This is a genomic window from Klebsiella sp. BIGb0399, from assembly GCF_003752615.1.
Lineage (GTDB): Bacteria > Pseudomonadota > Gammaproteobacteria > Enterobacterales > Enterobacteriaceae > Klebsiella > Klebsiella lignicola.
Map to the genome: position 1 here is coordinate 1,590,040 of NZ_RKHT01000005.1, position 461,373 is coordinate 2,051,412.

Below are 461,373 nucleotides of genomic sequence, written 5' to 3' on the forward strand. Positions count from 1 at the left end.
TTTTCGGCACGCTGGGTATTTTTCTTTATCCCTTTATCTGGCGCGAATTTGCCCATGCGCTGCCCGGCATTTCACTGACACAGTTTGGCATCTATACCGGCTCAACCATGCATGAAGTAGCACAAGTGGTCGCTGCCGGTCATGCAGTGAGTGTGGACACCGAAAACGCCGCAGTGATAGCGAAAATGCTGCGGGTCATGATGCTGGCACCCTTTCTGCTGGTACTGGGAGCGATGGTGAACCGGTACGCGGGCGAAGTCGGAACTCGCCAGAAACGCATCACCTTTCCGTGGTTTGCGCTGATATTCATTTTGGTCGCACTGTTTAACTCATTCCACTTTTTACCGCCCGCCATGGTATCAGGCATCAATGCCCTGGATAACGTATTGCTGGCGATGGCGATGGCTGCGCTGGGATTATCAACAAGAATCAGTCAACTTAAAAACGCCGGATTGCGTCCGTTTTTGTTGGGGTTAATTTTGTTTATCTGGTTAGTCGTTGGTGGCGGGATGATAAATCTGCTCATCCATCACTGGTTGGGATGATGAATAATGTAAAATTCAGGGCGAATGGTGGTGTGGGGTCAGTCCAACTATAGGGCAGGATCGTCTACTGGGGCGGGGTCAGTCCACATACATGGTAGCATTGTCTACTGGCTCGGGGTCATTCCACGACGGCTCGGAAGTGTCTGGGTTATCTGTAGCGATTCAATATTAACCAGGGTTCACAACCTGATACATTCTTTTCTTTGTCTGCTTTCGGGCTGACTAGTCTTCAAATTGAGCGTCTGTTTTTACGCTTTAATAAGAAAGCGGCAAATTTGCCGTTTTCTTATTGATGTAAAATCTCGTTTTTTGAAGGTCCTTCAGCCCGCAGGGTTTGTTAACCCGGTGACGATTCAGAATGCACATTTCGCATCCAGTTTTCTAATTCAACAACCTCCTTTTTGAGATTTTTATAGAAAAGATTTAAATCAGTTATATTTTCAAATAGTTTCTCTGATGAGCAATACCCCCACAAAGGATCTTTACTATCAAAAAAACCATGAACTTCTGCAACATCCATTATTGTATCTTTATATTCATAAGGAATCTTCTTTTCATGCCATGCTTTCAAAAACAAAAAAAATATAGCGACTACTTTGATAGTTGATATTGCATTTTTACCATTAACTCTATTTTCAACAATGGAAGGGACGATAAACCCTGGAATTTTTGTAAATCCTTCGCAAGATACCCTTGCGTTGGTATCTTTTAACCATGCATTGCTAAACCTTGATAACACAATATCACGATACTTTGTAAGATCCATTGTGCCAGAGTTTAAACAAGGGATCACGTCGTTAGTAATGTAATCCCATGCCATTTTTTTATAACGTGAGTAGCAATATCTTCATGAATATATGTTTTCCCAATAAGGGTTCCAGCCCACGCACAGAATGCATGTGTGGCATTAAGGATCCGAACTTTTGCCTCTTCATAAGGTTCCACATTTTTAACAAACATGACACCGACTCTTTCCAGTGCTGGACGGTCAGCTGCAAAATTATCTTCAATGATCCACTGAATAAAAGATTCAGACATGACCGGGCAGTCATCATTAAAACCAAGGGAATTTTTTACTCTTTTTGTTAACTCAACATCTGACTTGGGGGTGATTCTGTCAACCATACAGTTGGGCGCTGAAGTATGCTCTTTTACCCAGTTTAGTAGGGCATTATCTCCAGTTAGAGTAATAAACTCCAGCAAACCTTGATAGAAACGTGAACCATTATGTCTGAGGTTATCACAACACAGCAAAGTGACTTTATTATTACCTTTTTCTTTCCTTTCTGCCAGAATGCCCCTTAAAACACCATAGATAGTACAAGGCTCATTTCCATATTTTAAGTCATTGGCAATATCAGGATGCGACTGGTCAAGCCTAAAGTCATTTTTTAAATAATATCCACCCACTGTAACCGCAAAGGAAATAACTCGTGTATAACTAAGTGCACCTTGATTTATTAGTGCAGCATTTTTATTTTCTCTTGTAATTATTTTCGTTATGCTGGCGATTTTTTCAAAATTATGGATACCCTCTGGGGTGACCGTATCAAGTACATATTCTCCTTTTTGCAACATTAGCGCATTCAGAGTTTGATCGGCATCACTTCTGATATTACCTAAAGAAAATTCCCATTTAGCGTCTTCCAGCTTAATAAGCTGATTAAAATACCATGCCTGATGTGAGCGATGAAATGCACCGGCTCCGATATGTAACCAACATAATTTGGACATGATTTTTCTCCAGGTCAGACAATCTACTAATTAATATGTTTGGTAAATTTCCACTCAGATGAAATAATAAGCGGTTGATTCTGAGTCACATACTGTGGTATTCGATTAATATCATTAGGTGCCTGGGTTAGAGGGTTGACACAAGTCGCATCAGGTTGCTTATCAAAGATAACCAGACTATGAGCAGTAGAAGTCATCTTCAGCGTCAGCCGGCCGGGCCAAACAAGACTGGCGTGTACCCCTCGGATAAAACCAAAACAATCATCCCAGGGTCCTGGTTGTGGTGTTATCCGCTTACCGGTGGGAAGTTCATTCTCGCCAGTCTCCTCTTGCCAGTCCGCTGAAAACTGAACGCCCAGTTCACTCTGGTCACCATCGGAATACAGATGTTTCAAAAACCAGGGGTGCCACCCTGCAGAGGCCGGAAACGTATCTGCATCGCTGTGAATTTCCAGGTGCATGATTAGCGCATCGCCCTGCAACGCAATACGCTGTATAACATAGCCTTTCCACGGCCACGGGTCTGCCAGTGTCATACGGAGTGTCAGACTCCCATGAGTTTGTTCAACAACCTCCCACAAGGAATAACACGCCATCCCATGCAGCGCGTGAGGAGGTTTATTGGCAGGCAATTGCCAGATTTTCCCGTTCACATCCAGTTGGCCATTACCCAGACGCCCAACCCACGGCACCATAGGAAATGAACCATACTGAAACGCGCGACGCTGTGGGTTCCACTGGCGCAGTAATTCATAGCCAAATACCCGTAGCGACGTCATCCGGGCGGCATCCTGAGGATAAACCGTCACCTCAACATGCCCACATTTCAATGTAATGGCATCACCCATCGGCCCCGGCCAGGACGCATCAAACGCCTGTTGCAGTGCCTGAAAATGTGCATTTTCCCCTTTATTGTTCATGAGATTGGTTCCTTAGAAAGTGATAATCTTGTGTCAATTTTTGCGCCTTTCCCTGGGGTGTATTGAGCGGTAGAGGTTCGATAAACCAGACGCATACAAACGACACCACAGAAAGAACGAATAAGAAGGTGGCCACATACCAGGGCTCGCCGCCCCCTAATGCCAACAAACTTGAGGCAATAAGGGGACTCATACCACCGAGAATGGCAGATACCTGATAGGCAAAAGAGAGTCCCGTGTAACGCACCTGAGTGCCAAACATGCGGGTAAAAAGCGTTGGCTGAACGGCAAACATCATCGTCGGGCCAAAGTTGTAGCCCAGAATCATGCTTATCCAGATAATCGCCACGCTTTTGGTGCCCAGAAGCAGGAAGAAGGGAAACGCAAACAGCACACAAAAACCTGCGCCCAGAAGATAGATTTTGCGTTGCCCCACGCGGTCGGAAATCCAGCCCACCAACGGGCAACTCACTATCCCGATGGCGGAGGCAATCAACATGCCGGTTAGCGGAATATCTCGGGAAAGCGCCAGCTGCGTGGAGATATAGACGATGCCAAAGGCGTTGATAATATTTGAGGAAACGCTCTCAGCGAGACGCGCACCCAGCGCCAGCGAGATATTTTTCGGGTGTTTACGGAATAGCTCAATCAGCGGCGGCGGTGCTTTCGTTTCATGCACCTTTCCCTGCCGTTGTTTAAAATCCAGAGTCTCTTCGGTATGCAGGCGGATGAACATCCCCACCGCCAGCATTAGCGCCGACAGCCAGAACGGGATACGCCAGCCCCAGGAAAGAAATTGCTCCTGGGTCAACAGATGGTTGCAGAGCGCAAAAATCCCGGTCGCCAGCATGATGCCGACGGAAGCGGCCGTTTGCGGTAATGAGCCCAGAAAACCCCGTTTCTTCTGCGGCGCAGATTCAATGGTCATCAGCGCTGCTCCACCATACTCACCGCCCAGGCCAAACCCCTGAATTAGGCGTAGCGACATCAGCAGCAGCGGAGCCCAAATACCAATATCGTGATAAGTGGGAATAAACCCGATCAGAAATGTGGAGGTACCGACAATGCCCAGCGTCCAGATAAGGGTAATTTTACGGCCAATTCTGTCGCCAAAATGGCCGAAAACAATGCCACCCAGCGGGCGAGTGAGGAAGCCGACGCCAAAGGTGGCAAAAGCCGCGATAACGCCAATAAAGGGGTCGCTATCGGGGAAAAACAACGGCGCAAACACCAGCCCGGCGGCGGTGCCAAAAATAAAAAAGTCATACCATTCCAGTAATGCGCCAGCGAAACTTCCCATGACGACGCGGCGCATCGCTTTGCCAGAGAGTCCGGCAGCGGGTTCATTTAATCTTTCAGACATTGTGTTTCCTCTCCGTAGCGGTGAGAAAACTGTGGGTGAAATTCACCCACAGCAGGTACAGGTCATCGCGCATCGATACATGCCGGGCGCGTTATTATTTTTCCAGTTCAGCTAATACCTGAGCGTCTTCCGCATCCACGTTGGCTCCCAACGGTTCCCATTTAATCAGCGCGCACGTGATGAAACCGAGGAAAGGCACCAGCGCCAGCCAGAAGAAGGCATCCGTCTTTAACGCGCCCCAAAGCATAGGCCAGAATATAAGGCCAGCAATCGCACCGGTACGCATAATCGCGCGGGCAAAACCGACACCCGTCGGGCGAATACTCGGTGGATAGGAGAGCGTGGCGATCGTCATCCCCAGGCCGCCAGGTCCAGCTGAGTGGAAGAAAATGATGGTACCCAGCAGCCCCAGAGAGAGCCATGGATTGGTGGTGGCCAGCGCGCCCAGTGCCAGCAGCGCCAGAGTCACGACGGCGAAGCCATACATTGACTGCAGACGTGTCCCTAAGCGCTGCAGGATCAGAGAACCAATCAGACCACCGGAGATCCCGCACAGGGCGTTAACCACCGCCGAACCGGAGAGTGCCCCCGTCAGACCGCCGCTCAGAATACCCGCGAGCGTTAGAGGTAAATAGACGCCCACCGCGTTGTACTGCCATGCCTGCATCGTGGCGACAATGCATCCCAGGATGGTGCGTTTGCGATAACGCCCGTTGAACAGAATGCCGTACCCGGTGTGGATTTTGTTTTCACTCTGCGTGGCCTGAGTGATGGATTTTTCCTGCGCCACGCTGGCATGTACCCCATAGCGTTTACGCAAGATATCGCAAGCTTCATCATAGCGACCGACGCGTGCCGCCCACATGGCAGATTCACCAATAAAGACGTAGCGCAGGATCATGATGATAACGGCGAACACGGCGCCAATGAAAATGCCGTAGCGCCAGAGCTGGTCTTCCGCAATGCCGGACAACAATAGCGGCAACAGAACCAGATACACCACGGTGGTAGACACATACCAGGCCATCTGCCATAAGTTGACCGATGTGCCGGTTTTTTTCGACGTGGAGCCGCGAAGCTCTGCCACGGCATTGGTCGCCAACGGGAAGTCGATACCCAGTCCGAAGCCCATTACCACACGGCAGACCAGTACCCACCAGATATTGGGCGCAACGGCCACGGCTGCAGCCCCTAAAGTACACAGCGCCATACCAATCAAAAATGCGCGACGCTGGCCAAAATGGTTGATGACACGGTTTGCCAGCAGGCCGCCGATAAGTGCCGCAATCAGCACTGAGGCGTTTACCGTAGCCGCAAGACCCGGGGAGATACCAAACTGGGCCGCAATATATTTATTACCAAAACCCACCATTGCCGCCTGATAGGCATCAATCAAAATGCCGCCCAGCGCAATGAAGATAACGCCTGCACTCGCATTAACAGCCGAGTTTTTATTAACAATATCAATCACGTCCTGTGGACGACTGATTGAGTAAGGTGCAGGACTGGTGATTTGTACCATCACAATATCCTTTTCTTTTGTTGTAGGGGACGCCGCCCTGGTGCGGCGTCTGTCAGAGGTTGTGGCCCATTACGCGTCGGCAAATTGCAGCATGACTTTGATGGAGTCATTTTGCTGTGCGCGTTCAAAAGCCGCAGCGGCTTCACTCACCGGGAACATGTCTGTTACCAGCTCGCTGGTATCAAAGCGTCCGTCAGCCAGCCATTCGATCACCACGTCAAAATCCTCGGGGATGTACATGCCGGAGTTGAGCAGGTCACGTTCGAAACGCTGCATCATTGGCAGCGGAATTTCACGCGGGCCGCTCGGTACACCCATGCAGACCACGGTGCCACCGGCATACACGCGGGTGCAGGCCTCATTGAGCGTCGCCTGCGCGGCAACTACATCAATCACACCAGTAAAACGGGCCTGCGCATCCAGCTCACCGGGAGCCCAGGCTTGTGCGGCACCCAGTTTGACTGACAGAGCACGTTTAGCGGCATCAGGTTCGATAACGGTAATCTCACCCGCGCCCATGATACGCAGCGCCTGCACAATCGACAGACCAATGGTACCCGCGCCAATCACCAGCACGCTTTCCAGCGCGGCTTGTGGCATACGTGTTACGCAGTGACGCGCACAGGCGGCAGGTTCAGCAAACGCGAGCACTTTTAACGGCATTGAGTCAGGTGCAATATGGCAGTTGCGCGCCGGCACGACATGCTGCGAACGAGCAAAGCCCGGCGCACGGAAACCCGCCACATGCGGCGGCTCACACAGGTTAAAACGCCCGGCTTTACAGGCACGACACTCCATACAGGCCATGATGGGATCAACCACCACATGATCGCCTGACTTCACGTTCACCACATCGCTGCCCACTTCGGTCACGCGAGCCGCAATTTCATGCCCTGGTACGACGGGCGGTTTGGCAAACGGATGTCCGCCTTTCAATACATGCAAATCCGAACCGCAAATCCCGAAAAATGCCGGGGCAATGCGGACTTCGTGAGGCTTAAGTTCCTGGTGTGGCTGCTCGACGTACTGCGTCGTGACCTTTCCAATATCGGAAAATAAAACCTGGGTAATTTTGTCCATGGAGGTTCTCCTGATGCACATATGGTTTTGTGTTAACGCTGAGAAATACCTTCATCAACAATCTCGGCCAGCCGCTGCAGACGCGGGACTGACACATCGCGTAGCATGGTTTGCGGATCTTGCGCGCCAATAACCGATGCCCAGACCGCACGGCCCGCCAGGAAACCGGATGCCCCGCTTTTCATAGCAATACGCACAGCACGGCCAAAGATATCGGCCTCAACGCCTGATGAAAGGATGACCCACGGCATATTCATCTGGTCATTCAGTTTCTGGCAGGCCGACAGCAGTTCACCTTCATTGCCCTTCCCGCCCAGCGGCATTTCCACTTTGTAAAGATCAGCCGCGGTGCTACCGAGTTCGGCGGCAGCGGCTACAATGGCGCTCTCGCGGTCAAATTCCCAGCCGCGGCGCGGCGGACGAACAACCGGCTCAATGATGCTCACCAGACCGGCACTGCGGCAGCGTTGAACAAACTCATCGACCATCGCAAGACGCGCGTCTGCCGGTTCGTCTTCACGCCACAGCACCAGCAGCTTCATGGCCTTACCGCCCATTTCGCGCACACGATGCGGATCGATAGCCCGGTCAATTTCCACGCTATCAACCGGAATGCCGTTACCCGGCACGAAATGATCGGCGGCGATAATCAGACCGCAGCTATCAGCCACCGCGCCCTGCGCAATAATCTGATCGAGACAAAATTGTTTATCAGCCAGCACAGCGGAAGCATAAGGAGAAAGAATGCGCGTCGCTGCCACTTTAAAATCGGTCAGTACGCTGTCGGCAACCGGTTTTGGCTGACCTGCTGCGGCAAACATCAAACGCATAGCCTCGCGTTGGTCGACGGCCAGCATGGCGAATCCACCGCCCGGACGCGAGATATCTTTCAGGGTATAAGGGGTGTTCAGGGAAGACATAGTTACTCCTGTGGTAATCGATAATTAAAGAGAGTCTGGTCGACCAGCAAGATGGCGAACCTGGGATAACAAGGCACTCCAGTCCTGGCGGCCCCGACCGTCGTGGCTGGCGGACTGGTAATAGGTTTCGGCGACTTCGCCCATACCCAGCGGCGCACCGGTTTGTCGGGCGACGTCAACGGCAATACGCAGGTCTTTCAGCGCAAGATCGACCATAAACGCCGGAGAGAGATCGCCTTTCAGCACTTTGCCCGGCCAGGTGGTGGTGAAGTGGCCTTTACCTGCCGCCGTGCCGCTCATCACCTTGATAGCGACATTGAGGTCAAGACCTAAGGATTCACACAGCACCGCGGCTTCGGCGGAAAGCGCATTGAGCGCAATGCTCATATAGTTGTTAATCAGTTTGACGCGAATCCCCATTCCTGGCCCGCCCGCGTCTACCAGCTCCGACCCCATGCACATCAGGATCGGGCGCGCGCGTTCAACCTGTTCAGGCGAACCGCCCGCGAGAATAAGCAAGGTGCCGTCTTTGGCGTTATCAGAGGTGCGGCCAACCGGTGCATCCATCATGGCGTGGCCTTTTTCAGCCATTTCGCTAATCAGTGCATCGGTTTGCAGAGGGTGAATGGTGGACATGTCGATCACCAGCGCGCTTGCGCTCAGCGTTTCGCACACGCCCGCTTCACCGAACAGTACATCGCGGACAATGTCGCCATTAGGCAGCATGGTGATGATAAACTCGGCATCCAGGGTGGCATTTGCGGGTGTCGTTGCAGCAACCGCGCCCTTTTCCACCAGCGCGTTGACTGCCAGTGGGTTGAGGTCGAAAACACGTAAGGAATGGCCTTTACGCAACAGGTTGCTGGCCATAGGGCTTCCCATCTGGCCAAGCCCTAAAAATGCGATGATGGACATGAACACTCTCCTGTAACTGAATGAGCAAAAAAACCACAATCAACAAGTCATTTTTGTCTGTTTTTGATCATATTTGTAATTTATGACTAAAAACCAGACACCCGTCACTAATTTGATCATTTATGTCATTAAAATGAGCATTAGACGACTAAATAAAACAGGAACAGACAACGATGATCAGAATTGCGTGTGTAGGGATTGCCGTACAGGATCGTATTTACTATATGAATGCGTTACCAACAGGCGGCGGTAAATACCAGTCGGACCAGTACCAGGAAACCGGCGGAGGGCCTGCCGCTACAGCCGCAGTGGCGATTGCGCGTCTTGGTGCAGAGGTCGATTTTATCGGCCGCGTTGGCGACGACAGCTGCGGTAAGACATTAATTGCCGAACTCCAGCAGTTTGGCGTGAATACACAGCATTGCCTTCAGGTACCGCAGGCACGATCTTCACAATCGGCCATTCTGGTGGATGAGCACGGCGAGCGGATCATCATCAACTATCCCAGCCCGGATCTTCCGGTCGACGCAGATTGGCTCGAGGCTATTGATTTTTCGCAATATGATATGGTGCTCGCCGATGTTCGCTGGCATGACGGTACCACAAAAGCCTTTACACTGGCACGTGCTGCGGGTGTACCGACATTGCTGGATGCCGATGTCACACCGCAGGACATCACGCCGCTGGTTGCCCTGGCTGACCATGCCGTTTTCTCTGCACCCGGCCTGAAACGGATGACCGGATGTGAGGACACAGAAGAGGGCCTAAACAAAGCTGCCGCGCAAACGGATGGACGTGTTTATGTTACTCAGGGCGCGGAAGGCGCATTATGGAAAGAGTATGATCGTTTTTGTCACCTACCGGCCTTTGTCGTCAAAACAGTAGACACCACCGGTGCCGGCGATGTTTTTCACGGCGCGCTCGCTCTGGCGCTGGCGGAAAACATGCCGACAGAAACCGCCGTACAGTTCGCCAGCGCAGTGGCCGCAATGAAATGTACGCGTCCCGGAGGACGTGCGGGTATACCAGAACGTGAGAAAATCGCGTCATTTTTGTCACTTTATGCATAAAATAACAGGTTTTTACAGGGGAACTAACAGGAGTGTTCATGAGCATCACCGAACTGACCGGTAATCCGCGACACGATCAGCTTGTTCACTACATCGCTGAACGTGGCTATATGAATATTGAAGAGCTCGCGCAATTACTGGATGTTTCGACCCAAACTATCCGCCGCGATATTCGTAAGTTGAGTGAGCAGGGTTTAATCACCCGACACCACGGCGGGGCCGGGCGCGTTTCGAGCGTCATGAACACCGCGTTTGAAGAGCGTGAACTGTCATTAACCCAGGAAAAACGGGAAATGGCCAATGCGGTATCGGATTATATTCCTGAACGCTGTACCGTGTTTATGACTATCGGGACGACCGTTGAAGCCGTCGCCCGTGCGCTGTTGGGCCGCGAGGACCTGCGCATCATCACCAACAGCCTGCGCGTGGCGCAAATTCTGTACAAAAACCAGGATCTGGAAGTCATGGTACCTGGTGGCACGTTGCGCTCGCACAATGGCGGCATCGTCGGGCCCGGAACGGTGAGTTTCGTTGAGGGCTTCCGGGCGGACTACCTTATCACCAGCGTTGGTGCCATTGAGAACGATGGCACGTTACTCGAGTTTGACGTGAATGAAGCCATCGTCGCCAAAACCATGATGGCCCATGCCCGCCACACGCTGTTGGTCGCCGATCATACAAAATTCCACGCATCTGCGGCCGTTTCGATTGGCAATGCACGCAAGGTCAAAGCATTTTTTACTGATAAACAGCCGCCTGCGGCATTCCGGCAACTACTGGAAGAAGAAAAGGTGGAACTGGTCATCGCTGAGGATGACGCCTGATCGAGTCAACATGATTGCGCGTGCCCGGAAAACCGGGCACCGTTTCAAAACGGCAGTCGCGTACTGCCTCGCGGCATAATCTCAAACCCCACATCGACTATTTCGCCTTCATAACTCCTGTCAGCGCTCATTTTCAACATCATCTCTGCCGTGCATACAGCCATAGCATCCGCATTAAGATTTACGCTGCTCAGTGTCGTCGGGGAAAGCCATGCACTGGAGGGGAAATCACCGTAACCCAGAATGCTAAGCTTCTCCGGAATCGCTATACCTCTCGCCTGCGACTCCATAAGCAACGCGGTGCCAATGGCGTCGCTGGTACAAAAAATACCGTCCAGCCCGCGCTCTTTGACCAGGGTTTTCGTCAGAATTTCGCGACTGGCCTGCCAGATGTTTTCTGACCGAGGAATATCAACCAGCAACGGCGTTTTGTCATGCTCTTCCAGCGCGCGGCAAAAACCGATGTAACGAATGCGTGCCCGGATATCATCATCAAAGCGCGTGGTGAAATAGGCGAGCTTGTCGCACCCGGTTTCCAGCAAGTAACGCGCGGCAGTGTAGCCAATTTGCTCATGGTTGTTGCCGACCTGGGCCGGGAACGCGCCGCCATTAACCTGCCACATCTGTACCACCGGAACGCCACTGTTACGCAGCATTTTCAACGTCGACGACTTATGATCGGCCCCGGCAATGGCAATCACCGCGGGCGACCATTGCAAAATAGAGCGAATTTGCTCTTCTTCTTTATCCAGACTGTGGTCATGGGAAGCAATCGACAGCTGGAAACCCTGCGCGCTGACGGTGGATTCAATGCACTGCACCACATGGCTAAAAAAGGTGTTCGCCAGCGAAGGCAGCACCACGGCCATATTGCTGCTCTGCCCTCCGGTAAACTGACTGGCGATTTTGTTATGCACATAACCCAGGCTATCAATGGCAGCCTGAATTTTCTTGCCGGTTTTATCAGATACACGGTCAGGCTGGCGGATATAAAGCGAAACCGTGGAAGGCGAAACGCCCGCCTTTTCAGCAACATCATCAAGTTTCACTATTTGGCGTGATCTCTGGCGCATTCCTCTCCCACACTTTCCTGCAACGCCAGCGGCATTGGCGTGTGTTCGCCGGCACGATGACGTCGTGTTAATACCAGAATCAGTATTAATGCTGTAGTCCACACTATTGCCAGCAGCCAGACGAAACTGTCCGGAACCCCGGTTTTCGCCGCCAGCCCCAGCGGGGACAAGGTAATAAAAATACTGACTAAAACGGTCATCATAATAACACTCACAGGCAGCGCGTAGCGCCATTTTTTCATGGGGATTTTAGCGGGCGGTACGTGCGGTTCAATCCAGTCAATGGGGCGCACCTTGCCAATCAGCAGCATGATTGCCACTTCAACGACGAACAAAATACCCATGATATGAATAAAGTGCAGAGGGATAAGTGTATTCAACGGTGTGAAGGTGTACAGGCCATACGCGATGATATGGAAAATGAGTACGCATTTCGCCGCCAGTGCCGGGACGTGGCGGGTTAAAAAACCCATCAGCACAATAGTGATAATGGGGATGTTGTAAAAACCGGTAAACCGGCGCATTAAATCAAAAATGCCGTTCGGACTGTGAAGCAGCAGCGGTGCGATAATGATTGAGACCAGAGAAAACATCACGGATGCCGTCTTACCCACTCGCACCAGTTTTCTCTCATCTTTACAACCGGTTAAAGGCTCATAGAGATCAAGCACAAACAACGTGGCGCTGGAATTGATGATGGAATTGAAATGGCTGATTACCGTCCCGAAAATGGCCGCCGCAAACATCCCAATCAACCACCACGGCAGCACCGCCTTCACCAGTGCGGGATAAGCATAGTCGGCATTGGCGAAAACCGGGCCGAACATGTTAAATGCGATCAGCCCCGGCAGCACCATGACTAACGGAACCAGCAGTTTGATGGAACCCGCCAGCAGTACCCCTTTCTGGCTTTCCGCCAGTGATTTCGCCCCCAGCGTGCGTTGAATAATCATCTGGTTAGTACACCAGTAGAATATGTTCGCACAAAGCATCCCGGTGAATATCGTACTGAACGGCACCGACGACGTTTCAGAACCAATCGCGTTAAGCTGATCGGGATGGTTTAACAGAATTTTGCTACCCGTCAGCAATGAACCTTCCCCCAGAGCGAACAGACCGAGCACCGGAATCAACAAGGCGGCAACCAGTAAAATGATGCCGCTGATCGTATCGGAAATCGCCACCGCTTTAAGCCCGCCCAGCGTGGCGTACAGCCCACCAACCGCCCCCATCGCAAACGCCAGCACGCCAATCGCCCCCCAAGAGGGAAGATGGAAAATCTGCTGGAAATCAAACATTTCGTTCATGGTGATGGCACCGAGATACAGGCTGCACGGATTAGCCATCACCGCGTATCCCACCAGCAGCATGATGCTGACTATGCGCCGGGTATTGCAGTCGAAGCGGGTTTCCAGAAACTGCGGCATGGTGGCAATACCGCGACGTAAAAAGCGCGGCAGAAAAAATATCGCCATCACCACCGTTGCAACCGCTGCGGTGCTCTCCCAGGCCATGCCGCTAATATCAAAGCGGTAAGCGTTGCCGTTCAGCCCCACCAGCTGTTCCGCTGAAAGGTTAGAAAGCAGCAGGGAACCGGCAATGAAGTAGCCGGTTAATCCACGCCCCGCCAGAAAAAATCCTTCTACGCCAGATTCAGAAATCCCTTTCGTTTTACGATATGAATATAGCGCTACGAAAATTAAAAAAAGCAAAAATGTGCCGACAGAAAATAACATTTCCATAAAAGTGCCCTTCCTAGTCTGGATATCGAAGCACTATCACACAGGCCACAAATGCAGGTAACTGGCCTTTTTACGAAAGTTTGAAGCCAATTAAGAAAAACCATAAATAGATCGCGGAAATTGTGTCTTTCGTCACACATTATGTTTTATACGCATTGATAATCGTAGCGCTACGATAGTAATGTAAAAACACATCAAACGTAAGGCAATGACGACTATGTTCAATAAGGATCGCTTAACTCGCCGTGAGATCGGGGAACTGCGCAGCCAACGCTGGTACGCGCCGGAAACGATCAGAGCTTTTGCGCACCGGCAACGCACACAACAGATGGGCTTCGCTCGGGAAGAGTTCCTCGGCAAACCTGTTATCGGCATTATCAATACCTGGAGCGACATGAGCGCCTGCCACTCGCATTTGCGTGAGCGGGCGGAAGCCGTTAAGCGCGGCGTATGGGCGGCTGGCGGCTTTCCGGTAGAGCTTCCAGCGCTCTCGATGGGCGAGGTGATGGTAAAACCCACCACCATGCTGTATCGCAACTTCCTCGCCATGGAATCCGAAGAACTGCTGCGCCAGCACCCCATCGATGGCGTCGTCCTGCTTGGCGGCTGTGATAAATCCACACCCGCACTGCTGATGGGTGCACTGTCGATGGATATCCCATTGATTTTCTGCCCGGCGGGGCCGATGACCACCGGGAAATGGCACGGTCAGGCAACAGGAGCAGGCACGCACACAAAAAAATACTGGGATCAGTTGCGCCTTGGGGCAATCACCCAACACGACTGGGTAGAGCTGGAAGGGGCGATGACACGTTCGATCGGTACCTGTAACACCATGGGTACCGCATCCACCATGACCTCTATCGCTGATGCTATGGGTTTTACCCTGCCTGGCGCCAGTTCCATTCCTGCGGCGGATTGCCGCCACCCGCAAATGGCGGCGCAGTGCGGTCAGACAATTGTCGACATGGTGTGGTACGACCATAAGCCGTCGCGCTGGTTGAAAAAAGAGAACTTCCTCAACGGCATCGTCGCCTATATGGCCCTGGGCGGCTCAACAAATGCGGCCATCCACCTGATTGCTATGGCGAATCGTGCGTCAATTCCGCTGAATCTGGCAGATATGGAAGCAATCGCACGCAAAATCCCGGTACTGGCGAATCTTTTTCCTTCCGGTACCTGCCTGATGGACGACTTTTTCTTCGCTGGCGGCATGAAAGCGCTGATGAAAAAGCTGACCGGCTTCCTGCAAACCGAAACCATCGGGGTGACGAACGTCCCCATCAGTCAGTGGGTTGCGCAGGTGCAATGCTATGACGACGACGTCATTCGCGATCTTAATAACCCAGTCATCCCGCTGTCGCAGGGCTGCGCGCTCACCGTACTGCGCGGCAACCTCTGCCCGGATGGAGCGGTAATGAAATCCTCCGCCGCCAGCCCACATCTGCGTAAACACACCGGCCCGGCTCTGGTTTTCGATACGCATCAGGCCTTGTCTGACACCCTCGATAACCCGGATCTGGATGTCACCAAAGATACGGTCATCATCCTGCGTAACGCCGGTCCTGTTGGCGCACCGGGCATGCCGGAATGGGGCAACCTGCCGATCCCCAAAAAACTGCTGCAACAGGGCATAACCGACATGGTGCGCATCTCTGATGCCCGTATGTCAGGTACCCATTACGGCACCTGCATTCTGCATGTCGCCCCCGAAGCCGCCATTGGCGGACCACTCGGGCTGGTCAAAACCGGCGACCTGGTCGCGCTGGATATCGCAGCAGGCACATTGAATATGCTGGTCGATGACGCAGAACTCGAACGCCGCCGCGCCGCCTTTATCCCACAACACAAAGTCTTTGGTCGTTCCTGGGCTGCGCTCTATCAGCAACATGTTACCCAGGCAAATGAAGGTTGCGATTTTGACTTTCTGCAATCCGGCAGCGATGTCCCGGAACCCCCTATTTTTTAAGGAACCGTCATGAATAACTTTAAGCACGCCATCCTGTCCGGAGAACGTATGTTAGGTACCTGGATGATGACCGGTAGTGATACGGTCGCCGAAGCCATGGCCACGGTGGGATTCGATTTCCTAGTGCTGGACCAGGAACATGTAGCTGTCGATACACTGGACGCCATCCGTATTGATCGTGCAATCCGTAGCGTTAACCACACCACAACACCGCTTTACCGACTGGCAGGTAACGATGTTGTGCTGATCAAACGGGCACTGGATGGCGGCGCTATGTCGCTAATGATCCCGTTTATCAACACCGTCGAAGAGGCGAAAATAGCCGTCGAATCGGCCTATTATCCACCGTATGGCAAACGCGGTTTTGCCGCGATGCACCGTGCATCCGGCTGGGGCGGAAACCCTCGTTTTGTGCAGGAGGCGCACGATGAACTGTGCCTTATCCTGCAACTCGAAACGCCGGAAGCCATTAGCAAAATCAATGCCATCAACGAAGTGGAAGGCATTACCGGCTTCTTTATCGGCCCCGGCGACCTCTCCTCTGCGATGGGCCATCCGGGCAATCCGTCCCACCCGGACGTGCAGGCGATGATCAAGCGTGGGCTTGAGGCCTGCCAGCGTCTGGGTAAACCGTGCGGCATTGTTGGCGGCAATCCAGACCTAGCCAATAAATACCAACAGATGGGTTTTACTTTTGTGGCGTTGGCATCGGATATGAGCTTCCTGCTGGCACGCGCGAAAGAGCAGCTGGCAGCTATCCGTGGTGAGCAGTTAAGCATTCGTGGCGGTGAGGTGTATTAATGACCCGGCTCATTGAAAGCACCTGCGGCGATGTTCACATCGCCGTTGCGCCAGCACTGGGCGGCGGGCTCGCCTGGTTGCGCTGGCGCGAGCATGACATTCTGCGGCCACTCAACCCGCAGGGCGAACAGCGTGCAAATTTATGCGGCAGCTACCCTCTCGTTCCGTGGTCAAACCGTATCGCCAATGGTCGTTTTCACTTCGCCGGGCATGATAGGGTCGTGGCTCGCAACTTTGGCAACCATCCTCATGCCCTGCACGGCAACGGCTGGCAGCAGGAATGGCGAGCGCAACAAAGCGGCGAATCTATTGTCCTCACACTGCAGCGTCCGGCATCAGAGGGCTGGCCCTGGCCGTGGGAAGCGCAGCAGGTTTTTGCGCTCACAGAAAACAGCCTGACAATGACACTGAATTACCGCAATCTGGCTGACATTCCTGTTCCTGCCGGGCTGGGGTTTCATCCGTTTTTCGCCTATGCGGACCGCAGCGAAGTCTATTTTGCGGCGCAACGCGTATGGCTGAATGGCGACGACAGCCTGCCCTGCCGTGAAATCGCTACGCCGGAATTGTGGGACTACCGGGTATTTCGTCAACCGGTACCTGAATCGGTGGACAACTGTTTTACCGCCTGGAGCGGAGAAGCCGCGGTACGCTGGCCTTCACGAGGGATTCGCGCCACGCTCACCAGCGACGCACCAAACGCCGTATTTTTCATTCCCGGCCTTGAGCGCAATGTCGTCGCAATTGAGCCGGTAAGCCACATCAACAATGCCATCAATATTTTTCCGCCCGACAGCAGCGAACAGGCGATGGATATCGTTCTCCCCGGCGGCACGCTGACGCTGGAGATGACCATAAGGATGTCTGACGATGAATAACCCGACGCTTCTTTTTGATTATCGGGGCGAGCTACCGGAATGCCCGACCTGGGATGCCGACACGCAAACGCTCTACTGGACAGATATCCTGAAAAAACAGATCCACGGCTACACCCTACGCACGGGTAAGCAGGCCGTTTTTCATTTTCCGGAAGAGGTGGGATGTTTCGCGCTGCGCGAGCGTGGCGGCTTTATTGTCGCCATGCGTACCGGTATCTGGCTGACCGATGAACATGGCAACCTGCAACAGAAGGTCTGTGATAACCCGAATAATCCACAGCTCGCACGTTTCAATGATGGGGGTACTGACTGGCTTGGCCGCTTTTACGCCGGAACATACTGGGGGCCGCGTGATTACAACGGCGCCCTGCTCTGCCGGGTTGATGCCACGCTGAAAACAACAGTATTGCAGTGCGACATTCTGGGCGCAAACGGACTGGCGTTTTCAGCTGACCAAAAATGGATGTACACCAGCGACACGCCAAATCACGTGATTTATCGCGCGCCGCTGGATGAAAACGGTAGATCCGGTCCACGTCAGGTATGGAAAACCTTTCCGCCTGGCAACGGCAGGCCAGACGGCGCGGCGATGGATAGCGAAGGGTGCTACTGGAGCGCGCTCTTTGACGGCTGGCGAATCGCGCGGTTTTCTCCACAAGGGGACGTTTTGCAGGAATATTCGCTGCCAGTACGCTGTCCTACCATGGTCTGTTTTGGCGGTGAGAATATGAAAACATTATTTATCACCACCACGCGGGAAAATATGACCGTGGAAGAAATACAGGAACGCCCGCTGTCCGGGGCAATATTTACTCTGGATGTTGCTGTTTCTGGAGTTGAAAAAGCTAAATTTAAAGAGAGCGAATAAATGAAAAAGATTGGATTTATCGGGCTTGGCCTGATGGGCGAAGCTATGTCCAAAAATATCATCAGCAAATTTTCCGGTGATGTTTTGGTCTATGACATTAATCAGGATGCAGTTTCCCGGTTAGTCACTGCGGGGGCGAAACCCGCGGCTTCCATTCGGGAAATAGCCGACACCGCTGACGTTATTATTAGTATGGTTCCACGCTCCGAGCATGTGCGGGAAGTCTATAAAGCAATACTCCCCGGATTACATAAAGGACAAATCGCCATTGATATGTCGACTATTGATCCTTCCGTTTCTATTGAGGTTTCCCGTCAGGTTGAAAAAACGGGTGCCATTATGCTGGACGCGCCCGTCGTCAAATCGGTACCCGCAGCAGTAAAAGGTGAACTGGGGATTTATATTGGCGGTGACAAATCTGCATGGGAAACAGTGAAGCCTGTGCTGGCGATGATGGGTAACAACCAGATTCATATGGGTGAGAATGGACGCGGTTTAGTGATGAAAATCCTGCATAACCTGATGGTTGCGGGCATTCAGAATAGCGTTAACGAAATGCTGATCACTGCCGATCACTACGGTATCGACAAAACCGATTTCCACAAAGCCATTTCCTATGGTGGCGCGACAAACTGGTATCTGGACAGCAAAATAAACAGTCTGAAGCAGGAAGATTACCGCACCGCGTTCTCTCTGCAGAATATGGCGAAAGACGTCAATATCATGAAAGCCATGCTCGTTGAGTCTGGATTACATCTGCCCGGCGTGGATGTCGTCAAAGGGGTATATGACTGCGGACTGGAAGACGGTCTCGGTGGAGAAGATTTCAGTGCCACCTATAAAGTCGTCAAAACAAATTCAAAAGATAATACAGAAGGTAAATAATGAACACGTATGATAATGTTATTTATAAAAGTCTGAAAGATAAAGTTGTCGTCATCTCCGGTGGGGCCAGCGGCATTGGTGAGGATTATGTTCGCGCCTTTGTTGACCAGGGTGCTCACGTTGCCTTCCTGGACTTTAATAGAGAGGCTGGCGAAAAACTGGCGCAGGAGATGGGGTGTTTCTTTTTACCCTGCGATGTCACTAATATTCCACAATTAAAAGAGTGCTTCGCCGCCGTTATTCAGAATCTAGGCGATGTGGATATTCTTATTAATAATGCAGGCAGTGACGACCACCATACTATTGACGATTTAACCGAAGAGTATTTTAACAACCGCATCAATGTGAATTTACGCCATCATCTATTCGCCATTCAGGCTGTTATTCCCGGGATGACGCGTAAAGGCACCGGCAGCATTATCAATATGGGTTCCATTAACTGGATGCGTGGCCGCCCGGGTCGCGTCTGCTATTCCCTGTCCAAAGCGGCAATTCATGGCTTCACCCGTACTCTGGCGCAGGAACTAGGGGCTCGTGGCATACGCGTGAACAGCCTGGTGCCTGGCGCGATCCGGACACCGAAACAGGACGCCATGTGGGCGAAACTAGATCCGGCAGCAGTAAACCAGTTTATCGAAATGCAAGCGCTCAAATTCCGTCTTGACGGTACGCACTGCGCAAGACTCGCTCTGTTCCTGGCATCCGATGAATCCAGTGGCTGCACAGGCCAGGATTTCATCGTCGATGCAGGGCTTTCGCTCAACTAAGGTGCGGCTATGGACTTCTTTACCCTGTTTACTCCGGACGGTGCAACGCTGGATACCAGCGCAATGCTTATCGTTATCGCCGTGATGTTTCTGTATACCTTCGTGGGGATCTGTGCCGGGTTTGGTGGCGGGCTGACCTCCATGCCCCTTATAACAATGGTATTGCCGTTAAAAATGGCAGCACCAATGTCGGTAATGGTCGGAACGGCGACCGCGCTGTATGCCACCTGGCTGTCGCGTAAAGAGACAGACTGGAAATCGGCAATGGTGCTGATTCTGTTCTCGTTTGCCGGGATTCCGGTTGGACTGTATGCACTGTCCTATCTTCCTGACCACATAATGAAGATAGGACTTGGCGGTTTTATCATTATCTACTCATTCTACAGCCTGTTTATCCCGCGTCTGCCGGTCTATGACAAACGCTGGATTGCCGCGCCGATGGGAGCGATAGCAGGGGCACTCGGTGCAGCTTTCTCTACCAATGGTCCGCCGGTCGTGATGTACGGCATGCTGCGTAACCTAGGACCGGCAGCATTCCGCGGTACGTTGAACGCGTTTTTTACCGCGAACAACATTGCGATTGTTGGCGGCCTGGCCACCAGCGGTATTCTGACGATATCGACCTTTAAGCTGGTCATTTTCTGCATCCCGACCATGATCTTAGGTTCTATCGTCGGCCAGTTCGTGCATAAACGCATCTCAGTGAAAACGTTCCGTATCATGGTGTTTTTACTGCTGATAGCGTCAGGGGCGATGCTGATTAAAGGCGCGACTGGAATTTCAGCACTAAGTGCATTACTCCCGGTGTTCGGCCTGCTGGTGATTCTGCACCTGGCGTTCGGTAAAAAGGTCGCCGCTATCCGTGCAGCGGACGAGGCGAATAAAACATAGTAAATATTAGCTAATCTCACTTGGAGGTAGTTTTTACATACTACCTCCATCTATCTGCATCTTTCATAAACTCGATGAAAACCGCTTCGCTTTTATTATCGAGGAAATTGGCCAGAGAAAAAAACAACACAACATTGTAAATAACTAAAAGACTTTTTTAATTATTATCGCCATGTCCATTCTTATGGATAGCGACTCCCCTACGTTAAAAAATGGATTTATCATGAAAAAAATAAACGCGATACTTCTGTTATCCTCTGTAATCTCTACCTCTGTTTTTGCCGGTGCCTATGTGGAAACCCGCGAGGCATACAATCTGGCATCCGATCAACAAGAAATCATGCTACGCGTTGGCTATAACTTTAATACAGGCGCGGGTCTTATGCTCACTAATACCTATACTCTTCAACGTAAGGATGAGTTAAAGCATGGCTATAACGAAATCGAGGGTTGGTATCCGTTATTCAAGCCGACGGATAAATTAACGATTCAGCCAGGAGGGTTAATTACCGATAAAAGCGTCGGTTCCAGTGGTGCGATTTATCTCGACGTCAATTATAAGTTTACGCCCTGGTTTAATCTTACCGTACGTAACCGATATAACCATAACAACTACAGCTCAACCGATTTAAATGGCGCGCAGGATAATAATGATACTTATGAAATCGGGAACTACTGGAATTTCATTATTACAGATAAATTTTCTTATACCTTCGAACCTCATTACTTTATGCGGACAAATGACTTTCACAGTAATAATGGCAAAGACTATCACTGGGAAATCACCAACACCTTTAAATATCGGGTTAACCAAAACTGGCTACCCTACTTTGAGTTACGTTGGCTAGATCGCAATGTCGAACCCTACCATCGGGAACAAAATCAGATTCGTATAGGGGTAAAATATTTCTTTTAGCGATAAATAATATAAAGAAAGTCGCTGAATTTAAGCGACTTTCAACTAAAAAAAATTGCCTAGCAGCATTAACAAAGTTTTTAATGCTATCTTTTATCAAAAATCATGACATATCGATTCTCAACACCACACATAAAATTAATTTACAGCAATTCAGTTAAACAAACAATCCCGGGGGGATGAGAGACACAGAAAATTTCGTAACAAAAAAGAGGCCAACTATGACAGCCAATATTCTCCTCCTGAATAATGAAAATAACATGCCTGACTGGCTCACTATAAAAGAAGCCGTCAGAATAGTAAACAAAACGGAAGGTATAAAGATAACCAAAAGTGACATTTATCGCAATGCACTCTGTGGGAAAATTAACCTATCCATCTATTTTCAGTCTTCAGTTTTGTTAGGTAAAGTAAGAGTCTCTGGATATAAACCTAAACTACACCTAGTTTCCGATACACCATTTCGACGATTCTGCCTGCTAGAAAAAAACTGCTTTTTAAACGATCGAAATCTAATTATAAGTACAGAGAGGAAATATTTTAACCCGAGACAAAGGATTATAGACACAACACTACTTGGTTATGAATACGTGCTGATTCAGCGCTTACTTGCTAACACGTTGAATCTCCCATTACCGGTTGCGGACACAGAAACCATTAATTATGGACTTACAGTCACTATATCAGAAGGGGTGTTTCAGTTATTTGAGAAAACCACATGGCAGGACAGGATGAAAAAACAGATGGCGAAACTTCCGGAAAGTCGTGTTCTCGACGTTGCTTCAGAATTATCAACCAGTAAAATACATCCGTTGTGCCGGAACGATTACTTCCCTCTTCATGAATTACCAGCAGATGCCTGCTTCGTTATCCGACATTCTGAACTCGAAAGACTTATCAACTCATATACAAAAAATATGGCGATAACATCTCCCTCAACACGTATCTCCACGCCTTTATCACGCATGTTATGGCTGGCTTGCAAGCATAATGAAACCATCAGTCCTTTAATCCGACAACCCTATAAACTCCTGTCCATTTTTGAGCAGTGGGCGTCTGATGACGGCATTACTGACCATTTGAGTGGTGACACGCTGAAAAATGCACTGAAGCGGGGTTCTCCTTCCTCAACATCCTTACACGATTAATAACATCCTTATTCATCTCAATAAATAACCCGTATTAAGAGTCTACCCACCCTTAATACGGGCCTATCAGCTTTCCTTGTGTTTGTCGCTGTGCTTTTTTGTCATCTATGGGCATACCGGGTTATTTCACCACAGGAGAAAATGATGACATCTCATCAGTTATTACGTCTGAAAAAGGTCGAAGAAAAAACCGGCCTGAAACGTTCTCAGATTTATCTGTATATGAAAAATGGCGATTTTCCTCGCTCCATTAAAATTGGCCCTGCCAGTGTAGCGTGGCTGGAGTCTGAAATTGATGACTGGATCACCATTAAATTAACCAACCGCTGAAAATTTTTAATGGAGGTAAAGAATTATGGTCCCATCATTAAATTATGACGTATTAACCGACGTCCTTCATGCTTTGAAAGAAGGCAATATTCGTTACTGCGAGTCCCTCGGATTCACTTTCGACGAAATAAATGCTCTCGATCAGTTATCCCTTGATGAACTGTTTATTGTCAGCCGGGCGTCGGCACCCTTTTTTTCGATCACTGTCCGCCATGATGTGCTGCATCATTTACTGGCGCAGGCCCGCCAGGAATACCGGCATCAACAGGAGATTAACCGGGCTATCCGCCTGGGTGGCTCTATCGCGTTGCTCAACCACTATTTTGGCCTGACATCAAATGAAGTCTGCCTTCGCCGTAGGTTGCTGGGTGTCAGCGTGCCGTATGGCCGGACACCTGAACCGGATGAAAAGACGGATGCGGCTATCTGGCTGCAATGGCAACAATGCCGGGTGGAAAACCTTGAATCGCCCGCCGCACTGATCGCAATGATGCAGGTGACGGAATCCCTGATGCCAAAGCCCGAAGGACTATCACTCACCACGGTCTGGAAGCGTATCGCGCTGTGCGAAAAGGACGTCATCGCCAACAGGAGGACGCCATATGCCGGATGAGATCGACCGCGATCAGGAATTTAATGAGCAGCGACTGGAAGAAATGATTGAGCAGAATCGCTTTAAGCCAGGGTCAGCGCCATCATTATTTCACTGTCGTGTATGCGGCAACCCTATTCCTGAAAAACGACGGCAGACACTGCCGGGTATATCAACCTGTACCGAATGTCAGGAAAAACTTGAACGTTGCAGACGCTAATAATAGTGATAAAGACGTGCGGGGATATTATTTCCCTGCACGTCTTTATATTTCCATGAAAATATAAACACTTCTTTATTACTTGCTCCGTATACTTCGCCCTCTTTCCGCATCTGATAATCCTCATCAGGATATTTCTCTTATTTTTATTTTGATTTTATCATTTATATCCCTGCCGAAATATCTGAATCTGAAAACGACGTTACAGAATGGTTGCCCAGATGGACATTAATTCGTCCGGGCCGGGCATTGCTCTTTAACAAAATGGCTCGGGCTGTCACATAACCACAATTCAGGGTGCCGCTGAATGTTCTCGCTGACCCGTTAAAACCGGAATGCAGAACCGGGATGTGATCGGTTTATTTCATTCACTGCTGTTTTGATTCAAGGAGACTCCATGAGAAAACCCGTTTATCACGTGTTTGTCACCCAGGAAAGCCAGCCCGATGCTCAGGGTGAAAAAAACACGTACTGGACAAAGGTTGGCGTGGCCTTCGCGCATAACGGCAAGCCCAGTCTGAATATCGTGCTGATACCCGGTATTGCAGTTTCCGGCAGGCTGGTGCTGCTCGAACCGAGAGAAGAAAGCGACATTTCACAGGATGCCGCTGCCGCTTAATCCATTTTCTCTTCTTCTCCCCCGGTGGCGTATTTTTCTCTAAGCCGCCGGGCTCTCTGTTACGAGGCCAGCATGCTTTCCACCACTGCCTTTCTGGCACTGGCGGTGCAGTGCGCCGCCAGTATTCACCCGTCCACGTCGCTTGATGTCGCACAGGTCGAATCCGGTCTCCACCCTTACGCCATTGCTGAAATTCTGCCAGACAGCCGGGGCGTGATTTCACATTTCCCCACGAGCCTGCCGGAGGCGATCCGCCTCACCAGACAGCTGGCGACCCAGGAGCGACGCTATTCGGTCGGCCTGATGCAAATCACCAGCACCAACTTCCGCCATTATGGCGTCACGGCCAGCGACCTGCTTAACCCTTGTATCAATCTGTCGGTATTTGAGCGCATTCTCGCCGACTGTTACCGGCGCGGCGGCACCCTGAAACGGGCGCTCAGTTGTTACTACTCCGGCAACTTTGAAACCGGCCAGCGACCGGAATCCGCCTTTAACCGGACCAGCTACGTGCAGCGCATTGGCTATGTCGTCCCGTCCACCCGGGAAGACCGGCAGCGTGACCCTGACCGGAACGCGCAACCACCTGTCCGTTATCCCGCCGTTGTGCTGCGTGGCGAACCTGCCGGTGCCACTGCGCCGGTCCTGACTTCCCTGCATTATCCCGGTTCCGTCATTCGCGGCGCTATCCCTGTTATCCCTGATGAGGAGAAATAATCATGCATAAACGCCGTTACTCCGCTGTTGCTTCCGTACTGCTGTCCGCCCCGGTTCTGGCGGCGAACAGTGGTTTTAACAAGGCCAGTGAGACACTGAGCAATACCTCAACCGGCCTGCTGGGACTGGCCGCCGTCACTATCACGCTGGCGACCATGTGGGTGGGCTACAAGGTGCTGTTCGATGGTAAGAGCCTGCATGACATGCGTAACATCATCATCGGTGCGATCCTGATTGTCGGTGCATCCGGCTTTGGTGCCTACTGGGCGTCATAAGAGAGGCAACGATGGCTACGCTGAATAAAGCACTTACGCGGCCTGCCGCCATTATGGGTATTCCTCTGGTGCCGTTCGTACTTGTCAGCGGGGCCATCGTCCTGCTGGCAGTCTATATCAGCTATTACCTGGCGGTTCTGCTCATTCCTGCCTGGGCGGAAATGAAAAATAAAACCCGAAAGGACATTCATTATTTCAGTCTGCTCTGGCTGGCGTTTAAAACCCGTGGACAACTTTTCACCAATACCCATTTTGGCGCGAATGCCCTTCTGGCAAACCAGTACGATAACGTTGATGTCTCGGAGTTTATTCAGAAAATGAAATTAAACGAGCGTGTTACGCTGGATAAATATATTCCGTACTCCTCCCATATTCACCCTTACGTCATCAGAAACCGTCACCGTGATTTTGTTGCCACCTGGGAGCTGGGCGGCACAGTCTTTGAATGTGAAGACGAACATCACCTGACTCTGATGGCTACGCACCTGAATAACGTTATTCGTTCGTATGAGGGTCTGCCGGTAACATTCTATATTCACCGGCTTCGTGAAAAATACCATGATGCTTTTGAAGCCTGTTCGGGTATTCCCTTTTCCGATGACGTGACCCGGCGGTATTACCAACCGGTAAAAGAAAAACCGTTCTGGCGGCACCGACTGTTTTTCACCGTCTGCTACGCGCCGTTCTCTCAGATTGAGAAGAAAGCAATGAAAGCGCAGTCGCCCGGTAAACGGCAGGCAGCTCTGGATGACGCGCTCAAAATCATGCTGGAATACCGCGAATCTCTGGGATCTTCATTATCCCGCTATATGGCAACGCCGCTGGGGATATATGAAGAAAACGGGCGGGTATATTCCTCGCAACTGGCGTTCTTCCATCGTCTGCTCAGCGGGCAGTGGCAGAAAGTGGCCGTAACGCGCTCGCCGTTTTATGAAACATTAAGCACGCCGGACGTCTTTTTCACCACCGACACCGGTGAATGCCAGACGGTCAGCGGTTCCCGCTTCTTCCGCAGCCTGGAGATTAAGGATTATTCCCCGGAAACCCATACCGGTATGCTGGATGCGCTGCTGTACGCCGAAAGCGAGTATGTTCTGACGCAGTCATTTACCTGCATGGCACGGGATGAGGCGCAGAATCATATCCGGCTGGCGGAAAAACGGCTTAACTCCACGGACGACGACGCGATTTCCCAGCGCGAAGAGCTGATTGTCCTGCGCGACCTGCTCCAGTCCGGACATGTGTCGTGCGGTAAATTCCACTTTTCCCTGCTGATCTCCTCAGACAGTGCCGGACAGGTGCTGAAGGACACTCACGTTCTGGCCCAGCCCTTCGCAGATCTTGGTATTATGACGACGCTCTCCACCCTGTCACTGCCCGCCGCGTATCTGGCGCAACTGCCGGGCGTCTATACGCTGCGTCCCCGACTGGTGGCCGTCAGCAGCCAGAATTTTGCCGATATGGCCTGCCTGCATAACTTCCATCCCCACAAACGCAGCGGTAATCCGTGGGGGGAAGCCATCGCCATTCTCACATCTCCCGGCGGTGGCGGGTATTACCTGAACCTGCACGACAGCCAGGCCGGGCGGGATGACACTGGTGAGAAAACGCCGGGGAATACGGCGATTATCGGGAAAACCGGCTCCGGTAAAACCCTGCTGATGACCATCATGCAACAACTGATGCAGAAGTACCGTAACCCGGCGTCGTTTGCGCCTTCTGCCACCATCAAACGGCTGACCACGGTGTATTTCGATAAGGATCGGGCGGCGGAGATGGCGATCCGCCAGGCGGGCGGGCGTTATTTTCGCATCCGTACCGGCGAGCCCACCGGCTTCAACCCGTTTGCGCTGGAGCCAACCCGCCGGAACATCAGTTTCATCAAACGGCTGGTGCGCATGCTGTGCCGCCGCAACGGTACGCCGCTCGATCCGCGCGATGAGGAGCGGATCAGTGCCGCCGTGGACACCATCATGCTGGACTATCCGCCGGAGTACCGCCGGTTCGGGATCACCCGACTGCTGGAAGTGCTGCCAGAGCCGCCGACTACAGATGCCCGCACCAACGGGCTGCGTATTCGCCTGAAACAGTGGGCGCAGGGGGGCGAGTTCGGCTGGGTATTTGATAACGAGGCCGATACTTTCACCATCAGCGATGTCGATAACGTTGGTATCGACGGCACCGAATTTCTGGATGATGACGATATTCGCGGTCCCGTGACCTTTTACCTGCTGTACCGTGTGACCAGTCTGCTGGACGGTCGCCGCCTGGTGATGTTTATGGATGAGTTCTGGCGCTGGCTGGCCGATGTCGAATTTTCCCGCTTCTCGCTCAATATGCTGAAAGTCATCCGCAAGCTGAACGGTATCTTCGTTCCGGCAACACAGTCACCGGATGAAATCGTCAGACACCCCATCGCCCCGGCGATTATTGAGCAGTGCGGTACCCAGATTTTCCTCGCCAATCCGAAAGCCAGTCATGCGGATTACGTGGAAAAAATGAAAGTGCCGGAAAGTGTTTATGACACGGTCAGAAACCTGGATCCGGGCGAGCATTATATGGTCATCCTGAAAACACCGTTGCAGGCCGGAGAAACCCGCCCGTTTGTGGCAATGGCGAAAATGGATCTGTCCGGACTGGGTAAACTCACCCGGCTTCTCAGCGGCAGTGAGGACAACCTGAAAATATTCGATGCCATTTATCAGGACGGTATGCGACCTGATGAATGGAAGGAAACCTTCCTTGAGCGGGCAATCTAATATTCATACGGAGATCATTGATATGCGTACCAGATATACCTTTCTGGCATTATTGTTATTTTTCTCGACGCAGGCGTTCAGCGCCGGAATACCGGTTTTCGACGCTGTGCAGAATACCGAATCCATTAACCAGTGGATGCAGAAACTACAGCAATGGGAGGATACGGCTACCCATTATAAAAGTGAACTTGATGCGTATAAAAAACAGTTAGCCACTGCAACCGGCGTGCGGGATATTAAGGTTTTTCTCAGCGATGCCCGAAGTCTGAAAACCGATATTGATAATCTCCGTAAGAGCGGTATTTCACTGGATGATCTGCTGACCACGCAAAACAGTTCATATTCTTCTGAACTGCAAAACCTTTACAATAAATACAAATCATTCAGCGTATGCAGCGAGGAACAGGAAGGAATAAAATCTCAGGCCCTGGCCGACAGTTGTAAACAGATGATCCTCAATCAGGCAATGGCGATTGAGAATACCACTGACGTTGAAAACAGGATCAACAGCACACTCAGCGACATATCAGACTTATCTGACCGTATATCGAATGCGCAGGACTCGAAAGAGTCTCAGGATCTGGCTAACGCCATCTCGGCGAAAAGCGTACAGTTAAATGCGCTGACGAATCAGTGGGAGATGTCTGTCAGACAGGCTGAACAGCGAACGACATTGCTGGAACAGCAAAGACAGAAAGCCTTTGAACAGCAGCAGTTAACGGCACCTGTTGCTGACCTTAATAATTTATAAGGAGGTTATCCGTGCTCAGATCCTTATTCACCTTATGCACACTCTCAGGCGTGATATTACTGTCCGGCTGCAAGGAAACCAAATCCGAAACCTGGTATAAGCAGCATCCTGACGAAACTTATGCGGTTTATACACAATGCCTGAAGGATGGCGAGGCAAGCGATAACTGTGAGTTTGCTCAACGGGCTGCCATTATGTTCGCTCAAATTGGTAAGCCCGGAATAAAAGAAAAATTTGAGACACTCTTTCAGCAGGAAGCCGAAAAGAGAAAATCCGTCACCCGGTAATATCTCCTTCAGCAAAACAGGGAATTCTCCCTGTTTTTTATTTCCTTTCTTTATATATCAGGTGAGGCACCATGTCCGGTGGTATTTTTGTTGGTATGGACAAAAACATCATGGATGGACTTCATACCGTACTGGAAGGTCAGTCTTCCACTTACGGCACGATGATAAGCGTCATCATCGCCAGCTCTTTTACCTTATTTATTCTCTATCGCGGTTATCAGACACTGGCTGGCAAACTCCGGACCCCGGTTGAAGATGTCGTCTGGGATGTGGGGCGAATGTTGCTGATCACCACCTTTGCGTTAAACCGGGACGGCTGGCTGGATATGGCGGTAGCGGCTATCCAGGGATTCAAAGACGGTGTCAGCGGCGATGATAACGTCTGGGCGCTGCTTGATACCGTCTGGGAAAAGGCGCAGACACTGGGGCAGACGCTGTTCAGTATGGACACCTCGACTTACGTCAAACTGAATGGCGGCCTTGCCGAAGTCCTGGTATGGGGCGGCGCGATCGTTCTGTTACTGGCTGCCACCTTTGTCAACCTGCTCGCCGAAATCACCATCCTGTTAATGTCGACCACCGCGCCGTTCTTTATTTTCTGCCTGCTGTACGGTTTTCTTAAGCCGATGTTTGATAACTGGCTGAAAACGATTTTCGCGGCAATATTAACGATCATGTTTTCCGCCTTATCCATCCGTATCGCCATCAATTACCTGAATAAAATCCTTGATGCAGCGACCCGGACATCCAATGTCAGCAACATGGTGACGCTGGCAGCACAGTGCCTGCTGGCCGGGATAGCGGCGGGTGTGGTGGTCTGGTTCTCCGCGAAGCTCGCCAGCGCACTCAGCGGGGCCGCCGTACAGGCGGTGCTGCAGGGTGCAGCCATGAGTGGCCTGAGCGGACTGGCAAAGAAATCCGCCGACCTCACCGGTCCGGGTGTAAAGGGTGGTGCCCTCCTGGCTGCGAAAGGCGGCATGGCCGTCGCCGCGGCGACCGGCAGGCTCACCGGCGCAGGCGCGGGTAAAACAGTGAGCACCTGGCAGAAACGCGCCGCCGCCATCGAAAGTATGAAACGCCTGAACCGGCAGCGTCACCGTTAATCCTCCCGATCCTTAATTTCCTTTCCCCGTCACGCCGTGGCCTGCGCCACCGGTGCGGCATTCCTGCATCCATACGATAAGGGGCTTCCATGAAATTCAGCATCATCCTTCTGATGCTGTGCGCGCTCACGGGCTGCGCACGGCATCAGGGCGACCTCCCGCCGGTATCCGGCGAACCCGAACCAGTGAATTCCCCCGCCATCATTCAGGAGCTGACTCACCATGTCTGATATTCAGAACATTGTTAATGTTTCCCGCTCTTTTGAATCCATACTGCTGGAAAAAGAAGAACGTTCCCGAAAAACCGCCTGGCGGGTGGCCGCTGCCGGACTGGTTCTGGCCGCAATGGCGATTATGGCCATTATTATTCTGCTGCCGCTGAAAACCACCGACACTGAATTATGGTCAGTGGATAAACAGACCGGTCGCTATGAATATATGACCCGCGTGAAGGAGCGGGATATTTCATCTGAAAAAGCGCTGGCACATTCACTGGCAGCACACTATGTCAGACTCCGCGAGAGATATAATTATTTCTCCCTCCAGCGTGATTACGACGACGTACAGTTATTTAACAGCGACAGCGTGAACCGGGATTATCTTGACGGGTTTAACGGCGATCAGGCACCGGACGTGATTTTTAACAAGGCGGAATATGTCGTTGATATCGACATTATTTCCAATGTGCATGCGCCCGCCACCGGGCCGGATAATCTGGCAACCCTGCGTATTAAGCGCACAATTCGTCGTGTTGCTGATAATTCCGTGAAAACGGATGTCTGGAATATCCGCCTCACATACCGCTACCTCCCGCACCGGCAACTGACCGACAGCCAGCGCGAAGTGAACCCGCTGGGCTTTATCGTCACCAGCTACCAGCGCGACAAAGAGCTGAGGGGGGAATGATGCTGAAACACATTCTGCTCCTCACGGGGTTACTGGCGTCATGCGTGGCATGGAGCGCGGCGACACCGCGCGGCAACGCGTATGACAGCCGGATGCAGAACGTCACGTACAACAGCCAGAACGCCACGGTCGTCCGTACCCGCCCCGGCTACGTCACCATGCTGGTGTTTGACGATGATGAAACCGTTATCGATGCGCAGGCGGGGTTTCCCAGAGGCTGGACCGTGACAAAAAATGACAACCGGGTGGGCATCAGCCCCAACCCGATTACCCAGCCAGTCACGGACGCCAGCGGCAACAACATCAGCCAGGTGTTTCTGCCGACAGAGAAAGACTGGAAAACCAACCTCTTCGTGGTGACCTCGAAGCGCGATTACAGCCTGGAGCTGAACGTACTGGACCGCGACTCACCCGCCCAGGCCTTTGTTATCCGCTACCACTATCCCGATGAGCAGAGGAAAAAGTCAGCCGCCGCCAGCGCAACCCGCCAGCAACGACAGCAGGAAACACTGGACCGGCAGCGGATAGCGGCGGCATTCGGGCAGACCACCACGCCGCGCAACTGGCGCTATACAAAACGGGTGGCCGCCGGTTCCGCCGCCATCGCCCCGGACTTTACCTGGGATGACGGTCGTTTCGCGTATATCGGTTTTTCCCCCACGAAAACCCTGCCTTCTGTCTTCCTGATGGTTAATGGCCTAGAGCAGGCGGTCACTCCGCAGACAGTTCAACAGGGCAACTACACCGTGATGGTGGTTCCGGCATCGCCGCAGCTGGTTCTGCGTTACGGCACCTCGGTGGTGGGGATCGCAAACGACGGATCCGGGCGTATCCCGCTGACCAACAGTGACACCGTTTCGCCGTCCGTTACGCTGGAGGCAAAATGACCGACAAATCTTTCCCGGACGAACCGGAAAAAACCACCGCAGAACGGGAAGCAGAAGCCCGCGAACGCGCCCGCGCGGCAATGGCATATCAGGAGCCGGAGCAGAAAACGCCGCCCGGTCAGCCGGAAGTGACCCGTTACCGTAAAGCTTCTGGTCGCCGCACGCTGATCGTCAGCCTGCTGAGTCTGGTCCTGGTCATCGCGCTGGCATCCGGTGGCGATCGTCTTCTCAGCGCCCTGAAAAGGGGCGATGAAAAGGACGCCGAAATCGTGCCGCCGTCTTCCACCGGGGCGGCGCAGCAGGAGCGTAAGAATCTGGGTCTGGACAGTAACCCGTTTGGCCTGTTCGGGCCTGGGGGGCAGGAAAGTGCAGACCCTGCCAGTCAGAGCGCCCCGGCCACTCCAGCTCTGCCGCCCGGGCCGACCGCCCTGAACAAGGCGGCAGCGCTGGCAGACGGGCTGAACAGCGGCAATACAGGGTCAGGCGACGATGTGCGCACGTCCCGGAGCGAAACGCACAGTAACGCGGGAACGTCGGGCAGACCGTCAGCATCCACGGCGTACACATCCTGTCAGTCGGTACTGGTCAGTGGCGAAGATGGACGCCTGCGCTGCCCGGATACGACAGCACCGGCAGGCAGCAATAACAACGACAATCCGGGCGTTGCCCGCGTCACCGGTGTCAGACGACTGGGCCTTGATCCCGATCTCTATATCCCGGTGGATCGCTATATTCCGTGTTCGATGATGCGGCGCTTCGTATCCGATGTTGGCGGTCATATCTCCTGCCTGATCGGTGAGAATGTCTGGAGCGCCAGTAACCATGTGAAGCTGATCCCGGCAGGAACGGTCGCCCGTGGCGTCTACCGCACCGGCGCACTGCAACACGGGCGCAGCCGGATGTTTGTGCTGTGGACGGAGTTGCGCACGCCGGAGCCCGGCAGCCTGCAAATCCCGCTCACCGATACGCAGGCCACCGGCCCGCTCGGTGAGGCGGGGATCGCGGGCTGGATCGACAGCCATTTCTGGGAGCGTTTCGGCAACGCCCTGATGCTCAGTACCGTGCAGGACGTGGCGGCAGCGGCATCAGATGCCGCGCCGGGTAAAGACCGCAATACCGACTATACCGAAAACACCCGCGCCGCCACGGCGGAAATGGCGAAAACGACGCTGGAAAACAGCATCAGTATCCCGCCCACGATGTACCTGAACCAGGGCGATGTGATCGGCATCATGACCGGCACGGATATTGATTTTTCCTCTGTTTATCAACTACGGCTGAAAAAGAAATGGTATGAGCACTGAAAACCTGTCACTGGATTTTATGAAAAATCAGCTGTTCGGTAATTATCTGCCAGTCGAAGGGCTGACCGAAATCGTGATTAACCGACCGGGGGAACTGCACACCAAAATAAAGGGAGCATGGCTGCGGCGTGAATCCCCGGTCACGCTGCGTCAGTGTTACGCCTTTGCCAGGGCGCTGGCATCCTGGCATGACGATAATATTGACGATACATCACCGATACTGTCGGCCACGCTCGAATCCGGCGAGCGTATTCAGACGATTATTCCCCCAGCCTGTGAGCGTAATACGGTGTCCATTACGCTGCGCAAGCCCTCGTTTGAACAGAAAACACATCAGTCATGGATTGATGCGGGATTTTACCAGCGTGTGGCCGGTCAGGAGAAAACGGAAAGCCAGGATAATGCACTGATCCGGTTATATCACAGCGGGGATATTCCCCGCTTTATGGAAAAGGTGGTGGAATACGGCAAAACGATTTTTATTGTGGGTGAAACCGGCTCCGGCAAAACCACCTATATGAAAACGCTGCTGCAATATATTCCGCTGCATCTCCGTCTGGTAACGATCGAGGATAATCCCGAAATCCGTTTTTATCACCACGCCAATTATGTGCATCTTTTTTACCCGGCGGATGCCGGGGATAACGCTATTGTCACGACTGGCAGACTGATCCGGGCTAATTATCGTATGAACCCTGACCGGATATTACTGGCGGAAATTCGTGGGCGGGAAGCGTGGGACGCGCTGAAAATTATTGGTTCCGGACATGAGGGATTAATCACCTCCATGCATGCAGGCAGCCCGGAAGAATGCATTGAAGGTATCATTGACCGCTGCTATGAAAACCCCGACTGCCGGAATATTCCTTTTGATGTGCTGTTACGCAAGGTACTTAAAAGCATTGATGTCATCGTCAGCATTGATATACACGGCGATGTGCGCCGGATGCATGATATTTACTTTAAACCAGTTCATTTAAATAGCATGAAAGAGGCATTAATAAAATAACGCCGGTAAATAACATTATCCAAAATACGTAACCTTTCATTAATCATAACGGTGACTGAAATGAAAAAAGCAATATCCTCCGTATTATTGCTCTGCGTTATGGCGTTATGTTCAACATCTGTACTGGCTGCTGATGCCTGCGAAGTGGTGTTATGTATGTACGGTAAAGCAACCGGAAATGGCGGCGGCAGTGAATGTCATTCCGCTGAACGGGCATTCTTTAATATCGTAAAAAAGAATAAACACGGTTTTCTGCCTGACCATACGGCTGATGCCAGAAAATCATTTTTAAGCGAATGTAATTCAGCTGATCCGGCAGTTATCAGCCAGATCATCAGTCAGTTTGGCCGCATACGTGGCTAATCAATGGAGGACATCATCATGGCGAAACCGGGTTTTATTCAACATCCCTGGACAGAACAGCGCGGAGATTCAGTCAGCGCAACCTGTGTTATTAAGCGTATTGAAAATGAAGCGATACGCGGATGTGGACTTTATTATGAAATTTATCACTACCGTGTTATCTGTCAGTTATTACAGCTTCGAGAAACGCTGAATTTCACCGACAGAAAAACGCTGACAGATGAAGCAAAAATGCATGGGTTTAATCTGGATGAAAGCAGCATTAAAGAGAGTCGTCAGTGTTATTCTGGCATAATAAGAGATATTCACGACAGCGAATATTAATCACTCACCTTAGTCGTAATCCCCGTCCAGGCCCCCCCATACCGGTATATTTCAGCAGAGGATCCCAAAGCCATCCCTTAAGGGGCCGGGGAAAATTGCGTGAGCGATTTGGGTGAGTCCGGCGCAGGGTGTGGCGGTTATCAGGTTTTTACGGATTCTGTTTTTCGCGGATTAAGGAGCGAAGAAACAGGGGCCGTAAAAATGAGGCAGCGGACAGAAATATTTTCGCGGGTTAAGGAGCGAAAATATTTCAGGCACTGCGCCTCACCTGCAAACAGCCGCGCCCACGCGGATTTTGCAGGCCGGGGGGAGCCGGATAAATTTCGCCGCCCCAGCGAGCGAAAAGCTGTCGCCCACGACAGCGGTTTACCCGGGGGGCACAGCCCCGCACACCGTCGCGGCTAAGTCTCCGGCCCAAAGCCGGTAGCGTGGCGCGACCACCCTCTTTAAAGGTCAGCTTCCCTTTTATTCCCGCTGCGAGGAACGAGCAAAGGGAAGAAAAAGGCGAAAGCGACCGTCTTAAAGGGGGTGGTCGCGCGTAGCGGGCGACGGTGTGCCGCCGTTGACATTGGGGGTTTTGGCGTGGCGTCCAGCTGCGACATTACCCCCATGTGACATTACATAAGGGCGTCCAGCCCGCATGTAATGGTGCACGCCGTTTCGTGCAGGGAGGCATGCTTTCCTGCACATGGTCGCATAGCGGCCACCTTCTCCGTCCCTGACGTTCGCCCCGCCTTTTCGCCCAACACCGTGGGGCGAATTAATGGGGCGACGTCATGGGGCCAACTGCTGACGAAGGAGGCATCGTGATTTTGAATAAGCTGGCCGTTTCACTGTCGCCGATAGTGAATGGCGCGCTGAACTTCATGGCTTTTATGCAACAGCATCAGCTGATGCTGGCGCTGTTATCGGGGCTGACGATGCCGTTTTTCGCGTCGATGAAAAGCGATGAACGGCAAAAAGCCCCGTTGTGGCAAAAGCTGATTATCGTTTTTTCCCTGCTGTGTTTTCTTTCCGGTACCATGGCCCCGGTTGTTATCTGGATTTTCCAGTGGCTTTATAAAGGCCGTGTAGTCGCCAGCATTCCCGTTCTGGCATTGCCGGTGCTGATTGCCTTTACCGTAACGGGTTTTATTTTGCATATTCTGCTGCGAAGGGTATTAACCCCTGAATTAGACAAAATAAAGAAACGCCTCGTCAGAAAAACCACGCTTGAACGGGAATTGCGCACCGATGTCCGCACGGTAAAATCCCTGCTGCCGGAAACGCTACATTATGACCCGCTGGATTATATCGACCTGAACAAAGGGTTATTTATCGGCATTGACCGAGATATTCAGCCGATGTATTTGCCGTTAAAAGACTGGCAAAAACAACACGCGGATATTATCGGCACCACCGGTGCCGGTAAGGGCGTTGCCACCGGGATATTACTTTATCAAAGTATTCTGGCCGGTGAAGGCGTATTTGTGATGGACCCCAAGGATGATGAATGGGCTCCGCACCTTTACCGCAAAGCCTGCGAGGATGCCGGTAAACCTTTTGCCCTGATTGACCTGCGAAAACCCCAATACCAGTTAAACCTGATTGAAGAGATCACCGCCGATGAACTGGAAGAGCTTTTTGTTGCCGGTTTCAGTCTGGCGGAAAAAGGCCAGGAGTCGGACTTTTACCGGATTGACGACCGGAAAGCGGCACGAATAGCCGCGCAGTTTGTCACCCGTAATACTGCCTCAACCATTCGGGATGTGTATAACGGAGACTACGTTCAGGGCATTGCAGATAAAATAAAAGCCTTTTTCGGGAAAATTGAAGAGCTGGCCTTACTCAATGCCATCAATGCGCCGACAGGATTTTCGCTTAATAGGATATTTGATGAAGGAGGTTGCTGTTATGTGATTGGCTCAATGCGCAACAGCAAAATCATTACCACTCAACGCATGTTGCTGGTTCGCCTGTATCAACTGGCAGAAAGGCGCGAGCGGGTTAAAGACGTGCCCCGCCCCATTGCTATTTATCTTTCCGAACTGAAATACCATTTATCCAAGTCCGCGCTGGAAGGTTTAGGCGCGGCACGCGATAAAGGCGTGCACATTATTATGGACCATCAGTCGATTGCCGATTTAAAAGACTGCCCGGCAGATTTGAAAGGGGACGCTGTTGTCGGCGCAGTCGTTGAGAACGCCAAATTCAAACTGGTTTATCGTGTCATGGATCCGGACACCGCTGAATGGGTGGCCAGGATGTCCGGCACCATATTAGTCGATGATGAGGTCCGCAAAGCGAAAACCGACGCCGTGCTGACGGAGACTATCGACGATGAACGCACCATCAGGCAGGCCGAGCGTTTTTTTACCGACAGCAATATGATCCTGAATCTACCCGATTTTGTCAGCTTCATCTTCACGACAAAAACACTCCCGTCGGCCTCTCTGATTTCGCCCATTAAGGTGAAAAAACGCGACCTGCAGATCTGTGCCGTGTCGCCCGCGATTGCCGCCAACGCCGCAACGGTAAACATCACCCTGGATTTTAACGAGGAGGAAACTTCCCCCGGACCCGCATCAAAGACGGATATCACCACAACGCGACCCGATCTTTTTTTTGATAATACGGACGAAGAAGACACAACAACATCGAGCGCCGATAAAGAGGAAAACCCATCATTGCTGGATTTTTAAAGGGGGGAATGATGCTTATCACCGCATACCGCGAACGCCAGGCGCGACATCACGAAAAAATACAACGACTGCTGAATTTCCTGAAGGAAGAAACGTACAGTGACTTTAAAACCCTGATGTTGCTGTTCAGGTTCAGAGACCATAAATCGCTGTATTCCCTGCTTTCAAAAGTCGAGAACATGGGCTTAATACAAAAGCACGTCCTGGTATCGCGCACCGTGAAAATTTCATTGTGGGGCATAACCAGTGACGGACTGACCGTTGTGTTAACCTCCGACGATGTGCTTTTTCCGGCGCGGTTTGAGCCTTCAAAAATCACCGGCTGGACGCTGGAGCATCACCTTGATAATCAGGCGGCCCGGATTATCCTTGAGCAAAAAGGCGCATCCGGATGGATAAACGGCGATCGCACAACTTTCCTCAGCCGGTATCAGGTCAGTCACCGCCCGGACGGGTTGATCACCCTGCCCGGCGGCACCGTTATCGCCATTGAAACCGAGCGCCGCTTGAAAACCCGAGCCCGTTATCAGTCGATCATTGCCAGCCACCTACTGGCCCGGACCCGCAAGCAGTGGATTTACGTTTTTTATGTTGTGCCCGATCCACAGAAGAAGCGTGCGCTTGAACTGCTGTTTGACAGCATCAGGCATGTCATCATCAACCATCAGCACGTCCCGCTGGAAGAACGCCACCGTCGGGTGTTTCGCATTTATACCTTTGATGAACTGAAACACCTGTCATTAGGCAGCTATACGTAAGCTTTTACTCAGGCCATCTCGATGGCCTCACCGGCCTGGCGGCGATACCGCCAGGCCGGACGATTTTTTATTCCACTGCGAGGCGTAGACTGTTCGGTACTCGCTGTGCTGCGTTCCGCCTCAGTCTGCGCCTTGCAGCGTTGCCGGTTAAAAACCATGTAACCGCATTCCCTTGCGGTTGTTTGATTCCGGTCTCAGAGTTTATCCATCAGGTAACGATGTGCTTTGGAGGCAGCGCTGGCCGCTTTGAAAATATAACGCTTGTCATTTTTCAACGCTTTCAGCCAGGAAGCAATATAGCTTTCATGTTGTACCTCTCCCTCAATGCCAAGATCAGCCATCAGAAAGGCACTTCCCAGTTCCGCGACAAGTTCTTCCTCTGCATAATCCGCATTGCCAAACTTCCCTTTCATTTCACGGTTCAGACGTTTTTTGCCACCACTCCAGTGAACCAGCTCATGCAGACCTGTAGCGTAGAAATTAGCCGCATCTGAAAACAGATGGCGCTCAGGTAGCCAGACTTCATCTGTTGATGGAATGAAAAAGGCGTTTTGTCCTTTCTCGATGATGTTTGCGCCACTCTTCCGTAACAGGTTCTCAGCCTGCGGCACCGGGTCAAAGGTTGCTTCCGGGCTAACAGTTTCTGTGGTCAGAGTTAAACCGTCGATTTGCTGAACGTTAAACACGGTGAAAGTTTTCAGCATAGGGATTTGTTCAACTTCTCCGGCGTCGTTTTCCTTCTCCAGCGTGGTATAGAAAATAGCTGTTGTGCCATGCTCACCCTTGCGAACCTGTCCACCTGCTACCTGTGCCTGTTTGTAGGTCATCCAGCGGGAATCGCTGAAACCCTGTTTTGATGCACTGCACCACAGCAACATGATGTTCATACCGCTGTAGGCTACGCCGGTGGCGTAATTCGATGGCAAACCAGACATGCCAGATACACGCTGCCACGGGCAAGACCAGGGTTTCACACCGGCTTCCAGCACTGCAATGATGCTATCGGTAACGGTCTGATAAATATCCGTTCTGGTTTTAGAAAATTTCGTTTTTGAGGAGCCTGACGGGTCCAGCGGGGATACGCTGGTCGCCGCTGCGGTGTTAGGGGCGCTTGTCCGGGTGGTGCGCAGGGAAATCGTCATGTTTTTTCTCCGTCAGTGGTGTGATTTTCGTCTTCGTATCGCCTGACGGTTCGCTTTCCCGGCATCGTTCCGGCACGCAAGGACGCAGAATGCGTGCCATTTATCCTTGCTGGACGGGTTGTGCTGGGAAACGATTAACCGAAAGCAGATATGGAGAACGGAAAGCACACGGAAGAAAAAACTGCCCCTGCATAGCCGGGCTTAACGCCCCTTACTTCGCAGTGGTGAAAAGCAGACTGGTGGTGTTGAGTCGGAGACTGGCACTGACAGGAACTTCATGTAGGTGTTAGCATGCTTTCCTGCCGGGCGAGGCGATCCAGCTAACCGGAGGCGGTTTGTTCTTAAATTGTCTCGTTCCGACATCAATCACAACCAAGTCTGTGCTGTCTCCTTATTGAGCGCCGCATACAGTCTATCTACCATCAAACGGATTCGGGGTGAGAGATTTCTTGAAAAAGGCCACAGCGCCGTAACCGTCGCATCCTACTTGGGGTCTCAACGGGTATTATCCTCAATTCCCCGCGCCGGATCGTCGGTTTTATCAGAGTTTCGGCGAAGAGCGCCATACTAGGTCAGGACGGTGAAATTCGTAGCGGAGTTGAAGAGAATGGACTTTAGCCGTGCGCGCGACACAAAAAAGCACTAACGCCTTATGTCGTCGATGGAGTTAGTCAGGAGGCCAATCCCGACGCCTGATTTTGCAGGCGCGGGGTAAGGAAACAGCGATTGATGATGAGCGGCAAGAAAATTACTGGAAAGTGGATCGCAGAAAATAAAAAATCCATCCATAGAGTATATAATTATTCTGTCTGTTAAGCATTCTTAATAAACCTCTCTACTTTCCTCTATTATTTTTCGAGACAATATTTAGTGGTTTTTCTTCCATTGCAGGAAAAACTGAAATGCCGATCTTCTGGGTTCCTGAGTATCCACAACATAAAAATTTCGTGGGATATTGTTCTCCGAACTAGCGCCAAAGACATTCAATCCATACAGAGTAACGTCGCAACCTATCATCTCATTAGACTCAGGAATAAATCGAGTCGGAATATGAAATACTTTTGCCATATAACCATCAGGAAGTAGGAGTCGTAGAGTCGTAAAATTATTATCCATCTCAACCTCCAGTAATCGCCCATGAATATCGATGTTAAAATGACGATCGTCAGGGCAGGATTGTTGCCTGAAATGACATGAATTTTTTGAGTAAATCGGGCACGAGCAACGGCCAGCACACTGAATACAATGTTTACCCGGCCGAGCTATATTAAGCGCAGAAAAAGAAGTATTACGAGGTAATATTTCATTAAATGAGACAAGAACACGATTGACGCATTCTTGCAGGCTGTTATCCAATACACCGGTCCAGCTACCCCCTACTCCGGCTAGTTCCAGTTCAATATTAATTTCAGGAGCTAGCTCTTTTATCATCATGCCATATGCCGCTATTTGTAACAAATATTCTTCTTTCGGCTGATTTTTTTCGTCTCTCACTTCGCCGGTTTTAAAGTCAACAACCCGTATCTGCCCGGTTTCTTTTCTGTAAATGAGATCGGCACGTCCCTGCATATCGAAACAAGTACTTTTCAGCAGTTTTTCCCGACCTACCGGAATAACACTTTCCCGCATTTTTATCATATCTGGCAAATGTCCACCCCGTTCATCAACCGGAGTAACAAGAGATTTGGCGTAACGAATGTATTTGATCAACGCCTGACGCGATACTAATCCAGCAATGCCATAGCGTTCCCAGACCCATAGCGCCAGTGCTCCTTGCTGAGTCTTTATCAAGGTCGCCACAAAGTCGTTTTCAAGCCTCTGTATGATTGATTCAGGACTATTCTCGCCACTTTTTTGCAACGTGTTTGCCAGTCTGTGCACGGCACTCCCCAGAGCAGCCTGAGGAGGCAAAGGCAAACACAGGAAAGAATGCTGCTCGCTTTCCAGCAAGTACCTCATTGGGCAGGTAATAAATACGCCCAGCTTTGAGGGGAGCACCGGGCGGGTACGCTCCAACGTCATTATATTCATTTTTCGCTCGAACGAGGTGGTGTGCACAGTTTTGCCATCACAGTTCCCATACGGCGAGAAAGCTCAAAGGTGTTTGTAAATACGATATCTTCCTCAAGCGAGAGCACCTCAAGTTCAGGATTAGCTTTAAAAACCCCGTCATAACTCCAGAAAGGATGCAGTACTGCCGCCCAGCGTTGTGGGCTAATACCTATCAGCGGGATATTTCCCACGATTTTTACTTCACTCCCCTTAAATAAAGACGATGCTTCTTCGGCCAGTCGTTTGGCATTAACCGTCCAGTCAATTATGCCGGGGGATGAAAAATCTCCACGTAGTCCGGCATCATAGGTTTTATCCAAAAGCAATTGAATGACATCCAGTCCCAGACGCCAGTCGAGCAAGCCATGATAAGCCTGATTACCGTATCGATGCAGGCAGTAATAACATGCCTGAAAACATACGTCGCGATGCTGTGGTTCTAAAAACTCTTTTAGTGGATAGGATCTTTCGTCATTGATAATCTCATTCATCACTTCAAGAACAATCGGAGAGCCAGAGCTCCCGATCTGCTGTAGTCGCTCGCATAATCCAGAACCATTAACCAGACGATCGGCCATTTGTAATATCGGTGCAGAAATACCGTTTTTTAAAATTTGTACGCGAGGCTCCAGAATTTCAATTTCTTCCGGATCAGTATCAAGTAGCTCTTTCGAAGCATAGTTGACGATGATAAAAGAAGCAGATAGCGCGGCCGCCCGAAATGCAGGAGTCAGTGCGCCTTGCAAGTACTGTAACTGGAGGTCCACCGGAGTATCCACCAACATCAACGCCAGTAAATCGGTTACTTTAGGTGCCGAGAGATAAAACGATTCTCGGCTTTCCTGCATAGGGGTAAAGCGGTTTTTAAGTGATAAATCAGCCTCAAGAAGGTTACTGTCTAACCATACGTGGTTTGCCCATAGCGGCTGATATACTCCCGCCTTTCTGAATGGAACCCGTAGATTGCCTTGTATCGCATTGAAACCACTCCATGTTTTGTCCGCATAAACACCACGATTTAACCTGTTAAGGCAGGTTTGGGATTTTAGCTGGATGGCAACATTAGAGTCAGGTACAGATACTGCATTCTCAATTGAGTAAGCTTCAGCAATAGATACTCTGCTGGCCACCGTCAGGGTTTGGTCAAAGTCTTCTTTTGCAGATTTATCTTCAAGAGTGGTAATAAATCCGTTGGGTACGTAACACGAATATTGCTCAGCACCATCCATGACCCCACCGCAGGCGCTGCATACAGCGGTCATCGAGCCCACCAGTACCCAGACTTTGCACACCGGGCAAACGGTCATCGCCCTGCATTCTCCCGGTTCGTCAGCTTCAGTGAAAAATTCGGCCGGGTTTTTGTAGCTTTGCTTCAGCATTCCGGCATAGCCTGCGGTAAAGTAACGGCGCTTGTCCTGTACCAGATATTTTCCCGGTGCAAATTCCTGAATCGCAATATCCAGATCGCGATCCATGCTGGCGAACTGTACATCATGTTCGTCCGTACTCACCGGCCTTGTCAGCAGAAGTCGTGTTCGGGTTGGCATACCGTACATAGGGAATTTTCCCTGTTCGGCCAACGCTTCCGCCAGTCCCTTTCCTGCCATAGCGTCGTCGTCCAGTACTGATTTAATATCTTGTATTAGACATTCCGGCGTCAGAGGGTGGATTATTGTACGGTAGAATATTTCATCCTGTTGCATACACGCTTGAGCAAACTCATCACGCGCGTTGATGGTTTCTTTCAGCGCGTTACGAATGCGCGGCAACCAGTTTGCCTGATTTTCTTTTAGCCAATGAACCTGAAAAAACTCTCCGTGATTGTCGGGTTTATGTCTGTCACCATCAACAGGCCACGACTGCCCCGAATCCACCACTTGCTCTCTGAGCCACTTAAAAGCGGCCACCAGCCAGATTTTGCGCACTAAGCGCTGGCAGATCATTTCCAGTTTAGTAGTTAAGAAAGGTGGCGGAGGGAGATCGCCGGTGATCTTTTCCGGGTTACGGAAGTAAAATAAATCATGGCTCTTGCTGCGACATGCCGTTAATACAAATGCAAAAGCCTGCCCACGTCGTCCCGCTCGCCCTACGCGTTGCTGGTAATTAAAACGTTGCGGCGGCATGTTAGCCTGAAAAACTGCGCGTAGATCGCCAATATCAACCCCCACTTCCATCGTGGTGGTAACAGAGAGTACATCCACCTCTCTGGCGGCTCTATCCAACTCAGGATGAGGTTCGAAGTCCTCCAGCCCTTTTGGCAATATGTCGTCATCATCAGCAATGAGGATACTTTTAAAACGGCGTAATCTCGCTGCCGGATTCCCCGTCATGCCCGTGAGTTCTTCAGAACGCATTCTACTGATACGGGAAGCATACGATATACGTTTACCGAGATAGTTTTGGGTTTGTAATTCCCCCGCGTTACCAGAAGATGTTTCAGGTAGTGGCGCATAACAGCGGGTGCAAAGTTTTGCCCCCTTGTGCAAATGGACGCGGCCACAGTGACTACAGCGCCAGAAAGGAGCGGTAGCCTCTACTAAACGAAAGTGCACTTTTCCAATGTCAATAATGCCGCCCTGATGACCAGAGCGTTTGAGGTGCACCAGAAAGTCCCCAATCAGCGATAATGTCTTGGCTCTGGAGTGGTTACAAAGCTCATCGCTAAAACGGCGCAACCGATTTTTAGGCTTCACATCCTCTGCAACATGCCAGCGCGTTTCTGTTGTTGTGTACTGGGACGGTGCGACTCGATAGGCATCCGCCAATACGCGAAGCATAGCGTCATAGACAGCCAATTGTTCCCGCGAGCAGTTGTTAGCCAGAGGAAGACAGGGATAACCCCATCCTGCTTCTTCCAGCGCAAAATAGGTTTTACTGAACACGCTTTCCCCGACCAGTTGTTTTAGGTCGCGGGAGATTTCCTTCCGGGCAACGTCCAGATTATCCTCATAGGAAGGATGTTTCTTCCAACACCATTTGGTCTGTTTGTTTTTTTCAAATAATTGCTGCCATGCAAAAGTGATAGTTTCTTCATCATGTTTTTGTTTTGAGGGCTCAGGGACAGGAGATATCCCCGTTCGATCGGTAGGATGAATACCCGCGTCAACTAATGTTGCCAACAGAGGATTAAGGACGTTGCCTGCGATTGGTGCTTCAGGCTCCAGTATGCTGCTCAGCGATACGCTGTCTGCCTGTGGCAGTAGCAATAAGTCACTCAGCCGCTCTTTTTCGCCAAAAAGCTGTCCTAATTCTTTGTCTTCATCCGCAGAGAGCCGCCCCTCTTTAATCTCTTTGCTAATTAGTTCTTTTCTGCGTTTATTAAGTTGTTCTAACTGTATGGTCACTTCTTTATGGGAGCACTGACTCGCTGACAGTTCCTTCAGCGAGCGCACAACAATCTCACGGCGAACATCATCATGGTGACCTGACTCCAAATCGAGCGCCGCATTGGCAGCATCCTGCCGACTGTCAGAAAATGTGACCAGCCGTTCCCGATCGCCAGAGCGTTGTAATTCAGCCATCAACGTACTGGCCAAGAGCTGCGTGGTTTTCGCAAAGCCGACTCGAAAACTGCGGATAGGTGATAGTTTACCTTTACCGTATTTATATGATGTACCACATGCCGGACACTGGAAAGGCAGCGCACTCCCCGGTGACTGGCTGGACGACTGGCCTCTTTTCCTAGTGGAAAAATCACCCGATGGGACATAATAGAACCAGCCTGCAATATGAGTTTGTTCAATCGATCTTATAGGCGATAACGTGTGTTGAATCGCCGCAGTAAACGGATCGTAACCAGCCTTAATCCACTTCCCAAAAGAGTCCTCATCGGCTGGAGTTCCTTCTCCTCTAGGCCAGAATCGATCGACGGTCGGCATAAACAACGCATATTCTTCGGCGGAACGTCGTTCAACCATAACCGATTTCGCATGTTCAGGTAGTTGATCAATATCGGGATCGTTGGGTAAAAGCTCTACGCGGCTATCCGTTGCCGAGAAAGAAGAGGGTTTGCCGCCAAAAAATAGTGTGGCGCAACACTCACAGTAGAGTAATTCTACGCGTCGTGATTTTTTGTTGTCATAGTGACGCTCGCCATAACGCAGGCCAGACTCAACCGTCAGATCGGCAAAAAAGTGCTGATCTCTTTCTTCTGTTGATGCACTTGAGGGGGAAGGTAGCGGTGCTGCATATAATCCTTCCAGAGCCCGTAAAAACGCATGGGCGCGAAAACGTGGCAATGGAATATCATCGGGAAAGGGATGTGAAAACCACTCAGGCCAGCTATCTGTAGCAGCACGTAACCATATTAATGCACGAATCCCCTCACGTCCTGCGGAATGGGAGGGAAATATACGCTCTGCCAGAGCAGTTATTGATGTAGCACGCAGAGACTTTTCACATGTATAGCAACCTTTTTCAAGCATACAGGCGGCCTGCACAACAACCCATTTAGCCAGTTTTTCCATACACTGCTCGTCATGATAGCCCCCCATACTTCGGGCAACGTTTGACCAGTGTTGCAAAGATGGCAGTGAGGATCCCTGTAGCTGTCTTACCGTATTGCAGAAGTCGTTGAGGTCTCCGTGGAAATGCAACGTATTATCCTGTGCTGGAGAAACCATGGCACCATTCACCACGCAATCTGCCCAGTCTTTAGCTGCTGCACTCACAGGCAGTCCTCGCTGACCGAACATCCCCCATAAATACTCAACGCTTTTCTTACCTTCAGGGCCATCAACGGGCAGTGAGGCACTGGATGCCAGAATACGGAGCTTATGTCGGTGCTGTTCCTGATCCAGCCCCAGACGGTTTATGAGATGTTTGAGCAAATAACTGACTTCGGTCCCTGCTGTACCGCGCTGAAGATGCAGTTCGTCAAGGACAAGATAAAAATAGGCATCAGGATCGTGTTCAATCCATTCTCGGGTTTGGTCAAAAATAGGATCGTCAATCTCCCGTACCAACATCGTGGAAAGCATACTGGTGTTAGTAATCAGTATATCCGGAGGTGATTTTTGCATTTCCCAGCGGCTAAGCATTTCTCCGCCTGATACACTAGGGAAATTGAATTGCAGGTTATCATCATGATCCCGAATCCCCTGCCGCACAGCTTCCCGATGAGTGTCTTCCACGGATTGAAGATATTCGCGCAATTCAGTGATTTTACCAGCGACCCGTTTTTTCTCTTTTTTCTCTTTTTCCTCGCTCCCCGGTCGGGGATGGTTTAACCAGCCAGTGACTTTCGTTGCGCCAGTATAACGACCAAAAAAGATACGGTTGCCACCCAAGTGTAAATCCATCGCTTCATGTGCTTCTCGGGAATCAAGCGCCCGACGCATACGCACCATTTGATCTTCAACCAGTGCGTTCATTGGATACAAAATTAGCGCTCGTACGGCTTTTGGCCGTGCTGATGCTTCTGCCTCACGCATAAACGTAGGCTGAGTATTTACTCCACTATGCCACCACGGCTGCCAGCATTTAAGCGAAGGACTTTTCGGCCAACCACTCGCTTCTTTCACAATTTGAGCCAGAACTGGCAGCAGAAAAGATTCTGTTTTACCTGACCCTGTTCCTGATGTAACGATACCCGGCATTGCGGGCTGTACACCTCTTTTCAGCATGTCTAGCTGGTGGGTATAAAGTTTAAAACGTCCTTTGGTGGAATCGGCTTTATCGCGAGGCAAAAGCCCTCCCAGACAAAGATCGATAAATGCGTCCCTTTGTTGCTCGGTAAACCCTGGCAGCCATTCCTCACCTTCAGCCACATTACGTAAATCACTGATGGTTAAACCATAATCCTGATATCTTGGCATTGGTTCCAGAAAAAGATCTGCACATAATGTACCTTGCTGTTCCAGTAAGCTACGTCGATATGCCTGAATATCGGGTGAACCTATACGAAAAGCAGTTTCAAGATAGGTGATGTAAAAATCCCTTATTGATTCAAATGATTCCAGTGGGTTATTCATAAAATGCCCTTGTTTATTTATAGCTGGAACAGATGATCAAGCACGGTTGCAGATGCACCGTGAGTGATTTCCTGAACATAAGGTATCAATGCAGGAGCCAATGGCTCAATTTCTGCGGTTATTTTTTCTGTGGTACTGCGCCCAATAGTGAAAGCCAGCATTGCCAGCGCCTGAGATTTTTCGTCGGAATAACCCAATGCGTTTAACACCGCCCGCATAGTTTGCTGCTGATTATCTTTAGGGTGAGCATCGGCGTATAACGAAGACCATAATTTGGAGGCCACGCACGCGGGCGCAATATCTGAAGTATATTCGGCTGGTGAGTATTCAGTCTGCTCAACCTGTGTACTGCTATATTCGGCCATAAATACGGGCAACTGATTAGCAACTGGCCCCTGTAGTGGGAACGTACTTTTACCAACGGTAAACGTCAATACAAACAATACAGGGTAACTTAACGAAAGGTGCCGCAAGGTATTATTTTGATCCTTCCAGCATAGTCCCGCAGAATATTCACTGCTAAACAGGCATTCGTTAAGTTCGGGAAGTAATGTTTCCGGCGGCATTCGGTTAAACCCACGTAGTTTTACTATCGTCATTAACCCGCTTGATTGTTGGTGCGCTAAGAAGTCACCCAGCGTCATAGAGCTCGTGCTATTTGTACTCCTGATTAGCACAGGCGATTTCATTAAGTCGCTGATACTAAAAAGATCACCATGAATAGAGACCTCCCCCCATATGCTTCCCGACAGAATATTGGCTAAAGAAACGACAGTTTTCTGGGCGTATTTTCCTGTTAATCCGACAACTGATACAACACTTGCGGCAGCAATCAAACTGAACAACAGATTTTCGCTTAGTCCGGTAATCGCTGCCTGTTCTTCGATCGCGGCCTGTAGCACTCTTTTGCTGTTTATTTCATTTACTTCCGGCGGTAGTAAAGACTGAGGTAACGGAAGGCTCAAGGCGGGTTCGGTGATTCGTTCTGATGGTATAACGGGTGTGGGTGTGGCCGAACCAGCGATCATCGTTCGCAACAACGCCGTCTGTGCCAACGTTTCTATACCCGCCTGAGACGCTTGCTCAAAGGTTTGCCTGATTCGTGAATCCAGCTCAGCTTCCTGCTGGCGTAGCGCTTTTTTTATACGGTTTGTTTCGCTTTTTAGCGTCTTTTCCTGTCGGTTAATTTCTGCATCCAACTGCGCCTTCTTATCCATCAGTGATGCAATCGTCTGTCTGAGTTGTTCCTGCTCACTTTCATACTGAGCCAGTATTACTTGCTTCTCTGCATAGATTTGCGTCTTTATTGTCGGCAACGTCAACAGTTGTTGAATGCTACCGTCCAGAAATTCTCTTGAAACCGCAACCTTCTCAAGTTGCGTCAATGCACGTAAATACGCACTTCGATTATCTGACTCATATTCAGCCATAAAGTGAGCTAAACGCTGTAAGTGTGATTTGCTGAAAACAGGAAAATCTGTCGATGAATAGTCTAACTTTAACAGCCGTTTTATCCATGTAATGGCAGGCGCACAATCATATTTTTCGCTCAATCCGGGGAGTTGAGGCACTATAGTGATTGACTGAGAGCGCAGTTCCACACAACTTAATTCCCGATAAGAATCCAGAGGTACGTCAAAATCATATTTTTTAGGATCAAGAATGTCTCCGGGTAATCTTAGCGCCAGACCATCGGTTAAGAAGAAGATAGTAGGAGATTTATCTTGAGGTTGGTAACAGGTTAATAGCCATTCACGAATCGCATCCGGTTCGCCAGAATCATAGGGGATTTTGACAACGGAATATACGCGAGACTGGTACTCAGTCAATACACACTGGGCCGTTTTATCGGATGGCTTGTGTCTCGCTTGCCATATGCCTAATTCCCCATGGGTCACATTATTTGTAAAATGATTTAAAAATCCTATAACTTCGCCACGATCGGGATAGAGCATATGGCTGTGAGCATCTGAAAGATCCCGCAGTTCATCGCCAATAAACAGGCCAACGGGCGAAACAAAGAATACGCCAGAGGGAAGCACTTTCGTCACTTTACCGACAAAGGACACTCCATCGATATCGCCATTGATATCGTCTGGCGCAACAGGCTCTGCCAATAATACTATTCCGTTGTCAGCCTCTTCCTGAGGACGAACGACGCCAAACGTTGAGATGAGCCTACCAAATTTTTGCCCCAGAGGCAGTGAGTGATTGGATAACTGTGACACCCACTGACCTGCAACTTCCGTTTCCCCCTTCAACGTAGCAACAAGCCCAGCAACGAACGCCGGAATTATTCGATCTGAAGGAGATATGTCACGTCCCTGACTTACGAATAGACACTGCTCGATATCTTCATCAGTAACACTAATCGTTGACTGCTCAGGTAATCTATCGCTGGACTCATGAGGATCATCATTATGGAGTAGTGTAATTTCTTCACCGCGAAGAAATTGTGCGACGATGTTAGGGCAAGGCTGAGTGACGTAGAACCCAAGGATTGCGCGCCATAGCGGTTTTGGTGATGAGATATCTTTATCGTTATTTTCTGCGAGCAGAATCTCATGAATGATTTTTTGGGGATCACCTTGTTCTGGAAATTGTACGTGAGTACGAAACCAGGTTAGCACAATGGAATGGGCCTTAGGTGGTAATGCGCTCAAAAAATGTAAAATCTTGTTCGGAACCTTTGGCAAATTGTCCGCTTTAGCACCAGCCATGATCAGCTTTTGCTGCGATTCTTTCAGGCAGTTCATCAACTCAAAAGGCTCTGCACCAAAGAGATACATCTGCCTCAATCTTTCTTTAATGATATGTTGTTTTTTAGACACCCTGAGTGAGCTCCTTGGTGATTGATTTAAGAGATTAATTGATGCTGCTTATCCTGCGTAGCGCCAAAGCTCTCGCCCGCCGAGTGACTGCTCGATTAACCGGGAAAACAGCATTATCATCACACTCAACGCCTCCCCACAATTCATCCCCTCTACCAGCAAATATTATCCTTCCGTCATCACTGACGGTACAACAACCGCCGGCGAAATGTAACCACCACTGAGTGACAGAAATCGGTAAAGTAATTAGTGACTTAGACCAGAAGAGATCGCCATAGTGACTTTGAGTACCAAGCGTTTTTTCCGACCTCATGACGTGAGCCATTAACGCCCAGGCAAAGCTATCAGTTTGCCAGTACCCCGTATCTGCCCGAATAAAATAACGATTACGTTGCTTTTCCCGACAGCGCATTAACAGGTCGCTATTTGTTGGCTGGATTTCTTCTGACCATTGGTTTTTTTTTGTCTGCCAGAACGCCACATAAATATCGGGTGGCAAAGCTGGAACTTGCTTTATTTGAGTCATGGATAACAGCACGCCACTTAATGGGCCAACAGAAAAATCTTCTCTGGCTAGAAACTGCCAATTGAACTGTTCAAGCAAATCTTTTACGCGATCGGTTCCTGACAAAATCAATTCAATACTGCCAAGTGCAAAATTATTATCCACTGTTGACCAACGTCTTACCCGTTCACTCTCTTTCAACAAACCTTGCAGATGATGACGCTCGCTTTTCGTCAACATACCGCCAACTCGGGCAGTGAGTCCTTCTACCTTCTCACAAACAGACAATGTACGTTTTGCCAGTGATACCACCGGATACGGCGCATGTCGTCTTTCTATTACGCAAAGCCAGCCTGAGGCAAAAAGCAACCGGCGCAACCGCCATGCAGGTATACCTGTCGCTAGTGATACGGGCGTTAAATGTGTATTAAGCTCATCAAATGGTAGCGTACTGCGTTTTTGAAAACGCAGTGCCAGTGCTTCAGCTAACCAGTCAAATGCGGCAGGAAGCATGTGCAAATCAAACTGTTTACTCTCTACAGGCACACGTTCATCAAGTCGCCATATCGACCATGATCCGCCTAGTGAGGTAGTTTTTTGGTTTTTCAGACACTCCATTGACTCAACATTGTTTAATGGCACTAATGTTCCCCGTTGACCATCAATAAGCCAGTCATGTTGTTCGGCAACTTTACGATATGGAGCATCCGGCGCATGATCGAGGACGTGAATGTCAAAAACCAACGGTTCAACCTGTTTCTCAAGCGTTAACCGATAGCGACAAAACGCCTGTCCTGATAATGAAGTGAGTTTTTCCGGAGAAATAAATAGTCCTTCACCACCTTGTGTTGGTGTTAGTATGCCGCTGACCAGTTCTATATGATTGGAATCTCTGATTACATATTCCCCGCCAATGGCACCCACCATATGAATAACCGGCGTACTGGCTGGGTTAAGTAATATTGACTGTCCAAAACGGGCTGCACCTGTGATATAAGGTCGAGCAGGTATCCAACTCTGAACCATAAATCTACGAGCAGCACCAGGAAGTAATTTGGCAAGTTCGGTTAATTCCTGTCTACTCATCGTATCAAAGACGAGAACTTCCCAATCTTCAGAACCTGTATTTTTTCCTAGCGTCATAACAGTCAGGCCAGTATGTTCAAACATGGTGCGGATATGTACAGCATATTCATGACGAATAATCAAACAAACCAGACCATCGTCAAAATAATGACCATCCGAACTGATAAACCCAGAATCATCCCTGAAAAGGGGTAAACAACCAGCATGTAGCGCCATGCCAACCCGCGATCCAGTTAAGCCTTTTTTTCTTTTTTGTAGAAATGGAAGTAAACTCGTTAATGTAGCATTAACGTTGGTCTGATAATAAATGCTACTGTAATTTCCCAATTTTTCTGGTAACGATTCAGTTTTAACGGTATCCAAAGTCTGAGCACCAACATCATCCATTAACAGATAAAGTTCTGGAAGTTGCGGATCGGTAGCGTCTAAGTGAATGCAGAAAAGCCCATTCTCTCTGGCTTGTTGATTTTCTTCATGCCGCGTAATATCCCTCACAGCCCCCCAGAACGGGCTACTATATGCCTGCTGCATGGCTGCAGTTGATAATAGCGTATAGAATTCTTTGAATTCACTGACGAATACTTCACTAAAATCATCAATTCTCTGGTGTATTACTTTATTAACAGATTCAAATGTTGAATGGCTGTCCAGATTATTACGAACCAGTATGGCTCGCAAACGAATTTCATCTCTATAACAAGGAAAAGAAAGCCTCTTAGAATACCCAATCAGCTTTTCATTTTGGGGATGGGGTAAAAATAACCGAGAACAACCCTGTTTACTTTGACTCCATTGTTCAACTCTTCGCCATAAGCTAGGCAGTTCTCTAAAAATAAATTTCTTATTCCTATTCAGTCCCAATAATACAGAAAATCTAACCCTAAAGTCTCCTTCATCATGAGTTTCATTATCAGCACTGGCGGCAAGTAACGTTAAATATAGAATAGAAAAATGAGGTGGGATGCCTTTTATTCGAGTCAGACTATCAAGCGTTGAATCATCTCTGAGATAACGTTGTATTTTTCTTTCATCCTTACCAAATGAATCAAGAAAGCTTTGCTTAGCTTCTTCTTTACTACGAGAACCAGCCAATTGCTCAAAAATTCTTCCAGTAGTATCGATTCGACTCAAAAATACACCTGCACGGGAAGGCTCAAAAAAAACGGCGTTAACTAGTGCTGCATTCCACTCTTCTAAAGAAATAGGGAAAGATATACTCATGATTTTTATTCGCCCTTCCTCAAATTCATTTTCAACCCATCACCAGAAAATAGATGTTGAAAAATGATTTCGGCCAGTAACGGAGGAACTGCATTGCCTATCTGAGTAAATCGAGATTCAATATCACCAATAGGCTCAAAATCATGACGAAACGTCTGTATTCTGGCACATTCCCGCCATGACAAACGCCTAGCCTGTTCCAGCTTAGGCCGGGTTGAATCAATAGCAACATGTTCATATTCTTCAGAAAAATCCCAGCGCTGCTTCCAGCCGTCCTCAAGATTTGACCATGTTAACTTCATCATTGGGCTGGCTGGATGCAACGTCACATGTCGCCAGTTCGCTACGACGGTATAAGCAGGACTATCCCATTTGGCCTTACGATTTCTGGACATAAAGTACCATGAGAAGTGCCCCTCGGGATCGTGAGGTCGTTCGTAAAACTCACCCTCTGGCCATAATGGCAAATCGCGGATAGCCTCACCATGGGAAACATAAGGTTTTAAGTGCGGGTTCTTTAAGGTCGCTTTACCATGCGTTGCTGCCGGAAATTCAAAATATTGCCCCAGATCGTTTCTGACACCAATAATAAACAGGCGCTTGCGTGACTGTGGAACACCGTAAGATTTTGCATTAACAAGATGGTGACTAACTTGATATCCTGCATCCCGATAGGCGTTAACTTGTTGTTCTAAAAAGCTACCTGCGCCCAACTGCTGTAATCCTGAAACGTTTTCAGCCACAAAATACTTAGGTCGAACGATATTCAATACCCGAAGAAATTGCTTATAAAGATTGGTCCGCGCATCGTCGCTGGGCTTTCTGTTACCAGCCATCGAAAATGACTGGCACGGGTAGCCACCAACGACAACATCCACAGATGGAAAAGTTTGAATTTGAGAGATATCGCCATGCTTAACATCAGTATCAGGAAAATACTTGGCTAATGTTTTACACGCGTTTTCAACGATATCGTTAGCAAAAACAATCTTTCCTCCGGCAGATTCAATACCAAAGTCCATCCCTCCACAGCCAGAAAATAGTGAAAGAACCCGGATTTCGTCTCCTTCTCTTGCAAAAATACTATTCATATCACCATACCAGATGTCATCATTTTACTTGACCACACATATGATTTGCCTGAAATGGCAACTATTTTGTTCGAAAAATCATAGAATAAGATTATACCCCTGCATAATGGCATCGATCACTAACTATGTTATTTTTTTGAAAGTGTTTTCACCAGCCAAAGCCCCACCCACAGTCCAGCATCTAGTACCAGTACTCGGCTTACACCCCAACTTTGAAGCGGCTGATCTGTAAGCAACCCGGTAAACCGGGCCATTTACTTTTAGAGATCTTCCGGCATACTGACTATGTCCCTGGATGAGATCACCATGCGCAAAGCCGGATTAACCGAACACCAGATCATCGCTGTTATGAAGTCCGTCGAAGCCAAACGTACCGTTAAGGATGTCTGCCGCGATGCCGGGATCTCTGAGGCCTTGTACTATAACTGGAAAGCGAAGTTCGGCGATATGGAAGTCTCTGATATCAAAAAGATGAAAGAACTTGAGGATGAAAACCGCCGACTGAAACAGATGCTTGCGAACCTGAGTCTCGAATGCCGCGGAGTGAAAGACGTTATTGAAAAAAGCTTTAAAACCAGCGATAAAGCGTGAGTTGGTCCATCGATTTTATGCACTATGCGCTGGTGTGCTGCAGGCGCTTACGGACCTTCAACGTAGTGGATGGTTTTAATCGCGAAGCGCTGGCGATCGAAATTGACCTGAATATCCCGGCGCAGCGGGTCGTGAGAGTGCTGGACAGGAACGTGGCAAACTGCGGATACCTGCTGAAAATGCGGATGGATAGCGGCCCGGAGCTGGTCTAGCTGACGCTGGCACAATGGGCAGAAGAGCATGGTGTGATGCTGGAATTTATCAGGCCCGGCAAGCCCACGCAGAATGCCTTTATCGGACGGTTCAACCGGACGTACCGGACAGAAATATTGGATTTTTATCTATTCAGAACCCTGAATGAAGCACGGGAAATTACATAGCGCTGGCTGGCTGAATATAACGGCGAGCGCCCTCACGAGTCACTGAACAACTGGACACCTGAAGAGTACCGGCTGATGGCTGAAATCCCATAAAGTGCGGGGAACTAAAACCGGTGCACTTACAGTCATTTTTGAAACATTGGCCAAACTTCTAGGTGTATCTCCCAATGTTAATTTTTCCGATTATTTTAAATAACATGATGGATAAATGGTAGTTCAATAGAGAAGATAAGAAATCCGCCAGTAATTCACTTGCAAAAACTCATGAAGAGGGGAACTTCAATAAATATGAAAGTATAATTTTTTAATACCAGTGAAACCCAATTAGTTATACACTTTCAGGCTCCCGAAAAACTAATAATTCGGTTGTAGATGAAATTACAAAAGAGCTTGAAAATCAAACTAAACAACCATCACATGGTGATATAAAAACTCTCACTTGTCATTCTCTTGATAATTGAAAAACAAAATTAGATTAACAATATTTCTATTTACTTACCATCAATAAATATCATTTTCAAGACCAGATACCCCCCACCTATCCAAAGCATCCATTTTGCAATGCTATTAACTTTTTCCAACCGTTCTTTTGCATTATCTATTTTATGATAAAGCTCTAATGAGATTTTTTTGGCTGCATCCCTAACTTCCACCCCTTCATCAAATTTAGAATACCTTGAAAAAGAGTCATTAAGACTATTTTTTAAAGTTATATAGGACTCATATAAAACTTGGTTGGACATAGAAGTTATGTAATATACGAGAAAGAGACCTATAAAAATCAATAAAGAATCCCAGAAGCCGCTGGCTTTAGCTAATCCACCGATCGCAATCAAGGCCCCAGGAATTGCAAAAGCTTTTGTCTGACTAGATGAAACAAAATCATTTATTTTGGTTGTATACTCAAGGTTTTTTTGTTCCAATTCAGACAATAGTTTGTTAACGGAGAATCTATTAGTATATAACTCCAAAAGATCGTTATACCGGTTAAAAACCCTCTCGCTTATTGTGATTAGCGCTGAAACATCTTTACTCTCAATGTTATTAATCAAATCATATATAGCAGTACGAATAATAGATTTTCTTTCGGGAGACTGAGCATCCTCGACATCAAGTACCTTTATTATTTTATCAACTGAGTCTACAGCGACCTTGCTATAGGGAGCTTTTATAATATAGTCCAATCTTTCGTAGGAATTAATAACTAACTCCTTACCACCATTATCACTTGGTATATAGAGTATAAACTTCCCTCCAATTTGATGATTAGCAACACTGGATAATACTGAAGTCCATTTTAAGTAAATATCAATACTACCAATTTTATCATCAATTAATAGTGAAGAAATCTTCTCAGTGAGAATAATAAAATCATTAGGAACATAACCTAGAGAAATACATGTTCTCAAAAAGGAATCTAGCGTACTATATATATTTGAATCATCTCGAAATGCCCCAGAAGACAACGGGAAAATAATTTCTTTACTTTCAACTTCAGGTTCTACGGCTAAACCATAATCTTTGATTAACTTAGATATTATATTAATATCAATTGATTGGTCTTCAAATTCGAGCAACATATAGCCACTATCGACTTCAATTTTTGCCGATAAGATAGCATTTACTAATGTTTCAAAACCATTCATGTCGCTCATCACTTCTCCTTGTAAATTTAACCAACTATTTTCTCGATTTCAGTTACTGCATTATGCGACAATCGTATTATTAATTGGCCATTAGCTCTATCATATATAACTTTTGCATTTGATGTATCATCCTCGCTAATTGCATCAACAGATATTTTACATTCATATTCCTGTTCCGCATCAGAAATCTTTATTTCTCCAAAGCTACTTCCAGAAAATCTACTTGGTTCGAAAAAATCATCAATAACATATTCATTAACATCCGCGAACTGTACAAACTTCCCTTTTAATTCTTTATTTTCAGGAAGGGTTTTCTCTATACAATTCCCTATATCTTCAATCGTTAACTTTCTATCATTGGGATCTTTTGCTTTTGATTTCATCAAAGCTTCGACTGCTTTCTTTACTTTAACTCTATCGATGTGCTTTAACTTCATTACCTTAACAAAATCATCAACAGCTCTATTTGTTTCATCAATACTTCTATTATTATCAATTTTTGGGTTACAACCCAATGCTCGCTTAAAGAATTCGCTACTAGATCGACCAGATATAAAGTGCAGATAAGGGTCGCCATTATTTTCTGGGTAGCTTGCTTTGAATAAAGTCAAATCAACAAGGACAGCTTGTCGCAAGGAATCTATATCTATAGATGGTAATTTCTCTGGAATAAGATTTTTATCGAAATTAAAGACTCCCTTTCTATCCACCATGATAATAAAAAGACGACCACTACTTTCTTTATCATTATCTACATTGTAATGAATAAATATTATAGCCCCACCAGAAAGCCTTGATTTGTCATTATTCGCTTCACCTCTCATTCTATCCATCATTGACTGAACAAAAGATTTAAAATCTATATTTTGATTTAGATATTTACTGAAAGAAATAGGTGCACTTAATGGCATTTTATTTTCATCGATTACACCATGAAGTTTCCTTTTAAGTTTAAATTTTTTCTCGATTTGTTTAATAAAAAGCTGAACGTCTTCTGTATCTAATGTCCAAACTTCACCTAAAGACTCTTTAAATATAGGGCCGGAGTCCCCTGACACTTTATCCAGAGTTGCTGTCAATGCAAACTGAGGGACATAACTTTCCTCCTGCACATCCAAGCTTGAGTCATAGCCACAAGCACACACTTCATCTGAATCAAGCATGCTACCGCATGAGGGGCAATTATTATTTAAATGTTCATTACTATCAGCCATGTATGGTCCTTATTCAAAATCATTCCAACCGAGAACATATAAAAACTACATAATATATTATATTCTTATATTTACTTGCTAGTAATCATTGAAGTATACAATCATGTATATAAAAACAGTATATTACAATGACATTAAACAGCCAAAAGGTTTTACCTATTAATATATATAATTCTACGATTTTTTCTCTCTGAGGAAGAAGACATCCAAGAGATATCCCCCTTTATCGATAGTATATAACTTTGCAGATGCAGATAAGATCTATTGGTGGTCATTCTGGTGGTCTTGACAGAACGGCAATTCAGGTTTAGCTTACATATTAGCCAGTTACTGGCAAAGGCGATCCCAGTCAGAGGAGCCATATTAGAGAAGCCCGCTTAAGGAAACTTAAGCGGGCTTCTTGCATTGTAGTAAGGAGAATTCACTACAGGGTAAAGCCGTAATGGGAACCATCCGGTAGCTCCACGTCAAGACGTAGTTTGCCGCCCGTCGCCTCTACATAGCGTTTGAGCGTGGACAGTTTCAAATCCCGCCCCGGCTTCTCCATACTGGCAACCGTAGGTTGCCGGATCCCCAAAGCCTGCGCCATTTCTACCTGGGTTTTCTGTACTTTCTCACGCAGTTCGGCAAGGTGGATATTGAGCAGGATGTCCGTAGCCATTGCCCGTGCATCGGCCACGACATTCGGTGTTTCATCAGCAAGAAGCTGTTCGAGCGTTCTGCCCATCGCGCTATTCCTCATCATCTGGCGTATTTAAATAATCGCTGAACTCCCGATCGGCGACCGGGATCATCTGGTCATAAAAGCGTTTTTCATTCCCGACCTTAGTAGCGACGCCAGTACACAGGCCCGGTCAGCGGCACCAAGTTCACTAAACCAGATATCAAACCGATCCGTAGTCTTAATCGTCCACACAGGCCCCTCCTTGCAATATAGATCCCAGGCTATATAGATGCAAATCAATAATGCAGATAATGGGGACCCGCCAAACAAAATGCATGGCCATTTATTGATAAAAGGAAAACGCATTCCAACCATTGATTGAAAGGGGTGTAAATGTGCCGTTGTATTGCGGCCGGGCTCCATTGCCAGACAGGACAGTTACCGCATCCCCCTGTGACAATTCCTCCCGAGCACGGCCACTAAATGCCTCGTCCCGTGCGGTTTGTTTCATCCGTCAGCCCAGACGCCACAAGGCTTTTGATGCCCGGTAAGCCTGTTTTGATGATGCCCACCCCTGTGGCAGGAGGGCAAAACCGCCTCCAGAGCCGCGATATCATTTTCTTTCGGTGGGGAATATGATGAGGCACATTATCTTTGCGCAATGCGGTGACTGAGAATAAATGGATGTAATAAGCATCATTATGTCGGCGGGTAAATCTTCCGTTGATGTCGCACTTTATACGCTCTTACCCATCATGGTCGTGATGCTGATGATCATGAAATACCTGGAAGTGCGCGGCGTGCTCGATGTTATCGTCCGCTGGGTTGCTCCGTTACTCAAGCCTTTCGGCCTCAGCGGCATGAGCGCCTTCGCGCTGATCCAGATGAACTTCGTGAGCTTTGCCGCCCCGCTGGCCACGTTGTCGATCATGGATAAACGCGGCGTCTCAGACCGGCAGATGGCCGCAACCCTCGCCATGGTGTTCGCCATGGGACAGGGTAACGTCTTTTATCCGCTGACCCCTTTTGGCCTGCACTGGACCGCCTCGATTGCCATCTCCATGGTCGGCGGTCTGTGCGCGGCGGCAGCCACCTGGTATATCACCGGTCGCCGGTTGTCTATCGCGGAGAATCCACGTGCTGAAGCGCTGCCGAATAGCGAGCAAAACAGCCAGGGGATGCTCGCGGTGATTAACAACGCCGGTTCCGATGCCATTCGCCTTGCGCTTGGCGCGGTCCCCATGCTGATCCTGTCGCTAACCATCGTCGGCATCATGAAGGAGGCAGGCCTCATCGAACTGCTGCAGCAACTGCTGATGCCGCTGCTGCTGTGGTTAAACATTCCGGTGAATTTCGTCCTGCCAACCCTGGTGAAATGCGTCGCCGGCGGCACCGCCTATTTCGGGGTCGTTTCTGAATTAATTCAGCAAGGGAAAGTCACCGTCAGCCAGCTCAATGCCTCCGCCGGGCTGCTGGTCCAGTCGTTTGACCTGCCGGGTATCGGCATCTATCTGGGGATCAGCTCGCGCTTTGTTCGCCTGTTTCGTTTTGCCGCCCCGGGCGCCATTATCGGCATTCTGGTGCGGACAATCATGCATGTGACGATATTCTGATTCATGGCCGGTTAAACACAGACTAAACCAATGGTCTATTCCGATTGTAAGAAATGAGGGAACCGGCAATTATCGCCGGGGAAATCATAGCGCAGAGAAAGTCGGATGGAATGGTGGGTCAAAAAAGTACGGTCAGCCAACGAGGCAGGCCCGCATTGTGTGGTCTTGCAAAGTGGTCAGTTAGCGATAATCGCCACGGTTGATTCCTGCCATCTCCCCCTGCGGTGTGGCGATAAGCTCACGCCACTGGCAAACGCTCGCTATTGCATTAATGGCAACCTGGCAAACAGCGTAAAAGTTATCAAAGCACGCCCCTACACTACCGAACACTGGGCTGAAGCCGTCACGCCTGCGTAAAACATCATCAACAATATCGAATTCAATCACTTTCGCCGCTAAGCCGCTGAAATTCCCCTTCGCACTTTTCCGTCTGTGACATACTATCGGGCATGTCAGCAGACCTGAAATAAGGAGCGAAGATGAACCAGAAGGCCGCCAGTCTGACCCCGGAGCAAGCGCTGAGCCAGCTTGAAGCGCAGTATGAACGTTCGGTCGATGCATTACGTAAAGCCATCGGCGAGTATATCAACCAAAGCGTACTCCCTGATGAAGAAGAGCGCGCCAACGGACTGTTTGTCTATCCACAGCTGTCCGTATCCTGGGATGGCGCCGACCATAAAGCGCTAAAAACCCGAGCATGGGGCCGCTTCACTCATGCCGGTTGCTACACCACGACCATTACCAATCCCAAACTTTTTCGTGCCTATCTGCTGGAGCAGCTCACGTCGTTGTATCAGGATTACGGCGCGCATATCAGCGTCGAGCGGTCGCAGCATGAAATCCCCTATCCGTATGTCATCGATGGTTCAGCCTTAACGCTCGATCGTTCGATGAGTGCTGGCCTGACCCGACATTTCCCGACCACCGAGCTGTCGCAAATCGGTGATGAGACCGCCGACGGGCTGTTCCATCCGACCGAGCATCATCCGCTTTCCCATTTTGATGCCCGCCGTGTGGATTTCTCCCTCGCGCGCCTGCGTCACTACACTGGCACGCCGGTCGATCACTTCCAGCCGTACGTCCTGTTTACCAACTACACGCGCTACGTCGATGAGTTCGTCAGCTGGGGATGCAGCCAGATTCTTGACCCCGACAGCCCCTATATCGCCCTCTCCTGCGCCGGCGGCATCTGGATCACCGCCGATACCGAAGCACCGGAGCAGGCTGTTTCCGATCTGGCGTGGAAAAAGCATCAGATGCCAGCCTGGCACCTGATCACCAAAGATGGTCAGGGAATTACCTTGATTAATATCGGCGTCGGGCCGGCAAACGCCAAAAACATCTGCGACCACCTGGCGGTCCTGCGTCCGGACGTCTGGCTGATGATTGGCCACTGCGGCGGCCTGCGTGAAAGCCAGACCATTGGGGACTACGTGCTGGCGCATGCCTACCTGCGCGATGACCACGTGCTGGATGCGGTGCTGCCGCCCGATATCCCGATACCCAGCATTGCCGAAGTGCAGCGTGCACTTTACGACGCCACCAAGCAGATTAGCGGCATGCCGGGAGAAGAGGTCAAACAGCGCCTGCGTACCGGGACGGTCGTGACGACCGATGATCGGAACTGGGAGTTGCGCTATTCCGCCTCGGCGCTGCGCTTTAACCTCAGCCGTGCCGTCGCCATCGATATGGAAAGCGCCACCATTGCCGCCCAGGGCTACCGCTTCCGCGTGCCGTACGGCACACTGCTGTGCGTGTCAGACAAACCGCTTCACGGCGAGATTAAGCTGCCCGGCCAGGCGAACCGTTTCTATGAAGGGGCCATTTCCGAACATTTGCAAATCGGCATCAAGGCCATCGATTTACTACGCGCAGAGGGCGATCACATGCACTCCCGTAAGCTGCGCACCTTCAACGAACCCCCGTTCCGCTAACGCCATAGCCCATAGCCCTGCGCGTGCTTCGCGCAGGGCACCGGAAAATAACAGCACCATCCAGAAGACAAAAAGCAAAAAACCCGCTTAAGTTTCCTTAAGCGGGTTTCTTAAATATGGCTCCTCTGACTGGACTCGAACCAGTGACATACGGATTAACAGTCCGCCGTTCTACCGACTGAACTACAGAGGAATCGTGTGAACGGGGCGAATATTAACGGCGGTGGGTGCCCTTGTCAAAGGCTGTTTTCATAATTCACACCGTTTGCCGATTTATTCTCCACTTTGCACAAATATTGCCGTTTTTACTGAAAAGTGGTTATGTTTCGTCCACTTGAGTTTTGACGCGCGGATATTTCCACAGCCAACGCCCGCTCACCATACGGCCATAGAACAGCACGCCGCGTACCGCCCAGTCGAGCACCATGCCCAGCCAGACCCCGATGACCCCCATCCCCAGCACAATCCCCAGGGTATAGCCCGCCACCACGCGACAGCCCCACATTCCCAGCATCGATACCCACATGGTATAGCGCACATCGCGCGCACCTTTAAATGCGCAAGGTAAAATCCACGAGGTCGCCCAGATAGGCATAAAGAAGGCGTTCAGCCATAGCAGCTCTTTAACCACAACTTTGACGTCTTCTTCGCTGGTGTAGAACGAGGCGATCAGATTAGCAAACGGCGCCGTCCCCCACGCAATAACCGTGAGCACCACCGTCGATAGCCAGAACACGTGCCACGCCTGGCGCTCCGCCTGTCCTATTTGTCCTTTACCTAACCGTTTACCGGTAATGATCGTCGAGGCGGACCCCAGTGCGTTACCCGGCAGGTTAATCAGCGCGGCGACGGAAAAGGCAATAAAGTTACCAGCGATAACGTTAGTCCCCATTCCGGCGACAAACATTTGCGTCAGCAGTTTGCCGCTGTTGAAGAGTACGGACTCGATGCTGGCCGGAATACCGATGCCCATCACTTCCCAGATAATCGCAAAGTTGAAGGGCTGGAAATAACTTTTGATCGAAATACGCAGCGCCGGGTTAAAGCCAATCGCCAGCACCCAGATAATCGCCACCGCGCCAATATAGCGGGCAATCGTCAGCCCCAGACCGGCGCCAACAAACCCCAGGCCCGGCCAGGAAAAAATACCGTAAATCAGGATACTGCTGATAATGATGTTGAGAATGTTCATCCCGCCATTGATCAGCAGCGGAATTTTCGTGTTGCCTGCACCGCGCAGCGCCCCGCTGCCGATCAGCGCGATGGCCGCCGCCGGATAGCTCAGCACCGTCAGCTCAAGGTAGGTCAACGCCATCGCCTTCACCTCTTCCGAGGCCTCACCGGCAACCACGTCGATGATCTCCTTCCCAAAGGCATGGATCACCACCGCCAGCAGGATTGAGAACAGCGTCATGATCGCCAGCGACTGTCGGGCCGCCGCTCTTGCCCGTCGCCGGTCACGTTTGCCCAGGCTAAAGGCCACCACCACCGTGGTCCCAAGGTCAATGGCGGCAAAGAACGACATGATCACCATATTGAAGCTATCGGCCAGACCGACGCCGGCCATCGCCTCTTTTCCCAGCCAGCTGACCAGGAATGTGCTCAGCACGCCCATCAATAAAACACAGGTATTTTCGAGGAAAATAGGCACAGCAAGGGGGCTGATTTCGCGCCAGTACAGCACACGGTAACTCTTACGTTTTTTGAACCAGGTTGTTCGTTCAAAGACCTGGCGCACTGCGGAGGTGGCGTTCAAGGGAGACCTTAGTGAGAAAAGTTGAAACTACATTTCAAATGATGATGGAGAATGGCCGTTCCTGCAAAACATTTTTCCTTATTAATCGTCGGTAATAGCAACAAATTGTTGATGGAACCGCCAGTTGGTTCTGAGGGGGCAATTAGATGTTTGACAAAATTTTTTTCGCCGCTAAGATACGACTCCACACCGATTCCTCTGTAGTTCAGTCGGTAGAACGGCGGACTGTTAATCCGTATGTCACTGGTTCGAGTCCAGTCAGAGGAGCCATATTTAAGAAGCCCGCTCAGGGTAACCTGAGCGGGCTTTTTGCTTTCCGCAATCAGCCAACTCTCCTGAACTGATTATTCAGACCCGCGCCAGATCACCAGAGGTCATTATTTAGCCGGGGTATTCAGCGGGCCGGGTTTACCAATCAGATAACCCTGAACCAGGTCGCAACCAAGCTGCTGCAAGGAATGTAGCTGCTCTTCGGTTTCGACACCTTCGGCGACGATGCGCATATGTAGGCTTTTCCCCATGCTGATAATCAACCGGACGATATCCAGGTCATCTTTCTGCATTGGAATATTCACCACAAATGAGCGGTCGATTTTGATTTTGTCGAACGGGAAATAGCTCAAGCGCGACAATGACGAGTAACCGGTACCAAAATCATCAATAGAAATCTGGATGCCAAGCTCGCGCAGCTGGCTGAGGATCTCTAAAGAACGGGTATTTTCATTGAATATATCCGACTCGGTAATTTCGAGGTCCAGACGGTGCGGATCCAGCCCTGTGCGCTTGAGGACCGAGATAACCACGTCGGTCAGCGAGCTGTTAATTAACTGAATGGGCGACACGTTAACCGAGACCTTCATCGGAGACGACCACCTCGCGGCCTCCTCGCAGGCGGTACTCAACACCCACTCCCCGAGCGCATTGATCATCCCGGTCTTCTCGGCAATCGGAATAAAGGTGGTGGGCGGCACCACGCCACGCACAGGATGGAACCAGCGCACCAGCGCCTCGTAGCCATAAATTTCGCCGTTGACCGTATCGGCTATCGGCTGGTAATAGACCCGGAACTCACCATTATCGAGAGCCTGCAGCAGATCATCCTCAAAGGACTTATTCTCCTGGAGACGTTGCAACATGTCAGGGCGGAAGATTTTGATCGTGCCGCTCCCCTCCTTCTTGGCTTCATATAACGCAAGATCGGCACACTTATACAGATAATCGGTACGGGTTTCCCGCTCAGAAAGTACCACGCCGATACAGGCATCAATATTGATCAGCGAATCATAAATTTGATAAGGCTGGGTGATTTTCTCACGAATGACCTGGGCGCGATCCAGCGCCATCTCTTCGCTCAGATCGCTGGAGATCAGCGCAAACTCATCCCCTCCCAGGCGATACAGCGTTTCCGAGGTTTTACGGAAAAAGGAGAGTCGACTGGCCAGTTCCTGCAGCAGCTTATCGCCGGAATCGTGTCCCAGCGTATCGTTCACATCTTTAAAGTTATCGAGATCGAACAGCATGATCACCGCCGAGCCGTTGTAAGGCCTGACCTGATTAACGACCTCTTGCAGTTTTTGCCAGAAGGAGAGCCGGTTTGGCATTCCGGTTAATGAGTCATGATAGGCATCGTACTGCAGCCGGCGGTTCTGCACCTGTAGCTTCTCTTTCGATGACTGCAGATCGTCGGCCAGCAGTTTCATTCTGACATGGGCGCGGCGCAGGTTGTTATTCTGACGCAACATCAACAGGCCCAGGGTAATACAGGTGGTGATCAGCAGGACGGAGATAATAGAGTAGATAAAATACAGATTCTGTATCTTGTCGTGGGTCTCGTTAACCACGTCGATCCCCTGCACCAGCGAGGTGGAGGCAATCGACGTCATCGGTCCGTCAAGCTCGCTCATGTCGCGTAATACGAGCTTGATCTGTGCCGGGGTCATCGTATCGAGTTCCCCGTCGAGCTGACGTAAAATATGAATCAAACTCGCCACGGTTGCCTTACGCCCCGCGTCCTTACGGATAAAGCTGCCCAGATCGCCCTGCTCCAGCAGTTCAATCTGGCTCAGCATAATATCCAGACGCAGGCGGACCTTATCGTGGTCGACGCTATCAACACCGAGCGCATACGCGCCTAAACTCGCCTCCAGCCGCATATATTCGGAAACCATCTGGGAGACTGACCAGGAGTCCGTATAGCGGGTTAATTTCTGTAACTCACCTTGCCGCTCATGCACCAGGTAGGTAATGTACCCGGTGATGATGAAAAGCGACAAAATAATGGCGGTAAGTATTCGATTCAAGATCAAACCCTTACTCAATGATAATTTTTGAAACTTGCCATGACGAACGGGAATAATAGATCTGATTCTGTAGTTCCGGGCTACTGTCGTACGGATAAACAATAAATAAAGGGCCTTTATCGCGGATCTGCATATATTCGCCGTTCATTTTTAGCGCCAGAATCGTCGGGAACTTGCGGAAGTCTTCGAGCGGGACGGTAGTCGTATAATCATTAAGGGCAATAACCTTTGCGGTTTCACCTTTAGCGCCCACTAAATCCATCAATTTCTTAAGGGAAACACCATCGAAACGCACCTTGCCTGAGTACCATGGCGTGGTGGTCACAATCGTCTCCATCCCCAGTTTTTCCAGCATATCCCGGTCAAACACCGCGGTATCGCCAACATTGGTATTCCCAATCAGGCCGGAAATGGTTAAAACGGGCTTGCCCGTAGGGGCAGGCAGTTTTTCTGCAAACGCATTTGGCACAGCCATAACACAAAATAACACTGCGAAAAGTAGACGCATTTTGCTCACCATTCCGTAATTGGAGTTTTGTTAATTGTAAACCATTAGGGTCAATTCTTAAAAGATGTCAGCCCCGGGTTGTGAGGTTCTGGATTAAAAATATTTCCGCATTTCAGAACCCTCCTTTCCTGTGTTTACACCTGGTGATAAAAAGAACGTTTTTTGCCATTTATGCAACGTCTCCGGTAAAAATCTTTTCTCTGCCCGGCCTGCGCGGTAGTCTCTGTAAAGACGTGGCTAAGACTGCGTCTCATTCCAATAATGACAAATATGACAACAGACAGGATTAGTATGGACTCAACGCTTATTTCTCATCCCCCCGGCAAGGAGGTTTGTTCACTTAATCGCGCCAGAAGAGCGGCCTGGGGCAGCTTTGCCGGTGCGGTAGTCGACTGGTATGACTTTTTGCTGTACGGCATCACCGCCGCGCTGGTGTTTAACCGCGAGTTTTTCCCGCAGGTCAGTCCCGCGATGGGTACCCTGGCAGCCTTCGCCACCTTCGGCGTCGGTTTCCTGTTTCGCCCGTTAGGCGGCATTATCTTTGGCCATTTCGGCGATCGTCTCGGACGTAAACGGATGCTGATGATGACCGTCTGGATGATGGGCATTGCCACCGCCTGCATCGGTTTGCTTCCCTCCTTTAACCAGATTGGTTGGTGGGCGCCGGTTCTGCTGGTCATCCTGCGAGCCATTCAGGGCTTCGCCGTAGGCGGTGAATGGGGTGGCGCGGCGCTGTTAGCCGTGGAAAGCGCCCCAAAACATAAAAAAGCCTTTTACAGCAGCGGGGTGCAGGTGGGTTATGGTGTCGGCCTGCTGCTCTCGACCGGCCTGGTCTCGCTGATTAGCGCCAACACCACCGACGAACAGTTCCTGAGCTGGGGCTGGCGTTTGCCCTTCCTGTTCAGCGTGGTGCTGGTGTTGATCGCCCTGTGGATCCGCAACGGCATGGCCGAATCGGCGGAATTTGAAAATCAGCAGCAGAAACCGCAACCGGCGGAGAAAAAACGTCTGCCGGTAATCGAAGCCCTGCTCCGCCATCCCGGCGCGTTTCTGCTGATCATCGCCCTGCGCCTGTGCGAACTGTTAACGATGTATATCGTGACCGCCTTCGCCCTGAATTACTCTACGCAGAACCTCGGGCTACCGCGCGAACTGTTCCTGAATATTGGCCTGCTGGTCGGCGCCATCAGCTGTTTGACGATTCCCTGCTTCGCCTGGCTGGCTGACCGCTTTGGCCGGCGACGCATCTATATAACCGGTGCACTGATCGGCACCCTGAGCGCCTTCCCGTTCTTTATGGCCCTGGAGAGTCAGTCTTACTTCTGGATCCTGTTTTTCGCCCTGATGCTGGCCAATATCGCCCATGATATGGTGGTGTGCGTCCAGCAGCCAATGTTCACCGAGATGTTCGGTGCCAGCTACCGCTACAGCGGTGCCGGTGTCGGCTATCAGGTGGCCAGCGTGGTTGGCGGCGGTTTTACGCCGTTTATCGCGGCGGCGTTAGTGACCTTCTCCGGAGGATCGTGGCACAGCGTGGCGATTTACCTGACCGTCGGCTGCCTGCTCTCTGCCCTCACGGCGATGCTGATGAAACAGAAAACTCACCCCTGATAGCATGCGGACGGCGGAAAAACCGCCGTCCATAAGGAGATGTCATGATCCAGGAGAACCGTCCCGCCTGCTGGCCCGCGCAGTTTCATCATCAGGAACTCCCGCTGCGGTTCTGTCCCGACCCGACCCTTGCCGAGCAACCACTGATTGAGCTGGCGCGTAATGGCCAGGCAGTGGCCCAGCTCTGGCAGGCGCCGCAGGGGTTTGTCGTGCCGGGAAGCTACCGCAAATTTAGTGAGCTTGACCACGTCAGCACGCTTTTCAGCCACCGCGGCTGGCCGGTATGGATACGCCGATCCGGCGGCGGGCTGGTGCCGCAAGGTCCGGGGATCGTCAATCTCAGTCTCGCCTGGCCGGTATCACAACCGCTGGGAGAAGCGGCGGAGCCGATCTATCTCCTGCTCTGCGGGCTGCTGCAGCGCACCCTGGCGACGTTCGGCGTCACCAGCCATTTTCAGTCGGTCACCGGTTCGTTCTGCGACGGGCGCTACAACCTGGCCTGCGGCGAGGGCGAGGATGTGCGCAAAATTGCCGGAACCGCCCAGTACTGGCGGCCTCTTTCGCAGGGCGAGGGGCATATCGTCCTCGCCCATGCGGTGATCTTACTGGAAGCCGATCTGCCCGCTGCACATCAGGCGGCTAATGCGTTCGAAGCCAGGCTCAACAGCGGCCGGGTCTATCGGGCCGATAAAACCGTCTCGCTATCGGAGCTACTGCTCGGTGAGACTAACCTGCTGGATCGTTTTCGCCAGGCGCTGGCGCAACAGCTGCACTCGCCTGCTTAGAACCACTCAGCGGCGACGACAGACAGCCGTAATGCGCTGTCGTTACCGGATTCCCACGCATTACGCTAGAATCCTTTTTTCCATCGGGGATTAACCCGCTCTACGCACTAAAGGTCACAATACATTGAATAATAAGACAAACTTTACGAAAGACGTGGCATGGGCCCGCCAGAATATGCCGCGGACGCTGCGCCAGGTTGCCGCGCTTCCAGACCTGAGCCAGGTGCGACTGGCCTGCTGCATGCATCTGGATATGAAAATGATCCCACTGGTGCAGGGGATCCTCGAAAAAGGGGCAAAAGTCTTTCTGACCACCTGCAACCCGACCACCGTTCAGGATGATGTGGTCGCCTGGCTGGTCGAGCGCGGCGCTGAGGCCTGCGCCTGGCGCGACATGAGCGATGCCGACTGGCAGCAATCCTGGGAACAGGCCATTGCCTGGGAACCGACTCATCTGTGCGAAATGGGGGCGGATATTACCACTCTGCTCCACCAGCGCGGCGAGTTTGGCAATATCGTTGCCGGCCTGGAAGCCACCGGCTCCGGCGTCAGCCGCCTGGGCGATATCCGTCCCGGCTACCCGATTTTTAACTGGGACGATCTGCCGGTGAAAGAGGGTTTGCATAACCGTCACATGGTTGGCCTCACCGCCTGGCACACCTTTTTCCAGACCACCCACCTGACCCTGCATGAGAAAAAAGTGCTGGTGATCGGCTATGGCCTGGTGGGTCAAGGCGTTGCTGCCTCGGCGAAAGCCTTTGGCGGACAGGTCATGGTGGCCGAAATCGATCCCGCTCGTCGCCTGCAGGCGGCCTATGATGGCTGGCACGTTGTCGACTTACAGGATGCCATCGCCTCTGCGGATGTGGTCGCTACCGCAACCGGCGGCAAAAAAGTGGTCAACAGCCAGGCCCTGGACAAGGCGAAAGACGGAGTATTTATCCTCAACGTGGGCCACGTTGCCGAAGAGATCGACTGTGGCTATCTGCGTCAGTTCAGCCATGAAGAGGTCATGCCGTTCATCAACGCCTATCGGATGGAGGATAAAACCGTGTATCTGATGGCCAACGGCTCGATGCTGAACCTGACCGCCGGATTTGGCGACAGCCTCAACGCCTTTGACGTCACCCTGGCGGTGATGGCCAGCGGTATCAAGCATATCGTGACGGAAGGGATGCAGGCGCCGGCTGCGGTCTACCTGCTACCGCAGAACGTGTGGCAACAGGCGCTCTAAATCCGTGTGGATATCAGGGCGACGGCTGTCGCCCTGATGACGGGTTAGTGACCTTCCGGCAGCACAATATTGCTTTCTGCCAGCGTCCCCATTTCGTTGTAAATCGTGCAGGCCGCCTGCACCAGATGCATCGCCAGCGCCGCCCCGCTGCCTTCACCTAAGCGCATCCCCATGTTGAGATAAGGTTCCAGCTGCAGGTGTTCCAGTGCGATACGCGCCCCTTTTTCCGCCGACAGATGCGACGGGATCAGATACGGGTGAACCCCAGGCGCCAGACGACAGGCCGCCAGCGCCGAGGCATAAGACAGAAAACCGTCCAGCACCACCGGTAACCCGCAGGATGCCGCGCCCAGCATCACGCCGGCCATACCGACCAGATCAAACCCGCCCACTTTCGCCAGTACGTCCAGACCATCGTCCGCCTGCGGTTGATTTACCGCTATCGCCCGCCGCACGACGTCGGCTTTGTGCGCCAGCTGAGACACCGGCAGGTTAGCGCCAATGCCAACCACCTCATGGGCATCATTGCCAGTCAGTACGCTAACCACGGCCGCCGCGGGGGTGGTGTTGGCCATGCCCAGTTCGCCGACGCCAAATACCTTGACTCCTTGAGCCGCCAGCTCGCGGGTATAGCCAATGCTGGCCACCAGCAGCGCCGTCGCCTGTTCGCGACTCATGGCTGCCGTGTGGGCAATGTTAGCGCTGCCGCGCGCGACTTTCATATTCACCAGGCCGGGAATCGGGTCCGCGTCGATACCGGCATCAATTACGTGCACCTGGGCTCCGGCCTGCGCCGCCAGCACGCAGACGCCGGTATTTTTCCGGGTCATGTTTGTTGCCTGAATCGCCGTCACCACCTGAGGTGAAATCGCAACCCCTTCATGCCAGACGCCATGATCGGCGCACATCACTACGATGGCTTTCTCCATCAGCTGCAGCTCGCCGCGCAACCCCGGCATACCGGCCAGTTGTACGGCCAGCGCTTCCAGTCGCCCCAGGCTACCCGGCGGTTTTAATAATCCGTCCAGATGCTGTTGCGCCCGCGCCATCGCCGCCCGATCCGGCGGTGCAATAGCGGCAATGAAAGCCGAAAGATTGTCCATTATGTTCCTCGTCGCACTGTCAAATGATGTGTCATCGCCCATTGTGAACCCCGTGGCGCGCAGAAATTCACGTGACAAGGCCATTCACCGCAGGGAGAAGGAGATAAATCAGAGGGGGAATTCCCGGCGACGAGGGCCGCCACCGGGCAGGTACAGCGTGATTACTCTTCGACTTTCGCTTCGCCAATCACTTTCAGCTTTTTGGAAATGTCGCGGCGTTCTTTGGACAGCTCAGCATTTTTGATGATGTAGTCATCAACACGATCTTCGTAATCGCTTTTCATGCTGGCAATAATGCCCTGAATGGCTTCAACGCTCATGCCTGGCTTGATGTAGTCACTGAGGTTGTCCAGCAGCAGTACGCGCTTCTGGTTGTCACGGATCTTTTTCTCAACGTCCTGAATTTCACGCTGCAATTTGTTCTTACGACGATACAGGCGAACAAACTCCAGTACGTCCTGGAAAGAAGGCTTAGTTGTTTCCATTTTTACACCCCTAATATTTGAGATTCGGATTCGCTAAAGCGACTGCTATATAGGGCTAACATAACTGTTAGCAGACGCTGATGACAATGTTTTTTCCTTTACGTTTATCATAACCCTAAATGCAGCTGAATCGAAGCAACCTGTGGGCAAATTGCGTGCATCTGGCTTTTATTTACGCAGCGCCCGGCAGATTAAATTCGACAGCAGCTCAAGCTGGCGCGCCAGTTCGATGCTCAGCCAGACGTAGCCATGAATGGGGGTTTCCGACAGGTTTTCCCCCTTATGCTCGTTCATCAGCTGGCGCAGTTCAGCCACAACCTCGTTGAGTTTTTCGGTGTTGGCGCGAATGGGCTGCGGGTTACCTTCATACAAGGCATGCGCAATAGTCAGCAAGGTTTGCTGGGTCATCTGCTGGGTTTCGCGCAGCGTATGGGCGTTCAGCATCACAAAATGGCCGGGACGGGAAATCCAGTAGGCGTTGATCTGCAGTTCAAGCATGCAGACCAGATTGCGGCTCACGGTCTGAATCGCCTCGAAAATGGCTTTCTGGATATGGGTCTCTTTGCTGGCCGGGGTAATCAGGCCGCGCATTTTGACCACATCGTTCAGCACCTTCTGCAGGTGTTTTTCCAGACGCGGTCGCTCCACCAGGTTAGGGGAAAAACCAGCCTGATACAGACGGTTGAAGGCGGTGACATAGTTGGCCATCTGAATGCGCCAGTGCAGAAATGCCCGCTGTGGCCAGATGCCGGTGAACAGCATCGCCAGCAACGAGCCGAAGATAACATCGCCGCTTCGCCAGAGCGCGGTATGCATATCGCCGGGCGGCGCCCCGACCACCACCGATAACGTGATGCCGATAAGCAGCGCCTGATAGGGCTTTTTGCCCAGCGCCAGCCAGCCGCAGAGAAACATGGCCAGGCCGCACCACAGCACCATTATGGGTAAGGAGATCAGTTCAAGCTTGAGCGCCACCAGCCCCAGCGCCGAACCTAAAATGGTACCGCCGATACGTTCAAAAGCACGCGGCACCACGTTGCCCCAGAAGGAAATTGGCCCCATCACCACCACCAGGGTGATCAGCGGCCAGGTGCCTTCCGGCACATTCAGCAGACGAACCAGCAAAAAAGTGAGGACAAAGGCCAGAGCAATTCGAATACCATGTACCACGCGATAGTGGCGATACAGACGAATTTCGAAAGGCTTGAGTGATTTATCAGCGCGCACAACGCTCTCCAGCAAGAAAGCAGGTAGCAAAGGCCAATTGTAACTGCTTTTTCACTATAAGCAGCACGCCGATCAAAAAAACCTTTTCACAGAGGGATTATCGGGTTACTCCCCGACCGGCGTCACCGCGACATACATTTCAATGTCCCAGTAGCCGTCCTGATTGCCGTCGTTCAGATAAAGCTCGAAGCACGGTTTTTCCGCAATGTGGTACGCCTTGTCCTGCATCAGGCTGTTGAAGAAGGCCAGCCACGGCGTGGAGAAGTCATGATTTTCCACCCGCGCGCGGGCGAACGCGTACTCTCCTCCAGCGATCTCGGTGAGAATCACCCCTTCGCTGCCGGGCGGGATAACATAATCTTCCGCCACGGTAACCACCGTATCGCAGCGCAGTTTCTCGGGCGGCACCTGGTCTGGGTTATCGTAGTAAACGGCCACCCACTCCTGCGCCGGCACCTGATGGTTTGTGACCCACGCCATCAGTTGTTCAAAACCCTGCTTAACGGTCTGTTCCCACGGCCCCACCAGGTGAAACCCGGCAATGTTACGTTTGCCGACGGACTTAACGTGATATTCCATGCTGCCTCCACTGTTAATAACAACTGTATAAATATACATGAAGTGTAACCAGGCGATGAGGTTCAGTATGTGAGTTGATTCGCAGAGTTGCCGTAATATTATCCAAAAAAAATGCCCCGAACGGGGCATAAAGATTACAGGCCGTGGTGCAGATAATCGCTCAATCGCGAGAAGAACCCGCCCTTGCCGACGCTCTCCAGAGTGACCAGCGGCCAGTGGGCCACCACTTTGTCACCATCGTACAGTGAAATTTCGCCCACCCGCTGGTTGGCGGCAATCGGCGCTTCGAGATCTTTCTTATCCAGCACATATTTCGCTTTGATGCGTGACACTTCCGACTTCGGCAGCGCTAACCAGAAGTCCTGATCGGTGCCCAGCTCGATGTGATCTTTATCGCCGTACCAGATCTGCTCGCTGCCGACTTTTTTGCCCTTTTGCAGCACCTGGACGGTATCGAAGTTTTGCTGGCCCCAGTGCAGCAGCTTCGCCGCCTGCTGTTCGCGCCCTTTCGGGCTGTCGGCGCCCATCACCACGGCAATAAGACGACGTTTGCCGTCAACCGCAGAGGCAATCAGGTTAAAGCCGGCGCCTGAGGTGTGCCCGGTCTTCAGGCCATCGACATTCATGGTTTTATCCCACAGCAGCCCGTTGCGGTTCTGCTGGGTGATACCATTCCATGTCAGGCTTTTTTGGCTGTACATATGGTAGACGTCAGGCTCGCCGTGAATGATCGCCCGTGACAGTACCGCCAGATCGTAGGCGGAACTGTGCTGGCCCGGCGCATCAAGACCATGCACGGTTTCAAAATGGGTATCCTGCAGATGCAGTTTTTCAACATAGCTGTTCATCAAGGCGACGAACTGTGGTTGGCCGCCGGCCACATAATCCGCCAGCGCCACGCAGGCGTCGTTACCGGAATCGACAATAAGTCCGCGGCTTAAATCGCGCACGCTGACCCGGTCACCTTGCTTCAGGAACATCAGTGACGAGCCGTCAAATACCGGGTTGCCTTTGGCCCAGGCATCGCGGCCGACGGTGACGATATCGTCAAAGGTGATGCGGTGGCTGTCGATCGCGCGATCGACCACATAGCCGGTCATTAATTTCGTCAGACTGGCAGGGTTACGCTGCTGGTGCTCATTGCCCGCAGTCAGTATCTGCCCGGTGGTATAATCCATGAGTACCCAGGAGCCAGCCTGAATCGACGGCGGCGCCACGGTAGCGGGGAAATCATTAGCAGCAAATGCGCAAGAAACGCTCGAAGCGAGCAAAGTTACAGCAATAAAAAAACGGCCTTTCAACGGCATATCCTCTAGATTGGCAGACTCGCCGTCCTTTTTACGGAAGTTCTTCTTTCAAATCAGGGTTTAATTGCAAGAAAATATGACACGGTAAAAGTCTGCCACGGCCAACGCCCTTCTGATGCCCAGGCAAATCGTTTACCATAACGGATGCACGCCACCATGGATAATGAACAGACTATGCAAGATAGCGCCAATCAGCCCGGATTTTTGTTTCACGATTACGAGACCTTCGGCACCAGCCCTTCGCTTGACCGGCCGGCGCAGTTCGCCGCCATCCGCACCGATGCGGAGCTGAATATCATCGGCGAACCGGAAGTCTTCTACTGCAAACTGGCCGACGACTATCTGCCGCAGCCGCAGGCGGTCATGATCACCGGGATCACCCCGCAGGAAGCTATCGCCAAAGGCGACAACGAAGCGGCCTTTGCCCGCCGTATTCACGATCTGTTCACGGTGCCCAAAACCTGCATCGTCGGCTATAACAACGTGCGCTTCGATGATGAAGTCAGCCGCAATATTTTCTATCGCAACTTCTACGATCCCTACGCCTGGAGCTGGCAGCACGATAACTCCCGTTGGGATCTGCTGGATGTGATGCGTGCCTGCTACGCGCTGCGCCCGGAAGGGATCAACTGGCCGGAGAACGACGACGGCCTGCCGAGCTTCCGCCTGGAGCATCTGACCGTCGCCAACGGCATTGAACACAGCAATGCCCACGACGCGATGGCCGACGTTTACGCCACCATCGCCATGGCGAAACTGGTCAAAACCCAGCAGCCGCGCCTGTTTGACTATCTCTACAGCCATCGCAACAAGCGCAAGCTGGCGACGCTTATCGACGTGGTGCAAATCAAGCCGCTGGTCCATGTGTCCGGCATGTTCGGCGCGGCCCGCGGCAACACCAGCCTGGTCGCCCCGCTTGCCTGGCACCCGGACAACCGCAATGCGGTGATCATGGTCGATCTTGCCGGCGATATGACCCCGCTGCTGGAACTGGATGCCGATACGCTGCGCGAACGCCTGTATACGCCAAAAGCCGATCTCGGCGAACTGGCAGCGGTGCCGATTAAGCTGGTTCATCTGAATAAATGCCCGGTGCTGGCCCAGGATAACGCGCTGCGCCCGCAGGATGCCGACCGGCTGGGGATAAACCGCCAGCGCTGCATGGATAATCTGCAACTGTTGCGCAGTCATCCGCAGCTACGTGAGAAAGTGGTCGCCCTCTTTGCCGACGCGGAGCCGTTCGTGCCGTCTGACAACGTCGATGCTCAGCTCTATAACGGCTTTTTCAGCGATGCCGACCGCGCGGCGATGAAAATCGTTCTGGAAACCGAGCCGCGTAACCTGCCCGCGCTGGATATTACCTTCGCCGACCAGCGGATAGCCCGCCTGCTGTTTAACTATCGCGCGCGCAATTTCCCCGGCACCCTCGACGAGGCCGAGCAGCAACGCTGGTTAGAGCATCGTCGTGAAGTGTTTACCCCGGAGCGTTTGCAGGCTTATGCCGATGAGTTGCAGATGTTGTATCAGCAATATCCGGACAACACAGAGAAGCAGGCGCTGTTGAAAGCGCTGTGGCAGTACGTGCAGGAGATTGTTTGATTGGGAACAGTTCCCGCAGGCGGCGCCTGACGGGTTGTAGCCCGGGCTGGGCATAAAGCACAACCCGGGTACGGTTGGTTAACTTCTGGCGCGGCTGGCGATAATCGCCTCCGCAACATTGCGCGGAGCTTCCGCGTAATGGTGGAACTCCATGCTGTAGGTGGCACGCCCCTGCGACATTGAACGCAGCGTGGTGGAATAGCCAAACATCTCAGCCAGCGGTACATCCGCACGGATAATCTGGCTGCCGAAGCGCTCTTCCATCCCCTGCACCATGCCGCGCCGGGAAGAGAGATCGCCCATAATGTTTCCGGCGTACTCCTCCGGCGTTTCCACTTCCACGTGCATCACCGGCTCGAGGATCACCGGATCGGCCCGACGCGCCCCTTCCTTGAAGCCAAAAATCGCCGCCATGCGGAAGGCCATTTCCGAGGAGTCGACATCATGGTACGAACCAAAGGTCAGGGTGGCTTTGACATCCACCACCGGATAGCCGGCCAGCACGCCGGTGCCCATCGCTTCACGCAAGCCTTTCTCCACTGACGGGATATACTCGCGCGGTACCACGCCGCCTTTAGTGGCATCTTCAAACACAAAGCCACTTCCCGGCGCCAGCGGTTCCAGCATCAGCACCACATGACCGTACTGCCCTTTGCCGCCGGACTGGCGGACAAATTTGCCTTCCACCTCTTTGACCGTTTTACGGATCGTTTCGCGGTAGGTGACCTGCGGACGGCCGATATTGGCTTCCACGCCAAACTCACGTTTCATGCGGTCGACGATAATTTCCAGATGCAGTTCTCCCATCCCGGAGATAATCGTCTGGCCGGACTCCTCGTCAGTGTGCAGACGAAATGACGGGTCTTCTGCCGCCAGTCTCTGCAGAGCGATGCCCATTTTCTCCTGGTCGGCTTTGGTTTTCGGTTCAATTGCCAGCGAAATCACCGGCTCCGGAAACTCCATGCGTTCCAGGGTAATCACCGCATCGGGATCGCACAGCGTGTCGCCGGTGGTCACATCCTTCAGTCCGACGCAGGCGGCAATATCCCCGGCATGCAGTTCATCCACCTCATGACGGTCGTTGGCATGCATCAGCACAATACGCCCGATACGCTCCTTCTTGCCTTTCACCGGGTTGTACACCGCATCGCCTTTTTTCAGGGTGCCGGAGTAAACCCGAATAAAGGTCAACTGGCCAACGTACGGGTCGGTCATCAGTTTAAACGCCAGCGCCGAGAACGGTTCGTCGTCGCCCGGATGACGTTCAGCCGGCTGGCCTTTCTCATCGACACCCTCAATCGCCGGAACATCCAGCGGCGACGGCATCAGCTCGATTACCGCATCGAGCATGCGCTGCACGCCTTTGTTCTTGAACGCGCTGCCGCACAGCACCGCCTGAATTTCCCCGCCGACGGTGCGCTGACGCAACCCGGCGATAATATCGGCTTCGCTCAGTTCGCCGGTTTCCAGGTATTTGTCCATCAGCGCGTCGTTGGCTTCCGCCGCCGCCGAGACCATTTTTTCTCGCCATTCCTGGGCGGTCGCCAGCAGGTCGTCCGGCACCGGCGCGTAGCTAAAAGTCATGCCCTGGGTCGCGTCGTCCCACAAGATGGCGCGCATTTTGATGAGATCCACCACCCCGGTGAAATGCTCCTCGGCTCCAATAGGGATCACGATCGGCACCGGGTTAGCTTTCAGACGGTCGATCATCATCTGCACGACACGGAAGAAATCCGCACCGGGACGGTCCATTTTATTGACGAACGCCAGCCGTGGTACGTGGTATTTATTCGCCTGTCGCCAGACGGTTTCTGATTGCGGCTGCACGCCACCGACGGAGTCATACACCATGACCGCACCGTCCAGCACGCGCATCGAACGCTCCACCTCGATGGTGAAATCCACGTGGCCCGGGGTGTCGATAATATTGATGCGGTGTGGCTCGAAACTGCGATCCATACCGGGCCAGAAGCAGCTTACCGCCGCGGAGGTAATCGTAATTCCGCGCTCTTGCTCCTGCGCCATCCAGTCAGTGGTTGCCGCGCCATCGTGTACTTCCCCCAGCTTGTGGCTCATTCCGGTGTAAAACAGAATGCGCTCGGTGGTGGTGGTTTTGCCGGCATCGATATGCGCGGAGATACCGATGTTGCGATAACGTTCGAGGGGGATGGGTCGGGGCATGATGCGTCCTTAGTCGTATTGACTGTCAGTGAGCGGCTGAATTGTGCCGCAATGTGTTTATCGGCCTCTATCATAGTACAACTGTACGAGTATATTCGAACTATTTTTGCTATCGTTTCTATTGGTGAAGCTGAACTGACGTACATGGCGTTAGCCATGTAGTTTGGGTATATTACCGGCCAGCCGCCGATACGGGCTGCTGCTCCCGGGAGCAGAGCAACCGCCGACACAGGAATATTATGATCGCCAATCATCCCGAACGTGAACAAATCCGCCTGGAAAATGTTCTTTTTGCCCTTGGAAATCCGATGCGTCTGGAGATTATTCGCATCCTGGCTGACGGCAATGAGCAGAGCTGTAACGCCCTGCGCCCTGAAGATATCGCTAAATCCACGATGACTCACCACTGGCGCGTCCTGCGCGATAGCGGCGTGATCTGGCAGCGCCCCCAAGGACGCGAAAATATGATTTCGTTGCGCAGAGACGATCTCGACGCCCGCTTTCCCGGGCTACTGGATGCGCTGCTCAAGGTGATGGCTTAGGCCGAACCAGGAATGTGATTCAGGCAGGTTGCGGGTCTGTCATTTCCCACTCGCTCACGGCGCAGGTTGCGCCGCGCGACAAAAACAAAAAAGCCGGAGGTTTCCCCCCGGCTTTTTAATCACAACGTGTATTTACGCCACGTCTTCGTACTGCGGAACCGGGTTACGGAAACGCTTGGTCACACAGGCCAGGTATACCAGGCCAATGGTGCCCCAAATCAGACCCAGAACCATAGAGCTCTGCTCCAGGTTAACCCACAGTGCGCCTACGGTCAGTGCGCCACAGGACGGCAGCACCAGGTAGTTGATGTGGTCTTTCAGCGTCTTGTTACGCTTCTCACGGATCCAGAACTGCGAAATCACCGACAGGTTAACGAAGGTAAACGCCACCAGCGCACCAAAGTTAATCAGCGCCGTTGCGGTCACCAGGTCGAATTTAATCGCCAGCAGTGCAATCGCGCCAACCAGCAGCACGTTAAACGCCGGAGTACGCCATTTCGGGTGAATATAGCCGAAGAAGCTGGTCGGGAACACGCCGTCGCGGCCCATTACGTACATCAGGCGAGAAACACCCGCATGTGCGGCCATACCGGAAGCCAGAACGGTCACGCTGGAGAAAATCAGCACGCCCCACTGGAAGGTTTTGCCCGCTACGTACAGCATGATTTCAGGCTGTGATGCATCCGGATCTTTAAAGCGCGAGATGTCCGGGAAGTACAGCTGCAGGAAGTAAGAGGCACCGATAAAGATCATGCCGCCAATCAGCGCAGTCAGGAAGATTGCCTTCGGGATCACGCGCTCTGCATCTTTGGTCTCTTCGGACAGCGAAGAGATGCCGTCAAAGCCGAGGAACGAGAAGCACAGAATAGTCGCCCCGGTAATCATCGGCACCACGTGGGCCCCTTCGGACCAGAACGGACGGGTGCTGGTCAGCGTGCCGGCACCTTCACCGTGCATCACGCCGTAGATGATCAGGCCGACAATCACCGCCACAATACCCATCTGCAGAACCACAATCAGGGTGTTGAAGTTCGCCACAGCCTTGATGCTACGCAGGTTAGAGACGGTCATGAAACCGACCAGCGCGACCACGAAGATCCATGACGGCACGGAAGGCATCAGCGCTTCAAAGTAAATTTTCGCCAGCAGGATGTTGATCATCGGCATGAACAGGTAGTCCAGCAGCGATGACCAGCCAACCATAAAGCCTACGGTCGGGCTGATGGATTTCTGGGCGTAGGTATAAGCGGAACCTGCTGACGGGAAACGACGAACCAGTTTACCGTAGCTCAGTGCCGTAAAGAGAATCGCGATCAGGGCGAAGGCGTAGGCCGTCGCGACGTGACCGTCGGTCAATCCAGAGACGATACCAAACGTATCGAACAGCGTCATCGGCTGCATATAGGCCAGGCCCATCATTACAACCGGAATCAACGTAAGCGTCTTACGTAATTCCACGCGAGAGGTTTTTGGAGTAGCGTTATGCGACATGGTGGTTATCCCCTTTCACGGCGAATGCCATCGCGTAAGCAAAAAATTGCCCCATTTCAGTGTATTCCTCAGCGACAACGACTGTCGGTTTTTAGTAAATATCTATCCGGTACGAAGCCCGGCCTCTTGTATTGAATGATGTGCCTTGAAAGCAAAAAAATAACCGACACTTCAAAAAGCGTCGGCTAAATTCCATTTTTCAGGCCGCGTATTTTGCAACATTTTCTGGTCGGATGACAAGATGTTGAAAAGCCAAATTGTCACTACAATAATTTAACAGATTAATATTCATACATTTTTAGTATGATAGATTGTATGGATAGCATTATTTGCTAAAATTTCGCTGCGCCACCAGTCGCAGGAACGCCCGCTCGTCTGATCGTTCCAGCCCAACCATGCCCGATGCGACGGAAAATGGGAGGCGACAGCCTTCTCTACCAGCTCGCCACTCTCCAGTTGAGCACGTACCAGATACTGCGGCACGTACCCCCATCCCAGCCCGGCGGCGATCAGCATCAGCAGCCCCGGATAGTCATACGCCACCAGACAGTCCTGGTCATCAATCGGCGGCCACTGTCCGTCGATCGCAATCGCCCGATGGCGCTTCAATATTCGCCAGTTCAGCGGCGCGGTGAGTGCGGCAAGCGGATGCTGCGGGGCAACAACAAGCCCATACGCCAGTTCGCCCAGCAGGCTGAAGCCGTAACCACCGATCGCTGGAGGATCGCAGACCACACCCAGCACCATATCCGCCCGCCCCTCAACCAGCGCATCCCAACCATGGGACGACGCTTCGCGGAGGAATCGCAGCTGTGCGAGAGTATGTTGCTGATAGAACTGGTTCACCATTGGCGCCAGTAAAAAGAAAGGGAACGCCGTATCCACGGCCAGCACCAGGGTATTTTCCCACCCCTGATGCAGTTTAATTGCCTGTTTTTCCAGTTCACGGGCGGTATGCAACACCTCACGCCCTTTCTCCAGCAGCATCTGCCCGGTTGGCGTAAAGCGCGCCCGATGGCCGCTGCGATCAAGCAGCTGAATATTCAGATCGCTTTCCAGCTTGTGAATGGTGTAGCTCAGCGCAGAGGGGGTTTTGTAGAGCTTTGCCGACGCCGCGGCAAAGCTCCCCTCTTTTTCCAGAGCATCAAGAATAACGAGGACATCCAGCAGTGGTTTCATCGCCGCCCCCTCAGGTACGCGATTACCGCTGGCGCATTACTCCATCGGCATCACCAGCGGGTCGGGGTACTGATACTCAAACCCCAGTTCGTAGCAAATTCGGTTGCCATCGATGATCTTACCCGGCCCGCTATTGGGGTTGTCGGCAAATACCGGTGCCTCCAGCCCCAGTTCACGTGCCATTTGCGGGTAGAACACGCCACGCGCCGGATGTTTGGGCGCACATATATTATAGATGCGTCCGCCCTTCGGGGCCTGCAGCAGCAGTTCGATGGCCGAAACCACATCCTGCAAATGCACGAGGTTCACGCCATGCTGGCCGTCCGGCGCCGATTTTCCGGCAAAGAAGCGTCCGGGATGACGGGATGGCCCCACCAGCCCCGCCAGACGCAAAATATCCACCGACGTTCCCGGCAGGTTGTGCAGCCAGTCTTCCAGCTCTTTCAACACCCGGCCGCTGGCGGTCTGCGGATCGCGCGGTGAATTCTCTTTTAGCGTCCCGCTGGCATTGCCATAAACGGAGGTGGAGCTGGTAAATACGATGCGCGGAATATGGTAGGCCAGCGCCGTATCGACAATCTCCTGGACCGCCTGCAAATAAAACTCTTCACCCGGCCCGCTACGACGCGCCGGTAACGTAATCACCAGTGCATCGACTTTCATCAACGCATCCAAATCATCGGCATCGCAGACCAGCTGCGGCTCCAGGCGTAGCGGATAGCTATCAATACCGCACATCCTCGCCGCCTCCACGCCATCCCGGGTGGTTTTGCTGCCGGTGACCTGCCATCCGCGTGCATTCAATGACAAAGCAAGCGGCATGCCCAGCCATCCTAAACCGACAATTGCGACCTTTTTCATACCTGGCTCCTGACTCTTTCGCTGTGCTGATATAAGGCTACGCCAGCCAACCGCAACTGACAATTTCTTCAGTGAATATGAAATGAATTAATGATAGTAAAAAGCCCTTGCTTTCTGCGCTTGAAGTGGTTTAGGTTAAAAGACATCAAATGCATAGTCATTCAAAGAGAATTTTATGAACCGCGTTCAATTTAAACACCACCATCATCACCATCATCCTGACTAGTCTTTCAGGCGATGTGTGCTGGAAGACATTTAGATCTTCCAGCGGTGCATGAGCGCGAAATGAGCCCCCGGAAGATTCACTTCCGGGGGCTTTTTTTTGAACCAAATTCGGACAGATTCAGACAGGAATTAAGAGGAAACAAGAATGTTAGACAACAGCCGTTTACGCATAGCTATTCAAAAATCAGGCCGCCTGAGTGAAGATTCACGCGAATTACTGAGCCGTTGTGGCATTAAAGTGAATTTGCACACCCAGCGCCTGATTGCGCTGGCGGAAAATATGCCAATCGACATTCTGCGTGTGCGTGATGACGATATCCCGGGCCTGATTATGGATGGCGTGGTCGATCTGGGCATCATCGGCGAAAACGTGCTGGAAGAAGAGCTGCTGAGCCGTCGCGCTCAGGGCGAAGATCCGCGCTACTTCACCCTGCGCCGTTTAGATTTCGGCGGTTGCCGCCTGTCGCTGGCGACCCCGGCCGATGAAAGCTGGAACGGCCCGGCGGCGCTGGACGGCAAACGCATTGCCACCTCTTACCCGCACCTGCTGAAGCGCTACCTCGATCAAAAAGGCATCTCCTTTAAATCCTGCCTGCTGAACGGCTCCGTGGAAGTTGCCCCGCGTGCCGGTCTGGCCGATGCGATTTGCGACCTGGTCTCCACCGGCGCAACCCTCGAAGCAAACGGCCTACGCGAAGTGGAAGTGATGTTCCGTTCCAAAGCCTGCCTGATTCAACGCGATGGCGAAATGGCCGAGGCCAAACAGCAGCTGATCGACCGTCTGCTGACCCGTATTCAGGGCGTGATTCAGGCTCGTGAATCGAAATACATCATGATGCACGCGCCAACCGAGCGTCTGGAAGAAGTCGTGGCCCTGCTGCCGGGCGCCGAACGTCCGACTATTCTGCCGCTGGCAGGTGATAAGCAGCGCGTGGCGATGCACATGGTCAGCAGCGAAACGCTGTTCTGGGAAACCATGGAAAAACTGAAAGCGCTGGGTGCCAGCTCCATTCTGGTACTGCCTATTGAGAAGATGATGGAGTAATCCAGGCGGAACAGGCCTCCGGGCCTGTCTCAGAAAGTAGACAGGGGAAACGACCATGAGCTTCAACACAATTATCGACTGGAACAGCTGTAGCGCAGCACAACAGCAACAACTCTTAATGCGCCCGGCCATTTCCGCTTCCGACAGCATCAGCAAGACGGTGTCGGAGATCCTCGCCAACGTCAAAGAGAATGGCGATGCATCCCTGCGCGAATACAGCGCAAAGTTTGATAAGACCGACGTCAAAGCACTGAAAGTCACTGAAGAAGAGATTGCTGCCGCCGGCGCGCGCCTGAGCGATGAGCTTAAGCAGGCCATGGCGGTTGCGGTACGCAATATCGAGACCTTCCACAACGCGCAACAGCTGCCGGGCGTCGATGTAGAAACCCTGCCGGGCGTGCGCTGTCAGCAGGTGACCCGCCCTATCGCATCCGTGGGGTTATATATTCCCGGTGGCTCGGCGCCGCTGTTTTCAACGGTACTGATGCTGGCCACCCCGGCACGCATTGCCGGATGTCAGCAGGTGGTGCTGTGCTCACCGCCGCCGATTGCCGATGAAATTCTTTATGCCGCCCAGCTCTGCGGCGTACGTAACATCTTTAACGTTGGCGGCGCGCAGGCCATCGCCGCGCTGGCGTTTGGCACCGAGTCAGTCGCCAAAGTCGATAAAATCTTTGGTCCAGGCAACGCCTTCGTCACCGAAGCCAAGCGCCAGGTCAGCCAGCGTCTGGACGGTGCGGCCATCGACATGCCCGCCGGCCCTTCTGAAGTACTGGTGATTGCCGATAGCGGCGCGACGCCGGATTTCGTCGCCTCTGACCTGCTTTCTCAGGCGGAACACGGCCCGGATTCGCAGGTTATCCTGCTGACGCCGGATGCCGCGATGGGTGAACGCGTGGCCCTCGCCGTTGAGCGCCAGTTGGCTGAACTACCGCGCGCCGACACCGCTCGCGAAGCGCTCTCCGCCAGCCGGATTATCGTTGCCCGCGACCTGGCGCAGTGCGTGGAGATTTCCAATCTGTACGGACCGGAGCACCTGATTATTCAGACCCGCCAGGCCCGCGATCTGGTTGACGATATCACCAGCGCTGGTTCAGTGTTCCTCGGCGACTGGTCCCCGGAATCCGCCGGCGATTACGCCTCCGGGACCAACCACGTGCTGCCGACCTATGGCTATACCGCCACCTGTTCCAGCCTTGGACTGGCGGATTTCCAAAAGCGCATGACCGTGCAGGAGCTGTCGCGCGATGGCTTTGCCGCTCTCGCCTCGACCATTGAGATTCTGGCCGCCGCCGAACGTCTTACCGCCCACAAAAACGCCGTTACGCTGCGCGTCGCAGCCCTTAAGGAGCAAGCATGAGCATTGAAGAGTTAGCCCGCGCCAATATCCGTGCGTTGACGCCGTATCAATCTGCTCGCCGCCTGGGCGGTAACGGCGACGTCTGGCTGAACGCCAACGAATTCCCGACGCCGGTGGAATTTCAGTTGACCGAGCAGACCCTGAACCGCTATCCGGAACCGCAGCCAAAGGCGGTAATTGAGAACTACGCACGCTATGCCGGGTTGAAGCCGGAGCAGGTGCTGGTAAGCCGCGGCGCCGATGAGAGCATCGAGCTGCTGATCCGCGCGTTCTGCGAGCCGGGGCAAGATGCGGTGCTCTACTGCCCGCCAACCTACGGCATGTACAGCGTCAGCGCCGAGACCATCGGCGTAACCTGCCGTACGGTCCCGACCCTGGCCGACTGGCAGCTCGATCTGCCGGGCATCGCCGCCAGTCTCGACGGCGTGAAGCTGGTCTTTGTCTGCAGCCCCAACAACCCAACCGGGCAGATTATCAATCCTGACGATCTGCGGGCCCTGCTGGAGATGACCCGCGGGAAAGCAATCGTGGTTGCCGATGAAGCCTATATTGAGTTTTGCCCGCAGGCGACGCTGGCCGGCTGGCTGAGCGACTATCCACACCTGGTGGTGCTGCGCACATTATCCAAAGCGTTTGCCCTTGCCGGCCTGCGCTGCGGCTTTACCCTGGCGAATACCGACGTGATTGGGCTGTTGATGAAAGTCATCGCACCCTACCCGCTCTCAACGCCGGTGGCCGACATTGCCGCCCAGGCCCTTAGCGAACAGGGCATTGCCGCGATGCGCGCCCGCGTGGCGCAGATTGTTGCCGAACGCGAGTACCTGATTAGCCAGTTGAGCGGCATTCCCTGCGTGGAGCAGGTCTTCGGCGCCGAGACCAACTATATTCTCGTGCGTTTTAAAGCCTCCAGCGCGGTATTTAAATCTTTGTGGGATCAGGGCATTATCTTACGAGACCAAAATAAACAACCTTCATTAAGCGGCTGCTTGCGTATCACTATCGGTACCCGTGCTGAGAGCCAGCGCGTGATTGACGCTTTGACTGCGGAGAATGTATGACCCAGAAGTTTCTCTTTATTGACCGTGACGGTACGCTGATTTCCGAGCCACCGGTTGATTTTCAGGTAGACCGCTTTGAAAAACTGGCCTTTGAACCGCAGGTGATCCCTGTTCTGCTGAAACTCCAGCAGGAAGGTTACAAACTGGTGATGATCACCAATCAGGATGGCCTGGGGACCGACAGCCTGCCGCAGGCTGAGTTTGACGGCCCGCACAACCTGATGATGCAGATCTTTGCTTCTCAGGGCGTCGAATTTGATGAAGTGCTGATCTGCCCGCATCTGCCGTCCGATAACTGCGAATGCCGCAAGCCCAAAACCCAGCTGGTTCTGCCGTGGCTGGAAGATGGCGTGATGGATAAAAGCCACAGCTTCGTCATCGGCGACCGCGCCACCGACATTACGCTGGCCGACAACATGGGCATCACCGGCCTGCGCTATGACCGCGAGACGCTGAACTGGCCGACGATCTGCGAGCAGCTGACCCGCCGCGATCGCTACGCTCACGTGGAGCGCGTCACCAAAGAGACTCAGGTGGATGTGAAAGTCTGGCTGGATCGCGAAGGCGGCAGCAAAATCCACACCGGCGTCGGTTTCTTCGATCATATGCTCGATCAAATCGCTACCCACGGCGGTTTCCGCCTGGAGATTAACGTCGGCGGCGATCTCTACATTGACGATCACCACACCGTGGAAGATACCGGCCTGGCTCTGGGTGAAGCGTTGAAGCTGGCGCTGGGCGATAAGCGCGGAATTAACCGTTTTGGTTTCGTGCTGCCGATGGACGAATGTCTGGCCCGCTGCGCGCTGGATATTTCCGGACGCCCACACCTGGAATATAAAGCCGACTTTGCCTATCAGCGCGTGGGCGATCTGAGCACCGAGATGGTTGAACACTTCTTCCGCTCGCTCTCCTACACCATGGCGGTGACCCTGCACCTGAAAACCAAGGGCAAGAACGACCATCATCGCGTCGAAAGCCTGTTTAAAGCCTTTGGCCGTACCCTGCGTCAGGCGATTCGCGTTCAGGGCGATACGCTCCCCTCTTCGAAAGGAGTGCTGTGATGAACGTGGTGATCCTCGATACCGGCTGCGCCAACCTCAATTCGGTTAAGTCAGCGATCGGACGCCACGGCTATGAGCCAGCGGTCAGCCGCGACCCGGATGTGGTGCTGCGTGCCGATAAACTGTTTTTACCCGGCGTCGGCACCGCGCAAGCGGCGATGGACCAGCTGCGCGATCGCGAGCTGATTGAGCTGGTAAAAGCCTGCACCCAGCCGGTGCTCGGCATTTGCCTCGGCATGCAGCTGCTGGGGCGCCGCAGCGAAGAGAGCAATGGCGTCGATCTGCTGGGCATCATCGAAGAAGACGTGCCGAAAATGACCGACCACGGTCTGCCGCTGCCGCATATGGGCTGGAACCGCGTCTATCCGAAGGCGGGAAATCGTCTGTTCCGCGGCATCGATGACGGCGCGTATTTTTACTTCGTCCACAGCTATGCGATGCCGGTGAATCCTTACACCATCGCGCAATGCAACTACGGCGAACCGTTCACCGCCGCGGTGCAGCAAGATAACTTTTTTGGCGTCCAGTTCCACCCGGAACGCTCGGGCAGCGCCGGTGCGCAGCTGCTGAAAAACTTCCTGGAGATGTGATGATAATCCCGGCTTTAGATTTAATTGACGGCACCGTCGTCCGTCTCCATCAAGGCGATTACGGTCAGCAGCGCGACTACGGCAACGATCCGCTGCCGCGGCTGCAATCCTACGCCGCGCAGGGTGCTGAAGTTTTGCACCTGGTGGATTTAACCGGCGCGAAAGACCCGCAAAAACGCCAGATCGCTCTGCTAAAAACGTTAGTGGCCGGCGTTGATGTGCCGGTACAGGTCGGTGGCGGCGTGCGCACGGAAGAAGACGTCGCCGCCCTGCTGGATGCCGGCGTCGCGCGCGTGGTGGTGGGTTCAACCGCGGTGAAATCCCCGGAAATCGTCAAAGGCTGGTTCAAGCGTTTTGGGCCGCAGCATCTGGTGCTGGCGCTGGACGTGCGTATCGATGATCAGGGCAATAAACAGGTGGCCGTGAGCGGCTGGCAGGAAAACTCCGGCGTAACCCTGGAAGAGTTAGTGGAAAGCTATCTGCCGGTCGGTTTGCAGCACGTCCTGTGTACCGATATTTCTCGCGACGGAACCCTCGCCGGGTCGAACGTCTCGCTGTATGAAGAAGTGTGCGCTCGCTACCCACAGGTGGCATTCCAGTCCTCCGGCGGCATCGGCGATCTGAATGATATTGCCGCGCTGCGCGGAACCGGCGTGCGCGGCGTGATTGTCGGTCGTGCGCTGCTGGAAGAGAAATTCAACGTAACGGAGGCCATTCAATGCTGGCAAAACGGATAATCCCCTGCCTCGACGTTCGCGATGGCCAGGTAGTGAAAGGCGTGCAGTTCCGTAATCATGAAATCATTGGCGATATCGTCCCGCTGGCGAAACGCTATGCCGACGAAGGCGCCGATGAGCTGGTGTTCTACGATATCACCGCCTCCAGCGATGGCCGGGTGGTCGATAAAAGCTGGGTATCACGAGTCGCAGAAGTGATCGATATTCCTTTCTGTGTCGCCGGCGGGATTAAGTCGCTGGAAGAGGCGGCGCAGATCCTCTCCTTCGGCGCGGATAAGATTTCGATTAACTCCCCGGCGTTGGCTGACCCAACGCTGATTACGCGCCTCGCCGACCGCTTTGGCGTGCAGTGCATTGTGGTGGGTATCGATACCTGGTTTGATGCCGAGAGCGGCAAGTATCACGTCAATCAGTATACCGGCGACGAGAGCCGTACCCGGGTCACCCAGTGGGAAACCCTCGACTGGGTGCAGGAAGTGCAGAAGCGCGGCGCCGGCGAGATCGTGCTCAACATGATGAACCAGGATGGCGTACGCAACGGTTACGATCTTGAGCAACTGAAGAAAGTGCGCGCCGTCTGCCGCGTTCCGCTGATCGCCTCTGGCGGTGCGGGCACCATGGAACACTTCTTTGAGGCATTCCGCGATGCCAATGTCGATGGTGCGCTGGCAGCTTCGGTGTTCCACAAACAGATTATTAATATTGGTGAACTGAAAACGTACCTGGCAGCACAGGGCGTGGAGATTAGGGTATGTTAAGTGAACAGCTAGACTGGGAAAAAACCGACGGCATGATGCCGGCCATCGTGCAACACGCCATCTCCGGCGAGGTGCTGATGCTGGGCTACATGAATCAGGACGCGCTGGCGCAGACCGAAGAGAGCGGGAAAGTGACCTTCTGGTCGCGGACTAAGCAACGTTTGTGGACCAAAGGGGAAACCTCCGGCAACTTTCTGAACGTGGTGAGCATCACGCCGGATTGTGACAACGATACCCTGCTGGTACTGGTGAACCCAATCGGCCCGACCTGCCATAAGGGCACCTCAAGCTGCTTCGGCGAAGCCGGGCACCAGTGGCTGTTCCTGTATCAGCTCGAGCAGTTGCTCGCCGAGCGCAAACATGCTGACCCGGAGAGTTCGTATACCGCGAAGCTGTACGCCAGCGGCACCAAGCGTATTGCACAAAAAGTCGGGGAAGAAGGCGTGGAAACCGCGCTGGCGGCAACGGTGCACGACCAGTTTGAGCTGAAGAACGAGGCATCGGATCTGATGTATCACCTGCTGGTGCTGCTGCAGGATCAGGATCTTTCTCTGGAAGACATTATTGCCAACTTAAAAAGCCGTCATCAGTAAATACGACGGGTTAAAGGCATAAAAAAGGCCGGTAGTTGAACAGTCCTGATAAAGGAGTTCGTTCAACTACCGGCCTTTTGCTTTACCCTACCTTAGGGCAATAGTCATTCGCGGTTGCGTTTAAACTCGGCGACCTTTTTCGCCAGCAGTTCTTCGCTGGCCTTAATTAAGGACGTATATTGCGAGTTTTCAAAGCCCCACAGCGTGGACTGCTGCTCCTCAGCATACCCCACCAGGAATGGAACCGTCGTCACAACCACCAGATCTTCTGCCGATTCAACGTAGCGGTCGATGGTATTGGTTTCAGCATCAATGTTTTTTTCATCCCACTGAGAAATCAACGCCATTCCGCTACGTGAATAGATGTTCATCACCATGCTGGTCATTTTATCGATATACACATATTCGATACCGTCGATCTCCCTGACATCAATGACTTTGGTCTCGTCATGAAGATGGGCGATGATGCCGGCAAAAATATGCCATTTGATCTCGGTAGTCTGCAGATGGTCGATGATCTTATTAAGCTTCTGGTCGTAATCAAGCGGGAAAATGACGTCATCTTCGCAGATAATACCCATTTTCGCCTTGCTGGCTAACATACCGGAAAGCATATATTTATAGCTCATCCCGCAGCCAATCCATCCAATGCGGTAACGGATACCGTCAAAGAAACGGAACCCATGCGAAGGACTCTTAAAGAAGGCTTTTCTGCGTACAGGCGTTTCAGACAGCGATAAGCACAGACGAGGGATATCGTTTTCCTGAACATCATCAAAGACGTAACTGCTTTCATACTGCGAGAATGTGAGCTTATCAATCGACAACAGATAACGCTTCAGATAGACGTTATTTTTCTTGTCTTCCGCGGTAAAGCGCGCAATTTCAGCCCGCTTCTCTTGGTAGTGTTGCTCATCAGACAGCAGCGTCTGCAGCTTCTCTACCATCGCCTGAATATCCCCCACCGGACAAAAATCAATTACGCCCTGCAGGTCCTGATGCTCTTCAATATCCGCACTGCTTTCACTGACGATCGGCGTACCTAATGACAGCGTTTCATACAAACGCGTTGTCTCCAGCAGCGCATCCTCATAATAATGGATGTTGATAACAACCCGCGCATCCTTGACCATTTTGGTCAGTCGATCGCCAAACACTTCAGACGCAATGGTCACGTTGAAATGCTTCTTCAACTCCTGCAGATAGGCCTTACGGCGTTCGCAATTGGGATCGCCGTAGAATAAAACATCTGCGGCTTTATCGCCTTTGTGCTCGCTCAGGTCATAGCCGATCTGCGTGAGATAAGCAGGATAATCGGCATAGCTGGAAATCGGCATATAGAACAGCTTCTGATAGGGAATGCCCTGCAGCAGAAGGTATTCGATATTTTTCAGTGAGTAATCAAATATCGCGACCGCGTTATTTAAGCGGGCAAAATACTCCTCGGTAAACCATCTTGAGTTGACCGATTGCTCCATCTGGAAGGCAATATAGTGCTGAGGCAGTTGCGTAAACATCTGCGGACAGACAACGATATGCAACTGACCATTGTCATGTTCCGCAACGTATGACGTACTGACCTGCGCCGTCAGGCCATTCTCAAGCAGGCTCTTCTCGATAAGGTGAGCAACAAATAATGTGTGCTGTGTTGCGAGAATACGTACATCGCCGTTATTAAGAAATGCCGCAGCCGGAGCAGAATCGGTCGCTGCGCGGTTGAGTACACGTTTAAAACCGTCCGCTGCGCCTTTCCAGTTACCGGACATAATGAGGCGTAATGCGGTTTTATACTTCGATTTCGACAGGAGGCCACCGGAGAGCAGGAAACGCGATAACGCCCCGTTACCCGAGTGAACATATTGCCGGGTCATTGCTTTGATCGTAGAAAATTCACCGCGGCAAATTCTGCCCGACATACGCACCGGCATGGTCAGTTTCCATGACAGGCTGTTACGCATGCGGTTAATTTCTTCCTGCTTCGTTTCGACTACAGACTGCAGTCCGGCTTTAGCCTGCTCCGCAACCTCAACCGCGACCGCAACCTGACTCTCAGCCTTTTCCTGTATCTGTGCGAGGGTAGCCGCGAGCTTTTCGCGTTCGGACACATCAGCAACGAGTTGGCCATTTGCCAAATCAAGTTGGCTATTTAATAAATCAATTTGGGTGTTTAATAAATCAAGTTGTTTATTATGTTCTTGCTGAGTGTTTTCTAAAATCTTTCGCATAGCTTTGTCTTGGGAAATGGCTTCATTTATCAATGCTGATAGTGTATACGCCTTCTCTGGCTGGCGACCAGGCATATCAACTGAGTAAAATTCAAGATGCTTACAGACGATTTCCAGCTCTTCAGGATGGCGCAATCTGAAGTCTAGGTAATCCTGATTAAATACCAGTTCAAAGGGAACGAGGTACGAGAACAAATAGAATGCGGCGGCGTTGACTCTGTCGGGAGCATCTAATTCATTGATAAAAGAGTAAGAACTGTCACCTAAAACCGTTGTTTTCTTTCCGGTTAATATTGCCTCAAGACCAACGCTTGAGTTAATAGTGAAGACCTCTTCGCACTTATGAATGAAAGCAAGACTGTTAGCTGAGTCATCAATCGTAAAGGCATCATCCCTTAAGCGGAATAAACTCCCCGGATGCGCACGCACCAGAATATCGTCTTTTTCATGATGCTGACGAACATACGAAATCAGTGAAATGTTCGTAAAATCATTACTATAGGCGATGAGATTGGAGTCATCTTCAACCTGCAGAACCACACCTGCAGCAGAAGGGGTCGCAGTGTCAGAGGGTGAGACAACCTCAAGGAAATAGTGGTGCAAATCATCCAGCGAGGCTTTGATATCAAAATCACGCTGACATTGTTCATACCGCGCACGAGCCTCGGTCCCACCATTTACGCCACTAAAGTCCAGATACGCCGTATTACGGTACATCGGCGCACGCAGTGGACCAATCTCTACATGCATAACCTCTTTACCCAGCGTCTGAGCAATATGTTCCAGGGAAGGACAGTTACAAATAGAGATAAAGGCATCAATCTGATCAACTTTGCTGTTCAGCAAAGTATGCAGTTCCGTTTCCAGCGCAGGAATTCGCTCGGTCAGGAATGTCGAGAACGATTTAATGGGATCATTATGATGACGAGCGAGTAACGTCTCGTATAAACCATTATCGAGGTGTAGGTACTCATGACGCCCGATGGTCACATCATTGGGCAATGAATACCCAAGTGACGCCATCGACGCCGGGTCAAATTCCCAGCGTCCGTGCTGCGTTTCATCATCGATAATATCTAAATATTCATCACCCGTGATAAACAGCAATTTATCTGTCGCACAGTGCAGATATTTGAAAAACAGCCACAAGTAAGGGGCTTTAAGCCCCCTGAATGGATAGGGAGGTAAAAATACTGCCAGCATAATTACTCTCCATTCGAAACGATTTTCAACGGAGCGTGAACCACACCACCTAACTCCCTTGCAGACCAGAATTTAACCTTCATCATTGGACGACGTTGATCAAGTTCCTCGCGATTGCCACTGCCGACCATAGCTAGCCCGCAGTGAATGAGATAGTCTCCTGAGTTTACAGGTAACGTGGCTTTATACACGATACGTTGACGACCGGGTCGAAGCGTAATCGCTGAACCTGCGCCAATATTGCTGTCACCCCAGATATCTCCACCTTGCGCTTTTGACATCGAAATGCCTAACGCAATATCTTTAATCTCTTCGGTAGCCAAAATCGTAAAATCGAAGGTGACTTCTTCGCCAGATTTAATCAATGGCTTCTCAGCAAGAGTTGTACCGTCAGATTTATAGATTGTCAGGTCTTCGATAATAGCGCGTGCACTACCAAAGCGCTTCTCGCCAATCTCCTCGTTAGTCGTACGCGACTGAATGTCTTTGAGTTGTTCGACGCTAATATCTTCCACTGACTCGTTGCTGGCCTGGCTATTTACGGCCGATTTCTCGCTGCCATTGGCAAGAATCATTCCTTTTTCATAGGCCAGTACCGCCGCCAGAACATCCGTCGTATCACCAATAAGCTTACCGTGATCCATCACTAAACAGCGGTCGGCATATTCAAGAATACTGCCGGTTGAGTGAGTCACCATGATAATGGTAACCCCCTTCGCGCGCAGAGCTTCCATCCGTTTATAACACTTGTACTGGAACCCAATATCGCCGACAGCAAGCGCCTCATCGACAATTAAAATTTCCGGCTCAACACAAGCCTGAACGGCAAAAGCAAGACGTACATACATCCCACTGGAGTATGTTTTAACTGGCTGATCGATAAACTGGCCAATGTCGGCAAACTCTTCGATCTCGGCAAATTTAGCCGCAATTTGATCTTTAGTTAACCCCAGTACGGAACCATTCAAATAAACGTTTTCACGCCCGCTAAACTCGGGGTTAAAACCAGCGCCAAGTTCCAGTAAAGCCGCAATACGCCCATTAACCCGAACATCACCCGCCGTAGGCGTTAAGGTGCCGCAGATAATCTGCAGTAACGTGGATTTACCCGCGCCGTTACGGCCAATGATCCCGACGGTTTCACCTTTTTTGATACTAAAGGAAACGTCATCCAGCGCCCAAAATTCCCGGAAGTAACAGTTACGCTCTCGACGCGCGACCTGCTGAATTTTTGGTACAAAAAACTGTTTTAAGCGGTCGGTCGGACTCGCATAAATCTGATAACACTTACTCAGATTTGTGACCTGGATTGCAATTTCATTAAAGGACATCAGCAAACCCCTTCCTTGTTTTCTGGAAGAAGACAAAACCCAACCAGGCGACAACTAATGCCCCCATGGAGTACAGTAAGATACCTAAGAAGTTAGGCATCCCGCCCCAAATCAGAACGCTGCGGGCTTGTTCAATAATAAAGGTCAGCGGGTTAAGCATGATCCAAATATGATATTTTGCAGGCAAAGCGCTTATTGGGAAAAATACCGGAGATAAGAACATCATAACGGTAGTAATAATGACGGTAGTCTGACTCACGTCGCGGAGGAAAACCCCTAGAGAGGCCAGGATCCATGATAAGCCAAGACAGAATATGATGAGCGGGAAGAACACCACTGGCAAGAATACAATTGTCCAGTGCAAATAGCCGTTAAAGAGGAAAAAAGCCACCAGCAGTACCAACAAACTAATACCGGTATGGAACAGCGCTGCCAGTAAAGAAATCACAGGCAAGGTTTCCAGAGGGAAGATAACCTTTTTCACATAGTTCGTATTACTGAGTATGATCAATGGTGCCTTATTAATGACCTCACTGAAGAAGCCATGGACAATCATACCGACAAACAGGATTATCGCGAACTGAGTTCTGCTTTCGTCACCACCAGCTGACCAGCGAGCCTTAAATACTACCGAAAACACAAAAGTGTACACAGTCAGCATGAACAGTGGGTTTAAAAAGGACCAAAGCAAGCCCATCACTGAACCTTTATATCTTCCGATGACATCACGCTTTGCCATCTGAAGAATGATGCTCCAGTGACCAGAAATACTACGGGCAATTTCTATGGGTGATGATGAAAGTTTTTGATGCGGGTTTTTCATTTTAAACTCGTAATAAAATTATCTGAAAAATCAATCTAACTTCCGGGGAATTTCAAGCAGGGCTTTTTTATTGTACGCATGCCTCTTACGGTCAAAAAACCATCCCCATTTGTTAAAGTAGGAGATTGCCGAGCGCACATGATACCAAAGCAATAGCTTGCTTTTGTAAGACCCTTTATTGAACACATGGATAATTGTCGTTTCCGGGCAGTAGTATATTTTGGTCAATGGCAAGGCCCGGCGACACAGATCGACATCTTCCAGATACATGAAGTAACGCTCATCAAAACCATCAAGTTTTTGAAGCAGAGCATTCGTTAACAACATAAAGCAGCCGGAAACTGAAGGCGGTGAGAAAACTTTATCGTACTCAGCATCCATCAACTCATATTCAAGATCAAACTTCAACGCAGTTGTCGGTAAAAATCGTCTTAAAAAGAGATTGACTGGCGTGGGTAATAAACGGCAACTATATTGCCGATCGCCGTTTTTATAGAGAATTTTAGGGGAGACGAATGTATATTTATTATCCCAGGCAAAAGACAATAAATGGTCAAGCTCTCCTCTGGAAAAACTAACATCAGGATTGCAAATCAAAAAATAGCCATTGAATTCAGGATTAGCCTTCAGAGCCAGATTGTGACCAGCCCCAAAGCCACAATTATTCGGAGATTTAATGTAACTAATCTTCGGTTCGTCTAGTTCTGTAACCCACTGGCAACCACCATTATCAACTAAGACAACTTTTTCAACACTATTCTCATTACATAATGAGGTCAGTGTATCTTTAATATCATCATAGGAATGATTAAATAATACAATAGAAGCGATAATATTTGGCTTCATTGCTTCATAAGTCATTAATCGATTACCTTTAGAGTGAATACAGCTCATTAGTTATTATAATTATAGTGAAAAAAAGAGGTTGTATTAAGCGTATCAATTTTTCGAATCAATTCTCTATCAGGCATAAACTTCAGCAGTTGCCAGTGTATGAGCCTGCATATCTTTCTCAGATAAAGAAAGCGCAGAATCATTCATCGCAGGCCACTGAATGCCAATATCCGGATCGTCCCAACGGATACTGCGCTCAGACTGTGGTGCATAGTAGTTGGTCGCTTTATAGACAAACTGCACGGTTTCGCTCAGGGCCATAAAGCCATGCGCAAAACCTTCCGGGATCCACAGCTGACGCTTGTTTTCCGCACTCAGCACCACCCCCACCCACTGACCAAAGGTCGGGGATGAACGACGCACGTCAACGGCCACGTCGAACACTTCACCCTCGGTGCAGCGCACCAGTTTGCCCTGAGCATGCGGGTCTAGTTGGTAGTGCAGGCCACGCAGCACGCCCTTCTGCGATTGCGAATGGTTGTCCTGCACAAACTCAACATGACGACCCACCGCTTCATCAAATACCTTGCTGCTGAAGCTTTCAAAGAAAAAACCACGCGCATCACCGAACACGCGAGGTTCAAAAATCAGGACATCAGGGATGTCTGTTTTAATAATATTCATTTCAACTGCTCACTTATTTGCCTGAAACTTCAACAACAACTCGTTCAACACCCTGGCGCCAGTCCGGCAGGATCACGCCAAACACCCGCTGGAACTTATCATTCGACAGACGAGAGTTTAGCGGCCGTTTTGCCGGTGTCGGGTAGGCCGTGGTTGGGATCCCGTTGACCTCTTTCACCGCCAGTACCGAACCGTGCGTACGAGCCACATCAAATACAAAACGCGCGTAGTCGTACCAGCTGGTTTCGCCACTGGCCACCAGATGGTAGATACCTGCCACCGCTTTGTTCCGCTGCTCTTCGCGAATAGCGATAGCGGTGCAGTCTGCCAGCAGCTCAGCACCCGTTGGAGCACCGTGCTGATCGTTGATGATCGACAGCGTCTCTTTCTCACCCGCCAGACGCAGCATGGTTTTGGCAAAGTTCGCCCCGCGAGTCGCGTAGACCCAACTGGTGCGGAAAATCAGATGACGTGGGTTTCTCTGCTGCAGAGCCAGTTCACCGGCGCGCTTGGTTTCACCGTAGACATTCAGCGGCCCGGTGGCCTCATCTTCCTGACGATAGTGACTGCCCTCCCCGTCGAACACATAGTCGGTGGAGTAATGCACCATCAGAGCCCCCAGCTTCGCAGACTCTTCAGCCAGTACCGCCACGCCGCGGTCATTGAGCAGGTCAGACAGTTCACGCTCGCTTTCCGCTTTATCGACTGCGGTGTGAGCAGCTGCATTTACAATCACATCTGGTCTCACCTGACGAACGGTCTGAGCAATGCCTTCCAGGTTGGTCAGGTCACCGCACAGTTGCGTATCGAAATAGTCAACGGCTACGACCTCTCCCAGCGTCGACAGCGAACGCTGAAGTTCCCAGCCGACCTGACCATTCTTACCAATCAGTAAAATTTTCATGATTCAATACCTTGTTTACCGTCGGTAGGTGATTAACGTTCGCTGAGCAGACGTTGCAGATAGGCGCCATATTCAGTTTTCTTTAGCTTTTCGGCCTGCGCCGCAACCCCTTCAGCAGACAACCATTTATTTCTAAAGGCGATCTCTTCCAGACAGGCAACCTTCATCCCCTGACGTTTCTCAATGGTATGAATGAACTGTGAGGCCTCAATCAGGCTGTCATGTGTCCCGGTGTCCAGCCAGGCAAAACCACGTCCCAGCAGCTCTACCTGCAGATCGCCGCGCTCAAGATACATCTGGTTCAGGGTGGTGATTTCCAGCTCGCCGCGGGCAGACGGCTTGACGGCTTTCGCCATCTCTACCACGTCGTTGTCGTAGAAATACAAGCCAGTCACCGCCCAACTTGATTTTGGTTTCAACGGTTTTTCTTCAATCGACAGCGCCTTATAGTGTTCATCGAACTCCACCACGCCGAAACGTTCCGGGTCGAGGACCTGATAGCCAAACACCGTGGCACCGGACGTTTTGCTGGCCGCAGCATCCAGTTTCTTGCCGAAGCTCTGCCCAAAATAGATATTGTCACCTAGCACCAGCGCACAGGCATCGTTACCGATGAACTCTTCACCGATGATAAATGCCTGTGCCAGTCCATCCGGAGATGGCTGAATGGCGTAACTGAAGTTCACTCCGAACTGTGAGCCGTCGCCCAACAGACGCTGGAACGCCGGCATATCTTCCGGGGTGGTAATGATCAGAATATCGCGGATCCCGGCCAGCATCAGCACCGATACCGGGTAATAAATCATCGGCTTATCATAAATAGGCAGCAGCTGTTTAGACACGCCCAGGGTGATGGGATATAAACGGGTGCCGGAACCGCCGGCCAGAACAATACCTTTCATTTGGTCATATCCTTATCAGTTATTCAGACCAAGACGTTCACCGGCATACGAGCCGTCCAGCACGCGCTGCCACCAGGTAGTGTTGTTCAGATACCAGTGAACGGTTTTCTCGATCCCGCTTTCAAAGGTTTCCTGCGGCACCCAGCCAAGGTCACGTTCAATTTTCGCCGCGTCGATCGCATAGCGCAGGTCGTGACCCGGGCGATCTTTAACAAAGGTGATCAGGTCAGCGAAATGGCTGACATTGCCGGGCTTCTGCTCCACCACTTTATCCAGAATGGCGCAAATTGTTCTGACCACATCGATATTTTTACGCTCGTTATGACCGCCGATATTGTAGGTTTCACCGTTCCGGCCTTCGGTCGCCACTTTATACAGCGCCCGGGCATGATCTTCGACATAGAGCCAGTCACGAATTTGCTCCCCGTTGCCATACACCGGCAGCGGTTTGCCCGCCAGGGCGTTAAGAATGGTCAGCGGGATCAGCTTTTCCGGGAAGTGGTATGGGCCATAGTTGTTGGAGCAGTTGGTCACCACCACCGGCAGGCCGTAGGTGCGGTTCCAGGCGCGGACCAGATGGTCGCTGCCGGCTTTAGAGGCAGAGTACGGGCTGCTCGGCGCATACGGCGTCTCTTCGGTAAACAGATCGCCAGTGCCTTCGAGGTCGCCGTAGACTTCATCAGTGGAGATATGGTGGAAGCGGAATGCCTGCTTTGCTGTCGCATCGAGGGCGGACCAGTAGTGACGGGCTGCTTCCAGCAGAGTAAAGGTGCCAATCAGGTTGGTCTGGATAAAGGCGGCCGGGCCGTCAATAGAGCGGTCAACATGGCTTTCGGCAGCCAGGTGCATCACGATATCAGGCTGAAACTCACTGAACTGCTGAGCCACGCCCTGGGCGTCGGTAATATCCGTACGCGAGAAAGAATAACGGCTGTTGTCGGCTACAGAAGCCAGAGACTCGAGATTACCTGCGTAAGTCAGGCAGTCCATTACGCGCACGTCATTCTGAGTATTCTCAATGATATGACGAACGACGGCAGAACCAATAAACCCAGCGCCACCGGTGACAAGGATCTTCATACTCTCTCTCGTTTTTCAATAAGTTAAATGCCATTCAGGCATATTTTAAAAATTTCAGACACGCTACCGCCATTGGCTATCGCAACCAAAGCGCGTAACGCTGCTGTGTTGTATTCTTAATACTCGAATCAAGGTCAGCCAGAGACTGAAACCGTGACCTGACGCTTACCTGCTGTTGATATGAAGCTTGAGTAACCACTTGCAGACTAGTCATCTTTGAGCAAAAAGCTAAAAACAGAGGTATATCAACGGATATAGCTCTGTTTTCAAACCGGCCCTCTGCACATCTTGTGACTTAAGAAGCCGTTACTCTCTCCATTTTGCATCTTCCTTTCCATCAGGACTTTCTCAATTCATCTCACTACCGTGACAGCTCACCATCACGAAAACCCACCAGTGCTTAAAACCATTCAGCAAACGCCGGCTACCTTCTGGCAAGAGCTAACTCAAACTTCCGCGGAACTAAGCCGGGTGGAATAGCCTGTATTCGCACCGCTCTGCTATACCTTTCTTCTGCAGGTAAGCCCGGTTAAGACAAATGCCATTCGCCAGCGTTTTGCCATCGCTGATAGTAAGTTTTAGCAATAATGAATCTGTACGATGCTCGAATGACAGGCGCATTATAGCTCTGGTCCAGGAGAATAAAAATGAAAAAGCACAGCGAATCCATTCAGGAAAGAAATAAACATTATTGATACATCATATACACACACAGAAAAAATAATTATAACCACATGATATACAAGGTAAAATTTAAAAACCACTGCGTTTAGTATAGTAATTGCGAATGATTTCAAGAAATGATTCGGAAAATTTATAAATAGATACAATATTGAGCAGTGATAACTAACTCCAGGATTTGCTGAAAGTCTGACCGCCCGGATAGCCACCATAAAAAAACATCAGGTATTATTAATAGGCTAACGTATTCACCATGTGATAATAATTACCATTTGCAATACGAAGCGTATACATCGGAAATCGTTCAGGTACTACCTGAAATGGTGAGCGGTACGTCATTTCATCTACTCATATCCTGCAACGGTAAAGCAGATGACCCCTGAGGCAAGCCAGTGTAAAATCTGTAAATATATATAGCGGGGAACAACCAACCCGGAGGATAAATATGAAGTTTTTAGTCACTGGAGCCGCAGGATTTATCGGCTTTCATGTAAGCAAGCACCTTCTGGAGGCAGGTCACGAGGTTGTTGGTATCGACAACATGAATGACTACTATGACGTCAATCTAAAGCAGTCTCGTCTGGATCTACTGAAGTCTCCCCTGTTCACTTTTTTTAAAACCGATCTTGCCGATCGTGAAGGAATGGAGCAAATCTTCGCCACTGAGAAGTTTGAACGCGTGATCCATCTGGCAGCACAGGCCGGTGTTCGCTACTCACTGGAAAATCCTCACGCTTATGCTGATGCTAACCTGATCGGTTATCTGAACATTCTGGAAGGCTGCAGACATAACAAAGTACAGCACTTGCTGTACGCATCTTCCAGTTCGGTGTATGGCCTGAACCGCAAAATGCCGTTCTCCACCGACGATTCTGTTGATCATCCAGTGTCTCTGTATGCGGCGACGAAAAAAGCCAACGAGTTAATGGCGCATACCTATTCTCATCTGTATGGCATTCCCACCACCGGATTACGCTTTTTCACGGTGTATGGTCCATGGGGACGACCGGACATGGCGTTGTTTAAATTCACTAAAGCCATGCTGGAAGGTAAAAGCATCGACGTCTATAACTACGGCAAAATGAAGCGCGACTTCACCTACATCGATGACATCGTAGAAGCGATCATTCGTGTACAGGATGTGATCCCGCAGCCAGATGCCGAATGGACGGTAGAGAATGGTTCCCCAGCAACCAGCTCTGCTCCTTACCGCGTTTACAACATCGGTAACAGCTCACCGGTCGAGTTGATGGAATATATCACCGCACTGGAAGAAGCGATGGGAATGGAGGCAGAGAAGAACATGATGCCAATGCAGCCCGGCGACGTGCTGGAAACCAGTGCAGACACCAGGCCGCTGTATGATCTTGTAGGCTTTAAGCCGGAGACGTCGGTTAAGCACGGGGTGAAGAACTTCGTGGAGTGGTATAAAGGGTATTACAACGCCTGAGCAACTACATCACGCTTTATCAGCCGCAATCATCAGATTGCGGCTTTGTTTGTTTAATTGTTTAAATCTCAGTACAGACAGCATCCCCACCTCTGGCATCCAGCCCGTAGGTACAAAAACAAAAAAGCCCGCGTTGCAGGCTTCTTTTCCCTTCCGGCGCTTATCTCCGGCATCTACATCTCAGTGACGGCAGCTCTTTACAAGGTATGATTTAACATATCCGACCACTACTCAACCGGCAAAGAATTTAGGGCGAAATTTCGACCTACATCACATGATAGTTGGATTCGAGGAGGTGATGAGGGAAGTATAATCAATGGGAGCGTTGATGAAAGGTATATTAAATCAGACTAGCGGCGATAACGCCGCCAGCACTGGGTATGAGAAGGTACTAATCGTTGCCGAACAGATCGCGGGTATAGACCTTATCAGCCACATCAGACAATTCTTCCGCCATGCGGTTGGAAATTATGACATCAGCTTCTTGCTTAAAGGCATCCAGATCACGGACCACACGAGAGTTGAAGAACTCATCCTCTTGCATGACTGGTTCGTAGATAATTACCGGGATACCTTTGGCTTTAATGCGTTTCATAATTCCTTGGATTGAAGAAGCACGGAAGTTATCCGAACCGCTCTTCATGATTAGGCGATAAACACCAACCACTTTGGGTTTACGCGCAAGGATGGAGTCCGCAATAAAGTCTTTACGGGTACGGTTCGCATCAACGATGGCACCAATGATGTTGTTTGGAACAGATTCGTAGTTCGCCAGCAATTGCTTAGTGTCTTTCGGCAGGCAATAACCGCCGTAGCCAAATGATGGGTTGTTGTAGTGGTTACCGATGCGCGGGTCCAGGCAAACACCTTCAATAATTTGCTTGCTGTTCAAACCCTGGCTTTCCGCGTAGCTATCAAGTTCGTTGAAATAGGCCACACGAAGTGCAAGGTAAGTGTTAGCAAACAGCTTGATGGCTTCCGCTTCAGTCGAATCAGTAAACAGTGTCGGTATGTCCTGCTTAATCGCACCTTCTTTCAGCAGGTTGGCAAAGCGCTCGGCACGCTCGGTGCGTTCCCCGATAACAATACGCGACGGGTGTAAATTGTCATACAACGCCCGACCTTCACGCAGAAACTCCGGAGAGAAAATGACGTTGTCGATACCGAGGCGCTCTTTGATATCGCGAGTAAAACCGACCGGAATGGTTGATTTGACGATCATCACGGCATTGGGGTTAATCTCAGTCACATCGCGAATGACGGCTTCAACCGTTGAGGTGTTGAAGTAGTTAGTTTTTGGATCGTAGTCAGTTGGTGTCGCGATAATGACATAGTCGGCATTGCGATAGGCATCTTGCTTATCCGTTGTCGCACGAAAATTCAGCGGTTTTTCGGCTAAATATTCCTGAATCTCTTTATCGACAATCGGAGATATCTTTTGATTAAGCATATCAACTTTAGATTGTACGATATCCAGCGCAACCACTTCGTGGTTCTGCGCAATCAGGATTCCGTTAGACAAACCAACATAACCAGTACCGGAAATAGTAATTTTCATTCGATCACACTTTAATCAGTTAACTGGACGGCGGCATGGTAGCCACCCTGTAATCAACACTTCTGGCGGTTTTACTCTCTGTCCTGATGCATGTCAAGAAACAGACCAGGATGGTCGAGAGCAAGTAGCAAAGCTCTAAAATGAGGGCATGCATTCTTAACAGAATGAATTCAAATTGAGAGAGATTTATAGAAAAGTCCCGGTCTTTTAATAACCGGGACTTGATTACCTTTGATCAGAAATAATTATTCCATCCACTCAGTATGGAATATGCCTTCTTTATCAGTGCGCTTATAAGTATGGGCACCGAAATAGTCGCGCTGAGCCTGAATCAGGTTAGCCGGCAAGACTGCAGAACGATAGCTGTCGTAGTAGGCAATGGCAGCAGAGAATGTCGGAACAGGAATGCCGTTCTGAACAGCATAAGCCACGACATCACGCAGCGCCTGCTGATATTCATCAGCAATCTGCTTGAAGTACGGCGCCAACAGCAGGTTGGCGATACCCGCATTCTGCTCGTAAGCATCAGTGATCTTCTGCAGGAACTGAGCACGGATAATGCAACCGGCACGGAAGATTTTGGCAATCTCACCGTAGTTCAGATCCCAGTTGTATTCATTAGACGCAGCACGCAGCTGAGAGAAGCCTTGAGCATAAGAAACGATTTTGCCCAGATACAGAGCGCGACGAACTTTCTCTACAAACTCAGCCTTGTCGCCAGCCGGTTGAGATTTAGGCCCCGTCAGGACTTTAGACGCTGCAACACGTTGGTCCTTCAGAGAAGAGATGTAACGCGCGAAGACAGATTCGGTAATCAGGGACAGCGGTTCACCCAGGTCAAGTGAGCTCTGGCTGGTCCATTTACCGGTACCTTTGTTAGCTGCTTCATCAAGAATCACATCAACAAGATATTTACCTTCTTCATCTTTCTTTGTGAAGATGTCTTTGGTGATATCAATCAGGTAGCTGCTGAGCTCGCCTTCGTTCCACTCGGTAAAGGTTGTTGCCAGTTCTTCATTAGAAAGAGCCAGACCCCCTTTCAATAGAGAGTAAGCTTCTGCGATCAGCTGCATATCGCCATACTCAATGCCGTTATGCACCATCTTCACATAATGACCAGCACCGTCTGCACCAATATAGGCAACACAGGGTTCACCGTCTTCTGCACGAGCAGCGATCTGCTCGAGAATTGGCGCAACCAGCTCATAAGCTTCTTTCTGGCCACCTGGCATGATAGATGGGCCTTTCAGTGCACCCTCTTCGCCACCAGAAACACCGGTACCGATGAAGTTAAAACCTTCAGCAGACAATTCGCGGTTGCGACGAATCGTGTCCTGGAAGAAGGTATTCCCCCCATCAATGATGATGTCGCCTTTGTCCAGATACGGCTTAAGTGAATCGATCGCGCTATCGGTGCCAGCGCCGGCTTTGACCATCAAAAGGATGCGGCGTGGAGTTTCGAGGGATTCAACAAACTCTTTAACGGTATAATGTGGGACCAGCTTCTTGCCTGGATTCTCGGCAATCACTTCTTCGGTCTTTTCACGGGAGCGGTTGAAAACAGAGACGGTATAACCACGGCTTTCGATGTTGAGCGCAAGGTTGCGCCCCATCACTGCCATACCGACAACCCCGATCTGTTGCTTGGACATTACATACTCCTGTCTGGTGTGGTCACTGCGACACGTTCGCAGTTTAAAAGCGATGATTATGTTATCTTAAAGCTAGTGAGGCTCATAGCGCAAAACATTTTTAGTAAAAAATAAAATTGAATAGATTTATAAATTGTACGCTAATACATTTCACTCCACTCCTATCAGGACTCATTCAACCATCGGTTTTATAATACATCGTCCATTCACTCAAAAAACGCTATTGCAACCTGCCCCCTCAATATAAATAAAAAGCAGCAGATTAATATGCCGATTTATTAACAAAGCCTTTGAAAACAGTTAGAAATATTATTTTAAGATCAAGCCAAATACTCCAACCACGGATATACAACAAATCATATTCAATTCTCTTTTCCATTTTTTCAAGAGTATCGGTTTCACCCCGCCAACCATTAATCTGTGCCAACCCTGTAATTCCAGGCTTGACTTTATGCCTTAACATATACCCTTGAATTAAAGAGCGATATTGCTCATTATGAGAAACTGCATGCGGGCGTGGCCCAACAACAGACATCTGACCAAACAATACATTTATAAATTGGGGTAATTCGTCAAGAGAAGTACTGCGTAAGAAACGACCAACCTTCGTTACCCTGACATCGTTTTTAGTAGCCTGAATTATCTTGTCGTCATTCTCCATAACCGTCATTGAGCGGAATTTCCAAACTTTTATTGGTTTACCATCCATACCATATCGAATCTGCCTAAAAATAATAGGCCCTGGTGATGAAATTTTAACAGCACAAGAAATAACAAATAAAACTGGTGAAATAAGAATAAGAATGACACTAGAAACAACAATATCCTCAAGACGCTTAAAAAGCATGTTGATACCATTCAGCGGTGTATCAAAGAGAGGAACAACCGGCACACCATTAATTTCTTCCGTCCTCGACTGGAGAATGTTGAAAGTAAAGATATCAGGAATAAGCAGCACCGAGCATGTAGTATCAGTTAGTTTAGCAACCAGACTCTTAATAAGGAGCTCATCCTTCATGCTAAGTGCAATGTATATACGATCTATGTTGCCGTCGCGAGCATCCTGGATTAAGGTAGATAACGAACCGCCAAACGGAACATCTCCATAATCAGTTAAAGGATTATCATCATATATACCTTTAACTACAAACCCAAGCCAAGGCTCATCTAAAAAACCACGAAGAAGGCTTATACCTGCCGGTGTAGAGCCAACAACAGCAACTCGGCGTGTATTATATCCAAGTTTACGAAGTACACCAGCGCCTAAACGTATAGTCGAACGACAGATAATAAAACCAAGGACAACACAAATATACCAGAAGATAAAAACATTAACACTAAAATCAAACTCAGGTAGCAGCGAAACGACTCCCATAACCAAGAGAGTACTAAGAGTCCAATTTTTAATTATAAGAATAAGTTCGGCGGAAATTTTAACACCACGCCATGACCGATAAAAATCCGTCATGCCACCGATCATTTGAAATACAACTAAAACCATTAGAGCAATTAATATATGTTTATAGTCAAAATCTCTGTTGTTAATCCATGCAACAACATACAAACCCAAGAAAACTATTGAAATATCTGAAAACCTCTGAACCATTGAGATCAATGAGGCATTTGTATTTGCACGTGTACGATGATGTAGAATTGTCATTCTATTTTTCACTCATGTTAGCTGTAGGTCAACAACCTAAAGTGAGGGTACGAAAAAAACACAGATTAAAAGACAAAAGTATAGCACTTAAAATTACCAATTAACCATTGCAATAATTTTTTATTAAGCCGCAACCCAACTATGAATTGAGCGGTCGGCATAAAAGGCCGACCACTCAATAAACAATTATGAGCGAAGGATATCTAAAATTTCTTTTGTTTTCTCACTCATTAAAGCCTCATTCGCTCTTGACTCAACATTCAGACGAACAACCGGTTCAGTATTTGAACTACGTAAGTTGAAGCGCCAGTCAGCAAACTCAAGACTAATGCCGTCAGTATAATCAACATTGAGTGCGCTTTCTTGATATTGATTAAGTACACGAGCAATTGCTTTAGCAGGGTCAGCCAAAGCGCTGTTAATTTCACCAGAAGCAGGGTATGCAGTCATACGAGCGCCGACCAACTGGCTTAGTGTTTTGTTTTTAACACACAACAATTCTGCGACAAGTAACCATGGAATCATGCCACTGTCACAGTAAGCGAAATCACGGAAATAGTGATGGGCGCTCATCTCACCGCCATAGACAGCATCTTCCTGACGCATACGCTCTTTAATGAAAGCATGACCTGTTTTGGACATCACTGGAATACCACCGGCTTGTTCAACAATGTCAACTGTATTCCAACTCAGGCGCGGGTCGTGAATGATTCTGGCTCCCGGATTCTTCTCCAGGAACGCGGCAGCCAGCAAGCCGACAATGTAGTAACCTTCGATGAAATTGCCTTCATTATCAAAAAGGAAGCAGCGATCGAAGTCACCATCAAAGGCAATCCCCATATCTGCCTGATGTGCAATAACTGCGTCTGTTGTATCCTGACGGCATTCAGGCAGTAGAGGATTAGGGATACCGTTAGGGAAGTTACCATCAGCAGCATGGTGAACTTTAATGAACTCAATGTTGACGCCCGCATCCTTGAAACGCAACTCAATGGCATCAATGATATGGCCTGCCGCACCATTTCCTGAGTTAATTACCAATTTAAGCGGACGGCTGAAGTTCTTCAAATCGACATAGCTTAGTAGCTTTTCGATATAGGCATCAAGAACAGACACTTGCTTATATGAGCCGCGTTGGGCTTCATTAACAGCAGGAAAATCATTAGCCTCCGCTAACTTCTGAATATCTCTGAGACCGGTATCACCGCTAATAGGCTTAGATTGCTCACGGACTAATTTCATCCCGTTATAGTCTAACGGGTTATGGCTGGCGGTAACTTCTATCCCCCCGTCAACATTCAAATGCGATGTGGCAAAATAAATCTCTTCAGTACCTGCAAGTCCAATATCTAAAACATCAGTTCCTGCATCCTGCAAACCTTTTGCAAGTGAAAGTTTAAGTCCTTCACTGGTAAGACGGACGTCGCCGCCTAACACCATTTGCGTAGGTTTTAAATATTCACCATAAGCACGTCCGATGCGATATGCAATTTCTTCATTCAATTCTTCGCCTAGCTTTCCGCGAATATCGTAAGCTTTAAAACATTTTAATGTAGCAGACATAAACTTTTCCCAGATGTTAGCAATGACCGTAGTGATCTTTTAATCGAATAATATCGTCTTCGCCTAAATATGACCCTGATGAAATCTCCAGAAGCTCCAAGGGGATTTTACCAGGGTTTTCAAGCATATGAACAGAACCAATGGGGATGAATGTTGACTGATTCTCAGTTAACAGATAAGTTTTATCTTCAAGGGTGACTTCAGCCGTACCCGCCAGAACAACCCAATGTTCAGCACGATGCAAATGCTTTTGCAGCGAGAATTTGCCCCCAGGCTTCACCGTGACTTTGTTTATCTGATAGCGCTGAGTATCAACGACTTTATCCTGACGTCCCCAGGGGCGATATGATTCGCGGTGAAGACGATATTCTCGGCGATTATTTGCTTTAAGGAACTCCACCACTTTCTTCACATCCTGTACCTGTGATTTATCAATCACCAGGACTGCATCTTTGGTATTAACAATCACCAGATTCTCAACGCCGATAGCGGCAACAAGAGTATCATCCGTATTTATGTAACAGTTTGACGTTTTGTGGATAAAAATGTCTCCGGTCAGAGCATTGCCATTGCTGTCTTGTTCGTTTACTTCCCATAAAGCTGACCATGAACCTACGTCATTCCATCCGGCATCTAATGGAATGACGACTGCATCAGAAGTCTTTTCCATTACGGCGTAGTCAACGGACTCGTCCGGGCAGTTAGAAAATACATCCAGATCAACCCGAATAAAGTCCTGCACGGAATCAATTTTAACGCCAGACATTGCTTTCTGACAGACTTCCAGTATATCCGGTCTGAAGGCAGCAAGTTCTTGCAGATAACGCTCTGCACTAAACAGGAACATGCCGCTATTCCAATAATACTCACCGCTATCGAGATACTTTTCCGCCGTAGCCAAATCAGGTTTTTCAACAAAACGTCTAACATTAAACGCCGACTCGCCAAACGAATCCCCTCTTTGGATATAGCCGTAACCTGTTTCAGGACCTGTGGCAACGATGCCAAATGTAACCAATTTTCCCTGTTCAGCGAGCGGTGTCGCCGCATGGATGGCCTGGTGAAATGCCTGGGTATTTTCAATAACATGATCTGCAGCAAGTACCAACATCAGCGGGTTTTGACCGTTGGCAATAACACTCAATGCTGCTAGAGCTATAGCCGGAGCTGTATTACGTCCTACAGGTTCAAGAATGATATTATTTGATAAACGATCGATTTGACGTAGTTGTTCGGCTGCCAGAAAACGATGTTGTTCGTTACAGATCAACATAGGTGCCGAGACATTTAAACCATCCAGACGGGATACGGTATCCTGAAGCATTGACTGGTCGCCGTTGAGTCGCAGAAATTGTTTTGGATACAACTCACGAGACATAGGCCATAAACGACTACCGGTACCGCCAGCCATTATTACTGGAACGATCATTATATTCCCTCTAAACAATTAAATTAAATATTCTTGAGAATTACTCTATCCTGGCCAATTAGTGAGTGAACGTTTTTCTGTTTTCTCACCTACCGAAGTAGAAAGTCTATTACCTTTAAAAGGACTATTATTTATTATCCCTTGAGGAGAAAAGACTGGAAATCCCTTGCTAGTGATAAAGTCGTTGTTGGAAACAGAAAATCCCTCTAATGTTTTAACCTGACCTGCTTTAAATTTTATTGGAGAAGTTGAATCAGATCCAAGTCTATTGCCATCAATTATCGCATTGATTTTTGCTTTCTTATGACCAACTTCACTTAGGTCAAATTCTACGTTTGCTATCTCAGAACTCGATAGCTCAAACTTCTTAACACCCCGATTATCGCTATCGGCTACAGGTATGGACAAAGTACTATTAGAAATCAGGTCATTAATAGCAAATGAATTAACATAGCTAGAACGCAAAGAAACAATTCCTACTCCCTGGTAAGATTTCATTTTGGTTTTAACGATTTCAAAACCGTTACTAATCGCAACATTAACAATACTTATAGCATGTTTTTTCACAAAGAAGTTAGAGTCGCTTATAGTGAAATTACCTATATTGAAACTCTTTAGACTGTCAGATGACAGGTTTATCATTATGCCACTACTGTTTTTGGAGTTGGCAGATTGGATGAAAACATTCTTGATAAGCTTAATTTCTTTTATATTTGAATTTTTATTTTTTGAATTGAGATTCAACAGAAATTTCATTTTTTTGAAACGATTTCCGGAAATATTAATACTATTGATATCGCACCCCATGACATCCGCATCAAAAATACCAGCAACACTTCCAGAATTATTAATTATAGATATATTTTCAATTTTTGACATCTCACCAAAATGGAACAAGCGGATATTTTCACCGCAATAGATCTTGTTTCTCTCAAAAGAAATATTACTCACATCTTTATACTCAAAAACATTTATTAGCGCAGGAGTATTTTTGTTATATCTGGATGACGAAATAACACAATCGGTGATTGTAGCATGTCCGTTTCTAATATTAAAAGCAGGGCCTTTAGTGGTGATTTTTAAATCATGAAGCTCAACTTTACCTATTACATTTGAGTGTAGATCAAAACTGGCATTTACATCGTTATGAATATCTTTGTCTGAGGTAGTTGCAGTACAATCCCGTATAGTGATGTCCGACATAACAAAGTCGCGGGAAGCACAGGTAACGTGATGTTTGTTGCTCTCAAAATGACTTTGTTCTACCCGAGTATCACTGCAATCAACATAGATGCCATAGCCGACACGCCCCGGCAACGGTAGTCCTTGGACATTACAGAAGCCAGAAACAAACGTATTCACAACTCTGGACTTACAACCAAGTACAAGCAAACCTGCACCACAAAACTCATTACCCAATACTTTTACATTATCGATATTGATATTAGTGCCAGTGAGTTTCACTCCCGACAAAGGTGGCATAACCTTTTGAGATGCCTGTAGATCTATATTAGCATTTAACAGACTGGTCGAGTTTGAACCTTTATGTACGATAATTTCCGATATCTTGAATGATGAATAGGCTGGCCTATCAATAATTAAATAAGAATCACCCACTTCTTTGATCACCGCTCGCATACCGTGATAATAGGGACGAATATTCTTAAACTGCTCACCATTTCTAACATCGGTTGATTTCAAGCTAATAAGATCGCCCGGCTTGAAATTACTCTTTTTAACCTGTTCAGAGAATAATAATTTAGCACTACCCTGTTCGAGGTAAAGGCCTTCACCTTTAACAGAGTAAAGTTGTTTTCCAATGCTCAGAACATAACTGCCGGCGGGCATATCTACATCGGCTTTTAATGTTGAATTCTGGAAGTCAACATTTAGACATGAATAACAGTCAACAGGTTTGTTAACCATATATTTTTTGTTATTACCCAGTACAACCCGCTGGGCATCACCAGCGGCTTTAAATGCAGCTGCAAATGCAAGATTATTTAAGTAGTCTCCATCAGAATATTCTTCCCCAGTGACAGATTTTATTATCCTCAGAATTTCCTTATCACTTTCACTAACCAAATCTTTTATTTTAATATTTCTATCCGTTACACCAAACCAATTTACCTCCAGCGGAGAACTGGTTTTTCTGATAAATTTAACTCCTGTCACACCAGAAAAGCAAGTGCCTGCATTTTCCTTAACGAATTTATCATCAGTTATAGCCGTAAAAACAGCAGGTGTATCATATGGTAAACCAGACGAGTGATTTTTAACCATGATGCTCTGCCCATTAGAAATATTTCCTAACTTAATCATGTCACTGATAAAGTCAACAACAACGAGATCTGACTTCTGGGATTTATCTTTATCTACATTGTTATTTTCATCAGTAATGTATACTGATGCGAAGGCTTTAAAAGATGTATTAAAATAAATTGCTGCCAGTGTTAACTTAATCAAATCTCGTCGTTTCATTCATCTCACCACAGGTCGAATGGAAATGCTTTTAACAGACCCGACTGAATACTTTGCAGGTCAAGGATTGCATCTGTGCGCAAGTCGAAGGCTTCCTCAACAGTCACTGCGCGTGCATAAGTATTACGACCAGTGCCAAAATAATAGTCATCATATTTGAACTGCGACTCACCACTATTCGCACTTAAAAACACAGCGGGGATACCGTAGGCTTCAGCCAAAATAACACCGTGCAGAGAACTTGAAATAACAAACTTACTGTTTACGATTTCTTTAGTGAATCCAATTGCTCCCTGGTTAGGCGAGCAAATGTTTTGTTTATATTTAGCGTACAAATTGAAATCTTCATTCATATGGGGTATGACGATAAAGTCTTTCTTTAGTTGGTCATCCGTTAATAATTCCTTGCTATAAAAAAGTGGCAGTAACAATCCCGGATCACCGAAGACCTCCGGTGCTATAATCCCCTTTTCTTTCTTTAAAAAATCTCTGGTATTAGGGCCTCGCACAGCACGAACATCTAAGCTTTTAAACTTAAGTTTTGACTTGTCAATTTTACCATTAATGCCCGTCCCCCAAATGCAGTCACCATTTTTGGCAAAATGCATAACCGACCCGATACTGAAAAGTGTGTTACGTGAGGTTCTTTTCCCAAAAATTTCAAAATCGCGTGTGCTCAATACAGACTGAACAATAACTTTCCCTAAATGATCTCCTGCATTATGGCTACCATCTTTAGGTTCCCACCAGAAGACGTTCTTTTTTTGTTTATTTTTAATAATACTGTTAAGCATACTTCCCTCTATAAGTATAAATAGCTATCGGGGTTTAACTAAAGAGCGTAGCCCTGAATAGAAATGCGGCGTAAAAATCAATTTTAGTGCTTTTAGTTTAATTACTGCATTTTTCCGAGTTTGTTTAAGTGCATATTCATAAACGAATGATATCAAGAAGTAGCTAATCATTACGGAAAAAGCTGCACCGTTAGTACCCAACTCTTTTATGAAAATATAATTAAGGATCAAACTTGAACCAAGGCCACAGGCATTACGGAAGACTGCAAATTTCTCCAACATATTAAGGCTATAGTACAAACCACTGATATTTGCTAAAGCCAAGAATGGGAATGAAAGACACAGTATCTGAAACACTGGAACGGATGCTTCAAAGCCTTTACCTAATAACAGTGGTATTATATACGGAGCACACAGTACCGCTGGTATAGAGATGAGTAAGGTAGTAACGAGAATAAATGCATAAAGTTTCGTTAAATACTCATCTTTATTTATCTCTTTATTCTTACTTATGTAAGGAAGGAATACTGAAGATAAAATACTTGGCACTGCCATTAATTGCTCAATTAACTTATATGCCCCTGCATAGATCCCCACCTGCGCAACGGTTGCAATGCTGGATAACATTAACTGGTCTGTCCGCATATTAACTTGCACGATAACCATTGAAATCCAGAAGAAAAATGATCTTTCGAATATATGCTTATTAATTACTTTTTTAGCAGCGTTGCTTTTTATTTTTACTAAAAAACTCTCTCTTTTGGTAACCAAGAAGCAACAAATGATATTTATAATTAAGTTGTTTAATGCGAATGAAATAGCAATGAGAGATAGATCGGCTTTTAACAAACACAACGAAATTCTCAGAACCGCTAACGCAATCGCAACGGTAACTCTAATTTTGACCAATAAATCATTTTTAAGATTGGCTTCAAAATGGTAAACATAAAGTTCCAAAGGAGATGCGAGTACGGCAAGTAAAAGCCAATAATAATATGATTCATCCCCACGAAGACCGATAAGTGTAACCACCACCAGACTGAAAATGAATGAGATCAGTAGTTTTATTTTTAGAGTTTGTAGGAATACTAACTTCTCCCTTTTTATACTCTGCAATGATGAGTATACTCTTCTCAGACCAAATTCGGTAATCGATATTATTAATGCATAATAAACCTGAAATAGCGCGAGTTTACCGAAATCCTCAACACCTAAATATCTAATGACGACTACATTAGACAGCAAACCAATAAGTAAAACGATAACCTTTTCTGACATCAGAAAAACTATATTAGAAGTAAGTTTTTTCATTATAGCTCCAGCTAAAGCAATCCCTGCTTGCTTGTCCTTAATTGATGCTAAAATCTACAGTTATATTTTTGACAACCTCTGAAGCTCAGCAAAGAAACTCGCCATTACGTTTTCCTTTGCAAGATTATTTTCAGCATAAAGTTGAGCTACTTGATTAAACTTTGGCAACTGCAAGCATTTCCTGATGCCTTCCTCAAGTGCCATTTCATTTTCAGGTTCTACAAGAACTGCAAGCCCTTCGTTATCCCTGCAAACCATGCCTAATTCAGTGTCAACTTCAGCCGTAATTACAGACTGTCCACCGGCAGCAAGTATATTAGTTAGTTTTGAGGGTAGGACCGCATCAGCAACACCTTTTTTCTGTATTACTAGATGACAATGAGCAATAGCTAACAGCATGGGTAACTGTTCATACGGTAACAAAGGTTTAAATAAGATATTTTTCGAACCTGCACTAACCGATGCATCATACAGATCTTTTTTACCTACACCGTCACCTACAATTAGAAAGACGACATCTTCGTCTTCAAATTTTTTTGCTATAGGTATCAAATTCTCCAAACCTTGTTTTTTACCAATATTGCCTGAGTATAAAACAATTTTACTTTCACCACTTATGCCAAGTTCTGAGTAAAAATCCCCTGACACAACAACATCTCTAAACCTGTCGGTTTCAGACCAGTTAGGAAAGAGAACAAGGTTTTTATCTTCAACACCCTTAACTCTGGCTTTATTCAACATATTTTTGGAGATAGTAGATACTCTGTCGAATTTTTTAAGTATCTTACTTTCTAAATAAAATAGAAATGACGATAACTTACTCCCCTTTCCGTTACCGCTTCCTAAGCCAAACATTGCATCAAGCTCGTAATCTTGTATATGAATAACAGATTTAGCGCCTGTGATCTTGGTGTAAATCAACACAGGTAATGCACAGAAAAGCGTTGGTACTACATAAATCACAACATCAGGCTTGAGCTTCAACAGTCGCAATAAGTTAACACTAGAACTTAGTGCAAATGAGGCCAGATGAACAACTCGCTTTATAAACCCTGGTCTTGTCGGTATATAAAGTGGCGAGCGGAAAACAGATATATTATTGATAACATCTTTGCTATACCTGTTCTTATAGGGTTTAGTCAGTTTCCATTCGGGATAATAAGGTGGTGCCGTAACAACGGTAACTTCATTATTGTTATCAGCAAACCACCGACTCATTTCCCCACTATATTTACCTATACCAGTAAGTTCCGGCTCGTAATTAATACCATAGATTAATATTTTCATATCAACTCAAATAAAATGTTATGAAGTCGTTCGAAAATAATCCTTAGTATAATCATGTACTTTAGGATGATTAAGAATGTCTGCTTTCGGTATCCAGTTATATGATGAATGTTGTTCCACTGGGAGTTTAAGCTCATCATTATCAAGAAAGAGTTTATACCCCAAAACAATATAATGGGTTGAAAAATCACTCCCGAAGAAACTATCATCATAGAAATGCTGATACACACTAAGGAATTTAGCTGAACTCAATGACTGGGCAATCCCTATCTCCAACTGGGTTAGTCGGATGAAAGCTTCATTTATCGTCTCATCCTTTCTTATCCGCCCACCGGGTACGAATAAATACCCCCTTGCGGGTCTGTTGACCCTTTCACCTAGTAAAATTTCACTATTAGAATTTTCAATGATGAGATCAATCGAGATCAGAGGAGCATGTTCAACAATAGTTTTGAACACACTATCATCCAAAAAAGTTCTAGTCACGGAATTTACCTTGGTTAGCTAAAAACCACTTATATGTTCTTGTAAGCCCTTCTTCCAGATCGATACTGTAAGTCCATCCCAAATCCTTAAGACGACTCACATCCAACAGTTTGCGAGGAGCACCATCTGGTTTTTCGGCATCAAAAGTAATTTTTCCTTCAAAGCCCACAACTCGAGAAATCGTTTCTGCAAGTTCCCTGATTGTACAGTCGATTCCCGTTCCAACATTGATATGAGACAGCATGGGCTGAACATTCTGGCTAAGAGTCTCGGTATCTAACTCCATCGCGTAAATAGAAGCCGCAGCCATGTCATCCACATGCAGAAACTCCCTCATGGGCTTACCACTGCCCCATACGATAACCTCTGAAGCGTTTTCCTGTTTGGCTTCATGGAATCTACGCATCAACGCTGGGATTACATGCGAGTTACTCGGGTGGAAGTTATCATTCTCACCATACAGATTGGTAGGCATCACGGATCTGTAATCACGATTATACTGGCGATTATAAGACTCACATAATTTGATACCCGCAATCTTAGCTATGGCATAAGGCTCGTTGGTTGGCTCAAGAGTCCCTTGTAATAGCTGTCCCTCGGTAATAGGCTGAGTTGCTAGCTTAGGATAAATACAGGATGAGCCTAAGAACATTAATTTTTGGACACCGTTATTATGCGCAGCATTGATGACGTTATTTTGAATCATCAAGTTCTGATAAATGAAATCAGCTGGATAAGTATTGTTAGCAACAATCCCCCCAACTTTTGCTGCAGCCAGATATACCTGGTCTATTTTGTTTCTACGGAAAAAATCGTTGACGCTATTGGTATCAAGTAAATCAAGTTCATTTCTGTCAGCGGTAATAATTTCTACATTATCCCTGACAGATAAATTCCTGACGATGGCCGAACCGACCATCCCTTTATGACCAGCAACATAGACCTTGCTTTTAATCATCTACTTTACTCCTGAGACAGCGCTACATTGAAACCATGAGACTTCAAGAGTGAGTGCTTCTTAGCGGCTTCCAGATCGTACTGCACCATCTCGACGACCATCTCCTGAAGGGTAGTCTCTGGCTTCCAGCCAAGTTTTTTGTGCGCATTTGATGGATCGCCCAAAAGAGTTTCTACTTCTGCTGGACGGAAATAACGCGGGTCAACCGCCACGATCACATCGCCAACTTTAACACCAATTGCATTGTCACCAGTAACGCTTTCTACAATACCTTTCTCATCGACACCTTTACCTTCGAAACGTAAAGTAATGCCCAGTTCGGCAGCCGCAAACGCAACAAACTGTCTCACCGAGTACTGTACGCCAGTAGCAATAACGAAATCTTCAGGAACTTCCTGTTGCAGCATCAGCCATTGCATTTTGACGTAGTCTTTTGCATGGCCCCAGTCACGCAGAGAGTCCATGTTACCTAAGTACAGGCATGACTCCAGACCTTGAGAAATATTTGCTAATGCACGGGTAATTTTGCGGGTAACAAAGGTTTCACCGCGACGTGGAGATTCGTGATTGAACAAAATACCGTTACAGGCATACATGCCGTAGGATTCACGGTAGTTCACAGTAATCCAATATGAGTACAGTTTTGCTACTGCATACGGTGAACGTGGGTAGAATGGCGTTGTTTCTTTTTGTGGGATTTCTTGAACCAGTCCGTATAGTTCAGAAGTTGAAGCCTGGTAGAATTTCGTTTTTTTCTCTAAACCTAAGAAGCGAATTGCTTCCAGCAGTCGCAATGTACCGATAGCATCAACGTCAGCAGTGTATTCAGGGGATTCAAATGAAACAGCAACATGACTCATAGCCCCCAAGTTATAAACTTCGTCTGGTTTAACTTGCTCTAAAATACGCGTTAAATTCGAGGTATCAGTCAGGTCACCGTAATGCAGATGAAGCTTAGGATTTGGGGAGTGAGGGTCCTGATAAATGTGGTCTACGCGTGAGGTATTGAAGGAGGATGCACGTCTTTTGATCCCATGAACTTCATAGCCTTTTTCAAGTAAAAACTCAGCTAAGTATGAACCGTCTTGGCCAGTAATACCGGTAATCAAAGCAACTTTAGACATAACTTTCCCTTATTTATTTTCGAGCGATATTGAAATAATTTGTAAAAACAACTTAGTACTCAGTTGTTTTTCAGCAACAACATTTAATAAACCAATTTTAGTTGTCAATATTTGATTTTATTTTTCAAAACAAATATAAACAAACTCTGTGTCAGCGTCTGAATTTAGCTGTCTTTCATTATTCTATCTTTAACCTTTATACAGGGGTTGCCGTCATAAACAGTCCAAGGTTCAAGGTCTTTTTTAGCAACAGAGCGGGCACCAAGTACAGCGCCCTCACCGACATTCACATTTGGCCCTACAAACGCTTCAGCACAGATCCATGCCTTTTCGTTAATGGTAATTGGACACAGAATTAACTCATGCTTTCTACTTTGATACCGATGCGAACTGGCACAAAGGGAAGCATCTTGACTGACCGTACTCAATTTACACAGTTTAATCGTTCCCTGATTGTAAATATTTGCATTGGGTCCAATGGTAGTCTGCTCCTCCATAATAAGGTTTTTAGGGCTCCAAATTTTACTAGATCCGTAGACTCGGCAGCTAAAAGATATTTTAGCTCCAAATAGTTTAAGAATAAGGACCCTCCATTTAAAAAATGGTCTTGGAGAAAACCTAAAAAAGAGGAGGTTAAATACAGCCCAAACCACACGATAAATTTTGTTTTGAAGAGAGAAGCTAGATTTGTTTATCTCATCCATTTATGACTCTTTCATTTATGATTTTCTCGAATGACTTTGCAACTTTAGAAATTTCGAATTTATTATCGAAGCACCTCTTCGCATTAGTTCTCATCAACTCCTGCTCTTCGTCACTACGTTCAATAAAATCTAAAACAATTTTACTGAATGATTCAACATTATCATCAGCAATTAAACCAGAATGTTCAGCTTCTATCTCACGCCAGATATTTACTTTATTCGATATCAGTACCGGTAATGAAGCAGATAAAGCTTCAGCCACTACGATGCCAAAATTTTCCTGGTGAGATGGTAGTGCAAATACTTTACTAGCAAAGTATGCCCCCCATTTTTTTTCACCTTGTAGCATCCCCCCCCAAGTAACCACATCTTGTAAACCAAGCTGTTTTGTTTCTACCTTTAAGGATTTTGCATATTCGCTATCATCAGGGCCGGCAAAGAATACATGATAACCTTGTGCACGCTCTTTAATTTTAGCAAATGCATTCAATAAAATATCACAGCCTTTTTTCTGGTGAATTCTACCTACAAAGAGTATTAATTTTTTATTTCTTAGTTCGGGAAAGTTTACATAAAAGGCTTCCACCGCTGAGCTTCTCTCAAAAGTACTTCCTGCAGTGCCATAAGCGGTGACACTTTCATTTGGCGTGTAGAAAGGGAACGATTTCCTGGCTAAAATTTTCTCTTCTTCACATGTGAAGACTACCGAACGTGCTTTATTGATCACTCTTTTTTCAAAAAGCATCCAATAGATCATCTTCTTAACATGCTTGAGTGGATAAGCTTTTTTAAACCACGGATCTAACATCCCATGTGAATATAAAAGATAAGGTACTTTTTCATTAAGGCAAACCGAACTGGTCACGACACTGTGATATTGCCATACGCCATGAATTATAACTAAGTCATACTTTCTTACGTTTTGGGTCAGCCAGTTTTTGAGTTTTCTTGAATAAGAATATCCCCCTTGCCCCTCGCCAACATTGAAAATTTTTAAATTAGAATTTGCAGGGCTTATATTATTTTCATCATCCATGCAAACAATATCGCATTCTATATTTAATTGCTGTTTTTCAATTTCATTTTGAATTTGTCTGATACCTTCAGATGGCCCACCTTTTTTAGGATCCATTGATGGGATTACACGAAGAATTTTCATATGTATCCTTTTTTGAAAAAATTATTTTTAATAACAGCAATCATCTGATTATTTTATGATGGGTAATTTTTAATAGTTAAAGAGTAAGGCTATTTAATTATTACTCTGAGAGACTTGATGATAGCGTCATCACTAAATTGACTCATAAACTCTGAACTCATTATTTTTTGTTTTTTTGGTAAGTTTTGTAACGCAACGCCAATGTCACCAATACCATTAACCAGGATCAGTTCGCTATTATAGACATTAAGTGAGTTATAAAAATCGCTTTTCACCGCAATGACCGGTGTTCCGGCTGAAATAGAGAAGAAGAAACTGCCACTGACGATCATACTTTTGCTGTCAGAGGGTAAAATTGAGTATTCGGCTCGGCTAACAAGATTATATGCCTCTTCATCACTGATAAATTTATCAACAATCTCAATTTTTTTCCCAGCAGCTAACGCCTTCAACTGAAAACAATAATCTTTATCATCAGAACTACCGGCCACAATTAATTTCAAGTCTAAAGGCCAGCTTTTTATTAATTCATCCAGCTTCTTATATTTTTCAATACGACCGAAACATACAAAATACATTTCCTCGTCAATCTCATTTACTGGATAAACAGACCTCAGATCATAAAGTGGATGGGGGACATAAATCCGACCTGCTGAACAAGCAGATTTTGAATGGACAATGGTATGAGAGCTTTTACTCTCAAAGTAGTCCATTATTTTTACACTAAGATTTTTATTTCCATCATAAATATTATGTGGATAAACATTATGGCGAACATAAATAATATTCCTTGAGGAATATCTCATCATCGAAAACCATAACATTGAGATAATGAAAGACAAAAATTTAAACTTACCATCTTTACCAAAACATCTATTTTCCAACCAGTTAAATACGATAATGTCATACTTATTTTTTGAAAAAATAGTATTTTTCCAATTCTTAGGTGATAACGGGGTTACATCACCAAATTGACCAAGCAAATCACGCATACGAATCGTATATGAATTTTTTTCACTAGGTGGTGGGAAATACCCTATTTTTTTCATTTAATCTTCACTCTCTGATATTTTTTTATTGTTCTTCGCACGCGTATATGAAGCAGAAATCATTGCCAATACTAACCAATAAAGTCCCTGTATTGAATCCAACCGCCATGACCAACCAAGCATACCAAAGAAGGCGATTGACAGGATCGATACGCCTGATGCGTACAAGATCTTAGAATCATACGGATCTTTTAGTCTGATTCCTTTAACAATTAATCTCACAAAATAAAAATTCATGAACATAAACAGACCAAAACCTAATACTCCTGTTTCTGACATTATCAACAAATAGATATTATGAACAGGATGAGGCCACCAACTGGATATATTGGTCACATCATATTCTGTCATGACAGTAGTAAATGTATTAAGACCGATGCCGAAGAATGGATGACTGGTTATCATTTTCAGTGCGATTTCAGCCAATATGATACGAATTTCGCCACTTTCATCCGGTGCATTTATGAATCTATCGTAAATAACACCAAAATAGGTATCAATAAAAATAAATGCGGCAACAAGTAAAACGGCACAAATTGTAATCTTGCTGAAAAACTTACCTTTACTGAACAATGAGTGGAAAATCATCAATAGCGTAGCAACGGCTATCATTGCAATCCCTGTTCTGGCGAATGAAAGCACAACGATTACCACTGAAATGAAGTATCCAGCCATGAATACCATTTTCCTAAAGCCACTTTTGTTCATCGCTTCCATCCATAAGAATGGGCAAATTGTAACAATGAACTGAGAAAGCGTACCTGGATGCCCTAATGTACCTGCAGAACGATATAGTTCGCCATCAACGTTGTTAAGTCCAACTTCATCACCGCCTTTTCCTGAAATCGTCACGCCAAATACTTGCTGTATTAAGGAAGTTATTAACTGAATAACGATAACCACAAGAATTGCATTAAATAAGGTATTATAGTTTTTTTCATCATTGAGCAGTGCAAACTTGATAATTAAGAATACGATAAAGAACTTCATATATCTAAGAAGTTCAAGTGATGACCAAAAATATGAATCACCAAAAATGAAGAAGATGGCGTTGCAAAATAAATACAGCGAAATAATCTTTATATCGGTTGTAAGCTTAATTTTTGTGCTTTTATTAAAAACAACGATCAATAATATCTTCACAATCAAGTATGAAAACAAAGGAATATCAAATGGGGAAATCGCAACTTCTGCACCACCGTAGTGGTCAAGTTCGGGCATCAACCTCCATCGTCCAGGGATAGCCAAAGAAAGCACATATGTATATATAAATATTCTTTCTAACATAACAGTCCTGATTATCGCAAAAGGTGTAGATATTAAATGTAAACTTTAACCACACAGTATAGATATCATTCAATATATACAAATATGCTCTTTAATTTCATGTAATCAAGGACAACCTAGATTGTCCTTGATTCACAGATTTACTTACTTATCACTCTCGTACTTATATCCATACTCGGCATATGAACCATAAGAATAATAATTTGCAGCACGTTTCATTACTCCGTTGATGATAACCCCCTTCACTTCAACACCAACACGTTCGAGCCTTTGATAACAGATTTCAATATCCTTAACTGTATTAGTTTCAAACTTAGAAACTAATAGGGTTGTACCGGAAAGTGCACCGATGATTACGGCATCTGTTACCGCCAACACTGGAGGAGTATCGACTATAACTAAATCATATTCCGCACCTGCCTTTTCTAATAGGTGTGTCATACGATTCCCCATCAGCAGTTCAGACGGGTTAGGTGGGTTGCTCCCCCTGGGAATCAATGTAAGGTTATCGATCCCAGTCGGTAATTTGACCTTATCATAATCAAGAACGCCGGCGAGATACGCAGATAGCCCCGTTCCTTTATTCGTCAAACCAAATGCATCATGTAAATGACCCTTTCTCATATCCGCATCAATGACCAGCACTTTTCTACCCTGCTGCGCAATAACCGCTGCTAAGTTGAGGCTTGTAAACGACTTACAGATTCCAGGTGTTGCGCCTGTGATCATGATTACGTTGTTTTTAGCTTCAAGCATTGCGAAGTGCAAACTGGTTCTTAAACCACGAATGGCCTCAATCGCTAGATCTGCTGGGTTATTAATTGCAAGCAAACCTTCTGGACGAGTGTCATTTTTCGCTCGTTTCTGACCATTTCGTGACTGCCAGTCAGAAAAAGGAATCGACGCATAAACATTGACACCAATCTCATCCAGCTGTTCAGCGCTTTCAATTCCCTTATGCAGCAGAAGTTTCACTATCACTGCACAAACAGAAAAAATTATCCCAATAAACATAGAGATAGCTATAATCAGTAATGTCTTAGGTGCTACTGGATACTCTTGGGTTAATGGATTATCAACAATCCGTACGTTACCAACGGTACTGGCTTTATTGATTCTCAATTCCTGTTGCTTATTAAGCATCTGCATGTAAACAGCTTGGCCTGACTCTACATCACGCGTCAATCGGAGAATTTCTTGCTGCACCTTTGGTAATTTTTCTACGCGCTTACCTAAGTTAACTTTTTCTTTTTCTAAAACTTCTCTCTTCTCAAGCAGTGCTTTATACGCTGGATGTTGAACAGTGTACAGTTTTGAAATTTCAGCCTCTTTGAATGTTAACTGGTTGAGCTGAGATTCAACCGAAACCATCGTATCTAATACAGATTTAGCTTCCAGCGACAAATCAACTGAGTCATTCTCCTGACGAAACTGATTAAGTTTGTCTTCATTTTCATCAAGAGATGCTCTCTCAGCAGGCAGTTGCTTTTCTAAAAACTGTAAACTTTTATCAGCTTCTTCAGATTTCCTCTCAATATTTTGCAATAAATAGTTTTGCATAATACTGGATAGAACTAAATTAGCTTCCTTTTCACTTTCTGCATCATAGCTAATCTGTAAGATTCCACTATCTTTTCCTTTATCACTAACAGAAAGATTCGCCAATATATTAGCGACAGTTTTTTGAATAGTCTGTTTAGTCATATTGAATGCATCGCCAGGCTCAGCATCAATATCATTAACCAGCAGCTCTATGCCTTCAGCTGATAAAAGCTTTCCTTTAGTTCCATCAAACTTACCGACATCAGGAACATCAAGGGTGTAGTGATTATTATCAACAATCTCCAGTTTCATCGAAACATTTAACAGTTCCGCTGGAACCGAAAATTTGGCGATAGATAGGCTTTCTTTTGCTGTTTTCTTTGAATTCCCAAAAATCCTCGACAGGCCTTTCCCGATGACCGGGAAGTGATCGTGTTCTAACCGAGTTGTCAAATTTAGGTCATCTATAGTTTTACCGATAACCAATCTGGATTGCAGAAGCTGGGTTTCAGCTGATGATTCAGGCTGTCCCGTTGGCAACACATCAGAAAGACTACTCAGGATATTGCTACCAGTTGACTGCTCAACTTGGATTAGCGCATCACTTCGATAGATCGGAGTTGCCAGCAGAGCATAAACGACCCCAAAGAAAACGCACAAAGATGTAATACAGAAAATCAACCATCTGTTATCTATGAAGACGCCTATCAACCTACTGAATTCAATCTCATCATTATCTTTGGATGATTGTCTGGTCTGCTTGATTCTTTCCGTCATAATATTCCTAACTATCTCTGTAACATTTCAGCCCATTTTAAAGCTGATTCGTTTAAATGATTATAGGCAAATTCATATGCTTCTAATGATTTTCCATAAGGGTCAGGTGTTTCTTTATGGTCAAGCCAATGACCAAAAAACATCACTTTCCCTCGGATCTCTGGAGATAATTTACAAACATACTCTAAATGATGTTTCTCCATGACCAAGATTAAATCGTTTTCCTGACAATCAGCCTTAGTGATCTGTCTTGCGACATGACTCTCCAATGATAAACCATGACTTTTTGCCACCTCCACAGACATAGAATAAGCAGGTTTTCCAACCAGCGCACCTATTCCTGCGGACGTGATTTTTAAGTTAGCAAGTTCTCGCCTTAATAGCCGCTCACCGGTAGGTGAACGACATATATTGCCCGTGCATACGACTAAAATTGAATCAAACATAGTTATGGCCATTGCCTAATAAATTTTGCTGTTTCGGTCATATCATGGACACCAGTAATTGTTGGCACCAGCTGTGATATAACTCGATTCCATCTGACTAATGGTGCAGTAGTTACATATACAATATCATACGGCTGAAGCTGAAATTCTGTACCTAGAACCATCGCCGATGCATCCTGTGCATTAAGCTGATAGATATTAGCAATTTTTCCTTGCTTATCCCCTTTTAGCTGACGAACAACGAACACACCCGTAGCATCGCTGAATGCTTGTGACATCCCTTCAGCATTACCAATAGCCTCAGCTAACGTCATACCACTGCGATCCATTTTCATAGTACTTTGTTTGCCCACTTCTCCCATAACGAAGACTTTCAAGTCATCATTGCGTGGGACAAATAAAATATCGCCAGGATACAAGAGATGGTTCTGTGTTAAGTCACCTTTCTGCATTAATGCATATAAGGAGATTTTGGTGTCTTTACCATTATGTGTCAAAACAACATTGCGCCAATCTGCGTTCGTAGCTAATCCACCGGCGGCATTTACAGCATCCATTATTGTTAGTGGGATATTCGTAATCGGCTGTTGACCTGATTTTGCTACCTCACCTGTCACATATACTTTTTGAGATCGGAATGCAGCGATGCTGACATCAACCTGTGGGCTTTCAATGTAAGTCGTCAAGCGACTGGCAATGATTTGTCTTACTTCACTTAATGTTTTTCCTGCTACCTGCACCTTGCCAATATAAGGGTAAAAAATCGTACCGTCGGAATTTACCCAGTTGCCGGTATCGCTGGCGCTACGGTACTGACCAGCAGGTGTCGTCAGTTCAGGGTGATCCCATACGGTCACCATCAGTACATCGCCAACCCCAATCCGATATTCATAACTTTTAAGTAGATTATCCAGTTGCGGATTTGGCTGTGCCATTACCGTAACCGGGCGCAGTTGATCGATCAGACCCGGCGTCATCGGGTAAATGTTCACCAGTTTATCCAGATCGTAATCACTGTCAGGTAGTTCTACAACGTTTTTACGCAGGCTATTCAATCCTTGCCCTGGTATTATAGTGCAACCCGATAACAACCCTAATACCAATGCTAAAGTCGAAAATCTCACAATTTTTTTATTCATAATGTCACATCATCAGTAAACTAAAATTTGCTAATTCCTGAGCTACCAGGGTTCCGCCATTTTTCCCACATGGCTTTACACTGAGAAATGCAGAACCTACGTCATTTTCTCACCTAGCTACAGCATTCAGCCTATAAACTAAATGGGATCTCGACCCCGGCACTTGCGCCAACATCATCACTATCACTGTGGTCAGCATCGGTATACCATAGCGATGTATTAAGACGCACGGTCTTATACACATCTCCACTCCATCCCAACTGTATCCCTTTTAAGGTGTCCGAATGCGGGAATGCTTTGTTAATTGATTGATTCTCTGGATTCACTTTGGCATAGGCCAAACGGGCACTCCAGCGCTGATTATCTTCAGTCACCAGCTCAACTTTGCCGGCAAATAATTGCCCATCGCCGCCCATTGCATCACCTAGCGGATAACCCTGCTGATAGTAGCCACCAGTATAGATGTGGTGCCAATAACTATAACCAGTACGGCTCATATTCGTACGAGTATCATGCGCTTCCATATACCAGTTAACCGCACTTTTGCCCCAACCATGGTGCCCTTCCACACCTCCAAGGAACATATTAGCCGAGGGCAGCCCACCCGCTTCATCCTCGCCGACCATTTGTCCGTACAAACTCACCGGCCAGCCCAGTGTCGGTTCTAACTTAAATTTAAAATCAAACCCAGCAAGCTGGTTGCCCGGTTCATTATCAGTACCGGTATTATCCTGTCCGATAAAACCGTCCCAGAAACTACTGAAAGACTGCGGGCGTCCTTCCCCACCCCACTGCATAATGCGTGAAGCCCCAAGTTCCAGAGACTGGAACGGGGAGAAGGTCAGGCGGCCACCGATTATCTTGGCATGCGGCACTGCGGTATATTGATTCATCTGGCTGGCTGAAATCTGATACTGCCACGGACCAATCCAGCGTAGCCACCAGGTCTCCGGTGCCGTCTGTTCGGCACGCTGCATCAGGAACCCGGTCATTGGTCTGGCAGCATCGCCGCGAATTAAGCTACCTTCATAACCAGGGCCCCACCACTGCGGCATCTGGCCAAACGACAGCCACTGGTTCCAGAACTTCACTGCACCATAAGCGCCGTTAGCATTGAAACGTGAGCCATTACTGATACGCTCACCGCCTTCAACATTCCCCTGCAAGTGAACATCCCACCAGTCACCGCTGTTATTAAAGGCCAACGATAGTGAGTTGTCCGCAGGCTGGCTTTGTGCAAAGCCCTGTGGCGTTCCAGGTTGATCGGTTGAGGTATAGCCGCTGACACGGAAATCAGCCTTTAAAGAGGAAAGTCGTTGATTAATACGCGCCAGCACAACCTGCTCGGAAGAGTAGGAAGGTTTAGCTTTTTTTAACGCACGAGTTATTTCCTCCTGACTTAATGGCCAGGTTGAAAGGCTTAGCTGGATAACACCCCTGTCCGAAAGCCAGGACAGATCGTTACGGAGTTCATTATCATTCAGTACCAGACCAGAGGCATAAACCTGCACACTCACCGACGTCAACAACCCTAAAGCAAGTGCAATACGCGCGATTTTCATCATTGTACAAGATCCGTTTTTAGCCCCTTTTCCACAAGCCGGGAGTCGATGGGGAGTATGAGTTTAGAGAGCGCACTCGGACGCCGAGTCGTAGTATGTTAGTTCGACAATGATGATGCAATATTCATCATTGTCGATTTTTATGAAGTGACTTATCGTTGAAACGATTTAGTCCCGCTCTCCATCACATCATAAACATTCACTACTGCCTGATGTGGTAATCCCCGTTGTATACAGCAACATCATAATCATAAAGCCATCGTGCGTGTCCGGAAGATGACCGATTATATACATGTCTTCGGGAGAATCACCTGCTGCAGCAGGTTTTAGGAATTTCTAACAGATGGAGATGAGCCTATATAGGGTTATGGGCTAAGGCTTCACATACGCTACCGCCCTTGGCTCAACAGCTACCAATGCACTGTACTTCACTTTAAACTTTTTTTGACCGGCAACATATGCGGCTAATTATTCAGCACTATTTATACTTTTTCGCGACATCAAGTTTACGAGATTCTGTTGTAAAATGGGAGTGTAAATGACATTTATTCACTCATAAAAACAATGAAAATTTACTCATCCGACAAGTTGTTGTCATTCAATAAAATTATTTAATGATATTGCGTTGGCACTGATAGCCACAACACTCCGAATCCAATTAACCATTTTAACTTATTGTTTTTTATTGATTTTTTGAACCCACCTGAAACAAAAAAAACAATCATGACTTCACAAGTCAACTACAAAAATTAATACTAACCCCCTGATTTATTCTACTTGACAAATTATATTTCACTTAGAGGGTTACTGCATGATTCTATTTAAGATTCTTCTCACTGCGATTATCGGCATCACTATTATCGGTAATATGACTCAGAATGGCATAACAACGAATTATTTCACCAATATGAAAATTTAACGGTGACGCTGAAATCTATTAGTCTCTCTGATGCCATTCGATGTTAACAAACGATCAGTATACCCGCTGATGTAGCTCCGCTCGGGTAAAGGGCTTTTCCAGAGGCCCAAGCCTGACAGCGATCTCTCCCAGTAAAGACTGAGTCGGTGCTTTATTTCCAGTATTCAGGAGTACAACAGGGATGATAATCAGGCTTAACACGCCTCCCCAGGAAAGCGGGGCCTCAACTGCACATGAAGTACGTCTCTGGAACAATAAAAACAGGGCACTTCCACCGGCGCCCAGCATCAACCCGGCAATCACTTCCGATGTCGAATGTGCGTGGATCGCTAAGCGGGAATACCCTACCAGGCCAGCAACGACATAGCCCGCCGCAATGGCAGCCCGACGCAGCGAAACCGTGCCACGGGCACAAAGTAACCACAGGAATATCGGCCAGAAAGCGCTAGAAAGTGCGGTATGCCCGCTGAACCCAGTGAAGTCAATCTCGCGAATGCCCATCCCCCAGCCCATAAAGGCCAGTTTCGATGCACAAACAATGGCGCCAGTAATACCAAACAGCAATCCCCATTGCCAGGCCAGCAATCTTGACGGTCTGCGCAAAAATAAGACCACGAACAATGCGGCCGCGCTGGGTAACAGCACGGTACTATCGCCAAAAAAAGACACCCACTGCCAGTTCATTAATTCTTCATCCTTTGACGATCTCTCCAGTCCGAAACGTCTTTATCCACGACCCCGGTACGGGCATACACATCCGGCAACTTCACATTTTTATGCATGCATTACCGTTGTTTAATGCGTAAGTATGACCTCAGTCAAGTTTTATTTTGTTATGACAACCAACGGTCTTTCTATTTTTCTGAGAAAATTCTCACTAAGTGATTATTAGTCATCATGAAACTTGTGCTACTCCGACCATTGCATCCTGGTTACGCTGAGAGCACAACCAGATGTCTCTGAAGTAACTGATTTTGCACTGCTGAAATAACATTCGCTATAAATCATAACCACATGATTTATAGTGAATTACTAAAATCTGATAGCGATAACCCTGTTTACAGAAGCATGTCATACGTTCAATCTATACGCCTCATACTTCTGTAAACTCTAGATTTTCATACTTTCGCAAATGTCATTATGCTATTTACGCTAATAGCTTCTTGATGCTCTCGCGGAATTTATTGCCTTCTTTATGGTTACGCAGTCCGTAATTGACGAAAGCCTGCATATAGCCCATTTTTTTACCGCAGTCATAGCTTTCGCCGGTCATCAGCATGGCATCGACAGCCTGCTTTTTAGCCAGCTCAGCAATCGCGTCAGTTAACTGGATACGTCCCCAGGCTCCTGGCTCCATTTTCTCCAGCTCTGGCCACACATCAGCAGACAGCACATAGCGCCCAACGGCCATCAGATCGGAATCGAGGCTCTGAGGCTCGTCCGGCTTCTCGATAAACTCGACAATACGACCGATTTGCCCTTCTACATTCAACGGATCTTTGGTCTGGATAACCGAATACTCTGACAGGTCGCCTTCCATTCTCTTTGCCAGCACCTGGCTACGTCCGGTTTCGTTAAAGCGAGCAACCATCGCAGCAAGGTTATAGCGCAGCGGATCGGCGCTGGCATCGTCCAGCACAATATCCGGCAGCACGACAACAAATGGGTTATCACCGACAATCGGGCGGGCGCACAGGATCGAGTGCCCCAGGCCAAGCGGTTGCGCCTGACGTACGTTCATGATAGTAACGCCCGGCGGGCAGATAGCCTGTACTTCAGCCAACAGCTGACGTTTGACACGCTGCTCGAGCAGCGCTTCCAGCTCGTAGGAAGTGTCGAAATGGTTTTCCACAGCATTTTTAGAAGAATGGGTAACCAGCACAATCTCCTTGATACCTGCCGCCACAATCTCGTCGACGATGTACTGAACCATCGGCTTATCGACGATGGGCAGCATCTCCTTCGGGATCGCCTTCGTGGCCGGCAACATATGCATCCCCAATCCGGCTACTGGAATAACTGCTTTCAAACTTGCCATTCTCTTATCCACCCATTTAGTGATAATTCTTTCGATACCGGTGAGTTTTCAAGCATTACCGATATCAATGTGTGATATTACCAGTTTGCGGTTGGCACGACTTCCCGCAAAATTCTGAAACTGCATGTTTAATGAGAGAATACACTCAAAGTATAAGGACCGACAGGTCGCTTTGAGAAAATTCTCATACCTAAGACGCCCTTAGATCGTCGCCTCAGTTTCTCTCGCGGTTTATGGGCCAGATATAGAGGAATTCCGTGAAATGTCAGGCGTATTACATCAGAATAACTTATCGAAGAAGTGAGGAAACCAGCGAACAACAGGTATAACACGATGAATAGTGGAAGATAATTCACTATCAACTTCTCTCAACCTTGACTGCCGGACCAGCACGGCATCGTCATCACCCGTGACCAGCGACAAGCGTCAGTTCCCTCTGTTTCTTCCCACCCCTTAACCCTATTTATATCTAAACAATTAATTTAAATTAACCAAATACTTCAACAACTACCGAATAAGGTAGCTGGAAAACCTAAAAACCAATCATTAACCATTCAGGTCACCTGCCGATCACTCCCTTTTCTCGCCCTTCTGGTCGATAAACTGCATCCATGGCATTAGCCATCATACATTTCGACTACGCCTCATAATATGGAAATAAATACCGAGTCAGCCACCCGTAATCTATTTATAATTAAGCTTATACGCATAAAAAATAAACCATTGGTTTATTTTTTGCTCACTAAAATATTCCGAAATGACGCATTATCTCCGTCTTACTCATCGTCGTAATGACCAGGGTCCGCGGGAATATATTGCAATTTAGCAAGAGCTTATCCATGATCGATAAATGGCACTCTTATGTTGTATAGGTTTTAGCGAATGATCGAATGGATTGCCGACCCCTCGATATGGGCCGGTCTCGTAACGTTAGTGGTTATTGAGCTGGTTCTCGGTATTGATAATCTGGTTTTTATCGCCATCCTCGCCGAAAAGCTCCCTCCGGCACAGCGTGACCGTGCGCGTGTTATCGGCCTGATGCTGGCGATGGTGATGCGCCTGCTGTTGCTCGCCTCGATATCCTGGCTGGTGACCCTGACAAAACCGCTGTTCACCTACCATGACCTCAGCTTTAGCGCCCGCGATCTGATTATGCTGTTTGGCGGACTATTCCTGCTGTTTAAAGCCACGGTAGAGCTTAATGAACGCCTGGAAGGCAAAGACAGCGATAACCCTGTTCAGCGCAAAGGGGCAAGGTTCTGGGGCGTCGTCGCGCAAATTGTGGTGCTCGATGCCATCTTCTCCCTCGACTCGGTGATCACCGCCGTCGGGATGGTGGATCATCTGGCGGTGATGATGGCCGCGGTGATTATCGCCATGAGTCTGATGCTGCTTGCCAGCAAGTCATTGACACGCTTTGTTAACAGCCACCCGACCATCGTCATTTTATGTCTTAGCTTCTTGCTGATGATTGGTTTCAGCCTGATCGCTGAAGGATTTGGCTTCCCGATCCCCAAAGGCTATCTGTATGCCGCCATTGGTTTCTCCGTCATTATCGAATCACTTAACCAGCTGGCGCTTTTCAACCGCCGTCGTTTTCTCTCTGCGAACCTGACGCTGCGCCAGCGGACCACGGCGGCGGTCATGACGCTGCTTAGCGGGCACAGGGAAAATACCGACCCCGGCAGCGACACTGCTGCACTGATGGTCAGCGAGCAAGATCATCCGCTTTTTAATCCCCAGGAACGTCGGATGATTGAGCGGGTGTTAAACCTCAACCAGCGCACCGTCAGCAGTATCATGACCTCACGCCACGATATTGAACATGTCGACCTGAGCGCGCCGGAAGAGGAAATTCGCGAGCTGCTGGAGAAAAATCAGCACACCCGTCTGGTTGTGACCGGTGGCGAGAATGAAGAAGATTTGCTCGGCGTGGTCCACATTGTTGACCTGCTGCAACAGTCGCTGCGCCAGGAGCCCCTCGACCTGCGCGTGCTGCTCCGTCAGCCGCTGGTGTTCCCGGAAACGCTCCCGCTTCTGCCTGCGCTGGAACAGTTTCGTCATGCACGCACTCACTTTGCTTTCGTGGCCGACGAGTTTGGTTCCGTCGAAGGGCTGGTCACATTGAGCGATGTGATGGAAACCATTGCCGGCAATTTGCCTAATGAAGTGGAAGAGATTGATGCGCGCCACGACATTGTCAAAAACCCTGACGGCAGCTGGACGGCCAACGGGCATATGCCGCTGGACGACCTCGTGCAGTTCATCCCCCTACCGCTGGATGAGAAGCGCGAATACCACACCATCGCCGGCCTGTTGATGGAATATCTGCAGCATGTCCCTGAAGCGGGCGAAGAGGTCAAGGTCGGTGAGTATATTGTCCGGACGTTGCAGGTCGAGAGTCATCGGGTCCAGAAGGTGCAGATTATCCCACCACCGCCGCCAGATGATGAGACTGATTACGAAGTGTAATGCCAGTCGGTGACACCGTTCCCCCGGTTGCGCTACCGCTTTCCGGGGCTACAGGCTAATACGAGTGGCCCGGATAAGGCGCTGAGCGCCGCTACCCGGGCCATACAGATGCAAGATACTCAACGCGGCTTAATGCTTATCGAGCAACTTCTTCACGTCTTTGCCGTCCTGGGTGTTCTTATTGCGCTCCATCCAGTCGTTAAGGCGTTGTTTGGCTTCATCCTGCAACTGCCGGCGCAGCACCTGATCGACCTGCAGGCTGTAGCTTAACTCCTGCCATTTGCCGTAGATACGCAGCGGAATCGCCGTCTGTTTGAGCTTGTCGATAAGCTTGCTTTCACCTTTCCAGCCACCGAGCACGCGGACGTTAAAGTGCATATCGCAATTTTCTTTCAGCAGGTTAAGGTCGCCCTGCCCGGTCAACGCCATCATCTCTGATTGCCCCTGCAGATTCTTCAGGGTCACCTGCCCCTGCGCCAGCTGCAGTTCGCTGCTCATCGCATCCAGACGCGTCGCGTTATCGTAGTTTTCCTGAGCCTGAACGTTGGTGCTACGTTCTACGGCCTGCTGGACCAGCTGCTGGAAATTAAGCCCTTCCGTGCGGGTATCGCTCATCCGCAGCTGAGCGTCGCCCTGCCAGCTGCGACGGAAATCATCGGCATCAATTCTTTCGCCAGAGAAATCGCCGGTTAAAGAGAGTTTCCCGGTCAGATTCAGCGAATAATTAAACGCTTTCAGGATGGTCGCAATCTCGACATTATCCAGTTTTGGCTGGAAGGATGCCTGTGAGGTATCACCACGCACGTCAAGGCGGCCGGGGAGCGATATCACGCCGCCATCCAGTTCACCTTGCAGCTGATTGATGGTCAGCAGCCCCAGTTGGTTAGTAATGTCACTTTTCACCTGGGTAAACTTCATGCCCCGCCACTGCAGCTGGTCGGCCGCCAGCGACAGATGGGCGCTGAATCCGCGCAGACTCGCATAATCGTTTTGAATATCGCTATCGGCAATCACCGGGCGCAGCTGTCGCGGCTGGCTTTGTCCCTGCTGAGTCGCCCCCGCATCGGTCGCGGGAGAGCTGTGAATCAGCAGGCTGTCGAGATCGAGCGTGGTGGCGTGAAGATTGAGGTTCCAGTCCGCCCGATCGCCTAATACCACGCTGGCATCACCGCTAATCGCGCTGCCGTTAGCAGTCAGATTGAGATTATCGAAGCTGATTTTTTTCTCATTTTCCTGCCAGCTCGCCTCCAGGCTACCCTGCCCGCTGACGCCTTCAGCCGGGAGTTCCGCGCCGCGCAGCTGCCAGTTCAGTTGAGAGATATCGGCTTTTAAAGAATGAGGATAGTCGCCGCCCTGCACCTCGGCGGAGAAAGAGAGCGCTAAGTCACGCTGGTCGCGGTTGACCCGCCCGGAGAAATCGAGCGTGGCGTGGTGATTTTCATCCTGCTCCATCTGCAGGCGAATATCGCGTACCGTTACCTGCTCACCGTCTTCGTGCTGGAAGAACAGGACGCTATCCGCCACCTGCAGCTTTCTGACATCGTAAGACCAGCCGTTATCTTCCGGCACCAATGGCAGCGTGTTGTCATGCGGGACTACTGGCGCATCCTGGCGGCGCACGGCTTCGGTCTGCGGCGTCAGCTGGATAACCGCGCCTTTTAACATCACCTGCTTAACCTGCAGCTGATGCGAAAGCAGCGGCATTAGCGCCACGTCAAGACGCATGTTGTCCGCGCGCACCACCGGCTCAGCGGCGCCCGGCGCGGTCAGCGTCATACGGCCTGAGAGAATGCTCAACTGCGGCCAGACATGCCAGCGCAGCGGGCCATCGAGTTCGAGCTGATAACCGCTACGTTCCGCCACCTTATGCACCATATAGGAACGAAAATCGTTGGGATTGACCAGCAATACCAACGCGGTTAGCCCGGCGACTACCACCGCCAGCAAGATCATTAGCGTTGTCAGAATTCGTCTCATGGCACCCTCAGTACACCGCTTACGTTATCAGTCCTTGTCGATTCGACTCGCCACCGCGCCCTGCTGGTCGCGATATTTGGCGTCTTCACGGCGGTTATAGGGCCGTGCCGCAGGGCCTGACAGCGGTTCAAAACTCAATGCGCCGATAGGCATCCCCGGGCGCAGCGCCAGCGGCAGCTTACCGGAGTTGAAAAACTCCAGTACGATGCAGCCAGACCAGCCCGGATCGATACGGTGCGCGGTCACGTGCACCATCAGACCCAGACGCGCCAGCGAGGAACGACCGTCCAGCCAGCCGACGAGATCGGCCGGCAGCGTCACTGACTCATAGGTCACCGCCAGCGCCAGCTCTCCCGGATGCAGGTAGAACGCTTCGCCTTCCGGCAACACAATCTCTTCGCTCATCACCCGTTCCAGCGCGGCGGCGACTTCGGCCTTCGGCCCGCTAAGGTCAATAAAGGGCGCGGTGTGCCCACGGAATGTGCGGAATTTATTCCCCAGCCGAACATCAACGGTCGCGCCGTTAATCCGCTCAACAGGTGGACGCGGGTTAATGACCAGCCGTCCTTCATCCAACCAGGCTTCTATATCTCGGTCGCACAGACGCATGAGCGCTCTCCTTTAAGGCGTGACGCCCCAAGACCTTCCGGGGCTAAGGGCAATGTAGATTCTCTTTGCACGTTACACAATTCGTCTGTGTTATTCAAAGAACTGGCTGATTTTTGCCTTAAGAATATCAATCGCAATCCGGTTCTTACCGCCGCGAGGCACAATAATGTCGGCATATTGCTTAGAGGGATCGATAAACTGCAGGAACATCGGGCGAACGGTTTTCTGATACTGCGCCATTACCGAGTCCATTGAGCGACCGCGCTCATTGACGTCGCGCTTGATGCGGCGCATCAGGCAAATATCCAGCGGCGTATCGACGAAGATCGAGAAGCTCAGCTCATTACGCAGGCGCACGTCGGTCAGCAACAAAATCCCCTCGAGGATAATCACTTTCTTCGGTTCAATGTGGACAGTTTCCGGCATACGCGTATGTTCAACATAGCTGTAAACCGGTAATTCAATGGGCTGGCCGCTTTTCAGCATCTGCAGATGCTGGAACAGCAAGCTATGATCCATCGAGCTCGGATGGTCGTAGTTCGTTTTAACACGCTCTTCCATCGACAAATGACTTTGATCTTTGTAGTAGCTGTCTTCCGGAATAACGCCAATATGTTCATCGCCGACCTGTTCACGTAATTCGCGATACAGCGTACTGGCGATGAGACTTTTCCCCGAAGCCGATGCGCCGGCGATACCTATAATGACGCACTGATGAGACGTATCAGTCATAACTTTTTTGCGACCTGATTAACCTGGATGTATATACACAACGCTCTGAATGAATTTGTGTATTGGAAGGGTGACGATTGACCGTCAAACGCGGCAATTATAGGGATTTCAGCCCGGCGATACCAGAGGTATGCGCCCCACAACGCTATTCCTGCGTCGGAGACCACCCTTCTGTATACCAGATGTGCAATAACGCGTAGGAACGCCACGGCTGCCAGCGTCGAGCATAATGGCCAATACGTGCTGGCGTCATGCCACTGAACCGCTGTTTAATCAGATAATCATCCGGCAAAAAGATATCCTTCGCCTGCCAGCCGCGCAGGGCAAAATAGCTTGCGGTCCACCGGCCAATGCCCGGCAGCGTCTGTAACTGCTTCATCCCGGCATCGATATCGTCCGGCGCCACCAGCGGAAGCTGGCCGTCGATGGCCGCCTGCGCCAGATGAATTAAGGCTTCGGCGCGGCGCAGCGACATTCCGGTGGCCTTCAACGCCAGCGGATCCGCACTCGCCAGAGCCTGCGGTTCCGGAAAAAGGAAGTAGCCCGGCGCATCCGCCAGCGGCTCGCCATAGGCCGCCACCACTTTAGCCGTCAGCTTCGCCGCCATCGCCACGCTGACCAGTTGTCCCAGTACCGCACGCACCGCCTGTTCAAACGCGTCGAGTGAACCAGGTAACCGCAATCCTGGCCGCCCGCTGGCCAGCGGTCCCAGCACCTGCGCCACCTGCTGCGGATCGCAGTCCAGGTCAAACAGGCGCGCCACCCGGGCGAAGCACTCCTCCGCCACCGGCAACAGGCCAGGCGATAACGTCACCCGTAATCCTTGCGCCGCCTCATCGGGCACCACCTTAATTAAACCGTGGTGGTCCGCCAGCGAAAAACTGCGGGCATAATGCCCTTCTCCAAAGGTTTCAATGCCCGTCACCGCACGCGCACGCAGAAAATCAAAAATCCATTGCTGGTCATAAGGTGGCTTCCACGGTAACAGCGTCATTCTCTCTCCTTCTTCATCTACCCTTATTAAATGCATCAATCATAGACGCTTTGTCTCTGACGGGCCTTGCTTTTAAATTCCAGTTGTCGCGATGGCGGCAATCCGCTAAAGTCGCCCCCCTTCTTCACTGGCATGGGGATTTTCAGGTCATGTTTATTGGTTTTGACTACGGAACCGCCAACTGTTCCGTTGCGGTGATGCGCGATAATCAGCCGCATTTGTTAACGCTGGAAAACGGCAGCACGCTGCTACCGTCAATGTTGTCCGCGCCGACCCGCGAAGCGGTCAGCGAATGGCTCTTCCGCCATCATCAGGTGCCGCCAAACGGTGATGAAAACCAGGCCCTGCTGCGTCGCGCCATTAACTACAACCGCGATGAAGACATTGACGTCCTCGGCAACAGCGTCCAGTTTGGCCTTGCCTCGCTGCATCAGTACGTTGACGACCCGGAAGAGGTGTACTTCGTTAAATCGCCAAAATCCTTCCTCGGTGCCAGCGGCCTCAAGCCGCAGCAGGTCGCGGTGTTTGAAGACCTGGTGTGCGCCATGATGCTGCACATTAAACAGCAGGCGCAAAACCAACTGAGTCAGAATATCGACCAGGCAGTGATTGGTCGACCGATCAACTTCCAGGGACTCGGCGGTGATGAGGCCAATACCCAGGCGCAGGGGATTCTGGAACGCGCGGCAAAACGCGCCGGGTTTAACGACGTGGTTTTCCAGTTTGAGCCGGTCGCTGCCGGCCTGGATTTCGAAGCCACCCTGAGCGATGAAAAACGCGTGCTGGTGGTCGATATCGGCGGCGGTACCACCGACTGTTCATTGTTGCTGATGGGGCCACAGTGGCGCCAGAAAGCCGACCGCCAGCAGAGCCTGCTGGGCCACAGCGGCTGTCGCGTCGGCGGTAACGATCTCGACATCGCGCTGGCATTTAAATGTCTGATGCCGCTGCTGGGCATGGGCGGAGAGACCGAGAAAGGGATTGCCTTGCCGGTCCTGCCGTGGTGGAACGCGGTAGCGATTAACGATGTTCCGGCACAAACCGAGTTCTACAGCACGGCCAACGGTCGACTGCTCAATGATCTGTTGCGTGATGCCCGCGACGGCGAAAAAGTGGCGCTGCTGCTGAAGGTCTGGCGCCAGCGTCTCGGTTATCGCCTGGTACGCAGCGCAGAAGAGAGCAAAATCGCCCTCTCGGCCCAGGACAACGTGACCACCGGACTGCCGTTTATCGGCGACGAACTGGCAACGGCAATCAGCCAACAGGGGCTGGAAGCGGCGTTAAACCAACCGCTGACGCGGATCATGGAGCAGGTTCAGCTGGCGCTGGACAACAGCCGCGAAACGCCGGATGTCATCTATCTTACCGGCGGTAGCGCTCGCTCCCCGCTGATTAAGAAAGCGCTGGCGGCGCATCTGCCGGGCATACCGATTGCCGGTGGCGATGATTTTGGCTCGGTCACCGCCGGGCTGGCCCGCTGGGCGCAGGTGGTGTTCGCCTGATCTTTACGGGGCAGGCTCTGCCCCGCTATTGAACCCGTCGGCGCATGGAACGCGCGGCTCCTTTTGGTTCATTTGTGGTTTTATTCTCGTATTCATTGCCCCGCTTGTAGTGCTTTATATTGCCGCACCGCCGCAGCAACACCATATTCCACCGTTCACGCCCCAACCAACCTGCTGAATCCCTGTACTGGCGCGGTCTGGAGATCAGATCCGTCCAGTAGCACCTTTTGTAAATATCGCTGGAATAATCTCGTTGTCCGCCGCAGAATGCTTTGCCATTAGAACCTCATTAATAAACTCCCGGATCCCGGGGGATGGCCTGTGCAAGTTACCGCGAGCATTGGCTATTTTATTTCTTTTTATTGATCCATGCCGCAGGGGGCGAGTTTGCATCATATCCGCGCCGTTACTGGCTCCATCCTCCCGATCGTCTGGAGCCGCAGAGTCCTGCTGTGGATCTGCTGCGGCATCATCATCGGCCTCCAGTATTGCCCCCCTGCCCGTGCGCAAACCCGGCAGATTGGCCTCGATACGCCGGTACAATGGTATGCCGACAGCAGCAATTCGCTGACTCTGGAGGGTTTTCTCGCGTTACCGCCGGGTGCGCTCAGCGAGGGGCAACGTATTCCTTCGTTTGGCTATTCTTCAAAGACCTACTGGCTACAGACCCGTCTGCCGGAATCGTATTTTCAGGGTGAACCACGCTGGTTGCAGGTTGGGCCTTCTTTTGTCGATCATCTCAACGTCTATTATCGTCCCGCCGGAAGTGACCTTCCGTGGACGCTGAAAGCCTTTGGCGATCGCGCCTCTACCCGCGATAGCGATCTCAATTACCGGGAAAGCGTCCTGATTTTGCCAGCGCCGCCGAGCGCCGCGGGTTACGATGTCGTGTTCCGCCTGCAGAGCAGCAGTACCCTGATCCTGTTGGCGACGCTTTCCTCACCGCAGGAATTTGTACAGGCGGCCACCCGGGATACCGCATTCTGGAGTTTTTATTTTGGCCTGGCCTTCATTGCCAGCGGGGTTGCCCTGTGGCTCGCCTTGTTGCTACGTCGCCGCCTGCTGTGGGGGATCTGCCTGTTTTCCCTTAACTATCCGCTGGTGGCGGCGCTGCACGGCTATCCTGAATGGTTTTTCGGGGACGCGGTGCTCCCGGTACAGGACGCGATGATCAGCTATCTGTCGCTGCTCAGCTATGCCACCGCGCTGTGGCTGCATAGCGAGGTGTTTGACCTTAAAAAGAATATGCCGCGCTTGCACCAGCTGCTGCTCGCCGCTATTGCGGTCAATGTTGTGCTTCTCGCCAGCGTTCCGCTGGGCTTTTATGGCCTGGCGATGCAGATTGAGGCAGGGATGTTCTTTATCGCTGCCCCTATTCTGCTGCTCACCTCATGGGCCCTCTGGCGGCGCAAAGCCATCGATTTGCACACCTTTCTGCTGGGGCTGCTGCCTCCCGTTTACGTGGTCTCCGCCGCCCTGGCGCTGCTGTCGGTTCATGGCGTGATCCCTTTTCATAACGCCATTTACTCGACCTGGCAATACGCGCTGATCGTGCATATTGTCACCGTGCTGATCATCGCGGTGCTGCGCATCCGGGCTGAAAACCGCAGGTTGATGCAAAAGCAGCAGTTAACCCGCGAACTGCAGATCGAGCGCGAAGCAAGCTTTCAGCAGCGGCAGTTTATGGGCATGGTAGCGCACGAGTTCCGCACGCCGCTCTCCGTTATCCAGGGGGCGCTGGAAAATCTGCGCTTATGCACTCCTGAAGCCGCGCAAGGGCCGCGTCTGGATCGCATGCAGCGCGCAACGACACGGCTGGTCCAGCTAACCGATAACTGCCTGGCCGATGCCCGCTTATCTTCCAGCGCGCTGCATGTCGATAAACAACAGGCCGACCTGCTCCCGGTGATCTATATGGCGGCAACGGTGGTTGAACTCTCCCTGAATCATTATTTTACCGTCACGCTGGCCGGGAAAACCGTCGATTCACAAACGCCATCGCCGGCGCTGTGCGTTGATAGCGGACTGCTGTGCATTGCGCTGGCCAATCTGCTGGACAACGCGGTCAAGTACTCCCCGTCCGGCGAGATCGCGGTCGATATCTATCCGAATGTGGGCCACTATGAAATTCGCATTCGCGACCAGGGACCGGGGATCGCCGGCGATCAGGTGGAACGGATTTTTGAGCGTTACCAGCGTGGCTCCGTTCGCACCACGCCCCCCGCCGGCACCGGTCTTGGGCTGTACGTTGCCCGACAAATCATCCAGGCGCACGATGGCGAGCTGTGGCTGATAACCAACAGCCCGGATGGTTGTGAATTTGCGCTCACGCTTCCCGTGGATGCCCCATCACCGCACAAGAGAAAATCATGACATTACGCGTGGCTATCATTGAAGACAGCGTCGATCTCCTTGACGAACTGCTGGCCTTTCTGCGCTTTCGTGGCTTCAGCGCCTGGGGCGTGCACAGCGCCGAGGCGTTCTGGCGACAGCTGCATCGCGATCCGGTCGATTTGGTGCTGATCGATATCGGTCTGCCCGGCGAAGACGGCTTCAGCGTGCTGGACTACCTGCATGAGCTTGGTGAATACGGGCTTGTGGTGATGACGGCCCGAGGACATGAGCAGGATAAACTGCAGGCATTTAATCTTGGCGCGGACTGCTTTCTCATCAAGCCGGTCAATTTTGCCGTTCTGGCCGAAACCCTTCATTCTCTGGGCGCCCGGCTTAAGCAGCAAAACGCCGCCTCCCCGGCCTCAGCGCCCGTAGTTGCACAGCCTGCTTCAGCATCCTGGCAATTGCAGCCTGAAAGCCTGATAGCCCCCTCCGGCACGGCGCTCCCGCTGACCCAGCAAGAACACCGGCTGCTGGCGCGCCTGATGCACAACCGCAGTGAAGTCTGCCGCAAGGTCGATCTTCACGCCTATCTTTTCCCCGATGAGAGCGAACCGGAGCTGCACCGCATTGACGTGGTGATCAGCCGCCTGCGTAACAAAGCGCGTCTTCATGGCGTGGTGTTACCCATCCGGGCCATTTTTGGCAAAGGCCTGGCATTTATCCCCTAAACTCCCTCTTTCCCTATCCCGGCGTACAAGTTGCACGACCCGGATTGTTTTTTCAGCGATAAGTTATTCATTTGGCTGTTGTTGTTAATTTTTCTCACTTTTTGAGAGGAATGAGATAAATGAGACTGACGGAAAACTAAGAATTTTCTTACATTGACCCGACGCCGTGAAGGTCTTGTCCGAAAACAGCCATGCAACAGGAGAGTGAAGCGCCCACTCTCCCGTCTAGCCACTTTCCGGGTATCCCTGATTTATCACTTCCAGGGATATTATTCCGCGCGGCGACGTTACGCGAATAAATGTAAGACGCGATAATAAAAGCTTTATACGGAATACCCATTTTCGTGTCCGCGCCGAGGCACGTTTATACCCAATATAATTCGAGTTGCTTGTAGGCGGCAAAGCCGTAAATCCCCAGGAGCTTACTCAGGTAAGTGACTGGGGTGCGCGGGTGCAGCCAACACCCAGGCAACTTGAAGTATGACGGGTATATGACACCATCAATATCAGTTAAGGGATCTTAAGCATGGTTTTGCAAACGTGGTTAGTTTTACTGCTGTGTATTTTTCTGCTGTGCGTCTCTGTTTATAGTCTTATTACTTATATCAAAGATCGGAATAGACAAAAATTCCCATTATTCTATAAAAATAATCGTAAACGATAATCCGGGTTGTGCTGCCGTCCTGATACAAGACCGTGGCAGCAGTTTATCAAATACGCTTCCCCGCTAGCTATTGCCGTATACGCCCGAAAGGTTGCTCGCAGCATGGCGTCGTGTTGATGCGCAGGAATATCACGCCATGAGAAATATCAGTATCGCGATCGTTAGCCGCAACACCTTCCTCAGGGCGTCGCTGATGGCCATCATCGACGATCTCACCCAGGCCAGCGATGGTCTGACGGTCAGCTTTACTCACGCGACGAGTGGGCTGGCCGAGCAGGATATTATCATCACCGAACTGCTGCCGGGTGAGATTCATCTCTGTAATATCAGCATTAAAAACCGTAAGAAAAACAGCGAAGTTATCATTCTACATCGCTATGAGACCCTGCCTGAAAAGAGCCGGATTGTGAACTGTCTGAAAGACGTGACCTTCGTGCCGCTCCGAACTGTCAGTCTTGATGGCATGGCTGACATTATTGCGAAAGCGCTGAAACGACGTGCGGATCCCACCGTAACCCAGGCGTTCGACCCGGCACTCATCTGCGTCAACTGCCCGCATAAAACCCTGTCACCTTCGCAGGTTGTGGTGGCCCATGGTCTAATGCACGGTTTCGATATTGGCAAAATATCGACCCTGCATCAGATCACCCCGAAGGTGGTTATCTATCATAAAAACCAGATTATGGAAAAATACGGGCTGAATAATCACTCTGACTTTTTTCAGTTTATTCATCTACTCAAGCAACGAGGTTAATACCTGCAGGTACCATTAGCGGGAAAATTAGGATTATAGCGGGTTGTTCAGGGCGGATAATCTGAAAGTCGTTGAACAAGGGTAAAATAATAGCGCAACGGCGGTCGCTAACCGGTAATATTATTCGGCACCTGGGTATAACGATACTGCCGCGTATTTTTGTACCCTTAGAACAATGCTTTTATTACAGGTGCGACCATTTCGTCACATTGCCCCTTGCGTGCCTGTTGGGGGCCTCTTTTTCTGCCGTATTTCACCCTTTCTTAAGTTGATGCCCCTTTACCGGGGCATCACTTTATCAGGCCTGAACTTGAGGCTCCCCTTCCGGCACCTCTTCCTGTAACTGCCCTTCATTCTTCGACAGCATCGCCGTGGCGATCCCGTTGCCCAGCACGTTAATCGCCGAACGCCCCATATCGAGGAAATGGTCAATCCCCATCAGCAGCAGGATCCCGGCGACCGGAATATTGAAGCTGGGGATTGTCGCCGCCAGCACCACCAGCGCCGAACGCGGTACCCCGGCAATGCCTTTGGAGGCCAGCATCAGCGTCAGCATCATGACGGTAATTTCGCTAAAGCTGAGGTGGATGTTATAGGCCTGGGCAATAAACATCGAGGCAAAGGAGCAGTAGACCATCGACCCGACCAGGTTAAAGGAGTAACCGATCGGCAGGACGAAGGAGACGATATTGCGCGAACAGCCAAAGCTCACCAGTCGCTCCAGGGTCTTCGGATACGCGGCCTCAGAACTGCTGGTGGTGAAAGCGACCAGCACCGGGTCTTTCAGCATGTTAAGCAGACGAAAGACTTCTTTCTTCAGCACCATGTAACCTACCGCCAGCAACACGCCGCTGGTCAGCAGCACGGCCAGGTAGTAACCGCCGATAAACGAGGCGTAGTTGAGCAAAATCCCCATCCCCTGCGAGGCAATCACCGAAGAAATGGCGGCAAAAATGGCCAGCGGAGCCACGTACATCACATAGCCCGTCACCTTCAGCATGATGTGCGACACCACGTTCAGCGCAGCCACCAGCGGCGCATTGAATTTCTCACCCAGCGACGCCCCGGCAATCCCGAAGAACATCGAGAACACCACAATTTGCAGAATTTCGTTGTTCGCCATCGCATCGGTAATACTGGTGGGGATGGTATGCGACAGGAAGCCTTTCAGGCTCATCCCGCTCACCGCCAGGCCGGTATCCACCGCTTCTTTCGGGATCGCCAGATTTAACCCAGCGCCCGGATGTTGCAGGGTCACGATCACCAGGCCCACCAGAATAGAGAGGATCGACGAGGTGATAAACCACACCATCGCCTTACCGCCAACCCGCCCGATGGTTGCGGTTTCACCCAACCGCATGATGCCCACCGTCAGGGTGCTAAAGACCAACGGCGCAATCACCATTTTAATCAGTCGTAAGAACATGTCGGTAAACAGCGTGATATTTTCCGACCAGGAGGCAACCGCCCCTGGGGATGCGTATTCATGAATCACCGCGCCGGAGAGGATCCCCAGCAGCATGAAAATGACGATGAACAGCGTGAGTTTGTTTGCACTTGCCACAAAAATGAACCCCTGATTTATTTAACGTATTGATTTTTAACGTGTATGTATTTTATTTATAATTACACATTAAACATTCGACACATAAATTGAATAAAACCTGCAAGAGTTACAACTCTTTTTTAGTTATTTATCTCTGTAGTTGACGGAAAGGTTGACGCATATCAATCCGCCACCGGGGTCCGGAGAGGAAAAAAAGCGCCGGTGACCAGGGCCAACCGGCGCAAAGAGGCATTAGTGTTTCACGGTATCCTCGAGGAAGAAGCGCCCCAGCGGATTCTGGTAAAAACCGTCGATATTCTTACGGCTGACGTTACGGTACGGGCTGTAATACAGGTCAACCCAGTTGACGTCGGCTTTGGCCATTTTTTGCAGGTCGATATACATCTGCTCGCGCTTTTTACTGTCCATTTCGACGCGCGCGGCGGCCACCAGCGCCTTGACCTGCTCGTTATGGTAGCGGGTCATATAGTTCATGTTGCTGTCATGCCCCAGCACAAAGGTCGTTTTCTGGTCGGGGTCGAGAATATCGTTGGTCCAGTACATCACCGAGATATCGTAATCCCCGGCCACCAGCATATCCCAGCTCTGGCTCGGATCGACTTTTTGTAAGTTGACCGTCACCCCGGCTTTCGCCAGCTGCTGCTGCAGCAAAATGGCGATTTGCTCATCCACCTCATCCCCGGCGTTGACCACATAGTTCAGCTTCAGGTCGGCGGCGCCCGCCGCGTTGAGCATCGCTTTTGCCTTTTGCGGATCGTAGGGGCGACGCAGATTGTCGGCGTAGTGATACAGCGCCCCGGCAGGAATATACGAGTTCGCCACCTGACCGTAGCCAAAGGTCACGGTCTTGACGATGGCGTCTTTATCAATCGCGAAGTCCAGCGCCTGGCGCACTTCCACTTTGCCCAGCGCGCCGTGGGAATGGTTAATCAGCAGATGATCCTCGCGGGTGGAGGGATCCAGCTCCACCTTCAGATTCGCATCCTTCTGCAGCGACGCGATGCGCGAGAAAGGCACGGTCAGGGCAGCATCAAGTTCTCCGGCCTGCACTTTCAGCATCCGGGTATTATCGTCAGGAATAGTAAGCCACTCCACGCCATCGAGGCTGACGTTTTTCGCCTGCCAGAAGTGAGGGTTCTTCACCAGCACGATTTTCTCCCCGCGCTGCCACTCCTTCACGCTAAACGCGCCGGAGCCGACCGGCTTCTCGGCAAAGGCCTCTTCGCCTTCGGCTTTCATCGCCTTCTCTGAAATCACCGAAGCGTTCGGCAGCGCCAGCTGCGATAAGAACGGCGCGGAAGGCGATTTCAGGGTCACCACCAGGGTGCGCGGGTCGGTGGCCTCGGCTTTGGCGATAATGCTGTAGGAGTCGCGCCACAGTGAGCCCTCATCATCACGGATGCGCAGCAGGCTAAACGCCGCATCGCTGGCGGTCAGCGACGTCCCGTCGGAAAACTGGGTATCGCGAATTTTAAAGGTGTAGACCTTACCATCCGTAGAAATGGTCCAGCTCTCAGCCACCCCAGGCTCCAGCTTTGTCCCGCTTTTATCCACCCGCACCAGCGGGTCGAAGACGTTGGAAAAGACCCAGTTATCGGCGTTTTGCGCCGATTTTATCGGGTCAAAGGTGGTGCTGTCCTCGCGGCGACCAATGGTCAATACCCCCGCCGCCTGCGCCATTTCGCTGACCACGCTTAACGCCAGAAATACGCTGGCCGCCAGTAATTTAACATGCCTGTGCTTCATCAAAAGATCCCCCTGTCAAAGGAAAAACGGTCTCATGGCCCGCATGGTTGAGGATGCAGGCATAAGCGCGGTCGGCAATCTGCCGGGTTGGTGGTGGTGCGCCGGTGCGACACTGCACCTGCGCATAAGGGCAGCGCGGATGAAATGCACAGCCTTGTGGAACTGCGACCGGGCTGGGTGGTTCGCCCCCCAGACCGCTCTTCGGCAGCGGTTTATCCGGGTCAATTTCCGGGATCGCCGAAACCAGCGCGGCGGTGTACGGGTGCAGCGGTCGGGTGAAGACCGCTTCCGCTGGCCCCTCCTCGACGATCCGCCCGAGGTACATCACCGTAACGCGATCGCACAGCCGGCGCACAATCGCCAGGTCGTGGGCGATGAACAGAATCGCCAGCCCCATGGTTTCGCGCAGATCCATCAGTAAATTGACGATCTGCCCCTGAATAGAAACATCCAGCGCCGCCACACACTCATCCGCGACGATCAGCCGCGGCTCCATCGCCAGCGCTCTGGCAATACCGGCACGCTGGCACTGGCCGCCGCTTAGCTGAGCCGGTTTCGCGCTGGCCTGCTCCGGGCGCAGGCCAACCTGGACCAGCAGCGCCTCGACCCGCCGGGCGACCTGCCCGCGCGGTACTTTCTTATGCACCCGCAGCACCTCGGCGATACTCTCACCTACGGTCTGACGCGGGTTCAGTGAGGCAAAGGGGTCCTGAAAAATCATCGCGCTTTGCTGACGCAGCCGGGCAATATCGCTGGTTAAACCATGGGTGATGCGCTGCCCTTCGAACCGCACCTCTCCGCCGGCAACCCGCTCCAGCTGTAACAGCGCCCGCCCCAGCGTGCTTTTGCCGCTACCGGATTCGCCCACCAGCCCCAGGGTCTCGCCGGGGTGGATCTGCAGCGACACCTGATTGACCGCGTGTACCCGCCGTTTTGGCTGCCACAGCCCGCCGGAAACCGGAAAGGTGACGGAAAGATTATCGGCCTCAAGCAGCGGCCAGTGAGCGTGAACCATTTAACCCTCCCGCCGGGTAAGCGTCGGCAATATGTGATGGCAGGCGGCGCCGTGAGTGCGACCCTCCTGCCCGTAATGCAATACCGGTTGCTGCTGGCAGGCCTCGTCGGCACGGCGACAGCGCGGGTGAAAACGACAGCCTGGCGGAAAATGGTCGGCAACCGGCGGCTGGCCGTCGATGGTCGTCAGTCTCCCCTGCCCGCCTTCGCTCACCGGCTGGCAGTCAATCAGTCCGCGGGTATAGGGATGTAGCGGCCCGGCCAGCACCTCGCGCTTGCCGCCCACTTCACACAGCCGTCCGCCGTACATCACCGCGATCCGGTCGCAGGTTTGCGCCACCACGCCAAGGTCATGGGTGATCATAATGACCGCCAGCCCCAGTTCCCCACGCAGGTCGCTCAGCAGGCGCAGAATCTGCATCTGCACGGTCACGTCCAGCGCGGTCGTCGGTTCATCGGCAATCAGCAGCCTCGGCTCCGGCGCGAGGGCAACGGCAATCATCGCCCGCTGGCGCATACCGCCGGAAAACTCATGCGGATAGTTATTGAGCCGGTTCTGCGGGTCGGGGATCCCGACCTGACGCAGCAGCGCGAGCGCATCCTCCCGCGCCTGACGACGGCTGGCGCCAAAGTGCAGGCGGCGGCTTTCGGCAATCTGTTCGCCGATGGTCATCACCGGATTGAGATGGCTGGTGGGGTTCTGGAAAATCATGCCGATTTCCCGCCCGCGCACCGCCGACATCTGTCCTTCACTGAGGGACAAAATATCCCGTCCGCCCAGCCGCACTTCCCCAGCAGTGATGCGTAATCCGGTTCCCGGCAGCAGGCGCATCAGCGCCCGGCAGGTGACGGTTTTTCCCGACCCGCTCTCGCCCACCAGCCCGAGCATCTCCCCGGCCGCCAGCGTGAACGAGATGTTATCCACCAGCGCGATATCTGCGCCGCGCGTGACCGTCAGATTGTTTACCGTCAGCAGACTCATACGCGCTCTCCTAACTTATCGCCCAGCCCGTCGGCCAGCAGGCTGAACCCCATCGCCAGCAGCACGATGGCGAGACCGGGAAAGGTGGTTATCCACCATGCGGTAGTAATAAAGCTTTGTCCTTCCGCCACCATCACCCCCCATTCGGCGGTGGGCGGCTGTACCCCAAGCCCGAGATAGCTCACCGACGCGCCGTTCAGCAGCACCAGCACGCAGTCGGACATCGAAAAGACGATGGCCCCGGTCAACGCGTTCGGCAGCAGGTGGCGGAACAATATCCGCAGATGGCCGTAGCCCAGACTGCGGGCCGCCAGAATAAAATCGCGCTGTTTCAGGGTCAGCACCTGAGCGCGCACCAGGCGGGCATATGAGACCCAACCCACCATCGCCATGGCGATATAAAAGCTGCTCAGCCCCGGCCCGAGGATGGCGATGATCGCCAGCATCAGCACCAGAAACGGAAAGGCCAGCACGATATCAATCACCCGCATCACCAGCGCATCCACCACTCCGCCAAGATAGCCCGCAAGCGCCCCCAGGGTGGTGCCGAGCATAAAGGGAAACAGCACCCCCAGCAGGCAGATTTGCAGATCGACCCGCGCCCCCCACAGCACGCGGGAAAAGACATCACGGCCAAAATTGTCGGTACCGAACGGATGGATCCCCCCCGGTGGCAGCAGGCTGGATGCCGGGTCCTGAACGATCGGGTCGAACGGCGCAATCCACGGTGCCAGACAGGCCACCAGCAGCCACAGCCCGACAATCGCCAGCCCGGCACACAGCGCCTGCTGGCGCGGGATCGCCCGCTGACGCAGGCGGGAAAAGGTCGCTATCGCCTTCATAATGAGATCCTCGGGTCGAGGGCCACGGTCAGAATATCCGCCAGCAGGCTCACCACCACGGTGGCGAGGGCAAATACCATCACCACCCCCTGGACCACCATGTAGTCGCGGCTGAAGATCGCCTTCACCAGCAGCTGTCCGAGGCCGGGAATGGCAAACACGCTTTCGATCACCACCGTACTGCCGATCAGCCAGCCGATATTCACCGCCAGCAGGTTAATGGTCGGTACCAGCGAGTTCGGCAGCACGTGGCGCCAGAAAATCCGACGCTCTCGCTGTCCGCGCGCCCGGGCCGCGACGACATAGTCGCTGTTCATCTCCATCAGCAGGCTGGCGCGCAGGTTACGAATTAATACCGCCGACAGCGCCAGCGCCACGGTCAGACACGGCAGAACCATATGATGCAGCTGGTCTATAAAATCGCTGCCGTAGCCGGAGACCGGAAACCAGCCGAGCACGATGCTGAACATCAGGATCAGCATGATGCCGAGCCAGAACGCCGGAAAGCCAAGCCCGGCGGTGGTAAAAAGACGAATCAGCCGGTCGGCGAGGCGCCCGCGCTGGCGGGCGGCGGTGGTCGCCAGCGGCACCGTCAGCACTATCGCCAGCAGCACGCTGCCCAGCACCAGCCACAGCGTCGGTTCAAGCCGCGAGCCGATCAGCTTGAGGGTATCCACCCGGTAGACAATCGACTTCCCCAGCTCGCCCTGCAGCAAGTTGCGCAGAAAATAGCCGTACTGCACCCACAGCGGTTCATCGAGGCCAAACTGCGCGCGAACGCGGGCCAGCGCCGCCGGAGTGCTGCGGACTCCCAGCAGAATGCGCGCCGGATCGCCGGGGATGGCGCGCACCATCATGAAGGTGATCAGGCTGATGCCCAGCAGCACCGGCAGCAGCTGTAGCGGACGAAACAACAGAAAACGGTAACGGTGCATCAGCGGCCTCCCGGGTCGCGCTGGCGCGCCAGAAAGTCGAGCAGCACCGGGTAGTACGCCTGCGGCTCTTCGTAAAACGGCATATGGCTGCTGTTGGCAAAAATCGCGATCTCGGCATTCGCCAGCCCCTGCTTCATTTTCAGGGCGCAGGCAGGCGTCAGCTCATCGTGCTGGCCGCTGGTGATCAGGCACGGCACGTGGATGGAGGCCAGTTCTGCGCTACGGTTCCACGCTTTTAAATTACCGGTATAGAGAAATTCGTTCGGCCCCTGCATGGTGACATAGGGCGCCATATTCCAGTCCTCAAGCGATCGCTTAACCGGCTCGGGCCACACGTCCAGGCGGCAGACGTGGCGATAGTTCAGCAGAGTAATCGCTGCCTGATAGGCCGGGTGATCCAGCCAGCCCAGCGCTTCATAACGCTGCATCATCGCCACGGTTTCGGAACCCAGCGCGCCGCGCAGACGGTTCAGTTCCTGCACCAGATGCGGCATATCGGCAACGGTGTTTTCCAGAATCAGCGAGCGAATCGCGCCAGGATGGTGCAACGCCACTTCAATTGCCAGCCAGCCGCCCCACGAGTGACCAAGCAGATGGACCTTGCCAAGCCCCAGCGTCTGGCGGACGGTTTCCACTTCCCGCACGTAACGCGCCATGGTCCACAGGCTGGCGTCATCCGGTCGGTCGGATTTTCCGGTACCCAACTGGTCAAAGGCGATTACCCGGTAGCCGTGCAGTTTCAGAAAAGAGTGGGCCTCGCGCAGATAGTCGCAGGGCAGCCCCGGCCCGCCATTGAGGCACAAAATGGTCTCGTCGCCGTCGCCGAATTGATACGCCACGACGTTATATCCATCCACCGCAATGTGATGGCACTGGTCGGGTGCTATTTCGCTCCACATGGTGTGTTCCTCGTCGTCGATGGTGCCGGCTGTTGGCGTTGCATTAACGCTAACGGCAACGCCGGAAGCTGAACAGTTAGCAAAAATACTAGTTTTACGCCGCGTCGGGACGGCACCGGAATTGCATACCTATGAGCGAGCACCGGACGGTTTTGCACAAATCGTGCCCGTCGCGGATCTCGGTTTAACCTGAAGGGGGTTTTATGCGACTGGAGTTTGAACGCCCCGGCAGCGCCCGGGCGACCAGCCTGGATGAGGCATTCGGCGGGCTTTTTCAGCAAACCCGCACTCTGGGATTCGACGCGGTCATTTACGACTACACGCCGGTCCCGCGCTCGCTGGAGGGGGAGCTGATTACGCCGTCATTACTGAAGACGTACAACGTGCCGGAAGATATGCGCCAGCTGTGGTGCGAGCGCGGCTATTACCAGCTGGATCCGGTGCAGCACTGCGCGCTGGCGAGCTGCGCGCCGTTTGTCTGGTCCTATCAACGCCCGGATAACAGCATGCTGCGCGGCAGGCTGGATACCGACGCCGCCGCCGTTACCGACTATATGCGCGAACACAATATGCCCTGCGGCGCCACGGTTCCCCTGCATCTGCCTAACGGCGGGTTTGTGACCCTCACCGGCATCCACACCGGCCAGCGTCAGGAGCGGGAAATCAACGCGACCCTCGCACAGCTGATGCTGCTGGCCCACCAGTTTCAGGAGTCCGCCTTCCCGCTGTTCGACAGCACCATGCTGACCTGTCGTCACGTGAAGTTAAGCAACCGCGAGCGTGAATGCCTGGCGTGGTCCGCCGAGGGGCTGACCGCCAAAGAGATTGCCCGCAAGCTGCATCGCTCGGTAGCGACGGTGACGCTACATCTGAATACCGCAGCGAAAAAACTCGGCGCCAGCAACCGCGTGCAGGCGGTGGTCCGCGCCCTGCACTACCGCCTGCTCGACAGTTAAGAACTAGCATTTTTGCTAGTGTTCAGCCGCGGTGACCAGCCTTTACCCTGAAAGCCGGTCCACTGAGCAGGGAAAGAACATTCATGTACACCATTAGCGAAGGCTACGCGCCGTTTCGGCAGTATCAAACCTGGTTTCGTGTTTGCGGCGATCTCCATAGCGGCCTGACGCCGCTGGTGGTTGCCCACGGCGGACCTGGGTGTACGCATGATTATGTCGACGCGTTTCGCGATATCGCCCTCAGCGGGCGGGCGGTGATCCACTACGATCAGTTAGGCAACGGGCGCTCGACCCATCTTCCGCAGCAGCCCGCCGACTTCTGGCAGCCGGCGCTGTTTCTCGATGAACTGGCTAACCTGCTGCAGCATCTGGAGATTGCCGATAATTACGCCCTGCTTGGTCAGTCGTGGGGCGGAATGCTGGGGGCGGAACACGCCGTGACGCAGCCGTCGGGGCTAAAGGCGCTGGTAATCGCCAATTCTCCGGCCTCAATGGCGCTGTGGCTACAGGGGGCGGCGGCCCTGCGGGCGCAGCTGCCCGCCGGGGTCCAGCAGACGCTACAGGAACATGAAGCGGCGGGCACGCTGGACAGCCCGGCGTATAAAGCGGCAAGCCAGGTGTTTTATCAACGCCACGTCTGCCGCCTGGATCCCTGGCCGGCGGAAGTGCGGCGCACCTTTGACGCGATGGATGCCGACCCGACGGTGTATCACGCGATGAACGGCCCCACCGAATTTCACGTCATCGGCAGCATGAAAGCGTGGACCATTATCGACCGTCTGGCGCACATCCAGGTTCCGGTCCTGCTGATTTCCGGGCGTTACGACGAGGCTACGCCGGAGGTGGTGCAGCCCTTTATGGACCACATTCCCGACGTGCGCTGGACAATATTCGAAGAGTCCAGCCATATGCCGCACGTGGAAGAGCGCGCGTTATGCATGCAGACGGTGAACGACTTTCTCGACGATGTGCTCCCAGTCCGCCGATAGCCACCGACAGCGGGAAAGCCGTGAGTTCACTCTCTGGCGTGTTACATCGCCAGTCCGCCACCGCCGCTGAAGGGCTGTTCGCCGGCGATTTTCATCACTTCGGCACCGAAGGTCACAAACGGCGCCCGACGGCTGGCGTAGATCAGCCCGCCGGCCTGCGGGCGCACGGATTTGATCATATCGGTCAGCGGGTCGACAATTTCGGCTACCACATCATCGGCGCTGACCCACTCGCCGGGCTGTTTCAGCTGGACCAGAATGCCGCTCGCCGGGGCGGTGACAATCTCTCCGGCGCTAAACGGCAGCATCACCGTCTGCTGCTGCGGGACCTCCGGACGATCGCCGGCCAGCACGCCGCGAAATTGCAGGTAGCGATAGAGCCGTTCGGCATCCTGACGCGCCACCTCGTGATTGACCTCCTGCTGGCCTCGCAGCTCGACGGTCACCGCCATGCAGCCGGGCTGCCGTGGCAGTTGGGGAAACGGGGCCGCCAGACGCTGCCAGGGCAGCCCGCAGGCTTCATCGAATGAGTTACCGCCGCTCTCCTGCGACAGCATCACCGTGCCAATCCCAAGAAAAGCGGCCAGTACCCCGGCCTCTGGCTGCCAGGCCGGATCGGCGTACATATGTAAAATGGCCTGGTCGTCGCAGTGCAGATCCAGCACGACATCCGCATCGCAGGCCAGGCTCAGCAGATGATGGCGCAGCGCCTGCACTTCGCTACGTACCGGCTCCGCGGCCAGCCCATCGCGCATCGCCTGGCGTACCCGCTGCCGGTAGTTATCGTGCGTCAGCGGCGCTGCGTCCTGCAACAGGGGTTGCGCCAGGCGGGCCAGGTCGGGAAAATCACGATTAAAGTTGCGGCCGCTGCCGAGGTCAAAGCGCCCGATGCCGCTGTTGAGCATCACCTGGGCCAGTCCCGGCGGGTTTGCCACCGGAACGAGGATAATTTCACCGCGCAGCTCGGCGCGCCGTTCCGCCTGGCACAGTAATCTTTTAAGATAGTGCAGCACCAACATGCCCGGGATTTCATCGGCATGCAGCCCTGCCTGGAGATAGACTTTCTCCCCGACGCCGGGTTCGCCAAAATGAAAATGCGTTAATTGCCGCTGCCCACCCAGGGCATGTTCGGGTAAGGTATAGTGTTTAATTTTCATTGGACGTCCTCTTTGTGGAAAAGAAAGCCCGGCTTGACCGTATCGATCATAAGATCCTTGAAATCCTGCGCCGGGATGGCCGCATTTCTTATCAAAAGCTCTCGGAGCAGGTAAACCTCACCGCCCGTCCTTGCCTGGAACGCGTACGTGGCCTTGAGCGCGATGGAATTATCAGAGGCTACAGCGCGATTATCGATCTCCCCGAGCCGGAGCATGCCTTCGTGGTGCAGGCGCAGATTGCGCTGGCCGACCATGGCCGCTCGCAGCCGGTATTTGAACAGGAGATGCGCCAGACCCCGGAAGTGCTCGACTGCTGGCTGGTCAGCGGCAGCTTTGACTTTCTGGTGCGCATCGGCTGTCGCAGCATGGCCCACTACTGCCAGCTGGCGGACACCTGGCTGACCAGCAAAAAATTCCGCGTCGATAAAATCGTGACCCTGACTGAACTTCAGGCGATTAAACGCTCCTGATCACGAGCGGCGGGCAAACGCCAGCCAGCGTCGTTCGGCGCGTGAAAAAGCGAATATCAGTAAAAAAGTGCACAGCAAATAGAGCGCGGCGGCCATCAGGAACGGAATAAACGGCGAATAGGTGATGGCATAAAACGCCCGCGCGACGCCGGTAATATCGAGCAGCGTGACGGTGCTGGCCAGCGACGTGGCATGCAGTAAAAACACCATCTCGTTATTCAGCGCCGGAATACCCCGCCGCAGCGTCGCCGGCAGCACCAGACGACGAATAATTTGTCCTTTGCTCATGCCGTAGGCTTCACCGGCCACCCACTCCTGACGCGGGAAGGTCATCATCATCCCTGCCAGCAACTCGGCCACGTAAGCGGCCGTATTCAGCACCAACGCTAAGGTGGCGCAGAAGGTCGCATCGCGGAACAGCAGCCAGAACGGCCGATCGTTTTGCCAGCCCAGCTGGACGATATCGAACTGCGACAGCCCGTAATAGATCAGCATCAGTTGCAGGTAGAGCGGCGTGCTGCGAAAGAACCAGGTGCAGCCGCGAATCGGCCAGGCCAGCAGTCGCGGGCCGTACACCTGGATGACCGCCATCACTACCGCCAGCACCATGCCGGGAACGATAGACAGTAAAAACAGTTCCGCCGTCACCGCCAGCCCGCTCGCCGAGCCGTTGCCGTCGCTCCACAGGTAGCCCGGTAGCGCATCGATAAAAGTCTGCAGGTTCATAGCGCCGCTCCCGCCGTCGAAGAGCGCAGCGCGTAGCGCTTCGCCAGACGATTAAACAGCCAGCTGGACAAGGCGGTGATCACCATATAAATCAGCGACACGAGGAAGTAGAACAAAAACGGCTTCTGCGTGGCGCGCCCGGCCTGTTCCGCCAGCCACACCATATCTTCTAAACCGAGGATCGACACCAGCGCCGACGCTTTCATCAGCCCCAGCCAGTTGTTATTGATGCCCGGAATGGCAAAACTCAGCATCTGCGGCAGCATCACGCGCCGAAAGACCGTCCACGGACGCATGCCGTACGCTTGTGCCGCTTCGGTCTGCCCCCGGTCGACGGTAAGAAAGGCCCCGCGAAAGGTTTCGGTGTAGTAGGCACCAAACACAAAGCCAATCGCCAGCACCCCGGAAATAAAGGTATTGAAGCGAACCGGCCCGAACCCGACCAGCCCCAGCAGCGTATTCACCAGCATCTCGCCGCCGAAAAACAGCAGCAGCATAATGACCAGCTCCGGAATGCCGCGCACCAGCGTGGTATAGCCGGTCGAAAACCAGCGTAGCCAGCGCGGCCCGAACAGCTTAATCAGCGCATTCACCAGCCCTAACAACAGCGCCACCAGCAACGAAACCAGCATCACGCACAGCGAAAGCCCCGCGCCGCGCAGCAGTAACGGTAAATAGTCTGCAACCATATTCTGTCTTCCACCCGTGTCGTAAAGGGGCGCCGATCGCCGACCGCGCCCTCCCCTTCACGGCTTATTTGCCGTAGATATCAAAGCTGAAGTACTTTTTCTGAATGGCCTCGTAGGTGCCGTCGGCGCGGATTTGCTTAATCGCACCGTTCAGGGCATCGCGCAGCGCCGGATTGTCTTTATTCACCGCAATGCCGACGTCGGACGAGATACTGCCATCGCTGATAACCGGGCCGGCGAAGGCAAACTTCTGCCCGCGCGGGGTATCGATAAAGCTGGTGGCCGCCTGAATATTGTCCTGCAGGGAAGCATCGATACGCCCGGAGAGCAGATCGAGATAAACGTTATCCTGGTTGGCGTAACCGACGATTTTCACGCCATGGTTGGCCCAGTGGGTTCTGGCGTAGGCTTCATGGGTTGAACCGGTCTGTACCCCGACGGTCTTGCCCTTGAGGCTGGCGGCATCTGGCTGCAGCGGGCTGCCTTTGCGCGCCACCAGCTGCGCGGCGCTGCGGTAGTAGCGGTCGGTGAAATCCACCTCTTTCTTGCGCTCATCGGTAATGTTCAGCGAGGCGATAATGGCATCGAATTTATGGGCGTTGAGCGCGGCAATCATGCTCTCGAACGGCTGCTTCACGAAGACGCATTTCGCTTTTAGCTGCGTACAAAGGGCGTTGGCAATATCAATGTCAAAGCCGGTGATCTCGCCGCTGGGAGCAAGGACATCAAACGGTGGATAGCCACCGTCCACCCCAAAGCTGATGGTGTCAAACTGCTGTGCGGCCAGCGGTGCGCTCAGCGCCATACAGGCCAGTAAAGCGGCAATGCGTGTTTTCATATCGGTTACCCCTGATGTCAACGGTGTGGCTAAAAGCGCAGTGAAAGGCAGGTCAGGCCGCCGTCCATTTTCTTAAATTCGCTGGTGTCGAGCTGCACCACCGGCATTCCCAGCTTGCTGATTTCGCCGAGGGTATAGGGGTAGCCCTGAGGCGTAATCAAGGTGTCGTTGATCCACAAGGTATTGCCGGCATACGCCTCTTCCTGCGGGATCACAATGGTATTGAAGCCGCTAAAGGCCGGGTGATGCAGGTAGCCTTCCGTCAGCAGCAACGTATTGCGCCCGACGTAGTTCACAATCGATTTCAGGTGCAGCCCGGCGCTCACTTCAATCGCGGTGACCTGGTAGCCGTGCGGTTCGACGGCGGCGGCAAACTCGCGGATCCCTTGTTCGTCGGTACGTGCGGTCAGGCCAACAAAAAACTGCTTGCCGACCAGCAGCACATCGCCGCCGTCCATATGACCCTGTTCGCTCATCTGCACCAGCGGGCGAAAACCGGCCAGCACCGGGGCGATGGTCGCCACTTCACCCTGACGGCTCGGCGCGCCAGGATGGGTGATCACCGCCAGCTCCGGCATCACTACCGCGGTATCTTCCACAAAGTGGGCATCCGGGTAATCCGCGGCGGCAGGCAGAACGGTGACTTTCAGCCCGAGCTGCAGCAAGGTTTCGACATAGGCAAGGAACTGGCGGGTCGTGCCGGCAATATCTGGCGCTCCGAGGCGGGCGGTGGTTTGGCCGGCGGCGCAGGTGGCGGCGGGCAGACGGGCAATAGCCTGGTTGAAATGCATAGAGAACCCTCAGGTGACAAATGAACGTTGCGCTTCCCGACACGCGGGTAAAGCAACGGGTTTTCTTGATTATCAAACAGATATTGTCACCAGTCCGGCTGAATAGGCGGTCAGGATTGTCGATTTACGCTGTATATTGTGTGCAAACGACGCATTCCGCTGTCGGCGGATGACCTTTATCGCCCGCTACGGTTCCGCGTTTTGCGCACGCAGCGGAAGCGGTTCAGTCAGCAGCAACGCGCGGAGTTTTTCAATCGGCATCGACTTGTAAAAATACCATCCCTGAATCAGCGCGTTCTCATCGAAGGATTTGACAAACTCATAGTCGGTTTTGCTTTCTACCCCTTCAAAGACAATTTGTTTATTGAGCTGGCAGACGATCTCCAGAATCGAGCTCAGAATCGTGCGCTTGTACTCATTCTTCAGGCCGTTTACGAAAAACTTATCCAGCTTAATTTCATCGTAGAACACCTCGGTCAACCACAGCAGGTTGGAAGAGCCGGTACCAAAATCATCAAGGGCAATCCGCAGTCCCCGGTTCATCGCCTGCAATGAAAAGGCCGCGATCTTTTTATAGTACTCGCCGCTTCTTTCGGTAATTTCAATTTTAATCTGCTGCGGACGAATATCATGACGCTTGAGCACCCGCATCAGATTATCTAAAAAACGCGGATTGTTGATTTCACTTTTGCCGATATTTATCGCCAGGGTGAAACCCGCATCGGCCTGCAGAATGGTTTTCAGTTCACGGGTCGCCTTCTCAATCACCAGCGCCGAAATATCGTCGGAGACATTCAGCTGCTCCGCCATCGAAATAAACAGATCCGGCGGAACCTGGCCATAGATCTTGTCATGCCAGCGAACCAGCGCCTCCACGCCAACGATCTTTTCGTTTTTAGCGCAGACTAACGGCTGGTACTCCAGATCGATCCGCTGGTTGAGAATTGCCTTTTTCAAGCGAAATTCCAGCGAACGGCGCTCCGAGAAATAGCTCAGAATGGCGTAGAACAGTGCGGCCCCGACAATAAAGGCGACGATCGTTATTGCGGCGATAAGCAGCGGCGGGAGCGATAAAAAGCCCTGCTCTTTTTCTGCCAGACGGGCGCAGATATCGTATTTCTGGCTACAAAGACGGGATGCCGCCGCGGACCCGGCGGCGGTATTAGCGCTGACGTCATTGAGAAAAACGTGCTGACCATTACGGCTGGTTAATGAAAAATCGAGCCCCTTATAGCGCCGCACAAAACCACTGAAGGCAAACGAAGAGGTAAATGAGATCACATTGCCGTACTGGCTCATGTCCAGAACGACGCCATATGGCAGATAGTTGCGCACCCCTTTGTAAATGCTAAAACCGTTCGGCACGACATATTTTTCGTCAGGCAGCAGCAGCGGTTTATCGAGCACGCCCCAGTTGGCGGTACAGGCTATCCTGCCATTCTCAATAATGCCGAGGTCCTCGACGTTAGCGTACTTCCAGATAACCTCGCGCAGGGCGGCAATATCCTGCTTACGACAGCCCACTATCTCTCGGGTGTGAACACGATTAACAGCCGAGACAATTTGCGTGGTGACCTCTTCAGCATGGCTGAGCAGCTCATCACTCATATCAGCTAACTGCGCACGCTGGTGCGATAGCATCAGGTTGTTAATCAGCAAAGCGGAAAGAAGCACAGTGATGCCGCCGCCGGTCAGCAGCCATTTCTGTTTCTTAATAAATTTCATCATCCCTCCGCGACCCGCGCCAGATACCGGAATCCGCCTCGCAAACTCTTAAGCCAGGTGTCACAGTCCCTGCCACGCAGACCTATAATGTCGATAATAATGACAAAGCGGTGGTTATACCAGGCATCAGCACGCGAATGGGCCCCCTTATTAATCAGGAGGGAACGCGCTGTTGACCGCCAGATTACGGTCAGAAAACGCCCGCTTATCTTTAACGTAAGCGGCTCATCGAAAAGCATTTTTTCCAGACAGTTCTGGACAGACTTTTCACAATTCCTCCATTTTTGCGGGGCGTTTGGTCACTAAAATAGTATCATTCCGCGAAACGCTTCAGGATGAGATAACAATAAATGAAAGGCAGTCACACAATTCGCTGGGGAACCGCACTGGCGGTGATTATTGTTGCCGGCGCAGCATATTGGTTCTGGCATAGTCGTGAAACCGCAAACGGTGCGCCGTCTGCGACGAATGGTCAACATCAGCAGGCCCCAGGAGGCGCTCGTCACGGGCGCTTCGGCGCGACGCTGGCACCGGTTCAGGCGGCGACCGCCACCAGCGAGTCGGTCCCGCGTTATCTCAGCGGCCTCGGCACCGTTACGGCGGCCAATACGGTCACGGTGCGCAGCCGGGTAGACGGTCAGCTGCTGGCGCTTCATTTCCAGGAAGGCCAACAGGTCAAAGCGGGGGATCTCCTCGCCGAAATCGATCCCAGCCAGTTTAAGGTGGCTCTGGCCCAGGCCCAGGGCCAGCTCGCTAAAGATAAAGCCACGCTGGCCAACGCCCGGCGCGATCTCACCCGCTATCAGCAGCTGGTGAAAACCAATCTGGTTTCACGTCAGGAGCTGGATACCCAGCAGTCGCTGGTCAGTGAAACAGAAGGCACCATTAAAGCCGACGAAGCCTCGGTCGCCAGCGCGCAGCTGCAGCTCAACTGGAGCCGCATCACCGCCCCGATTGACGGGCGCGTGGGCCTGAAACAGGTCGATATCGGCAACCAGATTTCCACCGGCGACACCACCGGTATTGTGGTGTTAACCCAAACCCACCCTATCGATGTCGTCTTTACGCTGCCGGAAAATGATATTGCGACCGTCGTCCAGGCGCAGAAAGCCGGGAAAACGCTGCAGGTAGATGCCTGGGACCGCACCAACAAACAGAAAATCAGCCAGGGCACCCTGCTGAGTCTGGACAACCAGATTGACGCCACCACCGGGACCATCAAGCTGAAAGCGCGCTTCACCAACCAGGATGACGCGCTGTTTCCGAACCAGTTCGTCAACGCCCGCATGCTGGTCGATACCGAACAGAACGCGGTCGTTATCCCAACCGCCGCCCTGCAAATGGGCAACGACGGCCACTTTGTGTGGGTCCTGAACGACGAAAACAAAGTCAGCAAGCATACCGTCACGCCGGGAATCCAGGACAGCCTGAAAGTGGTGATTACCGCCGGGCTCTCTGCCGGTGACCGCGTGGTCACCGACGGTATCGACCGTTTGACCGAAGGGGCGAAAGTGGAGGTTGTCGATCCGCACAGCGCGCCTGCCGCCACGGAAAAAGCCACCAGCCGTGAGTACGGTAAAAAAGGAGCACGCTCCTGATGCAAGTGTTACCCCCGAGCAGCACGGGCGGCCCGTCCCGACTGTTTATCATGCGTCCGGTCGCCACCACCCTGTTGATGGTGGCGATTATGCTGGCCGGGATCATCGGCTACCGCTTTTTGCCGGTCTCCGCCCTGCCGGAGGTCGATTACCCGACCATCCAGGTGATCACGCTTTATCCCGGCGCCAGCCCGGACGTGGTGACCTCGGCGATTACCGCGCCGCTGGAACGCCAGTTTGGTCAGATGTCCGGCCTGAAACAGATGTCGTCGCAAAGCTCAGGCGGCGCCTCGGTAGTGACGCTACAGTTTCAGCTGACGCTCCCGTTGGACGTCGCTGAGCAGGAAGTGCAGGCGGCGATTAACGCCGCCACCAACCTGCTGCCCTCCGACCTGCCGAACCCGCCGGTCTACAGCAAGGTTAACCCGGCGGATCCGCCGATCATGACCCTCGCCGTCACCTCCTCCGCCATTCCGATGACCCAGGTCGAAGATATGGTGGAAACCCGGGTGGCGCAGAAAATTTCCCAGGTCTCCGGCGTCGGGCTGGTGACGCTTGCGGGCGGCCAACGCCCGGCGGTACGCGTGAAACTCAACGCGCAGGCCATCGCCGCCCTCGGACTGACCAGCGAAACCATCCGCACCGCCATCACCAGCGCTAACGTGAACTCGGCGAAAGGGAGCCTGGATGGCCCTACCCGTGCCGTCACCCTGTCGGCAAACGACCAGATGCAATCGGCGGAAGATTACCGTCGGCTGATCATCGCCTACCAGAACGGCGCGCCGATTCGCCTCGGCGATGTCGCCACCATTGAACAAGGGGCAGAAAACATCTGGCTTGGCGCATGGGCGAACAACCAGCAGGCCATCGTCATGAACGTTCAGCGTCAGCCGGGGGCCAATATCATCGCCACCGCCGACAGCGTCCGTGAAATGTTGCCGCAGCTCACCGAGAGCCTGCCGAAATCGGTCAAGGTCCAGGTACTCTCCGACCGGACGAACAACATCCGCGCCTCGGTAAGCGACACCCAGTTTGAGCTGATGCTGGCGATTGCGCTGGTGGTGATGATTATTTACCTGTTCCTGCGCAACGTCCCGGCCACCATTATCCCCGGCGTAGCGGTACCGCTGTCGCTGGTGGGGACCTTCGCGGTGATGGTGTTCCTCGACTTCTCGATCAATAACCTGACCCTGATGGCGCTGACTATCGCCACCGGCTTTGTGGTCGATGACGCCATCGTGGTCATCGAAAACATCTCCCGCTACATCGAAAAGGGTGAAAAACCCCTCGCCGCAGCGCTGAAAGGGGCCGGTGAAATCGGCTTTACCATTATCTCATTAACCTTTTCGCTGATTGCCGTGCTAATCCCGCTGCTGTTTATGGGCGATATCGTTGGCCGTCTGTTCCGCGAGTTTGCGATAACCCTGGCGGTGGCGATCCTGATATCCGCCGTGGTGTCGCTCACCCTGACGCCGATGATGTGCGCGCGCATGCTCAGCCACGAATCGCTGCGTAAGCAAAACCGCTTCTCCCAGGCCAGCGAGCGTTTCTTCGACCGCGTGATTGCGGCCTACGGGCGAGTGCTGAGCCGGGTGCTGAATCACCCGTGGCTGACCCTGAGCGTGGCCTTAGGCACGCTGGTGCTGTCGATTATGCTGTGGGTCTTTATCCCCAAAGGGTTCTTCCCGATTCAGGATAACGGCATTATTCAGGGCACCCTCCAGGCCCCGCAATCGTCGTCCTTTGTCAATATGGCCCAGCGCCAGGAGCAGGTCTCTGCCGCAATCCTCAAGGATCCGGCGGTCGAGAGCCTGACCTCCTTCGTCGGGGTTGACGGGACCAACCCGGCACTGAACAGCGCCCGCTTGCAGATCAACCTTAAACCGCTGGATGAACGCGACGACCGCGTCCAGGCCGTTATCTCGCGTCTGCAAAAATCGGTCGACAGCATTCCGGGCATCGAACTGTATCTGCAGCCGACGCAGGACCTGACGATTGATACCACCGTCAGCCGAACCCAGTACCAGTTCACCCTGCAGGCCAACTCGCTCGACGCCCTCAGCACCTGGGTGCCGCAACTGCTGACGCGTCTTCAGGCGCTGCCGCAGCTTTCGGACGTCAGCAGCGACTGGCAGGATAAGGGTCTGGCGGCCTATATCAAGGTTGACCGCGACAGCGCCAGCCGGCTCGGCATCAGCATGGCCGATGTCGATAACGCTCTGTACAACGCCTTCGGCCAGCGGCTGATCTCCACCATTTACACCCAGGCGAACCAGTATCGCGTGGTGCTGGAGCACGACACCCGCGAGACGCCGGGGCTGGCGGCGCTGGATAATATTCGCCTGACCAGCAGCGATGGCGGCATCGTGCCGCTGAAATCCATCGCCAGCGTCGAACAGCGGTTCGCTCCGCTGTCGATTAACCATCTCGATCAGTTCCCGGTGACCACCATCTCGTTTAACGTGCCGGATACCTACTCGCTGGGCGATGCGGTGGAGGCGATCCTCGCCGCCGAACAGGCGCTGGATTTCCCTTCCGAGATCCGCACCCAGTTCCAGGGCAGCACTCTCGCCTTCCAGTCAGCGCTCGGCAATACCGTCTGGCTGGTGGTGGCCGCGGTGGTGGCGATGTATATCGTGCTTGGCGTGCTGTATGAAAGCTTCATCCACCCGATCACCATTCTGTCGACCTTACCGACCGCCGGCGTCGGCGCGCTGCTCTCCCTGTGGCTGGCGGGGAGCGAGCTGGACGTGATCGCGATCATCGGGATTATCCTGCTGATTGGTATCGTCAAGAAAAACGCTATCATGATGATCGACTTTGCGCTGGCCGCCGAGCGCGAGCAGGGTATGCCGCCGCGCGAAGCCATCTACCAGGCCTGCCTGCTGCGTTTCCGCCCGATTCTGATGACCACCCTCGCCGCCCTGCTCGGCGCCTTGCCGCTGATGCTCAGTACCGGCGTCGGCGCCGAACTGCGGCGTCCGCTGGGGATCGGCATGGTCGGCGGTCTGATGTTAAGCCAGGTGCTGACGCTGTTTACCACTCCGGTCATCTACCTGCTCTTCGACCGCCTGTCGCTGTACATTAAAAGCCGCTTCCCGCGACATGAGGAGGAGGCGTAAATGAAGTTTTTTGCCCTCTTCATTTACCGCCCGGTGGCCACGATTTTAATTTCGCTGGCCATCACCCTGTGCGGCGTGCTGGGTTTTCGCCTGCTGCCGGTGGCCCCCCTGCCGCAGGTGGATTTCCCGGTCATCATGATCAGCGCCTCACTGCCTGGGGCTTCGCCGGAGACCATGGCCTCGTCGGTGGCGACGCCGCTTGAGCGCTCTTTAGGACGCATCGCCGGCGTGTCGGAGATGACCTCCTCCAGTTCGCTGGGCAGCACGCGCATTATTATGCAGTTCAATTTCGACCGCGATATCAACGGCGCGGCCCGCGATGTACAGGCGGCGATCAATGCCGCACAGAGCCTGTTGCCCAGCGGTATGCCAAGCCGCCCAACCTACCGTAAGGCCAACCCGTCCGACGCGCCGATCATGATCCTCACGCTCACCTCGGACACTTACTCCCAGGGCGAGCTGTACGATTTCGCCTCCACCCAGCTGGCACAAACCATTGCCCAAATTGATGGCGTCGGGGACGTGGACGTGGGCGGCAGCTCGCTGCCCGCGGTCCGGGTGGATCTGAACCCGCAGGCTCTGTTTAACCAGGGCGTTTCGCTGGACGCGGTGCGCACCGCCATCTCCGATGCTAACGTGCGCAAGCCGCAGGGCGCGCTGGAGGACCACAGCCAGCGCTGGCAGGTACAAACCAACGATGAGCTGAAAACCGCTGCGGAATATCAGCCGCTGATCGTGCACTACAACAACGGCTCAGCGGTTCGCCTCAGCGACGTCGCCACCATCAGCGATTCGGTACAGGATGTGCGCAACGCCGGGATGACCAACGCCAAACCGGCGATTTTGCTGATGATCCGCAAACTGCCGGAAGCCAACATCATCCAGACGGTGGACAGCATTCGCGCCCGCCTGCCGGAGCTGCAGCAGACCATTCCGGCGGCCATCGACCTGCAAATTGCCCAGGACCGCTCACCGACCATCCGCGCCTCGCTGGAGGAGGTGGAACAGACGCTGGTTATCTCGGTAGCGCTGGTGATCCTCGTGGTGTTCTTGTTCCTGCGCTCCGGCCGGGCGACGCTGATCCCCGCGGTAGCGGTTCCGGTGTCGCTGATTGGGACCTTCGCGGCGATGTATCTGTGCGATTTCAGCCTCAATAACCTGTCGCTGATGGCCCTGACCATCGCCACCGGTTTTGTGGTGGATGACGCCATCGTGGTGCTGGAAAACATCTCCCGCCATCTTGAAGCCGGCATGAAACCGCTGCAGGCAGCGCTGCAAGGTAGCCGCGAAGTCGGCTTTACCGTGCTGTCAATGAGCCTGTCGCTGGTGGCGGTCTTTTTACCGTTGCTGCTGATGGGCGGGTTGCCGGGGCGGTTGTTGCGTGAATTTGCGGTGACTCTGTCGGTGGCGATCGGCATTTCGCTGGCGGTCTCCCTCACGCTGACGCCGATGATGTGCGGCTGGCTGCTTAAGAGCAGCAAACCGTCTCAGCCGACGCGCAACCGTGGTTTTGGCCGGGTACTGGTCGCGATTCAGGGCGGCTACGGCACCTCGTTGAAGTGGGTACTCAAACACAGCCGCATTACCGGGCTGGTGCTGCTGGGCACCATCGCGCTGAGCGTCTGGCTCTATATTTCGATTCCGAAAACCTTCTTTCCGGAACAGGATACCGGCGTGCTGATGGGCGGTATTCAGGCCGACCAAAGCATCTCCTTCCAGGCGATGCGCGGCAAGCTGCAGGACTTTATGAAAATCATCCGTGAAGACCCGGCGGTGGATAACGTGACCGGTTTTACCGGTGGCTCAAGGGTCAACAGCGGGATGATGTTTATCACCCTTAAATCCCGTGACCAACGGCACGAGACGGCACAGCAAATTATCGATCGGCTGCGGCAAAAACTGGCGAAAGAGCCGGGAGCCAATCTGTTCTTGATGGCGGTTCAGGATATTCGCGTCGGCGGCCGTCAGGCCAACGCCAGCTACCAGTACACGCTGCTGTCAGACGACCTTGCGGCGCTGCGTGAATGGGAGCCAAAGATCCGTAAAGCCCTCGCCGCCCTGCCGGAACTGGCGGACGTTAACTCGGACCAGCAGGATAACGGCGCGGAAATGGACCTTATCTACGATCGCGATACCATGTCGCGGTTGGGGATCAGCGTCCAGGACGCCAACAGCCTGCTGAATAACGCCTTCGGTCAGCGGCAGATCTCGACGATTTACCAACCCCTGAACCAGTATAAAGTGGTGATGGAGGTGGACCCGGTGTATACCCAGGACGTCAGCGCGCTGGATAAGATGTTTGTCATCAACAGCGAAGACAAACCTATCCCGCTGTCCTACTTCGCCAAATGGCAGCCGGCCAACGCGCCGCTGTCGGTGAACCACCAGGGACTGTCGGCAGCGTCGACGATCGCCTTTAACCTGCCAACCGGTAAATCCCTGTCGGAAGCCAGCGAGGCCATCGACCGCACCATGACCCAGCTTGGAGTGCCCTCCAGCGTGCGCGGCTCCTTTGCCGGCACCGCCCAGGTGTTCCAGGAGACCATGAATTCGCAGGTCATTTTGATTCTTGCCGCCATTGCGACGGTGTATATCGTGCTCGGGATCTTGTACGAGAGCTACGTGCACCCGTTAACGATCCTCTCCACCCTGCCCTCGGCGGGCGTGGGGGCGCTGCTGGCGCTGGAGTTATTTGGCGCGCCGTTCAGCCTGATCGCGCTTATCGGCATTATGCTATTAATTGGGATAGTGAAGAAAAACGCCATCATGATGGTCGACTTTGCTCTGGATGCCCAGCGCAACGGCAATCTCACGCCGGAAGAGGCCATTTTCCAGGCCTGTCTGCTGCGATTCCGCCCGATTATGATGACCACCCTGGCGGCGCTGTTCGGCGCACTGCCGCTGGTGCTATCCGGCGGCGACGGTTCGGAACTGCGTCAGCCACTGGGGATCACCATTGTCGGCGGGCTGGTCATGAGCCAGCTGCTAACGCTCTACACCACGCCGGTGGTCTATCTGTTCTTCGACCGTCTGCGGTTACGTTTTTCGCGCAAATCCAACCAGCCGGTAAGCGATTAACATGACAGAACTGCCCGCCAGCGTACGCTGGCAACTCTGGATAGTGGCTTTCGGCTTCTTTATGCAGTCGCTGGATACCACTATCGTCAACACCGCCCTCCCCTCCATGGCCCGCAGCCTGGGGGAGAGTCCGCTACACATGCATATGGTGGTGGTTTCCTACGTGCTGACGGTGGCGATCATGCTGCCCGCCAGCGGCTGGCTGGCGGACCGGGTCGGCGTGCGCAATATTTTCTTCAGCGCCATTGTGCTGTTTACCCTCGGCTCCCTGTTTTGCGCCCAGGCTAACACGCTCGATCAGCTGGTCATGGCCCGGGTGCTGCAAGGGGTTGGCGGCGCGATGATGGTGCCCGTAGGTCGCCTGACGGTGATGAAAATCGTCCCGCGTTCGCAATATATGGCGGCCATGACCTTCGTGACCCTCCCCGGCCAGGTCGGGCCGCTGCTCGGTCCGGCCCTCGGCGGTATCCTGGTAGAGTATGCCTCCTGGCACTGGATCTTTTTAATCAACATCCCGGTGGGGATTATCGGCGCCATCGCCACCCTGTGGCTGATGCCGAACTACACCTTACAAACCCGGCGTTTTGATATTTTTGGCTTTATTTTGCTGGCGGCGGGAATGGCCACGTTGACTCTCGCCCTCGACGGTAAAAAAGGACTGGGGATTTCTCCGCTGCTGCTCAGCGCGCTGGTGGTCATTGGCGTCGCCTCAATCCTGCTCTATCTGTGGTACGCCCGGGACAACGATAACGCGCTGTTCAGCCTGAAGCTGTTTCGCAACCGCACCTTCTCCCTCGGGCTCGGCGGGAGCTTTGCCGGGCGCATCGGTAGCGGCATGCTGCCTTTTATGACCCCGGTATTCCTGCAAATTGGCCTCGGCTTCACGCCGTTCCACGCCGGGCTGATGATGATTCCGATGGTCCTCGGCAGCATGGGGATGAAGCGCATTGTGGTGCAGGTGGTGAACCGCTTTGGTTACCGCCGCGTGCTGGTGGTGGCGACCCTCGGCCTGGCGCTGGTCAGCCTGCTGTTTATGGCCGTTGCGCTGGCGGGCTGGTACTGGCTGCTGCCGGTGGTGCTGGTATTGCAAGGCATGATCAACTCCAGCCGTTTCTCCTCAATGAATACTCTGACCCTGAAAGACCTGCCGGATGAGCTGGCCAGCAGCGGCAACAGCCTGTTGTCGATGATCATGCAGCTGTCGATGAGTATCGGCGTCACCATCGCCGGGATCCTGCTCGGGATGTTCGGCCAGCAGCATCTGAGCGCTGACCCGGCAACCGTTCATCAGATCTTCTTCTATACCTATCTGTGCATGGCGGCGATCATTGCGCTCCCGGCGTTTATTTTTTCCCGTGTGCCGGACGAGACCGGCAGCAACACCACCATCGCCCGTCGTAGCCGTCATAAAAGGAGTGAGCCGTGAAGTACTGGCGTCCGGGGATTACCGGCAAACTGTTTCTGGCCATTTTAGCCACCTGTATCGTGCTGCTTATCAGCATGCACTGGGCGGTGCGCATCAGCTTTGAACGGGGGTTCATCGACTATATCAAGCGCGGTAACGAACAGCGCCTGACCCTGCTGGGCGATGCGCTGAGCGAGCAGTACTCCCTGCACGGCAGCTGGAAATTCCTGCGCAACAACGATCGCTTTATTTTCCAGATCTTAAAATCGTTTGACCGCGAGAGCGACGATCGTGCCTCCGGCGGACGCCGAATGAACGGCGGCGGATCGCCCTACGATCGCCCCGGCCACGATGGCCCGCCGCCAGAAGGCCCACCCGACGGACCACCGGGCGGCCCACGCGGTCCCGGCCCGGATATGCCGCCGCACGGCTGGCGCACCATGTTCTGGGTTGTCGACCAGAAAGGCCGGGTGCTGGTCGGCCCGCCGGAAAAGCTGCCGGAAGATGGCACCCGACGCGACATTATGGTCAACGGCGTGCGGGTCGGCATGGTGGTGGCCTCGCCGGTTGAGCGCCTGACGCGCAATACCGATATCAATTTCGATCGCCAGCAAAAGCGCACCAGCTGGCTGATTGTCGCCCTCGCCACATTGCTGGCGGCGCTGGCGACCTTCCCGCTGGCCCGCGGCCTGCTGGCACCGGTGAAACGGCTGGTTGAAGGGACCCATCGTCTGGCGGCGGGGGATTTCAGCACCCGCGTTACCGCCACCAGCAGCGACGAGCTTGGCCGTCTGGCGCAGGATTTTAACCAGCTTGCCAGCACTCTTGAACGCAACCAGCAGATGCGCCGCGATCTGATGGCGGATATCTCCCATGAGCTGCGCACTCCGCTGGCGGTACTGCGCGGCGAACTGGAAGCGATTCAGGACGGCGTGCGTAAATTCACCCCAGACTCCATTACCTCACTGCAGGCTGAAGTCGCCACCCTCACCAAACTGGTGGACGATCTGCACCAGCTGTCGATGTCCGATGAAGGCGCGCTGGCCTATCAGAAAACCTCGGTCGACATCATTACCCTGCTGGAAGTGGCGGCGGGCGCTTTCCGCGAACGTTTTGCCAGCCGGGGGCTGAGCATCAAGGTGTCGCTGCCGGAAAGCGCGATGATTTTTGGCGATGGCGATCGCCTGATGCAGCTGTTTAATAACCTGCTGGAAAACAGCCTCCGCTATACCGATAGCGGCGGACAGCTGCTGATCAGCGCCAGCCAGAGCGGTCAACGCCTGATTCTGGATTTCGCCGACAGCGGTCCGGGGGTCAGCGACCAGCAGCTGGAGCGGCTGTGCGAACGTTTTTATCGCGCCGAAGGTTCTCGCAATCGTGCCAGTGGCGGCTCTGGGCTGGGGCTGGCGATCTGTGTCAATATTGTGGCTGCCCATGGCGGCAGCTTACGCGCCGACCATTCGCCTTTTGGCGGGGTTAGCATTAAAGTTGAGTTACCACTGGAACGTGATATATCGAGAGACGTATGAGTGAATTACCTGTTGATGAAAATACCCCACGCATTCTTGTCGTGGAAGATGAACCCAAACTGGGTCAGTTGCTGCTCGACTATCTGCTCGCAGCAGGTTATGCACCGACGCTGATTAATCACGGCGATCAGGTCCTGCCTTACGTTCGTCAAACCCCGCCGCATCTCATCCTGCTGGATCTGATGCTGCCGGGTACCGATGGTCTGACCCTGTGCCGGGAGATCCGTCGCTTCTCCGATGTGCCGGTGGTGATGGTCACCGCCAAAATTGAGGAGATCGACCGGCTGCTGGGGCTGGAAATTGGCGCCGATGATTATATCTGCAAGCCCTACAGCCCACGTGAAGTGGTGGCGCGGGTGAAAACCATTCTTCGCCGCTGCAAGCCGCGCCGGGATCTGCAGGCGCTGGATGCGGAAAGCCCGCTGATCGTCGATGAAGGCCGTTTTCAGGCATCATGGCGCGATAAGCTGCTGGATCTGACCCCCGCCGAGTTCCGCCTGCTGAAAACCCTCTCCCAGGAGCCGGGCAAGGTCTTCTCGCGCGAGCAGCTGCTTAACCACCTGTATGATGATTACCGCGTGGTGACCGACCGCACCATCGACAGCCATATCAAAAACCTGCGGCGCAAGCTGGAGTCGCTGGACACCGAACAGTCGTTTATTCGTGCGGTATATGGCGTCGGCTATCGTTGGGAAGCGGACGCCTGCCGGCTGGCGTAGTGAGCTACCTGCCCGACTATTCCCGGTGGCGCTGCGCTGACCGGGCTACAGGTTTCTGCAACCCGGTAGCCCCGCCTCCGGGGAAACGTCCGCGCCAACGGCCACGAGCTTGCGCATTGATTAAACCCGACGGTTTACTCCCCTCCTCCACAGCGCTACAATGCCCGCCCTTAATGTGTGGGCACTCTCCCTGCGAGAGCGTCTCCCCAACTCGCCGCATCAGGTGTGGCGAATCTGACCTGTCATCAGAACGAGAAAATCATGTTTAAACCGGAACTCCTTTCCCCGGCGGGAACGCTGAAAAATATGCGTTACGCTTTCGCTTATGGCGCCGATGCCGTTTATGCTGGCCAGCCGCGTTACTCTCTGCGCGTGCGCAATAATGAATTCAACCACGAAAACCTGCAGCTGGGCATCAATGAAGCGCATCAGCAGGGCAAAAAATTCTACGTGGTGGTCAATATCGCACCGCATAACGCCAAGCTGAAAACCTTCATTCGCGATCTCAAGCCGGTGGTGGATATGGGGCCGGACGCGCTGATCATGTCCGATCCCGGTTTAATCATGCTGGTGCGCGAGCACTTCCCAGAAATGCAGATCCACCTGTCGGTCCAGGCCAACGCCGTAAACTGGGCGACGGTTAAATTCTGGCAGCAGATGGGCCTCAGCCGGGTGATTCTTTCCCGCGAGCTGTCGCTGGATGAAATTGCCGAGATCCGCAGCCAGGTTCCCGAGATGGAAATTGAGATTTTCGTCCACGGCGCCCTGTGCATGGCCTACTCCGGCCGCTGCCTGCTTTCGGGCTATATCAACAAGCGCGACCCGAACCAGGGTACCTGCACCAACGCCTGCCGCTGGGAATATAACGTTTCGGAAGGCAAAGAAGATATCGTCGGCAACATCGTCCACCAGCAGGAACCGATTCCGGTTCAGACCGTCGAGCCCACCCTGGGCGTCGGCGCGCCGACCGACAAGGTGTTTATGATTGAGGAAGCAAAACGTCCGGGCGAATACATGACCGCCTTCGAAGACGAACACGGCACCTACATCATGAACTCCAAGGACCTGCGCGCCATTGCGCACGTTGAACGCCTGACCCAAATGGGCGTGCATTCGCTGAAAATCGAAGGCCGAACCAAATCCTTCTACTACTGCGCGCGTACCGCTCAGGTTTACCGCAAAGCCATCGACGATGCCGCCGCCGGCAAACCGTTTGATGAAAGCCTGCTGGAAACTCTGGAAGGGCTGGCCCACCGCGGCTATACCGAAGGCTTCCTGCGCCGTCATACCCATGACGACTACCAGAACTACGAGTACGGCTATTCCCTCTCCGAGCGCCAGCAGTTTGTCGGTGAATTTACCGGCGAGCGCAATGGTCAACTGGCGGCCGTGGCGGTGAAAAATAAGTTCTCCGTCGGTGACAGCCTGGAGCTGATGACGCCGCAGGGCAATGTCAATTTCACCCTCGAACATATGGTGAATGCCAAAGGCGAAGCGATGCCGGTCGCCCCTGGCGATGGCTATACCGTCTGGCTGCCGGTTCCGGAAGAGATGGAGCTGCAATACGCGCTGCTGATGCGTAACTTTGCCGGACAGAGCACCCGTAACCCGCACGGGAACTAAGGTACCCTGAATAATTCGAGCTGCAGGCAGCAAAACCAACTGACATGCAACTTGAAATAAGATGGTTTAGTAGGGTTATTTTTTCACGGAATAAAGATATTAGAAACGGATCACACACCGCTTCGCTTGAAGCGGGTATCATCCATTCTGCTGAAAAACATAACCCATAAATGCTAGCTGTACCAGGAACCACCTCCTTAGCCTGCGTAATCTCCCTTACGCGGGCTTATTTTTTTACCCTCTGCTACAACCCAGGCCTGTCGTACTTCTCACGATAAGTGGTGCAAAATATCCATCCCCGGCGTCATGCGGTACACTTTCTGCATCTTGTGCAAAAAGGAAGCCATACCCATGTCCACGTTTCCAGCCAGCTTACTGATTCTCAACGGCAAAGGGGCGAACGACCCCCAGCTACGTGAAGCAATCACCCTGTTACGCGAAGAAGGCGTCGACATCCATGTCCGCGTGACCTGGGAAAAAGGCGATGCCGTCCGGTATGTCGACGAGGCCATACAGCTTGAGGTCGGCACGGTGATTGCTGGCGGCGGTGATGGCACCATCAATGAAGTCGCCACCGCGCTGGTTCAGCGTGAATGTCAGGCCGCGCTCGGGATTTTGCCGTTGGGCACCGCCAACGACTTCGCCACCAGCGTCGGCATCCCGCAGGATTTAGCCAGCGCGCTGAAGCTGGCGATTGTTGGCCGTGACGTGGCGATAGACGTCGCGCGGGTTAACGACAAGACCGGCTTTATTAATATGGCCACCGGCGGTTTTGGTACCCGGATCACCACCGAAACGCCGGAAAAACTCAAAGCCGCGCTCGGCGGCATCTCCTATCTGATTCATGGCCTGATGCGCATGGATACCCTGAAGCCCGACCGCTGCGAAATTCGCGGCGAGAACTTCAGCTGGCAAGGGAACGCGCTGGTGATCGGTATCGGCAACGGTCGTCAGGCCGGCGGCGGCCAGCAGCTCTGCCCGCAGGCGCTGATTAACGACGGCCTGCTGCACGTGCGGGTCTTTACCGGCGAAGAGCTCCTTCCGGCGCTGTTCACCACCCTGGCGAATCCCGACAACTCCCCGAACCTGGTGGATGGCGTATCGTCATGGTTTGAGATTTCCGCCCCCCATGAGATGACGTTTAACCTCGACGGTGAACCGCTCAGCGGCACACATTTCCGCATGGAAGTGCTGCCCGGCGCCCTGCGCTGCCGCCTGCCGCCGGACTGTGCATTGCTGAAATAACTCAAATTGCGCCGGTGCCTCATCCCTGATGCACCGGCATACTCCTCAGTAGGCGGCCACTTCGCGCGCCATCTCCCGGGTATAGCGCTGGCTGGCGGTAACCAGCATTTGCGTATAGGCCGTCTGCGCATCACCGTTGACCAGGGCATCCACCGTCAGCGTCTCAAGGATTTTGCCGTGCTGCATCACCGCCACCTTCTGGCACAGATGCGCTATCACCCCTAAATCATGGGTCACCATCAGATAGGTTAGGCGGGACTCCTGCTGCAGCTCCGCCAGTAGATTGAGGATTTCGGCCTGCACGGATACGTCCAGCGCCGAGGTCGGCTCATCCAGCAGCAGCACCTGCGGCTCCAGAATCAGCGCCCGGGCGATAGCCACTCGCTGGCGCTGACCGCCGGAAAGCTGGTGCGGATAACGGTCACGAAAAGCGCGGTTCAGCCCCACCCGATCCAGCAGGGTATTCACCCGCCGGTCGCGATCGCCGATGCCGTGGATCTGCAGCGGCTCTTCGAGGATATCACCGATGGTATGCCGCGGATGCAGCGATCCGTAGGGGTCCTGAAACACCATCTGCACCTGCCGACAGCGCTCGCGGCGAATCTGATGATCCAGCGCGTGGCCGTCGATCGACAGCGCGCCCTGCCAGTGGGTGAACAGCCCCGCCAGGCACTTCAGCACGGTGGTCTTCCCGGAACCGGACTCTCCCACCAGCCCGTAAATCTCCCCCGGCTGCACCTGAAAACTGACGTCGTACAGAACCTGGTTACGCTTCTCACCTTCGCCAAACACCAGGTTCAGGTTGTTAACTTCAATCATCATCCGCTCCTTATTCCGTAAGCCAGCTGGCCTGGCGCTGTAGCACCGGCAGCACCGGGCGACGATGTTGCATATCCGGTAACGCGTTAATCAGCCCCTGCGTGTAGGGATGGCGGGCGTTATCGAGTTCGTTGGCCGCAATGGACTCCACCACCCGTCCGGCGTACATCACCAGCACCCGGTCGCAAAAACTGCGCACCAGGTTGATGTCGTGGCTGATAAAAATCAGCCCCAGCCCGCGCGACTTGACGAGGTCATCGAGCAGCCCCAGCACCTGCAGGCGCACGGAGACGTCCAGCGCCGACGTCGGTTCATCGGCGATGATCAGCTCCGGGTCGGTGATTAACATCATGGCGATCATGATCCGCTGCCCCTGGCCGCCGGAAATCTCGTGCGGATACAGGCGGTAGACCCGCTGCGGATCGCGGATACGCACGACGTCCAGCATCTCCAGCGCTTTGGCTCTGGCCTGCGCTTTACGCCCGGGGTTGTGGGTCAGCCAGGCTTCGGCCACCTGATCCCCAACGCACACCACCGGGTTCAGCGAGTATTTCGGGTCCTGCATAATCATCGAGATGCGCTTGCCGCGGATGGTGCGCATTTGCGCTTCGCTCTGCTGGCGCAAATCGATATCGCCAAACTGCATGCGGCTGGCGGTGATCCGCGCCTTTTTCGGGTGCAGATGCAGCAGCGCCCGCCCGACGGTGGATTTTCCCGAGCCGGACTCCCCAACAATCGCCAGTTTTTCCCGGCCCAGTTGGAAGGAGACGCCGCGCACCGCATGGGTCACCGCGCCGCCGTTGACAAAATCGACGCACAGATCGCCGACGTCGAGTAGTGGTGCATTATTCGCTGCGAGGATCGAGGATGTCACGTAAGCCATCTCCTAAGAAGTTGAATGCCAGGCTGTTAATCAGAATCGCCAGCCCCGGAATCGTTACTACCCACCAGCACTCCATCATGTAGGTGCGCCCGCTGGAGATCATCGCCCCCCACTCCGGCTCCGGCGGCTGCGCGCCAAGGCCGAGGAAGCCCAGACCGGCGGCGGTCAAAATAATCCCGGCCATATTCATGGTGATGCGGATAATCACCGACGGCAGGCACAGCGGGACGATGTGTTTCCACAGCACCCGCGCCGGAGAAGCGCCCTGCAAACGCACGGCGGAGATAAAATCCGCCTGGCGCAGCGACAGGGTTTCAGCCCGCGCCAGACGCGCAATCGGCGGCCACGCAGTCAGGGTGATGGCAATCACCACATGCTCCAGCCCCGGGCCTAATGCCGCCACAAACGCCAGCGCCAGCACCAGGCTCGGGAAGGAGATGAAGATATCGGTCACCCGCATCAGCACCATATCCACCTTGCCACCGAAGTAACCGGCGCTCACCCCCAGCAGCAGGCCCAGCGGCCCAACGGTGACCGACACCAGCAGCACGATATACAGAGTGATCCGCGAACCGTAGACCAGGCGGCTGAAGATATCGCGGCCAAACTCATCGGTGCCGAACCAGTGTTGGGCATCCGGCGCGCTGAGCGCATTGTTCAGATCCTGAACCAGCGGGTTGTAGGGGGCGATCCACGGGGCGAAAATCGCCACGATCAGCAGCAGGCTGATAATCCCGCCGCCCACCGCCGTCAGCGGGTTGCGCGCCATTTTACCGATGAATCCGGCGCCCCACGCCAGGGTGCGCATAACCCGCCGGCGGCCTTCAGTACCGCCGCGTTGCAGCGGCGTCTCCAGAGAAACGGTCATGATTTGGTCCTCGGGTCAAAGCATTGATACAACATGTCAGAGAGCAGGTTGAGCATGACGAAGATCACCCCGACCAGCAGCACGCAGCCCATCACCGCATTCATGTCGCCCAGCAACAGGCTGCCGGTCAGATAAGAGCCGAAGCCCGGCCACGAGAAGACGGTTTCAATCAGCACCGCCCCTTCCAGCAAGGCGCCGTAGGCCAGCGCCACCACGGTGAGCAGCTGTACCAGGATATTGCGGAACGCGTGATTCCAGATAACCTGGCGCTCGGTTAAGCCCTTCACCCTGGCGGTGATAATGAACTCCTGAGACAGCTGCGCCAGCATAAAGCTGCGGGTCATGCGGCTGATGTAGGCCAGCGAGTGAAAGCCCAGTAAAGAGGCCGGCAGGATCAGGTGGTTGATGGCGTTCCAGAACACCTGGCTGTTGCCCGCCAGCAGCGCGTCGACGGTCATCAACCCGGTGCGTCGCGGCACGATGCCGTCGAGACCGAGATCCACCCGTCCGGCACCACCGACCCATCCCAGCCAGGCATAGAACACCAGCAGCCCCACCATCCCGACCCAGAAGATCGGCGTCGAATAGCCAGCGAGGCTGATAATACGCACCACGTAATCGCTCAGGCTGTTGCGCCGCGCCGCCGCCAGCACGCCCAGCGGAATGCCGAGACCGGCGCCGACGATAATCGCCATGGTCGCCAGCTCCATGGTGGCCGGGAAGACGCGGATAATATCGTCCATCACCGGTTTACCGGTCAGCAACGCATTGCCTAAATCGCCGTGCATCAGGTTGTAGAAGTAGATCGCAAACTGCGTGGGCAGCGAGCGGTCAAAGCCCATCTGCTGATAGACCTGTTGATAGGTGCTCTGATCGGCATCCGGGCCAACAATCGCCAGCACCGGGTCGATAGGCATCACCCGGCCGATGGTGAAGGTCAGCAGCAGCAGGCCAAACAGGGTGATCGCGACCTGCAGCAGACGGGTTGAAAAGCGCCGGGCGCGAGAGCCGGGGGAAAACAGCATGGTGCTCATCCTTTCTCTCCTTCGCTGACTTTATAGACGTCGCGTAAAAAAGTGGTGGCGGAGGGGTGCGGCTGATAGTCCTTGACCTCATGACGCACCACCACCGAATCCACCATTTGTGACAACGGGATCAGGGCCGGCACCAGTTGGTCGTAGCGGGTCTGAATCGCCTGGTAGTCAGCGACCTGTTTTTGCGGATCGCGTTCGAGCAACGCGCGGTCGATCATCTCGTTGAGCGGCTTATCGTAGAAACCGGTACGCCAGCCCTGGAAGTTGGTCAGCCGGGCGGCATCGCTGTTATCCGGGTTGTAGACCAGCGCGCGCAGGCTGGAGTGCGGATGCGGCTCCATGCCGCTGCCGCCGCGGCCCACCAGCAGGTCGAACTGACGCTCGCGCATCGCGCCGTAGATCTGGTTGCCGGTACCGGTGATGATTTTGGCGTTAATGCCCGCCTGCATCAGCGTCGACTGTACGGCGATAGCAATGTTGAGGAACGGCTGGTCGGACAGCACCCGCAAGGTGGTGTCAAACCCGTCGGGATAGCCGGCTTCGGCCAGCAGTTTTTTCGCCCGAGGAATATCCAGCCGGTAGCCAGGGTCCGGCAGCGTCGAGGGCATCCCCGCTTTGATTGGGCGCTGATGCAGCACGCCATAGCCCGGCATCAGCGCTTTATTTATGCCCTGATAGTCAATCAGATAGCGCAGCGCCTCACGCACTTTCGGGTTGGCGAAATGCGGCTCCTTCATGCTCATCGCCACGTAGTACATCGTCCCGCGCTGAACCGCATCGATGCTCAGAGCCGGGTCATGGCGCAGCGCGTTGATATCCGACACCGCCATATTGCTGGCAATATCCAGATCGCCCTTCTCAACCATCAGACGCAGCGTTTGCGACTCCTGGAAATGGCGCAGCACCACCCGGCTCATCTTCGCCTCACCGCGCCAGTAGTTCGGGTTACGCTGCATGCGCAGGACATCTTTGGCCTGCCAGGTTTCCAGCATAAACGGCCCGGAACCGGCTTCGTGGGTGGTCAGCCAGCGGTTGCCCCAGTCGTTATCCTTCTCGTGGCTTTGCACCGTTTTGCTGTCGAGCACGCCGAGATTGCCCAGCGCGCCCAGCGAGTAAAGCACCAGCTGTGGGTCGTTGGCTTTCGGCAGAGCGATTTGCAGGGTGTAGTCATCCAGCGCCGTCACCTGCTTATCGATGTTATCTTTGCTAAAGCCGTACGATTTCCACACCGAAGCCTGGGCAAGATTGAGGTGCAGGATACGCCGCATCGACCACACCGCATCCGCCGCGGTAAGCGGGTTACCCGAGTGAAATTTTACGTCCTTGCGCAGGTGGAAAGTCAGGGAACTGCCGTCCGGGGCAATGTCCCAGGACTCCGCCAGCGCCGGGCGCACATGGGTCAGCTGCTGCGGGTCAAGCTCCACCAGCGAGTCGTAGAGGTTAACGACGATCCCCACCACTTCGTTGCCGGTCATCGCCGCCGGGTCGAGGGTGAGCAGGTTATTCATGTTCATGCCGATAATGAGCTGGTCGGGCGGCGTTTTGGCGTACGCCCCCCCACCCCCCATACTTATGGCGAGCGCGAGTAAACACGCTCCCATCAGGGAAGTTCTTTTCATGTCGGTATCGCCTGTAGGGTACGCCCGCCGTCGCCCGTGCCTGCGGTTACGCTGCACGAGCAAGGAGGGCTGGTTTTATTGTTATAGGGCGCTGCTGGTTATGGCTCAGTCGTGGCTGACGGTATGCGCTTCAATCCAGTTAAAGTTGATATCTTCGCCAAGGCCCGGACGTTGGGACAAATGCACAAAGCCCTCGTCGTCCATCGGGTCGACGATGCTGTTCAGGTACGCCGCCGGCTGGTCATAATCGAGGAACGGGTGCAGTAAACCGCGCTCGTACCAGCGACAGTTGCGGATCGCCCCGACCACCGCGAGGCTCGCGGCGCCGTTGCCGTGAACTTCGCAATCCATGCCGAAGGATTCCGCCAGCGCCGCCACCTTCATGGTTGGCGTAATCCCGCCCACGCCATTGGCCCCGGCACGCAGAATGTCGCAGGCGCCGGCCTTGACCCACTCCGCACGCATATGGTGTTTGCCGCCGAAGCTTTCCGGGCCGACGATCGGGATGGTCAGATTTTCAGCCAGCCAGGCGTAGGACGACATAGAGTCCTCTTCCATCGGCTCTTCAAACCATGCGAAGTCGAGTTTTTCCAGCTCCTTACCGATCCATAACGCCTCGGCGCGGCTGTACCAGTGGTAGCCGTCGATCATTAAATCAATGTCTGGCCCCACCGCTTCCCGCACCGCCGCGCAGGCTTTGATATCCATTTTCGGGTTCGGCGCAAAGGAGACCGGCGGCATCCAGGTATGCAGCTTGATGGCTTTATAGCCGCGGGCGACCAACTGTTCCGCGAAGTCCGCGTACTCCTGCGGCGTGGAGAGCCCGCCGGGCAGATCGTCGCCGCACATGGTGCTGCCGTAGGCCAGCACCTTATCGCGATAGCCGCCAAGCAGCTTATAGACCGGCATATTGAGTTTACGGCCAATCAGATCCCACAGCGCCTGCTCGATAAATGACAACGCGCGTTCGGTCAGCTGGTGCGCGCTGCCGCGCTGCCAGTGGTTGAGATCCTGCCAGATGCGCTCACGGTTAAAGGGGTCCTGCCCCACCAGCACTTTGCGAAAGAAGGTATTCACCACAAACGGCCGCACGATCTCCGGCGGCGAGAAGGAGAAGCCCTGGCTGCCGTCATCGGCAGTAATGGTCAGCATCGCCATTTTCGCCATGCTCTCTGCCCCGGGATGAGAGTGACCGGCGCTGTCGGAGACCCGACGGGTGGGATACTCAAAAACGGTCACGTTTACAGATTCAATTTTCATTATTAGTCCTTAGTACAGAGCACCTGAACGCATTCACCTGAAATGGGCGCAACAGAGTAAATCCGGAAAAACGGGCTCGTTTAATTGAAAAAGCGTTTCAATTACTAATCTAAGCACAAATTTGTAACACTGCCTCGGACAAATTCCGCTAAGCAACGGCAGAAATTTGGGCATTGGCACGACAAGGCGTGATTGTTTTCACAAAAGAGGGGCGAAATGTGATGGCGGTCGACAGGGCGTTTGAGAGCGGTGAGCGCAGCACGATGGGACGAACAGACCGTTTACATCGCCAGGGATGCCGCGCTCACCAGAAGGGTCGTTATCCTGCGGCCAGCACCGGCTCAGATTGCCGCTGCAGCCACTCGGTTAACGAATGATGACGGGCCACGGCGCCGTTAAAGCGCGGATGCTGGCAATCCGACGCCACAACCACCGTTGGAATACCTGCCGCCTGCGCGGCACAAAAACCATGATAGCTGTCTTCAAACACCAGGCACTGTCCGGCGCTCAGGCCGAGCCTGCGCAGAGTTGACAGGTACACCGCCGGATGCGGTTTTCCCCATTCATCGTCATCGGCGCTGGAAATCACGTCAAAGTACGGCCGCAGGGACAGCTTATCCAGCACCGCGGAAATCACCTGATGGGACGATGAGGTCGCCAGCGCAATGCGGTAACCCTGCTGGCGAGCATAGGCGAAGACCTCGTCAACGCCGCGCATCGCCTGGCCTTCTGCAGCGATCAGCCCGGTGATGCGGCCTAAAATGAGCGGCTCCAGCTGGTCAGGGGTGAGCGCCAGCCGGCAGTGCTGACACCACACCCGGGCAATGTCATCCAGCCGTTTGCCCTTGGTCAGAGCTTCGCATTCGCTCTCGCTGACCGTGGCGCCCAGGCTGGCCAGCGCTTCCCTCTGCGCCCGGCGCCACAGCGCTTCTGAATCAATAATGACGCCATCCATGTCAAAAATAACCGCTTTCATGCTTAGCTTCTCTCTTCTGACCGGGCGGATATGACCGCCATATTCGCCCGGTAACGACAATCAGGAAAACTCGACGCGCTTGCCGGCAGAGTCCGGCGCTACGGTAAAGCCCGGCTGCTCAACGCGGATAAAGGCGCAGAGGAAAAAGGCCAGCACGTACAGTGCGGTGTAGGCCACCACCACGCCGATGGTGCTGAAGTATGGCAGCAGCACCACCGCAATGGCCGGTGCCAGGAAGTTGGACAGCCCCGCCGACAGGTTATAAACCGAGATAGCCGCCCCTTTGTGCTTCGGCTCCAGCGCCGGGAATACCGCCGCCATCGGCACAAACGCCGCCACAAAAATCCCCAGCGCAATCGCCGGTATCAGCGCCATCGCGAAGTTATGGCCGAAGTGCTGCGGAATGTAGTAAAACGCCAGGCTCGACAGCGCCATCCCGATACAGCCAAACCAGCGCACCACCCGGATCCAGCCCAGCTTTTCACCGAGGATCCCCCACAGCACGTTGGAGAAAATAGTGGTGAAGAAGAACGCCGCCCACACCTGAAGCCACTCGGAGGTGGTAAAGCCCAGCTCATCGACAAACATCAGCGGCATAATTACCGCAAAACCGAACAGCGACAGGGTGTTGATAATCCGCACCATGCTGGAGAGCAAAATATTGCGGTTGGTATAGAGCAGCGTCGCCGCGCGGCCCAGCTCGGCAAACTTCTCGCGGGTAGTGAGATTTTGCATATGCCGCGGTGTCTCAATGTGGCGCAGCGACACCAGGGCGACGATGCCGCCGGTCACGCAGAATACCAGCGCCAGCCATAACGTCCCCAGTTCACCAATATGCGGGATCGTAAAGCTCGGAATATAGCTGCCGAACACGCCAATCCCGATGGAATAGACCGCCCAGAACCAGCCCAACGCCGAACTGGCGCCTTCGCTCTTCACGTTATGGATGATGGCGACGATAAAGGAGTAGAGGAACAGCGGATAGGCAAAGCCACGAATGCCGTAGAACAACAGGATCAGCGGATAGTTGGCATGCCCGAGGCCGAATACCAGGAACAGCACATGGAACACGCACCACAACACGAAGCCAATCAGCATCGTTTTTTGCGGGGTGATAATTTCGGCGACCACACCCGAGATCCACGCCGATAACGCGGCGGCAAGGCCATACAGCGTAAAGGCGAAGGAGGCCTGGGCCGGCGTAAAGCCCAACTCCTTGATGTAGTGTGACAGGAAAGCCAGTTCAAACCCGTCGCCGGTCATGAACACGGCGATAGCGATGTATCCCCATATCAGATTCAGCGGCAAACCGAACCACTGGTTGTTATTCACGGACATAATGACCTCGTTTCTAGGGTGCAGAGAAGCAACTCCGGTGAAACCACCGGAAAGTTTTTATTATTAAAATCAATGATGTCTATAATTCAGGTCGTTCAGATATAACGATTTAAACTGTGCATAGCGCTGCATCAGCGCGTGGTGACGTTCGGGCGCGGCGCGCCAGGTCTGGTAGACCTCCGGCTTTTCGCACACCTCGGCCAGCGGTTTACCGACTGCCAGACAGGCCAGCCTCGCCGCCCCCAGCGCGCCGCCGGTTTCGCCGCCTTTGTGGGTGACCACCGGCATGTTGAGGATATCGGCCAGCAGCTGCGCCCAGAAGGGACTGCGGGCGCCGCCGCCCACCAGCGAGCACTGTGTAATTTGCGTGCCGCTCTCTTTCAGCACCTGCAAACCATCGTTAATGCCGAAACTCACCCCTTCCAGCACCGCGTAGCCCAGCTGGGCGCGCAGGCTGGCGTGCGTCATCCCCCAAAACATCCCACGCGCGTCAGGATCGTTATGCGGCGTGCGCTCCCCGGAGAGATACGGCAGGAACATCGGCGCGTTGGCCTTTTCCGCCTCGCTGAGCTGGGCGATCTCCTCCAGCAGCGCCACTTCGGTGGTGCTGGTTAAGCGGCAGAACCACTGCAGACAGCTGGCGGCGCTGAGCATCACGCTCATCTGGTGCCACAGATTGGGCAGCACATGGCAGAAAGCATGCACCGCCGACTGGGGCGCCGGACGGTAGGCGTCAGTCACCACAAACAGCACCCCGGAAGTGCCGAGGGAGATAAACGCATCTCCCGGCGAAACCGCGCCAACGCCAATGGCGCTGACCGCGTTATCGCCCCCGCCGCCGGCCACCACCACCGAGGCATTTAATCCCCAGCGCGCCGCCACCTGCGGGTCGAGCGTGGCGGAAACCTCGCAGCCTTCGACCAGCGCTGGCATATGGCTTCGCGACAGGCCGCACTTATCCAGCAGTCCATCGGACCAGTCGCGTTTCGCCACGTCCAGCCACAGCGTCCCGGCGGCATCGGACATATCAGAAATTTTTTGCCCGCTCATTTTGTAGCGCAGATAGTCCTTCGGCAGCATCACCGTGGCCGTGCGCTGAAAGTTTTCCGGCTCGTGACGGCGTACCCACAGCAGTTTCGGTGCGGTGAAGCCCGGCATTGCCAGGTTCCCGGCCACCTGATGCAGTTCGGGCGCCATCTCCTCAAGCTCGCGGCACTCCTGCGCGCAGCGGGTGTCGTTCCACAAAATGGCCGGGCGGATCACCTCCCCGCGGCTATCCAGAAGCACCGCCCCGTGCATCTGCCCGGAGAGGCCGATGGCCTTAATCGCGGACCAGTGGCCGGCGCATTTCTCCCGCAGCGTGGCAATCAGGTACTCCGTCGCCTCCCACCAGGCCTGCGGCGCCTGCTCTGACCAATGCTGATGGGGCCGCTGAATACTCAGCGGCGCGCTATGGCTGGCAACCACATCATTGTTCTCGTCAATGACCAGCGCTTTGACTTCCGACGTTCCGAGATCGATTCCTAAATACATCGCGCGCTCCTACTGCATCAGTGAATAGACTGCCGCCACTTTCTCGCGCAGCAGGGCCAGGAAATCATCCCGCTCGCTCAGGGAGCCAAACAGCGCCCGGTCTTTGGCATAGCAGGCGATGGGGTCGCTGGATTCGAACATCTCGTGCACCGCCTGAGCGTCAAGAATGCCGTCCTGGTACTCGTAAGGCAGAGTGCCTTTGTGCCACTGCTCCATAAACACGAAGAACAGCGCCGGCAGCATGGCGGTGGCCTCCGGGCGAGCGCCGCGCTGGTAGCATTCCTGTAACGTCGGGGCGATCATCGCCGGAATTTTCGAGAAGCCATCCGCCGCCACCCGCTGGTTGGTGTCCTGGATGTACGGGTTGGTAAAGCGCTTAAGCACCACGTCGCGATAGGTCGCCAGGTCGATCCCGTTATCTCCCAGGCACGGGATCACATCTTCGGTGACGTAGCGGTCGGCGATGGCGTAGATAAAATCGGTCAGGGTGCTCTCATGGATATAGCGCTGGCCGATCAAGGTTCCGGCCCACGCGATGCAGCTGTGGGAGGCGTTCAGAATGCGGATTTTCGCCTCTTCGTAAGGAATGACCGACGCGACCATCTCCACGCCGACGGCTTCAAGGTCCGGACGCACGTCGCGGAAATTATCTTCAACCACCCACTGAATAAAGGTTTCGCCCATCACCGGCGCACGATCGTCGATGCCGGTTTGCGCTTTAATGCGCGCCGGCAGATCCGCCGCCGGACGCGGCGTGATGCGGTCAACCATGGTGTTCGGGCAGGTCGCATTCTCCGCCAGCCACGCTATCACCGCCTGCTTACCGGTTAACTGCAGGAACTCCACCAGCCCGTCATGAAAACGTTCACCGTTGTGGCGCACGTTATCGCAGTTGAGCAGCGTCAGCGGCCCGGCATTGTCGGCCATCCGCTTTTCCAGAATGCGCGCAATGGTGCCATAAATGGTGGCGCAGCCGCCCTGCAGGTCGGACTGGAGATCCGGGTTGCTGGTTTCCAGCTTATGGCTGGTGTTCAGGTAGTACCCGCCTTCGGTCACGGTGAAGGCAATGACTTTGGTCTGCGGCTGCGCCCCTTCGGCAATCAGCGGTTGCAGGTCGGCCTGCCACGGCAGCAGTTTTTGAATCGAGGTGATCTCTTCGTACTCGCGCTCCCCGTCCGGGCTGACGGTTTCCAGCACATAGCGCCCGTTTTGCGCCGCCAGCGCCTGCACCACCTGCTCGGCATCCGAACGAATATTCCCGGCAGCGATATGCCAGCGCCGATCGCCCCCGGCAATCAGACGATGGAGGTACCACGCCTGATGCGCACGATGAAAAGAACCCAGACCGATGTGAAGCCACGTGTATTGCTGATTCATATGCTGATCTCCTTGAGTGTATGCGGCTCACTGTAGATGATCATTAGACCTAATTAAGAGCGATAGATCACAAAAGATCAATTGACCATTAAAATTACAAATGACCAATTCAGAGCAAAAGCTTGCCTGTTTATAAAACCGCAGCGAAAATGCGGTGATACGGGTTTACCGGCAATCACGCCGGCTGGACAGGCTTAAGGCAGGGGATCATGGGTAAAGAAGATGACATCAGGCTGGATCAGAAGGTCCGCGCGGCATGGATGTACTACATTGCCGGACTCAATCAAAGCGAGATAGCCAGCCAGCTGGGCACCTCAAGGCCGGTGGTCCAGCGTATGATCGCCGCCGCCAAAGAAGAGGGCATCGTCTCCATTGGCCTTCACCACCCGGTGGCAAACTGTCTCGACTATGCGCAACTGCTACAGGAAAAATATCAGCTGATCGCCTGCAATATCGTCCCCGCCTGGAGCGAAGAGAGCACCCTGGAGAGCGTCTCCTTCGGCTGCTATCAGCTGATGGCCCGCTATCTGCAGGACGATAAGGCGAAAATTATCGGCATCGGCTCCGGGCTGACGCTGAAAAAAACCATGCAGCGCATCGACTTTGATAGCCTGAATACCCGTTGCGTGGCGCTGATTAGCGCCATGGATGCCGACGGACAGTGTAACTACTACGATGATGTTCCCCTGCTGCTGGCGCGTAAAATTCAGGCCAAATACTATCAATGGCCCGCGCCGCGCTATGCGCAAACGGTGGATGAACATGAGATGTGGTGCACCAGCCGCCTGTTCCGCAACGTTTCAGGGGTGGCGCAGCAGGCGGACGTGATTTTCGTCGGGATCGGCCCGCTGGGCACCAACAGCCCGATCTTTAAAGACGGTTTTATCAACCAGGCGCAGCTGGACGAACTGACGGCCCAGGGCGGCATCGGCGAGATCCTTGGCCGCTTTATCGATGCCGAAGGCGGCGTGGTGGCGAGCGATATCAACCGGATGATCACCAGCTACGATATTCGCCAGAATCAGTGCCCGCGCATCGCGGTGGCCTGCGGCGAGTACAAGCGCCCGGCGATCCTCGCGGCACTGAAAGGCGGCTGGATCAACGGCCTGGTAACCGATGAGCACACCGCGCGCTGGCTGCTGACCCGCTAGCGGCGGCCGCGCAGGCCGCCCCTGGCAGGCGCTCAGAGATGCTCGCGACTGTCGATCAGCAGCGGCGGGATTTCAATCAGCCGTTTGCTGGCGTCGTCGGCGTCGATAAGGCTAAACACCGCCTCCAGCATCGCCTGTACATTCTGCTGCACCATATCGATATCGTGGCCCAGCAGGAAGACAAACGGGTCCCAGTCAAAACAGCCCATCGGCGGCTGTTCGGTGCCGGTTAACCCCCGCTGCGCCAGCCATCTGACCACCCCTTCAAGCGAGATCGTCGAGTTGACGAAAAAGCCCTGCAGGTGCGCCTCCCCGGCGCCGAAGCGGGCCTGCATGCAGGCTTCCACTTTGCCCTTTGAGTAACCGGGTGCGAGTACATTCTCTTCCGGCACCTCGAGGCCGCGCTGCCGATGCGCATCGCGGAAGCCGCGCAGACGTTCAAGGGTGTTGTGGTCGCTGCTGCGTCCGCCTACGAAAGTCAGCGGCGCCAGGGTGCCGTGACGCCTCAGGCTGTTATCGAGGATTTTATCCGTCAGCGCTCTGGCCCCGGCGTAGTTATCGGAGATAACCGACGGCGCCAGCGTGCCCGGCAGATCGAGATTGACGGTGGGCACCCCCGCCTGCTGGCACAGTTCGGTGATCGTGTCCGGGTTGGTTGCCCCGGTCGCCACCACCCAGTCGACCTGCCAGGAGAGCATCGCTTTGACCGCTTCAATTTCCAGCTCCGGACGGCGGCGGGTACAGGTGATAATCGGCAGCAGGCCGCGCTCACGCGCCATCTCCTCGAAGCTTTCCACCACCGAGCCGAAGTAACGGTTATCGTATTTGGGAACGATCATGCCAATCACATTCGATTTTTTGCTACGCAGCATGCTCGCCTGACGGTTTATCGCATAGCCCTGCTCCTGGGCGATCTGCGTGACCTTTTCCGCCAGCTTTGCGCTGATGCGGCGCTTTTTCCAGTTGCCATTGAGGATCGCGCTCACCGCGCTTGCCGACACGCCGGATAATTCCGCCAGATCGTAGATAGTGATTTTTTTCATTTTCCCAACTTACGTCACAAATTCATTTCGCTGTTAATTTCCCCACTTGCTCAATCGATGAAGCTGGCGCTACATTGGCTTCATCGATTGAGCTACCACTATACTCCATACCGTATTGCGTCACTGATTGCTAACACTTCAGCATATACCAATAAATAGCGTTTAGATTCATTACGTTAACAATATTTCACGCACAATATCAACGCAGGCCCCACGCCTGGCGATGACCCGACAGATTGACCTAAACAGACTCAAAGAAGGATTATAAAATGAACCACTCTGTATCCTCTATGAATACTTCTCTCAACGGTAAAGTCGCAGCGGTCACCGGCGCCGCTTCCGGCATCGGACTCGCCTGCGCCACCACCCTGCTCGCGGCGGGCGCCAAAGTCGTGCTGATCGACCGCGAAGGCGAAAAGCTGAATAAGATTGTGGCTGAACTCGGCGAAAATGCCTTTGCGCTGCAGGTTGATCTGATGCAGGGCGCGCAGGTCGACAACCTGCTGGCGGGCATTCTGGATCTCGCCGGCGGGCTGGATATTTTCCACGCCAACGCCGGCGCCTATATCGGCGGGCCGGTGGCGGAAGGCGACCCGGACGTCTGGGATCGCGTCCTGCACCTCAATACCAACGCTGCCTTCCGCTGCGTGCGCAGCGTGCTGCCGCATATGATCGCGCAGAAATCCGGCGATATTATCTTTACCAGCTCCATCGCCGGGGTGGTGCCGGTTATCTGGGAGCCGATTTACACCGCCTCCAAATTTGCCGTGCAGGCCTTCGTGCACACCACCCGTCGCCAGGTGTCGCAGCATGGGGTGCGGGTCGGGGCCGTCTTGCCGGGCCCGGTGGTAACCGCCCTGCTCGATGACTGGCCAAAAGAAAAAATGGAAGAGGCGCTGGCGAACGGCAGCCTGATGCAGCCCATTGAAGTGGCCGAATCGGTGCTGTTTATGGTGACCCGCTCGAAAAACGTCACCGTTCGCGATCTGGTCATCCTGCCTAACAGCGTGGATCTCTGAACATTAACCCGCCAGGCTTAAGGATGGCTCTATGAACGACGATAAACACACCATCATTGGCGTCGATGTCGGCTCCGCCAGCGTGCGCGCCGGTGTCTTTGACCTTAATGGCACCCTTCTCGCCCATGCAACCCAGGGGATCACCCTGTTTCGTAGCGCGGGTAACGTGGTGGAACAATCCAGCCGCGAAATCTGGCAGGCGGTCTGCAGCTGCATTCACAGCGCGCTGGCACGCTCCGGCGCCGCCCCGCAGTCCGTCGCCGGGATTGGTTTCGACGCCACCTGCTCGTTGGTGGTGGTCGGCGAACATGGCGCCTCGCTGGCGGTGGGGCCTGGGGACGATCCTCAGCGCGATATCATCGTCTGGATGGATCATCGCGCCACGGCCCAGGCCGAAAAGATTAACGCCACCGGACACGCGGTGCTGCAGTACATCGGCGGCACTATCTCACCGGAGATGGAAACGCCGAAAATTCTGTGGCTGAAGGAGAACCGGCCGCAGACCTATCAGCAGGCGCGACACTTCTTCGACCTGGCGGACTACCTGACCTGGCGCGCCACCGGCGATCTGGCCCGTTCAATGTGTACCGTTACCTGCAAATGGACCTATCTGGCGCATGAACAGCGCTGGGATGCCGACTACTTCCGCCAGATTGGCCTCGGCGATCTGGCGGACGACGACTTTGCGCGTATCGGCCAACGTATTGTCGATCCGGGCACCCCCTGCGGCCAGGGGCTTAGCGCGGAGGCGGCCCGGGAGATGGGCCTGCCGGTCGGCACGCCGGTAGCAGCCGGGATGATTGACGCCCATGCCGGCGGCATCGGCACCGTCGGGGTGCTCGATGGCGCGGTCAGCAATATGGCCTACGTGTTCGGCACCTCCTCCTGCACCATGGCCAGCACCGCCAATGCCGTTTTCGTGCCCGGCGTCTGGGGGCCGTACTACTCCGCGATGGTGCCCGGTTTGTGGCTGAGCGAGGGTGGCCAGAGTGCGGCAGGCGCCGCGATCGACCAGCTGCTGCGTTTTCACCCGGCGGCTGCGCAGGCCAGCGAACTGGCTCAGCAGGCAGGAGTGGCGCTGCCGGTGTATCTCGCCGATCGGGTGCTGGCTCAGGTGAGCAGTGCCTCCGCGGCGGCCGACCTCGCCGCCGGGCTGCTGGTGGTGCCGGAGTTTCTGGGTAACCGCGCGCCGCTGGCGGACCCGGAGGCCAGAGCGGTGGTGGCGGGATTAGGCATGGAGCAGGATCTGGATAATCTGCTGGCGCTGTATGTCGCGGGGTTATGCGGGATTGGCTACGGGCTGCGGCAGATCCTTGACGCCCAGCAGGCGTGCGGCATTCACTGTGAAAACATCGTCATCAGCGGCGGTGCCGGGCAGCATCCGCTGGTCCGTCAGCTGCTGGCCGATGCCTGCGGCATTAACATCGTGAGTACCGAGTGCAGCGAACCGGTGCTGCTAGGCTCAGCCATTCTTGGGGCCGTCGCCGGTCGGGTATCGGCATCGCTGCCGGAGGCCATGAAGCAGTTTACCCGGGTGGATAAAACCTACCGTTGCACGACGTCGTATCAGGCACTGCATCAACGCCGCTATGAAGCCTATCTGGCGCTGCAGCAGGCAGCCCGCTTGCTGCGCCAGTAGGTCGTGAAGTGAGGCCCCTCTACTGAAGAGGGGCCAGTACTCAGGCAATGGTCACTTTGCCGTCCAGATAGACATCCTGCACCGCATTAATCAGCTTCACGCCGTCGCTCATCGACTTTTTAAACGCTTTACGACCGAGGATCAGCCCCATCCCGCCGGCACGCTTGTTGATGACCGCGGTACGCACGGCATCCGAGAGATCGGTTTCGCCCCCCGCCGCACCGCCGGAGTTGATTAACCCGGCACGGCCCATATAGCAGTTCGCCAGCTGATAGCGCACCAGGTCGATCGGGTTTTCCGAGGTCAGTTTGCTGTACACGCGATCGTCGGTATAACCAAAGTTAACCGCTTTATAGCCGCCGTTATTTTCGGCCATTTTCTGCTTCACGATATCGGCACCAATGGTGGCCGCCAGATGGTTCGCCTGGCCGGTTAAATCGGCCGAGACATGATAATCGACGCCGTCTTTTTTGAACGCCGGGTTACGCAGATAGGCCCACAGCACGGTCACCAGGCCCAGCTCATGCGCGCGTTCAAAGGCCGCCGAGATCTCTTCAATCTGGCGACGCGACTCCTCGGAACCGAAATAGATCGTCGCCCCGACCGCCACCGCTCCCATATTGAATGCCTGTTCCACGCTGGCGTACAGCGTCTGGTCAAAGGTGTTCGGGTAGCTGAGGGTTTCGTTGTGGTTAAGCTTCACCAGGAAGGGAATGCGATGCGCGTAGCGGCGCGAAACCGAGGCCAGCACGCCATAGGTGGACGCCACGCAGTTGCAACCGGCTTCAATAGCCAGTTCAACGATATTTTTCGGATCAAAGTAGAGCGGGTTGGCGGCAAACGAGGCGCCTGCCGAGTGTTCCACGCCCTGGTCAACCGGCAGGATGGAGAGGTATCCGGTCCCTGCCAGGCGCCCGGTGTTGTAGAGGGTTTGCATATTACGCAGCACCGCCGGCGGACGGTTGTTATCCACCATCACCCGGTCGACATAATCTGACCCCGGCAGATAAAGCTGGTCAGCTGGAATGGTCATACAACGGTGCTGTAAAAGGCTGTCGGCATCTTTGCCAAGCAACTGCGTAATATCAGTCATAGCTATGCTCCCGTTAGCGCCGGCCGCAGCCGGCATGTCTTTTCCTGACCCAAGTATTTGGGCAGGTTAAGCCTGGTACCGACTTAGCATATTTTCCAGCCGGGATCGCATTTTTCAGCGGTTTTAACCGGCTGGAATCGGGACTCGCTGGCTCAGATAATGGTGTCGACATCCCTCAGCCAGCGGGGAGCGTTATCCGATTTACCACCACGCGTGGAAATGGTGCACCGGCCCGATGCCGTGGCCCACTTCCAGCGAATCGGCCTGCGCCAGCGCCGCAGAGAGCCAACCTTTGGCCTCCGCCACCGTCTGTCCCCAGTCGGCATAGCGTGGGCGCAGTGCGGCCAGCGCCGCAGAGAGCGTACAGCCGGTACCGTGGGTATTTTTGGTCTGCACCCGCGGCGCGGTGAAGCGCTGTTCGCCGTCGCGGGTAAACAGCCAGTCCGGGCTTTCGGCGTTATCGAGATGGCCGCCTTTCATCAGCACCGCGCCGCAGCCCATCGCCAGCAGCGCCCGCCCCTGCTCCAGCATCTCTTTCTCGTTGTGCGCATGGGGGGCATCCAGCAGCGCCGCCGCTTCCGGCAGGTTGGGAGTAATCAACGACACGTGCGGCAGCAGACGCTTACGTAACGTCTCCACCGCAGAGGCGCTGAGCAGCGGGTCGCCGCTTTTCGCCAGCATCACCGTATCCAGCACCACGTTGTCGATCTGATAGCGGGCAAGGCGTTCCGCCACCGCCTCCACGATATCCGTTTCCGCCAGCATGCCAATTTTGGTGGTATCGATGCGCACGTCGCTGAACACGGAATCCAGCTGGGCGGCAACAAAGTCAGGCTCGATACGATAGACCGACTGCACGCCACGGGTGTTTTGCGCCACCAGCGCGGTGATCACCGAGCAGCCATAGGCCCCCAGCGCAGAGAACGTTTTCAGATCGGCCTGGATCCCGGCGCCGCCGCTGGGATCGGTACCGGCGATAGTCAGTGCATTAATCCGTTTCATCCCTGCTGCTCCCCATATAACGCGTCAAGAAATGCCGGGGTAAAGCTGCCCGGTCCTCTGCCGTGAGCCGCCAGGCCACCGGCCTGTTTCATCAGGCCGCAGGCGGCGGCAACGTTCTCGAGGCGGTCGCCGGGCATGGCGGTACTGGCGGCCACAACGGCGGAGAGCGCGCAGCCGGTGCCCACCACCCGGGTCATCAGCACATCGCCGCCGCTGACCGTGCGCGTGCGCTGCCCGTCGGTGATGTAGTCCAGTTCACCGGTCACTGCCACAATGGTATTGATCTGTCGGGCCAGCGCCTGGGCGGCCGGCAGCGCCGCGGCGGCGGTATCGGTGGTGTCCACGCCGCGCCCGCCGGCGCTCATGCCGGCCAGCGCCATAATTTCCGAGGCGTTGCCGCGAATGGCCGCCGGGCGCAGGCTCAGCAGTTCATGGCAGAAGGTGCTGCGCAGGGTTAATGCTCCAACCGCCACCGGATCCAGCGTCCAGGGTTTACCGGCGCTTTGCGCACTGAGCGCCGCGCCGCGCATGGCTTCCGCACGGTCGACGGTTAAGGTGCCGACGTTAATCAGCAGTCCATCGGCGATAGCCGCAAACTGCGCCGCTTCTTGCGGGTCAATAACCATCGCCGGCGAGGCACCGATCGCCAGCAGAACGTTGGCAGTAAAGGTCTGTACCACATCGTTGGTCATGCAGTGCACAAGGGGGGAATGGCGGCGAAACAGATGTTGCAGGTGCGCGATATGCGCGGGATTGAGTGGCTCAGTTTGCATCGTGTGCTCCAGCCAGGCGACGTAGAAGCAACGACCTTGTGGTCTCTGACTTCCCTACGCTGGCATTATCCAGATCAGGTACTACGGGTTTTTCTCAGCCTTCACAAAGAAGGGCACCCCGAGTCATTTAAATCAAAATCAATAAGTTGGGATTAACGTCTCGTTAATCCCTGTTTGGATCATGCCAGCCACGAGCCAAAGACACAACCCCTGCCTTATGCTCAGAACTCGATGCGGCCGCCGAAATTGTAGCGGCGCCCTTCCAACATCGCGGTCTGTCGGTAAGAGGTGCTGTAAATCGGGTTCACATCAAACAGATTGTAGATGCCGCTCATCAGGGTAACGTGCTTGTTCAGGTGATACCGAGCGCCGAGATCCACCAGCGCGTAGGCCTCGGTGGAGGTGGACTTACCGATATCCGGCGAGTTGCTGCGCCAGCTTGCCCGGGTCCACAGCTCAAGATCGTTGGTCGTATTCCAGGTCAGCGACACGTTGGCCATGCTGCTCGGGAAATCGCTCAGCGCGTACCCTTTATACTCACCGCTCTTCTGTTCGCTGTGGGTGTAGGTATAGTTCGCGTTGGCTTTCAGCGCGGCGGTGGCCTGCCAGTCGCCGTTCAGCTCCAGACCGTAGATCTCCGCATCACCGACGTTAATGTATTGCGACACGGTGTCCGCGGTGTAGCCATTGTACTGACATTTCTGGGTCGCAGACGCCGTACAGATGGTGTGATCGCTGATTTTGTCTTTGAATTTGGTGTGGAAAATCGTGGCATCCAGCGCCAGCGCGTCCTGCTGCCAGTACACCCCCAGCTCGGTGTTGATGCTCTGCTCCGGCTTCAGGTCATCATTACCAATGCCGATTTCGGAGTAAGGATACGCGCCGTAGACGCTGGTAAAGCTGGCGTTGTTCTCGCGCAGATCCGGCTTCTTATACCCGGCGGACACGCCGCCTTTCAGCGCCCAGGTTTCATTCAGGGTCCAGTTACCGTACAGCTTAGGCGTGACGTGGTAGCCAAAATAGCTGTCATGATCCAGACGCGCCGAGGTGGTCAGGGTGAAATCCGGCACCATCATCCAGGCATCTTCCGCAAAGACCGCCCAGCCGTGACGGGTGATCTTGCTGACCGGCGTCACGCCGGGCGCCTCTTTGTCTTCTATACCAAAGGTGTCATTCAGCTCGTTGCGGGTAAAGTTGATACCTAACGTCAGCTTGTGATCGCCCAGGGTAAAGGTGTTCGCGCTGTTGGCTTCGAAGTTATTCTGTTTAATAAATTGCGAATCCATGCCCGGTACCCGATATTCCGTGCGCGCTTTCTCGTAGCTGATGAAGTTCTTGACCTCCAGCAGGTCATCACCGTACCAGGCGTGCTGCGAAAGCGAGGCCGCATCGCGGTCAAAACCCCAGTACCACTGCTTATCGTTATGGGTTTTCTCCTGATTGCCTTTGGTGGCGTTCAGATCCCACAGTTGGGTATCGGTGGGCGACATGGAAATCGTCGCATCCAGATTCCCCGCCTCGTGCTTCACAAAACGCTGCTTAGCCGGACTATCATCATCGCGACGGTCAAGATAATCCGCCGCCACGCTTACCCCGAGCTTGCCCGGCACTACCGGCCCCATCAAGAAAACGTTGCTCTGGTTGGTGTTGCCGTATTCGCTTTTCTCCTGCAGGAAGTAATTATCCTCCAGCACCCCTGTCCATTTATCGATGTTGTACGCTTTTTTGGTAATGACGTTGACCACGCCGCCGATAGAGTCAGATCCATACAGCGAGGACATCGGTCCACGAATGACTTCAACCCGTTCGATGGCCGCCAGCGGCGGCATAAAGGCCGCCTCAGTACCGATATGGTGCCCGTAAGGCCGGGATTCGCGGGTCGACTGCTTAATGCCGTTCACCATAAACGAGGTATAGGTAGAGTCCATCCCGCGCATCTGCACATCCCCGGTCGCCAGGCTACCGTGGCCGTTGCCGACCAGCACCCCTGGCATTTCGCGGATGGCTTCCGTCACGTTCTGGTTTGAACGGGTATTCAGCGCTTTCTCATCAAGCACCGAGATAGTGGCTGGCGCTTCGCGCCGCTCCTGAGTAAAGCCGGTGGCGGTCACCACCATTTGTTCTTCGTTGGCCGGGGTGCTGTCTGCTGCAAAAACCCCTGCCGGCAGGTTGGCAATGGCGAGCGCAATCGCCACGGCCATGCGTGTCTTAGTCGTCACAAAAAAAGCCCTTAAAATGTAGTGAGATCAATCTTGAGAACGTAGTCAGCCTGGTCGGATTTTTCGTCTTGTTTGACGCTGGCATAGAGCGTTCTGGCATCGGCAGAAAGCACCAGGCTGTTCGGCATGGCCGCCGTTTTGATGGTGTGTTTGACGCGGTTGGTTTTGGCATCAATCACGCTAATCGAGCGATCGTTACGATGGGTCACATAGATTTCATCGCGCGCGGCGTTATACAGCACGGCAATGGAGTTCGGCGTGGCAATGCGATGCAGCAGCTTGCCGGAGCGCAGGTCCACCACCAGCAGGTCGCGGGTATTGGTATCGGCGATATAGCCCACGCCTGCGGCGCTATTCAACGCGATATTGAGGAAGTAGTGATTGGTCTCGGCCGGGTCGACCTTCACGCGGGAGAGCAGCGTCGAGGTTTTGCCATCAAGGGTAACCAGCTCGCCGTGGCCGGTGACCACATAAACCTTCTCACCCGTGGCATCCACCGCAAATCCCACCGGTTCGATTTTCCCGATAGTCTCCAGCAACTGCTGCTTACGGGTATCGACGACCCAGAGCAGCCCTTTGTCTTTACGCCCGATCCCGGAGACATACAGGCGCTGGTTGTGCTTATCGAGCACCACTTCGCGAACATGGGCCTTTTTCTCAGGGTCAGAATCGTCGCTCAGCTGAATGGTTTTGATCACCTTGCCCGTGAGCGTGTCCAGCAGCATCACCGAACCGTCCAGCGCATTGCCCAGATAGAGAATATGGTTCTCTTCATCCAGCGAGAGCGCGAAGGTGCGGCGCTCGGTGGCGATTTTATCCTTAATCTGCAAAGAATCGGCCGCCAGTCGGAACACCACGCCAGCGGTTTTATCTTTCTCAAAAGAGGGTGCCGAGGCGGCATAAATCGTCTGCTGCTGGTGGTCGTAGGCTAGTTCATAAACCCCGTGTCCCAGGGGCTGCGAGCGAAATACCTTCTCACTGAACTCCTTTGCAGATGCGCAGAGAGTATGAAGAGAAACGGCAATGGCCAGCGTGCAGAGCGCGGCTTTCTTTACAGATGCTGTAGACATGTAATATTTCTTTACAGTAGTTTACGGAATGCAAACGATAATGAAAATGAATATTATTTGCAATCGCGTATTCCTTCATATTTCCTACCATTTTTTGTGTTGTAATCGAAGCGGTAGCTGTTTTAACGCGCGCGAACCTGCGCGGGTGGGGCTTCTCAAATGACGTCGTTTCGCGGTGACGGGGCAAGTACAGCGCACCCGCGGTGCGCTGCCCTCCTCACTTAGTGTTTAAACCAGTTCACGATAATCCAGCCCGCAGCCGGCGTTGGCGATAATGCCCTCTTCAACCTCGGGGGTTAGATGCTGATGCGGGGAATAGTGATACGGGGGAGCGATATACTCGGTGTTAAATCCGCAGGGATTTAATGCCGGTGGAGGCACTTCCGGGGTACCAGGTTGATCCGGCGGTTCGCTATTAAATGTCGAACCTTTATCGCTCAGATACTCGCCGCCAAATGCTTTATACATTTTGCAGGAGTCGCTGACGCCCTGCACCCGGAAAATATTAAATTCTGAGCGGGTTCTTGAATCTTTGCCTACACCAAAGCTGTATTGATATTTATAGATGGGATCGCTAATACTGTTATCAAATACGTTATTAAAAAGATGAATATTACCAAAACGTACCCGTGGAGTACGTGTAGTTATCCATGGTAAAACGGCCATCGGTGAAGGTCACATTGCTGACCCAGACGTGGTGAGCGCGAACGATACTGAGGCCATCCCACTCGGCATTCCAGCCGTCGCCCTCTTCGAATTGCGGCTCAACATCCACCGGGTTTTCAATATGCAGGTTGTGGATAATCACATTGCTGACATCCTGAACAAACAAAGCACATTCAATGAGTTGTGCATTGCTGTCGATACCAATCAGGGTGGTGTTGCTGCCGAGGAAAATGCGGCCGCGTTTTGACTGATCCTGGCGGTCGGTGTAGGGAACGCCCCCGCTGGCGTCAATTAACCCGCCGACCCAAATCCATTTCGGCTGGTCGCCTGATGCCGCAATCGCCTCCCTCAGTTCGGTGATATTCCTGACATAGTAAGCATGCTCCGGCGACGTTCCCCCGCCGGTCGTTCCCCCGGCTTCGGTGGCCCATCCCAGCGGAGTACCATGCCAGGGTTTATGCGGAGGCACATTATTGATTGTTGTCATTACAAATCTCCTTTTGTATTTTATAAAACGGCTGTTATTCAACAAATATTAACATCACAGTGATGACTTAATATTAATGAGATCCAGTTTATAAAAATATGTCAACAACAAATGGCATATCCCACAGAGTATAAATAGCCAGGTATTAAAAGCCGTCACCATTTACATCAAGGTAAATGAAACATTATTTCACTTTAAAATCACAAAATGAGGTTAATCTGCACATATAAAAACTTCAAGTGCGACTTTGCATTAAAGGGAGGTAGATCATATTTACCGCTCGTCGGCGATCAACGGAATGGCGGTAACACATGGAAAACATGGCAAACGTAACCAGGCAATGATGTGCCGCACTATTTTGCCTGGTCTTTCCCTGCTGCTTATGGTTCCTGGCCGTCCGTAGGTGCCTTTCACCTTAATAATCTTCCGGCAGCGGTCGGTCAATGGAAACCAGCTTGCCTCTCTCCATGGTGATGTAGCCCCCGGCTTTCAGCTCGGCCAGCACCCGGAAAACGTGGGTTCGCGACAGGTTGGTCCGACGGATAATAAACAGCGCCAGCCCCTCGGTTTCGCCCTTATGAGCGTTCTGACGATACAGGTAACGGAACAGCATCGGCCGGATCGTCTGGTAGCTGGTCAGCTGCCGCCGTTCGTTATGCAGGTCGATGGTAAAGATGGTCATATACAGCAGAATGGTCGTCAGCTCCTGGATACGCTGCGGATCGTTTTTCATAAAAATACGATCAAACGCCTCGTAGGATATTTTAATAACCTCCGCTGGCGCCACCGCAATATATTCAAACTTCGCCAGGGGACAATATCTTTCCAGCAACCCTACCGGCATATGTTCAATCGTATTACCAATCATGAGTCCATTATCGGGCATCACCATGGCCAAAGAACCTTTAACGCAAAAATAGATACATTCGGGCTTTAATACTAATTTTTTATTTAGCGCAACGGACAGCAACTCGCCTTCTTCGGTTATTTCCGCCAGATAGGTGTCTATTTTAAGTCCTTGATAATAGCTATGCACGTCCTGAAAATTCACACCATTCCCCTTTCTGTCCCCTGTACCAACAACTGAAGTATAGCAGTGAACGCACTGTCTATTCACCGTGAACATATCCTGATCAACGGCCAGTCCCATTTGGGACTATCGCACTAATTCAATTCCCTTACAATGCTCAACAGTTACTCCAGATTTGCTTTTGTCACTTCATCATTATTTGTTGAACATGACAAAATTATCCAAGAGGCCCTTCAATGAAATTAAATCAGATCGCAAAACATCTGGCACTGGCCGGTGTTTTAACTTCTCTTTCTGTTTCCGCTTTCGCGCAGGTTATGCCGAAAGATGCAACAGAAGCCACTCAACAGGCAAATAACGCGCTTTATAATAAGTTGCCGTTTGCCGACAAAACTGACTTTGAAAATGCGCACAAAGGTTTTGTTGCCGCGCTGCCACAAGAAGTGATTAAAGGCGCACAAGGTAACGTTATCTGGGACCCGGCGAAGTACGACTTCATTAAAGAAGGCGAAAAAGCGCCTGCGACCGTTAACCCAAGCCTGTGGCGTCAGTCTCAGCTGATCAATATCAGCGGCCTGTATAAAGTCACCGACGGCGTTTATCAGATTCGTAACCTCGATCTCTCCAACATGACCATTGTTGAAGGCGATAAAGGCATCACCATTATTGACCCGTTATTGTCTGCAGAGCCGGCGAAAGAAGCCCTGGACCTGTACTACAAAAACCGTGGTAAAAAACCGGTCGTTGCGGTGCTGTTCACCCACAGCCACGTAGACCACTACGGCGGTATCCGTGGTGTGGTTGATGAAGCAGACGTGAAAGCGGGCAAAGTGAAAATCTACGCCCCGGACGGATTCATGAAAGAAGCCGTGTCTGAAAACATTATGGCCGGTAACGCCATGAGCCGTCGCGCCAGCTACATGTACGGTAACCTGCTGAAGCCTGACGCGAAAGGCCAGGTCGGCGCGGGTCTGGGGACCACCACCTCTGCCGGTACGGTTACCCTGCTGCAGCCAACGGACTACATCACCCATACCGGGCAAGAAGAAGTTATCGATGGCCTGACCTACGACTTTATGATGGCGCCGGGCTCTGAAGCGCCGTCAGAAATGCTGTGGTACATCAAAGAGAAGAAACTGATTGAAGCAGCAGAAGACGTAACCCATACGCTGCACAACACCTACTCTCTGCGTGGCGCGAAAATCCGCGATCCGCTTGCATGGTCGAAATATATCAACGCCGCCATCGAGCGTTGGGGCAGCGATGCTGAAGTCATTATCGCACAGCACCACTGGCCGACCTGGGGTAACGAAAACATTGTTAAGCTGATGAAAGGTCAGCGCGACATGTATCGCTTTATCAATGACCAGACGCTGCGCCTGGCCAACAAAGGCCTGACCCGTGATGAGATCGCCGCGAACTTCAAGCTGCCGCCGTCACTGGAAAAACAGTGGGCAAGCCGCGGTTACTACGGTTCCGTCAGCCACGACGTGAAAGCCACCTACGTGTTCTATCTCGGCTGGTTCGATGGCAACCCGGCAACCCTCGACGAACTGGCGCCAGAAGAAGCGGCGAAGAAGTTTGTTGATTACATGGGCGGCGCGAGCAACGTGCTGAAGAAAGCCAAAGAAGATTACAGCCAGGGTAATTACCGTTGGGTTGCTCAGGTCACCAGCAAAGTCGTCTTTGCTGACCCGAAAAACCAGGAAGCGCGTAACCTGGAAGCGGATGCGCTGGAGCAGCTGGGTTACCAGGCCGAAGCGGGTACGTGGCGTAACTTCTACCTGACCGGTGCTCAGGAACTGCGTAACGGCGTGCAGCAACTGCCGACGCCGAACACCGCCAGCCCGGATACCGTGCGTGCAATGACCCCGGAAATGTTCTTCGATTACCTGGGCGTGCATATCAACGGCGAGAAAGCAGGCAATGCTAAAGCGACCTTCAACATTGACCTTGGCAAAGACGGCGGCAAGTACAAGCTGGAACTGGAAAACGGCGTACTGAACCATACCGCTAACGTTGAAGCGAAAGACGCGGATGCCAACATCACGCTGAGCCGCGATGCGCTGAACAAGATCATCCTGAAGCAGGAAACGCTGAAGCAGGCTGTCGATAATGGTGACGTGACCATTACCGGTAATGCCGCGAAGCTGGACGAAATGCTGAGCTATATGGACAAGTTTGAGTTCTGGTTCAACATCGTTACTCCGTAAGTTTATTCAGTGACTTACCCTACCCCGCAGCCTGTGGCTGTGGGGTATTTTTTTGCCTGTAAGATACTGAACGCCCGGTTTACCCCTCTGTCCTGAGGCGCGCCGCCGATTCGCGCAGCGAACTCAGCAACAGTAAAAAACACTCTTCAATTAACGGCGGCAGCGGCTGCGGCCCGCGCATTAACGCCACGGTACGCGCCAGCGCCGGCTGCTGGAGCTGCGCTATCTGCAACGCCGGGTCCTGTAAATGGGTGGTATAAAGCTCCGGCAGGATGGCAATCGCCAGGCGCGAACGCACCAGGCCATACAGGGTTTCGATATAGTCCACCTGATACCGGGTATTCAGGGTCAGGCGATGGCTCTCCGCCAGTGCGCCAACCAGACGTTGGATATTGCCTTTCGAGAACACCGCAATATCGCGCCCGGCCAGCAGTTTCCACGGTAAATGCGGCTGCGCCGCCAGCGGGTCGTCGCAGTGCAGCACCGCCACAAACGGATCTTCCCGCAGCGGGTAGACCTGCAACTCTGCGGGCAGCGAACTGTCGATAGCGCCAATGCCAAAGTCAATCTTGCCGCTTTGCAGCTCCCGCACCAGCGCATCGTTGGTCTGGTCGTGGAACTCGACCCGCAGCCGGGGAAAGGTTTGCGCCAGCAGCTGCGGCAGCAGTGGAAACAGCAGCGAACTCACCGAAGGCACCAGACCAATCCGCACGGTGCCATCGCCGCCGGCCGCCACGATCTGCTGCATATCCTGAAACGCCAGTTGGGCCACGCTCAGCACCCGGCGGGCGTGGGGCAAAATCGCCGCCCCCAGTTCGGTCAGGGTCACCGCAGCGGCGGTCCGGTTCACCAGCTTGCCGCCGAGCACGGTTTCAACCTGACGCAGCGCGCTGCTCAGCGCCGGCTGGCTGATGGCCAGGCGGTTGGCGGTATCGGTGAAATGACGCAGCTCCGCCAGGGTGACAAAGTACTGTAGCTGCTTGAGGGAAAGCGCGGGCAGGCGCTGCCATGGTTCGGTCATGGTGTTCTTCGCTAAGGGTAGTCAGGCAGAATAACCCGAGCTTATCGGGTGATAAATTTATTCATCTGGGCAAACGTTTGCTGTGCGCCTAGAGTATCGCCATTATCCTTGTGCCGGAGTTGTTATGTCCAGCAATGCAGAAAACCGCCGCCGTGCCGTCCAGGCCGCCAGAGGCGAAACACCGTTTGACCTGTTACTGACCGACGGGCATATCGTCGATATGGTCACCGGCGAAGTCCGCGCCGCCGATGTCGGCATCGTTGGCGAGATGATCGCCAGCGTGCATCCGCGCGGCAGCCGGACGGACGCGCACCAGTGCCAGTCGCTGGAAGGCGCCTACCTTTCGCCGGGGCTGATCGATACCCACGTCCATCTTGAAAGCTCCCATCTGCCGCCCGAGCGCTACGCCGAAATCGTCCTTGCGCAAGGGACCACGGCGGTCTTCTGGGATCCCCATGAGCTGGCCAACGTCCTCGGCGTGGAGGGGGTTCGCTATGCCGTCGCCGCCAGCCGCCATCTGCCGCTGCAGGTGATGGTTGCCGCCCCTTCCAGCGTGCCATCGACCCCAGGACTGGAAATGTCGGGGGCGGATTTCGCCGGCGCCGAGATGACCACCATGCTGGCATGGCCGGAAGTCTGCGGCGTGGCGGAAGTAATGGACATGCACGGGGTGCTCAACGGTAGCGCGCGGATGCTGGAGATTGTCCAGGCTGGTCTCGACAGCGGCAAGCTGATCGAAGGCCACGCCCGCGGCCTGAGCGGCGCCGACCTGCAGGCCTACCTTGCCGCCGGGGTGACCTCCGATCATGAGCTGACCTCAGCGGAAGATGCGCTGGAAAAGCTGCGCGCCGGATTGACTCTGGAACTGCGCGGCTCGCATCCGTATCTGCTGCCGGATATCGTGAAGGCCCTGAAAACCCTCCCGCATCTCTCCTCGCAGATCACCGTCTGCACCGACGATGTGCCGCCGGATATGCTGCTGGAAAAAGGCGGGATTATCGCCCTGCTCAACCTGCTGATTAGCCACGGTCTGGCCGCCACCGACGTCCTGCGCTTCGCGACCCTCAACGCCGCGATTCGCCTGCAGCGTAACGATTTGGGGCTGATTGCCGCCGGTCGCCGCGCCGATCTGGTGGTCTTTGACAGCCTCGAAACTCTGCAGGCCCGTGAGGTCTTTGTGGCCGGGAAGTCGATCGCCCGTGACGGCGCGATCCTCCAGCCGATCCCGGCGGCTGCTGGCGTCTTGCCGCCGCGCGATACGCTCCAGATGGCGCCGCTACAGGCTGCGGATTTTGTGCTGCGGGTGCCCGGCATCGTGCACGGCGTGGCCCGTCTGCGGCATATCCGCGGCGCGCGCTTTACCCAATGGGGAGAGGTCGAGGTGCAGGTTCGCGACGGCGAAATCCAGCTCCCGGAAGGCTTCAGCCTGATCTGGGTGAAGCACCGCCACGGACGTCACCAGGCCAAGCCGCAAATCGCCCTGCTCGAAGGCTGGGGTGAGCTGCGCGGCGCCATCGCCACCAGCTACTCCCACGACTCCCACAACCTCGTGGTGCTGGGACGTCATCCTGCAGACATGGCCCAGGCTGCCAATCAGCTGATTGTCTCCGGCGGCGGAATGGCGCTCGCTCAGCAAGGCGCCATTCTGGCCCACGTGGCGATGCCGATTGCCGGTATGCTGTCCGACCTGCCGGCCGCCGAACTGGCGCAGCAGTTCCGTGAATTACGCGACCTCAGTGCGGAAATCGCCGACTGGGAACCGCCCTACCGGGTATTTAAGGCCATTGAGGGAACCTGCCTCGCTTGTAATGCCGGACCACATTTGACCGATTTAGGGTTGACCGATGGCACTACCCGCCAGATCGTCGAACCGCTGATAGCATGCCGGGAAACCCCGGTCCCAACCGATCACAACAATAATCATCGGGGAGCCTGAACATGGCCGACAACACACTGCATACCTCCGCGCAGGGAAGCTGGCTGGAGCGGCGTTTTTCCCTGCGCTCCCGCGGCAGCACGCTGCGTACCGAATGTCTCGCCGGGGTGACCGGCTTTCTTGCCTCCGCCTATCTGCTGGTGGTGATCCCCGGCCTGCTGGCGGTGGGCGGTATGGACAAAGGCGCCGCCACCACCGGGACGATTCTGGTGTTCGTCGCCGGAACGTTGCTGATGGCCTTTTATGCCAACCTGCCGTTTATCGTTGGCCCAGGCATTGGCGGCTCGGTGCTGGTGGGCGTGACGCTGGCCGGCAGTGAGGGTATCGGCTGGCAAATCGGGCTCGGTATTGCCTGCTGGTCTGGGATCCTGTTCTTCCTGCTCACCACATTCGGCCTGCGTGAAGTGGTGACCCGTTCGGTGCCGCAGTCCATCAAGCTGGGGCTGACGGCCTCGATCGGCCTGTTTGTGGCGGTGCTTGGTTTTCGCAACGCAGGCCTGGTGCTGGCAAACGCCAAAACCAACGCCCTGATGCTGGGAGATTTCCTTTCCCCTGGCGCGCTGGTGGCGCTGTGCGGCCTGTTTCTCGCTATCGCCCTGCAGGCACGGCGCATTCCAGGGGCTATTCTGTGGGCAATTCTGTTTGCGACGCTTATCGGCATTCCTGCCGGCGTGACCCGCTTACCCGCCAGCTTTATCGATATGCCGCACTCGCTGGCGCCGGTGCTGGGCCATATCGATATGCTGGGAGCGCTGAATATCGCCTTCCTGCCGTTCCTGTTCGTCTTTTTCGCCTCCGAGTTTTTCTCCACCATGGGGACCACCCTGGCGGTCGGCGGCGAAGCGGGGCTGCTGGATGACGAAGGCAATATGCCGCAGATCAACCGGCCATTTATGGTCGACTCAATCGCCGCCGCCATCGGCCCATGGCTGGGTATTCCAGCGGCGACCGCGCTGATTGAGTCGTCAGCGGCGGCAGAAGCCGGGGGCAAAACCGGGTTAACGGCGCTGGCGGCAGCGGTGATGTTTTTGCTGATGCTGCTGTTCACCCCGGTGGCCCTGATGATCCCCAAAGAGGCCACCGCCCCGGCGCTGATCCTGATCGGTCTGAATATGTTCAGCGGCCTGCGCAAAGTCGATCTGGCTAATTTCACCGACGGGCTGCCGGTATTGATGATGGTGATGATCACCCTGATCGCTAACAGCTTCGGCACCGGGATTGCCGGCGGGCTGCTGTTCTACATCATGATTAAAACCGTTGCCGGCAAATGGCGCGAGATCCCGCTGGGACTGTGGATCCTCGCCATTCCGCTGGTCTACTACTTCGCCACCCTGGTACGCCACTAAGCGAAGATGCCGCCCGCCAGCCGGGCGGCATGCTGCATTTACCGCCGCTGCGACGCCGCCATCCGCACCCAGGTATGGCGGCGACCGCGTACCGCCATCGAGAGCGTGTAGACCGCCTGCGGGTCGGCCATTCCGGCGACCCCCGCATCACCAAAATTGTACACATCCGCCCCGCAGCGTTTGCTGGCCAGCGCTATCTGACGGACGCTGTGCTCATCGGCCCCTTCCTGACTGCTGCTGATGGTGGCGAGCGCTAGCCCACCAGCGGCCTGAACCGCCATGATAATCTGTTCAACCCGCGACTCCGATGCCCCACGACAGCTGGACGGTGCCGGAACCATCACCCCATCCGCCCCGGCTTTGATGCAGGCCGCATAGTCCTCGCTGGGCGCCAGGCCGTGTTGATAGAATTTCGCCACCAGGATCAGCTTGTCGGTCATCTGCCGCAGTTCCGCCACCGCCTCGCACACCCGCTGTATCGTCACGCCGGGTTTGTCATAGGCCGTCAGACAATAGAAGCTGGCCTCGGGAAGACGCGCCACCTGTGCTGCATCCCAGGCCCGGGGGTTTTCGCCGTCATTATCTGCCAGTACCTCAAGGCTGACGCCGACCAGACGCCCGGTTAACTGCTTAAGGTGGCGTAAGTTTTCACAGCCCTGAATCCGCTGGGTGTGGCAGTCCATCCCTTTGACCAGCAGCAAATCAGCGCCGAAGGCCCCCAGCAGCTCGCCGTTGGTCACTTCAGCGTACAGCGGCACCGCGTCAGCCGCGACTTCAGCCATGATCACCCGCCCTTCTGCGGCGCGGATGGCTTCCCGTAGCACCTCGCCGCTCACCTGACGTTCAAAATCACTGGTGCGGCAGTTAAGTATTCTTTGCATGCGTTGCTCCTCAGGCCAGGGTTATCAAGGCCGGCGACGGTTGGTGAAAGGCGGATTCCAGAATCTCCAGATTGGTGAGCGCCTGTGCTTCGCTGACATAATTGGCCGCCCCGCTGGTTATGGTGGCAAAAATGGCGTCATAAACCCGCCCGTAGTCGCCTTTCACCGATACCCGGTCTTCGCGAAACCAGATCCCCCGCTCATCGACATACTCCAGCAACGCCAGCGCTTCTTCGGCGGCGAAGCGGGGATCGCCGGGCATCACCCCGTCTTTCAAGGAGGTTTCCTGCTGGTCTATCTGATAGCGGGTAAAAGAGCCGCGGGTACCGTGGACGATAAACTTTGGATAAGGGGTTTTCACCAGATGGCTGGTTTTGATAATCGCCTTCATCTGCGGATAGAGTAGCTGCACCTCAAAGGTGTCATCGGGATTCTGCGGTTGCCGGAGATGGCGCAGATGATAGAAGACCTGCTCAGGGCGGCCGAACAGCGCAATCATCTGGTCAAGAGTGTGAACGCCCAGACCATACAATGCGCCGTCAAAGGCCCCGCCTGGACGCCGTTCAGCTTCAGGGCGAAAATAGTCAAAGTGGCTTTCAACTTCGATAATGTCTCCCAGCTTGCCGCTGTCGATCGCCTGTTTCATGGTCAGAAAACAGCTATCAAAACGGCGATTCTGGAACGGAGTGACCAGCAGTCCCTTTTCCCGCGCCAGCGCATAGAGGATCCTCGCCTCCTCAAGAGTGGTGGTAAACGGCTTTTCGACCAACACGTTTTTGCCGTGTTCCAGACACAGCCGGGCATAGTCGAAATGGCTGTCGGGATGGGTACAGATGGTGACGAGGGTAATCTGCGGGTCATTTAAGATATCCGCCAGCTGCGAGGTAAAATCGATATGGCGATAGATATCGGCCCCTTCGCGTTGCGGGTCGCGGTGCAGGTCGTAGATCCGTTTGACGCAGAACGTCTCTTTACGCGCCAGTACGTACGGCAAATGATAGCGGGTGGCACTTTTACCAAAGCCAATAAATGCACTGTAAATCATGATGTCCCCTCCTGTGGGAATAGGTGTTCTCCTGCCAGAATCGCGGCAGCCTGTTCCACCGCAGCTTTGCCGTCCAGCCGACTAAAAGCCTGGGTATTTATCGGTACCACCGGGCAGCGGCCCTGTACGGTCGCGGTAATGCTGTCGCGCATATACACCAGCTGTGGGCCGAGCAAAATCAGATCTGCTTTTTGATACTCGTCTTCAATACTGCCGCTGTTAACCGCGTACACCGACAGCGAGCAGCCGATCTCCTGTGCGTACTTGCGCATCTTCGTCGCCATGATTGACGTCGACATACCTTCATTGCAGGTCAGGACGATAGTTTTATGATTGAGAATGTCCAGCGCGTTGTCCGCCATATCACGCTCAGCAGGTGCAGGGTTTTGCGCCACCGCAGCCACGACCGGGGCCGCCATTTCCGCCAGCGTCTGGCGCCCTTTGGTCTGCCGCATGGTTTTTTCATAGGCCATTAAAAACGGTAAATAGATGACGACCCCCAGGATCAGCAGCACTATCTGCAGCAGGACGTTACGATAATCGCCGCCGGAACCGAGCCAGCCTGACAGCAGCGGCGGTACTGACCAGGGCACATAGGTAACGATTCTGGAGACCATGTCATACTGCGTCGCCAGATAAGCAATAATAAAGTTGATCTGCGGGTAAATAATAAAAGGGATCATGATTAACGGGTTATACAGCACCGGGAAACCGAAAATCACCGGCTCATTAATATTGAATATCCCCGGAGCCAGTACGGTGCGCCCCAGTTTTTGATGGCTGGAAATTTTACTGCGCAAAAAGATGGCAATCAGCAGCGCCAGGGTGCTGCCAGTTCCGCCCATATGGCCGTACAGATCGCGAAAAGGCAGCACGATAATATGCGGAGGGATCTCGCCGCGGGCGAATGCCGCCATATTTTCCTGCATCGCAACCAGCAGCGGCGGTTCCAGGATCGGATTGATAATCCCGGAGGGGTGGATCCCCAAAGAAAACAGAAAATTGGTCAGCGCGGTCAGTACCAGAAAGCCGGGTAAATTGGTGGTCAGATGAACCAGGGGAGCCTGAATCGCCGCCTGGATAATTTCATGTACCTCAAGGCCAAACAGGCTTTTCATGCCGACGGCCAGCAGCGCAAAGGCCAGCACCACCAGCATAATCGAAAACATCGACTGAAAAGATTGCGTTACCATCGGCGGAACATCGTCGCCCATGCGTATTTGTAGCCAGCGCGTTTTGGCTATCCATAAAAACAAGTCGGTCGCCAGCACCGCGGTCATAATGGCCATAAACACGCCGCCCGCATTGGTCAGCGCGAAGGTCATCACGCCGGAAACCTCGACGGCCTCGCCGCCCCCGACCGGCGTCAGGCTGAGGTTCACCGGCATCAGCACCACAAACGCTGCCAGCGCGGCCATTGCCGGGATCATCGGCGCCGCAAACTGGCGTTTGCTCGCGATACTCCAGGCAATCAGCACCACCAGCATCAAGGCCAGGATGCTCATGGTGCCGTTGAGAATCCGATCGCCGACGCTGCGTATGGCGAGCAGCGTTTCTCCGGATACCCAACGGCTCATGACACCGCCGGGATCCAGAAAAACATAATTAATCATGATGAACACACCGGCTAATACCAGAAAGGGGACGGTGATAATAAAACTGTCGCGCAGGCTGCGCAGATGAACTTCCGCGGCCATTTTTTGCGATATGTCGGTGATACGTGCTAATACCGCTCCGCTGCTCATTGTTTTATCCTTATATCATTGAAATATTCAACACCCAGAAGAGGTATTACCCACTGGAATTATATAAAGTTAATCATTATTAATAATGGCATTGTAATTCATAAAACAAATATATAGATCGTTATTGGCACCAAGGCAGAATGAAAGAGACACTCCATCAAGTCAATATGTTTATATTAAAAGTAATCTACTTATAAAATAAATGAGATCTGGATAATAAAACCCACACAAGGATATAATCGCCGGCAGATTAAACGGAGGTGTCGTTTGCGCAGATACATTGAAATAGCAAATATAATAAGAGAAAGGATATTAAATAAAATATATCTCCAGGGTGCAAAAATCCCCTTTGGTCACCAGTTGTGTCATGAATTCAGCTGTAGCAAAATCACGTTGAATAATGCGCTGGATATTCTGGTCAACGAAGGTTTTATTACCCGTCAGCGTGGGCTGGGGACCGTGGTCAAAACCGCAACGCCGCCGCAGGCCTTCGCCGCCGGGCACAGCGCCTCGCCGATTATGGGGCTCAGCACCTTTCATCGCGCACAGGGGGGCTGTGTCAGCAGCCATCTACTGGAATTTGGGATTGCCAACCCGCCGGAAGAGATCGCCGGGCAGTTGGCGATGCAGGGTGAGCAATATGCCTGGCATTTTCGTCGCGTGCGCTTTGTTGACACCCAGGCGCTGTCCATTGAGGAGACGTGGATCCCGCTGCGCATTCTGCCTGACCTGACGCGCCTTGATGCGCTGGGCTCTATCTATCAGTATGTCGAGACGCGGCTGCATAAAGTACCGACCAGCAGCCACACCTGGTTTTACTCTTTGCCCAGCGACGATGAAGCGCAGGAGTGGCTAAAGCTACAGCCCCATGAACCGGTGAGCGTGACGCGCTCGGTGACCTACCTCAACGACGGGCAGCCGCTGGAGTATTGCACCAGCCGCTACCACTATCAGCGATTTAATTACAACGCCGTGGTCCAGCATCATGATAATTAGCCCTGCCCCGCTTCGCAGTGCGCTTTCACCTCTTCATACAATAAACGCACCGCGGCGGAGAGCTGCTTGCGGTGCGGGCAAATCATATTCAGCGGCACCAGGTCGCCCTGGTAGTGCGGTAACAGCACCTGCAGACGCCCGGCGCGAATATCGTCTCTGACATCCAGCGCCGACTTATAGGCAAAACCCTCCCCGGCTATCGCCAGTCGGCGGATCACCTCGGCATCGTCGCTGACGATGGCGCCGGAAACCTGGATATGTTCCACCACGCCGTCAAGGCTGACCGGCCAGCGATCGAACTGCCGCCCGCGCAGCACGTACAGCAGCGCATTGTGCTGTGCCAGCGCCTGGGTCGTTTGCGGCTCGCCATGTTCGGCAATCCACGCCGGGGAGGCCACCAGCACCCGGCGGTTTTCCGGCGCGACGGGCAGTGAAATAAACGAAGCATCGTCGTTGTCGCCGTAGCGAAAGGCGACATCCACCGGGTCTTTAAACACATCGGTGCGGTGATCGGAAAAGAGGATCCGCAGCTTCAGCGCCGGGTGACGCTGGCGAAACGCCCGAAAGACGGTCAGCAACAGATTGCGCCCAAGGTCGGAGGGCACCGCGATTTGCAAGGTGCCGCGCACTTCATCATCCGGCACCTGAATTTTTTGTAACCCGGCATGAAGCGTATCGAGCATCTGGATGGCATAGGGCAGCCAGGTCTCCCCTTCCGGGGTGAGGCGCAAGCTGCGGGTTGAGCGCGCAAACAGGCGAATATTGAGCATGGTCTCCAGGCGCTTAATCGCCGCGCTGACCTGCGCCGGCTGCTGCCCGACCTCCCGCGCGGCGTCGCTGAAACTGCCTAAGGCCGCCGCCCGAACAAATAACGTCAGATCTTCCAGTCTGAACATAGACACTCCCGAATCCAGATCTCCGGATTGTTCTCAAAACGGGCGCGATTCGCCCAATCAGGCACCCTGCCCATCGTTTTCTTACATATTTAACGCAACCAACGCTTGCCATCCCCGCCATGCTTCAGGAATGATACGAGGCTGCGATTTTGTGTCCAGGGTAATCCAGGATAATAATGAGGAAAATATGCGCAAGACAAAAATGATGCTTCTGGGCGTCCTGTTGGCCAGCACCAGCACCGTATGGGCGGCTTCCAGCGGCCCGCAAAAATTCGAACTTGATGGTTTCACCGCAGACTTCACCCAGTTTCGCGTCGGAGACACCGTACCACCGCTGTATCTCACTCCGGAATACCACATCAAGCAGTGGCAGCAGCGTAACCTGCCTGCGCCGGATGCCGGCACCCACTACACCTATATGGGCGGCAGCTACGTGCTGATCACCGATACTGAAGGGAAAATCGTCAAAATTTATGACGGCGAGATTTTCTATCAGCATTGATGGCTGAGCGCATCGTCAGCGATGGCGCCAACGAAAACGCCCTGCCCTTTTCCTGCCAGCGCTGGCACAGAGAAGGACAGGGCGTTGTCTTATCCGCCGGCGTTACACCGCGCGGAAGGCAATCTCGCTGGGAATAACTTCCCCTTGCCAGTAGAGCTGTGCCGCCACTCTTCCCGCCAGCTGACGGTAGATGTCGGTGAACTCGCTTTCCGGACGGGCCACGACGGTCGGCGTGCCGTTATCGAGGTCTTCGCGCAGGTTGATATGCAGCGGCAGCTGGGCCAGCAGCTGAGTATGGTATTTCTCTGCCAGTTTCTCGGCACCGCCGGTGCCAAAGATAGCCTCATGGTGCCCACAGTTGCTGCAAATATGCATGCTCATGTTTTCCACGATGCCTAATACCGGCACTTCTACCTTCTCGAACATCACGATGCCTTTCTTCGCATCGATCAGCGCAATATCCTGCGGCGTGGTCACCACAACCGCCCCGGTCACCGGAATATTCTGCGCCAGGGTCAGCTGAATGTCGCCGGTGCCTGGCGGCATATCCAGCACCAGATAGTCGAGATCCGGCCACATTGTCTCCTGCAGCATTTGCAGCAGCGCTTTGCTGGCCATCGGCCCGCGCCACACCATGGCGTTATCGTCGGTCACCAGGTAGCCGATGGAGTTGGTGGCAAGACCAAAGCGCATAATCGGCGCCATGTGGGTGCCGTCAGGCGAAGTAGGACGCTGATCTTCCGCCCCGAGCATGTTAGGAATCGACGGGCCATAAATATCGGCATCGAGGATCCCGACCTTCGCCCCTTCCGCAGCCAGCGCCAGCGCGAGGTTGACCGCCGTGGAAGATTTACCGACCCCACCTTTACCGGAGCTGACGGCGATAATATTTTTAACGCCGTTGATACCCGGCTGGTTTTTCACCCGCTTCAGCGTGGCGATGCTGTGCGTCAGCTTCCAGTCGATCGCCTGGGCGCCGGTGATGCGCAGCAGATCGGCACTGCATTGCTCTTTTAAATCCTCAAAGGCGCTGTGCCAGACGAACGGCATTTGAATCTCGATATGCACGGTATCGTCGAGCCAGGCGACGTGGTGCAGTGCCTTCAGCGCGGTGAGGTTATGCTTCAAAGTGGGGTGCTGGAAATTAGCCAACGTTCCGGCGACCATCGCACGCAGACGTTCGGGGGATTTGGCCTGGGATTGTGAATTCATCCCGACTCCTTTGTTGTTATGAGCTGCTTTCAGTATGGCTGAGTTTACCACAGCTGAGGATTATCCATATATGGTCAGCCATTTATGGCGCACCCATTACCCTTTTGGTAATATCAGAAGCCCTTTTTACAACAGAAGATGTAATGCCCACTATGACTCAAGTCGCGAAGAAAATTCTGGTAACGTGCGCACTGCCGTACGCCAACGGCTCTATCCACCTCGGCCACATGCTGGAGCACATCCAGGCTGATGTCTGGGTCCGTTACCAGCGAATGCGCGGCAACGAGGTCAATTTTATCTGCGCCGATGACGCCCACGGCACGCCGATTATGCTGAAAGCCCAGCAGCTTGGCGTTTCTCCGGAGCAGATGATTGACGAAATGAGTCAGGAGCATCAGACCGATTTTGCTGGCTTCAACATTAGCTACGACAACTACCACTCGACGCACAGCGACGAGAACCGTGAGCTGTCAGAGCTTATCTACGGTCGCCTGAAAGAGAACGGTTTTATCAAAAACCGCACCATCTCTCAGCTCTACGATCCGGAAAAAGGCATGTTCCTGCCGGACCGTTTCGTCAAAGGCACCTGTCCGAAGTGCAAATCACCGGATCAATATGGCGATAACTGTGAAGTCTGCGGCGCGACCTACAGCCCGACCGAGCTGATCGACCCGAAATCCGTGGTCTCCGGCGCAACTCCGGAAATGCGTGACTCCGAGCACTTCTTCTTCGACCTGCCGTCCTTCAGCGAAATGCTGCAGGCGTGGACCCGCAGCGGTGCGCTGCAGGAGCAGGTTGCTAACAAGATGCAGGAGTGGTTCGAGTCTGGCCTGCAGCAGTGGGATATCTCCCGCGATGCGCCGTACTTTGGCTTCGAAATTCCAGGTGCGCCAGGCAAATACTTCTACGTCTGGCTGGATGCGCCGATCGGCTACATGGGGTCGTTCAAGAACCTGTGCGACAAGCGCGGCGACACCACAAGCTTCGATGAATACTGGAAGAAAGACTCCAGTGCCGAGCTGTATCACTTCATCGGCAAAGACATCGTCTACTTCCACAGCCTGTTCTGGCCAGCGATGCTGGAAGGCAGCAATTTCCGTAAACCCACCAACCTGTTTGTGCACGGCTACGTGACGGTGAACGGTGCGAAGATGTCCAAATCGCGCGGCACCTTTATCAAAGCCAGCACCTGGCTGAACCACTTCGATGCCGATAGCCTGCGTTACTACTACACCGCGAAGCTCTCTTCACGCATCGATGATATCGACCTGAACCTGGAAGACTTCGTCCAGCGCGTCAATGCCGATATCGTCAACAAGGTGGTGAACCTGGCATCGCGCAACGCCGGCTTTATCAACAAGCGTTTTGACGGCGTGCTGTCGGCTGAACTGGCCGATCCGGCGCTGTACAAAACCTTCACCGATGCCGCGCAGACCATTGGCGAAGCGTGGGAAAGCCGTGAATTCGGCAAAGCCATCCGCGAGATCATGGCGCTGGCCGACGTGGCGAACCGCTATGTTGACGAGCAGGCTCCGTGGGTGGTGGCGAAACAGGAAGGCCGCGATGCCGACCTGCAGGCCATCTGCTCAATGGGCATCAACCTGTTCCGCGTGCTGATGACCTGGCTGAAACCGGTTCTGCCGACCCTGTCCGAGCGCGTTGAAGCGTTCCTCAACTGTGAACTGAGCTGGGATGCTATCCAGCAGCCGCTGCTGTCGCACAAGGTGAACACCTTCAAAGCGTTGTACAACCGCATTGACATGAAGCAGGTTGAAGCCCTGGTGGAAGCCTCTAAGGAAGAAGTGAAAGCGCTGAACAGCGCGCCGGTTACCGGCCCGCTGGCTGACGACCCGATTCAGGAAACCATCACCTTTGACGATTTCGCCAAAGTCGATATGCGTATCGCGCTGATTGAAAACGCCGAATTTGTCGATGGTTCCGATAAGCTGCTGCGCCTGAGCCTCGACCTCGGCGGCGAGAAACGCAATGTCTTCTCCGGCATTCGTAGCGCTTACCCGGACCCACAGGTGCTGATTGGTCGCCTGACGGTGATGGTCGCCAACCTGGCGCCGCGTAAAATGCGTTTCGGCATCTCTGAAGGGATGGTGATGGCGGCAGGCCCTGGCGACAAGGATATCTTCCTGTTAAGCCCGGACAGCGGCGCCAAACCTGGTCAACAGGTAAAATAATCTCCGCATCAAGCGCTGCTCAGGCAGCGCTTTTTTTTGTCCATCGTTACTGTCGCAGGTCGGGACAACTCAGCAAGAGAAACTCAAGGTTTGGCGTGGACGCGTTCGGCCAGGCCGCGCAGGAAATAGCGCAGGAACTGGTCGCCGCACTCGCGGAAGTTTTTATGCTCCGGCGCGCGCATCATGGCGGTAATTTCTGGCATCGAAACGCGGAACTTCTGCTGGGTCAGAATGGCGAGGATGTCATCGGTCTTCAGCGAAAACGCGATGCGCAGCTTTTTCAGCACCACATTGTTATTCACCCGGCGCTCAACCGCCAGCGGCGGTGCCGACTCGTCTTTGCCGCGTTTGTCATAAATCAGGCCGTTGAGGAAAATTGACAACATAATGTCCGGGCAGCGCTGGAAGCCATCTTCTTCTTCCTTTTTCAGCCACGGGACCAGCTGCTCTGCGCTGACGACGGAATCGCCCAGCGCAAAAATACGCACCAGGTCGTTATTATTGCTTTTCAGGATGTAGCGCAGGCTACGTAAGATATCGTTACTGATCATAATGCCTTCATGATGAAAAATGCTGGCGCTAAGTCTATCACGATTCAGGCGTATTACAGCCCAATCGCCTCTTTCAGATTTTTTAAGTAGCGCCGGCTCACCGGCACCGTTTGCCCGGCCCGCATCAGCAGTTCCGCCTGGCCGTTCTCCTCCAGACGGATCTCCTTCAGGTGCGCCATGTTCACCAGGTACTGGCGATGGCAGCGCAGCAGCGGCGTGCGGTTCTCCAGCGTTCGCAAGGTCAGCTCGGTGAAGCCCTCTTTCCCTTCGCGGTCGGTGACGTAGATTCCGCTCATCCGGCTGCTGACGAACGCCACATCTTCCATTTGCAGCAGCCAGATGCGGCTGTGGCCGGTGCAGGGGATGTATTTCAACGCCTGTTGGGTATCGTCGAGCAGCGAGATATCCTGCAGGCTGCGCTCCTGGCGCAGACGGGCCAGGGTCTTCTCCAGCCGCGGCGCCTCGATGGGTTTGAGCAGATAATCAAACGCATGCTCTTCAAAAGCTTTCACCGCGTACTCGTCAAAGGCGGTGAGAAACACGATGTAAGGCCGGTGCTCCGGGTCCAGCATCCCTACCATTTCCAGACCGCTGATCCGCGGCATCTGGATGTCGAGAAACAGCACGTCCGGGCGCAGCTTGTGCACCGCGCCGATGGCTTCTACGGCATTGCCGCACTCGCCGACAATCTCAATCTCGCCGGCGGATTCCAGCAATACGCGCAGGTTCTCACGTGCCAGCGGCTCATCATCAACTATCAACACTTTTAACACGCGTTCTCCTCCAGAGGCAGTCGCAGCGTGACGCGGGTGAAACGCTCCGCTTCACAGGTGACGGTAATGCCGCAGTCGGCGCCGAAGCGCGCCCGTAAACGTCTGTCCACCAGGCTCATACCCAGCCCGCTGGCGTTGGGATTGTCCTGGTACAGTCCGGCATTATCTTCGATATCCAGCTGCAGCCAGCGGTCGTTCTGGCTGGCGCGAATGGTAATTTCCCCGACCCCGAGATGCTGCGACGTACCGTGCTTAATGGCATTTTCTACGATCGGCTGTAGCGTAAACGCCGGTAGCTGATGGTGGGCCAGCGCCTCGGGCACCAGCATCTGAATCTGCAGGTTGGCCTGGAAACGCGCCTTCTCAATTTGCAGATAGGCGTTCACATGTTCAATTTCATCGGCCAGGGTCACGACCTCCGAAGGCCGCTTGAGGTTTTTACGGAAGAAGGTCGACAGATACTGCACCAGCTGCCCGGCCTGATCGCTGTCGCGGCGGATCACCGCCTTCAGGGTGTTTAAGGCATTAAACAGAAAATGGGGGTTCACCTGCGCATGCAGCAGTTTGATCTCCGACTGCGTCAGCAGCGCCTTCTGCCGCTCGTACTGCCCGGCCAGAATTTGCGCCGACAGCAGCTGGGCAATCCCCTCCCCCAACGTACGGTTGATGGAGCTGAACAGGCGGTTTTTCGCTTCATATAATTTGATGGTGCCGATGACCCGTTGATTTTCGCCGCACAGCGGGATCACCAGCGTCGAGCCCAGCTTGCAGTTGGGGTGAATCGAGCAGCGATACGGGACCTCGTTGCCGTCGGCGTAGACCACCTCGCCGCTATCAATCGCCTTTTGCGTATAGGATGACGAGATCGGCTTGCCGGGCAGGTGGTGATCGTCGCCAATGCCGGTAAACGCGAGCAGCTTGTCGCGGTCGGTGATGGCCACCGCGCCAATATCGAGCTCCTGGATCAGCACCTGCGCGACCTTCATGCTGTTCTCTTCGTTAAACCCCTGGCGCAGGATCCCCTCCGTCGAGGCCGCGACCTTCAACGCGGTGGCAGAGAAAGCCGAAGTGTATTTCTCAAACATCGCCCGCTTATCCAGCAGGATACGCATAAACAGCGCGGCGCCGACCGTGTTGGTGACCATCATCGGCGCGGCGATGCTTTGCACCAGATGCAGCGCATTGTCGAAGGGACGGGCGATCAGCAGGATAATCAGCATCTGCACCATCTCGGCGAAGAAGGTGATCGCGCCGGCGGTGAGCGGGCTGAACACTTTATCCGAACGTCCCCGTTTGACCAGCACGCTGTGGACCAGACCACCCAGCAGCCCCTCCACGATGGTGGAGACCATACAGCTCAGCGCCGTCATCCCGCCAAGGGAGTAACGATGCAGCCCGCCGGTGAGGCCTACCAGGCCGCCGACGACCGGGCCGCCGAGCAGGCCGCCCATGACCGCACCGATGGCGCGCGTATTGGCAATGGAGTCTTCGATATGCAGACCAAAATAGGTCCCCATAATGCAGAAAATGGAGAAGGTGACGTAGCACAGCAGCTTATGCGGCAGGCGGACGGTGACCTGCATCAGCGGAATGAACAGCCGCGTCTTGCTCATCAGCCACGCGATGACCAAAAACACGCACATCTGCTGAAGCAGCAGCAACACCAGATCGAACTCGTACATACCCGCAGACCACACTTCACTTGAAAGCGCGTAACATACACCGCCGGGTCAAAACTTTCTTTGAAGCCACCGAGGAAAATGAAAAATCATGGTCAGGATCACACTTCTTAGCCGCCCACCTCTCGCCACTTGAACAAAAAATGAACAAACATATCGTCTTCGGCAAACAGCTTCTACAGTTATAAGGGAAGCAACTGCGGGAGGGATTTATGGCGCTTTATACGATTGGTGAAGTGGCTCAGCTCTGCGACATCAACCCCGTGACGTTACGCGCCTGGCAGCGGCGCTATGGACTGCTGAAACCTCAGCGCACCGACGGCGGCCATCGCCTGTTTAATGAACAGGAAATTGACCGTATCCGCGAAATTCAACGCTGGATTGACGCGGGCGTTCAGGTGGGCAAAGTCAAAACCCTGCTCAACGATAACGATCATCAGGAGGAGGATGGCTGGCGGGAACAGCAGGAGATCCTGCTGGGCTATCTGCACGACGGCAGCTATCACCGCTTGCGGCTGTGGATTAAAGAGCGCAGCCACAGCTACTCCGCCCAGACGCTGGTTAACCAGCTGTTTATTCCTTTGCGCCATCGTCTGCTCAGCCCTCAGCCCACCCTCACCGCCCTGCGCAGCATCCTTGATGGCGTGCTGATCAACCATATTGCCCACAGTCTCGCCAGCGCCTACAAACACGCCGGCAGCCATGCGCTGGTGCTCGGCTGGAATATCGACGATACCACCCGGATGTGGCTGGAGGGCTGGATTGCCAGTGAACAGGGCTGGCGGGTCGACGTTGTGCCGCACTCGCTGCCGCAGATTCGCCCCGAGCTGTTTCCCGACAGCACCCTGCTGGTGTTGTGCGGCGAGAGCCCGACCCAGGCGCAGCAGAATCAACTGCAGGCCTGGCAGCAGCAGGGTCACGTTATCTGGCTAAATAGCAATTAATGTTTTATTAACACCTGAGCTTCACCGTATAATCCCTCCGTTAACATCAGGAGCCTATTATGAAGCCAGCGAAAATCGCGGTCATTACCCTATTCTTATTCATGGCCATCGGCGGGATCAGCGGCGTGATGCTTGCTGGTTACTCGTTTATTGTTCGTGGCGGTGTCGGCTGATCCAGCGGTTCAGCCGTTCAAATCCGCGGTCGACGACGATCGCCGCCAGCGCCACCAGCAGCGCCCCCTGCAGTACATAAGCGGTGTTGAACCCGCTAAGGCCGATGACAATCGGCGTTCCGAGCGTATTCGCCCCGACCGTTGAGGCGATAGTTGCCGTGCCGATATTAACGATGGTCGAGGTCCGGATACCGGCCAGCATCACCGGTGCGGCCAGCGGCAGTTCGACCTTGATAAGCCGCTGCCAGCCGGTCATCCCCATTCCCTGAGCGACCGCCACCGCACCCGGCGGCACGGCGCTTAACCCGGCCAGAGTCCCCTGCAATACCGGCAGCACGCCGTACAGCGCCAGCGCAATCAGCGCCGGCTGCCAGCCAAACCCCATGACCGGCACCGCAATCGCCAGCACCGCCACCGGCGGAAAAGTTTGCCCCATCGCCGCTATCGTCTCCACCAGCGGGCGAAATTCACGCCCCGCGGGACGCGTCACCGCTACGCCGGCCCCGACGCCCACCACCGTCGCTGCCAGGCTCGAAAGCGCCACCAGCCAGCAATGGGCCCACGTCAGCGACAGAAAGCTCTGCTGCTGATAGACCGGGCGTGGCAGTTCGGGAAACAGGGCGCTGAAGAGCGGCGCGCTGTAGGGCAGCAGCAGCAAGATGGCGATAAACAGCGCCAGCAGCCACAGCAGCGGATCACGAAGCAGGCGGATGGCGCACCTCCTTGCCGAGCAGGTCGGCAAAATGCAGCGTCCCGCAGGCTTGTCCCTGCTCATCCACCACCGGCAGCACCTCACAGCGATGGGTAATAAACTGCGAAAGCGCTTCGCGCAGCGTCATCGTTACCTGCAGCGTATCCCCGGCCAGCCGCTCATCGCGGCGCAGGCACTCCCCGACGCCGCGCAACGCCAGCAGCCGGACGCCCAGCTCACTGTGGCCAAAAAACGTCTCCACGAAGGCATTTTGGGGATTCAGCAGCATCTGCAGCGGTTCGCCCTGCTGCACCACTTCGCCGCCGTCCATTAATACCAGATGGTCCGCCAGCCGCAGCGCTTCATCCACATCGTGGGTCACGAGGACGATGGTCCGCCCCAGCAGCCGGTGAATGCGGATCATCTCCTGCTGGAGCGCGTCGCGGGTCACCGGGTCGAGGGCGCCAAACGGCTCGTCCATCAGCAGGACGTCAGGATTGGCAGCCAGCGCCCGCGCCACCCCAACCCGCTGCTGCTGGCCGCCGGAGAGCTGATGCGGGTAACGAGCACCCAACGCCGGGTCCAGCCCCAGCAGCGCCATCAGCTCATCAACCCGCGCGGCGATCTGCTGTCGCGACCACTTTTGCAGTTGCGGGACGGTGGCGATGTTCTGCGCCACCGTCCAGTGAGGAAACAGGCCGATCGACTGAATGGCGTAGCCCATCCGTCGGCGCAGCGCCAGCACCGGCTGCTGGCGAATATCCTGCCCGGCAAAGCGCAGGCTGCCGCTGTCATGCTCGACCAGCCGATTGATCATTTTCAACGTGGTGGATTTACCCGATCCGGAAGTACCAATCAGGACCGAGAAGGCGCCTTCACGCAGATGCAGGTTGAGATTTTTTACCGCCGGCTGCCCGGCGAAGGATTTGCTGACCCCGTCAAATTCAATCATCTGCCTCTCCTTTCAGTAACGCGCCCCACAGCGCAAACAGCGCATCGACCACCACCGCAAGGGCAATGGTCGGGATCACTCCCAGCAGCACCAGATCCAGGGCGCTGCTCAACAGCCCCTGGAACACCAGGGTGCCGAACCCGCCGGCGCCAATCAGCGCCGCCACTACCGCCATACCAACGGTTTGCACGCTCACCACGCGCAGGCTGCGCAACAGCACCGGCAGCGCCAGCGGCAGCTGTACCGACCTGAAGCACTGTCCGCGGCTCATCCCCATCGCCACCGCGCTCTCCAGCGCGTCGCGCGGCACCTGCTGCAGGCCGGTGACCACGCCACGCACCAGCGGCAGCAGGGCATACAGCACCAGCGCAATCAGCGCTGGCGCCATTCCGGTACCGGAAATACCCCGCGCCGCGAGCCAGGGAAAGTGATGGGCAAGACCGGCCAGCGGTGCGATCAGCAGGCCAAACAGCGCCACGGAGGGCACGGTCTGAATAATATTGAGGAAGGTAAACACCGGCGCCTGCCAGCGGGGCCGGCGCCAGATGGCGATGCCCATCGGCAAACCGATCAGCAATCCCGGCAGCAGCGTGCCAAACAGCAGCGTCACGTGCTGGTACAGCGCCGCATCGAAAACATCCTGACGGTTGGCGTACTCTTTCAGCAGCGATAGCTGATCCAGCGCACCGGTGGTCAGCAGCACACAGGGGATCAGCCAGATCTGGGCATTGAGCAGCCAGCGCCAGAGCGCCCGGGAAGTCAGGCGGCGGATGGCATCGCTGGCAATGAGCAGGCAGAGCGCCAGCGCCAGCCACAGGCCGCTGCCCGGCGAGGTACGCGCCAGCGCAGAACCCTCCTGCGCCAGTTGAGTCGCCACCTGCCCGGCCCCCCACAGCTGGAGCGGCAGCAGCGCGTCGGCCACCAGCAAGGTCAGCAGCAGCGGCCCACGGCCTGCTCGCCAGCACAGGAGCATCAGCAGCAGCGCCCCGCCGACCTGCAGCGTCAACAGCCAGCGGCAATCCTGCCATAGCCAGCGACCCTCTCCGGATAACAGGCGATTAGGCGCATAGTTGACGAACGGCAAGGCCACCGCCAGCAGCAGGACGCAGGCCAGCAGCAGCACGACACGGTTATAACAACGAATAGCCACCCGGGATCTACTTCAACAGCCCTTTTTGCTGCAGATAATCAGCGGCCACTTTTTTGGCGTCCCGCCCTTCTACGGCAATGCTGGCATTCAGCTGTTGCAACGTTTTTTCATCGAGGCTGGCAAACACCGGCTGCAGCCATTCGGCAATCTGCGGATAGGCTTTCAGCACCGCCTCGCGGACCACCGGAGTCGGGGCGTAAATCGGCTGTACGCCCTGCGGATCGCTGAGGGTTTGTAACCCCAGAGCAGCAACCGGGCCGTCGGTTCCGTAGGCCATCGCCGCATTGACGCCGGAGGTTTGCTGCGCCGCCGCTTTGATGGTCACCGCGGTATCGCCGCCCGCCAGCGACAGCAGCTGGTCCTGATTAAGCGAGAAACCGTAGGCTTTCTCAAAGGCCGGGAGCGCATCGGGACGTTCGATAAATTCGGCGGAGGCCGCCAGCTTGAAGGCACCGCCGCTGTGCAGATAACGGCTGAGATCCGCCAGTGACTTGAGGTTATTTTTTTCAGCCAGATCCTGACGCACGGCTATGGTCCAGGTGTTGTTCGCCGGTGCCGGGGTGAGCCAGATAAGCTTATTCTGCTCTGCATCGAGCTTTTTCACCTTCTCGTAGCCCTGCCGGGCGTTTTTCCACGCCGGATCGTTCTCCTGCTTAAAGAAGAAGGCGCCGTTGCCGGTATATTCTGGATAAATGTCGAGTTCACCCGCCGTAATCGCCCCGCGCACCACCGGGGTGGTCCCGAGCTGCACTTTATTGACGGTCTTCACCCCGTGGCTCTCCAGCACCTGCAAAATAATATTGCCCAGCAGCGCCCCTTCCGTATCGATTTTTGAGCCAACTTTGACCGGCTCCGCCGCCTGAAGCGGCAGACTTATCAGCGCGGCCAGCGCCAGCGCAGCGCGCCATTTCGTTGCCATATCCATCCCGCTATCCTCATTATTTTGCGCTCCATTTTCAGAAGCTTAAGAGAAAAGCGTAGCCTATTTGACCGCTGAACGAAAAAAGAAAAGGCCGATTAATCGGCCTTTTAGGGGAGTTCCGGCAGCATGACCGGGAGGATCAGATTAGCGTAATTCGAACTCGCTCTGCTTCACGCGGGCGGAGTCAACGCCGATAAAGACGTTGAATTTGCCCGGTTCGGCGTCGTATTTCATTTTCTGGTTCCAGAACTTCAGCGCATTAATCTCAATCGGGAAGCTGACGGTTTGCGTCTCACCCGGTTTGAGGTTCACGCGCTGGAAACCACGCAGCATTTTCACCGGTCGGCTCATTGAGGCGGTGACGTCCTGCAGATAGAGCTGAATGACCGTCGCCCCTTCGCGTTTACCGGTGTTGGTCACCTGCACGCTGGCGGTAACGCTGCCGTCGCGTGTCATGGTCGGCGCCGACATTTTCACGTCGGATACGCTAAAGGTGGTGTAGCTCAGGCCGTAACCGAACGGATACAGCGGGCCGTTGGCCTCGTCAAAGTAGCGCGAGGTGTATTTATTCGGCTTGTCGGCGTTGTACGGACGGCCGGTATTGAGGTGGCTGTAGTACACCGGAATCTGTCCCACCGAGCGCGGGAACGACATCGGCAGTTTGCCCGACGGGTTGGCATCGCCGAACAGTACATCGGCAATGGCGTTACCGCCTTCGGTCCCGGCAAACCAGGTTTCCAGCATCGCGTCAGCCTGCTGGTCTTCTTTGACCAGCGCCAGCGGACGACCGTTCATCAGCACCAGCACCAGCGGCTTACCGGTGGCCTTCAGCGCGCTAATTAAATCACGCTGGCTCTGCGGCAGATTAATATCGGTACGACTGGAGGCTTCGTGGGCCATGCCCTGCGCCTCGCCGACCACCGCCACCACGACGTCTGACTGTTTCGCCGCGGCCACCGCTTCGTCAATCATCGCCTGCGGCGAACGCGGGTCAACCTGCACCGCTTTCTCGTACAGATTAAGGAAATCGACAATGCCGCTATCGTTGGTGATGTTGGCGCCGCGGGCATAAACCACCTTGCCTTTGTCACCCAGCGCATCTTTGATGCCGGTCAGCACGGTGACCGACTGATCCGCCACGCCCGCCGCCGACCAGCTGCCCATCATGTCACGCTTGCTGTCTGCCAGCGGTCCCACCACCGCAATGGTGCCCGATTTTTTCAGCGGCAGCGTCTCGAGGCGGTTTTTCAGCAGTACCAGGCTTTGCCGGGCAACCTCGCGAGCCTCTTTACGATGCAGGCGGCTTTCGGCGTTGGTATCCTGCGGGTCGGAATCTTTCGGCCCGAGGTGGCTGTACGGGTCGTTAAACAGCCCCATATCATATTTGACGTTCAGCACGTGGCGCGTGGCGTCATCCAGCTCCGCCATCGTCACTTTGCCGGATTTCACCAGCCCCGGCAGGTATTTACTGTAGTACTCGTCGCTCATGCTCATGTTGATGCCCGACTTCAGGGCCACCCGCACCGCATCTTCCGGGTCGGAAGCAACGCCGTGTTTAATCAGCTCCTTGATGGCACCGTGATCGGAGACGGTGATGCCTTTAAAGCCCCAGTCGTCGCGCAGGACCTCTTTCAGCAGCCAGGCGTCGGAAGTGGCCGGGGTACCGTTCAGCGAGTTCAGCGCCACCATGACCGCCCCGCTACCGGCATCCAGCCCGGCTTTGTAAGGCGGCATGTAATCGTTGAACAGGCGCTGCGGGCTCATATCAACGGTGTTGTACTCTTTTCCGCCCTCTACCGCGCCATAGGCGGCGAAGTGCTTCACGCTGGTCATCACCGAGTAGCGATCCGCCGGGCTTTTGCCCTGCATCGACTCGACCATCGCCTGGCCCATCATGGTGGTTAAATAGGTATCTTCCCCGAAACCTTCCGAGGCGCGGCCCCAGCGCGGATCGCGCGAGACGTCCACCATCGGCGCCCAGGTCATGTTCAGGCCATCGTCGGCGGCTTCATAGGCCGAAATACGGCCCACGGTATTGACCGCATCGAGGTTAAATGAAGAGGCCAGGCCGAGGCTTATCGGGAAGACGGTGCGCTGGCCGTGGATCACGTCATAGGCGAAAAACAGCGGGATCTTCAGGCGGCTGAGCTGCATGACCTGATCCTGCATGATGCGGATATCCGAGCGGGTGACGGTGTTAAAAATGGCCCCGACCTGGCCGTCTTTAATCATCTCGCGGATCGCCTCTTTCGGGTTATCCGGCCCGACGCTGATCAGCCTGAGCTGGCCGATTTTTTCATCGACGGTCATTTTCTTGAGCAGTTCGCTCACGAAGGCATCCCGCGCCTGCGGGGTTAAGGGGTGATTGCCGAACAGTTCATCCGCCAGAGCGGGTTGCAGCGCCAGACTAACGGCGACGCCAATCGTACAGAGCCATTTCATTGTTATCTCGCTTTCTCTCAGGCCGGGATCACGGCAAAACATAATAAAAACCGCAGTTTGCCATATATATAAACAAGACGCCTGCAGAATGCTAAGGTTCTTCTCTGAAATTCGACACATTCCTGCACAATATTGTCATACAAAGCGCTATGCTTAGAGCCTGACCCAGTAGGCTATTTTATTTGCCATTTCGGCCCTGGGCAGTGCTCACAATCCTCACGTACTACGTGTACGCTCCGGTTATTCCGCGCTGTCCGTGTCCAAACTGGCTGCAACAATTACGCCTACCGGGGCAGGCTCTTAATCCCGATATTTTCGGTACCACCACAAGGAGTGGATCATGTCATCTGCAACACCTTCGAATAATCATGATTTTCTGGCGGAACTGGCAAGACTGGTCGGCACTTCCCACCTGTTAACCGATCCGGCCAAAACCCAGCGCTACCGTAAAGGTTTCCGCTCAGGCCAGGGCGATGCGCTGGCGGTGGTCTTTCCGGGAACGCTGCTGGAACTGTGGCGGGTGCTGAACGCCTGCGTGAACGCCGATAAAATTATTCTCATGCAGGCGGCAAACACCGGGCTGACTGAAGGCTCGACCCCCAGCGGCAACGATTACGATCGCCAGATAGTGATTATCAGCACCCTGCGCCTCGATAAACTGCATCTGCTGGACAAAGGCGAACAGGTGCTGGCCTTCCCGGGCACCACGCTCTATTCGCTGGAAAAAGCGCTGAAGCCGCTGGGCCGTGAGCCGCACTCGGTGATCGGATCTTCCTGCATCGGCGCGTCGGTGATCGGCGGGATCTGCAATAACTCCGGCGGCTCGCTGGTGCAGCGCGGCCCGGCCTACACCGAGATGTCGCTGTTTGCCCAGATTGACGAAAACGGCAAGCTGCGGCTGGTGAACCACCTGGGAATCGATCTGGGCACTACGCCGGAGCAGATCCTCAGCCGTCTCGACGACGACCGCGTGAGCGATGGCGACGTGCTGCACGATGGCCGCCACGCCCATGACCACGATTACGTAACCCGGGTGCGCGATGTCAATGCCGACACGCCGGCACGCTACAACGCCGACCCGGATCGCCTGTTTGAATCGTCCGGCTGCGCCGGCAAGCTGGCGGTGTTCGCCGCGCGTCTCGACACCTTCCCGGCAGAAAAGCGCCAGCAGGTCTTTTACATCGGCAGCAACGATCCTGCGGTACTGACCGAAATTCGCCGCCATATCCTCGCAGAGTTTGCACATTTGCCGGTGGCGGGCGAATACATGCACCGCGATATCTACGATATTGCCGAGCGCTACGGTAAAGACACCTTCCTGATGATCGACAAGCTCGGCACCGACAAGATGCCGTTCTTCTTCACCATGAAAGGCCGCGCCGATGCCATGCTGGATAAAGTGTCGCTGTTTAAGCCGCACTTTAGCGACCGCTTCATGCAGAAGCTGGGGCACGTTTTCCCGGCGCACCTGCCGGAGCGCATGAAAACCTGGCGTGATAAATACGAGCATCACCTGCTGTTGAAAATGGCCGGGGATGGTATCGAAGAGGCGCAGACCTGGCTTAAAGGGTACTTCGAGCAGGCCGAAGGGGATTTCTTCGTCTGTACCCCGGAAGAAGGCAGCAAAGCATTTCTTCACCGCTTCGCCGCCGCTGGGGCCGCGATTCGTTATCAGGCGGTCCATGCTGATGAAGTCGAAGATATTCTGGCGCTGGATATTGCCCTGCGTCGCAACGACAGCGAATGGTTTGAGCATCTGCCGCCGGAAATCGACAGCCAGCTGGTCCACAAGCTCTATTACGGCCACTTTATGTGCCACGTGTTCCATCAGGATTACATCGTGAAAAAAGGCGTCGATGCCCATGCGCTGAAAGAACAGATGCTTGAGCTGCTGAAGCAGCGCGGGGCGCAGTACCCGGCCGAGCATAACGTCGGGCACCTGTATGAAGCCGCGGATAGCTTAAAACAGTTCTACCGCCAGAATGACCCGACCAACAGCATGAACCCGGGCCTCGGTAAAACCAGCAAGCAGAAGTACTGGGGCGAACGCCCGCAGAGCGAAAATAACGTCGCGGAATAGCCATCATCGCAGATGACGCGTAACGGGATTCTGTATTACGCTGCACGCCGGAGAAACGCTTCTCCGGCAAACCTGGTTAAGGAGTCCCCCTCATGTCCGAAGCGGATATGTTACACGGCGCTGAGTTAGAGATCCGCGAAGCCCTGCCCGATGACGCTCACGCTATTGCAGCGCTGTACGTCTGGCACGTACTGAATGGACGCGCATCCTTTGAAGATATTCCCCCCACCGTCGATGAAATGCGTAAGCGGATTAAGACGGTGCGTGATAACGGGCTGCCGTGGCTGGTGGCCCTGTGGCGCGGCACCATCGTCGGCTACTGCTATGCGACGTTTTACCGCCCTCGCCCCGCCTACCGCTACACCCTCGAAGAGTCGATTTATGTCGAATCGGGTATGGGCGGGCGCGGGATCGGCAGCGCCCTGCTGGCGCAGCTGATTGAGAAGTGCGAGCAGGGTCCGTGGCGGCAGATGCTGGCGATCATCGGCGATGGTCACAACAATGCCGGTTCGCTGGCGATTCACAAAAAATTTGGCTTCACCGTGGCCGGTCAGTTGCGCAGCGTGGGCTATAAGATGGGAGACTGGCGCGATACGTTAATCATGCAGCGCCAGCTGGGTGAAGGCGATTTAACCATACCGGAATAAAAAAACCCCCGTCCGCTGCTGCGGGCCGGGGGTAGAGGCATTAATCGTTTTGCGCCGTCTGCGCGCCACCTTTCAGCATCGCATCCGCCATCTGGGCTTCACGCTGCTTTTTGTAGCTCAGCGCGGAGGCCGGCACCGGCATCACCTTCCCGGTTTCAACCCACGTACGCAGGCGGCTGGCATCGGCAAAGTGGGTATATTTGCCGAAGGCATCCATCACCACCAGCGCCACCGGACGCTGATTAATCACCGTGCGCATCACCAGGCAATGGCCCGCGGCGTTGGTAAAGCCGGTTTTGGTCAGCTGGATATTCCAGTTGTCGCGATAGACCAGATGGTTGGTGTTGCGAAACGGCAGCGTATAGGCCGGATGGGCAAATGTCGCAGTATCTTCTTTGGTCGTACTCAACTGACCAATCAACGGATACTGTTCGGTCGCAATCAGCAGTTTCGTCAGGTCACGGGCGGTCGAGACGTTATGAATCGACAAGCCCGTTGGCTCAACGTAACGGGTATGGGTCATGCCCAGCGCCTGGGCCTTGGCGTTCATGGCGCGGATAAAGGCGTCGTAGCCCCCAGGATAGTGGTGGGCAAGGCTTGCGGCGGCGCGGTTTTCTGAGGACATCAGCGCCAGCAGCAGCATATTGCGGCGGCTGATTTGGCTGTTCAGGCGCACGCGTGAATAGATACCTTTCATCTCTGGCGTATGGCTGATATCCACGGTCAGCATTTCGTCTAACGGCAGATGCGCATCCAGCACCACCATCGCCGTCATCACTTTGGTAATGGACGCAATCGGTCGCACCAAATCAGGCTGGCTCTGGTAGACAATTTTTTTGCTGGCAAGATCAACGATCATCGCGCTACCGGAGGCAATATCCGGCTGCAAGGCCGTCGCGGCGGCGGGGGTTTTTGCTATCGCCTGGGGCGCAAAAGGCACAGCCAGGAGCAAGGTCAGGCTGAGCAAAGAAACTCGAAATTTCGGCATCATGATCATTCGTGAAAGTATTTTTGCACGTTATGAACGTACGCTGCGGCGCCGGGATGTGGGCGACGCTGGCAGGACCTATCATACCGTGCACTGGCGGGATCTGACTAATAAGAATCGTGAGCAAATGCTGCATTGCCGACATAAAAATCCATTTATGTCGGCAATGCATATCCAAAATAATTCGAGTGGCTTGTCGGCGGCAAACCGATTCGGTGGTTACCACGGATTAGAAGAGTCGGTAACCGTACCCCCAGAGGATCACGGTGATCGCCAGCAGCACCTCGAGCACCAGCACCCCGATCGCCAGGGTCGAGCTGGCAAAGCTCAGCCCCTCTTCTTTGTTGATGTTCAGGAAGGTCGGAATACCGAGATACAGCAGGTAACCGGTGTAAAACAGCGCTACCGTACCCACCAGCGCACACAGCCAGACCAGCGGATAGAGCGCCACCAGCCCGCTCATAAACAGCGGCGTCGCCACGTAACCGGCGAACACCATGCAGCGTTTAAGCGACGGGCGTTGCGGATAGCTTCTCGCCATCCACCAGATGATCCTCCCCATCACCGCCACCCCGGCCAGCATCACGGCATAGAACACCACCGCCAGCGCCAGCCCCGTCAACAGCGACAGTTGTACCACGTTACCGTCGCCAAAATTCCAGCCAAGTTGCGTGGTACCAATAAACGCGCAAATCACCGGAACCGCAGCCATCACCAGCACATGGTGCGTATAGTGGTGCGAAATGGTCTCATTTTCGCTTTTGATGACGCTCATTTCCTGATTAGGATGAGCGAACAATCCCCAGACATGGTTCATAGCATCCCCCTTGTCACGGCTTCGTACAGCACTGATCCAAGTATAATTCACTCTGAGAGATTAGTTTGTGTACAGCTATAAAAATGCACTTCACCGCGTTTTAACTCGCAGGGTGTATGATTAACAGATTGATGAGAATGATCTTCCCTGCTTTGTGCTGCCTGACCGACCGAAAGCGGTCGAGCGCCATCCAGCCTGAAGCCAAAGCAACAATGGAGTTTTTCTGTGTATGGATATCAATAACCTGATCTCCCAATATGGCTACGCTGCGCTGATCGTCGGCAGCCTGGCGGAGGGTGAAACCATCACCCTGTTGGGCGGCGTCGTGGCGCATCAGGGATTGTTAAAATTTCCACTGGTGGTTATCTCGGTCGCGCTGGGCGGGATGATTGGCGATCAGCTGCTGTACCTGCTGGGCAGGCGATTTGGCGGTCGTCTGCTGCGGCGTTTTTCACGCCACCAGGCGCGGATCCACAAAGCGCAGCGCATGATTCAGCGCCGCCCTTACCTGTTCGTGATTGGCACCCGTTTTATGTACGGTTTTCGGGTGATTGGCCCGCTATTGATCGGCGCCAGCCGCCTGCCGCCCAAAGTCTTTTTGCCGCTCAACATTCTCGGCGCGCTGGTCTGGGCCCTGCTGTTCACCACCCTGGGTTATCTGGGAGGCGAAGCGATTGGACCCTGGCTGCATCATCTTGATGGCCATCTGAAGCACGGGATCTGGCTGATTCTGGTGGTGGTCCTGGTGGCGGGCGCTCACTGGTGGTTCCGCCGCCGGGAAGCGAAAAAGAAGCCCTAGCGGGTAACCATTAAGCAGCGACCGGGGTCTCCCCCGGCCGCGTCAGCTGTAATGTTAGCTGTGGTGTTAGCTGGATTTTTGTGGGGTCTGGTGATAGCCGCCGCCCAGCGCGGAGGTCAGCTGAATGCTGGCATCCAGCCACTGGCCGTGCAGGCGCAGCGCCGTAATTCGCTCCTGCAGCGCGGGGAGTCTGGCTAAGCTGACTCGCGACCCCGCCAGGATCCCGGCTTCCATACGCGCCTGCGCCAGGTTCACCGTACGCTGAGCGTCTTTTTCAACCTGCTGCTGCTGCTGGTTCTTCTCCATCAGAGTCTCAACCTGGCTGGCAGTCTTCGCCACCTGATTGACCGCATCCACCACCGCTTTGTTGTACTTCGCCACCGACAAATTATTCTGCGCGCTGGCAATGTCGAGGTTAGCGTTGAGCCTGCCGCTATCAAAGATAGGCAGCGTCAGCCCGGCGGAAAGCCCCATCTGCTGTGCAGAGTGGCGGAACAGATCGCTTAAGTGCAGCGCATCCTGTTGCAGGAACGCCATCAGGTTGATGTCCGGATAGAACGCCGCTTTCGCGGCATCCACTTCGCTCAGTGAGGCTTCGATATACCAGTGCGCCTCCTGCAGATCCGGGCGCCGCGCCAGCAGTTCATAGCCCAGCTCCGTCGGCATTTGCGCGCTGACTTCCGGAAGATTAGCCACTTTCAGATTCAGCGACTGGCTTTGGCTGTTGGTCAACGCCATCAGACGCGCTTCGATCTCTTTCATGCTGCCGGCAACGTCGGTCAGTTGCTGATCGGTTTTGCTGACATTAATGTCGTTTTCAGCCCCTTCAGCAGAGTTGGTGATCCCGCGCTGATACAGCGCCTGGTCGACGTTAACGATATTGTTTTGTTCGCTTTTAACCTGCTGCAGCACGCTCTTCACTGCTGCTTCGGTCTGCCACTGCCAGTAAAGTCGCGCCACGCTGCTGGCCAGCAGCTCGCGGGTCTGCGCCTCTTCGGCGATTTGCGCTTTGACCTCACCAATGCGCGCTTTCACCAGCGCGCGGTTTTTACCCCACAGGTCCAGATCCCAGCCTGCGGTCAGGCCAAAGGTACCGTTGGTGTACCAGGGACCGGTATTCCCGTCGGTGTCGGTGGCAAACGGCCCCATCAGCCCTTCGGCCGACATTTTCTGTCGTTCAACGTTGGCGGAAAAATCCATCTCTGGCCCAAGATTGGCTTGCGACATGCGCGCCTGCGCTTCCGCCAGCTTGATGCGCTGCTCGGCAATCTGCATATCCGGGGCATTCGCCAGCGCACGCTGGATAAGGCTGTTCAACTGCGGGTCGTGGTAATCCTGCCACCAGTTACTTTGCGGCCAGCCATTTTTAACGGCGGCGGGGAGATCCATGGACACATGAGAGGCAGGTGTCTGCTGCTGCGGCGGATTGCCAATATCATGGGACGGCGCGCAGCCAGCCAGAGCGATGACCAGGGGAATCCCGGCCAACACGCTTTTTCTCAACGTTAGATTCATTAGACAGGTCAGATTACGAAAAAAGGTTGGTTATAATAAGTTAATTGAAACTGGCCCGTTTAGTAAAGCGTGTGACTAAAAATCAGGGTAATTAAAAATACACAAATAATTCATGGAGTGATTATGAGTCAAAATATTTATGATGATCCTGATTTTTTTGCAGGATATGCCACTCTCGACCGCTCGATAAAAGGGCTCGACGGCGCGCCGGAATGGCCTGCCATTCAGCAGATGCTGCCCGCATTAGCTGGCCTGCGGGTAGTGGATCTTGGCTGCGGCTACGGCTGGTTTTGCCGCTGGGCGCGTGAACAAGGCGCCACACAGATTACCGGGATCGATATTTCCAGCCGCATGCTTGACCGCGCGCGCGACATGGGCACGGCGGGCGACATTGATTACCGCTGCGAAGATCTGCAGGCCCTCACTCTGCCCGCCGGCAGCTGCGAACTGGTCTACAGCTCGCTGGCGCTGCACTATCTTCCTGACGTCGCGCCGCTGTTTGCCACTATTTATCAGGCCCTGACGCCGGGCGGTACGCTGCTGTTTTCCGCCGAACACCCGATCTACACCGCCCCGCTACGCCAGGGCTGGCAGGTGGACGACGTCGGTCAAAAGAACTGGCCGGTCAACCACTATCAGCAGGAGGGGGAGCGCATCAGCAACTGGTTTGCCGACGGCGTGAAGAAACAGCATCGTAAGCTGGCCAGCTGGATAAACCTGCTGGTCGCCGCCGGTTTTGTCATTGAACATCTTGATGAGTGGGGACCGACGGCGGAGCAAATCGCCGCTCAGCCGGAACTGGAGGAAGAGCAGGAGCGACCGATGATCTTCCTGCTGCGCGCCCGTAAACCAGCATAAACGCCCGGCGGCCCGGGAGTTCCGGGCCGCAACGGATGGCGAGGCTTAGTCTTTTAAGCTGGCACCGTGACTGCCAATCACTTCTTTGTACCAGTAGAAGCTGTTCTTTTTGCTCCGCGCCAGGGTGCCGTTGCCCTGGTCGTCGCGATCGACATAGATAAAGCCGTAGCGCTTGGACATCTCCGCTTTCGAGGCGCTCACCAGGTCGATAGGCCCCCAGCTGGTAAAGCCCAGCAGCTCCACGCCGTCGTCGATCGCTTCCCGCGCCTGCACCAGATGGTCGTTGAGGTAGCTGATGCGGTAATCGTCCTGAATCGAACCGTCCGCCTCAACCTTGTCTTTCGCGCCGAGACCATTCTCCACAATAAACAGCGGCTTTTGATAGCGATCCCACAGCACGTTCAGCAGCGTCCGCAGGCCCAGCGGGTCAATCTGCCAGCCCCATTCGGAGCTGGCCAGATGCGGGTTCGGCACCATGCTGAGAATATTGCCGCGCGCTTTCTTATTCAGCTCTTCGTCGGCGGTGACGCAGCCGGTCATGTAGTAGCTAAAGGAGATGAAATCCACGGTGGATTTCAGGGCCTCACGGTCGGCATCGGTGATGGTAATCGTCATTCCCTGGTCGCGGAAATAGCGCAGCATATAGCCCGGATAGCTTCCGCGGCACTGCACATCACCGAAGAACTGCCAGCTGCGGTTCTGCTGCAAGGTTTCAAACACATCTTCCGGCTTACAGCTTAACGGGTACATTAAGCCGCCGAGCAGCATATTGCCGATTTTGCCCTCGGGGACAATCTCATGGCAGGCTTTGACCGCCAGGGCGCTCGCCACCAGCTGATGGTGGATCGCCTGATAAACCGCTTCCTTACTGCTGCCTTCCGGCAGGCCGACGCCGGTCATCGGCGCATGGAGCGACATATTGATTTCGTTAAAGGTCAACCACAGTTTGACCTGGTCTTTGTAACGGGCAAATACCGTGCGGGCGTAACGTTCGAAGAAGCCGATCACCTCCCGGCTGCCCCAGCCGCCGTAGTTTTTCACCAGCGCCCACGGCATTTCATAGTGCGATAAGGTCACCAGCGGAGTGATATTGTGCTGCGCCATTTCGGCAAACAACCGGTCGTAAAACGCCAGCCCGGCTTCATTAGGCTCGGCATTGTCGCCGTCGGGGAAAATACGCGTCCAGGCAATCGACACCCGCAGGCAGTTGAACCCCATTTCGGCGAACAGGCTGATATCTTCCGGATAGCGATGGTAGAAATCGATCGCGATATCTTTGATCCCGCTGTCGCCCGGCACGCGCTCAACAACCTCGCCAAAGACACCGTGCGGCTGGACGTCCGAGGTGGATAATCCTTTGCCCTCTTCCAGATAAGCGCCTTCTACCTGATTGGCAGCGGTCGCGCCGCCCCATAAGAAGGTCTGTGGAAATGTCTTCATCTTTCTCTCCTGTGATTAAGGGATGACGGACAACAGCGGCTGGCCGGCATCGACCACGCTGGTGGAGACGATCTCGACGCTACGATAATCGTCGCTGTTGCTGATAATAATGGGGGTCGCCAGGTCATAACCGGCGTCCAGAATAGCCTGTCGGTCAAATTCGAGCAGCAGATCGCCGGCCTTCACCCGGTCGCCTTCTTTAACGTGGGCGGTAAAGGGCGCGCCATCGAGCTTCACGGTGTCGATACCGACGTGGATCAACAGTTCAATGCCGCTATCGCTGAGCAGGCCAATCGCATGTTTGGTCTGGAACAGCGACGCCACCTCCCCGGAGAACGGCGCAATCACTTTGCCGACGGCGGGAATAATCGCCACGCCCTGCCCCAGCAGGCCGCTGGCGAAGGTGCTATCGGGAACCTGATCCAGCGCCAGCGCGGTGCCGGACATCGGTGCGAGGATCGCGTTTTCCGCAACAGGACCAATCGGCACGCCAGCAGGCTCGGTGCGGTTCCCCGGCAGGCCCGCGACAAAGGTCAGCACGCAGGAGATAACCAGCGCCGCAACGATACCGACCACCCCGCCCCAGACGGTGGCATCGATGCCCTGCGGCGGGATCATCTGCGCGAGGGTGAAAATATTGGCAAAGCCAAAGGAGTAAACGTGGCTGTCGCTCAGGCCGACAATCGCCCCGCCGATGGCACCGGCCACGCAGCCAAAAATAAACGGACGGCGCAGCGGCAGGTTCAGGCCATAAATCGCCGGTTCGGTAATCCCAAAGATCCCGGCGGAAACCGCAGATCCCGCCAGCACTTTTTGCCGGGTATCACGGGTGCGCAGGAAGATCCCCAGCGCCGCGCCAACCTGCCCCATCACCGCCGGCAGCAGCATCGGCAGCATCGAGTCCTGGCCCAGTACCGTCAGGTTGTTAATCATCAGCGGTATCAGCCCCCAGTGCAGGCCGAAAATCACGCAGACCTGCCACAGCGCGCCCATGGCGGCACCCGCCAGCCACGGCGCCACGGTGTAGATAATCTGGTAGCCGTGGGCCAGCAGCTGGCTTAACCAGGTGGCCACCGGGCCGATAGCCAGGAAGGTCAGCGGCACCACTACCACCAGGCAAATCAGCGGCGTAAAGAAGTTTTTCATTGCCGACGGCAGCAGCGCGTTGCCTTTACGCTCCAGCCAGCAGCTCAGCCACGAGGCGAGGATAATCGGGATCACCGAGGAACTGTAGTTGATAAAGGTCACCGGGATGCCGAGAAAATAGCTCGCTTCCGCGCCGGGCAGTTGAGCGCCTTCAAAGGCCTGGATCATCAGCGGATGGGTCAGCGCACCGCCGATCACCATGGTAATAAACGGATTGCCGCCGAATTTTTTACCGGCGGTGTAGCCGAGAAACAGCGGGAAGAAAAAGAACAGCGCGTCGCTGGCGGCAAACCAGATTTTGTAGGTTGCCTGCTGCGGCACCAGCCAGCCGCAGACCACCGCCAGCGCCAGCAGCCCTTTGAGGATCCCCGATGCCGCCAGTACGCCGATAAACGGTGTGAAGATAGCGGAAACCACGTCAATCACCTGGCCCAGTACCGAGGTTTTCTCTCCAGTATCTGCCACCGGCTCGCTGTCGTCGGTGAGGCCCGCTTCGTTGCGTACCGCCTGCCAGACATCGTGGACGTGGTTGCCAATCACCACCTGGAACTGGCCGCCGCTTTCCACCACCATAATCACGCCAGGGTTAGTTTTCAGCCCTTCCGCGTCGGCCTTTTTGTTCTCTTTGAGTTTAAAGCGCAGTCGTGTGGCGCAGTGAACCAGACTCACAATATTCTCTTTGCCGCCAACCCGGCTCAGAATATCCTGCGCGAGTGCTTTGTATTCCATGCTGTTTTCCTTTCTTCCGCTGCCTGCCGGCAACAGTGACTGAGTATAAAAATAAAAAAAACCCGAGAACCACGCCGGGAAAGGCGTCGCGCTCAGGTTTTGCCTGCGTTATGCAGTAACAATCCAGTTTTATCCCCTTCAATCCTTCAAGTTGCCTCGGTGTTGGCTGCACCCGCGCACCCCGGTCACTTATCTGTGTAAGCGCCTGGGGATTTACGGCTTTGCCGCCGACAAGCCACTCGAATTATTTTGGGTATAGTCAGAAGGGATCAGCGCCCTTCTTTTCTCACTCGCTCGATATGGATGGCGAGAAACATAATTTCTTCCGTCGTCAGCGACCGCTGGTAGCTTTTCTGCAGATGACGGGCCACGGTTTCCGCACATTTCCACGCTTTGGCGTAGTTTTCTTTTACCGCGCTGTGCAGCGTGACGTCATCATCTTCCACCACCGTGCGCGTCAGCATGCGCTGGGCGAAAAACTTCAGGTGGGTGACAAAGCGCTGGTAGCTCAGCGACTCCTGGTCATAATTCAGCTGGAGCTGATATTTCACCAGCTGCAGGATCTCCTGCATCACCCGCGTCACGTGCATTACTTCCGGCATTTCGCTGTTGAGCTGCGCGGTGACCAGGTGCAGGGCAATAAAGCCCGCTTCATCTTCCGCCAGCTCCACCCCGAGCCGCCGGGCGATAATGGCGCGGGCCTCCTGCCCAAGCTCAAACTCTTTCGGGTAAAGCCGCTTAATTTCCCACAGCAGCACGTTGCGCAGCGCCACCCCTTTTTTTTGCCGCTCGATGGCAAAATGGCAGTGGTCGGTCAACGTGATGTACAGGCTTTCCTGCAGTTTCCCCAACCGCCCGCGCGCCAGTTCAATAATCCGGTCGCAGGTGGTCATGACTTCCAACGGTATCTGACTGAGTAATTCGCCTAAGCGTCCTACCAGTTCATCACTGTGCAGCGCGAAGACTTTTTCAATTTTACTTTCATCCAGAGTGTCACCGACGCGCTTTTGAAAGGCCAACCCGCGCCCCATCACTACCTGCTCGCGTCGCTGCTCGTCCAGAATAACCACCACATTATTATTAAGAACTTTGGCGATTTGCATATGAACCCCAAAAACAAAAAAACCTGACCCCCGACAAATGCCAGAAATCAGGTTTTGCCTGCCGCAGCAGTAGCAATCCAACTCCCGCACTGTAACAACTTCTTTGTTTGTCTCAACTAACGAAACAAAAAAACGTGATACAGATCGCGACTAAATGCCCGTCGCCCGGCCGGCTGTCAGAAAGTCACCACCGTTTTCCACTCGATGACCCAGGCATCCTGAGTCTGGGCAACGCCGCCCGGACGATGCCAGTACTGCAGGCCGGGCTGAAGTTCGAGCCATGAAAGCGGGCGCAGGCGATAGTACAGTTCGGCATTCACCGAATGACCGGCCACCGGCTGGTAGTTTGCATCGTAGTAATCCGTAGCGCCGCTGACCTCGTTCATGTACTGCTGGTTGCGGGCGTAGTGGCTGCTCATATCAATGTAGGTGACGCCAAAGCCTAACCAGTCCTGCGGACGGGCATCAAACAGCCCGCGATAGCGCATGGACGCGGCGGCGGTGGTATGAATGTAGTTGCTGCGCTGGTCACCGAACCCGGCGCTGAGCGAGACGCTCATTCCGCGGTTGGGATCGTCGGCATGGCGGGTTACCTGCTGGTTCATCCCGGTATAGAGGAACCAGGTGCGGTTATGCTGGGCGTATCCTTCGGGATCGCTGGCCCCTGGACCGCCGGATTTCCCGGTATAGAGATCGCTTTGCGGCGCGTTGGTGAACAACACCCCGAGGTTATAGGCGCCGGAAAGTCCGTTGATCACCGGACGCGCTTCAATTTCGACCGGCAGCAGAATGCCTTTACTGCCTTTGGTTGACCAGCTCCACGCGTGGCTGCGGGAAGAGGCCTCTGGGTTTTGCTCCATAATGCCGCCTTTCAGCGTCAGTTCCGGCGTCAGTTTATATTCCAGCGTCGTCCCCCAGGTGTGGACGTTCCAGTTGTTCCACGTCATGGAGTTTGCCGACTTGCCGCCACACTGCATCAGGGTCTGGAAATCACAGGGGATTATCTGATCGAAGGTCTGAACTTTGTTCATCATGCCGATACGCCAGGTCAGGCGGCGGTCATCAAAACTACGGGCAAAGGTCAGCCAGCCAAGGCGGGTAATCGACTGTCCACCCCAGCTCTCCTGGGTCAGGTCGTTAAAATTGACCCGCGGATCCTGCAGCCGTTTGGTCGTCAGATCGTCGTTATGATTGCGGTTAACAATATTGCCTTCGATACGCGCATCGGGGATCCCGGTCCAGCGCTCGAGGTCCTGGGTAAAGGTCAATGCCACCTGGTCGATATAAGCCAGATGTTTATCATGGTTATATCCGCCGCCGGCGTTATAGCCCATTTCATTCAGGTAGCCGAAATTATAATTAAATCCGTTATCTTCGAGGATGGGACGAATTCCCAACATATCGCCAAGTAAACCGGTTTGTGGTTTTTCAAAACCTAATACCGTGCCGTTCCATTGTTCTGTTTCTGCTGCCAGCGCCCCCGGCGCCCACAGTGAAAATGTCATCACCAACAGCAGAGGATTTATTTTATTGTTGTGCATAACGATATCCATTGTGACTGAGTAAAGGTAATAGCGGTCCGCAGGCAATAAATTCGCCCGTTATTCATGTTCTTTTTTTATTTTTTGCAAAAGGTGTCCGTCAGTCATAAAACTGCCTGATTGATGAACCCAGAATAAAAATAACCCGTTGTTTTATATAGCCATTAAATTCTCTCAAGAATAAAAAGCAAAAAAAAACCTAAGCACTCCCGCCACGCATGGCGTAAGTGCTTAGGTTTTGCCTGTTATCAGTAGCAACCCTGAATATTAGAATCCCACAATATCACTCTGTTGAGGAAATTCCCATCACCAGAAAGTCCTTAAGTAATAAAGTGTGAGCAGATTAACAATCCAACCTAATAACGGGCAATCGCGGTAGCGATTTCTGCAGATGTTTTGAGGGTGCGAATTTCATTAAACAGCACCAGCGCTTCGCTATATTCTTTACGTAAATAACTAAGCCACTGTTTGATGCGCGCCACATGATACAACCCGGTATCCCCCTGCTTTTCCAGCTGGGTATATTTTTGCAGCAGCGTTACCACCTGCGGCCACGGCATCCGCGGCTCGTTATATTTGATGACCCGGCTTAAATTCGGCACGTTAAGCGCCCCGCGGCCAATCATCACCGAATCACAACCGGTTGCCGCCAGGCAATCCTGGGCGCTTTGCCAGTCCCAGATTTCGCCATTCGCGACCACCGGGATGGTCAGGCGCTGGCGGATCTCGCCGATGGCCGCCCAGTTGATCCGTTCGGCTTTATAGGCGTCTTCTTTGGTACGCCCGTGCACGACAAGCTCCGTCGCACCGGCCTGCTGTACCGCATCGGCAATTTCAAACTGCCGGGCGCCGCTGTCCCAGCCGAGGCGAATTTTCACCGTTACCGGCAAATCGTCCGGCACCGCTTCGCGCATCGCCTTTGCGCCGCGATAAATCAGTTCCGGGTCTTTGAGCAGCGTCGCCCCGCCGCCGCTGCCGTTCACCAGCTTTGACGGGCAGCCGCAGTTAAGATCGACGCCCCATGAACCCAGTTCTACCGCCCGCGCGGCATTTTCTGCCAGCCACTGCGGATACTGCCCAAGCAGCTGAACGCGTACGCGAGTCCCTGACGGCGTGCGGCTGTGGTGGTGTAGCTCCGGGCACAGCCTGTAAAACGATTTTACCGGCAGCAGCTGATCCACCACCCGCAAAAACTCGGTGATGCAGAGATCGTAATCATTCACTTCGGTCAGCAGCTCGCGCACCAGCGAATCGAGCACGCCTTCCATCGGCGCCAGTAAAACACGCATTATTGTTACCCGGGGGAAAAAAGAGGCGCTATGGTAGCGTCTCTGTTCGTCGGTTGAAAGCAATCAATGTGTGAAGCGCCACGCTTACCGGGACGCGAGGTGGTCGCGGGAATACACGCGCTCAATAACGGTGTTATGCTACCTCTGGCACTGCGCCGTTTCACGGCGATGCCATCGCCATGTTTGCCATCTCATGGAAGGTTCCATTGCGCTATCCCAGGTATGCGTATAATTCATGATGTGATCGGTAGCACATTTCAAGGTTTAATTGTATGATGAATTCGGTTCATCAAGGGTTATTACCATGAGTAAATCGCTGAATATTATCTGGCAGTACCTACGGGCTTTTGTCCTGATTTACGCCTGTTTATACGCCGGCATTTTTATTGCTTCCCTGCTACCGATTACCATTCCAGGCAGCATTATCGGGATGCTGATTTTGTTTGTGCTGCTGGCGCTGCAAATTATGCCGCCCAAATGGGTCAACCCCGGCTGTAACGTGTTGATTCGCTATATGGCGCTGCTGTTTGTGCCCATCGGCGTCGGCGTCATGCAGTACTGGGATTTGCTGCGTGCGCAGCTTGGTCCGGTGGCGGTTTCTTGCACCATCAGTACCTTAGTGGTTTTCCTGGTGGTGAGCTGGAGCTCTCACCTGGTCCACGGCGAGCGTAAAGTGGTCGGTCAAAAAGAGGAAGTCAAAGATGATGCATGAAATCTGGTGGTCTTTGCCGCTGACGCTGATCGTTTTTTTCCTCGCCCGTAAACTGGCCGCACGCTTTAAATTCCCGCTGCTGAACCCCCTGCTGGTGGCGATGGTGGTGATTATCCCCTTTCTGCTGATCAGCGGTATTTCCTACGATCGCTATTTTCAGGGCAGCAAAATCCTCAACGATCTGCTGCAGCCTGCGGTCGTCGCGCTGGCCTTTCCTTTATATGAGCAGCTGCACCAGATCCGCGCCCGCTGGAAATCCATCATTACCATCTGCTTTATCGGCAGCGTCGTCGCCATGGTGACGGGGACAACCGTCGCCCTGCTGATGGGGGCCACACCACAAATCGCCGCCTCCATTATGCCTAAATCAGTGACCACGCCGATTGCCATGGCGGTCAGCGGCAGCATCGGCGGTATTCCGGCCATTAGCGCAGTGTGCGTGATTTTCGTCGGTATTCTCGGGGCGGTCTTTGGCCATACCCTGCTGAACCTGATGCGCATCCGGACTAAAGCCTCCCGCGGCCTGTCGATGGGGACCGCCTCGCATGCCCTCGGCACCGCCCGTTGCGCAGAACTGGACTATCAGGAAGGGGCATTCAGCTCGCTGGCGCTGGTGCTGTGCGGGATTATTACCTCCCTGGTCGCCCCCTTCTTGTTCCCGGTCATTCTGGCAATAGTCGGATAAATGTGATTTAAGTCACATTTATCAATGCAACAATGAAAAGTTGCACGAGCAATGAGATATTAGTCACATATACGGGCGATTGACGCCCGTACACTAGATTCCCATTACATTGTTAAGAGGCTACGCCATGCACCCACGTTTTCAAGCTGCGCTTCCCCTTCTGGCGGCAGACCTGCAAGCGGCCATCGCCCCGATGCTGAGCGACCCGCATTTTCCGGCTTTGCTGGATGCCGGTCAGGTCGCGACGCTGCGCAATGCGACAGGTCTGGATGAAGACGCGCTGGCTTTCGCGCTGTTGCCGCTTGCGGCGGCCTGCGCCCGTGCCGATCTCTCTCATTTTAACGTTGGCGCTATCGCCCGCGGTATCAGCGGCACCTGGTATTTCGGCGGCAATATGGAATTTCTCGGCGCGACCATGCAGCAAACCGTCCATGCCGAACAGAGCGCCATCAGCCACGCCTGGCTGCGCGGTGAAAAATCCCTGCAGGCCATTACCGTTAACTACACCCCTTGCGGCCACTGCCGTCAGTTTATGAATGAACTGAACAGCAGCCAGCTGTTGCGAATTCATCTGCCGGGCCGCGAAGCGCATTCGCTCCAGCACTATCTGCCGGATGCCTTCGGTCCGAAGGATCTGGAGATCAAAACGCTGCTGATGGATGAACAGGATCACGGTTTCCCGCTGGCGGGCGATGCGCTGGCGCAGGCGGCGATTCAGGCGGCCAACGCCTGCCATATGCCTTACAGCAACTCCCCGTCTGGGGTGGCGCTGGAGTTGAAAGACGGGACCATTTTTTCCGGTCGCTATGCGGAAAACGCCGCCTTTAACCCGACGCTGCCGCCACTGCAGGGCGCCCTGAACCTGCTGAGCCTTAACGGATACGATTATCCGGACATTCAGCGTGCGGTGCTGGCCGAAAAAGCCGACGCGCCGCTGATTCAGTGGGATGCCACCGCGGCAACGCTGAAAGCATTAGGCTGTCACAACATTGACCGGGTACTGCTCGGCTAAATAGCGTGTTATGCGGGCTTTTTAGCCCGCATTGTTGAAAAACCCCGCAATTAAACGATGGTTTCTTGCGCTTGCCCGACGGGTAAAGTAGCCTGATGTCTCCCTTATCCACATGAGCCCGGTGAATGTTAAAGCGTGTGTTATACAGCCTGTTAGTCCTGTTCGGCCTGCTGCTGTTGACCGTGCTGGGTCTTGACCGTTGGATGAGCTGGAAAACCGCCCCCTATATTTATGACGAGCTGCAGGATCTGCCCTATCGCCAGGTTGGGGTGGTGCTCGGTACCGCAAAATACTACCGCACCGGGGTTATCAATCAATATTATCGCTACCGGATTCAGGGCGCGCTCAACGCCTATAACAGCGGCAAGGTCAACTATCTGCTGCTGAGCGGCGACAATGCACTGCAAAGCTACAACGAGCCGATGACCATGCGCCGGGATTTGATCAAAGGCGGCGTTGACCCGGCAGATATCGTCCTCGATTACGCCGGATTCCGCACCCTCGACTCGATTGTGCGCACCCGGAAAGTGTTCGATACCAACGACTTTATTATCATCACCCAGCGCTTCCACTGCGAGCGGGCGCTGTTTATCGCCCTGCATATGGGGATTCAGGCCCAGTGCTATGCGGTGCCGTCGCCGAAAGATATGTGGAGCGTGCGCTTGCGTGAGTTTGGCGCCCGGTTTGGCGCGCTGGCGGATCTCTATATTTTCAAACGCGAACCGCGTTTTTTAGGGCCGCTGATCCCGATCCCCACCCTGCAGGAAGTGCCTGAGGGAGCTCAGTCCTATCCGGCCGTTACGCCAGAGCAGCTGCTGGAGCTGCAAAAGTCAAAATAACGCCCCGCGGGTTTAATCGCTAAATTCAACCGCCCGGTTACGGCCAAGATGCTTGGCCTCATACAGCGCTTTATCCGCCTCATCGACCATTTTTTGATAATCAGGATGGCCGCGATAATAGCTCACGCCAAATGAAGCGCTGAGCGCCACGTTCTCCCCTTCCTGGGTCACAAACGGCGAGGCTTCAATGGTCTGACGAATTTTTTCAACCAGGCTCAGCGTCTGGTCACGCCTGACTTCCAGATAGACGATCATAAACTCTTCCCCGCCGTAGCGGAAAACGTAGTCGCTGGCGCGGGTGTTGTCGGCGAGGATGCCGGCGATATGGCGCAGGACATCATCTCCGGTGGAGTGTCCCCAGGTATCGTTGATCTTCTTGAAGTGATCGACATCGAGCATCACCACCGAAAGGGCGTGCTCATTATCCATCGCCAGTTTGACTTCGTACTTCAGCACCGTCGACAGATAGCGGCGATTAAGCAGATTGGTCAGGACATCTTTGCCGCTTTCCAGACGGTTAGCTTCTTCAAACAGCGAAGTGAACAGGTTATTGATCGTCATGGTCTTCGAGCGAATATCGCTGAGCAGAGACTGAATGGAATCCAGTTCATTGCCAGCGACCTCTCCGCCTTTGATCAGCATATTATCAATCGCATCAATCAGCAGGTTAATTTGTTCTATTTCCGGCTGTTTGCCGAAATGCTGACTGCATTTATGGCGAAACCATAAACCAAATTCGGAGTCGCTGAGTAAATACGAGTGGATATTCGCCGTCCGCGATACCAGGGCGTAGATCAGCGCATTTTCCCAGTTAAATAGCGAGGCCTGCTGCTTACCTTTTTCCAGTTCAAGGTTAGCGATTAAATTATGCAGGCGGTATGACTCTTCATTTTTAGCTTCGCTGAACTGATAGTTTTCATAGGCATAGGTCATCAGTTCGCTGGCGATTTGAATCGATACCGAGACATATTGCTGCATCAGCGTATTGAGGTGGCTATCGAGGGACAGCGACTGAATATACTGCAGCATTGAGCGGGTGATGATGCGCATCCCTTTCAGCACCAGGCTTGCCGGGATCCCCACCCGCGAGTGGATATTACCGATGGTGAACTGCTGGCCAGCGAACGCCAGCAGCGCGTCGCCTTTTAAGGTCAGGGCGTTAATAATCCAGGTCCGCATCGAGTGGCGCAAACGTGTCTGGACCATCTCCGAGGAGAGGAATTTCTCCGCGTAGGGGTCCTCAAGCATAATGCTATAAAATTGCTCCGCGAGCTCCGCGGCTTTTTCATCGGCAATGCTTTGTAATTTAACAAAAACGGATTCAGAAATCTGTGTTGATAACTCAATCCACTCAGTGACAATTTGTTCGCTATATCTCATAAAACCACTCAACGCTTCTATCAATGTGCTTTTCATTAAAATGAGAGTAACTCCCTCATTAATGAAGATATTATTATCTTTTTGACAAAGATAAAAACCAGGCTATCTTCCTCCAAAACCGAGGAAAAGAGAATTATTCCCCCGGGTTTATTTATCTAATTTTGGACTTTAGTTCAGCGGCGCTTACGAGTGAAAAAAAAAAAGCCCGCGCGGTTGGCGCGGGCGATTTCACTGCGGAATATTATTTCTTACGCGCGTATTTCAGGGAATCCAGCGCGACGGCGAAGATAATAATCGCCCCTTTAATAATATACTGCCAGTAAGGGTTTACGCCGATATAGGTCAGGCCGTAGTTGATTACCGTAAAGATGATAACCCCGGTCACCACCCCAAACACGGTACCCACACCGCCGCTGAACGATACGCCGCCGACCACGCAGGCCGCGATGGCATCCAGTTCATACATAAAGCCGAGGTTGTTGGTCGCCGAGCCGATACGCCCCGCTTCCAGCAGACCACCGAAGGCATAGAACACGCCGGACAGCGCATAAATCACCAGCAGGTTCAGCGCGACGTTGACGCCAGAGACTTTGGCGGCTTCCGGGTTACCGCCGATAGCAAAGATGTTTTTACCAAAGCGGGTTTTATTCCACAGGATCCACACGAAGAACACCGCAATCAAGGCGTAGAACGTGATGTATGACAGGCGGAAGGTCCCCAGCGCCACAAACCCTTGGGCAAACTGCGAGAAGTGGCTGTCAAAGCCGGAGATCGGCGAGGCGCCCACAAAATCGTAGTACAGGGAGTTAATACCATAAACGATGATCATCGTACCGAGCGTGGTAATAAACGGCGTCACGTTCAGGTAAGCAATGATAATACCGTTAATCAGGCCGATAATGGCGCCAATCGCGCAGACCAGCAGGATCACCAGCGGAATCGGCATGGTTGCCATATCCGGGAACACCTTGTTGGCATTATCGACGGCCTGCAGCATGGTGGCAGCAATAACCGCCGCCAGGCCTACCTGACGTCCGGCAGACAGGTCGGTCCCCTGGGTAACAATCAGCCCGGCCACGCCAAGGGCGATAATAATACGCACCGAGGACTGGGTCAGGATGTTACTGAGGTTCAGCAAACTTAAAAACGTAGGGTCCTGGAAAATAATAATGGCCAGCAAAACCAAAAGAACAACGTAAATCCCACCTTCTTTCAGGTAGGTGAGAAAACTTTTTTTATTTAACGCGCTCATGAGAAGCCCCTGCTCTTAAAGATGCAACGACGCAAGACGTAAAATCTCGTTTTGCGTAGTAGTTTTTGTCTCAACAATGCCGGCGACAAGACCATTGCTCATCACCAGAATACGGTCGGTAATACCCAGCAGCTCCGGCATCTCGGAGGAGATAATGATGATCCCTTTCTCTTTCTTCGCCAGCTCAGCAATCAGCTGGTAAATCTCGAATTTCGCGCCAACATCGATTCCGCGCGTGGGTTCATCAAGCATTAAAATTTCCGGCTGGGTTAATAACCAGCGTCCAATAATGACTTTCTGCTGGTTACCGCCGGACAATGAACCAATTTGCGTGTGCTGGCCGGGGGTTTTCACCCGCATCGAATCAATTACCCACTGGGTATCGCTTTTCATGCGCGAATTATCCAGTAAGCCAACCCTGTTTTTATATTTCTTAATATTGGAGATCAGTGAGTTAAAACCGATATCCAGGTACGCGTAAATCCCGGTGGAGCGCCGCTCTTCGGTAACCAGGGCAAAGCCGTGGTTAATCGCTTCATTGGCGCTATGGTTATTTATTTTCTTACCGTGCAGCGTAATAGTGCCGCCTGACTTCTCGCGGATACCGAAAATGGTCTCCACAATATCGGTACGCTTGGCTCCCACCAGCCCGGCGATGCCGAGGATTTCGCCTTTGTGCAGGTCGAAAGAGATGTCGCGAATCGACGGCTGGCGCAGCGACGTCAGGTTGCGGACTTCAAGGATCACCTCACCCGGTTTGTTTTCACGGTCCGGAAAGCGCTGGTTGAGGGAGCGCCCCACCATCATGGCGATGATCTTGTCCATATCCAGGCCTTCGAGCGGCTGGGTGGCAATCCACTGACCGTCGCGCAGAACGGTAATCTCATCACACAGCTGGAAAATTTCTTCCATCTTATGCGAGATATAGACAATGCCGCAGCCGCGTTCTTTCAGCTTACGGATGATCTTAAACAGGTGATTGACCTCTTTCTCCGTCAGCGACGAAGTCGGCTCGTCCATAATGACGATTTTCGCGTCATAGGAGAACGCCTTCGCGATTTCAATCATCTGCATCTGCGATACTGACAGCGTACCGACGCGCGCGCGCGGGTCGATATCGATATCCAGTTCATCAAAGATCCCTTTGGTATCGCGATACATTTTATCCTGATCGACAAACACGCCTTTGGTGGGATAACGCCCCAGCCACATGTTGTCCATCACCGTACGTTGCAATACCAGGTTTAATTCCTGATGCACCATTGAAATACCGTTTTCCAGGGCCTCTTTCGCCGAATGGAAATCGATCTCTTTACCCTGAAAAAGAATACTGCCGGAATCTTTTTGATAGATCCCAAAAAGGCATTTTAATAATGTTGATTTGCCCGCACCGTTCTCTCCCATTAATGCATGAATAGAATGAGGACGGACTTTCAGATTGACATTATCGAGCGCCTTGACGCCAGGAAACGATTTGTTGATGTTGCTCATTTCCAACAAAAATTCGCCTGACCGTTCGCTATTATTGCTGACCATAGTTATACCTGGCTGCGTTCATGCACACCCCAACCGACGAATGAACGCCGAAGTCAGGATCTGGTTCTGTATCAGGAATAATCGGGCGGGAATACCCGGAGTCTTTCTGCTTGCAGTAACATTAACTGTCCTGCCACCTAAATACTCCGGATAATAATCCGCGCCCGTAACTCAATAATTATTTACCGGTAAACTGGCTCAGATTGTCTTTATCTACGCCAACGTAAGGAACGCGGACGATTTTATTCTCAATCTTCCAGTTGGTGCCTGCTGCCGGTTCTTTCCCGTCAGCCAGGTTTTTCGCCAGATCGAAGGTCGCTTTAGCCTGGTTGTTGGCATCGTTCAGCACGGTACCAGCCATTGCACCGGATTTAACCAGCGCCAGCGCTTCAGGCAGGGCATCGACGCCGAACACCGGAATGCTGCTCTTGTTGTGTGCTTTCAGCGCTTCAACAGCACCCATCGCCATGGCGTCGTTGTTAGCAATAACGACTTCAATTTTGTTGGCGTTCGGGCCAGACAGCCACGCGTCCATCTTGTCTTTAGCCTGCGCGGTATCCCACATCGCCGTGTCTAATGCCAGCTGCTGAGTTTTGAAGCCTTTGTCGTTCAGCTCTTTAATCACGTAGGTGGTACGTGCTTCAGCATCCGGATGTCCTGGCTCGCCTTTCAGCAGCACAAACTGAATCTGACCATCTTTGTTGAGATCCCAGTTCGGGTTTGCTTTCCAGTGTTTGGCAATCAGGTCACCCTGAATCACGCCGGACTCTTTTGAATCGGTCCCGACGTAATAAGCTTTATCGTAGCTATCCAGCGCTTTGCGGGACGGCTCTTTGTTAAAGAACACCACCGGCACGTTCTGACCACGTGCTTTATCGATAACGGTACCCGCAGCCGCCGGGTCCACCAGGTTGATGGCCAGCGCTTTCACCCCTTTCGCCAACAGGACGTCAATCTGATCGTTCTGTTTTGACTGGTCGTTCTGCGAGTCATTCATCAGCAGCTGCACGTCCGGCGCTGATTTGCCGTCTTTTTCGATAGCCTTACGCACCACCGACATAAAGTTGTCGTCATATTTATAAATGGTTACGCCGATGCGGGTATCAGCTGCGTGCGCCGCGGCGCCAAATAACATGCTCGCCATAACAGCAGACAGGGTTAACACCTTCTTATTCATGGAATCTCCGGTTTTTTTTATGCAGGGTCGTTGGTGTGAAAATAGCGGGCGGGCATCTGTTACATAAAAGTTACCGCACAACCATGTTCACGACTGTAATTCTGTCTTCCATGTAGGGTAACGCTCCAGAAATACGACTTTATTACGCGTTTAACGCCTTATTCCTACGGTAAAAGTGATTACTCACCGTGATAGAGTGGTTCAGACTAGTAAACGCGGCCATCATAATCAGTTGAATGTTAATATACTGTGAATTTACTCACAGATTGAAAGCGGTTACATAACGCCGCATCATCAGTTAGTGATCGGCCCCGCACTTTGCCGTTGCAGCACGGAATGACGACGCACCAGCGTTGGCATAAAGCAGTGACGCGCCTCATGATCCAGCTTGCCGGCCGCCCCCAACAACGCCAGTTCCGTCGCCAGTTTTGCCATCGACATCACCGGGTAACGCACCGTGGTCAGCTGCGGGTCGGTGTAACGCGAAATCGGGATATCATCGAAGCCAATGAGTGACAGATGCTGCGGTACCGCAATGCCGTTATCTTTCAGCGTCGTCAGCGCCCCGGCAGCCATGCTGTCGTTATAGGCAAAGACGGCCGTCAGGCCTAAATTACGCCCCAGCAGTTCGACCATTGCCGCTTCCCCGCCCTGCATATCCGGCGTTCCTGAGCCGACCCAGCTGTCCGGCGCGATAATGTTTTGCTCCTGCAACGCCTTAAACCACCCTTCCCGACGCATATCGTCATCTTCAATGCCGTGGTTTGAAGAGAGGTAGCCGATGCGTTGATGGCCATGATTGAGCAGCATTCGCGTCGCCATCAGCGCGCCGCTGACGTTATCCAGTCCGACGCAGCGATGGGCGTAGCCGGGCACGATGCGGTTGATCAGCACCATCCCCGGAATATGCTCCATAAAGTCGCCTAGTTCGGCGTCGCTCAGGGCTTTGGAGTGAACAATCAGGGCGGAACAGCGCTGGCGGATCAGGACTTCAATGGCATGACGCTCTTTTTCCGCCTCATGGTAGCTGTTGCCGATCAGCACATATTTTTGATGCTGCTGCGCGACGGTATCCACCGCTTTGACCAGCGCGCCGAAGAAGGCATCCGAGACGTCCATCACCACCACGCCGATGGTATCGCTGACCTGCGTCGCCAGCGCCTGGGCGTTGGCATTCGGCCGGTAGCCCAGCTGCGTTACCGCTTTCATTACATTTTCCCGTGTATCCGGGCTCACCAGCGCGCTGTTGTTCAGCACACGTGAGACGGTCGCCACGGAAACACCCGCCTGACGGGCGACATCACGAATGGTGATCATGCTCACCGACCTTAAGAAAATTGTAAGACGCCACACCCACCTCCTGTGTTCAGCAAGGTGGCTATTCTGGCAGCGACCTGCGGCCCACTACGTGAGTGATGTCACAAGCCTGGAAACGGTTACATCCGTTTTGTTAATGATTGTGATCGAGATCGTTATCTGGATGTGTTTTTTGATGAGGTGCCTGACGCACGAAGCGTTAGCTGACGCCACAACCATTCCACCGGCCCCTGGCGGAAATAGCGCAGCCACATTAGCGAGAAGGTGATATTGATGGCCCACACCGGTAGCACCAGGGCTAACAGGTGCAAGCGGTCAAACTGCATAAACAGGCCAAAGCGGTAGAAAATGGTGGTACAGATCAGCGTCTGGAGCAGGTAGTTGGTTAACGCCATCCGCCCGACGCAGGCTATCGCCCCCACCAGCCGGAACTGGCACAACCATGGCCAGAAGCCCCACGCCAGCGCAGCATAACCAATGGTTTGTAACGGGGCGCCCAGCTCACGCGGCGCCTGTAACAGGAACGCACACCAGCGCGGATCCCAGTCGAGATGCCACTGGGCAACAATAGCAGGGATATTTACCGCCATGCCGGCGGCAATCAGCAATACACCGGTGCGCCGGTAATGACTGAGGCTAAACTGCCCTTTTAACCAGCCGCTGCGCATCAATGCCGCGCCCATCAGCATCATCCCCGCGAGCTGCCAGCCATATTGCGCCCCCAGCGCCAGCAGGTTATCGGAAAGCAGGTCGGCACGATTGCTCACCGCTTCCATCCCGCCGTTGAGCTTCCAGTATTGTTCATACTGTAAATTCGCCGCATCGGGCACCCATGAGCGGTTTGGCGTGCCGCCGGAAATCAGTCCCAGCAGCACCAGCACCGCAACGCCAATCAGGTACAGCACAACGCCGGTATTAAACAGCGACTTGAGGTGATGGGCATCGCGCACCATCCGCCAGGTCACCAGCCCGACTAAGGCATAGGCCAGCAGGATGTCGCCATCCCAGAAAAACAGGCCGTGGATAAAGCCCAGCAGCGCCAGCAGCGTCAGACGCGACTGGATCCAACGTTTGCCGCGCGGCAGCAGCATCTGTAGACCGGCACCAAACAGCAGGGCAAACAGCGTCAGGAATTTGACCTGCGCGAACAGATCGAGGATCGCCCAGGTCCAGGCATCGCTTGAGGTGATAGTCCCGGACCAGGCCGGATTGAGGTAAGCCGCCTTCGGCAGGCCGAAGGCGTTGATATTCAGGAGCAGGATACCGAGGATGGCCACGCCGCGCACAAAATCCAGCGTGACATTTCTCTCCATGTAACCTGCCCTTTGATTAGTTGTGATGGCGAACGGCGCGCAGGAACTCCTGGCGAGTGTTCTGGCTGGATTTAAACAGACCGCCCAACGACGTGGTGGTGGTGGCGCTGGTTGCATCACGGATGCCACGCGCTTTGACGCAGTAATGCACTGCATCAATCGATACCGCCACGTTGTTGGTGCCGAGCAGGGTCTGTAGCGCGGTTAAAATCTGCTGGGTCAGACGTTCCTGAACCTGCGGACGCTGCGAGAAGAACTGCACGATGCGGTTAATTTTCGACAGACCAATCACCGAATCTTTCGGAATATAGGCGACCGTCGCTTTACCATCGATGGTGACAAAGTGGTGTTCGCAGGTGCTGGTCAGCGTAATATCACGCACGGTGACCATTTCATCGACCTGCATTTTATTTTCGATAACGGTGATTTTTGGGAACCTGGCATAATCCAGACCGGAAAAAATCTCGTCAACGTACATTTTGGCAATGCGTCGTGGGGTTTCCACCAGGCTGTCATCGGTCAGATCAAGATTCAGCAGCTGCATAATCTCGGTCATGTGTCCGGCTATCAGGCGCTTGCGCGTTTCATTATCAAGTTCTTGTACTGGCGGACGCAACGGCGTCTCCAGCCCACGAGCGACCAGCGCTTCATGAACGAGTATGGCTTCTTTACTCAGTGCTGACATTTAGGTTCTCCTGCAGGTGTCGCGCTCTTTGCTCTATGAGGGCAAAGTTTGCATCCATTGTGCGTGAGGTGACGCACATAATCCAGTAGCCGAAACGATAATTGTTGAAATTTGCGTTAGCTATCAACCAGCACAGACATGTTGGCTAAAAGTTGCATTAATGATGCAATATCTTGCTGAAAGGAGAAAGTGAAAGTTGCTCACGGGCACATGAAATATCTGTATTATGGCCTGTCACGCGCACTTATCTTCCTGAGGAGCCCGGCATGGAATTGCTTGAAGAGCACCGCTGTTACGAAGGCCGGCAGCAACGCTGGCGGCACGACTCCAGCACCCTGAATGTTCCAATGACCTTCAGCATCTTTTTACCCCCATCGCAGACAGAAACCGCGCCGCCGGTGCTGTACTGGCTGTCAGGGTTAACCTGTGATGATGAAAACTTCACTACCAAGGCCGGCGCTCAGCGAATCGCCGCCGAGCTGGGCATTGTCCTGGTAATGCCGGATACCAGCCCGCGCGGCGATAACGTCGCTGACGATAGCGGCTGGGATCTTGGCAAAGGCGCCGGCTTTTATCTTAACGCGACCGAAGCCCCGTGGTCCGAACATTACCGCATGTATGACTACGTGCGTGACGAACTGCCCGCGCTGATTCGCTCGCAGTTTAACGTTGGCGAGCGCTGCGCCATCAGCGGCCATTCCATGGGCGGCCACGGCGCGCTGATCATGGCGCTGAAAAACCCGGGCCGTTTTGTCAGCGTGTCCGCTTTCGCCCCTATCGTGAACCCGACGCAGGTTCCGTGGGGACAAAAAGCCTTCAGCGCATACCTGGGTGCCGATACTTCGGCATGGCAGGCGTGGGACAGCTGTGCATTGCTGCAGGCCAGCCAGGCCGCCGACGCCATCCCGACCTTAATTGATCAGGGTGATGGCGATACCTTCCTGGCGGTACAGCTTCAGCCGGCAGTGCTGGCAGAGGTCGCCCGCCAGAAAGCGTGGCCGTTAACCCTGCGGATCCAGCCGGGTTACGATCACAGCTACTATTTCATCGCGTCGTTTATCGAAGACCATTTACGCTTCCACGCCCGCTATCTGCTGGGCTGACGTACCGCCTGTGCGCCTCACGGCGCACCGGCTCTCGCCACCGCAGCTTAGCGCCTGTCCCTGTAGGCACTTATTCCAGAACCACCGTTTCTTTCTTCTTAGAAAGCAATATTTTAATAAAGTCGACGTAAGAAACCGGTTTAAAGAAATAATACCCCTGCAATAAGGTGACATTTTTCCCGTTGAGATAATTGAGCTGCTCCTGCGTCTCAACACCTTCCGCGACAATCCGTAAGGAGAGCTTGCCCGCCATTTCCAGCACGCAATCCAGCAGCTTCGTCGATTCTTCAAGGTCGTTAACCCGCCCGACAAAACTCTTATCAATTTTGATGTAGTCAATGTTCAAATCGTGCAGATAGGACAACCCGGAATACCCGGTGCCAAAATCATCCAACGCAATGGAAAAACCGCGGGCGTGTAAGGTATTGAGATTGGCAATCAGTTGCTCATCCACATGCAACGGTTCGCGTTCGGTCACTTCGAGCACCAGTTTCAAATTTTGGTTGAGAAAACCCTCCCGGTATTTCAGGCAATCCGCCATAAACAGCGGCGAGCTGATATGCGACGCGCTGAAGTTGATCCCAATATGAAAACCATCAGGCAGTTTCTCGCTAAGTTTGTTCATCTGCGAGACGACCTGAGTCATCAGGCTTTGGGTCAGAGGAATGATCAGCCCGGTTCGCTCCGCCAGCGGGATAAACGCCACCGGGGAAATAATCCCAATTTGCGGATGCTTCCAGCGGGCCAGCACCTCGACGCCATAGATCGCCCCGGTTCTCCCATTGACCACCGGCTGGTAGAACGGGACAATTTCGCCGTTGGCAATCGCTTTGCGCAGCGTATCTTCGGGGGTGGTGTATTTATTGGCGTACTTCAACAATAGCCACGCCAGCGCGCAAGAGACAAACAAAATAAAGACCAACAAACCCGCTCCTTGATGAATCATGCGCCTGGCGCTAAAAAATGGCGGCAGGTTATATTCGATACCAAACGGAAAGTCGGCCGACTGAAACAATCCGGTGGTAGCCGTGCTGAAGCTGGCTTTTCTGACGTCCCCTGTATAGCCAATCGCCTTATCACCCACCACTAATGAAAACGCGGTATTTTGCACATTACTGTTCAGGGCATCACGAATATGGACGTCGCTGATGCTGATAATAATTTTGACGTTCCCGGAGATCTGCTGATAGACCAGCACCGGGCGATTATTCACGGTGTTCATCGCCGCAATAAGCATTAACGGCTCTGGCGGTAAAGAGTGAAGGCGGGAAAGCAGCACCCGGTTACCGGGGAGCGAGGAACACCATACTTTATCCCCTTTGATGATCAATAACGTTCTGAGGTGCGGCTTCAGCGCCGCCTCGGTGCCAAGCTGAAACTGCCCTTCTGGCGTACACCCTTTGAGGGCGACATCGCGCGCGGTGGTGGTTGCATCTCGCGCTTCATCCAGAAAGACGTTGATCTTTCTTGCTGTCTGATAGGCCGCGCTGGTGTTATTTATTCTGGCTAAATACCAGAGCTGCATATTTAAAATAAACACACCGACGCTAAAAAAAAGTACCGCAACCAAAGCCGGAAGTATGACGTTGCGCATTATTATTGTTCTCTATCAATAGGGATTCGAGTTGAGAAATAACGTCAGCATGAAATTTCAGGAGAGCATCAGCCATCCTGAAGCAGGATGGCTGCGTCTCTCTCTAATAGTGTATACGCCATTTTGCGCCGCGCATGGTTCTGTGCGACAGGAAAACAGAGGCACAATAATAGCGGGCAGCCGGCGATCGCGACTGCCCGGTTGGCGGGTTAATTAAAAGCGGTAATCCACGGCCATAAAGTAGCGGCGACCTTCTTCCGTGTAGCTATAGTCGTCGCGGCTCAGGTCTTTATCCCCGACGTTCAGCACGCCGGAACGCAGCTTCACGCTCTTCGTCACCTGCCAGGCGGCACCGACGTCAAACATGGTGTACCCTCCCGGCGTTTTTGAGGTGGCGCTGACCGCACGCTGCTCGCCGGTATAATTTGCGGTGACGTAGAAGGACCAGTCGTCCAGCGGCGTCCAGTCCAGCGTGCCGTTAGCGGTATGGAACGGCAACGACTGCAGTGGCTTATCCCCACCGTTGCTGAGATCGCGGCCATCGTTGTAGGTGTAGTTCACCGTCAGCTTCCATTCGTCGCCAAACGGCACTTTCACTTCGGTTTCCACCCCTTTGATACGCGCTTTGTTGACATTGAAGTAGCGGAAGACCGGCACGCGTTTGCCATTGACCGTTTTCCAGCCGACAAAGTTCGGATAGCCCGGCGCTTCGCTGGCGCTGGAAGTACGCAGAATATCGATCATATCGTCGACGTTATTCTGGAAGGTGGTCACGCTGCCTTCCACGCCCTCCAGCAGCCCTTCTTCGCCGCGGTAGTACAGGCCAATCTCGAAGCTTTCGCTGGTTTCCGGTTTCAGGTCCGGGTTACCGATGATGCTACAGGAGCCACGGCAGGAGTTGGTGGTCCAGTCCGGGTTCAGCTGCAGCAGCGACGGCGCTTTAAAGGCCGTTGCCCAGCCGCCCTTCACGGTAACGGTGTCGGTCGCGTTATAGACCAGATAAGCACGCGGGCTCCAGTGATCGCCGTAGGTCTGATGGTCATCCATACGAATGCCGGTGGTTAACGCCAGCGGTTCGAAAATACGCCACTCATCTTCAAGAAACAGCGCGTACTGGCTGGCGGAAGTGGATTTCCCGCCGCTGCTCAGGTTGACGGGGTCTTTCAGCTTATCGTGGCGCCATTCACCACCGAAGGTCAGCATCTGGTTAATCACCCCCAGCGGCAGCACATATTTACCGTCGATGGCGTTGCTTTCGGAGGTGATCGTGCCGTCCTGCCCTGGGTTTTTGTTATCGACTTTTTCGCCGTAGAACTTCAGTTCGCTGTTGCCCATATCCCAGCGACCGTTATGGCTGAGGGAGTAGTTCTGGCGCTCAAGGCGGTTGCGATCCAGGGAGTCGGAATCACGGTCCTGGCGGTCGAAACCGTAGCCGGCCGTGATGTCCTGGTTATCAGTTGGGGTCCAGGCAAACTCGACGTTGCCGTCGCGGCTGGTAAAGCCTTCGATACGTGGCGTTTCGCCCGCGGCGTTGCTGGAAGCCTGCTGATCGTCTTTGGCGCGTTTCGCCAGGTTACCGTAGGCTTTCATGCCCAGCACGCCGTCAATCAGCGGGCCGCCGGTGAAGAACTGGCCGTTGTAGGTATCTCCGCGATCGCGGTGTTCCTGAATGGTGGTATCGGCGCTCAGCGTGCCGGTCCATTTCTGGCCGACTTTTTTGGTGATGATGTTGACCACGCCGCCGAGGGCGTCGGAGCCGTACAACGAGGACATTGGCCCGCGTACCACTTCAATCCGCTCGATAGCGTCAACCGGCACCCAGTTTAAATCGAAATCGTTGTGGCGGAAGACGGCGTTACGGGAGTTTACGCGTTTGCCGTCAACCAGGATCAGCGTGTAGCTGCTGTCGAGGCCGCGAATACTGACGCCCTTGCGGTTGTCGCCTTCGTTGGTGAGCTGTACACCAGGCACATCGCGCAGGACATCTTTAAGGTTCTGAACCGGGCGGCGCTGTAAATCCTGCTGGGTAATGACGCTGATACTGGCCGGCGCATCCTTCACGCTCTGTTCCGTCGCCGCGGCGGTGACCACCAGCGTTTCTTCATTGACTTCGGCAAGGGCCGGAAACGCCAGCGATACGACGGATGCGCACAATCCCGCCCGGACAAAAGGGTTTAACCTGAACATTCCATATCTCCATGAGGTTCATAACGAATCAAACAAAAGGTGCAATTAACACGTACAGTCGGCGCACTGCTCATAGGCGGCGCGCGCGGAATAGTTTTACCGTTGACGTGGCTGGTCACCTCTTGCCGGCGGTTATGGCCTGCAAGCTATGGAGATTGGCTTCATCCTGAATATGCGAGGATGATAAAGATAATGATTTCCATTATCAATAAAATTATGGAGAATTGTATCAGTTTGTAAGTTGCGACGAGCATAAAAAAACCCTCTCATAAAAGAGGGTTTTATCACTACTGCCCCGCGTTTTGCCGGGCGTTAGCCTTTAAAGCGCTGCGGGAACTTCATTTCGCTATAGCGGACGAAACGGGTGCCTTTTGCCAGCTTGTAACCAAACCAGATCACCAGGAACAGCGGAATACCGATATAGGTTGCCGCTACACCGCCCCAGTCAATGGTATCTTTCAGGAACGCTTCATAGTTCTGGCCCAGGGTAATGATCAGGCACAGCACGAAGGCGAAGATCGGCCCCAGCGGGAAGAATCCTGAACGATATGGCAGGTCATTCAGATCGTTACCCTGCAGCACGTAGCCGCGGCGGAAACGATAGTGGCTGATGGCAATCCCCAGCCAGGCGATAAAGCCCGTCATGCCCGAGGTGTTGAGCAGCCACAAATAGACGGTCTGATTACCGAACATCGAGCTCAGGAAGCACAGCCCCGCAATCACCGTCGTCGCATACAGCGCATTGCGCGGCACGCCGCCACGGGAGAGCTTTGAGAAAATGCGCGGCGCTTTGCCATCACAGGCCAGGGTATAGAGCATACGCGTTGAGGCATACATTCCCGAGTTACCCGCCGACAGCACCGCCGTCAGGATAACCGCGTTCATGATTGCCGCCGCTGACAGCAGCCCCGCATGCTGGAACACCAGGGTGAACGGGCTGACGGAAATGTCTTTCACGTCGTTACGCAGCAGGCTTGGGTCGGTATACGGAATAATCAGGCTGATGATCAGAATCGCGAACACATAGAACAGCAGGATACGCCAGAACACCTGCCGCACCGCGCGCGGAATGTTCTTCTCCGGGTTTTCAGACTCACCGGCCGCAATGCCGATAAGTTCGGTGCCCTGGAACGAGAAGCCGACAATCATCGCCACGCCGATCATCGCCGCGAAACCACCGGCAAACGGCGCATCATCGATCGCCCAGTTGCTCCAGCCCGCAGGCTCCGCACCTTTAAAGATACCGACGATCATCATCACGCCGACAATAATAAAGATAATGACGGTGGCAACTTTGATCAGCGAGAACCAGTATTCCGCTTCGCCAAACCCTTTCACCGAGATCCAGTTCAGCAGGAACATAATCCCGAGGAACAGCGCGCTCCAGATCCAGCCGGGGGTATCCGGGAACCAGTAGCTCATCACCAGCTGTGCGGCGACAAGGTCAACGGCAATGGTGACGGCCCAGTTGTACCAGTAGTTCCAGCCCAGCGCGAAGCCAAAGCCTTCTTCAACGTAGTTTTGACCGTAGGTCGCGAAGGAACCGGAGACCGGCATATATGCCGCCAGTTCGCCAAGGCTGGTCATCAGGAAGTAGACCATCAGACCGATTAAGATATAAGAGAGCAGAGCGCCGCCTGGGCCTGCCTGAGAAATCGTTGCGCCAGATGCAACGAAAAGACCTGTACCGATGGAACCGCCGATTGCGATCATGGTCAAGTGGCGCGCCTTTAATTCACGGCGTAAGCCGGGCGCTTCTGTGGTTTTAGTATCCGAAACCATGTGAAAATGCTATCCATCCAAAAAACGAGGCGCGATTGTAGCAGACGATCCGGGTTCTATCCGGTACAAATGCGAAGTTATAAGAGAGCTTCATGATCGATCATAAATTATTAGTAAAGCACTAATCCCCGGAATTGCCAGCGATCCTCCCGCGATCTCTCACGATAATGAAGCCATACCTGGCCGGTGATTTACACCTGGCAGTAATGCAGAAAACGTTGTAATGCCTTAGAAATATGTTTTTGCCGATGGTGAATCCGCCACAGCGTGCGGGTCAGATTCGGCAGCGGCACCGTCAGCTCCACCAGTGACCCGACCTCCAGCTGCTCGGCGATAACCCGCCGGGAAAGGCAGCTGATGCCAAGTCCGTGACGCACGGCGTGCTTGATGGCCTCCGAGTTCCCCAGCTCCATCCCCAGATGAAATGCTGGCAAATGCGACAGCAGCAGGTAGTCGACGATTTCGCGCGTGCCGGAGCCGTGCTCACGCAAAATCCACGGCGCTTCCGCCAGACGTTGCAACGTGACCTCGCCCTGCAGCAGCGGCGAATCCGGGGCGGCGAACACCACCAGTTCATCTTCCAGCCACGGCTCGGCAATAATATCTGCCGCATGGCAGGGACCTTCGATAAGCCCGATGTCCACCCGCAGATCGGCGACCGCATTGATTACGTCCTGGCTATTCCCCACACTCAGCTCCAGCGGCAGGTCGGGAAAGTCGCGACGGTAGTGGGCGATGATGCCCGGCAGAATATAGTTACCGATGGTGCTACTGGCATAAACCCGAATCGCGCCGTTGTCGCCGCGAAACAGTTCTTCTATCTCGATTGCACGCTCCAGAAGCGCTAACGCCCGCGGGTAGAGCAGCCGCCCGTGTTCGTTCACCACCAGCCGCTTCCCTACGCGGTCGAACAACTGCACCCCTAACTGCCCTTCCAGATCGGTCAGGGCGGCGCTGACCGCCGACTGCGACAGCGCCAGCATCTGCGAGGCCTGGGTGGTTGAACCGCTCTTAAGCACCTCAGCAAAAACTTCCAGCTGTCGTAACGTGATATGCATAACTCATCCTGCCCGTCTTCCAACGCGAGTATCCGATAACCCGACGTAACCTGTGGATAATAACATTCTGGACCGCGATAGTCCGCCCTTACCCGTCATACTTCAAGCGGCTTAGGTGTTGGCGGCACCGTCATGCAACTTGAGTTATTTAGGGTTCTTACCACTTATTCCGATTAATTATAAATATATAATCAATTTTATTTTTAAACTAGTGCGGCGTAACCTTTTAGCCAGACAAAGGAGAAGGTTATGACAGCATTCACTTTACCGACTAAACATCGCACCTTGTGGCACTTTGCCCCTGGACTGGCGCTCACCGCCGTACTGACCGGCGCCGCGCTGTGGGCAGGCAGTTTTTCCGCTATCGCGGGCGCCGGTTTCAGCGCGCTGACGCTGGCCATCCTCTTCGGTATGGTTATCGGTAATACGATTTATCCTAAGCTCTGGCAGTCCTGCGACGGCGGCGTCATCTTCGCCAAACAGTACCTGTTACGCCTCGGTATTATTTTATACGGTTTTCGCCTGACCTTCGCCCAGATTGCCGACGTGGGCGTCAGCGGGATCACCATTGATGTGCTGACATTGACCAGCACCTTTTTTATCGCCTGCTTCCTCGGGCAGAAGATTTTCGGTCTGGACAAACATACCAGCTGGCTGATTGGCGCCGGCAGCAGCATCTGCGGTGCGGCGGCGATTCTGGCAACCGAACCGGTGGTGAAAGCCGAGGCCAGTAAAGTGACCGTAGCGGTGGCGACGGTGGTGATTTTTGGTACCCTGGCCATCTTCCTCTACCCGGCGATGTACCCGATGCTGGCGCACTGGTTCACACCAGAAGCCTATGGCATCTATATGGGGTCGACCATGCATGAAGTGGCGCAGGTAGTTGCTGCCGGTCACGCCATCAGCCCGGATGCGGAAAACGCGGCGGTGATTGCCAAAATGCTGCGCGTGATGATGCTGGCTCCGTTCCTGCTGTTCCTGGCGGCACGGGTGAAACAGCTGGCACCGGAAGGTCAGGGTGAAAAAAGCAAAATCACCATTCCGTGGTTTGCCATCCTGTTCATCCTGGTAGCGGTGTTTAACTCCTTCCACCTGCTGCCAAAAGCGGTGGTCGACATGCTGGTCACCCTCGACACCGTGCTGCTGGCGATGGCGATGGCGGCTCTGGGACTGACCACTCACGTCAGCGCCCTGAAAAAAGCCGGTGCCAAACCGCTGCTGATGGCCCTGATGCTGTTCGTCTGGTTGATTGTCGGTGGTGGCGTTATCAACCTGGTGGTTCACAGCCTGATGGCATAACCCCAGCACCTGTCCATCATCATTCATTGATGTAACTCTTCAGTTAAGCCGCTATCATTACCCTCCCCCCAGCGGCTTAACTGGAGTTTTTTTATGAAATATATTGGAGCGCACGTCAGTGCCTCAGGCGGGCTGGCCAACGCTGCCATTCGCGCCGCCGAGATTGAAGCAACGGCTTTCGCGCTGTTCACCAAGAACCAACGTCAATGGCGAGCCGCTCCGCTGAGCGACGAAACCATTGCTGAATTCAAAGCCGCCTGCGAAAAATACCGCTTTGGTCCTGGTCAAATCCTGCCCCACGACAGCTACCTGATTAACCTCGGTCACCCGGTGGCCGACGCGCTGGAAAAATCCCGCGATGCCTTTATTGATGAGCTGAGCCGCTGCCAGCAGCTCGGTCTGACGCTCCTCAATTTCCATCCCGGCAGCCACCTGCAGCAGATCCCGGAAGACGAGTGTCTGGCGCGCATCGCCGAATCGATCAATATTGCGCTGGCTAAAACCGAAGGGGTCACCGCGGTGATTGAAAACACCGCCGGCCAGGGCAGCAACCTCGGATTTAAATTTGAACATCTCGCGGCCATCATCGACGGCGTCGAAGATAAATCCCGCGTCGGGGTGTGCATTGATACCTGCCACGCGTTTGCCGCCGGTTATGACCTGCGCAGCGCCGAGGAGTGTGAGAAGACCTTTGCTGATTTCGAGCGCATTGTCGGCTTCCGCTATCTGCGCGGCATGCACCTTAACGATGCCAAAAGCGCCTTCGGCAGCCGCGTTGACCGCCACCACAGCCTCGGTGAAGGCAATATTGGCCACGACGCGTTCCGCTGGATCATGCAGGACAACCGGTTTGACGGCATCCCGCTGATTCTGGAAACCATTAACCCGGATATCTGGGCTGAAGAGATTGCCTGGCTGCGGGCGCAACAGACGGAAGAAGCTTCGGCCTGATTGTCGCCGCGACTCTTTGAGGGCGCAGACCAGCAGGATCAAAAAAAGGGCCGAACTATCGGCCCTTTGCTTTTCTGTTTTACCGGTTCATCTGTCAATGACTCAGGCCGCTTTTTCGACTGCCTGAACTTCCGGACGTTTCACCACGGCGTAAGACAGACCGGCTACCAGGGTACCGGCAATAATCGCCAGCAGGTAACCCAGCACCGGGGTAATCGCGCCAGGGATCAGCAGCACAAACAGACCGCCGTGCGGCGCCATCAGTTTGGCACCAATCGCCATAGAGATGGCTCCAGTCACCGCGCCGCCAACGATACAGCATGGCAGGACACGCATCGGGTCACGGGCAGCGAACGGAATCGCCCCTTCAGAGATAAAGCACAGACCCAGTACCAGCGCCGCTTTACCGCCTTCACGTTGGCCCTTATCAAACTTGTTACGGGCAACCAGCGTCGCGATACCCATCGCCAGCGGTGGCACCATACCGGCCGCCATAATGGCCGCCATCGGGGCGTAGGTTTGGGTACTCAACAGGCCGACACCGAAAGCGTAGGCCGCTTTGTTCACCGGGCCACCCATATCGGTACACATCATTGCCCCAAGGATAGCGCCCAGCAGGACGGCGTTTGCCGTGCCCATCGTTTGCAGCCAGTGGGTCAGGCCTGCCAGGATACCGGCAACCGGTTTACCAATCAGGTAGATCATCGCCAGACCGACGATCAGGCTGGAAACCAGCGGAATGATCAGGATCGGCTTCAGCGCTTCCATGCTCGGCGGCAGTTTTAATTTGGTGCTGATCAGTTTCGCGACGTAACCGGCAAGGAAACCGGCGATGATCCCGCCGATAAAGCCGGAACCGCCGCTGACCGCCAGCATACCGCCGATCAGGCCCGGCGTCAGGCCAGGACGGTCAGCAATCGAGAAGGCAATAAAGCCTGCCAGAACCGGCACCATCAAGGCAAAGGCTGAACCACCACCAATCTGCATCAGCGAGGCTGCCAGAGTATCTTTGACTTCAAAGGCTTTGATACCAAAGGCGAAGGAGAGCGCGATACACAGGCCGCCGGCCACCACCATCGGCAGCATATAGGACACACCGGTCAGCAGGTGACGATAGGCGCCGCCACCCTCTTTCTTCGCCGAGTCAGCCTGCTGGCTGCCCTGGCCCGAAGGCTGGTACGGTTTCGCTTCCGCAACGGCTTTATCCAGCTCCTGCGCGGTTTTCTTCAGCGCCAGGCCGGTGGTTGTGCGATACATCGGCTTACCGGCAAATTTCGCCAGGTCCACTTCAATGTCGGCCGCCACAACGACCAGATCCGCCTGAGCGACTTCTTCTGGCGTAATCGCATTGCCGGCGCCCACGGAACCGCGGGTTTCGACTTTGACCCACCAGCCGCGTTTTTTGGCTTCGGTTTCAATAGCTTCAGCCGCCATAAAGGTGTGCGCAACGCCGGTCGGGCAGGCCGTAATGGCCACAATGCGTTTTGCGCCGCCGGTTGCCGCCGGCAGTGCCGCCGCGGCCGGTGCGGTATAGGTGGTCGCGTGACCTTTCGCTTCGCTGAGGAACAGTTCAGGATGCGCCACGGCGCGATTGATATCGCCGAGATACACCTGCTTGCCGTTCAGCGAGCTGTCGGCTGGCAACGCGGTGCCGAGGACGATCGCCAGCTCGGCATCGTTCGGGTTGTCTGTCAGTTCAAGGTGCGCTTTAGGCGCGGCGGTACTCAGCAGGGTTTTCGCCATATAGGCGCGGGCCTGGCCAAGTCCGGCATCAATAATCAGCAGCGTTTTCATTATGCCTCTCCTGCTGTTAATTAAAGGGTTTTAAGTCGACGCGCGCCATCATTGCGGCCAACTGGGTACGATCGGTAATACCAACATTGCTCTGGCTGACCGCCAGTGCCGCCACGGCGGTTGCCAGGCGTAAAGTATGTTCACTGGATTCACGCATCAGCAGACCGTAGATCAGGCCGCCTACCATGGAATCGCCGGCACCCACGGTGCTGACCACTTCCACTGAAGGCGGTTTCGCGATCCATTCTCCGGAGGCGTTAACCCACAGTGCGCCCTCTTCGCCAAGAGAAATAACCACATGGGCAATCCCCTGCTCGCGCAACGCATGGGCCGCGTCAATCACGTCTTTCATGTCCGGCAGCTTGCGGCCAGCCCAGATTTCCAGCTCGCGACGGTTCGGTTTCACCAGCCACGGCGCCGCTTTCAGACCGGCGACCAGCGCTTCACGGCTACTATCAAAGATAATGCACGGGCACTGGCTGCGCAGGCGCACCATCCAGTCGGTGAAGGCTTCCGGGCTGACGCCGGACGGCAGGCTGCCGCTGACGCAGACCATATCGAACTGACCCAGCCAGCTCAGAGAATCATTAACAAAGCGTTCCCAGTCGGCCGGGGTGACTTCAAAGCCGGAGAAGTTAAAATCGGTCACTTCGCCATCTTTTTCCGTCAGCTTGACGTTGATACGGGTACGGCCCTGCACCACCTGGAAACGGTTGGCAATGCCCAGCTCGCTGAACAGCTGCTGAAAACCATCCTGGTTGTCTTTGCCGAGGAAGCCCCCGACGGTGACGTCAATGCCGAGATCTTTCAGCACTTTCGCCACGTTGATGCCTTTACCGGCAGCATGCAGGCCGGTGGTACGAACCAGGTTCACTTCGCCGCGTTCAATTTCTGGTGTAAAACCCACCAGGTCATATGCCGGGTTTAAAGTAATTGTTGCTACACGTCTGCTCATTTATGCGCCCTCCCCAAGGCCTGCGGCGATCGCTTCGCCAATCGCATCCAGCGCTTGTTGCGCATCCTCACCCTGCGCGGTAAAGCGCAGACGGTGACCTTTCTTCACACCCAGCGCCACGACTTTCATCAGGCTGCGGCCGTTGGCCGGCTTGCCGGAACCGTCGAGGTTAGTGACGGTAATGTCGCTGGAAAATTGTTTGATGGTGTTCACTAACATGGTGCCGGGACGGGCATGCAGCCCGTGCTCGTTGCGCACTACAAATTCGGCGCTCAGCACGTCGTCGGCAATGGCGTCATCGCTGGTCAGCAACGCCAGCAGGGTTGCGCCATCGGATGTCAGCAGACGGTCAGCTTTTTTGTCGATCAGCAGATTGCTCAGGCGGTTCAGCACCGCGGTAGGCTGTTCATCGGCCATCGCCACGGTGATCAGCAGGGAAACCGGCTGCTCATCGCTGGTAAATGCGTTGGCGGCACGGCTTACCGCAACCGCGCTGCGCAGGTTACCTTCCGCGCTGTCGTTCAGCCAGATGCCCTGACCAAGGTTCAGCGGCTTGTCATTAATGGTGCGGCTGACAAAGGACGCGTCAACGGCGCCGGCTTCTTTCAGACGCGCGGCGTTCAGCGCCTGTAAGGTCATCAGGTCGCTGGCGACGATATCGAGGCTCAGCGTGTCGTTATCCAGTTTCAGCACTTCGCTCTGCTTTTCACCCATCAGCAGGGCGCGCAGCTCTTCAGCGGTGGTCGCTGACTTAAGCTGCTCGGCCACTGAATCATCGCTGAGCACGTGCGTCAGCTGACGCAGCAGGCCGAGATGTTCATCGGAGCTGGCGGCAATGCCGATCGCCACGTAGGCGGTCTGCCCTTCGCCCCAGGCCACGCCCTGCGGGAACTGATAAACCTGTACGCCGGTTTTCAGCACCTGGTCGCGGGTGTCGGTCGTCCCGTGTGGGATAGCAATGCCGTTGCCAAGGAAAGTGGAGGTCTGCTGCTCGCGAGCCAGCATCCCGTTGAGGTAGCCTTCCGCCACGTTACCTGCGCTAACCAGCGCGGCTGCAACCTGACGAATTGCCTCTTCTTTATTACCGGCCTGCTGGCCGGGATGAATATCCTGCACAGATAACTGGAACATGGTTCTCCTCTCCTGCTGAGTTGAATCGTTTCAGCTGCTTTGAGAAAAAAAGCGCCATCTTCCTGACAGAGATATTCCCGATGACGCTGAAACGTTTCAATGAGTCTGTACCTTTCTTACCCACCGTGCAAGTTCTGTTAGCATCCTGATAACAGAATTTAGAGCTACTGCACATTTTTGCTGAAGCCATGGTCTGGAATTCAGCCCGGCTTCAGCATTTTACTGAAGCGCCTAATTTGAAACTGCTTTTTATTTTTTGATACCATACTACTGTTCATTTTCTGACGCGCGGCGTAAACTCCGCTGCTCTCACCCACACAGATAGCCGCACATGCAAAACAGTAGCACCGCCCTCCCTCGTCGTGGGTTCGATTTAACCTCTTCAGCCTTCCTGATTGTCGCCTTCCTGACAGGCATTGCCGGCGCCCTACAAACGCCGACCCTGAGCCTGTTCCTGACCAATGAGGTGCATGTCCGCCCGGCGATGGTTGGCTTCTTTTTTACCGGCAGCGCGGTCATCGGGATCATGGTCAGCCAGTTTCTCGCCGGACGCTCGGACCGCCAGGGCGATCGTAAGCAGCTCATCGTCGTCTGCTGTATGCTCGGGATCCTCGCCTGCCTGCTGTTCGCCTGGAACCGCAACTACTTTGTTCTGCTGTTTGTCGGCGTGTTCCTCAGCAGCTTCGGCTCCACCGCCAACCCGCAAATGTTCGCCCTTGCCCGTGAACATGCCGATAAAACCGGCCGTGAAGCGGTGATGTTCAGCTCGATTCTGCGCGCCCAGGTCTCCCTGGCATGGGTTATCGGCCCGCCGCTGGCCTACGCGCTGGCGATGGGGTTTGGCTTCACCGTGATGTATCTCTGCGCCGCCGTCGCCTTTGTGGTCTGCGCGGCGATGGTCTGGTGGTTTCTGCCCAGCATGCGCAAAGAGAAACAGGCGGTGGTAGGCCATCTGGAAGCGCCGCGCACCCATCGTCGCGATGCGCTGCTGCTGTTCAGCGTGTGCACATTAATGTGGGGCATCAACAGCCTGTACATTATTAATATGCCGCTCTACATCATTAATGAGCTGCATCTGTCCGAGAAGCTGGCCGGCTTGATGATGGGGACCGCCGCCGGGCTGGAGATCCCGACAATGCTGATCGCCGGCTATTATGCGAGGCGCTTTGGTAAGCGTTTTCTGATGCGCCTTGCGGCAGTGGCGGGGATCCTGTTTTACGTCGGCATGCTGCTGGTGCACACCCCGGTGTTACTGCTGGCGATGCAGGCGCTGAACGCAATCTTCATCGGCATTCTTGCCGGGATTGGCATGCTCTATTTCCAGGACCTGATGCCGGGACAGGCCGGTGCCGCCACCACGCTGTATACCAATACCACCCGCGTTGGCTGGATTATCGCCGGTTCACTGGCCGGTGTGGTGGCTGAAATCTGGAGCTATCACGCCGTATTCTGGATAGCCCTCGGCATGGGCGTGGCTTCGCTGGTCTGCCTGTGGCGGATCAAAGACGTTTAGGGCGCGGTGCTCGCTTCGAGCTGCAAAAGATAGGTCATCGCCGCCTCACGGCTGGTCGAGCACATCTCGCGCGCGGGCTGGAGGCTGGCGCACACTTTTGGCCTTAATGGCGAGGTAAAGATGTTGCACAGGTTGTCGGACGACAGCTGAACACAGCGGGTGTTTGCTGGTTTGCCGTCAGGCATTCCGGGGATCGGCGATGAGATGGAAGGGGCGATACAGCAGGCACCGCAATCGATACGACATTCCATAATGATTCTCTTGATGTTGCGGTTCACGGCTCAGCGTAAACGTTTTAACCGGAGATAGCAAAACTCGCGAATTCCTCTTGCCTGAAAGGCCCGGCGCGAGTAGTTTTACGCGATATTTTTTGAACCGTTAAGTCACAGGATTACTGCAATGCCAAGAGCGAATGAAATTAAAAAAGGTATGGTGCTGAATTACAACGGCAAGCTGCTGATTGTGAAGAATATCGATATTCAGTCACCGAGCGCCCGTGGCGCAGCAACGCTGTACAAAATGCGTTTCTCTGACGTTCGTACCGGCCTGAAAGTGGAAGAGCGCTTCAAAGGCGACGATATCGTCGATACCGTGACCCTGACCCGTCGCTTCGTTGACTTCTCTTATGTTGATGGCAACGAGTACGTGTTTATGGATAAAGAAGATTACACGCCGTATACCTTCACCAAAGAGCAGATTGAAGAAGAGCTGCTGTTCATTCCGGAAGGCGGCATGCCGGACATGCAGGTTCTGACCTGGGATGGCCAACTGCTGGCGCTGGAACTGCCGCAGACCGTGGACCTGGAAATCGTCGAAACGGCACCGGGCATTAAAGGCGCTTCCGCCAGCTCCCGCACCAAACCGGCGACCATGAGCACCGGTCTGGTGATTCAGGTTCCGGAATACCTGACCACCGGCGAGAAAATTCGTATCCATATCGAAGAAAGCCGCTATATGGGCCGCGCTGACTAATCACCTCCGGCGCCGCACCGCTCCCATAGCAAAAAGGACAGCCTCAGGCTGTCCTTTTGATTTTCCGGGCGCTGAAATTACAGCAGTTCCGGGTACTTAGTCATCTTCAGCGCCAGCTCAACGCCGCGTACTTCCGCCATCCCTTTCAGACGGCCGATCGCCGAATAACCTGGGTTGGTTTTCTTACGCAGATCGTCCAGCATCTGGTGCCCGTGATCCGGACGGAACGGGATCGGACGCAGATCGCCGGCGCGTTTACGGCGCAGCTCTTCGCTCAGAATCGCATTCACCACCGCCACCATGTTGACGTCACCGGTCAGGTGCGCCGCTTCATGGAAGGTTTTTGGGTTCTCTTCGCGGCAGGTTGAACGCAGATGCGTAAAGTGGATACGGTCGCCGAAGGTTTCGACCATTTTCACTAAATCGTTATCGGCACGCACGCCGTAAGAACCGGTACACATCGTAAAGCCGTTGTTGATGCTGTCCACGGTCTCTTTCAGCCACTGCATATCTTCGATGGTCGAGACGATACGCGGCAGGCCGAGGATCGGACGCGGCGGATCGTCCGGGTGAACGGCCAGCCGTACGCCGACTTCTTCACATACCGGCACGATGGCGCGCAGGAACACGGCCATGTTATCGCGCAGCTGCGCTTTATTAATATGATCGTATTCCGCCAGGCGCGCGCGGAACTGGTCAAGGGTATAGCCCTCTTCAGCGCCCGGTAAACCGGCAATAATGTTACGGGTCAGCTTGTCGATTTCCGCCGCGCTCATCGCCGCAAATCGGGCCTGCGCCTGGCGCTGCTCTTCTTCGCTGTAATCCGCTTCGGCGCCGGGACGCTTAAGGATATGCAGCTCAAATGCCGCAAAGGCGATTTGGTCAAAACGCAGCGCTTTCGAGCCGTCCGGCAGCTGGTATTCCAGATCGGTACGCGTCCAGTCGAGAATCGGCATGAAGTTGTAGCATACGGTATCAATCCCGCAGGCCGCGAGGTTGCGAATGCTCTGCTGGTAGTTGGCAATCCAGGTCGCACACTGCCCGCTATGGGTCTTAATCTCTTCGTGTACCGGAATGCTTTCAACGACTGACCAGGTCAGCCCTTTTTCCGCCAGCAGCGCCTTACGCTGTTGAATTTCTTCAACCGGCCAGACCTGACCGTTAGGAATATGGTGCAGTGCGGTGACTACCCCAGTTGCGCCCGCCTGTCGTACATCATCAAGCGATACCGGATCGTTCGGTCCATACCAACGCCAGGTTTGCTCCATCGCTATGCCCTCTCAAAGTTGTTATACCAATAACCTCAACATCAATGACGACTACCATACAGGCTTATCGTAAAGGATCAATGAATCCCGCTGTATTGATTGATCCAGCTCACACTAAGCGGATAAATACGGCTTACCAATTTAATTTGTTGTCATATAACTTTACACTGGCCTTGTTAATCATTGGTTAATCAGGTGTATAAAGAATGACGACTATTGCGACAGCTACGCTGCCAGAAAACGTGCAACTCCCTCAGTATGATCGCAGCCAGCTGCGTTCGCGTATTGTGCACTTTGGTTTTGGCGCCTTTCACCGCGCGCACCAGGCCCTGCTAACGGATCGGGTGCTCAACGCCGGCGGCGGAGACTGGGGGATCTGTGAAATTAGTCTGTTCAGCGGCGATAAGCTAATGAGCCAGCTTCGCCAGCAGGAGCACCTGTTCACCGTGCTGGAAAAAGGGGCCGCAGGCAACCAGCCGATTGTCGTGGGTGCGGTTCACGAATGCCTGAACGCCAAACTGGACTCGCTGCCCGCCATTATTGAGAAATTCTGCGAGCCGCAGGTGGCCATCGTTTCGCTGACCATCACCGAGAAAGGCTACTGCATTGACCCCGCGACGGGTTCACTGGATTTGACGCAGCCGCGGATTATTCACGATCTGGAAAACCCGACGCTGCCGCAGTCGGTCCCGGGCATTCTGGTCGAAGCGCTGTCGCGCCGTCGTGAACGAGGCCTGGCGCCGTTTACGGTGCTCTCCTGCGATAATATTCCTGATAACGGCCACGTCGTTAAAAATGCCGTGCTCGGCATGGCGCAAAAGCGTAGCCCGGAACTGGCGCAGTGGATTGCTGAACACGTCAGCTTCCCCGGCACCATGGTGGATCGTATCGTGCCTGCCGCCACCGACGAGTCGCTGGCTGAAATCCGCGCCGCGCTGGGGGTAGAAGACCCTTGCGCCATCAGCTGTGAGCCGTTTATTCAGTGGGTCGTCGAAGACAACTTCGTTGCCGGTCGCCCGGCGTGGGAAACCGCCGGCGTGCAGATGACCGACAATGTGCTGCCGTGGGAACAGATGAAGCTGCGGATGCTCAACGGTAGCCATTCGTTCCTCGCGTATCTTGGCTACCTGGCAGGCCACGCGCATATCAGCGACTGTATGCAGGATGAAGTCCTGCGCACCGCCGCTCGCCGCTTAATGCTTGATGAACAGGCGCCGACGCTGACTATCGAAAACGTCGACCTGACGGCCTATGCCGACAGCCTGATCGCCCGCTTTGCCAACCCGGCGCTGAAACATCGCACCTGGCAAATTGCGATGGACGGCAGCCAGAAGCTGCCACAGCGCATGCTGGACGGCATTCGCGTGCATCTTGAGCGCGGCAGCCAGTGGCCGTTACTGGCGCTTGGTGTCGCCGGCTGGATGCGCTACGTCAGCGGCGTGGACGATGCCGGTCAGGCTATTGATGTGCGTGACCCGCTGGCGGAGAAGATTCAGGCCCTGGTCGCCAGCAGTCGCGAGGAGGAGCGCGTTAGCGCCCTGCTCTCGCTGGAAGAGATCTTTGGCCGCGACCTGCCGCGCAATGCGCAGTTTGTCGCTGACATTAGCGCCGCCTGGCACCAGCTGTCGGTTTCTGGCGCTCGCCAGGCCATCGCTACGCTAGTACAGATTTAACAATTTCTGCTGTTTAGCGGGCAGAATTTTTTTCTGCCCGCGCTTCCTCTTCTCTTTTCGTCATTTTTTCGTCAGGATAGTCGTAACTGTTACAACATTACATTTGCGTCCTGGAGAAAATGTGACCAAAACAAACTTGATCACGGGGTTTCTCGGCAGCGGTAAGACGACCTCGATTCTTCATCTGCTGGCCCATAAGCCTGCAGATGAAAAATGGGCCGTGCTGGTTAATGAGTTTGGCGAAGTGGGTATCGACGGGGCCTTGCTGGCCGAAAGCGGTGCGCTACTCAAAGAGATCCCCGGCGGCTGCATGTGCTGCGTCAACGGCCTGCCGATGCAGGTTGGGCTGAACACCCTGCTACGCCAGGGGAAACCGGATCGCCTGCTGATTGAGCCCACCGGGCTTGGCCACCCTAAACAAATTCTCGATATCCTCACCGCCGCCGTCTACGAACCGTGGATCGATCTTCGGGCAACGCTGTGCGTCCTCGATCCCCGTCAGTTGCTCGATAGCAAAGTGCTGGCGAATGATAATTTCCGCGATCAGCTTGCCGCGGCTGACATCATCATCAGCAATAAAACGGATCGCATGACGGCAGACAGCGAACAGGCCTTTCAGGCCTGGTGGCAGGACCATGGCGGTGAACGTCGGCACGTCACGGCGACGCAAGGCAACATCGACCCGGCGCTGCTTGACCTCCCACGGCGTAATGTTGGCCCGCTGCCGACCAGCGCCGAACATGCGCACAGCCACGGCGCCACAAAGGGCCTGGGCGCGCTGAGCCTGCCGGCACACCAGCGCTGGCGGCGCAGCCTCAACAGCGGCCAGGGCTATCAGGCCTGCGGCTGGATCTTTGATGCCGAGACCACCTTTGACACCATTGGGCTGCTGGAGTGGGCGCGCCTGGCGCCGGTTGAGCGCGTGAAGGGCGTGTTACGCATTGCGGAAGGCCTGGTCCGTATCAATCGTCAGGGGCTTGACCTGCATATTGAGACCCAAAACGTCGCACCGCCGGATAGCCGAATAGAGCTCATTAGTGCTTCCGAGGCCGACTGGAACGCGTTACAAGCCTCTTTGTTGAAACTTCGTTTAAGTTAAGGCGGTTATGTTTTCCGCCGTTTTACACAACTCGCGACCGTTATGTTAAAAAATCGATTACCCCTGATCCTGCTGCTTAACGCTGCCGGTTTCGCCCTGTTTTTATCGTGGTATCTGCCCGCGAATCATGGTTTCTGGTTTCCGCTGGACTCCGCTATCTTCCACTTCTTTAACCAGAGTGTGGGGACCAACCACGCCTGGGCCTGGCTGCTGGCGATCATCAATAACCGCGCCTTCGATGGCTGCTCGTTGTTGGCAATGGGCTGCCTGATGCTCAGCTTCTGGCTGAAAGAGCAGAGCGCCGGGCGCCGCCGGATCGTGATTATCGGCCTGGTGATGCTGCTTTCCGCGGTGATTATTAACCAGCTGGCGCAGCATTTGATGCCGGTTAAACGCGCCAGCCCTTCCCTGTCGTTCAGCGGAATTGTGAAAGTCAGCGATGTCGTCTCTTTCCCGACCAAAGACGCGTCCAAAGACAGTTTCCCCGGTGACCATGGAATGATGCTGCTGATATTCGCCGCCTTTATGTGGCGCTATTTTGGCCGCCGGGCACTGGCGATTGCGCTCGCTATTTTTGTTATTTTCGCCTTCCCGCGGGTGATGATTGGCGCCCACTGGTTTACCGATATTGCTGTTGGCTCATTAACCGCCCTGCTGATTGGTGCCCCCTGGGTTCTGTTGACGCCATTAAGCGATATTCTGGTGGACTGGTTTGATCGCACGCTGCCGGGTAAAAAGGGTGAAAATTAACCCGACCGTTACAAATTACTAATATTATCCATAAGGGATCGTTCTCGGTCCCCTTATCGGCTTTTGCCACTTTTTGTCGTAATGGTCATCTTCTTGTCACATTAATCATCTTACAAATGAAGTAATTGCATATTTTTTACCCGCTATTGACGCTATTTTGCGCTTTCCCGATGATTCACTTTCAGACGCAAAATTTCTTATAAGAAATCGCGCAAAACCACTCGCCATCCCCCGGTTGATAGGGTAATCTCGTTCTCGTTTTGCCTTTTCAGCAACATATTCTGGCTCAAAATTAAATTTGTGCGTTATCCCACAAATTTGGATTTAAGGAATTGTCTCATTGCTGGCAGGTATTTAGGCTCTAACACGTTTGGCATTTTTTATAACGACATTGTCGTTAAGGACAACAAGGGAAAACAAACAACATGGTCAAATCTCAGCCGATTTTGAGATATATCTTGCGGGTGGTTCCCGCAATAGCAGTGGCAGTGTTGCTTTCTGCCTGTAGTTCGACAAGTAGTACCGCGAAGAATATGCATTCTGAGACGCATGCTGTGGGTAGTGGCGATTTATCATCACTGCAAGCCTCTCAGGATGAATTTGAAAAGCTGGTCAGCAACTTGAATGTTAAGACCAAGTTGATGGACCAGTATGCCAGCTGGAAAGGCGTGCGTTACCGCCTCGGTGGCAGCACCCGTAAGGGTATTGATTGTTCCGCATTCGTACAGCGTACCTTCCGCGAACAATTTGGTCTGGAACTGCCGCGCTCGACCTCTGAGCAGCAAGATTCCGGCAAGTCGATTTCACGTTCTCAGCTGCGCACCGGTGATTTAGTGCTGTTCCGCGCAGGGTCAACGGGTCGTCATGTAGGCATTTATATCGGTAACGATCAGTTCGTACATGCTTCCACCAGCAGCGGTGTGACCATCTCCAGCATGAATGAACCTTACTGGAAAAAGCGCTATAACGAAGCGCGTCGAGTTCTGAGCCGCTCGTAATCTCTTCTGCCGTCGGTTACCCTTGGCTGACGTTCAGATAAAAAAACACTGCTGTGGCAGTGTTTTTTTTTGCCTATTTACCTGTAAACGCCGCAATATAGGCTATCTCTATTTAGTGACGATAGAAAAAGCATGTTGTATACCCAAAATAATTCGAGTTGCTTGTAGGCGGCAAAGCCGTAAACCCCCAGGAACTTACTCAGGTAAGTGACTGGGGTGCGCGGGTGCAGCCAACACCCAGGCAACCTGAAGTATGACGGGTCTATCACCCATTGGCGTAACTTATAAACACGGACAGACTACAGGCTATGCTTACCCGTTATCTATCGCCCCGACGGAATATCTGGCTAACCAGCATACTCATTGGAATCATCGCCGCGCTGCTGGCCGGCAGCATTCAGTTTATAGCGATTTACCACAGTCGATCTGAGCGCTTTGATAGCGTCATCGATAACATTAGCGTCTTCCTGACGAATTATTTTCACGACCTCAACAAAACCATTGCCGACCTACAGCCGCTGGTTGACCAGAACTGTGTAAATGTCGCCTCCGGGTTGACCGCCAAAGCAGCATTCAGCCCAAACGTCCGCGCTTTTCTACTGGTCAAAGATGGCATGGCCTTCTGCTCTTCCGCCACCGGGCCGATGAACTCGCCGCTGACGGAGCTTATTCCGAGGCTGGATATCAGTAAACCGGTCGACATGCAGCTCCTGGCAGGGACGCCGATGATGCCGAAAAGCACCGCGCTGACCCTGTGGGTACGCAGCCCGCACGGCGGAAACGATGGCGTATTCGTCTCCCTCAATACCAACCTGCTCCCCTATTTTCTCTATACCGCCCGCCAGGATGATTTCAGCGGTATTGCACTGGTGGTGAATAACCTCGCCCTGGCTACCTTTAACAACCGCCTCGTTGACCCGCAGACCCTGTCAACGCAACCCATTCGCCAGCTGGAAATAAAAGGCCTGCCGCTGAAGGTCTATCTCTATGCCAACAGCTGGCTGTCGGAGAATATGCAGTTTGCCCTCCTGCTGGGGATGGTGAGCGGCCTGCTGGCGGGGCTGATTGGTTACTACATTCTCACGTTGCGCTCCGACCCACGAAAAGAACTGCAGACGGCGATTAACAAAAACCAGTTTTACATTGTTTACCAGCCGGTGGTGAAAGCCGATACCCTGCATATCAGCGGTGTCGAGGTGCTGATGCGCTGGCGACATCCGATAGGCGGTGAGATCCCCCCGGACGTATTTATTAACCTCGCCGAAACCCAGCAAATGATCGTCCCGCTCACCCATCATCTGTTCTCATTGATCGCCCGTGACGCGCCAACGCTGAAAACGATCCTGCCGGCAGGAACCAAGCTTGGGCTTAACATCTCCCCCGCCCACCTCCATGCCGATGGTTTTCAGGACGACCTCCGCCAGTTTGCCGCCGCCATGCCCGCCAACCACTTCAATGTGGTGCTGGAAATAACCGAACGGGCGATGATCGATAAAAACAAATCGCTGGCGATCTTTGACTGGTTGCATGAGCAGGGCTTTGAAATTGCGATCGATGACTTTGGTACCGGGCATAGCGCGCTGATCTATCTTGAGCGTTATAACTTTGACTACCTGAAAATCGACCGCGGCTTTGTGCAGGCTATCGGGACCGAAACCGTCACCTCGCCGGTGCTGGACGCCGTCCTGACCCTGAGCAGGCGCCTGAAGCTCCTGACCGTGGCTGAAGGGGTCGAAACGCAGGAACAGGCCGAGTGGCTACGCAAGCAGGGGGTACACTACCTGCAGGGCTACTGGCTCAGCCGCCCGATTTCGCTGGAAATGCTGCTGGAAGCGCATGACGAACCGGCAAAATATTTTGCCAACCGCTAGCCTTCCCTTATGATGCCACTCTGCAGGCAGGCCACCATCAGGCCTGCTCACAAAGGATAAGAATCTGGTTATGTTTGTCCGCGTCTGCCTGGTATTCCTGACCCTGCTGAGCCTGAACAGCCAGGCGCAAACTATTCAAGAGAGCAGCGCGCTCTCGATCATTGGTGAACCGAAGTACCGCGACGATTTTAGCCACTTCGATTACGCTAACCCGACGGCACCGAAGGGAGGCACTATCGTCAATGCCGCCATCGGCACCTTCGACAATTTCAACCGCTACGCGCTACGCGGTAACCCGGGTGTCCGCACCGAAGCCCTGTACGATACGCTGTTCACCACCTCCGACGACGAACCCGGCAGCTATTACCCGCTCATTGCCGAGCGCGCCCGCTACGCCGACGATTTCTCGTGGATGGAGGTCACCCTCAATCCCCACGCCCGCTTTCATGATGGCAGCCCGATTAGCGCCAGCGATGTCGCCTTTACCTTCCACAAATTTATGACCGAAGGGGTGCCGCAGTTTCGCTTGTTCTACAAAGGGACGAGCGTCGAGGCGATTGCCCCGCGCACCGTGCGCATCACGCTCGGGCAGCCCGGAAAAGAAAACATGCTGGGCCTGCTGACCCTGCCGGTGATGCCGGAGGCGTTCTGGCGTCAGCATAAGCTCAGCGATCCGCTCTCCACGCCGCCGCTGGCCAGCGGCCCGTACCGCATTACCGACTGGCGGATGGGGCAATACATCGTCTACTCGCGGGTCAAAGACTACTGGGCGGCCGATCTTCCGGTGAACCGCGGGCGCTGGAATTTTGACACCCTGCGCTACGACTATTATCTCGACGATAACGTCGCCTTTGAGGCCTTTAAGGCCGGGGCCGTCGACCGGCGCGAAGAGGCCGTCGCCAGAAACTGGGCCACCCGTTACGTCGGGCGTAACTTTACCCAGGGCTATATCGTCAAAGATACCTACCAGAATACCTCGGCGCAGGACACCCAATGGCTGGCGTTTAATATCCAGCGCCCGGTCTTTAGCGACCGCCGGGTCCGTCAGGCGGTGACCCTCGCCTTCGATTTCGAATGGATGAACAAGGCGCTGTTCTATAGCGCCTACAGCCGCAGCAACAGCTACTTCCAGAATACCGAATACGCTGCCCGTCACCTGCCTGACGCCGAAGAACTTGCCCTGCTGACGCCGATGAAAAAAGCGCTGCCGCCGGAGGTCTTCACCACCATTTATCAACCGCCGCGCTCCAGCGGCGATGGGTTCGACCGGGCCAACCTGCTGCAGGCGGATGCCCTGCTGAACCAGGCCGGATGGATAGTGAAAAACCAGCGGCGGGTCAATGCGGTCACCGGTAAACCGCTGCGCTTCGAACTGCTGCTCTCCTCCGGCAGCAACGATCGCTGGGTGCTGCCGTTCCGGCATAATCTCCAGCGCCTGGGGATCACCATGGATATTCGCCAGGTTGATAATTCGCAGTACACTAACCGTCGACGCAGCCGCGATTACGACATGATGCCGAACGTCTGGCGCGCGACGCCATGGCCCGGCACCGACCTGCAAATCTCCTGGGATTCATCGTATATTCACTCCAGCTACAATGCCCCAGGCGTCCAGAGCCCGGAAGTGGATCAGCTGATTGCGCAGATCATCCGCTGGCAGGGCAATAAACAGAAGCTGCTGCCGCTGGGACGCGCGCTGGACCGGGTGCTCACCTGGAACTATTACATGCTGCCGATGTGGTATATGGCGCAGGACAGAACGGCCTACTGGAATAAGTTCTCGTTCCCGCAGACGCGACCGGTCTACTCGTCCGGGTTTGATAGCTGGTGGTATGACGACAACAAAGCGGCAAAACTGCCCGCGGACAGACGGTAAGGAATCACGATGGGCGCATACCTGATCCGCCGGTTATTGCTGATTATCCCCACCCTGTGGGCGATCATCACGATCAACTTTTTTATTGTGCAAATTGCCCCCGGCGGCCCGGTCGATCAGGCCATTTCCGCCATCGAATTTGGCAATCGCGGCGGCTTACCGGGGGCCGGAGAAAGCGGCATGACCGCCAGCCACGCGCGCACCGGCGTCAGCAATATCAGCGAAGGGCATTATCGTGGCGGACGCGGCCTGGACCCGGAGGTGATTGCCGAAATCACCCGCCGCTACGGCTTCGATAAACCACTCCACGAGCGCTACCTGAAAATGCTCGGCGATTATCTGCGTTTCGATTTTGGCGACAGCCTGTTTCGCAGCGCATCGGTTTTACAGCTGATTAAAAACAGCCTGCCGGTCTCCATCACCCTCGGCCTGTGGAGCACGCTGATTATCTATCTGGTGTCGATCCCGCTTGGGATCCGTAAAGCGGTGCATAACGGCAGCCGCTTCGATATCTGGAGCAGCACCCTGATGATAATTGGCTATGCTATCCCGGCGTTTCTGTTCGCCATTGTGCTGATCGTGGTCTTCGCCGGCGGCAGCTATTTCGATCTCTTCCCGCTGCGCGGGCTGGTGTCGGCCAACTTCGACAGCCTGTCGTGGTACCAGAAGATCCTCGATTATCTGTGGCATATTACGCTGCCGGTGCTGGCAACGGTCATCGGCGGTTTTGCGGCGCTGACCATGCTGACCAAAAACAGTTTTCTGGATGAGATCCGCAAGCAGTATGTCGTCACCGCCCGGGCCAAAGGGGTCAGTGAAAAACGTATTCTATGGGGCCACGTGTTCCGCAACGCCATGCTGCTGGTGATCGCCGGCTTCCCGGCGATGTTTATCAGTATGTTCTTTACCGGCTCGCTGCTGATTGAGGTGATGTTCTCCCTCAATGGTCTGGGGCTGCTGGGCTACGAAGCGACCGTCTCCCGCGATTACCCGGTGATGTTCGGGACGCTGTACATATTTACGCTGATCGGCCTGCTGCTGAATATTGTCAGTGATATCTGCTATACGCTGGTCGATCCCCGCATTGATTTTGAGGGCCGCTGATGTCTTTTCTGACCCCTGCTAATCAGGCCCGCTGGGCGCGCTTTCGCCAGCATCGTCGCGGCTACGTCTCGCTGTGGCTGTTTTTATTGCTGTTTGTCTGTAGCCTCGGCGCGGAGCTGATTGCCAACGACCGTCCCCTGCTAGTGCAGTATCGCGGCAGCCTGTACGTACCGGCCCTCAAAAATTACAGCGAGACCACCTTTGGCGGCCCTTTCGCCACCGCCGCCGACTATCAGGACCCGTGGCTGCAACAACAACTGCATGACAACGGCTGGGTCCTCTGGGCGCCGGTCCATTTCGGCGCCACCACCATCAACTTCGCCAGCGACGCCCCCTTCCCTTCACCGCCCTCGGCACGCAACTGGCTGGGGACCGATGCCAACGGCGGCGATGTGCTGGCCCGGATTTTATACGGCACGCGGATCTCGCTGCTGTTCGGCCTGATGCTGACCTTATTCTCCAGCGTGCTGGGGGTGCTGGCTGGGGCGATACAGGGCTACTACGGCGGAAAAATAGACCTCTGGGGGCAACGATTTATTGAAGTGTGGTCGGGGATGCCAACCCTGTTCCTGATTATTTTACTCTCCAGCGTGGTACAGCCGGGCTTCTGGTGGCTGCTGGCCATTACCGTGCTGTTTGGCTGGATGACGCTGGTCGGCGTCGTGCGCGCAGAGTTTCTGCGTACCCGCAACTATGACTACATTCGTGCCGCCCAGGCGCTGGGGGTCAGCGATCGCCATATCATCTGGCGCCACATGCTGCCCAACGCGCTGGTGGCGACCCTGACCTTCCTGCCGTTTATTCTGTGCAGCTCCATCACCACCCTGACTTCGCTGGATTTTCTCGGCTTTGGCCTGCCGTTGGGCTCGCCTTCACTGGGGGAACTGCTGCTGCAAGGCAAAAACAATCTGCAGGCGCCGTGGCTGGGTATCGCCGCGTTTCTGTCAGTGGCGGTGCTATTAACGTTATTAATTTTCATTGGTGAAGCCGTCCGTGACGCCTTCGATCCCGGTAAGGCGGTATAACATGACCCAGCCGTTGTTAGAGATCGACCACCTGTCCATCGCCTTTCGCCAGCAAGGGAAAACCAACGTTGTCGTCAGCGACCTCTCGCTGCAGATTGCCGCCGGTGAAACCCTGGCGCTGGTCGGCGAATCCGGCTCCGGTAAAAGCGTCTCCGCCCTGTCGGTGCTGCGCCTGCTTCCTGCGCCGCCGGTCAGCTATCCCGGGGGCGACATTCGCTTTCACGGGCAATCGCTGCTGCACGCCGATGAGCGCACCCTGAGCCAGGTCCGCGGTAACCGCATTGCGATGATTTTCCAGGAGCCGATGGTGTCGCTCAATCCGCTGCACACCCTGGAAAAGCAGCTCTATGAAGTGCTGTCTCTGCATCGCGGGATGCGTAAAGAAGCCGCGCGGGGAGAGATCCTCAGCTGTCTCGATCGCGTAGGGATCCGCCAGCCTCTGCGTCGGCTGGCCGACTACCCGCATCAGCTTTCCGGCGGCGAGCGCCAGCGGGTGATGATTGCCATGGCGCTGCTTACCCGCCCGGAGCTGTTGATTGCCGACGAGCCAACCACCGCGCTGGATGTGTCGGTGCAGGCGCAAATTCTGCAGCTGCTGCGTGAGCTGAAAAACGAACTCAATATGGGCCTGCTGTTTATTACCCATAACTTAAGCATTGTCCGCCAGCTGGCCGACCGCGTCGCGGTGATGCAGCACGGGCGCTGCGTCGAACAGAACGACTGCCGCAGCCTGTTTGCCGCCCCTGCGCATCCGTATACCCAACGCCTGCTGGATAGCGAACCTTCCGGACATCCGGTGCCGCTGGCCACCGATGCGCCGCTGGTGCTTCAGGCCAACGACCTGAGCGTCGCGTTCCCGGTGCGCAAAGGGATCCTCCGCCGGGTGATCGATCATAACCGGGTGGTCAACGCGCTCAACTTCCAGCTGCGGGCCGGAGAGACGCTCGGACTGGTGGGTGAATCCGGCTCAGGGAAAAGCACCACCGGTCTGGCGCTGCTGCGTCTTATCGCCTCCGAGGGGAGTATCGTTTTCGCCGGTGAGACCTTACAGGGGCGCACTCGTCGGCAGATGCTGCCGTTACGTCGGCGCATGCAGATCGTCTTCCAGGATCCCAACTCATCGCTGAATCCCCGGTTGAACGTCTTGCAGATTATTGAGGAAGGGCTGCGCGTCCACCAGCCAACGTTAACCGCGAGCGCGCGTGAACAGGCGGTGGTACAGGCAATGCAGGAAGTCGGGCTCGATCCGCAAACGCGTTTTCGCTACCCCGCCGAGTTTTCCGGCGGCCAGCGTCAGCGTATTGCCATCGCCCGGGCGCTGATTGTGAAACCCCAGCTTATCGTGCTGGATGAACCGACCTCATCACTGGACAAGACCGTTCAGGCGCAAATTCTGGCCTTGCTGAAAGCATTACAGCAAAAGTACCGGCTGGCCTATATTTTTATCAGCCACGATTTGCGCGTCGTGCGCACGTTATGTCATCAGGTGATGGTGCTCAGGCATGGGGAGGTTGTCGAGCAGGGAGAGTGCGAGCGCGTGTTTACCGCTCCGCAGCAGGCGTATACCCGCCAGCTTCTGGCGCTGGGCTGACGGTCAGAATGGGTTGTTACCAGAGAAAGGTTCAGCGATCGCCACGCCGAAATTTTTCAGTCGACAGGTTGCCGCAAACTCGTCCTGCAGATTCACAAACAGGCACGGCTCGCCTTCACATTCAACGATGGAACAATCCACTTCGATATCGCTGAGCGCCTGGCTGAGCTTATGCATAACCGGCCACGCCTTCTCGCCATCCGGGCTGAGCAGCTTCAACGCCACGAGGCTGTTTTCGCTCTGTGCGCCGTTTTGCGGAATCGGTTCAACTCTTGAACCCGCAAAACCGGCGAGCCAACGATAGCTCTGCGGCAGACGGTGTACGATAGAGAGTTGCTGTGTATTCACTTAGTTTCCCCGGAAGCAAAATGCTTCACAATAAATTTACATCAATCTTAACACATTGTTGACAAATAGTCCTGCATCCGCATAGAAAACGTTTACACCCGCATCACCCCAGGGCTAACGACTTATAATCCAGAACTTTATAGTTTCGCTGCGGAAACAGATCGGGGCTATATGTACCCGTTTCTGTGATCCAAAACAACTTTTTTATCGCAACAATGCGACTTTTTACACTAATTGATTTTACATAAAAGAAACAAATTACAGAAGAATGAAGCTCATCGTGCTTGATGTGCATCAAAAAAGGGGCGGAAATCGCCCCTTCAGGAAGGAATGTTAAGAAAGACTAATGTGCAGTTTTTCGCCGCCGGCTGGCGTAGAGATAGAACAGGATCGAGCAGCTGGCGCAGAACGCAATGGAAATCAGCATTGGCCAGGCGGTGGTAAAGGTCGCCATCGACAGCAGCGCCCCCGTAATTGCCCCGATACCAAAGCGGAAGGTCCCGGCCAACGACGAGGCGGTACCCGCCATATGCGGGAACTCATCGAGAATCACCGCCATGGCGTTAGACGAAACCATCGACACGCAGCCGACAAACGCCGCAACGCCCAACACCAGCGCCCAGAAGCCAACCCCGAACAGCGCGCAGACCACCATCCAGACGGCCATCAAAAACTGGATCCACAGCCCGGCCCGGAACATATTCACCGCCCCGACCCGCCGGACAAAGCGGCTGTTAATAATGGTCATGATGAACAGGAAGACGATATTCAGGGCAAAATAGTAACCAAAGTGCTGCGGCGAAACGTGGTTAATATTGATGTACACAAACGGACCGGCGCTGAGGAACGAGAACATCCCGGCAAAACTGAAGCCGCTCGCCAGCATATAGCTCAACACTCGTTTATGGCGGAACAAGGTGGCGAAATTACCCAGCGTGGTGCGTAGACGGAACTTTTGCCGCCGTTCAACCGGCAGCGTTTCGCTGATGAAAAAGGCGATCATCGCAGAGGCCAGCAGCGCCGCCACGGCGAGGATCCAGAAAATAGAATGCCAGCTGAACCACACCAGCACGGCGCCGCCCACCATGGGCGCCACCAGCGGTGCAATCGTCGTCACCAGCATGACGAATGACATCATTCGCGAAAACTCTTCTTTCGGGTAGATGTCACGCATCAGGGCGTTGATCACCACGCTCGCCGCCGCGGCCGCCAGGCCGTGGAAAAAGCGCATGGTAATCAGCATTTCGATGGTCTGTGATAGCGCACAGGCCACCGCCGCCGCGGCAAAAATCAGCGTTCCCCCGAGGATCACCGGCTTACGGCCGATGCTGTCTGCCATCGGACCGTACAGCAGCTGGCCTAGCGCGAAGCCCAGAATATAAGTACTGAGCGTCATCTGCGCACTGCCGTCCGGCACGTTAAACTGTGCCGATATCACCGGCAGCGCCGGGAGATACATATCGATCGACAGTGGCATCAACATGGCCAGCAGGCCAAGAATAAACACAATCCCCAGTGAAGAATTCTGCTTTGCCGTCACGCTTTACTCCGTGTTTGTGGGAGGCCAACGCTGGCGATCTCGGTTTCCGTCAACGGGCGGTATTCGCCAGGTTCCAGATCCTCATCCAGCATAATGTCACCAATACGTTCACGATGCAGACCGACCACGCGGTTACCGACCGCCGCGAACATTCTTTTCACCTGATGATAGCGTCCTTCGCTGATCGTCAGGCGGACTTCCGTTGGCGTCAGCACTTCCAGGACCGCCGGCTTGGTCAGGCTTTTTTCATTGTGCAGCTGGACGCCGTGGGCAAACTGCTCCGCCGTCTGGTGATCCACCGGGTTTTCCAGCTGCACCAGATAGGTTTTCTCGCAGTGATGACGCGGAGAAGTAATGCGATGGGACCACTGCCCGTCGTCGGTCATCAGCACCAGCCCGGTAGTATCGATATCCAGTCGGCCTGCGGCATGCAGCTTGTACGCCACCGGAACATCGAGGAAATAGAGGACCGTCGGATGATCGGGGTCATCCGTGGAGCAGACGTATCCCTGCGGCTTGTTGAGCATAAAGTAGCGCGGGCCGTTCTGCTGAGTCAGGGTGTTGCCGTCAAATTCCACGTCGTGCTCCGGCAGGAGCTTGAACGACGCATCTTTGACGATCTCGCCATCCACAAGAACGCGGCTGCTGCGGATTTCACGCCCGGCAATAGCCCGACTGACGCCAAGTTGCTGAGCGATAAACTTATCAAGTCGCATGAGATTTTTTTAGCCTGTAATAATGCTGGAGCGGGCAAACGCCCGAAAAAGAAGAAATTCATTGGCTAGTATAACGGGCTCTTAACGCCACTCAAGGGAAAAAATTCGTGGCATACTGTCGGCGACTCCTCTTTGCCAACTGATTAACGCCCGAAACGCTATGACTTTTACACTACGCCCCTATCAAAAAGAGGCGGTCGACGCCACGCTAGCCTGGTTTCGTCGCCACCATGAACCTGCCGCTATCGTTCTGCCCACCGGCGCCGGCAAAAGCCTGGTTATCGCCGAACTGGCGCGCCTGGCGCGGGGTCGCGTGCTGGTGCTGGCGCACGTTAAAGAGCTGGTGGCGCAAAACCACGCCAAGTATTGCGCCCTCGGGCTGGAGGCGGATATTTTTGCCGCCGGTCTGAAACGCAAGGAGAGTCACGGCAAAGTGGTCTTCGGCAGCGTGCAATCGGTGGCCCGCAACCTCGATAGCTTTCAGAGCGAGTTTTCCCTGCTGATTGTCGATGAATGCCACCGCATCAGCGATGACGATGACAGCCAGTATCAGCAAATTATCAGCCATTTGCAGCAGGTCAATCCGCAGCTGCGCCTGCTCGGGCTAACCGCCACGCCGTTCCGGCTTGGCAAAGGCTGGATCTACCAGTTTCATTATCATGGCATGGTGCGCGGCGACGAAAAGGCGCTGTTTCGCGACTGTATCTACGAGCTGCCGCTGCGCTACATGATTAAACACGGTTTTCTGACGCCCCCGGAACGCCTGGATATGCCGGTGGTGCAGTATGATTTCAGCCGCCTGCAGCCGCAGAATAACGGGCTGTTTAGTGAAGCTGATCTCAACCTCGAGCTAAAAAAGCAGCAGCGCATCACGCCGCACATTATCAGCCAGATCGTAGAGTTTGCCCAAACGCGCAAAGGAGTGATGATTTTCGCCTCCACCGTCGAACATGCGCGGGAAATTACCGGCCTGCTGCCCGCCGGTGAGGCCGAGCTGATTACCGGTGAGACGCCGGGCCCGCAGCGCGATCGCATTATCGAGGCCTTTAAGGCGCAGCAGTATCGCTATCTGGTCAACGTGGCGGTTCTCACCACCGGGTTTGACGCACCGCATGTCGATTTGATCGCCATTCTGCGCCCTACCGAATCGGTGAGCCTGTATCAGCAGATTGCCGGCCGTGGCCTGCGCCTGGCGCCGGGCAAAACCGACTGCCTGATCCTCGACTATGCCGGCAACCCTCATGACCTCTACGCGCCGGAAGTCGGCACGCCAAAAGGCAAGAGCGACAACGTTCCGGTGCAGGTCTTCTGCCCGGCCTGCGGTTTCGCCAATACCTTCTGGGGAAAAACCACCGCCGACGGCACGCTGATCGAACATTTTGGCCGCCGCTGCCAGGGCTGGTTTGACGATGATGAAGGCCATCGTGAGCAGTGCGATTTTCGCTTTCGCTTTAAAAACTGCCCGCAGTGTAATGCGGAAAATGATATTGCTGCCCGCCGCTGCCGCGAGTGCGACACCATTCTGGTGGACCCCGATGATATGCTGAAGGCGGCGCTGAAGCTTAAAGACGCGCTGGTTTTGCGCTGTAGCGGTATGGACCTGCAGCACGGCGCCGACGACAAAGGCCCGTGGCTGAAAATCACCTATTACGATGAAGATGGCGCCGACGTCAGCGAACGCTTCCGCCTGCAAACTCCTGCCCAACGCACCGCGTTTGAGCAGCTGTTTATCCGCCCGCATACCCGCACGCCGGGCATCCCGCTGCGCTGGATCACGCCGGCGGATATTCTCGCCCAGCAGCCGCTGCTGCGCCATCCGGACTTTGTGGTCGCCCGCATGAAAGGGCAATACTGGCAGGTGCGGGAAAAAGTCTTCGACTATCAGGGCCGTTTTCGCCGGGCCGGTGAACTGCGGTAATCCGCTTCGCGACTGAGGTTTTCATTGCCGTTAGCGCCGCAGGCGGATATAATGCCGCCCGCTTTTGCATTCGCAAAGCAGATCATCTGCCTGCTGCTGGGTCGCCTGTAGCAGGATTTAAATATAGAGAGATATCAATGTTTACTATCGACGCAGAAGTACGTAAAGAGCAGGGTAAGGGTGCGAGCCGCCGCCTGCGTGCAGCTAACAAATTCCCGGCCATCATTTATGGCGGCGAAGCTACTCCGGTAGCAATTGAGCTGGACCAGGACAAACTGTGGAACATTCAGGGTAAAGCTGAGTTCTACGGTGAAGTTCTGACCATCGTTATCGATGGCAAAGAAGAAAAAGTAAAAGTTCAGGCTGTTCAGCGTCACCCGTTCAAGCCAAAACTGTCTCACATCGACTTCGTTCGCGCGTAATCGCCGAAAGTTAAGTTGAGTGGCAAACGCCCCGGTCCGCAAGGTCCGGGGCGTTTTGTTTTATAACCTGTTACCCTGCTCCGGCGCCAGCAGCGTTTCCGCATTCAGCGCCAGATGTTGCAGCAGCATGATGGTTTTCGCATCCACGATAATACCATCGCGGATCGCCTGTAGCGCCTGGGTTAACGGCCATTCCAGCACTTCGATATCTTCCCCTTCCGCCGCCAGCCCTCCCCCTTCGCCGCAGCGATCGTCCGCCGTGTATTCAGCAATGAAAAAATAGAGTTTCTCGGTGACCGAGCCTGGGCTCATATAGGCGGTAAACACCGGCTCGATCCGCGTAACGCGAAAACCGGTCTCCTCTTCCGCTTCGGCGATAATGCGCTCTTCCGGTGAGGCATTATCCAGCAGCCCGGCGGCCGCTTCGATCAGCAAGCCATCGTGGCCGTTAATCCACACTGGAAAGCGGAACTGACGGATCAGCACCACCGTTTGCTTCGCCCGGTTATAGAGCAGGATCACGGCGCCGTTGCCGCGATCGTAGGCTTCACGGCTTTGCTCCTGCCAACGGCCGTCCCGCCGCAGCAATTCAAAGGTATATTTTTTTAGCGTGTACCAGTTATCGGACAGCAACGTTTCCTGAACATGACGAACCTGCGGTATCTCACTTTGCATTTTTTTCCCCTGATGAGGTGACAGCGAGCACCATAACATGCAAAATAAAGCACAAACAAGATCAAACATGCAGGATAAAACATGCTTGCCAGCCAACGAAAACAGCAGATTTTGCAGATCCTCAACGCCGAAAAACAGGTGATGTCCGGCGAGCTAAGCCAACGATTTAACGTCTCAGAAGACTCAATTCGCCGGGATTTACGCGAACTGGCGGCGGAGGGGAAGCTGCAGCGGGTTCACGGTGGCGCCCTGCCGGTTTCCGCCGCGATTGCCCCGATTGAAACAAGAAAAAACGTGCAAACAGCTTCAAAACAGGCCATTGCCCGACAGGCGGCGGCACTGATCCAGCCGGGCCAGGTGGTGATCCTCGATGGCGGCACCACTACCGGGTACATGGTCAGCTATCTGCCTGCGGATTTAGCCTGCACTATCGTGACCCACAGCCCGGGAATTGCCGTTGCGCTGGTCGACAGACCGTTGATCGAGGTCATTCTTATCGGCGGACGACTGTTTAAACATTCGGTGGTGACCGTAGGCGCCAGCGCGCTGGAAGGTATCGCGCGTATTAACGCCGATCTGTTTTTCATGGGGGTCACCGGAGTGCACCATCGCGCCGGTTTCACCACCGGCGATTATGAAGAGGCAGGTATCAAGCGAGCGCTTGCAGCACGAGCGGCGGAGACCATCGTGATGGCGTCACAGGAAAAGCTCAATTCGGCATCCGCCTTCGCGATTGGCGAGTTGAGCCTGGCGAGTACGTTGATTGTCGATAGCCCACTGGACGCGGTATTACAGGCGCAGCTCGCCGGGCACGGGATCGCGACGATCCATGCAAGCGCGGAATAGGAAGAGGATAAGCAGGTGAGCAACCCCGGCCGCTGGCCGGGGCTGATTACGGTCAGTTGCCGCCGGAGGTCCGGCGCTGCAGCTGATCGCGCAGGTTTGGCGGCGTGCCTTTGATGGTCAGGGTATCCGTTGCCGGATCCCAGAACACCCGCTCGCCCAGCAGCATGGCATCGAAGTTGATCGTTAACCCGCCGCCGCTGCCGGCAAATTTGGTTAACTGGCGCAGCGTGCTGCGGTCCGCCGGGAAGCTCTCTTCCAGCTCATACCCTTGTTCCGCAGTAAACTCCTGGAAGGTTTTCTCGCTGACGCCGGCAAGCTCTTTCGATAAAGACTCCAGCTCAATCTCTTCTCCCGCCTGCAGCTGTTCGTTGCAGTAGGTGTAGACCTGCTGGCGCACGTTCTGCCGTTCGGACTTATCGAGCTGCGCATCGGAGGCGAAATCATCAATCGCCTGCAGCAGCCCGCGGTTCTGCGCCTTGGCATTAAGCCCTTCGCTGGCACCGAGGAAATCCATAAAGAAATCGGCCACTTTGCGCCCGACCCGGCCCTTCAGGAAGGTCAGGTAGCGGGTCGATTCCGGATTGGTTTCCCATTCGGTTAAATCGATACGCGCCACGATATCGGCATGGTTAATATCCAGATAGTGGGTGGAGCTGATATCCAGATCTTCGTTGACGCGCATGCTGCTTAAGTTATTCAGCACCGCCACCAGCAGATACTCTACCGCCAGATAACGGTACTGGCAGAACAGCACGATACCGCCTTCTGCGAAGGGATATTTCGCCAGCTCGTCACGCAGACGACCGGTTGCCGCACGGCTGAACGGCAGAAATGCCTCTTCACCCTGACGCTGCAGGCGAAGGGCTTGCGCCAGTTCACTCTCTTCGTTAAACAGGCCATAGGCCTTATTTTTAGCGCTGTAGACGCGGTGCAGCTCGGCCATCATTTCCACGACCGTCGCGTTGGGCTCCAGCAATGAATCACGCAGCACCAGTTCGAGGTTTTGTTCATCACGCTTGATTAACTGATGCAGGGCAATCTGGTCGATATCCAGACTCATGTTAAACTCTCCTTTTAGACCGGCCGGTATTCAACCACCGCCGGGACGGCGACGCAACCGCCGCGTGACTCTTCGACAGCCAGAGACTCGCGATCCTGCGCGCTTTTGCGCCGTGGCGAAAAAATGCGGAAAAAAAGCTGCTGCTACGGTAATATGTTGCCCTTTCACGAACAAACAGATTTCGAATTTATGCCGCAATTATCCCGCTATAGTGATGAACACGTTGAACAGCTGCTCAGTGAGCTGACCAACGTGCTGGAAACACACAAAGCCCCCGTTGACCTTTCACTGATGGTGCTAGGTAATATGGTGACCAACCTGATCAATAGTAGCGTCGCGCCAGCGCAACGTCAGGCTATCGCCCGCTCATTTGCCCAGGCTCTGCAGTCTTCAATCAACGACGACCCGGCGCACTAAGGATAACCAACAACTGTATATGGTGACTCACCGTCAGCCCTACCGAGAAAAAATCTCCCAGATGGTCAGCTGGGGGCACTGGTTCGCCTTGTTCAACATGTTGTTGGCCATGGTGCTCGGCAGCCGCTATCTTTTTGTCGCCGACTGGCCAACGACGTTGGGCGGGCGTATTTTCTCTTACGTCAGCCTCGTTGGTCACTTCAGTTTTCTGGTTTTCACCAGCTATGTACTGATTCTCTTCCCGCTGACCTTTATCGTCGTCTCTCAGCGATTAATGCGCTTCCTGTCGGCCATTCTGGCGACGATAGGGATGACGCTGTTGCTGATCGACAGCGAAGTCTTCACCCGTTTCCACCTGCATCTTAACCCTATTGTCTGGGAACTGGTGATTAACCCCGACCAGAACGAGATGGCACGCGACTGGCAGCTGATGTTTATCAGCGTGCCGATCATCTTCTTGCTGGAGATGCTGTTTGCGACCTGGAGCTGGCAGAAGCTACGCAGCCTGACGCGCCGTCGTCGCTATGCCCGGCCTGTCGCCTGGCTGTTCTTTATTTCATTTATCAGCAGCCACCTGATTTATATCTGGGCGGATGCTAACTTCTATCGCCCGATCACCATGCAGCGGGCCAACCTGCCGCTCTCCTATCCGATGACGGCCCGTCGTTTCCTTGAGAAACACGGTCTGCTTGATGCTCAGGATTATCAGCGACGTCTGGTCGAGCAAGGGGCGCCGGAAGCGGTCTCCGTTGAATACCCGCTGAGCAGCCTGCGCTATCGCGATCTCGGGGCCGGCTATAACGTGCTGCTGATTACCGTCGATAATCTGAACTACTCACGGTATGAGAAAAACATGCCGGAACTGGCCAGTTTCGCCAAAGAGAGCGTCAATTTCACGCAGCATATGAGCTCCGGCAATACTACCGATAACGGCATCTTTGGTCTGTTCTATGGGATCTCGCCGGGCTATATGGATGGCGTACTGTCGGCCCGTATTCCGGCGGCGTTGATTACCGCGCTGAACCAGCAGGGTTATCAGTTGGGACTGTTCTCTTCTGATGGCTTCAGCAGCCCGCTTTACCGCCAGGCGCTGCTGTCTGACTTCTCGCTGCCGGTCGCCAAAACCCAAAGCGATGAGCAGACTGCCAATCAGTGGATTAGCTGGCTGAACCGCTATGCCCAGGATGAGAATCGCTGGTTCTCGTGGATTTCGCTGAACGGCACGACGCTTGAAAACAGCCAGCAACAAAACTTCGTGCGCCGCTACAGCCGCGCCGCCGGCGATGTCGATAGCCAGATTGGTCGGGTGTTAAGCACCCTGCGCGACAGCGGAAAACTGGACAACACGGTGGTGATCGTCACCGCAGGTCACGGTATGCCGTTGAACCCGCAGCACGGTCAGTTTGACTGGTCCCGGGAACAGTTGCAGGTACCGCTGGTGATCCATTGGCCGGGGATTCCGGCGCAGAACATCGCGACGCTGACCGATAACAAAGATGTGATGACAACGCTGATGCAGCGTCTGCTGCACGTCTCCACACCGGCCAATGAGTATTCACAGGGTGAAGACCTGTTCAGCCCGGCACGTCGCCGTGCCTGGGTCACGGCCGCCAACAGCGAGACGCTGGCCGTCACCTCGCATGACGTCACCGTGGTATTGAACCACAACGGTACCTACAGCACCTGGAACAGCGACGGTCAGAAGATTGACAACCGTAAGCCTCAGCTCAGCCTGCTGCTGCAGATACTCACCGATGAAAAGCGTTTCATCGCTAACTGAGTAAGCTACTGCGTATCAACCGCCTCTTCCCCGGTGATTATCCCGCCGGGGAAGAGGAATCAAAAATCCCCGAAATAATACCCAGCATTTTCCGCATCTCTCCCAAAAATAAAAGGAGAGCTTATGTTCTCATCGCTGGATAATCAGCCGCTACATCGACTCCTGTTCGCTGATAAGCGGGACATCATGCACCGCGATGCGTTGCTTATTTCACGCTGATGGCCGTCACGGTATCGGTTTTAGGATCCACTTTCATGCGCAGCGTTTTCTGTTGTGCTTCGTTCCAGAACGTTAAGGCATTTTCATCGGACGGGCGCCAGCCGGTATTTTTAAGCGTCCGGGTCGCCTGTGTTACTGACTTACCCTGCAGGGTCTTGTTAAGCGAGCTACTGCTCACGGTATCAGCCGCGTGATGGCTCGCGCTGGCGTTCTCGGCTTTGCTCTTATGGATGTCGCAGCCGTTGCCGTCGGTCACCTGCGTGCACCCGCTACGCTCCAACTGCTGGCGATAATGCTCGGAGATCGCCGACGCCTGGAAAGCCGTCGCCAGCACCGCTGTCGCGAGGACCAGCTGAATTTTCTTTTTCATGACATTTACCCTTTGCGTTTCATTTAACAATTATCGTTATTATCGCGACACTGCCGCCAGTGATGATGTATTACCCGGTGCAATTGCGTGTGAGTGACTAAAAACAGAATGTTTCAGGCACCTTCGCACCGTTAAATTGATGCTCTGGCAGTACGACTATGAATTTTTTTCGGCAATTTGATGCGCGTATTGCAGACTACGATGTAGTGATTCCCACTGTTTTCTCAGCTGGGCATCGAAGTTTTCTTTCAGTTCCTCATAGGATGAGGTACGCCACATGCAGTCGACTTGTGAAATATACTTATGTAACTCACGGTCATAGTTTTTTATGGTGGCAACATACCTTTCGAGATCGTATTCCAGTGAAAACAAATTCAAGGCGATATCGGAAAACGTTCGTTCGGCATGGTGATACTTCGCCTTCAAAATAACTTCCTTTTTACCTCCATGATATAAACCACAAAACATTAAAAACATAAGCATGCCAACGGTATACATACCCCATACTGGAATAAACATCTCTGTAACCTCGAACAACCACGGGTGATGACGCGCAATGTGTCTCTCTGGCCCGGCAGATAAACTGACTATCAAATCCTGGTAAAGCCGATGTACTTGTGCTACCCACTTTTCGGTTGGTTTTTATACTAAACCTGCCCGACTCTCTGAATCATGCTGACAGCACCGGCATTTGTAAACCCCGCTGACCTTTCTTGACTTAAAGAGTCTTAAAAATGCGTCGATTTGGCGTAACTATTTCGTCTGCATTAATGAGCAGGGGAAATGTATAAATTACCAATATATTTCTATATATCAATATATTGTATATCTATAAGCAACCAGTTTCCTGCCGTAAAATGGCGGCTATTAACAGGGATTTAATTGACATTAATACGATAATTAACACAGTAAAGAAACGTAAATATAAAGATGAATTAATAAAAAACAGGCGGAAGTAATCGATTTCCATCTGCTGAAGGCGAAGGAAAGGAAGAAAAACGGGCAAAAAAAATCATAGCGGACTAGCTCGCAGGAACACTTTATTTTCGCAGTTAATTATTTCAGATAACTCCTGGGTACAGACGGTGAAAATCGCGTCAGGCCCACCACCAGCAACCGGCGTAACCTGCCGCAAAAACGGGGGGTTAACCGACGGAAGCGTGGCTATCGCAAATAGCTCATTAGATAAGCAATTAAACCACCGGCTGGCTGTATGCTGTTGACTGGCAAGCATAAGCACACTAGGATAGCTCCTGCTTTATAGCATCAATCTGTAGATATCGCGTCGGCACGTAGCGCAGCCTGGTAGCGCACCGTCATGGGGTGTCGGGGGTCGGAGGTTCAAATCCTCTCGTGCCGACCAAAAATCCCAGATTAACCAGCCTTTTATGGCTGGTTTTTTTATGCCTGTTTTTCGTACGCGGAGTTAATGGGGTGAAATTGAGTACAGCAACTGCCAGCTGACACATTATCCCCCCTTGACTGCTACAGGTCCTACGGTTCATCACCGCCGTAGGGCTCAATCAACACCACGCCAAGCTGATCGGCCTCTGCCTCAATCAAATCCAAAAGCGAGTCCGAGCCCAGAATAGATTCAGACTCTATCTCCACTTCCAGCTGCTCCGAGGTTATCCGATCGCCAAACAGCATCAGCGCAGTGTCACCATGCTGTCGGGATGACCACTGCAATCCATGAGCATCCGGGTGAGCATGGTAGATGGCTAAAGAATATTCCTGAGTGAAGGCATACTGCTCTGGTGGAGAATCAAGAAGCTCAGACCGCTTAACCCCCATTTTCCGTAGCGTTTTAGGATTCAAATCGACCAGGTTCAGATCCAACACAGGCCTAATAACTGAATGGACCTTCCCCGCCAGCCTGCCTGAATCAAATGGAATCCCGGCAGAATCAGCGGGTAAGTCATGGAAAACGGTCTCCATAATCGCCACGCCGGTGCTGACACCGCCGTACAGTGTCGGCACCCCATTACGCATTGGACTAAAACGAGCCTTTCCCAGGCCCGGATTAAATTGCGTCGCCGTAAATTCGGATGAGTGAATCCTGTAAATGGGCTTTCCGGCAACCCAGGTCTCAATATTAGCGGTAAGATTTTCCTTTGGAGCAGGTACTTGCCGTGCAACCTGCTCATCCGCATTAGCCATGCCCTCCTCCATCCAGTTCGGCCTGTGCCGCCTGCAGCACCTGACCCGGCATAGTTTTCAGTACATCTTTTGGCTTATTTCCCCCCAGCCAGCTGTTGGCTGAACCAAACCAGATCGCCAGCCCCCAGGGCGTTTTTTTCTCGCCAAATAAGGAGATAACCTGTTTAACAACGGGTACCGGGCGGTAGCCTTCATCCAGCGCATATCCCGGGTATTTATCTTTGCCGTTAAGCTGAACGGCAAATATCCGCCCCGCAGATTTCCAGCGATTCGGCCCGGCGCTGGGATTCGAGCTTTTGAACTGCGCTTTATTCGAGAGCTCTTTTGCCGATAACCATTCAGAATCCGCAAGAATGCGGGCATTCAGCTCTTCACGACGCAGCGCATTACGTTCCACCCGCCTCTGCCTGTCGTCGGATGGCGCCACAGGTTTTGGCGCAGCACCGGCGGCTTTTCGTGCTCTCGCGCCTGGCGCCTCTATGCCCATGGAAGCGATAACCGCACTAACTGCAGCGTTCATCGCAACTTTGAGCGTTTCGTCGAAACCGCGATGACGTTCGCTGATGGTTCCTAAATCAATGACTAAATACTCAGAATCGGCATGGGTTGTCAGAGTATGCAGCTCATCACCGTTGACGGTTTTAATGTCAAAAAAGGATTCATTACGGCGCGCGGTATTCCCCTTCATTGCCATCGTCGCCTCCTCAAAATGGATATATTGGTTATATTCATTATATATCGCGAGATAGCATTGTCACCCTGGATGAACAAAATTTACGCATTTGTCGCCGCGCCTGGGCAATTGTACCTCTGCACTGGCCTGTTCAGCGGCGCGCCTGGCGCATTAAGAACAAATGCCGACTTTACCGATTGTAAATCGAGGAATAACTTCTATTATTCCTCGTACTTGCCTGCCATCTGGACGATTACTATGAGAGTAAATGGGCTTACGAAAGGATTTTTTATCCTGATTTTGCTTGTGGTTAGCCTCGCCTTTTTTGATGTTCTCTCGCCTTATTACTCGGCTATCTTATGGGCCGCGATCCTGTCGGTTATTTTCAACCCGGTAAAAAACAAGATACGTAGCCGCCTCGGGGAGCGGAACGGTCTGGCATCGTTTCTGACCGTCGCCATCATTTGCCTGATTGTCTTTACCCCGCTGGCGATCATTATTTCCTCGCTGGCGATCGAGCTGAACGTGGTGTATACCCAACTTCAGCATAATGACACCCGATTTCCGACCGTCGTGGCAGATCTGATTGCCCATCTGCCCGGCTGGGCCAGAAGTTTCCTCTCTGAGCATCATCTCGACAGCGCCCAGCAGATACAGAGCCAGCTCTCAGACGCCGTCCTTAAAGGGGGACAGTATCTCGCCGGTAGCGCATTTTTGATTGGTAAAGGGACCTTCGGCTTTACCATCAGCTTCGGTATTATGCTGTATCTGCTGTTTTTCCTGCTCAAAGATGGCCCTTATCTGGTCCTGACGATCCTTGAAGCGCTGCCGCTGTCTAACTACGTTAAGCATCACCTGTTTGCCAAGTTTGCCGCCGTATCACGGGCAACCGTCAAGGGAACCGCCGCGGTGGCGCTTGCGCAGGGCATCCTGGGGGGGTTCGCATTTTATGTCGCCGGTATCGACGGCAGCATTTTGTGGGGAGCGATCATGGCGTTTCTGTCGCTGATTCCGGCCGTCGGCTCCGCCATCGTCTGGGTTCCCGCAGCCATCTTCCTGTTCGCCACCGACCAACTCTGGCAAGGTGCTTTCATTGTCGGTTTCTTCGTGATTGTCATCGGCCTGGTCGACAATATTCTGCGTCCGCTGTTGGTGGGTAAAGACACCAGAATGCCGGACTATCTGATCCTGATCGCTACCCTCGGCGGCATGGAGATTTATGGCATTAATGGTTTTGTGATTGGCCCGCTGATCGCCGCCCTGTTTATCGCCTGCTGGAACCTGCTGTCAGGCCGTGAACACGCCGGCAACACCGATGAGCTTGATGAAGAGTTTATTGAAGAAGGAAAAATCAGCCGGGAGGAGTAATCTCGGGGGGAGGTTTAGCCTCCCCGGTGAGCCCAAACATGCTCACCAGCAGATTAAATCACATAACAGGCGCAACGGCAGAAACTACATTCAGAAGAGTCTTATAAATCAGTACATATAACTACGTACAATTAAAACATTGGTAAATAATTCTTACCACTCAGCAAAAGAGTGCTAGTCTTCTGCCGTTAAAACTCGATGATAAAGGATCATGAATCGTGAAAAAAATCTCTACACTTGCCGTTTCCCTGCTGGCTATCGCCTGTGTTTCTACCGGCGCGCTGGCCGCTGAGCAGCCGCTGGAAAAGGTTGCGCCGTACCCGAAAGCAGAGCAAGGCATGAAGCGTCAGGTGATTCAGCTGCCGCAGCAGCCAGATGAATCGGCATATAAAGTTGAGCTGATGATTGGTCAGACGCTGGAAGTTGACTGTAACCGCCATCGTCTCGGCGGCCAGCTGGAAAGCAAAACGCTGGAAGGCTGGGGCTACGATTACTACGTATTTGATAAAGTAACCTCACCGATTTCGACGATGATGGCCTGCCCGAATGGCAAGAAAGAGAAGAAATTTATCACTGCCGGATTAGGCGATGCTGCAATGCTGCGCTACAACAGCAAGCTGCCGATTGTAGTTTATACCCCGGCGAACGTTGAAGTGAAATACCGGATCTGGAAAGCAGAAGAAACAACCGGTAATGCCGTCGAGCGCTAAGCTCAGACACTAAAAACCCGGCAGCAGGCGCCGCCGGGTTGCTTTTCTTACAGTGCGATATCCGCCATCGGTTTATCGCCGGACAGCGGTTTCAGCGTCGCCTCTGGCACCTCGTCGGCTACCGTCACCGGCTCGTAGTGCAGCTGTAACACTTCGCTGGTCCACGCCAGCGCCTGCTCAATCGCCGCCGGATTACCATCCAGACGCATGCCGTAAGACGGAACAATCTCTTTCAGCTTAGCCTGCCATGCCGCCGACTGAACCTTCTCTTTAAAGACCGTCTCCATCAACTGCAGCATGATCGGCGCCGCGGTAGATGCACCAGGCGATGCCCCCAGCAGAGCAGCAACGGTACCGTCATCATCGCTGACCACTTCGGTGCCCAGACGCAGTACGCCCTTCTTGCCGTTACGTTTGATAATCTGCACACGTTGACCCGCCTGCCACAACCGCCAGTCCTCTTTGCGCGCTTCCGGGTAGTATTCACGCAGCGCTTCGTGGCGATCGTTATCTTTCTGCATCACCTGGCTAATCAGGTATTTCACCAGATCGAAGTTATCCAGACCGACGTTGAGCATCGGCAGAATATTCGAGGTGTTGGTTGATGCCAGCAGATCCCACAGCGAACCGTTTTTCAGGAAGCGGGTTGAGAAGGTAGCGAACGGTCCAAACAGCACGACGCGCTTGCCATCGATGATACGGGTATCGATATGCGGCACCGACATCGGCGGCGCCCCGACTTCTGCCTGACCGTAGACTTTAGCCAGATGGTGGTTAACCACCTCCGGGTTTTCGCAGACCAGGAACTGGCCGCCCACCGGGAAGCCGGCATACTCTTTCGCCTGAGGAATACCGGTTTCCTGCAGCAGCGTCAGCGCTGCACCGCCGGCACCGATAAAGATAAATTTGGCTTTAATCACCCGCTTCTGACGACGATTGTCGGCATCCGCCAGCGTCACCGTCCAGCTCTTATCGGCGTTGCGCTTAAAGCGGCGCACAACGGTACCCAGCTGCAGGGAGAAGTTGTCGTGCGTCTGCAGCCCGGCAATCAGCTGACGGGTGATTTCCCCGTAGTTCACGTCGGTCCCGACTTCGGTGCGGGTGGCGGCCACTTTTTGCTGTGGATCGCGCCCTTCCATCACCAGCGGCGCCCAGGCTTTGACCTGCTGATGATCTTCAGAATAGCGAATACCGCGGAACAGTTCGCTCTGCTGCAGCGCCGCGTAACGCGCGCGCAGGAAATTGACATTATCTTCGCCCCACACAAAGCTCATGTGCGGCACGCTGTTAATAAATGATTTCGGCTTACTGAGTATGCCGCGGGTCACCTGGTGGGCCCAAAACTGACGAGAAATATGGAAGGATTCGTTGATATCGACCGCTTTGTCGATGTTAATCCCACTGGCGGTTTGTGGCGTGTAGTTCAGCTCCATCAGCGCCGCATGGCCGGTACCCGCATTGTTCCAGCCGTTCGAGCTCTCTTCAGCGACGCTGGACATCTGCTCGACCATGGTAATAGACCAGTCCGGCTCAAGCTCCTGCAGCCAGGTTCCCAACGTGGCGCTCATGATGCCGCCGCCAATCAACAGTACATCCGTCTCTTGCTCGTGGCGGGTGTTGGTCCGAGGTGTATTTGAACCAACCGCCGGTGAGCTGGGTACGGCCATCTTTCTTTTCATCGGATTTGAGCCTTACTTTACTCGCTTTTATAATTAGCGCAGGTGAAACGATTTCGTGAATCAAGGTAACACCGAAGATCAAAAAATTAAATATTGTTTAAAATTTAAGTTGAGTTTTGAGATCTGTTATAAAAATGTTTAATAAATGTGTACGGTAAATCATATTTTGTACTGGTATAAGTGACGCGCCCGCGCTATCATCCCCTGTTTTGTGACAGACCGCACACAAGCCCAGGCTTGTGCCGCCGCCGCTGACCAACCTGCGAATCGCTTATGCCTCAAGCCTCAAATCACGTCTCTTCCGCTGCAACCGGCGCTCTTCGCCACGTATTACGCTCACCGGCGCTGCTGACCCGGGAAACCCTGGCAGGCGTGATCACTGCGCTGGCCCTGATCCCGGAAGTGATCTCCTTCTCCGTCATCGCCGGCGTTGACCCGAAGGTCAGCCTGATTGCCTCGGTGGTGCTGTGTCTGGCGATGTCGGTACTGGGCGGCAGACCGGCGATGGTTACTGCAGCAGCCGGTTCGGTTGCGCTGGTGATTGGGCCGATGGTGCACCAGCACGGCGTGGGCTATATTCTGCCCGCTGTCATTTTGGCTGGTATTATTCAAATTTTGTTTGGGCTGTGCGGCATGGCGAGGTTAATGCGCTTTATTCCGCATTCGGTGATGACCGGCTTCGTCAACGCGCTGGGGATCCTGATCTTCTTTGCCCAGGTGCCGCATTTCTGGAGCAAGCAGCCGCTGATACTCGGCCTGTTCGTTCTGACGCTGCTGATTGTGCTGTGGGTGCCGCGCCTGACAAAAGCCATCCCTTCGCCGCTGATCGCCATTGTGCTGCTGACCCTGTTTACCGTCACCACCGGCCAGCTGCTGCCCACCGTTGGCGACGAAGGGTCCATGAGCGGCGGACTGCCTGGCTTTACCGCCCTGCTGGTCCCGCTCGATCTGAATACCCTGCAAATTATCTGGCCCTGTGCGCTGAGCATTGCCTTTGTGGGTCTGATGGAATCACTGCTGACGGCAAAACTGGTGGATGACCTGACCCAGACCCCGTCAAACAAAGCGCGCGAGAGTACCGGGCTGGGCATCGCCAATATACTGGCAGGGATGTATGGCGGTATTGCCGGCTGCGCGATGATCGGTCAGACCATCGTCAACGTCGAAATGGGCAAAGGGCGCAGCCGCGTCTCTACCATTGCCGCCGGTCTGGTGCTGCTGTTGCTGGTGACCGCCCTGAGCGAAGTGATGGCGAAAATTCCGATGGTGGTGCTGGCCGGTGTGATGGTGATCGTCGCGGCGAAAACCTTCAGCTGGCAGAGCCTTCGCCCGGCGGAACTGGCACGAAATCCGTGGCCAGAAACGCTGGTGATGCTGGTGACCGTCGGCGCGACGGTCGGGACCAGCAATCTGGCGATTGGCGTACTGGCAGGGCTTGCGGCGATGGCGCTGATTCCACGGCGCTGGCGCAACAAGCCGCAGGTTACATCAGAAACAGCGTCGCCAGACCGAGAAAAATAAAGAACCCGCCGGTGTCGGTGATAGCGGTGATCATCACGCTGGAGCCGACCGCCGGGTCGCGTCCCAGTTTGACCATCACCATCGGGATAATGACCCCCATTATCGCCGCCATCAGCAGATTCAGCATCATTGCCAGGGTCATCACGCCGCCCAGCTGTGGGTCGTCATACAGCCACCAGGTGATGCCCCCCATAATGCCGCCCCACACCAGACCGTTAATCAACGCCACGCCCACTTCACGCATAATCAAAAACGAAAAGCTGCCGGGCTGAATGTGCTGTAGCGCCATCGCGCGGACGATCATGGTGATGGTCTGATTACCGGTATTGCCGCCAATCCCGGCGACGATCGGCATCAGGGAAGCAAGCGCCACCAGCTGTGAGATGGTGTGTTCAAAGCCGTCAATGACCCGCGAGGCGATAAAGGCGGTACACAGATTGACCGCCAGCCACGCCCAACGGGTTTTTACCGCTTTGCTGACCGGCGCGAAGACGTCCTCTTCGCTGCTCAGGCCGCCCATACCACGCAGATCGCTGTCGGTCTCTTCGTACACCACATCAACGATCTCATCGATGGTCAGACGGCCCATTAACTTCCCGTCCGCGTCAATCACCGCGGCGCTAAGCAAGTCATCACGTTCGAAGGTACGCGCCACTTTTTCCGCGGCTTCGTGAGGCTGGAAGGTCACCGGATCCCCTTCCATGACATCGCCTACCCGCTTTTGCGCATCATTGAGCAGAATGGTCTGCAGCTCCAGCTCGCCCAGCAGCAGCTTATTGCGGGTGGTGACAAATAGCTTATCGGTGTTCTCCGGCATTTTTCCCAGCCGCCGCAGATAGCGCTGCACCGCGGCCAGGGTCATTTCCGGGCGCACGACGATCACCTCGAACTCCATGATCGCCCCGACGGTGTTGTCGGCATAGCGCATCATCTGACGCACGCGCGCGCGTTTATCCGGCGGCATCGTCGCCAGCAGGCGGCCGGTCAGGTTACGCGGCAGGTGCTGAACCAGATAGACCTGTTCGTCGATATCCAGGGTTTGCAGGGCATCCAGCAGCTCGTGGTCGCTCATCTTATCGATGAGATCGCCCCAGACGTTCTCGGATGCCTCAAGCAGCACCTCGCCGCGTTTATCATTGCGGACCAGTTGCCAGAGCGCATTACGCCCGTCGTTTGGCAATGCTTCCAGGGCATCGGCAAGGTCTGGCGGCGGCAGGTGGGAAACCAGCACTTCCACTTCGGCCAGATCGTCCGCGAGGGTGCCGTCGTCGTAGCGTTCGGCGAGGGTTAATTTGCCTGTCAGCGCCGAGGTGACGGCTTTATCGGTGGTCAGCAGCCAGATAAGACGAGCACGCTCTTCATCACGCAATCTGGCGCTTTTTTTATGCAACACGGACATCGGTCAGGCAATCCTTTTAAGAACAGGCGGCGGGCCAGGTGCCATAAGCATAGCGCGGGGAGGGAGAAAAAATAACCGTCGGGGTGTTCGTCCGGCGGAAAAATCAACAACCGCGCCCCCTGTTGACCAGGGGGCGCAGGCAATCAGGCGGTGCGGGCCACCGCATCACGGGTCGCCAGCTCGCGCTCTTCCCCGGTCAGCTCCGTCAGCTGGCCGCTGCGCATCTCCAGCAGGCGGTCCGCATGCTGGAAGTAATGATCGTCATGGCTGATCGCAAAAATGGTTTTCCCCATCTGCTGCATCAGCGGCAGCAGCACCTGATAAAACTCACGGCGGAAATGCGGGTCCTGATCCGCCGCCCACTCATCCAGCAGAATGATATCGCGTTCTTCCGCCAGCGCCAGCAGCAGCGCCACCCGTTTTTTCTGCCCCTTCGACAGCTTCAAATCGACGATTTTGCCGTTATCCAGCGTCAGCTTATGGGTCATTTTCAGGTGCGCCATCCACTGTGCTACCAGCGCCGGGTCAGCGGCGTTGCCGCCCTCTCCCAGCAACTGGTCAAACAGCCAGACATCGGTGAACACCGCCGAGAAAAGCTTGCGGTAATCTTCCGGCTTATCGACCACCAGGGGCTGACCATCGAGCAGGATCTCGCCGGAGGCCGGCTGATACAGCCCGGTCAGCAGCATTGCCAGCGTCGATTTTCCGCTGCCGTTGCCGCCGATCAAAAAGACCAGTTCGCCGCGCTTAAGGGTCAGGTTAATCGGCCCTACCGCGAAAGTGTTGTCCGGGTAGTGGAAGCTTACGTCGCGCAGCTCCAGGGTCTGCCAGTGAGGATGCGCCTGCGGCGTCGGGAACTCGGCCCGGTACGGCGCCAGAGAGAAGCGATGGAGCTTGTTGAACGCCACCTGGGCGCTCAGCAGCGTCGGCAGCGCGCCAACCGCCGAGAGCAGCGGCGTGCGCAAGAACAGCAGGGTCAGCGAATAGGTCGCCGCCACCGCGGTGTTCGCCCAGCCAAGGCCGTTGGCCATCCAGAACACCAGCCCGATAGCGCCCAGCATCATGATATTCGACCAGTTCACCGCGCTGAGATGGAAAGTATCGGCACGGATAATATGGTGACGGTATTCGCGGGCATCCGGCAAATACAGCTGATTAAACACGTATTCCGCGCGTTCCCGGTTGAGGGTCAGCTCTTTGCGCCCTTCCAGCACCGTCTGATAGTCGTGATAGAGCTTGTCTTCGGTTTCCCGCAGCGTCGCCATGTGTTTATAGACGCGAGACACCAGCACAAAGCCGCCCCAGATGGTGAGCGCCATCCACAGCGCGGTGACCATCATCATTTTCCCCGACAGCCACGCCAGATAACCGGCGGAACCAAACGTCAGGATAATCCCCTGCACCAGCTCCGGCAGGCGCACAAACGCGATGGTGATGTTACGCACATCGCTGGTGAGTCCGGCCAGCAGCGACGCGCTGCCGATTTTCTCAACCTGTTCGATTTGGGTATCGAGGATCCGCTTGATAAATTCGCCGCGCAGACGATAGACAAAATGGTGCCCAAGGGTGGTCAACGCGAGCTGAGAACCCAGCGTCACCGCCATCAGCAACAGCAATAAGCCGAGAAACTCCGGTAACACCGTCAGCGAGGTATCGACCACGGTCATTAACCGCAGATTAATAAAGGCAATCAGCCCGATACCCAGCGCCGCGCTGAGCAGACTAAGGGCAATGACTGAGATAAACGGCCAGCGATACTGGCGCCAAACAAGGAGGAGGAGTTCCATAACACGCAATCCGGACAAGCAAAACAGCCAGCAGTTTAAACGGCCCGGCGATGACATCAAGAATAATTCTTATTTTTGTTATTCATTACCTGTCAGATTAGCCGCCAGGCGGAAGGTGAGATTATAGCGACAGCTCCCGGTCTGCGGATGATCCCCCGCTTTCAGCGGCTGAATACCGTGATAAAACAGGCGCGATTCACCGCCCCACACCACCACATCGCCGTGCTCCAGCAGCACCCGCTGCAGCGGGTCATTCCGGCGCAGACCGCCGAACTGGAACACCGCCGGCAGCCCCAGCGACACGGAAACAATCGGCGCCCGCAGATCGCGCTCATCTTTATCCTGATGCAACGAGAGTTTAGCGCCCGGCTGATAGCGGTTGATTAAACAGGCGTCTGGGGTAAAGCGCGGGTAGCCGCAGGCCAGCGCCGCCTCTGCCGCCAGCGTCGCAAATAGCGTCGGCATCGGCGGCCAGTGCTGCCCGGTCAGCGGATCGTCAGGTGCATAAAGGTAGCCATGGCTATCGGTGGTCCAGCCCAGCATGCCGCAGTTGGTCATCGCTACCGACATCGTATAGCCGCCCGGCGTCACCATCTGACGAAACGGCGAGCGGCTGGCGACCTCTGCGATAGCCTGCAGCAAAGCCGGCGCCTGCAAGGTGGCAAAGCGCCGCAAAATCACGGCTCCCGGTGCCAGCGGCTCTTGCCAGGGAGGCGTATCGGCAAATAAATCGAGCATTACGGCTCCTCGCTGTGCGCTTCGCGCATTAACAGCTGGGCTTTGCGGGCCGTTCCCCAGCGATAGCCCGAGAGCGCCCCGCCTTCACGGACCACCCGATGACAGGGGATGACGATCGCCAGCTTATTCGCTGCACAGGCTCCCGCCACGGCTCTTACCGCACGCGGCTGACCGATGCGCTGCGCCACCTGGCGATAGCTGCGGGTTTCGCCTGCCGGGATCTCGCGCAGCGCCAGCCAGACGCGCTGCTGGAAAGCAGTACCGCGGATGTCCAACGGCAGGTCGATGGCCTGGCGGTGATCGTCCAGATGGGCGAAGACCTGCGCGACCCGCTGATGGAAATACGCATCGCCAGGTATCAACCGCGCTTTAGGGAACAGGCGGACAAGCTCATCAAGCAGCGGACCATCGGCTTCCCCCGGCAGGACGGCACACACTCCCCGCTCGCTTTCTGCGACCAGACAGCGGCCAACCGCACAGTCGCCTAAGGTATAGACAATATCGATATCTTCCCCGCCGCGACGAAACTGACTGGCGGTCATGCCGAGCGCGGCATCGGCCTGGCGATAGTAGCTACTGCCATCAGGAAAACCGGCGGCCATCACCGCAGGTGTGACCTTTTCACCCTGCCCCAGCGCCTCGCGTAAACGCCGCGCGCGCCACGCCTGCTGCCAGGCTTTTGGCGTCATGCCGGTAACTGATTTGAACAAACGATGAAAATGGAACGGGCTGACCGCCAGCGCCTGCGCCAGCGTTTCAAGGGTCACCGGCGCATCCTGTTCCAGCAGGCGGCAAGCACGGGCGACTTTGTCCACTTTCTGCTGCTGCGGGTCGATGTTGTCCGGCTGGCAGCGTTTGCAGGGACGAAAGCCGTCCGCCACGGCCGCCTCGACGTCAGGATAAAAGCGCACGTTTTCCCGCAGCGCCCGCCGCGAACGGCAGGAGGGACGGCAGCAGATACCGGTGGTCAACACGGCAAAAACGAACTGACCATCGGCATTCGCATCACGATCGCACACCGCCTGCCAGCGGCGCGCATCGGTATCAGCAATTATCGGTTTCATAACGGGCTCCTGCTTTAAGTGTATCGTCAGTCTGCATCGGCGCCGGTGAATAAAAACCCGAATTCTTGCGGTTTAATTTTTTTCGCCCACCAGGAAAGTGCGGAACTGCGGCGACATCCAGGTTGTAAACCCGTCGCCCTCTTTGACAATCATATAGACTGCCAGTCCTTGTTGACGCACGACTTCCTGAGCTTTCTGCGGCCCCAGTACCATCAGGCCGGTATCCCAGCCGTCCGCTTCCAGCGCCGTTGGCGCAATCACCGTCACCGACACCAGTTTATGGTCGATGGGGTGGCCGGTTTGCGGGTCGATAACGTGCGAAATCCGTTTACCATCGAGCTCATAATAGTTGCGATAGCTACCGGAGGTGCTGATCCCATGGCCGTTGATATCAACGATCGCCTGAACGGCATTTTCACGATCGGTCGGTTTCTGGATCGCTACCCGCCACGGTTGCTCGTCGCCATTCATTCCCCGGCTCACCAGCGCACCGCCGACAGAAACCAGATAGCGCGAAATACCCTCCTGCTCCATCAGGCGAGCCAGGTGATCGGCGGCGTAGCCTTCACCCACGGTGGAGAGATCGACAAACAGATCCGGAATATCTTTTTGCAGATACTGGCGATCCGCATGGTTAATCACCGTCAGGTGCTGCAGTCCGGTGCGTGCTTTCGCGGCGGCGATCTGTTGCGGATCCGGTGTTTTCAGCGGTTGTTTATCGGGGCCAAATCCCCACAGATTAACCAGCGGCCCCACCGTAATATCCATGGCGCCATCGGTTTTCGCGCCGATGCGCAGCGACATCGTGACGATATCGGCCATCGCCTCACTCACCGGCCAGGGTTCAGTGCCCGACGAGTGGTTAAAGCGCATCAGCGCCGAGTCGTTTTTCCAGGTGGACAGCAGGCGGTCGTCAGCATCAAGCTGCGCCTGTACTTTCTGACGTAGCGCCTGGGCTTGTTGCTGGTCCACGTCAATCACGCTGACGCGCCAGAAGGTGCCCATGGTTTTGCCATCGAGGACGGTGGCGGTACGCGCTGGTGCGCTGGAGGTGGTGGCTGAATCACAGCCGGAAAGCAGTACGCAGACGCTAAGCAGCGCGGTACGGAAAAAAGTGATATCCATAAAGTCAGGCTCCTCTTGCTAAGGCGGCAAGATTACACCAGCAAGGTTAAACCGGGCATAAAAAAAGGCGCCAGAGGCGCCTTTTTCATAAACTTCGTGCAACTTAGAACTGGTAAACCAGGCCCAGTGCAACCACGTCGTCGGTAGAGATACCGGCGTTACGGGTGAAGTTGTTGTCATCCAGCAGGTTGATTTTGTAATCAACATAGGTAGACATGTTTTTGTTGAAGTAGTAGGTCGCACCCAGGTCAACGTATTTCAGGATATCCTGATCGCCGTAACCATTCAGATCCTTACCTTTAGACTGCAGGTAAGCAACGGACGGACGCAGACCGAAGTCGAACTGGTACTGAGCAACCACTTCGAAGTTCTGTGCTTTGTTAGCAAAGCCCAGGTCACCCGCGCGAGTTGCGTTGTAAGTCTGGGTGTACTGAGTTGCCAGGTAAACGTTGTTCGCGTCGTATTTCAGGCCGCCGGTGTAGGTTTCAGCGTGGTCGCCTTCACCCAGAACCAGTGCGTTCTGATCGTCGGTACGTTTAGAGTTGGAGTACGCGAAACCAGCGCTGATGCCATCAAAGATGTCATAAGTTACAGAAGTACCGAAACCGTCGCCGTTCTGTTTCAGAGCGCCACGACCGTTGTTGGTCGCGCCTTCGCCGCTGACGCTGCCGTTTTTACCCTGGTACTGCAGAGCAAAGTTCAGGCCGTCAACCAGACCGAAGAAGTCAGAGTTACGGTAGGTAGCAACACCGTTAGCACGGGATTGCAGGAAGTTGTCAGAACCGTAGGTGTCGCCGCCGAATTCCGGCAGAACGTCGGTCCAGGACGTTACGTCGTATACCACGCCGTAGTTACGACCGTAGTCGAAAGAACCTGCGTCGCCAAATTTCAGACCAGCAAATGCCAGACGAGTCCATGCCTGATCGCTGGAGCTTTCAGTGTTGTTCGCCTGAACGTTGTATTCCCACTGGCCGTAACCGGTCAGCTGGTCGTTGATCTGAGTTTCGCCTTTAACGCCAATACGCATGTAGGTCTGGTCGCCGTCTACGCTCTTGTCGTCAGAGAAGTAGTGCAGGCCATCGATTTTACCGTACAGGTCTAATTTGTTGCCATCTTTGTTATAAATTTCAGCCGCATTTGCTGCGCCTGCTACCAGCAGAGCTGGTACCAGGAGGGACAGTACTTTAACTTTCATGTTATTAACCCTCTGTTTGTTATATGCCTTTTATTATGCCACTGCTTACTGATTACCCTTCTAATCAGTCGGCTATATTCATTGTGCTGTAAAATGCAGAATAATCCAACAAGAATATGATACGAAAACTTCTAAGGTGTTTCAAAGTTCCCACAAGATGTTTCAATTTGTAAATGCAGGGGAACTTTTCTGCACCATCAAAAATCACAAAAATAAGCACCAATAATCAAGAAAATAAATTTTCCCAATGCAGTTCAAGTGGTTACGAGACAACATTCGTATAGCACTGAATGACAAAACAAAAACCGGCCTTACGACTAGAATAATCCTCGCTATCATCATTAACTTTATTTATTACCGTCATTCAGTTCTGAATGTCTGTTTACCCCTATTTGAACCGGATGCCCTGCATTCGGTTTTTTTTTACCCTTCTTTACATATCTTGAATTTCCGCGTATTATCCCGAAAAAAATAACGTCTATTAATCAAACAATTCGCCGATAAGAAAATGCTCAAGGTGGTAATTTCTTGTTATTTAGTGCTATTTATCCGTGAAATTCCGTAAATAATTGTACAATATTAACATTGCTGTACATCTTACCGACGTTCATTTTTTTAAGATTATTCTCGCGATTAAACTTTGACGAACGGCAATCTGTAGTATGGATTTGATAAATTAGCCTTTATACTGCTTACAGTATTCACTCTGCTACCAGCCGCCTGGTGCAATGCCCTGCTTACACACATTGATGAGCCGCTTCGCCACACGATGACCCAGAAAAAATTCTCCCTGATGCCTGGTAGCATCACCCGCTTCTTCATTTTGATGGTTATCGTCCTGCTGGCGACGATGGGCGTTATGGTTCAAAGTGCGGTCAACACCTGGCTGAAAGATAAAAGTTATCAGGTCATCGACGTCAGTCATGCGCTGCATAAACGCATCGACAGCTGGCGTTATGCCACCTGGCAGATTTACGACAATATCGCCGCGACCTCTACCAGTGCCACCAGTGACGGTTTACAGGAAACGCGTCTGAAACAGGATGTCTATTACCTGGAAAAACCGCGGCGCAAAACCGAAGCGCTGATATTTGGCTCCCACGACAGTTCCACCCTGGAGATGACCCAAAAAATCTCCAGCTACCTCGACATCCTGTGGGGCGCGGAAACTATCCCGTGGTCGATGTACTACCTCAACGGCCTGGATAACAGCCTGATTCTGGTGTCGACACTGCCGCTTAAGGACCTGTCATCCAGCTTTAAAGAGTCGACGATCACCAGCGTCGTCGAGTCCCGCCGCGCGGAGATGCTGCTGCAGGCCAACACCCTCGACGAGAGAGAAACCTTTTCGTCACTGCGCCGCCTGTCCTGGCAAAACGGCCACTATTTCACCTTGCGCACCACCTTTAACCAACCGGGACACCTGGCGACCGTGGTGGCCTTCGATCTCCCGATCAATGACCTGATACCGCCCGGCATGCTGCTGGATAATTTCCGGATTGAGCCCGACCCGGCACAAAGCAGTGCCACCAGCCCGGATAAAGAAGTCTCTGATAGCATCAGTATCGACTTTAATGGCACCAAAATTGAGATGACCACCAGCATCAACACCACCGGCATGCGCCTGATCTGGGTCGTTCCGTTTGGTACCTTGATCATGGAATCGCTGCAGAATGTTCTGCTGCCGCTGCTGCTGATTATCGGCCTGCTGGCTTTAACCCTGTTCGGCTTTACCACCTTCCGTCACTATGGTGGCCGCACGCGTCAGACCGGCACCGGCGTCTCCGCTGCCGCCACCAGCGAATTACGCACCCAACGCGCCATAAATGAAGAGATTGTCTCGCTGCTGCCGCTGGGGCTGCTGGTCCACGACCAGGAAACTAACCGCACGATAATCAGTAACCCGATAGCCGATCACCTGCTGCCGCATCTTAATCTGCAAAACATCACTAATATGGCGGACCAGCATCAGGGAGTGATTCAGGCGACAATCAACAACGAGCTGTTTGAAATTCGCCTCTACCGCAGCCAGGTTGCCCCGCGCACGCAGATCTTCATTATTCGCGATCAGGACCGGGAAGTACTGGTCAATAAAAAGCTCAAGCAGGCTCAGCGTCTGTATGAGAAAAACCAGCAGGGTCGCGCAGCATTTATGGCGCATATCGGCAGCGCCCTGAAGGCACCGGCGCAGAGCCTGGCGGAAGAAGCCGCGGCCCTCGGCATCGAGCACAGCCGCCAGCTGTCGCAACATGCTGACCAGCTGGTGCAGCTGGTAGATGATATTCAGCTGGCTAATCTGCTGGAGAGCGACAGCTGGAAAAGCCAGTCGGCGCTGTTCTCAATTCAGGAACTGATCGATGAAGTCGTGCCTGAAGTCCTGCCGGTGATCAAACGTAAAGGGTTACAGCTGCTGATTAACAATGCGCTGCCGGCCAATGAACAACGTTATGGCGATCGTGACGCGCTGCGCCGCACCTTGCTGATGCTTATTCAATATTCGGTGACCACCACGCAAATTGGCAAAATCACCCTCGACGTGAGTAAAGATGAGTCGGCCGACGACCGGCTGACCTTCCGTATTCTGGATACCGGCAACGGCGTATCCGGCAACGAAATCGACAACATGCACTTCCCGTTCCTTAACGAGACCCAGTCCGATCTGTATGGCAAAGCCAACGCCCTCACCTTCTGGCTCTGCGATCGTCTGACGCGCAAGCTGGGCGGTCAGCTGAATATTAAGGCACGAGAGTCGCTGGGTACCCGCTATTCATTGCATCTCAAAATGCCGGCCAGCGGCGAAGCGGCCGAGGCGGGAGAACACCTGCTGGATGATGTGGTGGTGATGCTGGATATTACCGCCCAGGAAGTGCGGAAAATCGTGGTGCGCCAGCTAGAAAACTGGGGAGCGACCTGCATCACCCCGGACGAGCGGCTGACAAGTCAAGAATACGATCTGTTTTTAACAGATAATCCGTCTAATCTTACTGCTTCCGGCTTGCTTTTAAGCGATGATGAGGTTGGGATACGCAAAATTGGCCCAGGCCAACTGTGTGTCAACTTTAATATCAGCACAGCCATGCAGGAAGCGATTCTGCAACTGATTGAACAGCAGCTGGCGCAGGAAGAGGAGCAATCCACCCCTGCTGGAAGCGAAAGTAACGCCGAACTCCACGCCAGCGGCTATTACGCACTATTTGCCGACACGGTTCCGGATGATGTTCAGAGACTGTATACTGAACTGGCAACCAGCGATTTAGCTGCGCTGGCGCAGACAGCGCACCGCCTCAAAGGGGCGTTTGCTATGCTTAATCTGATACCCGGCAAACAGTTATGTGAAACGCTAGAGCATCTGATTCGCGAGAAAGATGTGCAAGGCATAGAAAAATATATCAGCGACATTGACGTCTACGTCAAGAGCTTGCTGTAGCAAGGTAGCCTATACATGAACACGATGAACGTAATTATTGCCGATGACCACCCGATCGTACTGTTCGGTATTCGTAAATCCCTTGAGCAAATCGAGTGGGTAAACGTTGTTGGCGAATTTGAAGATTCGACTGCACTGATCAACAATCTGCCCAAATTAGACGCCCACGTTCTGATTACCGACCTGTCGATGCCCGGTGACAAATACGGCGACGGGATCACCTTGATCAAATATATCAAGCGTCACTTCCCTGACCTGTCGATCATCGTCCTGACGATGAACAACAACCCGGCGATCCTCAGCGCGGTGCTGGATCTGGATATCGAAGGGATCGTGCTGAAACAAGGCGCGCCGACCGATCTGCCAAAAGCGCTGGCCGCTCTGCAGAAAGGTAAAAAATTCACCCCGGAAAGCGTTGCGCGTCTGCTGGAGAAAATCAGCGCCAGCGGTTACGGTGATAAACGCCTGTCGCCGAAAGAGAGCGAAGTGCTGCGCCTGTTCGCCGAAGGCTTCCTCGTGACCGAGATCGCCAAAAAGCTGAACCGCAGCATCAAAACCATCAGCAGCCAGAAAAAATCGGCCATGATGAAGCTGGGCGTTGAGAACGACATTGCCCTGCTGAACTACCTCTCTTCCGTGACGCTGAGCGCCACCGACAAAGAGTAATTGTTCTGCTACCCGGATGATGGCGCCGCGCGCCTTCTCCGGGTAAGAATCCCACCCGTCTTCACACGCCGAAAACCACGCCCCAAAATCGGGCGCTTATCCCCTCTCTTTTCGTACCCGGGCGGCATACAACGCCAACGTCTTCTTGATGATATCGAGGGTCACCGGCTTCGACAGGCAGTTATCCATCCCCGACTCCAGACAGCGCTGCTTCTCTTCAGCCAGGGCGTTGGCCGTTACCCCGATCACCGGTAGCTTCATGCCCAGCTCGCGAATATGCTGCGTCAGACGGTAGCCGTCCATATTCGGCATGTTGACATCGCTCAGCACAATATCGATATGCTGTTTTGCCAGCACCGCCAGCGCATCGACCCCGTCGTTCGCCGTCACGCACTGATACCCCAGTGAACCCAACTGGTCTGCCAGCAGTCGGCGGTTAATCGGATGGTCATCCACCACCAGAATCATCATGTCGTCATTGCTGGCGGTGTGCGTTTCCGGCGCCGCCAGCGCCGGCCCGTGTTCCGGCGTAGTCACGGCGACGTGGAAAATATGCCCCAGCAGCGGAATCAGCTCATGTGGCGTTGTGACGCTATGCAGCCATTCGCCCGGAGCTCGCTCTTGGGGAATGCCAATATGACGGCGGCAGAAAATCACCGTTGCCCCGCCCTGCCAGCGCGGATCCGGCTGGTCGTCGGTCAGCAGAATGTCATTTGCCCCCGGAGCCTGTCCGTCATAGTCGCAGACCTGAATACCGTGGTACTTAAGCAGCGAGGCCACAAACATCGCCAGTGAGGTATTGCGAATGGCCAGCCAGCAGCATTTTCCTGCCAGCCCCTCGACGCTCAGCGGCTGGCGGTTTTGCACACCGTATAATGGAATACGGATCGTAAAACGGCTGCCCATGCCCGGCTCGGTCTCGACGGCAATATCGCCGTCCATCATGCTGATAAGCTTTTCGCAGATCGCCAGCCCCAGCCCGGTGCCCTGGAAGTTGCGCTGTACGCCGGTCCCCACCTGGAAGAACGGATCGAACAGGCGCACCACCTCTTTCGCCGGGATCCCTTCCCCGGTATCCCGGACGCTGATCTGCAGATAGTCGCCGGCACGCTGGACATGCAGAATGATACAGCCGGTATCGGTAAACTTAATGGCATTGCTTAACAGGTTGGAAATCACCTGCTGCAGGCGCATCGGGTCACCGGACATCAACTGCGGCACATCGGGTTCAATAAAGCAGTACAGCCCCAGCTGCTTGCGCACCACCAGCGGCAAATAGTTGGCAGAGATATGGTTCATCACCTCACGGGGCGAGAACTCTTCCGGTTCGATTTTCAGCTGCTCGGACTCAATTTTCGAGAAATCGAGAATGTCGCTGATGATCTTCAGCAACAGGCTGGAGGAGTTATTCATCGCCGTGACCAGGCGATCGACGCCCTTAGGCAGCTCTTTGGTCTGTAATAAATCAAGGTTACCGATAATGCCGTACAGCGGCGTGCGCAGCTCATGACTGACGGTCGCGAGGAACATCGATTTTGACTGGCTGGCCTGCTCTGCGGCCTGCGCCATCTCCTGCAGCGACTCTTCCATTTTCACGCGGGCGCTGACGTCGACCAGCACACAGATCGCCACGTTTTCATTGCGGTAGCGGGAATGGACAAAGCTGATTTGCAGGTTGGTGTTATTGCTGGTCAACACGTCAACGAAGTTAACCTGCTGCCCACATATTATCTGCGTTAAACGCTGCCGATCCTCATGGGTCAGCATATTGAGATAGTTATGCGCCAGCTCGTTACTCAGAATGTTAGTGCCGTCGAGGGTGCGCAGAATGCAGATCCCCACCGGCGCTGAAGCAACAATTTTGCGGTTGAACTGCTCGTGTTCTTCCAGACGCTGGGCGTCGTTTTCCGCCGGGATAAAAATCCGCCGCTCATACATCCGTGCCAGCGCGAACAAGATCACCCCGGTGAGGATGTTCAGGATCACCGCATTGATAATCAGCATCCGGATGCGTTCGAGAACCTGATCGACCGACACCGAGTAGACGATACTTAATGATGACGGCGGCAGGCTTTTCTTCATCGCCAGCTCGCGGAAACCGGCGGTATAGCCAAACCAGATGCGCTCCTGCATCCAGCGGGCTTCGCTCTTGATTTTGTTATCCGGCCCGGCAAGGGAGATCATCGGCTGGCCGTTATCGTCGAGGATCGTCACGCTCATCGGCAGACTGCCCGGCGTAAAGAAGCTCTCCATACGAATGGTTTGCTCAATCCCCAGCAGCGCCTGCAGGCGGTTCGCCATGTATACCGGCGTCAAGGCATAAAAATAGCCCATCCCCGGACGCATGCCCTGGCTTATCCAGAACAGATTGTTGCCACGCTCGTTTTGCGGGGCATCGCGATACTGCTCGATGCGCTGGTGCAGGACTTTTAAGGCCTGGTCTCGCTCCACCGGCATTTCGCGCAGGCCAAAGTTAGCCATACACAGGTTGTCGCTGCCAATCAAAAAGATGCGGTTCAGGTCATAGGCGGCGGAAAAGTTATCGCGCCAGTAGCGCATAAACCACGCCAGCGATTGCAGGGAGTTGCGCCAGGTTGTGCTCATCGTCCCGCAGTCGGAATCAGGATACAGCGGTTCGAAATCCGGAATGGCGATGTTGCCATTCTCAGACGGCGAAATACCGCCCTCGCCGCCGCCTGCCGGCCGGTTTCCGGCGACATATTTCAACTCTTTAATCACATCGGCCGTACGCTGGATATAGCGCTGCGCCTGATCGGCATTGAGATTAAATTCCTGACGGATCTCTGACTCTCTGTCATGCAGGGCATTGACGATATAGAACACCGAAACGAAAGCGATAAGCATCCACAGCAGCACCGCCAGCGCTCTGAACAAATAGCGTGAAACCTTCAGGGTGGTATGAAAAGAGGCAAGATATTTCAATGGGGCGATACTCGGCCGTCAGGGACTCAACAGAATGGGGTTAAGGTAGCGGTAAACACGTCTTGTCGCAACGTTATACTCTCTGGATTTCACGTTCGACAACCCACCGCAACCGGAAAACAAAAAGGGCCGGGAGATATCCCGACCCTTCTGGCATCACAACCGAAGATTATTCTTCGTCTTCGGCGATGTCATCATCAGTATCAGCATCGCTTTCTGGCGCGATTTCATCGTCGCCTTCCGCTACGCTGCCATCGATGGCATCCAGCTCTTCGTCATCTACCGGCTCGGCAACACGCTGCAGACCGACGACGTTTTCATCTTCCGCGGTACGGATCAGAATAACGCCCTGGGTATTACGACCGACAATGCTGACTTCCGATACGCGGGTACGCACCAGGGTGCCCGCATCGGTGATCATCATGATCTGGTCGCAATCATCTACCTGCACAGCCCCAACGACGGAACCGTTACGCTCGGTCACTTTGATCGAGATAACGCCCTGCGTCGCACGCGACTTGGTCGGATACTCTTCCGCTGCCGTACGCTTACCGTAACCATTTTGTGTCACGGTCAGGATAGCGCCTTCGCCACGCGGAATAATCAACGAGACGACTTTGTCTTCGCCCGCCAGCTTGATGCCGCGAACGCCGGTAGCGGTACGGCCCATGGCACGCACTGCGCTCTCTTTAAAGCGCACCACTTTACCGGCCGCAGAGAACAGCATGGCTTCGTCGTTACCGTTGGTCAGGTCAACGCCAATCAGTTCATCGCCATCATTGAGGTTAACAGCAATGATCCCGGCTGAACGCGGACGGCTGAACTCGGTGAGCGCGGTTTTCTTGACGGTACCGCTGGCGGTCGCCATAAAGACGTTCACGCCCTCTTCATATTCGCGTACCGGCAGAATCGCGGTAATACGTTCATCGGCTTCCAACGGCAACAGGTTGACGATTGGACGGCCACGCGCGCCACGGCTCGCTTCCGGCAGCTGATAGACCTTCATCCAGTAGAGACGACCACGGCTGGAGAAGCAGAGGATCGTATCGTGGGTATTGGCCACCAGCAGGCGGTCGATAAAGTCTTCTTCTTTAATACGGGCGGCCGATTTACCTTTGCCACCGCGGCGCTGCGCTTCATAGTCAGTCAGCGGCTGATACTTCACATAGCCCTGGTGAGACAGGGTGACCACCACATCTTCCTGGTTGATCAGATCTTCAATGTTGATATCCGCGGTGTTGGCGGTGATCTCGGTACGACGCGCGTCGCCGAACTGTTCGCGCATCGCTTCCAGTTCTTCACGGATCACTTCCATCAGACGGTCGGCACTGCCAAGAATGTGCAGCAGCTCAGCAATCTGTTCCAGCAGCTCTTTGTACTCGTCGAGCAGTTTTTCATGCTCAAGGCCGGTCAGTTTCTGCAAGCGCAGATCCAGAATCGCCTGTGCCTGCTGTTCGGTCAGGTAGTATTGACCGTCACGCACGCCAAACTCTGGCTCCAGCCACTCCGGACGCGCGGCATCATCACCGGCACGCTCAAGCATGGCGGAGACGTTGCCCAGATCCCAGGAGCGGGCAACCAGACCGGCTTTCGCTTCGGCCGGGGTCGGCGCGCGGCGAATCAGTTCGATGATCGGATCGATGTTGGCCAGCGCAACCGCCAGCGCTTCAAGAATGTGCGCACGATCGCGAGCTTTACGCAGTTCAAAAATAGTACGACGCGTTACCACTTCACGGCGGTGACGCACGAACGCCGAAAGAATATCTTTCAGGTTCATGATTTTCGGCTGACCATGGTGCAGTGCAACCATGTTGATACCGAAAGAGGTCTGCAGCTGAGTCAGGGAGTACAGGTTGTTCAGCACCACCTCACCCACCGCATCACGCTTGATCTCAATCACAATGCGCATGCCGTCTTTATCAGACTCATCGCGCAGGGCGCTGATCCCTTCCAGACGCTTCTCTTTTACCAGCTCGGCCATTTTCTCGATCAGGCGCGCTTTGTTCACCTGATACGGAATTTCATGCACGATGATGGTTTCACGGCCGGTTTTGGCGTCGGTTTCGACCTCTGCGCGGGCGCGAATATAAATTTTGCCACGACCGGTACGGTACGCTTCCTCGATACCACGACGACCATTAATAATGGCGGCGGTCGGGAAGTCCGGGCCCGGGATGTGTTCCATCAGCCCTTCGACGGAGATGTCTTCATCGTCGATATAGGCCAGGCAGCCGTTGATCACTTCCGTCAGGTTATGTGGCGGAATGTTGGTCGCCATCCCGACTGCGATACCGGATGAACCGTTTACCAGCAGGTTAGGGATTTTGGTCGGCATGACGTCAGGGATACGCTCCGTGCCATCATAGTTGTCTACGAAATCAACCGTCTCTTTTTCGAGGTCGGCCATCAGCTCGTGGGCGATTTTCGACATACGGATTTCCGTATAACGCATCGCTGCGGCGGAGTCGCCATCGACAGAACCGAAGTTACCCTGGCCATCGACCAGCATATAACGCAGGGAGAATGGCTGTGCCATACGTACGATGGTGTCATAAACGGCGGTATCACCATGCGGGTGGTATTTACCGATGACGTCACCCACGACACGGGCAGATTTTTTATAGGCTTTGTTCCAGTCATTGCCCAATACGTTCATGGCGTAAAGCACGCGACGGTGTACCGGTTTCAGGCCATCTCGGACATCCGGCAGCGCACGGCCAACAATGACCGACATCGCATAATCCAGATAGGAGCTCTTTAGCTCTTCCTCAATGTTGACCGGTGTAATTTCTCTCGCAAGGTCGCTCATCTAACCGCTATCCCTCTACTGTGTCCCGGATTCAAAGGTCGCAAATTATAACACAGCCGCGGTGATACGGGTAAACCTATACCCAATGATTTTCGCGTGGGCTCAAGATTGGATTTACCCAAAATAATTCGAGTTGCTTGTAGGCGGCAAAGCCGTGAATCCCCAGGAGCTTACTCAGGTAAGTGACTGGGGTGACAAATCTGTCTGGAACAGATTTGAACGCTGCGAGCAGCGGACCTGATAAGGGTGAGGCTCATGGATGAGCCGAATAACGGCTGCAGCTAACAACCAAGCAACTTGAAGGATGAAGGGGATAGACGGTTTATTCATGCCAGCCACCTGATATACTCGCCAGTCTGAACAGATAAGGAGTAATTGCGCCCATGAATGCCGAAAAACAGCCGGTGGCCCACAATGTTGATCATCAAGAAATCGCTAAATTTGAAGCCGTCGCCTCGCGCTGGTGGGATTTAGAGGGTGAGTTCAAGCCATTACACCGCATCAACCCGCTGCGCCTGGGCTATATCGCACAGCGTTCTGGCGGCCTGTTTGGCAAAAAAGTGCTCGATGTTGGCTGCGGCGGCGGAATTCTGGCGGAGAGCATGGCGCGTGAAGGCGCGACGGTGACCGGCCTCGATATGGGTTTTGAACCTCTGCAGGTGGCGAAGCTGCACGCACTGGAAAGCGGCGTTCAGGTTGAATATGTCCAGGAAACCGTAGAAGAACACGCGGCAAAACATGCCCAGCAGTACGATGTGGTGACCTGCATGGAGATGCTGGAGCACGTGCCCGACCCGCAATCGGTGGTCCATGCCTGCGCGCGGCTGGTCAAACCCGGCGGCCAGGTCTTCTTCTCTACCATCAACCGCAACGGTAAAGCCTGGCTGATGGCGGTGATCGGCGCCGAATACGTGATGAAAATGGTGCCCAAAGGCACCCACGACGTGAAAAAATTCATCAAGCCGGCGGAGCTAATCGGCTGGGTTGATCAGACTATTCTCAAAGAGCAGCATATTACCGGCCTGCATTACAATCCGCTGACCAATACCTTCAAGCTGGCACCAGGGGTAGATGTTAACTATATGTTGCATACAACCGCAAAAAGCGCATAACGTCAGCAGTATTTCGTATGGTAAATCCCCGATGATTGCGCGGTATCAAGCCGCGTAATTTTCACATCCGTTGAAGAAATCAGCACTCGATCAAATTTTCATTTTTATTTTCCAGTTTATTGACATCTTCGCCAGGCCTTATGGGGCGTGGATTTCGCGATTATTATGCTTCCGCACCCTCAAATTAACGTCAAAATCAACCCTTGTACTCAAAAGAATCCTTACTAAAATACTCACCATATAGCGTTTCTTTTATCGACTACCCCCTACATATAGTATTTATCCACAGAGTTAATCACAACGCTGTGCTGTGGATAAATGGGGGGATATTTTTTCTCACGGACAGGTAAAATCCACATGAATCAGAGTCTGCTGGTGACAAAGCGTGACGGTAGCACCGAGCGCATCAATCTCGACAAAATCCATCGCGTACTGGATTGGGCGGCAGAAGGGCTGAATAACGTTTCCATTTCTCAGGTAGAACTGCGTTCCCACATCCAGTTCTATGACGGCATCAAAACCGCTGATATCCACGAAACGATCATCAAGGCCGCCGCGGACCTGATCTCTCGCGATGCACCGGATTACCAGTATCTCGCCGCTCGCCTGGCGATCTTCCATCTGCGTAAAAAAGCCTACGGCCAGTTTGAGCCGCCGGCGCTATTCGACCACGTCTCTAAGATGGTGAAGAACGGCAAATACGACACGCATCTGCTGGAAGACTACACGGAAGAAGAGTTCAAGCAGATGGACGCGTTCATCGTCCACGATCGCGACATGAGCTTCTCCTATGCCGCGGTTAAACAGCTGGAAGGCAAATACCTGGTCCAGAACCGTGTTACCGGCGAAATTTACGAGAGCGCCCAGTTCCTCTATATCCTGGTCGCCGCCTGTCTGTTCTCCAACTACCCGCGCGAAACGCGTCTGGATTACATCAAGCGTTTCTACGACGCGGTCTCCACCTTTAAAATCTCGCTGCCGACGCCTATCATGTCCGGCGTGCGTACCCCGACCCGTCAGTTCAGCTCCTGCGTACTGATCGAGTGCGGTGACAGCCTGGACTCCATCAACGCCACCTCCAGCGCGATCGTGAAATACGTTTCCCAGCGTGCCGGTATCGGCATCAACGCCGGTCGCATCCGTGCGCTGGGCAGCCCGATTCGCGGCGGTGAAGCGTTCCACACCGGCTGTATCCCGTTCTACAAGCATTTCCAGACTGCGGTGAAATCCTGCTCTCAGGGCGGCGTTCGCGGCGGGGCAGCAACGCTGTTCTACCCGATGTGGCATCTGGAAGTCGAAAGCCTGCTGGTGCTGAAAAACAACCGTGGTACCGACGCCAACCGCGTGCGTCATATGGACTACGGCGTGCAGATCAACAAGCTGATGTACACCCGTCTGCTGAAAGGCGGCGACATCACCCTGTTCAGCCCGTCTGATGTCCCGGGCCTGTACGATGCCTTCTTCGCCGATCAGGACGAGTTCGAGCGTCTGTACACCCAATACGAACAAGACGACAGCATTCGCAAACAGCGCATCAAAGCGGTTGAACTGTTCTCCCTGATGATGCAGGAACGTGCTTCTACCGGCCGTATCTACATCCAGAACGTTGACCACTGCAACACCCACAGCCCGTTTGATCCGGTGGTTGCGCCGGTGCGCCAGTCCAACCTGTGTCTGGAAATCGCCCTGCCGACCAAACCGCTGGATGACGTCAACGACGAAAACGGCGAAATCGCCCTGTGCACCCTGTCCGCTTTCAACCTTGGCGTTATCGATAGCCTGGACGAGCTGGAAGAGCTGGCGGTGCTGGCGGTTCGCGCGCTGGACGCCCTGCTGGATTATCAGGACTACCCGATCCCGGCGGCCAAACGCGGTGCGATGGGGCGTCGTACTCTGGGTATCGGCGTGATTAACTTCGCCTACTACCTGGCGAAGCACGGCAAACGCTACTCTGACGGCAGCGCCAACAACCTGACGCACAAAACCTTCGAAGCCATTCAGTACTACCTGCTGAAGGCGTCGAACGAGCTGGCGATCGAGCAAGGCGCTTGCCCGTGGTTTAACGAAACCACCTACGCGCAGGGTATCCTGCCGATCGATACCTATAAAAAGGATCTCGATGCAATCGTCAACGAGTCGCTGCATTACGACTGGGAAGCATTGCGTGAATCGATCAAAACCCACGGCCTGCGTAACTCCACGCTCTCCGCACTGATGCCGTCTGAGACCTCTTCGCAGATCTCTAACGCCACCAACGGGATTGAGCCGCCGCGCGGTCACGTCAGCATCAAAGCGTCGAAAGACGGCATTCTGCGCCAGGTGGTTCCTGACTACGAATCCCTGCAGGCAAACTACGAGCTGCTGTGGGAAATGCCGAGCAACGACGGCTACCTGCAACTGGTTGGCATCATGCAGAAGTTTATCGACCAGTCGATTTCGGCGAACACCAACTATGACCCGACGCGTTTCCCGTCAGGCAAAGTGCCGATGCAGCAGCTGCTGAAAGATTTGCTCAACGCCTATAAATTCGGCGTGAAAACGCTGTACTATCACAACACCCGTGATGGTGCAGAAGATGCCCAGGACGATCTGGCGCCATCCATTCAGGACGACGGCTGCGAAAGCGGCGCATGTAAGATTTAAAACACTCGCCGGGTAGCGCCACGCTCACCCGGCCAGACGTTTTGTAAGCCCGGCACATCCCTGCTGTCGGGCGATACAATTTCAACAGGACCTACATTTAATGGCATATACCACTTTTTCTCAGACCAAAAACGATCAGCTGCTTGAGCCGATGTTTTTTGGTCAGTCGGTGAACGTCGCCCGCTACGATCAGCAAAAATATGACATCTTCGAAAAGCTGATCGAAAAGCAACTCTCCTTCTTCTGGCGTCCGGAAGAGGTCGACGTTTCCCGCGACCGTATCGATTACCAGGCGCTGCCGGATCACGAAAAGCATATTTTCATCAGCAACCTGAAATACCAGACTCTGCTGGACTCCATCCAGGGCCGTAGCCCGAACGTCGCGCTGCTGCCGCTGATTTCCATTCCGGAGCTGGAAACCTGGGTTGAAACCTGGGCATTCTCAGAGACGATCCACTCGCGCTCCTATACCCATATCATCCGTAACATCGTCAACGATCCGGCGACGGTGTTTGACGATATCGTCACCAACGAGCAGATTCAGAAACGTGCGGAAGGCATTTCCCACTATTACGATACCCTCATCGAGATGACCAGCTACTGGCATCTGCTGGGTGAAGGCACGCACACCGTCAACGGCCAGACCATCACCGTTAACCTGCGTGAACTGAAAAAGAAACTGTACCTGTGCCTGATGAGCGTCAACGCTCTGGAAGCCATCCGTTTCTACGTCAGCTTTGCCTGCTCCTTTGCTTTTGCCGAGCGCAAGCTGATGGAAGGCAACGCGAAAATCATCCGCCTGATCGCCCGTGACGAAGCCCTGCACCTGACCGGCACCCAGCACATGCTGAACCTGCTGCGTTCCGGCGTCGATGACCCGGAGATGGCGGAGATCGCCGAAGAGTGCAAGCAAGAGTGCTATGACCTGTTTGTGCTGGCGGCGCAGCAGGAAAAAGAGTGGGCGGATTACCTGTTCCGTGACGGCTCCATGATTGGCCTCAACAAAGACATTCTCTGCCAGTATGTGGAATACATCACCAACATCCGCATGCAGGCGGTCGGGCTCGATCTGCCGTTCCAGACCCGCTCCAACCCGATCCCATGGATCAACACCTGGCTGGTCTCCGACAACGTGCAGGTGGCGCCGCAGGAAGTTGAAGTCAGTTCCTATCTGGTCGGCCAGATCGACGCCGAAGTTGACGCCGATGACCTGAGCAACTTCCAGCTCTGATGAAACGCATTTTTTTGAAGATTTCTGACACTCGCCTTGAGTGTCAGGATGAACACCCTTCCCTGCTGGCCGCGCTGGAATCGCATAACATCGACGTGGAGTATCAGTGCCGTGCCGGCTATTGCGGCTCCTGCCGCACGCGGCTGGTGTCCGGCCAGGTAGACTGGCTGACCGAACCGCTGGCGTTTATCCAGCCGGGCGAAATTTTGCCCTGCTGTTGCCGGGCGCAAGGTGACATCGAAATCGAGATGTAACCAGCGGAAGGAATAGAAGGAATAAAGGGAACGCCATGCGTTCCCTTTTTCTTTGTGCTTTATTAACCCTGTTTCAGCTGCTGGTGATGACGTTTTTCGCCGATCATCACCACGATCAGCAGCAGCACCGCCAGCACGCTACCGCCAATCATCACCATAAAACCACCGTCCCAGCCGAAGAAGTCCACGGTATAGCCAACGATAGCGCTGGCCGCCACCGAACCGCCCAGATAACCAAACAGTCCGGTAAAGCCGGCAGCGGTACCCGCAGCTTTCTTCGGTGCCAGTTCCAGCGCATGCAGACCAATCAGCATAACCGGACCATAGATCAGGAAGCCGATCACAATCATGCAGGCCATATCAACCCCTGGATTGCCCGGCGGGTTCAGCCAGTAAACCACGGTGGCTATCGTCACCAGCGTCATAAAGAACACCCCGGTCGCCCCACGATTTCCTTTAAACACCTTGTCCGACATCCAGCCGCAAATCAGCGTCCCGGGGATCCCGGCATACTCATACAGGAAGTAGGCCCAGGACGATTTATCCAGCGCGAAATGCTTCACCTCTTTCAGGTAGGTCGGCGACCAGTCAAGGATGCCGTAGCGCAGCAGATAAACGAACACGTTAGCCACGGCGATATACCACAGCAGCCTGTTCGGCAGAATGTACTGACGGAAGATCTGCCCGGCGGTCAGCTCCTGTTCATGCTGTTCGCTGTAGTCGTCCGGGTAGTCGTTTTTGTACTCTTCAATCGGCGGCAGGCCGCAGGATTGCGGGGTATCGCGCATCATCGCAAAGGCAAACACCGCCAGCAGTATCGCGCCAAACGCCGGCATATACAGCGCCGCGTGCCAGTCGTTAAACCAGGCCATGCCCAGCAGGAACAGCAGCGGCGGGATCCCACCGCCGACGTTATGCGCACAGTTCCACACCGACACAATACCGCCGCGCTCTTTCTGCGACCACCAGTGCACCATGGTTCGCCCGCACGGCGGCCAGCCCATCCCCTGGAACCAGCCGCACAGGAACAGCAGCACAAACATCACCATAATGCTGGAGGTGGCCCACGGGACGAAGCCCATCACCAGCATCACCAGCGCCGCCAGAATCAGACCCGCCGGCAGGAAAATGCGCGGATTCGAGCGATCGGATACCGACCCCATGATGAATTTCGAAAATCCATAGGCAATCGAAATCCCCGAAAGCGCGAAACCAAGGTCGCCGCGCGAAAAGCCCTGTTCGACCAGATAGGGCATTGCCAGCGCAAAGTTCTTACGAACCAGATAGTAAGCCGCATAGCCAAAGAAGATACCGATGAAAATCTGCCAGCGCAGGCGGCGGTACATCGGGTCGATCTCCGCCGCCGGTAAGCGCGCTTTATGTGGCGCGGGTTTAAAAATAGTTAACATAGCAGCCTCCGTGGCCATGGTTTCTCTGCTGATGAGTTCGATGAGAAAAATCTAATCTAATCACTCACTTCTGATGTGGCGGGATGGTAGGCAAAGCCCGCCATGGATACTGTGAAACATCGCACGCTTTGTTACAAAAATATGACAGAACATTCCATTTTGAGCATAAAATCACATATCACGAGCAAATAATGCTCGAATATGCTCGAAATCAAACAAACCATAAGCTTTGTATGGCTAAATGGCGCTAAACGAAAGTAGAGGGATCGAAAGATGGCCGAAATCCGTGAGTGTGATGTCATCGTCATCGGCGGTGGCGCAACGGGCGCAGGGATAGCGAGAGACTGTGCACTCCGCGGGCTGCGGGTGACGCTGATTGAACGTCACGATATTGCCACCGGCGCGACCGGGCGTAACCATGGGTTACTGCACAGCGGCGCCCGTTACGCGGTGACCGATAGTGAATCAGCGCGGGAGTGCATCAGCGAAAACCGGATCCTGCGCCGCATCGCCCGCCACTGCGTTGAACCCACCAACGGGCTGTTTATTACCCTTCCCGAGGACGACCTCGGGTGGCAGCGCACCTTTATCAACGCCTGCCAGCAGGCCGGCATTGATACCCGCCAGCTGTCGCCGGAAGACGCGCGCCGCATGGAGCCCACCGTTAACCCGGCCCTGCTCGGCGCCGTGCAGGTGCCCGACGGCACTATCGACCCCTTTCGCTTGTGCGCCGCCAATATGCTGGATGCCCGAGAGCACGGCGCCACTATTCTGACCGGCTGCGAAATTACCGGGCTTATCCGCCAGGGCGCACGCGTCAGCGGCGTGACCTACTACGACACCCAACAACGCGAAAGCCGCACGTTGCACGCCCGCGTCGTCGTCAATGCCGCCGGGATCTGGGGGCAACGGATCGCCGAATATGCCGATCTGCGGGTAGCGATGTTCCCGGCCAAGGGATCGTTGCTGATCCTCGACCACCGTATTAACCTCCAGGTTATCAACCGCTGCCGCCAGCCCGCCGATGCCGATATTCTGGTGCCCGGGGATACCATTTCGCTGATTGGCACCACCTCGGTGCATATCGACGACCATGAGATTGATGACAACCGGGTCACCGCGGCCGAAGTTGACATTCTGCTGCGCGAAGGGGAAAAGCTGGCCCCGGTCCTCGGCCGTACCCGGGTGCTGCGCGCCTACTCAGGCGTGCGTCCTCTGGTGGCGAGTGATAATGACCCCACCGGACGCAGCGTCAGCCGCGGCATTGTGCTGCTCGATCACGCGGCCCGCGACGGCATGGAGGGGTTTATCACTATTACCGGCGGCAAGCTGATGACCTATCGCCTGATGGCGGAATGGGCGACGGATGCGGTGTGCCGCAAGCTCGACCATCAGGTTGCCTGCACCACCGCCGGGACCCCGCTGCCCGGCTCCGCAGAAGCACCGGAAGTGACGGTGAAGAAAATTATCTCGCTCCCCGCACCGCTGCGCGGCTCCGCCCTCTATCGCCACGGCGATCGTACCCCGGCCTGGCTGGGCGATACCCGCCAGCACCGCAGCCTGATCTGCGAATGCGAAATGGTCACCGCCGGTGAAGTGCAGTACGCCGTCGAAAATTTAGCGGCCAACAGCCTGCTCGATTTACGCCGCCGCACGCGTATCGGCATGGGCACCTGCCAGGGAGAGCTGTGCGCCTGCCGGGCCGCCGGGCTGCTGCAACGGTTCAATATCACCACCCCGGCACAGTCGTTGACCCAGCTCTCTGAATTTTTAAACGAACGCTGGAAAGGCGTGCAGCCGGTCGCCTGGGGCGATGCGCTGCGGGAAAGCGAATTCACCCGCTGGGTCTACCTCGGACTGTGCGGGCTGCAACAGGAGCATCAGGATGAAATTTGATTGCGTGATTATCGGCGGCGGACTGGCCGGGCTGCTCTGCGGGCTGGCCCTCAATCAATACGGTCAGCGATGCCTGATCGTCAGCCGGGGCCAGAGCGCGCTGCACTTTTCCTCCGCGTCGCTGGATTTGCTCAGCGCCCTTCCCGATGGCGAGCGCGTAACCGATGTGGCCCAGGGCATTGCCCGCCTGGCCGAACAGCTTCCCGCGCATCCTTATGCCCGACTCGGCGCAGAGCAGGTAATGCGCTATGCCGCCCGGACCGAAGCGCTGCTGGCCGCCAGCGGTATTGCGATGCAGGGCGACGCGCACCAGCCGCATTTACGCGTGACGCCGCTGGGCACCCTGCGTCCGGCGTGGCTCTCCCCGCTGGAGGTCCCGGTCGCCCCGCTGCCCGCAGGCCGCGTGGGGGTGGTGGGCATCGAAGGCTTCGCCGACTTCCAGCCGCACCTGGCCGCCGCGTCGCTCAGCCAGCAGGGCGTGAACGCCAGCGCAACGGAGATCGCCTTAACGATGCTGGATGTTCTGCGCGATAACCCCAGCGAATTTCGCGCCGTCAATATCGCGAGGGTGCTCGACGACGAGCGCCACTGGCCGGCGCTGCTGGCCGCATTACGCCCGCTGGCGCAGTGCCACGAGCTGCTGATCCTGCCCGCCTGTTTCGGTCTGAAAGATGCCGGACTGTACCGCTGGCTACAGGAGCAGCTGCCCTGCCCGCTGCACCTGCTGCCCACCTTGCCACCTTCGGTGCCGGGCATGCGTCTGCACAATCAGCTGCAGCGCCGTTTTATTGCCACCGGCGGCACCTGGCTGGCGGGGGACGAGGTCACGCGCATCAGCCATCAGTCCGGGCAAGTGACCGCCGTCTGGACGCGTCAGCACGGCGATGTGTCGCTACGTCCGCGCTACGCGGTGCTGGCCAGCGGCAGTTTCTTCAGCAATGGCTTAATCGCCGACAAAAACCAGGTCCGGGAGCCGATTCTCGGCCTCGACCTGCAACAGATCGCCGGGCGCGAGAACTGGTATCAGCGTGATTTCTTCGCCTCTCAACCCTGGCAACGCTTCGGCCTGATCACCGACGCGATACTGCGCCCGCAACTCGACGGCCAGCCGCTGCACAATCTGTTTGCTATTGGCTCGCTGCTGGGCGGTTTCGACCCGATTCAACTGGGGTGCGGCGGCGGAGTGTGCGCGGTGACCGCGCTGCACGTCGCCCGACAGATTCACGAGCTTGCCGGAGGTGCCGCATGAACGATACCCGCTTTGAGAGCTGCATCAAATGCACGGTTTGTACCACCAGCTGTCCGGTCAGCCGGGTCAATCCCGGCTATCCAGGCCCGAAACAGGCGGGGCCGGATGGCGAGCGCCTGCGGCTGAAAGACGGCGCGCTGTATGACGAGGCCTTAAAATATTGTATCAACTGCAAGCGCTGCGAAGTCGCCTGCCCTTCGGATGTCAAGATTGGCGATATTATCCAGCGCGCCCGCGCCCGGTACAGCCAGCAAAAGCCGACCCTGCGCGATGCGATCCTCAGCCATACCGACCTGATGGGCACCCTTTCCACCCCGTTTGCCCCGCTGGTCAACGCCACCACCGGACTCAAACCGGTTCGCCGACTGCTGGATGTTGCGCTGAAAATAGACCATCGCCGCACGCTGCCAAAATATGGCTTTGGCACTTTTCGCCGCGCCTACCGCCAGCAGGCGCAGAAACAGGCACAGTTCAGTGAACAGGTGGCGTTCTTTCACGGCTGCTACGTCAACTACAACCATCCGCAGCTCGGGCTCGACCTGCTCCGCGTCCTCAACGCCATGGGCACCGGGGTGCAGTTGCTGAACCGCGAGAAGTGCTGCGGGGTGCCGCTTATCGCCAACGGTTTTGTCGACAAAGCCCGCCGACAGGCGCTGAGCAACGTCGCCGCCATCCGCGAAAAATCGCTGCCGGTCATCGCCACCTCATCAACCTGCACGTTCACCCTGCGCGACGAGTATCCGCACCTGCTGGACGTTGATAACCACGACGTACGCGATCGGGTTGAGCTCGCCACCCGCTGGATCTGGCGCCAGCTCGATGCCGGACGCCCCCTGCCGCTGCGCTCGCTGCCGCTGAAGGTGGTCTACCACACCCCGTGTCATATGGAAAAGATGGGCTGGTCGCTGTATACCCTGGAACTGTTACGGCAGATCCCCGGGCTACAGCTGGAGGTACTCGAGTCGCAGTGCTGCGGGATCGCCGGCACCTACGGATTTAAGTCGGAAAACTACGACGCGTCGCAGGCCATCGGCGCCCCGCTGTTCCAGCAGATTGAGCACTGCGGCGCTGACCTGGTGGTCACCGATTGTGAAACCTGCAAATGGCAAATCGAGATGTCCACCAGCAAACGCTGTGAACATCCGATTACGTTACTGGCGCAGGCGCTGGACGCGCCTGCGTGAGGGAGGGTCACTCGACGAACAGCGTCTCCACGACGTTGATCCAGCCATGCTCAGCGGCAACCGGCAGACCGTTCAACCAGCGACGCAGCATATTCAGGGCCATCATCGCGCACACTTCCTGGCGAACCGGCACGCTGTAGCGGGTGGCGCTGAATTTAACCCGTAGCGCATGGGTGCCGTCCGGCGTCGAAAGGACGATATTCAGGTGATCGGCCTCCTGGCCGCCGATTGCCAGCGCCAGGCCGGCAAAATGGTTCACCCGGCGCTCTGCCGTCCAGCGGGCAGATTGTGCCAGCGACTCGTCCTGCGAGGGTACCACTTCGCTGGCCAGCAGCGGCGCACTGGCCCGGGAAAGCTGCAGCGCCAGCAAGCCGCCGGTAAACTGCTCGCTCAGGGTCAGGCTGAGCTGACGCTCCTGCAAACAGCGTGCGATCTGCGCGGGCAGCCCTTCCGTCCCCTCGAAGATCATGCTCTCCCCGGCGACCTTTTTCACTTCCGGCCACAGCGCCAGCATCGCCTCGCGCTGGGCTGCCGGGCCGGTCAGCTTCAGTTCGATGATCGGCATCGACGAGCGATAGCCCATCACTACCCCGTCGGGCAACGTCAGCGGATTGAGGCTTTGCGCCAGCTCGCTTTCCGAACGCCCGAAGGTGGTCAGACGCAGGCACAATGGGGGTTCAGTGAGAGAGAAACGGCTGCGCAGTCGCGGTAAAATTTCCTGTTCGACCATCACTTTGAATTCCGACGGCACGCCGGGGGTGAAAAACATCAGACAGCGGTTGAGCTGTACGGCAAAACCGCAGGCCGTGCCAACCGGGTTGTTGATCATCTCGGCGCTGGCGGGAATTTCCGCTTGCTTGCGGTTGCTGTCAACCATCGGGCGTCCGCGTTCGGCAAAGAAGCGCGTCATCGTCTCCAGCCATACGGCGTGCAGAATCAGCCCTTCCCCTTTTGCGGTAGCCGCCGCCAGTGCGCTCAGGTCATCGCTGGTCGGCCCGAGGCCGCCATTGACGATCAGCACATCGGCCTGTTCACTTCGTTCGCGCAACACCGCAACCAGCGCATCGAGATCGTCCCCGACGGTGTTACGGCGCGTTAATGGTAATCCCTGATTGAAAAAAAAGTCAGCCAGCCACGCGGCGTTAGTGTCGACAATTTGTCCGTGCAACACTTCATCGCCGGTAGAGAGCATTTCCACATTTATCATTTTTGTACTCCTTGCCTGCCAGAAGGAACACTATAGCGTAAGGTGCGGGCGGAGTAGACAGGAATACGGCGCGGAAGACCGCGCCGGGGGAGATCATCAGAAGCTGGCGCTGACGCCGACGTACGGGCCATCGGCAATGGTATTGTCTTTGTTGCCGTCTTTGCCTTCGAGGGTCAGGTAGCGATAACCGGCGGTGATGCTCAGCGGACGCATAACGGTCCAGCTCCCGCCAACGTTAGCTTCCTGATAGCTCTGGATGCCGCTGGAGAGAGAATCCGGAGAGTAGTAGTAATCGCCGAACAGACGGAAGCTGTCGCCAATTTTCCACTGCAGGCCGCCGCCAACCGCCGCAGCATAGCCTTCATCGCCGCTCTTCGGATTGGTATAAACCCCTTTGCCGCCAACGGTTGCCAGGAATGGCCCCAGCGGGATGTTCAGGCCGAGGCCCAGACCGGCTGCATCGCCATCGTTATCGCTATGCATCCAGTTGCCGGTGACTGCCAGACCTGCGGATTCGGTACCGAAACCGACGCCGAGGTTGGTGAAATGCTCACCGGCTTCGCCGGTCACGCTGATCGCATGTGCCGCAGTGGAAACGAACATCACGCCAGCCAGACCTAATAAAACGCGCTTTTTCATTTTTTACTCTATCCAGTAAACAAGAATCAAAAAAAGTCCCAAAAACCGCAGAATTGTACTGCCGATCGCAAAGGAATCAATCCACTAAAACAACCTTTACCATCGTGATTGTAACCAGTTGCTTCCGCCAGGATAGCCAACAGGGTCGCAATGAGGCTTGCGATTCAGGCAAGCGGCTCGCACACTGCACCTTCAGGTCATTTTTCTGGCCATTACCTCAAGGAGACTGCCATGCGCCAAAGAACTATCGTCTGCCCGTTGATCCAACATGAAGGGCACTATCTGTTGTGCAAAATGGCAGACGATCGCGGCGTATTCCCCGGTCAATGGGCGCTGTCCGGCGGCGGCGTGGAGCCCGGGGAACGTATCGAAGAGGCGCTGCGCAGAGAGGTCCGGGAAGAGCTGGGAGAAGCCCTGCAACTGGTGAGCATTACCCCGTGGACCTTCAGCGACGACGTCCGGGTGAAAACCTTTGCCGATGGCCATCAGGAAGAGATTTATATGATCTATCTGATCTTCGACTGCATCAGCGCCAATCGCGAGGTCACCATCAACGAGGAGTTCCAGGAGTACGCGTGGGTTAAGCCGCAGGATTTGCCCCTGTATGACCTGAACGTCGCCACCCGCAAAACCTTAACTCTGAAAGGGCTGCTCTGATCGCTTCGGCGCCGCGCTCAGAAAACGCAGACTGACCTTCAGGCCCCCCAGCGTTTCGCTGCGCTGCAGCTGCGGATGGCTGCGGTGCAGGCGCGCGATATCGTTCACCAGCGCCAGCCCGATGCCGGCACCAGGGTTATCGCCGACGTTCTCCAGACGATGAAACGGCAGCAGCGCCTGCTCAACCTGGCTGTCGTCAATCCCCGGGCCGCTATCTTCGATGGTCATCACCACGCTGTTTCCCTCATCGCGCAGGCTCAGGGTCACCGTGCCGTTGGCGGGGGTATAGCGAATGGCGTTGTCGAGCAGATTCGCGCACAGCTCGCCGAGCAGGACGCTATCGCCCTCAATCAGCACCGCCGCCTGCTCCCCTTCGTAGCCGAGATCGATATGTTTGCTTCTCGCTTGCGGGATCCGTGAAAAACAGCTGTTCTGAGCAATCTCATGCAGATCGACAACCGCAAAGGCGCGCTCTCCCTGCTCTTTGCGCTTCACGCTCGCCAGTTGTAACAGCCGCTCCGTCAGCAGGATCGTGCCATCCAGCGTGGTGCGCATGGCCTGCAGGCTTTCGCGCCACAGCTGCGGATCATCGCTGGCTAAAGCAACCGAGGCCTGGGTTTTTAAAACTGCCAGCGGAGTCTTGAGTTGATGGGAGGCGTCGGCACTGAACCGCTCCTGGCGCGAGATCATCACCCGCAGGCGGTCAATGTAGCGGTTGAAGGCCACGATCAGCAGCCGGGTTTCTGACCATGGTAGCAACTCCGGCAGCGGCGTCAGCAGGCCGGGCTCACGGCGAACCATCAGCGCCGACAGCTGACGCATCGGGCGTAGCACCCGCCGCAGCAGCCAGCCGGTCAACACCAGAGTCAACAGCACCAGCAGCCCCTGAGATACCCACGACGAGAACAGCAACTGACCGGCCAGCCATCGCCGCGACTGCAACGTCTCTGCGATGTAGATTTCCGCCATGCCGACGATCCCGCCTTCGTTTACCGGCTGCAGCAGGCGCGCCACCCGTATCGCCTGGCCGCGATACTCGGTGTGATAAAACCAGGCTAAGGCCGGATAGAGCTGAGTGCGCGACGTGGAGGGCGGCATGGCGGGCAAATCGTCAAACCCGGAAATCACCTTCCCTTGGGGATCGACCACCTTGTAGTACAGGCGATCGTTCATGTTGAGCTCGAAGCTGTCCAGCACCACCCATGGCACGTTGACCTCCAGCTTGCCATGGCGCACCACCAGCCGCTCGGCCACGGTGCGGGCGGAAGAGAGCAAGGTCCGGTCATAGGCCTGCGTCGCCGCCTGCAGCGCGCTGACGTAGCTGTTAAAAGCGGATAACCCCCATAAGAGCACCAGCGGCAGGCCGAGAAACAGCAACAGCTGGGCAAACAGCGACTGCGGTTTATGCCACTTCATTCCCGCACTCCAGCACATACCCCAGGCCACGCAGAGTGGTGATCCGCACGTTGCTGTCCTGCAGTTTTTTACGCAAACGGTGAATATAGAGTTCGATACTTTCAGGGCTGACTTCGTCGTTGAGGCTGAAGACCTGTTCAAACAGCTGCTGGCGTGAGACGGGACGCAGGCGGCGAAACATCAGCACCGTCAGCAGCGCCTGCTCGCGGGGCGTCAGCGACAGCATCTCACCGCGCAGCAAAAAATAGCCTTCATCGCGGTACTCCAGCTCGCCAAGCTGCTGAACTTCATGCACCTGCCCTTCGCTGCGCCGCAGCAGCGCCCGTAGCCGGGCGTCCAGCTCCTCCAGCTCAAAGGGTTTCGGCAGATAATCATCGGCGCCGACGTTCAGCCCTTTCACCCGATCCGCCACGGCGCTGCGGGCAGTCAGCAGCAGCACCGGCAGCGTCTGCCCGCGTTTGCGCAGCCGCTGAACCACCTCCAGACCGTCCAGCCCAGGCATGCCGATATCCAGCACCGCCAGCGCGTACTTTTCACTTTGCAGCAGATGGTCTGCCGCCCGGCCATCGAAAACGCAGTCCACGGCAAACCCGCCCTGCACTAACGCTTTTTCCAGCCAGTGGGCCAGCTCGCGGTTATCCTCGGCTAATAAGAGGCGCATTTTTAACATATCTCCATGTTTGTATTGAAATAAACGCTATTTCAATGCCATTTCTTTCCTGCTGCCGATCCGCAAGCTAACCCGTAATACCAGGCTAGCGGAACGAGCAGAAAATTGAGCATGTCAAAATGCAACAGACTTGCAACATTTGCCCGACGTAATTGCAAGCGGCCTAACATAAAACCGCGCTACTGCCCGGCCCCTCGGTGCGCCGCTGCCAGCATCTGTTTTTCCATCTCAAGCGTCAGGAAGGTCAGCGTCGCGCCGGACGTGAATTTCTGGCTGACCTCTCCGGCGATCCCCTGCTCGACCGCCAGGTCATCGACAAGGTTGAGCTTCATCTGAGGCGCTCCTTCGGCAAAATTCAGCTTCTCAAGGTCGACCCAGACAATGTTCGGGCGGGTAGTGGACTCGAAAACAAAGCGTTTTCTGGTCAGGTCAATCACCGTCTGCCACAGGGTCTGAGAGGCGTCGGGTTTGCCGGGATCCGGGATACGAAACGGCTGCGCCGCATTGCGCATGACGCTGAACATTGCCGCGATGGCCTGCACCTGGGTCTGGGGCTGGCTCAGCCGGCTGACATAGTAACTGGCGCGGGCAAAGCGGTCGCTCGCCAGCGTAGAACCCGGAAGCGGCCTGTCGCCACCCAGCCCGTCAATCGTTTTGACCAGTTCAAGCTGGCGGTCGTAGGTCGGCGAGTTGGTCATCACCCGGTAATCCGGGCTGTGGTAGACGCTAGCCTTCCCGCCGCTGTACTCAATAATGCATGAATCTCCGGTGGCATCATCGAGCGCGAGGTGAATAGCCGGCGGGTGCCCGCCGGTGGGATCCGCCAGCTGTACCACCTGAACATCGGAGGTGTCGATCCAGGCGACGGCATCGGCCACCGTGGTGAAGTTGTCGAGGAAGTACTGCAGCCACACCGCCTGGCTCAGCTGCGTGCGTGTTGGATCGGGGGTACCGTAGTCAGATTCCGCCAGCCATAAGACATGCCCCGCCAGCCCCTGCTCATTCACCCCGTCGACCGAGATCATGTCAAACGCGGTCGCCACCAGGCTGCCATATTTCGAGGTCCACTTCAGCGCCCCCTGTACACCATCGTCACGAGAGATCCCGCGCGGTTGCGTCCATAAATTGGTCAGCAGATCTTTATGAAAATCCATATTACGCCCAACAATCACCGCACCATTGGCGTCAGGCCAGATAACCCGTGTGCACATTGTCTTCCCCTCTGTTCATTTGGTCTGTCGAACACTGCGTCTTGCTGCCAGCCTCGCCCGCGCCACCAGCGCGGTTCAGTAGATCGTAATCCACGGGAAAACGCGACGCCAGATTATTGTGGCGCAGGCCGGTAAAAAAACACACTAATATTGCCTGCCTGATGCCTTCAATGAGAGGAATAATATTATAAGAGATATTTTAAACCGTATATCATAATAAAAAATACAGATATGCCTTACCTGTTTTATTAATAAGTGACATACCTAAAAAAATAGATAAAACAGAAATAACCATAACAACAATACGTCATGACATACTCATCAGTACAATGTATTAAATGAGCCTCGATGTACTATAAATGAGCAAAAAAAACATGATTTAGATCACGATTACCCCTGCAGTCATTCATATAATGAACTCGAAAAACACCACACTATCAATGGACTAATAGCATGGGAAATATTTTACTCCTGGCGGTAGCCGCTGCGCTCCTTGCCACCTCCGTTTATTGCTTATATTCGTACCTGAAAGATATCAGAAAGCATAAACATGCTTTTATGAAAAGACGACGCTGAGTACTAATATGATTGCATGGCTCCACTCATTAATCTGACATTAATATTCACTGGTTCACTTTCTCGCTTTTTCGCGTCATACCGTTAAATAACGGGGCCAACGCTGGCCCCGTTATTTTTTCACGCTACGCGTCACCCCAGACACGTCAACGATCACGTTATCCCCTTGCCGCTAATCCAAATTGGAGAGGTCTATCACATCCTGCAAAGTTGCGCCGCCATTGAAAGGGAAATGAAAGGTTTTTGATTTAACAATTGCGCAACCAAGTCACTCGATATTGATTCACATAACCACAATAAACAGACCCTGCACCCGATTGAGGAAGCTTATGAACAGACCACTCCTGCGCCATCTTAGCGCGCTTGCGTTATGCCTCTGTACCGCTTCAGCCTGGGCGGTTGAAGCACCGTCTCGTACCGAATGTATTGCTCCCGCCAAACCGGGCGGCGGCTTTGACCTGACCTGCAAGTTGATTCAGGTCAGCCTGATGGAAACCGGCACCATCAAAAAACCGATGCGCGTCACCTACATGCCCGGCGGCGTCGGCGCGGTGGCCTATAACGCCATTGTCGCGCAGCGTCCTGGCGAACCAGGCACCGTGGTGGCGTTCTCCGGCGGTTCATTGCTCAACCTCTCACAAGGCAAATTTGGCCGCTATGGCGTCGACGATGTGCGCTGGCTGGCCAGCGTCGGCACCGACTACGGCATGATTGCCGTGCGCGCCGACTCGCCGTGGAAAGACTTACCGTCGTTTCTCGCCGCCATGGAGAAAGATCCAGCCAGTATCGTCATCGGTGCCGGTGCTTCTATCGGCAGCCAGGACTGGATGAAAGCCGCGCTGATGGCGCAAAAGGCTAATGTCGATCCCCACAAAATGCGCTACGTCGCATTTGAAGGCGGCGGTGAGCCGGTGACCGCCCTGCTGGGTAATCACGTGCAGGCGGTGTCGGGCGATCTGAGCGAAATGGTGCCGTACCTGCAGGGCAATAAAATCCGCGTCCTGGCGGTCTTCTCCAGCGAGCGCTTACCCGGCGCGCTGGCCAACGTCCCGACCGCTAAAGAGCAGGGCTACGACCTGGTGTGGCCAATTATCCGCGGCTTTTACGTCGGCCCGAAAGTCAGCGATGCCGACTACCAGTGGTGGGTCGATGAGTTCGCGAAGCTCCAGCAAACCGAAGAATTCAAAAAGCAGCGTGAACTGCGCGGCCTGTTTGAATTCAACATGAACGGCAAAGAACTGGATAGTTACGTGAAGAAGCAGGTCAACGACTATCGCGAGCAGGCCAAAGCCTTCGGCCTGGCGAAATAATCTACGGGGGTTGCCATGAGCGATCGTATTTTTGCCGGGATCTGGCTGCTGCTATGCACAGGCGGGATGTTCATCGCCTGGCAGATTCACAGTGAGTACTCCTATGAGCCCGTTGGCCCCCGCCCGTTCCCGGTGGGGATTATCGGCCTGATGTTGCTGTGCTCAGTGCTGCTGCTGTTGCGCCGTCCGGATGTGGTGGCCTGGCCCGGACGCCTGGTGTTACAGCGTCTGTTGACCATGGTGGTGGTGCTGATGCTCTACGCGTGGGGCTTTGAATGGCTCGGTTTTCCGCTTGCCACCGCGCTATTAACCGCCGTTATCGGCCTGCTGTTTGGCGCCACACTCCGTGCGACTGCCGTTGCCGGCGCGGTGATGGGTATCGCCTTATGGTACGCCTTTGACACCCTGCTTGATGTCACCCTGCCGCTTGGCGTCTGGTTAAGTTAACGGAGAAGTTTATGGATACCTGGATTTATCTTTCACAGGGCTTCGCCGTGGCGATGACGCCAACGAACCTGATGATTGCCCTGATCGGCTGTTTCGTGGGGACCATTGTCGGCCTGCTGCCGGGGCTGGGGCCGATTAACGGCGTGGCGATCCTGCTGCCGCTGGCGTTTGCCTTACACCTCCCGGCGGAATCAGCCCTGATCCTGCTGGCCACGGTCTATATAGGCTGTGAGTACGGGGGGCGGATCTCGTCGATCCTGCTCAATGTGCCCGGCGACGCCGCCGCGATTATGACCGCGCTGGATGGCTACCCGATGGCGCAGCAAGGGCGCGGTGGCGTGGCGCTGTCGATTTCGGCGGTCAGCTCGTTCGTTGGCTCGTTAATCGCCATTGGCGGCATCATTCTGTTCGCGCCGGTGCTGGCCCAGTGGTCGCTGGCATTTGGCCCGGCAGAGTACTTTGCTTTGATGGTGTTCGCTATCGCCTGCCTGGGCAGCATGATGGCGCAGAACCCGCTGAAGTCGTTCCTCGCCGCGTTAATTGGCTTAGGCCTGGCGACGGTGGGCGTGGATGCCAATACCGGCGTCTACCGTTTCACCTTCGACAGCGTCCACCTCTCCGATGGCGTGCAGTTTATCGTGGTGGTCATCGGACTGTTCTCGGTATCTGAAATCCTGCTGATGCTGGAAAGCACCAGCGGCGGCCAGACGCTGGTACGTAAAACCGGGCGCATGCTGTTTAATGCCAAAGAAGCCGGTCAGTGCGTCGGGGCGACGCTGCGTTCCTCGGTCGTGGGCTTCTTCGTCGGCATCCTGCCCGGCGCCGGGGCGACGATTGCCAGCGCCATCACCTATATGACCGAGAAAAAGCTCAGCGGTAACAGCGACAACTTCGGCAAAGGCGATATCCGTGGCGTCGCGGCCCCTGAAGCGGCCAACAACGCCTCCGCCTGCGGCTCCTTTATCCCGATGCTGACCCTCGGCGTTCCCGGTTCCGGCACCACGGCGGTCATGATGGGCGCGCTGACGCTGTATAACATCACGCCGGGTCCGGCGATGTTTACCGAACAGCCGGATATCGTCTGGGGATTGATCGCGGCGCTGCTGATCGCCAACGTGATGCTGCTGATCATGAACATTCCGCTGATTGGCCTGTTTACCCGGATGCTGACGATCCCGCTGTGGTTCCTGGTGCCGGCGATTGCCGCAGTATCCGCCGTCGGGGTGTACGCCGTTCACAGCACCACCTTCGATTTACTGCTGATGGTCGGACTGGGCGTACTCGGTTACATCCTGCGTAAGATGCATTTCCCGATGTCCCCGCTGATTTTAGGTTTCGTACTGGGAGAAATGCTCGAGCAAAACCTGCGCCGCGCGCTGTCCATCAGCAACGGCAACCTCGGGATCTTGTGGGGAAGCGGCGTCACCAAAACCCTGCTGTTCCTCGCCATCGCCGTGATTATCGTTCCCCCGGTGCTGCGCTATTTACGTAAGCAGCGCCAGCGCCGCGCCGAGGCGAATCAGGCTTAATCGGGTTCGCGCCCAGCGGTATTAACCCAATCACGTAACGCCCGGCGGGAGATTTTAATCCCGCCGGTTTTTAACGATTCCGGCAGCGTCAGCCAACGTACCGGCTGCTGAAAACGCGCCAGCTTATCCTGGGACCAAGCCGCCAGCGCGGCCATATCGCACCCGACATCACACTCCACCACCGCGACCGGTCGTTGACCAAACTCAGCGTCATCCAGCGGCACGATAAACACCTGCTGCACCTGCGGATGAGCCACGATCGTCCGCTCAACCTCTTCCGGCTGAATCCCTTCGCCAGCGCTGAAAAAGAGATTATCCATGCGCCCCAGAATAGTGAGCCTGCCGTTATGCAGCTCGCCACGGTCGCGGGTAGCAAACCACCCGGCGTCGTTGAGCAGCGGCAACATCTTGCCGTCACGCCAGTAGCCGGAGGCCAGGCTATCGCCGCGCAGCCACACTTCACCGTCGACGATTTTCAGCGCCCGACCGGGCAAAGGTTGGCCGACATCAGGCGCGCCATCGGCCTCTTTGCCACACACCGTCGAGGCAAACTCGGTCAGGCCGTAGCCGCACCAGCAGCGGATCCCCCGGGCGCGGGCCTCGGTGGTCAGCGCCACCGGGATCGCCGCGCCGCCCAGCAGCACCGCTTTCAGGGATACCTCGGCCTCGCTCTTAAGCAGTCGCCACAGTTGCGTTGGCACCAGCGAGGCGTGACTACAGCCCTGCAGCGCCTGCTCCAGCGGCTGTTTCTCCGCGACCGTCAGACGGGCCCCCGCCAGCAGCCAGCGCCAGACAATGCCCTGGCCGGAGACGTGAAACAGCGGCAACGACAGCAGCCAGTCGTCGTCCGCCGCCAGCGGGATCATCGCCAGCACCCCCTGCGCGCTGGCAAGGTGTGCGTGATAGGTATGTACCGCCGCCTTCGGCAATCCGGTGGAACCGGAGGTCAGCGTCATTGACGCCAGCCGTTCTTCGCGCCACGGTAGCGCGTACTCCCCTGCCGCGCGTTGCAGCGCCAGAGACGGACAACCACAGTCTAGCGGCTCGCCGTTCAGCACCAGCGCGTGGCGGAGGTTCAGAGACGGCAATAGCGCTGCAAGCAGCGAAGCGGGCAACTGAGGGTTGAGGGGCAATACCCGGGCGCCGCACTGGAGCAGCGCCAGCCACGCCAGCACGGTGGCGGGTTGATTGTAGGCCCGCAGCAGCACCCCATCACCTTCGCTCACCCCTTGTTCGCGAAACCCCAATGCCAGCGCATCGACCTCGGCGCACAGCTGACGCCAGCTCAGGATAGAGTGGTGTAAACGCAGCGCCGGCGCGTCACCACGCAGCTGGCGCCAGTGCCGCCACGGCCAGTCGCTAAAGGTCACAGCAACGGCTCCAGTTCGTCCAGGCCCAGGCAAGGCAGCGGGCTGTCCGGCCAGGGGCGAATTAGCTGGGCGCGCATCAGCGCCAGGGTATCGAGGCCGGGGATGGTCTGCGGCGTAAGCCAGGCAGCAATCCGCGCCAGCTGCGTCAACCCGAGGCTCGACTCGATCGATGAACTGATCACCGCCGTTAGCCCCAGCGCGTGAGCGGCCGCCACCTGTTCCTGCACCTTCTGCAGGCTGCCGGTCAGCGTGGGCTTGATCACCAGCGCACGCACCCCTGGCTCCGCCTGAAAACGAAAATCGGCTTCACGCAAACTTTCGTCCCAGGCAATGGCAATGCCGGTTTCAGCGGCAAAAGCCCGCGAGTCGTCTCGGGTTTTACAGGGTTCTTCGAGGAAGGCGATACGCTGGCGATAGTCCGGGTTGACGTATTTGGCGAACTGCTGCGCTTTCAGCGGCGTCCAGGCGCGGTTGGCGTCAAGACGCAGCGTCAGCTCGGGGATCGCCTCCAGCAGCAGGTTCACCACCATGCCGTCGCGGACCGCCTCATACAGCCCGACCTTAACCTTCGCCACTTTTTCGCCGGGCAGGCTCGCCAGCCTGGCGAACAGCTCATCCGGGTCACCGCTACACAGCGGCACCGCACGATAATCCGCCGACGTCGGCAGCGCATCGTTCAGCTCCGCCAGTGCACAGCTGACGCCGAAAGCCACGGAAGGCAGAGACGGCTCGGTGAGCTCCTCGCCCTGTCGCCAGGCTTGCGCCCACGTCAGCAGCGCAGATTCCGCCGCTTCCAGCGACTCCTGACTAAACCCCGGCAGCGGCGCAATTTCGCCCCAGCCCGTGCGTTCACCCTCCTGCAGACGAATGAACAGCCCATCGCGAGTTTTTAACCGCCGTTCGCGCAGCACCACACCCGCGTCCATCGGTACCTGCCAGCGGTAAACCTGCGCCTGACGCATTATGGATTCCGTTTAAATTTGCTGAAGTCCGGCTGACGCTTCTGATTAAAGGCGTTGCGCCCTTCCTGACCTTCTTCAGTCATGTAGAACAGCATGGTGGCATTACCCGCCAGCTCCTGCAGACCCGCCTGACCGTCGCAGTCAGCGTTCAGGGCCGCCTTCAGGCAACGCAGCGCCATCGGGCTGTTTTGCAGCATTTCGCGGCACCAGCGGACGGTCTCTTTTTCCAGATCTGCCAGCGGAACCACGGTGTTGACCAGCCCCATATCCAGCGCCTGCTGAGCGTCGTACTGACGGCACAGGAACCAGATTTCCCGCGCTTTTTTCTGCCCGACGATCCGCGCCATATAGGATGCGCCCCAGCCGCCGTCGAACGAGCCGACTTTCGGGCCGGTCTGGCCGAAAATGGCATTCTCTGCGGCAATCGTCAGGTCACACATCATGTGCAGCACGTGGCCGCCACCGATGGAGAACCCGGCGACCATCGCCACGATCGGTTTCGGGCAGGTACGGATTTGACGCTGGAAGTCGAGCACGTTGAGGTGATGCACCCCGGAGTCATCCTGGTAGCCGCCGTAATCGCCGCGCACTTTCTGGTCACCGCCGGCGCAGAACGCTTTATCGCCTTCGCCGGTCAGGATGATGACGCCAATATTGTCGTCATAGCGGGCGTCGGATAGCGCATGAATCATCTCTTTCACCGTCAGCGGACGGAACGCGTTGCGAACTTCCGGGCGGTTGATGGTGATTTTGGCAATCCCGTCCGTCGATTTCTGGTAGCGAATGTCGGTGTAGCCTTCGGAGCAATCGTGCCATTCCACAGGGGCGTACAGCATGGCTTCATCAAGAGAGAGCATAGGATGTCCTTTGGTTAATTCGTTAATAGCTGCGCCAGACAAGCGGCGACTGCAGCGGGGTTTTCCCGATGCGCGTTATGTCCGGCATGATCGATAATATGTGTCGTTGCCCCCGTGTCACTCGCGAGGGCGCGAAATTTGGCGTCGTATTCGCCGCAAAGATAATGAAAAGCGTAGCGTCGGGTGTGCAGAGCTGCACGCAGGTCCGGCTGCACGGCCAGAGAAGTGGCCTCCAGCATCGCGGCGAGATTCTCACCGCTGTTGTGACTACGCAGCATCACCAGCGCCTGGCGCTGCGTAGCGCTCAACGAGGCGAACACCGGCTGTTGATACCAGTCGGCAAAGACCTCGGCGAGCGGCTGCTGGCGAAAACGCGCTGCCCAGGCGCTGTCGGCCTGATAGCGTTGGTGACGTTGGTGGTCATCCTGTAATCCGGGATGGCCGCCCTCCACCACCAGCCCGCGCAGCCCGTGTCGCGGCTGGCTGGCAAAGACCATTGCGATACGCCCGCCCAGCGAGTAGCCAATCAGCCAGTAATCCTGCACCTGATGGTGCGCGAGGGTCTGCTCCAGTTGCTGACAGACATCAGCAAAACCGCTGACCGCCACCTCCCGCGAGCCGCCGTGGCCCGGCAGGTCCAGATACAGCCGGGGCCAGGCCGCGAACCGCTGGCCCACCGTTTGCCACTCCCGGCAGTCGCCGGAAAAACCGTGCAAAAAGACCAGCCAGGGATAACCCGCCTGACCTTGTTGGCACACGGCATGCAGCGTCACAGGCGGCTGACCTGCGCCAGCAGCGCTTGCAACGTTTGTGTCCCCTGGGTTTCTTCCACCACCAGCTCGACAACCGTTGCACCTGGCTGTCGCCATGCGCCGGCCAGCACCGCTTCCAGCGCCTCCCAGCTTGTCGGGCGATGGTAATTCAGGCCAAACATGGCCGCCGCATGGTCGAAATTCACCTCCTGCGGCATCAGATAAAACTGGCGTCGTTCATCCTGCGGCGTCGGCAGCAGAGAAAAAATCTGCCCGCCGTTGTTGTTAACCACCATCAGCACCAGCGGCGCGGAGGCCTGACGCAGCAGCGCCAGCGAGTTTAGATCGTAGAGCGCCGAGAGATCGCCGACGATCGCAAGCAGAGGGCGCGCGCTGGCCCGCTGGACACCTGCCGCCGTCGCCAGCAGGCCATCGATACCGCTGGCCCCGCGATTGCTATAGACCGGATAACCTGCCGGAAGCTGCGACAGCGCATCAATCAGGCGCACCACAAGGCTGTTGCCAACAAACAGCTGCCCCTGTTCCGGAAGGTAGCGCGCGATGCGGTGAGCCAGCTGGGCTTCACCAAAGGTCTCGCTATTGTCAGCCGTGGCTTGCCAGGCCTGGCGGGAGAGCGTCGGGATGGTCGTTGCCCACGGCTGACGGCTTTCCGCCGGATGCAGATCCAGCCACCGATCCACCGTGCACACCAGACGACGGCCACGGTGATGAGCCGGATCCAGTCGCCCGGGCAGATTATCCACCACCCAGTATTCGTCAGGTTCACAGGTCACCTGCCACTGCAGCAGCCGTTTGCCGGTCAGGCTGCTGCCCAACTGGACCACGATTTGCGCCTGCTGCAGCTCGCTCACCGCGTTGCCGTTCCCCAGCCACAGATCGGCGCAGGGCAGCGGCTGCCCGGTTTGCGACAGTACGTCACCAATCAGCGGCCAGCCGAGGGTTTTGGCCCACGCCGCCACTTTCACACCTTCGCTGGCGCTCATGCGACCGGCGACGACCACACCGCGCTTTTGCCGCCAGAAAAACCAGTCGCGTTGCTTCTCGCTTTCCAGCTGCAGCGACTGCCGCAGCCAGGGTTTATCGCTCTGCCACCAGCTGCCAAGCTGCTGCTGCCACGCCACGCCGGTCTCGTCCATATCACCGTACAGCGGTTCGGCGAACGGACAGTTGATATGGACACCGCCGGCGTGCAGCTCACCCAGCGCCTGATCAATCGTCGAGACCAGCCAGCGGGCAGGAATATCCTGCGACGGGCGCGGCAGCGACAGCGTCTGCGACGGATGGGAAGCAAACATCCCCGGCTGGCGGATCGCCTGGTTGGCGCCGCAGTCAATCAGCTCCGGCGGGCGGTCAGCGGTCAGTAAAATCAGTTTTTCACCGGTCAACCCGGCTTCAATCAGCGCCGGGTAGAGATTGGCCGTTGCCGTGCCGGAGGTGACAATCACCGCCACCGGCTGACGGCTGGCTTTTGCCAGTCCCAGCGCCAGATGACCCAGCCCGCGCTCATCGAAATGGGTGTGGGGGATCAATGCGCGATTGGCCGCCGCGGCCAGGGTTAAAGGTGTCGAGCGCGAACCAGGCGCAATGCAGATATGCTGCACGCCGTGGCGGGTTAATGCTTCGAGGATCACCGCCGCCCAGCGTCGGTTAAATGCGCTTACTGACATGAAATTGTCCGGTATCAAATATTGAGGATAAGTATAGGTAATACAAAGCAATGGAGTATTGATATGGGTCGTTTATCTACGTTTTTGTCAGTAATAACGAACGCAGTCCTGCTGCCTTATTCTCGATTTCCTGCCACTCCTGCTGCGGATCGGAGCCGCTGACAATCCCGGCACCGGCATACAACCTGAGGGTGGCGTTGTCGACCTGCGCTGAACGCAGGGCCACGCAGAATTCGCTTTGCGCCCGCGACAGATAGCCTGCGGAGCCAGCGTACCATTGACGCCTGAAAGGTTCGTGACGGGTAATAAAATCCAGCGCCGCCCGGCGCGGCAATCCGGCGACCGCGGCGGTTGGCTGCAGCTGATGCAGACAGCGGGCATCGTCAGGTTGCTGCAGCTCGCCCCAAATGCAGCGGCGCAGATGCTGCACATTGCGCAGACGCATCACCTGCGGCGGCAGAACGTCCAGCGAGCGCACCTCATCCTGCATACGCTGGCAGATGTCCTCCACCACCAGCATATTTTCACGCTGGTTTTTATCATCTTTCATTAACCAGTCGGCCATGGCTTGCGCCTGCCGATCGTCGGCATGGCTGGCGACGGTCCCGGCCAGGGCTTCGGTGCGCAGCTGCGTCCCGCGCCGACGCCACAGCCGTTCCGGCGTGGAGCCAAAGAAAGCCTGCAGAGCGCTAAAAGCCATCATGAAATGAAAACAGTGGTGATTGCTGCGTCGGCTGGCGGCGACTACCGCCAGCGGATCGACCGGGGCGGCAAACTGCAGATCCGTGGCGCGCGCCAGCACCACTTTCGCCATCTCCCCGGCGGCGATTGCCGCGCTTGCCTGGCTAATCAAGGCACACCATTGTGGATAGTCCGGGAAATGCTGTTCGTGGAGCACCGCGGGTAACGTCGCGGGCGACGCCTGATCGGGAGTTAAAGTGGCCAGAAAGTCGCGGGCCGCGCGGGCCTCTTCGTGCAGTGAGACATCGCTCCACAACAGCAGGCGCAGGGTCGCTTTGCCCGCAACCCGTCGCCACTCCAGCCGCGGCAGAAACAGGCTGCCCTCCTGCGGACTGAACGCATTCAGGCCGCAAATACGCAGATCCTCAGAGGCCTGCTCCTGCAAAAACTGATGGGCCTGGCTCAGCGAGGTGAAGGTTTTTACCGCCCCAAGGGCGGCCAACTCTTCATCGCCCGAACGCTGCTGCCAGTAGAATTGCGGCCATTGCGCCTGATGACCGCACCACAGCAGCGGGTCAAAGGCATCATCAAGCGGGAAAGGTAGAGTAAAAATTCGCATGCCGGGTGACGTCGGGAAATCGTCGGTCAGACAGCCACGTAAGCGTTCCAGCGCAGTGGAAACAGACAGCACGCAAACCTCCACAGAATAAAAACCACAGATTATACGGGGTACTAGCCTGAAATTGCAGTACCCATAATGAGGGAGCGGCTTTTACGCCGGGCGGCGCTGCCAGCAAAGCTGGCAGGCTGAAGGTGAAAAAGTATAGATTCTTTAAGCGATGACGCGAATTCGTTTACCCGGCGCTGGCTTCGCGAGCCATACCAATATGGGGAATACCGTCTTCGTCGTACACTTCTGTCACCGGCTGAAAACCAAAGCTGGCATAGAAATTCTGCAGGTGTGCCTGGGCGCCGAGGTAGATCGCTTTTTGCGGCCAGTGCTGCTGGCAGCTCGCCACAGCCCGCTGCATCAACTGATTGCCCAGTTTCTCGCCGCGCGCCGCCGAACTGACGATAACCCGGCCGATCACCACCGGGTCAAATTCGTCGTCGCTTTTCAGGATCCGCGCGTAGGCCAGCAGCTCATCGCCCCGCCAGGCGAGAAGATGGCGGTTTTCGCCGACCAGATCGTCCCCATCGACATCCAGATAGGGGCAAGTTTGCTCAACGACAAACACCTCGCAACGCAGCTTCAGCAAGGCGTACAGCTGTGGAACGGTCAACTCTGCGTGGTGAAGATCCTGCCATGTAATCATCAACTGCTCCTGTATACTTGAGTTTTTCACCCGGCCCTGAGGACACTGGACGATGGAATTAACATTTTTGGGGACATCCGCAGGCGTGCCGACCCGTACGCGTAATATGACGTCTATCGTGTTGAATTTGCAACAACCAACGGCGGCGGAGATGTGGCTGTTCGATTGTGGAGAAGGGACCCAGCATCAGTTTCTCGACACCCCGTATCATCCCGGAAAACTGAACAAGATTTTTATCACCCACCTGCATGGCGATCACCTGTTCGGCCTGCCGGGCCTGCTGTGCAGCCGTTCAATGCAGGGCAACTCGCTGCCGCTGACGCTGTACGGGCCGACGGGGCTGAAGGAGTTTGTCGAAACCGCCCTGCGCCTGAGCGGCTCGTGGACCGATTACCCGCTGACGATTGTCGAAGTGGGGCCAGGTCTGGTGTTTGATGAAGGGGGATATCGGGTCAGCGCCTTTGCGCTCAATCACCCGGTGGAATGCTACGGCTACCGCATCGAGGAACACGCCAGACCCGGCACGCTGGATGCCGCCCGGCTGGTGACCGATGGCGTTCCGCCGGGGCCGTTATTCCAGCGCCTGAAACAGGGCGAGACCGTTGAGCTGGAAGACGGACGGCTGATTGACGGCAGCCAGTATCTCGGCCCGGCGACGCCCGGTAAGAAGCTGGCGATTTTTGGGGACACCGCGCCCTGCGACGCCGCGCTGGAGCTGGCGCGTGGCGTTGATCTGATGGTGCATGAAACGACGCTGGAGCAGGCGATGGCGGAAAAGGCCAATAGCCGCGGGCATTCCTCAAGCCAGCAGGCGGCGGCGCTGGCGCGCGATGCCGGGGTGCGCATGTTTATCGCCACCCACTTCAGTTCGCGCTATGACGCCGAGGGCTGCCAGCGTCTGCTGACGGAGTGTCGGGAGCTGTTTCCCCGCACGCTGCTGGCCGAAGATTTTATGGTCTACAGCCTGTAGCGCGTCGGACAATGGCCCGGACAAAAAGGCAAAAAAAATGCCTGTCAGTATTGCGACTGACAGGCATGATTTCAGGACCGTAGGGATTACATCAGCGGAGTTGCCAGCTGCACCAGGCTAATCAGCGGCTGCGGCCACACGCCGAGCAGCAGAACCAGCAGCGCAGAAATCAGCACCACGATACCGCCCGCGCTGTACTGCCAGTTCGACGGCGCATCGCGGTTCAGTTTATCCGGCGCGCTCAGGTACAGGCTCACCGCCACGCGCAGATAGTAGTAGAGGCCAATTGCCGAACCGAGCACCACCGCCCCGACCAGCCACCACAGGTGCGCATGCACACCGACCGCCAGCACGTAGAACTTACCGATAAAGCCCAGCGTCATCGGGATACCCGCCAGCGACAGCATCATCACCGTCATCACCGCCGACAGAATCGGACGGTGCCAGAACAGGCCGCGATAGGAGTACAGTGAATCGGCGTCCGGGCCACGATACGGGCTGGACATCAGGCTCACCACGCCAAACGCGCCGAGGCTGCTGAACAGATAGCCGGCCAGATAGACCCCGACCGCTTCCATCGACATTTCACCGCTCTGCAGGGCGATCAGCGCCACCAGCAGATAGCCGAGATGCGAGATAGAAGAGTAACCCAGCAGACGCTTGATATTGGTCTGGCTCAGCGCCATCAGGTTACCGAAGAGGATAGAGGCGAAGGCGATCAGCCCCAGCACCACGCGTACCGCTTCGCTATTGCCTACCGGCATGTACAGGAACAGACGCATAACGACGCCGAAGATAGCAATCTTGCTGGCGGTGGCCAGGAAGGTTGATACCGGCGCAGGTGCGCCCTGATACACGTCCGGCGTCCACAGGTGGAACGGCACCAGCGACAGTTTGAAGCCCAGGCCAACGATCATCAGACCCAGACCCGCCAGCAGCAGCGGTTCATGCAGGGTGTTATCGGCCAGGCTCTTGCCCAGCGCCAGGAACGACAGATTACCGGAGTTGGCATACACCAGCGCCATACCGAACAGCAGGAACGACGACGCTGCGGCAGACAAAATGGTGTATTTGATACTCGCTTCCAGCGACCTTTTCTGACGGAAGGCGTAGCCGACAAGGCCGAACAGCGGCAGAGAAATCAATTCAATACCGAGGAACAGCGCCGCCAGATGGTTGGCGCCCGCCAGCAGAATGCCACCCAGCGCGGCGATTAACACCAGCAGGTAGAACTCTTCTCTGTTGTCCTTGTACCCTTCCAGCCACGGGTACGCGAAGGTACAGGTGGCGAGACTCGCCAGCAGCACCAGCCCGGTATAGAGCATGGCGTAACCGTCGACGCGGATCAGCGGCGTGACGTCCATCGCGCCGTTCTGACCCACGAACCAGAGCGAGATCAGCGCGGCGTTCAGGCCGAGAACCGACAGCGTGGCATTGAGGAAATGATTGCGTCGCCACGCAATGGAGAGCATCACAACCACCACCGTCAAGCCGACGATCAGCAGCGGTAGCAGTGCGATCAGTTGTTGTGGAGTTATTGTCATGGCGAATTACGGCCTTGTAGTAGAAACAGAATTAACAAACCACTGCTGAATGTTGCTCATCGCAGCATGTGAGGTGTCCAGAATCGGCTGCGGGAAGAAGCCCAACAGCACCAGCAGAACCACCAACAGCAGAACAATCGACAGTTCACGCAGCGACATGCCCGGCAGATCCCGCGCCGCTATTTCACTCTTCGCTTTCCCGAAGTACGCCCGGTGCAGCATCGACAGCGAGTAGACGGAGGCGAATACCAGACCAAAGGTAGAGATCACGGTAATCACCGGCACCACTTTATAGCTGCCGAACAGAATCATAAATTCGCCGACGAAGTTACCTGTACCCGGCATCCCCAACGTCGCCACCGCAAAGAACATCGACAGCGCTGGCAGCCATTTAATTTTGCTCCACAGACCGCCCATCTGACGCATATCACGGGTGTGCAGGCGCTCGTACAGTTGGCCGCACAGGATGAACAGACCCGCCGCGGACAGGCCGTGGGCAATCATCTGAATCACCGCGCCCTGGTACGCCAGCTGGCTGCCGGTGTAGATAGCAATCAGTACGAAGCCCATGTGGGAGACCGAAGTGTAGGCAATCAGACGTTTGATATCGTACTGACAGAACGCCATCCACGCGCCGTAGAAAATACCGATAACGCCCAGCCACATCGCGATAGGAGCGAATTCAGCGGAGGCATTCGGGAACAGCGGTAAAGCGAAACGCAGCAGACCGTAGGCTGCGGTTTTCAGCAGGATCCCCGCGAGGTCAACGGAACCCGCAGTCGGTGCCTGGGAGTGGGCATCCGGCAGCCAGCCGTGCAGCGGCACAACCGGCATCTTCACCGCGAAGGCGATAAAGAAGCCCAGCATCAGCAGATATTCCACGCCGTGGGACATCGGGGTCTTCAGCAGCGCTTCGTAATCGAAGGTCCAGACGCCGGTGGCGTTGAAGTGCACAAATGCCAGCGCCAGGATGGCAATCAGCATCACCAGACCGCTCGCCTGGGTGTAGATGAAGAACTTGGTGGCCGCCGTGATACGCGTTTTACCGTCGGACGCCTTGTGGCCCCACAGCGCGATCAGGAAGTACATCGGCACCAGCATCATCTCCCAGAAGAAGAAGAACAGGAACAGGTCGATGGCAAGGAACACGCCGATAACGCCGCCCAGGATCCACATCAGGTTGAGGTGGAAGAAGCCCTGGTATTTTTCAATTTCGCGCCACGAGCACAGTACCGCCAGCACGCCAAGCAGACCGGTCAGCACCACCATCAGCAACGACAGGCCGTCGATAGCGAGGTGAATGCTGATACCGAAGCGTGGGATCCACGGCATGACAAATTCTGACTGCCACTGCGGAATACCCGCGGATTGCGTCAGAGAATAGCCGCCCTGCATCCACAGCTGCAGGCCAAGTACAAGCGTCAATCCCATGGTGATCAGCGCGATCCAGCGCGGCATCTTCACGCCAAAGCGTTCGGTCTGCCAGCACAGGAAGCCGCCGATAAAGGGGATTAATATCAACCAAGGCAATAACATGGTGATTTTTATTCCTTATTTAAGTCCCGTTCAGGCTATCTTACTCGTCATCGCGAACCACGGCTGTGCCCGCAATCCTCACGTACATCAGTACGCTGCGGTTGCTGTGCGCAGGCGGTGCCCACTTTGACTTCGCCGATAACGCCTGTCCTTTAAGACCTGATTTCAACGAATTCGATAATCATTCACTTCGTATTGCGGGTTTATTGTGTCGGATAGCACTGCGTTTATCCGATCGACAGTCCCGTAAGCCCGGCAAACTCAGCGCCGCCGGGCAACACAACGGTTCTCAAACTCAACGCAATACCATCAGCAGAGCCAGCACGATAACCGCGCCTACGCTCATGGATGCCACATACCAGCGCAGATACCCGTTCTCGCTGAACAGCAGGCCTTTACCTGCAAAGCGGGAGAGGATCGCCGGAATGTTCATCATGGCGTTCAGCGGGTCGCGTTTCAGCAGCCACGCGATGCCAAGGAATGGTTTCACGAACACCATGTCGTATAACCAGTCGAAGCCCCAGGCGTTGTACCACCAGGTGCCCAGCAGACGGCCCGGTGCGCTGTTGGCGATAGCCGTCACCAGCGTGCGTTTACCCAGCCACAGCCAGGCGGCAATCAGGATCCCGGCAATCGCGATAATCCCGGAAGTGATTTCCAGTGTCATCACGCGACCGTGCTCCAGTTCCGTGGTCTGCGGCAGGACGCCCTGCAGCGGCGGAACTATCAGCGCGCCAACGAAGGTCGACAGAACCAACAGCACGATCAGCGGCAGATGGTGGGTAATCCCCTTCCCTGCATGGGCGTGAATTTGTTCTTTACCGTGGAAGACGATGAAGATCATGCGGAAGGTATACAGCGAGGTCATAAACGCCCCGACCAGGCCCGCAACCATCAGATTGATATGACCGTTGGCCATCGCACCGGCGAGGATCTCGTCCTTACTGAAGAAGCCTGCGGTGATCAGCGGCAGTGCGGACAGCGCCGCGCCCCCGACCAGGAAGCAGACGTACACCAGCGGGATAGACTTACGCAGGCCGCCCATTTTGAAGATGTTCTGTTCGTGATGGCAGGCCAGAATCACCGAGCCGGACGACAGGAACAGCAACGCTTTAAAGAACGCATGGGTCATCAGGTGGAAAATCGCCGCATCCCACGCCTGCACGCCAAGCGCGAGGAACATGTAGCCAATCTGGCTCATGGTGGAGTAAGCGAGTACGCGTTTGATATCGGTCTGCACCAGCGCGGCGAAACCTGCCAGCACCAGCGTCACCGCCCCGACGATCCCGACCAGATGCAGAATTTCCGGGGTCATCAGGAACAGGCCGTGAGTACGGGCAATCAGGTAGACACCGGCGGTGACCATGGTCGCGGCGTGGATCAGCGCGGAGACTGGCGTCGGGCCAGCCATCGCATCCGCAAGCCAGGTCTGCAACGGCAGCTGCGCGGATTTACCAACCGCACCACCCAGCAGCATCAGCGTCGCCCAGGTCAACATATTGTTGCCGGCTTCGAAGTGTGCTGGCGCCAGTTCGACCATTTCGCGGAAGTTCAGGGTACCCAGTTCGTTGTAGAGGATGAATAGCGCGAAGGCGAGGAACACGTCACCGACACGGGTCACCACGAACGCTTTCATCGCTGCGGCACCGTTCTTCGGATCGGTATAGTAGAAACCGATCAGCAGATAGGAGCACAGACCCACCCCTTCCCAACCGAGGTACATCAACAGCAGGTTATCCGCCAGCACCAGAACTACCATGCTGGCAATAAACAGGTTGGTGTAGGCGAAGAAGCGGGAGTAGCCCTCTTCACCGCGCATATACCAGGAGGCGAACATGTGGATCAGGAAGCCCACGCCGGTGACCACGGAAAGCATGGTCAGCGACAGGCCATCCAGCACCAGGTTGAAGCCGATGTTGAAATCACCCACCGACATCCAGGTCCACAGCGGTACGCTGATCGCCTGTTTGCCGTTGGCAAAGAAGTCAACGCCGACAAACGCAGTGACCAGCGCCGCCAGCCCTACCGATCCCATTCCCACGGTGGCGGAGAGGTTTTCCGACCAGCGCCCACGGGAGAAGGAGAGCAGAACAAAGCCAATTAATGGCAGAAGTATGGTTAAGGCAAGCATGTTCATCCACGCAACTCACTTACTGAATCGATGTTCAGGTTCTGGCGGCGACGATGGAGCTGCAGCAACAGCGCCAGGCCGATACTCGCTTCCGCAGCCGCGAGGCTGATGGCGAGGATATACATTATCTGACCGTCAGTCTGGCCCCAGTAACTGCCTGCCACCACGAAAGCCAGCGCCGCAGCGTTGATCATGATCTCCAGGCTAATCAGCATAAACAGCAGATTGCGGCGGATGACCAGACCCGTCAGGCCGAGCACAAACAGGACAGCGGCGAGGATCAGCCCATGTGTTAAGGGAATCATGCGTGTTCCTCCGTTTTTCTTTTGTCGCTATCGTTCTGACGGTTGCTCAGCACTTCACCGACGCGCTCTTCGCGGCCGATGTGGAAGGCGACAACCAGACCGGCCAGCAGCAGCATGGAGGCCAGCTCCACCGCCAGGACGTACGGTCCAAACAGCGCAATGCCCACTTCTTTCGCGCTGATCGCTGTGCCATCAATACCCTGATCGTTCAGGCCCAGGATGGCATAGACGATAACCGCCAGCAGCACCGCAGACAAAATTGCCGGACCGATCCAGATCCCCGGCTGCAGCCATTTACGTTCCTGCTCGATTTCGCTGCCGCCCAGGTTCAGCATCATCACCACGAAGACGAAGAGCACCATGATGGCCCCGGCGTAAACGATGATTTCCAGCGCACCGGCGAAATACGCGCCCAGCGAGAAGAACACCCCGGCAATCGCCAACAGCGAAATAATCAGGTACAGCAAGGCGTGTACCGGATTGGTGTGGGTGATCACCCGCAGGGTTGCGAGGATGGCGATAAGGCCACAGATATAAAAAGCGAATTCCATTGCCCTCTCCTTACGGTAACAGGCTCTTGACGTCGATAGGCTTAGCTTCGTTCTCTGCTTCGCCCTTATCTTTGCCGTCGATTGCCATACCCGCCATCCGGTAGAAGTTATATTCCGGGTATTTGCCCGGACCGGAAATCAGCAGATCCTCTTTTTCGTACACCAGATCCTGACGCTTGTATTCGCCCAGTTCGAAGTCCGGGGTCAACTGAATCGCCGTGGTTGGGCACGCTTCTTCACACAGGCCGCAGAAAATACAGCGTGAGAAGTTGATGCGGAAAAATTCCGGGTACCAGCGGCCATCTTTGGTCTCTGCTTTCTGCAAAGAGATACAGCCTACCGGACACGCTACCGCACACAGGTTACAGGCAACGCAGCGCTCTTCACCGTCCGGGTCGCGCGTCAGCACGATACGGCCACGGTAGCGCGGCGGCAGATATACCGGCTCTTCCGGATACATCTGTGTTTCACGTTTGGCGAAGGCGTGCATCCCGATCATGCAGATACTGCGGACCTGGGTGCCGAACCCCACCAATAATTCTTTTAAGGTCATGGTCAATTCACCCCTTATTGCGCCTGCCAGAGAATGACAGCCGCCGTTACCAACAAGTTGATCAGCGTTAACGGCAGGCATACCTTCCAGCCAAAGGACATTACCTGGTCATAACGTGGACGCGGTAATGATGCGCGGATCAAAATGAACATCATCATGAAGAACGCGGTTTTCAGCGCGAACCAGATGAACGGAGGTAACCATGGGCCATTCCAGCCGCCGAAGAACAGCGTCACGATCAGCGCTGACACGGTGACAATCCCGATGTATTCACCCACGAAGAACAGACCGAACTTCATACCGGAATATTCAATGTGGTAACCATCGGCCAGTTCCTGCTCGGCTTCCGGTTGGTCAAACGGGTGACGGTGACAGACCGCAACGCCCGCGATGGCAAAGGTGACAAAACCAAAGAACTGCGGAATGACGTTCCACAGATGCGCCTGGTTGTTGACGATATCGCTCATGTTGAACGAGCCCGCCTGCGCCACCACGCCCATCAGCGACAGACCGAGGAACACTTCGTAGCTCAGGGTCTGCGCAGAAGCACGCATCGCCCCCAGCAGCGAGTATTTGTTGTTACTCGACCAGCCGGCGAACAGCACCGCGTACACCGCAAGGCCTGCCATCATCAGGAAGAACAGGATGCCGATGTTCAGGTCGGCAACCACCCACGTCGGGCTGACCGGCACGATAGCAAAGGCCAGCAGTAATGACGTGAAGGCGATAACCGGCGCCAGGGTAAAGATGACGCGGTCCGTAAAGCGCGGAACCCAGTCCTCTTTAAAGAACATCTTGATCATGTCGGCGACCAGCTGCAGTGAGCCTCCCCAGCCGACACGGTTCGGTCCGTAGCGGTTCTGGAACAGGCCCAGCAGACGACGTTCGCCAAAGCTCATGAACGCGCCGCAGGTCACCACCACCAGCAGAATGACAACGGCTTTCAGGATGCTTAACAGAATGTCGATGAGATCCGGTGTTAACCAACTCATGCTTTCGCCTCCTGCAGTGTGTCAATACGAACGCCGGTCAGTACCGGTGCAATGCCCGGCATGCCCATCGGCAAGCCAACCTGCCCGGCAGTCAGACCTGCCGAGACGATCAGCGGCAGGCTCAGCGCCTGGCCTTCAACGCTAAAGGAGAGCATCGCGCCATCGTTAACGCCAAGCTTAGCGGCATCTGCCGGGTTGAGCTTGATGTACGGCTGCGGCATGCGGCTCTGGAAGACCGGAGAACGCTGCGACAGCTCATCGCTGCCAAACAGATGGTAGTAAGGCGCAATACGCCATTTCCCTTCTTCCGCCTGGAAGCCGGCCGGCACCGCGGTGAAGTACTCAAGACCGCTGGCAGACGCTTCAATCAGACGCACGCCCGGATCGCCGTGACGCAGTTTCCCGCCCACTTCATCCTGGAACTTGTTCCACGCCTGCGGGGAGTTCCAGCCCGGCGCCCAGGCAAACGGAATTTGCGAACGCGGCGCGGACGGCTGGTTGTTCCCTTCCATCGAGAAAGCAAACATGGTGTCTTTATCTTGCGGCTGACGCGGCTCGTGCACGCTGATATTGGCGCGCATTGCCGTACGACCACTGTAACGATGCGGTTCACGGGCCAGCTTCTGCCCACGAATGCGGAAGGTGGCATCCGGCGCAGCATCTTTAATCCCCGCCAGCTGCGGCAGTTTCGCCACGGCAGCATCAATGACATGGTCCAGTTGGGTCCAGTCAACCTGACGGTTGTCGACGGTGCTGTGCAGGGAGTGCAGCCAGCGCCAGCTTTCCAGCATCACGGTATTAGCGTCGTAGTAAGCCGGGTCGTAAACCTGGAAGAAACGCTGTGCGCGGCCTTCGTTGTTCACCACCGTGCCATCGCTTTCGGCAAAGCTCGCGGCGGACAGTACCAGGTGGGCTTTGTCCATAATCGCGGTACGCTGATGGTCGATAACCATCACCAGCGGCGCTTTCGCCAGGGCAGCATCTACGCGCGCAGCGGAAGCATGACGGTGCAGATCGTTTTCCAGCACCACCACGGCATCGGCCGCACCGGTTTCCAGTTCGCTCAGCGCCGCTTCCAGAGAACCGCCGCCAATCATGCCCAGACCGACGCTGTTGACCGCGCGGGCCACCATGGTGACACCGACGTCAATGCCGCGACCTTTCAGCGCTTTCGCCACGTTTGCGGCGGCCTGAATGATTTCGATGCTGCCGGCGTTGGTCCCGGAGACAATCAGCGGTTTCTTCGCCCCGGCCAGCGCCTGGACGATAACGTCGATTTTGCCTTTCAGGTCGCTGCTCAGTCCGTCCACTGCCGGCGCGGAATCATCCAGCGCATGGGCGATGGCAAAGCCCAGGCGAGCCTGGTCTTCTACCGGCGCGCGGTAGGTCCACGCGGCGACATCGTCGAGACGGGTGTCATCAATATTGGTGACAAACAGCGGGTGTTTCGCACGTTGACCGATGTTGAGGATCGCCGCGATCTGCCAGTCAGCCACTTTCTGGGCCGCCGCCATTTCACGTGCTTTGCCTTTCACCGCCTGACGCACGGCCAGCGCGATGCGGGCGCCTGTCTGGGTAATATCTTCGCCCAGCACCAGAACCGCATCGTAGGATTCGATTTCGCGCAGCGCCGGGGTATGAATCCCGCCGTCACGCAGCACTTTCAGCATCATCTGCAGACGTTCCTGCTCTGCTTTGGCGATGCCGGTATAGAAGTTGTCTTCACCCACCAGCTCACGCAGCGCGAAGTTGCTTTCGATGCTGGCGCGTGGAGAGCCGATACCGATCACTTTTTTCGACTGACGCAGAATATCCGCAGCGCCCTGCATCGCCTGTTCGGCGTTGAGGGTAATCAGATCGTCGCCACGGCGCTGAACCGGCTGACGCGGACGGTCTTTCAGGTTCACATAGCCATAGCCGAAACGACCGCGGTCGCAGAGGAAGTAGCGGTTTACGGTACCGTTGTAACGGTTTTCGATACGACGCAGTTCGCCATAACGCTCGCCCGGGCTGATGTTACAGCCGATGGAACACTGCTGGCAGATGCTCGGGGCAAACTGCATATCCCATTTACGGTTATAGCGCTCGGAGTGCGTTTTATCGGTGAATACGCCGGTCGGGCAGACTTCTACCAGGTTGCCGGAGAATTCGCTTTCCAGCACGCCATCTTCCGGGCGACCAAAGTAGACGTTGTCATGCGCGCCATACACGCCCAGATCGGTGCCGTCGGCATAATCTTTGTAGTAACGCACGCAGCGATAGCAGGCGATGCAGCGGTTCATTTCGTGAGAGATGAACGGCCCCAGGTCCTGGTTGCGGTGGGTACGCTTGGTGAAACGGTAGCGGCGGAAGCTGTGACCGGTCATCACGGTCATATCCTGCAGGTGGCAGTTGCCGCCCTCTTCGCAGACCGGGCAGTCGTGCGGGTGGTTGGTCATCAACCACTCGACCACGCTCTCGCGGAACTGCTTCGCTTCGCCATCGTCAATAGAAATAAAGGTCCCGTCGGATGCCGGCGTCATACAGGACATCACCAGGCGACCACGCGTGTCTTCCGCGTTTTGATATTGCTTCACCGCACACTGGCGGCAAGCACCGACGCTACCGAGCGCCGGATGCCAGCAAAAGTAGGGAATATCAAGCCCAAGAGAGAGACAAGCCTCTAGCAGGTTGTCCGCTCCGTTGACCTCGTATTCTTTGCCATCTACATGAATCGTAGCCATTAGCATGCTTCCAAATTAAAAAATCGTTACCACTGCCTCATTCAGTTGCCGTCTTACCGCAGGCTGAATAAGTGTGTGGGAATCACCAGCGCGTCTTAAGCAGGTTCGGCTGAATCCCGTTGATAGCATGGGTATTGCTGAACTGCTGCTTAATGCCTGCTTCGAATTCGTCGCGGAAATATTTAATGGCGCTCTGCAGCGGTTCGACCGCACCTGGCGCATGCGCACAGAAGGTTTTCCCCGGCCCCAGGAATCGACACAGTTGCTCAAGTGTCTCGATATCCCCCGGCTGGCCTTCTCCGCGTTCCAGCGCGCGCAGAATTTTCACGCTCCACGGCAGACCGTCACGGCATGGCGTACACCAGCCGCAGGACTCGCGGGCGAAAAACTCTTCCAGGTTACGTACCAGCGGAACCATGCCAATCTCGTGGTCGACGGCCATCGCCAGTGCGGTACCCAAACGGCTCCCCGCTTTACCAATACTTTCGAATTCCATCGGCAGATCAAGATGCGCTTCGGTCAGGAAGTCGGTCCCCGCCCCGCCCGGCTGCCAGGCCTTAAATTTCAGGCCATCACGCATGCCGCCAGCGTAATCTTCGAGGATTTCACGCGCGGTGGTACCAAACGGCAGCTCCCATACGCCCGGATTTTTCACCCGGCCAGAGAAGCCCATCAGTTTGGTTCCGGCATCTTTGCTGGTTGAAATGTTCTGGTACCACTCAACGCCGTTGGCCAGAATCGCCGGGACGTTGCACAGGGTTTCGACGTTGTTGACGCAGGTCGGTTTCCCCCACACGCCGGAGCTCGCCGGGAACGGCGGCTTGGAGCGCGGGTTGGCGCGACGACCTTCGAGGGAGTTAATCAGCGCGGTCTCTTCACCACAGATGTAACGCCCTGCCCCGGTGTGGACAAACAGTTCGAAATCAAAACCGGTACCGAGGATGTTTTTGCCAAGCAGACCGGCTTCGGTCGCTTCGGCAATTGCCCGGCGCAGGTGTTGAGCGGCTTCAATGTATTCGCCGCGCAGGAAGATGTAGCCGCGGTACGCTTTCAGCGCAAACGCGGAAATCAGCATGCCTTCCACCAGCAGGTGCGGCAGCTGCTCCATCAGCAGGCGGTCTTTATAGGTGCCCGGCTCCATTTCATCGGCGTTACACAGCAGGTAACGGATGTTCATGGACTCGTCTTTCGGCATCAGGCTCCACTTAAGACCGGTGGAAAAGCCTGCGCCGCCGCGTCCTTTCAGACCGGCGTCTTTTACCTGATTGACGATCTCATCCGGTGCCAGGCCCAGCAGCGCTTTACGAGCGCCGGCGTAGCCATTTTTGCTCTGATATTCATCCAGCCACACCGGCTGTTTATCATCGCGCAGGCGCCAGGTCAGCGGATGCGTTTCGGCAGTTCGGATCACTGTCTTCATTTATACTGCTCCAACAGGTCAGGAATCGCCTCCGGCGTCAGATAACTGTGAGTATCCTCATCAATCATCATCGTCGGCCCCTTGTCGCAGTTGCCCAGGCAGCAGGTCGGCAGCAGAGTAAAGCGGCCATCAAAGGTGGTTTGACCCGGTTTGATGTCGAGCTTTTTCTCGATAGCGGACTGGATCCCCTGGAAGCCGGTGATATGGCACACCACGCTGTCGCAATAGCGGATCACGTGGCGACCAACCGGTTGGCGGAAGATCTGGCTGTAGAAGGTGGCGACGCCTTCGACGTCACTAGCCGGGATGCCCAGTACGTCAGCGATCGCATAGATCGCGCCATCCGGCACCCAGCCACGCTGCTTCTGAACGATCTTCAGCGCTTCAATGGACGCCGCACGCGGGTCTTCGTAGTGGTGCTTCTCGTGCTCAATGGCCTCACGCTCTGCCGCACTCAGCTCAAAAGCCTCGGTTTGTGGTTGTTGATTCTCGTGCATAATTAGCGGTCCACGTCTGACATAACAAAATCGATACTACCCAGATAGACGATCAGGTCGGATACCAGGCTGCCGCGAATAGCCGCCGGGATCTGCTGCAGGTGCGCATAGCTCGGCGTACGGATACGGGTACGATAGCTCATGGTGCTGCCGTCGCTGGTCAGGTAGTAACTGTTAATACCCTTCGTCGCTTCAATCATCTGGAAGGATTCGTTGGCCGGCATGACCGGGCCCCAGGAAACCTGCAGGAAGTGCGTGATCAGGGTTTCGATATGCTGCAGCGTGCGCTCTTTCGGCGGCGGCGTCGTCAGCGGATGATCCGCTTTGAACGGGCCTTCCGGCATGTTATCGAGACACTGCTGAAGAATACGCAGGCTCTGGCGCAGCTCTTCAACTTTCAGCATCACGCGGGTATAGCAGTCGGAAATACCGCCACCGGTCGGGACTTCAAAGTCAAAGTTTTCATAGCCAGAATATGGACGCCATTTACGCACGTCGAAGGCAATCCCGGTCGCACGCAGGCCCGCACCGGTGGTACCCCACTCCAGCGCTTCTTTGGCGTTATAGGCGGCAACCCCTTTCGAACGGCCGATCAGAATGCTGTTACGCAGCGCGGCTTTCTCGTAAGAGTCCAGACGTTTTGGCATCCACTCAAGGAATTCACGCAGCAGGCGATCCCAGCCACGCGGCAGATCGTGCGCTACACCACCGATACGGAACCACGCCGGGTGCATACGGAAGCCGGTAATCGCTTCCACCAGATCGTAGATCTTCTGACGGTCGGTAAAGGCGAAGAACACCGGGGTCATCGCGCCGACGTCCTGAATAAAGGTCGAGATGTACAGCAGGTGACTGTTGATACGGAACAGTTCGGAGAGCATGACGCGAATGACGTTCACGCGATCCGGCACGGTGATCCCGGCCAGCTTCTCTACCGCCAGTACGTAAGGCATCTCATTGACACAGCCGCCGAGGTATTCGATACGGTCGGTATACGGAATGTAGCTGTGCCAGGACTGGCGTTCGCCCATCTTTTCAGCACCACGGTGGTGGTAGCCGATGTCCGGTACGCAGTCGACGATCTCTTCACCATCAAGCTGCAGAACGATACGGAACGCACCGTGCGCGGACGGGTGGTTCGGGCCGAGGTTAAGGAACATAAAGTCCTCGTTTTCGGTCCCGCGCTTCATGCCCCACTCTTCCGGTTTGAAGGTCAGCGCTTCCATTTCCAGATCCTGCTTGGCCTTGGTCAGCTCAAACGGGTCGAATTCGGTGGCGCGCGCCGGGTAGTCTTTACGCAGCGGATGCCCTTCCCAGGTTGGCGGCATCATGATGCGCGTCAGGTGTGGGTGGCCTTCGATATCAATGCCAAACATTTCCCAGGTTTCACGCTCATACCAGTTGGCGTTCGGGAACAGTTTGGTAAAGGTCGGCACGCGCAGATCGTTTTCGGACAATGCTACCTTGAGCATGATGTCGCGATTACGTTCAATGGAGATCAGGTGATAGAAAACGGAAAAGTCCGCGGCGGGTAACCCGTCACGGTGGGTGCGCAGACGCTCGTCCATGCCATGTAAGTCAAACAGCATGACGTAAGGCTTCGGCAATTTCTTCAGGAAATCACCCACCTCCAGCAGCTGTTCACGCTTAACCCAGACCACCGGAACGCCGGTGCGGGTTGGCTGAACGGTAAAGGCATCCGGCCCAAAACGATTGCGCAGTTCGCCGATCACCGGGTCATCGAGGTGATCGCGGGTTTGCCAGGCGGGTGCGGCATCATGCGCATGTAAATCGGTCATATTGTTCACCATTGCAAAAGGTCCGTGGTGACTGCCGGGCGGGACTTCGCGCTGTTGTAGATTGATTTGCGAAGTGTTGTTCCACCGCCCGCAGGCGCAAGTTAAATCTCGTCCGGCGTCCGCAGATTGGTCACTGCAATGCGTTCACCACGTTTACGCTCGCGTTCCGACTGCATGTTGGCGCGATACACGCCCTGATCGCCAACCACCCACGAGAGCGGACGACGTTCTTTACCAATGGACTCCTGCAGCAGCATCAGCGCCTGCATATAAGCTTCCGGACGCGGCGGACAGCCCGGGATGTAAACATCAACCGGGATAAACTTGTCCACGCCCTGGACGACAGAATAAATATCGTACATCCCGCCAGAGTTAGCACATGCGCCCATGGAGATAACCCACTTCGGCTCCAGCATCTGATCGTAAAGACGCTGAATAACCGGCGCCATTTTGGTGAAGCAGGTACCGGCAACGACCATCAGGTCAGCCTGACGCGGGGAAGCACGCAGTACCTCGGCGCCAAAACGCGCAACGTCATGCACCGCAGTGAATGACGTCACCATTTCAACGTAGCAACATGACAGGCCAAAGTTGTAAGGCCAGATTGAGTTCTTACGGCCCCAGTTCACCATGTCGTGTAGCGCGTGTTCGAGCTTGCCCATATACACGCTTTTGTTGACTTCTTGCTCCAGGGGGTCGGTGACGATCTCCTGTTTCTGCAGGGGGTAACGGTCGTTCTCACCGTTAGGATCTATGCGGGTGAGCGTATAATCCATCTTATTGCCTCGCTTTTACTGCATATGACGGTTAGTGGGACTGTCTGTTTCTGAGTTAACCAGCGTGCGACGGGAACGCGCAGGCGTCCAGTCCAGTGCGCCGATACGAACGAGGTAAACCAGACCTGCCAGTAGCACTAAAATGAAAATTGCGGCTTCCACAAAGCCGACCCACCCGCTCTCGCGAATAGATGTCGACCATGCGTAGAGATACAGGGCTTCCACGTCGAAGATAACGAAGAACATGGCAACCAGATAAAACTTCGCAGAAAGACGTAAGCGAGCCGAACCAACGGAGTCGATCCCCGATTCAAACGGCGTGTTCTTGCTCCGCGCGCGCGCGCGACCGCCGAGGTACCAGCCCCCGATCAGCATCAGGCAGCACAGGCCGATGGCAATGATGAGAAATATAGCGAATGCCCAATGATGAGCGATGACTTCAGTGGATGTTGACATACGCATTGCTTAACCAAAAAAGTGTAGCGCTTAACCCTCTGCTCTTACTGGCAGATGAACGCCACAGCGTTTCACGGGAGGAATAAAAAAATAACCTTGCAAAAAAGCGTCCCTACTTAGCGTAGAAGGCTGTATGCGGTGGCTTTTTACCCCTTTCTTTAACCTTTTGTCAACTTCAACAAAAGTTTTAACAACATTAATTTACATTAGCTTTTTTTCATTAACATTAAATGCCCTTTTATGCGAAATAACCTTGCATACAAACCGGATTTAGTGTTGTTGAATCGTGTCCGTTTCTGTTGTAAATCAAAATACCCATCTATTTTGACAGGATTCAGCCTCGATTCCTCCCCCTAAGGAGGGGTATTTTCTTGATCTGCGACACGGTTTTGTTAATTAAATCCATAAAACAGCAACAAACCTGTCGGTTTTTTAACATTAGCATGAAGTATTGAAAGTGCAGGGAAAAGTAGCGAAGTTAGTACGCCATTAAACGTAACAGACTGATAAATAAAATAATAAAGTAACAAAACGCTGAAAACGACTGTAAAATAAGGAAAAAAAGAGCCACCGCGGTGAATTTAAACCTTAGTGGCGCTTTTTTCACACTTACAATTTGTTACCAGCTTTTTGTGATCTGAGCGACTTATTCCGTTCAGGAAACGAAGGTACTGTCTCCCCCTTCAGGGGTAAACACGGCCTCAGATGACCAGGGATTATAATCCTGGCTCAGCGACTGGAAGATGGCCTGCGCCGACTCGCTCGCCTGCTGTGGATGACAGCTCAGCACATACTGCGTGTCCGGTAATCCTGGGAGTCCTTCGTTTTTACCAACCACACGTAATTCCGGGCTCATCATTTCAACAGGCCGGGCCGTAACGCCCAGACCGGCTTTAACCGCCGCTCTCACGCCGGTCAGCGTCGTCGCCGAGTGCGCCAGATGCCACGGCGTGCCGGCAGCATTCAGCGCGGCAATGATATCGGTACGGAACGGACCCGGCTCTTCGAGCAGGACCAGCGGAACCGAAGCCTCGTGAGGCAGCACATAATCCGCCGCGCAGTACCATAGCGTAGGCGAAGTGCGCAGCATCAGCGTATCGACGTTGTCACTCTGGTGGGTCGTCAAGGCGAGATCAATCTCGCCGCTCGCCAGCATTCCGACCACGTCCGGGTGATTCAGAACTTTGATTTCCAGCGTCAGCTTGGGGTAAAACCCACCGATCCGGCTTAATAAGAACGGCAAAATCGTATCTGCCGTTTCATCAGAAGCCCCGATGGTTAAGACTCCCTGCAGACCACTGAACATCAGCGACATACAGGCTTCATCATTGAAGCGCAGAATTTTTCGTGCGTAGCCCAGCAGCTGAATGCCCTGCTCGGTCAGCAACTTATTGCGCCCGTGACGGGCAAAGAGCTCTTTGCCAACCAGTTGCTCCAGACGCTGCATTTGTTGGCTGACGGCAGACTGGGTACGGCATACTGCGGCCGCCGCAGCGGCAAAGGTACTGAGATCGGCAACGGCAACGAATGTTCTCAACAGATCAAGATCAAGATTCAGTATCGGACGATTTGCATTTATCATATTTTTCACTCACAGGTCGCGAATGCTAACCTGCCTCGTTGATGCTGTGCTCCAGGTTTCCGGCTATTCCTTGAGCCTTGTGCCAGCCAAAAAATGAATGGCAACTGGAAGAACGTTATTGCATTTGAAAGTACTCGTTCGCGACAAGTGCGCGAAACCTCTGAGTAATAAATTATTCGTACTTCTACGCTTTATTGCCCTGAACAGATATCTGTGACGTTATTCAAAAAAAACATCATCAAGCGCAGTAATTGGCTCAGAGCACAAATCACCGCCTCTGGCAGCGAGCGCAAAGACAAACAAAAACCTGCAATAACAATATATTAATAACAACCTGAGCAAATATCAGGTCCTTGTTCGATATTAACGGTCGTATCCTAACCGAAAACTGAATTATTGATAAGATCTAATCATTATTATTAAAGCCAATTTTAAATTTTTTTCAGCTCTTTAATTAAATTAACAAAAACAGAGGCCTGACTTGCGTAAAAAATAAAAGTTTTTTAGTTTGTTAAATATTCTCATTAAATAATTTTAACATTAGCGCTACAGTCAGCACACTTAAACAGTTATACACCATTTCGCCTGCCCCGTTGCCTGTCGGGAACAAAATAACCACGACGGCGCTTCGCCACCGATTCAAACCATACAAACGTTCAAGACAACGGCAGACTCACACAATATTTGACCACGATTTTACCATCCAAAGGCAGATTCTATAAAAAACATCGCCATCAGGCAGGCAAATTGATTACTCCAAAAAAATCATAACGGCAAAATCTTCTCCTGCTAACCCTTCAAAACATCGGGGATGAAGAGTACATTGTTCCGTGCTGACTTCCACGGCAGGGAGTGGCGATAACAGCTAAAAGGTCAAAGGTTCATGTCCCCTATCGAAAAATCCAGCAAGTTAGATAACGTCTGTTACGACATCCGCGGCCCGGTTCTGAAAGAGGCAAAACGCCTTGAAGAAGAAGGCAATAAAGTCCTGAAACTGAACATCGGCAACCCGGCTCCGTTCGGCTTTGACGCCCCTGACGAGATCCTTGTTGACGTTATTCGCAACCTCCCGACCGCCCAGGGCTACTGTGATTCAAAAGGCCTGTACTCTGCGCGCAAAGCCATCATGCAGCACTATCAAGCCCGCGGTATGCGCGATGTGACGGTCGAAGATATTTATATTGGCAACGGCGTCTCGGAGCTGATTGTCCAGGCCATGCAGGCGCTGCTAAACAGCGGCGACGAAATGCTGGTTCCGGCCCCGGATTATCCGCTGTGGACTGCCGCGGTTTCACTCTCCAGCGGCAAAGCGGTGCACTATCTGTGCGATGAATCCGCCGACTGGTTCCCGGATCTTGACGATATTCGCGCCAAAATCACCCCGCGCACGCGCGGCATCGTGATCATCAACCCGAATAACCCGACCGGCGCAGTCTACTCAAAAGAGCTGCTGATGGAGATCGTCGAGCTTGCCCGCGAACACAACCTGATCATTTTCGCGGATGAAATCTACGACAAAATTCTGTATGACGAAGCGCAGCACCATTCGATCGCCGCGCTCGCCCCTGACCTGCTGACCGTGACCTTTAATGGTCTGTCTAAAACCTACCGCGTGGCCGGTTTCCGCCAGGGCTGGATGGTTCTGAACGGGCCGAAGAAACACGCCAAAGGCTATATTGAAGGGCTGGAGATGCTGGCATCCATGCGTCTGTGTGCCAACGTGCCGGCGCAGCACGCCATTCAAACCGCCCTCGGCGGCTACCAGAGCATCAGCGAATTCATCGTGCCTGGCGGCCGTCTGTTTGAGCAGCGCAACCGCGCCTGGGAGTTGATCAACGAGATCCCTGGCGTCTCCTGCGTCAAACCGAAAGGCGCGCTGTACATGTTCCCCAAAATAGACGCCAAGCGCTTTAATATCCACGATGACCAGAAAATGGTGCTCGACTTCCTGCTGCAGGAGAAAGTTCTGCTGGTTCAGGGTACCGCCTTCAACTGGCCGTGGCCGGATCACGTGCGTATCGTTACTCTTCCGCGCGAAGACGATCTGGAAATGGCGATCTCACGCTTTGGCCGCTTCCTCTCCGGCTATCATCAGCTCTGATACTCTGTCCCCGCCGCCGGTATTTGCATCCGGCGGCAATCCCTGCGCACAATAGCACCCGATGTTGTCACTGATTAAGGGTTCCTATGAGTCAGAGTCATTTCTTTGCCCACCTCTCCCGCCTGAAGCTAATCAACCGCTGGCCACTGATGCGTAATGTACGCACCGAAAACGTCTCCGAGCACAGTCTGCAGGTGGCGATGGTGGCACACGCGCTGGCAGCAATAAAAAACCGCAAGTTTGGCGGTCAGGTCAACGCCGAGCGAATTGCGCTGCTCGCGATGTACCATGATGCATCGGAAGTGTTAACCGGCGATCTCCCGACCCCGGTGAAATATTTCAACTCGCAGATTGCCCAGGAATATAAAGCCATCGAAAAGATCGCCCAGCAAAAGCTGATCGATATGGTCCCTGACGAACTGCGCGACATTTTTGAGCCGTTGATTGATGAACATCACTACAGCGAAGATGAGAAATCCATCGTCAAACAGGCCGACGCCCTCTGTGCTTACCTGAAATGTCTGGAGGAGCTTTCAGCCGGTAACAATGAATTTTTACTGGCGAAGGGCCGGCTTGAAAAAACGCTTGAGTCACGCCGAAGCCAGGAGATGGACTACTTTATGCAGGTGTTTGTCCCGAGCTTCCAGCTGTCGCTGGATGAAATCAGCCAGGATTCACCGCTGTGACGGTTTCCCCGGTCGGCAAACGCCGGACCGGGGAACGCTCACCAAGGGATCAGAACGGGAACAGCACCGGGATCAGCAGCACGCACACCACCATCACCAGCACCGTGAACGGCACGCCGATTTTCACGAAATCGCTGAATGAGTACTTACCCGGCCCAAGCACCAGCGTGTTCACCGGTGACGACACCGGCGTCATAAACGCCGCTGACGCCGCCATTGCCACCACCATGGCAAACGGATACGGTGACACCTCCATCGACCTGGCCGCTGCCAGCGCAATGGGCGCCATCAGTACCGCCGTGGCGGTGTTAGAGATAAACAGGCCAATTGCCGCGCACATCACAAACAGGCAGCCGAGCATCAGATAAGGCCCTTTGCTACCGGCAACATCCATCAGACCTTTCACCACCAGATCCACGCCGCCGGTTTTCTGCAACGCCAGCGCAAACGGCATCATCCCGACAATCAGAATAATGCTGGGCCAGTGAATCGCTTTGTACGCGCTCTCAGCGTTAATACAGCGGAATTTGCCCATCAATAAACAGGCAATGATCGCCGCAATCGGGTTGGGAATTTCGTCGGTCAGCATCAGCGCGACCATCAACACCAGGCAGAAAATCGCGTGCGGAGCCTGGCTATGCGCCGGCGACGCGTCGTTCACCTCAACCGGCATATTCAATACCACAAAGTCGCGACCGCGTTTCGCCAGCAGGCCAATCTGGCGCCAGTTTCCCACCACCAGCACAATGTCGCCCAGCTGCAAAGGCTCATCAACCACCGCCCCATCGAGGGCTTTGCCATCGCGCTTCAGCCCGACGATATTGAGGCCAAAACGGGTGCGAAAGCTGATTTCACGCACCGTTTTGCCAATCAACTCCGAGTCAGGGATCAGCGAAACTTCAGCCATGCCGACATCCAGCGCCTGGTCGGAGAAATACTCGCCGCGCAGCACCATCGGTTCAAGCATCTGCTCGCCGCAGAACTGGCGCAAATCGACGTCCGACGCTGACATGTCGATCAGCAACACGTCGCGGGCGCGAAACTCAGAAACCCCGTTAACATTGACGATCACCCGGCGAAAGCGCCGCCAGCGCTCCACGCCAATGACGTTGGCGCAGTACCGTTCGCGCAGCTTAAGGTCATCCAGGCGCTGGCCGATCATCGGTGAACCCGGACGAATAGCCAGACGCCGGGCCCTGCCGGTCAAACGGTACTCTTTGATTAAGTCGCGAAAAGTACTTCTCGGGCGCCCGTCGCGGGTCGTTTCCCCTTCTTCGCCCCGCAGCATAAACCGGACCGCCAGCATGTAAATGACGCCCAGCACCAGCACCACCAGACCAATCGGCGTGACGCTGAAAAAGCTGAATCCCTGCAGCCCTTCACGTAACAACTCGCTGTTGACCACCAGGTTCGGCGGTGTGGCGACCAGGGTCATCATCCCGCTGATAAGGCCGGCGAAGCTGAGCGGCATCATCAGACGTGATGGCGACGTATTCATGCGCATGGAGACGCTCAGCACCACCGGAATAAAGATAGCGACCACGCCGGTGGAGCTCATGAACGCCCCCAGGCCGGCCACGGTCAGCATTAAGAAGACCAGCATTTTGGTTTCACTGTTGCCGGCAACCTTCACCAGCCATGACCCCATTTTGGTAGCAACCCCGGTACGCACCAGCCCATCGCCGATAATAAATAACGCCGCGATGAGGATAACGTTAGGATCGCTGAAACCCGAAAAAGCCTCGCTGAGCGTGAGCGTATCGCTGAGGACAAACGCGATAATCACTAACAACGCGATAGCATCCATGCGCACTTTTCCGGTGGCAAAGAGCACGATTGCTACGGCAAGAAGCGATAACACCCAAATCAATTCACCGTTCACAACTTATCCTTGTCAGATGATAGAGGGGAAAGTCTGGCATAAAAAAGCCCCACCGGTGCGGGGCTACATCATGAGATTAGCGTTTAAGACTGAGATTCACCTGACCGTCCTGCTGGCGCTCAACCACCAGACTTTCAAGGCTGGTCAGGACAAAATCGGCTTCGTCCAGACGCGGCGAACCGGCCGGCACATTCACCGCGACAGTCCGGCACCCGGCGGCCAGCCCGGAAAGCAGTCCGGCGGGGGCGTCTTCCACCACCACGCAATCCTGCGGCGCCAGGCCTAACAGTTCAGCCCCGAGTAAATAGGCATCGGGAGCCGGTTTACCGTGTTTAACCCGTTCAGCGGTGACGAAGATTTTGGCCTCCGGCAGACCGCCCGCGCGATGGCGGGCATGGGCAACCGGCACCGATCCTGAGGTCACAATCGCCCACGGGATCCCGGCCTCATCGAGCGTCGTCAACAGCGCAACCGCCCCCGGCAGTGCCGTGATGCCATCGATATCCGACGCTTCCAGCGCTTCAAGCCACAGGAACTCCGCCTGTAACTCCTCATCGCTACGTCCGGGTAAGAAATGGCGTAAAGAGGTTATCGCCTGCTTGCCATGAATGAAGTTCAGGACCTCATCGTGCGGGATGTCAAAACGATCCGCCCATTTACACCACGAGCGTTCGACCACCGGTAACGAATTCACTAACGTCCCGTCAAGATCAAACAGGAAACCTTTACACTGCACGGAAACCTCCATCAGGCATTAATAATTTGATTAATCTCGTTGCTGCTTAAATGATACTGACGCGGGCAGGCGTGCCAGGTGTTGAGCATCCGCTGGTACTTATCCCACATCGGCGTTTGCGAGTTGAACCCGTGGGTTCCGGCGTCGAAGTGGCTGTAGCGCCCTTCAACGTTAACGATAAAGCGGACATAGCCGAGGAAACGCGCTTCGGTTGCCACGTCGAACCCCAGGAAAGTGACCCGGCGTTCATCAATTTCACTGGCGTCCTTCAGGTTCGTCCAGGAGACATGCAGCGCATGATACATCTCCATGATATCAATGATGGTACGGCAGGTTTCTTCCGTCAGTTGGCCAAACTCGCGGTCCAGTTCGCGCATTTGTAATCCGTATCCACGCTCAATGATAGTCTGTAGACGGCGGTAACGTTCGGCGTTATCCGGGTCGAGCATCGTCATCATCTTGTACTGATTAGATAAAATCAGACGCTGCGCATTGGTCATTTCCATGTTTTGACTCCTGTGGCACTTTACGGCGTGAAAAAAGAAGGCGCATTAATCATGCGCCTTCTTTTATATGCGTTTTCATGATGGAATTACAAATCATCAAGGAAAGTTTTATCTAATTGTTTGAATGCGCGCTTAAGCGTGTCAGCTAAAGCCTGATAATCGGGCTTGCCGTCGACCGGCGCCAGCGCCTGCCCCGCCTCCTGCAATTTACCGCGTACTTCATAAAACCAGTTCAGCACCGTCGGCGGAAGCGGCGTGACCGAGCGTTTCCCCAGCCACCATAATCCCTGCATCGGCAGGCTCAGGGCAAACAGAGCGGTGGCGACGGCCGGACCCAGCTGACCACCGAGCGCAATTTGCCAGCACAGCGTGAAGACCGCGACCGGCGGCATAATGCGAATCGCGTAGCGGGTGGCGCGAATAATACGGTTTTCAATAAACACCGGGGCAAGGCGTTTATCCAGGGGCCAGGTCTTTGCATAGTGCTGCCCATGGCGGAACAAGCCAAAAAAACTCACAGGGCGATTCTCGGGACTGGACATGGCTTACCTCAACTTTACATATAAAACTTAAAAAAATTACGTAAAACACCAACTGTGCATGACAACGTTCAAAAGATTTTGGCAAAGGATGCGGCAATCAGGTATTCTGTGCGCACCTGAGGGGCGGTTAGACCCTTTTACCAGGTTAGTCAAATTATCGCATATTCTGCCATTGGCTGAAAATTATGCAAAATGACATAAAATCAAATGTACTGCTCCCATCTTGCCGAAAACAGAATAAGGCATGATGTTAATCATAAATGTCGTTGTCATCCTGCGCTACGCTTTGTGACACACTGACGTTTTTTTAGCCACGTATCATAAAAGGTACTTCCATGTCGAGTAAGTTAGTACTGGTTCTGAACTGCGGTAGCTCCTCACTGAAATTCGCTATCATTGATGCCTTAAACGGTGACGAATATCTTTCCGGTTTAGCTGAATGTTTCCACCTTCCAGAAGCCCGTATCAAATGGAAAATGGATGGCAGCAAACAAGAAGCTGAATTAGGCGCTGGCGCCGCTCACAGTGAAGCGCTGAACTTCATCGTTAACACTATTCTGGCACAAAAACCAGAACTGTCTGCTCAGCTGACTGCGATCGGTCACCGTATCGTCCACGGCGGTGAAAAATACACCAGCTCCGTCGTTATCGATGAAACCGTTATTCAGGGCATCAAAGACGCTGCCTCTTTCGCACCGCTGCACAACCCGGCGCACCTGATCGGTATTGCAGAAGCACTGAAATCCTTCCCGAATCTGAAAGACAAGAACGTTGCCGTGTTCGACACCGCGTTCCATCAGACCATGCCGGAAGAATCTTACCTCTATGCCCTGCCGTACAGCCTGTATAAAGAGCACGGCGTACGTCGTTACGGCGCACACGGCACCAGCCACTTCTACGTGACTCAGGAAGCAGCAAAAGTCCTGAACAAGCCGGTTGAAGAACTGAACATCATCACCTGCCATCTGGGCAACGGTGGTTCTGTTTCTGCCATCCGTAACGGTAAATGCGTAGATACTTCTATGGGTCTGACCCCGCTGGAAGGTCTGGTGATGGGTACCCGCTCTGGCGATATCGACCCGGCTATCATTTTCCATCTGCATGACACCCTTGGCATGAGCGTAGACGCGATCAACAAAATGCTGACCAAAGAGTCTGGCCTGCTGGGCCTGACCGAAGTCACCAGCGACTGCCGTTATGTTGAAGATAACTACCAGGAAAAAGCCGATGCTAAACGTGCCATGGACGTTTACTGCCATCGTCTGGCCAAATACATCGGTTCCTACACTGCACTGATGGACGGTCGTCTGGACGCTGTTGTCTTCACCGGCGGTATCGGTGAAAACGCGGCGATGGTTCGCGAACTGTCTCTGGGCAAACTGGGCGTACTGGGCTTCGAAGTTGATCATGAACGCAACCTGGCCGCTCGTTTCGGCAAGTCTGGCTTCATCAACAAAGAAGGCACCCGCCCTGCTGTCGTCATTCCGACCAACGAAGAGCTGGTCATCGCGCAAGACGCCAACCGTCTGACCGCCTGATTCCACACCGCCAGCTATAACCCTAAATAATTCGAGTTGCAGGAAGGCGGCGACGCAGAGAATCCCCAGGAGCGTACGAGTAGTACGTAACTGGGGTGAGCGAGTAAAGCCAACGCACATGCAACTTGAAGTATGACGGGAAGCGGGTGGTGTAGTTTTCTATCCCGCCAGATTCTGGCGGTAACGAAAGAGGATATATCGTGTCCCGTATCATCATGCTGATCCCTACCGGAACCAGCGTTGGCCTGACCAGCGTCAGCCTCGGTGTTATCCGTGCAATGGAACGCAAAGGCGTTCGCCTGAGCGTCTTCAAACCTATCGCCCAGCCACGCGCTGGCGGCGATGCACCAGACCAGACCACCACCATCGTTCGCGCCAACTCCAGCCTTCCGGCTGCTGAGCCGCTGAAGATGAGCCACGTCGAATCTCTGCTGTCCAGCAACCAGAAAGACGTGCTGATGGAAGAGATTATCGCTAACTACCACGCTGCCACTCAGGATGCTGAAGTGGTGCTGGTTGAAGGCCTGGTCCCGACCCGCAAACACCAGTTTGCCCAGTCTCTGAACTTCGAAATCGCGAAAACGCTGAACGCGGAAATCGTCTTCGTGATGTCTCAGGGTACGGACACTCAGGAACAGCTGAACGAGCGTATCGAACTGACGCGCAACAGCTTTGGCGGCGCGAAAAACACCAACATTACCGGTGTTATCGTCAACAAGCTGAATGCGCCGGTTGACGAACAGGGCCGTACACGTCCTGACCTGTCAGAAATCTTCGACGACTCTTCCAAAGCGAAAGTTGTGAAGATCGATCCGGCACAGCTGCAGACTGGCAGCGCGCTGCCGATCCTCGGCGCGGTGCCGTGGAGCTTCGATCTGATCGCCACCCGTGCGATCGATATGGCTCGCCACCTGAATGCCACCATCGTTAACGAGGGTGACATCAACACCCGTCGCGTGAAATCCGTAACGTTCTGCGCACGCAGCATCCCGCACATGCTGGAGCACTTCCGTGCCGGCTCTCTGCTGGTGACTTCTGCTGACCGTCCTGACGTGCTGGTCGCCGCTTGCCTGGCAGCCATGAACGGCGTTGAAATCGGCGCACTGCTGCTGACCGGCGCTTACGAAATGGACGCTCGCGTGAGCAAACTGTGTGAACGTGCTTTCGCCACCGGCCTGCCGGTATTCATGGTGAACACCAACACCTGGCAGACCTCCCTGAGCCTGCAGAGCTTCAACCTCGAAGTACCGGTTGACGATCATGAGCGCATTGAGAAAGTTCAGGAATACGTTGCAAGCTACATCAACGCTGACTGGATCGAATCCCTGACCGCCACCTCTGAGCGCAGCCGTCGTCTGTCTCCGCCAGCCTTCCGTTACCAGCTGACCGAGCTGGCGCGTAAAGCCGGCAAACGCGTTGTTCTGCCGGAAGGTGATGAACCGCGTACCGTTAAAGCCGCTGCCATCTGTGCAGAGCGCGGCATCGCGACCTGTGTCCTGCTGGGTAACCCGGACGAGATCAACCGCGTTGCGGTTGCGCAGGGCGTTGAGCTGGGCGCGGGTATCGAAATCGTCGATCCGGAAGTGGTTCGCGAAAGCTACGTCGCTCGCCTGGTCGAACTGCGTAAGAGCAAAGGCATGACCGAAGCGGTTGCTCGTGAGCAACTGGAAGACAACGTGGTTCTCGGCACTCTGATGCTGGAACAAGACGAAGTCGACGGCCTGGTTTCTGGCGCGGTACACACCACTGCCAACACCATCCGTCCGCCGCTGCAGCTGATCAAAACTGCACCAGGCAGCTCGCTGGTTTCTTCCGTGTTCTTCATGCTGCTGCCTGAGCAGGTTTACGTGTATGGCGACTGCGCGATCAACCCGGACCCTACGGCTGAGCAGCTGGCTGAGATCGCTATCCAGTCCGCAGATTCTGCGATTGCATTCGGTATCGAGCCGCGCGTAGCGATGCTCTCCTACTCCACCGGTAATTCTGGTGCCGGTAGCGATGTAGAAAAAGTACGTGAAGCAACGCGTCTGGCGCAGGAAAAACGTCCTGACCTGATGATCGACGGCCCGCTGCAGTACGATGCGGCTGTCATGGCTGACGTCGCGAAATCCAAAGCGCCGAACTCTCCGGTTGCGGGTCGTGCGACCGTGTTCATCTTCCCGGATCTGAACACCGGTAACACCACTTACAAAGCCGTACAGCGTTCTGCTGACCTGATCTCCATCGGGCCAATGCTGCAGGGTATGCGCAAGCCGGTGAACGACCTGTCCCGTGGCGCGCTGGTTGACGATATCGTCTACACCATCGCACTGACCGCGATTCAGTCGTCTCAGCAGCAAGCGTAATCTGCCTCCGGCATGAAAAAAGGCGACCTCAGGGTCGCCTTTTTATTTACAGCAGCTCGCGGGCCGCCGAGACAATGTCATGTGCCGTCAGGCCATACTCCTTTTGCAGGAAATCCTGCGTCCCCACCTGACCGTACCGCTCCTTCACCCCCACGCGACGCATCGGCACCGGACAGGTTTCCACCAGCACCTCGGCCACTGCAGAGCCCAGCCCGTTGTGAATACTGTGGTTTTCACAGGTGACAATGCGCCCGGTTTTCTCGGCGTAATTTTTCACCAGCATGCGGTCGATAGGCTTCAGGGTAAACATATCAATCACCGCCGCGCTGACCCCTTCCTGCTCAAGTTGCCTGGCCGCCTCGAGCGCTTCGGCCACCATAATGCCGTTGGCAATCAGGGTAATATCTTCACCTTCGCGCAGCACATTACCCTTGCCGATCGTAAACGTTGAGCCCGGCGCATACACGCTCGGCGCCTGCTTGCGGATGGTGCGTACCCAGTAAAACCCCTCAAGCTTCATCAGCTGATGCAGCACATCGTCGAACATCACCGCATCGGTCACCTCCAGCACCACCGAGTGCGCCAGTCCGCGAACGATCCCCATATCTTCAAACGACATATGGGTGCCGCCGTTGTGGCAGGCCGTGACGCCAGCGTCGGAGGCGATGACCTTGACGTTATTCCGCTGATAATCCAGCGACATAAACAGCTGGTCAAAGCAGCGACGGCTGGCAAAGGCGGTGAAAGTATGAACAAACGGTTTGCGTCCGGTCAACGACAGCCCGGCGGCGGTGCCGATCACGTTGGCCTCCATAATGCCGCAGTTGATGACGTGCTGCGGGTGTTCCCGCGCGACGCCGTCCATCGCCATAGAACTCATCAGATCCGCTTCCAGGGCGATAATCGGGCTACCGGCGTCAATCTGCTGCGCGACGAATCCGGCGTAGACTTTGCGCATCTCTACGGCATCTTTTTGTCCTGCAGGTGCAACCTTAATCATGTTCGGCCTCCAGCTGGCGAATGGTCTCGTTTAGCGTCTCTGTCATCTCAGCCGTCAGGCGCAAATGGTGGTTATTACCCAGTTGCTCGAGATACGGCACCCCCTGGCCCTTGACGCTGTCGAGGATCACCACCCGCGGCGGCGCATCGGCCGGAGGCACCGGCTGTACCGCCGCCAGCAGTCCGGGGATGTCATCGCCTTTGACGGTCACAACATCAAAACCAAAGGCGCGGAATTTATCTTCCAGATTGAAAGCGCAAATAATGTCGTCCAGCTTGCCGTCCAGCTGTAGCTTGTTCCAGTCAACGAACACGGTCAGGTTATTCAGCCGGTGATGGGCAATAAACTGGAACGCTTCCCAGCACTGTCCCTCGTTCAGCTCCCCGTCGCCGACGATGCAAAATACGCGATTCGGCCGTCCCGCCAGCTTATGCGACAACGCCATGCCGCCAGCGATAGAGATCCCCTGCCCCAGCGAGCCTGTGGTGGCATCCACGCCGCGCGTTTTCAGACGGTCCGGATGGCTGGGCAGTCGCGTGCCGTTCTGGTTAAGCGTGCTGAGCTCTTCCGTCGGGAAATAACCTTTGATTGCTAACGTACTGTACAGCGCCGGGCCGGCATGGCCTTTCGACAGCACAAAGTAGTCACGCTCCGGCCAGTCCGGATCGGCGGGGTCGATTTTCATCACCGCGCCATACAGCACCGCCAGCGTTTCCACCACCGACATGCTGCCGCCATAGTGGCCAAATCCAAGATCGGTCAGCGATTTAAGGGTGGCAACACGGATCTCGCGCGCCAGTCTGGTCACTTCTTTCACATTCATGATTTAGCTCCACTGTTTTCCTGCGCGCCGCCGCCCACAGATTTCTTTTTGGCAAAAACGTTGTACAGCACCAGCAGGGCGAACAACGCCACAACCAGACCGGTAATAGCAAACGGCGACAGATAGCGCGCCAGGTTGCCCAGCACGATGCCGACCGCGCCGAAATCGGCGTCAGAGAAGGTGGTATTGGCAAAACCGATGGCCCCCAGTACCGGCAGCAGCAGTACCGGCAGGAAGGTGATCAGCAGGCCGTTCGCGAACGCGCCGATCATCGCTCCGCGCCGTCCGCCGGTGGCGTTACCAAACACGCCAGCGGTAGCGCCGGTAAAGAAGTGCGGCACGACGCCAGGCAGAATCAGCACCCACTTGAACTGCCCGCAGAGGAACAGCCCCACCAGACCGCCGAGGAAGCTAAACAGGAAGCCAATCAGCACCGCATTGGGCGCATACGGGTAAACCACCGGGCAGTCCAGAGCAGGACGGGCGTTCGGCACCAGTTTTTCAGAGAAGCCAGTAAACGCTGGCACGATTTCCGCGAGGATCAGGCGCACCCCTTGCAGGATGATAAATACCCCGGCGGCGAAGGTAATCGCCATGATGATGGCGTAAACCAGGTAGTTCTGGCCGCCGCTGAAGGTGCTTTCGACATACTCGCGCCCTGCACTCACGGCCATGATCAGGTAGATAATCATCATGGTCAGAGAGATAGAGATTGAGCTGTCGCGCAGGAAGCTTAAATTCTTCGGCAGGTTCATCTCTTCGGTCGAGCGGGAGCCCTTGCCGCAGACGCTACCAATCCAGCCGGACAGCACATAGCCCAGGGTACCGAAGTGGCCGAAGGCAATGTCGTCAGTGCCGGTAATACGCTTCATATAGCGCTGCGCCAGCGCCGGGAAAAATGCCATCACCAGCCCGAGGATCAACGAGCCGGTAAACACCAGACCGACACCTTCGAAGCCCGCCACGGTAAGGATCACCCCAATCATACAGGCCATATAGAAGGTATGATGCCCGGTCAGGAAGATATACTTCAGGCGCGTAAAGCGGGCGACGACAATATTGGCGACCATGCCAAAAGCCATGATCAGCGCGGTCGAGGCGCCGTATTTTTCAAGCGCGATAGACACTATCGCTTCATTATTTGGAATAATCCCCTGGATATTAAAAGCATGCTCAAACATGCCGCCCAGTGGATTGAGCGAACCGACTAATACCGTCGCCCCGCCGCCCAAAACAATAAACCCTAGTATTGTTTTAATGGTTCCTTTTACGACATCAGAGAATGATTTCTTTTGCGCCACCAGGCCAATCAGGGCAATTAACCCCACCAGCACCGAGGGCACTTTCAAAATATCAACAACGAAATTCAGCGTTTCAAGAATAAACATATCCGCCTCGCTATATACCCGTCATTCGGCAAGTTGCAGCAACTCAAATGAATGAGGGTAAAAATAGTTATTGTTTGGCGAACCACGCGCGCAGTTGCGCTTCGAGTTCATTGATGTCGATGATGTTGGTTATCACCACCAGCTGGCTTTCCGGCACGCTGGCGCTGGCGGCGATGTCTTTGGCCATCACAAATAAGTCTGCTGCACCCGGCGTTGCCGATGAGAGATCGGAGTGCTCCACCTCGGCCTCTATTTCGAGTTTTTTAAGCACTTTTTTAATATTCATCTCAACCATAAAACTACTGCCCAGGCCAGAACCGCAAATTGCCATAATTTTCATTGTTAGCACCTTTTTTTGGGTAGAGTACGTCCGCATCACGCCGGTGCGTAATGTGTTATTAGTCGGATAATAAAATGAAGTCAGAAGCGCGCGATGATGGTTTTAATCTCCTCCAGAGCCTTCGCTTGATGTAATTGTTGCATATCGTGGTCGCTGGAAAATAATTCAGCCAACGCCGAGATCATCTCGATATGGCTATGCTTATCGGGAGCCGCCAGCATAATAATAATATCGACCGGGTCGAATTCCTCTGAACCAAACGACACCCCCTGATCCAGCTTCAACAGCGATAAACCTAACCCTCTTGCTCCCTCCTCCGGTCGCGCATGCGGCATCGCCAGTCCGGGCGCCAGCACGTAATACGGCCCCAGCTTGTCGTGCTGTTCCATAATCGCGGTGACGTACTCGGGCACGATCACGCCCGCGTTGAGTAGCGGTCTGGCGCAAACCTCAAGCGCCTGCTGCCACTCATCTACGTGCTGCTGGAGCGTAATGGTGGAATCAAAGAGCCATGTGCTGAGCATTTTATCTCCCGTCTTTTCGCAAAAGATGGGCAAACTTTATTCAAGCGCTCAACGGTTAGCTGCGACAAAGATCACAAAGATAGCGCTACCAACAGATAACATTCAAATTTGTGATAGCGCTATCAATTCGTCATCATCAGTTGAAAACGCAGCAAAAGTATGGATTTAAGGCGTATACTTCCTGAGACCTAAAACGATAGATATCAATAAAAAGCGACTGTTCAGCAGGAATGTGTATGTCTCTAACCCGAAAACGGCGTAGTACCGGTAAAGTGACGATCGCCGATGTTGCTCAGCTTGCTGGCGTGGGCACGATGACCGTCTCGCGAGCGCTACGCACGCCGGAGCAGGTTTCTGATAAGCTTCGTGAAAAAATCGAAGCCGCGGTACAGGAACTGGGATATATGCCCAATCTGGCCGCCAGCGCCCTGGCTTCCGCTTCATCGAAAACCATCGCCATGGTGGTGCCGAATCTTGCCGAAGCGGGATGTTCCGCGATGTTTGCCGGGCTTCAGCAGATGCTGCAGCCGGCGGGTTATCAAATCATGCTTGCGGAATCGCAGCATCGCGTAGAGCAGGAAGAGAAGCTGCTGGAAACCTTGCTGGCCTCTAACATTGCCGCCGCCATTCTCCTGAGCGTTGAACATAGCGATACCGTGCGCCAGTGGCTGAACAACGCCTCAATACCGGTCATGGAGATGGGGGCGATGCGCGCCGATCCGATCGATATGAATATCGGCATCGATAACGCGGCTGCGATGTTCGAGTTAACAGAGATGCTGGTCCTGCGCGGCTATCAGAATATCGGCCTGCTGTGTGCCAATCAGGAACAGTGGATTTTTCAGCAGCACCTGCAGGGCTGGTACAAAGCGATGCTGCGCCACCATATGTCGCCGAACCGGGTGATTAACGCCGCGCTTCCCCCGAGCTTTTCCACCGGGGCCTCTCAGCTACCGGAATTTTTACTGGCGTGGCCGGAACTGGATGCGCTGGTCTGCGTTTCGGATGAACTGGCGTGCGGCGCGCTGTATGAATGCCAGCGGCGACGTATCAAGGTCCCTGACGATTTAGCGGTTGTCGGTTTTGGCGATAGCGATGTCAGCCGGGTGTGCCAGCCGCCGCTCACCACGATGGCCGTACCGCATCATAAAATAGGCATTGAAGCAGGACGCGCGCTGCTGGAGCGCCTGAATGAAGGCAACTGGAGCGGTAGAAAGCCTATCGTCTCCAGTTTATGCCTGCGGGATAGCTGTTAGGCCGCTACTCGGCCTCTTCCGGCTTTTCTGACTTCTCTGATTTTGCTGATTCATTGCTGGCGTTGCGAGTCATCCACAGCGCCAGCGCTTTCAACGAATCCGGGGTGAACTCGTCGCAGCGGGCGGTGATCTCTTCAGGCGTCAGCCAGCACACTTCGCTGACCTCCTCTTCCTGCAGGGCAAACGGGCCGTGCGACACGCAGCTGAACAGACTTCCCCAGACGCGGCAGTGCTTATCTTCGTAATAGAACTGGCCGTGATCGGCAAAAGGAACACCGGCAATGCCCAGCTCCTCTTCCGCTTCGCGGCGGGCTGATTCCAGCAGTTGCTCATCGGCCTGAACCACACCACCGGCGGTGGCATCCAGCATCCCCGGCTGGAAATCTTTGGTCTCGGTGCGGCGCTGCACCAGAATTTTGCCCATTCCGTCATGAACCACAATATAGGTCGCACGATGACGCAGGCACTGCGCACGCATTTGCTCGCGGCTGGATTGCGCTATCACCTCATTGTTTTCATTAACAATATCTACCCATTCTGTGCTTGCCAAATCGTTCTGTTCCGCCATCAGGAAACCTTACTTATGAAAGCGCTCTCGCGGCGCGTCTTTACGGTTGGGGGTAAATTACGGGTTAATTGCAACCTCTGCAATAACCTGATGATCATCGAGTGCTAAAACCTGCAGTTTATCCCCATCGAGGAGACCGTAGCTGGCGGAGAATCCCCCTTTGGGGATGCTGACCGAGCCGGGATTGAAGAGAAAAACATCGCCGCGCTTCTCGGCTACCGGAATATGAGTATGACCATAAACCAGGACATCGCCAGCGGCGAGCGGGGGCATTTTTTCGGGGCTATACAGATGTCCGTGGGTCAGAAATAGCCGGTTGCGTTCGCCCAACACCTGCTGCCACGGCGCGGTTATCGGGAACTCCAGCAGCATCTGATCGACCTCGCTGTCGCAGTTACCGCGCACGGCGATCACTCGCGAAGCCACGCTATTGAGCTTTGTAGCGACCTCCGCAGGCGCATAGCCTGCGGGGAGCGCATTACGCGGCCCATGATTGAGCACATCGCCAAGAATGATCAGCCACTGCGCCCCACTTTGCGCGAACAGTTCCAGAACGCGTTCGGTAGCGGGCAGGGAACCATGAATATCCGATGCAAACATCAGCTTCATTTCTTCCATCTCCACGCATTTTGATGCGCCTATGATAACGGAAGCGCCGCTGCTAATCAGCCGGCACGTTTAGCTGACAGTGCGACATAACGTTGAACTGACGCACGTTGCCACTGAAATGTGGCGTAGTCCACCAGCGGTTCCGGGACCTCATCGCCGTTGAGCACCAGGCGGTTGAGCATCAACGCAAGGTCCGTATCGGCAAGCGACCATTCGCCAAACAGGTTATTGCCGCCGTGGGCCAGCAGCGCACCGGCGGCGTCAAACAGCCGGGAGGCGCATTTCTGCCCGGCCTCGCTCAGCGGCGGCCGCTTTTCGCCGCCAAAGACCACCGCCGTCGAGCGCTCTTCACGGATTGGCATCAGGTCGCTGCGCAGCCAGGCCTGGACCTGACGCGCCCGGGCGCGCTTTTGCAGGTCGTGGGGATACAGGCGCTCCCACTCCGGCGGGGCAAAGCGTTCGTCGAGATATTCGGTAATGGCGGAAGATTCACTGAGAAAGAAATTGTCGACTTCAAGCAGCGGCACGCGGCGGGTCGCACTGTAGCCTTGCCAGCCCGGCTGATGGTTCTCCCCCTTTTCCAGGTCAATGGTTTTGAGGGTAAACGGCAGGCTTTTTTCCTGCAGAGCAACGTAAACGGACATCACATACGGCGAGAAAAACTGCGAATCGGACCACAGGGTAATGACGGGCTGGCTCATGACATCCTCTACAAATTATGGGGCGATAAGCCAACATATCCTGTCTTTTGAAGGATGTCACTTACCGCACCATGAGGATTTTGCATCCCCGGAACCGTTAGCCAACCAGCACGGTTTTCGGCTCCAGGTAGGCCTGCATTCCCCATTTCCCCATCTCGCGCCCGAGGCCGGATTGCTTAAAGCCGCCGAAGGGCGCCAGTGGTTCATGATCGAGAGTGTTCACCAGCACGCGCCCGGATTCGATAGCCAACGCCACCTCCTGACCACGCTGGCGATCGCCGCTTAACACCAGGGCGCTGAGGCCATAGGTGGTATCGTTGGCCAGCGCAATGGCCTCGGCCTGATCCTGATACGGGATAATCACCAGCACCGGGCCAAAAATTTCTTCCCGGGCAATCCGCATCTGGTTGTGCACATCGCTGAATACGGTTGGCTTAACGCACCAGCCTTTGTCCATTCCCTGCGGCCGGCCTTCGCCGCCGACCAGCACTCGCGCCCCTTCCTGCTGCCCCAGGCGGATATACTCCTGCACCCGTTGCCACTGCTTTTGGCTGACCATCGGGCCAATCGTGGTGTGCAGATCGCGCGGGTCGCCGGAGATATACGCCTTCATCCCCTCCACGATAGCCTGTTCAAACTCCGCCAGACGCTGTTCCGGGACCAGAATACGCGTTCCGGCAATGCACGCCTGGCCGCTGTTCATAAACCCGGCCGCCAGCGCCAGGGGCACCGCCTGCTGCACATCGGCATCATCCAGAATCAGGGTTGGCGATTTACCGCCGAGCTCCAGCGTGACGCGTTTCAGGGTTTGCGCACCGCTGGCGATAATATGTTTGCCGACGGCGGTGGAGCCGGTGAAGGAGATCTTCGCAATATCGGGATGAAGGTTGATGATATCGCCGACCACCTCGCCACGGCCGGTAACGATATTCACGACGCCTGCGGGGATCTGGGCCGCGTGCAGCGCTTCGGTAACGATCTGCGTTTGCCACGCGCTCATTTCACTGGGCTTAATCACCGCGGTACAACCGGCAGCCATCGCGGTCGCCAGCTTGTTACAGATAAACCCCGCATCGCTGTTCCACGGGGTAATCAACCCCGCCACGCCTACCGGGGTCATCACAACCTGCGCCCGTCCCACCTGCTCAACAAATTCAAAGCCCGCCAGGGTCTCCATCGCCAGTTTGATGGTTTGCGCCGGCCACTCCGCCATCCATTGTGCCCGCGACGCAGGCGCGCCGTATTCCGTGACAATGGCGTCCAGTAAGTCCGCTTCTCTCGCCCGAACCGCCTGATACATCCGCTCCAGCACCGCCAGACGCTGCTGTTTTGTGGTCTTCGACCACGCGGGGAACGCCGCTTTTGCCGCAGCGATAGCCCGGCGTGCGTCCTCTTCATCCGCCAGACGCACCTGACCAATCACCGCCTCCGTTGCGGGGTTGAACAGCGCAAAGGTTTCGCTACCGTGCGGGGTAACAAATTCACCGTTGATATAGATATTGTCAATATGCAGCATGATGGTCGTCCTCAGGGAGTGTATGTGAGGCAGTATAGGGCCGGGGCATTAGCCCGATAAGAGGGTATAATCAACACAACCTGTCACGAAAATCGGGATAATCATGCATCGTAGCGGTCTGACTGAACTGGAAATCCTCCTTGCCGTCGCCCACCGGCGCAGCTTTCGCGCTGCCGCCCGGGAGTTGGGCATGTCGGCCACCGCCATCAGCAACGCCATCGCCGGTCTGGAGGCGCGGCTCAACGTCCGTCTGTTTAACCGCACCACCCGCAGCGTTGCCCTGACCGATGCCGGGCAACGCTATGTTGAACGTGTCGCCCCGGCGCTGGCGGAGATCCAGCGGGCCTCGGAGGAGATAGCCACCCAGGCGGAAATGCCCAGCGGAACATTGCGCATCAACGCGCCGCGCGAAAGCAGCGTGCTGCTGTTTGATATCTTCGATGCGTTCCTTAAACGCTATCCGCAAATGCGCCTGGACATCACCACCGAGTCGCGGCTGATTGATATTGTCGCCGAAGGCTATGACGCCGGGATCCGCCTCGCGGAGTCCCTGCCGCAGGATATGATTGCCGTCCCTCTCACCCCTGACGTGCGCATGCTGATCGTCGGGACGCCGGACTATTTTGCCCATCATGGCACCCCACAAAGCCCGGAAGATCTGCAGCACCATCAGAGCATCGGCATGCGGATGTCCCACGGCGGGCTGTATCACTGGGAGCTGGAACGGCATCAGCAAAAAGTGACGGTCAACGTGCCGCCGCGGATTATTCTCAGCGAAATGCGCGCCATCCACTGCGCGGCCCGCGCGGGCATTGGTCTGGCATTTATCTCTGACTGGTTTATTCAGGAAGATCTGGCCAGCGGCAGGCTCGTCAGCGCCATGGAAGCGTGGTGTCCGTCGTTTGGTGGGCTGCGCCTCTATTACCCCGGACGACGCCACGTCCCGCCGGGGCTGAAGGCGTTTATCGCCCTGGTGCGCGAGATGCGGGAACGCCCCGGCACCACCCGCACTATTTAATCTTAGCCGCTCCCGGATGTCGGCAGGTCGCCTATACTCGAAAAGCGTGCGACCACGACGGCGGGAGACTCCATGATCGACCTCTACTACGCGCCCACCCCCAACGGCCACAAAATTATGCTGTTTCTCGAAGAGGCGCAGCTGGCCTACCGCCTGATTCGGGTAGATATCACCCGCGGCGAACAGTTTCGCCCGCAGTTTCTTACCCTGTCACCGAACAATAAAATTCCCGCCATTGTCGACCATGTTCCCGTCGACGGCGGCGCTCCGCTCGCGGTATTTGAATCCGGGGCAATTTTGCTTTACCTGGCGGAGAAGTCCGGGAAGCTGCTGAGCGGTGAACTCCGGGAGCGCTATACCACACTGCAGTGGTTGTTCTGGCAGGTCAGCGGATTAGGCCCGATGCTGGGACAAAATCACCATTTCAACCACAGTGCGCCGCAGACGGTGCCCTATGCTATTGAGCGCTATCAGGTGGAAACCCAGCGCCTGTACACCGTGCTGAACCGCCGCCTGGAGGCCAGTCCGTGGCTCGGCGGCGAGCACTACAGTATTGCCGATATCGCCTGCTGGCCGTGGATTAACGCCCACCAGCGTCAGCGGATCGATCTCGCCCATTTCCCGGCGGTACATAACTGGTTTGAGCGCATCCGTCAGCGTCCTGCTACCACACAAACGATGATGAAAATTCAACACGGTTAACCCCCTGCTCGCATGGCTTGCTTTCATGTATGATTGCGGAAATTACAACACGGAGGAAGCCTGCAATGTCTCAGCCAGACGCTATTATTCGGATAAAGAACCTGCGCTTACGTACTTTTATCGGTATTAAAGAGGAAGAGATCACTAACCGTCAGGACGTGGTTATTAACGTCGCGATTCACTACCCGGCAGAGCAGTCGCGATGCAGTGAAGATATCAACGATGCGCTCAATTATCGCACCATCACCAAGCGCATCATCAGCCATATTGAGAATAACCGCTTCTCCCTGCTGGAAAAATTAACGCAGGATGTGCTCGATATCGCATGCGAACACCACTGGGTCACTTATGCTGAAGTAGAGATCGATAAACTTTACGCACTGCGCTATGCCGACTCCGTGTCCATGACCATGAGCTGGCGGCGCTAAGCTTCTTAGGGAGGCGCTATGAGGATTCTGCTTACTGGCGGTACCGGCCTGATTGGCCGGCATCTGATCCCCCGGCTGCTGGAGCTTGGGCATCACGTAACGGTATCAACACGCAGCCCGGAAAAAGCGCAAGGCCGACTGGATGCCCGCGTCACCCTGTGGCGCGGCTTCGAGGGCCATCATCACCTCAATGATATCGATGCCGTTATCAACCTGGCGGGCGAGCCTATCGCCGACAAACGCTGGTCGGCGGAACAAAAACAGCGCCTGTGCCACAGCCGCTGGGATATCACCCAAAAACTGGTCAACCTGTTCAACGCCAGCGATACCCCACCGTCAGTACTGATCAGCGGTTCTGCCGTCGGTTATTACGGCGATCTCGGGGAAGTTGTCGTCACCGAAGAGGAACCGCCACACCACGAATTCACCCACAAACTCTGCGCCCGCTGGGAGCAACTGGCCTGCGAAGCCCAGAGCGACCGCACCCGCGTCTGCCTGCTGCGCACCGGCGTCGTGCTGGCACCGAAGGGCGGGATCCTTGCCAAAATGTTGCCGGCCTTCCGGCTTGGCCTCGGCGGCCCTATCGGCAATGGCAGGCAGTATATGGCGTGGATCCATATCGACGATATGGTGAACGGTATTCTGTGGCTGCTGGATAACGACCTCAGCGGGCCATTTAATCTGGTTTCTCCGTATCCGGTGCGCAATGAGCGCTTCGCCCATGCGCTCGGCGAGGCGCTGAATCGCCCGGCAATCTTCCGCGTGCCGGCAACGGCGATTCGCCTGCTGATGGGAGAGTCATCGGTGCTGGTGCTGGGCGGCCAGCGGGCGCTGCCGAAACGGCTGGAAGCCGCTGGGTTTGGCTTCCGCTGGTACGATCTGGAAGAGGCACTAAAAGACATCCTTGGCTAAACGCCCCGCCGGTTAACGCCGGGAGATCCCCTATCTCCTGGCTCTTCCCACTCGCCTTATCGCCCTGGCAAACCCGCCTGTGGAAGCCGTCTCGCAACGCTCTCATCTCCTGCTGCTACGCCCTTTTCCCCTGTGAAGCGCATTCCAGCTTCTTTTGCCGTTCTCTGTCATAACGTCCTGGCGTCTGTTTTTTCACCAAAACGATGTTGACATACGTCAACAAATCATTCACTCTCTCAGGACTCGATGATGAAGGAACATCCGGATAAACACATCAGAGCAGCAATTGACTATGCACGCGCACGGGGATGGATTTTTATTGCTGGCGGCAAGAGCGCGCACTGCTTTGGACGACTCAGGTGCGGTACGGCTGGTCATCGCGAACACATGATGAGCATCTGGTCTACCCCTGCCGTTCCCGAGCATCATGCCAGGCAAATCATCAGGATGGTCGACCGCTGCCGCCAGGCGTCGGCGCCCCGGTTTAACGATAAGGATCGCAAATAATGGCCCTCTACAACTTTACGCTAACGCTGTCAGGCGTTAACAGCCATACGCCAGGCCTTGAGGACGTACTGCATCGCGCAGGCTGTACTGATGCGCTGGTCTGTTTTTATGGCACCGCGGTGTATCTGGAATTCGATCGCGAAAGCGATTCCCTCGAACAAGCGATTCTGTCAGCGATCGATAACATCGAATCCGCATCAGCGCTGAACATCCGGGTTGAATCCGTTGACGCTACGCTGGTGGGGCTAAGCGACATCGCCGAACTCACCGGCCTTTCACGCCAGGCCGTGGCCCTGCTAAAAGACGGCGCGCGAGGCTCCGGCAAATTCCCCGGCCCGGTACAGCGCATCACCGGCAATTCGCCGCTGTGGCGCTGGAAAACCATTGTGAGCTGGCTGGTTGCCGAAGCCAGAGTGGCCGCAGATTCGCCGATGGTCGAACAGGCCGAGGTCCTCGACAGCCTGAATCTGGCGCTGCAGCTGCGCTCCTCTCGTCAAAGCGACACCGTGTTGCACTATTTTCACCAGATAGACAAACCGCTAACGACCTCGCCAGCTGCGGGGTAATCCGCCGCAAGCACCGGTATAAGATCATGTTATCCATGACTTTCTGGTGGTAAGGTGAGCGGACGTTCCAGCGAAATGGCCCGCTTATGATGACATTATCCACTCCGCGTCTGCTGCTTTCCCCGTTTACCGAAGCGGACTGGCCCTTTTTCCTGCGCCTGCGTCGCGACCCTGAAGTGATGCAGTTTATGGGCGAGCTTCTTGATGAAGCCGCGCTGCGTAACCTGTTTACGGCCCGCTGCGCCGACCCCGGAGTATTTGTCCTGCGCGATCGCCATCATCAGGCTATTGGCGATATCGGTCTGCGCATCAGCAGCAAAAACCCGCACGAAGCGGATGTCGGCTATGCCCTGCTGCCGGAGGCCCAGGGCCAGGGGTATGCCAGCGAAGCGCTACAGGCGATATGCGAATACGGATTTCAGCAGCTCGGCGTCAACGCCATCAATGCGTGGGTTCTCGGGGACAATATCGGCTCAGCGCGGCTGCTGGAAAAACATGGTTTTACGCGGATTCAGGTGCTGGAAAATGCCTACCACCTGAACGGGATAGATTACGACGACTGGGTGTACCGGCGGGAACGTTGAGACTCTCCCGGCGAGCGACCTCACCGGGAGATAACGGAAAACTTATTTCAGCGAACCTTTCAGGAACTGCTGTAAGCGCGGGCTTTTCGGGTTGCCGAACAGCTCGTCCGGGTTGCCTTCTTCTTCGATTTTGCCCTGATGCAGGAAAATGACGTGCGATGAGACATGGCGTGCAAAGCCCATTTCATGGGTCACCACCACCATGGTTTTGCCCTCTTCCGCCAGCTGCTGCATGATCCGCAGCACTTCCCCAACCAGTTCAGGATCGAGCGCTGACGTTGGTTCGTCAAACAGCAGCACATCCGGCTCCATCGCCAGCGCGCGGGCAATCGACACGCGTTGCTGCTGACCGCCGGAGAGATGCACCGGGTATTTGGCCTGCTGACGTTCATCAATCCCGACTTTCGCCAGATATTTCACCGCCCGCTCACGCGCTTCCTGCTTGCTTAAGCCGAGCACCTGAATCGGCGCTTCCATGACGTTTTCCAGCACCGTCATGTGGCTCCACAGGTTGAAATGCTGGAACACCATCGTCAGGCGGGTGCGCAGCAAACGCAGCTGGTTTTTATCCGCTACCTTGAGCTGACCATCTTTGTCGCGGACCAGGCCAATATTCTGCCCGTTGACCACAATCGTGCCTTCACTGGGCTTTTCAAGAAAGTTAATGCAGCGCAAAAAGGTACTTTTACCGGAACCAGATGAACCGATAATGCTGATAACGTCCCCGGCTTTCGCCTTTAATGAGACGCCCTTCAGAACTTCATGCTCGCCGTAACGTTTATGCAGATCGATAACATTTAATTTATTGTCGGACATGGCGGTCTCAATGCGTCGAAGAAGGTTTGATATGCTGCAACCAGCGCTTTTCCGCTTTGCGGAACAGGCTAATCAGGACATACGAAATAATTAAATAGAGCACCGCGGCGATCCCGAAGGCGGTAAACGGCTGGTAGGTCGCCGAGTTAATATCCCTGGCGATTTTCAGCAGATCCGGCACGGTGGCGGTAAACGCCAGCGCGGTGGAATGCAGCATCAGAATCACTTCATTGCTGTATGCGGGCAGCGCGATACGCAGCGCAGAGGGCAAAATAATGCAGCGATACAGTTTGACCGAAGAGAAACCGTACGCCCGCGCCGCTTCAATTTCCCCGGCAGGCACAGAGCGAATCGCCCCGGCGAAAATCTCCGTGGTGTAGGCGCAGGTGTTCAGGGTCAACGCCAGCACCGTACAGTTCAGGCCGCTGCGGAAAAACGCGTTCAGCAGTTCGGTGCCTTTGACGATTTCCAGGGTGTACATCCCGGAGTAAAACACCAGCAGCTGGACGTACAGCGGCGTACCGCGGAATACGTAGGTAAAGAGCCAGATCGGGAATTGAATGTATTTGTTGCTTGAGACACGGCCGATAGCGAGGAAGACCGCCAGAATGCCGCCCATCACCACCGAGGAAATAAGCAGCCACAGGGTAATCGCGACGCCGGTAAAGCGGTAACCGTCGGTCCACAGCAGGGATTTCCAGTACTCCTGAATAATCTCAATCACAGGTCAGCCCTCTTCACGCCCACGGAGTAACGGCGTTCAAGCAGCAGCAGCACACCATTGGAAATCGTTGTAAATACCAGATACACCAGGCCGCAAACGATCGCAAAGTAGAACGGCTGCCAGGTGCTTTTTCCCGCCAGCTGCGTGGCTTTGACCACATCTTCCAGCCCCAGCAGAGACACCAGCGCCGTCGCCTTCAGGATAACCTGCCAGTTGTTGCCGATACCCGGCAGCGCGTAGCGCATCATCGCCGGGAAAAGGATCCGCCGGAAGGTCTGCCCGCCGCTAAAGCCAAAGGCGGTTGCCGCTTCAATATGCCCTTTTGGCACGGCCAGGAATGCGCCCCTGAAAGTTTCAGTAAAATAGGCGCCGTAGATAAAGCCGAGGGTGATGATCCCCGCAATCATCGGGTCGATATCAAACTGAGACAAGCCCAGCGCATCGGTCAGGGTGTTCAGAGCAATCTGCAGCCCATAGAAAATCAGCAGCATCAGGACCAGATCGGGCACCCCACGGATCAACGTGGTGTAGCCTTCAAATACCAGTGCCAGTGGTCGATTGCTCGATAATTTTGCTCCGGCACCGGCCAGACCGATAAGGACCGCCAGCACAACTGAACTGAGCGCCAGTTCAAGCGTAACAATAGCGCCCTGAAAAATAACCTGTGAAAACCCGTACAGCATGCTGTCTGCCCTGTCTGTCATCGTCCATCGCGCGCTTAAACACGCGCGATGGGGTACGCCTGATGGTTAGTCACCGTACACGTTAAAATCGAAGTATTTTTTCGCCAGCTTGTCGTAGGTTCCATCTTTGCGCATCTCCGCGAAGGCTTTATTCAGCGCTTCACGCAGCTCGTTGTCTTCTTTACGCAGGCCCATACCGGTGCCGACGCCGAACAACTTCTCGTCCTTAATGGATGGCCCGCCAAACTGGTAATCTTTACCAATCGGTTGTTTGAGGAATCCTTCGCTCGCGGCGACTTCGTCCTGGAATGCGGCATCGATACGGCCAGCGGTCAGGTCAGAATAGATATTGTCCTGGCCCTGATAGGAGACAATTTCGATACCTTTTGGCGCCCAGTGCTCGTTGCCATAGGTTTCCTGCGTCGTCCCCTGCAGCACGCCGATACGCTTGCCTTTCAGTTTGGCGAGGTCAGGGACGATATCGCTGCCCTTTTTCACTACCAGGCGAGAATCCGCCGCGTAGAGTTTGTCGGTGAAGGCGATTTCCTGCTGACGTTTTTCCGTAATCGACAACGACGACATAATCGCATCGATTTTCTTGGCTTTTAAAGATGGGATCAGCGCATCCAGCGGGTTTTCAACGAAGGTACATTGCGTATTGATACGCTTACACAGCTCTTTCGCCAGATCGATGTCAAAACCAATCAATTCACCCTGCGCATTTTTCGATTCGAACGGGGCATAAGTGGGATCGGTGCCGATACGTACTTTTTGCGGAATGGCTGCAAATACCGTGGAAACGCTGGAAAGGGCCAGCGCCAAAGAAAGAGACAACGCCAGTTTTTTCATAACTATCCTCAACAGACTGTCATTCTAACGGGTTTATAAGAAGTGCTAACGGCAGTTATCGTGCCATTATTCGCCCCGGGAAGGCAAAACATTCTGCGCCATGGAGCAAATTTTTTCTCATCATAAACGCTTAACTATGCACTACTTACCCGCCAGACCCGCCTTTTTTGCACCATATTGATGCAGCAAAAGCGAGCGCCGCACCAAAATAAGGCATTGCTGGATGTACCACATCCACCAGACCCGGCTGCCCGGGTCTGGTGCGACGTTTAGTCACCGTACACGTTGAAGTTGAAGTACTTCTTCGCCAGCTTGTCGTAGGTACCGTCTTTACGCATATCACCTAACGCTTTATCGAACGCGGTTTTCAGCTCGCTATCGGTTTTACGCAGGCCAATGCCGGTACCGTCACCGAAGAATTTTTTATCTTTGACAGAAGGACCGGCAAAATCAAAATCTTTACCGGCAGGTTGTTTGAGGAAGCCTTCACTGGCCGCGACTTCATCCTGCAGCGCAGCGTCAAGGCGACCCGCGGCCAGGTCAGAGTAGATCAGATCCTGGTTCTGGTAGGCCACCACATCAACACCCTGGCTACGCCAGCGCTCATTACCATAGGCTTCCTGAGTGGAACCCTGCAGGACGCCGACATGCTTGCCTTTCAGCGATTCCAGAGTTGGCTGGATCGGCGAGCCTTTCGGCGCAATCAGGCGGGAGTCCGCTGCATACAACTTGTCAGAGAAGGCAATCTCCTGCTGACGTTTTTCAGTGATTGATAACGAGGAGATAATGGCGTCAATTTTCTTCGCCTTCAGCGACGGAATTAACGAGTCGAAGTCACTGCCCACCCAGGTACATTTCACCTTGATACGCGAACACAGCTCGTTGCCCAGGTCGATATCAAAGCCGACGAAATCCCCTTTCGCATCCTTGGACGAGAAAGGCGCATAGGTGGCATCGGTACCGATACGAATGCTTTGCGGAAGCGCGGCAAACGCGCCGGAGGCACTGCTGAGTCCCATCATTAAAGAGAGGGCCAGGATCGTCTTCTTCATACAATACCCTTAAGTGTCGTGATGTTGTTATGTCGTGCGTTATGTAGTTATGTGTGCTGCCAACAAATCCTGCAGGTTTTGTGCCATCTTCTCAGTGCGTGCTGGAAACAGCGTTAAATTTGTTAATAGAAGGTTGCAGGATTGTCTAGGAAGGGAAGATAACAGCATTGGCGGATAAACCGCAGCGGCCAGACGCAAAAAAACAAATTAAATGTCGAGGATTTGATCGAGGCAGCAAAATTGCACTGCAACCGCGCAAAGGTTAATAAACAGCACTATTAAGGTGCGTCAGACGGCCCCTGCCAACGGGAAAACAGGTCCTGCGGGAGAGTAATATCGAACTGATCGATGACGCGATTAACCGTCTGGTTAATGACGTCGTCGAGGGTTTGCGGACGATGATAAAACGCCGGCACCGGCGGCATAATAACGGCCCCCATTTCCGCCGCCTGCACCATCAGGCGCAGATGTCCGAGGTGAAACGGCGTCTCCCGCACGCACAGCACCAGCGGACGGCGCTCTTTGAGCACCACGTCTGCCGCGCGGGTCAGCAGGCCGTCGGTATAGCTGTGAACAATGCCCGACAGCGTTTTCACCGAGCAAGGCAGGATCGCCATGCCGGCGGTCTTAAACGACCCTGAAGAGATGCTGGCGGCAATATCCCGGGCATCATGGACCACATCGGCCAGCGCCTGCACGTCACGCAGCGAATAATCGGTCTCCAGCGCCAGGGTCTGTCGCGCGGCCTGACTCATGATCAGATGGGTTTCGACATCGGGAACATCGCGGAGAATTTGCAGCAGGCGCACACCGTAAATCGCGCCGCTGGCGCCAGAAATTCCAATAATAAGTCGTTTCACGATGTTTGCCCCTTTCACATAATGTCGCAGACTTTGCCGGATTATGGCGCAGGACGCAAGCGCACGGAGCTTTCACGTACCACCAGATGCACCGGCATCAGCAGGTTTCTCTCACCCTCTTCATTAAGCAACAGGCGAAACGCATCCCGGCCCAGCTCGCGCTTATCAATCGCCACGGTGGTCAACGGCGGATGCGCCCAGGCCGCGGCATCGATATCATCGAAGCCGACAATCGCGATATCGCCCGGGACGTTCAGCCCCTGACGGGCGCAGACCCGCATCGCCACCAGCGCCGCCATGTCGTTATAGGCAAATATAGCGTCTGGCGGCTGAGGTAGCGCGAGCAGTTTCTCCATCCCCTCAACCAGCGCCTGCTCAATATCCTTGACCGGTGGCACTTCGACGCGATACGCCTCAGAAAGTGAAACTCCCGCTTCAAACAGCGCCTGCTGGTAGCCTTCCACGCGCTGGCGAATACTGTAATGGCGTTGCGAATGGCCGAGGAAGGCAATCCGCTTCCTGCCCTGCTCCAGCAGATGCCGGGTGGCGACAAAGCCGCCATGGTAGTTGTCCGGGTTCACGCAGGGAAAATCGGCGGCCCACAGATCCACCAGCGCCACGGGAAGAGACATTTTCCGCAGCTCGCTCAACACCTCTGCCTCCAGATAACCGGCGCAAATCAGGGCGTCAGGCTGGTGCAGGTTAATCAGATCCGCGATGGAGTCATCCGGATCGATGGGCTGAAAACTCATCGCAATGTCATTTTCCCGGCAGGCGTCGGCCACCCCGAGCATCACGTTGGAATAGAACGGTAAGGCGCTGGCGATATTGTGCTGGCGATGCAGCAGGAAAAGCAGACGCTTGATTCGTCCGTTGCGCAGGCGAGTAAAATCGTAGCCCTGTGCTTCTGCGATCGACAGGATCCGCTGGCGCGTCTCTTCGCTCAGCCCCGGCTGCCCTTTGAGGGCCCGGGACACCGCCGCAATAGACACCCCGCACGCCATCGCAATGTCTTTAATTCGGGTCTTTTTAACCATGCCGTTCGTTTCACCTGTCAGGCGCGATACCGCGCGTTATTCCATTCTGTAAGGCCTGTTCACCGGCCCATGCCGCGCCGCGCACGCCGCTGCTGGCTCCGTGTGTCGCCGGCACAACCGGAGTCACACAGCGACCGCCGAAGACGTACTGTGCCATCTCCTCAGACAAACCACGATACAGCTCATCCACGCCGGACAGCCCGCCGCCCACGACAATCACGTCCGGGTCGAGCAGATTCACCACGCTGGCGAAGGCCCGGGCGACCTGGTTACGGTAACGCCGCCACAGGGCCTGCGCGCCATCCCGCCCTTCACGCATCTGTTGCACCAGGTCTTCCGCGGTGACGCTCTGGTCAGCCTGCCGGCGAAACTGCCGGGCCAGGCCGCTGCCGGAAATAAAGGACTCCAGACAGTGATGCTGCCCGCAGTAGCACAGCGGCGATTCGCCATCATACTCAGGCCGGTAGTGGGGTAAAGGATTATGCCCCCATTCGCCGCTGCAGGCATTGGGCCCGGTCATCAGGCGCTGGTGGGCGACAATTCCTCCGCCGCAGCCCGTTCCGAGGATCGCGCCAAACACCACGTTGTGCCCAGCCCCGCTGCCATCCGTCGCTTCCGAGAGCGCAAAGCAGTTGGCATCATTTGCCACCGCCAGCGGCTGGCCAAAATATTCACTAAGAATATCATGCAGTGGATGACCATTAACAACCTGTATGTTGGAGTTTTTTACTAAACAAGAGTGCGGTTCTATCGCCCCCGGCAGACAAAAGCCCATGCTGATCGCCGTCCCCGCTTCCTGCTGCGCACGTTCAACCTCCGCAATCACCCCTTGCACAAACTGTTCGACGCTACTTTTTGGCGTTGCCACCCGCTGACGCCAACGGACATCGCCTGTGCTGTCGAGCAGCACGGTTTCCATTTTGGTACCGCCAATATCCATGCCTAAATGCATTTTCGCTTCCCGTTTGTAGTCAATATGGTTGGTACCATAACCAACAACCATGGCTTCAGCGGACAACGCTGGCTCGTTTCGTGATCAAGATCGACATTAAAAATTTATTTCTAGTAAAAATAAAGATCATAATCACAACAACATCGCCAGGCCATGTACCCACATTGCTTATCAGATCTATGCTCGCCGTCGTATTAATTCTACTAAAAACAGTCAGAGATACGCCGTAATGACGTTTTGGATCATCCCAACCTGGTTACGCAAATGAGGATTGATTATGGCTACAGCCGATAATCTCGATACCGATGTGCAGATCGTTGATGCGGGGGAAACGCTCTCTACCCGCGAGAAGATAGGTTATGGACTGGGGGATGCCGGCGGTCACTGCATCTCAGATTTAATCAGCGGCTTTCTGCTGTTTTTCTACACCGATGTGTTTGGCCTCAGCCCGGCTATCGTCGGCGCCATGTTTTTTACCCTCAGGATTGTTGATGCGGTATCCGACCCGGTGATGGGGGTTATCGCCGACCGGACGCGCAGCCGCTGGGGCCGTTTTCGCCCGTGGCAGCTGTGGACTGCCGCTCCGCTCGCGGTGATCGGCATCCTGACGTTTACCGTGCCGGACATGAGCGCCAATATGAAGATCGCCTGGGCCTTCGGCACCTACTTCCTGCTGTCGGTGGGCTATACCGCCAACAACGTCCCCTACTGCGCGCTAATAAACGCGATGACCAACCGTCACGATCAGGTGATGTCCTGCCAGTCCTGGCGCTTTGTGCTCAGCGGCATCGCCGGTTTCCTGGTTTCCGTCGGCCTGCCGTGGATGGTGGAATATTTTGGTCAGGGCAATCTCGCCAAAGGTTACCAGTACGGCGTGACCGTGCTTTGCGCTATCGGCGCGGTGATGTTTTTACTGTGCTTTTTCTGGGTCAAAGAGCGCGTGCCCCTGTCGCTGGCGGGAACGTTTACTCTGCGTCAGCACCTGCAAGGGCTGCGTAAAAATGACCAACTGTTGATGATGCTGGTGATGTCCTTCCTGCTGGTGAATATTCTCTGTATTCGCGGCGGCGGCTATATGTATTTCATCTCCTACGCCTTAGAGGGCAGCGCCGGGTTTATGTCGCTGTTTTTTGCCGTCGTGACCCTGGCGGCGATTGCCGGGGCGGTGATCGTTAACCCGCTCTCCCGCCGTGTTGATATGGTCAAACTGTACTTTTACACCAACCTGGTGTTGGTGGTCTTCGGCCTGGCGATGTGGTTCCTGCCGACCGGCCCGCAGCATCAGACCTTGTGGCTGGCCTGCATCCTGCTCAACAACATTGTCCTCGGCTTCACCCTGCCGCTGCACTTCTCGATCATGGCGTTCGCCGACGACTACGGCGAGTGGAAGAACGGCGTGCGCTCTTCCGGAATGAACTTTGCCTTCAACCTGTTTTTTATCAAGCTCTCATGGGCCTCATCCGGCGGCATTATCAGCCTGATCCTGATCATGGTGGCCTACCAGCCGGGGCTGGAAAACCAGACCGCCGCCTCCGTTCAGGGCATCACTCTGCTGCAAAGCGTGGTCCCGGCGATTTTCCATCTGGTGCTGGCGCTCTGTCTGCTGAAGTGCCGCCTGAATGGCCCAATGATGAAACGTATTTCTTCCGATCTCCACTTACGACATTCTCAAATCTCCTGAGGTATACATAATGCAGTCTGATGTCATTGAAGCTGACCTGAACCGAATTACCGTGACTGACCCGTTCCTCGGGGAGTACCAGCGTCTGATCCGCGATGTGGTCATCCCCTACCAGTGGGAGGCGCTGAACGACAACATTCCTGATGCCGAACCAAGCCATGCGCTGGCGAACTATCGCATCGCGGCCGGGCTGGAAGATGGCGAATTTTACGGCATGGTTTTTCAGGACAGCGATGTCACCAAGTGGCTGGAAGCGGTCGCCTGGTCATTAAGCCAAAAGCCTGATGCCACCCTGGAACACACCGCCGATGAAGTCATTGAGCTGTTGGCGAAGGCCCAGGCTGAAGATGGTTATCTGAATACCTGGTACTCCGTGAAAGAACCAGGCCTGCGCTGGACCAATCTGGCGGAGTGCCATGAGCTGTACTGCGCCGGGCATCTGTTTGAAGCCGCGGTGGCCTTTTATAACGCCACCGGCAAGCGCCGCCTGCTGGAGATATCCTGCCGCTTTGCCGACCATATCAACGACGTGTTTGGCCCCAATGAAGGCCAGCTGCGCGGCTACCCCGGACACCCTGAAATTGAGCTGGCGCTCATGCGCTTGTACGAAGTGACTCAGGAGCCGCGCTATCAGGAGCTGGCCCGCTTTTTCCTGGAAGAACGCGGTCAGCAGCCCTACTACTACGATATCGAGTTTGCAAAACGCGGCGGCACCTGGCACTGGGATAACTGGGGCGATGCCTGGATGGTGAAAGATAAAGCCTATACCCATGCGCACAAGCCGCTGAATGAACAGGACCAGGCGGTGGGGCACGCCGTGCGTTCGGTCTACCTGATGACCGGGCTGGCCCATATCGCCCGGATGACCCGCGACGAGGAAAAACGCCAGACCTGCCTACGCATCTGGAACAACATGGTCCAACGGCGAATGTACATCACCGGCGGCATCGGTTCGCAGGGCATTGGCGAGGCCTTCACCAGCGACTACGATCTCCCGAACGACACCGCCTACGGCGAAAGCTGCGCCTCCATCGGCCTGATGATGTTCGCCCGCCGGATGCTGGAAATGGAAGGCGATGCGCACTACGCCGACGTCATGGAGCGGGCCTTCTACAACACCGTGCTCGGCGGGATGGCGCTGGACGGCAAACACTTCTTTTACGTCAACCCGCTGGAAACCCACCCTAAAAGCATCCCGCATAACCATATTTACGACCATATTAAGCCGGTGCGTCAGCGCTGGTTCGGCTGCGCCTGCTGCCCGCCCAACATCGCGCGCACCCTGGTAGCCATTGGTCATTATCTGTTTACGCCGCGCCCGAATGCGCTGTTTATCAATTTCTACGCCGGCAGCGAGGCCAGCTTCACCATCAATGCGCAGACGCTGGCGCTGAAAATCAGCGGCAACTATCCGTGGGACGAAGAGGTGACGATCGCCTTCAGCCATGCGCAGGCCGTCAGCCATACGCTGGCGCTGCGTCTGCCTGAATGGTGCGCAGCACCGCAGGTACTGGTCAATGGCGAAGTGGCGCAAGGAGAACTGCGCAAAGGCTACCTGCATCTCACCCGCGAGTGGCAGCAAGGCGATACCATTACGCTACGCCTGCCCATGACGGTCCGCCGGGTGTACGCCCACCCTCGGGTGCGCCACGCCGCCGGGAAAGTCGCGATTCAACGCGGGCCGCTGGTCTACTGTCTTGAAGAGGCAGACAACGGCACCGAATTGCACAACCTCTCGCTGCCAACGAACAGCCGCTTCAGCGAAATCGCCGGCAGCAGTGTGCTGGCGGGGAAAGTGTTGCTGGTGGCCGAAGGGCTGCGTCGCCCAACGTCGGCAGACGACCAGCCGCTGTATGGCTTTGACCATCCGCAAACCCAGGTGCAGAAGCAGACACTGACCTTTATTCCGTGGTTCAGTTGGGCCAACCGGGGAGAAGGTGAAATGCGCATTTGGGTGGATGAGGCGTAACGCGACAACAAAAAAACCCGCGGTCAGCAGACGGCGGGTTTTTCGCAACAAAGGGAGAGATTACCCTTCGTTATGCATCTCTAAGTTCTCGACTTCATTCTGACGCTGTACCGCTTTGGCGTCGTCATTACGCAGAGAATCGAGATAATCCAGATAGCGCTGGTCGACGTCTTTGGTGACGTACACGCCGTTGAACACCGAGCATTCAAACTGCTGAATATCCGGGTTTTCCGCACGCACAGCGTCAATCAGATCGTTCAGATCCTGGAAAATCAGGCCATCGGCACCGATGATCTGGCGGATTTCGTCCACTTCGCGACCGTGGGCAATAAGCTCGGTGGCCGTTGGCATATCAATACCGTAGACGTTCGGGAAGCGAATCTCAGGCGCGGCGGAGGCCAGATAGACCTTCTTCGCACCGGCTTCGCGAGCCATCTCGATAATCTGCTCAGAAGTAGTACCACGGACGATGGAATCATCCACCAGCAGTACGTTTTTATCACGGAACTCAGCACGGTTGGCGTTGAGCTTACGGCGCACTGATTTGCGACGCAGCTGCTGTCCCGGCATGATGAAGGTCCGGCCAACGTAGCGGTTTTTCACGAACCCCTGACGATATGGTTTGTCGAGGATACGGGCGATTTCCAGCGCGATATCGCACGAGGTTTCCGGAATCGGAATGACCACATCGATATCCAGATCTTCCCATTCACGCGCGATTTTCTCGCCCAGCTTGGTACCCATGTTAACGCGGGCGCTGTAGACGGAAATTTTATCGATAAAGGAGTCCGGGCGCGCAAAGTAAACGTATTCGAACAGGCACGGGTTGCTGACCGGGTTTTCCGCACACTGACGGGTAAACAGCTGGCCTTTTTCGGTGATATAAACCGCTTCACCCGGCGCAACGTCACGCAGGAACTCAAAGCCCAGGGTATCCAGCGCCACGCTTTCGGACGCCACCATATACTCGGTACGACCGTCACCCACATCGCGTTTACCCAGCACCAGAGGACGGATGCCGTTCGGATCGCGGAACGCGACCATACCATGACCGATAATCATCGCCACGCAGGCGTAAGCGCCACGAATCTGCCGGTTCGTCGCGGCGATCGCGGCAAAGATGTTATCCGCTTCCAGCGGGTAATGGCGGAAATTATCCAGCTCGCTGGCAAAGATGTTGAGCAGGATTTCAGAATCGGAGGTGGTGTTGATGTGGCGGCGTTTTTCTTCAAACAGTTTTTTACGCAGCTCGTGCGCGTTGGTCAGGTTGCCGTTGTGCGCCAACGTGATGCCATACGGTGAGTTGACGTAGAAAGGCTGCGCCTCGGAAGCACTTGAGCTGCCAGCCGTCGGATAGCGCACATGGCCAATACCCATATTGCCCTGCATACGCTGCATATGGCGAGCTTCAAAAATATCGCTCACCATGCCGTTTGCTTTACGCAAACGGAAACAGTTATTTGCATCAATCGTGATGATGCCTGCGGCATCCTGGCCACGATGCTGAAGCACCGTTAACGCGTCATAAATCGACTGGTTTACCGGCATAACACCGGCGATACCGACAATACCGCACATACGTCTTTTCCTCGTTCAGCCACATCCCAACGCTTATGCTTTGGGCAAGAAACTTGACGAGCTTTGCAGATAGTCAAAAAACCATCTGATAACGAAACTGAACTGCGGGATAAGCTCTGACTTTTGCCAGTCTTCGCTTTTCGCCATACCGGTAAAACTATCGAGAAAGAACAGTATCGCCGAGACTATCAGCACGCCACGCAGGGCGCCAAAACAGATCCCTAACACCCTGTCGGTACCCGACAGGCCGGTCTTCTCTACCAGTGCGCCAATCACATAGTTAACAATGGCGCCGACGATCAGCGTTGCGATAAACAGTATCGCGATAGCAATCCCATTGCGGACCATTTCGTCTTCAAAACCCGTGAACCAGACAGCCAGGTAAGTGTAGTAATGGCTGGCAACAAAGAAAGCACATCCCCATGTCACCAACGATAACGCTTCACGAACAAAGCCGCGGATCAGGCTTACCAGACAGGAAAAACCAATCACCGCAATAATGACGTAATCAATCCAGACCATAAACATCCCACGATTTACGCCCTGTCGTCCAGTTCGGGGCGCATTCTAACAGAAAAAGAAAACGTTTGCGTAGGGATTTCCGTGCCCTACAGAAATAAAAATGGCGCTGAAAAAACATTCAACGCCATGCTGTCTTTAGCCTTCTGAAAGCACATCAGACAGGCGCGTTGCCGCTCCCCGCTATGGGGAGAGGCAAGATTAGTTAGGGCTGTATCCCATCACCACACCGCTCAGTCCGGAGAGCTGTTTCAGGTCGCCAAGTTGGCCTTTCAGCTTATCTTTCGAGGCATCTGGACCCACCAGGATTCGGGTAATTTTACCCTGAACCGGGGTTGAAGGCGACGTGTAGACTTTGAACCCGGAGGAGCGCAGTTTACCGACGATCTCGTTGACCTTATCGGCGTTCTTCAACGCCCCAAGCTGCACCACGTAGGCTTTGCCGGTCGGCGCCGGGATCTCCGCCGGTTTCGCCGGCGGCGTCTGCACGGCCACCTGCTGCTGTTGCTGCGGCTGTGGTTTCTCAACCGGCTTCGGCTGCACAGGTTGCGGCTTAGGCTGTGGCTGCGGTTTAGGCTGCGGCGCCACGACCGGCTCCTGCACATCATCGAAGCTGTTGCTGTTGACCGGAATTCGCGACGGATCTAACGATGGAGCCGCGGCATCACCCGCACGGACCTCTTCCGCCGCCCCTTCAGGCGGCTGCGCCGGCAGGGCCTGCGTCGCGGCCGGCAGCATGTCCGGCTCATCGCGATCGCCTGGTTTCGGCACCAGGGGAATCGCCGCGAACTCGTCCTGATAATGTTTTTTCTGGCCGTCGAGCAGCCCTGGGAGAATAATCACCCCCAGCGCCACCAGTACAATTGTCCCGACTAAACGGTTCTGAAACTTACTCGCCACCGATTCTCCCCGCGTCTATTTCTTCCATTACATGCGCCACCGTGTGGAATGACCCGCACACCAGTACGGTATCTTCAGACCTGGCATCAGCCATGGCCGCATGCCATGCCTGAGCGACATCAGCGTAAGCATTCCCTTCAGGTAAGTGTTCCAGCAGCTGTTGCGCCGTGGCGCCGCGCGGCCCTTCCAGCGGTGCGCAGTACCAGCAGTCGACCTCTGCCTTCAGGTTTGCCAGCGTACCGGCGATATCTTTATCATGCAGCATACCAATAACCGCCAGTACGCGCCCCGTTTTCGACAGGCTTTTGAGACGCCCGGCGAGATAGGCCGCCGCATGAGGATTATGGGCCACGTCGAGAATAACACGCGGCGTTTCGCTGATTATCTGAAAACGACCGGGCAACATCGCCCGTGCGATGCCTTCGCGAAGCGCCTGCTCGCTGATGACCAGCCGGCTGGCGCGCAGTGCTGCCAGCGCCGTCGCGGCATTTGGCATCGGCACCAGCGGCAGCGGTAGCCCTGCTAACGCTCCCTGAGCGTCGGAGAAGGACCACGATTCAGCATCGACGGTGTAGCGCCAGTCAACATCACGTTGCAGCAGCGTGGCGCCTTTCTCAGCGGCGACTTCAGCAATCGTGTGGGGCATATCCGGTTCACCGACCACCGCCGGTTTACCAGCACGGAAAATACCGGCCTTCTCGCGACCAATACTTTCACGATCCGGCCCCAGCCAGTCGATATGATCCAGCGCGATGCTGGTCACCACGGAAACGTCGGCGTCAACAATATTGGTGGCATCGAGTCGGCCACCCAGACCAACCTCAAGGATCACCACGTCAAGCTGGGCCTGCTGGAACAACCACAGCGCGGACAGCGTACCGAACTCAAAATAGCTCAGCGAAATATCGCCGCGGGCCGCTTCGATCTCGGCAAAAGAGGCGGTATGCGCGGCTTCCGGCAGCTCTGCGCCCTGGATACGAACACGTTCGGTATAACGCACCAGATGCGGTGAACTGTACACGCCGACCTTGTAGCCCGCCGCCATCAGCACGGACTCCAGCGTGCGGCAGGTGGTTCCCTTGCCGTTGGTACCTGCCACTGTAAAGACAAACGGCGCCGGTTTTAATACCGCCATCCGCCCGGCAACGTCGCGCACGCGCGTCAGCCCCAGATCGATGGTTTTACTGTGCAGGTGTTCCAGATAGGAAAGCCACGTAGCCAGGGGCGACGTGGCCTGAGGAGTAGGTTGTTTTTCCATGATGTCCGCTAACGTTAACGGTAAATGCACTGCATCCTTCAAGCGGGTGCCCGGCCTGCTGCGCTCGTAACTTACGCGGTCTGCTGACCTGGGTTCTGCTTATTCGCCGCGACCTGGCTTGAATGATGGCGCATATAATTAAAAAAGGGCAGCACCGTCAGGCCTGCCCTCTGAATTATCAGGCCTCTGGTTCCTGATCCGGTGCTGGTTGCACCACCTCGCCTTCATGAGAGACATCCGGGCTGGGTGCCGGAAGATTCATCAGCTTCGCCAGGATACTGGCCAGCTTCAGGCGCATCTCCGGGCGACGAACGATCATATCGATCGCCCCTTTCTCAATCAGGAACTCACTGCGCTGGAATCCCGGCGGCAGTTTTTCACGTACGGTCTGCTCGATGACGCGAGGACCGGCAAAGCCAATCAGCGCTTTCGGTTCAGCGATGTTGAGATCGCCAAGCATCGCAAAGCTCGCCGATACGCCGCCCATCGTCGGGTCAGTCAGTACCGAAATATACGGTAAGCCACGCTCCTGCATTTTCGCCAGCGCAGCAGACGTTTTCGCCATCTGCATCAGCGACATCAGCGCTTCCTGCATACGCGCACCGCCGGAAGCGGAGAAGCAAATCAGCGGGCAATTATCTTCCAGCGCCTGTTCAACGGCACGGACGAAGCGCGCGCCGACGACGGAACCCATTGAGCCACCCATAAAGGAGAACTCGAAGGCCGCGGCGACAACCGGCATCTCATGCAGGGTACCCTTCATGACCACCAGCGCATCTTTTTCGCCAGTCTCTTTTTGCGCGGACGCCAGACGGTCTTTGTACTTCTTCGAATCGCGGAACTTCAGCACATCTTTCGGCTCGAGCTCGCTTCCCAGCTCCACCAGGGAACCTTCGTCCAACAGGCTATGCAGGCGATTACGCGCCGACATACGCATGTGGTGATCGCACTTAGGGCAAACCTCCAGGTTGCGCTCCAGCTCTGCACGGTACAATACCTGTCCGCAGCTGTCGCACTTGGTCCATACACCTTCAGGAATACTCGCCTTACGGGTGGGAGTGATGTTGCTTTTAATTCGTTCAATCCAGCTCATTGATAACCTTTCTGCCTGAACCTGGTCGATGCCAGTTTTGTCTTAAGGGGCGCATAATGCCATTTTTGACCCTTACAGACCATGAATGTTGCACATTAAATCATAACATCCCGTCACATGGGATAAAAAAGTGGTCGTACCGCTCACACTTCCCTCTTCGGGCCGTGATGCTGCACCCGAAGAGGAACACGCGGTCTGGACTATTTTGCCTGCTTCGCCGCAGCGCGCTTGTGGCGAATGATTTCAATCACCCCAGGCAGCACCGACAGCACAATAATCGCGACGATCAGCAGCTTCAGGTTTTCCTGTACGATCGGCAAATCACCAAACAGATAGCCCGCATAGGTAAACAGCAGAACCCACAGCAGCGCGCCGGCCACGTTATAGATGGCAAAATGACGATAGGACATATGGCCCATTCCCGCCACAAACGGCGCGAAAGTTCTGACGATCGGCACAAAGCGCGCGAGGATAATCGTTTTACCGCCATGACGTTCGTAGAACGAATGGGTTTTATCCAGGTAGCTACGACGGAAAATTTTCGAGTTGGGATTACTAAAGAGCTTTTCACCAAACAACCGGCCAATGGTGTAGTTCAGCGCATCGCCGACAATCGCCGCGATCACCATCAAGACCACCATCAGATGCACATTCAGATCGTTGGTCGGCAACGCTGACAGCGCCCCCGCCACAAACAGCAGCGAATCTCCCGGCAGGAATGGCGTCACCACCAGACCCGTTTCGCAAAACAGAATCAAAAACAGAATGGCGTAAACCCAGACACCGTAGTCGGCAACCAGCTCAGCCAGATGAACATCAATATGCAGGATGAAATCAATTAAAAAACGAATCAGGTCCATATCGTATAAATCCTTAATTGCACGACATTTCATCGCTCAGGATACTGCCCGATAACACGCCGTGCGTTGCCAGGCAGTCTGAAGGATAAAGCGTATACGTTAGTCCGCCAGAAACAGCGGGCCCATCGGCATCACCGGCAGGTCGAAACGGGCCGGATAATCTACCGACACCAGATACAACCCTTCGGCTTTTGCCGTTGCGGCGGCAAGCTTCCTGTCTTTGGCCGCCAGAAGTTCTGCAATCCAGCTCTCTGGCTGGTTACCGGCCCCCACTTCCATCAGGCTGCCGACAATGTTCCTTACCATATGATGTACAAAGGCATTCGCTTTGATATCCACGACCACATACGCGCCATAACGGGTGACGCTGAGATGGATAATATTCCGCCACGGCGTGCGCGACTGGCACTGCACCGCGCGGAATGACGTGAAGTCATTTTCACCCAGCAGACATTGGGCGGCACGTTGCATCCGCTCAGCGTCCAGCGCCTGGTGATAATGTGTGACACCCTGACTTAACACCGCCGGACGCAGACGGTGATTATAGATGACGTAACGATAGCGCCGGGCGGTGGCGCTGAACCGGGCATGAAAATCGTCCGGAACATGTTTGACCCAACGTACAGCAATGTCACCAGGTAAATTCGCATTTACGCCGAGCGTCCATGCGGCATCTTTACGCAGCGCACGGGTCTCGAAATGGACCACCTGACCGGTACCATGAACGCCGGCATCGGTACGCCCGGCACAGAACACGCTAATCGGTTCATTGGCGACCTGCGAGAGCGCCTTTTCCAGCTTCTCCTGCACGCTGCGAACTTCATTTTGCCGCTGCCAGCCGTAATACTTACTGCCGTCGTACTCAATACCCAGTGCGATTTTATAGACCGGCAGCTGCTCCAGCTCAGACATCAGTACAGATACTCCTGCACCAGTTTCTCGGCAATTTTCACCGCCATCAGCGCGCCGCCAAAACGCACGTTATCGGCAACAGACCAGAACTGAATCTGCTCTGGCATACCGTAATCGTTGCGCACGCAGGCGACTGACAGGTGTGCAGAACCGGATGCATCACCAACCTGAGTCGGGAATTCACGTTCTTCTGAAAGCTCGATATCTTCACCACGGGCAAAGGCATCGCGCGCTTCTTCCGCCGCCAGCGGACGCAGCGCTTCGAAGCTGACCATCTGCGCATGACCGTAGAAGACCGGTGACTGCACGACGTTTGCCGAAATCATCAGCCCTTCATCCTGCAGGATTTTGCGGACTTCATCGACGATACGGCGCTCTTCGCGCACGCTGCCTTCACGATCCGGCAGCAACGGCAGCATGTTAAACGCCAGCTGACGACCAAAGAAATCATCCTCATCGATCGGGATACCGTTCAACAGTTTGGCACTCTGCCCTGCCAGCGCATCCACGGCTTTTTTACCGTGCGCGGAGGCAGAGATCAGGCTGGTTACCCCGATACGCGACAGACCACCTTCGTCGATCAGCGGCTTCAGCGCCGCCAGCAGCTGGCTGGTCAGGCTGTTAGGGACGGCAATCACATTACGATTGCGATAGTCGGCCAGTACAAACGGGTTCACTTCCGGAACAACCAGCGGAACGTCCGGCTCCAGCGCAAACAGACCGCTGAGATCGATAACCAGGCAACCGGCGTTGGTGGCCTCTTCAACATAGGTCGCGCTGGCTTCGACACCGGCGGCAAAAAAGGCCAGCTGGGCCTGAGTCCAGTCAAATTCAGCGGCATCCTGTACCACAACCGACTTACCGCTAAAACGCAGATGCTCGCCTGCGCTCTCATTGCGCGCCAGCGCATAAATGTCACCCACCGGGAACTGACGTTCAGCAAGGGTTTCAAGCAGGGCTTCGCCGACGGCGCCCGTTGCGCCCAGTACGGCAATATTCCAGCCTTCAGACATGGTGGTTTACTCCAGAGAAAAGCGACCCTGCCGGAGTATCCAGCAGAGTCATTAAGAAGATATTAACGAATGGGGTGATGTACGGCATTAAAACCGAGCTGACGCAACAGCGTTGCCGCCTGCACATCGCTGCACTGTACGTACAGGGATGACCATTCACGGCGTTCCTGATAATTCTTGCGTAGCTTGTCAAACTCACCCGGTACGCCGGCGACTTTTCGCAACGGCGCATCATCGCGGCGCACATCATACACCAAATGAACCAGCCTTTTTAGCGTTGGCTGATCGAGTGGGCCATGCAGGGTAATGCGGCCAAACTCTGGCGCCGGGAGCAAGGTATCTAGCGCCACCTGCTGCGGGTGACCAATAAAGGTGCTGTAGGCTTCAAAGACCTGCGTCGTCCCGCGCGCTTTCCCTTCCAGGGTGTAGCCAGCAATGTGCGGCGTCCCGATATCAACGCGGCTCAGCAGTTCAAGGTTCAGATCCGGCTCGGGTTCCCAGACGTCCAGCACCACGCTTAGCGACTGACCGGACTGCAGACAGGCCAACAGCGCGTGGTTATCCACCACCGGACCGCGACAGGCGTTGATCAGCACGCAGCCCGGCTTCAAACGGCGAATTAACGCCTCGTCCGCGAGGTGCAGGGATTTGTACGGCCCGTCTTTAAACAGCGGCGTGTGGAAGGTCAGAACATCCGCTTCCTGAACCAGCTCATCCAGCGTGCGGAAGTCACCTTCATCACCGCGATCGGCGCGTGGCGGATCGCACAGCAGCGTTTTGATCCCCAGCGCTTCCAGCCGTTTTTGCAAACGCCCGCCGACGTTGCCAACCCCGACAATCCCGACGGTACGATCGGTCAGCGCAAAACCATCGCGCTCGGCCAGCATCAGCAGGGATGAAAAGACATATTCCACCACCGCAATGGCGTTACAGCCAGGGGCGGCCGAAAACCCGATCCCTGCCTGCTGCAGCCACGCCTGATCGACATGATCGGTGCCGGCCGTCGCGGTGCCAACGAACGTAATTCCTGTGCCGGAAAGCAACGCTTCATTCACCTTAGTGACGGAGCGAACCATCAGCGCATCGGCGCCGCTGAGGGCCTCAACCGGCACAGGACGGCCAGGGACCGCCTCGACCTCGCCTAATCGGCTAAAAAGCTCGCGGGCATAGGGCATATTTTCATCAACGAGGATTTTCACGGTTTTGTACCTGTCTGAGAACAAGAGTAAACCGGGGAAGTGTGCCATAATCTCGCCGCCAGGAACATCATCACCGGGCCTCTGTACAGCAATACGGAAAGGATTAATCATGACACATCCCGTTTCAGGTATCTCCGACCGCCCTCCGGGGAGTGGTCCATCCGGTGCTTCCGTCACCGGTGAGCCAGCACTGACCACGCAGCAACGCACCGTTCTTGAGCGGCTGATTACGCGTCTGGTGGCGTTAACGTCGCAGCAGAATGCGGAAGTGTGGGCAGGAGTCAGGCACGATTTGGGACTCAAAGGCGATGCATCCCTGCTGTCGTGCCATTTCAGTGCCGCTGAAAATAACCTGAATCAGCGTCTAAGCGTGGCGCAGCAAAACCTTCATCATCGCCAGACTCTCGCGCAATTGAGCGAGCTACTGAACCGGGGAAATAACCGCCAGGCGGTCAGCGATTATATTCGCCAGCATTACGGGCAAACCACGCTGCATGCGCTCAACGAAGCGCATCTGCAAGAAGTGCTGCAGCTGCTGAAAAGCGGCCAGCTGTCGATCCCTGCGCCGCAGCAGCGCCCGCCAACCCTGCGCCCGCTTCTGCCCGCCGAGCACAATACCCTTAACCAACAGGTCAGTCGGCTTGCCGCCGCCACCGGCGAACCGGGCAAGCTTATCTGGCAGTCAATGCTGGAACTGAGCGGAGTGAAAACCGGCGAACTGATCCCGGCGACCCACTTCACGCCCCTCTCCTACTGGCTGCATGCCCGACAAACGCTCAGCACCCAGGCCGCACCGACGCTCACCTTGCTGCAGGCGGCGCTGAAACAACCTCTGGAAGTTCACGAGTGGCAGACGATCGTCGATTTTGCCCAGCACAGCTGGCACGTCACGCCGCAAACAACCTTGAGTTCGACTCAGGTACTGGCGCTACTGAACAAAATATTCGTCTTACGTGTCGCCAGAGCGCAGGAGACGCTGGCCATTCCCCCGCTGCCGCCGGAACCTGCTTCGCTTATTGAGCGCCTGAAAAAGCCGTGGATGATTCTGCTGGCAGCGCTGGTGGTGCTGGGGCTGGTCTGGCTGCTGATGTAAAGCCGCAGTATGGCGAGAGACCCGGCCCCTGCATCAGACCGGGTCATCGCGTTATCTACGCGACTATTTACGCAAAGAGAGCAGCGTCACCAGAATGCCCAACAGCGCACAGGCCGCCCCGGCCATAAACACCGAGGAATAGCCCAGCGAAGTGGCGAGCAAGCCAGCGAGCGGGCCGGTAATGCCGTATGAGATATCCTGGAATGCGGCATAGCCACCTAACGCGGTGCCGCGCACCTGCGCCGGGACGCGCTTCACCACTTCAACGCCTAATGACGGGAAGATCAGCGAACAGCCGCACCCTGTCAGCGCCGCGCCCGCCAGCGCCACCCAGGCAACCGGCGCCTGCCACAGCAGAATCAGGCCGATGGCTTCGATGAGCAGTGAGACCATTGCCACCTTCACCCCGCCAAAGCGGTCCGGCATCCAGCCAAACAGAATACGCATCAGGACAAAAGCACCGCCAAACGCGGTCAGCGTGAAGCCCGCCATCGCCCAGCCGCGGCTGGCAAAATAGAGCGAGACAAAGGTGCCGATCACCGCAAACCCGACGCCCTGCAGCCCCAGCCCGATGCCCGGACGCCAGATCATCCCGACCACGCTCCATAACGACGGACGTTCACCGCCATGCGCCGGCACCTTACGCACCGTGCCATTGATCGCCAGCGCCAGCAGCGGTAACGCCATAGTGACGCAGGCCAGCACGGCAACGCCAAAATGCGAGTAGATCAGTAAGCCCAGCGGCGCGCCAACGGCCAATGAGCCGTACATGGCCATGCCGTTCCACGACATCACTTTTCCTGAACGCGCCGGGCCCACCAGCCCCATTCCCCAGCTCAGGTTGCCGGTCAGCAGCTGGCTTTCGCCAAAGCCGAGGATCAGGCGCCCCAGTATCAATAAGGCCAACTTTGCCCACACCGATACCGGCAGCAGCGCGGCCAGCAGCCATGCCGCCCCGGCCAGGGCACAGGCCAGCATCCCCTGAAGCACCGAACGTTTGGCCCCGTGCTGGTCAGCGAGACGCCCGGCATAACCGCGGGTCAGCACCGTCGCCAGAAACTGGATCCCCACGGCAATCCCCACCATGGTGTTGCCGAAGCCCAAATCATGGTGCACAAAAAGCGGTATCACCGGCAGCGGTAATCCCACGGTCATATAGGTCAGAAAGACGGAAAAGGTAATACGAAATAGCGAAACATTCGCTGATTGAGTTGTTGCTGTGACAGTCGCTGCGGACATGCTTTACTCCAGTTCGCAGAGTAAGGCGAGGTGATAGCCACGCCCCCTCCACCTGATGATCAGGGTTTAGGTGCGTTGGATGACGTTAAACGCTTACGCATAATCGGGGAGATTAATGTTCCGCAGCAGTTTGCCTGCCGGGCCCTGGTGCTGTCAAGAAGACAAAAAGGGAGCCGGTTGGCTCCCTTTTATGCATCAGTTGGCATTACGCCGCTGGATTACGCGTTGTGTTTACGCATCACCAGCGTGGCGTTGGTGCCGCCAAAACCAAAGCTGTTAGACATAACAGTCGTCAGTGCAGACTCGGTTGGTTTGGTGACGATGTTCAGACCTGCAGCCTGCTCATCCATCTCGTCGATATTGATGCTTGGTGCAATAAAGCCGTGTTCCAGCATCAGCAGAGAGTAGATGGCTTCCTGCACGCCAGCGGCACCCAGAGAGTGGCCGGTCATCGCTTTGGTCGCGGAGATAGCCGGGCTGTGGTCACCGAATACTTCACGGATAGCGCCCAGTTCTTTCACGTCGCCTACCGGAGTAGAAGTGCCGTGGGAGTTCAGGTAGTCGATTGGGGTATCCACACCGGCCATCGCCTGCTTCATGCAGCGCACCGCGCCTTCACCAGACGGAGCAACCATGTCAGCGCCGTCAGAGGTTGCGCCGTAGCCAACTACTTCAGCGTAGATGTGCGCGCCGCGGGCCAGAGCGTGTTCCAGCTCTTCAACCACGACCATACCGCCGCCGCCGGCGATAACGAAACCGTCACGGTGTGCATCATAAGTACGGGAAGCTTTGTCCGGCGTTTCGTTATATTTGGTGGACAGAGCGCCCATCGCGTCGAATTCACAGGCCATTTCCCAGCACAGCTCTTCGCCGCCGCCAGCAAACACGATGTCCTGTTTGCCCAGTTGGATCTGCTCAACCGCGCTGCCGATACAGTGCGCAGAAGTCGCACATGCAGAGCTGATGGAGTAGTTCACGCCGTGAATTTTGAACGGGGTCGCCAGGCAGGCAGAAACGGCAGAAGCCATCGCTTTGGTCACCACATAAGGACCCACTGCTTTCAGGCCACGCGGGCTACGCATGGCATCTGCGCCAAACACCTGAGATTTAGAAGAACCGCCGGAACCGGCAATCAGACCGACGCGAGGGTTGTTTTGATACACCTCTTCTTTCAGTCCTGCATCTTCGACAGCCTGCTGCATTGAGAGATAAGCATAGATAGAGGCATCGTTCATGAAACGGACCACTTTGCGGTCGATGAGACCCGTGGTGTCCAGTTTGACGTTACCCCATACGTGGCTACGCATACCAGAATCTTTGAATTCTTGAGAGAAAGTGATCCCCGAGCGTCCTTCACGCAGAGATTCCAGGACTTCCTGCTGGTTGTTACCGATGCTGGAAACGATGCCCAGGCCAGTAATCACTGCACGTTTCATTCAATACCTCTATAAAGTCATGCTATTTTAAGTTTCGAGTCGCACAATAGCGTACACTTGTACGCTGAACAAGTCCGATCAGACAAATTAAGCATAAATTTGCGCCGTCCGGCACACATCGTTAAGATCGTTGCATGCCTTGAGATTCGAGTAACTTACGTGAAACAAAACGCCATACAACCTGCCAACCTGGAATTCAATGCTGAGGGTACACCTGTTTCCCGAGACTTCGATGATGTGTACTTTTCCAATGACAATGGTCTGGAAGAGACACGCTTCGTTTTTCTCGGCGGCAACCGCCTCAGCGAGCGCTTTCCGGTGCATCCGCACCCGCTGTTCATCGTCGCCGAAAGCGGGTTTGGTACGGGTCTCAATTTCCTGACCCTGTGGCAGGCGTTTGACGTTTTTCGCCGCGACAACCCCGACGCTACCCTGCAAAGATTACATTTCATCAGTTTTGAAAAATTTCCGCTGACCGCCGCCGATCTGCAGCGCGCGCATGCCCACTGGCCCGAACTGGCGCCGTGGGCCGAACAGCTGCAGGAACAGTGGCCGCTGCCGCTCGCGGGCTGCCACCGCTTGCTGCTCGACGACGGACGGGTGACGCTGGATTTGTGGTTCGGGGATATTAATGAACTGACCCACGAGCTTGACGACTCGCTGAATCAGCAGGTCGACGCCTGGTTTCTCGATGGCTTCGCCCCGGCGAAGAATCCGGACATGTGGACCCCGACGCTGTTTTCTGCGATGGCCCGTCTGGCAAGGCCGGGCGGCACTCTGGCGACGTTTACGTCCGCCGGTTTTGTGCGTCGCGGTCTGCAGGACGCCGGCTTTACCATGCGCAAATGCAAAGGTTTTGGCCGCAAACGCGAAATGCTCGTCGGCGAGATGACGCAGACGCTGAATGTCCCGGTACGTACGCCCTGGTTTGCCCGTACCGGCAGCCAGCAGCGCGATGTGGCGATTGTCGGTGGCGGCATCGCCAGCGCCCTGCTCGCTCTCGCCTTGCTGCGCCGTGGCTGGAAGGTCAGCTTATACTGCGCCGATCAAGCCCCAGCCGAAGGCGCCTCGGGCAACCGTCAGGGGGCGCTCTACCCGCTGCTGACCCAGCACGACCCGGCGCTGGCGCGCTTCTTCCCGGCCGCATTTACCTTTGCCCGTCGCCTGTATGACGCGCTCCCGGTGATGTTTGACCACCAATGGTGCGGCGTCACCCAGCTTGCCTGGGATGAAAAGAGTGAACAGAAAATCGCGCAGATGCTGTCGATCGGGCTGCCGGAAGGTATCGCGATGGCGGTGAATGCCCAGACCGTCGCGCAGGACACGGGAGTGGACACCGGCTGCGGCGGAATCACCTATCCCGCCGGCGGTTGGCTGTACCCGCAGCAGCTCACGGCCGAACTGTTTGCGCTGGCCACCATCCGCGGATTGCGTACGCACTATGGCGTTAACGTCTCGACCCTGAGCGCCGACCATGACGGCTGGCAGCTTAACCACCAGCATCAGCATGGGGTGGTGGTACTGGCCAACGGCCATAAGCTCACTGGTTTCTCCCAGACCGAGCATCTGCCAGCCTATCCGGTGGCGGGCCAGGTCAGCCATATCCCCACTACGCCAGGGCTGGCGGCGCTGCGTCAGGTCCTGTGCTATGACGGCTACCTGACGCCGCAGAATCCCCATAATCAGCAGCACTGCATCGGCGCCAGCTATCACCGCGGGCAGAGCACCCCGGCTTTCAGCGCCGAGGACCAGCAGCACAACCGGCAACGGTTGATTGACTGCTTCCCGCAGGCGGCGTGGGCAAAAGAAGTAGATGTCAGCGGCAATGAGGCCCGCTGCGGCGTGCGCTGCGCGACCCGCGACCATTTGCCGATGGTGGGCAATGTCCCGGATTATGACGCCACCTTGACACAGTACGCGACGCTGGCCGAAGAGAAAGAGCAGGCGCCGACGGCACCGGTGCATCGCAATCTGTTCGTACTGGGCGCGCTGGGGTCACGTGGGCTGTGCTCCGCGCCGTTAGCGGCGGAACTTCTGGCGGCACAGATGAGCGGCGAACCGCTGCCGCTGGATGCAACCACCCTGGCGGGGCTGAATCCGAATCGTTTATGGGTAAGAAAACTGCTGAAGGGAAAGGCGGTGAAGTAAGCCGCAGGAGCGTCTGGCTGGCGATGACTCAATTGGTGCAGCGCGGCGCCGGCGCGATACCCGGCGTCGCACCACCCGGCCAGATCCTCAGGCCGGGCGTTCAGCGGCAGTTAGTGGGTTGCGCGCTGATATAAACTGTCCCACATCCCCTGAACCAGGATCTGGTCCGGCGGCGAGAGTTCACCGGCGCCGATCGCTTTCTCCAGGCTGCGAACGACCTGATCGTTGATCGCTTTCGCAGAGTGGTCGTCCCCTCCTTCCAGCTCGGCAACCGCCAGTGTCAGGTGGCCGCGCAGATAGCCGCTGGCAAACAGTTCATCATCACTGGCGTGGTCTACCATTTCATCGATCAGTGCCAGAATGCGTGATTCAAACTCCGCGAGCATTGTCTTTCCTCTTCTAGTGTCAAACGTGGCGTTAGTGCAGGTCTTCCGGCCACGGGAATTGTTCTGCCGTCAGTGGCGGCGTCTGATAATAATCTTGTAAGGCCCGGATAAAGCGCGCCGGGCGCTCAGGGATCCCTTGCTCAAGCAGGGTCATCACCTGTGCATGAACGCGGCGCTGGAAGGCGATGCGATCGGGCTCAAAGTCCCCTTCCAGGTTGTCGCAGCTGACGTTAAACGGAAAACCTGCCGCGACGCAAAACAGCCAGTCAAAGGCCTGAGGCTTGACTTCCACCTCTTCGAACTTGCACTGGGTCATCGCGTCACGACCATCCGGGCAGTACCAGTAACCGAAATCAACCTGTTCGCGACGTGCCTTGCCCGCGATACACCAGTGGGAAATCTCATGCAGTCCGCTGGCATAAAAGCCGTGGGCAAAGACGATACGGTTATAGGACACGTCGTTGTCTGCCGGAAGATAGATCGGTTCGTCATCGCCTTTAATCAGACGGGTATTAAAATCGTCGGCAAAGCAGCCGTCAAAAATCGCGATCAGCTGCTGATAATGGTGTTGCTGTTGCATTAATGAATTCCCAACCACTGAAGAATTTCAGCCCCGTGGCTGTCATAAAGAAGTTTCGCGCTCATCACGGCGGAGACAACCACAATCATCGGACGAATCAACGATTGTCCTTTACTCAATACCAGCCGTGAACCGGCACGGGCGCCAATAAACTGCCCCGCCATCATCACGAACCCGGTGGCCCAAATCACTTTGCCGCCAATGATAAACAGCAGCAGCCCGCCGACGTTGGAGGTGGCGTTCAGTACTTTGGCATGGGCGGTTGATTTGGCGAGGTTAAACCCGGCCAGCGTGACGAAGGCCAGCGCATAGAAGGAACCGGCGCCCGGCCCAAAGAAACCGTCATAAAAGCCCACACAGCCGCCAGCAATCAGGGCAAACGGCAGGCCATACAGGCGACGCTGGCGGTCTGCTTCACCTAATCTCGGCATCAGCAGGAAGTACAGGCCAATGCCGATCACCAGCACCGGCAGGATCTGGCGCAGAATATCGGACTGGACGTGCTGCACCAGCAGCGCGCCGGCAGTCGAGCCGATAAAGGTCATCAGGATATTTAGCTTCTGGTCGGCCAGATTCACCACCTTGCGGCGAATAAAATAGAGCGACGCCGAAAGCGACCCGCCGCAGGCCTGCAGCTTGTTGGTCGCCAGCGCCTGCGCCGGAGGTAGCCCGGCAGCCATCAGCGCCGGGACGGTCAGCAGTCCACCGCCGCCCGCCAGCGAATCAATAAACCCAGCCAGAATAGCCACGAAAAAAAGCACCACCAGTACCATCGGTGACACCATAAACAGGTCAACAAAGCTTTCCATTACAGCACGTGCTCATCCAGTAGTGCCTGGCAGGAAGGCGGCAACGGCGGCGGCGTCTTCTTCACAGGAGAGGTGGTTCCAGGTTTTGGTGGTTCAAACCAGCTTTGCAACTCGGCGCCGCAGCCATCACCTGCCGGTGGTGGGGCCTGCTCTTCACACTCCAGGCTGCCCGCCGGGCAACGCAGACGCACGTGCATGTGCGCCCGATGCTGGAACCACGGCCGTACCTTGCGTAGCCAGTCACGATCCTGACCGGCGTCGAGGCACAGCTGCTGCTTGATAGCCGGGTTAACAAAAATGCGTGTGACGTCGTTATCTTCTGCCGCCAGTTTAATCAGGTTGCTGATTTGCGGGCTCCACAGCGACGGCACCACGTGCTTACCGTCGCGGGCAACCAGGTCCAGCGCCTGCGGTTTCAGCAACTGAGCCGAGCTCCAGCGGGTCTGCGGGAGCTGGAGGAAGATATCGACATCCAGCCCGCTTTGATGGCTGGCATGACCGCCGTTAAAGCGCCCGCCCGCCGGCATCCCCATGTCGCCAATCAGCAGCGTACCCATGCCACGGCTATGCACCTGGTTGCCCAGACGCTGGATAAACTGCACCAGATCCGGATGACCGAAATAGCGACGCTGATCGGTACGCATGACCTGGTAACTGGCCGAGTTGAGCGGCAGCCCCTGCGCCCCCACGATACAGCCGTTCGCAAAGGCGCCGATAGACTGCGCGCTGCCGGCGATCGGCTGGGAGATTTTTTGCCACGGCGTTGCCGCGAGGCTGGCAGAGCTGGCGACAAGCGCCAGCAGAGCGATAACGGTTTTTTTCATCGATTACCAGCGTGGAATTGATGTCGTCACGTCGCCATTTTGTGCGCGTTGACGCATAAAGTGATCCATTAAGACGATCGCCAGCATCGCTTCAGCGATCGGCACCGCACGAATGCCTACACAAGGATCGTGGCGCCCTTTGGTGATCATCTCGACTTCGTCACCGAAACGGTTAATCGTATGTCCCGGTACGGTAATGCTGGAGGTCGGTTTCAGCGCGATATTGGCGACGATCTGCTGACCGCTGCTGATACCACCCAGAATGCCGCCCGCATGGTTGCTCTGGAAGCCGGCTTTGGTGATTTCATCGCGGTTTTGACTGCCGCGCAGTTTGACCACCTCGAAACCATCGCCGATTTCCACGCCTTTGACGGCATTGATGCTCATCATCGCGTGAGCAATGTCGGCATCCAGACGGTCAAATACCGGCTCGCCGAGCCCGGCAGGTACGCCGTCGGCAATCACGGTGACTTTTGCCCCGATGGAGTCGCCCTCTTTTTTCAGGCCACGCATCAGTTCATCCAGCGCGTCGATCTTCTCCGGGTCCGGGCAGAAGAAGGGATTCTGTTCAACCTGATCCCAGTCTTTTATCGCCAGCGGAATATCGCCCATCTGGGTCAGACAGCCGCGGATAACAATCCCGAATTTTTGCGCGAGGTATTTCTTGGCAATGGCGCCAGCGGCGACGCGCATCGCGGTTTCACGCGCCGAAGAGCGACCGCCCCCGCGATAGTCGCGCAGGCCATATTTTTGCTCATAGGTGTAGTCGGCGTGTCCCGGGCGGAACACATCTTTGATCGCGCCGTAATCCTGCGAGCGCTGATCGGTATTTTCGATCAGCAAACCAATGCTGGTGCCGGTGGTGACACCTTCGAATACCCCGGACAGAATCTTCACCTGATCCGGTTCACGGCGCTGGGTGGTGTAGCGCGACGTTCCCGGACGGCGACGGTCCAGATCGTGCTGCAGATCGGCTTCGGTCAGCGGAATGCCTGGCGGCACTCCGTCAACGATACAGCCCAGCGCCAGCCCATGCGATTCGCCAAAGGTGGTGACGCGAAAGAGTTGTCCAATTGTGTTTCCTGCCATCACGGCTCCGTCATGTTTGCGTGTTGTTTTTAGTCTTTATAAATGCCGAAATGCGCGCGGGCAGCGATCAGCTGTGATTTGGTCAGCATGAAGACGCCATCCCCGCCATTATCAAACTCGAGCCAGGTAAACGGCACGTCCGGATACTGCTCAATCAGATGTACCATGCTGTTACCGACTTCACAAATCAGAATCCCGTCGTCGCTGAGATAATCCGGTGCGTTGCCGAGGATGCGGCGCGTCAGCTTCAGGCCATCGCTGCCGGAGGCCAGACCCAGCACCGGCTCGTGGCGATATTCACCCGGCAGATCGGACATATCTTCTTCATCAACGTACGGCGGGTTGGTGACGATCAGGTCGTACTGCACTTTCGGCAGGTCGCGGAACAGATCGGAACGAATCGGCGTCACCTGGTGGATCAGGCCGTGCGCTTCGACGTTTTGTTCAGCAACGGCCAGCGCGTCGATGGAAATATCCACCGCGTCCACTTCCGCTTCCGGGAAGGAGTAGGCGCAGGCAATCGCAATGCAGCCGCTGCCGGTGCACATGTCGAGAATATGCTGCGGCTGATGGTCAATCAGGCCGGAGAAGTGGTTATTGATCAGTTCGCCAATCGGGGAGCGCGGCACCAGCACCCGCTCATCAACGAAGAACTCGTGGCCGCAGAACCAAGCTTTATTGGTCAGGTAAGCCACCGGGATACGTTCGTTGATACGACGGATCACGCGTTCAACAATGCGGTGTTTTTCACTGGATGTCAGACGGGCGGTATGCATGTCCTCCGGGATATCCAGCGGCAGGTACAGCGAAGGCAGCACCAGCTGTACCGCTTCATCCCACGGGTTATCGGTCCCATGTCCATACCAGATATTCGCCGCGCTAAAGCGGCTGACAGCCCAACGCAACATGTCCTGAATGGTATGCAGCTCATTGACTGCTTCATCAACAAAAATTTTATCCACGCCATCCTCCAGGACACGCTATACGGTAATTTCGGCGGCTAGTTTGCCACGAAGACGGCGATAAATCAGCATTCTTACGTCGGGCCGGCGGGGAAAAATACGTTTTGCTTGCCTGAACAGAGGCCGAGTCGGGTAAACTAGCGAAAAGAAATGATGAGAGTGGGCAATGAAAAAGAAAACATCGCTAAGCGACGAGGATCAGGCGCTGTTCCGTCAGCTAATGACCGGTACCCGTCAGATTAAGCAGGACACGATCGTTCACCGCCCGCTGCGCAAGAAAATCACCGACGTACCGCCCAAGCGTTTACTGCAGGAGCAGGTGGATAACAGCCACTATTTTTCGGATGAGTTTCAGCCGCTGCTGAATAGCGAAGGGTCGGCAAAATACGTCCGCGCTGATGTAAGCCATTTTGAGCTGAAAAAACTGCGCCGCGGGGATTATTCGCCGGAGCTGTTCCTCGATCTGCATGGCTTAACCCAGCAGCAGGCCAAGCAGGAGCTGGGGGCGCTGATCGCCGCCTGTCGTCGGGAGCATGTTTTTTGCGCCTGCGTGATGCACGGTCATGGCAAGCACATTCTCAAGCAGCAAACGCCGCTGTGGCTGGCACAACATCCGCATATTATGGCGTTTCATCAGGCACCAAAAGAGTACGGCGGAGACGCCGCACTGCTGGTACTGATTGAGGTGGAAGAGTGGCAACCGCCGGAGCTTCCGTAATACGGATGCTCCGGAGGGAGATTAGATAGCTTTTGCCATCTTCAGATTGCAGGGGCTCATCTGCCAGGTAAACTCACCTTTGCCGTCCGCATCCAGCGTGACGCAGGCAATGGCCGACGTTGTAAACATCGGGGGAGTTTCTCCCGGACACAGCTCTGAGACGAGATACCCCACCAGCGGCAGGTGCGAAACGACCAGCACCGTTGAGACACCTTCATTTGCCAGCGTCTGAAGCCAGGCGTTGACCATACCCACATCGCCACACGGCGTGAGCTCCGGCATCACGTCGACATTTTCAGGCAGGTTCATGCACTCTCTTACCACATCCAGCGTCTGTTGTGCACGCAGGTAAGGACTCACCAGAACCCGTTCAATATCCACTTTCTGGCCTTTCAGCCAGGTTGCCATCTGACGGGATTCATCACAACCACATACGGTTAATGGACGAACCGAGTCACTGGCTGCATCGAGGGCAGCGTCGCCGTGACGCATGATAAAAACTTGCATATTGCACCGCTTTTGTTAACCAGAAGCACCGCAGTCTTACCTGCATAGAAAGCACGCAGTCGACCCGGTGGCCGGGCATTGTGCCTGATTCATCCAACGAATGAAACGCTGTTTTTTACCTCAATGGCGTAAGTATAGTCAATGATCGTTTACAAAACAGCCAACCAACAGCGTCGTTCATCGCCGGAATTATCTTCTTTGACCAAAACTTAGGTCGTCCGTTCGCCAGTGGGCCAAAAGGTTGCCCCCTGCTCGGCCATGCGCAATAAATTTTCACATGGTGTAAAACGTGGACCGTACTGAGCGGCCAGACGTTGCAAGATGGCAACAACTTCACCCGCGCCGAGCGTATCCATATAACGGAACGGGCCGCCAAGGAACGGCGGGAAGCCAATACCAAACACCGCACCGATGTCGCCATCGCGTGCGCTGCGAATCACCTGCTCATCGAAGCAACGCGCGGCTTCGTTAAGCATCATCATCACGCAACGCTCGGTAATCTGCTGCGCGGATAAACGCGCCTGCGGGGCAGAAACACCCAGCAGCGAATAAACGGCGGCATCAGGTCGTTTTTTGCTTGTACGCCCTTTTGTCTCATAAAGATAGAAACCACGGCTATTTTTTCTACCTTTGCGATCGTCCTTCAAGATCGCATCAATGATATTTGCAGGCGGACTAAAACGTTCTCCCCAGGCAGACTCCAGAACCGGGATAATTTTGGTGCCGGTATCGATCCCGACCTCGTCCAGTAACTGAATGGGCCCCACCGGAAAACCGAACTTCACCAACGACTTATCGATATGTTCAATGGGCTCACCTTCTGTCAGCAAGCGCATCGCCTCGTTGACGTAAGGCGCCAGAATACGGTTCACGTAGAAGCCCGCTTTATCGGCCACCACAATCGGGGTTTTGCCTTGCAGTTTGGCCAGTTTCACCACCGTCGCTATCGTTTGCTGATCGGTATTTTGGTGAGGGATCACTTCGACCAGCGGCATTTTTTCGACCGGGCTAAAGTAATGCAGACCAATGACCTGCTGAGGCCGCGCGGCCTGGGCCGCGATATCGCCGATCGGCAGTGACGAAGTGTTTGAAGCGAAGATAGTCTCCGGGCCGCAGTGCGCTTCGACTTCTGCCACCATCTGCTGTTTCAGCGCTAAATCTTCAAATACGGCTTCAATCACCACATCACGATGGGCAAATCCTTGATAATCCGTGGAACCTGACATCAGCGCTAGCTGGCGATCCCGCTCGCTGGCCCGCAAATAGCGACGACGAACCTGCTTGTCGAGCAGCTCCCAGCTGTATTTCAACGCATGATTGATGCCACGGGTCTGAATATCTTTGATACGCACCGGCAGCCCGCCTTTGCTGGCGGTCACATAAGCAATCCCCCCGCCCATCAGACCGCCGCCGAGGATCCCGATACTGCGTAACGGGGCGGCCTGCGCATCGGCTCCGCGATCTTTCTTCAGATCCGTACTGGCGAAAAATATCGAGCGTAAAGCTTGCGACTGCGGCGTCATTGCCAGCTCACCAAAGGCGCGTGCCTCCTCGGCGTAGCCGCTGCTACAGCCGTGGGCTAACCCATTTTCAATGACCTGCAGAATACGTTCGGCAGCAGGATAGTTGCCCTGCGTTTTCTGCCGCGTCTTTTTCCCCACCAAATGGAACAGCAGGCTGCGCCCCAGCGGCCCGGCCAGCACCCGCTCGCGTACCGGCACATTGCGGCTGGCCGGACGCTCTTTCAGCGCCAGCTCAACCGCCGTCTGCAGCAGGATAGCCTGCGGGACCACATCATCGACCAGGCCCGCCTTGAGCGCCTGTCGTGGGCGAAGCTGTTTACCGGTCAGGATCATCTCCAGCGCGCTGCTGACGCCAATCAGACGCGGGAGTCGTTGAGTACCGCCGGAGCCCGGCAGCAGGCCCAGCTGCACCTCCGGCAGGCCTAAGCGCGTTTTGTCATCGTCGCTGCACACCCGGCCATGACAGGCCAGCGCCAGTTCGAGACCGCCGCCGAGGCAGGCGCCATGAATCGCGGCAATCACCGGGATCGTCAGGCCGTGGATCTCGGCCATAATCTGCTGTCCCTGGCGAGCCAGGGCTTCAGCTTCTTGTGCGCTGGTACAGCGGGCAATCATGTTGATATCCGCTCCGGCAATAAAGTTGTCCGGTTTGGCGGAAATCAGCACCACGCCGCGCAGGGATTTATTGTCGCGGATCTGGCGAACGATCGCCCGTACCTGCTGGCCAAACTCCGCCTTCAGGGTGTTCATCTTTTCACCCGGCGTGTCGATGGTGATCACCGCCACGTTGTCCGGGCGAATATCAAGCGTAAATGCCGATGCCATTTCCATTATTCGGCCTCCAGAATCATCGCCGCGCCAAGCCCGCCCGCCGCACAGGCGGTGACCAGACCAAATCCACCACCTCTGCGCCGCAGTTCATGCAGCGTCTGAGTGATCATTCGCGCGCCGGTGGCGGCGAAGGGGTGCCCGTAAGCGATGGAACCGCCCAGCACGTTAAATTTGCTCTCATCCACTTCCCCGGTGGCCTGCGAGCGGCCCAGGACTTCGCGGGCGAAACGGTCGCTGGCAAGACATTGCAGATTCGCCAGCGTTTGCGCAGCAAAAGCTTCATGCATGTCGATCAACGTTAAATCAGCCAGCGTCAACCCCGCCCGCTCCAGCGCCAGCGGCGTTGACCAGGCCGGCCCCAGGAGCATGTCCTGGCGCACATCAATGGCGGTAAAGGCGTAGCTGCGCAGGTAGCCCAGCGGGGTTAATCCCAGCGATCTGGCGCGGGATTCGGTCATCATGATGACTGCCGCCGCGCCGTCGGTTAACGGCGTACTGTTGGCGGCGGTGACCGTCCCATGCTTGCGATCGAATGCCGGCCGTAACTTTTGGTAATCAGCCAGAGTTGAATTTTTACGAATGTTGTTGTCATTTTCCAGCGGCTCGCGGAACGGCGGCGCATAGGCGGTCATCACTTCTGCCGCTAGCTTGCCCTCTTCCCAGGCTTTGGCGGCCAACTGGTGTGAACGATGCGCCAGCGCATCCTGCTGTTCGCGGGTAATGCCCCAGCTTTTCGCCATCTGCTCCGCGGTATCGCCCATGCGTAATCCGGTCGAATATTCCGCCACCGCGGGCGGTACCGGTAAAAGATCGCGCAGACGTAGCCGGGAGAACAGCTTCAGGCGCTGTCCGAGGGTTCGTGCTTTATTGGCGTCCACCAGCGTGCGGGCCAGTTTTTTACTGACGCCGATAGGTAATACGGAGGAAGAGTCAGCGCCGCCGGCAATACCGGCGTTGATAGTCCCGGCCATCAGGCTTTCCGCCACGTTGGCAACGGCCTGAAAACTGGTGGCGCAGGCGCGGCTCACGCTGTAGGCATCGGTGTGCACGCTCATGCCGGTACCAAGCACAATTTCGCGAGCAATATTAGGAGCTTCCGGCATCTGAACCACCTGGCCAAACACCAGTTGTTCAATCATTTCCGGGGGGATGTCGCTGCGAGCCAGCATTTCACTGATGACCATTTTTCCCAAATCGACGGCGGGAACACCGTGAAATACCGTTGCCTGACGGGCAAACGGGGTACGTAAACCGCTGACAATGGCAATGCGATCGCCCTGACGGGTGACAAGCGGTAATGCCTGACTCATGACTTTCCCCTGTTAACCGATAAAACCAAGTGGTCTGACCTGATAACAGTTTTAACTAATTTTTTACATTAAGCCAATCGGTGAAGAGAAAAAGTGGGAGCCAAAACACATTGAATGGAAAAGAGAACGCCCCGCAGATGGGGGCGTTGGGGGAATTAACGCAGGCCGAGCTGGAAAATCAGGGTTTCAGCTTCGCAGCTGAAAACAAAATCGATGTCCATCTGTACGCCGCCTTCGACATCAGTAAATGTCGGGGTGATTTTGCACGGCTCAGACTCCACGCCACGGGCTCTTTCAGTCAACGCAGCAAGCGTTTCGTCTGCTTCAGCGCGGTTGGCAAACACGCGGCTGTAAGAGGCGGTGCAATCGGTGTTGTCCATAATGGTGCCAACATCCATACAGCAGCAAACCGGGGTTTCATCTGCACTAACTTTACTCATCGTAGATTTCCTCTGTATATGCACTCAATGGTGCCAGACAATTAATATGCTTATTTTACGCCCGGCCGGGGGCTGCCTCCAGTCGTTAATGACAACAAAAGTCCTAAGTGACCGAAATCACACTTAAAAATGATCCAAAACAAGAAATACCCGCTTTGGCTAATACCTGTGGGGGCAAATTTGCCAGCTGGATCGCTTTTTTCGCATCACAATTGAAAAATCTCATAAACAAACTTGCAACATCTCATCTGGTCAGACCTATACTCAGCGCACTGGTCTGATTTCTCTGTCGTAAAGCAGACCCTACACTTCGCGCTTCTGTTACGGCATGTAACATAGTTTAAATAAAAATAACTCAATGAGGTTATGGGCATGAGCCAGAAAACCCGCTTTACCCAATCTGCCCTCGCAGTGGCTGTAGCACTTGTTTCAACACAGGCCTGGTCAGCAGGCTTTCAGTTAAACGAATTCTCTTCATCAGGCCTTGGTCGTGCCTATTCCGGTGAAGGTGCAATTGCTGACGATGCGGGCAACGCCAGCCGTAACCCAGCGCTGATTATGATGTTTGATCGCCCGACAATGTCTGCGGGCGCCGTGTTTGTCGATCCGAATGTTAATATTTCCGGCACCTCCCCGACGGGGAAAAGCCTGAATGCGGATAACATTGCGCCAACCGCGTGGGTGCCAAACTTCCACTTTGTTTCCCCGATTAACGATCAGTTCGGTTGGGGGGCGTCAATTACCTCTAACTATGGCCTGGCCACTGAGTATGCTGACGATTATGCAGCCGGTAGCATGGGCGGAAAAACAGACCTCACCACCGCTAACTTCAACCTGAGCGGCGCCTATCGCCTGAACAGCAACTGGAGTTTTGGTTTAGGGTTTGATGCGGTCTATGCGAAAGCGAAGATCGAACGCTATGCGGGCGATTTAGGGCAAATCGTTGCGGGATCTGGCGCGCTGCCGCCGCAGCTGGCAGGCCCGGTATCGCAGATTCCTGCCGATACGCAAATTGCTCACCTCAACGGCAACGCCTGGGGCTTTGGCTGGAACGCCGGTATTCTGTATGAAATTGACAAGAATAACCGTTACGGCTTCACCTACCGTTCAGAAGTCAAAATCGACTTTGATGGTAACTACAAGAGCAGCTTACCGTCAGCCTACAACCAGATCCTCGGTAACTTCGGCCTGCCGGCGGGCACCAACGGTCAAACAACCGATGGTTCTCTGACCCTGAACCTGCCAGAAATGTGGGAGCTGTCCGGTTATAACCGCGTGGCGCCACAGTGGGCCGTTCACTATAGCCTGACCTACACCAGCTGGAGCCAGTTCCAGGAGCTGAAAGCCACCGGCAGCAATGGCGAGACGCTGTTCTATAAAGATGAAAGCTTTAAAGACGCCTATCGCATCGCGCTGGGGACCACCTATTACTATGACGATAACTGGACCTTCCGTACCGGTATCGCCTTCGATGATAGCCCGGTTCCGGCAAGCACCCGTTCTATTTCTATCCCGGATCAGGATCGTCTGTGGCTGAGCGCGGGTACCACCTACGCCTTCAACAAAGATGCTTCCGTTGACGTGGGTGTGTCTTACATGCACGGTCAGCACGTCGAAATTAAAGAAGGTCCTTACACCTTCCGTTCAGAAGGTACCGCGTGGCTGTACGGCGCGAACTTCAACTACCGCTTCTGATAATCTGACGATATAAAAAAAGGGTGAACATCATGTTCACCCTTTTTATTTTCTCGCGATGGCTTACTGCGAATCGATATCTTTCAGATCGTCCTGAATCGCCTGAGCGTTCGGGTTATCGGCCGGCGTGAGTTTACCGCCGTTGGCGATAAAGTCATGACGCTGGAAGTACGCTTCGCGCATCAGGATATACGGGTCGGACGACTGGCGCAGCAGGCCGTCAGAATCCAGCAACTGAGCACGGGTCTCGATCCCTTCAACCGCCCACTTACCGATCGACATCGGCCAGGTCAGCCAGGAGAGCACCGGGTACAGGCCATCCGCCATATCACCGCCCTCATCACGCAGCGTGAAGCTGCCATAGAACGGCAGTTGTACATACGGACCATAGCCCACGCCATAGTGACCCAGGGTGCTACCAAAACGGTGCGGTTCAACACGCTGAAGTTTCGGGTTAGCCATACCGGCGACGTCGATCAGGCCGCCCATCCCCAGAAGGGTGTTCAGGAAGAAACGGGTAAAGTGCACCATTCCTTTATAGGGATCGCCCTGCAGGAAGTAGTTCGCCATCACCGCCGGCTCTTCCAGGTTGCTGGTAAAGTTACTCAGCCCGTTACGCGCTGGCTGCGGGACATAATCACGCCAGGCAACGGCAACCGGACGCAGCAGGTACGGGTCCATCACGTTGAAGTTGAAATCAAACATCGTGCGGTTAAACCCTTCAAGCGGGTCCGAACGCCCCTGTGTCCGATCGCCAGAGTTGGAACTGGCGCATCCCACCAGCAATGTGGCGCCAAGCGCGAGCGCCGACAGGCGAAAATTCATAGGTGTCTCCCTGTTAATTTTGGCTATTGCTGCGGGTTCTCCGGGGACGGCATCCTCCTTGAAGATCTCGCCCGAAACACATTGCAATCTGGTGCCTGCATTCAGCATAGCCTTTTTGGCATTATTGTTGCGACCCGATTCTATACATGTTTTGCAATATCCGTATTGCTAAACTTGCCATTACCTAAAAAATAGGAGGTTCTCCTGGACCAGGCGATGGAAATATCTCTACGCTTATGAGAGAGACATCGCTGGAGGACACAATATGGCGTCAGAACCGACATCTCACTCTCACCATGATAGCGAAGATATCGAAGTTGAGAGCGAGGAAAAACAGGATGGCAAAGAGATCGAGGTCAATGAGAAACGCCTGCCCTCCCGCGCCATGGCCACCCATGAAGAGATCCGCCAGGAAGGAGAAAAAGAGCTGGAGCGCGATGCGCTGGCGCTGCTGTGGTCTGCGGTAGCCGCCGGTCTGTCGATGGGAGCGTCGATGGTGGCAAAAGGGATATTCCATGTTCATCTGAGCGACGTTCCCGGCGGTTATTTGCTTGAGAACCTCGGCTATACCTTCGGGTTTGTTATTGTCATCATGGCCCGCCAGCAGTTGTTTACCGAAAACACCGTCACGGCAGTCCTGCCTATTATGCATAAGCCGACGCTCGGTAATTTTGGCCTGTTAATGCGTCTGTGGGGCGTGGTGCTGGCCGGGAATCTGATCGGCACGGCCATTGCCGCGTGGGCCTTTAACCTGATGCCGATATTTGACGATCCCACCCGCCAGGCATTCCAGGATATCAGCTTAAAGGTGATGGAAAATACGCCCATGGAGATGTTCGCCAATGCGATTATTTCCGGCTGGCTGGTCGCCACCATGGTGTGGATGTTCCCCGCAGCCGGCGCGGCGAAAATCGTGGTGATCGTGCTGATGACCTGGCTGATCGCGCTGGCCGATACCACCCATATTGTGGTCGGCAGCGTCGAGATTTTTTATCTGATTTTCAACGGCTCGCTGCCGTGGCAGGAGTTTATCTGGCCCTTCGCGCTGCCGACGCTGGCGGGCAACATTTGCGGGGGGACGTTTATTTTTGCCCTGCTGAGCCATGCCCAGATTCGCAACGACATGAGCAACGAGAAAAAAGCGCGGCTCAAGGATGAAAAATGCCCCTAAGTGGCGACACTTTAAGCAGTCAACCCATAGATGCTTAACGTACAAGGAAAAAAACGCTATACTCCCGCCGCTTCGTCCCCTTAGTTAAATGGATATAACGAGCCCCTCCTAAGGGCTAGTTGCAGGTTCGATTCCTGCAGGGGACACCATTCTCCCTCGCTGCCCCTCGTGGAATCAGCATCATTGCAGCCTTGCTCCGCTACATCTTGTAGTGCTCTTTACTCAGACCGTGCTTTTTCATCCGCAGATAAAGCTTTTTGCGCGGGATTTGCAGATACTCAGCGACTTCATTAATCCTTCCCTGATGAATATTCAAAGCCTCAGTAATAATCTGCCGTTCAATTTCGTCGATGCGCCGATCCAGGGGCGTAGGTTCACTGACATGCATCTGGGGATTGGACACTTCCGCCAGCGGTAAAACACCCACCGCAAACAATTCAGCAGCATTCGCCAGTTCACGGATATTATTTGACCATCCTCTGCGCAACATTCTTTTCAGAACTTCCCCCCCGACTTCGGGAACAGGATGATTAAGACGCTGGCAGGCCTTGTTTAAATAGTAATGAAATAAAGGCTCAATATCATCCAGCCGCTGTGACAAGGGCCGACAGAAAACTTGCGTCATGGCGAAACAGTAATAAAGCTCAGCAACAATATTATTGGCGGCGGCTAACTCAACAAGAGATGAATGACTGATACCAATCAAACGGAACGGACGCTGTTCCAGACTTTGCAGCTGCGCAAGTTGATATTGTTGCTCCCGGCTTAGATTCTCCGGACGACTCAATACCAGCGTGCCGCCATCGGCCTGGGCAACTACCTCCTGAAACATAGCCGTATTTTCAGGCATCACTTCATGGCAGATGAACGGCCCGCTGGCGTTGCGTCCTAGCTGATGGAGATAACGCGCGCCGGTCATACGCCCGGTTCCGGCTTCTCCGTGAAACCAGACGGCAATGTCCGTTTCGCTAAGTTGCTCCAGACGCTGCCGGTAGCGTTGCGTCCATTCGCTGCGCCCCACCAGCTCAACCTGTAACCTTTGCTGATGGCGTAAACGACGGGCTATAACCGACTTTCTGTGGCATAACGCGGTATCAACCAGGGCCAGTAATTTACCGGGTTCTACCGGTTTTTGCAGAAAATCCCATGCGCCTTTTTTCACCGCCTCTACTGCCATCGGAACATCGCCATGACCGGTAATTAATAAGACAGGCAACTGTTTATCATCGCGATGCAGCAGCGTCATTAAATCAATGCCAGAACATCCCGGCATGCAGACATCGCTAAGCACAATCCCAGGCCAGTCTTTCTGCATCCATTGCTGCGCGTCCAGCGGGTTATTACATACAAAAATACGATAACCCGCCTGTTCAAGCAGCAAGGTATAGGCATCCAGTACATCAGCATCATCATCAATCAGCAGAATGGAAAAATCGTTACTCTCCATCGTTTACTTCCGTCATTTTAAATTCCAGCACTACGCAGGCACTTTTTGTTAAGGTCGATGCCAGACGTAGCTCTCCCCCCATCTGCGCCATTAGCGAGACACAGATCGATAAACCAATGCCCAGCCCTACATCCTTACTGGTCGTAAAAGGCTTCAACAGCATCGGCAGCAAATGCTCAGGCCACCCGGGGCCATTATCGGCAATGAATACGCAGCGTGAATGACCATCAGTTTGCCATGTTACGGTAATTTCTGCGCCGCCAGGGCACGCATCCAGAGCGTTCGCCAGAATGTTCACCAGTACTTGCTGCAGGCGAACGTCCTCCCCACACACCCATGCATTTCTCTCGGGCAGAATCATCACTGCTTGTTGCGACTTATGGCGCATGGAGAGTAATTCCCAGGCCGCGGTAAAGGTTTGAGTTAAGTCGACAGGTTGCAACGCAAGATCCTGATCCGCACGCCGCGTGAATTGCCGCAAAGAGCGTATGATGGCGCCAATCCGGCTAACCACCCCTTCTCCTTTGAGCAAGGTGGTTTTGGCCTGTTCAGTCTGGCCCATATCGATAGCGCGGCCCGCAGTATAGAGATACATTGATAACGCATTCAGTGGCTGATTAATTTCATGAGCAAGCGTGGTCATGGTTTGCCCGACCATCGCCAGTTTTGCCGCCTGAATCAGTCCATCCTGCGTAGAGCGTAAATCCTCTTCAATGGCTTTACGCTCGGTAATTTCCTGCTCCAGCTGCCGTTTCTGGGAGTTTAACAGGCCAAGCGTATGCCGCAGTAAACCGGCAATTCGCCCGAGTTCATCCCGGCCATACACGGGAATATCAGTCGTCGTCGTGCCCAGCCCAATCTGCACAACTGCCTGATTCAACGCGGTAAACCGCTTAACCAATCGCGATCGAATAAAATAGTGGTTCAATGCCCATGCCAGTAAAAGTGCGAGAAATGTCGCCACCAGAATTAACCCGCCACTCACGCGAACAATCTGCTCCATTCGCTGATTAAACCGCTGCATTTGCTGATGACTATTGCCCAGCTGTGTTTCCAGCAATATCCGAAATCGCCCCAGCGTCGCTTCACGGGTGCGGCTGACATCAATGAGCGCTTTTTGCGCAGCAACATAATCACGCATGGTGTTGGGCATATTGTTTTTAACCATGCCGATTTCCAGCAGCTCATCGATGGTTTGTCGCAGAGTGATGGTGCTGGGCCAATCATCCAGCGCCCGTATATTTTCATCGGCCGTTTTTTTGAGATTCTCAAGATAGCGAATATGCGTCTCGACCAACATCTCGTAGTCATTCCCGGATTTCAGCTCGTTTAAGCGATCGCGAAGATCGTCAACAATCTGATTTTCAATTCGTGAGAGCGTATAGACCTGCTGTTGCTCATTCTGAACTTCCCGTGAGCGCTTCAGATATTGCGCGGTATCGCCCTGCCGGGTTTCTATTTGATCAAGCAGCGTTCCCTGTTGCCAGGTAAAATCCTGTACCAGCGAATGAAGTTCGGTCGTGAAATCATCATGCAGCCAATCAATCCTGGCGGAGAGTTCACTGACCTTTTCGCGCACCAGAAACATGTTATAGAGCGCCCTGTCCAGCTCGGACAACAATTTCCGGCTATCCTGCAAAATCATCGAAAGTTGCTGTTGCTCTTCGGGCGTCAGGCCCTGGCTGAGCCGCTCAATCTTATCTAATTGTTGGATAATCTGATTTCGCAACTGCAAACGCACCGTGGTGTTAGGTGCCAGTAAAAACTCGTTTAACTGATCGACGGCCAGATTTAAGCTTCCCTCAATCTGAAAAGCAGAATGGATACGCGGAAAATACTCATCAAGTGAATAACGGATCTGCGAACTTTGCTCATGCCATGAGTAAAGGCTGACGCTACTGACAATCAGAGTCAGAAGCGCCCCGATTAAAAACGCGCCGCGTAGGCTATTGCTGATGCTCATTTGCCGCAAACGTTGCAGCATCGACCGGCCCGTCATTTCAACTCTTCCAGTTTAGCGATCGCTTGTCGCTGGTTTTTCAGAAACCAAAGTTGCCATTCCATCATTTGTTGCTCTGCAAAACTTTTATTATCGAACTGCGCCAGCCAGGCTTCATCTTCACTGCTTGCAGGATCAACCGGCACGCGGGTGAGCAACGAACGAATTTCAGGCAAAGGACGTTTAAGCCGCGCTTCCGCACTGTGCAACGCCCGCCAGGCATCTTTTAATTGCGCGAGGCGAAAGCTAATCGCCGTATCAAACATGCGCTGTACCAACCGCTGACGTTTCAGTATCAGGCGATAGTTCAACGGCGGCTGATTCATCAACACAGCCTGCTGCGCGGCTCTTGGATTATCAGAACTCAGTGGCGTGACCGGGTATTTACCGGTATTGGCATCGGCGAGGATCAGTTGGCCTTCAGGGCTGAGCAGGTAACGAATGAAACGCCTTGCTTCACCTGCATGCTGGCTTTTCTTGAGCACCGCAACATAGGTAGGAGAGACCGCCGATTGAGGAAAATAGCTAAAGGTTAAATGCGGATCGTTTAAGAGTAAATTGGCATAGTTATCGATAACCGGGCCGGCCACGCCCAGCCCGCTCTTAATTTTATCGGCGACGCCAAAACTTCTCGATGAAATCGTCACCAAATTACCGGAACTCGCCAGCAGCGTTTCCCAGCCCTGGGCCCAGCCTTTTTGCTGCAACAGCGCTTCAATCATCAAATGGTTGGTATCAGACCGGGACGGGCTGCTCATCAGCAAAGCCCCCTGATAGTACGGCTGCATCAAATCATCCCAATCTGTGGGAGCGGGAAGATGGCGGGCTGCCAGCGCAGAGCGGTTAATTAACAGGCCAAACCCCGAGATCGCCACCGCAACGGAGGTGGAGCGAATCGACTCAGGCACCAGGCGTTGGCTGTTCCGGGGAACCTCTTCCAGCAGCGCAAGCTTTTGATGTTCTTGAAGATGCTGTAGCAGCATCGGTGAGGAGGTCAGAATGAGGTCGACATTTTCAGCACTGGAGGTATCCAGTAACTGCTCCAGAGAAGCGCTGGTACGGTTGAGCGTCCGAATCATCACGGAGTCGGGCTGCGTTTGCCAGCGCTGAATAATCCACGCGGTCGCACTGGGTGAAAACGTTGTCGCCATAACCAGTTCGCCATGTTGTGCCAGCGCCGGTCTGGAAAGCAGAACCAGCGATAATAAAACGCCGATTTTGCACAGTGCTCTGACCTGGTGACAAAACATGATTGTGATCCCTCTCATAAATTCCAATTTTCCGCGAAATAAAAATTGTGGCAAAACTTACCCGTTTTTAATTATCCGTAATGATGGCGGCGAACACGGAGTTATCTACGCAATCCTTGAGGATACGTAATAAGGATACCATATGATGGTTGTCTAATTTGTTAATAGCCGCACAAGACCAAGCTAAATCTGATATCAAAAAGAATAATAACTCAGTCAGTCATTAATTATTGAGTCAAAAATGTCCAGTCGACTCACTAATTTGAGTCACTTTTGACACGTTACGTGAACTTGAAGGCAGAAGGTAATTACCGCACTCTTCATGTCTATTACTCCTGCCGTCTATATCAATTAAAAGTACAGGTGACAACATGTTATCAATATTTAAAACAGGACAAGCCGCAGATAAAATTCCTGCGGAGAAAGTTCAGGAAACCTATAGCCGATACCGTATGCAAGCATTGCTTAGCGTATTTTTAGGATATCTGGCGTATTATATTGTACGTAATAACTTCACACTCTCAACGCCTTATTTAAAAGAGCAATTAGATCTCAGCGCGACCCAGATAGGTTTACTCAGCAGCTGTATGCTTATTGCCTATGGTATCAGCAAAGGCGTAATGAGTAGTCTGGCAGATAAAGCCAGCCCGAAAGTATTTATGGCTGCGGGTTTGGTACTGTGCGCCATCGTCAACGTGGGCCTGGGCTTCAGTACCGCCTTCTGGATTTTCGCCGCGCTGGTTATTCTTAATGGTCTGTTTCAGGGGATGGGCGTTGGCCCCTCTTTTATTACCATTGCAAACTGGTTCCCTCGCCGGGAACGCGGGCGTGTAGGGGCCTTCTGGAATATTTCTCATAACGTCGGCGGGGGTATTGTCGCACCAATCGTTGGGGCCGGATTTGCTATTCTGGGCAGCGAGCACTGGCAAAGCGCAAGCTATATTGTTCCGGCCTGCGTCGCCGTCATTTTTGCATTAGTGGTGCTGGTGCTGGGTAAAGGTTCTCCGCGTAAGGAAGGTCTCCCCACGCTGGAAGAGATGATGCCGGAAGAAAAAGTGGTACTCAAAACTCACCCTACGACAAAAGCACCAGAGAATATGACGGCGTTCCAAATATTCTGCACCTACGTCTTACGCAATAAGAATGCATGGTACGTCTCACTGGTCGACGTTTTCGTCTACATGGTGCGATTCGGTATGATCAGCTGGCTGCCTATTTACCTGCTTACGGTCAAACACTTTTCCAAAGAACAGATGAGTGTTGCGTTCCTGTTTTTTGAATGGGCCGCGATCCCCTCTACGCTCCTGGCTGGTTGGTTATCCGACAAGCTCTTCAAAGGGCGTCGTATGCCACTGGCGATGATCTGCATGGCGCTGATTTTTGTTTGCCTTATCGGCTACTGGAAAAGTGAATCTTTGCTGATGGTCACTGTTTTTGCCGCCATCGTAGGCTGTCTGATTTATGTCCCGCAATTTCTTGCTTCTGTGCAAACAATGGAAATTGTACCCAGCTTTGCGGTGGGCTCCGCAGTGGGTTTACGTGGTTTTATGAGCTACATCTTTGGCGCCTCACTGGGTACCAGTCTGTTTGGCGTCATGGTTGATAAAATGGGCTGGCACGGTGGTTTTTATCTGCTGATGGGCGGGATTGTCTGCTGTATTTTGTTCTGCTATCTGTCTCATCGCGGAGCGCTGGAGCTCGAACTGCAGCGTAAAAAAGACGCTGAGGAAGCGTCCTCTCTGCAGCTGGCTGACGCCTGATTTTACATTCCTCGCAGGGAGGATTCCCTATACCTCCCTGCGCTACTTTTCTGCCCCCCGCCTCTATTTGTTATACATTTAATGCTCATAAGTTTTACATTTATCTTACAAATAAATAAACTTTCTTACGTTGTAGGCGCAGGCACTTCCCCTTCGGATTACCCACCATAACAACAGGATCTCAGGCGGCTAACGTCCTTAGCAGGATGATACGCCAGCCCACTGAGCAAAAAAGCGTTACACGATTGACTTTGTATGGGATGCACAATGGACGAACAAAAAAACAGAGGTGGAGGCGTGTTCTTTACGCTCTACCGCTTACTCTTCGTATTACTCAGTGTTGGCACTGGGCTGTTTTTAACCATCTGGGGCGGCAAGCTCCTGTCACTGGGCGGCAGCGCCTGGTATCTGATCGCCGGACTGGCGTATCTGGTTATCGCGGTAGGCTATCTGCTGCGTCGTAAATTTGCCCTCCCCCTTTCCATTATTACCTTTGTTTTAACCCTTATCTGGGCGCTCTATGAAGTGCAGTTCAGCTACTGGGGACTGATCCCGCGTCTGGTCGTTCCCGCGCTCTTATTAATGCTCGCCCTGTGGCTGACCACGACGCTTCCGGTTAAACGCACGCTGGTGCGCAACGCCAATCGCAGCGCAACGGTGATTTTTGTTGCCCTGCTGGCTACGCTGGTTTCAGCATTCTTCCCACACGGTGGCATTCATAATGGTGTTGTCGACACCCACGCAAGCAAAGAACCCACGCTGGTGCCCAAAAGTGATAACTGGGAATTCTTTGGCCGCGATGCCTCCGGTACGCGTTATGCGCCATACACGGATATCACGCCAGAAAATGTGAAAGACCTGAAAGTGGCGTGGACATACCACACCGGTCGCCGCTTAACCGGGCCGGGTATCGGTGTAGACGAAAACACGCCGCTGCAAATTGGCGACACTCTCTATTCCTGTACCCCGCTGAACGTGGTAACGGCTATTGATGCCGATACCGGTAAAGCCCGCTGGCGCTTTGATCCGCACGCGCAGACCGCAGAACATGTAACCTGCCGCGGTGTAGGTTATTACGATGCACAGAAAGATGACTCGCTGAACGCGCAAGAGAAAGCCAGCCCGGCGCTTCAGCAGTGCCCTCAGCGTATTATCATCTCTACCGTCGATGCCCGCCTGATTGCCCTGAACGCCAAAACCGGCGAGCTGTGCGATGGCTTTGGTGACAATGGCAGCGTCGATCTGAAACAGGGTATGGGCGATACGGAAAACAGCAAACGTTATCACCCAACGTCCATTCCGATGATCATGGGGCACATCGCCGTTATTGGTGGCTGGGTGCGTGATATCGTGCACGGTGAACCTTCAGGTGTTGTTCGCGCTTATGATGTCCGCACCGGCGATATCGTTTGGGCCTGGGATGTCGGCCAGCCGGAAAATATCACTGACCCGGAAAAAGCCCGCGCGTATACGCTGGAAACGCCCAACGTCTGGACGGTTCCAGGTTTCGATAAAGAGCTGAATCTGGTGTATCTACCTACCGGTAACGGCCCGCCAGACTACTGGGGCGGCGACCGTAACCAAGCCAAAGAGAAATACGGTTCATCTGTGGTAGCCGTTGATGCCAGCACCGGTGAGACCAAATGGGTCTTCCAGACGGTTCACCATGATATCTGGGACTACGATTTACCGTCTCAGCCGGTTCTGTTCCACATGAAGAACGAGAAAGGCGAAGAGATCCCGGTGCTGATTCAGACCACCAAAACCGGGCAGATCTACGTTCTTGACCGCCGCACCGGGAAACCGGTAACCAAAGTGGAAGAGATCCCTGTTCCGCATCAGGGCGCAGAGGGCGAACGCCTTTCTACTACTCAACCGTTCTCCACCGGGATGCCGCAACTGGGCGTTGACCCGCTGACCGAGAAATCAATGTGGGGCGTGACGCCGTTCGATCAGCTGATTTGTCGTATCGACTTTAAAGAGTCGACCTATCTCGGCATGTATACCCCACCGTCCGAAAAACCCTATATCGAATGGCCAAGCCTGCTGGGCGGCATGAACTGGGGTGGCATCACTATCGATGAGCGTACCGGTACGCTGTTCGTCAACGATATGCGTATGCCACTGCGGATGTCGCTGGTACGCCAACAAGATATGGCGAAATACCATGTGTCGACCGATGAAGTGCCTGGCTTTATGGGTACTGTTCGTCCTCAGGTCGCTGGCCCTTATGGCGGCGTACGTATCGATATTCTGCAATCCGCGCTGGGCGTACCCTGTAATACCCCGCCGTTTGGCACCATGAGCGCTATCGATCTGAATACGCGTCAACTAGTGTGGCAGGTGCCGCTGGGTTCCGTCGAAGATACCGGCCCGCTGGGCATGAAAACGCATATGCACATTCCGCTGGGAATGCCGACGCTGGGTGGCCCTACCTCAACAGCATCCGGTCTGGTGTTCTTTGCCGGCACACAGGATAACTACCTGCGTGCACTTGACTCGGCGACCGGTAAAGAGTTGTGGAGAGCTCGCCTGCCAGTTGGTGCTGTCGCCGCGCCGCTTATCTACAAATCACCGAAGACAGGGAAAGAGTACGTGGTTATTTCTGCAGGCGGTGCCAGCCACTCGCCGGATGTAGGTGACGACATTATCGCTTACGCGCTTGAAGATTAAGTTCTGACAGCCAAAAAGCCCGGCAGCGTTTAACGCTGTCGGGCTTTTTCATTCTACCCAGTGCGCGAGCCGTCACCGGGTCAGCAATATATTCAACCTGCCCGTAGTAACGATCCACTTCATCAATAATTCGACTGACTTCGTCCCGGAAAAACGCCCGTCACAAATTAAGAAAAAACAAAAAACCGGCCCACGGAGTGGGCTGCGCTGGTATATATTCACATTGGCAGTGCTTCATGTACAAAGCATCTGCATGTTTTCGCGCCATATTCCCTGATCATATTTGGAACCCGGATGAAACCATTTCGCTATTCTGCCGCTGCCCTCTGCTCCCTGATGTTGTGCTCTTCGCCCGCCAGCGCCGAGGTTGACCTGGGTTCCATCGATATCTTTTCCGGAAATAACCCTGACAGCCCGGTACCAAAAGGGTTTGTGCTGGGTGCCGCCGCCATTAGCGGAACGGCTCGCTACCAGAAGCAGGACAACGATACCTATTTCATTCCCGGTGGCCTCTACTTTGGCGATCAGTTTATCTATCTCGGCGATCGCGCCCGTTACTACTTCCATATTGACGACAAAGTGGCTTTTTACGGATATGGCCGCTGGCGCTTTGGCAACCTCGATCCCAGCGATGATGCTGCTTTCAAAGGCATGGAGAAACGCAAAGGCGAGTTTGAAGCGGGGATCGGCGCAACGCTCATCACCCCCTACGCGCTGCTGAGCGCCCGTCTCAGCTCTGACGTGACAGGCCGCAGCGATGGGCAAGAACTGCTGCTGTGGGCAGATTTCCCGATCATCAAAGATAATCTGCTGGTGATGCCTGGCATGGGGCTGATGATCCGCAGCAGCAATATGGCGAACTACTATTTCGGCGGCATCTCGGCCAGCGAAGCGACTCCGCAACGCCAGCAGTGGGATACCGGCACCACCGTCTCGCCAATGGCGGCGATTATCACCAGCTACCGTTTCAGCCCCCACTGGGTCGGCATGTTCGCAGCAAACTACGAACTGTATGACAAAGACATCGCCGACAGCCCTATCGTGCAGCACAACGGCGAGCTCTATGGCATTCTCGCCGTCGGCTATACCTGGTAAGCGTGGGCGGCTCCGGTCTTCAGCTCCCCGGCTATCTGTAATGTCAGGGCGCTAAATGCCCGCGCGGCGGCGCTCTGCCAGGCTGCTTTGTGCTGTAACAAACAGGCGGTCCTCTCCAGCAGTAGCGGGGTAAGTTCCACCGCCACCAGATCGTCACGATCCCGCACGATGGCCGCCGGTAACAGCGTCGCCAGTTGGGTCCGCTGAATCACGGTCAGTACCGCGCTGATGGAGTTGGCCTCCATCTGAATCTTCGGCTGAACATGATGCTGCCGACAGTAGCGATCGATTTGTTCGCGGGTGGCAAACTCCTCGCTCAATAAAATCAACGCCTGCTGATTCAGGGCCTCCAGCTTTACCCGCCGCTGCTCCGCCAGCGGATGATGACGCCCCACTACCAGCGCCAGCGTTTCGCTGAGCAAAGGCGTCGCGACAATATCCGCCGAACCAACGTCGCTAAAGGCAATTCCGGCATCCAGCTCATCATTCAGTAACAGCGCTTCCATTCGGTCCTGCGGCATTTCTCGCATCGTCAGCGTGATATTGGGGTAACGCTGATAAAACGCCGCCACCAGCGGCCCCATAAAATAGGTCGTGAAGGTCGGCGTCATCGCTACCCGTAACGAGCCCCGCTGCAGGTCCTCCACATCATGGATCGCCCGTCTGCCCTCTTCCAGATCCTGCATGACCCGACGAGCGTAAATGAGCCAGGCTTCTCCGGCATCCGTCAACCGAGTGTGACGCCCGCTGCGGTCAAAAAGCTGCGTCCCCAGCGACGCTTCAAGCTGGCGAATTTGTTGCGACAGCGCCGGCTGCGAAACATGCAGCGCCGTTGCCGCGCGGGTAAAGCCGCGGTGTTCCGCGACCGCCAGAAAACAGGTGAGATGACGTAGCAACATGCGATTTCCCATAAGCAAAACAAATCGAGTTAATCATAAATAAGTCTTTTAACTTATGAAACAACCTGCGTACCCTGTTTGTGTACTCAGCCGCAACGCTTCCCCTTCGCCACTCGCTTGTTTCTCTCTTCAGGAGCCGCTATGTCTGTTCATCACCACCATCTTCAGCTTGCACTCATGCACCGGGCGGATACACAGCCATGAACCCGATGCCCCGCAACGGCCTGATGCTGCTGGTGTTGGTTCTGGTCGGTATTAATATGCGCCCGCTGCTGACCTCCATCGGACCGCTGCTGCCGCAACTACAGCAGGCCAGCGGCATGGGGTTTGCCCTTATTTCACTGCTCACCGCACTACCGGTGATGGCGATGGGGCTTCTGGCGCTGGCAAGCCCGTGGATCGATCGTCATCTCAGCGAAAGCCGTGGGGTTGCGCTCAGCCTGTTGATGATTGCTACCGGCGCGCTGCTGCGCGAACTCGCGCCACACAGCGGGCTGCTGCTCAGTAGCGCCCTGCTGGGCGGGATTGGGATCGGTATTATTCAGGCGACCATTCCGGCGATGATCAAACGGCAGTTTTCCCAACGGACGCCGCAGGTCATGGGGCTGTGGTCCGCAGCGCTGATGGGGGGTGGCGGTTTAGGTGCCGCGTTGACGCCCTGGCTGGCTCAGCACAGTGCCGTCTGGCATGACGCCCTTGCCTGGTGGTCGCTGCCCGCCGTTGCGGCGCTGTTTGGCTGGTGGGCGATCGGCCGAACACTGCCTGCCCCGTCACCCGTTGCATCAGGGGCTGCCGTGTCGGTATTCCGCCATCGCCGCGCCTGGACCCTCGGGCTCTACTTCGGCCTGATTAACGGCGGCTACACCAGTTTAATCGCCTGGCTGCCGCCTTATTATATGCAGGCGGGCTATAGCGCCCAGTTCAGCGGTACCCTGCTGGCAATATTAACCGTCGGCCAGACCGCCGGCGCGCTGCTGATCCCGATGCTGGCCCGGCACGACGATCGCCGTCGGTTATTAATCCTGACGTTACTCCTCCAGCTCATGGGGTTCTGCGGTTTTATCTGGCTGCCGCAGCAAATGCCACAACTGTGGGCCATCAGCGCCGGGGTCGGTTTAGGCGGCGCTTTTCCACTGTGCCTGGTACTGGCGCTCGACCATGCCCGACAGCCTGCCATCGCCGGTCGGCTGGTGGCATTTATGCAGGGGATCGGGTTTATCGTGGCCGGGGCCTCTCCGTGGCTGGCAGGTCTGCTCCGTAGTCTGAGCGGCGATTATGTGCTGGACTGGATGTTTCACGCCGTCTGCGTCGCCACCCTGATGGTGGTGACCTTCAGTTTTGTGCCAGCCCGCTATCCGCAGGAGTGGCGACAGCGGGAACCGATTGGCGATTAAATCAGGTAATGGCGGCGACGCGGGACGATTTTCCGTGTCGTCCCGGCGTCATGCCAACAATAGAAAAAATCCCAAAATCAAGCAGCTATCACCGCAAGAGCACGGCGGTAAAAAGCCGTCGCCAGAATAGAATTTATTACCGAATGAAATTAATGTGTCGCCGAATCACGACACTCGTAAGTAACTAAAAATTAATAAAAAAATGCCGCTTGTTTCCCTGATTTTTTAGGCGTACATTAGCGCCATCTGGAGCCCTAACCGCACAGAATTTCGATCTGCCGCAGCCGCCAGAATCGTCTGGTTTTACCGCGACAGATCAGTATCAACAATGAAAATTATATTCATTTAGGCGTTTCGCCGAGAACGCGGAGTGATGAGTCGTGAAATACTTTATTATGGGCGTGTCGTTTATGGTCATCGTATGGGCCGGTACTTTTGCCCTGATGATCTAGCACTGTCAGCGTCAAAAAAAACGGGAGCCAGAAGGCTCCCTTTTTTATTGCCGGTATTCGTTGATTCGCCAGGTTATTCCTGACTGTCGCCGGTCGACTTGCCCGAGGCAGGCAGCAGCCCGTCAGCGCGGAACATCGATTTAATCCCACGAATCGCCTGACGGATACGGTCGCGGTTTTCGATCAGCGCGAAGCGCACATGGGTGTCGCCGTAATCGCCGAAGCCGATGCCCGGAGAGACGCACACTTTCGCATCCTGCAGCAGCTTTTTAGCAAACTCCAGCGATCCCAGCGCCGCATACTGCTCCGGAATTTTCGCCCATACGTACATGGATGCCTTCGGACACTCGACCATCCAGCCCGCTTCATGCAGCCCTTTCACCAGCACATCGCGACGGCGCTTGTACTGCTCTGCAATATCACGCACGCACTGCTGATCGCCTTCCAGCGCGGCAATCGCTGCGACCTGTAACGGCGTGAAGGTGCCGTAGTCGTGATAGCTTTTAATACGGGCCAGCGCGTTGACCAGGGTTTTGTTCCCCACCATAAAGCCGATACGCCAGCCGGCCATATTGTAACTTTTGGAGAGGGTAAAGAACTCCACCGCGACATCGCGCGCGCCGGGGACTTCCATGATCGACGGCGCTTTCCAGCCGTCATATACGATATCGGCATAGGCCAGATCGTGGACCACCAGCACATCGTAACGCTTCGCCAGCGCGACCACTTTTTCAAAGAACTCCAGCTCGACGCACTGCGCGGTCGGGTTGGACGGGAAACCAAGGATCATCATTTTAGGTTTCGGGTAGCTTTCGCGGATCGCACGCTCCAGCTCGTTGAAGAAATCAACGCCCTCCACCAGCGGCACTGAGCGTACCTGGGCGCCAGCAATCACCGCGCCGTAGATATGAATCGGGTAGCTCGGATTTGGCACCAGCACCGTGTCACCATGATCCAGCGTCGCCAGCATCAGGTGTGCCAGCCCTTCTTTTGAGCCGATGGTGACAATCGCTTCTGATTCCGGATCGATCTCGACGTTATAGCGATCCTGATACCAGCGCGAAATTGCGCGACGCAGGCGAGGAATACCGCGCGATGTTGAGTAGCCATGCGTATCAGGCCGCTGGGCAACGGTGCAGAGTTTTTCGACGATATGCGGCGGGGTCGCTCCATCGGGGTTGCCCATACTGAAATCGATAATATCTTCGCCGCGCCGACGCGCAGCCATTTTCAGTTCAGCGGTAATGTTAAATACATACGGGGGCAGACGATCGATACGCGTAAAACGGCGTTCAGGACTGGATTCAGCCATAGATTCCTCAGATTAACGTTAGCGCCCGGACCGTCCGAGCGACGCTGTCGCCTGTGCGACAAGCTTAGAAAATAACCCGAAAAAAATGATGCTGTCGAGGGGGTGAACAAAAAATAATATCTGGCAAAAAAAGGGGTATCGTCTCCCAAAAATGCGGCAGGGGCGCTCCTCGATTTAGCCGGGAGGAAAATTGACTGCAACATATTAATATCTATTAATTTACCTGTTTTTATCATTCCGGATGTTGGTCTCGCCCGCTCTCAGGCTTTGTCATTAATCCCCTTTTATTTGTGCAACTTTTCCTCATTCCCCACTCCGCTGGCCTCTTCGGCTGGCCTTCTGACCTCAGGTTTTTTATCATGTCTCTTTCCCGCGATAGATACGGCGCACTCATGCACGAAATATTCACTATGCTGCTGGCGGTATTTGACCGCGCGGCGCTGATGCTGATTTGTCTTTTTTTCCTGATTCGCCTGCGCCTGTTCCGCGAGCTGCTGCATAAATCGGCGCATACGCCGAAAGAGCTGCTGGCGGTTATCGCCATCTTTTCCCTGTTTGCACTGTTCAGCACCTGGTCCGGGGTGCCGGTAGAAGGCTCCCTGGTCAACGTGCGCATTATCGCCGTGATGTCCGGCGGTATCCTGTTTGGTCCCTGGGTCGGGGCCATCGTCGGCGTGATTGCGGGGGTTCACCGCTATCTCATCGATATCGACGGCGTTACCGCCGTGCCCTGCTTTATCACCAGCATTGTCGCCGGGCTATTGTCAGGGCTGATTAGCCGTAAGGTCCCGAAGGCACAGCGCTGGAAGGTCGGGATCCTCGCCGGCATGCTCTGCGAAACCCTCACCATGATCCTCGTGATATTGTGGGCACCTTCGCTCTCGCAGGGTATCGATATTGTCTCCAAAATCGGGATCCCGATGATCCTTGGCAGCGTCTGCATCGGCTTTATCGTTCTGCTGGTGCAGAGCGTCGAAGGGGAAAAAGAGGCCAGCGCGGCGCGTCAGGCAAAACTGGCGCTGGATATCGCCAATAAAACGCTGCCGCTCTTTCGCCATGTCAACAGCGAATCGCTGCGTCAGGTCTGCGATATTATTCGCCGCGATATTAATGCCGATGCCGTCGCGATCACCACCACCGACCGGGTGCTGGCCTATGTCGGATTTGGTGAAAGCAACTATCACGACCATGACAATAGCATCAGCCCTACCACCCGTCAGGCTATCGAAAGCGGGAAAATCATCATTAAGAACAATGATGAAGCGCACCGCACCCCGGAAATCCACTCCATGCTGGTGATCCCCCTGCGGGAGAAAGGCATCGTTACCGGCACGTTGAAAATCTATTACTGCCATGCCCATCGCATCACCTCATCACTGCAGGAGATGGCCATCGGGCTGTCACAGATCATCTCTACCCAGCTGGAGGTTTCGCGCGCTGAGCAGCTGCGGGAAATGGCTAACAAGGCTGAACTTCGCGCCCTACAGAGCAAAATCAACCCGCATTTTCTGTTTAATGCCCTCAATGCGATTTCATCTTCAATCCGCATGAATCCGGACACCGCGCGCCAGCTCATTTTTAATTTGTCGCGCTATTTGCGCTATAACATTGAATTAAAAGACGACGAGCAGATTGATATCAAAAGGGAGCTGTACCAAATAAAGGATTATATTGCCATCGAGCAGGCGCGCTTCGGCGATAAGCTGACCGTTATCTACGATATTGATGATGAAGTCAGTTGCGTGATCCCAAGCCTGCTGATTCAACCCCTGGTGGAGAATGCTATCGTCCACGGGATCCAGCCGTGCAAAGGTAAAGGCGTGGTCACTATTGGCATCACCGAGTGCGGCAACCGGGTGCGTATTAGCGTGCGCGATACCGGTAATGGCATCGATCCGGACGTGGTTGCCCGAGTGGAAGCCGATGAAATGCCGGGCAATAAGATTGGCCTGCTTAACGTGCATCATCGCGTAAAATTGCTGTATGGCGAAGGATTGCATATCCGCCGCATGACCCCCGGAACGGAGATTGCGTTCTATGTGCCCAACAAGCTCGTAGCTGAGCCGACTCCGGTGTCCCTGTTGCCATGAGCGGAGAAAAAATGAAAGTTATCATTGTTGAAGATGAATTTCCGGCGCAGCAGGAGCTCACCTGGCTGATTAACACCCATAGCCAGATGGAGATTGTCGCTACCTTTGATGACGGGCTGGACGTCCTGAAATTCCTGCAGCACAACAAGGTCGATGCCATTTTTCTCGACATCAATATTCCCTCGCTGGACGGTGTTCTGCTGGCGCAGAACATCAGTCAGTTCGCGCATAAACCGTTTATCGTGTTTATCACCGCCTGGAAAGAGCATGCGGTGGAGGCCTTTGAGCTGGAAGCGTTCGACTATATTCTCAAACCGTACCAGGAGTCGCGGATTATTAACATGCTGCAGAAGCTGACCAGCGCCTGGCAGCAACAGCAGCAAACGGCCAGCGGTGCCGGTACTGTGCCCAATCCGCAGCGTGAAAATGACACGATCAATCTGATTAAAGACGAGCGGATTATCGTGACCAGCATCCACGATATTTATTACGCCGAAGCGCACGAAAAAATGACGTTTGTCTATACCCGGCGGGAATCGTTCGTGATGCCGATGAACATTACGGAATTCTGCAGCAAGCTACCGCCAGCGCACTTCTTCCGTTGCCACCGCTCCTACTGCGTTAACCTGAATAAAATTCGCGAGATTGAGCCGTGGTTCAACAATACCTACATTCTGCGCTTACGCGATCTGGAATTTCAGGTCCCGGTCAGCCGCAGCAAGGTCAAAGAGTTTCGCCAGCTGATGCATCTGTAGTGAGCAGCGTATAGCCCGCCCGGGCGTTATCTTGCCGGAACGGGCTATCTGAGGCGGGGTTAGAGAATCTGCCCCAGCGTCTGGCGCAGATGCGCCCCGGAACCCAGCAGGCCTGGATTATCGTGGACGATCAGGTAGACGGGAATATCCTGAACAAAGGCTTTAAAGCGCCCTTTGTCTTCAAAACCACCGCGGAAGCCGGAAGCCTTAAAGAACTCAAGGAAACGAGGCACAATGCCGCCGGCAATATACACCCCACCAAAGGTCGCCAGGTTCAGCGCCAGGTTGCCGCCGAAACGCCCCATGATGACGCAGAACAGCGACAGCGCACGACGGCAATCAATGCAGGTGTCGGCCAGCGCGCGTTCGGTGACGTCTTTCGGCTGGAGATTTTCCGGCAGGCGGCCATCCGCTTTGACGATTGCGCGATACAGATAGACCAGCCCCGGGCCAGACAACACGCGCTCGGCGGAGACGTGCCCCAGTTCCGCGCGCAACTCCTGCAGAATAATGCCCTCTTCTTCGCTGTTTGGCGCGAAATCAACGTGGCCGCCTTCGCCCGGCAGGCTCACCCAGCGCTTGTCGACGTGGACCAGGTGGGCAACGCCAAGGCCGGTGCCAGCACCGTAGACCGCAATGGGTTTGCCTTCGACCGGCGCGGTGCCGCCAAACTGAATCAGGTGTTCAGCCTTGAGCATCGGGATAGCCATTGAGACCGCGGTAAAATCGTTGATGATTTCCAGGTGCGAAAAGCCGAGGTTCTCTCTCATTTCGGCGATCGAAAACGCCCAGGTATGGTTGGTCATCGCCACCCAGTCACCGGTGATCGGACAGGCAATGGCGATGCAGCCATCTTCAACGTCTACACTCTTCTCGTCCAGATAGACGCGAACCACGGCCTCAAGGCTGGGATAATCGAGCCCGGAATAGGTTTTTGCCTGGGAAATCTCCCCGCTGGCCATGTCGCATAATGCCAGTCGGGCATTGGTCCCGCCGACGTCTCCTACTAAAGCAAATTTTGTCATTCCGTTACGGCTCCACTAAAGTCAAAATGATTCTTTTGGCACACTGTAAATTCATGATGCCCTAACAACAACGACCAACGTATAAGTGCCCACAGTTTAGCGACCTACATCACATTTAGGTTGTAATCTGTGCAATATGATTCCGTTCATCCTCCGGGATCGTCAGGCACCACCTTAAGTTTATCGTTTCAGCACCATTTGCATCGACGCCCCCTGGGCGCAAGTGCAAAATCGTACTTTACGACTTTAAAAGGAAATGCTTCATGCTGCATCCGCGTGCAAGAACAATGCTGTTGTTAGCGATACCGGCCGTCATTATTGGTATCGCTTCCAGCCTGGTATTGATTGTGACGATGAAGATTGCGGCTATCCTGCAGCATTTCCTGTGGTCCAGCATCCCGTCGGGTTTAGGTATCGACGCCAGCAGCTCGCTGTGGATCATCGCCATCCTGACGTTGACCGGTATCGCCGTTGGCCTGATCGTGCGTTATAGCCCCGGACATGCCGGGCCGGACCCGGCCACCGAAGCGTTAATCGGTGAGCCCATCAACACCGGCGCGCTGCCGGGCCTGGTGGCGGCATTAGTGCTTGGCCTCGCCGGTGGCGTCAGCCTCGGGCCGGAACATCCGATTATGGTGATGAACATTGCGCTGGCGGTGGCCGTAGGCTCCCGCCTGTTCCCCCGCGTCAGTTCGCTGGACTGGACGATTCTTGCCGCCTCCGGCACTATCGGCTCCCTGTTTGGCACGCCGGTGGCCGCCGCGCTGATCTTTTCGCAAACCCTTAATAGCAGCAACGACGTGCCATTGTGGGACCGGCTGTTCGCCCCGCTGCTGGCGGCCGCTGCTGGCGCGCTGACTACCGATTTGTTCTTCCACCCCAATTTCTCGTTGCCGATCCCCGTGTATGCACAAATGCATCTGGTCGATATCTTCAGCGGCGCGATTGTGACCCTTATCGCCATCGCCGTCGGCATGGTGGCCGTCTGGTGTTTACCGCGACTGCACACGCTGATGAATCGCCTGAAAAACCCGGTGTTAGTCCTCGGCCTCGGCGGCTTGTTGCTGGGGATCCTCGGCGCCCTGGGCGGGCATATCACGCTGTTCAAAGGGCTGGATGAAATGCAGCAGATCGCCGTGAGTCAAACGTTGACCTCAGGCGACTTTTTGCTGATTGCGCTGGTGAAACTGGCGGCGCTAGTGATTGCGTCCGCCAGTGGTTTTCGCGGTGGGCGGATTTTCCCTGCGGTGTTCGTCGGCGTGGCGCTGGGCTTAATGTTGCACGCGCACGTTGATGCGGTGCCGGCGGCCATTACCGTCTCCTGCGCGATCCTTGGCATGACGCTGGTAGTAACCCGCGATGGCTGGCTGAGCCTTTTTATGGCCGCAGTGGTGGTGCCGGATACTACGCTGTTGCCGCTGCTGTGCATCGTGATGCTCCCGGCCTGGCTGCTGCTGGCCGGGAAGCCGTTAATGATCGCCAGACACCGCAACGACTAAACGCGGCTGTTTCGCTCCTCCAGCGCCTGGGTCACTGCCCTCAGGAAATCAGGGATGTCCATTTTCGGCAGCATGACCTCCACCAGCGTCAGCTTGTCTGAGCCAACGCTGTCGGCTATCGCGTCCTCCAGGCCTTGCGTATCCGTCACGCGCCAGCACCGGGAAGGAACATCCGGAGCAAACGCCTCTGGCAGACGGTTCCAGTCCCACAGCGCGATATCGTTATAACGCTGCTCCGGCCCGTGTATCGCGCGCTCAACGGTATAGCCTTCGTTATTGAGCAGCAGAATCAACGGGTTTTGTTTATCCCGCAGCATGGAGCCCAGCTCCTGAATCGTCAGCTGCGCCGCCCCGTCGCCCACAATCAGCACCACTCGCCTGCCCGGCGCTGCGGTCTGCGCGCCGTAGGCGGCCGGCAGGGTAAATCCGATGGAGCCCCATAGCGGCTGGACCAGCAAGGTGGCATCAGAGGGTAGTTTCAGCGCCGCAACGCCAAACGCCGCGGTGCCCTGATCGGCCAGAATAATATCGCCCGGGCGCAGTTGTTCCTGGACGGTACTCCAGAAATTCTCCTGGGTGAGAGGCCCGCTCGCCGCGCAGGCCACTTCCGGCGCGCTACAGGCCGGCATCGACCACTCTGCGGCCAGGCTGGTGGATAGGGTCATCAACACCCCAAGCGCCTGGTCCATTGGGATACGGCTGAACCAATGGTCACCGACCCGGACGGCGAAAGGCTGGATCTCGATCGTCCGCTCCTGGGGTAAATGCTGGGTGAATCCGGCGGTGATGGTATCGGTAAAGCGGGTCCCGACACAGATGATGGTATCGGCATTTTCGATAGCTTCGCGTGTGGATACCGCGCTGGCAATCCCGCTGTAGGTACCCACAAAACCGCGCTGTTGTTCATCAAACAGCCCTTTCCCCATCAGCATGGTGGCACAGGCCATCGGCGTTTTCGCCACCCACGCTCGCAGCGTATCCTGCAGGCCATAACGCTGCGCGAGGAAATCAGCCAGCAGCGATACCCGGCGACTGCTGCGCAGCATCTGCCCGGCGTGTTCACGGAAGCCAGCCAGCTGGTTTTCATCGGCAGGCGGCCCTTCTATTGTCAAACGACGTGCCGGCGGCGTGGCTTTCGCTTTGGCCACGTCGGCCGGCAGCATCAAATAACCGGGACGATGGTGCGTTAACATCTCGCTGAGTACGCGATCGATTTCATGGCAGGCGTTCTCGGCCGTCAGGGTGGCCTGGGTACAGGTGATCTGCTCGCTCATGCGGGCAAAGTGTGTGAAATCGCCATCCCCCAGAGTATGGTGCAGAAGCTCCCCCCGCTGCTGTGAGCCGGTACAGGGCGCCCCAACGATATGCAGAACCGGAACATGTTCGGCATAACTGCCGGCCACGCCGTTAAGGGCGCTCAGCTCGCCGACGCCATAGGTCGTCAGCAATGCGCCAGCCCCTTTAATTCGTGCGTATCCGTCGGCGGCATAGGCGGCGTTCAGCTCATTCGCACAACCAACCCATCCCAACGCATCATGGGCAATAACGCGGTCGAGGAACTGTAAATTGTAATCTCCGGGTACGCCAAACAAGCGGTCTATGCCGCAATCTACGAGACGATCCAGCAGATAATCACCAATGGTGTAAGTCGGTTGCATTTCCATACTCCAATCCCGTTGCAGGTAATTTGAGTATTGAATAAGCGATCGAACTGTCCAGATTGTGATCAATATTCACAGTGGAAAGCAAAATTTACGCCAGTGGGGAGTGTACTCTGCGCAGAACATTCTTTAGTGTAAACGTATACACTACCTGTTCGGTCTACGGAGGAAGTATGGTTTACCAGGCAAATTCGGCGCGATACCAGACAATGGAATACCGCCGTTGCGGCCGCAGCGGCTTAAAGCTGCCGGCAATTTCACTCGGTCTGTGGCACAACTTTGGTGATGAAACGCGGGTGGAAACCAGCCGCCAGCTGCTTCGTCATGCTTTTGATCTCGGCATCACCCATTTCGATTTAGCCAATAATTACGGGCCGCCTCCGGGCTCGGCGGAGAGCAATTTCGGCCGTATCCTGCGGGAAGATTTTTTGCCCTATCGCGATGAGCTGATTATCTCCAGCAAAGCCGGCTATACCATGTGGGACGGGCCTTACGGCGACTGGGGGTCACGTAAATATCTGGTGTCCAGCCTCGACCAAAGCCTGAAGCGAATGGGGCTGGAGTACGTCGATATCTTCTATCATCACCGCCCGGATCCGGAAACGCCGCTGCAGGAAACCATGCGTGCGCTGGACCATATTGTGCGCCAGGGTAAGGCGCTGTATGTCGGGCTCTCCAACTATCCTCTTGAGCAGGCCGCTGAAGCGGTGAACATTCTCAACGACCTCGGTACGCCGTGCCTGATTCATCAGCCGAAATATTCGATGCTCGAACGCTGGGTTGAGGACGGGCTGCTTGATTTTCTGCAGACGGCAGGGGTCGGAAGCATAGCGTTTTCACCACTCGCCGGAGGTCAACTGACGGATCGTTATTTACACGGTATACCGGCCGATTCCCGTGCCGCCAGCGGCAGTCGTTTCCTGCAAGCGGATCAGCTGACCGACGCGAAGCTGGAGAAAGTGCGCCAGCTGGACGCGCTTGCTCAGGCCCGTGGACAAAAGCTCTCGCAGATGGCGCTTGCCTGGGTATTGCGGGAAGAAAAAGTGACTTCGGTACTGATTGGCGCCAGTAAAACCGCACAGCTTGATGATGCTGTCGGCATGCTGGGGAACCGGCTTTTTAGCGCGGAAGAGTGCGCGAAAATTGACGCGATCCTGGCGGCGTAAAGCAAATTTTCCTTTAGCAAAAAGTGCTCTTATCCGTGATTTAGGAGTTTCACCAATGCTACGGCGCTTTACCGCCCCGTAATATCACGTTAACAGGCCCAATGAGAGTCTATTTATCAGACTCTCAGGCCCCGATCGTGAAGGAGAAGAGTATGTTCAGGTCACTGATTCTGGCAGCAGTGCTTTTGGCTTCAACGCCACTGGTTGCCAACGCTGGAGAAATCACCCTGCTGCCATCTGTAAAATTACAAATAGGCGATCGTGATAATTACGGTAACTACTGGGACGGCGGCGGTTGGCGAGACCGCGATTACTGGCGCCGTAATTATGAATGGCGTGATAATCGCTGGCACCACCATGACAACGGGCGCCATCGCGGCTGGGATAAGCGCAAAGCTTACGAGCGAGGCTATCGCGAAGGCTGGAACGATCGTCGCGACCGTCACGACGGTTGGGGACGAGGTCCAGGCGGTGGCCGCGGCCACGGTCATGGCCATCATTAAACATTTCGGGGAGCCACAAGGCTCCCCGAATGATTTCCACCACTACCATTACAATCCAAGTACCGTTCCCACCAGTAACCAGCCGTTCAGTAACACCACAATGGCAACAATCACCCAGCCCAGCCGTTTAATCCACTGCGTATTCACCAGCTCGCCCATTAGCTGCGCATTGCTGGTGAAAATCAGCAGCGGAACCAGCGCCAGCGCAATACCAAAGCTGAGCAGCACCTGGCTCATGACCAGAATGCGGGTCGGGTCCAGGCCGATCATGATGACAATAAAGGATGGCAGCATGGTCACCAGACGGCGGAACCACAGCGGAATATGGAAGCGGATAAACCCCTGCATCACCACCTGCCCTGCCAGCGTGCCCACCACGGTCGATGACAGACCGGCGGCCACCAGACTCAGGCCAAATATGGTTGCCGCCGCATGACTTAACAGCGGCTCCAGCGTCAGGTAGGCCTCATCAAGATTGGCAATGCCCGTATGCCCGTTAAAGTGAAAGGCCGCCGCCGCCGTGGCCATCATCGCCAGATTAACAAACCCGGCGATAGTCATGGCAATCGCGACATCCCAACGCGTGGCGTGGTAACGCTCTTTGCGCGTGCCGTCGTGCAGATTCTGAGTTAATGAAGAGTGCAGATAGATGACGTGCGGCATAATCGTTGCGCCCAGCACACCGGCCGCCAGGAACACCGCTTCATTATTGGGCAGGCCTGGGACAATCATCCCTTTCGCCAGCGGCGCCAGCGCCGGTCGCGAGAAAATCAGCTCAACAATATAGGCAACGGCAACAAACAGCAGTAATCCGCCGATGACTTTCTCCAGCGGCTTTTGCCCACGGCGCTGAAGCATCAGGATCAGGAAGGTGGCAACCCCGGTGAGTACGGCCCCCTGCAGCAGCGATATACCGAGTATCAGCTTGAAACCGATCGCCGCGCCGATAAATTCAGCCAGATCGGTAGCCATGGCGATGATTTCCGCCTGCACCCAATAAAACCACACCACCGGACGCGGGTAGTGATCGCGGATCTGCTCCGCCAGATTTTTACCGGTCGCAATCCCAAGTTTTGCCGACAGCACCTGAATCAGCATCGCCATTAAATTGGCCCACACCACGACCCACAGCAGTTGATAGCCAAAACTGGCCCCGGCCTGGATATTGGTGGCAAAGTTACCGGGATCGATATAGCCAATGGCAGCAATGAACGCAGGCCCCATCAATGCGAGCTTCATCTTGCGCGCTGCGCGACCGCTGCTATTCTCAACGCGAGTGCCTGTCATTTTCTGCCTCTGAAATATAGCCTTTGCTATGTTTCATGCTATCAAAATGCGAATGATTATCAAGTTCATTTAGAAAGATAGTCATTATTGCTTTGATAGGGGGGAACGATAGCGGCTAACAACGAAAAACGGGTATGGATGGAATTGCATCTCGCCAGATCACAGAGTAGTACAATCTAAGCAACTTTTAAAACCTTTACGCAACATAACAAAAATGTATGTTTGATCACTATTTCAGTCACTGGTCACAGTTCCTTGCAATAGTGTGGATTTGATCTCGTTTTCTTTGCTCCTGTTACATAGAATGTGCAAAGAAATTTAACCTGCCTCATATTTGGAGCAAATATGGACCGCGTCTTGCATTTTATTCTCGCGATCGTAGTGGTGGCTATACTGGCCCTTTTGGTCAGCCATAACCGTAAGCAAATTCGCATTCGTTATGTTATTCAATTACTTGTTATTGAAGTCTTGCTGGCATGGTTCTTCCTGAACTCCGATGTTGGTCTGGGTTTTGTGAAAGGCTTCTCCGAGATGTTCGAAAAGCTGCTCGGCTTTGCCAACGAAGGGACCAACTTCGTCTTCGGTAACATGAATGACAAAGGCCTGGCCTTCTTCTTCCTGAAGGTACTGTGCCCTATCGTCTTTATCTCCGCGCTGATCGGTATTCTGCAGCACATCCGTATCCTGCCTATCGTCATTCGCGCGATTGGTACCGTGCTGTCTAAAATTAACGGCATGGGCAAGCTGGAATCCTTCAACGCCGTCAGCTCGCTGATTCTGGGCCAGTCGGAAAACTTTATCGCCTATAAAGATATCCTGGGCAAAATGTCACGCAACCGCATGTACACCATGGCCGCGACCGCAATGTCGACCGTTTCCATGTCTATCGTCGGCGCGTACATGACCATGCTGCAGCCAAAATATGTTGTTGCTGCGCTGGTGCTCAACATGTTCAGTACCTTTATCGTGCTGTCGTTGATTAACCCGTATCGCGTAGAAGAAAGCGAAGAAAACCTGCAGATGTCCAACCTGCACGAAGGTCAGAGCTTCTTTGAAATGCTGGGTGAATACATTCTGGCGGGCTTTAAAGTAGCGATTATCGTTGCTGCCATGCTGATCGGTTTTATCGCTCTGATTTCCGCGCTGAACGCCCTGTTCGCGACCGTGACCGGTTGGTTCGGCTACAGCATCTCCTTCCAGGGGATTCTGGGCTACATCTTCTATCCGGTTGCATGGGTGATGGGTGTTCCGGCCGGTGAAGCGCTCCAGGTAGGCAGTATCATGGCGACCAAGCTGGTTTCGAATGAGTTCGTCGCGATGATGGACCTGCAGAAAATTGCCAGCACGCTCTCTCCACGCGCTGAAGGCATTATCTCTATCTTCCTGGTCTCCTTCGCCAACTTCTCTTCTATCGGGATTATTGCCGGGGCGATTAAAGGCCTGAACGAAGAGCAGGGTAACGTCGTTTCCCGCTTTGGTCTGAAGCTGGTGTACGGTTCCACGCTGGTGAGCGTGCTCTCTGCTTCTATCGCGGCGCTGGTTCTGTAATCTCTATCAATGCCGAGAAGCCGGGCTTGTCCCGGCTTTTTTACGCCCGTAGATCGCTGAGCGGACGTGGCTTACCGATTAAATACCCCTGCAAATAGTCGACGCCTAAAGCCAGTAACGTCTCTTTCTGCTGTTCCGTCTCCACAAACTCCGCGACCACCGACAGGTTTTTGACTTTCGCCACATCAATGATGGATTTAATCATGATGGCATCCAGCGGGTCGCGTCCGAGGTCGCGTACGAAGCAGCCATCAATCTTCACGATATCCGCCTGCAGCCGCTTTAACCGTTCGAAATTGGCATAACCGGTACCAAAGTCATCAATGGCGATGGCACAGCCAAAGTCCCGCAGCTGCTGAATGTTATGCATGCTTTCCCCTGCATCGCTGAAGGCCTGCTCTTCGGTGATCTCGATGGTGATGGCCTCCGGCGACAGCTGATAACGTTTAAACAGGGCGATAATCTGCGCTGAGCTATTGTTTTGCATCAGCGTGTAAGGCAGTAAATTGACGGAGAAGTGCTGCCCTGGGTGCTGGTGTAAGGTACTGAAGAGCGTCTCCAGCACCAGCATGTCAAAACGCTGGCTTAGGTTGAACTGAACGATCAGGGGAATGAACTGGTCCGGGGTGATCATCGTGCTGCCGCACTGCATGCGCGTCAGAATTTCGTAATACCCTTCCCCGGCCGCATTCTGAATAGGCTGGGCATACAGCACCAGACCACGTTCATTGAGCGCACGCTTCACCAGGGTAAGCATTCGCACTTGTTCGCTGGTCTGGTCGGACACATGCTCTTGCGCCGCATCCAGCGCCAGCACCTGGCGGCCGGTCCCGGCCTGCTCCGACAGCCAGCTCAGTTGACCCAGCATCGGATGAAGCTCTTCTTCTACGCCACGGTATTGCCCCCAGGCGGCGCCAAACTCTAATTCCAGCATCTGATTGTGCCAGCTGTATTTCTTGTGATTGAGCATCGCGACAATGTGGGCCAGCCGCGCCACAGGCTCAGGGCCGCTTAGCACCAGCAGTAGCTCGCTACCGGGTAGCTGAAACAGATCGTCTTTCTCCCCCAGCAACGGCTGTACCTTACTGGCAATTTGCCGTTTGCAATGCACCCGCATCATCATGCCGTAATGGCGGCTGAGGAAGTCCAGGTTTGCGATCCGCAGGCTACTGATGACGAAATCACCCTCCTGGCGCAGATAGCACTCCAGCGCACGCAGATTGGGTAATCCGGTTAACGGATCCTCCTGCGCCTGATCGCGCCATTTGACCTTGATTCTTTCATTCTGCCCATAAATATCAACCATATAAAACAAACAGATGGTGAAGGAGATCAGCACGGACAGCACGAACGATATTGAATACTCAGTCTGTACGCCCTGGAGAAAATTGCGGTTATAGACCACCAGCAAAAAGGCCGACACCGACCACGAAATGCGAATTAATACATTTCCAAGACGCCGAATGCCAATAAAATACAGAATGAAGATCAGCGGCACTAAATAACCGGCAATATAGTCAGAATTATAAGGCGCGCAGAGCACCAGTAATATTGCCGCCAGCGCCATAAACCAATACAGCGTAAAGGCCCGGCGTTTCCGGGTCAACCACGGTTGGCAATGTCGAAGCCAGAATACTTTGGCATAATGTGGATTGATAACCATCCGCATTGGATAATAGAAAAACGTCGTAAATATTAATGCCGCGCCAATCAAACTCTGAATATCAATTATTGTGTAAACTGCCGGCATCCCTTTGAAATAACTGGATATGCTTAATGGGAACGAGAAATAGACGCCCACCAGATACATCGTTAATTTCATCAGTATCGGGGCAAAAAATCCGCCCCAGAAGATTCGCATCCCCATCAGCCTGGCAGAGAAGCCAGCACGCCAGCGTTTGCCCACCAGCGCCCGGACAATCAGGCACGACACCAGTGCTGAAAACAGCTGACAGAATAATATGAGCACCGCCTGCAGCGGCGTCATCGAAAGAATAAAGTTGTTGGTAATGGCAAAGGCGATAATTAATGGAGCGACAGCATAGCGGCCGAAAATAAATATAACGGCGTACATCATGCTTAATGGCAGCCAGGCGAGGCATACTTCATTTCCATCAACAAGGGCAACAGGTGAAATAAATCGGGCTAATGGAATAGAGATTAAACAAACAATGAGCGCAAGTAAAGTTTTCCTGATATTAATGTTAAATTTATCAATCATTATTGTTAATCAAAACTCCAGCACTCGGGAACATTATTTCGCCAATAGAAATATTAAAATGAATAATTATACCAGGCAAGTAATTTACCTGATGAAAAATCTTAAATTACATTTTCTTCTAAAGGTTGTGAAATGCTGACTTAACCTGAAACAGGCTTACAGTGGCGGGAGAAAACAAAAAACCCCCGCCGTAGCGAGGGTTTCGAATTTTGGTGGAGCTAAGCGGGATCGAACCGCTGACCTCTTGCATGCCATGCAAGCGCTCTCCCAGCTGAGCTATAGCCCCACAGATGTTTTACGAACCAAACCTGATGGGAACAGAGTTTGGTGGAGCTAAGCGGGATCGAACCGCTGACCTCTTGCATGCCATGCAAGCGCTCTCCCAGCTGAGCTATAGCCCCTAACCGTAAAACGTGTCGTGTTGACGGGCGGCATAATATGAATTCCTTCATCTGGTGTCAACGGCAAAATGACCCCTCGCTATTTGATCGCTGAAAAAGCAGGCAACTCGCTGACATTGCGAGCCTTATCGCAGGGAGACGTTAAACATGTCACCCTTTCATGTAAAAGGATGCTATAACATGGACAACTAATTCCCACATATTTACTCAGGAAATAGTATGCTCAAGGAACGAATGACACCTGAAGAAATCGCCCACCTCACCGGCTTCAGTCGGCAGACGATCAATAAATGGGTACGTAAAGAGGGGTGGCAAACCTCCCCCCGTCCAGGAGTACAAGGCGGAAAGGCACGTCTCGTGCACGTAAATGAGCAAGTAAAAGCATTTATTCGCAGCGCCCAACGCGTGGCGGAGCCAGCCCCTTCTTATTCTACCGTCGAAAGCGACCTTGAACCCCTGCTCCTGACGCTCAGTAAAGAGATGACCCCTGGCGAACAAAAACAGCTGATGTCATTACTTTTGCGTGAAGGCATTACCGGGCTACTCCAGCGTCTGGATATTCGTGACCAGTAACATCATGATGAAATTAAAAGATAAAATGACCCCAGCAGAGCTGGCGGATTATCTTGGCCTTGCCAGACAGACGATTAATCGTTGGGTCAGAGAACAACACTGGCGCACGGAAGCCATTCCCGGTGTGAAAGGTGGTCGCGCACGTCTTATCGTGATTGATAAGCCGGTCCTCGATTTTCTTGCCAACATTCCGGCACTGCGGCATCTGCTTACCGACTATCAGCTGGCAGAACCTTCCGGCCATTATGTCGTCAGTGAAACCGATGCCATCTGGCGGCAGATCACCGAAATTCTGCATTTGATGACGACGGAAGAACAACAGCATCTGCGGGATCTACTTGTTCGCGAAGGGATCAGCGGCTTTTTGTCACGTCTGGGCATTGCCAGCCAAAAATAAGCAAAAAAAACGGCAGGAGAGAACCCGCCGTTTTGTTAAGCCTGCAATCAGGATTGCTGGCTTTCGCGTTCTGCAATAAATGCCAGCGCTCTGTTAATACGTTCTACGCTACGGGTTTTACCGATAGCATGGACCGTCACGTCAAGCGCCGGTGACTGGCCAGCGCCCGTTACCGCCACACGCAGCGGCATCCCGACTTTACCCATCCCCACTTCCAGCTCATCGGCCGTTGCCTGAATGGCGTGGTGGACGTTTTCTGCCGTCCAGTCGCTGAGGGCAGCGAGTTTATCACGCACCACTTCCAGAGGCTGACGCGCAACCGGACGCAGGTGTTTCTTCGCCGCGTCGGCATCAAACTCGGCAAACTCTTCATAGAAGTAACGGCAGCTTGCCGCTATCTCTTTCAGGGTTTTGCAACGTTCGCCCAGCAGAGTCACCAGCTCAGACAGCTGCGGACCGTTACGGGTATCGATATTTGCCTGCTCAATGTGCCACTGCAGGTAGGTCGCCACATATTCCGGTGCCATCGAGTTAATGTAGTGATGGTTCAGCCACAGCAGTTTGTCGGTGTTGAACGCGCTGGCAGATTTGCTTACCGCACCCAGTGAGAACAACTTGATCATCTCTTCACGGCTGAAGATCTCCTGATCGCCGCTGGACCAGCCCAGACGCACGAGGTAGTTCAGCAGTGCTTCCGGCAGATAGCCATCATCACGATACTGCATGACGCTGACCGCACCGTGGCGTTTAGAGAGTTTTTTACCATCATCGCCATTAATCATCGAAACGTGAGCATACACCGGGACAGGCGCATTCAGCGCTTTCAGGATGTTGATCTGACGCGGGGTGTTGTTGATATGGTCTTCGCCACGGATCACGTGGGTGATCTCCATATCCCAGTCATCCACAACCACGCAGAAGTTGTAGGTCGGGGAACCATCGGTACGACGAATGATCAGATCGTCCAGTTCCTGGTTGCTAAACTCGATTGGCCCACGGATCTGGTCATCAAAAATGACAGAACCGTCCTGCGGGTTAGCAAAACGCACGACGCACGGCTCGTTATCAGCATGATGTTCGTGGCCGTGGCGGCAGCGTCCGTCATAACGCGGTTTTTCGCCCTTCTCCATCTGCTCTTCACGCAGCGCATCCAGACGCTCTTTGGAGCAATAGCATTTATACGCCGTGCCCGCTTCCAGCATCTCATCAATAACGCTGTTGTAGCGGTCAAAACGTTTTGTCTGGAAGTACGGACCTTCGTCCCACTCCAGGTTCAGCCAGTTCATCCCATCCATGATGGCTTCAATTGCTTCCGGCGTTGAGCGCTCAAGATCGGTGTCTTCAATACGCAGTACAAACTCACCGCCGTTGTGACGAGCAAAAAGCCAGGAATAGAGAGCAGTACGCGCGCCGCCAACGTGCAGATAGCCTGTCGGGCTGGGCGCGAAGCGAGTTTTGATTTTCATGAATTGGCCTTACGTTTATAAAGATGCCGACAACCGGCAGAGTCCGTGGGTATTTATGGGTGATTATTCTAACACTGTGGGCTGATTCCTCAATGTTGTTCAGGTCTGAACGTCACGCTTTGCTATTTTTGTTTATAAATCATGCGCCACAGCCGCATTAACGATCGCATTGGCTAATTTTACGACGAACAAACAAATTATTTAGAAAAGGCGTTGACTCATTTTCAACTCTCCCTATAATGCGACTCCACACAGCGGGGGTGATTAGCTCAGCTGGGAGAGCACCTCCCTTACAAGGAGGGGGTCGGCGGTTCGAACCCGTCATCACCCACCACTACTTAGGTAGTCTCCGCCGTGTAACAAGAAATTGAGAAGTGGGTGATTAGCTCAGCTGGGAGAGCACCTCCCTTACAAGGAGGGGGTCGGCGGTTCGATCCCGTCATCACCCACCACTTTCTCGCCAGCTGGATTTCTTGTTAAAATTTGAAGTACCGAAGTGGGTGATTAGCTCAGCTGGGAGAGCACCTCCCTTACAAGGAGGGGGTCGGCGGTTCGATCCCGTCATCACCCACCACTTCGGGTCGTTAGCTCAGTTGGTAGAGCAGTTGACTTTTAATCAATTGGTCGCAGGTTCGAATCCTGCACGACCCACCAATGTAGAAAGGCGCCCTAAAGGCGCCTTTTTGCTATGCGCGATTTGTGCAGAATGAAACGAGTCATCCTGCACGACCCGCCACCTCCTGAAACAATCCTGTCGACTTAACCGACTTATCGTTGATACAGCGGATCCTGCATACGAGCTGACGTCAGATTTTGCCCCTCTTCACGCACCACTTCCCACAGCGCCTGCGCGGCGGTCGACAGCGACCGGTTCTTACGCTGCGCCAGCATCAGCTGTCGCTCCACAATCGGCGTCAATCGTTTCACCACTAACTGACTTCCTTGTGGAAGCGGCAATGCCAGCGCGGGCAGGATACTGATACCGATCCCGGACTCCACCATCGGAAACAGGGTCGCGGGATGGCCAATCTCCTGCACGATGGTCGGCTCTATCGAAAAATGCTGCAAGGCTGCATCAATCAGCGGACGACTACCGGAAGCATAATCCTGCAATACCAGGCGCTGCCCCTGAAGATCCTGCCAGCTCACCGACGCCATGGAAGCGAAAGGATGATCCTGGCGACAGAGCAGTAAAAAAGGTTCGGCCAGCACCGTTTCACACTGCAAATCAGTTGCAGCACCGGGATCGATAACGATGCCGAAATCCACGTCGCCCTGGCGAATACTCTCCAGAACCCATTGCTGGGGGCGATCGTGGAGAACAAAACTTATCTCCGGGTAACGCTGATTGCTGTGTGCGATACATTGCGGGATCAGGTGCGCTGAAATCGTCTGGCTGGCGGCTACGCGGACGGTACCCGAAAGCTGTTGCCCTACCCGCCCGGCATCACGCAGCGTACTGTTTAACTCATCCAGCAGACGTTCAAGGCGACCAGCCAGCTGCTGCCCGGCTTCCGTCAGCGCTACCTCCCGGGTGGTACGGTCAAGCAAGCGCACGCCGGTCTGGTGTTCCAGCTCTTTGACACTATGGCTGACCGCAGACTGGCTGAGACCAATAATCTCCCCTGCCCGGCTGAAACTCTTTACCCGCGCAACGGTGACGAAGACCTTTAACTGACGTAGTGAGTAATTCATCTCTTTTATTCATGAATAGATGCAATAAATCAATTTTATTTCTCAAAATAGAAAAAGCACAATAGCGACATCGATTTTCAGGAGCGTTTATGAAACTTTTCCGCATTCTTGATCCATTTACCCTTACCCTCGTGACCGTAGTACTGCTGGCCTCTTTTTTCCCGGCCCGCGGCAACTTTGTCCCCTTCTTTGAGTATCTGACCACCGCCGCCATCGCGCTGCTGTTTTTCATGCATGGTGCCAAACTCTCCCGCGAGGCGATCGTCGCCGGGGGAAGCCACTGGCGTTTACACCTGTGGGTCATGTGCAGCACCTTTGTGGTCTTCCCGGTTTTAGGGGTCCTGTTCGCCTGGTGGGCACCCATTAACGTCGACCCGGCGCTGTATACCGGCTTTATTTATCTGTGCATCCTGCCCGCCACCGTCCAGTCGGCAATTGCTTTTACCTCACTGGCCGGTGGTAACGTCGCAGCGGCCGTCTGTTCGGCGTCGGCATCAAGCCTGCTGGGGATCTTTGTGTCGCCGTTGCTGGTCGGGTTGCTGATGAACCTGCACGGTGCAGGAGGAAGCGTAGAGCAGGTCGGGAAAATTATGCTGCAACTGCTGCTGCCGTTTGTACTTGGTCACCTGTCTCGTCCGTGGATTGGCGATTGGGTGGCGCGGCATAAAAAGTGGATCTCAAAAACCGACCAGACCTCAATTCTGCTGGTGGTCTACTCGGCGTTCAGCGAAGCGGTGGTTAACGGGATCTGGCATAAAGTGGGGATTGGGTCGCTGCTGTTCATCGTCGTCGTCAGCCTGGTACTGCTGGCTATCGTCATCGCGATCAACATTTTCGTCGCCCGCCGCTGTGGCTTTAACAAGGCCGATGAAATCACGATTGTCTTCTGCGGGTCGAAAAAGAGTC

The 461,373-nt window shown here is 54.5% G+C and carries 388 protein-coding genes, 10 tRNA genes, 5 pseudogenes, 1 riboswitch and 1 other annotated feature (2 of these 405 cut by a window edge); of the genes and pseudogenes, 163 read left to right on the forward strand and 240 right to left on the reverse strand.

Annotation, left to right across the window (positions count from 1 at the left end):
• Window positions 1–545 carry the 3' portion of a YeiH family putative sulfate export transporter gene (locus EDF82_RS07930; protein WP_095101110.1) on the forward strand. The gene continues 514 nt to the left of window position 1, outside the view, so the window shows 545 of its 1,059 coding nt (coding positions 515–1,059); its start codon lies off the left edge, out of view; it ends in the stop codon at window positions 543–545.
• Window positions 546–882: 337 nt separating this feature from the next.
• Here the strand turns inward: EDF82_RS07930 and dalD (EDF82_RS07935) are convergent.
• From dalD (EDF82_RS07935) to yihU, 7 genes and pseudogenes are all read right to left on the reverse strand, one after another.
• Window positions 883–2,279: pseudogene (gene dalD / locus EDF82_RS07935) on the reverse strand (D-arabinitol 4-dehydrogenase).
• 26 nt (window positions 2,280–2,305) lie between these two features.
• Window positions 2,306–3,199 (reverse strand): aldose 1-epimerase, encoded by an 894-nt coding sequence (locus EDF82_RS07940; protein ID WP_123754976.1) that lies wholly within the window; start codon window positions 3,197–3,199, stop codon window positions 2,306–2,308.
• Window positions 3,189–4,562, reverse strand: a complete 1,374-nt coding sequence (locus EDF82_RS07945; RefSeq protein WP_123754977.1) for an MFS transporter — start codon at window positions 4,560–4,562, stop codon at window positions 3,189–3,191. The genes EDF82_RS07940 and EDF82_RS07945 overlap by 11 nt, the downstream gene beginning before the upstream one ends.
• A 94-nt stretch (window positions 4,563–4,656) precedes the next feature.
• Window positions 4,657–6,084 (reverse strand): MFS transporter, encoded by a 1,428-nt coding sequence (locus EDF82_RS07950; RefSeq protein ID WP_123754978.1) that lies wholly within the window; start codon window positions 6,082–6,084, stop codon window positions 4,657–4,659.
• Window positions 6,085–6,153: 69 nt separating this feature from the next.
• Window positions 6,154–7,164: a zinc-binding dehydrogenase gene (locus EDF82_RS07955; RefSeq protein WP_095101102.1), complete on the reverse strand. Its 1,011-nt coding sequence runs from the start codon at window positions 7,162–7,164 to the stop codon at window positions 6,154–6,156.
• Between the two features lie 32 nt (window positions 7,165–7,196).
• Entirely contained in the window at window positions 7,197–8,084 is an 888-nt protein-coding gene (locus tag EDF82_RS07960) for an aldolase (RefSeq protein ID WP_123754979.1), read from the reverse strand.
• 24 nt (window positions 8,085–8,108) lie between these two features.
• The gene (gene yihU / locus EDF82_RS07965) at window positions 8,109–8,999 is read right to left on the reverse strand and encodes a sulfolactaldehyde 3-reductase (RefSeq protein ID WP_123754980.1); all 891 of its coding nucleotides are present in this window, start codon (window positions 8,997–8,999) and stop codon (window positions 8,109–8,111) included.
• A gap of 173 nt (window positions 9,000–9,172) precedes the next feature.
• Here yihU and EDF82_RS07970 point away from each other — a divergent pair, with 173 nt between their 5' ends.
• Window positions 9,173–10,069, forward strand: a complete 897-nt coding sequence (locus tag EDF82_RS07970) for a sugar kinase (RefSeq protein WP_123754981.1) — start codon at window positions 9,173–9,175, stop codon at window positions 10,067–10,069.
• Between the two features lie 38 nt (window positions 10,070–10,107).
• Complete coding sequence (locus EDF82_RS07975; protein WP_095101094.1) at window positions 10,108–10,893, forward strand: DeoR/GlpR family DNA-binding transcription regulator; 786 nt, start codon at window positions 10,108–10,110, stop codon at window positions 10,891–10,893.
• Between the two features lie 44 nt (window positions 10,894–10,937).
• On the opposite strand, the gene EDF82_RS07980 is transcribed toward EDF82_RS07975, so the two are convergent.
• Together EDF82_RS07980 and EDF82_RS07985 are read right to left on the reverse strand one after the other, a co-directional pair.
• The gene (locus EDF82_RS07980) at window positions 10,938–11,942 is read right to left on the reverse strand and encodes a LacI family DNA-binding transcriptional regulator (RefSeq protein WP_227540111.1); all 1,005 of its coding nucleotides are present in this window, start codon (window positions 11,940–11,942) and stop codon (window positions 10,938–10,940) included.
• Window positions 11,942–13,708 (reverse strand): solute:sodium symporter family transporter, encoded by a 1,767-nt coding sequence (locus tag EDF82_RS07985; protein WP_123754983.1) that lies wholly within the window; start codon window positions 13,706–13,708, stop codon window positions 11,942–11,944. The genes EDF82_RS07980 and EDF82_RS07985 overlap by 1 nt, the downstream gene beginning before the upstream one ends.
• Before the next feature lie 217 nt (window positions 13,709–13,925).
• Between EDF82_RS07985 and araD the strand changes: the two genes are divergently transcribed.
• The 28 genes from araD (at window position 13,926) to mobC (ending at window position 38,716) form a co-directional block, all read left to right on the forward strand.
• Window positions 13,926–15,677 (forward strand): L-arabinonate dehydratase, encoded by a 1,752-nt coding sequence (gene araD / locus EDF82_RS07990; RefSeq protein ID WP_123754984.1) that lies wholly within the window; start codon window positions 13,926–13,928, stop codon window positions 15,675–15,677.
• 9 nt (window positions 15,678–15,686) lie between these two features.
• Window positions 15,687–16,478, forward strand: coding sequence for an HpcH/HpaI aldolase/citrate lyase family protein (locus EDF82_RS07995; RefSeq protein ID WP_123754985.1), 792 nt, complete (start codon window positions 15,687–15,689; stop codon window positions 16,476–16,478).
• A complete protein-coding gene (locus EDF82_RS08000) occupies window positions 16,478–17,356 on the forward strand; it encodes an aldose 1-epimerase (protein WP_095101084.1) in 879 nt (292 codons plus the stop codon). The genes EDF82_RS07995 and EDF82_RS08000 overlap by 1 nt, the downstream gene beginning before the upstream one ends.
• Window positions 17,349–18,224, forward strand: a complete 876-nt coding sequence (locus tag EDF82_RS08005; protein WP_095101082.1) for an SMP-30/gluconolactonase/LRE family protein — start codon at window positions 17,349–17,351, stop codon at window positions 18,222–18,224. The genes EDF82_RS08000 and EDF82_RS08005 overlap by 8 nt, the downstream gene beginning before the upstream one ends.
• Window positions 18,225–19,109 (forward strand): NAD(P)-dependent oxidoreductase, encoded by an 885-nt coding sequence (locus EDF82_RS08010; protein WP_095101080.1) that lies wholly within the window; start codon window positions 18,225–18,227, stop codon window positions 19,107–19,109.
• The gene (locus EDF82_RS08015; RefSeq protein WP_123754986.1) at window positions 19,109–19,876 is read left to right on the forward strand and encodes an SDR family NAD(P)-dependent oxidoreductase; all 768 of its coding nucleotides are present in this window, start codon (window positions 19,109–19,111) and stop codon (window positions 19,874–19,876) included. Before EDF82_RS08010 ends, EDF82_RS08015 begins: the two co-directional genes overlap by 1 nt.
• A gap of 9 nt (window positions 19,877–19,885) precedes the next feature.
• Window positions 19,886–20,767 (forward strand): sulfite exporter TauE/SafE family protein, encoded by an 882-nt coding sequence (locus EDF82_RS08020; RefSeq protein ID WP_095101076.1) that lies wholly within the window; start codon window positions 19,886–19,888, stop codon window positions 20,765–20,767.
• A gap of 223 nt (window positions 20,768–20,990) precedes the next feature.
• Window positions 20,991–21,683: a porin OmpL gene (gene ompL / locus EDF82_RS08025; protein ID WP_123754987.1), complete on the forward strand. Its 693-nt coding sequence runs from the start codon at window positions 20,991–20,993 to the stop codon at window positions 21,681–21,683.
• A gap of 221 nt (window positions 21,684–21,904) precedes the next feature.
• A complete protein-coding gene (locus EDF82_RS08030) occupies window positions 21,905–22,831 on the forward strand; it encodes a hypothetical protein (RefSeq protein ID WP_123755511.1) in 927 nt (308 codons plus the stop codon).
• 144 nt (window positions 22,832–22,975) lie between these two features.
• Window positions 22,976–23,161 carry an AlpA family transcriptional regulator gene (locus EDF82_RS08035; protein WP_095101072.1) on the forward strand — a complete coding sequence of 62 codons (186 nt, stop codon included), beginning with the start codon at window positions 22,976–22,978 and terminating at the stop codon, window positions 23,159–23,161.
• Between the two features lie 25 nt (window positions 23,162–23,186).
• Complete coding sequence (locus EDF82_RS08040) at window positions 23,187–23,774, forward strand: DUF2857 domain-containing protein (RefSeq protein WP_157349205.1); 588 nt, start codon at window positions 23,187–23,189, stop codon at window positions 23,772–23,774.
• A complete protein-coding gene (locus EDF82_RS08045) occupies window positions 23,764–23,973 on the forward strand; it encodes a TraR/DksA family transcriptional regulator (RefSeq protein WP_123754988.1) in 210 nt (69 codons plus the stop codon). Before EDF82_RS08040 ends, EDF82_RS08045 begins: the two co-directional genes overlap by 11 nt.
• A gap of 397 nt (window positions 23,974–24,370) precedes the next feature.
• On the forward strand, window positions 24,371–24,592 hold the full coding sequence (locus EDF82_RS08050) for a hypothetical protein (RefSeq protein WP_123754989.1): 222 nt from the start codon (window positions 24,371–24,373) through the stop codon (window positions 24,590–24,592).
• Between the two features lie 72 nt (window positions 24,593–24,664).
• Window positions 24,665–25,309 carry a lytic transglycosylase domain-containing protein gene (locus tag EDF82_RS08055; RefSeq protein ID WP_123754990.1) on the forward strand — a complete coding sequence of 215 codons (645 nt, stop codon included), beginning with the start codon at window positions 24,665–24,667 and terminating at the stop codon, window positions 25,307–25,309.
• Between the two features lie 2 nt (window positions 25,310–25,311).
• Window positions 25,312–25,584 carry a TrbC/VirB2 family protein gene (locus tag EDF82_RS08060; RefSeq protein WP_123754991.1) on the forward strand — a complete coding sequence of 91 codons (273 nt, stop codon included), beginning with the start codon at window positions 25,312–25,314 and terminating at the stop codon, window positions 25,582–25,584.
• 11 nt (window positions 25,585–25,595) lie between these two features.
• Window positions 25,596–28,343: a VirB3 family type IV secretion system protein gene (locus EDF82_RS08065; RefSeq protein WP_123754992.1), complete on the forward strand. Its 2,748-nt coding sequence runs from the start codon at window positions 25,596–25,598 to the stop codon at window positions 28,341–28,343.
• Between the two features lie 22 nt (window positions 28,344–28,365).
• Complete coding sequence (locus tag EDF82_RS08070) at window positions 28,366–29,094, forward strand: type IV secretion system protein (protein ID WP_123755512.1); 729 nt, start codon at window positions 28,366–28,368, stop codon at window positions 29,092–29,094.
• Between the two features lie 11 nt (window positions 29,095–29,105).
• The gene (locus EDF82_RS08075; RefSeq protein ID WP_123754993.1) at window positions 29,106–29,381 is read left to right on the forward strand and encodes an EexN family lipoprotein; all 276 of its coding nucleotides are present in this window, start codon (window positions 29,106–29,108) and stop codon (window positions 29,379–29,381) included.
• 71 nt (window positions 29,382–29,452) lie between these two features.
• Window positions 29,453–30,484, forward strand: a complete 1,032-nt coding sequence (locus EDF82_RS08080; protein ID WP_123754994.1) for a type IV secretion system protein — start codon at window positions 29,453–29,455, stop codon at window positions 30,482–30,484.
• Between the two features lie 89 nt (window positions 30,485–30,573).
• Complete coding sequence (locus tag EDF82_RS25290) at window positions 30,574–30,714, forward strand: hypothetical protein (protein WP_020078407.1); 141 nt, start codon at window positions 30,574–30,576, stop codon at window positions 30,712–30,714.
• Window positions 30,707–31,390: a virB8 family protein gene (locus tag EDF82_RS08085; RefSeq protein WP_123754995.1), complete on the forward strand. Its 684-nt coding sequence runs from the start codon at window positions 30,707–30,709 to the stop codon at window positions 31,388–31,390. The genes EDF82_RS25290 and EDF82_RS08085 overlap by 8 nt, the downstream gene beginning before the upstream one ends.
• A complete protein-coding gene (virB9, locus tag EDF82_RS08090) occupies window positions 31,387–32,277 on the forward strand; it encodes a P-type conjugative transfer protein VirB9 (protein WP_199733669.1) in 891 nt (296 codons plus the stop codon). Before EDF82_RS08085 ends, virB9 begins: the two co-directional genes overlap by 4 nt.
• Window positions 32,274–33,581 carry a VirB10/TraB/TrbI family type IV secretion system protein gene (virB10, locus tag EDF82_RS08095; RefSeq protein WP_123754997.1) on the forward strand — a complete coding sequence of 436 codons (1,308 nt, stop codon included), beginning with the start codon at window positions 32,274–32,276 and terminating at the stop codon, window positions 33,579–33,581. Before virB9 ends, virB10 begins: the two co-directional genes overlap by 4 nt.
• The gene (virB11, locus tag EDF82_RS08100; protein ID WP_123754998.1) at window positions 33,571–34,590 is read left to right on the forward strand and encodes a P-type DNA transfer ATPase VirB11; all 1,020 of its coding nucleotides are present in this window, start codon (window positions 33,571–33,573) and stop codon (window positions 34,588–34,590) included. The genes virB10 and virB11 overlap by 11 nt, the downstream gene beginning before the upstream one ends.
• Window positions 34,591–34,650: 60 nt before the next feature.
• Window positions 34,651–34,953 carry a TrbM/KikA/MpfK family conjugal transfer protein gene (locus tag EDF82_RS08105; protein ID WP_123754999.1) on the forward strand — a complete coding sequence of 101 codons (303 nt, stop codon included), beginning with the start codon at window positions 34,651–34,653 and terminating at the stop codon, window positions 34,951–34,953.
• An 18-nt stretch (window positions 34,954–34,971) separates the two neighbouring features.
• Window positions 34,972–35,277: a hypothetical protein gene (locus tag EDF82_RS08110; RefSeq protein WP_123755000.1), complete on the forward strand. Its 306-nt coding sequence runs from the start codon at window positions 34,972–34,974 to the stop codon at window positions 35,275–35,277.
• A gap of 806 nt (window positions 35,278–36,083) precedes the next feature.
• Window positions 36,084–37,958, forward strand: a complete 1,875-nt coding sequence (locus EDF82_RS08115; RefSeq protein WP_123755001.1) for a type IV secretion system DNA-binding domain-containing protein — start codon at window positions 36,084–36,086, stop codon at window positions 37,956–37,958.
• Window positions 37,959–37,969: 11 nt separating this feature from the next.
• Entirely contained in the window at window positions 37,970–38,716 is a 747-nt protein-coding gene (mobC, locus tag EDF82_RS08120) for a MobC family replication-relaxation protein (RefSeq protein ID WP_122302043.1), read from the forward strand.
• 194 nt (window positions 38,717–38,910) lie between these two features.
• On the opposite strand, the gene EDF82_RS08125 is transcribed toward mobC, so the two are convergent.
• The 6 genes from EDF82_RS08125 to EDF82_RS08155 all read right to left on the reverse strand — a co-directional run bounded on the left by EDF82_RS08125 (window position 38,911) and on the right by EDF82_RS08155 (window position 54,616).
• Window positions 38,911–39,858: an ArdC family protein gene (locus EDF82_RS08125; RefSeq protein WP_090049486.1), complete on the reverse strand. Its 948-nt coding sequence runs from the start codon at window positions 39,856–39,858 to the stop codon at window positions 38,911–38,913.
• Window positions 39,859–40,725: 867 nt separating this feature from the next.
• A complete protein-coding gene (locus tag EDF82_RS08135) occupies window positions 40,726–41,880 on the reverse strand; it encodes a PD-(D/E)XK nuclease family protein (RefSeq protein WP_158613265.1) in 1,155 nt (384 codons plus the stop codon).
• A 5-nt stretch (window positions 41,881–41,885) separates the two neighbouring features.
• Entirely contained in the window at window positions 41,886–47,882 is a 5,997-nt protein-coding gene (locus tag EDF82_RS08140) for a DEAD/DEAH box helicase (protein WP_090049490.1), read from the reverse strand.
• A gap of 17 nt (window positions 47,883–47,899) precedes the next feature.
• Window positions 47,900–50,713 carry a kinetochore protein gene (locus EDF82_RS08145; protein WP_123755002.1) on the reverse strand — a complete coding sequence of 938 codons (2,814 nt, stop codon included), beginning with the start codon at window positions 50,711–50,713 and terminating at the stop codon, window positions 47,900–47,902.
• A gap of 34 nt (window positions 50,714–50,747) precedes the next feature.
• Window positions 50,748–53,525 carry a hypothetical protein gene (locus EDF82_RS08150; RefSeq protein WP_123755003.1) on the reverse strand — a complete coding sequence of 926 codons (2,778 nt, stop codon included), beginning with the start codon at window positions 53,523–53,525 and terminating at the stop codon, window positions 50,748–50,750.
• A gap of 5 nt (window positions 53,526–53,530) precedes the next feature.
• On the reverse strand, window positions 53,531–54,616 hold the full coding sequence (locus tag EDF82_RS08155) for a DNA cytosine methyltransferase (RefSeq protein ID WP_045338337.1): 1,086 nt from the start codon (window positions 54,614–54,616) through the stop codon (window positions 53,531–53,533).
• A gap of 306 nt (window positions 54,617–54,922) precedes the next feature.
• On the opposite strand from EDF82_RS08155, the pseudogene EDF82_RS08160 reads away from it, so the two are divergent.
• A pseudogene (locus tag EDF82_RS08160) lies at window positions 54,923–55,680 on the forward strand (integrase core domain-containing protein).
• Window positions 55,681–56,078: 398 nt separating this feature from the next.
• Here the strand turns inward: EDF82_RS08160 and EDF82_RS08165 are convergent.
• From EDF82_RS08165 to EDF82_RS25420, 4 genes and pseudogenes are all read right to left on the reverse strand, one after another.
• Window positions 56,079–57,242, reverse strand: coding sequence for a hypothetical protein (locus EDF82_RS08165; protein WP_120763976.1), 1,164 nt, complete (start codon window positions 57,240–57,242; stop codon window positions 56,079–56,081).
• 17 nt (window positions 57,243–57,259) lie between these two features.
• Window positions 57,260–58,447: a nucleoid-associated protein gene (locus EDF82_RS08170; protein WP_090049498.1), complete on the reverse strand. Its 1,188-nt coding sequence runs from the start codon at window positions 58,445–58,447 to the stop codon at window positions 57,260–57,262.
• A 424-nt stretch (window positions 58,448–58,871) separates the two neighbouring features.
• Window positions 58,872–59,174: a helix-turn-helix domain-containing protein gene (locus EDF82_RS08175; RefSeq protein WP_123755004.1), complete on the reverse strand. Its 303-nt coding sequence runs from the start codon at window positions 59,172–59,174 to the stop codon at window positions 58,872–58,874.
• 4 nt (window positions 59,175–59,178) lie between these two features.
• A pseudogene (locus tag EDF82_RS25420) lies at window positions 59,179–59,363 on the reverse strand (hypothetical protein).
• Between the two features lie 428 nt (window positions 59,364–59,791).
• Between EDF82_RS25420 and EDF82_RS08185 the strand changes: the two are divergent.
• From EDF82_RS08185 to EDF82_RS08195, 3 genes are all read left to right on the forward strand, one after another.
• Window positions 59,792–60,724, forward strand: a complete 933-nt coding sequence (locus tag EDF82_RS08185; protein WP_123755005.1) for a nucleoside recognition domain-containing protein — start codon at window positions 59,792–59,794, stop codon at window positions 60,722–60,724.
• Between the two features lie 105 nt (window positions 60,725–60,829).
• Window positions 60,830–61,081 (forward strand): histidine kinase, encoded by a 252-nt coding sequence (locus tag EDF82_RS08190; RefSeq protein WP_123755006.1) that lies wholly within the window; start codon window positions 60,830–60,832, stop codon window positions 61,079–61,081.
• A 122-nt stretch (window positions 61,082–61,203) separates the two neighbouring features.
• Window positions 61,204–62,658: an AMP nucleosidase gene (locus tag EDF82_RS08195; protein WP_123755007.1), complete on the forward strand. Its 1,455-nt coding sequence runs from the start codon at window positions 61,204–61,206 to the stop codon at window positions 62,656–62,658.
• A 117-nt stretch (window positions 62,659–62,775) separates the two neighbouring features.
• Here EDF82_RS08195 and EDF82_RS08200 read toward each other — a convergent pair.
• From EDF82_RS08200 to EDF82_RS25640, 3 genes are all read right to left on the reverse strand, one after another.
• Window positions 62,776–62,851, reverse strand: a tRNA-Asn gene (locus EDF82_RS08200).
• A gap of 126 nt (window positions 62,852–62,977) precedes the next feature.
• Window positions 62,978–64,414: an EmmdR/YeeO family multidrug/toxin efflux MATE transporter gene (locus tag EDF82_RS08205; RefSeq protein WP_123755008.1), complete on the reverse strand. Its 1,437-nt coding sequence runs from the start codon at window positions 64,412–64,414 to the stop codon at window positions 62,978–62,980.
• 8 nt (window positions 64,415–64,422) lie between these two features.
• On the reverse strand, window positions 64,423–64,602 hold the full coding sequence (locus EDF82_RS25640) for a DUF5951 family protein (protein ID WP_222618218.1): 180 nt from the start codon (window positions 64,600–64,602) through the stop codon (window positions 64,423–64,425).
• Window positions 64,603–64,608: 6 nt separating this feature from the next.
• Between EDF82_RS25640 and EDF82_RS08210 the strand changes: the two genes are divergently transcribed.
• Window positions 64,609–64,684: transfer RNA gene (locus tag EDF82_RS08210), tRNA-Asn, on the forward strand.
• 107 nt (window positions 64,685–64,791) lie between these two features.
• Here EDF82_RS08210 and EDF82_RS08215 read toward each other — a convergent pair.
• Together EDF82_RS08215 and EDF82_RS08220 are read right to left on the reverse strand one after the other, a co-directional pair.
• Complete coding sequence (locus EDF82_RS08215) at window positions 64,792–66,714, reverse strand: bifunctional diguanylate cyclase/phosphodiesterase (protein ID WP_123755009.1); 1,923 nt, start codon at window positions 66,712–66,714, stop codon at window positions 64,792–64,794.
• Window positions 66,715–66,724: 10 nt separating this feature from the next.
• Window positions 66,725–67,222: a molybdopterin-dependent oxidoreductase gene (locus EDF82_RS08220; RefSeq protein ID WP_123755010.1), complete on the reverse strand. Its 498-nt coding sequence runs from the start codon at window positions 67,220–67,222 to the stop codon at window positions 66,725–66,727.
• Between the two features lie 291 nt (window positions 67,223–67,513).
• On the opposite strand from EDF82_RS08220, the gene shiA reads away from it, so the two are divergent.
• The 3 genes from shiA to EDF82_RS08235 all read left to right on the forward strand — a co-directional run bounded on the left by shiA (window position 67,514) and on the right by EDF82_RS08235 (window position 70,852).
• Window positions 67,514–68,833 (forward strand): shikimate transporter, encoded by a 1,320-nt coding sequence (gene shiA, locus EDF82_RS08225; protein WP_123755011.1) that lies wholly within the window; start codon window positions 67,514–67,516, stop codon window positions 68,831–68,833.
• Window positions 68,834–68,877: 44 nt separating this feature from the next.
• Window positions 68,878–69,618, forward strand: coding sequence for a lipoate--protein ligase family protein (locus EDF82_RS08230; RefSeq protein ID WP_123755012.1), 741 nt, complete (start codon window positions 68,878–68,880; stop codon window positions 69,616–69,618).
• A gap of 124 nt (window positions 69,619–69,742) precedes the next feature.
• Window positions 69,743–70,852: an adenosylhomocysteinase gene (locus EDF82_RS08235; RefSeq protein ID WP_123755013.1), complete on the forward strand. Its 1,110-nt coding sequence runs from the start codon at window positions 69,743–69,745 to the stop codon at window positions 70,850–70,852.
• A gap of 44 nt (window positions 70,853–70,896) precedes the next feature.
• On the opposite strand, the gene cobT is transcribed toward EDF82_RS08235, so the two are convergent.
• The 5 genes from cobT to dacD all read right to left on the reverse strand — a co-directional run bounded on the left by cobT (window position 70,897) and on the right by dacD (window position 75,547).
• Entirely contained in the window at window positions 70,897–71,955 is a 1,059-nt protein-coding gene (cobT, locus tag EDF82_RS08240; RefSeq protein ID WP_123755014.1) for a nicotinate-nucleotide--dimethylbenzimidazole phosphoribosyltransferase, read from the reverse strand.
• A 161-nt stretch (window positions 71,956–72,116) separates the two neighbouring features.
• Window positions 72,117–72,440 carry a DUF496 family protein gene (locus EDF82_RS08245; protein ID WP_041146350.1) on the reverse strand — a complete coding sequence of 108 codons (324 nt, stop codon included), beginning with the start codon at window positions 72,438–72,440 and terminating at the stop codon, window positions 72,117–72,119.
• 168 nt (window positions 72,441–72,608) lie between these two features.
• Entirely contained in the window at window positions 72,609–73,667 is a 1,059-nt protein-coding gene (locus EDF82_RS08250) for an FUSC family protein (protein WP_123755015.1), read from the reverse strand.
• Window positions 73,668–73,772: 105 nt separating this feature from the next.
• Entirely contained in the window at window positions 73,773–74,246 is a 474-nt protein-coding gene (sbmC, locus tag EDF82_RS08255; RefSeq protein WP_123755016.1) for a DNA gyrase inhibitor SbmC, read from the reverse strand.
• Window positions 74,247–74,380: 134 nt separating this feature from the next.
• A complete protein-coding gene (dacD, locus tag EDF82_RS08260; RefSeq protein WP_174507977.1) occupies window positions 74,381–75,547 on the reverse strand; it encodes a serine-type D-Ala-D-Ala carboxypeptidase DacD in 1,167 nt (388 codons plus the stop codon).
• A 180-nt stretch (window positions 75,548–75,727) separates the two neighbouring features.
• Here dacD and sbcB point away from each other — a divergent pair, with 180 nt between their 5' ends.
• Entirely contained in the window at window positions 75,728–77,152 is a 1,425-nt protein-coding gene (gene sbcB, locus EDF82_RS08265; RefSeq protein WP_123755513.1) for an exodeoxyribonuclease I, read from the forward strand.
• Between the two features lie 78 nt (window positions 77,153–77,230).
• Here sbcB and fusA read toward each other — a convergent pair whose 3' ends face one another.
• The gene (fusA, locus tag EDF82_RS08270; RefSeq protein ID WP_123755018.1) at window positions 77,231–79,333 is read right to left on the reverse strand and encodes an elongation factor G; all 2,103 of its coding nucleotides are present in this window, start codon (window positions 79,331–79,333) and stop codon (window positions 77,231–77,233) included.
• Window positions 79,334–79,572: 239 nt separating this feature from the next.
• Here fusA and EDF82_RS08275 point away from each other — a divergent pair, with 239 nt between their 5' ends.
• Window positions 79,573–79,875, forward strand: coding sequence for a helix-turn-helix transcriptional regulator (locus tag EDF82_RS08275; protein WP_123755019.1), 303 nt, complete (start codon window positions 79,573–79,575; stop codon window positions 79,873–79,875).
• A gap of 132 nt (window positions 79,876–80,007) precedes the next feature.
• On the opposite strand, the gene EDF82_RS08280 is transcribed toward EDF82_RS08275, so the two are convergent.
• From EDF82_RS08280 to EDF82_RS08295, 4 genes are all read right to left on the reverse strand, one after another.
• Window positions 80,008–81,366: an APC family permease gene (locus EDF82_RS08280; RefSeq protein ID WP_123755020.1), complete on the reverse strand. Its 1,359-nt coding sequence runs from the start codon at window positions 81,364–81,366 to the stop codon at window positions 80,008–80,010.
• Complete coding sequence (yoeI, locus tag EDF82_RS25645; RefSeq protein WP_123755514.1) at window positions 81,356–81,421, reverse strand: membrane protein YoeI; 66 nt, start codon at window positions 81,419–81,421, stop codon at window positions 81,356–81,358. The genes EDF82_RS08280 and yoeI overlap by 11 nt, the downstream gene beginning before the upstream one ends.
• Before the next feature lie 233 nt (window positions 81,422–81,654).
• Window positions 81,655–82,545, reverse strand: coding sequence for a LysR family transcriptional regulator (locus EDF82_RS08290; protein WP_123755021.1), 891 nt, complete (start codon window positions 82,543–82,545; stop codon window positions 81,655–81,657).
• 36 nt (window positions 82,546–82,581) lie between these two features.
• On the reverse strand, window positions 82,582–83,406 hold the full coding sequence (locus tag EDF82_RS08295; RefSeq protein WP_123755022.1) for an SDR family oxidoreductase: 825 nt from the start codon (window positions 83,404–83,406) through the stop codon (window positions 82,582–82,584).
• Between the two features lie 175 nt (window positions 83,407–83,581).
• On the opposite strand from EDF82_RS08295, the gene hisL reads away from it, so the two are divergent.
• From hisL to hisIE, 9 genes are all read left to right on the forward strand, one after another.
• Window positions 83,582–83,632: a his operon leader peptide gene (gene hisL, locus EDF82_RS08300; protein ID WP_004899375.1), complete on the forward strand. Its 51-nt coding sequence runs from the start codon at window positions 83,582–83,584 to the stop codon at window positions 83,630–83,632.
• Window positions 83,608–83,730, forward strand: a sequence feature (His leader region). Its footprint overlaps the gene before it by 25 nt.
• A gap of 46 nt (window positions 83,731–83,776) precedes the next feature.
• Window positions 83,777–84,676, forward strand: a complete 900-nt coding sequence (gene hisG / locus EDF82_RS08305) for an ATP phosphoribosyltransferase (protein ID WP_123755023.1) — start codon at window positions 83,777–83,779, stop codon at window positions 84,674–84,676.
• Window positions 84,677–84,731: 55 nt separating this feature from the next.
• A complete protein-coding gene (gene hisD, locus EDF82_RS08310; RefSeq protein WP_123755024.1) occupies window positions 84,732–86,036 on the forward strand; it encodes a histidinol dehydrogenase in 1,305 nt (434 codons plus the stop codon).
• Window positions 86,033–87,094: a histidinol-phosphate transaminase gene (gene hisC / locus EDF82_RS08315; protein WP_123755025.1), complete on the forward strand. Its 1,062-nt coding sequence runs from the start codon at window positions 86,033–86,035 to the stop codon at window positions 87,092–87,094. The genes hisD and hisC overlap by 4 nt, the downstream gene beginning before the upstream one ends.
• Complete coding sequence (hisB, locus tag EDF82_RS08320) at window positions 87,091–88,158, forward strand: bifunctional histidinol-phosphatase/imidazoleglycerol-phosphate dehydratase HisB (RefSeq protein WP_123755026.1); 1,068 nt, start codon at window positions 87,091–87,093, stop codon at window positions 88,156–88,158. The genes hisC and hisB overlap by 4 nt, the downstream gene beginning before the upstream one ends.
• On the forward strand, window positions 88,158–88,748 hold the full coding sequence (hisH, locus tag EDF82_RS08325; RefSeq protein WP_123755027.1) for an imidazole glycerol phosphate synthase subunit HisH: 591 nt from the start codon (window positions 88,158–88,160) through the stop codon (window positions 88,746–88,748). Before hisB ends, hisH begins: the two co-directional genes overlap by 1 nt.
• Entirely contained in the window at window positions 88,748–89,485 is a 738-nt protein-coding gene (gene hisA, locus EDF82_RS08330; RefSeq protein WP_123755028.1) for a 1-(5-phosphoribosyl)-5-[(5-phosphoribosylamino)methylideneamino]imidazole-4-carboxamide isomerase, read from the forward strand. The genes hisH and hisA overlap by 1 nt, the downstream gene beginning before the upstream one ends.
• Entirely contained in the window at window positions 89,467–90,243 is a 777-nt protein-coding gene (gene hisF, locus EDF82_RS08335) for an imidazole glycerol phosphate synthase subunit HisF (RefSeq protein ID WP_123755029.1), read from the forward strand. Before hisA ends, hisF begins: the two co-directional genes overlap by 19 nt.
• The gene (gene hisIE, locus EDF82_RS08340) at window positions 90,237–90,836 is read left to right on the forward strand and encodes a bifunctional phosphoribosyl-AMP cyclohydrolase/phosphoribosyl-ATP diphosphatase HisIE (protein WP_123755030.1); all 600 of its coding nucleotides are present in this window, start codon (window positions 90,237–90,239) and stop codon (window positions 90,834–90,836) included. The genes hisF and hisIE overlap by 7 nt, the downstream gene beginning before the upstream one ends.
• A gap of 104 nt (window positions 90,837–90,940) precedes the next feature.
• On the opposite strand, the gene EDF82_RS08345 is transcribed toward hisIE, so the two are convergent.
• The 8 genes from EDF82_RS08345 to rfbB all read right to left on the reverse strand — a co-directional run bounded on the left by EDF82_RS08345 (window position 90,941) and on the right by rfbB (window position 100,822).
• Window positions 90,941–94,264, reverse strand: coding sequence for a hypothetical protein (locus EDF82_RS08345; RefSeq protein WP_123755031.1), 3,324 nt, complete (start codon window positions 94,262–94,264; stop codon window positions 90,941–90,943).
• 2 nt (window positions 94,265–94,266) lie between these two features.
• Complete coding sequence (locus EDF82_RS08350; protein WP_123755032.1) at window positions 94,267–95,595, reverse strand: ABC transporter ATP-binding protein; 1,329 nt, start codon at window positions 95,593–95,595, stop codon at window positions 94,267–94,269.
• Window positions 95,585–96,418, reverse strand: a complete 834-nt coding sequence (locus EDF82_RS08355; RefSeq protein WP_123755033.1) for an ABC transporter permease — start codon at window positions 96,416–96,418, stop codon at window positions 95,585–95,587. The genes EDF82_RS08350 and EDF82_RS08355 overlap by 11 nt, the downstream gene beginning before the upstream one ends.
• 30 nt (window positions 96,419–96,448) lie before the next feature.
• The gene (locus EDF82_RS08360) at window positions 96,449–97,279 is read right to left on the reverse strand and encodes a glycosyltransferase (RefSeq protein ID WP_123755034.1); all 831 of its coding nucleotides are present in this window, start codon (window positions 97,277–97,279) and stop codon (window positions 96,449–96,451) included.
• A gap of 102 nt (window positions 97,280–97,381) precedes the next feature.
• Window positions 97,382–97,936, reverse strand: a complete 555-nt coding sequence (rfbC, locus tag EDF82_RS08365) for a dTDP-4-dehydrorhamnose 3,5-epimerase (protein ID WP_123755035.1) — start codon at window positions 97,934–97,936, stop codon at window positions 97,382–97,384.
• Between the two features lie 13 nt (window positions 97,937–97,949).
• Window positions 97,950–98,840 carry a dTDP-4-dehydrorhamnose reductase gene (gene rfbD, locus EDF82_RS08370; RefSeq protein ID WP_123755036.1) on the reverse strand — a complete coding sequence of 297 codons (891 nt, stop codon included), beginning with the start codon at window positions 98,838–98,840 and terminating at the stop codon, window positions 97,950–97,952.
• Between the two features lie 32 nt (window positions 98,841–98,872).
• Window positions 98,873–99,742, reverse strand: a complete 870-nt coding sequence (gene rfbA / locus EDF82_RS08375; protein ID WP_123755037.1) for a glucose-1-phosphate thymidylyltransferase RfbA — start codon at window positions 99,740–99,742, stop codon at window positions 98,873–98,875.
• A gap of 15 nt (window positions 99,743–99,757) precedes the next feature.
• Window positions 99,758–100,822 carry a dTDP-glucose 4,6-dehydratase gene (rfbB, locus tag EDF82_RS08380; RefSeq protein ID WP_123755038.1) on the reverse strand — a complete coding sequence of 355 codons (1,065 nt, stop codon included), beginning with the start codon at window positions 100,820–100,822 and terminating at the stop codon, window positions 99,758–99,760.
• A gap of 1,126 nt (window positions 100,823–101,948) precedes the next feature.
• On the opposite strand from rfbB, the gene EDF82_RS08385 reads away from it, so the two are divergent.
• Window positions 101,949–102,953: an NAD-dependent epimerase gene (locus EDF82_RS08385; protein ID WP_123755039.1), complete on the forward strand. Its 1,005-nt coding sequence runs from the start codon at window positions 101,949–101,951 to the stop codon at window positions 102,951–102,953.
• Window positions 102,954–103,344: 391 nt separating this feature from the next.
• On the opposite strand, the gene ugd is transcribed toward EDF82_RS08385, so the two are convergent.
• The 22 genes from ugd to galF form a co-directional block, all read right to left on the reverse strand.
• Window positions 103,345–104,511, reverse strand: coding sequence for a UDP-glucose 6-dehydrogenase (gene ugd, locus EDF82_RS08390; RefSeq protein WP_123755040.1), 1,167 nt, complete (start codon window positions 104,509–104,511; stop codon window positions 103,345–103,347).
• Window positions 104,512–104,756: 245 nt separating this feature from the next.
• On the reverse strand, window positions 104,757–106,163 hold the full coding sequence (gene gndA, locus EDF82_RS08395; protein WP_123755041.1) for an NADP-dependent phosphogluconate dehydrogenase: 1,407 nt from the start codon (window positions 106,161–106,163) through the stop codon (window positions 104,757–104,759).
• A 262-nt stretch (window positions 106,164–106,425) separates the two neighbouring features.
• Complete coding sequence (wcaJ, locus tag EDF82_RS08400) at window positions 106,426–107,823, reverse strand: undecaprenyl-phosphate glucose phosphotransferase (RefSeq protein WP_123755042.1); 1,398 nt, start codon at window positions 107,821–107,823, stop codon at window positions 106,426–106,428.
• Window positions 107,824–108,009: 186 nt separating this feature from the next.
• Window positions 108,010–109,386 carry a phosphomannomutase CpsG gene (gene cpsG, locus EDF82_RS08405; RefSeq protein WP_123755043.1) on the reverse strand — a complete coding sequence of 459 codons (1,377 nt, stop codon included), beginning with the start codon at window positions 109,384–109,386 and terminating at the stop codon, window positions 108,010–108,012.
• A 16-nt stretch (window positions 109,387–109,402) separates the two neighbouring features.
• Window positions 109,403–110,815 (reverse strand): mannose-1-phosphate guanylyltransferase/mannose-6-phosphate isomerase, encoded by a 1,413-nt coding sequence (locus EDF82_RS08410; RefSeq protein ID WP_123755044.1) that lies wholly within the window; start codon window positions 110,813–110,815, stop codon window positions 109,403–109,405.
• Between the two features lie 45 nt (window positions 110,816–110,860).
• Window positions 110,861–113,296 (reverse strand): hypothetical protein, encoded by a 2,436-nt coding sequence (locus EDF82_RS08415; protein ID WP_123755045.1) that lies wholly within the window; start codon window positions 113,294–113,296, stop codon window positions 110,861–110,863.
• A 5-nt stretch (window positions 113,297–113,301) separates the two neighbouring features.
• Window positions 113,302–114,090, reverse strand: coding sequence for a polysaccharide pyruvyl transferase family protein (locus EDF82_RS08420; RefSeq protein WP_123755046.1), 789 nt, complete (start codon window positions 114,088–114,090; stop codon window positions 113,302–113,304).
• A 24-nt stretch (window positions 114,091–114,114) separates the two neighbouring features.
• Window positions 114,115–115,401, reverse strand: a complete 1,287-nt coding sequence (locus tag EDF82_RS08425) for a flippase (protein WP_123755047.1) — start codon at window positions 115,399–115,401, stop codon at window positions 114,115–114,117.
• Window positions 115,402–115,461: 60 nt separating this feature from the next.
• The gene (locus tag EDF82_RS08430) at window positions 115,462–116,688 is read right to left on the reverse strand and encodes a WcaI family glycosyltransferase (protein WP_123755048.1); all 1,227 of its coding nucleotides are present in this window, start codon (window positions 116,686–116,688) and stop codon (window positions 115,462–115,464) included.
• 18 nt (window positions 116,689–116,706) lie between these two features.
• Complete coding sequence (locus EDF82_RS08435; RefSeq protein ID WP_123755049.1) at window positions 116,707–117,174, reverse strand: GDP-mannose mannosyl hydrolase; 468 nt, start codon at window positions 117,172–117,174, stop codon at window positions 116,707–116,709.
• On the reverse strand, window positions 117,167–118,132 hold the full coding sequence (locus EDF82_RS08440; RefSeq protein ID WP_123755050.1) for a GDP-L-fucose synthase: 966 nt from the start codon (window positions 118,130–118,132) through the stop codon (window positions 117,167–117,169). The genes EDF82_RS08435 and EDF82_RS08440 overlap by 8 nt, the downstream gene beginning before the upstream one ends.
• Window positions 118,133–118,137: 5 nt before the next feature.
• A complete protein-coding gene (gene gmd / locus EDF82_RS08445; RefSeq protein WP_123755051.1) occupies window positions 118,138–119,256 on the reverse strand; it encodes a GDP-mannose 4,6-dehydratase in 1,119 nt (372 codons plus the stop codon).
• Between the two features lie 164 nt (window positions 119,257–119,420).
• Window positions 119,421–119,960, reverse strand: coding sequence for a putative colanic acid biosynthesis acetyltransferase (locus EDF82_RS08450; protein WP_123755052.1), 540 nt, complete (start codon window positions 119,958–119,960; stop codon window positions 119,421–119,423).
• Window positions 119,953–121,119 carry a glycosyltransferase gene (locus EDF82_RS08455; RefSeq protein WP_123755053.1) on the reverse strand — a complete coding sequence of 389 codons (1,167 nt, stop codon included), beginning with the start codon at window positions 121,117–121,119 and terminating at the stop codon, window positions 119,953–119,955. Before EDF82_RS08455 ends, EDF82_RS08450 begins: the two co-directional genes overlap by 8 nt.
• A gap of 89 nt (window positions 121,120–121,208) precedes the next feature.
• On the reverse strand, window positions 121,209–122,168 hold the full coding sequence (locus EDF82_RS25145; protein ID WP_148060385.1) for a glycosyltransferase: 960 nt from the start codon (window positions 122,166–122,168) through the stop codon (window positions 121,209–121,211).
• Entirely contained in the window at window positions 122,169–123,389 is a 1,221-nt protein-coding gene (locus tag EDF82_RS08465) for an O-antigen ligase (protein ID WP_158613266.1), read from the reverse strand.
• A gap of 210 nt (window positions 123,390–123,599) precedes the next feature.
• Window positions 123,600–125,774 (reverse strand): polysaccharide biosynthesis tyrosine autokinase, encoded by a 2,175-nt coding sequence (locus EDF82_RS08470; protein ID WP_123755056.1) that lies wholly within the window; start codon window positions 125,772–125,774, stop codon window positions 123,600–123,602.
• An 11-nt stretch (window positions 125,775–125,785) separates the two neighbouring features.
• Window positions 125,786–126,220, reverse strand: a complete 435-nt coding sequence (locus EDF82_RS08475; protein WP_123755515.1) for a protein tyrosine phosphatase — start codon at window positions 126,218–126,220, stop codon at window positions 125,786–125,788.
• A 2-nt stretch (window positions 126,221–126,222) separates the two neighbouring features.
• The gene (locus tag EDF82_RS08480; protein WP_123755057.1) at window positions 126,223–127,359 is read right to left on the reverse strand and encodes a polysaccharide export protein; all 1,137 of its coding nucleotides are present in this window, start codon (window positions 127,357–127,359) and stop codon (window positions 126,223–126,225) included.
• Window positions 127,360–127,490: 131 nt separating this feature from the next.
• Window positions 127,491–128,924, reverse strand: a complete 1,434-nt coding sequence (locus tag EDF82_RS08485) for a capsule assembly Wzi family protein (RefSeq protein ID WP_123755058.1) — start codon at window positions 128,922–128,924, stop codon at window positions 127,491–127,493.
• A gap of 970 nt (window positions 128,925–129,894) precedes the next feature.
• Window positions 129,895–130,524 (reverse strand): phosphatase PAP2 family protein, encoded by a 630-nt coding sequence (locus EDF82_RS08490; RefSeq protein WP_123755059.1) that lies wholly within the window; start codon window positions 130,522–130,524, stop codon window positions 129,895–129,897.
• Between the two features lie 463 nt (window positions 130,525–130,987).
• A complete protein-coding gene (gene galF, locus EDF82_RS08495; protein ID WP_123755060.1) occupies window positions 130,988–131,878 on the reverse strand; it encodes a UTP--glucose-1-phosphate uridylyltransferase GalF in 891 nt (296 codons plus the stop codon).
• Window positions 131,879–132,763: 885 nt separating this feature from the next.
• On the opposite strand from galF, the gene EDF82_RS08500 reads away from it, so the two are divergent.
• A complete protein-coding gene (locus EDF82_RS08500) occupies window positions 132,764–134,350 on the forward strand; it encodes a TerC family protein (RefSeq protein WP_123755516.1) in 1,587 nt (528 codons plus the stop codon).
• A 129-nt stretch (window positions 134,351–134,479) separates the two neighbouring features.
• Here EDF82_RS08500 and asmA read toward each other — a convergent pair whose 3' ends face one another.
• The 4 genes from asmA to alkA form a co-directional block, all read right to left on the reverse strand.
• Window positions 134,480–136,327 carry an outer membrane assembly protein AsmA gene (gene asmA / locus EDF82_RS08505; RefSeq protein ID WP_123755061.1) on the reverse strand — a complete coding sequence of 616 codons (1,848 nt, stop codon included), beginning with the start codon at window positions 136,325–136,327 and terminating at the stop codon, window positions 134,480–134,482.
• 27 nt (window positions 136,328–136,354) lie between these two features.
• On the reverse strand, window positions 136,355–136,936 hold the full coding sequence (gene dcd / locus EDF82_RS08510) for a dCTP deaminase (protein ID WP_123755062.1): 582 nt from the start codon (window positions 136,934–136,936) through the stop codon (window positions 136,355–136,357).
• Between the two features lie 90 nt (window positions 136,937–137,026).
• The gene (gene udk, locus EDF82_RS08515) at window positions 137,027–137,668 is read right to left on the reverse strand and encodes a uridine kinase (protein WP_123755063.1); all 642 of its coding nucleotides are present in this window, start codon (window positions 137,666–137,668) and stop codon (window positions 137,027–137,029) included.
• Between the two features lie 145 nt (window positions 137,669–137,813).
• On the reverse strand, window positions 137,814–138,662 hold the full coding sequence (alkA, locus tag EDF82_RS08520; RefSeq protein ID WP_123755064.1) for a DNA-3-methyladenine glycosylase 2: 849 nt from the start codon (window positions 138,660–138,662) through the stop codon (window positions 137,814–137,816).
• 149 nt (window positions 138,663–138,811) lie between these two features.
• Between alkA and yegD the strand changes: the two genes are divergently transcribed.
• From yegD to EDF82_RS08540, 5 genes are all read left to right on the forward strand, one after another.
• A complete protein-coding gene (gene yegD / locus EDF82_RS08525; protein ID WP_123755065.1) occupies window positions 138,812–140,164 on the forward strand; it encodes a molecular chaperone in 1,353 nt (450 codons plus the stop codon).
• A 387-nt stretch (window positions 140,165–140,551) separates the two neighbouring features.
• Window positions 140,552–142,537, forward strand: a complete 1,986-nt coding sequence (locus EDF82_RS08530) for an ATP-binding protein (protein ID WP_370453880.1) — start codon at window positions 140,552–140,554, stop codon at window positions 142,535–142,537.
• The gene (locus tag EDF82_RS08535) at window positions 142,534–143,229 is read left to right on the forward strand and encodes a response regulator transcription factor (protein WP_123755067.1); all 696 of its coding nucleotides are present in this window, start codon (window positions 142,534–142,536) and stop codon (window positions 143,227–143,229) included. The genes EDF82_RS08530 and EDF82_RS08535 overlap by 4 nt, the downstream gene beginning before the upstream one ends.
• Window positions 143,230–143,755: 526 nt before the next feature.
• Window positions 143,756–143,893 (forward strand): small membrane protein, encoded by a 138-nt coding sequence (locus tag EDF82_RS25150; protein WP_148060386.1) that lies wholly within the window; start codon window positions 143,756–143,758, stop codon window positions 143,891–143,893.
• 136 nt (window positions 143,894–144,029) lie between these two features.
• On the forward strand, window positions 144,030–144,647 hold the full coding sequence (locus EDF82_RS08540; protein WP_123755068.1) for a transcriptional regulator: 618 nt from the start codon (window positions 144,030–144,032) through the stop codon (window positions 144,645–144,647).
• A 298-nt stretch (window positions 144,648–144,945) separates the two neighbouring features.
• Here EDF82_RS08540 and EDF82_RS08545 read toward each other — a convergent pair whose 3' ends face one another.
• The 7 genes from EDF82_RS08545 to EDF82_RS08575 all read right to left on the reverse strand — a co-directional run bounded on the left by EDF82_RS08545 (window position 144,946) and on the right by EDF82_RS08575 (window position 152,632).
• Window positions 144,946–146,211, reverse strand: a complete 1,266-nt coding sequence (locus EDF82_RS08545) for a dicarboxylate/amino acid:cation symporter (RefSeq protein ID WP_123755069.1) — start codon at window positions 146,209–146,211, stop codon at window positions 144,946–144,948.
• A 234-nt stretch (window positions 146,212–146,445) separates the two neighbouring features.
• Window positions 146,446–147,960: an ABC transporter substrate-binding protein gene (locus EDF82_RS08550; RefSeq protein WP_123755070.1), complete on the reverse strand. Its 1,515-nt coding sequence runs from the start codon at window positions 147,958–147,960 to the stop codon at window positions 146,446–146,448.
• Window positions 147,941–148,975 (reverse strand): ABC transporter ATP-binding protein, encoded by a 1,035-nt coding sequence (locus tag EDF82_RS08555; RefSeq protein WP_123755071.1) that lies wholly within the window; start codon window positions 148,973–148,975, stop codon window positions 147,941–147,943. Before EDF82_RS08555 ends, EDF82_RS08550 begins: the two co-directional genes overlap by 20 nt.
• Window positions 148,976–149,956: an ABC transporter ATP-binding protein gene (locus EDF82_RS08560; protein ID WP_123755072.1), complete on the reverse strand. Its 981-nt coding sequence runs from the start codon at window positions 149,954–149,956 to the stop codon at window positions 148,976–148,978.
• Complete coding sequence (locus EDF82_RS08565; protein ID WP_123755073.1) at window positions 149,953–150,798, reverse strand: ABC transporter permease; 846 nt, start codon at window positions 150,796–150,798, stop codon at window positions 149,953–149,955. The genes EDF82_RS08560 and EDF82_RS08565 overlap by 4 nt, the downstream gene beginning before the upstream one ends.
• Window positions 150,795–151,733 carry an ABC transporter permease gene (locus EDF82_RS08570; protein WP_123755074.1) on the reverse strand — a complete coding sequence of 313 codons (939 nt, stop codon included), beginning with the start codon at window positions 151,731–151,733 and terminating at the stop codon, window positions 150,795–150,797. Before EDF82_RS08570 ends, EDF82_RS08565 begins: the two co-directional genes overlap by 4 nt.
• Complete coding sequence (locus tag EDF82_RS08575; RefSeq protein WP_123755075.1) at window positions 151,733–152,632, reverse strand: proline iminopeptidase-family hydrolase; 900 nt, start codon at window positions 152,630–152,632, stop codon at window positions 151,733–151,735. The genes EDF82_RS08570 and EDF82_RS08575 overlap by 1 nt, the downstream gene beginning before the upstream one ends.
• A 203-nt stretch (window positions 152,633–152,835) precedes the next feature.
• On the opposite strand from EDF82_RS08575, the gene EDF82_RS08580 reads away from it, so the two are divergent.
• Both EDF82_RS08580 and EDF82_RS08585 read left to right on the forward strand, forming a co-directional pair.
• Window positions 152,836–153,588, forward strand: a complete 753-nt coding sequence (locus tag EDF82_RS08580; protein WP_123755076.1) for a LuxR family transcriptional regulator — start codon at window positions 152,836–152,838, stop codon at window positions 153,586–153,588.
• Between the two features lie 83 nt (window positions 153,589–153,671).
• Window positions 153,672–154,577, forward strand: coding sequence for a proline iminopeptidase-family hydrolase (locus EDF82_RS08585; RefSeq protein WP_123755077.1), 906 nt, complete (start codon window positions 153,672–153,674; stop codon window positions 154,575–154,577).
• Window positions 154,578–154,618: 41 nt separating this feature from the next.
• Here the strand turns inward: EDF82_RS08585 and EDF82_RS08590 are convergent, their stop codons facing one another.
• Window positions 154,619–155,734: a succinylglutamate desuccinylase/aspartoacylase family protein gene (locus EDF82_RS08590; RefSeq protein WP_123755078.1), complete on the reverse strand. Its 1,116-nt coding sequence runs from the start codon at window positions 155,732–155,734 to the stop codon at window positions 154,619–154,621.
• A 14-nt stretch (window positions 155,735–155,748) separates the two neighbouring features.
• Here EDF82_RS08590 and EDF82_RS08595 point away from each other — a divergent pair, with 14 nt between their 5' ends.
• Complete coding sequence (locus tag EDF82_RS08595; protein ID WP_123755517.1) at window positions 155,749–156,204, forward strand: Lrp/AsnC family transcriptional regulator; 456 nt, start codon at window positions 155,749–155,751, stop codon at window positions 156,202–156,204.
• Here the strand turns inward: EDF82_RS08595 and EDF82_RS08600 are convergent, their stop codons facing one another.
• The 5 genes from EDF82_RS08600 to EDF82_RS08620 form a co-directional block, all read right to left on the reverse strand.
• The gene (locus EDF82_RS08600) at window positions 156,205–156,930 is read right to left on the reverse strand and encodes an ABC transporter permease (RefSeq protein ID WP_123755079.1); all 726 of its coding nucleotides are present in this window, start codon (window positions 156,928–156,930) and stop codon (window positions 156,205–156,207) included. It abuts the gene before it with no gap.
• Window positions 156,927–157,619 carry an ABC transporter permease gene (locus EDF82_RS08605; RefSeq protein WP_123755080.1) on the reverse strand — a complete coding sequence of 231 codons (693 nt, stop codon included), beginning with the start codon at window positions 157,617–157,619 and terminating at the stop codon, window positions 156,927–156,929. Before EDF82_RS08605 ends, EDF82_RS08600 begins: the two co-directional genes overlap by 4 nt.
• A 64-nt stretch (window positions 157,620–157,683) precedes the next feature.
• Window positions 157,684–158,457, reverse strand: a complete 774-nt coding sequence (locus EDF82_RS08610) for an ABC transporter substrate-binding protein (protein WP_123755081.1) — start codon at window positions 158,455–158,457, stop codon at window positions 157,684–157,686.
• A 29-nt stretch (window positions 158,458–158,486) separates the two neighbouring features.
• Window positions 158,487–159,248 carry a dimethylarginine dimethylaminohydrolase family protein gene (locus EDF82_RS08615; RefSeq protein WP_123755082.1) on the reverse strand — a complete coding sequence of 254 codons (762 nt, stop codon included), beginning with the start codon at window positions 159,246–159,248 and terminating at the stop codon, window positions 158,487–158,489.
• Window positions 159,249–159,434: 186 nt separating this feature from the next.
• A complete protein-coding gene (locus tag EDF82_RS08620; protein ID WP_123755083.1) occupies window positions 159,435–160,976 on the reverse strand; it encodes an EAL domain-containing protein in 1,542 nt (513 codons plus the stop codon).
• Between the two features lie 347 nt (window positions 160,977–161,323).
• On the opposite strand from EDF82_RS08620, the gene EDF82_RS08630 reads away from it, so the two are divergent.
• The 8 genes from EDF82_RS08630 (at window position 161,324) to yegS (ending at window position 175,292) form a co-directional block, all read left to right on the forward strand.
• The gene (locus tag EDF82_RS08630) at window positions 161,324–162,571 is read left to right on the forward strand and encodes an MdtA/MuxA family multidrug efflux RND transporter periplasmic adaptor subunit (protein WP_123755085.1); all 1,248 of its coding nucleotides are present in this window, start codon (window positions 161,324–161,326) and stop codon (window positions 162,569–162,571) included.
• Window positions 162,571–165,693, forward strand: coding sequence for an MdtB/MuxB family multidrug efflux RND transporter permease subunit (locus EDF82_RS08635; RefSeq protein WP_123755086.1), 3,123 nt, complete (start codon window positions 162,571–162,573; stop codon window positions 165,691–165,693). Before EDF82_RS08630 ends, EDF82_RS08635 begins: the two co-directional genes overlap by 1 nt.
• Window positions 165,694–168,771: a multidrug efflux RND transporter permease subunit MdtC gene (gene mdtC, locus EDF82_RS08640; RefSeq protein WP_123755087.1), complete on the forward strand. Its 3,078-nt coding sequence runs from the start codon at window positions 165,694–165,696 to the stop codon at window positions 168,769–168,771.
• A 1-nt stretch (window position 168,772) separates the two neighbouring features.
• Window positions 168,773–170,197, forward strand: a complete 1,425-nt coding sequence (locus EDF82_RS08645; protein ID WP_123755088.1) for an MFS transporter — start codon at window positions 168,773–168,775, stop codon at window positions 170,195–170,197.
• Window positions 170,194–171,705, forward strand: coding sequence for a two-component system sensor histidine kinase BaeS (gene baeS / locus EDF82_RS08650; protein WP_123755089.1), 1,512 nt, complete (start codon window positions 170,194–170,196; stop codon window positions 171,703–171,705). The genes EDF82_RS08645 and baeS overlap by 4 nt, the downstream gene beginning before the upstream one ends.
• A complete protein-coding gene (baeR, locus tag EDF82_RS08655) occupies window positions 171,702–172,424 on the forward strand; it encodes a two-component system response regulator BaeR (protein ID WP_123755090.1) in 723 nt (240 codons plus the stop codon). The genes baeS and baeR overlap by 4 nt, the downstream gene beginning before the upstream one ends.
• A gap of 261 nt (window positions 172,425–172,685) precedes the next feature.
• Window positions 172,686–174,047: a tRNA 5-hydroxyuridine modification protein YegQ gene (gene yegQ / locus EDF82_RS08660; RefSeq protein WP_123755518.1), complete on the forward strand. Its 1,362-nt coding sequence runs from the start codon at window positions 172,686–172,688 to the stop codon at window positions 174,045–174,047.
• Between the two features lie 351 nt (window positions 174,048–174,398).
• Entirely contained in the window at window positions 174,399–175,292 is an 894-nt protein-coding gene (gene yegS, locus EDF82_RS08665) for a lipid kinase YegS (RefSeq protein WP_123755091.1), read from the forward strand.
• A gap of 45 nt (window positions 175,293–175,337) precedes the next feature.
• On the opposite strand, the gene EDF82_RS08670 is transcribed toward yegS, so the two are convergent.
• The 10 genes from EDF82_RS08670 to dalD (EDF82_RS08715) form a co-directional block, all read right to left on the reverse strand.
• On the reverse strand, window positions 175,338–176,111 hold the full coding sequence (locus EDF82_RS08670) for an ABC transporter ATP-binding protein (protein WP_123755092.1): 774 nt from the start codon (window positions 176,109–176,111) through the stop codon (window positions 175,338–175,340).
• A gap of 10 nt (window positions 176,112–176,121) precedes the next feature.
• Window positions 176,122–176,985, reverse strand: coding sequence for an ABC transporter ATP-binding protein (locus tag EDF82_RS08675; protein ID WP_123755519.1), 864 nt, complete (start codon window positions 176,983–176,985; stop codon window positions 176,122–176,124).
• Window positions 176,957–177,862 (reverse strand): ABC transporter permease, encoded by a 906-nt coding sequence (locus EDF82_RS08680; protein WP_123755093.1) that lies wholly within the window; start codon window positions 177,860–177,862, stop codon window positions 176,957–176,959. Before EDF82_RS08680 ends, EDF82_RS08675 begins: the two co-directional genes overlap by 29 nt.
• The gene (locus tag EDF82_RS08685) at window positions 177,859–178,896 is read right to left on the reverse strand and encodes an ABC transporter permease (protein WP_123755094.1); all 1,038 of its coding nucleotides are present in this window, start codon (window positions 178,894–178,896) and stop codon (window positions 177,859–177,861) included. The genes EDF82_RS08680 and EDF82_RS08685 overlap by 4 nt, the downstream gene beginning before the upstream one ends.
• Window positions 178,893–180,515, reverse strand: a complete 1,623-nt coding sequence (locus EDF82_RS08690; protein ID WP_123755095.1) for an ABC transporter substrate-binding protein — start codon at window positions 180,513–180,515, stop codon at window positions 178,893–178,895. The genes EDF82_RS08685 and EDF82_RS08690 overlap by 4 nt, the downstream gene beginning before the upstream one ends.
• 105 nt (window positions 180,516–180,620) lie before the next feature.
• Complete coding sequence (locus EDF82_RS08695; RefSeq protein WP_123755096.1) at window positions 180,621–181,775, reverse strand: mandelate racemase family protein; 1,155 nt, start codon at window positions 181,773–181,775, stop codon at window positions 180,621–180,623.
• Between the two features lie 319 nt (window positions 181,776–182,094).
• Window positions 182,095–182,751, reverse strand: a complete 657-nt coding sequence (locus EDF82_RS08700) for an HAD family phosphatase (protein WP_123755097.1) — start codon at window positions 182,749–182,751, stop codon at window positions 182,095–182,097.
• Between the two features lie 60 nt (window positions 182,752–182,811).
• Window positions 182,812–184,089: an RbtT/DalT/CsbX family MFS transporter gene (locus EDF82_RS08705; protein ID WP_123755098.1), complete on the reverse strand. Its 1,278-nt coding sequence runs from the start codon at window positions 184,087–184,089 to the stop codon at window positions 182,812–182,814.
• 69 nt (window positions 184,090–184,158) lie between these two features.
• Window positions 184,159–185,622 (reverse strand): xylulokinase, encoded by a 1,464-nt coding sequence (xylB, locus tag EDF82_RS08710; protein WP_123755099.1) that lies wholly within the window; start codon window positions 185,620–185,622, stop codon window positions 184,159–184,161.
• A 9-nt stretch (window positions 185,623–185,631) separates the two neighbouring features.
• The gene (dalD, locus tag EDF82_RS08715) at window positions 185,632–186,999 is read right to left on the reverse strand and encodes a D-arabinitol 4-dehydrogenase (RefSeq protein WP_123755100.1); all 1,368 of its coding nucleotides are present in this window, start codon (window positions 186,997–186,999) and stop codon (window positions 185,632–185,634) included.
• 209 nt (window positions 187,000–187,208) lie between these two features.
• Between dalD (EDF82_RS08715) and EDF82_RS08720 the strand changes: the two genes are divergently transcribed.
• Window positions 187,209–188,150 (forward strand): sugar-binding transcriptional regulator, encoded by a 942-nt coding sequence (locus tag EDF82_RS08720; protein WP_123755101.1) that lies wholly within the window; start codon window positions 187,209–187,211, stop codon window positions 188,148–188,150.
• A gap of 32 nt (window positions 188,151–188,182) precedes the next feature.
• Here the strand turns inward: EDF82_RS08720 and EDF82_RS08725 are convergent, their stop codons facing one another.
• Entirely contained in the window at window positions 188,183–189,193 is a 1,011-nt protein-coding gene (locus tag EDF82_RS08725; RefSeq protein ID WP_123755102.1) for a substrate-binding domain-containing protein, read from the reverse strand.
• A gap of 269 nt (window positions 189,194–189,462) precedes the next feature.
• Between EDF82_RS08725 and EDF82_RS08730 the strand changes: the two genes are divergently transcribed.
• Both EDF82_RS08730 and EDF82_RS08735 read left to right on the forward strand, forming a co-directional pair.
• The gene (locus tag EDF82_RS08730) at window positions 189,463–190,212 is read left to right on the forward strand and encodes an SDR family oxidoreductase (protein WP_174507887.1); all 750 of its coding nucleotides are present in this window, start codon (window positions 189,463–189,465) and stop codon (window positions 190,210–190,212) included.
• Between the two features lie 31 nt (window positions 190,213–190,243).
• Complete coding sequence (locus EDF82_RS08735) at window positions 190,244–191,851, forward strand: FGGY-family carbohydrate kinase (protein WP_123755104.1); 1,608 nt, start codon at window positions 190,244–190,246, stop codon at window positions 191,849–191,851.
• A 40-nt stretch (window positions 191,852–191,891) separates the two neighbouring features.
• Here EDF82_RS08735 and fbaB read toward each other — a convergent pair whose 3' ends face one another.
• From fbaB to EDF82_RS08775, 9 genes and pseudogenes are all read right to left on the reverse strand, one after another.
• Complete coding sequence (gene fbaB, locus EDF82_RS08740; RefSeq protein ID WP_123755520.1) at window positions 191,892–192,944, reverse strand: class I fructose-bisphosphate aldolase; 1,053 nt, start codon at window positions 192,942–192,944, stop codon at window positions 191,892–191,894.
• Between the two features lie 201 nt (window positions 192,945–193,145).
• A complete protein-coding gene (thiD, locus tag EDF82_RS08745; RefSeq protein WP_123755105.1) occupies window positions 193,146–193,946 on the reverse strand; it encodes a bifunctional hydroxymethylpyrimidine kinase/phosphomethylpyrimidine kinase in 801 nt (266 codons plus the stop codon).
• Entirely contained in the window at window positions 193,943–194,719 is a 777-nt protein-coding gene (thiM, locus tag EDF82_RS08750) for a hydroxyethylthiazole kinase (protein WP_123755106.1), read from the reverse strand. The genes thiD and thiM overlap by 4 nt, the downstream gene beginning before the upstream one ends.
• Window positions 194,720–194,753: 34 nt before the next feature.
• A riboswitch (TPP riboswitch) is annotated at window positions 194,754–194,850 on the reverse strand.
• Window positions 194,851–194,940: 90 nt separating this feature from the next.
• Window positions 194,941–196,920 carry a TonB-dependent receptor domain-containing protein gene (locus tag EDF82_RS08755; RefSeq protein WP_154144284.1) on the reverse strand — a complete coding sequence of 660 codons (1,980 nt, stop codon included), beginning with the start codon at window positions 196,918–196,920 and terminating at the stop codon, window positions 194,941–194,943.
• Window positions 196,921–196,949: 29 nt separating this feature from the next.
• Complete coding sequence (locus tag EDF82_RS08760; RefSeq protein ID WP_123755108.1) at window positions 196,950–198,008, reverse strand: YncE family protein; 1,059 nt, start codon at window positions 198,006–198,008, stop codon at window positions 196,950–196,952.
• A gap of 228 nt (window positions 198,009–198,236) precedes the next feature.
• On the reverse strand, window positions 198,237–198,476 hold the full coding sequence (locus EDF82_RS25430) for a hypothetical protein (protein WP_227540122.1): 240 nt from the start codon (window positions 198,474–198,476) through the stop codon (window positions 198,237–198,239).
• An 84-nt stretch (window positions 198,477–198,560) separates the two neighbouring features.
• Window positions 198,561–198,674, reverse strand: a pseudogene (locus EDF82_RS25650) (hypothetical protein); the annotation flags it as partial.
• Window positions 198,622–199,161, reverse strand: coding sequence for a hypothetical protein (locus EDF82_RS08770; protein WP_123755110.1), 540 nt, complete (start codon window positions 199,159–199,161; stop codon window positions 198,622–198,624). The gene EDF82_RS08770 and the pseudogene EDF82_RS25650, both read right to left, overlap by 53 nt.
• 415 nt (window positions 199,162–199,576) lie before the next feature.
• Window positions 199,577–200,212: a helix-turn-helix domain-containing protein gene (locus EDF82_RS08775; protein WP_187042534.1), complete on the reverse strand. Its 636-nt coding sequence runs from the start codon at window positions 200,210–200,212 to the stop codon at window positions 199,577–199,579.
• 215 nt (window positions 200,213–200,427) lie between these two features.
• On the opposite strand from EDF82_RS08775, the gene EDF82_RS08780 reads away from it, so the two are divergent.
• A complete protein-coding gene (locus EDF82_RS08780) occupies window positions 200,428–202,404 on the forward strand; it encodes an alkyl/aryl-sulfatase (protein ID WP_123755112.1) in 1,977 nt (658 codons plus the stop codon).
• 79 nt (window positions 202,405–202,483) lie between these two features.
• Here EDF82_RS08780 and EDF82_RS08785 read toward each other — a convergent pair whose 3' ends face one another.
• On the reverse strand, window positions 202,484–203,425 hold the full coding sequence (locus EDF82_RS08785) for a LysR family transcriptional regulator (protein ID WP_123755113.1): 942 nt from the start codon (window positions 203,423–203,425) through the stop codon (window positions 202,484–202,486).
• A gap of 124 nt (window positions 203,426–203,549) precedes the next feature.
• On the opposite strand from EDF82_RS08785, the gene EDF82_RS08790 reads away from it, so the two are divergent.
• Both EDF82_RS08790 and EDF82_RS08795 read left to right on the forward strand, forming a co-directional pair.
• Window positions 203,550–205,361 carry an adenine deaminase gene (locus EDF82_RS08790; protein ID WP_123755114.1) on the forward strand — a complete coding sequence of 604 codons (1,812 nt, stop codon included), beginning with the start codon at window positions 203,550–203,552 and terminating at the stop codon, window positions 205,359–205,361.
• A gap of 2 nt (window positions 205,362–205,363) precedes the next feature.
• Window positions 205,364–206,707, forward strand: coding sequence for an NCS2 family permease (locus EDF82_RS08795; RefSeq protein WP_123755115.1), 1,344 nt, complete (start codon window positions 205,364–205,366; stop codon window positions 206,705–206,707).
• 38 nt (window positions 206,708–206,745) lie between these two features.
• Here the strand turns inward: EDF82_RS08795 and EDF82_RS08800 are convergent, their stop codons facing one another.
• The 3 genes from EDF82_RS08800 to EDF82_RS08810 are packed head-to-tail and all read right to left on the reverse strand — an operon-like array spanning window position 206,746 to window position 210,378.
• Entirely contained in the window at window positions 206,746–207,588 is an 843-nt protein-coding gene (locus tag EDF82_RS08800) for a hypothetical protein (protein ID WP_123755116.1), read from the reverse strand.
• A gap of 10 nt (window positions 207,589–207,598) precedes the next feature.
• Entirely contained in the window at window positions 207,599–208,636 is a 1,038-nt protein-coding gene (locus EDF82_RS08805; protein WP_187043021.1) for an oxidoreductase, read from the reverse strand.
• Window positions 208,630–210,378, reverse strand: a complete 1,749-nt coding sequence (locus tag EDF82_RS08810) for a PTS transporter subunit EIIC (protein WP_123755118.1) — start codon at window positions 210,376–210,378, stop codon at window positions 208,630–208,632. The genes EDF82_RS08805 and EDF82_RS08810 overlap by 7 nt, the downstream gene beginning before the upstream one ends.
• A 267-nt stretch (window positions 210,379–210,645) precedes the next feature.
• Between EDF82_RS08810 and EDF82_RS08815 the strand changes: the two genes are divergently transcribed.
• Window positions 210,646–211,374 carry a GntR family transcriptional regulator gene (locus EDF82_RS08815; protein ID WP_123755119.1) on the forward strand — a complete coding sequence of 243 codons (729 nt, stop codon included), beginning with the start codon at window positions 210,646–210,648 and terminating at the stop codon, window positions 211,372–211,374.
• Here EDF82_RS08815 and EDF82_RS08820 read toward each other — a convergent pair.
• Window positions 211,371–212,270, reverse strand: coding sequence for a LysR family transcriptional regulator (locus EDF82_RS08820; protein WP_123755120.1), 900 nt, complete (start codon window positions 212,268–212,270; stop codon window positions 211,371–211,373). The two genes, EDF82_RS08815 and EDF82_RS08820, sit on opposite strands and share 4 nt — an antisense overlap.
• A gap of 187 nt (window positions 212,271–212,457) precedes the next feature.
• On the opposite strand from EDF82_RS08820, the gene EDF82_RS08825 reads away from it, so the two are divergent.
• Entirely contained in the window at window positions 212,458–212,772 is a 315-nt protein-coding gene (locus EDF82_RS08825) for an RcnB family protein (RefSeq protein ID WP_123755121.1), read from the forward strand.
• Between the two features lie 102 nt (window positions 212,773–212,874).
• Here EDF82_RS08825 and apbC read toward each other — a convergent pair whose 3' ends face one another.
• Window positions 212,875–213,984: an iron-sulfur cluster carrier protein ApbC gene (gene apbC / locus EDF82_RS08830; protein WP_123755122.1), complete on the reverse strand. Its 1,110-nt coding sequence runs from the start codon at window positions 213,982–213,984 to the stop codon at window positions 212,875–212,877.
• A gap of 152 nt (window positions 213,985–214,136) precedes the next feature.
• Between apbC and metG the strand changes: the two genes are divergently transcribed.
• Complete coding sequence (gene metG, locus EDF82_RS08835) at window positions 214,137–216,173, forward strand: methionine--tRNA ligase (RefSeq protein WP_123755521.1); 2,037 nt, start codon at window positions 214,137–214,139, stop codon at window positions 216,171–216,173.
• Window positions 216,174–216,256: 83 nt separating this feature from the next.
• On the opposite strand, the gene EDF82_RS08840 is transcribed toward metG, so the two are convergent.
• From EDF82_RS08840 to EDF82_RS08850, 3 genes are read right to left on the reverse strand one after another with little or no spacing between them, the layout of a single operon-like run.
• Window positions 216,257–216,724, reverse strand: a complete 468-nt coding sequence (locus tag EDF82_RS08840) for a DUF1456 family protein (RefSeq protein WP_123755123.1) — start codon at window positions 216,722–216,724, stop codon at window positions 216,257–216,259.
• A gap of 53 nt (window positions 216,725–216,777) precedes the next feature.
• On the reverse strand, window positions 216,778–217,497 hold the full coding sequence (gene btsR, locus EDF82_RS08845; protein ID WP_123755124.1) for a two-component system response regulator BtsR: 720 nt from the start codon (window positions 217,495–217,497) through the stop codon (window positions 216,778–216,780).
• Window positions 217,491–219,179 carry a sensor histidine kinase gene (locus tag EDF82_RS08850; protein WP_123755125.1) on the reverse strand — a complete coding sequence of 563 codons (1,689 nt, stop codon included), beginning with the start codon at window positions 219,177–219,179 and terminating at the stop codon, window positions 217,491–217,493. The genes btsR and EDF82_RS08850 overlap by 7 nt, the downstream gene beginning before the upstream one ends.
• A 209-nt stretch (window positions 219,180–219,388) precedes the next feature.
• Between EDF82_RS08850 and EDF82_RS08855 the strand changes: the two genes are divergently transcribed.
• A complete protein-coding gene (locus EDF82_RS08855; protein WP_123755126.1) occupies window positions 219,389–220,120 on the forward strand; it encodes a MerR family transcriptional regulator in 732 nt (243 codons plus the stop codon).
• A gap of 59 nt (window positions 220,121–220,179) precedes the next feature.
• Window positions 220,180–220,293, forward strand: a complete 114-nt coding sequence (locus tag EDF82_RS08860) for a protein YohO (protein WP_071844955.1) — start codon at window positions 220,180–220,182, stop codon at window positions 220,291–220,293.
• Here EDF82_RS08860 and EDF82_RS08865 read toward each other — a convergent pair.
• The 5 genes from EDF82_RS08865 to bglX form a co-directional block, all read right to left on the reverse strand.
• Window positions 220,268–221,005 (reverse strand): ABC transporter permease, encoded by a 738-nt coding sequence (locus EDF82_RS08865; RefSeq protein WP_123755522.1) that lies wholly within the window; start codon window positions 221,003–221,005, stop codon window positions 220,268–220,270. The two genes, EDF82_RS08860 and EDF82_RS08865, sit on opposite strands and share 26 nt — an antisense overlap.
• Window positions 220,989–221,936, reverse strand: a complete 948-nt coding sequence (locus EDF82_RS08870) for an ABC transporter ATP-binding protein (RefSeq protein ID WP_123755127.1) — start codon at window positions 221,934–221,936, stop codon at window positions 220,989–220,991. The genes EDF82_RS08865 and EDF82_RS08870 overlap by 17 nt, the downstream gene beginning before the upstream one ends.
• On the reverse strand, window positions 221,929–223,086 hold the full coding sequence (locus EDF82_RS08875) for an ABC transporter permease (protein WP_123755128.1): 1,158 nt from the start codon (window positions 223,084–223,086) through the stop codon (window positions 221,929–221,931). Before EDF82_RS08875 ends, EDF82_RS08870 begins: the two co-directional genes overlap by 8 nt.
• A 7-nt stretch (window positions 223,087–223,093) precedes the next feature.
• On the reverse strand, window positions 223,094–224,011 hold the full coding sequence (locus EDF82_RS08880; protein ID WP_123755129.1) for an ABC transporter substrate-binding protein: 918 nt from the start codon (window positions 224,009–224,011) through the stop codon (window positions 223,094–223,096).
• A 141-nt stretch (window positions 224,012–224,152) separates the two neighbouring features.
• The gene (gene bglX, locus EDF82_RS08885; RefSeq protein WP_123755130.1) at window positions 224,153–226,450 is read right to left on the reverse strand and encodes a beta-glucosidase BglX; all 2,298 of its coding nucleotides are present in this window, start codon (window positions 226,448–226,450) and stop codon (window positions 224,153–224,155) included.
• A 340-nt stretch (window positions 226,451–226,790) separates the two neighbouring features.
• On the opposite strand from bglX, the gene dld reads away from it, so the two are divergent.
• Together dld and EDF82_RS08895 are read left to right on the forward strand one after the other, a co-directional pair.
• Window positions 226,791–228,530, forward strand: coding sequence for a D-lactate dehydrogenase (dld, locus tag EDF82_RS08890; protein ID WP_123755131.1), 1,740 nt, complete (start codon window positions 226,791–226,793; stop codon window positions 228,528–228,530).
• A gap of 92 nt (window positions 228,531–228,622) precedes the next feature.
• Window positions 228,623–229,177, forward strand: coding sequence for a GNAT family N-acetyltransferase (locus EDF82_RS08895; RefSeq protein ID WP_123755132.1), 555 nt, complete (start codon window positions 228,623–228,625; stop codon window positions 229,175–229,177).
• 40 nt (window positions 229,178–229,217) lie between these two features.
• On the opposite strand, the gene pbpG is transcribed toward EDF82_RS08895, so the two are convergent.
• Window positions 229,218–230,168, reverse strand: coding sequence for a D-alanyl-D-alanine endopeptidase (pbpG, locus tag EDF82_RS08900; protein WP_174507852.1), 951 nt, complete (start codon window positions 230,166–230,168; stop codon window positions 229,218–229,220).
• 226 nt (window positions 230,169–230,394) lie between these two features.
• On the reverse strand, window positions 230,395–230,982 hold the full coding sequence (locus EDF82_RS08905) for a Yip1 family protein (protein WP_123755133.1): 588 nt from the start codon (window positions 230,980–230,982) through the stop codon (window positions 230,395–230,397).
• A gap of 229 nt (window positions 230,983–231,211) precedes the next feature.
• Here EDF82_RS08905 and EDF82_RS08910 point away from each other — a divergent pair, with 229 nt between their 5' ends.
• Window positions 231,212–231,781, forward strand: a complete 570-nt coding sequence (locus tag EDF82_RS08910; protein ID WP_123755134.1) for a DedA family protein — start codon at window positions 231,212–231,214, stop codon at window positions 231,779–231,781.
• A gap of 66 nt (window positions 231,782–231,847) precedes the next feature.
• Here the strand turns inward: EDF82_RS08910 and mdtQ are convergent, their stop codons facing one another.
• On the reverse strand, window positions 231,848–233,296 hold the full coding sequence (gene mdtQ, locus EDF82_RS08915; RefSeq protein WP_123755135.1) for a multidrug resistance outer membrane protein MdtQ: 1,449 nt from the start codon (window positions 233,294–233,296) through the stop codon (window positions 231,848–231,850).
• A 123-nt stretch (window positions 233,297–233,419) separates the two neighbouring features.
• On the opposite strand from mdtQ, the gene EDF82_RS08920 reads away from it, so the two are divergent.
• A complete protein-coding gene (locus EDF82_RS08920) occupies window positions 233,420–234,154 on the forward strand; it encodes a bifunctional 2-polyprenyl-6-hydroxyphenol methylase/3-demethylubiquinol 3-O-methyltransferase UbiG (RefSeq protein ID WP_123755136.1) in 735 nt (244 codons plus the stop codon).
• A 45-nt stretch (window positions 234,155–234,199) separates the two neighbouring features.
• On the opposite strand, the gene EDF82_RS08925 is transcribed toward EDF82_RS08920, so the two are convergent.
• The 5 genes and pseudogenes from EDF82_RS08925 to dusC form a co-directional block, all read right to left on the reverse strand.
• Window positions 234,200–235,594 carry a glycoside hydrolase family 1 protein gene (locus EDF82_RS08925; RefSeq protein WP_123755137.1) on the reverse strand — a complete coding sequence of 465 codons (1,395 nt, stop codon included), beginning with the start codon at window positions 235,592–235,594 and terminating at the stop codon, window positions 234,200–234,202.
• Window positions 235,595–235,609: 15 nt separating this feature from the next.
• Window positions 235,610–237,581 (reverse strand): annotated as a pseudogene (gene bglF, locus EDF82_RS08930) (PTS beta-glucoside transporter subunit IIABC).
• 157 nt (window positions 237,582–237,738) lie between these two features.
• On the reverse strand, window positions 237,739–238,572 hold the full coding sequence (gene bglG / locus EDF82_RS08935; RefSeq protein WP_123755139.1) for a transcriptional antiterminator BglG: 834 nt from the start codon (window positions 238,570–238,572) through the stop codon (window positions 237,739–237,741).
• A gap of 176 nt (window positions 238,573–238,748) precedes the next feature.
• Window positions 238,749–240,113 (reverse strand): carbohydrate porin, encoded by a 1,365-nt coding sequence (locus EDF82_RS08940; protein WP_123755140.1) that lies wholly within the window; start codon window positions 240,111–240,113, stop codon window positions 238,749–238,751.
• Window positions 240,114–240,469: 356 nt separating this feature from the next.
• Entirely contained in the window at window positions 240,470–241,402 is a 933-nt protein-coding gene (gene dusC / locus EDF82_RS08945; protein WP_123755141.1) for a tRNA dihydrouridine(16) synthase DusC, read from the reverse strand.
• Window positions 241,403–241,706: 304 nt separating this feature from the next.
• Between dusC and EDF82_RS08950 the strand changes: the two genes are divergently transcribed.
• The 4 genes from EDF82_RS08950 to sanA all read left to right on the forward strand — a co-directional run bounded on the left by EDF82_RS08950 (window position 241,707) and on the right by sanA (window position 244,650).
• Window positions 241,707–242,114 carry a CidA/LrgA family protein gene (locus tag EDF82_RS08950; RefSeq protein WP_123755142.1) on the forward strand — a complete coding sequence of 136 codons (408 nt, stop codon included), beginning with the start codon at window positions 241,707–241,709 and terminating at the stop codon, window positions 242,112–242,114.
• Entirely contained in the window at window positions 242,104–242,799 is a 696-nt protein-coding gene (locus EDF82_RS08955; protein WP_123755143.1) for a CidB/LrgB family autolysis modulator, read from the forward strand. The genes EDF82_RS08950 and EDF82_RS08955 overlap by 11 nt, the downstream gene beginning before the upstream one ends.
• Window positions 242,800–242,926: 127 nt before the next feature.
• Window positions 242,927–243,811 (forward strand): cytidine deaminase, encoded by an 885-nt coding sequence (cdd, locus tag EDF82_RS08960; protein WP_123755144.1) that lies wholly within the window; start codon window positions 242,927–242,929, stop codon window positions 243,809–243,811.
• Window positions 243,812–243,936: 125 nt separating this feature from the next.
• The gene (gene sanA / locus EDF82_RS08965; RefSeq protein WP_123755145.1) at window positions 243,937–244,650 is read left to right on the forward strand and encodes an outer membrane permeability protein SanA; all 714 of its coding nucleotides are present in this window, start codon (window positions 243,937–243,939) and stop codon (window positions 244,648–244,650) included.
• A 12-nt stretch (window positions 244,651–244,662) separates the two neighbouring features.
• Here the strand turns inward: sanA and EDF82_RS08970 are convergent, their stop codons facing one another.
• The 7 genes from EDF82_RS08970 to folE form a co-directional block, all read right to left on the reverse strand.
• The gene (locus EDF82_RS08970) at window positions 244,663–246,066 is read right to left on the reverse strand and encodes a GGDEF domain-containing protein (protein ID WP_123755146.1); all 1,404 of its coding nucleotides are present in this window, start codon (window positions 246,064–246,066) and stop codon (window positions 244,663–244,665) included.
• Between the two features lie 205 nt (window positions 246,067–246,271).
• On the reverse strand, window positions 246,272–247,282 hold the full coding sequence (gene mglC / locus EDF82_RS08975; RefSeq protein WP_123755147.1) for a galactose/methyl galactoside ABC transporter permease MglC: 1,011 nt from the start codon (window positions 247,280–247,282) through the stop codon (window positions 246,272–246,274).
• Window positions 247,283–247,297: 15 nt separating this feature from the next.
• Entirely contained in the window at window positions 247,298–248,818 is a 1,521-nt protein-coding gene (mglA, locus tag EDF82_RS08980; protein ID WP_123755148.1) for a galactose/methyl galactoside ABC transporter ATP-binding protein MglA, read from the reverse strand.
• Window positions 248,819–248,996: 178 nt separating this feature from the next.
• Complete coding sequence (gene mglB / locus EDF82_RS08985) at window positions 248,997–249,995, reverse strand: galactose/glucose ABC transporter substrate-binding protein MglB (protein WP_123755149.1); 999 nt, start codon at window positions 249,993–249,995, stop codon at window positions 248,997–248,999.
• 294 nt (window positions 249,996–250,289) lie between these two features.
• Window positions 250,290–251,312 carry an HTH-type transcriptional regulator GalS gene (gene galS, locus EDF82_RS08990; RefSeq protein ID WP_123755150.1) on the reverse strand — a complete coding sequence of 341 codons (1,023 nt, stop codon included), beginning with the start codon at window positions 251,310–251,312 and terminating at the stop codon, window positions 250,290–250,292.
• 155 nt (window positions 251,313–251,467) lie between these two features.
• On the reverse strand, window positions 251,468–252,625 hold the full coding sequence (gene yeiB / locus EDF82_RS08995) for a DUF418 domain-containing protein YeiB (RefSeq protein WP_123755151.1): 1,158 nt from the start codon (window positions 252,623–252,625) through the stop codon (window positions 251,468–251,470).
• Between the two features lie 16 nt (window positions 252,626–252,641).
• Complete coding sequence (gene folE / locus EDF82_RS09000; protein WP_123755152.1) at window positions 252,642–253,310, reverse strand: GTP cyclohydrolase I FolE; 669 nt, start codon at window positions 253,308–253,310, stop codon at window positions 252,642–252,644.
• A gap of 266 nt (window positions 253,311–253,576) precedes the next feature.
• Here folE and fghA point away from each other — a divergent pair, with 266 nt between their 5' ends.
• A complete protein-coding gene (gene fghA / locus EDF82_RS09005) occupies window positions 253,577–254,413 on the forward strand; it encodes an S-formylglutathione hydrolase (RefSeq protein ID WP_123755153.1) in 837 nt (278 codons plus the stop codon).
• Between the two features lie 70 nt (window positions 254,414–254,483).
• Here the strand turns inward: fghA and EDF82_RS09010 are convergent, their stop codons facing one another.
• From EDF82_RS09010 to yieE, 4 genes are all read right to left on the reverse strand, one after another.
• Window positions 254,484–256,007 carry an EAL domain-containing protein gene (locus EDF82_RS09010; RefSeq protein ID WP_123755154.1) on the reverse strand — a complete coding sequence of 508 codons (1,524 nt, stop codon included), beginning with the start codon at window positions 256,005–256,007 and terminating at the stop codon, window positions 254,484–254,486.
• 213 nt (window positions 256,008–256,220) lie between these two features.
• The gene (gene cirA, locus EDF82_RS09015; protein ID WP_123755155.1) at window positions 256,221–258,194 is read right to left on the reverse strand and encodes a catecholate siderophore receptor CirA; all 1,974 of its coding nucleotides are present in this window, start codon (window positions 258,192–258,194) and stop codon (window positions 256,221–256,223) included.
• A gap of 312 nt (window positions 258,195–258,506) precedes the next feature.
• The gene (gene lysP / locus EDF82_RS09020; RefSeq protein WP_123755156.1) at window positions 258,507–259,976 is read right to left on the reverse strand and encodes a lysine-specific permease; all 1,470 of its coding nucleotides are present in this window, start codon (window positions 259,974–259,976) and stop codon (window positions 258,507–258,509) included.
• 191 nt (window positions 259,977–260,167) lie between these two features.
• A complete protein-coding gene (gene yieE / locus EDF82_RS09025) occupies window positions 260,168–261,034 on the reverse strand; it encodes a DNA-binding transcriptional regulator YeiE (RefSeq protein WP_123755157.1) in 867 nt (288 codons plus the stop codon).
• Window positions 261,035–261,283: 249 nt separating this feature from the next.
• Here yieE and EDF82_RS09030 point away from each other — a divergent pair, with 249 nt between their 5' ends.
• Both EDF82_RS09030 and nfo read left to right on the forward strand, forming a co-directional pair.
• On the forward strand, window positions 261,284–262,333 hold the full coding sequence (locus EDF82_RS09030; RefSeq protein WP_123755158.1) for a YeiH family protein: 1,050 nt from the start codon (window positions 261,284–261,286) through the stop codon (window positions 262,331–262,333).
• Window positions 262,334–262,426: 93 nt separating this feature from the next.
• A complete protein-coding gene (nfo, locus tag EDF82_RS09035) occupies window positions 262,427–263,284 on the forward strand; it encodes a deoxyribonuclease IV (RefSeq protein ID WP_123755159.1) in 858 nt (285 codons plus the stop codon).
• Between the two features lie 102 nt (window positions 263,285–263,386).
• On the opposite strand, the gene fruA is transcribed toward nfo, so the two are convergent.
• From fruA to fruB, 3 genes are read right to left on the reverse strand one after another with little or no spacing between them, the layout of a single operon-like run.
• Window positions 263,387–265,078 (reverse strand): PTS fructose transporter subunit IIBC, encoded by a 1,692-nt coding sequence (gene fruA / locus EDF82_RS09040; RefSeq protein ID WP_123755160.1) that lies wholly within the window; start codon window positions 265,076–265,078, stop codon window positions 263,387–263,389.
• Window positions 265,079–265,094: 16 nt separating this feature from the next.
• Window positions 265,095–266,033, reverse strand: a complete 939-nt coding sequence (gene fruK, locus EDF82_RS09045; RefSeq protein ID WP_123755161.1) for a 1-phosphofructokinase — start codon at window positions 266,031–266,033, stop codon at window positions 265,095–265,097.
• Entirely contained in the window at window positions 266,034–267,164 is a 1,131-nt protein-coding gene (gene fruB, locus EDF82_RS09050) for a fused PTS fructose transporter subunit IIA/HPr protein (protein WP_123755162.1), read from the reverse strand.
• A 331-nt stretch (window positions 267,165–267,495) separates the two neighbouring features.
• On the opposite strand from fruB, the gene setB reads away from it, so the two are divergent.
• Complete coding sequence (gene setB / locus EDF82_RS09055; RefSeq protein ID WP_123755163.1) at window positions 267,496–268,677, forward strand: sugar efflux transporter SetB; 1,182 nt, start codon at window positions 267,496–267,498, stop codon at window positions 268,675–268,677.
• Here the strand turns inward: setB and EDF82_RS09060 are convergent.
• Window positions 268,674–268,928: a YkgJ family cysteine cluster protein gene (locus tag EDF82_RS09060; RefSeq protein ID WP_123755164.1), complete on the reverse strand. Its 255-nt coding sequence runs from the start codon at window positions 268,926–268,928 to the stop codon at window positions 268,674–268,676. The genes setB and EDF82_RS09060 overlap by 4 nt on opposite strands.
• A 148-nt stretch (window positions 268,929–269,076) precedes the next feature.
• On the opposite strand from EDF82_RS09060, the gene yeiP reads away from it, so the two are divergent.
• Window positions 269,077–269,649: an elongation factor P-like protein YeiP gene (yeiP, locus tag EDF82_RS09065; RefSeq protein ID WP_039079953.1), complete on the forward strand. Its 573-nt coding sequence runs from the start codon at window positions 269,077–269,079 to the stop codon at window positions 269,647–269,649.
• Window positions 269,650–269,726: 77 nt separating this feature from the next.
• Here yeiP and uxuA read toward each other — a convergent pair whose 3' ends face one another.
• A complete protein-coding gene (gene uxuA / locus EDF82_RS09070; protein ID WP_123755165.1) occupies window positions 269,727–270,917 on the reverse strand; it encodes a mannonate dehydratase in 1,191 nt (396 codons plus the stop codon).
• 206 nt (window positions 270,918–271,123) lie between these two features.
• Between uxuA and EDF82_RS09075 the strand changes: the two genes are divergently transcribed.
• From EDF82_RS09075 to yejF, 9 genes are all read left to right on the forward strand, one after another.
• Complete coding sequence (locus tag EDF82_RS09075; protein WP_123755166.1) at window positions 271,124–272,590, forward strand: mannitol dehydrogenase family protein; 1,467 nt, start codon at window positions 271,124–271,126, stop codon at window positions 272,588–272,590.
• Window positions 272,591–272,711: 121 nt separating this feature from the next.
• Window positions 272,712–273,689, forward strand: coding sequence for a GTP-binding protein (locus EDF82_RS09080; RefSeq protein WP_123755167.1), 978 nt, complete (start codon window positions 272,712–272,714; stop codon window positions 273,687–273,689).
• Window positions 273,690–273,731: 42 nt separating this feature from the next.
• Window positions 273,732–274,439, forward strand: a complete 708-nt coding sequence (locus EDF82_RS09085) for a phosphatase PAP2 family protein (RefSeq protein ID WP_123755168.1) — start codon at window positions 273,732–273,734, stop codon at window positions 274,437–274,439.
• Window positions 274,440–274,864: 425 nt separating this feature from the next.
• Window positions 274,865–275,437 (forward strand): bifunctional murein DD-endopeptidase/murein LD-carboxypeptidase, encoded by a 573-nt coding sequence (mepS, locus tag EDF82_RS09090; RefSeq protein WP_123755169.1) that lies wholly within the window; start codon window positions 274,865–274,867, stop codon window positions 275,435–275,437.
• Between the two features lie 308 nt (window positions 275,438–275,745).
• Entirely contained in the window at window positions 275,746–277,308 is a 1,563-nt protein-coding gene (locus tag EDF82_RS09095; RefSeq protein ID WP_123755170.1) for a cyclic di-GMP phosphodiesterase, read from the forward strand.
• Window positions 277,309–277,378: 70 nt separating this feature from the next.
• Window positions 277,379–279,184 carry an extracellular solute-binding protein gene (locus tag EDF82_RS09100; RefSeq protein WP_123755171.1) on the forward strand — a complete coding sequence of 602 codons (1,806 nt, stop codon included), beginning with the start codon at window positions 277,379–277,381 and terminating at the stop codon, window positions 279,182–279,184.
• Window positions 279,185–279,193: 9 nt separating this feature from the next.
• Entirely contained in the window at window positions 279,194–280,288 is a 1,095-nt protein-coding gene (locus tag EDF82_RS09105; RefSeq protein WP_123755172.1) for a microcin C ABC transporter permease YejB, read from the forward strand.
• Window positions 280,288–281,313, forward strand: a complete 1,026-nt coding sequence (locus EDF82_RS09110; RefSeq protein ID WP_123755173.1) for a microcin C ABC transporter permease — start codon at window positions 280,288–280,290, stop codon at window positions 281,311–281,313. The genes EDF82_RS09105 and EDF82_RS09110 overlap by 1 nt, the downstream gene beginning before the upstream one ends.
• Window position 281,314: 1 nt before the next feature.
• Entirely contained in the window at window positions 281,315–282,904 is a 1,590-nt protein-coding gene (gene yejF, locus EDF82_RS09115) for a microcin C ABC transporter ATP-binding protein YejF (protein WP_123755174.1), read from the forward strand.
• 3 nt (window positions 282,905–282,907) lie between these two features.
• On the opposite strand, the gene EDF82_RS09120 is transcribed toward yejF, so the two are convergent.
• The 3 genes from EDF82_RS09120 to rsuA form a co-directional block, all read right to left on the reverse strand.
• Complete coding sequence (locus EDF82_RS09120) at window positions 282,908–283,252, reverse strand: YejG family protein (RefSeq protein WP_123755175.1); 345 nt, start codon at window positions 283,250–283,252, stop codon at window positions 282,908–282,910.
• Window positions 283,253–283,595: 343 nt separating this feature from the next.
• Window positions 283,596–284,792, reverse strand: a complete 1,197-nt coding sequence (locus EDF82_RS09130; RefSeq protein ID WP_123755177.1) for a Bcr/CflA family multidrug efflux MFS transporter — start codon at window positions 284,790–284,792, stop codon at window positions 283,596–283,598.
• Complete coding sequence (gene rsuA / locus EDF82_RS09135) at window positions 284,789–285,508, reverse strand: 16S rRNA pseudouridine(516) synthase RsuA (RefSeq protein WP_123755178.1); 720 nt, start codon at window positions 285,506–285,508, stop codon at window positions 284,789–284,791. Before rsuA ends, EDF82_RS09130 begins: the two co-directional genes overlap by 4 nt.
• A 160-nt stretch (window positions 285,509–285,668) precedes the next feature.
• Between rsuA and EDF82_RS09140 the strand changes: the two genes are divergently transcribed.
• Together EDF82_RS09140 and rplY are read left to right on the forward strand one after the other, a co-directional pair.
• Complete coding sequence (locus EDF82_RS09140) at window positions 285,669–287,426, forward strand: DEAD/DEAH box helicase (RefSeq protein ID WP_123755179.1); 1,758 nt, start codon at window positions 285,669–285,671, stop codon at window positions 287,424–287,426.
• Window positions 287,427–287,563: 137 nt separating this feature from the next.
• Window positions 287,564–287,848 (forward strand): 50S ribosomal protein L25, encoded by a 285-nt coding sequence (gene rplY / locus EDF82_RS09145; RefSeq protein WP_095100671.1) that lies wholly within the window; start codon window positions 287,564–287,566, stop codon window positions 287,846–287,848.
• Window positions 287,849–287,908: 60 nt separating this feature from the next.
• Here the strand turns inward: rplY and EDF82_RS09150 are convergent, their stop codons facing one another.
• Entirely contained in the window at window positions 287,909–288,523 is a 615-nt protein-coding gene (locus EDF82_RS09150) for an NUDIX domain-containing protein (RefSeq protein ID WP_123755180.1), read from the reverse strand.
• An 81-nt stretch (window positions 288,524–288,604) separates the two neighbouring features.
• Between EDF82_RS09150 and EDF82_RS09155 the strand changes: the two genes are divergently transcribed.
• Window positions 288,605–289,369, forward strand: a complete 765-nt coding sequence (locus EDF82_RS09155; protein WP_123755181.1) for a DeoR/GlpR family DNA-binding transcription regulator — start codon at window positions 288,605–288,607, stop codon at window positions 289,367–289,369.
• Between the two features lie 52 nt (window positions 289,370–289,421).
• Here EDF82_RS09155 and yejK read toward each other — a convergent pair whose 3' ends face one another.
• Complete coding sequence (gene yejK / locus EDF82_RS09160) at window positions 289,422–290,429, reverse strand: nucleoid-associated protein YejK (protein WP_123755182.1); 1,008 nt, start codon at window positions 290,427–290,429, stop codon at window positions 289,422–289,424.
• A gap of 189 nt (window positions 290,430–290,618) precedes the next feature.
• Here yejK and EDF82_RS09165 point away from each other — a divergent pair, with 189 nt between their 5' ends.
• Window positions 290,619–290,846 carry a YejL family protein gene (locus EDF82_RS09165; RefSeq protein WP_015583825.1) on the forward strand — a complete coding sequence of 76 codons (228 nt, stop codon included), beginning with the start codon at window positions 290,619–290,621 and terminating at the stop codon, window positions 290,844–290,846.
• Between the two features lie 19 nt (window positions 290,847–290,865).
• On the forward strand, window positions 290,866–292,626 hold the full coding sequence (gene yejM, locus EDF82_RS09170) for an LPS biosynthesis-modulating metalloenzyme YejM (RefSeq protein ID WP_123755183.1): 1,761 nt from the start codon (window positions 290,866–290,868) through the stop codon (window positions 292,624–292,626).
• Window positions 292,627–292,831: 205 nt separating this feature from the next.
• Here yejM and EDF82_RS25440 read toward each other — a convergent pair whose 3' ends face one another.
• Together EDF82_RS25440 and EDF82_RS09180 are read right to left on the reverse strand one after the other, a co-directional pair.
• The gene (locus EDF82_RS25440; protein WP_187043090.1) at window positions 292,832–293,215 is read right to left on the reverse strand and encodes a hypothetical protein; all 384 of its coding nucleotides are present in this window, start codon (window positions 293,213–293,215) and stop codon (window positions 292,832–292,834) included.
• Window positions 293,216–293,371: 156 nt separating this feature from the next.
• Window positions 293,372–293,734 (reverse strand): hypothetical protein, encoded by a 363-nt coding sequence (locus EDF82_RS09180; protein WP_123755184.1) that lies wholly within the window; start codon window positions 293,732–293,734, stop codon window positions 293,372–293,374.
• Window positions 293,735–294,501: 767 nt separating this feature from the next.
• Between EDF82_RS09180 and EDF82_RS09185 the strand changes: the two genes are divergently transcribed.
• Window positions 294,502–294,578: transfer RNA gene (locus EDF82_RS09185), tRNA-Pro, on the forward strand.
• 131 nt (window positions 294,579–294,709) lie between these two features.
• Here EDF82_RS09185 and EDF82_RS09190 read toward each other — a convergent pair.
• A complete protein-coding gene (locus EDF82_RS09190; protein WP_199733673.1) occupies window positions 294,710–295,375 on the reverse strand; it encodes an RES family NAD+ phosphorylase in 666 nt (221 codons plus the stop codon).
• Window positions 295,368–296,069: an integrase gene (locus tag EDF82_RS09195; protein ID WP_123755186.1), complete on the reverse strand. Its 702-nt coding sequence runs from the start codon at window positions 296,067–296,069 to the stop codon at window positions 295,368–295,370. The genes EDF82_RS09190 and EDF82_RS09195 overlap by 8 nt, the downstream gene beginning before the upstream one ends.
• Before the next feature lie 237 nt (window positions 296,070–296,306).
• Between EDF82_RS09195 and EDF82_RS09200 the strand changes: the two genes are divergently transcribed.
• A complete protein-coding gene (locus EDF82_RS09200; RefSeq protein WP_123755187.1) occupies window positions 296,307–297,416 on the forward strand; it encodes an AI-2E family transporter in 1,110 nt (369 codons plus the stop codon).
• A gap of 218 nt (window positions 297,417–297,634) precedes the next feature.
• Window positions 297,635–298,126 (forward strand): serine protease inhibitor ecotin, encoded by a 492-nt coding sequence (gene eco / locus EDF82_RS09205; protein WP_123755188.1) that lies wholly within the window; start codon window positions 297,635–297,637, stop codon window positions 298,124–298,126.
• A gap of 47 nt (window positions 298,127–298,173) precedes the next feature.
• Here eco and mqo read toward each other — a convergent pair whose 3' ends face one another.
• A complete protein-coding gene (gene mqo, locus EDF82_RS09210; RefSeq protein WP_123755189.1) occupies window positions 298,174–299,805 on the reverse strand; it encodes a malate dehydrogenase (quinone) in 1,632 nt (543 codons plus the stop codon).
• 273 nt (window positions 299,806–300,078) lie between these two features.
• Here mqo and EDF82_RS09215 point away from each other — a divergent pair, with 273 nt between their 5' ends.
• Window positions 300,079–301,326 carry a SulP family inorganic anion transporter gene (locus EDF82_RS09215; protein ID WP_123755190.1) on the forward strand — a complete coding sequence of 416 codons (1,248 nt, stop codon included), beginning with the start codon at window positions 300,079–300,081 and terminating at the stop codon, window positions 301,324–301,326.
• Here EDF82_RS09215 and mgtE read toward each other — a convergent pair.
• The 6 genes from mgtE to ompK36 all read right to left on the reverse strand — a co-directional run bounded on the left by mgtE (window position 301,289) and on the right by ompK36 (window position 308,634).
• On the reverse strand, window positions 301,289–302,725 hold the full coding sequence (gene mgtE, locus EDF82_RS09220) for a magnesium transporter (protein WP_123755191.1): 1,437 nt from the start codon (window positions 302,723–302,725) through the stop codon (window positions 301,289–301,291). The two genes, EDF82_RS09215 and mgtE, sit on opposite strands and share 38 nt — an antisense overlap.
• Window positions 302,726–302,868: 143 nt before the next feature.
• Window positions 302,869–304,512, reverse strand: coding sequence for a multidrug ABC transporter permease/ATP-binding protein (locus EDF82_RS09225; protein WP_123755192.1), 1,644 nt, complete (start codon window positions 304,510–304,512; stop codon window positions 302,869–302,871).
• Window positions 304,513–304,590: 78 nt separating this feature from the next.
• Entirely contained in the window at window positions 304,591–305,250 is a 660-nt protein-coding gene (alkB, locus tag EDF82_RS09230; RefSeq protein WP_123755193.1) for a DNA oxidative demethylase AlkB, read from the reverse strand.
• On the reverse strand, window positions 305,250–306,314 hold the full coding sequence (gene ada / locus EDF82_RS09235) for a bifunctional DNA-binding transcriptional regulator/O6-methylguanine-DNA methyltransferase Ada (RefSeq protein WP_123755194.1): 1,065 nt from the start codon (window positions 306,312–306,314) through the stop codon (window positions 305,250–305,252). Before ada ends, alkB begins: the two co-directional genes overlap by 1 nt.
• A gap of 72 nt (window positions 306,315–306,386) precedes the next feature.
• Complete coding sequence (gene apbE, locus EDF82_RS09240) at window positions 306,387–307,439, reverse strand: FAD:protein FMN transferase ApbE (RefSeq protein WP_123755195.1); 1,053 nt, start codon at window positions 307,437–307,439, stop codon at window positions 306,387–306,389.
• A gap of 103 nt (window positions 307,440–307,542) precedes the next feature.
• A complete protein-coding gene (ompK36, locus tag EDF82_RS09245; RefSeq protein WP_123755196.1) occupies window positions 307,543–308,634 on the reverse strand; it encodes a porin OmpK36 in 1,092 nt (363 codons plus the stop codon).
• A 769-nt stretch (window positions 308,635–309,403) separates the two neighbouring features.
• Here ompK36 and rcsD point away from each other — a divergent pair.
• The gene (gene rcsD, locus EDF82_RS09250; RefSeq protein ID WP_123755197.1) at window positions 309,404–312,061 is read left to right on the forward strand and encodes a phosphotransferase RcsD; all 2,658 of its coding nucleotides are present in this window, start codon (window positions 309,404–309,406) and stop codon (window positions 312,059–312,061) included.
• A gap of 15 nt (window positions 312,062–312,076) precedes the next feature.
• Window positions 312,077–312,727, forward strand: a complete 651-nt coding sequence (rcsB, locus tag EDF82_RS09255) for a response regulator transcription factor RcsB (RefSeq protein ID WP_123755198.1) — start codon at window positions 312,077–312,079, stop codon at window positions 312,725–312,727.
• Between the two features lie 96 nt (window positions 312,728–312,823).
• Here rcsB and rcsC read toward each other — a convergent pair whose 3' ends face one another.
• Window positions 312,824–315,670 carry a two-component system sensor histidine kinase RcsC gene (rcsC, locus tag EDF82_RS09260; RefSeq protein WP_123755199.1) on the reverse strand — a complete coding sequence of 949 codons (2,847 nt, stop codon included), beginning with the start codon at window positions 315,668–315,670 and terminating at the stop codon, window positions 312,824–312,826.
• A gap of 169 nt (window positions 315,671–315,839) precedes the next feature.
• Window positions 315,840–318,479: a DNA topoisomerase (ATP-hydrolyzing) subunit A gene (gene gyrA, locus EDF82_RS09265; RefSeq protein WP_123755200.1), complete on the reverse strand. Its 2,640-nt coding sequence runs from the start codon at window positions 318,477–318,479 to the stop codon at window positions 315,840–315,842.
• Between the two features lie 383 nt (window positions 318,480–318,862).
• Between gyrA and ubiG the strand changes: the two genes are divergently transcribed.
• The 4 genes from ubiG to yfaE all read left to right on the forward strand — a co-directional run bounded on the left by ubiG (window position 318,863) and on the right by yfaE (window position 323,719).
• Window positions 318,863–319,591: a bifunctional 2-polyprenyl-6-hydroxyphenol methylase/3-demethylubiquinol 3-O-methyltransferase UbiG gene (gene ubiG, locus EDF82_RS09270; protein ID WP_123755201.1), complete on the forward strand. Its 729-nt coding sequence runs from the start codon at window positions 318,863–318,865 to the stop codon at window positions 319,589–319,591.
• Between the two features lie 357 nt (window positions 319,592–319,948).
• The gene (gene nrdA / locus EDF82_RS09280; protein WP_123755202.1) at window positions 319,949–322,234 is read left to right on the forward strand and encodes a class 1a ribonucleoside-diphosphate reductase subunit alpha; all 2,286 of its coding nucleotides are present in this window, start codon (window positions 319,949–319,951) and stop codon (window positions 322,232–322,234) included.
• 100 nt (window positions 322,235–322,334) lie between these two features.
• Window positions 322,335–323,465 carry a class Ia ribonucleoside-diphosphate reductase subunit beta gene (gene nrdB, locus EDF82_RS09285; RefSeq protein ID WP_123755203.1) on the forward strand — a complete coding sequence of 377 codons (1,131 nt, stop codon included), beginning with the start codon at window positions 322,335–322,337 and terminating at the stop codon, window positions 323,463–323,465.
• The gene (gene yfaE, locus EDF82_RS09290; protein WP_123755204.1) at window positions 323,465–323,719 is read left to right on the forward strand and encodes a class I ribonucleotide reductase maintenance protein YfaE; all 255 of its coding nucleotides are present in this window, start codon (window positions 323,465–323,467) and stop codon (window positions 323,717–323,719) included. Before nrdB ends, yfaE begins: the two co-directional genes overlap by 1 nt.
• 62 nt (window positions 323,720–323,781) lie before the next feature.
• Here the strand turns inward: yfaE and glpT are convergent, their stop codons facing one another.
• Window positions 323,782–325,128, reverse strand: coding sequence for a glycerol-3-phosphate transporter (gene glpT, locus EDF82_RS09295; RefSeq protein WP_123755205.1), 1,347 nt, complete (start codon window positions 325,126–325,128; stop codon window positions 323,782–323,784).
• 273 nt (window positions 325,129–325,401) lie between these two features.
• On the opposite strand from glpT, the gene glpA reads away from it, so the two are divergent.
• The 3 genes from glpA to glpC are packed head-to-tail and all read left to right on the forward strand — an operon-like array spanning window position 325,402 to window position 329,457.
• On the forward strand, window positions 325,402–327,024 hold the full coding sequence (gene glpA / locus EDF82_RS09300; RefSeq protein WP_123755206.1) for an anaerobic glycerol-3-phosphate dehydrogenase subunit A: 1,623 nt from the start codon (window positions 325,402–325,404) through the stop codon (window positions 327,022–327,024).
• The gene (gene glpB / locus EDF82_RS09305; protein ID WP_123755207.1) at window positions 327,014–328,273 is read left to right on the forward strand and encodes a glycerol-3-phosphate dehydrogenase subunit GlpB; all 1,260 of its coding nucleotides are present in this window, start codon (window positions 327,014–327,016) and stop codon (window positions 328,271–328,273) included. Before glpA ends, glpB begins: the two co-directional genes overlap by 11 nt.
• A complete protein-coding gene (gene glpC / locus EDF82_RS09310) occupies window positions 328,270–329,457 on the forward strand; it encodes an anaerobic glycerol-3-phosphate dehydrogenase subunit GlpC (protein WP_123755208.1) in 1,188 nt (395 codons plus the stop codon). The genes glpB and glpC overlap by 4 nt, the downstream gene beginning before the upstream one ends.
• 7 nt (window positions 329,458–329,464) lie before the next feature.
• Here glpC and EDF82_RS09315 read toward each other — a convergent pair whose 3' ends face one another.
• A complete protein-coding gene (locus EDF82_RS09315; protein ID WP_123755209.1) occupies window positions 329,465–330,664 on the reverse strand; it encodes a nicotinamide mononucleotide deamidase-related protein YfaY in 1,200 nt (399 codons plus the stop codon).
• Between the two features lie 96 nt (window positions 330,665–330,760).
• A complete protein-coding gene (locus EDF82_RS09320) occupies window positions 330,761–331,303 on the reverse strand; it encodes a YfaZ family outer membrane protein (RefSeq protein WP_123755210.1) in 543 nt (180 codons plus the stop codon).
• A gap of 231 nt (window positions 331,304–331,534) precedes the next feature.
• On the opposite strand from EDF82_RS09320, the gene nudI reads away from it, so the two are divergent.
• Window positions 331,535–331,960, forward strand: a complete 426-nt coding sequence (gene nudI, locus EDF82_RS09325; protein WP_123755211.1) for a nucleoside triphosphatase NudI — start codon at window positions 331,535–331,537, stop codon at window positions 331,958–331,960.
• On the opposite strand, the gene EDF82_RS09330 is transcribed toward nudI, so the two are convergent.
• The 3 genes from EDF82_RS09330 to EDF82_RS09340 form a co-directional block, all read right to left on the reverse strand.
• Window positions 331,937–333,376: a sensor histidine kinase gene (locus EDF82_RS09330; RefSeq protein ID WP_123755212.1), complete on the reverse strand. Its 1,440-nt coding sequence runs from the start codon at window positions 333,374–333,376 to the stop codon at window positions 331,937–331,939. The genes nudI and EDF82_RS09330 overlap by 24 nt on opposite strands.
• Window positions 333,363–334,037, reverse strand: a complete 675-nt coding sequence (tctD, locus tag EDF82_RS09335) for a transcriptional regulator TctD (protein ID WP_123755524.1) — start codon at window positions 334,035–334,037, stop codon at window positions 333,363–333,365. Before tctD ends, EDF82_RS09330 begins: the two co-directional genes overlap by 14 nt.
• Before the next feature lie 188 nt (window positions 334,038–334,225).
• Window positions 334,226–335,257, reverse strand: a complete 1,032-nt coding sequence (locus EDF82_RS09340) for a linear amide C-N hydrolase (RefSeq protein ID WP_123755213.1) — start codon at window positions 335,255–335,257, stop codon at window positions 334,226–334,228.
• Between the two features lie 453 nt (window positions 335,258–335,710).
• Between EDF82_RS09340 and EDF82_RS25160 the strand changes: the two genes are divergently transcribed.
• From EDF82_RS25160 to EDF82_RS09355, 4 genes are all read left to right on the forward strand, one after another.
• Window positions 335,711–335,833, forward strand: a complete 123-nt coding sequence (locus tag EDF82_RS25160; RefSeq protein WP_148060389.1) for a small membrane protein — start codon at window positions 335,711–335,713, stop codon at window positions 335,831–335,833.
• A 329-nt stretch (window positions 335,834–336,162) separates the two neighbouring features.
• Entirely contained in the window at window positions 336,163–337,143 is a 981-nt protein-coding gene (locus EDF82_RS09345) for a tripartite tricarboxylate transporter substrate binding protein (RefSeq protein ID WP_123755214.1), read from the forward strand.
• Window positions 337,144–337,158: 15 nt separating this feature from the next.
• A complete protein-coding gene (locus tag EDF82_RS09350; protein WP_123755215.1) occupies window positions 337,159–337,590 on the forward strand; it encodes a tripartite tricarboxylate transporter TctB family protein in 432 nt (143 codons plus the stop codon).
• Window positions 337,591–337,601: 11 nt separating this feature from the next.
• A complete protein-coding gene (locus tag EDF82_RS09355) occupies window positions 337,602–339,119 on the forward strand; it encodes a tripartite tricarboxylate transporter permease (RefSeq protein WP_123755216.1) in 1,518 nt (505 codons plus the stop codon).
• On the opposite strand, the gene menE is transcribed toward EDF82_RS09355, so the two are convergent.
• The 7 genes from menE to EDF82_RS09390 all read right to left on the reverse strand — a co-directional run bounded on the left by menE (window position 339,116) and on the right by EDF82_RS09390 (window position 346,745).
• Window positions 339,116–340,489, reverse strand: coding sequence for an o-succinylbenzoate--CoA ligase (menE, locus tag EDF82_RS09360; protein ID WP_123755217.1), 1,374 nt, complete (start codon window positions 340,487–340,489; stop codon window positions 339,116–339,118). The genes EDF82_RS09355 and menE overlap by 4 nt on opposite strands.
• A complete protein-coding gene (menC, locus tag EDF82_RS09365; RefSeq protein WP_123755218.1) occupies window positions 340,486–341,451 on the reverse strand; it encodes an o-succinylbenzoate synthase in 966 nt (321 codons plus the stop codon). Before menC ends, menE begins: the two co-directional genes overlap by 4 nt.
• A complete protein-coding gene (menB, locus tag EDF82_RS09370) occupies window positions 341,451–342,308 on the reverse strand; it encodes a 1,4-dihydroxy-2-naphthoyl-CoA synthase (protein ID WP_123755219.1) in 858 nt (285 codons plus the stop codon). Before menB ends, menC begins: the two co-directional genes overlap by 1 nt.
• Window positions 342,309–342,322: 14 nt before the next feature.
• Window positions 342,323–343,081 carry a 2-succinyl-6-hydroxy-2,4-cyclohexadiene-1-carboxylate synthase gene (menH, locus tag EDF82_RS09375; protein ID WP_123755220.1) on the reverse strand — a complete coding sequence of 253 codons (759 nt, stop codon included), beginning with the start codon at window positions 343,079–343,081 and terminating at the stop codon, window positions 342,323–342,325.
• The gene (gene menD / locus EDF82_RS09380) at window positions 343,078–344,748 is read right to left on the reverse strand and encodes a 2-succinyl-5-enolpyruvyl-6-hydroxy-3-cyclohexene-1-carboxylic-acid synthase (protein WP_123755221.1); all 1,671 of its coding nucleotides are present in this window, start codon (window positions 344,746–344,748) and stop codon (window positions 343,078–343,080) included. The genes menH and menD overlap by 4 nt, the downstream gene beginning before the upstream one ends.
• Before the next feature lie 76 nt (window positions 344,749–344,824).
• Window positions 344,825–346,120: an isochorismate synthase MenF gene (gene menF / locus EDF82_RS09385; protein WP_123755222.1), complete on the reverse strand. Its 1,296-nt coding sequence runs from the start codon at window positions 346,118–346,120 to the stop codon at window positions 344,825–344,827.
• A gap of 163 nt (window positions 346,121–346,283) precedes the next feature.
• Window positions 346,284–346,745: a GNAT family N-acetyltransferase gene (locus EDF82_RS09390; protein ID WP_123755223.1), complete on the reverse strand. Its 462-nt coding sequence runs from the start codon at window positions 346,743–346,745 to the stop codon at window positions 346,284–346,286.
• A 52-nt stretch (window positions 346,746–346,797) separates the two neighbouring features.
• On the opposite strand from EDF82_RS09390, the gene rnz reads away from it, so the two are divergent.
• Window positions 346,798–347,715: a ribonuclease Z gene (rnz, locus tag EDF82_RS09395; RefSeq protein WP_123755224.1), complete on the forward strand. Its 918-nt coding sequence runs from the start codon at window positions 346,798–346,800 to the stop codon at window positions 347,713–347,715.
• A gap of 86 nt (window positions 347,716–347,801) precedes the next feature.
• Here the strand turns inward: rnz and nuoN are convergent, their stop codons facing one another.
• The 14 genes from nuoN to EDF82_RS09470 form a co-directional block, all read right to left on the reverse strand.
• Window positions 347,802–349,259 (reverse strand): NADH-quinone oxidoreductase subunit NuoN, encoded by a 1,458-nt coding sequence (nuoN, locus tag EDF82_RS09400; protein WP_123755225.1) that lies wholly within the window; start codon window positions 349,257–349,259, stop codon window positions 347,802–347,804.
• Window positions 349,260–349,265: 6 nt separating this feature from the next.
• Window positions 349,266–350,795: an NADH-quinone oxidoreductase subunit M gene (gene nuoM, locus EDF82_RS09405; RefSeq protein WP_123755226.1), complete on the reverse strand. Its 1,530-nt coding sequence runs from the start codon at window positions 350,793–350,795 to the stop codon at window positions 349,266–349,268.
• 295 nt (window positions 350,796–351,090) lie between these two features.
• Entirely contained in the window at window positions 351,091–352,932 is a 1,842-nt protein-coding gene (gene nuoL / locus EDF82_RS09410; RefSeq protein WP_123755227.1) for an NADH-quinone oxidoreductase subunit L, read from the reverse strand.
• A complete protein-coding gene (gene nuoK / locus EDF82_RS09415) occupies window positions 352,929–353,231 on the reverse strand; it encodes an NADH-quinone oxidoreductase subunit NuoK (protein ID WP_100682775.1) in 303 nt (100 codons plus the stop codon). The genes nuoL and nuoK overlap by 4 nt, the downstream gene beginning before the upstream one ends.
• Window positions 353,228–353,782: an NADH-quinone oxidoreductase subunit J gene (gene nuoJ / locus EDF82_RS09420; RefSeq protein WP_123755228.1), complete on the reverse strand. Its 555-nt coding sequence runs from the start codon at window positions 353,780–353,782 to the stop codon at window positions 353,228–353,230. The genes nuoK and nuoJ overlap by 4 nt, the downstream gene beginning before the upstream one ends.
• Before the next feature lie 10 nt (window positions 353,783–353,792).
• Complete coding sequence (nuoI, locus tag EDF82_RS09425) at window positions 353,793–354,335, reverse strand: NADH-quinone oxidoreductase subunit NuoI (protein ID WP_015365590.1); 543 nt, start codon at window positions 354,333–354,335, stop codon at window positions 353,793–353,795.
• Between the two features lie 14 nt (window positions 354,336–354,349).
• Window positions 354,350–355,327: an NADH-quinone oxidoreductase subunit NuoH gene (gene nuoH / locus EDF82_RS09430; protein ID WP_004865093.1), complete on the reverse strand. Its 978-nt coding sequence runs from the start codon at window positions 355,325–355,327 to the stop codon at window positions 354,350–354,352.
• Entirely contained in the window at window positions 355,324–358,050 is a 2,727-nt protein-coding gene (nuoG, locus tag EDF82_RS09435; protein WP_123755229.1) for an NADH-quinone oxidoreductase subunit NuoG, read from the reverse strand. The genes nuoH and nuoG overlap by 4 nt, the downstream gene beginning before the upstream one ends.
• An 82-nt stretch (window positions 358,051–358,132) precedes the next feature.
• Complete coding sequence (gene nuoF, locus EDF82_RS09440) at window positions 358,133–359,470, reverse strand: NADH-quinone oxidoreductase subunit NuoF (RefSeq protein ID WP_123755230.1); 1,338 nt, start codon at window positions 359,468–359,470, stop codon at window positions 358,133–358,135.
• Window positions 359,467–359,967, reverse strand: a complete 501-nt coding sequence (gene nuoE, locus EDF82_RS09445) for an NADH-quinone oxidoreductase subunit NuoE (RefSeq protein ID WP_004865099.1) — start codon at window positions 359,965–359,967, stop codon at window positions 359,467–359,469. The genes nuoF and nuoE overlap by 4 nt, the downstream gene beginning before the upstream one ends.
• Before the next feature lie 2 nt (window positions 359,968–359,969).
• Window positions 359,970–361,778 carry an NADH-quinone oxidoreductase subunit C/D gene (gene nuoC / locus EDF82_RS09450; RefSeq protein ID WP_123755231.1) on the reverse strand — a complete coding sequence of 603 codons (1,809 nt, stop codon included), beginning with the start codon at window positions 361,776–361,778 and terminating at the stop codon, window positions 359,970–359,972.
• Between the two features lie 89 nt (window positions 361,779–361,867).
• A complete protein-coding gene (gene nuoB / locus EDF82_RS09455; RefSeq protein WP_002913178.1) occupies window positions 361,868–362,542 on the reverse strand; it encodes an NADH-quinone oxidoreductase subunit NuoB in 675 nt (224 codons plus the stop codon).
• A 15-nt stretch (window positions 362,543–362,557) separates the two neighbouring features.
• Complete coding sequence (nuoA, locus tag EDF82_RS09460; RefSeq protein ID WP_123755232.1) at window positions 362,558–363,004, reverse strand: NADH-quinone oxidoreductase subunit NuoA; 447 nt, start codon at window positions 363,002–363,004, stop codon at window positions 362,558–362,560.
• A gap of 649 nt (window positions 363,005–363,653) precedes the next feature.
• Window positions 363,654–364,580 (reverse strand): LysR family transcriptional regulator, encoded by a 927-nt coding sequence (locus tag EDF82_RS09470; RefSeq protein ID WP_123755233.1) that lies wholly within the window; start codon window positions 364,578–364,580, stop codon window positions 363,654–363,656.
• A gap of 883 nt (window positions 364,581–365,463) precedes the next feature.
• Here EDF82_RS09470 and alaA point away from each other — a divergent pair.
• Both alaA and yfbR read left to right on the forward strand, forming a co-directional pair.
• On the forward strand, window positions 365,464–366,681 hold the full coding sequence (alaA, locus tag EDF82_RS09475) for an alanine transaminase AlaA (RefSeq protein WP_123755234.1): 1,218 nt from the start codon (window positions 365,464–365,466) through the stop codon (window positions 366,679–366,681).
• A gap of 86 nt (window positions 366,682–366,767) precedes the next feature.
• Complete coding sequence (gene yfbR / locus EDF82_RS09480; RefSeq protein WP_123755235.1) at window positions 366,768–367,367, forward strand: 5'-deoxynucleotidase; 600 nt, start codon at window positions 366,768–366,770, stop codon at window positions 367,365–367,367.
• 49 nt (window positions 367,368–367,416) lie between these two features.
• Here yfbR and EDF82_RS09485 read toward each other — a convergent pair whose 3' ends face one another.
• The 4 genes from EDF82_RS09485 to yfbV all read right to left on the reverse strand — a co-directional run bounded on the left by EDF82_RS09485 (window position 367,417) and on the right by yfbV (window position 371,033).
• Complete coding sequence (locus tag EDF82_RS09485) at window positions 367,417–369,249, reverse strand: SLC13 family permease (protein ID WP_123755236.1); 1,833 nt, start codon at window positions 369,247–369,249, stop codon at window positions 367,417–367,419.
• Window positions 369,250–369,325: 76 nt separating this feature from the next.
• On the reverse strand, window positions 369,326–369,997 hold the full coding sequence (locus EDF82_RS09490; RefSeq protein ID WP_154144199.1) for a sugar phosphatase: 672 nt from the start codon (window positions 369,995–369,997) through the stop codon (window positions 369,326–369,328).
• Window positions 369,997–370,491, reverse strand: coding sequence for a YfbU family protein (locus EDF82_RS09495; RefSeq protein WP_123755237.1), 495 nt, complete (start codon window positions 370,489–370,491; stop codon window positions 369,997–369,999). Before EDF82_RS09495 ends, EDF82_RS09490 begins: the two co-directional genes overlap by 1 nt.
• 86 nt (window positions 370,492–370,577) lie before the next feature.
• Window positions 370,578–371,033: a terminus macrodomain insulation protein YfbV gene (yfbV, locus tag EDF82_RS09500; RefSeq protein WP_123755238.1), complete on the reverse strand. Its 456-nt coding sequence runs from the start codon at window positions 371,031–371,033 to the stop codon at window positions 370,578–370,580.
• A gap of 335 nt (window positions 371,034–371,368) precedes the next feature.
• Between yfbV and ackA the strand changes: the two genes are divergently transcribed.
• Both ackA and pta read left to right on the forward strand, forming a co-directional pair.
• Complete coding sequence (ackA, locus tag EDF82_RS09505) at window positions 371,369–372,571, forward strand: acetate kinase (RefSeq protein WP_123755239.1); 1,203 nt, start codon at window positions 371,369–371,371, stop codon at window positions 372,569–372,571.
• A gap of 200 nt (window positions 372,572–372,771) precedes the next feature.
• Window positions 372,772–374,916 carry a phosphate acetyltransferase gene (pta, locus tag EDF82_RS09510; RefSeq protein ID WP_123755240.1) on the forward strand — a complete coding sequence of 715 codons (2,145 nt, stop codon included), beginning with the start codon at window positions 372,772–372,774 and terminating at the stop codon, window positions 374,914–374,916.
• Between the two features lie 46 nt (window positions 374,917–374,962).
• On the opposite strand, the gene EDF82_RS09515 is transcribed toward pta, so the two are convergent.
• The 5 genes from EDF82_RS09515 to EDF82_RS09535 all read right to left on the reverse strand — a co-directional run bounded on the left by EDF82_RS09515 (window position 374,963) and on the right by EDF82_RS09535 (window position 378,991).
• Window positions 374,963–375,916 carry a transketolase family protein gene (locus tag EDF82_RS09515; protein WP_123755241.1) on the reverse strand — a complete coding sequence of 318 codons (954 nt, stop codon included), beginning with the start codon at window positions 375,914–375,916 and terminating at the stop codon, window positions 374,963–374,965.
• Window positions 375,909–376,739, reverse strand: coding sequence for a transketolase (locus EDF82_RS09520; protein ID WP_123755242.1), 831 nt, complete (start codon window positions 376,737–376,739; stop codon window positions 375,909–375,911). Before EDF82_RS09520 ends, EDF82_RS09515 begins: the two co-directional genes overlap by 8 nt.
• Complete coding sequence (locus tag EDF82_RS09525; protein WP_123755243.1) at window positions 376,736–378,127, reverse strand: PTS ascorbate transporter subunit IIC; 1,392 nt, start codon at window positions 378,125–378,127, stop codon at window positions 376,736–376,738. The genes EDF82_RS09520 and EDF82_RS09525 overlap by 4 nt, the downstream gene beginning before the upstream one ends.
• Before the next feature lie 67 nt (window positions 378,128–378,194).
• Complete coding sequence (locus EDF82_RS09530) at window positions 378,195–378,467, reverse strand: PTS sugar transporter subunit IIB (protein ID WP_041146575.1); 273 nt, start codon at window positions 378,465–378,467, stop codon at window positions 378,195–378,197.
• An 80-nt stretch (window positions 378,468–378,547) separates the two neighbouring features.
• Complete coding sequence (locus tag EDF82_RS09535; protein WP_123755244.1) at window positions 378,548–378,991, reverse strand: PTS sugar transporter subunit IIA; 444 nt, start codon at window positions 378,989–378,991, stop codon at window positions 378,548–378,550.
• Between the two features lie 236 nt (window positions 378,992–379,227).
• Here EDF82_RS09535 and EDF82_RS09545 point away from each other — a divergent pair, with 236 nt between their 5' ends.
• Window positions 379,228–380,247, forward strand: coding sequence for a LacI family DNA-binding transcriptional regulator (locus EDF82_RS09545; protein WP_123755245.1), 1,020 nt, complete (start codon window positions 379,228–379,230; stop codon window positions 380,245–380,247).
• A 4-nt stretch (window positions 380,248–380,251) separates the two neighbouring features.
• Here the strand turns inward: EDF82_RS09545 and yfcD are convergent, their stop codons facing one another.
• The 4 genes from yfcD to EDF82_RS09565 all read right to left on the reverse strand — a co-directional run bounded on the left by yfcD (window position 380,252) and on the right by EDF82_RS09565 (window position 383,641).
• Complete coding sequence (yfcD, locus tag EDF82_RS09550; protein WP_123755246.1) at window positions 380,252–380,815, reverse strand: NUDIX hydrolase YfcD; 564 nt, start codon at window positions 380,813–380,815, stop codon at window positions 380,252–380,254.
• Between the two features lie 57 nt (window positions 380,816–380,872).
• Entirely contained in the window at window positions 380,873–381,424 is a 552-nt protein-coding gene (gene yfcE / locus EDF82_RS09555) for a phosphodiesterase (protein WP_123755527.1), read from the reverse strand.
• 56 nt (window positions 381,425–381,480) lie between these two features.
• Window positions 381,481–382,125, reverse strand: a complete 645-nt coding sequence (gene yfcF / locus EDF82_RS09560) for a glutathione transferase (RefSeq protein WP_123755247.1) — start codon at window positions 382,123–382,125, stop codon at window positions 381,481–381,483.
• Between the two features lie 97 nt (window positions 382,126–382,222).
• Window positions 382,223–383,641, reverse strand: a complete 1,419-nt coding sequence (locus EDF82_RS09565; protein ID WP_123755248.1) for an aldehyde dehydrogenase family protein — start codon at window positions 383,639–383,641, stop codon at window positions 382,223–382,225.
• A gap of 103 nt (window positions 383,642–383,744) precedes the next feature.
• Here EDF82_RS09565 and EDF82_RS09570 point away from each other — a divergent pair, with 103 nt between their 5' ends.
• From EDF82_RS09570 to EDF82_RS09600, 7 genes are all read left to right on the forward strand, one after another.
• Complete coding sequence (locus EDF82_RS09570; RefSeq protein ID WP_123755249.1) at window positions 383,745–384,659, forward strand: LysR family transcriptional regulator; 915 nt, start codon at window positions 383,745–383,747, stop codon at window positions 384,657–384,659.
• A gap of 72 nt (window positions 384,660–384,731) precedes the next feature.
• A complete protein-coding gene (yfcG, locus tag EDF82_RS09575; protein ID WP_123755250.1) occupies window positions 384,732–385,361 on the forward strand; it encodes a GSH-dependent disulfide bond oxidoreductase in 630 nt (209 codons plus the stop codon).
• A gap of 65 nt (window positions 385,362–385,426) precedes the next feature.
• Window positions 385,427–385,789 (forward strand): dihydroneopterin triphosphate 2'-epimerase, encoded by a 363-nt coding sequence (folX, locus tag EDF82_RS09580; protein ID WP_123755251.1) that lies wholly within the window; start codon window positions 385,427–385,429, stop codon window positions 385,787–385,789.
• 18 nt (window positions 385,790–385,807) lie between these two features.
• Window positions 385,808–386,701 carry a TIGR01777 family oxidoreductase gene (locus EDF82_RS09585; RefSeq protein ID WP_123755252.1) on the forward strand — a complete coding sequence of 298 codons (894 nt, stop codon included), beginning with the start codon at window positions 385,808–385,810 and terminating at the stop codon, window positions 386,699–386,701.
• Between the two features lie 249 nt (window positions 386,702–386,950).
• Entirely contained in the window at window positions 386,951–387,208 is a 258-nt protein-coding gene (locus EDF82_RS09590) for a hypothetical protein (RefSeq protein ID WP_123755253.1), read from the forward strand.
• Window positions 387,208–387,774: an AlpA family transcriptional regulator gene (locus EDF82_RS09595; RefSeq protein ID WP_123755254.1), complete on the forward strand. Its 567-nt coding sequence runs from the start codon at window positions 387,208–387,210 to the stop codon at window positions 387,772–387,774. The genes EDF82_RS09590 and EDF82_RS09595 overlap by 1 nt, the downstream gene beginning before the upstream one ends.
• 86 nt (window positions 387,775–387,860) lie before the next feature.
• Entirely contained in the window at window positions 387,861–388,358 is a 498-nt protein-coding gene (locus EDF82_RS09600) for a GNAT family N-acetyltransferase (protein WP_123755255.1), read from the forward strand.
• A gap of 42 nt (window positions 388,359–388,400) precedes the next feature.
• Here the strand turns inward: EDF82_RS09600 and hisP are convergent, their stop codons facing one another.
• The 8 genes from hisP to EDF82_RS09645 all read right to left on the reverse strand — a co-directional run bounded on the left by hisP (window position 388,401) and on the right by EDF82_RS09645 (window position 395,331).
• Window positions 388,401–389,174, reverse strand: coding sequence for a histidine ABC transporter ATP-binding protein HisP (hisP, locus tag EDF82_RS09605; RefSeq protein ID WP_123755256.1), 774 nt, complete (start codon window positions 389,172–389,174; stop codon window positions 388,401–388,403).
• Between the two features lie 7 nt (window positions 389,175–389,181).
• Window positions 389,182–389,898 (reverse strand): ABC transporter permease, encoded by a 717-nt coding sequence (locus EDF82_RS09610; RefSeq protein WP_123755257.1) that lies wholly within the window; start codon window positions 389,896–389,898, stop codon window positions 389,182–389,184.
• Window positions 389,895–390,581, reverse strand: coding sequence for a histidine ABC transporter permease HisQ (locus EDF82_RS09615; RefSeq protein ID WP_123755258.1), 687 nt, complete (start codon window positions 390,579–390,581; stop codon window positions 389,895–389,897). The genes EDF82_RS09610 and EDF82_RS09615 overlap by 4 nt, the downstream gene beginning before the upstream one ends.
• A 66-nt stretch (window positions 390,582–390,647) precedes the next feature.
• Window positions 390,648–391,430 (reverse strand): histidine ABC transporter substrate-binding protein HisJ, encoded by a 783-nt coding sequence (gene hisJ, locus EDF82_RS09620; protein ID WP_123755259.1) that lies wholly within the window; start codon window positions 391,428–391,430, stop codon window positions 390,648–390,650.
• A 269-nt stretch (window positions 391,431–391,699) separates the two neighbouring features.
• Window positions 391,700–392,482 carry a lysine/arginine/ornithine ABC transporter substrate-binding protein ArgT gene (argT, locus tag EDF82_RS09625; RefSeq protein ID WP_123755260.1) on the reverse strand — a complete coding sequence of 261 codons (783 nt, stop codon included), beginning with the start codon at window positions 392,480–392,482 and terminating at the stop codon, window positions 391,700–391,702.
• A 278-nt stretch (window positions 392,483–392,760) separates the two neighbouring features.
• Entirely contained in the window at window positions 392,761–393,342 is a 582-nt protein-coding gene (locus EDF82_RS09635) for a UbiX family flavin prenyltransferase (protein WP_123755262.1), read from the reverse strand.
• A 41-nt stretch (window positions 393,343–393,383) separates the two neighbouring features.
• Window positions 393,384–394,379, reverse strand: coding sequence for a LacI family DNA-binding transcriptional regulator (locus tag EDF82_RS09640; protein ID WP_123755263.1), 996 nt, complete (start codon window positions 394,377–394,379; stop codon window positions 393,384–393,386).
• 10 nt (window positions 394,380–394,389) lie between these two features.
• A complete protein-coding gene (locus tag EDF82_RS09645; protein WP_123755528.1) occupies window positions 394,390–395,331 on the reverse strand; it encodes an ROK family protein in 942 nt (313 codons plus the stop codon).
• Between the two features lie 277 nt (window positions 395,332–395,608).
• Here EDF82_RS09645 and EDF82_RS09650 point away from each other — a divergent pair, with 277 nt between their 5' ends.
• On the forward strand, window positions 395,609–397,012 hold the full coding sequence (locus EDF82_RS09650; RefSeq protein ID WP_123755264.1) for an MFS transporter: 1,404 nt from the start codon (window positions 395,609–395,611) through the stop codon (window positions 397,010–397,012).
• A gap of 10 nt (window positions 397,013–397,022) precedes the next feature.
• Window positions 397,023–398,981 (forward strand): glycoside hydrolase family 127 protein, encoded by a 1,959-nt coding sequence (locus tag EDF82_RS09655; RefSeq protein WP_199733676.1) that lies wholly within the window; start codon window positions 397,023–397,025, stop codon window positions 398,979–398,981.
• 60 nt (window positions 398,982–399,041) lie between these two features.
• Here the strand turns inward: EDF82_RS09655 and purF are convergent, their stop codons facing one another.
• From purF to pdxB, 9 genes are all read right to left on the reverse strand, one after another.
• Window positions 399,042–400,559, reverse strand: coding sequence for an amidophosphoribosyltransferase (purF, locus tag EDF82_RS09660; RefSeq protein ID WP_123755266.1), 1,518 nt, complete (start codon window positions 400,557–400,559; stop codon window positions 399,042–399,044).
• A 33-nt stretch (window positions 400,560–400,592) separates the two neighbouring features.
• A complete protein-coding gene (cvpA, locus tag EDF82_RS09665; RefSeq protein ID WP_004865201.1) occupies window positions 400,593–401,081 on the reverse strand; it encodes a colicin V production protein in 489 nt (162 codons plus the stop codon).
• Window positions 401,082–401,279: 198 nt separating this feature from the next.
• Entirely contained in the window at window positions 401,280–401,978 is a 699-nt protein-coding gene (gene dedD / locus EDF82_RS09670; RefSeq protein WP_123755267.1) for a cell division protein DedD, read from the reverse strand.
• Window positions 401,968–403,236: a bifunctional tetrahydrofolate synthase/dihydrofolate synthase gene (gene folC, locus EDF82_RS09675; RefSeq protein WP_123755268.1), complete on the reverse strand. Its 1,269-nt coding sequence runs from the start codon at window positions 403,234–403,236 to the stop codon at window positions 401,968–401,970. Before folC ends, dedD begins: the two co-directional genes overlap by 11 nt.
• Before the next feature lie 178 nt (window positions 403,237–403,414).
• Window positions 403,415–404,329: an acetyl-CoA carboxylase, carboxyltransferase subunit beta gene (gene accD / locus EDF82_RS09680; protein ID WP_123755269.1), complete on the reverse strand. Its 915-nt coding sequence runs from the start codon at window positions 404,327–404,329 to the stop codon at window positions 403,415–403,417.
• 200 nt (window positions 404,330–404,529) lie between these two features.
• The gene (locus EDF82_RS09685) at window positions 404,530–405,189 is read right to left on the reverse strand and encodes a DedA family protein (protein WP_123755270.1); all 660 of its coding nucleotides are present in this window, start codon (window positions 405,187–405,189) and stop codon (window positions 404,530–404,532) included.
• Between the two features lie 99 nt (window positions 405,190–405,288).
• Window positions 405,289–406,101 (reverse strand): tRNA pseudouridine(38-40) synthase TruA, encoded by an 813-nt coding sequence (truA, locus tag EDF82_RS09690; protein WP_123755271.1) that lies wholly within the window; start codon window positions 406,099–406,101, stop codon window positions 405,289–405,291.
• Window positions 406,101–407,114 carry an aspartate-semialdehyde dehydrogenase gene (locus EDF82_RS09695; RefSeq protein WP_123755272.1) on the reverse strand — a complete coding sequence of 338 codons (1,014 nt, stop codon included), beginning with the start codon at window positions 407,112–407,114 and terminating at the stop codon, window positions 406,101–406,103. Before EDF82_RS09695 ends, truA begins: the two co-directional genes overlap by 1 nt.
• Window positions 407,115–407,176: 62 nt before the next feature.
• Window positions 407,177–408,313: a 4-phosphoerythronate dehydrogenase PdxB gene (gene pdxB, locus EDF82_RS09700; protein ID WP_123755273.1), complete on the reverse strand. Its 1,137-nt coding sequence runs from the start codon at window positions 408,311–408,313 to the stop codon at window positions 407,177–407,179.
• A 109-nt stretch (window positions 408,314–408,422) separates the two neighbouring features.
• Here pdxB and flk point away from each other — a divergent pair, with 109 nt between their 5' ends.
• The gene (gene flk / locus EDF82_RS09705) at window positions 408,423–409,406 is read left to right on the forward strand and encodes a flagella biosynthesis regulator Flk (protein ID WP_123755274.1); all 984 of its coding nucleotides are present in this window, start codon (window positions 408,423–408,425) and stop codon (window positions 409,404–409,406) included.
• A gap of 63 nt (window positions 409,407–409,469) precedes the next feature.
• Here flk and EDF82_RS09710 read toward each other — a convergent pair whose 3' ends face one another.
• Both EDF82_RS09710 and fabB read right to left on the reverse strand, forming a co-directional pair.
• The gene (locus EDF82_RS09710; RefSeq protein ID WP_123755275.1) at window positions 409,470–410,645 is read right to left on the reverse strand and encodes an MFS transporter; all 1,176 of its coding nucleotides are present in this window, start codon (window positions 410,643–410,645) and stop codon (window positions 409,470–409,472) included.
• A 218-nt stretch (window positions 410,646–410,863) separates the two neighbouring features.
• Entirely contained in the window at window positions 410,864–412,081 is a 1,218-nt protein-coding gene (fabB, locus tag EDF82_RS09715; protein ID WP_123755276.1) for a beta-ketoacyl-ACP synthase I, read from the reverse strand.
• A gap of 159 nt (window positions 412,082–412,240) precedes the next feature.
• Between fabB and mnmC the strand changes: the two genes are divergently transcribed.
• Window positions 412,241–414,229 (forward strand): bifunctional tRNA (5-methylaminomethyl-2-thiouridine)(34)-methyltransferase MnmD/FAD-dependent 5-carboxymethylaminomethyl-2-thiouridine(34) oxidoreductase MnmC, encoded by a 1,989-nt coding sequence (gene mnmC, locus EDF82_RS09720; protein WP_123755277.1) that lies wholly within the window; start codon window positions 412,241–412,243, stop codon window positions 414,227–414,229.
• Window positions 414,230–414,339: 110 nt separating this feature from the next.
• On the opposite strand, the gene EDF82_RS09725 is transcribed toward mnmC, so the two are convergent.
• The 6 genes from EDF82_RS09725 to prmB are packed head-to-tail and all read right to left on the reverse strand — an operon-like array spanning window position 414,340 to window position 418,879.
• The gene (locus EDF82_RS09725) at window positions 414,340–414,615 is read right to left on the reverse strand and encodes a YfcL family protein (protein ID WP_123755278.1); all 276 of its coding nucleotides are present in this window, start codon (window positions 414,613–414,615) and stop codon (window positions 414,340–414,342) included.
• A gap of 31 nt (window positions 414,616–414,646) precedes the next feature.
• On the reverse strand, window positions 414,647–415,195 hold the full coding sequence (locus EDF82_RS09730) for an elongation factor P hydroxylase (protein WP_123755279.1): 549 nt from the start codon (window positions 415,193–415,195) through the stop codon (window positions 414,647–414,649).
• On the reverse strand, window positions 415,195–416,004 hold the full coding sequence (locus tag EDF82_RS09735) for a sulfite exporter TauE/SafE family protein (RefSeq protein ID WP_123755280.1): 810 nt from the start codon (window positions 416,002–416,004) through the stop codon (window positions 415,195–415,197). Before EDF82_RS09735 ends, EDF82_RS09730 begins: the two co-directional genes overlap by 1 nt.
• A complete protein-coding gene (gene mepA, locus EDF82_RS09740; protein WP_123755281.1) occupies window positions 416,004–416,828 on the reverse strand; it encodes a penicillin-insensitive murein endopeptidase in 825 nt (274 codons plus the stop codon). Before mepA ends, EDF82_RS09735 begins: the two co-directional genes overlap by 1 nt.
• A 3-nt stretch (window positions 416,829–416,831) precedes the next feature.
• On the reverse strand, window positions 416,832–417,917 hold the full coding sequence (gene aroC, locus EDF82_RS09745) for a chorismate synthase (protein WP_123755282.1): 1,086 nt from the start codon (window positions 417,915–417,917) through the stop codon (window positions 416,832–416,834).
• A 29-nt stretch (window positions 417,918–417,946) separates the two neighbouring features.
• Complete coding sequence (gene prmB, locus EDF82_RS09750) at window positions 417,947–418,879, reverse strand: 50S ribosomal protein L3 N(5)-glutamine methyltransferase (protein WP_123755283.1); 933 nt, start codon at window positions 418,877–418,879, stop codon at window positions 417,947–417,949.
• A 166-nt stretch (window positions 418,880–419,045) separates the two neighbouring features.
• On the opposite strand from prmB, the gene smrB reads away from it, so the two are divergent.
• Window positions 419,046–419,597, forward strand: coding sequence for an endonuclease SmrB (gene smrB, locus EDF82_RS09755; RefSeq protein WP_123755284.1), 552 nt, complete (start codon window positions 419,046–419,048; stop codon window positions 419,595–419,597).
• Window positions 419,598–419,618: 21 nt separating this feature from the next.
• Here smrB and sixA read toward each other — a convergent pair whose 3' ends face one another.
• The 4 genes from sixA to EDF82_RS09775 all read right to left on the reverse strand — a co-directional run bounded on the left by sixA (window position 419,619) and on the right by EDF82_RS09775 (window position 424,208).
• The gene (gene sixA / locus EDF82_RS09760) at window positions 419,619–420,104 is read right to left on the reverse strand and encodes a phosphohistidine phosphatase SixA (protein WP_123755285.1); all 486 of its coding nucleotides are present in this window, start codon (window positions 420,102–420,104) and stop codon (window positions 419,619–419,621) included.
• A 209-nt stretch (window positions 420,105–420,313) separates the two neighbouring features.
• A complete protein-coding gene (gene fadJ, locus EDF82_RS09765; RefSeq protein ID WP_123755286.1) occupies window positions 420,314–422,458 on the reverse strand; it encodes a fatty acid oxidation complex subunit alpha FadJ in 2,145 nt (714 codons plus the stop codon).
• Complete coding sequence (gene fadI, locus EDF82_RS09770; protein ID WP_123755287.1) at window positions 422,458–423,768, reverse strand: acetyl-CoA C-acyltransferase FadI; 1,311 nt, start codon at window positions 423,766–423,768, stop codon at window positions 422,458–422,460. The genes fadJ and fadI overlap by 1 nt, the downstream gene beginning before the upstream one ends.
• Before the next feature lie 155 nt (window positions 423,769–423,923).
• The gene (locus tag EDF82_RS09775) at window positions 423,924–424,208 is read right to left on the reverse strand and encodes a YfcZ/YiiS family protein (protein WP_123755288.1); all 285 of its coding nucleotides are present in this window, start codon (window positions 424,206–424,208) and stop codon (window positions 423,924–423,926) included.
• A gap of 372 nt (window positions 424,209–424,580) precedes the next feature.
• On the opposite strand from EDF82_RS09775, the gene fadL reads away from it, so the two are divergent.
• Window positions 424,581–425,903, forward strand: a complete 1,323-nt coding sequence (fadL, locus tag EDF82_RS09780) for a long-chain fatty acid transporter FadL (protein ID WP_174507773.1) — start codon at window positions 424,581–424,583, stop codon at window positions 425,901–425,903.
• A 63-nt stretch (window positions 425,904–425,966) separates the two neighbouring features.
• Here the strand turns inward: fadL and mlaA are convergent, their stop codons facing one another.
• A complete protein-coding gene (gene mlaA, locus EDF82_RS09785) occupies window positions 425,967–426,728 on the reverse strand; it encodes a phospholipid-binding lipoprotein MlaA (protein ID WP_123755290.1) in 762 nt (253 codons plus the stop codon).
• A 265-nt stretch (window positions 426,729–426,993) separates the two neighbouring features.
• On the opposite strand from mlaA, the gene EDF82_RS09790 reads away from it, so the two are divergent.
• Both EDF82_RS09790 and EDF82_RS09795 read left to right on the forward strand, forming a co-directional pair.
• Window positions 426,994–427,899, forward strand: a complete 906-nt coding sequence (locus tag EDF82_RS09790; RefSeq protein WP_123755291.1) for a formate/nitrite transporter family protein — start codon at window positions 426,994–426,996, stop codon at window positions 427,897–427,899.
• Window positions 427,900–427,973: 74 nt separating this feature from the next.
• Window positions 427,974–428,048: transfer RNA gene (locus tag EDF82_RS09795), tRNA-Arg, on the forward strand.
• 50 nt (window positions 428,049–428,098) lie between these two features.
• On the opposite strand, the gene EDF82_RS09800 is transcribed toward EDF82_RS09795, so the two are convergent.
• From EDF82_RS09800 to pgtC, 3 genes are read right to left on the reverse strand one after another with little or no spacing between them, the layout of a single operon-like run.
• Window positions 428,099–429,346, reverse strand: a complete 1,248-nt coding sequence (locus EDF82_RS09800; protein WP_123755292.1) for a sigma-54 dependent transcriptional regulator — start codon at window positions 429,344–429,346, stop codon at window positions 428,099–428,101.
• Window positions 429,336–431,330: a two-component system sensor histidine kinase PgtB gene (gene pgtB, locus EDF82_RS09805; protein ID WP_195723699.1), complete on the reverse strand. Its 1,995-nt coding sequence runs from the start codon at window positions 431,328–431,330 to the stop codon at window positions 429,336–429,338. Before pgtB ends, EDF82_RS09800 begins: the two co-directional genes overlap by 11 nt.
• An 11-nt stretch (window positions 431,331–431,341) precedes the next feature.
• A complete protein-coding gene (pgtC, locus tag EDF82_RS09810; RefSeq protein WP_123755529.1) occupies window positions 431,342–432,496 on the reverse strand; it encodes a phosphoglycerate transport regulator PgtC in 1,155 nt (384 codons plus the stop codon).
• A 470-nt stretch (window positions 432,497–432,966) separates the two neighbouring features.
• Between pgtC and pgtP the strand changes: the two genes are divergently transcribed.
• The 3 genes from pgtP (at window position 432,967) to EDF82_RS09825 (ending at window position 438,123) form a co-directional block, all read left to right on the forward strand.
• Window positions 432,967–434,355, forward strand: coding sequence for a phosphoglycerate transporter PgtP (pgtP, locus tag EDF82_RS09815; RefSeq protein WP_123755294.1), 1,389 nt, complete (start codon window positions 432,967–432,969; stop codon window positions 434,353–434,355).
• Window positions 434,356–434,622: 267 nt separating this feature from the next.
• Window positions 434,623–437,028, forward strand: coding sequence for a membrane-bound PQQ-dependent dehydrogenase, glucose/quinate/shikimate family (locus EDF82_RS09820; protein ID WP_123755295.1), 2,406 nt, complete (start codon window positions 434,623–434,625; stop codon window positions 437,026–437,028).
• Window positions 437,029–437,322: 294 nt separating this feature from the next.
• The gene (locus EDF82_RS09825; protein ID WP_174507744.1) at window positions 437,323–438,123 is read left to right on the forward strand and encodes a MipA/OmpV family protein; all 801 of its coding nucleotides are present in this window, start codon (window positions 437,323–437,325) and stop codon (window positions 438,121–438,123) included.
• On the opposite strand, the gene cynR is transcribed toward EDF82_RS09825, so the two are convergent.
• Complete coding sequence (gene cynR, locus EDF82_RS09830) at window positions 438,111–439,022, reverse strand: transcriptional regulator CynR (protein ID WP_123755296.1); 912 nt, start codon at window positions 439,020–439,022, stop codon at window positions 438,111–438,113. The two genes, EDF82_RS09825 and cynR, sit on opposite strands and share 13 nt — an antisense overlap.
• Window positions 439,023–439,222: 200 nt before the next feature.
• Between cynR and EDF82_RS09835 the strand changes: the two genes are divergently transcribed.
• Together EDF82_RS09835 and ypdK are read left to right on the forward strand one after the other, a co-directional pair.
• Window positions 439,223–440,416, forward strand: coding sequence for a cyanate transporter (locus EDF82_RS09835; RefSeq protein WP_123755297.1), 1,194 nt, complete (start codon window positions 439,223–439,225; stop codon window positions 440,414–440,416).
• Window positions 440,417–440,796: 380 nt separating this feature from the next.
• Window positions 440,797–440,868, forward strand: coding sequence for a membrane protein YpdK (gene ypdK, locus EDF82_RS09840; protein ID WP_099130696.1), 72 nt, complete (start codon window positions 440,797–440,799; stop codon window positions 440,866–440,868).
• A 73-nt stretch (window positions 440,869–440,941) separates the two neighbouring features.
• Here ypdK and alaC read toward each other — a convergent pair whose 3' ends face one another.
• The gene (gene alaC / locus EDF82_RS09845; RefSeq protein WP_123755298.1) at window positions 440,942–442,180 is read right to left on the reverse strand and encodes an alanine transaminase; all 1,239 of its coding nucleotides are present in this window, start codon (window positions 442,178–442,180) and stop codon (window positions 440,942–440,944) included.
• Window positions 442,181–442,590: 410 nt separating this feature from the next.
• Between alaC and EDF82_RS09850 the strand changes: the two genes are divergently transcribed.
• Entirely contained in the window at window positions 442,591–444,270 is a 1,680-nt protein-coding gene (locus tag EDF82_RS09850) for a sensor histidine kinase (protein ID WP_199733695.1), read from the forward strand.
• A gap of 11 nt (window positions 444,271–444,281) precedes the next feature.
• A complete protein-coding gene (locus EDF82_RS09855) occupies window positions 444,282–445,025 on the forward strand; it encodes a LytTR family DNA-binding domain-containing protein (protein WP_123755531.1) in 744 nt (247 codons plus the stop codon).
• A gap of 59 nt (window positions 445,026–445,084) precedes the next feature.
• On the opposite strand, the gene glk is transcribed toward EDF82_RS09855, so the two are convergent.
• Window positions 445,085–446,050, reverse strand: a complete 966-nt coding sequence (gene glk, locus EDF82_RS09860) for a glucokinase (protein ID WP_123755300.1) — start codon at window positions 446,048–446,050, stop codon at window positions 445,085–445,087.
• A 263-nt stretch (window positions 446,051–446,313) separates the two neighbouring features.
• Here glk and EDF82_RS09865 point away from each other — a divergent pair, with 263 nt between their 5' ends.
• Window positions 446,314–447,549: an ion channel protein gene (locus EDF82_RS09865; RefSeq protein WP_123755301.1), complete on the forward strand. Its 1,236-nt coding sequence runs from the start codon at window positions 446,314–446,316 to the stop codon at window positions 447,547–447,549.
• On the opposite strand, the gene EDF82_RS09870 is transcribed toward EDF82_RS09865, so the two are convergent.
• Window positions 447,546–449,207: an alpha-keto acid decarboxylase family protein gene (locus EDF82_RS09870; protein ID WP_123755532.1), complete on the reverse strand. Its 1,662-nt coding sequence runs from the start codon at window positions 449,205–449,207 to the stop codon at window positions 447,546–447,548. The two genes, EDF82_RS09865 and EDF82_RS09870, sit on opposite strands and share 4 nt — an antisense overlap.
• A gap of 176 nt (window positions 449,208–449,383) precedes the next feature.
• Here EDF82_RS09870 and mgrA point away from each other — a divergent pair, with 176 nt between their 5' ends.
• Window positions 449,384–450,376: an L-glyceraldehyde 3-phosphate reductase gene (gene mgrA / locus EDF82_RS09875; protein WP_123755302.1), complete on the forward strand. Its 993-nt coding sequence runs from the start codon at window positions 449,384–449,386 to the stop codon at window positions 450,374–450,376.
• Window positions 450,377–450,528: 152 nt separating this feature from the next.
• Window positions 450,529–450,879 carry a DUF2502 domain-containing protein gene (locus EDF82_RS09880; protein WP_123755303.1) on the forward strand — a complete coding sequence of 117 codons (351 nt, stop codon included), beginning with the start codon at window positions 450,529–450,531 and terminating at the stop codon, window positions 450,877–450,879.
• Window positions 450,880–450,927: 48 nt separating this feature from the next.
• Here the strand turns inward: EDF82_RS09880 and EDF82_RS09885 are convergent, their stop codons facing one another.
• Window positions 450,928–452,166, reverse strand: coding sequence for an Nramp family divalent metal transporter (locus tag EDF82_RS09885; RefSeq protein ID WP_123755304.1), 1,239 nt, complete (start codon window positions 452,164–452,166; stop codon window positions 450,928–450,930).
• 345 nt (window positions 452,167–452,511) lie between these two features.
• Here EDF82_RS09885 and EDF82_RS09890 point away from each other — a divergent pair, with 345 nt between their 5' ends.
• The gene (locus EDF82_RS09890; protein ID WP_123755305.1) at window positions 452,512–453,714 is read left to right on the forward strand and encodes a NupC/NupG family nucleoside CNT transporter; all 1,203 of its coding nucleotides are present in this window, start codon (window positions 452,512–452,514) and stop codon (window positions 453,712–453,714) included.
• A gap of 40 nt (window positions 453,715–453,754) precedes the next feature.
• Here EDF82_RS09890 and EDF82_RS09895 read toward each other — a convergent pair whose 3' ends face one another.
• From EDF82_RS09895 to EDF82_RS09905, 3 genes are all read right to left on the reverse strand, one after another.
• Window positions 453,755–455,935 (reverse strand): EAL domain-containing protein, encoded by a 2,181-nt coding sequence (locus EDF82_RS09895; RefSeq protein ID WP_123755306.1) that lies wholly within the window; start codon window positions 455,933–455,935, stop codon window positions 453,755–453,757.
• Between the two features lie 210 nt (window positions 455,936–456,145).
• Window positions 456,146–456,221, reverse strand: a tRNA-Ala gene (locus EDF82_RS09900).
• Window positions 456,222–456,260: 39 nt separating this feature from the next.
• Window positions 456,261–456,336, reverse strand: a tRNA-Ala gene (locus tag EDF82_RS09905).
• 219 nt (window positions 456,337–456,555) lie between these two features.
• On the opposite strand from EDF82_RS09905, the gene EDF82_RS09910 reads away from it, so the two are divergent.
• Window positions 456,556–456,909, forward strand: a complete 354-nt coding sequence (locus tag EDF82_RS09910) for a YfeC-like transcriptional regulator (protein ID WP_123755307.1) — start codon at window positions 456,556–456,558, stop codon at window positions 456,907–456,909.
• Between the two features lie 4 nt (window positions 456,910–456,913).
• Window positions 456,914–457,306 carry a YfeC-like transcriptional regulator gene (locus EDF82_RS09915; protein ID WP_123755533.1) on the forward strand — a complete coding sequence of 131 codons (393 nt, stop codon included), beginning with the start codon at window positions 456,914–456,916 and terminating at the stop codon, window positions 457,304–457,306.
• Window positions 457,307–457,353: 47 nt separating this feature from the next.
• Here the strand turns inward: EDF82_RS09915 and gltX are convergent, their stop codons facing one another.
• The gene (gene gltX / locus EDF82_RS09920) at window positions 457,354–458,772 is read right to left on the reverse strand and encodes a glutamate--tRNA ligase (protein ID WP_123755308.1); all 1,419 of its coding nucleotides are present in this window, start codon (window positions 458,770–458,772) and stop codon (window positions 457,354–457,356) included.
• 258 nt (window positions 458,773–459,030) lie between these two features.
• Here gltX and EDF82_RS09925 point away from each other — a divergent pair.
• The 4 genes from EDF82_RS09925 to EDF82_RS09940 all read left to right on the forward strand — a co-directional run bounded on the left by EDF82_RS09925 (window position 459,031) and on the right by EDF82_RS09940 (window position 459,426).
• Window positions 459,031–459,106: transfer RNA gene (locus tag EDF82_RS09925), tRNA-Val, on the forward strand.
• Window positions 459,107–459,148: 42 nt separating this feature from the next.
• Window positions 459,149–459,224: transfer RNA gene (locus tag EDF82_RS09930), tRNA-Val, on the forward strand.
• Between the two features lie 46 nt (window positions 459,225–459,270).
• Window positions 459,271–459,346 (forward strand) — tRNA-Val (locus EDF82_RS09935).
• Window positions 459,347–459,350: 4 nt separating this feature from the next.
• Window positions 459,351–459,426: transfer RNA gene (locus EDF82_RS09940), tRNA-Lys, on the forward strand.
• Window positions 459,427–459,540: 114 nt separating this feature from the next.
• Here the strand turns inward: EDF82_RS09940 and EDF82_RS09945 are convergent.
• Window positions 459,541–460,467: a LysR family transcriptional regulator gene (locus tag EDF82_RS09945; RefSeq protein WP_123755309.1), complete on the reverse strand. Its 927-nt coding sequence runs from the start codon at window positions 460,465–460,467 to the stop codon at window positions 459,541–459,543.
• A gap of 89 nt (window positions 460,468–460,556) precedes the next feature.
• Here EDF82_RS09945 and EDF82_RS09950 point away from each other — a divergent pair, with 89 nt between their 5' ends.
• Window positions 460,557–461,373 carry the 5' portion of a bile acid:sodium symporter family protein gene (locus EDF82_RS09950; RefSeq protein WP_123755310.1) on the forward strand. Its footprint extends 182 nt past the window's final position, so 817 of the gene's 999 nt are visible here — the first part of the coding sequence; it begins with the start codon at window positions 460,557–460,559; its stop codon lies beyond the right edge, outside the window.

Coding starts and splice junctions, on each gene's coding strand:
- EDF82_RS09190 (WP_199733673.1), bottom strand. CDS start 295,375: ATGGCTAATGCGGATGAGCAGGTTGCACGGCAAGTACCTGCTCCAAAG.
- yfcD (WP_123755246.1), bottom strand. CDS start 380,815: ATGGCGGAACAGAACGATTTGGCAAGCACAGAATGGGTAGATATTGTT.
- EDF82_RS09150 (WP_123755180.1), bottom strand. CDS start 288,523: ATGCAAAGTGAGATACCGCAGGTTCGTCATGTTCAGGAAACGTTGCTG.
- EDF82_RS09865 (WP_123755301.1), top strand. CDS start 446,314: ATGCTGCATCCGCGTGCAAGAACAATGCTGTTGTTAGCGATACCGGCC.
- EDF82_RS08195 (WP_123755007.1), top strand. CDS start 61,204: ATGAACCAGAAGGCCGCCAGTCTGACCCCGGAGCAAGCGCTGAGCCAG.
- EDF82_RS09180 (WP_123755184.1), bottom strand. CDS start 293,734: ATGTTTATTCCAGTATGGGGTATGTATACCGTTGGCATGCTTATGTTT.
- EDF82_RS09075 (WP_123755166.1), top strand. CDS start 271,124: ATGACGACTATTGCGACAGCTACGCTGCCAGAAAACGTGCAACTCCCT.
- rcsB (WP_123755198.1), top strand. CDS start 312,077: ATGAACACGATGAACGTAATTATTGCCGATGACCACCCGATCGTACTG.
- fruK (WP_123755161.1), bottom strand. CDS start 266,033: ATGAGCAGACGTGTAGCAACAATTACTTTAAACCCGGCATATGACCTG.
- menD (WP_123755221.1), bottom strand. CDS start 344,748: ATGTCAGTAAGCGCATTTAACCGACGCTGGGCGGCGGTGATCCTCGAA.
- EDF82_RS08680 (WP_123755093.1), bottom strand. CDS start 177,862: ATGACCGTTTCTCTGGAGACGCCGCTGCAACGCGGCGGTACTGAAGGC.
- EDF82_RS07950 (WP_123754978.1), bottom strand. CDS start 6,084: ATGGTACAAATCACCAGTCCTGCACCTTACTCAATCAGTCGTCCACAG.
- folX (WP_123755251.1), top strand. CDS start 385,427: ATGTCTCAGCCAGACGCTATTATTCGGATAAAGAACCTGCGCTTACGT.
- EDF82_RS09945 (WP_123755309.1), bottom strand. CDS start 460,467: ATGAATTACTCACTACGTCAGTTAAAGGTCTTCGTCACCGTTGCGCGG.
- EDF82_RS07960 (WP_123754979.1), bottom strand. CDS start 8,084: ATGTCTTCCCTGAACACCCCTTATACCCTGAAAGATATCTCGCGTCCG.
- EDF82_RS08230 (WP_123755012.1), top strand. CDS start 68,878: ATGATCCAGGAGAACCGTCCCGCCTGCTGGCCCGCGCAGTTTCATCAT.
- EDF82_RS08410 (WP_123755044.1), bottom strand. CDS start 110,815: ATGATCGTTCCAGTAATAATGGCTGGCGGTACCGGTAGTCGTTTATGG.
- EDF82_RS08350 (WP_123755032.1), bottom strand. CDS start 95,595: ATGTCCTTTAATGAAATTGCAATCCAGGTCACAAATCTGAGTAAGTGT.
- ugd (WP_123755040.1), bottom strand. CDS start 104,511: ATGAAAATTACTATTTCCGGTACTGGTTATGTTGGTTTGTCTAACGGA.
- EDF82_RS08850 (WP_123755125.1), bottom strand. CDS start 219,179: ATGTACGAGTTCGATCTGGTGTTGCTGCTGCTTCAGCAGATGTGCGTG.
- EDF82_RS08185 (WP_123755005.1), top strand. CDS start 59,792: ATGGATGTAATAAGCATCATTATGTCGGCGGGTAAATCTTCCGTTGAT.
- galF (WP_123755060.1), bottom strand. CDS start 131,878: ATGGCAAGTTTGAAAGCAGTTATTCCAGTAGCCGGATTGGGGATGCAT.
- nuoL (WP_123755227.1), bottom strand. CDS start 352,932: ATGAACATGCTTGCCTTAACCATACTTCTGCCATTAATTGGCTTTGTT.
- EDF82_RS08925 (WP_123755137.1), bottom strand. CDS start 235,594: ATGAAGACATTTCCACAGACCTTCTTATGGGGCGGCGCGACCGCTGCC.
- EDF82_RS08895 (WP_123755132.1), top strand. CDS start 228,623: ATGTCCGAAGCGGATATGTTACACGGCGCTGAGTTAGAGATCCGCGAA.
- EDF82_RS08105 (WP_123754999.1), top strand. CDS start 34,651: ATGAAAAAAGCAATATCCTCCGTATTATTGCTCTGCGTTATGGCGTTA.
- EDF82_RS08060 (WP_123754991.1), top strand. CDS start 25,312: ATGCATAAACGCCGTTACTCCGCTGTTGCTTCCGTACTGCTGTCCGCC.
- EDF82_RS08855 (WP_123755126.1), top strand. CDS start 219,389: ATGGCGCTTTATACGATTGGTGAAGTGGCTCAGCTCTGCGACATCAAC.
- EDF82_RS08870 (WP_123755127.1), bottom strand. CDS start 221,936: ATGATTGAATTTGACGGGGTCAGCAAATCCTTCGCCGGGCAGCCGGCG.
- cpsG (WP_123755043.1), bottom strand. CDS start 109,386: ATGTCTGCTACATTAAAATGTTTTAAAGCTTACGATATTCGCGGAAAG.
- alkA (WP_123755064.1), bottom strand. CDS start 138,662: ATGACGCTGTTACCGTGGAAGCCACCTTATGACCAGCAATGGATTTTT.
- EDF82_RS08910 (WP_123755134.1), top strand. CDS start 231,212: ATGGATATCAATAACCTGATCTCCCAATATGGCTACGCTGCGCTGATC.
- mlaA (WP_123755290.1), bottom strand. CDS start 426,728: ATGAATTTTCGCCTGTCGGCGCTCGCGCTTGGCGCCACATTGCTGGTG.
- apbC (WP_123755122.1), bottom strand. CDS start 213,984: ATGAATTCACAATCCCAGGCCAAATCCCCCGAACGTCTGCGTGCGATG.
- virB11 (WP_123754998.1), top strand. CDS start 33,571: ATGAGCACTGAAAACCTGTCACTGGATTTTATGAAAAATCAGCTGTTC.
- nuoE (WP_004865099.1), bottom strand. CDS start 359,967: ATGCACGAGAATCAACAACCACAAACCGAGGCTTTTGAGCTGAGTGCG.
- udk (WP_123755063.1), bottom strand. CDS start 137,668: ATGACTGATACGTCTCATCAGTGCGTCATTATAGGTATCGCCGGCGCA.
- EDF82_RS08585 (WP_123755077.1), top strand. CDS start 153,672: ATGTACACCATTAGCGAAGGCTACGCGCCGTTTCGGCAGTATCAAACC.
- EDF82_RS25145 (WP_148060385.1), bottom strand. CDS start 122,168: ATGAAAAAAATAGGGTATTTCCCACCACCTAGTGAAAAAAATTCATAT.
- fadJ (WP_123755286.1), bottom strand. CDS start 422,458: ATGGAAATGGCATCGGCATTTACGCTTGATATTCGCCCGGACAACGTG.
- rfbD (WP_123755036.1), bottom strand. CDS start 98,840: ATGAAAATTTTACTGATTGGTAAGAATGGTCAGGTCGGCTGGGAACTT.
- sixA (WP_123755285.1), bottom strand. CDS start 420,104: ATGCAAGTTTTTATCATGCGTCACGGCGACGCTGCCCTCGATGCAGCC.
- EDF82_RS08170 (WP_090049498.1), bottom strand. CDS start 58,447: ATGGCTGATAGTAATGAACATTTAAATAATAATTGCCCCTCATGCGGT.
- EDF82_RS09775 (WP_123755288.1), bottom strand. CDS start 424,208: ATGAGTAAAGTTAGTGCAGATGAAACCCCGGTTTGCTGCTGTATGGAT.
- cynR (WP_123755296.1), bottom strand. CDS start 439,022: ATGTTGCTACGTCATCTCACCTGTTTTCTGGCGGTCGCGGAACACCGC.
- fusA (WP_123755018.1), bottom strand. CDS start 79,333: ATGCCCCGACCCATCCCCCTCGAACGTTATCGCAACATCGGTATCTCC.
- EDF82_RS08795 (WP_123755115.1), top strand. CDS start 205,364: ATGGCCGACAACACACTGCATACCTCCGCGCAGGGAAGCTGGCTGGAG.
- mobC (WP_122302043.1), top strand. CDS start 37,970: ATGCTTATCACCGCATACCGCGAACGCCAGGCGCGACATCACGAAAAA.
- yeiP (WP_039079953.1), top strand. CDS start 269,077: ATGCCAAGAGCGAATGAAATTAAAAAAGGTATGGTGCTGAATTACAAC.
- rplY (WP_095100671.1), top strand. CDS start 287,564: ATGTTTACTATCGACGCAGAAGTACGTAAAGAGCAGGGTAAGGGTGCG.
- mdtC (WP_123755087.1), top strand. CDS start 165,694: ATGAAGTTTTTTGCCCTCTTCATTTACCGCCCGGTGGCCACGATTTTA.
- hisB (WP_123755026.1), top strand. CDS start 87,091: ATGACCCAGAAGTTTCTCTTTATTGACCGTGACGGTACGCTGATTTCC.
- EDF82_RS09345 (WP_123755214.1), top strand. CDS start 336,163: ATGAACAGACCACTCCTGCGCCATCTTAGCGCGCTTGCGTTATGCCTC.
- fadI (WP_123755287.1), bottom strand. CDS start 423,768: ATGAGTCAGGCATTACCGCTTGTCACCCGTCAGGGCGATCGCATTGCC.
- EDF82_RS08905 (WP_123755133.1), bottom strand. CDS start 230,982: ATGAACCATGTCTGGGGATTGTTCGCTCATCCTAATCAGGAAATGAGC.
- yfcE (WP_123755527.1), bottom strand. CDS start 381,424: ATGAAGCTGATGTTTGCATCGGATATTCATGGTTCCCTGCCCGCTACC.
- EDF82_RS07995 (WP_123754985.1), top strand. CDS start 15,687: ATGAATAACTTTAAGCACGCCATCCTGTCCGGAGAACGTATGTTAGGT.
- EDF82_RS08420 (WP_123755046.1), bottom strand. CDS start 114,090: ATGCTTAACAGTATTATTAAAAATAAACAAAAAAAGAACGTCTTCTGG.
- nuoA (WP_123755232.1), bottom strand. CDS start 363,004: ATGCGTATGTCAACATCCACTGAAGTCATCGCTCATCATTGGGCATTC.
- EDF82_RS09570 (WP_123755249.1), top strand. CDS start 383,745: ATGCATCGTAGCGGTCTGACTGAACTGGAAATCCTCCTTGCCGTCGCC.
- EDF82_RS09545 (WP_123755245.1), top strand. CDS start 379,228: ATGTCTCTAACCCGAAAACGGCGTAGTACCGGTAAAGTGACGATCGCC.
- fadL (WP_174507773.1), top strand. CDS start 424,581: ATGAGCCAGAAAACCCGCTTTACCCAATCTGCCCTCGCAGTGGCTGTA.
- EDF82_RS09535 (WP_123755244.1), bottom strand. CDS start 378,991: ATGCTCAGCACATGGCTCTTTGATTCCACCATTACGCTCCAGCAGCAC.
- yejK (WP_123755182.1), bottom strand. CDS start 290,429: ATGAGTCTGGATATCGACCAGATTGCCCTGCATCAGTTAATCAAGCGT.
- yihU (WP_123754980.1), bottom strand. CDS start 8,999: ATGTCCATCATCGCATTTTTAGGGCTTGGCCAGATGGGAAGCCCTATG.
- nuoG (WP_123755229.1), bottom strand. CDS start 358,050: ATGGCTACGATTCATGTAGATGGCAAAGAATACGAGGTCAACGGAGCG.
- EDF82_RS08040 (WP_157349205.1), top strand. CDS start 23,187: ATGGTCCCATCATTAAATTATGACGTATTAACCGACGTCCTTCATGCT.
- mepS (WP_123755169.1), top strand. CDS start 274,865: ATGGTCAAATCTCAGCCGATTTTGAGATATATCTTGCGGGTGGTTCCC.
- EDF82_RS09835 (WP_123755297.1), top strand. CDS start 439,223: ATGAACCCGATGCCCCGCAACGGCCTGATGCTGCTGGTGTTGGTTCTG.
- virB9 (WP_199733669.1), top strand. CDS start 31,387: ATGATGCTGAAACACATTCTGCTCCTCACGGGGTTACTGGCGTCATGC.
- EDF82_RS08155 (WP_045338337.1), bottom strand. CDS start 54,616: ATGAATAGTATTTTTGCAAGAGAAGGAGACGAAATCCGGGTTCTTTCA.
- EDF82_RS09820 (WP_123755295.1), top strand. CDS start 434,623: ATGGACGAACAAAAAAACAGAGGTGGAGGCGTGTTCTTTACGCTCTAC.
- EDF82_RS09615 (WP_123755258.1), bottom strand. CDS start 390,581: ATGCTGTACGGGTTTTCACAGGTTATTTTTCAGGGCGCTATTGTTACG.
- EDF82_RS08355 (WP_123755033.1), bottom strand. CDS start 96,418: ATGAAAAACCCGCATCAAAAACTTTCATCATCACCCATAGAAATTGCC.
- EDF82_RS09105 (WP_123755172.1), top strand. CDS start 279,194: ATGGGCGCATACCTGATCCGCCGGTTATTGCTGATTATCCCCACCCTG.
- EDF82_RS09800 (WP_123755292.1), bottom strand. CDS start 429,346: ATGGAGAGTAACGATTTTTCCATTCTGCTGATTGATGATGATGCTGAT.
- EDF82_RS08345 (WP_123755031.1), bottom strand. CDS start 94,264: ATGCTGGCAGTATTTTTACCTCCCTATCCATTCAGGGGGCTTAAAGCC.
- EDF82_RS08085 (WP_123754995.1), top strand. CDS start 30,707: ATGTCTGATATTCAGAACATTGTTAATGTTTCCCGCTCTTTTGAATCC.
- EDF82_RS08645 (WP_123755088.1), top strand. CDS start 168,773: ATGACAGAACTGCCCGCCAGCGTACGCTGGCAACTCTGGATAGTGGCT.
- EDF82_RS08590 (WP_123755078.1), bottom strand. CDS start 155,734: ATGAAAATTAAACACTATACCTTACCCGAACATGCCCTGGGTGGGCAG.
- nudI (WP_123755211.1), top strand. CDS start 331,535: ATGCGCCAAAGAACTATCGTCTGCCCGTTGATCCAACATGAAGGGCAC.
- yejM (WP_123755183.1), top strand. CDS start 290,866: ATGGTGACTCACCGTCAGCCCTACCGAGAAAAAATCTCCCAGATGGTC.
- sbcB (WP_123755513.1), top strand. CDS start 75,728: ATGCAAGATAGCGCCAATCAGCCCGGATTTTTGTTTCACGATTACGAG.
- EDF82_RS08140 (WP_090049490.1), bottom strand. CDS start 47,882: ATGAATAACCCACTGGAATCATTTGAATCAATAAGGGATTTTTACATC.
- EDF82_RS08540 (WP_123755068.1), top strand. CDS start 144,030: ATGAGAAATATCAGTATCGCGATCGTTAGCCGCAACACCTTCCTCAGG.
- fruB (WP_123755162.1), bottom strand. CDS start 267,164: ATGTTCCAGTTATCTGTGCAGGATATTCATCCCGGCCAGCAGGCCGGT.
- rcsD (WP_123755197.1), top strand. CDS start 309,404: ATGACCCAGAAAAAATTCTCCCTGATGCCTGGTAGCATCACCCGCTTC.
- EDF82_RS08000 (WP_095101084.1), top strand. CDS start 16,478: ATGACCCGGCTCATTGAAAGCACCTGCGGCGATGTTCACATCGCCGTT.
- flk (WP_123755274.1), top strand. CDS start 408,423: ATGACACATCCCGTTTCAGGTATCTCCGACCGCCCTCCGGGGAGTGGT.
- EDF82_RS08580 (WP_123755076.1), top strand. CDS start 152,836: ATGCGACTGGAGTTTGAACGCCCCGGCAGCGCCCGGGCGACCAGCCTG.
- EDF82_RS09060 (WP_123755164.1), bottom strand. CDS start 268,928: ATGGAATGTCGTATCGATTGCGGTGCCTGCTGTATCGCCCCTTCCATC.
- EDF82_RS09895 (WP_123755306.1), bottom strand. CDS start 455,935: ATGATTGATAAATTTAACATTAATATCAGGAAAACTTTACTTGCGCTC.
- rfbA (WP_123755037.1), bottom strand. CDS start 99,742: ATGAAAGGTATTGTTCTGGCCGGCGGTTCCGGCACCCGTTTATATCCC.
- EDF82_RS09525 (WP_123755243.1), bottom strand. CDS start 378,127: ATGTTTATTCTTGAAACGCTGAATTTCGTTGTTGATATTTTGAAAGTG.
- cvpA (WP_004865201.1), bottom strand. CDS start 401,081: ATGGTCTGGATTGATTACGTCATTATTGCGGTGATTGGTTTTTCCTGT.
- argT (WP_123755260.1), bottom strand. CDS start 392,482: ATGAAGAAGACGATCCTGGCCCTCTCTTTAATGATGGGACTCAGCAGT.
- rfbB (WP_123755038.1), bottom strand. CDS start 100,822: ATGAAGATCCTTGTCACCGGTGGCGCTGGGTTTATTGGTTCTGCCGTC.
- EDF82_RS07940 (WP_123754976.1), bottom strand. CDS start 3,199: ATGAACAATAAAGGGGAAAATGCACATTTTCAGGCACTGCAACAGGCG.
- EDF82_RS08670 (WP_123755092.1), bottom strand. CDS start 176,111: ATGATTGAAGTTAACAACCTGAACCTGGTGTTTGGCGAAGGTGAGAAG.
- EDF82_RS09585 (WP_123755252.1), top strand. CDS start 385,808: ATGAGGATTCTGCTTACTGGCGGTACCGGCCTGATTGGCCGGCATCTG.
- EDF82_RS09600 (WP_123755255.1), top strand. CDS start 387,861: ATGATGACATTATCCACTCCGCGTCTGCTGCTTTCCCCGTTTACCGAA.
- EDF82_RS08455 (WP_123755053.1), bottom strand. CDS start 121,119: ATGAAAATTCTTCGTGTAATCCCATCAATGGATCCTAAAAAAGGTGGG.
- EDF82_RS09850 (WP_199733695.1), top strand. CDS start 442,591: ATGCTGCTGGCGGTATTTGACCGCGCGGCGCTGATGCTGATTTGTCTT.
- EDF82_RS25160 (WP_148060389.1), top strand. CDS start 335,711: ATGGGAAATATTTTACTCCTGGCGGTAGCCGCTGCGCTCCTTGCCACC.
- yfaE (WP_123755204.1), top strand. CDS start 323,465: ATGAAACGCATTTTTTTGAAGATTTCTGACACTCGCCTTGAGTGTCAG.
- EDF82_RS08275 (WP_123755019.1), top strand. CDS start 79,573: ATGATCGCCAATCATCCCGAACGTGAACAAATCCGCCTGGAAAATGTT.
- EDF82_RS08290 (WP_123755021.1), bottom strand. CDS start 82,545: ATGAAACCACTGCTGGATGTCCTCGTTATTCTTGATGCTCTGGAAAAA.
- ada (WP_123755194.1), bottom strand. CDS start 306,314: ATGAAACCGATAATTGCTGATACCGATGCGCGCCGCTGGCAGGCGGTG.
- EDF82_RS09915 (WP_123755533.1), top strand. CDS start 456,914: ATGATGAAATTAAAAGATAAAATGACCCCAGCAGAGCTGGCGGATTAT.
- mglC (WP_123755147.1), bottom strand. CDS start 247,282: ATGAGCGCGTTAAATAAAAAAAGTTTTCTCACCTACCTGAAAGAAGGT.
- cobT (WP_123755014.1), bottom strand. CDS start 71,955: ATGGACAATCTTTCGGCTTTCATTGCCGCTATTGCACCGCCGGATCGG.
- EDF82_RS09225 (WP_123755192.1), bottom strand. CDS start 304,512: ATGGAACTCCTCCTCCTTGTTTGGCGCCAGTATCGCTGGCCGTTTATC.
- EDF82_RS09315 (WP_123755209.1), bottom strand. CDS start 330,664: ATGATAAATGTGGAAATGCTCTCTACCGGCGATGAAGTGTTGCACGGA.
- EDF82_RS08780 (WP_123755112.1), top strand. CDS start 200,428: ATGAAATTAAATCAGATCGCAAAACATCTGGCACTGGCCGGTGTTTTA.
- EDF82_RS08825 (WP_123755121.1), top strand. CDS start 212,458: ATGCGCAAGACAAAAATGATGCTTCTGGGCGTCCTGTTGGCCAGCACC.
- EDF82_RS08860 (WP_071844955.1), top strand. CDS start 220,180: ATGAAGCCAGCGAAAATCGCGGTCATTACCCTATTCTTATTCATGGCC.
- yieE (WP_123755157.1), bottom strand. CDS start 261,034: ATGCATATCACGTTACGACAGCTGGAAGTTTTTGCTGAGGTGCTTAAG.
- EDF82_RS08940 (WP_123755140.1), bottom strand. CDS start 240,113: ATGCACAACAATAAAATAAATCCTCTGCTGTTGGTGATGACATTTTCA.
- dld (WP_123755131.1), top strand. CDS start 226,791: ATGTCATCTGCAACACCTTCGAATAATCATGATTTTCTGGCGGAACTG.
- alaA (WP_123755234.1), top strand. CDS start 365,464: ATGTCCCCTATCGAAAAATCCAGCAAGTTAGATAACGTCTGTTACGAC.
- EDF82_RS08005 (WP_095101082.1), top strand. CDS start 17,349: ATGAATAACCCGACGCTTCTTTTTGATTATCGGGGCGAGCTACCGGAA.
- EDF82_RS09110 (WP_123755173.1), top strand. CDS start 280,288: ATGTCTTTTCTGACCCCTGCTAATCAGGCCCGCTGGGCGCGCTTTCGC.
- nrdB (WP_123755203.1), top strand. CDS start 322,335: ATGGCATATACCACTTTTTCTCAGACCAAAAACGATCAGCTGCTTGAG.
- accD (WP_123755269.1), bottom strand. CDS start 404,329: ATGAGCTGGATTGAACGAATTAAAAGCAACATCACTCCCACCCGTAAG.
- EDF82_RS08150 (WP_123755003.1), bottom strand. CDS start 53,525: ATGAGTATATCTTTCCCTATTTCTTTAGAAGAGTGGAATGCAGCACTA.
- EDF82_RS09215 (WP_123755190.1), top strand. CDS start 300,079: ATGCCTCAAGCCTCAAATCACGTCTCTTCCGCTGCAACCGGCGCTCTT.
- EDF82_RS09340 (WP_123755213.1), bottom strand. CDS start 335,257: ATGTGCACACGGGTTATCTGGCCTGACGCCAATGGTGCGGTGATTGTT.
- lysP (WP_123755156.1), bottom strand. CDS start 259,976: ATGGTTTCGGATACTAAAACCACAGAAGCGCCCGGCTTACGCCGTGAA.
- EDF82_RS08450 (WP_123755052.1), bottom strand. CDS start 119,960: ATGGATGAGATAAACAAATCTAGCTTCTCTCTTCAAAACAAAATTTAT.
- EDF82_RS08800 (WP_123755116.1), bottom strand. CDS start 207,588: ATGCAAAGAATACTTAACTGCCGCACCAGTGATTTTGAACGTCAGGTG.
- yejF (WP_123755174.1), top strand. CDS start 281,315: ATGACCCAGCCGTTGTTAGAGATCGACCACCTGTCCATCGCCTTTCGC.
- EDF82_RS09030 (WP_123755158.1), top strand. CDS start 261,284: ATGACAGCATTCACTTTACCGACTAAACATCGCACCTTGTGGCACTTT.
- EDF82_RS08630 (WP_123755085.1), top strand. CDS start 161,324: ATGAAAGGCAGTCACACAATTCGCTGGGGAACCGCACTGGCGGTGATT.
- EDF82_RS08430 (WP_123755048.1), bottom strand. CDS start 116,688: ATGAAAATATTAATCTATGGTATTAATTACGAGCCGGAACTTACTGGT.
- bglX (WP_123755130.1), bottom strand. CDS start 226,450: ATGAAATGGCTCTGTACGATTGGCGTCGCCGTTAGTCTGGCGCTGCAA.
- EDF82_RS09520 (WP_123755242.1), bottom strand. CDS start 376,739: ATGAATGTGAAAGAAGTGACCAGACTGGCGCGCGAGATCCGTGTTGCC.
- EDF82_RS09565 (WP_123755248.1), bottom strand. CDS start 383,641: ATGCTGCATATTGACAATATCTATATCAACGGTGAATTTGTTACCCCG.
- gyrA (WP_123755200.1), bottom strand. CDS start 318,479: ATGAGCGACCTTGCGAGAGAAATTACACCGGTCAACATTGAGGAAGAG.
- EDF82_RS08535 (WP_123755067.1), top strand. CDS start 142,534: ATGACATTACGCGTGGCTATCATTGAAGACAGCGTCGATCTCCTTGAC.
- fruA (WP_123755160.1), bottom strand. CDS start 265,078: ATGAAAACGCTGCTGATTATTGATGCCGGACTTGGCCAGGCCCGCGCC.
- fabB (WP_123755276.1), bottom strand. CDS start 412,081: ATGAAACGTGCAGTGATTACTGGCCTGGGCATCGTTTCCAGCATCGGT.
- pgtP (WP_123755294.1), top strand. CDS start 432,967: ATGTTATCAATATTTAAAACAGGACAAGCCGCAGATAAAATTCCTGCG.
- EDF82_RS09515 (WP_123755241.1), bottom strand. CDS start 375,916: ATGATTAAGGTTGCACCTGCAGGACAAAAAGATGCCGTAGAGATGCGC.
- EDF82_RS08920 (WP_123755136.1), top strand. CDS start 233,420: ATGAGTCAAAATATTTATGATGATCCTGATTTTTTTGCAGGATATGCC.
- yfbR (WP_123755235.1), top strand. CDS start 366,768: ATGAGTCAGAGTCATTTCTTTGCCCACCTCTCCCGCCTGAAGCTAATC.
- nfo (WP_123755159.1), top strand. CDS start 262,427: ATGAAATATATTGGAGCGCACGTCAGTGCCTCAGGCGGGCTGGCCAAC.
- EDF82_RS09010 (WP_123755154.1), bottom strand. CDS start 256,007: ATGCGCAACGTCATACTTCCGGCTTTGGTTGCGGTACTTTTTTTTAGC.
- EDF82_RS08065 (WP_123754992.1), top strand. CDS start 25,596: ATGGCTACGCTGAATAAAGCACTTACGCGGCCTGCCGCCATTATGGGT.
- gltX (WP_123755308.1), bottom strand. CDS start 458,772: ATGAAAATCAAAACTCGCTTCGCGCCCAGCCCGACAGGCTATCTGCAC.
- cdd (WP_123755144.1), top strand. CDS start 242,927: ATGCACCCACGTTTTCAAGCTGCGCTTCCCCTTCTGGCGGCAGACCTG.
- EDF82_RS07985 (WP_123754983.1), bottom strand. CDS start 13,708: ATGGAAATGTTATTTTCTGTCGGCACATTTTTGCTTTTTTTAATTTTC.
- hisH (WP_123755027.1), top strand. CDS start 88,158: ATGAACGTGGTGATCCTCGATACCGGCTGCGCCAACCTCAATTCGGTT.
- EDF82_RS07975 (WP_095101094.1), top strand. CDS start 10,108: ATGAGCATCACCGAACTGACCGGTAATCCGCGACACGATCAGCTTGTT.
- yegQ (WP_123755518.1), top strand. CDS start 172,686: ATGTTTAAACCGGAACTCCTTTCCCCGGCGGGAACGCTGAAAAATATG.
- EDF82_RS08050 (WP_123754989.1), top strand. CDS start 24,371: ATGAGAAAACCCGTTTATCACGTGTTTGTCACCCAGGAAAGCCAGCCC.
- EDF82_RS08030 (WP_123755511.1), top strand. CDS start 21,905: ATGACAGCCAATATTCTCCTCCTGAATAATGAAAATAACATGCCTGAC.
- hisP (WP_123755256.1), bottom strand. CDS start 389,174: ATGTCCGACAATAAATTAAATGTTATCGATCTGCATAAACGTTACGGC.
- EDF82_RS08690 (WP_123755095.1), bottom strand. CDS start 180,515: ATGAAAAGAACTTCCCTGATGGGAGCGTGTTTACTCGCGCTCGCCATA.
- alkB (WP_123755193.1), bottom strand. CDS start 305,250: ATGCTCGATTTATTTGCCGATACGCCTCCCTGGCAAGAGCCGCTGGCA.
- EDF82_RS08010 (WP_095101080.1), top strand. CDS start 18,225: ATGAAAAAGATTGGATTTATCGGGCTTGGCCTGATGGGCGAAGCTATG.
- alaC (WP_123755298.1), bottom strand. CDS start 442,180: ATGGCTGAATCCAGTCCTGAACGCCGTTTTACGCGTATCGATCGTCTG.
- EDF82_RS09330 (WP_123755212.1), bottom strand. CDS start 333,376: ATGAAGTGGCATAAACCGCAGTCGCTGTTTGCCCAGCTGTTGCTGTTT.
- EDF82_RS08055 (WP_123754990.1), top strand. CDS start 24,665: ATGCTTTCCACCACTGCCTTTCTGGCACTGGCGGTGCAGTGCGCCGCC.
- setB (WP_123755163.1), top strand. CDS start 267,496: ATGCAAAACAGTAGCACCGCCCTCCCTCGTCGTGGGTTCGATTTAACC.
- EDF82_RS09910 (WP_123755307.1), top strand. CDS start 456,556: ATGCTCAAGGAACGAATGACACCTGAAGAAATCGCCCACCTCACCGGC.
- nuoC (WP_123755231.1), bottom strand. CDS start 361,778: ATGGTGAACAATATGACCGATTTACATGCGCATGATGCCGCACCCGCC.
- EDF82_RS08695 (WP_123755096.1), bottom strand. CDS start 181,775: ATGAAAATTGAATCTGTAAACGTGACCGTTTTTGAGTATCCCACCCGT.
- EDF82_RS08565 (WP_123755073.1), bottom strand. CDS start 150,798: ATGAAGGCGATAGCGACCTTTTCCCGCCTGCGTCAGCGGGCGATCCCG.
- EDF82_RS09350 (WP_123755215.1), top strand. CDS start 337,159: ATGAGCGATCGTATTTTTGCCGGGATCTGGCTGCTGCTATGCACAGGC.
- nuoM (WP_123755226.1), bottom strand. CDS start 350,795: ATGTTATTGCCTTGGTTGATATTAATCCCCTTTATCGGCGGCTTCCTG.
- mgrA (WP_123755302.1), top strand. CDS start 449,384: ATGGTTTACCAGGCAAATTCGGCGCGATACCAGACAATGGAATACCGC.
- nuoJ (WP_123755228.1), bottom strand. CDS start 353,782: ATGGAATTCGCTTTTTATATCTGTGGCCTTATCGCCATCCTCGCAACC.
- EDF82_RS08700 (WP_123755097.1), bottom strand. CDS start 182,751: ATGAAAGCGGTTATTTTTGACATGGATGGCGTCATTATTGATTCAGAA.
- ompL (WP_123754987.1), top strand. CDS start 20,991: ATGAAAAAAATAAACGCGATACTTCTGTTATCCTCTGTAATCTCTACC.
- EDF82_RS09685 (WP_123755270.1), bottom strand. CDS start 405,189: ATGGACCTGATTCGTTTTTTAATTGATTTCATCCTGCATATTGATGTT.
- mglA (WP_123755148.1), bottom strand. CDS start 248,818: ATGGTCAGCAATAATAGCGAACGGTCAGGCGAATTTTTGTTGGAAATG.
- hisIE (WP_123755030.1), top strand. CDS start 90,237: ATGTTAAGTGAACAGCTAGACTGGGAAAAAACCGACGGCATGATGCCG.
- gmd (WP_123755051.1), bottom strand. CDS start 119,256: ATGTCTAAAGTTGCTTTGATTACCGGTATTACTGGCCAAGACGGTTCA.
- baeR (WP_123755090.1), top strand. CDS start 171,702: ATGAGTGAATTACCTGTTGATGAAAATACCCCACGCATTCTTGTCGTG.
- EDF82_RS08080 (WP_123754994.1), top strand. CDS start 29,453: ATGTCCGGTGGTATTTTTGTTGGTATGGACAAAAACATCATGGATGGA.
- EDF82_RS09825 (WP_174507744.1), top strand. CDS start 437,323: ATGAAACCATTTCGCTATTCTGCCGCTGCCCTCTGCTCCCTGATGTTG.
- thiM (WP_123755106.1), bottom strand. CDS start 194,719: ATGCAAACTGAGCCACTCAATCCCGCGCATATCGCGCACCTGCAACAT.
- EDF82_RS08465 (WP_158613266.1), bottom strand. CDS start 123,389: ATGCCCGAACTTGACCACTACGGTGGTGCAGAAGTTGCGATTTCCCCA.
- EDF82_RS08490 (WP_123755059.1), bottom strand. CDS start 130,524: ATGAACTGGCAGTGGGTGTCTTTTTTTGGCGATAGTACCGTGCTGTTA.
- EDF82_RS08955 (WP_123755143.1), top strand. CDS start 242,104: ATGATGCATGAAATCTGGTGGTCTTTGCCGCTGACGCTGATCGTTTTT.
- EDF82_RS09470 (WP_123755233.1), bottom strand. CDS start 364,580: ATGATAAATGCAAATCGTCCGATACTGAATCTTGATCTTGATCTGTTG.
- dusC (WP_123755141.1), bottom strand. CDS start 241,402: ATGCGTGTTTTACTGGCGCCGATGGAAGGCGTGCTCGATTCGCTGGTG.
- EDF82_RS08770 (WP_123755110.1), bottom strand. CDS start 199,161: ATGACAACAATCAATAATGTGCCTCCGCATAAACCCTGGCATGGTACT.
- nuoB (WP_002913178.1), bottom strand. CDS start 362,542: ATGGATTATACGCTCACCCGCATAGATCCTAACGGTGAGAACGACCGT.
- EDF82_RS08470 (WP_123755056.1), bottom strand. CDS start 125,774: ATGACGGAAAGAATCAAGCAGACCAGACAATCATCCAAAGATAATGAT.
- EDF82_RS08705 (WP_123755098.1), bottom strand. CDS start 184,089: ATGTCCGTGAATAACAACCAGTGGTTCGGTTTGCCGCTGAATCTGATA.
- galS (WP_123755150.1), bottom strand. CDS start 251,312: ATGATCACCATTCGTGATGTCGCCCGTCAGGCGGGTGTTTCCGTGGCG.
- EDF82_RS09320 (WP_123755210.1), bottom strand. CDS start 331,303: ATGAAAAAGCGCGTTTTATTAGGTCTGGCTGGCGTGATGTTCGTTTCC.
- EDF82_RS07970 (WP_123754981.1), top strand. CDS start 9,173: ATGATCAGAATTGCGTGTGTAGGGATTGCCGTACAGGATCGTATTTAC.
- EDF82_RS08970 (WP_123755146.1), bottom strand. CDS start 246,066: ATGAAAAGCACATTGATAGAAGCGTTGAGTGGTTTTATGAGATATAGC.
- EDF82_RS09355 (WP_123755216.1), top strand. CDS start 337,602: ATGGATACCTGGATTTATCTTTCACAGGGCTTCGCCGTGGCGATGACG.
- EDF82_RS25430 (WP_227540122.1), bottom strand. CDS start 198,476: ATGTATAAAGCATTTGGCGGCGAGTATCTGAGCGATAAAGGTTCGACA.
- gndA (WP_123755041.1), bottom strand. CDS start 106,163: ATGTCCAAGCAACAGATCGGGGTTGTCGGTATGGCAGTGATGGGGCGC.
- EDF82_RS09890 (WP_123755305.1), top strand. CDS start 452,512: ATGGACCGCGTCTTGCATTTTATTCTCGCGATCGTAGTGGTGGCTATA.
- EDF82_RS08415 (WP_123755045.1), bottom strand. CDS start 113,296: ATGAAACGACGAGATTTGATTAAGTTAACACTGGCAGCAATTTATTTT.
- EDF82_RS08020 (WP_095101076.1), top strand. CDS start 19,886: ATGGACTTCTTTACCCTGTTTACTCCGGACGGTGCAACGCTGGATACC.
- EDF82_RS09790 (WP_123755291.1), top strand. CDS start 426,994: ATGGCGTCAGAACCGACATCTCACTCTCACCATGATAGCGAAGATATC.
- EDF82_RS08280 (WP_123755020.1), bottom strand. CDS start 81,366: ATGTCGCATAACGCTACTCCAAAAACCTCTCGCGTGGAATTACGTAAG.
- EDF82_RS08635 (WP_123755086.1), top strand. CDS start 162,571: ATGCAAGTGTTACCCCCGAGCAGCACGGGCGGCCCGTCCCGACTGTTT.
- EDF82_RS08480 (WP_123755057.1), bottom strand. CDS start 127,359: ATGAATAAAAAAATTGTGAGATTTTCGACTTTAGCATTGGTATTAGGG.
- EDF82_RS08360 (WP_123755034.1), bottom strand. CDS start 97,279: ATGACTTATGAAGCAATGAAGCCAAATATTATCGCTTCTATTGTATTA.
- EDF82_RS08760 (WP_123755108.1), bottom strand. CDS start 198,008: ATGTCTACAGCATCTGTAAAGAAAGCCGCGCTCTGCACGCTGGCCATT.
- EDF82_RS08880 (WP_123755129.1), bottom strand. CDS start 224,011: ATGGATATGGCAACGAAATGGCGCGCTGCGCTGGCGCTGGCCGCGCTG.
- EDF82_RS08570 (WP_123755074.1), bottom strand. CDS start 151,733: ATGCACCGTTACCGTTTTCTGTTGTTTCGTCCGCTACAGCTGCTGCCG.
- mgtE (WP_123755191.1), bottom strand. CDS start 302,725: ATGTCCGTGTTGCATAAAAAAAGCGCCAGATTGCGTGATGAAGAGCGT.
- thiD (WP_123755105.1), bottom strand. CDS start 193,946: ATGAAACGGATTAATGCACTGACTATCGCCGGTACCGATCCCAGCGGC.
- nuoI (WP_015365590.1), bottom strand. CDS start 354,335: ATGACCTTAAAAGAATTATTGGTGGGGTTCGGCACCCAGGTCCGCAGT.
- ackA (WP_123755239.1), top strand. CDS start 371,369: ATGTCGAGTAAGTTAGTACTGGTTCTGAACTGCGGTAGCTCCTCACTG.
- EDF82_RS08165 (WP_120763976.1), bottom strand. CDS start 57,242: ATGAGCGACATGAATGGTTTTGAAACATTAGTAAATGCTATCTTATCG.
- apbE (WP_123755195.1), bottom strand. CDS start 307,439: ATGGATATCACTTTTTTCCGTACCGCGCTGCTTAGCGTCTGCGTACTG.
- EDF82_RS08425 (WP_123755047.1), bottom strand. CDS start 115,401: ATGAAAAAACTTACTTCTAATATAGTTTTTCTGATGTCAGAAAAGGTT.
- EDF82_RS08440 (WP_123755050.1), bottom strand. CDS start 118,132: ATGATTAAAAGCAAGGTCTATGTTGCTGGTCATAAAGGGATGGTCGGT.
- EDF82_RS09730 (WP_123755279.1), bottom strand. CDS start 415,195: ATGCAACAGCAACACCATTATCAGCAGCTGATCGCGATTTTTGACGGC.
- hisC (WP_123755025.1), top strand. CDS start 86,033: ATGAGCATTGAAGAGTTAGCCCGCGCCAATATCCGTGCGTTGACGCCG.
- EDF82_RS08610 (WP_123755081.1), bottom strand. CDS start 158,457: ATGAAAACACGCATTGCCGCTTTACTGGCCTGTATGGCGCTGAGCGCA.
- bglG (WP_123755139.1), bottom strand. CDS start 238,572: ATGCAAATCGCCAAAGTTCTTAATAATAATGTGGTGGTTATTCTGGAC.
- yfcG (WP_123755250.1), top strand. CDS start 384,732: ATGATCGACCTCTACTACGCGCCCACCCCCAACGGCCACAAAATTATG.
- EDF82_RS08475 (WP_123755515.1), bottom strand. CDS start 126,220: ATGTTTGATTCAATTTTAGTCGTATGCACGGGCAATATATGTCGTTCA.
- EDF82_RS08720 (WP_123755101.1), top strand. CDS start 187,209: ATGGGTAAAGAAGATGACATCAGGCTGGATCAGAAGGTCCGCGCGGCA.
- EDF82_RS08175 (WP_123755004.1), bottom strand. CDS start 59,174: ATGGGCAGAACGCTCGAACAGCTTCTTGCTGATGAAACACCGAATGTC.
- EDF82_RS08600 (WP_123755079.1), bottom strand. CDS start 156,930: ATGAACCTGCAGACTTTTATCGATGCGCTACCGGGCTACCTGTGGAGC.
- EDF82_RS09645 (WP_123755528.1), bottom strand. CDS start 395,331: ATGCATTTAGGCATGGATATTGGCGGTACCAAAATGGAAACCGTGCTG.
- EDF82_RS08070 (WP_123755512.1), top strand. CDS start 28,366: ATGCGTACCAGATATACCTTTCTGGCATTATTGTTATTTTTCTCGACG.
- aroC (WP_123755282.1), bottom strand. CDS start 417,917: ATGGCAGGAAACACAATTGGACAACTCTTTCGCGTCACCACCTTTGGC.
- EDF82_RS09495 (WP_123755237.1), bottom strand. CDS start 370,491: ATGGAAATGACCAATGCGCAGCGTCTGATTTTATCTAATCAGTACAAG.
- pgtC (WP_123755529.1), bottom strand. CDS start 432,496: ATGGCGACAACGTTTTCACCCAGTGCGACCGCGTGGATTATTCAGCGC.
- EDF82_RS08730 (WP_174507887.1), top strand. CDS start 189,463: ATGAACCACTCTGTATCCTCTATGAATACTTCTCTCAACGGTAAAGTC.
- shiA (WP_123755011.1), top strand. CDS start 67,514: ATGGACTCAACGCTTATTTCTCATCCCCCCGGCAAGGAGGTTTGTTCA.
- yfbV (WP_123755238.1), bottom strand. CDS start 371,033: ATGTCCAGTCCCGAGAATCGCCCTGTGAGTTTTTTTGGCTTGTTCCGC.
- yegD (WP_123755065.1), top strand. CDS start 138,812: ATGTTTATTGGTTTTGACTACGGAACCGCCAACTGTTCCGTTGCGGTG.
- nrdA (WP_123755202.1), top strand. CDS start 319,949: ATGAATCAGAGTCTGCTGGTGACAAAGCGTGACGGTAGCACCGAGCGC.
- uxuA (WP_123755165.1), bottom strand. CDS start 270,917: ATGGAGCAAACCTGGCGTTGGTATGGACCGAACGATCCGGTATCGCTT.
- EDF82_RS09200 (WP_123755187.1), top strand. CDS start 296,307: ATGAGAGTAAATGGGCTTACGAAAGGATTTTTTATCCTGATTTTGCTT.
- EDF82_RS08560 (WP_123755072.1), bottom strand. CDS start 149,956: ATGAGTCTGCTGACGGTAAACAATCTGACGGTCACGCGCGGCGCAGAT.
- hisD (WP_123755024.1), top strand. CDS start 84,732: ATGAGCTTCAACACAATTATCGACTGGAACAGCTGTAGCGCAGCACAA.
- EDF82_RS09100 (WP_123755171.1), top strand. CDS start 277,379: ATGTTTGTCCGCGTCTGCCTGGTATTCCTGACCCTGCTGAGCCTGAAC.
- EDF82_RS09735 (WP_123755280.1), bottom strand. CDS start 416,004: ATGGAAAGCTTTGTTGACCTGTTTATGGTGTCACCGATGGTACTGGTG.
- EDF82_RS07945 (WP_123754977.1), bottom strand. CDS start 4,562: ATGTCTGAAAGATTAAATGAACCCGCTGCCGGACTCTCTGGCAAAGCG.
- menC (WP_123755218.1), bottom strand. CDS start 341,451: ATGCGTCAGGCGCAGGTTTACCGCTGGCAGGTACCGATGGACGCGGGT.
- EDF82_RS09655 (WP_199733676.1), top strand. CDS start 397,023: ATGCAGTCTGATGTCATTGAAGCTGACCTGAACCGAATTACCGTGACT.
- smrB (WP_123755284.1), top strand. CDS start 419,046: ATGAAAAAGAAAACATCGCTAAGCGACGAGGATCAGGCGCTGTTCCGT.
- hisF (WP_123755029.1), top strand. CDS start 89,467: ATGCTGGCAAAACGGATAATCCCCTGCCTCGACGTTCGCGATGGCCAG.
- yeiB (WP_123755151.1), bottom strand. CDS start 252,625: ATGGAGAGAAATGTCACGCTGGATTTTGTGCGCGGCGTGGCCATCCTC.
- virB10 (WP_123754997.1), top strand. CDS start 32,274: ATGACCGACAAATCTTTCCCGGACGAACCGGAAAAAACCACCGCAGAA.
- cirA (WP_123755155.1), bottom strand. CDS start 258,194: ATGTTCAGGTTAAACCCTTTTGTCCGGGCGGGATTGTGCGCATCCGTC.
- ubiG (WP_123755201.1), top strand. CDS start 318,863: ATGAATGCCGAAAAACAGCCGGTGGCCCACAATGTTGATCATCAAGAA.
- nuoK (WP_100682775.1), bottom strand. CDS start 353,231: ATGATTCCCTTAACACATGGGCTGATCCTCGCCGCTGTCCTGTTTGTG.
- EDF82_RS09390 (WP_123755223.1), bottom strand. CDS start 346,745: ATGATTACATGGCAGGATCTTCACCACGCAGAGTTGACCGTTCCACAG.
- glpT (WP_123755205.1), bottom strand. CDS start 325,128: ATGTTAACTATTTTTAAACCCGCGCCACATAAAGCGCGCTTACCGGCG.
- yegS (WP_123755091.1), top strand. CDS start 174,399: ATGTCCACGTTTCCAGCCAGCTTACTGATTCTCAACGGCAAAGGGGCG.
- EDF82_RS08555 (WP_123755071.1), bottom strand. CDS start 148,975: ATGGTTCACGCTCACTGGCCGCTGCTTGAGGCCGATAATCTTTCCGTC.
- EDF82_RS09590 (WP_123755253.1), top strand. CDS start 386,951: ATGAAGGAACATCCGGATAAACACATCAGAGCAGCAATTGACTATGCA.
- pgtB (WP_195723699.1), bottom strand. CDS start 431,330: ATGCTGCAACGTTTGCGGCAAATGAGCATCAGCAATAGCCTACGCGGC.
- EDF82_RS09855 (WP_123755531.1), top strand. CDS start 444,282: ATGAAAGTTATCATTGTTGAAGATGAATTTCCGGCGCAGCAGGAGCTC.
- nuoH (WP_004865093.1), bottom strand. CDS start 355,327: ATGAGTTGGTTAACACCGGATCTCATCGACATTCTGTTAAGCATCCTG.
- EDF82_RS09710 (WP_123755275.1), bottom strand. CDS start 410,645: ATGTCCGCAGCGACTGTCACAGCAACAACTCAATCAGCGAATGTTTCG.
- hisA (WP_123755028.1), top strand. CDS start 88,748: ATGATAATCCCGGCTTTAGATTTAATTGACGGCACCGTCGTCCGTCTC.
- mqo (WP_123755189.1), bottom strand. CDS start 299,805: ATGAAAAGAAAGATGGCCGTACCCAGCTCACCGGCGGTTGGTTCAAAT.
- araD (WP_123754984.1), top strand. CDS start 13,926: ATGTTCAATAAGGATCGCTTAACTCGCCGTGAGATCGGGGAACTGCGC.
- EDF82_RS08950 (WP_123755142.1), top strand. CDS start 241,707: ATGAGTAAATCGCTGAATATTATCTGGCAGTACCTACGGGCTTTTGTC.
- nuoF (WP_123755230.1), bottom strand. CDS start 359,470: ATGAAGACAGTGATCCGAACTGCCGAAACGCATCCGCTGACCTGGCGC.
- EDF82_RS08220 (WP_123755010.1), bottom strand. CDS start 67,222: ATGCGTCTACTTTTCGCAGTGTTATTTTGTGTTATGGCTGTGCCAAAT.
- EDF82_RS08135 (WP_158613265.1), bottom strand. CDS start 41,880: ATGACGTTGGAGCGTACCCGCCCGGTGCTCCCCTCAAAGCTGGGCGTA.
- EDF82_RS09140 (WP_123755179.1), top strand. CDS start 285,669: ATGACTTTTACACTACGCCCCTATCAAAAAGAGGCGGTCGACGCCACG.
- EDF82_RS08605 (WP_123755080.1), bottom strand. CDS start 157,619: ATGGTTGCAGACTATTTACCGTTACTGCTGCGCGGCGCGGGGCTTTCG.
- truA (WP_123755271.1), bottom strand. CDS start 406,101: ATGTCTGAGCTGGAGCAGCTGCCGGTCTATAAAATCGCACTGGGTATT.
- glpB (WP_123755207.1), top strand. CDS start 327,014: ATGAAATTTGATTGCGTGATTATCGGCGGCGGACTGGCCGGGCTGCTC.
- EDF82_RS09595 (WP_123755254.1), top strand. CDS start 387,208: ATGGCCCTCTACAACTTTACGCTAACGCTGTCAGGCGTTAACAGCCAT.
- folE (WP_123755152.1), bottom strand. CDS start 253,310: ATGTCAGCACTGAGTAAAGAAGCCATACTCGTTCATGAAGCGCTGGTC.
- glk (WP_123755300.1), bottom strand. CDS start 446,050: ATGACAAAATTTGCTTTAGTAGGAGACGTCGGCGGGACCAATGCCCGA.
- EDF82_RS08015 (WP_123754986.1), top strand. CDS start 19,109: ATGAACACGTATGATAATGTTATTTATAAAAGTCTGAAAGATAAAGTT.
- asmA (WP_123755061.1), bottom strand. CDS start 136,327: ATGAGACGAATTCTGACAACGCTAATGATCTTGCTGGCGGTGGTAGTC.
- EDF82_RS08110 (WP_123755000.1), top strand. CDS start 34,972: ATGGCGAAACCGGGTTTTATTCAACATCCCTGGACAGAACAGCGCGGA.
- menB (WP_123755219.1), bottom strand. CDS start 342,308: ATGCTCTCTCTTGATGAAGCCATGCTGTACGCCCCTGTGGAATGGCAC.
- sanA (WP_123755145.1), top strand. CDS start 243,937: ATGTTAAAGCGTGTGTTATACAGCCTGTTAGTCCTGTTCGGCCTGCTG.
- EDF82_RS25150 (WP_148060386.1), top strand. CDS start 143,756: ATGGTTTTGCAAACGTGGTTAGTTTTACTGCTGTGTATTTTTCTGCTG.
- pbpG (WP_174507852.1), bottom strand. CDS start 230,168: ATGATGCCGAAATTTCGAGTTTCTTTGCTCAGCCTGACCTTGCTCCTG.
- rsuA (WP_123755178.1), bottom strand. CDS start 285,508: ATGCGACTTGATAAGTTTATCGCTCAGCAACTTGGCGTCAGTCGGGCT.
- EDF82_RS08755 (WP_154144284.1), bottom strand. CDS start 196,920: ATGGCCGTGGCGATTGCGCTCGCCATTGCCAACCTGCCGGCAGGGGTT.
- EDF82_RS08685 (WP_123755094.1), bottom strand. CDS start 178,896: ATGAGCACCATGCTGTTTTCCCCCGGCTCTCGCGCCCGGCGCTTTTCA.
- EDF82_RS08550 (WP_123755070.1), bottom strand. CDS start 147,960: ATGAAGCACAGGCATGTTAAATTACTGGCGGCCAGCGTATTTCTGGCG.
- hisJ (WP_123755259.1), bottom strand. CDS start 391,430: ATGAAAAAACTGGCGTTGTCTCTTTCTTTGGCGCTGGCCCTTTCCAGC.
- EDF82_RS08125 (WP_090049486.1), bottom strand. CDS start 39,858: ATGACGATTTCCCTGCGCACCACCCGGACAAGCGCCCCTAACACCGCA.
- EDF82_RS09725 (WP_123755278.1), bottom strand. CDS start 414,615: ATGCTCGCGGAGTTTGAATCACGCATTCTGGCACTGATCGATGAAATG.
- EDF82_RS09155 (WP_123755181.1), top strand. CDS start 288,605: ATGCTTGCCAGCCAACGAAAACAGCAGATTTTGCAGATCCTCAACGCC.
- EDF82_RS09695 (WP_123755272.1), bottom strand. CDS start 407,114: ATGTCTGAAGGCTGGAATATTGCCGTACTGGGCGCAACGGGCGCCGTC.
- dcd (WP_123755062.1), bottom strand. CDS start 136,936: ATGCGTCTGTGCGACCGAGATATAGAAGCCTGGTTGGATGAAGGACGG.
- EDF82_RS09085 (WP_123755168.1), top strand. CDS start 273,732: ATGTTAAAAAATCGATTACCCCTGATCCTGCTGCTTAACGCTGCCGGT.
- EDF82_RS09530 (WP_041146575.1), bottom strand. CDS start 378,467: ATGAAAATTATGGCAATTTGCGGTTCTGGCCTGGGCAGTAGTTTTATG.
- EDF82_RS08735 (WP_123755104.1), top strand. CDS start 190,244: ATGAACGACGATAAACACACCATCATTGGCGTCGATGTCGGCTCCGCC.
- EDF82_RS07955 (WP_095101102.1), bottom strand. CDS start 7,164: ATGGACAAAATTACCCAGGTTTTATTTTCCGATATTGGAAAGGTCACG.
- EDF82_RS08810 (WP_123755118.1), bottom strand. CDS start 210,378: ATGAGCAGCGGAGCGGTATTAGCACGTATCACCGACATATCGCAAAAA.
- EDF82_RS08295 (WP_123755022.1), bottom strand. CDS start 83,406: ATGAAAAAGGTCGCAATTGTCGGTTTAGGATGGCTGGGCATGCCGCTT.
- EDF82_RS08190 (WP_123755006.1), top strand. CDS start 60,830: ATGGAATGGTGGGTCAAAAAAGTACGGTCAGCCAACGAGGCAGGCCCG.
- EDF82_RS25290 (WP_020078407.1), top strand. CDS start 30,574: ATGAAATTCAGCATCATCCTTCTGATGCTGTGCGCGCTCACGGGCTGC.
- EDF82_RS25440 (WP_187043090.1), bottom strand. CDS start 293,215: ATGAAAAAGAAAATTCAGCTGGTCCTCGCGACAGCGGTGCTGGCGACG.
- EDF82_RS08790 (WP_123755114.1), top strand. CDS start 203,550: ATGTCCAGCAATGCAGAAAACCGCCGCCGTGCCGTCCAGGCCGCCAGA.
- EDF82_RS09870 (WP_123755532.1), bottom strand. CDS start 449,207: ATGCAACCGACTTACACCATTGGTGATTATCTGCTGGATCGTCTCGTA.
- EDF82_RS08725 (WP_123755102.1), bottom strand. CDS start 189,193: ATGAAAAAAATCACTATCTACGATCTGGCGGAATTATCCGGCGTGTCG.
- ompK36 (WP_123755196.1), bottom strand. CDS start 308,634: ATGAAAGTTAAAGTACTGTCCCTCCTGGTACCAGCTCTGCTGGTAGCA.
- EDF82_RS09490 (WP_154144199.1), bottom strand. CDS start 369,997: ATGGAGGTTTCCGTGCAGTGTAAAGGTTTCCTGTTTGATCTTGACGGG.
- yfcF (WP_123755247.1), bottom strand. CDS start 382,125: ATGAGCCAGCCCGTCATTACCCTGTGGTCCGATTCGCAGTTTTTCTCG.
- wcaJ (WP_123755042.1), bottom strand. CDS start 107,823: ATGACAATTCTACATCATCGTACACGTGCAAATACAAATGCCTCATTG.
- EDF82_RS08245 (WP_041146350.1), bottom strand. CDS start 72,440: ATGGAAACAACTAAGCCTTCTTTCCAGGACGTACTGGAGTTTGTTCGC.
- EDF82_RS08785 (WP_123755113.1), bottom strand. CDS start 203,425: ATGACCGAACCATGGCAGCGCCTGCCCGCGCTTTCCCTCAAGCAGCTA.
- EDF82_RS08840 (WP_123755123.1), bottom strand. CDS start 216,724: ATGATCAGTAACGATATCTTACGTAGCCTGCGCTACATCCTGAAAAGC.
- rfbC (WP_123755035.1), bottom strand. CDS start 97,936: ATGAATATTATTAAAACAGACATCCCTGATGTCCTGATTTTTGAACCT.
- EDF82_RS09650 (WP_123755264.1), top strand. CDS start 395,609: ATGGCTACAGCCGATAATCTCGATACCGATGTGCAGATCGTTGATGCG.
- EDF82_RS08485 (WP_123755058.1), bottom strand. CDS start 128,924: ATGATGAAAATCGCGCGTATTGCACTTGCTTTAGGGTTGTTGACGTCG.
- xylB (WP_123755099.1), bottom strand. CDS start 185,622: ATGTATTTAGGAATCGATCTCGGAACGTCGGAAGTCAAAGCGCTGGTC.
- EDF82_RS09095 (WP_123755170.1), top strand. CDS start 275,746: ATGCTTACCCGTTATCTATCGCCCCGACGGAATATCTGGCTAACCAGC.
- EDF82_RS09195 (WP_123755186.1), bottom strand. CDS start 296,069: ATGGCAATGAAGGGGAATACCGCGCGCCGTAATGAATCCTTTTTTGAC.
- EDF82_RS08385 (WP_123755039.1), top strand. CDS start 101,949: ATGAAGTTTTTAGTCACTGGAGCCGCAGGATTTATCGGCTTTCATGTA.
- folC (WP_123755268.1), bottom strand. CDS start 403,236: ATGGAAAAACAACCTACTCCTCAGGCCACGTCGCCCCTGGCTACGTGG.
- mepA (WP_123755281.1), bottom strand. CDS start 416,828: ATGAAAAAAACCGTTATCGCTCTGCTGGCGCTTGTCGCCAGCTCTGCC.
- fghA (WP_123755153.1), top strand. CDS start 253,577: ATGGAATTGCTTGAAGAGCACCGCTGTTACGAAGGCCGGCAGCAACGC.
- tctD (WP_123755524.1), bottom strand. CDS start 334,037: ATGCGCCTCTTATTAGCCGAGGATAACCGCGAGCTGGCCCACTGGCTG.
- EDF82_RS09880 (WP_123755303.1), top strand. CDS start 450,529: ATGTTCAGGTCACTGATTCTGGCAGCAGTGCTTTTGGCTTCAACGCCA.
- EDF82_RS09885 (WP_123755304.1), bottom strand. CDS start 452,166: ATGACAGGCACTCGCGTTGAGAATAGCAGCGGTCGCGCAGCGCGCAAG.
- EDF82_RS08820 (WP_123755120.1), bottom strand. CDS start 212,270: ATGTTCAGACTGGAAGATCTGACGTTATTTGTTCGGGCGGCGGCCTTA.
- mdtQ (WP_123755135.1), bottom strand. CDS start 233,296: ATGAATCTAACGTTGAGAAAAAGCGTGTTGGCCGGGATTCCCCTGGTC.
- glpC (WP_123755208.1), top strand. CDS start 328,270: ATGAACGATACCCGCTTTGAGAGCTGCATCAAATGCACGGTTTGTACC.
- mglB (WP_123755149.1), bottom strand. CDS start 249,995: ATGAATAAGAAGGTGTTAACCCTGTCTGCTGTTATGGCGAGCATGTTA.
- EDF82_RS08615 (WP_123755082.1), bottom strand. CDS start 159,248: ATGCATTTCAACCAGGCTATTGCCCGTCTGCCCGCCGCCACCTGCGCC.
- sbmC (WP_123755016.1), bottom strand. CDS start 74,246: ATGGAATATCACGTTAAGTCCGTCGGCAAACGTAACATTGCCGGGTTT.
- hisG (WP_123755023.1), top strand. CDS start 83,777: ATGTTAGACAACAGCCGTTTACGCATAGCTATTCAAAAATCAGGCCGC.
- fbaB (WP_123755520.1), bottom strand. CDS start 192,944: ATGACTGATATTACGCAGTTGCTTGGCAAAGATGCCGACAGCCTTTTA.
- glpA (WP_123755206.1), top strand. CDS start 325,402: ATGGCCGAAATCCGTGAGTGTGATGTCATCGTCATCGGCGGTGGCGCA.
- dalD (WP_123755100.1), bottom strand. CDS start 186,999: ATGAATCAGCAATACACGTGGCTTCACATCGGTCTGGGTTCTTTTCAT.
- EDF82_RS08035 (WP_095101072.1), top strand. CDS start 22,976: ATGACATCTCATCAGTTATTACGTCTGAAAAAGGTCGAAGAAAAAACC.
- nuoN (WP_123755225.1), bottom strand. CDS start 349,259: ATGACAATAACTCCACAACAACTGATCGCACTGCTACCGCTGCTGATC.
- rnz (WP_123755224.1), top strand. CDS start 346,798: ATGGAATTAACATTTTTGGGGACATCCGCAGGCGTGCCGACCCGTACG.
- EDF82_RS08575 (WP_123755075.1), bottom strand. CDS start 152,632: ATGTGGAGCGAAATAGCACCCGACCAGTGCCATCACATTGCGGTGGAT.
- EDF82_RS09640 (WP_123755263.1), bottom strand. CDS start 394,379: ATGGTTAAAAAGACCCGAATTAAAGACATTGCGATGGCGTGCGGGGTG.
- EDF82_RS08045 (WP_123754988.1), top strand. CDS start 23,764: ATGCCGGATGAGATCGACCGCGATCAGGAATTTAATGAGCAGCGACTG.
- EDF82_RS09165 (WP_015583825.1), top strand. CDS start 290,619: ATGCCGCAATTATCCCGCTATAGTGATGAACACGTTGAACAGCTGCTC.
- EDF82_RS08620 (WP_123755083.1), bottom strand. CDS start 160,976: ATGATGAAATTTATTAAGAAACAGAAATGGCTGCTGACCGGCGGCGGC.
- purF (WP_123755266.1), bottom strand. CDS start 400,559: ATGTGCGGTATTGTCGGTATCGCCGGTGTTATGCCGGTAAACCAGTCG.
- metG (WP_123755521.1), top strand. CDS start 214,137: ATGACTCAAGTCGCGAAGAAAATTCTGGTAACGTGCGCACTGCCGTAC.